The 446,741-nt window shown below is 71.7% G+C and carries 407 protein-coding genes, 7 tRNA genes, 1 pseudogene and 1 riboswitch (2 of these 416 running past the window's edge); of the genes and pseudogenes, 172 read left to right on the top strand and 243 right to left on the bottom strand.

Annotation, left to right across the window (positions count from 1 at the left end):
* Positions 1-499: the end of an arylsulfatase gene (locus ACIBI5_RS06090; RefSeq protein WP_397243643.1), read on the top strand. 857 nt of this gene lie to the left of the window's left edge; only the last 499 of its 1,356 coding nucleotides appear in the window; its start codon lies off the left edge, out of view; the stop codon is at positions 497-499.
* Between the two features lie 13 nt (positions 500-512).
* Here the strand turns inward: ACIBI5_RS06090 and ACIBI5_RS06085 are convergent, their stop codons facing one another.
* Positions 513-1,271 (bottom strand): helix-turn-helix domain-containing protein, encoded by a 759-nt coding sequence (locus ACIBI5_RS06085; RefSeq protein WP_397243641.1) that lies wholly within the window; start codon positions 1,269-1,271, stop codon positions 513-515.
* A 70-nt stretch (positions 1,272-1,341) separates the two neighbouring features.
* On the opposite strand from ACIBI5_RS06085, the gene ACIBI5_RS06080 reads away from it, so the two are divergent.
* Positions 1,342-2,148, top strand: coding sequence for a phytanoyl-CoA dioxygenase family protein (locus tag ACIBI5_RS06080; protein WP_397243639.1), 807 nt, complete (start codon positions 1,342-1,344; stop codon positions 2,146-2,148).
* The gene (locus tag ACIBI5_RS06075; protein WP_397243637.1) at positions 2,145-2,408 is read left to right on the top strand and encodes a hypothetical protein; all 264 of its coding nucleotides are present in this window, start codon (positions 2,145-2,147) and stop codon (positions 2,406-2,408) included. Before ACIBI5_RS06080 ends, ACIBI5_RS06075 begins: the two co-directional genes overlap by 4 nt.
* On the opposite strand, the gene ACIBI5_RS06070 is transcribed toward ACIBI5_RS06075, so the two are convergent.
* On the bottom strand, positions 2,397-3,614 hold the full coding sequence (locus tag ACIBI5_RS06070) for a phytase (protein WP_397243635.1): 1,218 nt from the start codon (positions 3,612-3,614) through the stop codon (positions 2,397-2,399). The two genes, ACIBI5_RS06075 and ACIBI5_RS06070, sit on opposite strands and share 12 nt — an antisense overlap.
* A gap of 51 nt (positions 3,615-3,665) precedes the next feature.
* Positions 3,666-4,805: an ROK family transcriptional regulator gene (locus tag ACIBI5_RS06065; RefSeq protein WP_379617218.1), complete on the bottom strand. Its 1,140-nt coding sequence runs from the start codon at positions 4,803-4,805 to the stop codon at positions 3,666-3,668.
* Between the two features lie 105 nt (positions 4,806-4,910).
* On the opposite strand from ACIBI5_RS06065, the gene ACIBI5_RS06060 reads away from it, so the two are divergent.
* Genes ACIBI5_RS06060 through ACIBI5_RS06040 form a run of 5 tightly spaced genes read left to right on the top strand, consistent with a single transcriptional unit; the run spans position 4,911 to position 8,946 of the window.
* A complete protein-coding gene (locus ACIBI5_RS06060) occupies positions 4,911-5,639 on the top strand; it encodes an amino acid ABC transporter ATP-binding protein (protein ID WP_397243632.1) in 729 nt (242 codons plus the stop codon).
* A 17-nt stretch (positions 5,640-5,656) separates the two neighbouring features.
* Positions 5,657-6,574, top strand: coding sequence for a glutamate ABC transporter substrate-binding protein (locus ACIBI5_RS06055; RefSeq protein WP_397243630.1), 918 nt, complete (start codon positions 5,657-5,659; stop codon positions 6,572-6,574).
* The gene (locus ACIBI5_RS06050; protein WP_397243628.1) at positions 6,574-7,218 is read left to right on the top strand and encodes an amino acid ABC transporter permease; all 645 of its coding nucleotides are present in this window, start codon (positions 6,574-6,576) and stop codon (positions 7,216-7,218) included. Before ACIBI5_RS06055 ends, ACIBI5_RS06050 begins: the two co-directional genes overlap by 1 nt.
* Entirely contained in the window at positions 7,215-8,012 is a 798-nt protein-coding gene (locus ACIBI5_RS06045) for an amino acid ABC transporter permease (protein ID WP_397243626.1), read from the top strand. Before ACIBI5_RS06050 ends, ACIBI5_RS06045 begins: the two co-directional genes overlap by 4 nt.
* On the top strand, positions 8,005-8,946 hold the full coding sequence (locus ACIBI5_RS06040) for an asparaginase (RefSeq protein ID WP_397243624.1): 942 nt from the start codon (positions 8,005-8,007) through the stop codon (positions 8,944-8,946). The genes ACIBI5_RS06045 and ACIBI5_RS06040 overlap by 8 nt, the downstream gene beginning before the upstream one ends.
* Positions 8,947-9,044: 98 nt before the next feature.
* Here the strand turns inward: ACIBI5_RS06040 and ACIBI5_RS06035 are convergent, their stop codons facing one another.
* Positions 9,045-9,869 carry a PHP domain-containing protein gene (locus ACIBI5_RS06035; RefSeq protein ID WP_397243622.1) on the bottom strand — a complete coding sequence of 275 codons (825 nt, stop codon included), beginning with the start codon at positions 9,867-9,869 and terminating at the stop codon, positions 9,045-9,047.
* Between the two features lie 84 nt (positions 9,870-9,953).
* On the opposite strand from ACIBI5_RS06035, the gene ACIBI5_RS06030 reads away from it, so the two are divergent.
* Genes ACIBI5_RS06030 through ACIBI5_RS06020 form a run of 3 tightly spaced genes read left to right on the top strand, consistent with a single transcriptional unit; the run spans position 9,954 to position 12,753 of the window.
* A complete protein-coding gene (locus ACIBI5_RS06030) occupies positions 9,954-11,051 on the top strand; it encodes an LLM class flavin-dependent oxidoreductase (protein WP_397243620.1) in 1,098 nt (365 codons plus the stop codon).
* Between the two features lie 35 nt (positions 11,052-11,086).
* On the top strand, positions 11,087-12,163 hold the full coding sequence (locus tag ACIBI5_RS06025; RefSeq protein ID WP_397243807.1) for an LLM class flavin-dependent oxidoreductase: 1,077 nt from the start codon (positions 11,087-11,089) through the stop codon (positions 12,161-12,163).
* A complete protein-coding gene (locus ACIBI5_RS06020; RefSeq protein WP_397243618.1) occupies positions 12,160-12,753 on the top strand; it encodes a CE1759 family FMN reductase in 594 nt (197 codons plus the stop codon). Before ACIBI5_RS06025 ends, ACIBI5_RS06020 begins: the two co-directional genes overlap by 4 nt.
* A gap of 70 nt (positions 12,754-12,823) precedes the next feature.
* On the opposite strand, the gene ACIBI5_RS06015 is transcribed toward ACIBI5_RS06020, so the two are convergent.
* Genes ACIBI5_RS06015 through ACIBI5_RS05985 form a run of 7 tightly spaced genes read right to left on the bottom strand, consistent with a single transcriptional unit; the run spans position 12,824 to position 17,241 of the window.
* On the bottom strand, positions 12,824-13,732 hold the full coding sequence (locus ACIBI5_RS06015) for an SGNH/GDSL hydrolase family protein (protein WP_397243616.1): 909 nt from the start codon (positions 13,730-13,732) through the stop codon (positions 12,824-12,826).
* A 37-nt stretch (positions 13,733-13,769) separates the two neighbouring features.
* A complete protein-coding gene (locus ACIBI5_RS06010; RefSeq protein WP_397243613.1) occupies positions 13,770-14,456 on the bottom strand; it encodes a type 1 glutamine amidotransferase in 687 nt (228 codons plus the stop codon).
* Positions 14,449-14,856, bottom strand: a complete 408-nt coding sequence (locus tag ACIBI5_RS06005; RefSeq protein WP_397243611.1) for a DUF5655 domain-containing protein — start codon at positions 14,854-14,856, stop codon at positions 14,449-14,451. Before ACIBI5_RS06005 ends, ACIBI5_RS06010 begins: the two co-directional genes overlap by 8 nt.
* Complete coding sequence (locus ACIBI5_RS06000; RefSeq protein WP_397243609.1) at positions 14,853-15,515, bottom strand: hypothetical protein; 663 nt, start codon at positions 15,513-15,515, stop codon at positions 14,853-14,855. The genes ACIBI5_RS06005 and ACIBI5_RS06000 overlap by 4 nt, the downstream gene beginning before the upstream one ends.
* Positions 15,516-15,568: 53 nt before the next feature.
* Complete coding sequence (locus ACIBI5_RS05995) at positions 15,569-16,306, bottom strand: sulfite exporter TauE/SafE family protein (RefSeq protein WP_397243607.1); 738 nt, start codon at positions 16,304-16,306, stop codon at positions 15,569-15,571.
* Positions 16,307-16,351: 45 nt separating this feature from the next.
* Positions 16,352-16,954, bottom strand: coding sequence for an AarF/UbiB family protein (locus tag ACIBI5_RS05990; protein ID WP_397243605.1), 603 nt, complete (start codon positions 16,952-16,954; stop codon positions 16,352-16,354).
* A complete protein-coding gene (locus ACIBI5_RS05985) occupies positions 16,951-17,241 on the bottom strand; it encodes a hypothetical protein (protein WP_397243603.1) in 291 nt (96 codons plus the stop codon). The genes ACIBI5_RS05990 and ACIBI5_RS05985 overlap by 4 nt, the downstream gene beginning before the upstream one ends.
* Positions 17,242-17,312: 71 nt before the next feature.
* On the opposite strand from ACIBI5_RS05985, the gene ACIBI5_RS05980 reads away from it, so the two are divergent.
* Entirely contained in the window at positions 17,313-20,048 is a 2,736-nt protein-coding gene (locus ACIBI5_RS05980; RefSeq protein WP_397243601.1) for a hypothetical protein, read from the top strand.
* Here the strand turns inward: ACIBI5_RS05980 and ACIBI5_RS05975 are convergent.
* On the bottom strand, positions 20,045-20,524 hold the full coding sequence (locus ACIBI5_RS05975) for a DUF488 family protein (RefSeq protein ID WP_397243805.1): 480 nt from the start codon (positions 20,522-20,524) through the stop codon (positions 20,045-20,047). The two genes, ACIBI5_RS05980 and ACIBI5_RS05975, sit on opposite strands and share 4 nt — an antisense overlap.
* A 76-nt stretch (positions 20,525-20,600) precedes the next feature.
* Complete coding sequence (locus ACIBI5_RS05970) at positions 20,601-20,996, bottom strand: RidA family protein (protein WP_397243803.1); 396 nt, start codon at positions 20,994-20,996, stop codon at positions 20,601-20,603.
* 125 nt (positions 20,997-21,121) lie between these two features.
* Here ACIBI5_RS05970 and ACIBI5_RS05965 point away from each other — a divergent pair, with 125 nt between their 5' ends.
* Entirely contained in the window at positions 21,122-22,096 is a 975-nt protein-coding gene (locus tag ACIBI5_RS05965; RefSeq protein WP_397243599.1) for a helix-turn-helix transcriptional regulator, read from the top strand.
* Here the strand turns inward: ACIBI5_RS05965 and ACIBI5_RS05960 are convergent.
* Positions 22,088-23,347: an FAD-dependent oxidoreductase gene (locus ACIBI5_RS05960; protein WP_397243597.1), complete on the bottom strand. Its 1,260-nt coding sequence runs from the start codon at positions 23,345-23,347 to the stop codon at positions 22,088-22,090. The genes ACIBI5_RS05965 and ACIBI5_RS05960 overlap by 9 nt on opposite strands.
* Positions 23,348-23,818: 471 nt before the next feature.
* Here ACIBI5_RS05960 and ACIBI5_RS05955 point away from each other — a divergent pair, with 471 nt between their 5' ends.
* The 3 genes from ACIBI5_RS05955 to ACIBI5_RS05945 all read left to right on the top strand — a co-directional run bounded on the left by ACIBI5_RS05955 (position 23,819) and on the right by ACIBI5_RS05945 (position 26,194).
* The gene (locus tag ACIBI5_RS05955) at positions 23,819-24,613 is read left to right on the top strand and encodes a Cof-type HAD-IIB family hydrolase (RefSeq protein WP_397243595.1); all 795 of its coding nucleotides are present in this window, start codon (positions 23,819-23,821) and stop codon (positions 24,611-24,613) included.
* A 108-nt stretch (positions 24,614-24,721) separates the two neighbouring features.
* The gene (locus ACIBI5_RS05950) at positions 24,722-25,114 is read left to right on the top strand and encodes a hypothetical protein (RefSeq protein ID WP_397243593.1); all 393 of its coding nucleotides are present in this window, start codon (positions 24,722-24,724) and stop codon (positions 25,112-25,114) included.
* A gap of 18 nt (positions 25,115-25,132) precedes the next feature.
* Positions 25,133-26,194, top strand: a complete 1,062-nt coding sequence (locus ACIBI5_RS05945; protein ID WP_397243591.1) for an alpha/beta hydrolase — start codon at positions 25,133-25,135, stop codon at positions 26,192-26,194.
* 10 nt (positions 26,195-26,204) lie between these two features.
* Here the strand turns inward: ACIBI5_RS05945 and ACIBI5_RS05940 are convergent, their stop codons facing one another.
* Positions 26,205-26,675 (bottom strand): DUF2283 domain-containing protein, encoded by a 471-nt coding sequence (locus ACIBI5_RS05940; protein WP_397243589.1) that lies wholly within the window; start codon positions 26,673-26,675, stop codon positions 26,205-26,207.
* 134 nt (positions 26,676-26,809) lie between these two features.
* On the opposite strand from ACIBI5_RS05940, the gene pyrF reads away from it, so the two are divergent.
* Together pyrF and ACIBI5_RS05930 are read left to right on the top strand one after the other, a co-directional pair.
* Positions 26,810-27,616: an orotidine-5'-phosphate decarboxylase gene (gene pyrF / locus ACIBI5_RS05935; RefSeq protein WP_397243587.1), complete on the top strand. Its 807-nt coding sequence runs from the start codon at positions 26,810-26,812 to the stop codon at positions 27,614-27,616.
* A 114-nt stretch (positions 27,617-27,730) separates the two neighbouring features.
* Positions 27,731-28,510 carry an alpha/beta fold hydrolase gene (locus ACIBI5_RS05930; protein ID WP_397243801.1) on the top strand — a complete coding sequence of 260 codons (780 nt, stop codon included), beginning with the start codon at positions 27,731-27,733 and terminating at the stop codon, positions 28,508-28,510.
* Positions 28,511-28,516: 6 nt separating this feature from the next.
* Here ACIBI5_RS05930 and rbsK read toward each other — a convergent pair whose 3' ends face one another.
* From rbsK to ACIBI5_RS05880, 10 genes are all read right to left on the bottom strand, one after another.
* Complete coding sequence (gene rbsK / locus ACIBI5_RS05925; protein WP_397243585.1) at positions 28,517-29,404, bottom strand: ribokinase; 888 nt, start codon at positions 29,402-29,404, stop codon at positions 28,517-28,519.
* On the bottom strand, positions 29,401-30,744 hold the full coding sequence (locus tag ACIBI5_RS05920; RefSeq protein WP_397243583.1) for an ADP-ribosylglycohydrolase family protein: 1,344 nt from the start codon (positions 30,742-30,744) through the stop codon (positions 29,401-29,403). Before ACIBI5_RS05920 ends, rbsK begins: the two co-directional genes overlap by 4 nt.
* Entirely contained in the window at positions 30,741-31,880 is a 1,140-nt protein-coding gene (locus ACIBI5_RS05915; protein ID WP_397243581.1) for an ADP-ribosylglycohydrolase family protein, read from the bottom strand. The genes ACIBI5_RS05920 and ACIBI5_RS05915 overlap by 4 nt, the downstream gene beginning before the upstream one ends.
* Entirely contained in the window at positions 31,877-32,845 is a 969-nt protein-coding gene (locus tag ACIBI5_RS05910) for an ADP-ribosylglycohydrolase family protein (RefSeq protein ID WP_397243579.1), read from the bottom strand. Before ACIBI5_RS05910 ends, ACIBI5_RS05915 begins: the two co-directional genes overlap by 4 nt.
* Positions 32,846-32,851: 6 nt before the next feature.
* Positions 32,852-33,817 (bottom strand): ADP-ribosylglycohydrolase family protein, encoded by a 966-nt coding sequence (locus tag ACIBI5_RS05905; RefSeq protein WP_397243577.1) that lies wholly within the window; start codon positions 33,815-33,817, stop codon positions 32,852-32,854.
* Positions 33,814-35,130 carry an ABC transporter substrate-binding protein gene (locus ACIBI5_RS05900; RefSeq protein WP_397243575.1) on the bottom strand — a complete coding sequence of 439 codons (1,317 nt, stop codon included), beginning with the start codon at positions 35,128-35,130 and terminating at the stop codon, positions 33,814-33,816. Before ACIBI5_RS05900 ends, ACIBI5_RS05905 begins: the two co-directional genes overlap by 4 nt.
* A 9-nt stretch (positions 35,131-35,139) precedes the next feature.
* A complete protein-coding gene (locus ACIBI5_RS05895) occupies positions 35,140-35,958 on the bottom strand; it encodes a carbohydrate ABC transporter permease (RefSeq protein WP_379617157.1) in 819 nt (272 codons plus the stop codon).
* Complete coding sequence (locus ACIBI5_RS05890) at positions 35,955-36,869, bottom strand: carbohydrate ABC transporter permease (protein ID WP_397243573.1); 915 nt, start codon at positions 36,867-36,869, stop codon at positions 35,955-35,957. The genes ACIBI5_RS05895 and ACIBI5_RS05890 overlap by 4 nt, the downstream gene beginning before the upstream one ends.
* On the bottom strand, positions 36,866-37,993 hold the full coding sequence (locus ACIBI5_RS05885) for a LacI family DNA-binding transcriptional regulator (RefSeq protein WP_397243571.1): 1,128 nt from the start codon (positions 37,991-37,993) through the stop codon (positions 36,866-36,868). The genes ACIBI5_RS05890 and ACIBI5_RS05885 overlap by 4 nt, the downstream gene beginning before the upstream one ends.
* Positions 37,994-38,399: 406 nt before the next feature.
* Complete coding sequence (locus tag ACIBI5_RS05880) at positions 38,400-39,608, bottom strand: MFS transporter (protein ID WP_397243799.1); 1,209 nt, start codon at positions 39,606-39,608, stop codon at positions 38,400-38,402.
* 52 nt (positions 39,609-39,660) lie between these two features.
* On the opposite strand from ACIBI5_RS05880, the gene ACIBI5_RS05875 reads away from it, so the two are divergent.
* Entirely contained in the window at positions 39,661-40,863 is a 1,203-nt protein-coding gene (locus ACIBI5_RS05875; protein WP_397243569.1) for an ROK family protein, read from the top strand.
* Here ACIBI5_RS05875 and ACIBI5_RS05870 read toward each other — a convergent pair.
* Positions 40,832-41,662, bottom strand: a complete 831-nt coding sequence (locus ACIBI5_RS05870; protein ID WP_397243567.1) for an alpha/beta fold hydrolase — start codon at positions 41,660-41,662, stop codon at positions 40,832-40,834. The two genes, ACIBI5_RS05875 and ACIBI5_RS05870, sit on opposite strands and share 32 nt — an antisense overlap.
* Positions 41,659-42,201, bottom strand: coding sequence for a PadR family transcriptional regulator (locus tag ACIBI5_RS05865; protein ID WP_379639352.1), 543 nt, complete (start codon positions 42,199-42,201; stop codon positions 41,659-41,661). The genes ACIBI5_RS05870 and ACIBI5_RS05865 overlap by 4 nt, the downstream gene beginning before the upstream one ends.
* Before the next feature lie 195 nt (positions 42,202-42,396).
* Here ACIBI5_RS05865 and ACIBI5_RS05860 point away from each other — a divergent pair, with 195 nt between their 5' ends.
* Positions 42,397-42,801 carry a heme-binding protein gene (locus ACIBI5_RS05860; RefSeq protein WP_184962963.1) on the top strand — a complete coding sequence of 135 codons (405 nt, stop codon included), beginning with the start codon at positions 42,397-42,399 and terminating at the stop codon, positions 42,799-42,801.
* Positions 42,802-42,896: 95 nt separating this feature from the next.
* A complete protein-coding gene (gene mihF, locus ACIBI5_RS05855) occupies positions 42,897-43,202 on the top strand; it encodes an integration host factor, actinobacterial type (protein WP_184962109.1) in 306 nt (101 codons plus the stop codon).
* Positions 43,203-43,354: 152 nt separating this feature from the next.
* Here mihF and ACIBI5_RS05850 read toward each other — a convergent pair whose 3' ends face one another.
* On the bottom strand, positions 43,355-44,002 hold the full coding sequence (locus ACIBI5_RS05850) for a response regulator transcription factor (RefSeq protein ID WP_184962111.1): 648 nt from the start codon (positions 44,000-44,002) through the stop codon (positions 43,355-43,357).
* Positions 43,993-45,240, bottom strand: coding sequence for a sensor histidine kinase (locus ACIBI5_RS05845; protein WP_397243564.1), 1,248 nt, complete (start codon positions 45,238-45,240; stop codon positions 43,993-43,995). Before ACIBI5_RS05845 ends, ACIBI5_RS05850 begins: the two co-directional genes overlap by 10 nt.
* A 196-nt stretch (positions 45,241-45,436) precedes the next feature.
* Here ACIBI5_RS05845 and ACIBI5_RS05840 point away from each other — a divergent pair, with 196 nt between their 5' ends.
* Together ACIBI5_RS05840 and ACIBI5_RS05835 are read left to right on the top strand one after the other, a co-directional pair.
* Positions 45,437-46,690: an acyltransferase gene (locus ACIBI5_RS05840; protein ID WP_397243562.1), complete on the top strand. Its 1,254-nt coding sequence runs from the start codon at positions 45,437-45,439 to the stop codon at positions 46,688-46,690.
* Between the two features lie 26 nt (positions 46,691-46,716).
* Positions 46,717-47,202 (top strand): GNAT family N-acetyltransferase, encoded by a 486-nt coding sequence (locus tag ACIBI5_RS05835; RefSeq protein ID WP_397243560.1) that lies wholly within the window; start codon positions 46,717-46,719, stop codon positions 47,200-47,202.
* Here the strand turns inward: ACIBI5_RS05835 and ACIBI5_RS05830 are convergent.
* Positions 47,199-48,182: a DUF4344 domain-containing metallopeptidase gene (locus tag ACIBI5_RS05830; protein ID WP_397243558.1), complete on the bottom strand. Its 984-nt coding sequence runs from the start codon at positions 48,180-48,182 to the stop codon at positions 47,199-47,201. The genes ACIBI5_RS05835 and ACIBI5_RS05830 overlap by 4 nt on opposite strands.
* An 85-nt stretch (positions 48,183-48,267) precedes the next feature.
* On the opposite strand from ACIBI5_RS05830, the gene ACIBI5_RS05825 reads away from it, so the two are divergent.
* Positions 48,268-50,766 (top strand): DEAD/DEAH box helicase, encoded by a 2,499-nt coding sequence (locus ACIBI5_RS05825; protein WP_397243556.1) that lies wholly within the window; start codon positions 48,268-48,270, stop codon positions 50,764-50,766.
* A 523-nt stretch (positions 50,767-51,289) separates the two neighbouring features.
* Here ACIBI5_RS05825 and ACIBI5_RS05820 read toward each other — a convergent pair.
* On the bottom strand, positions 51,290-51,859 hold the full coding sequence (locus ACIBI5_RS05820) for a hypothetical protein (protein WP_397243554.1): 570 nt from the start codon (positions 51,857-51,859) through the stop codon (positions 51,290-51,292).
* A gap of 17 nt (positions 51,860-51,876) precedes the next feature.
* Between ACIBI5_RS05820 and ACIBI5_RS05815 the strand changes: the two genes are divergently transcribed.
* Positions 51,877-52,374 (top strand): DUF2087 domain-containing protein, encoded by a 498-nt coding sequence (locus tag ACIBI5_RS05815; RefSeq protein WP_397243552.1) that lies wholly within the window; start codon positions 51,877-51,879, stop codon positions 52,372-52,374.
* Here ACIBI5_RS05815 and ACIBI5_RS05810 read toward each other — a convergent pair.
* A complete protein-coding gene (locus ACIBI5_RS05810) occupies positions 52,371-53,498 on the bottom strand; it encodes a helix-turn-helix domain-containing protein (protein ID WP_397243550.1) in 1,128 nt (375 codons plus the stop codon). The two genes, ACIBI5_RS05815 and ACIBI5_RS05810, sit on opposite strands and share 4 nt — an antisense overlap.
* A gap of 41 nt (positions 53,499-53,539) precedes the next feature.
* Between ACIBI5_RS05810 and ACIBI5_RS05805 the strand changes: the two genes are divergently transcribed.
* Positions 53,540-54,319, top strand: a complete 780-nt coding sequence (locus ACIBI5_RS05805) for a phytanoyl-CoA dioxygenase family protein (protein WP_397243548.1) — start codon at positions 53,540-53,542, stop codon at positions 54,317-54,319.
* A 231-nt stretch (positions 54,320-54,550) separates the two neighbouring features.
* Here ACIBI5_RS05805 and dusB read toward each other — a convergent pair whose 3' ends face one another.
* Positions 54,551-55,660, bottom strand: a complete 1,110-nt coding sequence (gene dusB, locus ACIBI5_RS05800) for a tRNA dihydrouridine synthase DusB (protein ID WP_397243546.1) — start codon at positions 55,658-55,660, stop codon at positions 54,551-54,553.
* 39 nt (positions 55,661-55,699) lie between these two features.
* A complete protein-coding gene (locus ACIBI5_RS05795) occupies positions 55,700-56,503 on the bottom strand; it encodes a heme ABC transporter ATP-binding protein (protein WP_397243544.1) in 804 nt (267 codons plus the stop codon).
* A gap of 110 nt (positions 56,504-56,613) precedes the next feature.
* Between ACIBI5_RS05795 and ACIBI5_RS05790 the strand changes: the two genes are divergently transcribed.
* A complete protein-coding gene (locus ACIBI5_RS05790) occupies positions 56,614-57,009 on the top strand; it encodes a hypothetical protein (RefSeq protein WP_397243542.1) in 396 nt (131 codons plus the stop codon).
* A gap of 28 nt (positions 57,010-57,037) precedes the next feature.
* Here the strand turns inward: ACIBI5_RS05790 and ACIBI5_RS05785 are convergent, their stop codons facing one another.
* Positions 57,038-57,526 (bottom strand): hypothetical protein, encoded by a 489-nt coding sequence (locus tag ACIBI5_RS05785; protein ID WP_397243540.1) that lies wholly within the window; start codon positions 57,524-57,526, stop codon positions 57,038-57,040.
* A 179-nt stretch (positions 57,527-57,705) separates the two neighbouring features.
* Between ACIBI5_RS05785 and ACIBI5_RS05780 the strand changes: the two genes are divergently transcribed.
* The 5 genes from ACIBI5_RS05780 to ACIBI5_RS05760 all read left to right on the top strand — a co-directional run bounded on the left by ACIBI5_RS05780 (position 57,706) and on the right by ACIBI5_RS05760 (position 59,750).
* Complete coding sequence (locus tag ACIBI5_RS05780) at positions 57,706-58,341, top strand: amino acid-binding protein (RefSeq protein ID WP_397243539.1); 636 nt, start codon at positions 57,706-57,708, stop codon at positions 58,339-58,341.
* A gap of 55 nt (positions 58,342-58,396) precedes the next feature.
* Positions 58,397-58,468: transfer RNA gene (locus ACIBI5_RS05775), tRNA-Gly, on the top strand.
* A gap of 29 nt (positions 58,469-58,497) precedes the next feature.
* Positions 58,498-58,568, top strand: a tRNA-Cys gene (locus tag ACIBI5_RS05770).
* Positions 58,569-58,582: 14 nt separating this feature from the next.
* Positions 58,583-58,657, top strand: a tRNA-Val gene (locus ACIBI5_RS05765).
* A gap of 355 nt (positions 58,658-59,012) precedes the next feature.
* On the top strand, positions 59,013-59,750 hold the full coding sequence (locus ACIBI5_RS05760; protein WP_397243537.1) for a phosphotransferase family protein: 738 nt from the start codon (positions 59,013-59,015) through the stop codon (positions 59,748-59,750).
* A gap of 16 nt (positions 59,751-59,766) precedes the next feature.
* Here ACIBI5_RS05760 and ACIBI5_RS05755 read toward each other — a convergent pair whose 3' ends face one another.
* The 3 genes from ACIBI5_RS05755 to ACIBI5_RS05745 form a co-directional block, all read right to left on the bottom strand.
* Entirely contained in the window at positions 59,767-60,963 is a 1,197-nt protein-coding gene (locus ACIBI5_RS05755; RefSeq protein ID WP_397243535.1) for a DUF1684 domain-containing protein, read from the bottom strand.
* Between the two features lie 176 nt (positions 60,964-61,139).
* Positions 61,140-61,715, bottom strand: coding sequence for a helix-turn-helix domain-containing protein (locus tag ACIBI5_RS05750; RefSeq protein ID WP_397243533.1), 576 nt, complete (start codon positions 61,713-61,715; stop codon positions 61,140-61,142).
* A gap of 77 nt (positions 61,716-61,792) precedes the next feature.
* The gene (locus tag ACIBI5_RS05745; RefSeq protein WP_397243531.1) at positions 61,793-63,286 is read right to left on the bottom strand and encodes a M28 family peptidase; all 1,494 of its coding nucleotides are present in this window, start codon (positions 63,284-63,286) and stop codon (positions 61,793-61,795) included.
* Between the two features lie 247 nt (positions 63,287-63,533).
* Between ACIBI5_RS05745 and ACIBI5_RS05740 the strand changes: the two genes are divergently transcribed.
* The 9 genes from ACIBI5_RS05740 to ACIBI5_RS05700 all read left to right on the top strand — a co-directional run bounded on the left by ACIBI5_RS05740 (position 63,534) and on the right by ACIBI5_RS05700 (position 73,788).
* Positions 63,534-65,075 (top strand): heme peroxidase family protein, encoded by a 1,542-nt coding sequence (locus ACIBI5_RS05740; protein WP_397243529.1) that lies wholly within the window; start codon positions 63,534-63,536, stop codon positions 65,073-65,075.
* A gap of 66 nt (positions 65,076-65,141) precedes the next feature.
* Complete coding sequence (locus ACIBI5_RS05735; protein ID WP_397243527.1) at positions 65,142-66,257, top strand: response regulator transcription factor; 1,116 nt, start codon at positions 65,142-65,144, stop codon at positions 66,255-66,257.
* Between the two features lie 40 nt (positions 66,258-66,297).
* Positions 66,298-67,437 (top strand): ABC transporter ATP-binding protein, encoded by a 1,140-nt coding sequence (locus tag ACIBI5_RS05730; RefSeq protein WP_397243526.1) that lies wholly within the window; start codon positions 66,298-66,300, stop codon positions 67,435-67,437.
* Positions 67,430-68,515 carry an ABC transporter ATP-binding protein gene (locus tag ACIBI5_RS05725; protein WP_397243524.1) on the top strand — a complete coding sequence of 362 codons (1,086 nt, stop codon included), beginning with the start codon at positions 67,430-67,432 and terminating at the stop codon, positions 68,513-68,515. The genes ACIBI5_RS05730 and ACIBI5_RS05725 overlap by 8 nt, the downstream gene beginning before the upstream one ends.
* Positions 68,512-69,483 carry a carbohydrate ABC transporter permease gene (locus ACIBI5_RS05720; protein WP_397243522.1) on the top strand — a complete coding sequence of 324 codons (972 nt, stop codon included), beginning with the start codon at positions 68,512-68,514 and terminating at the stop codon, positions 69,481-69,483. The genes ACIBI5_RS05725 and ACIBI5_RS05720 overlap by 4 nt, the downstream gene beginning before the upstream one ends.
* A gap of 50 nt (positions 69,484-69,533) precedes the next feature.
* Positions 69,534-70,286, top strand: a complete 753-nt coding sequence (locus ACIBI5_RS05715) for a carbohydrate ABC transporter permease (RefSeq protein ID WP_379623746.1) — start codon at positions 69,534-69,536, stop codon at positions 70,284-70,286.
* Between the two features lie 3 nt (positions 70,287-70,289).
* Positions 70,290-70,565: a DUF2160 domain-containing protein gene (locus ACIBI5_RS05710; RefSeq protein WP_397243520.1), complete on the top strand. Its 276-nt coding sequence runs from the start codon at positions 70,290-70,292 to the stop codon at positions 70,563-70,565.
* A gap of 33 nt (positions 70,566-70,598) precedes the next feature.
* Positions 70,599-72,362: an ABC transporter substrate-binding protein gene (locus ACIBI5_RS05705; protein ID WP_397243518.1), complete on the top strand. Its 1,764-nt coding sequence runs from the start codon at positions 70,599-70,601 to the stop codon at positions 72,360-72,362.
* Positions 72,363-72,708: 346 nt separating this feature from the next.
* Positions 72,709-73,788 (top strand): WD40/YVTN/BNR-like repeat-containing protein, encoded by a 1,080-nt coding sequence (locus tag ACIBI5_RS05700; RefSeq protein ID WP_397243516.1) that lies wholly within the window; start codon positions 72,709-72,711, stop codon positions 73,786-73,788.
* 63 nt (positions 73,789-73,851) lie between these two features.
* Here ACIBI5_RS05700 and ACIBI5_RS05695 read toward each other — a convergent pair whose 3' ends face one another.
* A complete protein-coding gene (locus ACIBI5_RS05695) occupies positions 73,852-74,613 on the bottom strand; it encodes a VOC family protein (protein ID WP_397243514.1) in 762 nt (253 codons plus the stop codon).
* 158 nt (positions 74,614-74,771) lie between these two features.
* Here ACIBI5_RS05695 and ACIBI5_RS05690 point away from each other — a divergent pair, with 158 nt between their 5' ends.
* Positions 74,772-75,395 carry an alpha-ketoglutarate-dependent dioxygenase AlkB gene (locus ACIBI5_RS05690; protein ID WP_397243512.1) on the top strand — a complete coding sequence of 208 codons (624 nt, stop codon included), beginning with the start codon at positions 74,772-74,774 and terminating at the stop codon, positions 75,393-75,395.
* Here the strand turns inward: ACIBI5_RS05690 and ACIBI5_RS05685 are convergent.
* The 6 genes from ACIBI5_RS05685 to ACIBI5_RS05660 all read right to left on the bottom strand — a co-directional run bounded on the left by ACIBI5_RS05685 (position 75,361) and on the right by ACIBI5_RS05660 (position 80,194).
* Positions 75,361-76,542 carry an MFS transporter gene (locus ACIBI5_RS05685; protein ID WP_397243510.1) on the bottom strand — a complete coding sequence of 394 codons (1,182 nt, stop codon included), beginning with the start codon at positions 76,540-76,542 and terminating at the stop codon, positions 75,361-75,363. The genes ACIBI5_RS05690 and ACIBI5_RS05685 overlap by 35 nt on opposite strands.
* A 10-nt stretch (positions 76,543-76,552) precedes the next feature.
* Positions 76,553-77,089: a CGNR zinc finger domain-containing protein gene (locus ACIBI5_RS05680; protein ID WP_397243508.1), complete on the bottom strand. Its 537-nt coding sequence runs from the start codon at positions 77,087-77,089 to the stop codon at positions 76,553-76,555.
* Positions 77,090-77,106: 17 nt separating this feature from the next.
* Positions 77,107-78,072 carry a hypothetical protein gene (locus tag ACIBI5_RS05675; RefSeq protein WP_397243506.1) on the bottom strand — a complete coding sequence of 322 codons (966 nt, stop codon included), beginning with the start codon at positions 78,070-78,072 and terminating at the stop codon, positions 77,107-77,109.
* A gap of 5 nt (positions 78,073-78,077) precedes the next feature.
* The gene (locus tag ACIBI5_RS05670; RefSeq protein WP_397243504.1) at positions 78,078-79,067 is read right to left on the bottom strand and encodes a hypothetical protein; all 990 of its coding nucleotides are present in this window, start codon (positions 79,065-79,067) and stop codon (positions 78,078-78,080) included.
* Between the two features lie 68 nt (positions 79,068-79,135).
* Positions 79,136-79,504: a DUF2203 domain-containing protein gene (locus ACIBI5_RS05665; RefSeq protein WP_397243502.1), complete on the bottom strand. Its 369-nt coding sequence runs from the start codon at positions 79,502-79,504 to the stop codon at positions 79,136-79,138.
* A 9-nt stretch (positions 79,505-79,513) separates the two neighbouring features.
* Positions 79,514-80,194: a GntR family transcriptional regulator gene (locus ACIBI5_RS05660; RefSeq protein WP_397243500.1), complete on the bottom strand. Its 681-nt coding sequence runs from the start codon at positions 80,192-80,194 to the stop codon at positions 79,514-79,516.
* Between the two features lie 86 nt (positions 80,195-80,280).
* Between ACIBI5_RS05660 and ACIBI5_RS05655 the strand changes: the two genes are divergently transcribed.
* Positions 80,281-81,573: an MFS transporter gene (locus ACIBI5_RS05655; RefSeq protein WP_397243498.1), complete on the top strand. Its 1,293-nt coding sequence runs from the start codon at positions 80,281-80,283 to the stop codon at positions 81,571-81,573.
* A 55-nt stretch (positions 81,574-81,628) separates the two neighbouring features.
* Here the strand turns inward: ACIBI5_RS05655 and ACIBI5_RS05650 are convergent, their stop codons facing one another.
* Entirely contained in the window at positions 81,629-82,921 is a 1,293-nt protein-coding gene (locus tag ACIBI5_RS05650) for an MFS transporter (protein WP_397243496.1), read from the bottom strand.
* A 187-nt stretch (positions 82,922-83,108) separates the two neighbouring features.
* Here ACIBI5_RS05650 and ACIBI5_RS05645 point away from each other — a divergent pair, with 187 nt between their 5' ends.
* The 4 genes from ACIBI5_RS05645 to ACIBI5_RS05630 are packed head-to-tail and all read left to right on the top strand — an operon-like array spanning position 83,109 to position 85,567.
* Complete coding sequence (locus ACIBI5_RS05645) at positions 83,109-83,870, top strand: sirohydrochlorin chelatase (protein ID WP_397243494.1); 762 nt, start codon at positions 83,109-83,111, stop codon at positions 83,868-83,870.
* A gap of 42 nt (positions 83,871-83,912) precedes the next feature.
* Positions 83,913-84,467, top strand: coding sequence for a GNAT family N-acetyltransferase (locus ACIBI5_RS05640; RefSeq protein ID WP_379633141.1), 555 nt, complete (start codon positions 83,913-83,915; stop codon positions 84,465-84,467).
* Positions 84,468-84,477: 10 nt separating this feature from the next.
* Positions 84,478-85,074, top strand: a complete 597-nt coding sequence (locus ACIBI5_RS05635; RefSeq protein ID WP_397243492.1) for a class I SAM-dependent methyltransferase — start codon at positions 84,478-84,480, stop codon at positions 85,072-85,074.
* A 52-nt stretch (positions 85,075-85,126) separates the two neighbouring features.
* Positions 85,127-85,567 carry a hypothetical protein gene (locus ACIBI5_RS05630; RefSeq protein ID WP_397243490.1) on the top strand — a complete coding sequence of 147 codons (441 nt, stop codon included), beginning with the start codon at positions 85,127-85,129 and terminating at the stop codon, positions 85,565-85,567.
* A gap of 360 nt (positions 85,568-85,927) precedes the next feature.
* Here the strand turns inward: ACIBI5_RS05630 and ACIBI5_RS05625 are convergent, their stop codons facing one another.
* Positions 85,928-86,524, bottom strand: a complete 597-nt coding sequence (locus ACIBI5_RS05625) for a TetR/AcrR family transcriptional regulator (protein WP_397243488.1) — start codon at positions 86,522-86,524, stop codon at positions 85,928-85,930.
* Positions 86,525-86,625: 101 nt separating this feature from the next.
* Here ACIBI5_RS05625 and ACIBI5_RS05620 point away from each other — a divergent pair, with 101 nt between their 5' ends.
* Positions 86,626-87,582: an SCO7460 family lipoprotein gene (locus ACIBI5_RS05620; RefSeq protein ID WP_397243486.1), complete on the top strand. Its 957-nt coding sequence runs from the start codon at positions 86,626-86,628 to the stop codon at positions 87,580-87,582.
* On the opposite strand, the gene ACIBI5_RS05615 is transcribed toward ACIBI5_RS05620, so the two are convergent.
* A complete protein-coding gene (locus ACIBI5_RS05615; protein ID WP_397243484.1) occupies positions 87,579-87,986 on the bottom strand; it encodes a RidA family protein in 408 nt (135 codons plus the stop codon). The two genes, ACIBI5_RS05620 and ACIBI5_RS05615, sit on opposite strands and share 4 nt — an antisense overlap.
* Before the next feature lie 42 nt (positions 87,987-88,028).
* On the opposite strand from ACIBI5_RS05615, the gene ACIBI5_RS05610 reads away from it, so the two are divergent.
* Together ACIBI5_RS05610 and gnd are read left to right on the top strand one after the other, a co-directional pair.
* Positions 88,029-88,640 carry a TetR/AcrR family transcriptional regulator gene (locus ACIBI5_RS05610; RefSeq protein WP_397243482.1) on the top strand — a complete coding sequence of 204 codons (612 nt, stop codon included), beginning with the start codon at positions 88,029-88,031 and terminating at the stop codon, positions 88,638-88,640.
* Positions 88,641-88,689: 49 nt separating this feature from the next.
* The gene (gnd, locus tag ACIBI5_RS05605) at positions 88,690-89,718 is read left to right on the top strand and encodes a phosphogluconate dehydrogenase (NAD(+)-dependent, decarboxylating) (protein ID WP_397243480.1); all 1,029 of its coding nucleotides are present in this window, start codon (positions 88,690-88,692) and stop codon (positions 89,716-89,718) included.
* Here gnd and ACIBI5_RS05600 read toward each other — a convergent pair.
* Genes ACIBI5_RS05600 through ACIBI5_RS05575 form a run of 6 tightly spaced genes read right to left on the bottom strand, consistent with a single transcriptional unit; the run spans position 89,705 to position 96,994 of the window.
* Positions 89,705-91,495, bottom strand: coding sequence for a hypothetical protein (locus ACIBI5_RS05600; RefSeq protein WP_397243478.1), 1,791 nt, complete (start codon positions 91,493-91,495; stop codon positions 89,705-89,707). The two genes, gnd and ACIBI5_RS05600, sit on opposite strands and share 14 nt — an antisense overlap.
* 18 nt (positions 91,496-91,513) lie before the next feature.
* Positions 91,514-93,025 carry a glucoamylase family protein gene (locus ACIBI5_RS05595; RefSeq protein ID WP_397243476.1) on the bottom strand — a complete coding sequence of 504 codons (1,512 nt, stop codon included), beginning with the start codon at positions 93,023-93,025 and terminating at the stop codon, positions 91,514-91,516.
* 12 nt (positions 93,026-93,037) lie between these two features.
* Positions 93,038-93,859 (bottom strand): carbohydrate ABC transporter permease, encoded by an 822-nt coding sequence (locus ACIBI5_RS05590; RefSeq protein ID WP_397243474.1) that lies wholly within the window; start codon positions 93,857-93,859, stop codon positions 93,038-93,040.
* Entirely contained in the window at positions 93,856-94,734 is an 879-nt protein-coding gene (locus ACIBI5_RS05585; protein WP_397243472.1) for a carbohydrate ABC transporter permease, read from the bottom strand. Before ACIBI5_RS05585 ends, ACIBI5_RS05590 begins: the two co-directional genes overlap by 4 nt.
* Positions 94,735-94,736: 2 nt before the next feature.
* Complete coding sequence (locus tag ACIBI5_RS05580) at positions 94,737-95,999, bottom strand: sugar ABC transporter substrate-binding protein (RefSeq protein ID WP_397243470.1); 1,263 nt, start codon at positions 95,997-95,999, stop codon at positions 94,737-94,739.
* On the bottom strand, positions 95,996-96,994 hold the full coding sequence (locus ACIBI5_RS05575) for a LacI family DNA-binding transcriptional regulator (protein ID WP_397243468.1): 999 nt from the start codon (positions 96,992-96,994) through the stop codon (positions 95,996-95,998). Before ACIBI5_RS05575 ends, ACIBI5_RS05580 begins: the two co-directional genes overlap by 4 nt.
* Before the next feature lie 144 nt (positions 96,995-97,138).
* On the opposite strand from ACIBI5_RS05575, the gene ACIBI5_RS05570 reads away from it, so the two are divergent.
* Positions 97,139-97,543 (top strand): nitroreductase family deazaflavin-dependent oxidoreductase, encoded by a 405-nt coding sequence (locus tag ACIBI5_RS05570; RefSeq protein ID WP_397243466.1) that lies wholly within the window; start codon positions 97,139-97,141, stop codon positions 97,541-97,543.
* Here ACIBI5_RS05570 and ACIBI5_RS05565 read toward each other — a convergent pair.
* Both ACIBI5_RS05565 and ACIBI5_RS05560 read right to left on the bottom strand, forming a co-directional pair.
* Complete coding sequence (locus tag ACIBI5_RS05565) at positions 97,536-97,838, bottom strand: hypothetical protein (protein WP_397243464.1); 303 nt, start codon at positions 97,836-97,838, stop codon at positions 97,536-97,538. The genes ACIBI5_RS05570 and ACIBI5_RS05565 overlap by 8 nt on opposite strands.
* A gap of 14 nt (positions 97,839-97,852) precedes the next feature.
* A complete protein-coding gene (locus ACIBI5_RS05560) occupies positions 97,853-99,331 on the bottom strand; it encodes an Nramp family divalent metal transporter (RefSeq protein WP_397243462.1) in 1,479 nt (492 codons plus the stop codon).
* Between the two features lie 100 nt (positions 99,332-99,431).
* On the opposite strand from ACIBI5_RS05560, the gene ACIBI5_RS05555 reads away from it, so the two are divergent.
* On the top strand, positions 99,432-99,797 hold the full coding sequence (locus ACIBI5_RS05555) for a PH domain-containing protein (RefSeq protein ID WP_397243460.1): 366 nt from the start codon (positions 99,432-99,434) through the stop codon (positions 99,795-99,797).
* Positions 99,798-99,804: 7 nt separating this feature from the next.
* Here ACIBI5_RS05555 and glgA read toward each other — a convergent pair whose 3' ends face one another.
* A complete protein-coding gene (gene glgA / locus ACIBI5_RS05550; RefSeq protein WP_397243458.1) occupies positions 99,805-100,980 on the bottom strand; it encodes a glycogen synthase in 1,176 nt (391 codons plus the stop codon).
* A gap of 92 nt (positions 100,981-101,072) precedes the next feature.
* On the opposite strand from glgA, the gene glgC reads away from it, so the two are divergent.
* Entirely contained in the window at positions 101,073-102,308 is a 1,236-nt protein-coding gene (glgC, locus tag ACIBI5_RS05545; protein ID WP_379623734.1) for a glucose-1-phosphate adenylyltransferase, read from the top strand.
* On the opposite strand, the gene ACIBI5_RS05540 is transcribed toward glgC, so the two are convergent.
* A complete protein-coding gene (locus ACIBI5_RS05540; protein WP_397243456.1) occupies positions 102,277-105,027 on the bottom strand; it encodes a glycoside hydrolase domain-containing protein in 2,751 nt (916 codons plus the stop codon). The genes glgC and ACIBI5_RS05540 overlap by 32 nt on opposite strands.
* Positions 105,028-105,163: 136 nt before the next feature.
* Here ACIBI5_RS05540 and ACIBI5_RS05535 point away from each other — a divergent pair, with 136 nt between their 5' ends.
* The 4 genes from ACIBI5_RS05535 (at position 105,164) to ACIBI5_RS05520 (ending at position 109,788) form a co-directional block, all read left to right on the top strand.
* Positions 105,164-106,135 carry an ABC transporter permease gene (locus ACIBI5_RS05535; RefSeq protein WP_397097121.1) on the top strand — a complete coding sequence of 324 codons (972 nt, stop codon included), beginning with the start codon at positions 105,164-105,166 and terminating at the stop codon, positions 106,133-106,135.
* Positions 106,132-107,031, top strand: a complete 900-nt coding sequence (locus ACIBI5_RS05530) for a carbohydrate ABC transporter permease (RefSeq protein ID WP_397243454.1) — start codon at positions 106,132-106,134, stop codon at positions 107,029-107,031. Before ACIBI5_RS05535 ends, ACIBI5_RS05530 begins: the two co-directional genes overlap by 4 nt.
* A 13-nt stretch (positions 107,032-107,044) precedes the next feature.
* Complete coding sequence (locus ACIBI5_RS05525; RefSeq protein ID WP_397243452.1) at positions 107,045-108,667, top strand: substrate-binding domain-containing protein; 1,623 nt, start codon at positions 107,045-107,047, stop codon at positions 108,665-108,667.
* Between the two features lie 122 nt (positions 108,668-108,789).
* Complete coding sequence (locus tag ACIBI5_RS05520) at positions 108,790-109,788, top strand: hypothetical protein (RefSeq protein ID WP_397243450.1); 999 nt, start codon at positions 108,790-108,792, stop codon at positions 109,786-109,788.
* On the opposite strand, the gene ACIBI5_RS05515 is transcribed toward ACIBI5_RS05520, so the two are convergent.
* The 7 genes from ACIBI5_RS05515 to ACIBI5_RS05485 form a co-directional block, all read right to left on the bottom strand.
* Positions 109,742-110,692, bottom strand: coding sequence for a Gfo/Idh/MocA family protein (locus ACIBI5_RS05515; protein ID WP_397243448.1), 951 nt, complete (start codon positions 110,690-110,692; stop codon positions 109,742-109,744). The genes ACIBI5_RS05520 and ACIBI5_RS05515 overlap by 47 nt on opposite strands.
* The gene (locus ACIBI5_RS05510; protein ID WP_397243446.1) at positions 110,689-112,707 is read right to left on the bottom strand and encodes a DUF5107 domain-containing protein; all 2,019 of its coding nucleotides are present in this window, start codon (positions 112,705-112,707) and stop codon (positions 110,689-110,691) included. The genes ACIBI5_RS05515 and ACIBI5_RS05510 overlap by 4 nt, the downstream gene beginning before the upstream one ends.
* Before the next feature lie 26 nt (positions 112,708-112,733).
* Positions 112,734-114,218, bottom strand: coding sequence for a right-handed parallel beta-helix repeat-containing protein (locus ACIBI5_RS05505; protein WP_397243444.1), 1,485 nt, complete (start codon positions 114,216-114,218; stop codon positions 112,734-112,736).
* Positions 114,219-114,231: 13 nt separating this feature from the next.
* Positions 114,232-115,047, bottom strand: coding sequence for a carbohydrate ABC transporter permease (locus ACIBI5_RS05500; RefSeq protein WP_397243442.1), 816 nt, complete (start codon positions 115,045-115,047; stop codon positions 114,232-114,234).
* The gene (locus tag ACIBI5_RS05495; protein WP_397243440.1) at positions 115,044-115,970 is read right to left on the bottom strand and encodes a carbohydrate ABC transporter permease; all 927 of its coding nucleotides are present in this window, start codon (positions 115,968-115,970) and stop codon (positions 115,044-115,046) included. Before ACIBI5_RS05495 ends, ACIBI5_RS05500 begins: the two co-directional genes overlap by 4 nt.
* A 14-nt stretch (positions 115,971-115,984) precedes the next feature.
* Positions 115,985-117,271 carry an extracellular solute-binding protein gene (locus ACIBI5_RS05490; protein ID WP_397243438.1) on the bottom strand — a complete coding sequence of 429 codons (1,287 nt, stop codon included), beginning with the start codon at positions 117,269-117,271 and terminating at the stop codon, positions 115,985-115,987.
* A 195-nt stretch (positions 117,272-117,466) separates the two neighbouring features.
* A complete protein-coding gene (locus ACIBI5_RS05485; protein WP_397243436.1) occupies positions 117,467-119,395 on the bottom strand; it encodes a DUF5107 domain-containing protein in 1,929 nt (642 codons plus the stop codon).
* Between the two features lie 48 nt (positions 119,396-119,443).
* On the opposite strand from ACIBI5_RS05485, the gene ACIBI5_RS05480 reads away from it, so the two are divergent.
* On the top strand, positions 119,444-120,226 hold the full coding sequence (locus ACIBI5_RS05480) for a DeoR/GlpR family DNA-binding transcription regulator (protein ID WP_184962234.1): 783 nt from the start codon (positions 119,444-119,446) through the stop codon (positions 120,224-120,226).
* On the opposite strand, the gene ACIBI5_RS05475 is transcribed toward ACIBI5_RS05480, so the two are convergent.
* Together ACIBI5_RS05475 and ACIBI5_RS05470 are read right to left on the bottom strand one after the other, a co-directional pair.
* Positions 120,180-120,788, bottom strand: a complete 609-nt coding sequence (locus ACIBI5_RS05475) for a helix-turn-helix domain-containing protein (RefSeq protein ID WP_397243434.1) — start codon at positions 120,786-120,788, stop codon at positions 120,180-120,182. The two genes, ACIBI5_RS05480 and ACIBI5_RS05475, sit on opposite strands and share 47 nt — an antisense overlap.
* A 169-nt stretch (positions 120,789-120,957) precedes the next feature.
* Positions 120,958-121,749 (bottom strand): alpha/beta fold hydrolase, encoded by a 792-nt coding sequence (locus tag ACIBI5_RS05470; protein WP_397243432.1) that lies wholly within the window; start codon positions 121,747-121,749, stop codon positions 120,958-120,960.
* A 112-nt stretch (positions 121,750-121,861) separates the two neighbouring features.
* Between ACIBI5_RS05470 and ACIBI5_RS05465 the strand changes: the two genes are divergently transcribed.
* The gene (locus ACIBI5_RS05465) at positions 121,862-122,617 is read left to right on the top strand and encodes a DsbA family protein (RefSeq protein ID WP_397243430.1); all 756 of its coding nucleotides are present in this window, start codon (positions 121,862-121,864) and stop codon (positions 122,615-122,617) included.
* Entirely contained in the window at positions 122,614-123,450 is an 837-nt protein-coding gene (locus tag ACIBI5_RS05460; RefSeq protein WP_397243428.1) for a cytochrome c biogenesis CcdA family protein, read from the top strand. Before ACIBI5_RS05465 ends, ACIBI5_RS05460 begins: the two co-directional genes overlap by 4 nt.
* Positions 123,451-123,536: 86 nt before the next feature.
* Here the strand turns inward: ACIBI5_RS05460 and ACIBI5_RS05455 are convergent, their stop codons facing one another.
* The 5 genes from ACIBI5_RS05455 to ACIBI5_RS05435 form a co-directional block, all read right to left on the bottom strand.
* A complete protein-coding gene (locus ACIBI5_RS05455; RefSeq protein WP_397243426.1) occupies positions 123,537-124,601 on the bottom strand; it encodes a mechanosensitive ion channel family protein in 1,065 nt (354 codons plus the stop codon).
* A gap of 54 nt (positions 124,602-124,655) precedes the next feature.
* Complete coding sequence (locus tag ACIBI5_RS05450) at positions 124,656-125,651, bottom strand: ribonucleotide-diphosphate reductase subunit beta (RefSeq protein ID WP_397243424.1); 996 nt, start codon at positions 125,649-125,651, stop codon at positions 124,656-124,658.
* The gene (locus ACIBI5_RS05445; RefSeq protein WP_397243422.1) at positions 125,651-127,813 is read right to left on the bottom strand and encodes a ribonucleoside-diphosphate reductase subunit alpha; all 2,163 of its coding nucleotides are present in this window, start codon (positions 127,811-127,813) and stop codon (positions 125,651-125,653) included. The genes ACIBI5_RS05450 and ACIBI5_RS05445 overlap by 1 nt, the downstream gene beginning before the upstream one ends.
* 112 nt (positions 127,814-127,925) lie before the next feature.
* Positions 127,926-128,127, bottom strand: a riboswitch (cobalamin riboswitch).
* A gap of 24 nt (positions 128,128-128,151) precedes the next feature.
* Positions 128,152-129,078 (bottom strand): Bug family tripartite tricarboxylate transporter substrate binding protein, encoded by a 927-nt coding sequence (locus ACIBI5_RS05440; protein ID WP_397243420.1) that lies wholly within the window; start codon positions 129,076-129,078, stop codon positions 128,152-128,154.
* A gap of 85 nt (positions 129,079-129,163) precedes the next feature.
* Entirely contained in the window at positions 129,164-129,733 is a 570-nt protein-coding gene (locus tag ACIBI5_RS05435) for an ArsR/SmtB family transcription factor (protein ID WP_397243418.1), read from the bottom strand.
* An 80-nt stretch (positions 129,734-129,813) separates the two neighbouring features.
* Here ACIBI5_RS05435 and ACIBI5_RS05430 point away from each other — a divergent pair, with 80 nt between their 5' ends.
* Positions 129,814-131,196, top strand: a complete 1,383-nt coding sequence (locus ACIBI5_RS05430; protein WP_397243416.1) for an alpha/beta hydrolase — start codon at positions 129,814-129,816, stop codon at positions 131,194-131,196.
* A gap of 33 nt (positions 131,197-131,229) precedes the next feature.
* Here ACIBI5_RS05430 and ACIBI5_RS05425 read toward each other — a convergent pair whose 3' ends face one another.
* Positions 131,230-132,030 carry an SAM-dependent methyltransferase gene (locus tag ACIBI5_RS05425; protein WP_397243414.1) on the bottom strand — a complete coding sequence of 267 codons (801 nt, stop codon included), beginning with the start codon at positions 132,028-132,030 and terminating at the stop codon, positions 131,230-131,232.
* 52 nt (positions 132,031-132,082) lie between these two features.
* Between ACIBI5_RS05425 and ACIBI5_RS05420 the strand changes: the two genes are divergently transcribed.
* Entirely contained in the window at positions 132,083-133,270 is a 1,188-nt protein-coding gene (locus ACIBI5_RS05420) for a cytochrome P450 (RefSeq protein ID WP_397243412.1), read from the top strand.
* Between the two features lie 3 nt (positions 133,271-133,273).
* Here ACIBI5_RS05420 and glmS read toward each other — a convergent pair whose 3' ends face one another.
* Both glmS and ACIBI5_RS05410 read right to left on the bottom strand, forming a co-directional pair.
* A complete protein-coding gene (gene glmS / locus ACIBI5_RS05415) occupies positions 133,274-135,094 on the bottom strand; it encodes a glutamine--fructose-6-phosphate transaminase (isomerizing) (RefSeq protein ID WP_397243410.1) in 1,821 nt (606 codons plus the stop codon).
* Positions 135,095-135,108: 14 nt separating this feature from the next.
* Positions 135,109-135,396: a hypothetical protein gene (locus tag ACIBI5_RS05410; RefSeq protein WP_184962258.1), complete on the bottom strand. Its 288-nt coding sequence runs from the start codon at positions 135,394-135,396 to the stop codon at positions 135,109-135,111.
* A 190-nt stretch (positions 135,397-135,586) separates the two neighbouring features.
* Here ACIBI5_RS05410 and ACIBI5_RS05405 point away from each other — a divergent pair, with 190 nt between their 5' ends.
* The 5 genes from ACIBI5_RS05405 (at position 135,587) to ACIBI5_RS05385 (ending at position 137,875) form a co-directional block, all read left to right on the top strand.
* The gene (locus ACIBI5_RS05405) at positions 135,587-137,416 is read left to right on the top strand and encodes an N-acetylmuramoyl-L-alanine amidase (RefSeq protein WP_397243408.1); all 1,830 of its coding nucleotides are present in this window, start codon (positions 135,587-135,589) and stop codon (positions 137,414-137,416) included.
* Positions 137,417-137,498: 82 nt separating this feature from the next.
* Positions 137,499-137,570: transfer RNA gene (locus tag ACIBI5_RS05400), tRNA-Gly, on the top strand.
* Positions 137,571-137,586: 16 nt separating this feature from the next.
* Positions 137,587-137,657: transfer RNA gene (locus ACIBI5_RS05395), tRNA-Cys, on the top strand.
* 49 nt (positions 137,658-137,706) lie between these two features.
* Positions 137,707-137,778 (top strand) — tRNA-Gly (locus ACIBI5_RS05390).
* Between the two features lie 22 nt (positions 137,779-137,800).
* Positions 137,801-137,875 (top strand) — tRNA-Val (locus ACIBI5_RS05385).
* A 327-nt stretch (positions 137,876-138,202) separates the two neighbouring features.
* Here the strand turns inward: ACIBI5_RS05385 and panD are convergent.
* Positions 138,203-138,565 (bottom strand): aspartate 1-decarboxylase, encoded by a 363-nt coding sequence (gene panD, locus ACIBI5_RS05380; protein ID WP_397243406.1) that lies wholly within the window; start codon positions 138,563-138,565, stop codon positions 138,203-138,205.
* A 299-nt stretch (positions 138,566-138,864) separates the two neighbouring features.
* On the opposite strand from panD, the gene ACIBI5_RS05375 reads away from it, so the two are divergent.
* Complete coding sequence (locus ACIBI5_RS05375; RefSeq protein ID WP_397243404.1) at positions 138,865-140,184, top strand: hypothetical protein; 1,320 nt, start codon at positions 138,865-138,867, stop codon at positions 140,182-140,184.
* A 12-nt stretch (positions 140,185-140,196) separates the two neighbouring features.
* Positions 140,197-141,303, top strand: coding sequence for an FAD-dependent oxidoreductase (locus ACIBI5_RS05370; RefSeq protein ID WP_397243402.1), 1,107 nt, complete (start codon positions 140,197-140,199; stop codon positions 141,301-141,303).
* A gap of 47 nt (positions 141,304-141,350) precedes the next feature.
* Here ACIBI5_RS05370 and ACIBI5_RS05365 read toward each other — a convergent pair whose 3' ends face one another.
* The 9 genes from ACIBI5_RS05365 to ACIBI5_RS05325 all read right to left on the bottom strand — a co-directional run bounded on the left by ACIBI5_RS05365 (position 141,351) and on the right by ACIBI5_RS05325 (position 151,077).
* A complete protein-coding gene (locus tag ACIBI5_RS05365; protein ID WP_397243400.1) occupies positions 141,351-142,334 on the bottom strand; it encodes a branched-chain amino acid transaminase in 984 nt (327 codons plus the stop codon).
* Entirely contained in the window at positions 142,331-142,987 is a 657-nt protein-coding gene (locus tag ACIBI5_RS05360) for an HAD family hydrolase (protein WP_397243797.1), read from the bottom strand. Before ACIBI5_RS05360 ends, ACIBI5_RS05365 begins: the two co-directional genes overlap by 4 nt.
* Positions 142,987-144,303, bottom strand: coding sequence for a D-arabinono-1,4-lactone oxidase (locus ACIBI5_RS05355; RefSeq protein ID WP_397243398.1), 1,317 nt, complete (start codon positions 144,301-144,303; stop codon positions 142,987-142,989). Before ACIBI5_RS05355 ends, ACIBI5_RS05360 begins: the two co-directional genes overlap by 1 nt.
* Positions 144,300-145,172 (bottom strand): dTDP-4-dehydrorhamnose reductase, encoded by an 873-nt coding sequence (gene rfbD / locus ACIBI5_RS05350; RefSeq protein ID WP_397243396.1) that lies wholly within the window; start codon positions 145,170-145,172, stop codon positions 144,300-144,302. The genes ACIBI5_RS05355 and rfbD overlap by 4 nt, the downstream gene beginning before the upstream one ends.
* Positions 145,173-145,187: 15 nt before the next feature.
* Positions 145,188-145,862, bottom strand: coding sequence for an RraA family protein (locus ACIBI5_RS05345; RefSeq protein ID WP_397243394.1), 675 nt, complete (start codon positions 145,860-145,862; stop codon positions 145,188-145,190).
* Between the two features lie 27 nt (positions 145,863-145,889).
* Positions 145,890-147,782, bottom strand: a complete 1,893-nt coding sequence (locus ACIBI5_RS05340; protein ID WP_397243392.1) for a transketolase C-terminal domain-containing protein — start codon at positions 147,780-147,782, stop codon at positions 145,890-145,892.
* Complete coding sequence (locus tag ACIBI5_RS05335) at positions 147,760-148,572, bottom strand: SDR family oxidoreductase (protein ID WP_397243390.1); 813 nt, start codon at positions 148,570-148,572, stop codon at positions 147,760-147,762. The genes ACIBI5_RS05340 and ACIBI5_RS05335 overlap by 23 nt, the downstream gene beginning before the upstream one ends.
* 2 nt (positions 148,573-148,574) lie before the next feature.
* Positions 148,575-149,597 (bottom strand): N-acetylneuraminate synthase family protein, encoded by a 1,023-nt coding sequence (locus ACIBI5_RS05330; RefSeq protein ID WP_397243389.1) that lies wholly within the window; start codon positions 149,595-149,597, stop codon positions 148,575-148,577.
* Between the two features lie 499 nt (positions 149,598-150,096).
* Positions 150,097-151,077: a DUF5937 family protein gene (locus tag ACIBI5_RS05325; protein WP_397243388.1), complete on the bottom strand. Its 981-nt coding sequence runs from the start codon at positions 151,075-151,077 to the stop codon at positions 150,097-150,099.
* A 167-nt stretch (positions 151,078-151,244) separates the two neighbouring features.
* Here ACIBI5_RS05325 and ACIBI5_RS05320 point away from each other — a divergent pair, with 167 nt between their 5' ends.
* Positions 151,245-152,096 (top strand): aldo/keto reductase, encoded by an 852-nt coding sequence (locus ACIBI5_RS05320; RefSeq protein WP_397243386.1) that lies wholly within the window; start codon positions 151,245-151,247, stop codon positions 152,094-152,096.
* Here the strand turns inward: ACIBI5_RS05320 and ACIBI5_RS05315 are convergent.
* The 4 genes from ACIBI5_RS05315 to ACIBI5_RS05300 form a co-directional block, all read right to left on the bottom strand.
* Positions 152,093-153,088, bottom strand: coding sequence for a LysR family transcriptional regulator (locus tag ACIBI5_RS05315; protein ID WP_397243384.1), 996 nt, complete (start codon positions 153,086-153,088; stop codon positions 152,093-152,095). The two genes, ACIBI5_RS05320 and ACIBI5_RS05315, sit on opposite strands and share 4 nt — an antisense overlap.
* 84 nt (positions 153,089-153,172) lie before the next feature.
* Positions 153,173-154,465, bottom strand: a complete 1,293-nt coding sequence (locus ACIBI5_RS05310; RefSeq protein ID WP_397243382.1) for an MFS transporter — start codon at positions 154,463-154,465, stop codon at positions 153,173-153,175.
* On the bottom strand, positions 154,458-155,726 hold the full coding sequence (locus ACIBI5_RS05305; protein WP_397243380.1) for an acetyl-CoA carboxylase biotin carboxylase subunit family protein: 1,269 nt from the start codon (positions 155,724-155,726) through the stop codon (positions 154,458-154,460). The genes ACIBI5_RS05310 and ACIBI5_RS05305 overlap by 8 nt, the downstream gene beginning before the upstream one ends.
* A 1-nt stretch (position 155,727) precedes the next feature.
* The gene (locus ACIBI5_RS05300) at positions 155,728-156,969 is read right to left on the bottom strand and encodes an ATP-grasp domain-containing protein (RefSeq protein WP_397243378.1); all 1,242 of its coding nucleotides are present in this window, start codon (positions 156,967-156,969) and stop codon (positions 155,728-155,730) included.
* 143 nt (positions 156,970-157,112) lie between these two features.
* Here ACIBI5_RS05300 and ACIBI5_RS05295 point away from each other — a divergent pair, with 143 nt between their 5' ends.
* The gene (locus ACIBI5_RS05295) at positions 157,113-157,808 is read left to right on the top strand and encodes an endonuclease V (protein WP_397243376.1); all 696 of its coding nucleotides are present in this window, start codon (positions 157,113-157,115) and stop codon (positions 157,806-157,808) included.
* Positions 157,809-157,866: 58 nt separating this feature from the next.
* On the opposite strand, the gene ACIBI5_RS05290 is transcribed toward ACIBI5_RS05295, so the two are convergent.
* Positions 157,867-158,994 carry a FecCD family ABC transporter permease gene (locus ACIBI5_RS05290; RefSeq protein WP_397243374.1) on the bottom strand — a complete coding sequence of 376 codons (1,128 nt, stop codon included), beginning with the start codon at positions 158,992-158,994 and terminating at the stop codon, positions 157,867-157,869.
* Positions 158,991-159,992: a FecCD family ABC transporter permease gene (locus tag ACIBI5_RS05285; protein ID WP_397243372.1), complete on the bottom strand. Its 1,002-nt coding sequence runs from the start codon at positions 159,990-159,992 to the stop codon at positions 158,991-158,993. Before ACIBI5_RS05285 ends, ACIBI5_RS05290 begins: the two co-directional genes overlap by 4 nt.
* 54 nt (positions 159,993-160,046) lie before the next feature.
* Between ACIBI5_RS05285 and ACIBI5_RS05280 the strand changes: the two genes are divergently transcribed.
* From ACIBI5_RS05280 to ACIBI5_RS05270, 3 genes are read left to right on the top strand one after another with little or no spacing between them, the layout of a single operon-like run.
* Positions 160,047-161,069, top strand: coding sequence for an iron-siderophore ABC transporter substrate-binding protein (locus ACIBI5_RS05280; protein WP_397243370.1), 1,023 nt, complete (start codon positions 160,047-160,049; stop codon positions 161,067-161,069).
* Positions 161,070-161,096: 27 nt separating this feature from the next.
* Entirely contained in the window at positions 161,097-161,801 is a 705-nt protein-coding gene (locus tag ACIBI5_RS05275) for a polysaccharide deacetylase family protein (RefSeq protein ID WP_397243368.1), read from the top strand.
* Positions 161,802-161,835: 34 nt separating this feature from the next.
* The gene (locus ACIBI5_RS05270) at positions 161,836-162,702 is read left to right on the top strand and encodes a polysaccharide deacetylase family protein (protein WP_397243366.1); all 867 of its coding nucleotides are present in this window, start codon (positions 161,836-161,838) and stop codon (positions 162,700-162,702) included.
* Here the strand turns inward: ACIBI5_RS05270 and ACIBI5_RS05265 are convergent.
* A complete protein-coding gene (locus ACIBI5_RS05265) occupies positions 162,675-163,883 on the bottom strand; it encodes a DUF418 domain-containing protein (RefSeq protein ID WP_397243364.1) in 1,209 nt (402 codons plus the stop codon). The two genes, ACIBI5_RS05270 and ACIBI5_RS05265, sit on opposite strands and share 28 nt — an antisense overlap.
* A gap of 80 nt (positions 163,884-163,963) precedes the next feature.
* Here ACIBI5_RS05265 and ACIBI5_RS05260 point away from each other — a divergent pair, with 80 nt between their 5' ends.
* Positions 163,964-164,638, top strand: coding sequence for a TetR/AcrR family transcriptional regulator C-terminal domain-containing protein (locus tag ACIBI5_RS05260; RefSeq protein WP_397243362.1), 675 nt, complete (start codon positions 163,964-163,966; stop codon positions 164,636-164,638).
* On the opposite strand, the gene ACIBI5_RS05255 is transcribed toward ACIBI5_RS05260, so the two are convergent.
* The 9 genes from ACIBI5_RS05255 to ACIBI5_RS05215 all read right to left on the bottom strand — a co-directional run bounded on the left by ACIBI5_RS05255 (position 164,628) and on the right by ACIBI5_RS05215 (position 176,813).
* The gene (locus tag ACIBI5_RS05255) at positions 164,628-164,843 is read right to left on the bottom strand and encodes a hypothetical protein (RefSeq protein WP_397243360.1); all 216 of its coding nucleotides are present in this window, start codon (positions 164,841-164,843) and stop codon (positions 164,628-164,630) included. The genes ACIBI5_RS05260 and ACIBI5_RS05255 overlap by 11 nt on opposite strands.
* A 290-nt stretch (positions 164,844-165,133) precedes the next feature.
* The gene (locus ACIBI5_RS05250) at positions 165,134-168,334 is read right to left on the bottom strand and encodes a hypothetical protein (RefSeq protein ID WP_397243358.1); all 3,201 of its coding nucleotides are present in this window, start codon (positions 168,332-168,334) and stop codon (positions 165,134-165,136) included.
* A 62-nt stretch (positions 168,335-168,396) separates the two neighbouring features.
* Positions 168,397-169,413 carry an oligogalacturonate lyase family protein gene (locus ACIBI5_RS05245; protein WP_397243356.1) on the bottom strand — a complete coding sequence of 339 codons (1,017 nt, stop codon included), beginning with the start codon at positions 169,411-169,413 and terminating at the stop codon, positions 168,397-168,399.
* A gap of 103 nt (positions 169,414-169,516) precedes the next feature.
* A complete protein-coding gene (locus ACIBI5_RS05240) occupies positions 169,517-170,350 on the bottom strand; it encodes an NAD-dependent epimerase/dehydratase family protein (RefSeq protein ID WP_397243795.1) in 834 nt (277 codons plus the stop codon).
* 5 nt (positions 170,351-170,355) lie between these two features.
* Positions 170,356-171,201, bottom strand: coding sequence for a carbohydrate ABC transporter permease (locus ACIBI5_RS05235; protein WP_397243354.1), 846 nt, complete (start codon positions 171,199-171,201; stop codon positions 170,356-170,358).
* Positions 171,198-172,127 (bottom strand): carbohydrate ABC transporter permease, encoded by a 930-nt coding sequence (locus ACIBI5_RS05230; protein WP_397243352.1) that lies wholly within the window; start codon positions 172,125-172,127, stop codon positions 171,198-171,200. The genes ACIBI5_RS05235 and ACIBI5_RS05230 overlap by 4 nt, the downstream gene beginning before the upstream one ends.
* Complete coding sequence (locus tag ACIBI5_RS05225) at positions 172,124-173,476, bottom strand: extracellular solute-binding protein (RefSeq protein WP_397243350.1); 1,353 nt, start codon at positions 173,474-173,476, stop codon at positions 172,124-172,126. The genes ACIBI5_RS05230 and ACIBI5_RS05225 overlap by 4 nt, the downstream gene beginning before the upstream one ends.
* A 113-nt stretch (positions 173,477-173,589) precedes the next feature.
* Entirely contained in the window at positions 173,590-174,864 is a 1,275-nt protein-coding gene (locus tag ACIBI5_RS05220) for an enolase C-terminal domain-like protein (protein WP_397243348.1), read from the bottom strand.
* Positions 174,865-174,974: 110 nt separating this feature from the next.
* On the bottom strand, positions 174,975-176,813 hold the full coding sequence (locus ACIBI5_RS05215) for a hypothetical protein (RefSeq protein WP_397243346.1): 1,839 nt from the start codon (positions 176,811-176,813) through the stop codon (positions 174,975-174,977).
* A gap of 86 nt (positions 176,814-176,899) precedes the next feature.
* On the opposite strand from ACIBI5_RS05215, the gene ACIBI5_RS05210 reads away from it, so the two are divergent.
* The 3 genes from ACIBI5_RS05210 (at position 176,900) to dgoD (ending at position 180,456) form a co-directional block, all read left to right on the top strand.
* Positions 176,900-178,024, top strand: coding sequence for a GntR family transcriptional regulator (locus tag ACIBI5_RS05210; protein ID WP_397243344.1), 1,125 nt, complete (start codon positions 176,900-176,902; stop codon positions 178,022-178,024).
* 222 nt (positions 178,025-178,246) lie between these two features.
* Positions 178,247-179,311, top strand: a complete 1,065-nt coding sequence (locus ACIBI5_RS05205) for a Gfo/Idh/MocA family protein (protein ID WP_397243342.1) — start codon at positions 178,247-178,249, stop codon at positions 179,309-179,311.
* Positions 179,308-180,456: a galactonate dehydratase gene (dgoD, locus tag ACIBI5_RS05200; RefSeq protein WP_397243340.1), complete on the top strand. Its 1,149-nt coding sequence runs from the start codon at positions 179,308-179,310 to the stop codon at positions 180,454-180,456. Before ACIBI5_RS05205 ends, dgoD begins: the two co-directional genes overlap by 4 nt.
* 6 nt (positions 180,457-180,462) lie before the next feature.
* On the opposite strand, the gene ACIBI5_RS05195 is transcribed toward dgoD, so the two are convergent.
* From ACIBI5_RS05195 to ACIBI5_RS05175, 5 genes are read right to left on the bottom strand one after another with little or no spacing between them, the layout of a single operon-like run.
* Positions 180,463-182,250 (bottom strand): ABC transporter ATP-binding protein, encoded by a 1,788-nt coding sequence (locus ACIBI5_RS05195; RefSeq protein ID WP_397243338.1) that lies wholly within the window; start codon positions 182,248-182,250, stop codon positions 180,463-180,465.
* Between the two features lies 1 nt (position 182,251).
* Positions 182,252-183,136, bottom strand: coding sequence for an ABC transporter permease (locus tag ACIBI5_RS05190; protein WP_397243336.1), 885 nt, complete (start codon positions 183,134-183,136; stop codon positions 182,252-182,254).
* Positions 183,133-184,128, bottom strand: coding sequence for an ABC transporter permease (locus tag ACIBI5_RS05185; RefSeq protein WP_379621636.1), 996 nt, complete (start codon positions 184,126-184,128; stop codon positions 183,133-183,135). Before ACIBI5_RS05185 ends, ACIBI5_RS05190 begins: the two co-directional genes overlap by 4 nt.
* Entirely contained in the window at positions 184,125-185,780 is a 1,656-nt protein-coding gene (locus ACIBI5_RS05180; RefSeq protein ID WP_397243334.1) for an ABC transporter substrate-binding protein, read from the bottom strand. The genes ACIBI5_RS05185 and ACIBI5_RS05180 overlap by 4 nt, the downstream gene beginning before the upstream one ends.
* On the bottom strand, positions 185,767-186,774 hold the full coding sequence (locus ACIBI5_RS05175) for a LacI family DNA-binding transcriptional regulator (RefSeq protein WP_397243332.1): 1,008 nt from the start codon (positions 186,772-186,774) through the stop codon (positions 185,767-185,769). Before ACIBI5_RS05175 ends, ACIBI5_RS05180 begins: the two co-directional genes overlap by 14 nt.
* Positions 186,775-186,894: 120 nt before the next feature.
* On the opposite strand from ACIBI5_RS05175, the gene ACIBI5_RS05170 reads away from it, so the two are divergent.
* The gene (locus ACIBI5_RS05170) at positions 186,895-189,273 is read left to right on the top strand and encodes a beta-galactosidase (protein WP_397243330.1); all 2,379 of its coding nucleotides are present in this window, start codon (positions 186,895-186,897) and stop codon (positions 189,271-189,273) included.
* Here ACIBI5_RS05170 and ligD read toward each other — a convergent pair.
* Together ligD and ACIBI5_RS05160 are read right to left on the bottom strand one after the other, a co-directional pair.
* Positions 189,225-190,427: a non-homologous end-joining DNA ligase gene (gene ligD / locus ACIBI5_RS05165; protein ID WP_397243329.1), complete on the bottom strand. Its 1,203-nt coding sequence runs from the start codon at positions 190,425-190,427 to the stop codon at positions 189,225-189,227. The two genes, ACIBI5_RS05170 and ligD, sit on opposite strands and share 49 nt — an antisense overlap.
* Before the next feature lie 17 nt (positions 190,428-190,444).
* On the bottom strand, positions 190,445-191,053 hold the full coding sequence (locus ACIBI5_RS05160; protein WP_397243327.1) for a DUF305 domain-containing protein: 609 nt from the start codon (positions 191,051-191,053) through the stop codon (positions 190,445-190,447).
* A gap of 25 nt (positions 191,054-191,078) precedes the next feature.
* Between ACIBI5_RS05160 and ACIBI5_RS05155 the strand changes: the two genes are divergently transcribed.
* The gene (locus ACIBI5_RS05155; RefSeq protein ID WP_397243325.1) at positions 191,079-192,488 is read left to right on the top strand and encodes an LVIVD repeat-containing protein; all 1,410 of its coding nucleotides are present in this window, start codon (positions 191,079-191,081) and stop codon (positions 192,486-192,488) included.
* Here the strand turns inward: ACIBI5_RS05155 and ACIBI5_RS05150 are convergent.
* Together ACIBI5_RS05150 and ACIBI5_RS05145 are read right to left on the bottom strand one after the other, a co-directional pair.
* Positions 192,485-193,342: a crotonase/enoyl-CoA hydratase family protein gene (locus tag ACIBI5_RS05150; protein WP_397243323.1), complete on the bottom strand. Its 858-nt coding sequence runs from the start codon at positions 193,340-193,342 to the stop codon at positions 192,485-192,487. The genes ACIBI5_RS05155 and ACIBI5_RS05150 overlap by 4 nt on opposite strands.
* A gap of 51 nt (positions 193,343-193,393) precedes the next feature.
* A complete protein-coding gene (locus ACIBI5_RS05145) occupies positions 193,394-195,034 on the bottom strand; it encodes an acyl-CoA dehydrogenase family protein (RefSeq protein WP_397243321.1) in 1,641 nt (546 codons plus the stop codon).
* Positions 195,035-195,064: 30 nt separating this feature from the next.
* Between ACIBI5_RS05145 and ACIBI5_RS05140 the strand changes: the two genes are divergently transcribed.
* On the top strand, positions 195,065-195,781 hold the full coding sequence (locus tag ACIBI5_RS05140) for a PaaX family transcriptional regulator C-terminal domain-containing protein (protein WP_397243319.1): 717 nt from the start codon (positions 195,065-195,067) through the stop codon (positions 195,779-195,781).
* Here ACIBI5_RS05140 and ACIBI5_RS05135 read toward each other — a convergent pair.
* The 3 genes from ACIBI5_RS05135 to ACIBI5_RS05125 form a co-directional block, all read right to left on the bottom strand.
* Complete coding sequence (locus tag ACIBI5_RS05135; protein ID WP_397243317.1) at positions 195,771-196,811, bottom strand: hypothetical protein; 1,041 nt, start codon at positions 196,809-196,811, stop codon at positions 195,771-195,773. The two genes, ACIBI5_RS05140 and ACIBI5_RS05135, sit on opposite strands and share 11 nt — an antisense overlap.
* A 64-nt stretch (positions 196,812-196,875) precedes the next feature.
* Entirely contained in the window at positions 196,876-198,264 is a 1,389-nt protein-coding gene (locus ACIBI5_RS05130; protein ID WP_397243315.1) for a glutamate--cysteine ligase, read from the bottom strand.
* 34 nt (positions 198,265-198,298) lie between these two features.
* Positions 198,299-199,006, bottom strand: coding sequence for an SDR family oxidoreductase (locus ACIBI5_RS05125; protein WP_397243313.1), 708 nt, complete (start codon positions 199,004-199,006; stop codon positions 198,299-198,301).
* Between the two features lie 103 nt (positions 199,007-199,109).
* On the opposite strand from ACIBI5_RS05125, the gene ACIBI5_RS05120 reads away from it, so the two are divergent.
* Both ACIBI5_RS05120 and ACIBI5_RS05115 read left to right on the top strand, forming a co-directional pair.
* Entirely contained in the window at positions 199,110-199,940 is an 831-nt protein-coding gene (locus ACIBI5_RS05120) for a helix-turn-helix transcriptional regulator (RefSeq protein ID WP_397243311.1), read from the top strand.
* A 1-nt stretch (position 199,941) separates the two neighbouring features.
* Entirely contained in the window at positions 199,942-200,967 is a 1,026-nt protein-coding gene (locus tag ACIBI5_RS05115) for a zinc-dependent alcohol dehydrogenase family protein (protein ID WP_397243309.1), read from the top strand.
* Here ACIBI5_RS05115 and ACIBI5_RS05110 read toward each other — a convergent pair.
* Together ACIBI5_RS05110 and ACIBI5_RS05105 are read right to left on the bottom strand one after the other, a co-directional pair.
* Positions 200,964-201,335, bottom strand: a pseudogene (locus ACIBI5_RS05110) (serine hydrolase); the annotation flags it as partial. The gene ACIBI5_RS05115 and the pseudogene ACIBI5_RS05110 overlap by 4 nt on opposite strands.
* Positions 201,308-201,592 (bottom strand): serine hydrolase domain-containing protein, encoded by a 285-nt coding sequence (locus tag ACIBI5_RS05105; RefSeq protein WP_397243307.1) that lies wholly within the window; start codon positions 201,590-201,592, stop codon positions 201,308-201,310. The gene ACIBI5_RS05105 and the pseudogene ACIBI5_RS05110, both read right to left, overlap by 28 nt.
* On the opposite strand from ACIBI5_RS05105, the gene ACIBI5_RS05100 reads away from it, so the two are divergent.
* A complete protein-coding gene (locus ACIBI5_RS05100; RefSeq protein ID WP_397243809.1) occupies positions 201,519-201,680 on the top strand; it encodes a hypothetical protein in 162 nt (53 codons plus the stop codon). The two genes, ACIBI5_RS05105 and ACIBI5_RS05100, sit on opposite strands and share 74 nt — an antisense overlap.
* Before the next feature lie 102 nt (positions 201,681-201,782).
* Here ACIBI5_RS05100 and ACIBI5_RS05095 read toward each other — a convergent pair whose 3' ends face one another.
* Complete coding sequence (locus ACIBI5_RS05095) at positions 201,783-202,241, bottom strand: Lrp/AsnC family transcriptional regulator (RefSeq protein WP_397243305.1); 459 nt, start codon at positions 202,239-202,241, stop codon at positions 201,783-201,785.
* A 115-nt stretch (positions 202,242-202,356) separates the two neighbouring features.
* Here ACIBI5_RS05095 and ACIBI5_RS05090 point away from each other — a divergent pair, with 115 nt between their 5' ends.
* On the top strand, positions 202,357-203,571 hold the full coding sequence (locus ACIBI5_RS05090) for a M20 family metallopeptidase (RefSeq protein ID WP_397243303.1): 1,215 nt from the start codon (positions 202,357-202,359) through the stop codon (positions 203,569-203,571).
* A 187-nt stretch (positions 203,572-203,758) separates the two neighbouring features.
* Here the strand turns inward: ACIBI5_RS05090 and ACIBI5_RS05085 are convergent, their stop codons facing one another.
* Entirely contained in the window at positions 203,759-204,232 is a 474-nt protein-coding gene (locus ACIBI5_RS05085; RefSeq protein WP_397243301.1) for an RrF2 family transcriptional regulator, read from the bottom strand.
* An 82-nt stretch (positions 204,233-204,314) separates the two neighbouring features.
* Here ACIBI5_RS05085 and ACIBI5_RS05080 point away from each other — a divergent pair, with 82 nt between their 5' ends.
* A complete protein-coding gene (locus tag ACIBI5_RS05080; RefSeq protein WP_397243299.1) occupies positions 204,315-205,070 on the top strand; it encodes an SDR family oxidoreductase in 756 nt (251 codons plus the stop codon).
* On the opposite strand, the gene ACIBI5_RS05075 is transcribed toward ACIBI5_RS05080, so the two are convergent.
* Genes ACIBI5_RS05075 through ACIBI5_RS05055 form a run of 5 tightly spaced genes read right to left on the bottom strand, consistent with a single transcriptional unit; the run spans position 205,067 to position 209,790 of the window.
* Complete coding sequence (locus tag ACIBI5_RS05075; protein ID WP_397243297.1) at positions 205,067-205,756, bottom strand: NAD(P)-dependent oxidoreductase; 690 nt, start codon at positions 205,754-205,756, stop codon at positions 205,067-205,069. The two genes, ACIBI5_RS05080 and ACIBI5_RS05075, sit on opposite strands and share 4 nt — an antisense overlap.
* Positions 205,753-206,760, bottom strand: coding sequence for an NAD(P)-dependent alcohol dehydrogenase (locus ACIBI5_RS05070; protein ID WP_397243295.1), 1,008 nt, complete (start codon positions 206,758-206,760; stop codon positions 205,753-205,755). Before ACIBI5_RS05070 ends, ACIBI5_RS05075 begins: the two co-directional genes overlap by 4 nt.
* A 56-nt stretch (positions 206,761-206,816) precedes the next feature.
* On the bottom strand, positions 206,817-207,518 hold the full coding sequence (locus ACIBI5_RS05065; RefSeq protein WP_397243293.1) for a TetR/AcrR family transcriptional regulator C-terminal domain-containing protein: 702 nt from the start codon (positions 207,516-207,518) through the stop codon (positions 206,817-206,819).
* A gap of 44 nt (positions 207,519-207,562) precedes the next feature.
* Entirely contained in the window at positions 207,563-208,246 is a 684-nt protein-coding gene (locus ACIBI5_RS05060) for a response regulator (protein WP_397243291.1), read from the bottom strand.
* Positions 208,243-209,790 (bottom strand): sensor histidine kinase, encoded by a 1,548-nt coding sequence (locus ACIBI5_RS05055; protein ID WP_397243289.1) that lies wholly within the window; start codon positions 209,788-209,790, stop codon positions 208,243-208,245. Before ACIBI5_RS05055 ends, ACIBI5_RS05060 begins: the two co-directional genes overlap by 4 nt.
* A 227-nt stretch (positions 209,791-210,017) precedes the next feature.
* Between ACIBI5_RS05055 and ACIBI5_RS05050 the strand changes: the two genes are divergently transcribed.
* Positions 210,018-211,148: an alpha/beta hydrolase family protein gene (locus tag ACIBI5_RS05050; RefSeq protein ID WP_397243793.1), complete on the top strand. Its 1,131-nt coding sequence runs from the start codon at positions 210,018-210,020 to the stop codon at positions 211,146-211,148.
* On the opposite strand, the gene polX is transcribed toward ACIBI5_RS05050, so the two are convergent.
* The gene (gene polX / locus ACIBI5_RS05045; RefSeq protein ID WP_397243287.1) at positions 211,145-212,833 is read right to left on the bottom strand and encodes a DNA polymerase/3'-5' exonuclease PolX; all 1,689 of its coding nucleotides are present in this window, start codon (positions 212,831-212,833) and stop codon (positions 211,145-211,147) included. The two genes, ACIBI5_RS05050 and polX, sit on opposite strands and share 4 nt — an antisense overlap.
* A gap of 69 nt (positions 212,834-212,902) precedes the next feature.
* Between polX and ACIBI5_RS05040 the strand changes: the two genes are divergently transcribed.
* On the top strand, positions 212,903-215,353 hold the full coding sequence (locus ACIBI5_RS05040; protein WP_397243285.1) for a M14 family zinc carboxypeptidase: 2,451 nt from the start codon (positions 212,903-212,905) through the stop codon (positions 215,351-215,353).
* 45 nt (positions 215,354-215,398) lie between these two features.
* Here ACIBI5_RS05040 and ACIBI5_RS05035 read toward each other — a convergent pair whose 3' ends face one another.
* Positions 215,399-216,367: an aldo/keto reductase gene (locus ACIBI5_RS05035; protein ID WP_397243283.1), complete on the bottom strand. Its 969-nt coding sequence runs from the start codon at positions 216,365-216,367 to the stop codon at positions 215,399-215,401.
* Between the two features lie 72 nt (positions 216,368-216,439).
* Between ACIBI5_RS05035 and ACIBI5_RS05030 the strand changes: the two genes are divergently transcribed.
* The 4 genes from ACIBI5_RS05030 (at position 216,440) to ACIBI5_RS05015 (ending at position 220,903) form a co-directional block, all read left to right on the top strand.
* A complete protein-coding gene (locus ACIBI5_RS05030; protein ID WP_397243281.1) occupies positions 216,440-217,510 on the top strand; it encodes a class I SAM-dependent methyltransferase in 1,071 nt (356 codons plus the stop codon).
* Between the two features lie 49 nt (positions 217,511-217,559).
* A complete protein-coding gene (locus tag ACIBI5_RS05025; protein ID WP_397243279.1) occupies positions 217,560-218,114 on the top strand; it encodes a hypothetical protein in 555 nt (184 codons plus the stop codon).
* The gene (locus tag ACIBI5_RS05020) at positions 218,098-218,640 is read left to right on the top strand and encodes an OmpA family protein (RefSeq protein ID WP_397243277.1); all 543 of its coding nucleotides are present in this window, start codon (positions 218,098-218,100) and stop codon (positions 218,638-218,640) included. Before ACIBI5_RS05025 ends, ACIBI5_RS05020 begins: the two co-directional genes overlap by 17 nt.
* Before the next feature lie 103 nt (positions 218,641-218,743).
* On the top strand, positions 218,744-220,903 hold the full coding sequence (locus ACIBI5_RS05015; protein ID WP_397243275.1) for a hypothetical protein: 2,160 nt from the start codon (positions 218,744-218,746) through the stop codon (positions 220,901-220,903).
* A 52-nt stretch (positions 220,904-220,955) separates the two neighbouring features.
* Here the strand turns inward: ACIBI5_RS05015 and ACIBI5_RS05010 are convergent, their stop codons facing one another.
* From ACIBI5_RS05010 to ACIBI5_RS05000, 3 genes are read right to left on the bottom strand one after another with little or no spacing between them, the layout of a single operon-like run.
* Entirely contained in the window at positions 220,956-221,621 is a 666-nt protein-coding gene (locus tag ACIBI5_RS05010; RefSeq protein WP_397243273.1) for an SRPBCC family protein, read from the bottom strand.
* Between the two features lie 39 nt (positions 221,622-221,660).
* Positions 221,661-222,830: an acetyl-CoA acetyltransferase gene (locus tag ACIBI5_RS05005; RefSeq protein WP_397243271.1), complete on the bottom strand. Its 1,170-nt coding sequence runs from the start codon at positions 222,828-222,830 to the stop codon at positions 221,661-221,663.
* Entirely contained in the window at positions 222,827-224,398 is a 1,572-nt protein-coding gene (locus ACIBI5_RS05000) for a class I adenylate-forming enzyme family protein (protein WP_397243269.1), read from the bottom strand. Before ACIBI5_RS05000 ends, ACIBI5_RS05005 begins: the two co-directional genes overlap by 4 nt.
* A gap of 105 nt (positions 224,399-224,503) precedes the next feature.
* Between ACIBI5_RS05000 and ACIBI5_RS04995 the strand changes: the two genes are divergently transcribed.
* The 3 genes from ACIBI5_RS04995 to ACIBI5_RS04985 are packed head-to-tail and all read left to right on the top strand — an operon-like array spanning position 224,504 to position 228,074.
* Complete coding sequence (locus ACIBI5_RS04995; RefSeq protein WP_397243267.1) at positions 224,504-225,943, top strand: carotenoid oxygenase family protein; 1,440 nt, start codon at positions 224,504-224,506, stop codon at positions 225,941-225,943.
* A complete protein-coding gene (locus tag ACIBI5_RS04990; RefSeq protein ID WP_397243265.1) occupies positions 225,940-227,076 on the top strand; it encodes an acetyl-CoA C-acyltransferase in 1,137 nt (378 codons plus the stop codon). The genes ACIBI5_RS04995 and ACIBI5_RS04990 overlap by 4 nt, the downstream gene beginning before the upstream one ends.
* Complete coding sequence (locus ACIBI5_RS04985; RefSeq protein WP_397243263.1) at positions 227,073-228,074, top strand: LLM class F420-dependent oxidoreductase; 1,002 nt, start codon at positions 227,073-227,075, stop codon at positions 228,072-228,074. The genes ACIBI5_RS04990 and ACIBI5_RS04985 overlap by 4 nt, the downstream gene beginning before the upstream one ends.
* Positions 228,075-228,128: 54 nt before the next feature.
* Here the strand turns inward: ACIBI5_RS04985 and ACIBI5_RS04980 are convergent, their stop codons facing one another.
* The 6 genes from ACIBI5_RS04980 to ACIBI5_RS04955 form a co-directional block, all read right to left on the bottom strand.
* Positions 228,129-228,845: a copper resistance protein CopC gene (locus ACIBI5_RS04980; protein ID WP_397243261.1), complete on the bottom strand. Its 717-nt coding sequence runs from the start codon at positions 228,843-228,845 to the stop codon at positions 228,129-228,131.
* Positions 228,846-228,924: 79 nt separating this feature from the next.
* A complete protein-coding gene (locus tag ACIBI5_RS04975) occupies positions 228,925-229,476 on the bottom strand; it encodes an MFS transporter (protein ID WP_397243259.1) in 552 nt (183 codons plus the stop codon).
* A gap of 13 nt (positions 229,477-229,489) precedes the next feature.
* Positions 229,490-230,875: a PepSY-associated TM helix domain-containing protein gene (locus ACIBI5_RS04970; protein WP_397243257.1), complete on the bottom strand. Its 1,386-nt coding sequence runs from the start codon at positions 230,873-230,875 to the stop codon at positions 229,490-229,492.
* 174 nt (positions 230,876-231,049) lie between these two features.
* Positions 231,050-231,628, bottom strand: coding sequence for a hypothetical protein (locus tag ACIBI5_RS04965; protein WP_397243255.1), 579 nt, complete (start codon positions 231,626-231,628; stop codon positions 231,050-231,052).
* A gap of 31 nt (positions 231,629-231,659) precedes the next feature.
* Positions 231,660-232,598 carry a winged helix-turn-helix transcriptional regulator gene (locus ACIBI5_RS04960; RefSeq protein WP_397243253.1) on the bottom strand — a complete coding sequence of 313 codons (939 nt, stop codon included), beginning with the start codon at positions 232,596-232,598 and terminating at the stop codon, positions 231,660-231,662.
* 300 nt (positions 232,599-232,898) lie between these two features.
* On the bottom strand, positions 232,899-234,467 hold the full coding sequence (locus ACIBI5_RS04955; RefSeq protein WP_397243251.1) for an ABC-F family ATP-binding cassette domain-containing protein: 1,569 nt from the start codon (positions 234,465-234,467) through the stop codon (positions 232,899-232,901).
* Between the two features lie 53 nt (positions 234,468-234,520).
* Between ACIBI5_RS04955 and ACIBI5_RS04950 the strand changes: the two genes are divergently transcribed.
* Positions 234,521-235,177, top strand: coding sequence for a TetR/AcrR family transcriptional regulator (locus tag ACIBI5_RS04950; protein ID WP_397243249.1), 657 nt, complete (start codon positions 234,521-234,523; stop codon positions 235,175-235,177).
* Here ACIBI5_RS04950 and ACIBI5_RS04945 read toward each other — a convergent pair.
* The 7 genes from ACIBI5_RS04945 to ACIBI5_RS04915 are packed head-to-tail and all read right to left on the bottom strand — an operon-like array spanning position 235,096 to position 242,188.
* Positions 235,096-235,284: a ferredoxin gene (locus tag ACIBI5_RS04945; protein ID WP_379640941.1), complete on the bottom strand. Its 189-nt coding sequence runs from the start codon at positions 235,282-235,284 to the stop codon at positions 235,096-235,098. The two genes, ACIBI5_RS04950 and ACIBI5_RS04945, sit on opposite strands and share 82 nt — an antisense overlap.
* On the bottom strand, positions 235,281-236,432 hold the full coding sequence (locus tag ACIBI5_RS04940; RefSeq protein ID WP_397243247.1) for a cytochrome P450: 1,152 nt from the start codon (positions 236,430-236,432) through the stop codon (positions 235,281-235,283). Before ACIBI5_RS04940 ends, ACIBI5_RS04945 begins: the two co-directional genes overlap by 4 nt.
* Positions 236,433-236,435: 3 nt before the next feature.
* Positions 236,436-239,471, bottom strand: a complete 3,036-nt coding sequence (locus tag ACIBI5_RS04935; protein ID WP_397243245.1) for a BTAD domain-containing putative transcriptional regulator — start codon at positions 239,469-239,471, stop codon at positions 236,436-236,438.
* A gap of 37 nt (positions 239,472-239,508) precedes the next feature.
* On the bottom strand, positions 239,509-240,228 hold the full coding sequence (locus ACIBI5_RS04930) for a class I SAM-dependent methyltransferase (protein WP_397243243.1): 720 nt from the start codon (positions 240,226-240,228) through the stop codon (positions 239,509-239,511).
* Positions 240,221-240,727 (bottom strand): GNAT family N-acetyltransferase, encoded by a 507-nt coding sequence (locus ACIBI5_RS04925; protein WP_397243242.1) that lies wholly within the window; start codon positions 240,725-240,727, stop codon positions 240,221-240,223. The genes ACIBI5_RS04930 and ACIBI5_RS04925 overlap by 8 nt, the downstream gene beginning before the upstream one ends.
* Before the next feature lie 10 nt (positions 240,728-240,737).
* A complete protein-coding gene (locus ACIBI5_RS04920) occupies positions 240,738-241,697 on the bottom strand; it encodes an alpha/beta fold hydrolase (RefSeq protein WP_397243240.1) in 960 nt (319 codons plus the stop codon).
* 11 nt (positions 241,698-241,708) lie between these two features.
* A complete protein-coding gene (locus tag ACIBI5_RS04915) occupies positions 241,709-242,188 on the bottom strand; it encodes a YbaK/EbsC family protein (protein WP_397243238.1) in 480 nt (159 codons plus the stop codon).
* Positions 242,189-242,427: 239 nt separating this feature from the next.
* Between ACIBI5_RS04915 and ACIBI5_RS04910 the strand changes: the two genes are divergently transcribed.
* From ACIBI5_RS04910 to ACIBI5_RS04900, 3 genes are read left to right on the top strand one after another with little or no spacing between them, the layout of a single operon-like run.
* Entirely contained in the window at positions 242,428-243,882 is a 1,455-nt protein-coding gene (locus ACIBI5_RS04910) for an ankyrin repeat domain-containing protein (RefSeq protein WP_397243236.1), read from the top strand.
* Between the two features lie 30 nt (positions 243,883-243,912).
* Positions 243,913-244,590 carry a hypothetical protein gene (locus ACIBI5_RS04905; protein ID WP_397243234.1) on the top strand — a complete coding sequence of 226 codons (678 nt, stop codon included), beginning with the start codon at positions 243,913-243,915 and terminating at the stop codon, positions 244,588-244,590.
* 29 nt (positions 244,591-244,619) lie between these two features.
* A complete protein-coding gene (locus ACIBI5_RS04900) occupies positions 244,620-244,937 on the top strand; it encodes a hypothetical protein (RefSeq protein ID WP_397243232.1) in 318 nt (105 codons plus the stop codon).
* Positions 244,938-245,368: 431 nt separating this feature from the next.
* Here ACIBI5_RS04900 and ACIBI5_RS04895 read toward each other — a convergent pair whose 3' ends face one another.
* Positions 245,369-246,655 (bottom strand): hypothetical protein, encoded by a 1,287-nt coding sequence (locus ACIBI5_RS04895; protein ID WP_397243230.1) that lies wholly within the window; start codon positions 246,653-246,655, stop codon positions 245,369-245,371.
* A gap of 592 nt (positions 246,656-247,247) precedes the next feature.
* On the opposite strand from ACIBI5_RS04895, the gene ACIBI5_RS04890 reads away from it, so the two are divergent.
* Together ACIBI5_RS04890 and ACIBI5_RS04885 are read left to right on the top strand one after the other, a co-directional pair.
* Entirely contained in the window at positions 247,248-248,291 is a 1,044-nt protein-coding gene (locus tag ACIBI5_RS04890) for a sulfite oxidase (protein ID WP_397243228.1), read from the top strand.
* 134 nt (positions 248,292-248,425) lie between these two features.
* On the top strand, positions 248,426-249,901 hold the full coding sequence (locus ACIBI5_RS04885; RefSeq protein ID WP_397243226.1) for a wax ester/triacylglycerol synthase family O-acyltransferase: 1,476 nt from the start codon (positions 248,426-248,428) through the stop codon (positions 249,899-249,901).
* Here ACIBI5_RS04885 and ACIBI5_RS04880 read toward each other — a convergent pair.
* Positions 249,839-250,384: a TetR/AcrR family transcriptional regulator gene (locus ACIBI5_RS04880; RefSeq protein ID WP_397243224.1), complete on the bottom strand. Its 546-nt coding sequence runs from the start codon at positions 250,382-250,384 to the stop codon at positions 249,839-249,841. The two genes, ACIBI5_RS04885 and ACIBI5_RS04880, sit on opposite strands and share 63 nt — an antisense overlap.
* 126 nt (positions 250,385-250,510) lie before the next feature.
* On the opposite strand from ACIBI5_RS04880, the gene ACIBI5_RS04875 reads away from it, so the two are divergent.
* Positions 250,511-251,071, top strand: coding sequence for a TetR/AcrR family transcriptional regulator (locus ACIBI5_RS04875; protein ID WP_397243222.1), 561 nt, complete (start codon positions 250,511-250,513; stop codon positions 251,069-251,071).
* Positions 251,068-252,573, top strand: a complete 1,506-nt coding sequence (locus ACIBI5_RS04870) for an MFS transporter (RefSeq protein WP_397243220.1) — start codon at positions 251,068-251,070, stop codon at positions 252,571-252,573. Before ACIBI5_RS04875 ends, ACIBI5_RS04870 begins: the two co-directional genes overlap by 4 nt.
* Here ACIBI5_RS04870 and ACIBI5_RS04865 read toward each other — a convergent pair.
* Positions 252,567-253,538, bottom strand: a complete 972-nt coding sequence (locus ACIBI5_RS04865; protein WP_397243218.1) for an alpha/beta hydrolase — start codon at positions 253,536-253,538, stop codon at positions 252,567-252,569. The two genes, ACIBI5_RS04870 and ACIBI5_RS04865, sit on opposite strands and share 7 nt — an antisense overlap.
* A 67-nt stretch (positions 253,539-253,605) precedes the next feature.
* Here ACIBI5_RS04865 and ACIBI5_RS04860 point away from each other — a divergent pair, with 67 nt between their 5' ends.
* Positions 253,606-254,535 (top strand): aldo/keto reductase, encoded by a 930-nt coding sequence (locus tag ACIBI5_RS04860; protein WP_397243216.1) that lies wholly within the window; start codon positions 253,606-253,608, stop codon positions 254,533-254,535.
* Here ACIBI5_RS04860 and ACIBI5_RS04855 read toward each other — a convergent pair.
* The 8 genes from ACIBI5_RS04855 to ACIBI5_RS04820 form a co-directional block, all read right to left on the bottom strand.
* The gene (locus ACIBI5_RS04855; RefSeq protein WP_397243214.1) at positions 254,524-255,432 is read right to left on the bottom strand and encodes an SMP-30/gluconolactonase/LRE family protein; all 909 of its coding nucleotides are present in this window, start codon (positions 255,430-255,432) and stop codon (positions 254,524-254,526) included. The two genes, ACIBI5_RS04860 and ACIBI5_RS04855, sit on opposite strands and share 12 nt — an antisense overlap.
* Before the next feature lie 131 nt (positions 255,433-255,563).
* Positions 255,564-255,932, bottom strand: coding sequence for a DUF1801 domain-containing protein (locus ACIBI5_RS04850; RefSeq protein WP_397243212.1), 369 nt, complete (start codon positions 255,930-255,932; stop codon positions 255,564-255,566).
* 66 nt (positions 255,933-255,998) lie between these two features.
* A complete protein-coding gene (locus tag ACIBI5_RS04845; protein WP_397243210.1) occupies positions 255,999-257,600 on the bottom strand; it encodes a cation acetate symporter in 1,602 nt (533 codons plus the stop codon).
* Positions 257,597-257,929, bottom strand: coding sequence for a DUF485 domain-containing protein (locus ACIBI5_RS04840; protein ID WP_397243208.1), 333 nt, complete (start codon positions 257,927-257,929; stop codon positions 257,597-257,599). The genes ACIBI5_RS04845 and ACIBI5_RS04840 overlap by 4 nt, the downstream gene beginning before the upstream one ends.
* Positions 257,930-258,196: 267 nt before the next feature.
* Positions 258,197-259,015 carry a carbohydrate ABC transporter permease gene (locus tag ACIBI5_RS04835; RefSeq protein WP_397097237.1) on the bottom strand — a complete coding sequence of 273 codons (819 nt, stop codon included), beginning with the start codon at positions 259,013-259,015 and terminating at the stop codon, positions 258,197-258,199.
* Complete coding sequence (locus ACIBI5_RS04830) at positions 258,996-259,895, bottom strand: carbohydrate ABC transporter permease (RefSeq protein WP_397243206.1); 900 nt, start codon at positions 259,893-259,895, stop codon at positions 258,996-258,998. Before ACIBI5_RS04830 ends, ACIBI5_RS04835 begins: the two co-directional genes overlap by 20 nt.
* Positions 259,892-261,145 (bottom strand): ABC transporter substrate-binding protein, encoded by a 1,254-nt coding sequence (locus tag ACIBI5_RS04825; RefSeq protein WP_397243204.1) that lies wholly within the window; start codon positions 261,143-261,145, stop codon positions 259,892-259,894. The genes ACIBI5_RS04830 and ACIBI5_RS04825 overlap by 4 nt, the downstream gene beginning before the upstream one ends.
* A gap of 31 nt (positions 261,146-261,176) precedes the next feature.
* Positions 261,177-262,340: a trans-sulfuration enzyme family protein gene (locus ACIBI5_RS04820; RefSeq protein WP_397243202.1), complete on the bottom strand. Its 1,164-nt coding sequence runs from the start codon at positions 262,338-262,340 to the stop codon at positions 261,177-261,179.
* Between the two features lie 11 nt (positions 262,341-262,351).
* Between ACIBI5_RS04820 and ACIBI5_RS04815 the strand changes: the two genes are divergently transcribed.
* Positions 262,352-263,326, top strand: coding sequence for a LacI family DNA-binding transcriptional regulator (locus ACIBI5_RS04815; protein ID WP_397243200.1), 975 nt, complete (start codon positions 262,352-262,354; stop codon positions 263,324-263,326).
* Here the strand turns inward: ACIBI5_RS04815 and ACIBI5_RS04810 are convergent.
* The 10 genes from ACIBI5_RS04810 to ACIBI5_RS04765 all read right to left on the bottom strand — a co-directional run bounded on the left by ACIBI5_RS04810 (position 263,323) and on the right by ACIBI5_RS04765 (position 269,901).
* Positions 263,323-264,807 (bottom strand): cation acetate symporter, encoded by a 1,485-nt coding sequence (locus ACIBI5_RS04810; RefSeq protein ID WP_397243198.1) that lies wholly within the window; start codon positions 264,805-264,807, stop codon positions 263,323-263,325. The genes ACIBI5_RS04815 and ACIBI5_RS04810 overlap by 4 nt on opposite strands.
* Positions 264,804-265,169, bottom strand: a complete 366-nt coding sequence (locus tag ACIBI5_RS04805) for a hypothetical protein (RefSeq protein WP_397243196.1) — start codon at positions 265,167-265,169, stop codon at positions 264,804-264,806. The genes ACIBI5_RS04810 and ACIBI5_RS04805 overlap by 4 nt, the downstream gene beginning before the upstream one ends.
* Positions 265,166-265,903, bottom strand: a complete 738-nt coding sequence (locus ACIBI5_RS04800) for a LytR/AlgR family response regulator transcription factor (RefSeq protein ID WP_397243194.1) — start codon at positions 265,901-265,903, stop codon at positions 265,166-265,168. The genes ACIBI5_RS04805 and ACIBI5_RS04800 overlap by 4 nt, the downstream gene beginning before the upstream one ends.
* Before the next feature lie 78 nt (positions 265,904-265,981).
* On the bottom strand, positions 265,982-267,160 hold the full coding sequence (locus ACIBI5_RS04795) for a sensor histidine kinase (RefSeq protein WP_379613306.1): 1,179 nt from the start codon (positions 267,158-267,160) through the stop codon (positions 265,982-265,984).
* Positions 267,139-267,558 carry an HIT family protein gene (locus ACIBI5_RS04790; RefSeq protein WP_397243192.1) on the bottom strand — a complete coding sequence of 140 codons (420 nt, stop codon included), beginning with the start codon at positions 267,556-267,558 and terminating at the stop codon, positions 267,139-267,141. The genes ACIBI5_RS04795 and ACIBI5_RS04790 overlap by 22 nt, the downstream gene beginning before the upstream one ends.
* Positions 267,555-268,262 carry a DUF1838 family protein gene (locus ACIBI5_RS04785; RefSeq protein WP_397243190.1) on the bottom strand — a complete coding sequence of 236 codons (708 nt, stop codon included), beginning with the start codon at positions 268,260-268,262 and terminating at the stop codon, positions 267,555-267,557. Before ACIBI5_RS04785 ends, ACIBI5_RS04790 begins: the two co-directional genes overlap by 4 nt.
* Before the next feature lie 51 nt (positions 268,263-268,313).
* Positions 268,314-268,739, bottom strand: coding sequence for a protease inhibitor I42 family protein (locus tag ACIBI5_RS04780; RefSeq protein ID WP_397243188.1), 426 nt, complete (start codon positions 268,737-268,739; stop codon positions 268,314-268,316).
* Between the two features lie 44 nt (positions 268,740-268,783).
* Positions 268,784-269,068, bottom strand: a complete 285-nt coding sequence (locus ACIBI5_RS04775) for a hypothetical protein (RefSeq protein ID WP_397243186.1) — start codon at positions 269,066-269,068, stop codon at positions 268,784-268,786.
* Between the two features lie 269 nt (positions 269,069-269,337).
* A complete protein-coding gene (locus tag ACIBI5_RS04770) occupies positions 269,338-269,658 on the bottom strand; it encodes a hypothetical protein (RefSeq protein WP_397243184.1) in 321 nt (106 codons plus the stop codon).
* Between the two features lie 81 nt (positions 269,659-269,739).
* Complete coding sequence (locus tag ACIBI5_RS04765; RefSeq protein WP_397243182.1) at positions 269,740-269,901, bottom strand: hypothetical protein; 162 nt, start codon at positions 269,899-269,901, stop codon at positions 269,740-269,742.
* Between the two features lie 113 nt (positions 269,902-270,014).
* On the opposite strand from ACIBI5_RS04765, the gene ACIBI5_RS04760 reads away from it, so the two are divergent.
* Genes ACIBI5_RS04760 through ACIBI5_RS04745 form a run of 4 tightly spaced genes read left to right on the top strand, consistent with a single transcriptional unit; the run spans position 270,015 to position 276,080 of the window.
* Positions 270,015-273,023, top strand: a complete 3,009-nt coding sequence (locus ACIBI5_RS04760) for a DEAD/DEAH box helicase (RefSeq protein WP_397243180.1) — start codon at positions 270,015-270,017, stop codon at positions 273,021-273,023.
* 2 nt (positions 273,024-273,025) lie between these two features.
* The gene (locus ACIBI5_RS04755; protein ID WP_397243178.1) at positions 273,026-273,835 is read left to right on the top strand and encodes an SWIM zinc finger family protein; all 810 of its coding nucleotides are present in this window, start codon (positions 273,026-273,028) and stop codon (positions 273,833-273,835) included.
* Positions 273,836-273,875: 40 nt separating this feature from the next.
* Positions 273,876-275,108 carry an MFS transporter gene (locus ACIBI5_RS04750; protein ID WP_397243176.1) on the top strand — a complete coding sequence of 411 codons (1,233 nt, stop codon included), beginning with the start codon at positions 273,876-273,878 and terminating at the stop codon, positions 275,106-275,108.
* 9 nt (positions 275,109-275,117) lie between these two features.
* Positions 275,118-276,080, top strand: a complete 963-nt coding sequence (locus ACIBI5_RS04745; RefSeq protein WP_397243174.1) for a phosphotransferase family protein — start codon at positions 275,118-275,120, stop codon at positions 276,078-276,080.
* Here the strand turns inward: ACIBI5_RS04745 and ACIBI5_RS04740 are convergent.
* From ACIBI5_RS04740 to ctaD, 8 genes are all read right to left on the bottom strand, one after another.
* On the bottom strand, positions 276,003-276,941 hold the full coding sequence (locus tag ACIBI5_RS04740) for a diacylglycerol/lipid kinase family protein (protein ID WP_379613317.1): 939 nt from the start codon (positions 276,939-276,941) through the stop codon (positions 276,003-276,005). The two genes, ACIBI5_RS04745 and ACIBI5_RS04740, sit on opposite strands and share 78 nt — an antisense overlap.
* A gap of 38 nt (positions 276,942-276,979) precedes the next feature.
* The gene (locus ACIBI5_RS04735; protein WP_397243172.1) at positions 276,980-279,583 is read right to left on the bottom strand and encodes an immune inhibitor A domain-containing protein; all 2,604 of its coding nucleotides are present in this window, start codon (positions 279,581-279,583) and stop codon (positions 276,980-276,982) included.
* Positions 279,584-279,797: 214 nt separating this feature from the next.
* Entirely contained in the window at positions 279,798-280,145 is a 348-nt protein-coding gene (frdD, locus tag ACIBI5_RS04730; RefSeq protein WP_397243170.1) for a fumarate reductase subunit FrdD, read from the bottom strand.
* A complete protein-coding gene (locus ACIBI5_RS04725; RefSeq protein WP_397243168.1) occupies positions 280,142-280,519 on the bottom strand; it encodes a hypothetical protein in 378 nt (125 codons plus the stop codon). The genes frdD and ACIBI5_RS04725 overlap by 4 nt, the downstream gene beginning before the upstream one ends.
* Positions 280,516-281,277: a succinate dehydrogenase iron-sulfur subunit gene (sdhB, locus tag ACIBI5_RS04720; protein WP_397243166.1), complete on the bottom strand. Its 762-nt coding sequence runs from the start codon at positions 281,275-281,277 to the stop codon at positions 280,516-280,518. The genes ACIBI5_RS04725 and sdhB overlap by 4 nt, the downstream gene beginning before the upstream one ends.
* A complete protein-coding gene (gene frdA / locus ACIBI5_RS04715) occupies positions 281,270-283,003 on the bottom strand; it encodes a fumarate reductase (quinol) flavoprotein subunit (protein ID WP_397243164.1) in 1,734 nt (577 codons plus the stop codon). Before frdA ends, sdhB begins: the two co-directional genes overlap by 8 nt.
* A gap of 5 nt (positions 283,004-283,008) precedes the next feature.
* Positions 283,009-283,242, bottom strand: coding sequence for a hypothetical protein (locus tag ACIBI5_RS04710; protein WP_184962500.1), 234 nt, complete (start codon positions 283,240-283,242; stop codon positions 283,009-283,011).
* 66 nt (positions 283,243-283,308) lie between these two features.
* Positions 283,309-284,994 (bottom strand): cytochrome c oxidase subunit I, encoded by a 1,686-nt coding sequence (gene ctaD / locus ACIBI5_RS04705; RefSeq protein ID WP_397243162.1) that lies wholly within the window; start codon positions 284,992-284,994, stop codon positions 283,309-283,311.
* 102 nt (positions 284,995-285,096) lie between these two features.
* On the opposite strand from ctaD, the gene ACIBI5_RS04700 reads away from it, so the two are divergent.
* Both ACIBI5_RS04700 and ACIBI5_RS04695 read left to right on the top strand, forming a co-directional pair.
* On the top strand, positions 285,097-285,690 hold the full coding sequence (locus ACIBI5_RS04700; RefSeq protein WP_397243160.1) for a hypothetical protein: 594 nt from the start codon (positions 285,097-285,099) through the stop codon (positions 285,688-285,690).
* A gap of 56 nt (positions 285,691-285,746) precedes the next feature.
* Positions 285,747-286,943: an aminotransferase class I/II-fold pyridoxal phosphate-dependent enzyme gene (locus tag ACIBI5_RS04695; protein ID WP_397243158.1), complete on the top strand. Its 1,197-nt coding sequence runs from the start codon at positions 285,747-285,749 to the stop codon at positions 286,941-286,943.
* A 561-nt stretch (positions 286,944-287,504) separates the two neighbouring features.
* On the opposite strand, the gene ACIBI5_RS04690 is transcribed toward ACIBI5_RS04695, so the two are convergent.
* Positions 287,505-288,029: a hypothetical protein gene (locus ACIBI5_RS04690; RefSeq protein ID WP_379613326.1), complete on the bottom strand. Its 525-nt coding sequence runs from the start codon at positions 288,027-288,029 to the stop codon at positions 287,505-287,507.
* A 91-nt stretch (positions 288,030-288,120) separates the two neighbouring features.
* Here ACIBI5_RS04690 and ACIBI5_RS04685 point away from each other — a divergent pair, with 91 nt between their 5' ends.
* From ACIBI5_RS04685 to ACIBI5_RS04655, 7 genes are all read left to right on the top strand, one after another.
* On the top strand, positions 288,121-289,482 hold the full coding sequence (locus tag ACIBI5_RS04685) for an FAD-binding oxidoreductase (RefSeq protein ID WP_397243156.1): 1,362 nt from the start codon (positions 288,121-288,123) through the stop codon (positions 289,480-289,482).
* Positions 289,483-289,691: 209 nt separating this feature from the next.
* Positions 289,692-291,950: a protein kinase gene (locus ACIBI5_RS04680; protein WP_397243154.1), complete on the top strand. Its 2,259-nt coding sequence runs from the start codon at positions 289,692-289,694 to the stop codon at positions 291,948-291,950.
* A gap of 128 nt (positions 291,951-292,078) precedes the next feature.
* Positions 292,079-292,786 (top strand): TetR/AcrR family transcriptional regulator, encoded by a 708-nt coding sequence (locus ACIBI5_RS04675; RefSeq protein ID WP_397243152.1) that lies wholly within the window; start codon positions 292,079-292,081, stop codon positions 292,784-292,786.
* On the top strand, positions 292,783-294,372 hold the full coding sequence (locus ACIBI5_RS04670) for an acyl-CoA carboxylase subunit beta (RefSeq protein WP_397243150.1): 1,590 nt from the start codon (positions 292,783-292,785) through the stop codon (positions 294,370-294,372). The genes ACIBI5_RS04675 and ACIBI5_RS04670 overlap by 4 nt, the downstream gene beginning before the upstream one ends.
* Positions 294,373-294,374: 2 nt before the next feature.
* The gene (locus ACIBI5_RS04665) at positions 294,375-296,228 is read left to right on the top strand and encodes an acetyl/propionyl/methylcrotonyl-CoA carboxylase subunit alpha (protein ID WP_397243791.1); all 1,854 of its coding nucleotides are present in this window, start codon (positions 294,375-294,377) and stop codon (positions 296,226-296,228) included.
* Positions 296,225-297,001 (top strand): enoyl-CoA hydratase-related protein, encoded by a 777-nt coding sequence (locus tag ACIBI5_RS04660; protein ID WP_397243148.1) that lies wholly within the window; start codon positions 296,225-296,227, stop codon positions 296,999-297,001. The genes ACIBI5_RS04665 and ACIBI5_RS04660 overlap by 4 nt, the downstream gene beginning before the upstream one ends.
* Positions 296,998-298,722 carry an acyclic terpene utilization AtuA family protein gene (locus tag ACIBI5_RS04655; protein ID WP_397243146.1) on the top strand — a complete coding sequence of 575 codons (1,725 nt, stop codon included), beginning with the start codon at positions 296,998-297,000 and terminating at the stop codon, positions 298,720-298,722. Before ACIBI5_RS04660 ends, ACIBI5_RS04655 begins: the two co-directional genes overlap by 4 nt.
* A gap of 49 nt (positions 298,723-298,771) precedes the next feature.
* Here ACIBI5_RS04655 and ACIBI5_RS04650 read toward each other — a convergent pair whose 3' ends face one another.
* Positions 298,772-298,987: a hypothetical protein gene (locus ACIBI5_RS04650; RefSeq protein WP_397243144.1), complete on the bottom strand. Its 216-nt coding sequence runs from the start codon at positions 298,985-298,987 to the stop codon at positions 298,772-298,774.
* Positions 298,988-299,036: 49 nt separating this feature from the next.
* Between ACIBI5_RS04650 and ACIBI5_RS04645 the strand changes: the two genes are divergently transcribed.
* The 9 genes from ACIBI5_RS04645 (at position 299,037) to ACIBI5_RS04605 (ending at position 311,130) form a co-directional block, all read left to right on the top strand.
* A complete protein-coding gene (locus ACIBI5_RS04645; RefSeq protein WP_397243142.1) occupies positions 299,037-299,855 on the top strand; it encodes a GNAT family N-acetyltransferase in 819 nt (272 codons plus the stop codon).
* A gap of 67 nt (positions 299,856-299,922) precedes the next feature.
* Complete coding sequence (locus ACIBI5_RS04640; protein ID WP_397243140.1) at positions 299,923-300,927, top strand: phosphotransferase family protein; 1,005 nt, start codon at positions 299,923-299,925, stop codon at positions 300,925-300,927.
* Complete coding sequence (locus ACIBI5_RS04635; protein ID WP_397243138.1) at positions 300,912-302,174, top strand: acyl-CoA dehydrogenase family protein; 1,263 nt, start codon at positions 300,912-300,914, stop codon at positions 302,172-302,174. Before ACIBI5_RS04640 ends, ACIBI5_RS04635 begins: the two co-directional genes overlap by 16 nt.
* Before the next feature lie 26 nt (positions 302,175-302,200).
* Positions 302,201-303,112 (top strand): transglycosylase SLT domain-containing protein, encoded by a 912-nt coding sequence (locus tag ACIBI5_RS04630; protein ID WP_397243136.1) that lies wholly within the window; start codon positions 302,201-302,203, stop codon positions 303,110-303,112.
* Between the two features lie 94 nt (positions 303,113-303,206).
* Positions 303,207-303,410, top strand: coding sequence for a hypothetical protein (locus ACIBI5_RS04625; protein ID WP_184962524.1), 204 nt, complete (start codon positions 303,207-303,209; stop codon positions 303,408-303,410).
* Between the two features lie 169 nt (positions 303,411-303,579).
* A complete protein-coding gene (locus ACIBI5_RS04620; RefSeq protein ID WP_397243134.1) occupies positions 303,580-304,431 on the top strand; it encodes a helix-turn-helix domain-containing protein in 852 nt (283 codons plus the stop codon).
* A gap of 74 nt (positions 304,432-304,505) precedes the next feature.
* Positions 304,506-304,769: a hypothetical protein gene (locus ACIBI5_RS04615; protein ID WP_184962528.1), complete on the top strand. Its 264-nt coding sequence runs from the start codon at positions 304,506-304,508 to the stop codon at positions 304,767-304,769.
* Between the two features lie 408 nt (positions 304,770-305,177).
* Entirely contained in the window at positions 305,178-308,363 is a 3,186-nt protein-coding gene (locus tag ACIBI5_RS04610; protein ID WP_397243132.1) for a hypothetical protein, read from the top strand.
* Between the two features lies 1 nt (position 308,364).
* The gene (locus ACIBI5_RS04605) at positions 308,365-311,130 is read left to right on the top strand and encodes a protein-arginine deiminase family protein (protein WP_397243130.1); all 2,766 of its coding nucleotides are present in this window, start codon (positions 308,365-308,367) and stop codon (positions 311,128-311,130) included.
* Here ACIBI5_RS04605 and ACIBI5_RS04600 read toward each other — a convergent pair.
* The 13 genes from ACIBI5_RS04600 to ACIBI5_RS04540 form a co-directional block, all read right to left on the bottom strand.
* Entirely contained in the window at positions 311,127-312,110 is a 984-nt protein-coding gene (locus tag ACIBI5_RS04600) for a P1 family peptidase (protein ID WP_397243128.1), read from the bottom strand. The two genes, ACIBI5_RS04605 and ACIBI5_RS04600, sit on opposite strands and share 4 nt — an antisense overlap.
* Entirely contained in the window at positions 312,107-312,730 is a 624-nt protein-coding gene (locus tag ACIBI5_RS04595) for a TetR/AcrR family transcriptional regulator (protein WP_397243126.1), read from the bottom strand. Before ACIBI5_RS04595 ends, ACIBI5_RS04600 begins: the two co-directional genes overlap by 4 nt.
* Positions 312,731-312,767: 37 nt before the next feature.
* Positions 312,768-313,715 carry an ABC transporter substrate-binding protein gene (locus ACIBI5_RS04590; RefSeq protein WP_397243125.1) on the bottom strand — a complete coding sequence of 316 codons (948 nt, stop codon included), beginning with the start codon at positions 313,713-313,715 and terminating at the stop codon, positions 312,768-312,770.
* An 11-nt stretch (positions 313,716-313,726) separates the two neighbouring features.
* The gene (locus ACIBI5_RS04585; RefSeq protein ID WP_397243123.1) at positions 313,727-314,671 is read right to left on the bottom strand and encodes an ABC transporter permease; all 945 of its coding nucleotides are present in this window, start codon (positions 314,669-314,671) and stop codon (positions 313,727-313,729) included.
* The gene (locus ACIBI5_RS04580; RefSeq protein WP_397243121.1) at positions 314,668-315,417 is read right to left on the bottom strand and encodes an ATP-binding cassette domain-containing protein; all 750 of its coding nucleotides are present in this window, start codon (positions 315,415-315,417) and stop codon (positions 314,668-314,670) included. Before ACIBI5_RS04580 ends, ACIBI5_RS04585 begins: the two co-directional genes overlap by 4 nt.
* 42 nt (positions 315,418-315,459) lie before the next feature.
* On the bottom strand, positions 315,460-317,355 hold the full coding sequence (locus tag ACIBI5_RS04575) for a glycosyltransferase family 39 protein (protein ID WP_397243119.1): 1,896 nt from the start codon (positions 317,353-317,355) through the stop codon (positions 315,460-315,462).
* The gene (locus ACIBI5_RS04570; RefSeq protein WP_397243117.1) at positions 317,352-318,500 is read right to left on the bottom strand and encodes a glycosyltransferase; all 1,149 of its coding nucleotides are present in this window, start codon (positions 318,498-318,500) and stop codon (positions 317,352-317,354) included. Before ACIBI5_RS04570 ends, ACIBI5_RS04575 begins: the two co-directional genes overlap by 4 nt.
* Before the next feature lie 25 nt (positions 318,501-318,525).
* Positions 318,526-319,887, bottom strand: a complete 1,362-nt coding sequence (locus tag ACIBI5_RS04565; RefSeq protein ID WP_397243115.1) for a sensor histidine kinase — start codon at positions 319,885-319,887, stop codon at positions 318,526-318,528.
* Positions 319,884-320,567: a response regulator transcription factor gene (locus ACIBI5_RS04560; RefSeq protein ID WP_397243789.1), complete on the bottom strand. Its 684-nt coding sequence runs from the start codon at positions 320,565-320,567 to the stop codon at positions 319,884-319,886. Before ACIBI5_RS04560 ends, ACIBI5_RS04565 begins: the two co-directional genes overlap by 4 nt.
* Before the next feature lie 60 nt (positions 320,568-320,627).
* Positions 320,628-322,118, bottom strand: a complete 1,491-nt coding sequence (locus tag ACIBI5_RS04555) for a phytoene desaturase family protein (RefSeq protein ID WP_397243113.1) — start codon at positions 322,116-322,118, stop codon at positions 320,628-320,630.
* Positions 322,119-322,243: 125 nt separating this feature from the next.
* The gene (locus ACIBI5_RS04550; RefSeq protein WP_397243111.1) at positions 322,244-323,359 is read right to left on the bottom strand and encodes a hypothetical protein; all 1,116 of its coding nucleotides are present in this window, start codon (positions 323,357-323,359) and stop codon (positions 322,244-322,246) included.
* Positions 323,360-323,378: 19 nt separating this feature from the next.
* Positions 323,379-324,572 (bottom strand): hypothetical protein, encoded by a 1,194-nt coding sequence (locus ACIBI5_RS04545; RefSeq protein WP_397243109.1) that lies wholly within the window; start codon positions 324,570-324,572, stop codon positions 323,379-323,381.
* A gap of 259 nt (positions 324,573-324,831) precedes the next feature.
* Positions 324,832-325,740 (bottom strand): LysR family transcriptional regulator, encoded by a 909-nt coding sequence (locus ACIBI5_RS04540; protein WP_397243107.1) that lies wholly within the window; start codon positions 325,738-325,740, stop codon positions 324,832-324,834.
* Between the two features lie 70 nt (positions 325,741-325,810).
* Between ACIBI5_RS04540 and ACIBI5_RS04535 the strand changes: the two genes are divergently transcribed.
* From ACIBI5_RS04535 to ACIBI5_RS04520, 4 genes are all read left to right on the top strand, one after another.
* Entirely contained in the window at positions 325,811-326,830 is a 1,020-nt protein-coding gene (locus ACIBI5_RS04535; RefSeq protein WP_397243105.1) for a YeiH family protein, read from the top strand.
* Between the two features lie 118 nt (positions 326,831-326,948).
* The gene (locus tag ACIBI5_RS04530) at positions 326,949-327,872 is read left to right on the top strand and encodes a pseudouridine-5'-phosphate glycosidase (protein WP_397243103.1); all 924 of its coding nucleotides are present in this window, start codon (positions 326,949-326,951) and stop codon (positions 327,870-327,872) included.
* A complete protein-coding gene (locus tag ACIBI5_RS04525; protein ID WP_397243101.1) occupies positions 327,872-328,810 on the top strand; it encodes a carbohydrate kinase family protein in 939 nt (312 codons plus the stop codon). The genes ACIBI5_RS04530 and ACIBI5_RS04525 overlap by 1 nt, the downstream gene beginning before the upstream one ends.
* Before the next feature lie 64 nt (positions 328,811-328,874).
* Positions 328,875-331,139, top strand: coding sequence for a hypothetical protein (locus tag ACIBI5_RS04520; protein WP_397243099.1), 2,265 nt, complete (start codon positions 328,875-328,877; stop codon positions 331,137-331,139).
* Here ACIBI5_RS04520 and ACIBI5_RS04515 read toward each other — a convergent pair.
* The 6 genes from ACIBI5_RS04515 to ACIBI5_RS04490 form a co-directional block, all read right to left on the bottom strand.
* Entirely contained in the window at positions 331,128-333,995 is a 2,868-nt protein-coding gene (locus ACIBI5_RS04515) for an AAA family ATPase (protein ID WP_397243097.1), read from the bottom strand. The two genes, ACIBI5_RS04520 and ACIBI5_RS04515, sit on opposite strands and share 12 nt — an antisense overlap.
* Before the next feature lie 35 nt (positions 333,996-334,030).
* A complete protein-coding gene (locus ACIBI5_RS04510; RefSeq protein WP_379613378.1) occupies positions 334,031-334,465 on the bottom strand; it encodes a GNAT family N-acetyltransferase in 435 nt (144 codons plus the stop codon).
* A 115-nt stretch (positions 334,466-334,580) separates the two neighbouring features.
* A complete protein-coding gene (locus tag ACIBI5_RS04505; RefSeq protein WP_397243095.1) occupies positions 334,581-335,729 on the bottom strand; it encodes an acyl-CoA dehydrogenase family protein in 1,149 nt (382 codons plus the stop codon).
* Positions 335,730-335,731: 2 nt separating this feature from the next.
* Positions 335,732-336,652 (bottom strand): hydroxymethylglutaryl-CoA lyase, encoded by a 921-nt coding sequence (locus ACIBI5_RS04500; RefSeq protein WP_397243093.1) that lies wholly within the window; start codon positions 336,650-336,652, stop codon positions 335,732-335,734.
* The gene (locus tag ACIBI5_RS04495; RefSeq protein ID WP_397243091.1) at positions 336,652-338,691 is read right to left on the bottom strand and encodes a biotin carboxylase N-terminal domain-containing protein; all 2,040 of its coding nucleotides are present in this window, start codon (positions 338,689-338,691) and stop codon (positions 336,652-336,654) included. The genes ACIBI5_RS04500 and ACIBI5_RS04495 overlap by 1 nt, the downstream gene beginning before the upstream one ends.
* Positions 338,692-338,693: 2 nt before the next feature.
* Positions 338,694-340,262, bottom strand: coding sequence for a carboxyl transferase domain-containing protein (locus tag ACIBI5_RS04490; protein ID WP_397243089.1), 1,569 nt, complete (start codon positions 340,260-340,262; stop codon positions 338,694-338,696).
* A gap of 47 nt (positions 340,263-340,309) precedes the next feature.
* Between ACIBI5_RS04490 and ACIBI5_RS04485 the strand changes: the two genes are divergently transcribed.
* The 9 genes from ACIBI5_RS04485 (at position 340,310) to ACIBI5_RS04445 (ending at position 347,482) form a co-directional block, all read left to right on the top strand.
* Complete coding sequence (locus ACIBI5_RS04485) at positions 340,310-340,888, top strand: TetR/AcrR family transcriptional regulator (protein ID WP_397097295.1); 579 nt, start codon at positions 340,310-340,312, stop codon at positions 340,886-340,888.
* A 341-nt stretch (positions 340,889-341,229) separates the two neighbouring features.
* Complete coding sequence (locus ACIBI5_RS04480) at positions 341,230-341,760, top strand: PadR family transcriptional regulator (RefSeq protein WP_397243087.1); 531 nt, start codon at positions 341,230-341,232, stop codon at positions 341,758-341,760.
* Positions 341,761-342,735 (top strand): ATP-binding cassette domain-containing protein, encoded by a 975-nt coding sequence (locus ACIBI5_RS04475; protein ID WP_379633391.1) that lies wholly within the window; start codon positions 341,761-341,763, stop codon positions 342,733-342,735. It begins immediately after the preceding gene.
* The gene (locus ACIBI5_RS04470; RefSeq protein ID WP_397243085.1) at positions 342,732-343,586 is read left to right on the top strand and encodes an ABC transporter permease; all 855 of its coding nucleotides are present in this window, start codon (positions 342,732-342,734) and stop codon (positions 343,584-343,586) included. Before ACIBI5_RS04475 ends, ACIBI5_RS04470 begins: the two co-directional genes overlap by 4 nt.
* Before the next feature lie 101 nt (positions 343,587-343,687).
* Positions 343,688-344,299 carry a hypothetical protein gene (locus ACIBI5_RS04465; protein ID WP_397243083.1) on the top strand — a complete coding sequence of 204 codons (612 nt, stop codon included), beginning with the start codon at positions 343,688-343,690 and terminating at the stop codon, positions 344,297-344,299.
* Positions 344,300-344,422: 123 nt separating this feature from the next.
* A complete protein-coding gene (locus ACIBI5_RS04460) occupies positions 344,423-345,109 on the top strand; it encodes an ABC transporter ATP-binding protein (protein ID WP_397243081.1) in 687 nt (228 codons plus the stop codon).
* A complete protein-coding gene (locus ACIBI5_RS04455; RefSeq protein WP_397243079.1) occupies positions 345,106-345,804 on the top strand; it encodes an ABC transporter permease in 699 nt (232 codons plus the stop codon). The genes ACIBI5_RS04460 and ACIBI5_RS04455 overlap by 4 nt, the downstream gene beginning before the upstream one ends.
* Positions 345,801-346,880: a sensor histidine kinase gene (locus ACIBI5_RS04450; RefSeq protein ID WP_397243077.1), complete on the top strand. Its 1,080-nt coding sequence runs from the start codon at positions 345,801-345,803 to the stop codon at positions 346,878-346,880. The genes ACIBI5_RS04455 and ACIBI5_RS04450 overlap by 4 nt, the downstream gene beginning before the upstream one ends.
* Positions 346,856-347,482 (top strand): response regulator, encoded by a 627-nt coding sequence (locus ACIBI5_RS04445; RefSeq protein ID WP_397243075.1) that lies wholly within the window; start codon positions 346,856-346,858, stop codon positions 347,480-347,482. The genes ACIBI5_RS04450 and ACIBI5_RS04445 overlap by 25 nt, the downstream gene beginning before the upstream one ends.
* Before the next feature lie 134 nt (positions 347,483-347,616).
* Here ACIBI5_RS04445 and ACIBI5_RS04440 read toward each other — a convergent pair whose 3' ends face one another.
* Positions 347,617-348,969, bottom strand: a complete 1,353-nt coding sequence (locus tag ACIBI5_RS04440; protein ID WP_397243073.1) for a hypothetical protein — start codon at positions 348,967-348,969, stop codon at positions 347,617-347,619.
* A 193-nt stretch (positions 348,970-349,162) separates the two neighbouring features.
* Between ACIBI5_RS04440 and ACIBI5_RS04435 the strand changes: the two genes are divergently transcribed.
* Positions 349,163-351,382 (top strand): thiamine pyrophosphate-dependent enzyme, encoded by a 2,220-nt coding sequence (locus ACIBI5_RS04435; protein WP_397243071.1) that lies wholly within the window; start codon positions 349,163-349,165, stop codon positions 351,380-351,382.
* 1 nt (position 351,383) lies between these two features.
* On the opposite strand, the gene ACIBI5_RS04430 is transcribed toward ACIBI5_RS04435, so the two are convergent.
* The 5 genes from ACIBI5_RS04430 to ACIBI5_RS04410 are packed head-to-tail and all read right to left on the bottom strand — an operon-like array spanning position 351,384 to position 356,015.
* Positions 351,384-353,045 carry an LLM class flavin-dependent oxidoreductase gene (locus ACIBI5_RS04430; protein WP_397243069.1) on the bottom strand — a complete coding sequence of 554 codons (1,662 nt, stop codon included), beginning with the start codon at positions 353,043-353,045 and terminating at the stop codon, positions 351,384-351,386.
* Positions 353,046-353,094: 49 nt separating this feature from the next.
* Positions 353,095-353,808: a maleylpyruvate isomerase family mycothiol-dependent enzyme gene (locus ACIBI5_RS04425; protein ID WP_397243067.1), complete on the bottom strand. Its 714-nt coding sequence runs from the start codon at positions 353,806-353,808 to the stop codon at positions 353,095-353,097.
* 45 nt (positions 353,809-353,853) lie between these two features.
* Complete coding sequence (locus ACIBI5_RS04420; protein WP_397097308.1) at positions 353,854-354,975, bottom strand: magnesium and cobalt transport protein CorA; 1,122 nt, start codon at positions 354,973-354,975, stop codon at positions 353,854-353,856.
* A 4-nt stretch (positions 354,976-354,979) separates the two neighbouring features.
* Positions 354,980-355,123 carry a hypothetical protein gene (locus ACIBI5_RS04415; protein WP_397243065.1) on the bottom strand — a complete coding sequence of 48 codons (144 nt, stop codon included), beginning with the start codon at positions 355,121-355,123 and terminating at the stop codon, positions 354,980-354,982.
* A gap of 7 nt (positions 355,124-355,130) precedes the next feature.
* On the bottom strand, positions 355,131-356,015 hold the full coding sequence (locus ACIBI5_RS04410) for an amidohydrolase family protein (protein ID WP_397243063.1): 885 nt from the start codon (positions 356,013-356,015) through the stop codon (positions 355,131-355,133).
* Positions 356,016-356,049: 34 nt separating this feature from the next.
* On the opposite strand from ACIBI5_RS04410, the gene ACIBI5_RS04405 reads away from it, so the two are divergent.
* A complete protein-coding gene (locus ACIBI5_RS04405; protein WP_397243061.1) occupies positions 356,050-356,748 on the top strand; it encodes a M50 family metallopeptidase in 699 nt (232 codons plus the stop codon).
* Between the two features lie 52 nt (positions 356,749-356,800).
* Entirely contained in the window at positions 356,801-358,546 is a 1,746-nt protein-coding gene (locus tag ACIBI5_RS04400) for a protein kinase (protein WP_397243059.1), read from the top strand.
* Here the strand turns inward: ACIBI5_RS04400 and ACIBI5_RS04395 are convergent.
* From ACIBI5_RS04395 to ACIBI5_RS04375, 5 genes are all read right to left on the bottom strand, one after another.
* A complete protein-coding gene (locus ACIBI5_RS04395; RefSeq protein ID WP_397243057.1) occupies positions 358,533-358,754 on the bottom strand; it encodes a helix-turn-helix domain-containing protein in 222 nt (73 codons plus the stop codon). The genes ACIBI5_RS04400 and ACIBI5_RS04395 overlap by 14 nt on opposite strands.
* Before the next feature lie 129 nt (positions 358,755-358,883).
* Positions 358,884-359,606, bottom strand: coding sequence for a GntR family transcriptional regulator (locus ACIBI5_RS04390; RefSeq protein ID WP_397097313.1), 723 nt, complete (start codon positions 359,604-359,606; stop codon positions 358,884-358,886).
* A 63-nt stretch (positions 359,607-359,669) separates the two neighbouring features.
* A complete protein-coding gene (locus tag ACIBI5_RS04385; RefSeq protein WP_397243055.1) occupies positions 359,670-360,644 on the bottom strand; it encodes an LLM class flavin-dependent oxidoreductase in 975 nt (324 codons plus the stop codon).
* Between the two features lie 385 nt (positions 360,645-361,029).
* Positions 361,030-362,379: a dihydroorotase family protein gene (locus ACIBI5_RS04380; protein ID WP_397243053.1), complete on the bottom strand. Its 1,350-nt coding sequence runs from the start codon at positions 362,377-362,379 to the stop codon at positions 361,030-361,032.
* Entirely contained in the window at positions 362,376-363,308 is a 933-nt protein-coding gene (locus tag ACIBI5_RS04375; protein WP_397243051.1) for an alpha/beta hydrolase, read from the bottom strand. The genes ACIBI5_RS04380 and ACIBI5_RS04375 overlap by 4 nt, the downstream gene beginning before the upstream one ends.
* 131 nt (positions 363,309-363,439) lie before the next feature.
* Here ACIBI5_RS04375 and ACIBI5_RS04370 point away from each other — a divergent pair, with 131 nt between their 5' ends.
* The 9 genes from ACIBI5_RS04370 to ACIBI5_RS04330 are packed head-to-tail and all read left to right on the top strand — an operon-like array spanning position 363,440 to position 370,873.
* Entirely contained in the window at positions 363,440-364,207 is a 768-nt protein-coding gene (locus ACIBI5_RS04370) for an ABC transporter ATP-binding protein (protein WP_397243049.1), read from the top strand.
* Positions 364,204-365,028 carry an ABC transporter permease gene (locus ACIBI5_RS04365; protein ID WP_397243047.1) on the top strand — a complete coding sequence of 275 codons (825 nt, stop codon included), beginning with the start codon at positions 364,204-364,206 and terminating at the stop codon, positions 365,026-365,028. Before ACIBI5_RS04370 ends, ACIBI5_RS04365 begins: the two co-directional genes overlap by 4 nt.
* On the top strand, positions 365,021-365,785 hold the full coding sequence (locus ACIBI5_RS04360; RefSeq protein WP_397243045.1) for an ABC transporter permease: 765 nt from the start codon (positions 365,021-365,023) through the stop codon (positions 365,783-365,785). Before ACIBI5_RS04365 ends, ACIBI5_RS04360 begins: the two co-directional genes overlap by 8 nt.
* Complete coding sequence (locus ACIBI5_RS04355; RefSeq protein WP_397243043.1) at positions 365,782-366,780, top strand: ABC transporter substrate-binding protein; 999 nt, start codon at positions 365,782-365,784, stop codon at positions 366,778-366,780. The genes ACIBI5_RS04360 and ACIBI5_RS04355 overlap by 4 nt, the downstream gene beginning before the upstream one ends.
* Positions 366,777-367,802, top strand: coding sequence for a zinc-binding dehydrogenase (locus ACIBI5_RS04350; protein ID WP_397243041.1), 1,026 nt, complete (start codon positions 366,777-366,779; stop codon positions 367,800-367,802). Before ACIBI5_RS04355 ends, ACIBI5_RS04350 begins: the two co-directional genes overlap by 4 nt.
* Positions 367,803-367,853: 51 nt before the next feature.
* Complete coding sequence (locus tag ACIBI5_RS04345) at positions 367,854-368,936, top strand: CaiB/BaiF CoA transferase family protein (RefSeq protein WP_397243039.1); 1,083 nt, start codon at positions 367,854-367,856, stop codon at positions 368,934-368,936.
* Positions 368,933-369,760 (top strand): amidohydrolase family protein, encoded by an 828-nt coding sequence (locus ACIBI5_RS04340; protein WP_397243037.1) that lies wholly within the window; start codon positions 368,933-368,935, stop codon positions 369,758-369,760. The genes ACIBI5_RS04345 and ACIBI5_RS04340 overlap by 4 nt, the downstream gene beginning before the upstream one ends.
* Positions 369,753-370,574: an extradiol ring-cleavage dioxygenase gene (locus ACIBI5_RS04335; RefSeq protein ID WP_397243035.1), complete on the top strand. Its 822-nt coding sequence runs from the start codon at positions 369,753-369,755 to the stop codon at positions 370,572-370,574. The genes ACIBI5_RS04340 and ACIBI5_RS04335 overlap by 8 nt, the downstream gene beginning before the upstream one ends.
* Positions 370,571-370,873 (top strand): hypothetical protein, encoded by a 303-nt coding sequence (locus tag ACIBI5_RS04330; protein WP_397243033.1) that lies wholly within the window; start codon positions 370,571-370,573, stop codon positions 370,871-370,873. Before ACIBI5_RS04335 ends, ACIBI5_RS04330 begins: the two co-directional genes overlap by 4 nt.
* Here the strand turns inward: ACIBI5_RS04330 and ACIBI5_RS04325 are convergent.
* The 20 genes from ACIBI5_RS04325 to ACIBI5_RS04230 all read right to left on the bottom strand — a co-directional run bounded on the left by ACIBI5_RS04325 (position 370,870) and on the right by ACIBI5_RS04230 (position 392,975).
* Complete coding sequence (locus tag ACIBI5_RS04325) at positions 370,870-371,808, bottom strand: winged helix DNA-binding domain-containing protein (protein ID WP_397243031.1); 939 nt, start codon at positions 371,806-371,808, stop codon at positions 370,870-370,872. The genes ACIBI5_RS04330 and ACIBI5_RS04325 overlap by 4 nt on opposite strands.
* Positions 371,809-372,129: 321 nt before the next feature.
* Positions 372,130-374,187, bottom strand: a complete 2,058-nt coding sequence (locus ACIBI5_RS04320; protein ID WP_397243029.1) for a DUF3488 and transglutaminase-like domain-containing protein — start codon at positions 374,185-374,187, stop codon at positions 372,130-372,132.
* A 320-nt stretch (positions 374,188-374,507) separates the two neighbouring features.
* On the bottom strand, positions 374,508-375,587 hold the full coding sequence (locus tag ACIBI5_RS04315; RefSeq protein ID WP_397243027.1) for a DUF58 domain-containing protein: 1,080 nt from the start codon (positions 375,585-375,587) through the stop codon (positions 374,508-374,510).
* A 1-nt stretch (position 375,588) separates the two neighbouring features.
* Positions 375,589-376,584 carry an AAA family ATPase gene (locus ACIBI5_RS04310; RefSeq protein WP_397243025.1) on the bottom strand — a complete coding sequence of 332 codons (996 nt, stop codon included), beginning with the start codon at positions 376,582-376,584 and terminating at the stop codon, positions 375,589-375,591.
* 16 nt (positions 376,585-376,600) lie between these two features.
* A complete protein-coding gene (locus ACIBI5_RS04305; RefSeq protein WP_397243023.1) occupies positions 376,601-378,772 on the bottom strand; it encodes a fibronectin type III domain-containing protein in 2,172 nt (723 codons plus the stop codon).
* A 95-nt stretch (positions 378,773-378,867) separates the two neighbouring features.
* Positions 378,868-379,395: a hypothetical protein gene (locus ACIBI5_RS04300; RefSeq protein ID WP_397243021.1), complete on the bottom strand. Its 528-nt coding sequence runs from the start codon at positions 379,393-379,395 to the stop codon at positions 378,868-378,870.
* The gene (locus ACIBI5_RS04295) at positions 379,392-379,898 is read right to left on the bottom strand and encodes a hypothetical protein (protein WP_397243020.1); all 507 of its coding nucleotides are present in this window, start codon (positions 379,896-379,898) and stop codon (positions 379,392-379,394) included. Before ACIBI5_RS04295 ends, ACIBI5_RS04300 begins: the two co-directional genes overlap by 4 nt.
* Entirely contained in the window at positions 379,895-380,482 is a 588-nt protein-coding gene (locus ACIBI5_RS04290) for a hypothetical protein (protein ID WP_397243018.1), read from the bottom strand. The genes ACIBI5_RS04295 and ACIBI5_RS04290 overlap by 4 nt, the downstream gene beginning before the upstream one ends.
* Positions 380,479-381,081: a hypothetical protein gene (locus tag ACIBI5_RS04285; RefSeq protein ID WP_397243016.1), complete on the bottom strand. Its 603-nt coding sequence runs from the start codon at positions 381,079-381,081 to the stop codon at positions 380,479-380,481. The genes ACIBI5_RS04290 and ACIBI5_RS04285 overlap by 4 nt, the downstream gene beginning before the upstream one ends.
* A gap of 13 nt (positions 381,082-381,094) precedes the next feature.
* Positions 381,095-381,655: a hypothetical protein gene (locus tag ACIBI5_RS04280; RefSeq protein ID WP_397243014.1), complete on the bottom strand. Its 561-nt coding sequence runs from the start codon at positions 381,653-381,655 to the stop codon at positions 381,095-381,097.
* Entirely contained in the window at positions 381,634-382,872 is a 1,239-nt protein-coding gene (locus ACIBI5_RS04275; protein ID WP_397243012.1) for an MlaD family protein, read from the bottom strand. Before ACIBI5_RS04275 ends, ACIBI5_RS04280 begins: the two co-directional genes overlap by 22 nt.
* Positions 382,873-384,147 carry an MCE family protein gene (locus ACIBI5_RS04270; RefSeq protein WP_397243010.1) on the bottom strand — a complete coding sequence of 425 codons (1,275 nt, stop codon included), beginning with the start codon at positions 384,145-384,147 and terminating at the stop codon, positions 382,873-382,875.
* Positions 384,147-385,328 carry an MCE family protein gene (locus ACIBI5_RS04265; RefSeq protein WP_397243008.1) on the bottom strand — a complete coding sequence of 394 codons (1,182 nt, stop codon included), beginning with the start codon at positions 385,326-385,328 and terminating at the stop codon, positions 384,147-384,149. Before ACIBI5_RS04265 ends, ACIBI5_RS04270 begins: the two co-directional genes overlap by 1 nt.
* Positions 385,325-386,386, bottom strand: a complete 1,062-nt coding sequence (locus tag ACIBI5_RS04260; RefSeq protein ID WP_397243006.1) for an MCE family protein — start codon at positions 386,384-386,386, stop codon at positions 385,325-385,327. Before ACIBI5_RS04260 ends, ACIBI5_RS04265 begins: the two co-directional genes overlap by 4 nt.
* Positions 386,383-387,408, bottom strand: coding sequence for an MCE family protein (locus ACIBI5_RS04255; RefSeq protein ID WP_397243004.1), 1,026 nt, complete (start codon positions 387,406-387,408; stop codon positions 386,383-386,385). The genes ACIBI5_RS04260 and ACIBI5_RS04255 overlap by 4 nt, the downstream gene beginning before the upstream one ends.
* On the bottom strand, positions 387,405-388,763 hold the full coding sequence (locus ACIBI5_RS04250; protein ID WP_397243002.1) for an MCE family protein: 1,359 nt from the start codon (positions 388,761-388,763) through the stop codon (positions 387,405-387,407). Before ACIBI5_RS04250 ends, ACIBI5_RS04255 begins: the two co-directional genes overlap by 4 nt.
* 10 nt (positions 388,764-388,773) lie before the next feature.
* Entirely contained in the window at positions 388,774-389,583 is an 810-nt protein-coding gene (locus tag ACIBI5_RS04245) for an MlaE family ABC transporter permease (RefSeq protein ID WP_397243000.1), read from the bottom strand.
* The gene (locus ACIBI5_RS04240; protein WP_397242998.1) at positions 389,583-390,353 is read right to left on the bottom strand and encodes an MlaE family ABC transporter permease; all 771 of its coding nucleotides are present in this window, start codon (positions 390,351-390,353) and stop codon (positions 389,583-389,585) included. Before ACIBI5_RS04240 ends, ACIBI5_RS04245 begins: the two co-directional genes overlap by 1 nt.
* Positions 390,354-390,356: 3 nt before the next feature.
* Positions 390,357-391,322, bottom strand: coding sequence for an ABC transporter ATP-binding protein (locus ACIBI5_RS04235; RefSeq protein WP_397242996.1), 966 nt, complete (start codon positions 391,320-391,322; stop codon positions 390,357-390,359).
* 258 nt (positions 391,323-391,580) lie between these two features.
* Complete coding sequence (locus ACIBI5_RS04230) at positions 391,581-392,975, bottom strand: hypothetical protein (protein ID WP_397242994.1); 1,395 nt, start codon at positions 392,973-392,975, stop codon at positions 391,581-391,583.
* Positions 392,976-393,234: 259 nt separating this feature from the next.
* Here ACIBI5_RS04230 and ACIBI5_RS04225 point away from each other — a divergent pair, with 259 nt between their 5' ends.
* The 7 genes from ACIBI5_RS04225 (at position 393,235) to ACIBI5_RS04195 (ending at position 403,406) form a co-directional block, all read left to right on the top strand.
* Positions 393,235-393,990, top strand: a complete 756-nt coding sequence (locus ACIBI5_RS04225; protein ID WP_397242992.1) for a hypothetical protein — start codon at positions 393,235-393,237, stop codon at positions 393,988-393,990.
* A gap of 8 nt (positions 393,991-393,998) precedes the next feature.
* Positions 393,999-394,757, top strand: a complete 759-nt coding sequence (locus ACIBI5_RS04220; protein WP_397242990.1) for a hypothetical protein — start codon at positions 393,999-394,001, stop codon at positions 394,755-394,757.
* A gap of 104 nt (positions 394,758-394,861) precedes the next feature.
* Positions 394,862-396,046, top strand: coding sequence for a helix-turn-helix domain-containing protein (locus ACIBI5_RS04215; RefSeq protein ID WP_397242988.1), 1,185 nt, complete (start codon positions 394,862-394,864; stop codon positions 396,044-396,046).
* A 151-nt stretch (positions 396,047-396,197) separates the two neighbouring features.
* Positions 396,198-397,397 carry a hypothetical protein gene (locus tag ACIBI5_RS04210; protein WP_397242986.1) on the top strand — a complete coding sequence of 400 codons (1,200 nt, stop codon included), beginning with the start codon at positions 396,198-396,200 and terminating at the stop codon, positions 397,395-397,397.
* Entirely contained in the window at positions 397,394-398,818 is a 1,425-nt protein-coding gene (locus ACIBI5_RS04205; RefSeq protein ID WP_397242984.1) for a hypothetical protein, read from the top strand. Before ACIBI5_RS04210 ends, ACIBI5_RS04205 begins: the two co-directional genes overlap by 4 nt.
* 193 nt (positions 398,819-399,011) lie before the next feature.
* Entirely contained in the window at positions 399,012-402,044 is a 3,033-nt protein-coding gene (locus tag ACIBI5_RS04200; protein WP_397242982.1) for a chromosome partitioning protein ParA, read from the top strand.
* A 66-nt stretch (positions 402,045-402,110) separates the two neighbouring features.
* Positions 402,111-403,406: a threonine/serine exporter ThrE family protein gene (locus ACIBI5_RS04195; protein ID WP_397242980.1), complete on the top strand. Its 1,296-nt coding sequence runs from the start codon at positions 402,111-402,113 to the stop codon at positions 403,404-403,406.
* A 372-nt stretch (positions 403,407-403,778) separates the two neighbouring features.
* On the opposite strand, the gene ACIBI5_RS04190 is transcribed toward ACIBI5_RS04195, so the two are convergent.
* Positions 403,779-405,131, bottom strand: coding sequence for a citrate synthase (locus ACIBI5_RS04190; RefSeq protein ID WP_397242978.1), 1,353 nt, complete (start codon positions 405,129-405,131; stop codon positions 403,779-403,781).
* Positions 405,132-405,203: 72 nt separating this feature from the next.
* On the opposite strand from ACIBI5_RS04190, the gene ACIBI5_RS04185 reads away from it, so the two are divergent.
* Entirely contained in the window at positions 405,204-406,424 is a 1,221-nt protein-coding gene (locus tag ACIBI5_RS04185) for a LeuA family protein (RefSeq protein ID WP_397242976.1), read from the top strand.
* Between the two features lie 3 nt (positions 406,425-406,427).
* Here ACIBI5_RS04185 and ACIBI5_RS04180 read toward each other — a convergent pair whose 3' ends face one another.
* The 3 genes from ACIBI5_RS04180 to ACIBI5_RS04170 all read right to left on the bottom strand — a co-directional run bounded on the left by ACIBI5_RS04180 (position 406,428) and on the right by ACIBI5_RS04170 (position 410,143).
* Positions 406,428-407,747, bottom strand: coding sequence for an NAD(P)/FAD-dependent oxidoreductase (locus ACIBI5_RS04180; RefSeq protein WP_397242974.1), 1,320 nt, complete (start codon positions 407,745-407,747; stop codon positions 406,428-406,430).
* 88 nt (positions 407,748-407,835) lie between these two features.
* Positions 407,836-408,708, bottom strand: coding sequence for a 5'/3'-nucleotidase SurE (surE, locus tag ACIBI5_RS04175; RefSeq protein WP_397242973.1), 873 nt, complete (start codon positions 408,706-408,708; stop codon positions 407,836-407,838).
* Between the two features lie 163 nt (positions 408,709-408,871).
* Positions 408,872-410,143 carry an MFS transporter gene (locus tag ACIBI5_RS04170; RefSeq protein WP_397242972.1) on the bottom strand — a complete coding sequence of 424 codons (1,272 nt, stop codon included), beginning with the start codon at positions 410,141-410,143 and terminating at the stop codon, positions 408,872-408,874.
* Between the two features lie 33 nt (positions 410,144-410,176).
* Between ACIBI5_RS04170 and ACIBI5_RS04165 the strand changes: the two genes are divergently transcribed.
* On the top strand, positions 410,177-410,299 hold the full coding sequence (locus ACIBI5_RS04165; RefSeq protein WP_397242970.1) for a hypothetical protein: 123 nt from the start codon (positions 410,177-410,179) through the stop codon (positions 410,297-410,299).
* Here the strand turns inward: ACIBI5_RS04165 and ACIBI5_RS04160 are convergent.
* Positions 410,289-414,545 carry an AAA family ATPase gene (locus ACIBI5_RS04160; RefSeq protein WP_397242968.1) on the bottom strand — a complete coding sequence of 1,419 codons (4,257 nt, stop codon included), beginning with the start codon at positions 414,543-414,545 and terminating at the stop codon, positions 410,289-410,291. The two genes, ACIBI5_RS04165 and ACIBI5_RS04160, sit on opposite strands and share 11 nt — an antisense overlap.
* Positions 414,546-415,655 carry an exonuclease SbcCD subunit D gene (locus tag ACIBI5_RS04155; RefSeq protein ID WP_397242966.1) on the bottom strand — a complete coding sequence of 370 codons (1,110 nt, stop codon included), beginning with the start codon at positions 415,653-415,655 and terminating at the stop codon, positions 414,546-414,548.
* Between the two features lie 215 nt (positions 415,656-415,870).
* On the opposite strand from ACIBI5_RS04155, the gene ACIBI5_RS04150 reads away from it, so the two are divergent.
* Positions 415,871-417,256: an alpha/beta hydrolase family protein gene (locus tag ACIBI5_RS04150; protein WP_397097679.1), complete on the top strand. Its 1,386-nt coding sequence runs from the start codon at positions 415,871-415,873 to the stop codon at positions 417,254-417,256.
* A 9-nt stretch (positions 417,257-417,265) separates the two neighbouring features.
* Here the strand turns inward: ACIBI5_RS04150 and ACIBI5_RS04145 are convergent, their stop codons facing one another.
* Together ACIBI5_RS04145 and ACIBI5_RS04140 are read right to left on the bottom strand one after the other, a co-directional pair.
* A complete protein-coding gene (locus tag ACIBI5_RS04145) occupies positions 417,266-418,174 on the bottom strand; it encodes an alpha/beta hydrolase (RefSeq protein ID WP_397242964.1) in 909 nt (302 codons plus the stop codon).
* Complete coding sequence (locus ACIBI5_RS04140; protein WP_397242962.1) at positions 418,167-419,024, bottom strand: crotonase/enoyl-CoA hydratase family protein; 858 nt, start codon at positions 419,022-419,024, stop codon at positions 418,167-418,169. The genes ACIBI5_RS04145 and ACIBI5_RS04140 overlap by 8 nt, the downstream gene beginning before the upstream one ends.
* A gap of 115 nt (positions 419,025-419,139) precedes the next feature.
* Here ACIBI5_RS04140 and ACIBI5_RS04135 point away from each other — a divergent pair, with 115 nt between their 5' ends.
* Positions 419,140-420,573 carry an LCP family protein gene (locus ACIBI5_RS04135; protein WP_397242960.1) on the top strand — a complete coding sequence of 478 codons (1,434 nt, stop codon included), beginning with the start codon at positions 419,140-419,142 and terminating at the stop codon, positions 420,571-420,573.
* A 21-nt stretch (positions 420,574-420,594) separates the two neighbouring features.
* Here the strand turns inward: ACIBI5_RS04135 and ACIBI5_RS04130 are convergent, their stop codons facing one another.
* Genes ACIBI5_RS04130 through ACIBI5_RS04115 form a run of 4 tightly spaced genes read right to left on the bottom strand, consistent with a single transcriptional unit; the run spans position 420,595 to position 423,485 of the window.
* On the bottom strand, positions 420,595-421,890 hold the full coding sequence (locus tag ACIBI5_RS04130; protein ID WP_397242958.1) for a class I SAM-dependent methyltransferase: 1,296 nt from the start codon (positions 421,888-421,890) through the stop codon (positions 420,595-420,597).
* 27 nt (positions 421,891-421,917) lie between these two features.
* Positions 421,918-422,490: a hypothetical protein gene (locus ACIBI5_RS04125; RefSeq protein ID WP_397242956.1), complete on the bottom strand. Its 573-nt coding sequence runs from the start codon at positions 422,488-422,490 to the stop codon at positions 421,918-421,920.
* 30 nt (positions 422,491-422,520) lie between these two features.
* Entirely contained in the window at positions 422,521-422,976 is a 456-nt protein-coding gene (locus tag ACIBI5_RS04120) for a GNAT family N-acetyltransferase (protein ID WP_397242954.1), read from the bottom strand.
* A complete protein-coding gene (locus ACIBI5_RS04115) occupies positions 422,973-423,485 on the bottom strand; it encodes a hypothetical protein (RefSeq protein ID WP_397242951.1) in 513 nt (170 codons plus the stop codon). The genes ACIBI5_RS04120 and ACIBI5_RS04115 overlap by 4 nt, the downstream gene beginning before the upstream one ends.
* A 162-nt stretch (positions 423,486-423,647) precedes the next feature.
* On the opposite strand from ACIBI5_RS04115, the gene ACIBI5_RS04110 reads away from it, so the two are divergent.
* From ACIBI5_RS04110 to ACIBI5_RS04100, 3 genes are read left to right on the top strand one after another with little or no spacing between them, the layout of a single operon-like run.
* Positions 423,648-424,052, top strand: coding sequence for a hypothetical protein (locus ACIBI5_RS04110; RefSeq protein WP_397242949.1), 405 nt, complete (start codon positions 423,648-423,650; stop codon positions 424,050-424,052).
* A gap of 55 nt (positions 424,053-424,107) precedes the next feature.
* Positions 424,108-424,929 carry a serine/threonine-protein kinase gene (locus tag ACIBI5_RS04105; protein ID WP_397242947.1) on the top strand — a complete coding sequence of 274 codons (822 nt, stop codon included), beginning with the start codon at positions 424,108-424,110 and terminating at the stop codon, positions 424,927-424,929.
* 43 nt (positions 424,930-424,972) lie between these two features.
* A complete protein-coding gene (locus tag ACIBI5_RS04100; protein ID WP_397243787.1) occupies positions 424,973-426,037 on the top strand; it encodes a WD40 repeat domain-containing protein in 1,065 nt (354 codons plus the stop codon).
* 4 nt (positions 426,038-426,041) lie between these two features.
* On the opposite strand, the gene ACIBI5_RS04095 is transcribed toward ACIBI5_RS04100, so the two are convergent.
* Together ACIBI5_RS04095 and ACIBI5_RS04090 are read right to left on the bottom strand one after the other, a co-directional pair.
* Complete coding sequence (locus ACIBI5_RS04095; RefSeq protein WP_397242945.1) at positions 426,042-426,338, bottom strand: hypothetical protein; 297 nt, start codon at positions 426,336-426,338, stop codon at positions 426,042-426,044.
* A gap of 257 nt (positions 426,339-426,595) precedes the next feature.
* The gene (locus tag ACIBI5_RS04090; protein ID WP_397242943.1) at positions 426,596-427,681 is read right to left on the bottom strand and encodes a DUF5937 family protein; all 1,086 of its coding nucleotides are present in this window, start codon (positions 427,679-427,681) and stop codon (positions 426,596-426,598) included.
* Positions 427,682-427,780: 99 nt separating this feature from the next.
* Here ACIBI5_RS04090 and ACIBI5_RS04085 point away from each other — a divergent pair, with 99 nt between their 5' ends.
* Complete coding sequence (locus ACIBI5_RS04085; protein ID WP_397242941.1) at positions 427,781-428,989, top strand: MFS transporter; 1,209 nt, start codon at positions 427,781-427,783, stop codon at positions 428,987-428,989.
* Between the two features lie 422 nt (positions 428,990-429,411).
* Here the strand turns inward: ACIBI5_RS04085 and ACIBI5_RS04080 are convergent, their stop codons facing one another.
* The 3 genes from ACIBI5_RS04080 to ACIBI5_RS04070 all read right to left on the bottom strand — a co-directional run bounded on the left by ACIBI5_RS04080 (position 429,412) and on the right by ACIBI5_RS04070 (position 432,826).
* Positions 429,412-430,416, bottom strand: a complete 1,005-nt coding sequence (locus ACIBI5_RS04080) for an enolase C-terminal domain-like protein (protein ID WP_397242939.1) — start codon at positions 430,414-430,416, stop codon at positions 429,412-429,414.
* Positions 430,417-430,427: 11 nt separating this feature from the next.
* Positions 430,428-431,807, bottom strand: a complete 1,380-nt coding sequence (locus ACIBI5_RS04075) for an MFS transporter (RefSeq protein ID WP_397242937.1) — start codon at positions 431,805-431,807, stop codon at positions 430,428-430,430.
* 62 nt (positions 431,808-431,869) lie between these two features.
* Positions 431,870-432,826, bottom strand: coding sequence for an Lrp/AsnC family transcriptional regulator (locus ACIBI5_RS04070; protein WP_397242935.1), 957 nt, complete (start codon positions 432,824-432,826; stop codon positions 431,870-431,872).
* Positions 432,827-432,911: 85 nt separating this feature from the next.
* Between ACIBI5_RS04070 and ACIBI5_RS04065 the strand changes: the two genes are divergently transcribed.
* Positions 432,912-434,381, top strand: a complete 1,470-nt coding sequence (locus ACIBI5_RS04065) for an MFS transporter (protein ID WP_397242934.1) — start codon at positions 432,912-432,914, stop codon at positions 434,379-434,381.
* Here the strand turns inward: ACIBI5_RS04065 and ACIBI5_RS04060 are convergent.
* From ACIBI5_RS04060 to ACIBI5_RS04040, 5 genes are all read right to left on the bottom strand, one after another.
* Entirely contained in the window at positions 434,363-435,472 is a 1,110-nt protein-coding gene (locus ACIBI5_RS04060; RefSeq protein ID WP_397242932.1) for a VWA domain-containing protein, read from the bottom strand. The two genes, ACIBI5_RS04065 and ACIBI5_RS04060, sit on opposite strands and share 19 nt — an antisense overlap.
* Positions 435,465-437,636, bottom strand: a complete 2,172-nt coding sequence (locus tag ACIBI5_RS04055; RefSeq protein WP_397242930.1) for a DUF5682 family protein — start codon at positions 437,634-437,636, stop codon at positions 435,465-435,467. The genes ACIBI5_RS04060 and ACIBI5_RS04055 overlap by 8 nt, the downstream gene beginning before the upstream one ends.
* On the bottom strand, positions 437,633-438,697 hold the full coding sequence (locus ACIBI5_RS04050) for an AAA family ATPase (protein WP_397242928.1): 1,065 nt from the start codon (positions 438,695-438,697) through the stop codon (positions 437,633-437,635). Before ACIBI5_RS04050 ends, ACIBI5_RS04055 begins: the two co-directional genes overlap by 4 nt.
* Positions 438,694-440,037: a DUF5691 domain-containing protein gene (locus ACIBI5_RS04045; protein WP_397242926.1), complete on the bottom strand. Its 1,344-nt coding sequence runs from the start codon at positions 440,035-440,037 to the stop codon at positions 438,694-438,696. Before ACIBI5_RS04045 ends, ACIBI5_RS04050 begins: the two co-directional genes overlap by 4 nt.
* Positions 440,038-440,150: 113 nt before the next feature.
* A complete protein-coding gene (locus ACIBI5_RS04040; protein ID WP_397242924.1) occupies positions 440,151-441,173 on the bottom strand; it encodes an SWIM zinc finger family protein in 1,023 nt (340 codons plus the stop codon).
* A 123-nt stretch (positions 441,174-441,296) separates the two neighbouring features.
* On the opposite strand from ACIBI5_RS04040, the gene ACIBI5_RS04035 reads away from it, so the two are divergent.
* The 4 genes in view from ACIBI5_RS04035 to ACIBI5_RS04020 are tightly spaced (at most 22 nt apart) and all read left to right on the top strand, a layout consistent with a single transcriptional unit that may run on beyond the window.
* Complete coding sequence (locus ACIBI5_RS04035) at positions 441,297-442,592, top strand: ABC transporter substrate-binding protein (protein WP_397242922.1); 1,296 nt, start codon at positions 441,297-441,299, stop codon at positions 442,590-442,592.
* Positions 442,589-443,470, top strand: a complete 882-nt coding sequence (locus ACIBI5_RS04030) for a carbohydrate ABC transporter permease (protein WP_397242920.1) — start codon at positions 442,589-442,591, stop codon at positions 443,468-443,470. The genes ACIBI5_RS04035 and ACIBI5_RS04030 overlap by 4 nt, the downstream gene beginning before the upstream one ends.
* Positions 443,467-444,273, top strand: coding sequence for a carbohydrate ABC transporter permease (locus ACIBI5_RS04025; RefSeq protein ID WP_397242918.1), 807 nt, complete (start codon positions 443,467-443,469; stop codon positions 444,271-444,273). Before ACIBI5_RS04030 ends, ACIBI5_RS04025 begins: the two co-directional genes overlap by 4 nt.
* A 22-nt stretch (positions 444,274-444,295) precedes the next feature.
* Positions 444,296-446,741, top strand: partial view of an NACHT domain-containing protein gene (locus tag ACIBI5_RS04020; protein ID WP_397242916.1) — the 5' portion only. It continues 593 nt past the right edge of the window; 2,446 of the gene's 3,039 nt are visible here — the first part of the coding sequence; it begins with the start codon at positions 444,296-444,298; the stop codon falls past the right edge of the window.

Genomic DNA, 446,741 nt, shown 5'->3' with positions numbered 1-446,741 from the left:
GGGCGTGACGCCCGCGCTGTTCGACTCCAACGGCCCCTTCCGCGGCGACAAGCGCGACCTGTACGAAGGCGGCATCCGGGTGCCGATGATCGCCTGGTCGCCGGGTGTGCGGGCGCGGGTGGAGCGGCGGCCGGTGGCGTTCTGGGACGTGCTGCCGACACTGGCCGACCTCGCCGGGATGCCGGTGCCCGAAGGGCTGGACGGGGTGTCGCTGCGCGGCGCGCTGACCGGGGCGGGGGTGCCGAAGCGGCGGCACCTGATCTGGAACCGGCCGCGCAAGATCCAGGCGATCCGGCGCGGGCGGTGGAAGGTGGTCAGGTTCGCGCCGGGCATCGCGGGGGCGGGGCCGCGCGGGCGGGTGGAGCTGTACGACCTGCGGGAGGACCCGGGCGAGCGGCGCGACCTCGCGGCCTCGCGGCCCGACCTGGTCGCGGACCTGCTGGCCGAACTCGACGGCGCGATCGGTCCCGACCCACGCCGGCCGTACGCGCCGCTCTAAGGCCCACAGCCCATCAGCCGGACTGGCGGATGGCGCGTGGGGCGGCGCCGAGCTCGCGGCGGCAGGCCTTGTTGAAGGCCTGCAGGTCGGCCAGGCCCACGGCGGCGGCCACCGCCGGGATCGGCAGCGTGGTCTCGCGCAGCAGGTGGCGGGCCTGCTCCAGGCGGCGACGCCGGATGTAGGCGACGACGGTGTCGCCGGTCTCGGCGCGGAACAGCCGGGTCAGGTGGTTGTGCGAGATGCCCGCGGCGCCCGCCACCTCGGGGATGGTCAGCGGCTGGGCCAGGTGTGACTCGATGTGCGCGATGGCCAGCCGCACCGCGGCGTGCGGGCCCTCCGACTCGGCCAGGCGGGCGACCCGCCACAGCACCGTCCAGGCCGCGGCGGCGGCCATCGCGGGCGTCGCGGGAGCGGCGGTGATCGCCTGGCGCAGCAGGTCGCGCAGGAACGGGGTGTCGGCGCCGGCGTCCTGCATCAGCGGCACCGTCACCGGCTCGCCCCGCTCGGGCAGGAGCAGGTGGGCGTAGAGGTGCTCGGAGCGGCCCTCGTAGAAGTACTGGACGAGCTCGCCGGGCGGGATCAGGCTCACCCGGCCCGGCCGGATCTCGTGGGTGCGGCCGCCGACGGTCAGCCGGGCGGAGTAGGAGTACAGGTGCAGCTGCCACAGGCCGCGCAGGCGGAAGATGTCGCGACGGCGGCCGACCCCGTGCACGCCCACCCCGGCGTTGGCCACCTCGGGCGGCGCGCCGAGGTGCGGGGTCACGCGGTCCATGGTGAGAATCTACCAGTAATGGTGAGCCAGACCCACGACCGAGCAGGGGCCGCGATCCTACGGTTGACGCATGGAAACCACTCTTCTCACCTCGGTGGAGGTGGCGCGGTTCGTGGCCCAGGGGTTCCTGCGGCTGGACGCCGCGGTGCCGGAGGAGCTCAACGCGGAGGCGATCGGCGTGCTCTCCGCGGGCATCCCCCCGGTCCCGTACGGCACGCCGCTGCCGCTGGCCTTCCCCGAGGGATCGTTCGCCCGCCGCCTGGTCGAGGTCCCCCGGGTGGCCGGCGCGCTGCGCAGCCTGGTCGGGCCGGATCCCACCGTCGACCACCACGCCGTGCACGTGCGCGAGCCCCAGGGCGGCAGCGCCCAGCCGCTGCACGGCGACGCCATCATCGACACCCGCGCCGACGCCTTCGACGTGCAGCTCATGTACTTCCCGCACGAGGTGAGCCCGGCCATGGGCGGCACGCTGCTGGTGCCCGGCAGCCACCTGCGGCGTACCAACGAGAGCGACACCGGCCGCTACCAGAACCTGCGCGGGCAGATCAGGCTGACCTGCCCGGCGGGCACCGTGCTGCTCCTGCACCACGGCATCTGGCACGGCGGCCGGCGCAACGACAGCGACGAGCGACGCTACATGTTCAAGATCCGCTTCAACCCCACGGTGCGGCAGGTGCGGCTCTGGGACACCGCCGGCCTGGACGACCCGGCCGTGGCGGAGGAGTTGTCCACGCGCTTCCCCTGGTACGAGCCCGCGACGGGCCGGCTGGAGGTCTACAACCGGGTCGCGATGTGGCGCGCGATGACCGGCTTCGACGGATTCGACGTCGACCACTGGGCCACCCGTGTCAGCAACCGCCCCCGGAGGATCGCGTGAAGCAGCAGGTTCTGGTTCTGTACCTGGCCACCTCGGCCCTGGACGCGCCCGTGGTCGGCTGGGCGTCCTACGACGGCACCGGGCGCACCACCCCGACGACGGGCGACGGCGACGAGCCGCCCTACGACAACGGGGTGGCGGCCCTGCGGGACGGCTGGCGGCTGTTCCAGGCCTCCCAGCTCATCCCGCCCTATCCCGGGCACGAGTACGACACGTCGTTCCTCAAGCACGAGTTCTTCTTCGAGAAGCTAGCGGACTAGCCGCGCGTCCCAGGGGACGAACTTGAAGTTGGTGTTCTCCCGCTCGCCGTCCGCCGGGGTGTTCTGCCCGTCGTGGACGACCAGCAGGCCCTCGCGGAACCGGCCGAGCGGCTCGCCGACCACCATCGCGCCGTCGCTGTGCTCGGTGGCGTCGATGCCCCGGCCGGTTCCGACGCGGAACGAGCCGACGTAGGCGTTGCGGCCCTCGCGGCGGTAGGCGGAGAAGGTGTTGTCGCCCTGGCTGGAGGCCAGCAGGTAGCCGGCGCCGCCCTTGCCGTACCAGATGGTCAGGCCCTCGGCGTCGGCGGCCAGGTGCTCGCCGCCGTGGCCGCGGTCCTCGCCGGGCAGGCACTCCTCGGTCTTGGGGTCGTAGGTGTCCTGCCGGCCGTACTCCTTGACCTTGTCGACCAGGACGGGCGCGCCGGACAGGTCGGCGGGCAGCCGCCAGATGCCGACGTCCTCCTGCGCGGCGTAGAGCACGTCCCGGCCGCGGTCGACGACCATGCCCTCGACCTGCGCCAGCTCGCCGGGCTCGCCGCACGGCCGCCAGCGGGAGCCGTCGGGCAGCTCGAACGCGCGGGGCAGGTCGAGGGTGCGCACCACCTTGTAGCTCACCCTGCCGCGGCGCTCGGTCAGCTTGGCCAGGCCGATCCGGGTCTGGTGGCGGCGGCTGACCAGCGCGTAGTCGCCGCCGCCGTCCTGCCAGGTGGCCAGGCCGTAGGCGGTGCGGGCCTCGTTGACCTCTTTCTGGTCCTTGTTGAAGACGTACGGCGCCGCCGGGTCGCTCACGTCGGTCAGGCGCAGCGTGACCGGGTCGATGGCGTAGAAGCGGAGCTGGTCGCGGCCCCGGTCGGAGACGACGGCCAGGTCCTTGCCGTGGAAGCCGTAGACGAGGTCGACGTTGTTGAAGCGGCCGGGCTCGTCGTCCTTGCCCGGCGCGGGCGGGGCGGCGAGGTGCTGGAGCTGCCTGCCGTCGAGGTCGTAGACGTAGAGGCCGCCTTCCTTGGCGGTGGCGATCACCAGGCTGCGCGCGGAGTTCTTCTTGTTGACCCAGATGGCGGGGTCGTCGCCGTTGGCGTTGCCGCCGGCCGCGTCGTCGAACAGGGCCGGCGTCTCGGCGACCGGGGTCGCCCGCGGCAGGTCGGCGGCCAGCGCGGGCGCCGCGCTGACGGCGACCAGCGCGAGGCTGAGCAGGAGGGTACGCATGCGCGGAGTGTGGCGTTCGCGCGGGAACGGCCGGTGAACGGCGGATGACGGCTAGAGGACGGCGTCGAGCAGGAGCGCTCCACCGCCGAGCAGCGCCGCGTCCTGCCCGGCGCGGGCGGGGGCGATCTCCAGTTCGCGGGTGGCCAGCGGCAGGCAGCGCTCGTAGACGGCGGCCCTGATCGAGGCGATGAGCGGCTCGGCCGCGGCCAGGCTGCCGCCGACGGCGATCACGTCGGGGTTGAAGAAGTTGACCAGGACGGTGAGCACCTCGCCGATCATGCGCCCGGCGGTGCGCACGAGGCTGGTGGCCTCGGGTACCGCGTCGTCCACCAGGCCGACGATGTCGGCGGGCCGCTCGACGGCGATGCCCGCCTCGGCCAGGGCCGCCTGGAGCGCGGCGCCGCTGGCGTAGGCCTCCAGGCAGTCGCGGTGGCCGCAGGCGCAGACGATCGAGGAGTCGGTGCGGACCCTGACGTGGCTGATGTCCCCGGCGGCGCCCCTGCCCCGGTGCAGGCGGCCGTTGACGACGACGCCGCAGCCGATGCCGGTCCCGGCCTTGAGGACCATGAGGTTGTCGGCGCCGGGCCAGGAACGGGCCTCGCCGACGGCCATGAGGTTGGCGTCGTTCTCCACCAGGACGGGCAGGTCGTAGCGGGCGCGCAGGTGGTCGGCGACGGGGAAGTTGTTCCAGCCGGGCATCCGCGAGGGGCCGACCACGCGTCCCGTGGCGGGGTCGACGGGGCCGGGGATGCCGGTGCCGACGCCGCGCAGCGGGACTCCCGGCGGCGCGTGCGTCTCCAGGAGGTCGTCGAAGGCGTCGGCCAGCCAGTCGAGGACCGCTTCCGGCCCAGCTGTTATGTCGGCTTCACGCTCCTGTACGGCCAGCGGCGTGCCACTGAGGTCGAGCAGGCCGAGCCGTACGTGATGGGCCCCGAGGTCGGCGACGGTGAGCACGCCCGCGCTCGGCGACAGCCTGAGCCGGCGGGGACGACGTCCGCCCCGCGAGGTGCCCGAGCCCTCTTCCACGAGCAGCCCGGCGTCACGCAGCTCCTCCACGCGCAGCGACACGCTGGAGGCCGCGAGGCCCGACAGGCGCGCCAGTTCCGCGCGTGATTCGGCCTGCCCGGTGGCGACGAGCCGCAGCAGGTCCCCCTGCGCCCCCGTCACCGGCAGTCGCTCTTTGCCAGACATGTGGAGATGAATACCACGGTTCGGCTTTGTTCGACAACGTGTTGACTTCGCATGAAATCATCTATTACGGTCCGCTCTATCTTCGATATCGAAGGAAGTAGCTGGATGATTCGGGCAAGAGGGCTGAACAAGTGGTTCGGCGAGCACCACGTGCTGCGGGACGTCGACCTCGACGTCGCGCGGGGCGAGGTCGTCGTGGTGGTCGGCCCGTCCGGGTCCGGCAAGTCCACGCTGTGCCGCTGCCTCAACCGGCTGGAGACCGTCCAGCGGGGCGAGGTCGTCATCGACGGCGTGCCCGCGCCCCTGGAGGGCCGCGAGCTGGCGAAGCTGCGGGCCGACGTGGGGATGGTGTTCCAGTCCTTCAACCTCTTCCAGCATATGAGCGTGCTGGACAACGTCACGCTCGCTCCGATGAAGGTGCGCGGCGCCGGCCGTGCCGACGCCGAGAAGACGGCGCGTGAACTGCTGGAGCGCGTCGGCATCGGCGCGCAGGCGGGCAAGCTGCCCGCCCAGTTGTCCGGCGGCCAGCAGCAGCGCGCGGCCATCGCCCGCGCGCTGGCCATGAGGCCCAAGGTCATGCTCTTCGACGAGCCCACCTCGGCGCTCGACCCCGAGATGGTCGGCGAGGTGCTCGACGTCATGACCGGGCTGGCCGCCGATGGCATGACCATGGTCGTGGTCACCCACGAGATGGGCTTCGCGCGCAAGGCCGCCGACCGTGTGGTGTTCATGGCCGACGGCCAGATCGTCGAACAGGGCGCTCCCGCGGCGTTCTTCGACTCCCCGCAGACGGACCGGGCCAGGGACTTCCTGGCCAAAGTACTGACTCACTAACGCAAGGGATGGTGTCCATGAGAAAGATGGTCGCTGTCGTCGCCGTGTCGCTGCTCGGCCTGGCCGCGTGTTCCAGCACCGGTGGCGGCTCGAACCCAGCCGTACCCGGGGAGGCCAAGCCCGCCGCGAGCGACCTGCTCGCGAAGGCGCCCGTCGCCGACGCCGCCGCGATCGTGCCCGGCTCGACGATGGACAAGATCAAGAAGCGCGGCGAGCTGCTCGTCGGCGGTTCCCTCGACGCGCCGCTGCTGTCGCAGGAGAACCCGGTCAGCGGCGAGGTCGAGGGCTTCGACGCCTCGATGGGCAAGGCACTGGCCAAGTACATCATCGGCGAGCCCAAGGTGAAGATCGTCAACTCGGCGTCGGAGACGCGTGAGGCGCTGATCGGCAACGGCACCGTGGACGTGGTCTTCCAGACGTACACGATCACGCCGGAGCGGGCCGAGCAGGTCGCCTTCGCCGGGCCGTACTACACCTCCGGGCTGTCGATCGCCGTCAAGAAGGGCGCCACCGGCATCGCCAAGCCCGAGGACCTCAACGGCAAGAAGGTCATCGCGGGCGCCAACACCCCGGCCATCGCGGCCATCAAGAAGCTGGCGCCGCAGGCCGAGATCATCACCTTCGGCTCCGACCCCGAGTGCATGCAGGCGCTCAAGCAGGACCGGGGCGTCGCCTACGTCCAGGACGAGACCCTGCTGGCGGCCAACGCGCAGAAGGACCCGACCGTCCAGGTGATCGGCAACCCCTTCACCGAGGACCCCTACGGCATCGGGCTCAAGCACGGCGACGAGCAGTTCAAGAAGTTCGTCAACGACTGGCTGAAGAAGATGCAGGACGCCGGGGTCTGGCAGCAGGCGTGGAAGGACTCCCTCGGCACCGTCGTCAAGGGTGAGGCCCCCGCGCCGCCGGCGATCGGCTCGGTGCCGGGTTCCTGATGTCCGTCCTCCTGGACCACCTGCCGGAGTTGTGGCAGGGCCTCCTCGTGACGCTCCAGCTCACCGTCGCGTCGTTCCTCGGCGCGGCGGTGCTCGGGGTACTGGTCACGGCGATGCGGGTGAGCCCGGTTCCCGTGTTGCGGGCGCTGGGCACCGCCTACGTCGAGACCTTTCAGAATCTGCCGTTGCTGGTGTTGCTCGTCCTGGTCTTCTTCGGACTGCCGGAGATCGGGATCAAGGGACCGCCGATGGCGACCGCGATCGTGGTGATCGCCGTCTACCAGGCCGCGTACATGGCCGAGGCGCTGCGTTCCGGCGTCAACTCCGTGTCCAAGGGCCAGGCTGAGGCGGCCCGCGCGCTCGGGCTGACCTTCGGCCAGTCGCTGCGGCTGGTCATCCTGCCCCAGGCGCTGCGCACGGTCGTGCAGCCGCTGGGCAACCTCACCATTCAGCTCATCATGTCCACCGCGCTGGCCGGGGCGATCAGCGTCGTCGACCTGACAGAGGCGGCCAAGCGGGTCAACCTCCAGGAGGCCCAGCCCATCGCGATCTTCGTGGGCTCCGGCCTCGCCTACGCGGCCATCGCCGCGGCGGTCGGCTTCGTCACCGGACGGCTGGAGCGGCGGCTGGTGATCGTGCGATGAGCACCGTGCTGTTCGACGAGCCGGGACCGCGCGCCAAACGCCGGATCCGGATCGCCACCGTCCTCGGCGTGCTGGCCACGCTGGCGCTGGCCGCGCTGGCCGTACGTCAGTTCGCCGCCAACGGGCAGCTCACGGCCGAACGCTGGCAGCCGTACGCCACCTGGCCCATGTGGCGGTACCTGCTCGACGGCCTGTGGTCGACGGCGCTCTCGGCCGTCGTCGCGGCGGCCCTGTCCATGGCGCTGGGCCTGCTGCTCGCGCTCGGCCGGCTGTCCTCGCGGCGCTGGCTGCGCGGCCCCGCCACCGCCTACATCGAGGTCGTGCGGACCATCCCCGCGCTGCTCCTCGTCTACGTCGTGCTGTTCGCGCTGCCCAAGTACGGCCTGGACCTGCCGCTGTTCTGGAAGCTCGTGGTCCCGCTCACGGTCTCCAACGCCGCCGCCTTCGCCGAGATCTTCCGCGCCGGCATCCTGTCCATCGAGCGCGGCCAGACCGAGGCGGGCCTGGCCGTCGGCCTCACCCGCGGCCAGACCCTGCGGATGATCGTGCTGCCCCAGGCGGCCCGCCGCGTCCTGCCGTCCATCGTCAGCCAGTCCGTCGGCCTGCTGAAGGACACCTCGCTCGGCTTCATCGTCAGCTACGGCGAGCTGTTCTACTCGGGCAAGGTCCTCGTCGCCTACAACGGCCTGCTCATCCAGACCTACATCGTGATCGCGCTCATCTACCTCGTGGTCAACGCCTCCCTGTCCAAGCTCGCCAGGGTTCTGGAGCGAAGGAGTTCCGCACGTGCCTGATTTCCCCGCACTCGCCGAGGTCGTCCGCTCCGGCTTCGTGGAAAGCGTCCACTACGGCAGCGCCGTCGGTCTCGGCCCCGACGGCCGCCCCGAGGTCGTGCTCGGGCCGGTGGACGCGCCGGTGCTGCCGCGTTCTTCGGCGAAGCCGTTCCAGGCGCTGGCCTGCCTGACCTCGGGCGCGGCCCTGCCGGGCGCGCGCCTGGCGATCGCCGCGGGCAGCCACACCGGCGAGGACTTCCACGTGCGGCTCGTCACCGAGCTTCTTGAGGAGTACGGCCTGCGCCCCGCCGACCTGCTCTGCCCCGAGGACTGGCCGGAGGACGAGGCGACCCGGCTGCGCCTGATCCGCGAGGGCGGAGCCAAGACCCGCGAGCGCATGAACTGCTCCGGCAAGCACGCCGCCATGCTGGCCGCCTCCGTGGCCAACGGCTGGGACACCGCCTCCTACCTCTCCCCCGGCCACCCGCTCCAGCTCGCGGTCCGCAGTGCCGTCGAGGAGCTGTCCGGGGAGAAGGCCACGGCGGTGGCCGTGGACGGGTGCGGGGCGCCGCTGTTCGGCATGTCGCTGGCCGGGCTGGCCCGCGCCGTGCGGGCCCTGGTCCTGGCCGCGCCCGGCACCGCGCCCCGGCAGGTGGCCGACGCGATGCGCGAGCACCCCGAGTACGTGGGCGGGACCGGGCACCAGAACACCGACCTGATGCGCGCCCTGCCCGGAGCCGTGGTGAAGGGCGGCGCGGAGGGCGTCCTGGTCGCGGCGCTCGCGTCGGGGCACACGGCCGCGGTCAAGGTCATCGACGGCAGCCCGCGGGCCACGTCGGCGATCGCCGTGTCGGTGCTGGCGCGGATGGGGTGCGACGTGTCGGGGGCGGAGTCCTTCACCCGGATCCCCGTCTTCGGCGGCGGAAGGCCGGTCGGCGAGATCCACGCCGTCTGACCGGCCCCGCCTCCACGCCCTTTACCGGCCCGCCTCCACGCTCTCTGTCCGGCCCCGCCGCAAGCGCCCCACGACCCGCGCGGGGCGCTTCTCCCTCGTCATGGACGCTTCGCAGCGGCACGGAGGGTCTCGTAGGCCTCCTCTGTCGTGGTTTCGCGGCCCAGGCGGTGGCCGGTCAGTTCGCCGTGGTCGTCGCTGGAGCCGGTCACCACCAGCCCGAGTCCGGCGGCGAGGCGGCGCAGGTGCGCGCGGTCCTCCTCGTCGTGGTCCGGGTGGTCGGCCTCCACGCCGCTCAGCCCGGACCCGGCCAGCTCGGCGATCCAGGCGTCCGGCATCAGGTGGCCGCGCCTCGGGTGGGCCAGGACGGCGGCGCCTCCCGCGGCCCGGACGAGGGCCACCGCCCGGACCGGATCGGGGGCGTAGCGGGTCACGTGGGCGCGGCCGCCCGTACCGATCCATTCCGGGGTGAAGGCGTCGGCGGGAGCGGCCACCACGCCCAGCGTGGCCAGCACGCGCGCGACGTGCGGCCGCCCGACCACGCCTGCGCCCGCCACGGCCGTGACCATGTCGATGGTGATCGGCACGCCCAGCTCGGCCAGCCGCCCGACCATGGCCTCCGCCCGGCCGTCGCGCCCCTGCCTGATCAGCTCGCACTCGCGCACCAGCGCCTCGTTCCCGGGGTCGAACCAGTACGCCAGCAGGTGCACGCTGCGCCCGTCGCGGCGGCACGACATCTCCATGCCGGGTACCAGCACCAGGCCCGCCTCCCGCGCGGCCCGTTCGGCCGCCGCGTGCCCGGCCGTGGTGTCGTGGTCGGTCAGCGCCAGGACGTCGACTCCGGCCGCGCGCGCCCGCCGTACCACCTCGGAGGGCGGCGAGGTGCCGTCGGAGGCGTCGCTGTGGCTGTGCAGATCGATGCGCATGAACCTGATTGTGGCGGACGGGAATAAGGCGGGAGAGTCCCGCGCTAAAGTCACCAAAATGGATCGTCAAGATTGGTGACTAAAATGCAGTTCGGCATTTTCAGCGTGGGCGACGTGACGGCGGACCCGAACACGGGCCACACGCCCACCGAGTACGAGCGGATCAAGGCGATCACCCAGATCGCGGTGAAGGCCGAGGAGGTGGGGCTGGACGTCTTCGCGATCGGCGAGCACCACAACCCGCCCTTCATCCCGTCGTCGCCGACGACACTGCTGGCCCATGTCGCCGCCCGGACGTCGCGACTGGTGCTGTCCACGTCGACCACGCTGATCACCACCAACGACCCGGTGAAGATCGCCGAGGACTACGCGATGCTCCAGCACCTGGCCGACGGCCGGGTGGACCTCATGATGGGGCGCGGCAACACCGGCCCGGTCTACCCGTGGTTCGGCCAGGACATCCGGCAGGGCGTCCCGCTCGCGATCGAGAACTACGCCCTGCTCCACAAACTCTGGCGCGAGGACGTCGTCGACTGGAAGGGCCGCTTCCGCACGCCGCTGCAGGGCTTCACCTCGACCCCTCGACCCCTGGACGGCGTCCCGCCGTTCGTCTGGCACGGCTCCATCCGCACCCCGGAGATCGCCGAACAGGCCGCCTACTACGGCGACGGCTTCTTCGCCAACAACATCTTCTGGCCCAAAGAGCACTTCCAGCGCCTCATCAGCCTGTACCGCGACCGGTTCGAGCACTACGGGCACGGCACCCGCGAGCAGGCCATCGTCGGGCTCGGCGGGCAGGTCCACGTCGGGGCCAGGTCGCAGGACGCGATCGCGGAGTTCCGCCCCTACTTCGACAACCACCCGGTGATGGGCCACGGCCCCTCACTGGAGGAGTACATGGCCGAGACGCCGCTGACCGTCGGCAGCCCGCAGGAGGTCATCGACAAGACCCTGACCTTCCGCGACTCGTTCGGCGACTACCAGCGGCAACTGTTCATCGTGGACGGCGGAGGCCTCCCGCTGCCCAAGGTGATGGAGCAGTTGGAGATCCTTGGGGAGCGGATCGTCCCGGTGCTGCGCGAGGAGTTCGCGATCGGCCGGCCCGCGAACGTGCCCGGCGCGCCCACCCACGCCTCGCTCCTGGGGAATAGGGGGCTGGCCATCGGCGCTCAACAGCAGTAGAGTTGAACGTTCAATAGTCAAGGTTGGTGATGAAAGTGCAGTTCGGCAGCTTCAGTGTGGGCGACGTGACGACCGACCCGACAGACGGCCGGACTCCGACCGAGCACGAGCGCATCAAGGCGATGGTCGCGATCGCGCTGAAGGCGGAAGAGGCCGGCCTCGACGTCTTCGCGACGGGCGAGCACCACAACCCGCCGTTCGTGCCCTCCTCCCCCACGACCATGCTCGGCTACATCGCCGCGCGAACCTCGCGGCTGATCCTCTCGACCGCGACCACGCTGATCACCACCAACGACCCGGTGAAGATCGCCGAGGACTACGCGATGCTCCAGCACCTGGCCGACGGCCGGGTGGACCTGATGATGGGGCGGGGCAACACCGGCCCGGTCTACCCGTGGTTCGGCCAGGACATCCGGCAGGGCGTCCCGCTCGCGATCGAGAACTACGCCCTGCTCCACAAACTCTGGCGCGAGGACGTCGTCGACTGGAAGGGCCGCTTCCGCACGCCGCTGCAGGGCTTCACCTCGACCCCTCGACCCCTGGACGGCGTCCCGCCGTTCGTCTGGCACGGCTCCATCCGCACCCCGGAGATCGCCGAACAGGCCGCCTACTACGGCGACGGCTTCTTCGCCAACAACATCTTCTGGCCCAAAGAGCACTTCCAGCGCCTGATCGAGCTCTACCGGGAGCGCTACGCCCACTACGGCCACGGCACGCCGGAACAGGCGATCGTCGGGCTCGGCGGGCAGGTGTTCATGCGGGCCAGGTCGCAGGACGCCGTCCGCGAGTTCCGCCCCTACTTCGACAACGCCCCCGTCTACGGCCACGGCCCCTCCCTGGAGGACTTCACGGCCGAGACGCCGCTGACCGTCGGCAGCCCGCAGGAGGTCATCGACAAGACCCTGACCTTCCGCGACTCGTTCGGCGACTACCAGCGCCAGCTGTTCCTCATGGACCACGCCGGCCTGCCGCTGAAGACCGTGCTGGAGCAGATCGACATCCTCGGCGAGGAGGTCGTGCCCGTGCTGCGCAAGGAGTTCGCGATCGGCCGGCCCGCCGGCGTCCCCGACGCGCCCACCCACCTGTCCCGACTTGGAGAGAAGAACTCATGAAGCTCGCCGCCGTCTCGGCCGGACTCACCCAGCCGTCCTCCACCCGCCTGCTGACCGACCGGCTGGTGGAGGCCACCGTGCGCGCCGCGGGCGACAAGGTCGACGTCGAGGTCGAGGTTGTCGAGCTGCGCGACCTGGCCACCGAGATCGCCAACAACTTCGTCACCGGCTTCGCCGGGCGGGCGTTGCGCGGCGCGCAGGAGGCGGTCACCTCGGCCGACGGGCTGATCGCGGTCACCCCGATCTTCACCGCCTCCTACAGCGGGCTGTTCAAGTCGTTCTTCGACGTCCTGGACCCCGAGGCGCTGCAGGGCAAGCCGACGCTGATCGCGGCCACGGGCGGCACGCCCCGGCACTCGCTGGCGCTGGAGCACGCGTTGCGGCCGATGTTCGCCTACCTGCACGCGGTCGTCGCCCCGACCGCCGTGTACGCGGCGGCCGAGGACTGGGGCAACGACGACGGCCTGCCCGACCGGATCCGGCGCGCCGCCACGGAACTGTCCGGCCTCATGAGCCACCGCGCCCCGGCCCGCGAGGAGCGGCTGGTCCCCTTCGCCGAGCAGCTCGCCGCCCTGACCCGGGAGCCCTGACCGCCCGCGCCCACCCGGTCGCGGGCCTCGAAGACCCTTCCTCCGGTACGGCGGCGCGGGCCGTACCGGCTCAGAGGTCTGAGGGTTTGACCATGCTGTAGACGACGCGCGCCTGGTGGTCGGCGCCCCGCTGGTTGGGGTGGAAGGGGATGACGGGGCCGAGCGGGTCGGTGGACAGCGGGAGCAGGCCCTCGACCCACCGGACCCCGGGCCGGCGGCAGACGTCGTGGCCGCGGCTGGTGGTGTAGGTGTCGGCCAGGCGTACGCCGGTGGTCCTGGCCACGCGGGTCAGCATGGCGTTGAGCTCGCGGAGTTTGGCCGACAGCCAGTCCATGTCGAGGTCGGTGATCTGGACGTAGGGGTAGCAGCCGCCGACGTCGGGCAGGCCGGCGAGGTAGTCGACGAGGAGGATCTCGGCGCGGGGCGAGCGCTGCTTGATGCCGTTCACGGCCGCCACGACCTTGGGCTCCGTTGCACGGATGTTTCCGGACATGCGGTCTACGCCGTCCACCACCCACCGCTTCTTGCACGGCGCCCCGAACGGCGCGGGCAGCGTGCCCCCGGGCAACGTCAGCGTGGGCAGCAGGCTGATGCAGTCTCCGACCGCCGCGGCCAGCCCCGCGTCGTTGCCGCCGATGCCCAGCGTCACCAGGTCGGTCGTGGCGCTCAGCCGGTCGAACTGCGGCCGGTTCACCCCGTCGATCAGGCCCCTGATCCGCGTGACGTCCTGCGGCCTGGTCATGTGGTCGGTGGTCGCGCCGCCGCAGGTCGCGTCGCGGAACACCGTGACGCCGAGGGCGGCGGCGACCTGCTTGGGATAGTTCTTGGAGCTCTGCACGCAGCCGCTCGGCACGTGCTTGGTCGTCAGGTGGACGATGGAGACGTCGGCGCTCCACGAGTCGCCCAGCGCGACGTACTCGCGGACATCGGAGGCGGGCGCCGTGACCAGGCCCGCCACGAGGATCAGAGGTAGCAGCACCCGCCCATTGTGACGGTCACCCTGTGCACCTGTCCGGTTACTGTATGGATACCAGCGTGGCGAACCGGGTGGCCACCGTGTGCCAGATCGGCGTGGAGACGGGCTCGTCGGCGACCGCCCGCGCGTACACCTCGCCGGGGTCGAAGCCGTCCACCTCCCACTGCCTGATCCGCTCGGGCAGCACCTCGGGGTGGAACTGCACGCCCCACGCCCGCTCGCCCACCCGGAAGGCCTGGTAGGGGCAGCGTTCCGTGGAGGCCAGCCACACCGCGCCCGGCGGCAGGGCGGTGACGGCGTCCACGTGGTGCTCGATCGCGGGCACCACCTCCGGCAGTCCGTGGAAGAGCGGGTCGGCCGCGGCCTCGGGACGGATCGTCACGGGCGTGCTGCCGTTCTCGGGCGCGCCGGCGTCGGCCGTCACCACCCCGCCCGCCACGTGCGCGAGCAGCTGCCCGCCCAGGCAGATCCCGAAGTACGGCACCGCCCGCTCGATCGCCTGAACCGCCAGCTTGCGGGTCTCGGCCAGCCAGGGCGCGCGGGCGTCGTCGTCGGGCAGGTAGCCGCCGCCCAGCACGACCATCGCGTCGTGCTCCAGCGTCTCGGGCAGCGCCGCGCCCTCGTGAGCGTGCACGACGTCCGGCCGCAGCCCCCGCGCGGCCAGCCAGTCGCCGAACCGGCCGGGGCCGCCGCTCCGGCTGTTCTGCACGATCAGGACGTCACGCATCGTAGGCCTCCGCCATCCACTCGAGAATCCGCCCGTCCACGTCCTCGGGGCGGGTGAGCTTGAAGAAGTGCGCGTAGCGCCCGGAGCCCATCGCGAAGCTCCGCGCCAGCAGCGGGTGCGCGATCGGCCGGGCGAGGGTGATCTCCACCTGCAGGCTGCGCGCCTTGGGGCGGATCTCGGCGAACTTGCGCTCGGCCTTCAGGAACACCCCGACCCCGACCGCGTCCTCGTGCAGCGGGCCGAGCGGGCCCAGCGGCTCGACCAGGCGGTCGTAGATCTCCCGGTAGGCCTCGGGCCACGGCGCGAACACCGCCTCGACGGTGACGCCGGGCACGCACACGTGCGACTGCCGCTCACGTCCGAACTCACGGTCGCAGCGGGGGCAGACCCACCTGGTCATTCGCGGTGCATCGGACGCGTGGCGTCCTCTCCGCCGGCGGGCTGCTGAGGCTGGAAGACCGAGCCCGGCTCCTGGCCGGGGGGCCGCTGGAAGGCCGACGGCTGATGCTCCTGCGGCTGGAAGGCCGACGGCTGGCGTTCCTGCGGCTGGAAGGTCGGGGGCTGCTGGTAGGGCTGCTCGGGACCGGCCGCGGGCTGGTAGGCGCCCGGTCCGTACGGCCCCGCCGTACCGTGGGCGGCGTGCGCGGGCCGCCGCGCCGCCCGCCAGCGCGAGGGGAAGAACGAGGCCACGAGCATGCCCACGCCGAGCGTCAGGAGGATGCCGGTGTACATCAGCGTCGTCAGCCCCCGGCTGAACATGCTGGGCAGGAAGTCGGGCAGCAGCCGGAGCCCGAGCGACATCTCCAGGATCGGGAAGAGGCCGACGACGGTGTAGATCAGCCCGCCGATGAGCGTGGCGACCGGCGAGATCCGCGAGCTGAACATGAAGGCCACCAGCACGCCCGCGCCCGCCATGACCGCGAGCCCGATCCACGGGGGCGTGAAGGTCCGCATGGCGTAGTTGAACCCGTCCAGGCCGAACGAGAGCACCACCACCAGCAACGGCGCGAGCAGGAGCCCCGCCACTACTCCGAGTCCGTGCCGCGCACCGTTAGACATCTCTGACCCCCGTTCCGGTTAGTGCCATAACCTACCCCGTTGTCCGGCGCCGGTCACGGGGAGGTGTAGGTGTCGTAGCCGAGCTTGGCGGCCACCGCGAGCCCGCACGCGGCGGCGAGGTAGCGCAGGCTCTGGCCGGGCAGCCGCCTGGCGATCTTGGGCCCGACCCATCCGCCCAGCAGGAACCCGGCGGCCAGCGGGCCCACCGCGACCCAGTCCACCGGCCCGAACACCGCGAACCCGATCGCCGCCACCGCGTTCGCCAGCCCGGTCAGGACGTTCTTGACCGCGTTGACCTTGGCCGCGGGATGGTCGAGGACGGCGGAGAGGATCGCGAACATGAGGATCCCGCCCGCCGCCCCGAAGTAGCCGACGTAGACCGCGACGGCGTACATGGCCAGCTTGGCCATCACCCCGTGCTCGTGCAGCCTGCTCGCGGTGGGCGGGCGCACCAGCACCAGCGAGGCGCCGGCGATGAGCCACGGCATGATCAGCTCGAACGTCCTGGCCGGTGTGACCAGCAGCAGGGCCGCCCCGGAGGCGCCGCCCAGCGCGGTCAGCCACCCCAGCCGCAGCACCCTGGCGCCTTCGCCGCGCAGCTCGGGGCGTGAGCCCGCGGCGGCGCCGATGCCGGTGAAGAGCAGGGCCACGGTGTTGGTGACGTTGGCGGTCAGCGGCGGCAGGCCGAAGGCGAGCAGGGCCGGGTAGGAGACGACCGAGGCGAGGCTGACGACCGTGCTGACGATTCCGGCGGCGATCCCCACCCCGAGCAGTCCCAGCACCTCGATCACCTCCGACATGCTAGGAGGTGGCCGCCGGCCCGCCCGCGCCGGGGGTCAGGCGGTGAAGCCGGGGATCCAGCGTTCGGCCTCCGCGCGGAAGGGGGCGGTGGCCTCCAGCTGGCTCAGCAGGCCGTAGCCGGCGGTCAGCACGCGGAAGCTCATCACGTAGTCGGGCGGCACGTTGAGCGTGCGGAAGATGCTGGTGCCGTCACCCAGCATGTACAGGCCGCGCTCGCGCATCCAGTCGCGGGTGAAGGTGAACGACTCGGCGGCGATCGGCTCGGCGTACGGGCGAACGAAGGAGCCCAGGGCCGCCAGGTCGATCTCGACGCCGTCGCGGATGACGCCCTCCTCGCGGAAGACCCGGGCGACGCCTTCGATGTCGTCGGCGGCGCCGTACCTGAGCATGGGTCCCACGGCGGGCGGGTGGCCGTGGGGATAGGCCTTCACGGCGCCGAAGTCCAGCACCCCGAGGCGCCCGTCGGGGGTGACGCGGAAGTTGCCGGGGTGCGGGTCGCCGTGCAGGTAGCCGCAGCGGACCGGCGAGGAGAAGGAGAAGCGGACCAGGCGCAGCGCGGCGCGGTCGCGGACCTCCTGCGGACCGTCGGCGATGACCTGGGCGAGCGGGGTGCCGTCGAGCCACTCGGTGACGATCACGTGCTCCGAGGCGGCCACGACCCCCGGTAGGGGCCGATGACGGCGGGCGGCAGCGCCGACTCCAGCACCGACAGGAGCTGCCCGATCTTCATGGCGCCGCCCTTGAGCTCGCCGAGCACCTTGAACAGCTGCTCGGCGGTGCGCGTCCGCACCTCGTCCGCGATGAGCTCGGCCGGTCTGCCGAGCGCCCGCTTGCCGAGACCGAGCGCGGTACGGCCCGCGTATCCGAGAGGAAGGGCGGCGAGCTTCGCCGTCCGGGCCACCGCCGACTGCGGAAGATCAGACATGTCCTTATCTTTTGGACTCAATGCCAATAAGGCAACGTGACAGTCGCCACATCGGATGCAACTCTCAATGCATGGAGGAATTGATCACGGCGCTGACCGAGGGAAACAGCGGTCTCATCGCGGTCGTGCCGGAGATCGACGGCCTGGAGGGCGCCGGTGTCACCACCGCCGCCACGAGAGCCTGCGAGGATCCCCGCGTACGCGCCCGCTTCCCCGGCGGCATCGCCTGGCTGACCGTGGGCGCCGACCCCCGCCAGTCGCTCGGCGACCAGTTGCTGGAGCGGGCGCTGGAGGTCAGCGGCGGCGCCGACCCGGCCGACTGGATCGAGGTGCTGCTGACCGCCGACGAGCTGACCGCCGCGCCGGGCGACGGGCTGGTCGTGCTGGACGGCGTGCGCGCGCCGCACGTGTCGATGCTCGCGATGATCGTCGCCCACCGCGCCAGCGTCCTGGTCACCGCGCGCACCGCCCGCGGCCTGCCCGGCAGCGCGACGGTCGTGCGGCTCCCGGTACGGCGCTGGCCGCTCCTCGACCGGCTCGCCGCGGCGCTCAAGACCCGCCCCGCCCGCGAGCCCGACCTGCGCGAGCCCGCCTCCCGCGAGAGCGCGGTCCACGAGCTGCTCGACGCCGGACTGGTGCGGGCCGAGCTGCCCGACAGCGTCGCCCGCCTGCTGGAGCTGGGGGCCTTCGCCACCGACCGCAACATCCCGACCGGCCTGGCCCGCCTGCTGTGGGCGCGTACCGCCGAGCTGAGCCCGATCGAGTCGGACCTCACGCTCGCCGGGCTGAGCGCGCTCGGCCTGCTCACCGAGGCCCCCGACCGTGAGGTGCTGCTCGTGCCCGACGTGGTGCGCGGCTACCTGCGCGCCGCGCTCGGCCCGGACGGGCTGCGCCGCGTCAACCGGGCCCTGGTCGAGGGCATCGACCGGGGCGCCGACGGCGAGGCCTCCCACGAGGACATCGCCTACGTGCTCGCCCGGCTGCCCGGCCACCTGCGGCAGGCCGGCATGAACGTGGCCGAGCTGGTCTGCGACGGCGGGTGGATCGCGACCAAGCTGCAGAGCTACGGCGTGGCCGCCGTCGAACAGGATCTGGAGCTGGCCGCGACGCCGCTGGCGCAGCGGCTGCGCCGTACGCTGGCGCAGAGCGCGCTGGTGCTGGCCAGGACCGAGCACGCCGCGCCCGCCGCGCCCACGGCGGCGGCCACCCTCGCCGGGCGGCTGTTCGCGGTGCCGGCGACCGCGCGGGAGATCGCCGCGCTGCTCGGCGGCTCCGGCTCGCCATGGCTGGAGTGCCTGTGGGCGCCGCCGGACCTGCCGCCGCCCGCGCTGCGCCGGATCATGGGCGCCCGCGGCGAGGAGCGTTACGGCGTGGCGATCAGCCCCCGCGGCGACTGGCTCGTCACGGCCGACGAGATCTGCACGGCGACCATGTGGAACCTGGACGGCACCGTCCGCACCGTGCTGACCGGCCACGAGGACGACGTGACCTGCGTGGCCGTCGCCCCCGACGGCACGTGGCTGGCCACCGGCAGCGACGACGGCACCGTGCGCTTATGGGCCCCGGACGGCACCCAGCGGCAGGTGCTCGAAGGCCACGACGACCCGGTCAGGCACGTGGTGATCGCGCCGGACGGCTCCTGGCTGGCCTCGTGCGCCGAGGACCTCATCGCGTGGGCGCCCGACGGCCGCCTGCTGTGGCGGGCGGCGGCGGCCGAGGACGGGCCGGCGCCCGTGATCACCCCCGACAGCGGCACGCTCGCCTACCGCGAGCACACCTGGACCCGCGACGGCCTGCCCTCGGCCGGCGCGGCTCCCCCGCCCCCCGACCCGCTGGCGGACGTGCGAGCCGCCGAGCACTTCGACCGGCTGGGCGTCACCGGCGTCGCCTTCGCCCCCGATCGCAGCTGGCTGGCCAGCGTCAGCCTGGACGGCAGCATCCGCCTGTGGGACGCCGCCCCGGGCCTGCCCGCGCCGGACGAGCACCTGCGCCGCCGCCCGCTGCGGGCGATCGCCGCCGTGGCCAACGGCAGCGCCCTGGTAACGGCGGGCGGCGCTCCCGGCCTCACGCTCTGGGACGCGGAGGGCAGCGCGCGGCGCACGCTGCACGAGCAGGTCACGTTCACCGCCGTGGCGAGCTCCGAGGACGGCGCCCTGCTCGCCGCCACCGACGACGAGGGCCTGCTGTGGCTGCTGGACCGCCACGGCGAACCCCTCCATCGCGTACGGCTGCGCGGCCCCGCCCGCTCCGTGGCCATGGCGCCGGACGGGTCCTGGCTGGCCACCGCCGCGCGGGACGCGGTGCAGTTCTGGCGCCCCGACGGGCGGCCGGCCGCCGAGACCTCGATGAAGGAACCCGGCCACCTGGCCATGGCGCCGGGCGGCGCGTGGCTGGCGGCGGGCGGCGAGTCCGTGCTGCTGCTCGACCCCTCGGGCCGAAGAATCGCGCCCGTGCTGACCCCGAGCTCCCCGGTGACCGGCCTGGCCGTCGCGCCCGGCGGCGCCTGGGTGGCCGCCTCCTCCACCAACGGCGCCATCCGGCGCTGGGACCGCACCGGCCGGCTGCGCGACGAACTGGAGGAGCAGACCGCGGCTGTGGGGCTGGCGGCGGGGCCGTTCGGGTCCTGGCTGGCCACGGCGACCGAGGACGCGGCCGTGCGGGTGTGGGACGTGCGCGCCGGCCGGTGCGTGGCCGCCATCCACCTCGACGCCGAGCTGACCGGGTGCGCCTGGACACCGGGCGGCACCCGCCTGTACGCGGTGGGCCAGGCGGGCCTGTACGGCTTCCGCCTCCACCTGCCCCGCTAAAGCTCCGGGAGCAGGTGGTCGACCGTGACGCCGTGCCGTTCGGCCAGCCGCCGGGCGATCAGCGAGCGGTGGCAGGCCACGGCGTCGCGCTCGACGCAGAGCAGAGCCACCGTCCCACCACCCGCCGGCACCGAAACGATCGGCGTGAGGTCGGCGCGGTCGAGGATCTCGCCGGTGTAGCGGCGGGTGTACTCGGCGGCGAGTTCGCGGCGCGAGCGCTTGCCGACCCCCTGGCGCTCGTCCTCTGCGTATTGGAGGTGGCGCAGTTCGGTGGTCGGCGCGAGCTCACGGTGGTGCTCGTAGCCGATCCGGGCATGGGCGAGGGCCGCCTGCAGCCGCAGGGAGTTCGCCCAGGCGTACTCGGGTCCGCGGACGCCGCGCCGCTGGCGTACGTCGAGCAGCAGGCGGACGTCCGCCTGCCGCAGCCGTCGCAGGAAGGAGTCGCCGTCGAAGCCGTAGACGCCGACCGTCACCATTCTGAACACCGGAGAATCACCCGTCCTCCCACTCCTCGTGCCGCCTCCGGCGCTCTGCCGGAGGCGGCGGGCCAGGTCACGCGACGGCGGTCCCCTCAAGCTCGACCATCAGGTCGGGGACCGCCAGCCGGGTCACCCCGAGCATCGTGGTGGACGGCGCCACCCGGGCGGCGCCCAGCCGTCCCGCCAGCACGCCGTAGTGCTGGAAGAGCCGGTCGACGTCGGTGGTGTAGACGTTGAGCCGGACCAGGTTCGCGAGGGACATGCCGGCCTCGCCGAGCACGGCCTCCAGGTTGTCGAGGCTCAGCGCCAGCTGCGCCGCCATGTCATCGGCGTGCTGGGGCTTGCCGTCGGCGCTCATCGCGGTCTGCCCGGAGCAGTACAGGGTCCTGGCCTGCCCGGAGACGACCTCGCCCTGGTTGTAGCCCAGCTCCGTCGACCACGCCCACGGGTTGACCGCCGTTCGCTCGATTGCCATATCCGCTCCATTCGCTTCGTTCATCACGTACGCCGATCGGCTCGGTGGCCGTCGTCGTGCTCATCAGCCTCCCGGCAAATCACGACATCCTCTGTCGCGTATTCCTGTTAAGTTTTCGTATGCGCGCCGACCGGTTGGTCTCGCTGGTCCTGCTGCTGCGGCAGCACGGCCGGCTGTCCGCCGCCGCGCTCTCTCGCGAGCTGGAGGTTTCCACCCGCACCGTGCTGCGCGACATCGAGGCGCTGTCCGCGGCCGGGGTCCCCGTCTACGCCGAACGCGGCCGGCACGGGGGGTTCGCGTTGCTGCCCGGTTTCCGTACCGAGCTCACCGGGCTGAACCAGGACGAGGCCCTCGCCCTGCTGGTCGCCGGATCGCGGCGCGGCGCGCAGGCGTTCGGCCTCGGTTCCGCGCTCGCGTCGGCGATGCTCAAGGTGGTCGACGCGCTGCCCGACAGCTACCGGGACACCGCCGCCGGGGCGGCCGAGCGGCTGCTCATCGACCCGGAGACCGACCTCCTCTCACGCCGGCTCGTCGACGAGGAGGTGCCCGACGCCATCGCGGCCGAGGTCCTGCGCGCGGTGTTCGCCGGGCACAAGCTTCGAATCCATTACGCGGCCGCGGGCCAGACCCCGGAGTGGCGCACGGTGGACCCGATCGGCCTGGTCACCGTCCGCGACCGGGGCTACCTGCTGGCCACGAAGTCCGGCGCGGACCGCACGTACCGGCTGTCACGGGTCCTGGCCGCCAAGGAGCTCGACGAGCCCGCGCAGCGACCGGACCGGGTCGACCTCGACCGGGCCTGGCAGGAACGCAGCACCCGGTTCCGTACCGGCGGCGACCAGGTCGCCGTGCAGGTGCGGCTGAACCCGGCACGGCGGGAGGACCTGGTGGGCACCGCGCTGGCCGTCCTGTCCGAGGAGACCGGCGCGGACGGCCGGCTGCTCATGGAGGTGACCTTCCAAGATCGGAGACACGCCGAATGGGCGCTCTGGCAGCTCACCACGAGCGCGGAAGCCCTGTCCCCGCCGTGGTTGCGCGACGCGCTGCGCGAGCGTGCCACCGCGATCGCCACCCGCTACGGACCGTCAGCCTGAGCGGGCCCGCAGGCGGCGTACCAGAAGGGCCGACAGAGCGGCGGCGCCCAGACCCGCGGCGGCGGCGAGCCCGCGCTGGCGCGCCACCCGGCGCTCCACCTGCGAGTACGGCGTGGTGGAGAAGGAGACCAGCTCATAGCGGGAGACGTAACGGCCCGGCAGTGCCCGCTCCAGCGCGTGCTCAAGCCGCTTGCCCGCCAGGAACGTCTTCGAGCCGACCTTGTCGCGCATCTCCACGAAGTTGTCCAACGCCAGGCGGGCGATGACGTCGGTGTCCTTCCGGCGGCGTTCGAAGCGGTCCAGGGCGGCCGGGAAGTCGTCGCCGGTCTCGTCCAGGCACCGGTCGAGCTCGACGCAGTCCTCGAAGCCGCAGTTGGCGCCCTGGCCGTAGAACGGGACGATCGCGTGGGCGGCGTCGCCGATCAGGCCCACCGTGGTGTCGCCGAGGCGGGCGTGCCAGGGGGCGCAGCGCATCGTGACCAGATGGCCCACCGGGTTGGCGCGGAAGCCGGCCGCGAGCGCGGGCAGGTGGGCGTCCGGGTAGTGCTCGGCGAAGTAGGCCTCGATCTCGTCCGTTGTGCGCAGGCGGGCGAAGGTCTCGTGCGGCCAGAACAGCGTGCAGGTGAACGACCGGTCCGGGTTCGGCAGCGCGATCATCATCGAGCGGCCGCGCGGCCAGATGTGCAGCGCTCCCGGATCCATCGCGTAGTCGCCGTCGCGCGGCGGGATGGACAGCTCCTTGTAGCCGTAGTCGAGGTAGGACTGGCTGAAGTCCACGCCCGGCAGCGCCTGCAGCTTCGCGCGCACCGCGCTGTGGGCGCCGTCCGCGCCGATCACCACCGCGCCCGGCGGCAGCTCCGCCTCCACGCGGTGGCCGAAGATGACGGTGACGCCGTCGTGTTTCCCGGCCGCGTCGAGGAGCTGGTGGTTGAGGTCGGCGCGGCTGATGGAGTTGATGGCGTGGGCGCCGCCGGCGCTGTAGGGCTGGAAGGTGAGCGAACCGTCCACGGCGTGCATCATCCGGCCCGGCATCGGAATGGCCCGCGCGAGCACCTCCCCGTCCAGCCCGAGGCGGCGAAGCGCGTCGATGCCCCGCTCGGAGATCGCCAGATTGATCGACCGGCCCCGGTCCGCGCCCGCCACGCGCGGGTCCCGGCGGCGCTCGTGGACGGTGACCCGGTGGCCTCGGCGAGCCAGGAAACAGGCGAGCAGACACCCGACCAGCCCGGCACCGACGACGGTAACCTCCATCTTCCCTTGGTACGGCCCGCCACCCCCGATGTCCAGAAGCCCACCACCCCGCCACCCTCGGAGACCCCCCAGCCCCGAAGCACCCCAGCCCCGCGGGCACCGGACTTCCAGAACCGGATCCCACGACCGAGCCCCCGGACCGAACCCCAAGGCCCGGACTTCCAGGGCCGCACCCCCAAAGCCCGGACCTCCGGGGCCGGACTTCCGGGGCCGAGGGCAGGTAGGCGTCGGGACCTTGGGAAGCCGGAGCCTGGCTGCTGGCTGCTGGCTGGAGAGTGGGGCCCGGAGTTGTGACGCTTGGGGGCTTGGGGGCTTGGGGGCTTGGGGCTTGGGGGCTTGGGGGCTTGGGGCTTGGGGGCTTGGGGGCTTGGGGGCTTGGGGCTTGGGGGCTTGGGGCTTGGGGGCTTGGGGGCTTGGGGGCTTGATGGGTCGGTTGGGTGGGGTTTGGGTGGGTTGGTGATACTTGGGTGGGTGACTCCTCCTCGCCTCGTGGCCACCGACCTTGACGGCACCCTCCTGGACTCCACCGGCTCCCTCACCCCCCGCACCCGAGCGGCCCTGCGCCTGGCCGAGCGGGCCGGTGCCGAGATCGTGTTCGTGACCGCCCGCCCGCCGCGCGGCGCGGAGCGGGTGGCGGCCGTGGCCGGGGTGGCGGGGACGGCGGTCTGCAGCAATGGCGCGATCGTCTACGACCTGGCCGGCCGTACCGTCACCGAACGCGTCGACCTCGACCCGGCCATCCTCCGCAAGATCATGGCGGCGCTGGCGGAGAGTGTGCCGAGCATCGTGTTCGCCGCGGAGACGGGGCACAACGTCCTGTGCGAACCCGGCTACTCCCGGCGTATCCCCGAAGAGCTTGACTTCTACCGCGACGTCCCCTCTGTCTGCGACGCGGGCGAGCCGGTGGCCAAGCTGCTGGCCTGGGCGGCCGGTCATCCGGTGGACGAGCTGGCGAGCCTGGCCGCGGCCGCGGTGCGGGACCAGGTCACCATCACCCACTCCGGCGGCCGGAGCCTGCTGGAGATCAGCGCCACCGGCGTCGACAAGGCGGCCGCCCTGGCCCGCGTGTGCAGGGCCCGCGGTGTGGACGCCGCCGACGTGGTGGCCTTCGGCGACATGCCGAACGACCTGGCCGTCCTCGCCTACGCCGGCCACGGCTACGCGATGGGCAACGCCCACCCCCTCCTCCTGGAATCGATCGAGCGCCGCACCCTGTCCAACGACGAGGACGGTGTCGCCGCCGTCCTGGAACGCCTGTACGGCTGAGCCCCGCATACCCCATCTGTAGTACGGACGATCGCGACACCGGGCGGATGCCCGGCGGCGCGGGACCCGCGAGTCTGGTGGCCTCAGCCGAGATCGAAGGAGAACCCCGTGGTCACCCAGCAGGTCGTCAAGGAGCGCGGCGGGCTCAGGACCGCCTTCAAGGCCGCCATCGTGCTCAACGCTCTCGCGGTCCTGGCCCAGGGGGTCACGGCCGGCCAGCTGCTCAGCGGCACCGGTACCGCCGCCCACGGCATGGGCGCGGGCGCCGTGCACGTCGCGGGGCTGCTGGTGGCGATCACCGGGATACTCGCGTGGAAGCCGGGACGCGGCGCGGGCTGGCCGGCGCTGGTGGGGGTGGCGATCCTGCTGCTGGGGTTCGCGCAGTCGATGACCGGCGGGTCGGGGGCCACGGCGGTGCACGTGCCGCTGGCGCTGGCGATTTTCGGGCTCAGCGTGTGGCTGGCGGTATGGGCGTTCAGCCCTCGCATGTCGCGTATGTGAACAAGTACTGTCGGACTCGTGAGTGACGTGCGCGTGGTCGTGGGGCCGGGGGTCGTCGCCGATCCCACCCTTCTGTCGGAGGTCGCCGAGCGCGAGTTCGCGGCCTTGGGGGTGAAGGGGCACATCAGGTACGCCCGCACCGTCGGCGAACTGCGCCCCGACGGCGGCATCCCGGTGATCATCCCCGGACCGGATCCGGCGGCGCGGGCCCTCATGAGCGAGCCGGTGGGCCCGGTCGTCTGGCTGGACCTCACGCGCGACGACCGGGTGAGTCCCGGCAAGGACGCCCGCCACCTGCACGGACGCGGCGTGGACGGCCTGGCGTGGGCGATCAGGCACGCCGTGCACCGCACTCGCCACAGCGCCCGCCGCGTCCCCTACGGCCCCCACCCCGACCAGTGGGCCGACCTCTACCTCCCGCCCGCCGCCGTCGCGTCCTCCGGCGGGCTTGCGGTGATCGTGCTGGTGCACGGGGGCTACTGGCGTTCGATCTGGGCCGCCGACCTGATGGAGCCGCTCGCCGCCGACCTGGTCGGGCGCGGGTTCGCGGTGTGGAACCTGGAGTACCGCCGCCCCGACCTCCACGGCTGGCAGGCCACGACCGCGGACGTGGCGGCGGGCGTCGGCGCCCTGGCCGGCGCCGCGGAACCGGCCCTGGACCTGGGCCGGGTGGCGGTGGCCGGGCACTCCGCGGGCGCCCAGCTGGCGCTACGCGCGGCGGCCGACGGCGCGAGGGTGGCGCTGGCCGTCTCCCTGGCGGGCGTCCTGGACGTCGTGGAGGCCGGGCGCCGGTGGCTGAGCTCGGGCGCGGTGGCCTCCGCCCTGGGGCCGGACACCCAGGTGTACGGCCAGGCCAGCCCCCTGGCCAGGCTCCCCCTGAAGGTACGCCAGCTGGTGGTCCAAGGCTCGGGCGACGATCTGGACCTGGTCGACTTCAGCCGCCGCTATGCCAGAGCCGCCAAGGAGTCCGGCGACGACCTCACGTACCTGGAGATGTCCGGCGACCACTTCGCGGTGATCGACCCCGCCACCCCCATCTGGCGCACCACCGCCGTGGCCATGGCCAACGCACTCCGCTGAGACCGGGGCGTCAGGCGCGCATCTCGGAGGGCAGGGCGGTGCCGGCGTTCAGGAGTTCGACGCCCAGCAGTTCGCCCGACTCGCCGAAGTCGAGGACCACGTCGTCCGCGACCGCCTGCCGTACCGCCTCGCCCGGGGCGATCTCCCGCTTCATCGCGATGTAGGCCGCGTTGACCTCCTGGTCCAGCCTCAGGTAGACGGTCCTCGGGCCGGACGGTTCCTCGTCCCAGGACAGCAGGCCCTCGCGGCCCTCCGGCGAGTTGGCCACCGCCGTGCGCAGGACCCCGAGCACCATCTCCACGACCTTCACCGCGTCCGCCTCGGTGACCTTGCGCTCGTGTTCCCATCCGTCCAGGCCGTCGATCCGGTAGGGGCACGACCACTCCCCCGTCGGCTCCTCGTACGGCAGGCCGACCGTGATCGTCACCTCCCTGGGCGGCATGGTGCGCAGGGTGAGGGTCCGGCTGGCGATCTCGTACATGCCTGCGACCTACCCACGAGCGGGCCCCCGCATCCGGCCGGGGCCCTACCCCCCGACTCATACCGTGGTCGTCTATTCCGTTCTGCCCGCGCCACGAACCGGTTAGGCTGCGGCGCGTAAGGGGGGTCACTGTGATGGAAGAGACGTTCGGGGCGCGCCTGCGCTCCAGACTGGATAAATACGGACCTCTGTGCGTCGGCATCGACCCGAGCCCCGCGCAACTGCTCGCCTGGGGCCTGGACGACTCACCCGCGGGCCTGGAGAAGTTCAGCCGCACGGTCGTGGAGGAGATCTCCGACGTCGCGGCCGTGGTCAAGCCGCAGTCGGCCTTCTACGAGCGCTGGGGCAGCCGCGGGGTGGCGGTGCTGGAGCGCACGGTCCGCGACCTGCGCGCCGCCGGCCCGCTGGTCATCCTGGACGCGAAGCGCGGCGACGTGGAGTCCACCATGATCGCGTACGCCGAGGCCTATCTCGACCCCGGCAGCCCCCTGGCCGCCGACGCCCTGACGGTCAGCCCGTACCTGGGCCTGGCCTCCCTGGCCCCCGCGATCCGCCAGGCCCACACCAACGACGCCGGCCTGTTCATCCTGGCCCGCACCTCCAACCCGCAGGCCGAGCGGCTGCAGTCGCTCGTGGCCGGCCAGATCTTCGACGCGGTGTCCGGCCTGAACCAGGGCGCGACCCCGCTGGGCTCGATCGGCGTGGTGGTCGGCGCCACGGTCGCCGACCCCGGCTTCGACCTCTCCCGGCTGAACGGCCCCATCCTCGCACCGGGCCTGGGCGCCCAGGGCGCCTCTCCGTCCGACCTCGCGCGCCTGTTCGCCGGGGTACGGCAGGCCGTCATCCCCTCGGTGTCCCGCGCGGTGACCGAGAACCCGGCCCGCATCCGCGAGATCACCCTGCGCTACCGCGACGACTGCGCCCACCACCTGGCCTCCTGACGGGCTCCTCAGTCCTCCAGCGGAAACTGGATCGGGCTGATGAGGTAGCGGCGCCGTCCGGGCACCGGCTCGTTCCCCAGGTGGGGAACCAGGGCGGCCCTCGGCAAGGGCCGCATCGAACTGGGCGGGCCACTCGCGGCCGCGCTGGCCGCCAAGGGCGTCGCCTCCTACCGCTACGACCGCCGCGGCGTCGGCGCGACCCCGGGCGACTGGCAGGCGACCGGCTTGCACCAGCACCGCGCCGACGCCGCCGCGGCCCTGCGCCAGCTCGCCGAACTCCCGGAGATCGGCGCCGTCGGCGCCATCGGCTACAGCGAGGGCGCACTGCACGCCGCGGCGCTCGGCGCGCACGAAGGCGCCGCGGCCGTGGTGATGATCTCCGGCCACACCATGACCGGCGAGGAGACGCTCCTCTGGTTCGCCGGACTCAAGGACGCCGAGGGCCTGTCATGGCCGATGCGGCTCATCGCGCTGCTGCTCGGGCGGCGCACGATGCGCGGCGTGGCAGCGAAGCTGACGGCCAGGATCAAGGCCACGAAGGGCGACGTGGCGCGGCTCTACGGCTTCAAGATCCCGGCCCGGTCGATGCGCGAGTTCCTCACCTACGACCCCAAGAAGGACCTCGCCGAGGTCCGCGTGCCCCTGCCGGCCGTCACGGGGGCCAAGGACGTGCAGGTCAGCCCCGACGACCTCGACGTACTCGCCTCGGTGGTCCCGGGCCCCGCCGAGGTCCGCCGCCTGCCCGACCTCACGCACCTGCTGCGCCGCGACCCCGGCCCCGCCTCACAGAGCACGTACGGCAGGCAGTACGCCAAGCCCGTGGACCCCGGCCTCGTCGAGGAGGTGTCGGCCTGGATCGCCGCCGGCCTCCCGACCCGCTCCCCCCGCCCCTGAAGGGATTCAGCCGCGCAGAAAGGCGTCGATCTCGGCACGGGCCGGCATCGAGGTACTGGCCCCTTCCCGCTGCACCGACAGAGCGGCCGCCGCCGACGCGAACCGCAACGCCTCGGCCGGAGCCAGCCCCTCCCCCCGGGCCACCGCCAGCGCACCCACGAACGTGTCCCCCGCCGCCGTGGTGTCCACCGCCTTCACCGGCACCGCCGCCACCCGCAGCCGCTCGCCCGAGCGCGAACCGTACAGCGCGCCGGCCGCCCCCAGCGTGATCACCGCCTCGGGCACCCGCTTCAGAAGCGCGTCGAGCGCCTCTTCCGCCCCGGAGGCGCCGGTGATGGCGGCGGCCTCGTGCTCGTTCGGGACGATCAGGGTGACGGCGTCCAGGAGCTCGTCCGGCAGCGGCCGCGCGGGCGCCGGGGTGAGGACGACCGGCGCGCCGGACACCTGAGCCGCCTGGGCGGCCCCGATCACCGCCTCCATGGGCAGTTCGAGCTGCAGCAGCAACGCCCGCGACCCGGCGATCACGGCAAGGTCGTCGCCCGAGGGCCCGCCGACGGCGCCGTTGGCGCCGGGAACCACGATGATCGAGTTGCCCCCGTCGTCGTCGACCACGATGTGCGCGATGCCGCTGGAGCCGGGCACCTGCCGCAGCCCCCTGACATCCACCCCGGCCTCGGCGAGCGTGGCCCGCATCTCGGCCCCGAACCCGTCGTCGCCCACCGCCCCCAGGAACGCCACCCGGCCACCCGCACGCGCCGCGGCGATGGCCTGGTTGGCCCCCTTACCACCGGGGACCGTACGAAAGGCGCGCCCGGTGACGGTCTCCCCGGTTTTGGGAGCCTGCGCCACATACGCGACCAGGTCCATGTTCGCACTACCGAAGACCGAGATCATGCCTTCATCCTCTCCTGCGTGCGGCGGGACAGCTCTGCCAGCCCCACTCCGTCGAAGCCGGTGAGGCTGGTGGACAGGCGGTCGCGCATGAGCCACTGCTCGGGTACCCGGCCGGCCAGCGCGCCGGCGATCGAGCCGACGGTGGCGCCGGCCGAGTCCGTGTCCCAGCCGCCGGCGACGGCCCCGGCGATGGCCCGGGTGAAGTCGCCACGGCTGTGGACCAGGGCGGCGGCGGTCAGGGCGGCGTTGTTGATCGTGTGCACCCAGTGCAGGCCGCCGTGGCGCTCGTACAGGCCGTCCACGACCTGCTCGAAGTCGCCGGCCGCGCGGGCCGACTCGACGGCCTGCCGTACCGCGTGATGCAGGCGGGAGCGCGCGGGCACGACGGACAGGCCCGTCTCCACGACGTCCTCGGCGTCCGCGCTCACCAGGGCGCGGGCGCACATGGCGGCGACGAACATCGCGCCGTAGAGCCCGTTGGCGGTGTGGGTCAGGCGGGCGTCGCGGTAGGCGTGGATCGCGGCCATCGCCGGGTCGCCCGGGTTCACCCATCCGTAGACGTCGGCCCTGATGAAGGCGCCGATCCACTCGCGGAACGGGTTGCGGTGGGTGGCGGTGTCCGGTGGTTCCAGGCCGTCGAGCAGGTTGCGGTAGGCGACGCGTTCGGCGGTGAAGGTACGGCCGGCGGGCAGCTCGTCCAGCCACAGCTTGGCGACATCGTCGGTGGTGAACCCGTGGCCGTGCCGTTCCAGGACGGTGAGCGCGAGCAGCGGGTAGTTGAGGTCGTCGTCCTCGGGGACGCCGTCGATGTTCTCGGCCAGCGAGTTGACGGCGCTGCGCCGGTTCCACGGCCACCGCCCGGCCACCTCGGCGGGCAGGCCCTTCGCGGTGAACCAGCCCCGGATCGGCCAGTTCCCGGTGGCCTCGGCGATCTCCCTGATGCCCGCGCGCGGGATCTTCTCCACCGGCTTGCCGAGCACGCACCCGGCGGCCCGTCCCTGCCAGGCGGCCAGCAGGCGCGCCGGGTCGGGTTCGGCGGGCCGCGGTGCGGGCCAGGCGGGGCAGGCGGCGATGATGTCGGTCAGCTCGCCGGGCTCCTCCAGCGGCGAGGTGAGCGCGGCGAGCTGGTCCATCAGGTCGCCGGCCAGCCCGCGCAGCCGCGCCGCCCGAGGCTCGGAGGCGCCGGCGCGCGGCGGGGCGTCGTGCCCGCCCGCCGCGTGCCACTCACCGGTGATGCGGGTGAGCTGGGCGGGGTGGGCGGCGGCCCGCCCGTCCTCCTCCGCCTGCCGGAGCTCGTGCCCGATCAGGTCCTCCGGCTGTACCCAGGTGAGGCGGATCATTCGCCCGCCAGTTCGGCGAAGGCGTCCTCGTGGGCGCGCCTGCGGGCCAGGTCGGCGGTGTGGATGCCGGTGGCGACCCGGGCGATCGCCCGGCCCGGCGTCACGATGTCGGTACGGCTGGCCGTGCCGACCGCCTCGACCCACGCGGCGGGAACGCCGTCGAGGCCGCCGAGCGCGCCCGCGATCGCCCCGCCCATGGAGGCGATCGAGTCGGCGTCGCGCCCGTAGTTCACCCCGCCGAGCACGGTCTCCCTGAAGTCGCCCTTGGCGATCACCAGGAAGGCCAGCGCCAGCGGCAGCTCCTCGATGCTGTGCACCCGGCTCGGCCGGCGCGCCCCGAGTCCCTGGTCGCGGTAGGTGTCGGCGACGGTGTCGTAGGGCCGCATGGCGGCGCGCAGCTTCTCGAACGAGCCGTCCCAGTGCCCGAGATCCACCGCGGCGCCGCACACGGCCTCGATGGCGGCGCGGGTGCCGTCCTTGGCCAGGCGGATCGAGGTGGCGATCACGCTGTCCACGGTGGCGCCCGGCCGCATGGCCTCGGCGACCGCGGCGGCCATGACGCCGGCCGCCTCGCGGCCGTAGCTGGACTGGTGGGCGCCGGTCAGGTCGATCGCCTCGGCGTAGGCGGCGTCCGGGTCGCCGGCGTTGACGACGCCGACCGGGGCGACGTACATGGCGGCGCCGCAGTTCACGATGTTGCCCACACCGGCCTCGCGCGGGTCGGCGTGGCCGTAGTGCAGGCGGGCCACGATCCACTTCTCGGCCAGGAAGATCCGCTGCAGCGGCAGCGCCTCGGCCTCCAGCTCGGGGATCCACACGCGCTCGCCCATCAGCTCCGGCACGAAGTGCTCGGCCATCGCGTACGCGTCGAGGTGGCGGCCGGACTTCTCGTACACGCGGATCAGCGCGTGCGTCATCAGGGTGTCGTCGGTGATGTGGCCGTCGCCCTTGTGGTACGGGGCGATCGGGCGGGCGTTGCGCCAGTCCTCGTTGTACGGCGGCACGATGCCCTCGACCGGCCCGCCGTACCGTGTGGTGATCTGCTCGGGAGTCCAGCCTTCCGTGGCGCCGCCCAGAGCGTCACCCACCGCGGCCCCCGCCACGCAGCCAGTGGCTTTGTCCTCAAGCGGCGTCATGTCAGTCCTTCCGTGAGTTCCAGGAGATCCCTGCCCGCCAGTTCTGGCAAGCAGCAACCGGCGAGCGTGCGAACCGGCGCGGTCCACCCCTCCGGGATCGCGCCGTACCCCCCGCACGCGCCGGTGATCGCGCCCGCGAGCGCGGGCGCGGAGTCCGCGGTGGCGGCCAGGCACGCCGCCGCGGACACGGCCGGTCCGACGGCGCCGCCCGACGCCTCGGCCAGCGCGAGCGCGATCGGCACGGTCTGCGCCGCACCGACCGCGTAGCTGTAGACGTGGTCGAGCAGCGCCGCGTCCAGCGCGGGCACGGCGCCGAACGCCTCGCCCGCCTTCCTGCCCGCCTGTACGGCCAGCCGCGCGTTGTACCCGATCGCGGTGTCCTCCGGCAGGACGGCCAGCGCCGCCTCGACCGCCTCCGCGACCGGCGCGCCGCCGACGGCGGCCTCGATCGCCGCCGCGACCGCCTGGGCGCCGAGAACGCCGTCACCGGCGTTGGTCACCCGGGCGTCCTCGGCCGGGTCGAGCCCGGCCGCGCCGAAGGCCACCGCCCTGATCGCGGCGGCGTCGTCGAAGAAGTGCGGGTTGTCGTGGCCGCTGGCGGGCGGTTCGACGCCCTTGGCCAGGTTGTCCAGCGCGCTCGCCACCGAGATCCGGGCCCGGACGTCGTCCCGGCCGGCCAGTTCGCGAAACGCCTCGGCCCGCGGGCGGCGCAGCGTGAGAACGGTCCACGCCAGCCATTCGGCGTCGTCCGACGGGCCGAGCGCCAGCGGCGCGGTCGGCTGGTTCAGCGCGAACGGCACCGGCAGCGTCGTGATCCGGTGCTCCTCGGCGAAGAGGTCGAGCTCGCGGTGCAGCCGTCTGCTCCACGGCGCGTGCAGCGCCGACCTGTGGCGCGCGGCGGGCCACCCGGCGGCGTCCCCCACGGCGAGCCCGATGAAGGCTCCCCTGATCCTGTCCCCCGACATCGATGTTCAGCGTCCTTTCGCCAGTTCGTCGGCGACGTCAAGCACGTGTCTGCCCTTCACGACGGGCAGGCATTTCCCGGTGGCGGGCCCGATGCGCTCGGCCCATCGCCTGGGCACGCCCGCCTCGCCCTGGAAGGCGCCGGACATGGCGCCGGCGATGGCGCCGATCGTGTCGGCGTCCCTGCCCAGGCCGACGCCGAACGTCACCGAGGCCTCGACGTCGCCCTCGCCGGCCAGGAACGCGGCCAGCGCCAGGGCGACGGCCTCCGGGGCGACGTCGGTCCAGGGGTAGTGCCGGACCACGACGGCTTCGTGCAGCCGGGGACCGAGGTCGCCGGCCGTACCGGACAGGTCGCCCAGCACGTCGCGAACCCGCACGATCGCGCGCGCCGTCCACGAGTCGGCGGGGATCACCGCGAGCGCGGCGTCCGCGACCTCCCGCGGCCGCGCGCCCGCCATCGCCGCGGCCACCGCGCCGGCGACCGCGCGGCCGCCGAGTATGCCCTCGCCGTCGCCGCTCACCAGCCCGTCCTGCTCGACCAGCCGCGCCGCCTCGGCGGGATCTCCCGGGCAGAAGATCCCGTACGGCGCCGCCCGCATGGCCAGCCCGTCCGACCAGCCGTGCGCGTGCACGCGGCCGGTCAGCGGCGGTTCGAGCCCGCGCCGCAGCGCCTGCACCGTTCCCAGCTCGGAGAACCCCGCCCCGCGCATCGGCCCGGTCACCAGCGGGATGATCTCGGAGCGGTAGGCGGCGGCCACGTCGGCCGGGGTGAGCGCGTGCCCGTGGCGCAGCAGCAGGGATGCGGCGAAGACGGCGTACTCGGTGTCGTCGGTGCCGCCGCCCTCGATCTCCGTGAGGCGGCCCCACCGGGCGGTGATCTGCTCGGGGGTCATGTTCTCCGCAGGGGCCCCGAGGGCGTCCCCGGCCGCGAGGCCGAGCAGACACCCGCGGGCCCTGTCGCGATGGTTCACTTCTGGTACCGCTCCAGCACGGAGTTGCCGTCGGTGACCAGCTTGTTCGCCGCCTCGTCGAGGCTGATCTTGTTGGCGAAGTACTGCTGGAGCACCGGCGTGGCCACCTTGCTCTTCCACTCGTCGAAGCCCTTCACCTTGAGGAAGGGCGCCACCACGAGGCTCTTGCCGGACGCGGTCGCCACGTCCCAGCCGTTCTCCTTCGTGGTCATGGACGGGTCGGCGGCGGCGGCCTGCGAGGTGGGCAGCAGCCAGTCGCCCTTGGCGAGCTTGGCCTGGTTCTTGCCGTTGAGGAAGAACGAGATGAACTTCAGCGCCGCGTCCGGGTTCTTGCTGTCCTGGGCGACCGAGAGCGTCTGGGAGACGGCGCCCTGCTCGGTCGTGGTGCCCTTCGGGCCGGGAAGCGTCACCCACTCGAAGCCTTCCGGCGCCTGCTCGACGACCTGCTGGCGCAGGTAGACGCCGACCGGCAGCAGCGCGAACTTGCCCTTGTAGAAGGCCGGGAGCGGGTCGGCGGTGCCCTGCCCGAGCGCCGCCGGGTCGGCCGACTTGTCCTTCCAGAGCTGGTCGTGGATGCGCTGGAGCACCTCGCGCTCCTCGGGGCCGACCTTGACGGTGGTCTTGCCGTCGGCTCCGGTCTCGAAGAACTTGCCGCCGAAGTTGAGCGCCAGGTTCAGCGTCTTGTTGACCGGGGACTTCATCGGCCAGGCGACGCCGAAGTTGCCGCCCTTGGTCATCTTCTTGGCCGCCTCGGAGAACTCCTCCCACGTCCACGGGCTGTCCGCGGTGGGGATGCGCACCTTGGCCTCGTCGAGGAGCTTCTTGTTGGCGATGATGACCTGCGACTCCTGCAGGAACGGCACGCCGTACACGCCCTGGTTGCCCTTGCCGTCGTCGAACGTCGTGGTGTCCCACGAGGCCTGCGGGATGTCGCTCTTCAGCTCGGCCGGGATCTTGTCCTTGAGGTCGAGCAGGTAGCCGTCGGCGGCGAAGCCCGACAGCGCCGGGGAGTCGTTGTGGATGACGTCGGGGGCGGTGCCGCCGGCGAACTGGGTCACGAGCTGGTCGTTGACGTTGTCCCAGCTGCCCTGGACGTAGGTGACCTGAATGGTGGGGTTGGCCTTGTTCCACTCCACGACGAGTTCCTTGTTCGCCGCGAGGGACTCCTTCTGCCAGGCGAGGCTGAGGAAGTTCAGCTTGACCGGCTCGCCGGGCTTGGCCGCCTCGCCCTTGTCGCCGCTGCCGCCGCTTCCGCAGCCGGCCGCGGCCACAGCGACGAGCGCCGCTGCCGCCAGAGCGGACTTGATTCGCATATGAGCCTCCTAGCCCTTGACGGCGCCGGCCATCAGGCCGGACCTCAATCGCCGCTGAATGATTGCGAAGAAGATCAGGCTCGGGATCGTCGCCATGAGCGACGCCGCGGCCAGCGGTCCGAGCCTGGCCACCCCCTCCGGGCCGGTGAAGCGCACCAGCGTCAGCGGAAGGGTCATCACGTCGGGGTCCTGAAGGATCACGAGCGCGAACAGAAACTCGTTCCATGAGGAGATGAACGAGAAGAGCAAGGTCGCCACCACACCGGGGGCGAGCAGCGGGGCGACGACGCTGACCAGCGCGCGCAGGCGGCCGGCGCCGTCCACGGACGCGGCCTCCTCCAGCTCCGGAGGCACCGCCCGCACGTATCCCTGAAGCATCCACAGCGCGAACGGCAGCGTGAACGTCACGTGCACGACCACCAGGCCGGGCAGCGTGTTCACCAGCTCCAGCTCACGCAGCACCATGAACAGCGGGATGATGATCAGGATGAACGGGAAGACCTGACTGACCAGCACCCACCCGATCGCCACCCGGTTGACCAGGCTGCGGTAGCGGGCCATGGCGTACGCCGCGGGCAGCGAGATCAGCACGGTGATGAAGCTGCTGAAGACCGCGACGACCAGGCTGCGCAGGGCGGCGCCGGTCAGGTCCTGCTCGCCGAAGGCGTCGGAGAAGTTGGTCAGCGTCGGCTCGCGCGGGATCCACGTGGGGTCCAGCTGGGCCATCTCCTGCGGCGTCTTCAGCGCCGTCGACAGCAGCCAGACCAGCGGGAAGGCCAGGAAGACGATGTAGGCGAGCAGGGCCGCGTAGCTCGGCAGGCGCTTCACTTGGCCTCCTTCATCTGACGCCACAGGTACAGGCCGAGCACCGCGAGCACGACGATCGCGAACGCGACACCGAGCATGGAGGCGTAGCCGAAGAAGCGGTAGCGGAACGCCTCCTCGTAGGCGAACAGCATCGGCAGCCTTGTCTGACCGCCCGGTCCACCGGCCGTGAGCACGTAGACCAGGCCGAACTGGTTGATGTTCCACACGAAGTCGAGCGAGGTGATGGCCACGATGACCGGGCGCAGCTGCGGGAGCGTGATGTTCCAGAAGCGCCGCCAGCGGCCGGCGCCGTCGACCTCGACCGCCTCGTACAGCTCCTTCGGCACGCTCTGCAGGCCCGCCAGCAGCACCACCGTCGTCTGCGGCATGCCCGTCCAGACGCCGACCACGATGATCGCGGGCAGCGCGAGCGAGAAGTCGGCCAGCCAGTTGACGTCCGTGCCGAGCATGCTGTTGAGGATTCCGGCGTCGGGGTGGTAGACGAGCTTCCACATGAGGCCGATGACCACGGGCGGCATCGCCCAGGGCACCACGGCCAGCACCCTGGCCACGCCCCTGAACCTGAGGTTCTGGTTGAGCAGCAGCGCCAGGCCGAGCGCGGCCAGGAACTGCAGCACCGTCACCGACACCGACCAGATCAGGCCGATCTTGAACGAGGACCAGAAGTCGGCGTCGCCGAACAGTTCGTAAACGTTTTCCAGACCGGTAAAGCTGATGTCCCGGTTCCTGGTGGCGCGGGCGTCGGTGAAGGCCAGGCCCACGCCGTACAGCAGCGGTCCCACGCTGAACAGCAGGACCGGCACCAGCGCCGGCAACATCAGCACCCACATCTCGCGGTTGCGGCGCGAGCCGCCACCGCCGCGCCGCGAGCGCGGTCGGGGTGGCGCCGGTCTGGTCGCGGTCGCCGTCATCCGGCGCCTCCCTCGTGTGCCGAGCTCTTGTCGCCGGGAGCCGCCCCCGCCAGGGCTCCCGGTGGTTGGGTCGTGAGGTCGTACGGCGTTCTGGTCGTGAGGTCGTACGGCAGCGCGGGCTCCTCACCCGAGGTCGAGGCGCGCACCACGAGGCGCGGCGGCACCGTCACCAGGCGCGGCTCGCGGTCGCCGCGCTGCAGCCGGTCGAGCAGCAGTTCGACGGCGGCCTTGCCACGTTCGGCCGAGCCCAGCGAGACGCTGGTCAGCGACGGGTAGGAGGCGGCGGCCAGTTCGGTGTCGTCCATGCCGACCACGGCCACGTCCTCGGGCACCCGCCGCCCCGCGGCGCGCAGCACGTCGAGCGCGCCGAGCGCGATGAGGTCGTTGGCGCACATGAGCGCGTCGAGGTCGGGCCGCCGGGCCAGCAGCGCGGCCACCGCCCGCGCGCCGTCCGCCCGGTAGAAGTCGCCGATCTCGACCAGCCCTTCGTCGTACGGCAGGCCGAGCTCCTCCAGCGCCTCCGTGTACGCGGCCCCGCGGGACGCGCCGGGCACGGTGTCGAGAGGCCCGTTGACCAGCGCGATCCGGCGGCGGCCGAGCGCGTGCAGGTGGTCGAGCGCGAGCCGGACGCCGGTGCGCGAGTCGGCGCGTACGTTGTCGACCCGGGTGCCGTCCGGAACCGAACCGATGATCACGACGGGGGCGCGGGCGGCCTTGAGCGTCTCCAGGTGCGCGTCCGTGACGCGCAGGGGGCTCATGATGAGGCCGTCGACGTAGCGCTCGCCGAGGCTGTGCAGCACGTCGATCTCGTCGGCGGCGATGGCGTCGGTGGAGTGGAGTACGAGCCGGTAGCCGGCCGCCTTGAGCACCGGCTGGATCTGGCGGACCATGGCCAGGTAGACCGGGTTGCCGATGTCGGCCATGGCGAAGGCGACCTGGTTGGTGCGCCGCGACTTGAGGCTGCGGGCCACGGCGTTGCGCACGTACCCGAGTTCCTCGGCGGCGGCCAGGACCTTGCGGATGGTTTCCTGGCGGGTCGGCAGGCCGTTCAGGACCCGCGAGACGGAGGCGATCGAGACGCCCGCACGCTCGGCGATCGTGTTGATCGTGGGTCCGTCGGCCAAGGCTTTCCTTCCATGGGGGTAAACGGTGACAGAAAGCCATCTGTAAACGTTTACTGAGTTGGCCTCATGAAACCCGTCCGTAACCTTGGGGTCAAGTCACGATAGAATAACACCAGGTCATCCCCTATTTGACCCTTTGTCACCCCACCAGTAGCCCAACCCGACTTTCCGTAACCCACCCCCACCACCGCCCAGCATCACCACCGCAACCACCTGACGTCCGCCACCCTCCGGGCACAGGGGCACGCCCCCGAGCACGGGACGGGCACGCACAGGCCCTCGGCCACCTGACCACGCCTTTGGGCTCCGGTGCGGCGGGAGGTGGCACGGACGCGACCGGCGCAACGCGCACCGAGCCCGGCCACCCAAGCGCCACTACCCAGGCGCCATCACCCAGGTGTGGAGGCTAGTCGCGGGCGGGGACGGGGGTGGGGGTGGGGCGGGTGGTGAGGGCTCGGATGGAGGGGCTGCCGGCCAAGGCGACCACCGCCGCCAACGCCGCCGGGATCACCAGCGCCACCGGCAAGGAAGACGCCTCGGCCACGAACCCCAGCACCGCTGGCCCGATCAGCAACCCCGAGTACCCAAAGGCGGTGACCAGCGACAACGCCTTGCCCACCGGCCCACCCGCGGCCCCCACCGCGCTGAAGATGACCGGTACCACGGTGGCCAGCCCGACGCCCGCCAGCGCCCACCCGGTCCACGCGACCACCACCTGCGCCACACCCTCGACGAGGGGCGCGCAGAGCACGAGCACGTACCCGCACGTGGCCAGCACGCCTGCCAGCCGAATGGTCAGCACAGATCCCAGCCGCGCCCGGATCGGGTCGCCCAGCAGCCGCACCGTCGTCATCGCCACCGCGAAGATCGTGTAGGCCAGCGGCGCGGCGGCCGGGTCCGTGCCCAGGATCCAGCGGGCGTGCAGGGCGGCCCAGTCGATGGCCGCGCCCTCGCTCAGGTGTCCGGCGAACGCCGCAAGCCCCAGCAGCGCGATCAGTCCCCACCGCAGCCCGACCGCCTTGCCGGGGGCGGGGGCCGTACCACCCTCGGGGGAGGCGGGCGGCGCGGACGGCAGCAGCCGCATCACGGCGGGCAGGTACAGGAAGGGCACGATCAGGGCGGTGGCCACCAGCAGCGCCTGCCCGCTCACACCCAGCTTCAGCACCAGCGACGTGATCAGGCCGGCCGCCGCGCCGCCCAGGCTCCAGGTGCCGTGGAAGGCGGAGATGATCGGCCGGCCGTACACACGCTCGACCTCGACGGAGTGGGCGTTGATGCCGACCTCGACCACCCCGATCCCGATGCCGAACACCACGGCCGCCACCGCCAGCAGGCCGTACGACGGCGCCACGGCGGGGGCGAGCAGGGCCAGCGCCGACAGCGGGCCGGCGAACCAGCACACCCGCCGGCTCGTCCACCGGTCGACCACGGGGCCGGCGACCAGCATCGACACCAGCGCCCCCAGGGAGATCAGCAGGAGCGCGGTGCCCAGCTTCGCCGGTCCCAGGTCGAGCCGGTCGTTGAGCGAGGGCAGCCCGGCCGCCCACACGCCCACCACGAGCCCGCTGAGAAAAAAGAGTCCGAACACACCCTGCCGCGCACGCCTCGCCACCATTTTGTTCACGACTAGAGCATAATAAGAACGAGGAGGCCGCCACAATGACGAGATGCGAACCGTGACCGGGGCCACAACCAGCGTCGAGCTGCGTGAGCACAACAGGGCGCGGCTGCTGCGCGCGGTGCACGACTGCGGCGCGAGCCGTACCCGATCACAGCTCACCAAGGACCTCGACCTCGCCCGCGGCACCGCGTCGGTCCTGGTCACCCGCCTGAGCGAGGACGCGCTCCTGCATGAGGAACCCTCCGCCGAGCACGGCCGCGGCCGTCCCACCCAGATCCCGGGACCGCACCCGTGCGGCCCCGTCGCCCTCGCCGCCGACCTGCGCGAGGACGGGTGGGAGATCGCCGCGGGCGAGCTCGGCGGCCGGATCACGCCGCTCGCCGCTCGCCCGCACGACGGCACGCCGGAGGGCGCGTTCGGTCCTCTCGCGGCGGCGCTGCGCACCCATTTCCGGCGGTACGGCTCCCGCGCCGTCGGCATCGGCCTGGCCGTCCCGGGACCGGTGCGCGACGACCGCCTCGTCGACGTCTCCCACCTGGGCTGGCGCGCCGTGGACGCGGCGGCCGGGCTGGCGTCCGGCATCCCCGCGGGCATCGGGCCGCACGTGGGCAACGACACGGCGTTCGCGGCGCTGGCCGAGGCGCGCAGGGGACGGATGGCGGGGGTTCGGGTGGGATTGCACCTGCACGTGGACTTCGACCTCGGCGGCGTGCTGGTGGTCGGCGGACGGCCGCTGGGCGGGGCGACGGGTGTCGGGGCGGAGTTCGGGCACATGCCGCTGACCGGGCGTACCGATCCGTGCCCGTGCGGGGCCCGGGGGTGCTGGGCCATGGAGGTGGGGGCCAACGCGCTGCTGCGCCACCTGGGCCTGGCCGCGGGCGGCGGCAGGGGGCGCGACCAGGCGCAGGCCATCCTGGCCAGGTCGGCGAAGGGCGATCCCGAGGCGGCCGCGGCGGTCGACGCGGGCGCGCGCGCCCTTGGCCGCGGCGTCGCCGCCCTGGTCAACGCGCACGACCCGGAGATTGTCACCCTGTCCGGCCTCGGCGTCGAGCTGTTCACGCAGGGACGGGCGGCGCTGTCGGAGGCGTACCTGGCCGGGCTGATGAGGATCCGGGCCGAGCGGCCGCCCGAGCTGACGCCGTCGGAGCTGGGGTGGAGCGGGGCGCTGGTGGGGGCGATGGAGTCGGTGTTCGACGCGTTCCTGACCCCGGAGGGTCTCAGAACCTGGCGCCCCCGAGAACGGCCATGAGGGCTTCCTGGTCGGCGAAGGGGGCGAAGTGGCCGCCGGGCAGGTACGTCGCCTCCACGCGCGGCAGGCGGGCGGCCAGGGATCGGGCCAGCGACACCGGGACCTTGTGGTCGTCCACGCCGTGGATCAGGCACACCGGGGTCTTCACCTCCTCCACGACGACGTCCCAGGGGCGCAGGTGCCGGAGCAGGTCACCGGCCATGGCGTCGCCGCCCTGCCTGCCGCTCTCGTTGGCGTCGGACAGGAAGGCGGCCTGGGCCGTACCGGCTCGGGCGCGGAAGACCTCCAGGTCGGCGGCGGGAAGGGCGCGTTCGATGCGCGGGATGACGCTCGCGTCGGCCGACGCCATCGCGCGGGCGGACACGGCGCACAGGCGGCGCAGCAGCCAGGGCGCGCGGCGGGCCAGCCGCCAGTAGAAGGCGTCGGCCTTGGCCGCGGGCGACCACCTTTCAGCCGGTACGGGGGCCATGCCCGACAGCAGCGCCACCCCCGTCACCAGGTCGGGCCGGGTTGCGGCCAGGCGCAGGGCGGCCGAGGCGCCCATGGAGACGCCGGCCACCACCACCGGGCCCACCTCCTCGGCCCGTGCCGCCACCTGCGCGGTCCACCGCTCCGGGGGCATCGGCGGCGTGCCGCCGTAGCCGGGCCGGTCCGGCGCGAGCACCCGGATCCCCTCCCGGACCAGCCGTTCGCCCGACAGCGTCCACCCCGCGGCCCACCGCGACGAGGCGTACCCGTGCACGAACACCACGGGCCGGCCGGCCGGATCGCCGAACTCCGCCCACCCGAGCCCGCTCACGAGCGTCCCTCCGCGACCGGCGCGGGCCAGTGGGAGACGGTCTCGATGGCCCATTCGGCCCAGGACACCATGGCCTCCAGCCGCCGCACGCCCGCCTCCACCCCCAGCAGGGCCGCCCGGTCCTGCGCGAGCCGCAGGTCGAGCCCGTTGCGCAGGGCGCGCAGCCCGCGCAGCCTCGCCCGGTGGTACTCCAGTTCCTCACGCAGGAAGTCCGCCGCCTCCCGCGGCGAGACCACCCACAGCGCGAACGAGCGCAGCACGGTCTCGTTGCGCTGCGCGTGGTCGGCCGAGGTGGTCACGAGCCATTCCCGCAGTGCCCGCGTCCCCTCCTCGGTGATCTCGTACGGCCGCCGCCCCCGCGACCCCTCGGCCTGCTCCCTGATGAGCCCCTCGGCGGCCAGCCGCTTCAGCTCCGGGTAGACCTGCGTCGGCTTGGCGTGCCAGACGAACGTGAGGACGCCGTCGAATTCCTGCCCGATGTCGTACCCGCTCCGTGGCGCTCCGGCGATGAGCGTCAGCAGGGCCATCCGCAATGACATGTAGCGACAATACTAAAAAATTTCACTGTGGGAAATGAGCGTCACCTGCCGCGACACGCCCGAGATCCGCGATGTGATGAAAACCACCGACAAGGGATGAACCACACTTCCGAACTGGTGCTCGATGATCTTGCGTGGAGGTCGGCGCGAGCCGTACACATGGATCTGGAGATTTCGGGACCTGGGGAGAGTCGCGTGAACCTGGAGATCGCATTACGCATGTGCGAGGCGGCGTTGAAGCAGGCGGGGCGGGAAGGGGCCCGGGTGTCGGTCGCGGTGGTCGACGCGGGCGGGAACCTGGTGACGTTTCAGCGCATGGAAGGCGCTGAGATCGCAGGTCCCGTGCTTGCGCCCGGGAAGGCGTACACCTCGGTCGCCCATCGCATGTCCACCGCTGAGCTCGCCCCGCTGACGGCGCCGGGAGGGGAGCTTTTCGGGCTGGCGGGTGACCGATTCATCTGTTTCGGAGGTGGCATACCCCTCTGGGCGGACTACGGTGAGGAAGAACGCGTGGTCGGCGGGATAGGGGTCAGCGGAGGGACGGTCGCGCAGGACGTGGCATGCGCCGAAGCCGCCGCCGAAGTCTGGCGGACGGGCTGAGCGGCCACTTTCCGCAACACGAACCCCTGGTATCCGCCATGATTAGCCACTGCACTACGGGTAACAGTCCGTAAATCCCCGAGGAGAGAAATCCGATGGCACTTCCTACCCTTACCCCTGAGCAGCGCAAGGCAGCGCTGGAGAAGGCAGCGGAGGCTCGCGCCGCCCGCACCGCCCTGCTCGCCAAGGTCAAGGCCGGTGAGCTGTCGTTCGCTCAGCTGCTGGAGCGCGACGACGACATCGCCAAGAAGATCAAGGTCTCCCAGGCCCTTCGCGCGGTCAAGGGCGTCGGCCCGGCCAAGGCGACGGCGCTGATGGAGGAGGCGGGCGTCGACGAGAAGCGCCGCCTCGGCGGCCTGGGCGCCCAGCAGCGCAAGAAGCTGGTCGACGCGCTCGGCTAGACAGCCGAGCCGCCAGGGTCCGCGCGCACTGCCGCGCGGACCGGCCGGCGCCTCGCGCCCGCCTGGTGCGGGCGCGCAGAATCCCCTGTGCGCGTACGGCGGGCGGCCCGCACCCCCCGCCACCCCTCCACAGGCGAACCCCACGCCACGCGTCAGGAACGCAGATAGGCCAGGACGGCGAGAACCCGGCGATGCTGGTCACCGTCCTCGGCGTAGAGCCCGAGCTTGGCGAAGATGCTGCGGATGTGCTTCTCCACCGCGCCGTCGCTGATCACGAGCTGCCGCCCGATCGCCGGGTTCGACTTGCCCTCGGCCATCAGCCCGAGCACCTCCCGCTCGCGCGGGGTCAGCTGGGCGAGAGGGTCGTCCCTTCGCCTGCGCACCATCAACTGGGACACCACCTGCGGATCGAACACCGTGCCGCCCGCGGCGACCCGCCGCAGGCCCTCGAGGAACTCGTCCACGTCGACGACCCGGTCCTTGAGCAGGTAGCCCACCGCGCCCCGGGCGTCGGCGAGCAGGTCGTCGGCGTAGGAGACCTCCACGTACTGGGAGAGGATCAGCACCGGCGCCCCAGGCACCCGGCGCCGCGCCTCGACGGCGGCGCGCAGCCCCTCGTCGGTGAAGGACGGCGGCATCCGCACGTCCACCACCGACACGTCCGGCCGGTGCTCGGCGACGGCCTCGACGAGCGCGTCACCGTCGCCCACCGTCGCCACCACCTCGAAGCCGAACTCCTCCAGGAGCCTGACCAGGCCCGCCCTGATCAGCACCGCGTCATCGGCGACCACTACCCGCACGGAACCTCCGCCACGATCAATGTCGGCCCGCCGTCAGGTGACTGCACCGTCAGCTCGCCGTCCACGGCGCGCAGCCGGTCGGCCAGTCCGGCGAGACCGTGTCCCTTGGCGACGTGTGCGCCGCCGACACCATCATCGCCGATGATCAGCATGAGCGTGTCACCGGTCTTGACCAGTTGGATCGTGCAGCTCTGCGCCCGGCTGTGCTTGGCGACGTTCGTGAGCGTCTCCGCGCAGACGAAGTAGATCGCGTTCTCGACGGCGGCCTGGTAGCGCTCGACTGTCTGCACGTCGAGGTCGACCGGGACCGTGCACCGCCCGGCCAGGGCGGCGAGCGCGGGCGCGAGGCCGCGGTCGGACAGGATGGGCGGGGCGATGCCGCGCGAGAGGGCGCGCAGCTCGTCGAGGGTCTCGCGGGTGGCGCTGATGGCCTCCTTGATGGTGACCTGGGCCGCCTCGGGGTCCTTCTGCATCTGCCGCTGCGCCCGTGACAGCTCCATCGCGAGCGAGACCAGGCGCTGCTGCGGCCCGTCGTGGATGTCGCGCTCCAGCTTGCGCAGCGCGTTCGCCTCCGCGGACACGGCGGCGGAGCGGGACTCCGACAGGTCCGTGATGCGCTCCTGCAGTTCGGCGACGCCGGTCAGCAGCACGCGCCCGAGCGCGGCGCGCAGCAGCGCGGCGCCCCGGGTGACGAACGGCAGCAGGACCACGCCGATCAGGCCCAGGCCGACGTGGAAGAGGACGTTGACCCCGTAGCCGTCGCCGAACCCGAGCAGCTCGGGCAGTTCCTGGTTGCCGGGGATGCGCGAGGTGAAGATCCCGTAGATCGGATACGTCAGTCCCATGATCGGGATGGCCCAGAACACGATCGTGATCACGAACGACGCGATCGCGACCGGGAAGTTCAGGATGCCGTGCAGCAGGTCGAGCCACGACTGCCCGGCCGTCAGCGGGTTGACCAGGCGGCGCAGGCGGCCCGCGCCCGGAGGGGCCGGCTTGTAGCGGGGGCGGACCGGCGGGCGGCCCAGCACGTCCGACAGCCAGCCGCGCTCGCCCTCCGCGAAGGCACGGGCCAGCATCAGCGTGCCCGCCAGGATCGGCAGCCCGATCCACACCACCGCGGTGCCCACGCCCGCGGCGAGACCGGCCACCATCAGCACGAACGTGATGGCGGCTGTCGGGAAGCCGACCAGGGTGTAGCGCGAGTCCAGGAGGACTCGTCTCATCAGGGAGCGCATGCCGTCAACGCTACGGCCCCGTCCCCGCTGAGACGACCGGGTACGCCCGCCTTTGGGGGTAGGGCCAGCACTACCGAGCCTGGTGGTGGGATCTTGACCCGAAGAGGGAGGCGGGCGTCACTGTGCAGCGGCCGCCTGGCCGGAAGCCTTGGTTCATCGCGTTTTCCACCGAATGATCCACCGAATCGAGGCCCCCATGACCGTCCTGCTCGACCACCCACCCAGGCGGGTCGTCCAGGCGCCCGCACGCCGCGACACCTTCATCGACCTGCTGCGGGTCTTCGGCATGGCGCTCGTGGTGCTGCAGCACTGGACGATCCCGGTGCTCAGCTACGACGGCGGCCGGCTCACCACCGGCAACGCGCTGGCCACCCCGGGGGTCTGGGTGGTCACGTGGATCAGCCAGGTGATGCCGCTGGTGTTCTTCGCCGGCGGGGCGGCCAACGCCATCAGCTTCGGCCGCGCCCACGCCGGCGCGCCGCAGTGGCTGAACGTACGGCTGCGCCGCCTGGCCTGGCCGCTGCTGCCGCTGGCGGCGGTGTGGATTCCGCTGCCGCAGATGCTGGCCGCGATGGGGGTGCCCGCTCAGCCGCTGGAGACAGGGGCGCGGCTGACCGGGCAGCTCCTGTGGTTCCTGGCCGTGTACCTGATCGCGGTCACCATCACGCCGCCCATGATGAAGGCGCACGAGCGGTTCGGCTGGCGGGTCGTGGCGGTGCTGGCCGCGGGGGCGGTCGTGAGCGACGTGGTCCGGTTCTCCTCGGGGGTGGAGGCGCTCGGCTACGCCAACGTCGTGTTCGTCTGGATCGCCGTGCACCAGCTCGGCTTCTTCTACGCCGAGGGACGGCTGCGCGGGCCGGCGCTGATGGCGGCCGCCGGGTTCGGGGCGGCGGCGCTGCTGGTGGCCTTCGGCCCGTACCCGGGCAGCATGATCGGGATGCCGGGCGCCGCGGTGTCGAACATGGCGCCGCCCACGCTCGCCATGCTGGCGGTCTCGTTCGGGCAGATCGGGCTGGCGATGCTGCTGCGGCCGTGGCTGGTGCGACTGCGTACCGGGAAGGTGCTGGCCTGGGCGGGGCCGCGGATCATGACCGTGTACCTGTGGCACATGCCGGCGTTGTTCGCCGTGACCGGGGTGGTCGTGGTGGTGCTGGGCGTCGACACGCCGGCTCCGGGCAGCTTCGGCTGGCTGGCGGGGTGGCCGATCTGGTTCGGGCTGCTGACGCTGGTGATGTGGCCGCTGGTGCGGTGCTTCGCCCGCTTCGAGGAGCCGCCGGGGCTGCCGTACGGCAAGCCGTCGTGGTCCGCCTCGGGCCCGGCCGCGGCGCTGATCGGCGTCGGACTCGTCCTGCTCATGGTGTACGGCTTCGCCCCCGGCCTCGCGCCGGTCCTGGGCACGGTGGCGATCCTCGGCGGCCTGCTCCTCACCGGGCCGCGTGCCAGGTGGTGAGGCGTTCTCGGGCACAATCGGGCGGCATGAGCGTCATCCGACCGGTGACCGAGGCCGATCTGCCCGCCGTCGCCGACATCTACGCCCACTACGTGCTCAACACCGTGGCCACCTTCGAGGAGAATCCGCCGGAACCCGGCTTCTGGCGGGCGAAGGCGGCCTCGGGCCTGCCGTTCCTGGTGGCGGAGGCGGACGGCGCGGTCGGCGGGTTCGCCTACGCGGGGCCGTACCGGCCCAAGCCCGCCTACCGGCACAGCCTGGAGGACACGGTCTACCTCGCGCCCGGCTTCACCGGCAGGGGGCTGGGCAGGGCGCTGCTGGAGGCGCTGGTCGCGGCCTGCAGGGACAGCGGGGCGCGCCAGATCATCGCGGTGATCGCCGACGGCGGCGACCCGGCCTCGGCGAAGCTGCACCGGGCGCTGGGCTTCCAGGAGGCGGGACGGCTGCGGGCGGTCGGCTTCAAGCACGGGCGCTGGCTGGACACCGTGCTGATGCAGCTGGACCTGAGTTAGCCGGGCGTGCCCGAGGGGGACGGGGTGGTGCTCGGGCTGGGGCTCGGGCTCGGGCTGGGGGATATGTCGGGCAGGTCGGTGCGCATGTGCGGGGCCAGGAGGGTGGCCCAGGCCTTGGCCATCTTGGCGTACTCCTCCTCGCAGCGCACCGCCCGCGTGACCGGCAGCGCGCCGTCGGCGATCAGCGGCAGGAAGGCGTTGTGGTTGGAGCCGTAGAGGTAGCACATCATGTTGTAATAACGCTGCACGCTCAGCGAGTGCTCGTCGGCGAAGACGGTCTTGTCCAGCGGCTGCGACACCTCCTGCTGCGACATCCGGCCCCACGCCTGGATGGTGCTGATGATCTCGGAGTAGTCCCGCTGGTCCTCGGCCGAGCTGATGAGCACGAGGGCGGAGAGCTGGTCGACGGCGTCCTCCTCCCTGCCGGTGGAGGGCAGGTCGTACAGATCGATGAGGGCGTGGCCGAGCTCGTGGTAGTAGATGCCGCTCATCGCGCCCACGACGCTCTCGTCGACGTCCTGCGGGTCGGGCGTCGCGCTCTGGCCGGATTCGGGCGCGGCGAAGAGGCTCTGCAGGTACGCCACCATCTCGTAGCACATGGTGATCGTCCGATCCTCCGGGCTGTAGAAGGCGTTGACGGTGTCGCACTGCTCGGCCTTCAGGGGGATGTCGCGCGGCGGGATGAACGCGTCGGAGGCCGACTCGGCCCACTCCTGGAGCAGGTGGTGGTCGCGCATCAGCTTCTCGGCCGGCCTCAGGTCCTTGTCCTCGGGCGCCACGTAGGAGGGGATGAACGCGGGGGTGCTCGGGCTCGCGGAGGGACTGGCCGAAGCGCTGGGCGACGGGCTGGCGGACGGGCTCGGGTTCGCCTGTCCCCCCGCCGCGGGCGGCTCGGCGGGCACCGAGGGCTGCGGTTTGGTCGTACCGCAGGCGCTCAACGCCACTACCAGGACACCGGCCACCAAAAGCGATCGACTCATAACACTATGTAATCATCCGCTCCGAACTGCGACGGATCCGGGCGGGGGTGTTCGAGCAGGTCCGGGAATTCGGCAGGATAGGGGGGTGAGCCTCCTCGTAGACCGCCTGCCGGAAGAGATCGACGCCGAGCCCGATGAGATCTTCGACGCGTTCGTCGGCTGGAACGCCGACCGCGGGCTCACGCTCTACCCCGCCCAGGAGGAGGCGCTGATCGAGGTCGTCTCGGGCAGCAACGTGATCCTCGCCACCCCGACCGGCTCCGGCAAGTCACTGGTCGCGGCGGGCGCGCACTTCGCCGCCCTCACCAGGGACATCCGCACGTTCTACACCGCGCCGATCAAGGCGCTGGTCTCGGAGAAGTTCTTCGACCTGTGCGAGGTCTTCGGCGTCGAGAACGTCGGCATGATGACCGGCGACGCCAGCGTCAACCCCGGCGCCCCGATCATCTGCTGCACCGCCGAGATCCTCGCCAACCTCGCGCTGCGCGACGGCGCCGCGGCCGACGTCGGCCAGGTCGTCATGGACGAGTTCCACTTCTACGCCGAGCCCGACCGGGGCTGGGCCTGGCAGGTGCCGCTGCTGGAGCTGCCCAACGTCCAGTTCATCCTGATGTCGGCCACGCTGGGCGACGTGTCGATGTTCGAGCGCGACCTGACCCGCCGCACCGGCAAACCGACCTCGGTCGTCAAGCACGCCGAACGCCCCGTCCCGCTGATCTACTCCTACCGGATGACGCCGCTGCACGAGACGCTGGAGGAGATGCTCTCCACCGGCCAGGCGCCGGTCTACGTGGTGCACTTCACGCAGGCCTCCGCGATGGAACGGGCCCAGTCCCTCATGTCCATCAACATGGCGACGAAGGCGGAGAAGGAAGCCATCGCGGCCATGATCGGGGGCTTCCGCTTCACGACCCGCTTCGGGCGTGCCCTCTCGCGCCTGGTACGGCACGGCATCGGCGTCCACCACGCCGGCATGCTGCCCAAGTACCGGCGGCTGGTCGAGCGCCTGGCCCAGGCCGGTCTGCTGAAGGTCATCTGCGGCACCGACACCCTCGGCGTCGGCGTCAACGTGCCGATCCGCACCGTGCTGTTCACCGCCCTGTCCAAGTACGACGGCAACAAGGTGCGCAGGCTGCGCGCCCGCGAGTTCCACCAGATCGCCGGCCGCGCCGGCCGGGCCGGGTTCGACACCATCGGCTACGTCGCCTGCCAGGCCCCCGAGCACGACATCGAGAACGCCAAGGCGCTGGCCAAGATCGGCGACGACCCGAAGCGGCGGCGCGGCTACGCCCGCAAGAAGCCGCCGGAGGGCTTCGTCGGCTGGAGCGAGGAGACGTTCGAGAAGCTCCAGACCGCCGAGCCCGAGCCGCTCAACTCCCGCTTCAAGGTCAGCAACGCGATGCTGCTCGCGGTCATCAACCGCCCCGGCGACTGCTTCGCCGCCATGAAGCACCTGCTCACCGACAACCACGAGGACCGCAAGTGGCAGCGCCGGCACATCAGCCAGGCCATCGCCATCTACCGCTCCCTGCTGGCCGGCGGCATCGTCGAACAGCTCAAGGACCCCGACGAGCAGGGCCGCCGCGCCCGCCTGACGATCGAGCTGCAGGAGGACTTCGCCCTCAACCAGGCACTGTCCACCTTCGCCCTGGCCGCCTTCGAACTCCTCGGCCAGGACTCCCCCAGCTACGCCCTCGACATGGTCTCCATCGTCGAGTCCATCCTCGACGACCCGCGCCAGATCCTCGCGGCCCAGCTGAAGAAGGCCCGCGGCGAGGCCGTCGCGCAGATGAAGGCCGACGGCATGGAGTACGAGGAGCGCATGGACGCCCTCACCGAGGTCATGTACCCGATGCCGCTGGAGACGCTGCTCCTCGGCGCCTACGAGACCTACCGGCGCGGCCACCCGTGGGTGGGCGACTACACCGTCAGCCCCAAGTCGGTCGTGCGTGACATGTACGAGCGGGCGATGACGTTCAGCGAGTACATCCAGGTCTACGAGCTGGCCCGCTCCGAGGGCACCGTCCTGCGCTACCTGGCCGACGCCTACCGGACCCTGTCGCGCACCGTGCCCGAGCACCTGAAGACCGAGGACCTCGTCGACCTCATCGAATGGCTGGGCGAGCTCGTGCGCCAGGTCGACTCCTCGCTGATCGACGAGTGGGAGAAGCTGGCCAACCCGGCCGAGGCGCTGGAGGCGCAGAACCAGCTGGAGACCAAGGTCCGTCCCGTCACCGCCAACGTGCGCGCGTTCCGGGTGCTGGTGCGCAACGCGATGTTCCGCCTGGTGGAGCTGTGCGCGCTGGAGAAGGAGGAGGAGCTGGCCGAGCTGGCTCCCGACGTCGACTGGCCCGCGGCGCTCGACGCGTACTACGACGACCACGAGGAGATCCTCACCGGCGCCGACGCCCGGGGGCCCGCGCTGCTGCGGATCGAGGAGGAGAGCGGGCTGTGGAAGGTCCGCCAGACGGTGAAGGACCCGGCCGGGGACGGCGACTGGGGCATCGACGCCCAGGTGGACCTGACCGCCTCCGACGAGGAGGGCCGGGCCGTCCTGCACGTGCAGGGCCTGAACCGCCTCTGACCGCCCCACCGCCGCAGCGACCGCCACCCCTTGACCCCACGACAGCCCGCAACCCGTCCCGCGGCCCCCTCGTCGCCGCCGAAGGCGCGGTGCGGCGCGCAAGCGCGGGCCGCGCCCGCGCCCTTCGCGACCGCAGCACGCGCGTCGCAGCGCCCCGCCAAGGCGTCTGGACACGCGAGCGCGGGGATCGCCCCTGATGCGGTGCGGTACTCCCCTGCGCTCGGCAGCGCCGGGGGGTGCCGCCGGAGGCGTGGTATGGCTCGCGTTCGCTCTATGGGGGCCGGGTGGGCGGTTGGATCGCCGGAGGTGCGGTCAACGTCCAGGCGACGGTGCTCTTCCGGGGAGTGCTCGACCGCGGCGGGAGCCCGGGGGCTCGGGCGGTGGACGGGCCGGCCACCGCGGGAGATGGTTAAGCCGTGCGCCGGGACGGACTGGCAAGGGCGCCCCGGCACACGCCTCTTCCTCTAGTGTCCGGTCACGAGGTTCGCCGTCGTGTCATGACAATGTCTCAAGATCGAGACATTCAGCACGAGGCGATCTGGCAGACCTTGGCCAGCATGCGCCTGGCGTCCTGAGTCTGCCGGGCGAAGTCGGCCGTGGCGGGTTTGCCCCACTCCCCTGCCTGCGTGTACACGATGAGCGCGTTCGCCCGGCGGACCACGATCGCGCGCTCGCCGCCGACCGCGGCCTTGCCCTTGTAGTAGCTCTGGCCGGTGACCGCGAGGGCGGCGTCGCCGAGCTTCACCGCGCGGGCGGAGAACCGGTAGCCCTTCGTGCCGCACGAGGCGGCCGCGCTCTTGATCCCCGCCAGGGCGGCGCCGGCCGACGCGGCGCCGGTGTAGAGGATCACCTGTTCCGACTTGGAGTAGTCGGGGACCGCCGTGTAGATGATCGTCTTCGCGGAGGTACGGCCGGCCTGGCCGAGGGCGGCGCGGTCGCAGGGGTTCACGACGGACTTGGCGGTCTTCTTCTTGCTCACCGCCCAGCTGGTCTCGGGGTTCTTGTCCTTCTTCGCGGCGTCCTTCTCGTACAGCAGGAAGCCTTGGGGGATCGCTCCGGCGATGACGGAGGCGACGAGAATCGTCTTCAGCATGGTTCAAAATAGGGGGAATGAGCGACGAAGACGTCAAGCGGGTTCTCGGGTTGCTGGCTCAGGACGACACCCTGCGGGCCTTCTCGGCGCTGGTGCTGGACGCCGGTGCCGCCGAGCTTCCCCCGAAGGTGCTGGAGAGGTTGCGGGCGGGCGGGCTGGCCGTACCGGATGGGGAGGGGCGGTGGCGGGCGCGGCCGGAGCGCTTCCGTGAGCTGCTGAAAGCGCTGGCCGAGCCCTCGCCGCGGCTGAGCGAGGAGGAGCGGGTGCTGCAGACGTTCCTGGTGGAGGGGCGGCTGCAGACGATGCCGATGAAGCACGAGAAGCGGCTGGTGGTGCTGCGGTACATCGTGCGGGTGTTCGAGCCGGGTGTGCGGTACGCGGAGAAAGATGTGAACGTGGCGTTGCGGGCCTTCCACGATGACTACGCGGCTTTGCGGCGGTATCTGGTCGACGCGGATCTGTTGTCGCGGGAGGGCAACGTGTACTGGCGCAGCGGCGGGCCGGTCGAACTCTAGGAGTTCAGGCGCCGGCGGTAGGCGCGGGGTGGCAGGCCGTACTCCTGGGCGAAGGTGCGGCTGAAGTGGAAGGGGCTGACGAAGCCGCAGGCCGCCGCCACCTGGCCGATGTCCAGGTCGGTGGCTTCCAGGAGCTGGGCGGCGTGGGCCAGCCTGGCGGCTCGTACCGCACGCATGGGGGTGCGGCCGGTGCGCTCGGCGAACACGTGGGCGAAGCGGGACGGCGACAGCGCCACGGCCGCCGCCAGCGACGTGACGGTGTGCGGGGCGCCCGGTTCCGCGGCGATCAACTCCAGTGCCCGCGCCACCCTCCGATCCACACCCACCCCACGCAACCCGCCCACCCCACGCGACCCACCCGGCCCCGGCCCGCCCAACCCGCCTGGTCCCGGCGCGCTCACGCCACCCGCATCCGGTGCGCTCGCGCCCCATGCGCCCGGCCCCATCTCGCCGTCGCCCAGCTCTGGTCCGAAGGCGTCCGGAGCGGCTGTCGCCAGGAGCAGGATCTCCTCCACCGCGCCCAGCACCAGCTCGCGGGCCCGCTCCGCCATGGCGGCCACCGGCCGGGACGTCTCCCCCGGCTCCGGTGGCACACCCCGGCCGCTCCAGCGGGCATAGGCATGCGCCCGCAGGAACGCCCGCTCGATCCGGCCGGACACCGACGGGGGTTCACCCGCCGCCGCTCCCGGGCTGCCGGGCGGGAGGTTGGTGCGGGACCCGAGGTTGTCGCCGTGCCCAAGCGTGGTGCCAGGCGGGAGGGTGGGCTGGGTGGTTGGGGTGCGCTGGTGGGGGCCGGGGGCGAGGTGGCAGCCGGGTGAGAGGGCGTAGGGGCGTAGCCAGGTCACCCAGGACGGCCTCGGCTGGAAGTGCACCCACCAGAACCGCCAGCGCTCCCCCTCCGTCCGGTAGTGGTGTGCCGCCCGTGAGGCCAGCACCACGAGGTCGCCCGCGCCCGCCGTGAGCGCCGCCCCGCCCTGCTCGACCAGCCCCGCCCCCTCCTGTGTCCACATCAGCAGCCAGCTCGGCGAGCCCGACGGCCGCCGCGTGGCATAGCCGGGCCCCTTGTCGTAGTGGCCCACGATGACGAGCTCGGCAGCAGGAATAGACATGTCGTCGGCGCTCACCGGCATACCCTCCCACAGCCCGCGTTCTTAGGCTCGAAGGCATGGACACCAAGGATTTCCACGACCAGGGCTACATCGTCATCCGCGGCCTGCTGGCCCCGCACGAGGCGGATCTGCTGCGGGAGGAGTTCACGCGCTTGCACGCCGCGGGCCCCGTCCCAGGTCATTTCTCGCCGAAGCCCCAGGAACCCGGCCTGCCGTACGACGGGTTGCGGGCCTATCCGCGCATCATGCACCCGCACCAGATCAACGACGTCGCGCTGCGCTATCTCCTGGACGCCAGGATCGCCGCCGTCCTGCGGGAGCTGCTGGAGGAGGAGCCGATAGCAGCCCAGAGCATGTTCTACTTCAAGCCGCCGGGCGCCCGCGGGCAGGCGTTGCATCAGGACAACTTCTATCTGCGCGTCGAGCCGGGCACCTGCGTGGCGGCCTGGATCGCCGTGGACCGCGTCGACCGGGCCAACGGCGGCCTGGAGGTCGTGCCCGGTACGCACAAGATGGACCTGTTCTGCCCGGAGGACGCGGACCCGTCCATCTCCTTCACCCGCGAGTACGTCCCGCCGCCGCCCGGCCTGGAGCGCGTGCCGGTCGACATGGAGCCGGGCGACGTGCTGTTCTTCAACGGCAGCCTCGTGCACGGCTCCGGCCCGAACACCACGGCCGACCGCTTCCGCCGCAGCCTCATCTTCCATTACGCGGGCCGTTCGGCCGAGCGCATCTCCGCCTACTACCCGACGCTCACGATGGCGGGCGCGCCCCACCCGCTCGCGGCCGCCGAGGGCGGCGGGCCGTGCGGCACCGAGGCGTCGGGACCGCACTAGCTGTTCCGACCACGGAGGTTAGGTACAGGGGTTGATCGTTGTGGCATGACGAAGGGCTTCCGGGTTCGGTGTGGACTGCGACATCTACCCCTGAACCAGAAAGCCCTTCATGCAACGCCGTCGACGACCACTCTCGCAATGGCTGCACACCCGCCATCACCACCGCGGCCGCACCGCACTCGGCGGCCAGCCACCCGCCAACCGCGTACCCAGCCTCTCAGGACAGAACACCTAGCCGCCGGAGATGTCCGACTCGGCGTCGGCGGGCACGTGGCTGTCCCACGGGTCGTCCAGCCAGCCGTCCGGCAGGTGCACCCGGTCCCGCTCGCCCGACTTGCCGCGCGGGGTGTCGGTGTTGGGCGGCCACGGCTGGTCGCGGTCGAGCTTGGCCAGGGCCGTACGCAGCTCCTCCAGCGACTCGGCCGTGGTCATCGCGCGGCGCAGCTCGGAGCCGACGGTGAAGCCCTTGAGGTACCAGCCGACGTGCTTGCGGAAGTCGGCCACCGCGTACCGTTCGGTGTCGAAGCAGGCGGCCAGCCCTCCGGCGTGCCGTTCCATGACGTCGGCGACCTCGCCCAGGGACGGCTTCGCGCGCGACGAATCGCCGTTGAAGGCGTTCTCCAGATCGCGGAACAACCACGGCCGCCCAAGGCAGCCCCGCCCCACCACGACGCCGTCGCAACCGGTCTCGGCGACCATGCGCAGCGCGTCGTCGGCGCTCCAGATGTCGCCGTTGCCGAGCACCGGCACCTCGGGCACCGCCTCCTTGAGCCGCGCGATCGCCGCCCAGTCGGCCTGCCCGCCGTAATGCTGCTTGGCGGTGCGCGCGTGCAGCGCGATCGCCGCGACGCCCTCCTCGACCGCGATGCGCCCGGCGTCGAGGTAGGTGAGGTGGTCGTCGTCGATGCCCTTGCGCATCTTCATGGTGACCGGCAGCGGGCCCGCGTTGCGCACCGCCTCGCGCAGGATTCGCCGCAGCAGATTGCGCTTGTACGGCAGCGCGGAACCTCCCCCGCGCCTGGTCACCTTGGGCACCGGGCAGCCGAAGTTGAGGTCGACGTGGTCGGCCAGGTCCTCCTCGGCGATCATCTTGACCGCGCGCCCGACGGTCTCGGGGTCGACGCCGTAGAGCTGGATGCTGCGCGGCCGCTCCCCGTCGGCGAACCTGATCATCCTGAGCGTCTTGGGGTTGCGCTCCACCAGCGCCCGCGTGGTGATCATCTCGCACACGAACAACCCCGCGCCCTGCTCACGGCAGAGCACGCGGAACGGCGCGTTCGTGATCCCCGCCATCGGCGCCAGCACGACCGGCGGCCACACCCCCATCGGCCCAATCTTCACCCGTTCATTTGTAGCCGACTTCCCCCCTCGGACGGAAACTCAGCGCCTGGCCACGACCAGCGGCACGCCCGTGCGCGGGTGGGGCAGCACCTCGACGGCGTGGCCGTACACGTGGCTGAGCAGTTCCTCGCCGAGGACCCGCGCGGGCGTCCCGCACGCCCGCACGACACCCTCCGACAGCACGGCCACCCGGTCGGCGTGGGCCGCGGCGAGCGCGAGATCGTGCAGCACCACGACGACGGCGTCACCCGCGCGCGCCCGCTCCCCCGCCAGCCCGAGCACCGCCTCCTGGTGGCGGATGTCCAGCGCGGCGGTCGGCTCGTCGAGCAGCAGCATCGGCGTGCGCTGCGCCAGCACCCGCGCCAGCCCCACCCGCGCCCGCTCGCCGCCCGACAGCTCCTGGAAGGCGCGCGTCCTGAACCGCGCGACATCGGCCCGCTCCAGCTCGGCCTCGACGACCTGCGCGTCCTGCTCCTCCCCCGGCGTGCGCGCCCACGGCGCCCGTCCCATGCCCACGACCTCCTCGACCGTGAACGGGAAGGCCAGATCGAGCCGCTGGGGAAGCACCGCCCGCCGTAGCGCCAGCTCACGCGCCGTCCAGGCGGCCACAGGCCGCCCATCCAGGTGTACGGCTCCCGCCCGCGGCCGCACGTCGCCCGCCAGCACGGACAGCAGCGTGGACTTGCCGGAGCCGTTGGGCCCCACGAGCGCCAGCACCTCCCCGGCGAACACGGCCAGGTCGGCGCCGCGCAGCACCGGCTCACTCCCATAGCCGAAACACACCCCGGCGGCCTCGGCGTAGACCGTGCCGTGGGCCGGGCGGGCGGGGACGCGTGGCCTCATGCTCTTCCTCCACTGCTGTAATTTAGGTTAGCCTCACCTAATATCACATCCTCTTCATGCGATAGTTTTGACCGGTTTTGCAGCTAAATGTCACTGAAGGAGCCATGCCCATGGGCAACAACGTCGACCTCGGCCGGTGGCCTCTGGTCACCGCCGCCCAGAACGGCCGCCTCACCGTCGCGGAGGCCGACCGCCTCAACGCCGGCATGCTCGACGTGCTCGCCCGCGCCAGGGCCGAGAACCGCCGCTTCGCCGTCGTCGTGGACCAGCGCGAACGCCAGGCGCCGGAGAAGGGGGCGCTGGAGATCATCCACGCGTTCTGGTCCGAGCGCGAGGCGGAGATCGCCGAGTGGTGCGTCGGCTACGTCAGCGTGGTCGCCACCCCGTCACTGGCCGACCTCGTGGAGAACCCCGGCCCCGGCGGCCTGACCGTCCTCGGCACCGTGGACTACGACGCCGCCGTCCTGTGGGCCGCCGACCGCCTGGCCATCACCGAACCCGCCTGACCCCACCCTCCCCGGATCCGCCCGACCTTTACCGGATCCGCCTGACGGGGTGGATCGCGGCGTCCAGCAGCACGCGATCGCCCAGCGGCGCGGACAGCTCGACCGTGAACGGCGTGCGCGGGTTGCCCTGGCAGGTCTGCGCCCGGCCCGGCGCTCCGGCCACGCCGATCAGCAGCCGGACCTCCCGGTCGGCCATCAGGGCCACGCGCTCCGGCCCCTCCTCCACGACCCGCCACCGCTCCAGGTCGGGCGGGCGCCGTACCTCCTCACCGCCGAGCGCGGCCAGCCCGTCGGGACCGAGCTCGGTCGCGGGCCTGCCTTCTGTGAGCACGCCGAGCGGCACCTTGTGGTCGTGACAGACGTACACGGCAGACGGCGAGACGACCGAACCCGACGGGGACGGGGCGAGCCCGGGAGTGAGGCCCGCGCCGGCGGTGGAGCCCGCGCTCGTGACGGGGCCCGCGCCGCAGGCCGCCGCGAGCAGGGCCAGCGCGGCCAGTGCGCTTCTGGGGGCCATCCTCACCACCGCCTTCACGCGCAACGACGTCATGGGAGGCGTGGCGGTTCATCCCGTGGGGGAATGGCCGGTATCCGGGGGTGTGTGCCGTACCAGAAAGTCGCGCAGATTCGTGATGACAGCACCCCGAACGACCATCGCCGATACGCTGTGAGCTGCGATCGATGGGGAGGCGAACGATGCTGCTTCGACTACGGCTCACGCTGCCCGACCGGCCGGGTTCGCTCGGTCAGGTCACCCGGGTGCTGGGCGTGGCCGGAGCCGACATCACGCAGCTGACCGTCCTGGAGCGCGGCGGCGGGCGGGCCGTGGACGACATCACCGTCTTCTGCCCGGACGGCACCCCCAAGGAGACGCTGGCCAAGGGCTTGCTGACCGTCCAAGGTGTACGCGTCGAGGCGATCTGGGCCACCCGCGAAGCCGCCGGCACCTACCCCGAGCTGGAGATCCTCAAGTACATCACCACCGCGGGCGAGCGCGCGCTGACCACGCTCATCGACTCGCTGCCGGTGCTGTTCAGCGCCGACTGGGCCGCCGCGTCCACCGCCGACGCGACCGTCTACTCCAGCTGGCGAGCCCCCCAGGAGATCGTCCTCCCGCCCGAGAACCCGCCCCGCCCCGTGGCGACCACCCTGGAGTCCGGCCTGCACCTCATCCACGCCCCGCTCCCGCCGCTGGCCCTCACGCTGATGCTGGCCAGAGCCGACGGCCCCGCCTTCCACCGGATCGAGGTCCACCGCCTCACCCGCATCCTGGAGATCTTCCTCAGCCTCCCGGCGACCGAACGCAGCGTGGCCCGTCAGCTGCGCAAGTGAGCATCCACTCCAAAAACCCGCTAGAGTTGCTGTGTCGCCGCGAGCAGCGGCGGACGCGGAAGTGGCTCAGTGGTAGAGCATCACCTTGCCAAGGTGAGGGTCGCGGGTTCGAATCCCGTCTTCCGCTCGGAGAGGCCGCAGGTTGGGGCCTCGCTCGGTGGAGTGGCCGAGAGGCGAGGCAGCGGCCTGCAAAGCCGTCCACACGGGTTCAAATCCCGTCTCCACCTCTAGTTGAATACCCGGACGATTAGCTCAGCGGGAGAGCGCTTCCCTGACACGGAAGAGGTCACTGGTTCAATCCCAGTATCGTCCACCAGCACGGCCTTGCCTTCCGCGCCCTTTGGGCGTGCGGGCAGGGCCGTTTTTAGTTTCGTGGCCGAGGCGGCGGCGCCAGGCAGCCGAGAACGTCGATCTCCGGCACCGGCCGGCGACCACTGCCGCGCACGAGGCCGCCGGTCGGCGTGACGGGGGTCAGGCGCACGGCCGCTCGGCCGGTCGGACCGGCGCGCGATCAGACGGACGCACCGGCCGCACGATCGCTCGGGCGCACGGCCAGACGGGCGGGCGGACACACGGACCGCACGATCGCTCGGGAGCTCGGGAGCTCGGGAGCTCGGGAGCTCGGGAAAATTCTGGCGACATCCTTGGCCATCCCCGCGACAATGGCCGGCGTGGAAGAGGTCGAAGTCGTCGTCGCCCATAGCGAGCGCGCGACCCTGCGCGTCGGTGATGTGTTCCTGAAGATCGACGCTGATCAGACGCGCACCGATGTCGAGGTCCAGGCGATGGCCATAGCGCCGGTCCCGACGCCGGAGGTGCTGTGGCGCAGGCCGCCCGTGCTCGCGCTCGCCGCCGTCCCCGGGACCGCCCTCGGCCGCCTGGGCGAGCCGTCGGCCGCGTCACCGGCGGCGTGGGCAGCGGCGGGCGCCGCCGTACGGAAACTGCATGAGGCGCCGCTGCCGCCGTGGCCCGGTCGGAGCCTCGACGAGATCGCCGCGAACCTCGACGGCGAATGTGAGTGGCTCGTCGCGAACGACGTCCTTCCTTTCGACCTGGTCACCCGCAACCGCCAGGTCGCCGAGGCGGCGCTCCGGCCGTGGACGCCGGTGTTCGCGCACGGCGACCTGCAGATCACCCACGTGTTCGTCGAGGGTGACAAGGTCACCGGCGTGATCGACTGGTCCGAGGCGGCCCGGGGCGATGCCCTGTACGACCTGGCCAGCTTGACGCTCGGACACGAGGAGCGTCTTGGTGACGTCGTCGCCGGCTACGGCACCGACGTCAACCTCGACGTGATCCGCGGGTGGTGGTCGTTGCGGAGCCTGCGGGCGATCCGCTGGCTGATCGAGCACGGTTTCGACCCGTCCTCGCCGGGCTGCGAGGTGGACGTGCTGAAAGCCCGGATGTGAGGCCGGACGGCGGAACCTAGCCGGCGGGGATGAAGTTCGCGTACTCCTCGATGCGGGTGATCAGTCCTTCGTCGTCGAAGCGGAAGTAGACCGCGGCGTGCACCTCGCCGCGTACGCCGTTCCTGGCGGCCACGTGCACGACGTGCTGCTGAAGGACTTCTCCGGGCTGGGAGAACTGGCGGGTGATGTCGTAGCGCATCGACTCGATGGTGTGGATCTGCTCCTTCATCCCCGCGATGTTCTCCTCGATGCCCGACTCGCCCTTGCCGTCGTTGTGCCAGACGGTGGCCGTCCGCGCGCACATGGCGCGGGCGGTGTCCCAGTCGGCCTTCTCCAGGCTGCGCAGGTAGGTGATGGCCTTGTCCTTGAGGTCCTGGCTCATGGCGGTGATGCCTGTGTTGTAAACCAGGGCGCGTTCGCCTGCTTCGACGCGCGTCGGCAGGTGGTTGCCGGGAGGTGAGAGGGGGCAGACGAAGACGGACGGCCGCAGGTGGTGGTGGGAGAGCGTCGCCTTGTTGAAGTCGACGGTGAGCTTGCTTCCGGGTTCCAGGAGCGGCAGGACGAGCCAGCGGCCGATCTCGGGCGTGGTGTCCGCGTTCGTCTCGTCGGTGAACACGACCAGGCGCTGGCCGGGCATGTCTTCGAGGACGGCCAGCACGTGTTCGGTGCCGTTGACGGTCACGACGAGGTCGACGGGGGCCCGGATGGCCTCGGTGCTGCGCGGCGACGTCAGCCGTTCCACCTCGATGCGGCGGCCCTCGGGGGCCTCGCGGTACTCGCCGTCGAAGACCCAGGCCGGGTCATAGGGGAAGGTGTCGATTCCGGCGAGGCCGGAGCGTTCGACCGCCTGGTGGTCCATGACGACCAGACCGTAGGATCCGTCGCCGCCTGCGGCGAAGCCGACGCGGCCGCCGGGGAACTCCAGCGTGCTGCCGGGCGCCACCTCCGCGGTTCCGTCGACTGTTTCGCCGCCCACCCGCACGCCGTCGCCGGCGCTCGCCGTCACGGTCAGGGCGCCGGTCGCGCTGGTGGACCACGTGCCGGGGATGCCGGCGATGGTGTGAAGGTCCTGATCGGTCACTGTGCCGTTGGCGACGACCTTGGCCTTGCCGTTCGGGCCGGCGACCTCCTCCCAGCGTTCCTCGCGCCAGGCTTCGTACCCGGCGCGCGCCTCTGGTGCATGTTGATAGGCAAAGGACTGCTGTGCGGCCATGAGTGGCTCCCTTCTTCTCCGGCCGCGAACGTGGTGGTGTTACGCGGCCCGTGGCCACCCAACCTACGAGCGGTATGCGCGGAGAGCATCACCTCTTGCGTATAAGGCAAGACGATGGACGGTTCGGCTGCTCGGCGGGCAACGGCGGCGCGGGCCCGTGACTCGTCCGCAGGGGCCTAGGTGGAGGAGCCGCCGCCGTCGCGCTGGTGGCCCCGGCGGGCGTCGCGGTCGAAGATGCCCAGGATCTCGCAGGGGCCCTCGGCGCCGATCGCGTGCGGGAGCATGGTGGGGAACTCCGCCGCCTGGTTGGTCTCGACCCGGATGCGGCGGTGGCCCAGCATGAGGATCGCGGTGCCGGACAGGACGACGAGCCATTCCCGGCCGGGGTGCGCGCGCATACGTGCGGGGTTGTCCGGCGGCGGTTCGGTCATGCGCTGGCGCACGACGCTCATGCCCGGGTCGCCCTTCACGGGCCAGCGCATCAGGCCGTGGGCCCCGTCGATCATCGGGCTGGTGACGACGTCGTCGGAGGCGGTCTCGACCAGCTGGTCCAAGGTCGTGTCCAGAGCGCGGGCGAGGGTGACCAGCTGGTCCAGGGCGAGGCGGCGCCGGCCGTTCTCGATGCGCGAGAGCGTGGACTGACTGACGTTGGCGCGGGTGGCCAGTTCCTCCAGCGACCAGCCCTGTGCCACGCGCAGGGCGCGGATCCGTTTGCGGACGAGGCTGTCCAGCTCGCCGTCATCTTGCGCCATGGGCAACATCGTATGTCCGCGGTGCAAGGTGAGCGGGTGGGCGCCGCCCCCGGAGCGGTGGGGCGGCGCCGTACCGGCTAGCGGATGATCTTGACGTCGTCGACGCCGGCCTCGACGAGGCTGGCGGTGGCGGCGTCGGCGGCTTCGACCACGATGCGGACGCTCTGGCCGGCGAAGGACGAGAGGTCCACCGTCGAGGTGGTCCAGGCGCCGTCGCGGTCCGTGGCGGCGGCGAGTTGTTCGAAGACCGTGCCGGTCGTCGTGCCGACGACCCTGACCCGCAGGTAGTCGGCGCTGGTGGCGTTGCTGCCGTGGGCCAGGTACCAGGCGAAGGACAGCTTCACCGTCCCGCTGGGCAGCGTCACCGCGGGTGACTGGATGGCGGTGGTGCCGCCGTCGATGTCGTGATCGCCCGCCGCGGCGCCGGCGAGGCGGCCGGTGACCAGGTCGTTGACGCCGCTGACCGTGGTGCCCAGCTGCTTGGCGCCGCTGGAGGTCGTGGCCTCGGGGTCGCCGCGCTCCCACAGGCCGGTGGTGGCGCTGCCGGTCAGGCGGGTCCAGCCCTTGTCGGTCTCGAAGGTGTCCTCCCAGACCACGACGGGGGGTACGGCGGTGGCGATGGTCCACACGGCATAGGCCACGGCGTCGGCGTGGCGGTTGAGCGCGGTGTCGTTGATGTTGGAGGTCGTGTCGCAGGCGCGGTGGTAGCAGACGTCGAAGGCCTGCCCGGCGGTGCCGCCCCACAGTTGCGCCTGGGCGCTCGACTTGATGCCCTCGGCTCCGGTGAAGGTGCCGCCGGCGGCGATGCCGCGTGAGATGAAGGGCCCATAGTCGGAGCGGCCGTCGAAGTCGGTGCCACGCGTCTGGACGCCGACGGAGGTGAAGTAGTCCTGCAGCGTGCGCTCAAGAGCGGCCGACCCGGCGGGGCCGGGGCCGGAGCCGACGCCGTCGGAGTTGTCTCCGTCGTAGACGAAGTAGCCGGCGTTGGGCGAGCCGACCATGTCGAAGTTCAGGTACGCCTTGATCTTGGCCCGTTCCGTGGCGGCCAGGTTCGTCACGTAGAACTGCGACCCGCGCAGCCCCAGCTCTTCCGCGCCCCACCAGGCGAAGCGCAGGTGCTTGGTCGGCTGCAGCGCCTGCCGGGAGACCTCGAGCGCGGTCTCCAGGATGGCGGCGCTGCCGGAGCCGTTGTCGTTGATGCCGGGTCCCGCGGTGACGCTGTCGAGGTGGGCGCCGACCATGAGGATGTCGTTGGGGTCGCCGCCGGGCCAGTCGGCGAGGACGTTGTAGCCGGTGGCGCCGTTGTAGGTGAACGACTGCAGCGTGGTGGTGAATCCGGCGGCGTCCAGGCGGCCCTTGACGTAGTTGGCGGAGGCCAGGTAGCCGGGGCGGCCGTGGGCGCGGTTGCCGCCGTTGGCGGTGGCGATGCTCTGGAACTGGGTCAGGTGCGCCTTGACGTTGGCGAGGGGGATGTCGGGCGGGGCGAGCGCGGTCGCGCCGGTGGCCTGGTGGAGGCCTCCGGCTAAGACCAGGGTGAGCGTGGCGAGTACGGCGAGCAGACGTGATCTCATGCCACTCCTCTGCGGGGAGATCCGGGGAGCCCGAACATAACTCCACAAATCCGGATCGACCAGTCATGCGCACAGACCCCTTGGGAGGGCCGAGCACCCCCAGGGCCCCGCGTACCCCCTGGGAGGGCGGGAAGCCCTTGGGAAACCCGGTGAACCTTGGGGTCATTGCGCCACTCTTCCGGCCAAGCTCACACTCCCGACGCGACGAAGCTTCCCGTCGAACCCCCCGTACAGAGGAGGAAGCAAGATGCGTCGAGGATGGTTACCCCCACCCATCACGGACTCGTCCGCCGTCACCCGGCGGACCTTCCTCGGCGGCTTCGGAGCGAGCGCGGCGATCGTCGCGCTCGACCTGGACGCCGCCATCGCCGCCTCAGCACGCGCCGAGCAGGAGGGCACGCTGGTCAACAACTTCGGCCGGGTGTTCAACCTGCCCCCGTTCGCCCAGGCGACGCCCCAGGTACGGGCGGCGCTGACCGAGATGGGCAAGCTGGGCGGCATCCTGGACGCGAAGGACCCGCTGCACGAGGGCCCGATCCGGCTGATCACCAACCCGGAGCTCAGCCCGAACAACCGCGACAACCCCTTCCACACCGCGGGCGTCACGTTCTTCGGCCAGTTCCTCGACCACGACATGACCTTCGACAACGCCTCGCCGCTGGGCGTGCCGACCCGGCCGGAGTCCTCGCCGAACCTGCGCACCCCCGCCTTCGACCTCGACACGGTGTACGGCGGCGGCCCCACCGCCAGCCCGCACCTCTTCAACGCCGACCGGATCACGATGCGCGTGGAGAGCGGCGGCCTGTTCGAGGACGTGCCGAGGCAGCCGGACCAGCGGGCGATCATCGGCGACCCGCGCAACGACGAGAACCTGATGATCTCGGGTCTGCACGCGGCGTTCCTCGTCTTCCACAACAAGGTCGTCGAGCGCCTGCGCGCCCAGGGCACACCGGAGAGCGCCCTGTTCGAGACGGCCCGCCGTACGGTCCTCTGGCACTACCAGTGGATCATCCTGAACGAGTTCCTGCCGCAGATCATCGGCCGGCCGCTCGTGGACCACATCCTGCGCTTCGGCCGCCAGTTCTACCGGCCGCCCGGCGCGCCGTCGATCCCGGTGGAATTCCAGATCGCCTACCGTTTCGGCCACAGCATGATCCGCCCGTCCTACCGGGCCAACCTGGCCGGTGACGGCGGCCGGCCGTTCTTCGGCTTCATCTTCGACCCGGTGGCCGAGGGCCAGGCCGACCCGGTGGACCTGCGGGGCGGCGCGCGGGCCGGGCGGCGCTTCATCGGCTGGCAGACGTTCTTCAACTTCGGCGACGGCCAGGTACGCCCGAACAAGCGCATGGACACCCAGCTGTCCACGCCGCTCTTCCAGCTTCCGCTGCGCTCGATCCCGAGCGGCGACCCGCCGATCTCGCTGGCCACCCGTAACCTGCTGCGGCATCTCACCTGGTCGCTGCCGTCGGGTCAGCGCCTGGCCACGACGATGGGCATCCCGCACGTCGACACCTCCGAGCTCGGCCCGCTCGGCTTCGGCACGAACGCGCCGCTCTGGTACTACGTGCTCAAGGAGGGCCAGGACCTCGGCGACGGCATCCAGCTGGCCGGGGTCGGCGCCCGGCTGATCGGCGAGGTCTTCGTCGGCCTGCTGCAGAAGGACCCCGGCTCCTACCTCGCGGCCGGTCCGAACTGGCGGCCGACGCTGCCGAGCCGCAGCCCGGGGACGTTCACGATGGTCGATCTGCTGCGGTTCGCCAAGCTCGATCCGGCCAGCCGGGGACAATGACACCCTGACAAGTTCCGGTAAGAGCTGTTTACAGACAAGAAAGCTTCTTTTGAGTACATTCTGCGTATGGCCATCCACGTGGCCGCGCACTCCGCCAACCGGTTGCTCCGCGAAGCGCTCGCCACCGCCCTCACCGGGCAGCCCGGCCTGAGCATGTCCGGGCTCACCCAGTACCTCTCCGACCTGGAACGACTCTGCCGCATCCGCGACGTCGACGTCGCAGTGATCGACGTCGCGGACGACTTCGAGGAGGTGATGGCCAAGCTCCCGGGATTACACGGCCGCGGCCTCGTGCTCACCTACGCGAGCATGGACGTGCGCGACGTGGTGCGGGCGGTGGGCGCGGGACTGACGCTGGTGCCCTACTCACGCGGGCTGGCCGCCCTCCTCGAAGCGGTACGGCGCTGCCCGTTCGAACCACGCGCCCGCCCCGCCCACCCGCCGGTCCTGACCCGGCGCGACCTGGACGTCCTCGCGCTGGCGGCCTCGGGGCACAGCGTGCAGGAGGCGGCCAGGATGCTCGGCATCGCCCCGGCCACCGTCGAGAACCACATGCGCCGCATCTTCGCCAAGACCGAGGTGCACAGCCGGGTCAACCTGGTCTCGTTGGCCGCCCGGCTCGGCCTGCTGTTCCGGTCCGGGGCCCGGCCGGCCACGGTTCCGCTGGCGGTCGTCTTCGGCGGGCCGGGAAGCTGCCGCGACGCAGTCGTGGAGAACCTGATCCGGCAGCACTTACCGGTCTTCGTGGCCGGCGACCGCTGGACGCACGAGGACGACACGCTCATGCTCCGCCGCCCGCTGGTGGCCGTGATCATCGACGAGTCCGGGGCCTGGCACCACATGCACGCGCTCGGCGCCCGCGTGGTCGTGGTCACCGAGACCGCGTTCGGCCAGGTCATCACGTCTCCGGCGCCGGACGCGGTGGTGCCGATCAGTGAGCTGGGCCGGGCCGTACACCCGGAGATGAGCAGGCGCGCGGCGGCGCGCTCGGCGCTCACCGACCGCGAACTGCAGATCCTGCGGTCCATAGCGACGGGCCATTCGGTACGGCAGACGGCCCAGGCCTTGGCCATAACCACCAAGACCGTGGAGAACATTCAGTCACGCCTGTTCAGCAAGCTGGATGTCCGAAACCGGTCCGAGGCACTGGCGGTGGGTTACGAACTAGGACTTCTTTCCTGAATCACCTGTGCTGTTTGCGCAGAGTTGATGGCGATGTTAGATGGAAGAGCATGTTGGTTCAGGACAGCCACGACCTACCGCCGGAGGAAATGTGGCGCTGAGACTCGATGGCGTCCGCGTACGGCAACGCGGTGAAGTGTGGCTCGACGACATCAACCTAGAACTCTCCAGCGGCATGACGACCCTCATCGGGCCGCTGGCGGCAGGGAAGACCACCCTGATGCGGGTGATCGCGGGGTTGCACACCCCGGCCGACGGCCGCGTGGTCGTCAACGGCGAGGACGTCACCTCGGTCCCGGTGCGCAAGCGCTCCGTGGCCTTCGTCTACCAGCGGTTCATCAACTACCCGTCGCTGACCGTCTACGAGAACATCGCCTCTCCCTTACGCCTGGCAGCCGGATTCCCCCGCAAGGACGTGGACGGCCGGGTGCGCGACGTGGCCGAACTCATGGGCATCGCCGACCTGCTGGAGCGGCGCCCGGCCGAGCTGTCGGGCGGCCAGCAGCAGCGCACCGCGATCGCCCGCGCGCTGGCCCGCCCGGTCGACGTGCTCCTGCTGGACGAGCCGCTGGCCAACCTCGACTACAAACTCCGCGAGCAGTTGCGCGCCGACCTGAAGGCGATGTTCAAGGACTCGCCGGGCACCGTGGTCTACTCCACCTCCGATCCGGCCGAGGCGCTGATGTTCGCGGCCCCGACGGTGGTGCTGGGCGAGGGCCGCGTCCAGCACGTGGGCGACGTGGCGCGCATGTACGACCGGCCGCCGTCCCTGGCGGTGGCCGCCACCCTCTCCGATCCGCCGCTCAACCTGCTGCCCGGCGTGGTGAACGAGGGCCGCCTGGAATGCCTGGGCGTCCCGCTGTCCACGCCCGGCACGCACTTCTCCGGCGACGACATGGTGCTGGGGATCCGCCCGCACCAGGTGACGATCGAGCGCACCCGGCCCGGCCAGGTCGAGTTCCCCGCCGAGATCCGCCTGGCCGAGGTCACTGGCAGCACGACGTTCCTGCACCTGCTGCTGGCCGGGCGGCGCCACCTGGTGGCGCAGCTGCCGGGCACCCAGCTGTTCACGCCCGGTGAGCCCGCGGTGGCCTACGTGGATCCCGCGCACATCCTGATCTTCTCCGGAACGGGGGAACTGGTGGCCGACACCGCCACGGAGGTCGACCTGCATGGCTGACATCACGCTGGAGGGCGTCGGCCACAGCTACGACGGCGGCCGCACGCACGCGCTCAACCCCATGACCTGGACCTGGTCCGACGGCCGCGCCTACGCGCTGCTCGGCCCGAGCGGCTGCGGCAAGACCACGCTGCTCAACATCATCTCCGGCCTGATCACCCCTTCCCAGGGCCGGGTGCTGCTGGGCGGCCGCGACGTCACCGGCCTGCCGCCCGTGGCCCGCAACATCGCGCAGGTCTTCCAGTTCCCGGTGCTGTACGAGGAGATGTCGGTCTACGACAACCTCGCCTTCCCCCTGCGCAACCGCAAGTACCCGAAGGCCGAGGTCGACGAGCGGGTGCGCAAGGTCGCCCGGTTACTCGGCCTGGAGGATCACCTCCGCCGCCGCTCGCGCCGCCTCGACCCCGGCCGCCAGCAGATCGTCAGCCTCGGCCGCGGCCTCGTGCGGCCCGAGGTGGCGGCGGTCCTGCTGGACGAACCGCTCACCGTCATCGACCCCGCCCTGAAGTGGACCCTGCGCAGCAAGCTCAAGGAGATCCACCGCGACACCGGCCACACCCTCATCTACGTCACCCACGACCAGACCGAGGCGCTGACCTTCGCCGACGAGGTGGTCGTGCTCAAGGACGGCGCGATCGTGCAGAGCGGCGAGCCCGCGGAGCTGTTCCTGTCCCCCGCGCACGAGTTCGTCGGCCACTTCATCGGCTCGCCCGGCATGAACGTGCTCGACGCCGCGGTCGAGCGCGGCGTCGTGCGCGTCGGGACCTCCGTCGTCGGGCGCGCCGTGGGCGACGACGGCGCCCTTCCCGACGGTCCGGTACGGCTCGGCGTACGACCCGAGTTCGTCAGGATCAGCCCGTTCCCCCGTTCCCCCGGGCTGCGGGCCGGCGTCACCGGCGTGGACCGGATGGGCTCCTACCACCTCGTGCACGCGCGGGCCGACGGCGGCGACCTGGTCGCCAAGACCGATCCCGGCGAGCACGGCACGGCCGAGCATCTGCACTTCGAGCGGGCCTACCTGTTCCGCGACCAGATCAGGTGCGGCACCCTCGCGGCACTCGAAGGGAGCGGCGCATGACGGCCGGCGACGTTCCGGCCAAGGTCGCCGGCAGCCAGGTGGCCGGTGAGGTCGTCGCGCCGGCCGTACCCCCGTCGAAGTCCGGCGACGAGCGGGCCCCCAGGGACGTCAAGCCCAAGAACAACCGCGCGTGGTGGCTGGTGCTGCCGGTCGTGGTGTCGGTGGCCTTCACCGCGGTCATCCCGCTGATGACGGTGGTCAACTTCTCGGTGCAGGACGTCTTCACGCCGACCGACCGCATCTTCGTGGGGCTGGACTGGTTCAGGTCGGTCACCCGCGATCCCGAGGTGCGGGCGGCGTTCCTGCGCACGCTGATGTTCTCGGCGCAGGTGCTGGCCATCGAGATCCCGCTCGGCGTGCTGCTCGCGGTGTGCATGCCGCGGCGCGGGGCGTGGGTGTCGGTGGCGCTGGTCGTGGTGGCGCTGCCGCTGCTCATCCCGTGGAACGTCGTCGGCACGATCTGGCAGATCTTCGCCCGCGGCGACATCGGGCTCGGCGGGTGGGCCGTCAACAACGTGCTCGGGATCAACTTCAACTACACACTCGACTCCACCGACGCGTGGGTCACCGTGCTGGCCATGGACGTGTGGCACTGGACGCCGCTGGTGGCGCTGCTGGCGTACGCGGGGCTGCGCTCGATCCCCGAGCCGTACTTCCAGGCGGCGCAGATCGACGGGGCCTCGGCGTGGGCGACGTTCCGGCACGTGCAGCTGCCGCGGCTGCGCGGGGTGCTGACGATCGCGATCCTGCTGCGGTTCATGGACAGCTTCATGATCTACACCGAGCCGTTCGTGGTGACCGGGGGCGGGCCGGGCAACGCCACGTCGTTCCTGAGCATCCTGCTGTCGAAGATCGCGGTGGGGCAGTTCGACCTGGGGCCCGCCGGGGCGTTCTCGCTGCTCTACTTCCTCATCGTGCAGATCGCCTGCTACGTGTTCTTCACCGTGCTGACGAGGAGCGGGAGATGAGACGGCTGCCCTGGGCGCGGACCGTGTTCTGGCTGTACGTGGCGACGCTCATGCTGCCGCTGCTGTGGATGTTCGGCATGTCGATCCGGCCCAACGACGAGATCCTCGGGAGCTTCTCGCTGCTGCCGCAGAACGTGACGCTGGAGAACTACGTCACGTTCTTCACGGACTCCGCGTGGTACTCCAGCTATCTCAACTCGATCGTCTACACCTCGCTGAACACGGTGTTCTCGCTGATCGTGGCGCTGCCGGCGGCGTACGCGTTCTCGCGCTTCCGCTTCGCCGGGGACAAGCACCTGTTCTTCTGGCTGCTGACGAACCGGATGGCGCCGCCGGCGGTCTTTCTTCTTCCCTTTTTTCAGATTTATCAGAGCGTGGGGTTGTTCGACACGCATCTCGGGGTGGCCATCGCGCACATGCTGTTCAACGTGCCGCTGGCCGTGTGGATCCTGGAAGGGTTCATGTCCGGGATCCCGCGCGAGATCGACGAGACCGCTGCCATCGACGGCTACTCGCTGCCGCGCTTCTTCTTCCGGATCTTCCTGCCGATGATCCGCTCGGCCATCGGCGTGACCGCGTTCTTCTGCTTCATGTTCAGCTGGGTCGAACTGCTGATCGCCCGGACGATCACCTCGGTCAACGCCAAGCCGATAGCCGCCACCATGACCCGCACCGTCAGCGCCGCCGGGATCGACTGGGGGCTGCTGGCCGCCGCGGGCGTGCTGACGATCATCCCGGGCGCGATCGTCATCTGGTTCGTCCGCAACTACATCGCCAAGGGCTTCGCGCTGGGAAGGGTGTGACAGGTGCTGGAGTGGATGGTCTGGACCGCGCCCACCGCACTGGTCTTCGCCGGTCTGGCCCTGCTGCTGGTCGCCATGACCGTCTGGGCACGCCTGTCGCCGCCGCCGGCCCGGCGCGGCTTCCTGCGCATCGAGACCGACAGGGGCGACCGGCTCTACATCGGACTGATCAGCGCGGCGGTGGTGCTCGCCGGGTGGATCGCCGTCACGGACCTGTCGATGTGGCTCGCGCTCGGGTGCGCGCTCGTCGTCGTGGCCGTGATCGGGATATGGGGTTGACCTGCGCCCCCTTGCTCGCGAGAGGAGTCGGACATGTCGCACACACTCAAGAGGCACGCGGCCGCGCTGGGCGTACTCGCCCTGTTGCTGGCGGGGTGCTCCAGCGGGAGCAAGCCGTCGAGCGACTTCCGTGAGGAGAACGGCAGGGCGGCCGCCAAGAGGTGGGTGGACACCGAGTTCACGCCGTCGACACTGGCCAAGGATCAGCAGCTGGCGGAGATGGAATGGTTCCTGAAGGCGGCGGCGCCGTACCGCGGGATGGAGATCAACGTGGTGTCGGAGACGATCACCACGCACGAGTACGAGTCGCGGCAGCTCGCCAAGGCCTTCACCGAGATCACCGGGATCAGGATCAAGCACGACCTGATCCAGGAGGGCGACGTCGTCGAGAAGCTGCAGACCCAGATCCAGGGCAACCAGAACATCTACGACGCCTACGTCAACGACTCCGACCTCATCGGGACGCACGCGCGCGGCGACTACGTGGTGCCGCTGTCGGACTACATGGCCGGGGAGGGCAAGAACGTCACCTCGCCGACGCTCGACCTCAAGGACTTCATCGGGATCAGCTTCACCACCGGGCCGGACAAGAAGGTGTACCAGCTGCCCGACCAGCAGTTCGCGAACCTGTACTGGTTCCGGTACGACTGGTTCACCGATCCGGAGATCAAGAAGCAGTTCAAGGCGGCGTACGGCTACGACCTGGGCGTACCAGTGAATTGGGCGGCTTATGAGGATATAGCCGACTTTTTCACGAACAAGGTCAATGGAAACGGGCAGATCGCCGGCAAGAAGGTCTTCGGGCACATGGACTACGGCCGCAAGGACCCCTCGCTCGGCTGGCGCTTCACCGACGCCTGGCTGTCCATGGCCGGCAACGGCGACCCCGGCATCCCGAACGGCCTGCCCGTCGACGACTGGGGCATCCGCGTCGAGAACTGCCGTCCCGTCGGCTCCTCGGTCACCCGCGGCGGCGACACCAACGGCCCCGCCTCCGTCTACGCCCTCACCAAGTACGTGGACTGGCTCAAGCGCTTCGCGCCCAAGGAAGCCGCCGGCATGAACTTCAGCGAGTCCGGCCCCGTGCCCGCGCAGGGCAACATCGCCCAGCAGATCTTCTGGTACACCTCCTTCACCGCCGACATGACCAAGCAGGGCCTGCCCGTCGTGAACGCCGATGGCACCCCCAAGTGGCGCATCGCCCCCAGCCCCCACGGCGCGTACTGGAAGGACGGCAACAAGCTCGGCTACCAGGACGCCGGATCCTGGACCCTGCTGAAGAACACTCCCGCGGAACGGCGCGCCGCCGCCTGGCTGTACGCCCAGTTCGTCACCTCCAAGACGGTGTCGCTGAAGAAGTCCATCACCGGCCTGACCTTCATCCGCGACTCCGACATCCGCAGCGCCTACTTCACCGAGAACGCCCCCAAGTACGGCGGGCTCATCGAGTTCTACCGCTCACCCGCGCGCGTCCAGTGGACCCCGACCGGTACCAACGTCCCGGACTACCCCAAGCTCGCCCAGCTGTGGTGGCAGAACGTGGCCACCGCGGTGACCGGCGAGACGACCGCCCAGCAGTCCATGGACAACCTGGCCAAGCAGCAGGACGACATCCTGTCCCGGCTGGAACGGCGCGGCTACGGCGGCGCCTGCGCACCCAAGCTCAACCCTGAACAGGCCGCGCAGACGTGGCTCGACCAGCCAGGGGCACCCGCGCCCAAGCTGGCCGACGAGAGGGGCAAGCCGGAGACCCTCGACTACGACAAGCTGATCGCCCAGTGGAAGTCCGGCGACTGACCACCCCGTGAGTCCCCGTGCGCCCCGACCACGCACGGGGACCTCCCGCCCACCGGGCGAGGAAGGCCACCTGCCAACCAGACCGGCACCCTGGACCCGGGAGACCCGGGGACCCCGAACCGACGCGCGGGACCCCGGGACGCGGAGACCCCGAACCGACACGCGCGGGACCCGGTGCGCGGGACGTGGGAGACCCGGAGACCGGGACCAGCGCGGGGCTCGGGAGCAGCGCGGGACTCGGAGCCCGAGACCGGGGCGTGGGAACCGCGGCGTGGGAGTGGGGGTGAGGGTGGGGGTAAGGGTGGATGGTGGACGGGGTGGGAGGGGCGGGCTTAGCTTGCTCGGCATGAAGTTACGTATCGCGATCACGGCCGTAGCCGCGGCCTGTGCGCTGATCACCCCCCTGCCAGCCCAGGCCGACACCCCAGACCTCGGCGGCCTCACCGGAGGCGACCTCCTCCGCTGGGATCTCAAGCAGACCGGCGTCACCGGCCGCCTGCGCGGACTGGCTCCGGTGAGCCGTGATGTCGTGTGGGCCTCGGGCAGCGAAGGTACCGTGCTCAGGACGACCGACGCCGGGCGTACCTGGCGGAACGTCTCGCCGCCCGGCGCGGGCGCGCTGCAGTTCCGCGACATCGAGGCGTTCGGGCCCGATGCCGCCGTGGCGCTGTCCATCGGCGAGGGCACCGACTCGCGGGTCTACCGCACCGACGACGCCGGCCGTACCTGGACGGAGACCTTCCGCAACGACGAGCCGCGCGCCTTCTACGACTGCATGGCCTTCTTCGACCGCCGCCACGGGCTGGCGATGAGCGACCCGGTGGACGGCAGGTTCAGGATTCTGTCGACGTCGGACGGCGGGCGGAGCTGGGCGGTCCTGCCCGCCGCCGGGATGCCGGACGCGCTGCCCGGTGAGGCCGGGTTCGCGGCCAGCGGGCAGTGCCTGGTGACGTCGGGCGGCCGGGACGCGTGGCTGGCCAGTGGCGGCGCCGAGCGGTCGCGCGTGTTCCATTCCCGCGACCGGGGCCGCACCTGGACCGTGACCGACACTCCCATCCCCGCGGGAGACCCCGCCCGCGGGGTGTTCGCCCTCGCCTTCCGCGGCCGGCACCAGGGCATCGCGGTCGGCGGCGACTACCGGCCCGGCCAGGCCTCCCCCTCGGCCGGCGCCTACTCCGCCGACGGCGGCGCCACCTGGCGGCCCTCGCGCGTGCCGCCGCCCGCCTACCGCTCCGGCGTGGCGCTGCTCCCTCTGGCCGCGATCGCCGTGGGCCCGAGCGGCAGCGACATCTCCTTCACCGGCGGCCGGACGTGGCACACGTTCGACACGGGCTCGTTCGACACCGTGTCGTGCACGCCCGACCTGAGCTGCTGGGCCGCGGGCGAGCAGGGCAGGGTGGCCCGTCTGGCCCTCGGCCGCCGCTGACCACCCGGGTACGCCACCGGCCCCCTGCCCAGCCGCCAGGACAGGGCAGAGGGCCGGACCCGGTCAGCCGGAGCTGGTCATGACGGCGAAGCGGACACCGTGGGGGTCGGTCAGGGTGGCGAAGCGGCCCACTCCTTCCACCGACTCGGCGGCCACCGCGACCGCGCCGCCCAGTTCCCGTGCCTTGGCCACGACCGCGTCGCAGTCGCCCACCTCGATGTACGGCAGCCAGTGCGGCGCCACGCCCGGCATGGGCACGAGCCCGGCCATGCTGTCGTCGGCGTCGCCGCCGGGCGGGGTGACGACGGTGTAGGTCATCTCGCCCATCGGCATGTCCTCGAAGCTCCAGTCGAACACCGACCGGTAGAACGCCTGCCCGCCGCCGGCGTCGGGCGTGTAGAGCTCGGCCCAGCACAGTGAGCCCGGCACGGTCACCAGCTCCAGCCCCTTGAGCCGCCCCGGCTCCCAGATCGCGAACTGCGCCCCCGCCGGGTCGCTGAACTGCGCGATGCGGCCCTCGGGCCCGACCTTGGAGGGCGCCATCCGGACCGTGCCCCCGGCCTGCTCGACGGCCTTCGCGGTGGCCTCCGCGTCGGTGCTGCGGAAGTAGAGGATCCAGGCGGGGTCGGCCCCCTCCTCCGTGAGCCTGCCCACCGCCGCGACGGTCTTGCCGTCCTGCTGGAACGACCCGTAGTCCCCGCCGCCCGGCATGGTGTGGTGGCTCCACCCGAACAGCGCGGTGTAGAAGGCCACCGTCGCGGGGAGGTCGGGGCTCCCGAGATCGAGCCAGACCGGGGTGCCGGGAAGGTTCTTCGTGGTGAGCATGGCGTGCTCCTTCGTGTGGATGATGGTCGGCCCGCCGCCTCACGGTGCGGAGGGGATTGAGGGCGACGCCACTTCTCAGCGTCGCACACGGCGTCGGGGATGAGGAGAGCCTAGCGAGTTTCGAATGTGTGTTCAGGCGATCACGTATACTCGAACACATGGATGTGCTCTACCAGGGCTCGCTGCTCGACGTGGGCGAGGAGCCGGGCCCCGGCCCGCTCGCGCCGGTGCGCACCCGGCTGTCGCGGGGCGCCTGGATCGACGTGCTGCCCGGCTGGCTCGGCGGCGCCGACGCGCTGTTCGAGCGGCTGCTGCGCGAGGTGCCGTGGCAGGCCGAGCGCCGGGTCATGTACGACCGGGTGGTGGACGTGCCGCGCCTGCAGAAGTTCTACGGCGAGGCCGAGCCCCTGCCCGACCCGGTCCTGGCCGAGGCCAGGGCCGCGCTCGACGCCCACTACGCCGAGGAGCTGGGCGAGCCGTTCAGCACCGCGGGCCTGTGCCTCTACCGCGACGGCCGCGACAGCGTCGCCTGGCACGGCGACACCATCGGCCGCGGCGCCGCCGAGGACACGATGGTCGCCATCGTCTCGGTCGGCACGCCGCGCAGCCTGCTGCTCCGTCCCCGGGGCGGCGGTCCGTCGGTGCGCCGCGAGCTCGGCCACGGCGACCTCATCGTGATGGGCGGCAGCTGCCAGCGCACCTGGGAACACGCGGTGCCGAAGACCGCGCGGCCGTGCGGGCCGCGGATCAGCGTTCAGTTCCGTCCGCGCGGGGTGCGCTGAGCGACATGGCACCGTAGGCCGCGACCGCCGCCGCCTGCAGCGCCGCGCCGACCGCGAGAGCGAGGGGCACGGAGTGTACGGCCAGCGGCCCGGCCACCGCGGACCCGGCGGCGAACGAGGTGATCTTCAGGCTGGCGCCGGTGGTGAAGATCTGGCTCCTCAGCCGGGCGGGGGCGTCGCGGTGCCGTACCGCGAAAAGGGCGGTGAGCTGCGGCCCCTCACCGACGCCCGCGATCGCTGCGGCCAGGACGGCGAGCGCGAAGGAGCCGGCGAGGGCCGCGACGGCGATGCCCGCCCCGACCACGGCGGTGGCGGCGACGAGCACGCCGTCGGGCCACCACGTCCCGGCGGCGGGGGCGCGGTGGGCCAGCACCGCGTTGGCGCCGAGGGCGGTGGCGGCGGTCACGGCCAGGAGCAGCGCCCCGAACCCGGCGCTGCCCACGAGCCGCTCGCCCAGCAGCGGCGTGCACACGACCAGCATGGCGACCCCGGCCATGGAGATCATCGAGGTCACGGTGGCCCGGCGCAGCGAGGGGCTGCCGGTGATCGCCCGCGCGCCGGCCAGGAGTTCGGCCGCGACCGAGGTCCCCTTCTCCACGCGCTCGCGCGGCGGGAGCGACAGGGCGACGGGCAGGGAGGCGGCGATGAGGACGCAGGCGGCGATCACCGGCGTGGAGCCGCCGCCGAAGGCCGCCATGAGCCCGGCGAGCGCGGGCCCGAGCAGGGCGGCGACGTTGTAGGAGATCGAGTCGAGCGCGTTGGCGCGCGCGAGCGAGCCCGCGGGCACGGCCAGCGGCAGCTGCGCCGTCCAGCCGCCGCTGAGCGCGGGCCCGAGCAGCCCGGTCAGCACCGCGAGGCCGATCACCAGCCCGTCGGGCACCCGGCCGAGGAGGGCGAGGATCACCAGGAGCCCGCCCGCGTACCCCGTCAGGCACCAGGCCAGCAGCCGGCCCGGCCGCCGCGCGCGGTCGAGCAGCACGCCGAGCAGCGGCCCGCCCACCGAGGCCGAGACCGTCAGCCCGGCGAGCAGCCATCCCGCGACCGCGGGCGACCCGCTGACGGCGAGCCCCAGGACGAGCAGCGCGGGCCCGGACATGTCGTCGCCGGTACGCGCCGAGGCCGCCCCGAGCATGTAACGCCATAACATGAAAGAGACGTTACATGCCCCGGGTGGCGGCGCGGTGGGCGGCCACCCGCTCCCGGGTGGCGCAGCGCGGCGAGCAGTAGCGCCTGGGGCTGCCGCCCGAGATGTCCAGGAACGGCCGGCCGCAGCTCACCGAGGCGCACAGCCCCGCCGGAACCCGCTGATGATCGGCCAGCAGCACCGCCATCGACATCGCCGAGGAGGCCAGGAACCACTCCGCCCACGGCGCGTCGTCGTCGCGGTCCACGTGCAGGTGCCAGGTCGTCGTGCCGCCGTGGTCGGTCAGGCGGGGCGGGCAGGCGGCGCCGGCCAGCAGCCGGTTGAGCAGCCCCGCCGCCGCGCCGGCCGACGGGGCGGCGAACAGCTCCATGAGGCGCCCGGCGGCCGCGCGCATCGCGCGCACGTCGTCCGGCGACAGCTCCAGCGGGCCCCGCTCCCCGTGGGCCCGCAGGACGCCGGCGATCGACCCGGGCGTCGGCTCCTCCCACAGCAGGGCCTCGCACAACGCCACCGCCCGCGCCGCCATCGCCCTGGTCGAATGCACCTCCATCCCTGCAGGGTACGGTGTCAGCCGCCGCAGGCGGCGAAGACGTAGGAGTCGGCAAGGACGCTGTAGCGGTCCCTGACCGTGACCTTGCCGGAAGGCACCTCGACCCGCACGACGGTCATCTTCGTCGGCCCGCTCTCCGGCACGTCCGCCAGGTGGAGCGTCACCTGGTTCTCGCCCGTCCAGTCGGCCTTCAGCACCTCGCCCTTGGGCAGCGTGAGCCGGATCTTCGCGGTGACCTGGTCCACCGCGCTGTCGTACAGGACCAGTGCGGGCTTCCCGCCCTGGATCACGTTGGCGGTCGTCGCGCCGTCGGCGGCCAGGGCGTAGGGGCCGTTGTAGGCGACGACCTGCGGCGGGGTCACCCGGCGCACCTGCTCGCCGCTGTCGCGGTAGACGGCCAGGTCGGTCACGGGCTCCTCGCCCTCGGAGGAGGTGAGCAGCTCGTCGGCGTCGCCGCTGAAGCCGGAGACCGCCTCGCCCCTTCCGGCCGAGCCGACCTGCGTGCCGCTCGCGGTGTCGAAGATCCGCGTCTTCTTCCCGGTGATCGCCGCGGCCAGCTTGGCGCCGTCGTCGGAGAGCAGGAGCGTCACGTCGTACTGCGCGACCCGCGGCAGCGCGTCGGCGGCCAGCAGCTTCACCCCGCCGCCGATCGTGCGGACGGCCAGGCGGCCGCGCTTGGTGAAGTAGGCGACGTGGCTGCCGTCGCCGCTGACCGCGATCGGCGCCACCTGGTAGCCCGAGGAGGTGCCGTCGGCGTGCCTGGCCACGGTCTGCGCGTCGCGCAGCGGCCGCTGCCCGCCGTCGTGCGTGACCAGCCGCCAGGGTCCGCACGGGCGCCGCTCGTCCTTCTTGTCGGCGCAGCCCTTCAGCGAGGCGTAGCGGACGGCGTCGTGGTCGTGCGGGCCCGCCTGCGCGGGGGCGGCCGGTGACAGGCTCAGGGCGAGGGCGCCCGCGGCCAGCGCGGCGGCGAACCTGGTCTTCATGGCCTTCACTCCCCCGCCAGCCGCGCGGCGTACCTGGCCGCGCTGATCGTGTAGTGGTCACGCTTGGTGAGCGTGCCCGCCGAGGTGTCCACGCCGGCCGACCACGCGTGCCCCGTGCCGCTCTCCCCCTGGTAGAACAGCACGCCGAGGCCGCCGTCGCGGTCGTAGGAGGCGACCGCGGGCACGTAGCCCTTGGGCGCCGCCAGCTTCAGCGAGGGACCCATCTCCCCGTTCGTCATGTCGTACTCGCGCAGCTTGGGCGGCTTGACCCCGTCGTAGTCGCCCGGGATGAGGGCGGCGGCGTTCCTGCCGTCGGCGGCCAGGGCGTACACGCCGGCCGCGCCGATGACCTGCGGCGGCGTGCGCCGCAGCGGCGGCCGGCCGTCGGTGTGGTGCACGACCAGCGCGGTGGTGTTGTCGGTGAGGTTGCGCGTGGCCAGCAGCTCGTCCCCGTCGGAGCTGAAGGCCTGCGGAACGTCGCCCGCCGGCAGGTTCACCGTCGCTCCCGTCCTGACGGTGACGATCTTGCCGGGCTTGTTGCCGTCGGTGTGGTCGATCGCGATCCGGTCGCCGTGCGGCGACAGGCGCAGCGTGAGGTCCATGCTTCCCGACGCCTTCGGGGTCAGGGACTTCGGCAGTGCGGTGACCCGGCCGCCCGCGGCGCGCCGTACGACCAGGCGGTGGTCGCTCGCGCGCAGGTAGCCGATCCAGCGGCCGTCACCGCTGACGGCGAACGGCGCCTCCTGGTACTGCGGGACGCCCTTTCCGTCGGCGGCCGCGGCCGCGGCGCCGGGCACGGTGACCGTGCGGCCGTCGCGCATGATCAGCCGCCACTGCCCGCACGGGTAGGAGACGTCCTGCTTGTCGGTGCAGGACTTGATCCATGCGGCCCTCACCTCGGGTGCCGCCCCGGTGTGCGCGGTGGCAGGTGTCGCGGCCCATCCGGCCGCCAGCAGCGCCGCGACGACCGTGGCGGCCGCTGAGCTGTGCCTCATCCTCGTCCTCCTTTCGCTCACAGGATTGGACCCGTGAGGAAGCAGGACAGTTGGTCACAGCTCGGCCACTATTCGCGCTGGAGGGGCCGCCGGCCGGCGAAGCCGAGTTCGTCGCGGTGGTACCAGCCCAGCTCGCGCTCGCCCTCGATCCAGCACAGGCCCACCGGCCGCCCGCCGATCACCGAAGGGAAGTCGAGCAGCACCGGCGCGATCCCCTTCACCTGCAGCCCGCGCTCGTGCCAGCCGCTGATGATCTCCTCGATCCGGGCCTCCAGGGCCTTCAGCTCGGCCAGGCCGCCCAGCGGGGAGACGCCTTCCTGCTCGCGGTCGTAGGCGATCTCGGCGAGGTCGGCGCGGGCGGCGACCAGCCGCCCGGCCTCGTCGAGGATTCCGGGCAGCATCGCGCGCGCCTCGTCGAGGGTGAAGGTCCGCTCCATGACCGCACGCTATCGGCTGGGGTCGTAGGCGTGGACGAGCAGTCGCTCGGCGTGGTCCAGATAGCCGGCGAGGAAGGCGGCCGCCTCGTCGGTGCGTCCCGCCTCGATGTGCTCGAGCAGCTCGCGGTTGAGCACGACGAACGGCTCGTGGAAGGCACGCGGGTTCTTCATCACGTGGAAGACCAGCCGCAGCTCGGCCAGTAGCTGCCGCATGGTCTCATCGAGCCTGGGGCTGCCGTTCATGGCGACCAGCGCCTGGTGGAAGCGGATGTTGGCGGTGCCGACGCCGCGCCAGTCGTCGGCCGCGGCCGACCTTTCGGCGTCGGCGACCGCCTCCCTGATGACCGCCAGCGCCGCCCCCGTGGGGCGCCGGCGCACCGCCGCGTCCTGGAGCACGCGGCGGACGCGGTAGAGGTCGGCCACGTCCTCGGCCGACAGCACGCGGACGAAGACGCCGCGGTTGAGCCGGTGGTCCAGCAGCCGCTCGTGCCCGAGCAGCCGGAAGGACTCGCGCAGCGTGTTGCGCGAGACGCCGAGCGCCTCGGAGATGGACTCCTCCGACAGCCGCTGCCCCGGCTCGAAGAACCCCTCGATGATGCGGTCGCGCAGGATGTCGGCCACCCGCTCCGCCGTGCTGGTACGCCCGAGCCTGGATCGCTCGCGCTCGAGATCCGCAACCGCGTCATCCACATGTAACAGACAATCACCCCACAAACCTCTTGTCGAATTGTTCAACGATCTTTACGTTGAGAGATACACCTACGAAAGGCGATGCGATGTCTGGCTCCCCCCAACAGACGCGGCGGGTGATCCTCGCCAGCCTGGTCGGCACGTCGCTGGAGTGGTACGACTTCTTCCTCTACACGACGGCGGCCACGCTGGTCTTCGGCAAGCTGTTCTTCCCGACGCTCGACCCGTTCAACGCCACGCTCGCCGCGCTGGCCTCCAACGCCGTCGCGTTCGTCGCCCGGCCGCTCGGCGGCGTCGTGTTCGGCCACTTCGGCGACCGCGTGGGACGCAAGACCGTCCTCGTCGTCACCCTTCTCATGATGGGCGTCGCCACGTTCCTCATCGGGGCGCTGCCCAGCTTCGACAGCGTCGGCATCCTGGCCCCGGTCCTGCTGGTCACCCTCCGCTTCATCCAGGGCCTCGGCCTGGGCGGCGAGTGGGGCGGCGCCGTCATCATGACCATGGAACACGGCGACCAGCGCCGCCGCGGCTTCAACGCCAGCTGGCCGCAGGTGGGCGTGCCCGCCGGTTACGTCCTGGCCACCGCCCTGCTGACCGTCCTGTCCCTGACGCTGACCAACGAGGCGTTCCTGTCGTGGGGGTGGCGGGTGCCGTTCCTGCTGTCGGGAGTCCTGGTGCTGGTCGGCTTCTGGGTACGGCGCCGCATCTCCGAATCCCCGCAGTTCGCCGAGATCGACACCAAGGGCGCGAAGGCCAAGATGCCGCTCCTGGAGGTCATCCGCACGCACCCGCGGGCGCTGCTGTCCGCCTTCGCCGCCCGCATCGGCGTGGACGTGGCCTTCTACACCTTCACCGCCTACATCCTCGTCTACATCACCACCACGCTGGGCATGGACCGCTCGGTCGGCCTCAACGCGGTGCTGATCGGCTCGGCGCTGCAGTTGTTCCTCATCCCGGCGTTCGGCGCCCTGTCGGACCGCGTCGGCCGCCGTACCGTGTACCTGGCCGGCGTCGTGGCCGCCGCCGTCTGGGTCTTCGCCTTCTTCCCGCTGCTGGAGACCCGGTCGTTCCCGCTGATCGCGCTCGCCGCCGTCGTCGCCCTGATCACCCACGCCGCCATGTACGGCCCGCAGGCCGCCTTCATCGCCGAACTCTTCAGCACACGGCTGCGCTACAGCGGCGCCTCCATGGGCTACCAGGTGGCCGGGATCGTCGGCGGCGCCCTGGCCCCGATCATCGCGCTGAAGCTCTTCGACACCTACAAGTCGACGCTGGCCGTGTCGATCTACGTGGTCGTCGCGCTGGCGATCACCGCGATCGGCCTGGCCATCGCGCCGTCCGCCCAGGACCAGGACGAACGGGTCGCCCAGCGGGCCTGAGCCACCGCGGAAGGGGCGCCGGGCGGCGGCTGCCAACGCCGCCCGGCATTCAGGGTCAGGCCGCGGTCTTCGCGCCGTGTCGCGCGGGCCGCCAGCCGCCCTTGAAGGCGGCCATCGACACCAGGAAGATCACCTGGCCGGCCAGGCCGACCAGCAACCACGCCCGCCAGCCGCCCCCGGCCACGACCTGCGGCGAGACGATCAGCAGTACCACGATCATGACCCGGACGACCATGCCCCAGATGCCCAGCGCCGCGCCCTGCAGCCGCGACTCCACATCTTCCGCGTCCTCGGAGAAGTTGGCCATCCAGGGCACGTACGCGACGCCCATGAACAGGAACATCAGCGCGTAGACGACGGTGATCTGGGTGGCGGAGACGGCGGAGCCGATCAGGCTGACGTAGTAGCCGAGCGCGGCGATCGTCAGGACCGTCCCCACCGCGGTGAACGGCTTACGCGTCTGCAGCCGGTCGGAGAAGCGGCCGACGACGATCACGGCCAGCGCGTTGAGGAGGATGCCGATGGCCACGACGCCGTTGGCGGCGGCGGTCTCCATCCCGAAGGCCTCGTTGAGGATGGTCGGGCCGAAGATCGCGAAGGTCCAGTACAGCACCTGCCAGGCGGTGTTGCCCAGCACGTGCGCCCACAGGTGCGGATGGCGGAACAGCTCGCGTACCCGGCCGGGATCGATCTTCTCCTCGACGCGGACCGCCGACTCGGCCCGCATGACCTGGGCGCGCAGGGCGGCCGACGGCTCGGCGATCTGCCAGATGATCACCGCGCACAGCACCAGCGAGACGACGCCCATGATGATCGCCTGCGACTGCCAGGCGTTGCCGAACATCGGCAGGGTCACGCTGGCGATCAGCGAGGCCAGGAAGGCGGCGCCGACCGGTCCCCACGTCCAGAACCCGAACGCCTGCGCCCGCCCCAGCCGCGGCGAGAAGTCGCGCACGAGCGAGGCGGTGATGGTGATCCCCGCGCCCTCGATGAAGAGCATCAGGCACCTGACCACGAACAGTCCCGTGGTCGTCTCGACGGTCGCCAGCAGGAAGTTGCAGGCGGCGGTGACGGTCAGGGTGGGCACGAGGATCGTGACGCGCCCCCACCGGTCCGACAGGATGCCGCCGAACCCGGCCGACAGGCCGCCTACGAGCACCGAGGCGGCCGCGATGAGGCCGTAGACCTCCAGCGTCATGCCGAGGTCCTGGCGCAGCAGGGGAAGGATGGTGGCGATCGTGGTCTCGAAGTTGGCGACCAGCGAGGCGAGCACGGCGATGGCCAGCAGGCGGATGCGGTTGCCGCCCACCGGATACACGTGCAGTTCGCGGACATAGAACGGCTTCATCCCAAGTCCTCCGGGGTTGAACTGTCGCTCTAGAACGCGTTTCTAGTTGCTTCACCCTGCTCTCATTCGTCACCATCCGTCAACATTCGCGAACGTCACGATGTGATCTCGATCACATTCGCCTCGTGATCGAATCGCAGCCCGGTTTCGTTACATGGATCGGCGAATACGCATAAAATGCGCGCCTGTGAGCCTGCCTGTACGTGAACGTTCCCCCCGGCCCGGTGGCGGCCGGCACCGTCGTCCGGTCCCCGCGTCGCTACCCCCGGACGCCCCCGTGCTCGTGCTCGCCTGTCCCGGCGGCACCGACGGACCCGCCGCCGACATCGCGGCCGTGGTGAGAGTCGACAACCCGCAGATCGAGGTACGCCTCACCGCCGTCACCGAGCTCTCCCAGGCCTTGACCGGCAGCCGGGCAAGCGTCGTCGTACCCCTGTTGACCTGGGACGATCCCACCGTCCTCGGCGAGATCGGGAAAGCCGTGGCCGCCAGCGGCGCCGAGGCCGCCGTCACCGAGGCGCTCGGCCCGCACCCGCTGCTGGCCGAGGCCCTGCACATCCGCCTCGCCGAGCGCGGCCTGGCCAGAGCCGACCGCGTGCGCCTGCTGAACGTCGGCAGCCCCGTCGACGCCGTCATCCTCGGCACGCTCGGCGGCGAGCGGGCCGTCGCGGCCGCCCAGCCCACCGCCGTGCTGCTGGCCTCCCGCCTGACGATGCCGGTGGTGGCCGCCTCACTCGACAGCGAGCCCGGCGTGGCCGTGGCCGCACAACGCCTGCGGGCGGCCGGCGCAGAACGCCTCGCCATCGCCCCGTGCGCCATCGACGCGCCCTCCGGCCTGGTCGAACAGGCCGCCACAGAGATCGGCGCCGGCCACGCCGACCTCCTGGGAGCGCACGGCGCGATCGCCGAACTTGTCGCCCGAGCTTACGGTAGTCAACTAGCGACTTGACAACACTTGTAAAGATCACTATATAGGCGTTAACGTCAGCGCATGCACTGCGTCAACGTCGTCGGCGAGCGTCTCGGGCTGCGGGACGTCACGCCTGCCGACATCGACGCCCTGCACGCCATCTACGGCAACCGCGCGGCCACCGAGCATCTGCCGTTCAATCCACGTTCCCTCGACGAGGTCGCCGGGATCGTCGAGGAAGCGATGGCCGCGGCAGCGACCGAACCCCGGCGCCTCTACCTCCTGGCCGTCACCGATCCCGACCATCACGGCGTGATCGGCGTCGCCCGCCTGCACGTCGAGGCCGACCACCCGCACAGCGCGGAGATCGGTCTCGGCCTGCGGCCCGACCAGTGGGGGCGCGGGATCGGGACCGACCTGATCAGGCTCCTGTTAGGTTTCGGCTTCCGGTCGCTGGGCCTGCACCGGATCTGGGGCGCGCGCGCACCGGCCAACATCCCGGCCCAGCTGGCGATGCTCACGGCGGGGATGATCGAAGAGGGCCGGATCCGGCACCACGTGCTCGCGCCCGACGGCTGGCGCGACTCCGTCGTCCACTCGGCCATTGTGGACGAATGGAACTCCCTCTACGTCTAGAGTGACGCCGATGTGGAACCACAACATCGCCTTCCACCCCTTCGTCCTGGCGAACGTCCCCGCGGACTGCGCACGAGCGCTGGACGTGGGCTGCGGAGACGGGTTGCTGGCCCGCAAACTGTCCGCCCTGTCCCGGCACGTCACCGGGGTGGACGTCTCCCCCGAGATGATCGCCGAGGCCCGCGCCACCGGCGGCCGCCCCGACTACCTCCAGGCCGACTTCCTGGCCAGTGACCTGCCCGAGTCGTCCTACGACTTCGTCACCACGGTCACCACCCTCCACCACATGGACTTCGAACCCGCCCTGACCGGGATGGCGCGCCTGCTGCGCCCCGGCGGCCGGCTCGTCGTCATCGGCATCGCCACCAACGCCACGCTCCTCGACTGGGTGATCGACGGGATGAGCGTGGTCAAGCACCAGATCGTCTCCCGCGTCCACGGCGGCGCCGAGCAGAAGACTCCCGTCGCCGCGCCCACGATGACCTGGTCCGCCGTCCGCCGCGAAGCCCTGACCCTGCTGCCCGGGGCACGGTGGCGACGGCACCTGCTGTGGCGGTACTCCCTCACCTGGACCAAACCGCTGCCAACACCGCCCCGCCCGGCGTGAGAATGTCAGTGCCGCCCCCTACGATGAGCGACCTCACGAAAGGGTGCCTGCCATGCTCGATTCGCTGATCGTGCCGCTGCTCGTCACGACGGACCTGCCGCCGGACGCCGACCTGGCCGAGTTCGGCGCGCTCCTGACGGAGACGGCGCGTGAGCTGCCCTACGACGCCTTCCTCGCCGGGAAGGTCTTCTGGCTGGACCGCCCCGTCCTGCCCCAGCAGCGGCCCGCCTCGGAAACCGAACTCCGCTTCGCGGCGATGCTCGGGTACGCGGCCGCCTCGGGCACCGGGCACGAAACCCGCCAGGTCGTCGCCGACGTACGGCGAGCCGCCACGTCGGCCATCGCCTCCCGCTACGGCAACGGCGCCGCCGCCCCGGCCGTCTTCGCCATCAGGGAGCGCGACATCCGCGAACGCACCCCCGGCACCGCCCTCTACGTCGACACCCGCGACGCCACCCCCGACCTCATCACCGCCACCCGCGCCTACCTCTAACCCAGGCGCCCCTTCCACGACCGCCCAACCCCTCCTCCGGACACCGCGCCCGGCGCCCGGGCCGAGCGGGCCGACCGCCTTGCGCGCCCTCGCCCCGGACGCGCGTCTCCGGGCACCACGCACACGACACCCGGGACAGGCGGCCAGCCCACCTTGTGTGCCCCCACCACCCCGCGACGCCTCCGGGACGAGGGCTTCACCCGGACGCCGCACACGCCGCGTGCGGGCGGGCGTGCCGCCGTACGGGCCACCGTCACCCGCAGCACGTTCGGGCAGGTTGGGGCGCTTTGTGACCACCTGGGCCGCGTCCGCAGACCGCCCCGCAGGCCGCCGCCTCTCGACGGACCACCCCGCGCAGGGCTATGTGGCCGGTGTGCCGGGCAGGGAGCCCTGGACGATGGCTTGGGCGACCTCGTGGACGCCTTCCCTGGTGATCGACTCGGGCGGAGCCGTGACCAGGGTGAACAGCGCGCCCGCGTACAGCGTGATCAGGGTCGCGACCCTGTCCCGTGGGATGGGCAGGGCGAGGTCGGCGTGGTGGCCGGCGGTCAGGCGCAGGGCGGTGGCCCGCATACCGGCCAGAGCCGGGGCCATGGCCGGGCGGCGGACGGCCTCCAGCTGGAGTTCGAAGATCGCAAGATAGCGGGTACGGAGCACGGTCGCCGCCCCGAACAGCGACTCCGCCAGCAGGTCGACGGTCTGCCCGATGCCGTCGGCGGAGACCTCGGCCAGCCGGGTGGCCTCGGCCATGTCGGCCAGGTGCAGCTCGCTGACGCGCTCCGCCACGGCCAGCAGCAACGCCTCTCTGGTGCGGAAGTAGTTCGAGGCGGTGCCCTGGGGCAGCCCGGCGGCCTGCTCGACCGCGCGGTGGGTCAGCCCGTGCGCCCCGGACCCGGCGAGGAGTTCGATGGCGGCGTCGGTCAGGGCCCTGCGACGGCCGGGGTTGGTCGGCGGCATGCGGCCATGGTAGCGGCACCCGTACTAGGACGATCGTAGTAGGCAGACAAGGCCTTGGACCTCTGTCCCAGGTCGCCCCGGGGGGATTAAGGTGATCTGTCATGGAGCGTTCTAGACGGCGGCGGCGGTGGGTGGCCGGCCTGCTGGGGATGGCCGTGCTGGCCGGCGGGTGCTCGCTGGGCACCGGCGACGACCGGAGCCGTGCCGAGGAACTGGCGGGCAAGCTCTACCCGGGGCAGCTGAAGGTGATCGGGGCGCGCAACCTGTTCCCCGAGACCAACGGGTCGGAGATCACGTTCGCGCTGACCGGCGACCCCGACACCGTCGTACGCCTGAGGATCGACGCGAAGAAGGGCACCTGCGACCGCAAGCCGTGCGAGAGCCAGCTCGCGGCGGCGGTGCAGAAGGGCAAGGACCTCGGGGAGAACTGGCGGCGGCTGGCGGCGGGGTTCCAGAGGTGCGGGCACCCCATCATCGCCGCCGACACGCCGCTGTCGGAGGTCTGGATCGAGGCGGCCCCCACGAACGCGACCATCGCGTCGTTCCTCGGCACGGTACGCGGGTGCCTGGCCACGGACAGGGCGCTCGCGGTGAACTTCGCCACTCCCGCCGTCGCCGCCAAACGCCCCCGTGGCGGGGAGGGGCTGCCGACGTTTCTGCGGATGACCGAGACGAAGGTGCTCGCGGCGCTGTCCAGAGAGCCCTATCTGGTCGCCTCCTACTCGCCGGCCAACGAGCCGTCCGCGCGGATCGTACGGCCCTTCGACCAGCGGCAGGAGTTCGAGAAGCGGGCACGGGCGGGCGCGACCGAGTGGCTGGCCGCCAACCGTCCCGGCGCGATGGTCGGCGGCGTGGTCGGGCTGTGGCGCCTGCGGCCGGGCCGCGTGGACCGGCTCATGGGGTACGTGCTGTTCTGCGACACCCGGCAGGCCAAGTGCCAGGGCGACGAGGCCTTGGCGATGACGGTGGATCCGCAGGGCAACCCGGTCGGTGACATGCGCGTGCTGGAGGACGTCAGGGACCAGGGCGGCGTCCTTCGCCTGCCCGCCGGCACCTAGGGGAGCACGGCGGTGGCCTCGACCTCGACCAGCAGGTCGGGCTCGCCGAGCGCCGCCACGCCCAGCAGCGTGATCGGCTTGACCGGGTCGACGCCCAGCTTGGCCGCGGCCCGCGCGACGCCCTCGCCCAGCAGCGGCATCTTGTCGGGCGTCCAGTCCACGACGTAGACGGTGAGCTTGGCGACGTCGTCGAAGCTGCCGCCGACGCCGGCGAGCGCGGTGGCGATGTTGAGGTAGGACTGCTCGACCTGGGCGGCGAGGTCGCCCTCCCCCACCTTCGAGCCGTCGGCGTCGCGGGCGACCTGCCCGGCGAGGAAGACGAGCCGCGAGCCGGTCGCGACGGAGAGCTGACGGTAGACGTCGGGCTTGGGCAGCCCGTCGGGGTTGTGCAAGGTAACGGCCATGTCCCGTAACATAACATAGCTATGCTATGTATGCTAGACGGCATGCCAAGGATGAAGGACCCGGCGGTTCGCTCACTCCTGATCGACCGGGCGGCGCACATGCTGCGGACCCGGCAGCCGGTCACACTCCGCTCCCTCGTCGAGGGCACCGGCGTCTCCACCATGGCCGTCTACACCCATTTCGGCGGCATGGACGGCCTGTGGTCGGCGACGCGGCAGGAGGGGTTCACCCGGCTGGCCGCCCGGCTCTCGGCGGTCGTGCTGACCGACGACCCGGTCCGCGACCTGGCCGCGCTCGGCGCCGCCTACACCGCCGCCGCGCTCGGCGACCCCGATCTCTACCGGGTCATGTTCGACGCCGGCTTCGAGCTGGAGGACGCCGCCGCGGCGGACGCCTCCCTCCACATGCTCGTCAGCGCGGCCGGGCGGGCCACGGAGGAGGGCCGCTTCCGCCCCGGCACCGACCCGCTGGAGCTGGCCACGCGCTGCTGGGTCATCGGCCACGGGCTGACCTCACTGGTCGCCACCGGGCCGTTGCCGCCGGAGGCGCTGGGGCACGCCGTACCCCTGCTGACCGCGCTGTTCGTCAGCGCGGGTGACGAGCGGGACCGCTGCCACCGCTCCGTCGCGGCGGGCTGGGGTCAATCACCTTAAGGGACATACACGGACATGCCATTACCCGCCCGCGGGGAGGGTGACGGGCATGAAGATCGCAATGGTGGGCCTGGGCCGGATGGGCGCGAACATGACGCGCCGGATCATGCGCGCCGGCCACGAGTGCGTGGTGTTCGACCACGCCCCCGCCGCCGTCCAGGCCCTGGCCGCCGAGGGCGCCCAGGGGACCGCCTCGATCGAGGATCTGGTACGCGCGCTGCCGGCCCCCAGAGTCGTCTGGCTGATGCTGCCCGCCGCCGTCACCGGTCAGGCGGCGCAGACGTTGTTCGGCCTGCTGGAGCCGGGCGACGTGGTCATCGACGGCGGCAACTCCTACTACCGCGACGACGTGGACCGCGCGCGGGCGGCCGGGGCGCGGGGCATCCACTACGTGGACGTGGGCACCAGCGGCGGCGTCTGGGGCCTGGATCGCGGCTACTGCCTGATGGTCGGCGGCGACGACGAGGCGGTGAAGCTGGTCGAGCCGGTCCTCGTCGCGCTGGCGCCGGGGGCGGACGCGGCGGGCCGTACCCCCGGACGGACGGGTGAGCCGTCGCCGGCCGAGCTGGGCTGGCTGCACTGCGGGCCGCCCGGAGCGGGACACTTCGTGAAGATGGTCCACAACGGCATCGAGTACGCCATCATGGCCGCCTACGCCGAGGGGCTGAGCGTGCTCGGCGGCGCGGGGGCGGGCCGGCACGTGCGTGAGGCGGACGCCGAGACGGCGCCGCTGCGCGAACCGCAGTACTACCAGTACGACGGGATCGACCTGGCCGAGGTGGCCGAGGTGTGGCGGCGCGGCAGCGTGATCGGCTCGTGGCTGCTCGACCTGACCGCCGCCGCGCTGCACGCCGACCCGGACCTGGAGCGGTTCGCCGGCCGGGTGTCGGACTCGGGAGAGGGGCGCTGGACGAGCATCGCCGCCATCGAGGAGGGCGTGCCCTCCCCCGTCCTGACCGCCGCGCTCTACAGCCGCTTCGCCTCGCAGGGGGCGGCGCTGTTCGCCGGGAAGGTGCAGTCCGCCCAGCGCAAGGGGTTCGGCGGTCACGACGAGAAGGACGAGGTCAGGCCGGGGTGAGCTCCACGAAGGACACCCCGGGCATGGGCAGGTCGAACTCCAGCGTCAGCGCGCCGGACACCCGGGCGGGCGGGGTCAGCTCGTCCAGGGTGTTCGCCGAGGCCAGTTCCTCCCACTGGCCGCCGGCGGGCCAGTCGCCGCCGCCCATCGCCTGCCACACCGCCCTGATGTTGGAGTGGCGCTCGTCGATGCGCTGATGGGTCACCACGTGCTCGCCCGCCAGTCCCGGGATCGACAGCGTGACCGTGCGGGCCAGCTCGGCGGCGCCGTCGGCCTGGGCCTGGTTGAGCGTGCCGTTCCAGATCAGGACGCCGATCCGGCCGTCGCCGTGGCGGGCCGCCCACACCTCCACGCCACCGGCGTCGCCCTCGGCGCGCGCGGCCAGCTCCTCCTCGCCCAGCCGGTGGGCCAGGGTGAGCGCGTGGTAGCGGGGCTTGCGCAGGTTGCCGACGGTCAGCAGGCCGAAGCCGCCGTGGAACAGGCGCGGCGGACGGCCGAGCTCCTCGAAGTGGTCGGAGGCCACCCAGTGCGACAGCGCCTCGATCCGGCCCGCGACCGCCTTCATGCCGTGCAGCAGGAACGTCGCGCCGAACGGGCCGTCGCCGATGCCGTGGAAGTGCGTCGGCGTGGGGCCCCACTCAGTCCACCAGATCGGCACGCCCTCCCGGCCGTGCCTGGCCAGGGCGGGCCGCCAGTCGAGAGGGGCGTTGCCGTAGGTGTGCGTGGAGACGAAGTCGAGCGCGGCGCCGGACTCGGCCACGTGCGCGAGCAGCTCCTCGACCCAGCCGTTGGCGGCCGAGGAGGGGCCGCCGACGCGCAGGTCCGGGTGGACGTTCTTCACCGCCGCCGCCGTCACGTCGTAGAGCAGGAAGTACTCCTCCGGCGTGCCGGACCAGAACACGGCCAGGTTGGCCTCGTTCCAGACCTCGAACGACCAGCGATCGATGAGCTCCTGGATGCCGTAGCGCTCGGCCAGGTGCTCCACCAGGGCCCTGACCAGGTCGCTCCACGCCTCGAAGTCCTTGGGCGGTGAGATGATCGCCTCGTAGCCGAAGACCGTCCTGGACGGATCGGTGGCCAGGTCGCGCGGCATGTAGCCGAGCTCCACGACCGGCCGCAGCCCGAACTCCATGATCGTGTCGTAGACCCGGTCGACCCGCGTGAAGTCGTAGACCGCCGTGCCGTCGACCTCCTTGTACACCCCCAGGTCGTCGCAGAGGATGGCATGGGCCCGGACGCTCTCCATGCCGAACTCCTCCCGCATCGTCCGCAGCGCCGCCGTCAGCTCGGCCCCGATGGGACGGCCGCCGGTGGTGTCCCCGGACAGCATGTGGGACAGGTGCTCGGAGCCGATCATGGCGGTCCAGGGGCGCGGCAGCGCGCGGGTGACGCGGCCGGCCTCGACCACGACCGTGACGGCGGCCGGGCCCTGCTCCGGCGCCGCCCGCACCGGAGCCGAGAAGGCGCCGGTCACCTCCATGGCGGCGATCGCCGCCACCGTGTAGGCGGCGGGACCCTGTCCGGTGTCGACATAGCGGCACTCCGGGACGGCGGGCACGTCGACGTCGGGCTGTTTGACCGACTCTCCGTCCCGGTGCACCAGGTACCCGATGGCGCCCGGTACCGGCTCCCAGGTCAGCGTCACGTGCCCGGCGCCGGGATCCGCCCGCAGCCCCTCAGGGGCCGGCAGCCGGATCTCGCCGACGGGTGTGACCTCCCCCGAGGCCTGGTAGACACGTTCCTGCCAGTCACGGCGTGCGGCATCGGCCGTACTCATCGAGATTGGTTTCCTCTTCTACTGGGAGACAGGCGGGACGCCCTCGACGTCCCATTCTTCGAGCCCCATCACCGGACGGAGCTTCGCCTCGACGGCGGGCGTGCCGAAGTAGCGGCGCATGTTGTCGCGAGCGAGCACGTTGCCCAGGGCGGCCATGACCATCCCCTGGTCCAGCGCCAGGTACCACTTCGACACCACGCCCGACCTGACCGCGACGGCGTCGTAGAAGCCGCCGGGCCCATAGGCGTCGAAGTTCTTCTTCAGCCCGGCCAGGTTCTCCATGGCCGCCTTCTTCGCGTACGGCAGAGCCAGGAAGCCGGCATGCGGCGTGACGATCCCGTCACCGTAGGCGGCCGGTTCCGGCTGGGCGGGGCGGCAGCCCTCGTAGCCGGGGTCGGTCGCGGTGCGTTCCCTGTCGGTGGTGTAGCCGGCGGCGTCCATGCCGAGCGGGTCCACGCCGTACTCGCGGTAGCCGCCGTGCGGGTCGTTGGAGGGCGAGAAGCCCCAGTAGCCGTACCTGGCCTCGCGCAGGCCGTGCTCGATCTGGGCCTGGACGAACACCGGGTGGTTGCGGCCCCAGCTGCGCGGCGCCCACTTCGACTCGGGCACCACCAGGTCGGGCATCAGCTCTTCGAACATCGAGCCGCCCCAGTTGGGGACGTAGCGCATGCCGCGGTAGCCGTACGTGCCTTCCCAGACCTTGACGCCCAGGTGCTCCTTCCAGGAGCCGACCGGTTTCTGGTCCTGCCAGGCCCAGTCGCAGGCGTTGTCGGGGAAGGTGCGGTAGATGCCGAAGTAGTGCTCGCGCGGGACCTGGCCGAGGGCGATGCCGACGTAGGTGGCGATGCGGGTCTCGGCGGGCGCGCCGTAGTGGTGGCAGGTGGAGTAGACGACGGTGCCGGTGCCGGCGTAGTCGCTCTCGACCGAGCAGCCTTCCGGCTTCTCCGGTGAGAAGCCGCCGCGCAGCAGGCCGGTGCCGGCGTCGGGGCGGGCGGCGGGGTCGTAGTAGGAGGCGAAGTTCATGGAGCGGGCCAGGCGGCCGGCCTTGCCGGCGTGCTGCGGCATGGCCTTGGGGATCATCATGAGCGCGGTGGCCAGCCAGCCGTTGTCGACGCTGGAGGCGAAGAGCTGGATGGGGTTGCCGCTGTCGGGCCAGACGCGCACGAGCTTGAGCGTGGCCGGGTCGTACCAGTTGTAGAACTGGCCGGTGGGGGTGTTGCGCTCCAGCTTCTCCAGCGCGTCCAGGACCCTGGCCACGCGTCTGGAGGCGTCGCCGGAGCCGATGAGGCCGAGGTCGCGGGCGGTGAGCGTGCTCCAGACGTAGGTGGCGATGTTGGTGGGCGAGGTGACCTTGGCCCGGGTGCGCAGGTCGCCGGTGACCTTGTCGGCGGGCAGGCCGGTGGCGGGCTCGACCATGGCGTTCATGGAGCGCCACGTGTCCTTGGCGTACTTGTAGAGGGTTAAGTCGGGGTTCGTCACGTGCGTGGGGGTGGCGGCCAGCAGGCCCGCCATGAGGGTGTTGAGCAGCATTCCGGGTGCTCCTTACTTGATGCCGGAGGTGGCGATTCCCTGGATGAAGAAGCGCTGCAGGAAGACGAAGAGGATGAGGATCGGCGCGATGACGATCACCGATCCGGCGACCAGCAGGTTGTAGTGGGTGCCTTCGGCGAAGTTGAGGATGTTGAGCGCGACCGGGAGGGTGTAGAGGTCCTCGGACTGCGCGACCACCGCGGGCCACAGGAAGTTGTTCCAGGCGCCGAGGAAGGTGATCAGGCCGAGCGTGGCCATCGCCGGCTTGCACAGGGGCAGGACGATCCTGAAGAAGATCCGGAACTCGCCCGCGCCGTCCACGCGCGCGGCGTGGATCAGCTCGTCGGGCAGGTCGGCGATGAACTGGCGCATCAGGAAGACGCCCAGCGGGTTGACCAGTCCCGGCAGGATGATGCCGAGGAAGGTGTTGACCATGCCGAGCTTCGCGATCAGGACGAACTGCGGCATCATGAGCACGATCGCCGGGACCGCCATCTGGGCCAGGACCAGGGCGAAGACGACGTTCTTGCCGCGGAAGTTCGTTTTGGCGAAGCCGTACCCGACCATGGAGCCGAACAGCAGGTTGCCCGCCACGATGGCCAGCGCCACGATCATGGAGTTCAAGAACGCCTGCCCGATGTGCACGCGTTCGAGGAGTTCGGCGTAGTTGCCCAGCGTCCAGGTCTCGGGCAGGAACGTCGGCGGGTCGCGCCTGATCTCCGGCTCGGGCTTGAACGAGCTCAGCCCGGCCCAGAGGAACGGCCCGATCACCAGGAGCAGGCCGGTGGCGAGCCCGATGTAGGTGACCACGTGCTGCCCGCGGGTGCGCTTCACCGCGACCTCCCGATCCTGAGCTGCAGCACCGCGAGCGCGATGATCACCGTGAACAGCACGGTGGCCGCGGCGCCGGCGTAGCCGTAGTTGCCGACTCCGAACTGCTTCCAGATGGCGAGCGACACCGACAGCGTCGAGTTGAGCGGCCCGCCGCCGGTCATGACCAGCGGCTCCTCCATGAACTGCAGGAAGCCGACGGTGCTGTAGATGGTGCAGAACAGGATCACCGGCCGCAGCTGCGGCACCGTGACCGACCAGAACCGCTGCCACCGCCCGGCCCCGTCGACCTCCGCCGCCTCGTACAGCTCGCGCGGGATGCCCTGGAGCGCGGCCAGGAAGACGACCATGTCGAAGCCGAACCCGCGCCAGGCCGTCATCACGATGATGGACGGCAGCGCCGTACGCTGGTCCTGCAGCCAGGCCGGCCCCTGGACGCCGACCAGTTCCAGCAGCCGGTTGACCAGTCCGGCCTCGGGCTCCAGCAGAAACTTCCAGGCGACCGCGATGCCGATGATGCTGGTGATGTGCGGCAGGTAGTAGCCGAGCCGGAAGAAGGCGGCCGGCAGCCGTCCGATCCCCGAGTTGAGCGCGACCGCCGCGGCCAGGCCCAGCCCGATCGTCAGCGGCAGGCAGACCACGACGAACACGAGCGTGTTGACCGCCGCCTTGACCATGGCCTCGTCCTGGGCCAGGCGGATGTAGTTCCGCACACCGACGGGGTCGACGCCGAGCACGTCGGCCACGTCGGTGCTGCGGAAGTCGGTGAAGCTCATCCCGAGGCCGGCCAGCAGCGGCCCGAGGTAGAACACGACGAACATGAGCAGGAACGGCAGCACGAACACCCAGCCGAGCCCGGTCCTCCGAGCGTGGATCATGACTACAGGCCGGTGCCGATCGCGTCGGCCTGCGCCTGGATGGCCTTGGCCGCCTGCTCGGGCGTGGACTTGCCGAGCGCGAGCTTCTCCAGCTCACCCTCCATGACCTTGGCCAGCTGCTCCCAGGTCGGGTAGGGCGGCGGCGTCTTGGCGTCCTTCAGCTGCTCGCCGAAGATCTTCAGCTGCGGGTCCGCGGTCAGCTCGGGCTCCTGCCAGGCCGACTGTACGGCCGGCAGCGCCTTCACCGTCGTGTACCACTTGGCCTGCACCTTGGGTTCGCTCAGCCACTGGACGAACTTCCACGCCGCGTCCCGGTTCCGCGCCTTCTTGAACACCACCAGGTCGGATCCGCCGACGAAGCTGGTGCCGCTGACCGGCCCCTTCGGGTACGGCACGACGTCGAACTTGTCCTTGAACCCCGCTCCCCCGTCGTTGTTGAGCACCCCGGCCATCCAGGGCCCGGAGACGAAGCCGCCGACCTCGCCCTTGATGAAGTTCTGCGGGAAGCCGCCCTTCGGGGTGTCGTTGGGCGCCAGCTTCTCCTGGAACAACGAGGCGTACTGCTTCAGCCCCGTGATCGCCTCAGGCGTGTCGAAGGTGTACTTGCCGTCCTTGACGATCTCCCCGCCGGCCTGCCAGATGAGCGGGACCATCTCCTGCCAGGAGCCCTCGGTGTAGCCCTGGTTGAAGCCCTTCTTGGCGCCGCCCTTGTCCTGGAGCGCCTTGATGAACGTCTTCCACTCCGCCCACGTCTTCGGCGGCTCGACGCCGGCCTTCTCGGCCTGGTCCTTGCGGTAGTAGAGGACGCGGGTCTCGACGTACCACGGCACGCCGTACGCGGTGCCGTTGACGTCGACCGTCTGCCAGGCGCCGGGGAAGAACGCGGCCTTGTCGATGAGGTTGCCGGGCGTGGGCTCCAGCGCGCCGGTCTTGGACAGCTCGCCCGCCCAGGTCGAGCCGATCATGCTCACGTCGGGGGTGGCGGATCCGGCGATCGCCGAGGTGATCTTGTCGTGGGCGACGTCCCAGCCCATCGGGGTCACGTTGACCTTCACGCCGGGGTTGGCGGACTCGAAGTCCTTCGCGAACGCGCCCAGCGCCTTGCCCTCCTCACCGATGGCCCAGACCGTGACCTCGCCCGCGACCTTGCCGGCGGCGACGTCCTTGGCCTGTTCCGGCGCCTTGTTCGCCTCGCGCCCGCATCCCGCGGCCAGGATCGCCAGCGCCAGCAGGCCGGCGGCCGAGCGCCTGGTGGTGGTGTTCATCGGGGTTCCTCCTGGGGGTGATGACCGCAGCTGGAACGGATCACCAGCTCGGTGGTCAGAGTGAGGTGGTTCGGGGTGGAGCGGGCCGCGGTGATCAGCTCGTCGAGCGCGCGGGCCGCGCGGGCGCCGAGCTCGCGCATCGGCTGCCTGATGGTGGTCAGCGCCGGGCGGGCGTGGCGGGCGGCCATGATGTCGTCCCAGCCGGTGACGGCCACGTCATCCGGTACGGCGAGGCCCAGTTCCTCGGCGGCGAGCAGCGCGCCGAGCGCCACCTCGTCGTCGGAGCAGATGATGGCCCGCGGCCGGTCGCCGGACCTGAGCAGGCGCAGTGCCGCCTGGTGGCCGTCGTCCACGGTGTAGTGGCCGGTGGGCACCGCCTCGATGGCGGCGCCGAGCACCGAACGCACGCCCTGCCAGCGCTCGTCCACGTCGTCGCCGGTGACCAGCGGCGCGCCGAGGAAGGCGAAGCGCTCGTAGCCGTGCAGGGCCAGGTGCTCGGCCAGCAGCCGGGCCGAGGCGGTGTTCTCCGCGCGCAGGGTGTCGGCTCCGGCCAGCGGCTCGCGCGAGACGAACACCAGCGGCATCCCCACCTGGATCAGCTCGGCGATGACGTCGTCCGGCGCGGTGTGGCCGAAGATCAGCAGCCCGTCCACGCGCCCGGCCAGATCCTTGACCAGGTCCCGCACCCGCGTACGCCCGGTCGTGGACAGGATGAGCACGGAGCGGCCGAGTTCGGAGGCGACCTCCTCATAGCCGAGCAGGACCTCGGTGTAGTAGGGGCCGGACAGATTGGGGAAGACGATCCCGTTGGCGGCGTGGCGGCCCTCGGCCAGGCTGACGCCGAGCCTGCTGGGCGTGAAGTTGAGCTCTTCCACGGCCTTGAGCACCTTCTCGCGCGTCTTCGACGCCACGGGACCGGTGCCGCGCAGCGTTCGCGACACCGTCGCGATCGACACCCCTGCCCGCTGGGCCACCTCGTAGATCGTCACGTCCATCGTCTGTCTCCCTCGCTGTGTAAGCGGTTACACACAACCTCGTGTAAGCGCTTACAGGAAAGGAGTGTGCCAGCCGCGTCAACTTCTCGTACAGACCCCGGCGAGTAACGGTGAGGTCACGCCGCCGCGGGTAGGTGCGATCACATGCTGTACGGCAAGGAACACGTCGAGAGATACCAGCAGACCGGCGGGGCCGAGGGCCACGACTGGAACGGCACCACGGTCCTGCTCCTGACCACCCGCGGCCGCAGGTCGGGCCGCCCCTACACCACCCCGCTCATCTACCAGAGGTACGGCGACGCCTACACGGTGGTCGCCTCCAACGGCGGCGCCACGGACCATCCCGACTGGTACGCCAACCTGCTGGCGGACCCGGAGGCCGAGGTGCAGGTCAAGGACCGGCTCTTCAAGGCGCGGGCCAGGACCGCCACCGACGAGGAGAAGCCCGGGATGTGGGGCGCCATGACCAGGGTCTGGCCCGACTACGACAACTACCAGCAAAAGACCGACCGCCCGATCCCGGTGGTCGTGCTCGAACCCGTCACCTGACGGCCGCCTCCACCACGCCGGTGGCCCGCGCGAACCGCTCCACCTCCTCGCGCGGGACGGCCCCGGTCAGGAGCACCGAGGTGGCCAGCCGGAAGACGAGCGCCCGAGCCACCATGCGGGCCCCGCCGTCCACCTGCTCGACCAGCGCGGGATCGGCCCCGTGGTAGAGGAGGCCGTCGGCGACGATCACCGCCTCCGCGTCGCCGGCGCGGAAGCCCTCTCCCCGGCCGCCGTCGGTCGGGCGGGCGGGTCCCGCGAGCCCGAAGGCGGCCAGCACGTCGTCAGAAGGTCGCATCCCGCCATCGTGGCCTAGAACGTGACCAGCGGCGCTCCGAAGGTGTCGGCGACGAAATTGACGAAGAAGAAGCCGAAGAACAGGAAGTTCAGGACAAGGATCACGTAGTGCCACGGGCGCGGGCGGGCCGGGCGCGGCAGCCTGCTGTTGAGGTAGATGAGCATGAACGGGTAGATGAGCGCGCCCAGGTTGGACAGGTTGGCCGACCACTCCACGAGGCCGACCGGCAGCGCCAGATGGATGACGATCGAGATGATCACGAGCAGCACGATCATGAACGGGTAGTAGAAGCGCCGTGGGTCGCCCTCGATCAGCGCGCGCAGGCGCGGGCTGGTGGCGTGGGCGGCGTCGGTGGTCACGCGGACCATCGCCTCGAAGATGCCGAGTTGCGTCGAGAAGAGGATCAGCACGCCGAGCACGAGCGCGACGTAGAAGAGCGCGCGGCCGTACTCGTCGCCGAGCGCGGCGGCCACGAACGTCGGGACGTTGGCCCGGGTGGGCTTCTCCCCCGACAGGGCCACGGCCTGGGCCATCAGGATCGTGGGCAGCAGCATGCCCAGCATGGCGCCGACGAAGAAGACGCCCCACATGTCCGTCAGCAGCAGCCGGTACCAGCGGCGCCACAGGCCGCGGTTGCGGTCGTCGTCGGGGAAGGTGACGCCGCTGGCCAGGATCTCCTTGCGGCCGCCGCGCAGGCCGGAGATGAAGCCTGCGCGAAAGCCCATGCCGTAGCCCTTGTCGCGGTAGTGGCCCATCACGTACCAGTTGAGGCCCGAGGCCAGCGCGGTGAACCCGGCCAGCGCGCCGAGTTGCGTGGCGGTGATGCCGGCGGGCGGCGCGGCCGGGGTGAAGAAGCCGCGGATGCCCTCCCACCACAGCGAGAACGGCACCACGAACAGGTCGATCGCCAGCAGGCCGAGCAGGATCGCGCCGACCATCACCCAGTTGGCCAGTTCGAGGGCGCGGCTGATGCGGCGGGCCGAGGCGGCGATGACGAAGACCAGGACGAGCAGGGCGATGGCCCACAACCGCGGTTCCTCGGCGCCGGCCGGGGCGATCGTGCCGTGGACGAGGGCGTAGACGCCCTGACCGGCGGAGGCGGCCCAGCCGCCCGCGATGAACGCGAAGATCACCACGAGCACGGACAGCGGCACCCACAGGAACCAGCCCGGCGGCACCCGGCCCCACCCCACGACCGGGGTCTCGCCGGTGGCCAGCACGTACCGGGAGCACTCGACGTTGTAGAACGTCTGCAGCAGCGCGGAGACCAGGATGACCCAGCCGACGCCGACGAAGCCGTACTGGCCGACGTTGAGGGGACCGAGCAGCCACTCGCCGCTGCCGATGGAGATGCCGAGGGCGATCAGGCTCGGGCCGACCGCGTACTTGACCAGCTCCTTCGGCCCGATACGGGCGACCTTGAAGACCTCTTCCGGAGTGGGCAGGTCGGCGACGGTGAGATCGGGGCGGCTGACTCCGAGGGGATGCGTCATGGCAGGCCTCCTGGTTTTCAGGGTGATCCCGAACCCCGAGGCGGACAAGACCCATTTGGCCGTATGGAACCGCGGTCGCCGGGTCGTTCGTTGGCCCGGCATGGCTGACATCCCCTATGACCGGAAAGAACAGTTCAAGCAGATCGAGAGTGGCCTGATGCCCGGCGAGCAGATCATCGCCGTCTACGACGCGATCGGGGCGGGCACCGGCTTCCTCGGGCTGACCGACCGGCGGGTGATCGTCCAGGACAAGTCGTTCGTGGGCAAGCGGATCGCGATCACGAGCATCCCGTACAGCAAGATCTCAGCGGTGAGCGTGGTCAGCAACAAGTCGTTCGCGGGCAGCTTCTTCTCCTCGGGGGCGATCGCCATCCACGTCGGGACGCACACCTACGAGGTGGACTTCCGCGGCGACAACAAGGCCCACCACGTGCACAACGTCATCCTCCACCACATCTCCCGCTGACGTCGGCTCACACCAGGGACGAGTACAGATCCAGGGTGCGGGTGGCGATGTGTCCCCAGGAGAAGTGCTCGACGGCCCTGGCCCGGCCGGCCAGGCCCAGGTCGCGCGCGCGGCCCGGGTCGGCGAGGACGGCGTTGACACGCTCGGCGAGGTCGGCGGCGAAGCGATCGGGGTCGTGGGGCTCGCCGTCGGGGCCGCCGGAGAGGGGGACGAGCAGGCCGGTCTCGCCGTCGGCCACGACCTCGGGGATGCCGCCGGTGGCGGTGGCCACCACGGCGGTCTCGCAGGCCATGGCCTCCAGGTTGACGATGCCCATCGGCTCGTACACCGACGGGCACACGAACACCCGGGCGTGCGTGAGCAGCTGGATGACCTCGGGCTTGGGCAGCATCTCGGAGATCCAGACGACGCCGTCGCGGGCCCCGGCCAGGCCCTCGACCAGGCCGGTGACCTCGGCGGCGATCTCGGGTGTGTCGGGCGCGCCCGCGCACAGCACGATCTGCGCGCCCGGCGCGAAGGACCGCGCCGCGCGCAGGAGGTGGACCAGCCCCTTCTGGCGGGTGATCCGGCCCACGAAGATCACGTACGGCCGCGCGGGGTCGATGCCGTGCTTTTTCAGGACGTCGAGGCCCGGGTCCGGCGCGTACTCGACGGTGTCGATGCCGTTGTGGATCACGCTCACCCGGTCGGGCCCGATCTCGGGATAGGCGGCGAGCACGTCGGCGCGCATGCCCTCCGACACCGCGATCACCGCGTCGGCCGAGGCCAGGGCGGTGCGCTCGGCCCAGGAGGAGACCGTGTAGCCGCCGCCGAGCTGCTCGGCCTTCCACGGCCGCAACGGCTCCAGGCTGTGAGTGGTGACGACGTGGGGCAGGCCGTAGAGCATCTTGGCCAGGTGGCCGGCGAAGTTCGCGTACCAGGTGTGGGAGTGCACGACGGACGCCCCCTCGCAGGCGGCGGCCATCTCCAGGTCGACGCCCAGCACCTGCAGCGCCGCGTTGGCCGTCTCCAGCCCGCCCGGCACCCGGTAGGCGGACACGCCGGGCTCCTGGCGGGCCGCGCCGAAGCAGCGCACCCGCACGTCGGCCAGCCGGCGCAGCTCGCGGGCCAGGTATTCCATGTGGACTCCGGCTCCGCCGTAGACCTCCGGCGGATACTCCCGGCTGAGCAGATCGACGCGCACGGAGCCCACCTTAACCAAGGTCGGCGGCAGGACGCAGCGCTCGGTCCGCGAGGTTGTTCGTACTTGCCGGATTTCGGGGTAGCTTCCTGGTCATGACGTCCCCCAGGGTTCTCGCGGTGGTGCTGGCCGGTGGAGAAGGCAAGCGGCTCATGCCGCTGACGGCGGACAGGGCGAAACCGGCGGTGCCCTTCGGCGGGATGTACCGGCTGGTGGACTTCGTGCTGTCCAACCTGGCCAACGGCGGCTACCTGAAGATCGTGGTGCTCACGCAGTACAAGAACCACAGCCTCGACCGGCACGTGTCGCGCACGTGGCGGCTGTCGGCGATGCTGGGCAACTACGTGACGCCGGTCCCGGCGCAGCAGCGGCTGGGCCCGCGCTGGTTCTCGGGCTCGGCCGACGCGCTGTTCCAGAACCTCAACCTGATCTACGACGAGATGCCCGAGCACGTGATCGTGTTCGGCGCCGACCACATCTACCGGATGGATCCGCGCCAGATGGTCGCCCAGCACGAGGCGTCGGGCGCGGACGTCACGGTGGCCGCGATCCGGCAGCCGCTGTCGCTGGCCGACCAGTTCGGGGTCATCGAGACCGACCCGGCCGGACGCAAGATCGTGGCTTTCCGCGAGAAGCCGAAGGACGCGGTGGGCCTGGCCGACTCGCCCGACGAGGTCTACGCCTCGATGGGCAACTACGTGTTCAAGACCCAGGCGATGATCGACGCGGTGCGCGAGGACGCCCTCGACCCGACCAGCAAGCACGACCTGGGCGGCAACATCATCCCGATGCTGGTGAAGTCGGGCGTGGCCGATGTCTACGACTTCGCCAACAACGTGGTGCCGGGCTCCAGCGAGCGCGACCGGGGGTACTGGCGCGACGTCGGCACGCTCGACGCCTATTACGAGGCCCACATGGACCTCATCGCCGCGCACCCGGTCTTCAACCTGTACAACGACCGCTGGCCCATCTTCACCGGCCACGACCCGCTGCCTCCGGCGAAGTTCGTGCACAACGACGGCGACCGGGTGGGCCGGGCGATCGACTCGCTGGTCTCCCCCGGCGTGATCGTCTCCGGCGGCACCGCGGTCCGCTCGATCCTGTCGCCGAAGGTGGTCCTCCACTCGCACTCGCTGGTGGAGGACTCGGTGCTGATGGACAACGTCAAGGTCGGCCGGGGCGCGATCGTGCGGAAGGCGATCGTCGACAAGAACGTGGTGATCCCGGACGGCGCCAGGATCGGCTTCGACCTGGACTACGACCGGACGCGCTTCGCCGTGACCAGGGGCGGCGTGGTGATCATCGGGAAGAACGAGATCGTGGACCGCTGATCCACAGCACCCGTCCGCCCTCGACGGGCACCGGCTTGTAGGCGGAGAACAGCGCCGCCTCCTGCAGCCCCTCGACGGCGGGCGAGCGCACCACGGCGGTGCGCGGGTCGAGGCCGAGAGCGTCCCAGTCGATCTCCAGCTTGACCTCGGCCGGCCCGTCGTGCCAGCTGCCGATGGCGACGAGGGAGCCGGCGGGCCCGACGTAGGTGGTCGCGCGGGCCTGCGACGAGGCCCGGACCGGCGCCGAGGGCGACCAGTAGCCGTACATCGCCGCGGACGGCAGGTCGCAGGCGTCGAAGAGCCGCCACATGCTCCGCGGGTCGCCGCCGCCGCCGTAGACCCGGCTGGTCATGCCGTAGACGAGGCCGCGCCAGGGGTGCCCGCCGTCCTGCAGCATGTCGCCCATCACGCCGAACGGGATGCCACACGTCTCGACCAGCCACTGGTCGGGGTGCGCGCTGTAGTCGAAGTACTCGCCGAACCACAGCCGGTCCACGTACGGCATGTGCTCCAGGTAGAGGTTGGCGCTGCTGGCGTAGCCGTCCTTGGCGTTGAACTGGTTGGCCGAGTGCAGGTCGATCAGCGGGGCGGGCCGCTGGTCCAGCACCCGCCTGACGCGTTTCATCACCTCGCGGTCGAAGCCGAGGTCGTCGAGGTAGATGCCGTCGACGCCGACGTTGCGCACCAGCCAGTCCAGGCCCTCGACGTAGAAGTTGTGCCAGCGCGACTGGCCGCTGGTGATGAGCGAGGAGTCGTCGGTGGCGGTGGCGAACCAGGCGGGCAGCCGCCCGTCGCCGACGTGCTCGCGCGACCAGGCGCCGCCGCCGCCCGGCCCGGCGGCGAGCACCTCGTCGCCCAGGCTGAGCAGCGCCCACAGCTCGGGCGCCCGTGTGGTCAGCTCGCGCACCGTGTAGTAGACCTTGCCGCGCAGGCCCGCCGCGTGCAGTTCGTCCACGTACTCCTTGAGCCGGTCGACGGCCAGGAACGGGTAGTTGATGTAGGGGTTGACCTCGGTGGCGTGGTGGGTGTTCACCACGGTGGCCCCGGCCTCCAGGACCTCGCGGGCGGGCCGGTAGGCGTGGAAGTAGCGTTCGCGGAAGTGGGCGGCGGTGTCGATCGGCTTGAACGGGGTCAGCGTCAGCCGTACGTCGAAGCGGAGCCTTTCCCCTGCCGCCATGCGCCGCGGCCCGCCGTAACAGAGCAGTCGCTCGTCGTCGAGGCGGACGCCGCCGCGCCCGCCGTTGTGCCACGAGCCGGGCAGCACGAGCGGACGCTGGTGGTAGAAGTTCGTGTTGAGCGGGCGCGTGTAGTGCTCGTCGCTCAGCCTGACCTGCACGCCGGCGTTGACCGCGCCGACCCATAGCGCGTCCTGGTTGCGGCTGACGTCCCAGCGCCAGTCGAGCTCGGCGCGCGCCCCTCCGGGCCGCCCCAGCCCCATCTGGTACGGCAGCGCCGCCAGCGGCACGCTCAGCCGGGTGTCGTCCAGGTCGGCATCGGCCCGCGCGGACAGGTCGAGCCGGTAGTCCAGCGTCCCGTCGAACTCCAGCCGCCCGTCGAGGTCGAGCGTCAGGTCCCCGGCCCGCCAGCGCGACACCCAGGTCACGGCCGCGGCGCTGCGGGAGGTGATCCGCCATCCGTCGCTCGCCCACGCGTGGCCGGGCACCTCGAAGCCGATCGGCCCCGACAGCACCTGCACGGCCTCCTGCCCGAGCGTCACCTCGGGCGTGAAGTACGAGGTCAGGGCGGCGGGCAGCCCGTCGGGGCCGAGCGTGACCGTGCGGCCGAGCACGCCGAGCCGCGCGCCGTCCACGGTGACCGGTGTGAACGGGCGCACCACGGTGTCGTCGGCGAAGCGCCGGGAGTCGAGCCAGCGCAGCCGTGACAGCTTGGCCGGATCGCCGTCGCCGTGGTCGTCGGAGGTCCGATCGCTGAGCTCCACCACGAAGTCGACCGTCAGCGGCTGCTCACCCTCCGTGAACACCCGGACAGTGAACTCGCTTTCGGAAATGAGCGCTCCGCACCAGAGCGCTTGCACTGTGTGCGCGCTCACATCCAGGCGCCGGGTGAAGTCGCGGCCGAGGTGGTCGGTGCCGCCGAGGGTGTGACAGGTGAAGCCCGGCAGGTCGCATTCCACGCGGACGTCGCGCAGGGGGCGGGAGCCGTACACGCCGATCTGGAAGGCGAGGTGGTCGCCGCGGTCGGCCCGCAGCCGGACGGGGCCGGGCTCGCGCTCCAGCCAGCGGGCGGGCAGGGCGCGCATCCGGATGGGGTGCTCGCGGCTCTCGCCGAACGCGAGGAAGCCCTCCTGCGCGGGGGCGGGACGCTCCATGTCGGTGTAGCGGTCGTGCTCGGTGCGGGCCTCGTAGGACTCCACCACGCACGTGTCCGAGGGGCCTTCGGGCAGGTCACCGGCGGGCGGGAGGTACTCGTGCTGAGGGTACTGCGGGGTCGCCGCGTTCTCGTACGCAGTGTAGTAGAGAACGTAGCGTCCCCTGCCATGGGTGGGCGCGAAGGCGTAGCCGCCGGGGACGGCGTGCGCGCGGCCGGCCTCCTCGCCGCCGGCCGTTCGCACGAGGCCGGAGCCCCGGTGGCGCTGGGGCGGGATCCATGGCACGGGCACCGTCACCAGCGGGCTTTCCGTCTCGACCAGGACGGTCACGCGGTGGTTGCCGAGCTCGGCGGGAGCCCAGAAGGAGACGGCCTCGTGGGGTTGCAGCATGGCGGACAGGCTAACGTGTGCCCAACGGTGATTAAAGATGTCTCTTTCATAAATACTGCGAACACTATTGACCAGGGCGGTTGGCATCTCGCACGATGTCGGATCAATCCCCCAATAATCCGGACGAAGGTGAGACGTGACGACGGTCGAGTCGGCAGTGCGCCCCCCACAGGGGCAACGCCGTACCGAGGGCGAGGCGAGCGGGAAGCGCGCCGGGCGCTGGCGTAGGGACAAGACCCTGTTCTTCCTCGCCTTGCCGGGTGCGCTGTACTTCGTGTTGTTCTTCTACATCCCGCTGCTCGGCAACGTCGTGGCGTTCCAGGACTACGCGCCGTTCCTGGGGTTCACCGGGAGCTCGTTCGTCGGGTTCGAGAACTTCACCGCGATGCTCGCGGACGAGGCCTTCTGGAAGGCGGTCGGCAACACGCTGGAGATCACCCTTCTCCAGCTGTTCCTGTACTTCCCCGCGCCGCTGGCGCTGGCGCTCCTGCTGCACGGCATGCTCGGCAACCGGCTCAAGCGCCTCGTGCAGACCGTGGTCTACCTGCCGCACTTCATGTCGTGGGTCATCGTCGTGGCCATGTTCCAGCAGGTCTTCGGCGGCGCGGGTTCGCTCAACATGTTCCTGCGCCAGAACGACATCGGCATCTTGAACATCATGAACAACCCCGACACGTTCTCCCTGCTGATGACCAGCCAGGTCATCTGGAAGGACTGCGGGTGGGGCACGATCATGTTCCTGGCCGCCCTGGTCGCCGTGGACCAGAACCTCTACGAGGCGGCGGCCGTGGACGGCGGCGGCAAGTGGCGCAGGTTGTGGCACGTGACGCTGCCCGGCATCAGGCCCGTGCTGATCATGCTGTTCATCCTGCGGCTGGGTGACATCCTCTCGGTCGGCTTCGAGCAGATCCTGCTGCAACGAAAATTCGTCGGCGCCAACGCCTCAGAGGTGATCGACACCTACGTCTTCTACAACGGCGTGATCGACGGCAACTGGGGGATCAGCACCGCCGCCGGCCTGATGAAGGGCATCATCGGCGCCGCGCTGATGCTCGCGGCCAACAAACTCGCGCACCGGCTCGGAGAGCAGGGGGTCTACAACCGATGAGGAATCCGTTCGCGCTGCCCCCGATGCCGCCGTGGATGGAAAAGCCCACGATCCTCGGCCGCGCCACCAAGGGCATCGCACTCACGATCATCTGCGTGCTCGTCCTCTACCCGTTCGTGCTCGCCGTCGGCACCAGCCTGGCCGGCGCCGACGAACTGCGCGCGGCCGGCGGCTGGGTGCTCATCCCATCAGAGCCGACGCTGGAGGCCTACCAGGTCCTGATGTCGGGCGGCGTGGTGACCAAAGCCGCGCTCGTGACGGTCGGCGTCACGGTGATCGGCACCGCGCTGAGCATGCTCGCCACCATCATGATCGCCTACGGCACCAGCCGCCCCGGCTCACTCGGCAGCCGCTGGATCGTGCTGATGATGCTGGGAACGTTCCTTTTCGCACCGGGAATCATCCCGAGCTTCCTCATGGTCAAGCAGCTCGGCATGCTCGACACCTACGCCGCTCTGGTCCTTCCGGTACTGCTCAACGCCTTCAACGTGATCGTGGTCAGGCAGTTCTTCATGAACGTGCCCGACGAACTGCTCGACGCCGCCCGCATGGACGGCGCCACCGACATGACGATCCTGCGCAAGGTGATCCTCCCGCTGTCGAAGGCGGTGCTGGCGGTCGTCGGCCTCTTCTACGCCGTCAGCTACTGGAACGCCTTCTTCAACGCGATGCTCTACGTCCAGTCGGACAAGTATCCGCTGCAGATGATCCTGCGCTCCTACATCATCGAGGCCGGCGAGATGAACGCCGGTGACCTCGGCATCGCCCACCTGCCTCCGGGTCAGGCGATCAAGATGGCGGTCCTGGTCTGCGCCGTGGCCCCCATCGTCTGCGTCTACCCCTTCCTCCAGAAGTACTTCGTCAAGGGCGTCCTCACGGGCGCCATCAAGGGCTAAAAGGAGCCTGCACATGAACCTCAACCGGCGTTCCTTCCTGGGCCTGGCCGGGCTGACCGCGGCCGTCGCGGTCACCGGCTGCTCCACCTCGGGCGGCGGCACTGCGGGCTCCAAGGCCGGGGCCGCGGGCGGCCCGCTGAAGATGCCCACGTACGTGCCGTTCGCGGGCCCGACCCCCGACCTGCCCGGCAACGCCCAGGGCCTGGACCCGGGCTTCCTGAAGTTCCCCGCGAGCCCGGTGAAGTCGGTCAAGGCGGTCCCCGGCGACGGCTCCACGATCACCGGCCTGACCTACTACGACGGCCCGATCGTGCCCCAGATGAGCGGCAACGCCTTCTGGCAGGAGGTCAACAAGCGCCTCGGCGTCACCTTCCAGCTCGACACCGGCAACGACGAGGGCTACCCGACGAAGTTCAACACGATCGTCGCGGGCGGCGACATCAAGGACTTCATGTGGGTGGCCCCGAACCAGGGCCTGACCAAGATCGCCCAGCTCGCCGAGGCGAAGTTCGTCGACCTGACGCCGTTCGTCTCGGGTGACGCGGTCAAGGAGTACCCGAACCTGGCCAACTTCCAGGAGATGACCTGGCAGGCCGCGGTGATGAACGGCAAGATCTGGGGCGTCCCGGTGCCCTACAGCTTCTTCGGCCAGGTCTACGCCGGCAACAAGAAGTCCTGGGACTCCGTCGACGGCTTCACCGCCAAGTCCCCCGACGAGCTGATCGAGAAGTTCAAGCAGCTCACCGACGCCAAGGCCGGACGCTGGGCGCTGGAGCCCGCCTACGTCAACGCCGTCGCCCAGTTCAACCAGATCTTCCGCGGCGTCAACACGTGGAAGCTGGAGGGCGGCAAGCTCACCCACATGTTCGAGACCCAGGAGTACGTCTCGGCCATCGAGATGGCGATCAAGGCGTTCCAGGCCGGTGTCTTCTACCCGGACCCGAAGATCACCGACATCGCGTCGAAGGTCGCGCAGGGCACGGTCGCGGCGCAGGTCCTGTCGGGCGCGGGCTGGGTCGGCGTCCCCAACCAGCCGGGTTACGGCACCGCCTGGGAGATGACCACGTTCGTCCCCTTCGGCCACGACGGCGGCAAGGGCGTGCACAACCTGGCCAGGGGCTCGGTCGGCTTCACCGGCATCAGCAACAAGAACGACGAGAAGAAGACCAAGATGCTGCTCAAGGTGCTGGACTACCTGGCCGCGCCGTTCGGCAGCGAGGAGTGGTTCTTCCTCAACTACGGCGTCGCCGGAACCCAGCACAAGATGGAGAAGGGCGCGCCGGTCAAGACCAAGGAGGGCGAGACCCAACTGGCCTTCAGCAACCAGCTGAAGTTCATGACCCAGTCGCCCGAGTTCCTCTACTACCCGGGCATGGACGAGACCACCAAGGCCATCCACACCGCCCAGCAGCAGTTGCTGGAGATCTCCCAGCCGAGCCCGATCCTCGGCCACTACTCCGAGACCAACATCGACAAGGGCCAGTCGCTCACCTCGAAGGTCTACGAGTACATCGAGGACGCCGTCACCGGCCGCCGGCCGCTGACGGACTTCAAGTCGGTCGTGGAGGAGTGGAAGAGCGGCGGCGGCGACAAGATCCGCAAGGAGTTCGAGGAGTCGATCGCCAAGGCGGGCTGATCTTCGCCGGGGCCGGTGTGGACTGCCACACCGGCCCCTCGCGTATCCAGGCGTCCGAAACTCTCCCCCAAACCCCGCCGAATCGGTAGAGTGCCCGGTCCCTGGACGAATAGGAAACACGCGTGAACGTGCAAGAAGCGCGCCAGGCGGCGGCGCGCTGGGTGGCGGGGATCGAGTGCGAGGGAGCGTTCCTCAGCGGGTCGGCGACCTGGCTCGCCCGTGACGACGACCTGCCGCCCGCCTCGGACGTGGACGTCTTCGTCCTCGTCGCCGAGGAGCGGCGCAAGCTGGGCAAGTTCCGCTTCGAGGGCGCCCTGCTGGAGGCCACCTACCTCACGTGGGAGCGCATTCCGTCGGCCGCGGCGATCCTCGGCGACTACCACCTGGCCGGGGCGTTCAAGGACGACAACGTGCTGGCCGACCCCACCGGGCGGCTGCGCGAGCTGCAGGCCGCCGTGGAGCCCGCCTGGGCCGAGCCGCGCTGGGTGCGCGAACGCCGCGAGCACGCGGAGAGCGGCATACTCAAGGGGCTGGCGGCCATGGACGAGGCGCAGCCGTACCCGATGAAGGTGTTGCGGCTGTTGTTCGCGACGGGCGTCACCACGCACGTGCTGCTCACGGCGGGGCTGCGCAACCCGACGGTGCGGCTGCGCTATCCGGCGGTGCGCATCATGCTCATGCCGTACGGCCGCGCCGCGCTCTACGAGCGGCTGCTGGAGCTGCTGGGCAGCGAGCACCTGTCCCCGGGCCGGGTCGAACGGCACCTGGCGGCGATGACCAGGGTGTTCGACCAGGCGGCCCGGGTGGAGGGCTCGCCGTACTCCTTCGCCTCGGACATCTCCCCGCAGGCCAGGCATATCGCAGTGGACGGCAGCCGGGAGCTGATCGAGCGCGGGCTGCACCGCGAGGCGATGTTCTGGATCGCCGTCACCTATGCGCGCAGCCTGCTCATCCTGGGCGGCGACGCCCCCGGCTTCCACGAGATGCTCGCCGACCTGCGAATCGGGTCGCTGGAGGAACGCGCGGACCAGGTGCGCGCGTTCCTGCCGAGGCTGCGGCGGGCGGCCGAGGGGATCATCGGGCGCCGAGCCGGCGCCGGGCCTCCTCCAGCTGGCGCATGACGGCGAGGCTGTCGTCCAGCGGCATGATCGTGCTCTCGGTGCGGCCTTCCGCGACGGCGCGGGCGACCTCGCGGACCTCGCCGCGGTAGCCGTTCTCCTCCGGGTCCAGCACGTGCTCCTCCGGCTCGGCGCCCGGCCTGGTCAGGACGATACGGCGGGGCGCCCAGAAGGCGGCGGGGATGTCGGCGCGCATCTCGGTGCCGATCACCGTGGCGCTGTTGGGGTGCGGGCTGAGCAGCGAGGTGTCCAGCAGCGCCCGGCGGCCGCCCCCGTAGGCCAGCAGCACGCCCGCCTCCGCGTCCACGCCGGAGGGGCCGAGTGAGCCGGTCACGTGCATGTCCACCGGCGTGCCGAGCAGCAGCTGGGCCAGCGCGAACGGGTAGACGCCCAGGTCGAGCAGGGCGCCGCCGCCCAGGGCCGGATCCCAGAGCCGGTGGGCGGGGTCGTAGGGCTGCGGGAACCCGAACGCCGCCTGGACCCCGCGGATCTCACCGAAGCGCTCGTCGGCGGCGATCTTCTGGATGAGCGGGTTGAACCGCATCCACATCGCCTCCATCAGGAACACCCCGGCTTCGCGGGCGAGGGCGACCATGCGCTCGGCCTCGTCGAGGCGGGCGGTGAGCGGCTTCTCGCACAGCACGGCCTTGCCGTGGGCGATGGCCGCGGCGGCGATCTCCAGATGCTGGGCGTGCGGGGTGGCGACGAAGACCCCGTCCACCTCGTCGGCGGCGCACAGCTCCGCGTAGGAGCCGAAGGCGAGCTCCGCGTCCAGCTCCTGGGCCAGGACGGCGGCGCGTTCCTTCGAGCGCGAGCCCACGGCGGACACGCGCATGCCCGGCTCGGCGGCGATGACCCTGCCGACGGTCCGCGCGATTCCGCCGGTGGCGGCGATACCCCATCTCATTCGGACACCTGCATCCTGAAGTCGTAACGGCTGGGCAGCGGGTTCTCCCTGCGTGCCCGTTCGGCGAGCTCCGGCGTGACCGGGCCGGTGCCGGACAGGCGGCGCTCGTGGTAGGCGAACCAGACGGCGTCCAGGGATATCTCACCTTCGCGAAGGTTGTCCACTTCGATGCCGCTGGTGAGAACGTTCCCGGCACGTTCCAGGTCGCCCGCGTCCAGAGCGGCCTGCGTCTCGATCAGCTGAACCCTGCCGCGGGAACGCTGCTCCGCGGGGAGCGCGTCGATGAGGGCCAGCGCATCGGCCGGGCGCCCGGCGGCGAGCAGCGCGCGCAGGGTCTCGACGGCGAGTTCCGGCACCTGCGGCGCCAGTGAACAGGCCTCGGCCAGCAGCTCAGCCACCTCAGACCGAGCGCCATCCGTCGCGGAGGCCGCGCCGTCCGATTCCAGGCGCGAGCCGGCGTCCGTCTCCGGATGCGGGCTCTCGGCTGTTTCCAGGCGCAGGCTCTCGGCCAGGCAGCGCAGCGTCCACGGGGTGCGCCGCAGAGCCAGGGACTCCTTCCACGCCGCGCGGGCGCCTTCGGTGTCGCCGTCGGCATAGCGGGCCAGGCCCAGGTGGTAGCGGGCGTGCCAGTCGGCGGGGTGCGCCTCCAGCAGCGCGCGCCACCTCGGCCCGGTCACCGGCGCGGCGGGCGGGTCGCCGACCGGCAGCCTGCCGGTCGCCAGCAGCTCCGCCCAAGGAGCCTGCTCCTCCCCCATCTCCCCGTACGGCAGGCCGTCCAGCTCGGGCAGCGCCCCGGCGGCGGCCTCCAGCGCGGCCCACCCGGACCCGTGGGCCAGCCGTACCGCCTCCCCGGAGAAGCCCTCGGCCTGCACTTCCAGCGTCTCCCGGGAAACGAGCCGGTCGAGCGCCTCCGACACCGCCGAACGCGCCTCGTCCCACGACCCGTGCACCCGGTCGGGGTCGGCTTCCAGGAGCCCGTACGCCTCCACCCAGGTCCACGACGTGTTGCCCGGCATCGGCACGTGCTCCAGCTGGGTACGCGCCAGCCCCGCCTGAATCTCCAGATAGCGCGAGCCCGGCCCGCTCAGCCACTCCTGCCAGCGCCGCCCGCCGGCGCCGGTGCCCCAGTGGAACAGCTTGCGCCCGCGCAGCGGGTCGGTCGAGGTCTGGACCAGGCCCCGGCCCCCGGCGTCGAGGGCGGCGATCCAGCGCCGCTCCGCCGGCGGGATCTCGAAGAAGTAGTCGGCCGAGCGCGGCACCTCGTCGGTATAGCTGCGGTCGATGCCGTCCAGCACCGGGAAGCCGACCACGCGCAGCTCGGCGGTGTAGTCGAAGTGGTGGGCCCGGTCCGCGGGCGCCACCACCCGCACGCCGGGCCCCTCGGGGACGGCGATGTTGGACCACCAGTAGACCGGCACCTCGGCGGGCGCCGGGTTGCGGATGGTGACCCGGACGAACAACACCGGGGAGTCCTCCGGCAGCCACGCGTCGATCTGCAATAGCAGGCGGCGCATCCGCTCGAACTCGTACAGCCGCAGCATCGGCGTCCCGTCCGCCCTGGTCAGGCGGACGGCGTGGAGAGGCGAGCAGGTCAGGGGCCAGTGGCCGGTGGCACCGAGGTTCCACTCGACGCCACCGGCCAGCCAGGCGTCGCGCAGGGCCAGGTTGGCGGGCTGGAGGATGGGGTTGCGGTGCAGCAGCTCCCGGCCGCTCCGGCGGTGCTCCAGTGACCACAGCCGCCCGCCGTACCCGGGCAGGAAGGTGGCGGTGAGCTGGGAGTTCTCGAGGACCACCACGGGCAGCTCGCGCTCGCGGCGGGTGCGCGCGTAACCGTCCTGCGGCGTGTACGGCAGCAGCGAGTACGGCTGGCCGTAACCGATCTGCGCGGTCATCTCGGGATCGGCGCCGGTGATGCCGGGCCTGACCCGGGTTCCGTGCAGGATCGGCAGCGGGCCGTGCCGGGGCGGATCGGTCGCGGGCAGGCGCAGCGTGCCGCCGCGCAGAGTGCTGGTCATGTGGTGGTCCCCGAGTGGGTGGATCGTCAGTTGCAGGTCGTGAGCTGGTGCATGCCGATGTCGGGCGTGCAGGTGACCGGGTTGCCGAAGTGGTCGCGGCCGCCGTTGGCCGCGATCTCCCGGCCCTTCTGGAGCGCGGGCGAGCCCTGCTGGAGCTTGCCCTCGTCGGTGAGGAGCGGGTCGCCGGTGACGGTTCCGGTCGCGCCGTCCGGTACGGCCACGCCGTTCAGGAGGTTGTTCTCCAGCTTGTATCCGCCGGAGCGCAGCTTGAACGCAGCCTTGCCGGTGCCCCTGGTCACGACGATGTTGTTGGCGAACAGGACGTTGCGCGGGTTGGCGTTGTTCTCGTTGATGACGGTCTGGGTGACGCCGTCGCCGATCACGAACGTGTTGTTGTAGATCGCGGCGCTCTCGATGCCGCCGCCGCAGTTCTCGACGCCGCGGAAGTGGTCGTTGACGCTGAGGTTGTAGCGCACGACCGCGTCCTTGATCTTCCCGGCGGCGTTGCACAGGAGCAGGAAGCCGCCCTGGTTGTCGTGGCTGCGGTTGTACTGGAAGACGGTGCCGAAGCCGTTCTCGTCCACGTCGAAGCTCATGCCGTCGCGGGTGGTCTCGCCGCCGCTGACCTCGTTGAACTGGATGACCACGTTGTCGGAGTTGTGGGTCCAGAGCCCGACGCTGTAGCCCTGGGAGCGGCGCTGGAAGCCGTGCACGCGGTTGTGCTCGGCCAGGGCGCCGGTGACGCTGCCCAGCACGATGCCGTCGCCGCCGACGTCGGTCACGGTGTTGCGCTCGACCTTGACGCCGGTCCAGGGAACGTGACGGTTGCCCGGCTCCCGGCCCCAGCCGGAGAGGTTCCAGGTGGAGAAGAGGAAGATGCCGGAGCGGTCGACGCTTGTGACCGTGTTGCCGGTGATCAGGACGTCGTCGAAGAGCGTGGGGGTGGTGTTGCCCTCGACCCACATGGTGATGCCGGCCGAGCCGTACTCGTCCTTGGAGTCGTCGCCGTTGACGTCGTGCACGTCGAGGTCGCGCAGCACGATGTGCCGGAGGGTACCGGCGTCGCGGGCGCTGACGCGCACGCCGCGGCGCTTGCCCGCGGTGGCGCCGGTGTTGGCGACGTCGAGGTTGGCGATCTCCCAGTGCTGCTGGTTGTGCAGCTTGACCGCGTCGTCGGCGCCGCCGCCCTGGATGCGGGGCTTGGCGCCGCGGCCGTAGGCGTCGACGCGGATCGGCGCGCCGGCCTGGCCCGAGCCCTGCGGGGCGAGGGCGCCGGTGCAGGTGGAGCCGCGCTTGAACAACACGCGGTCGCCGGGGCGCAGGGCGAGGGCGTTGACCTGGGCGAGAGAGGTGAGCGGACGGCCGACGGTGCCCTTGGGCGTCTTGCGCGACTGGCAGTCGACGTGAACGGCGCGGCCGTGGCCGAGGGTGGGCGTGCTGGGGGTGGGCTGGGCCAGTGCGGGCGTGGCGGTGAGCCCGACCAGCGCCAAACCGACAAGCAGAGCTTTCACGCGAAAAATCTCCTTATTTCCCAATGCCAACGGTCATGCCCTGGATGATGCGGGTGCCCAGCCACGAGAACAGCGCGACCATGGGGGCGAGGATGATGCAGATGCCGGCGAACATGGTTCCCCAGTCGCGCCCGGCGTACTGCTGGAGGCCGACGAAGTTGACCAGCGCCACCGGCAGCGTGATCTTGTCGTCGCTGGTCATGAGCGCGATCGCGAACAACGTCTCGTTCCACGCGCCGATGAACTGCAGCAGGAACGCGGTGATCAGCCCGCCCCGCGCGACCGGCAGCACGACCCTGACGAAGGCGCGCAGCCCGGAGGCCCCGTCGATGGCCGCAGCCTCCTCCAGCACCACGGGGATGCCGGCGAAGAATCCGGTCAGCAGGTAGACGGTGAACGGCATGGCCAGGCCGATGTAGACGACGGTCAGCCCGACGAAGCTGTCGGTCAGCTCCACCGCGGCCAGCCCGACGAACAACGGCACCAGCAGCACCTGCCCCGGCACACCGAGGCCGAGCGCGAAGGTCATGGTCAGCGCGTTCGAGGTCCTGGTACGGCGGCGCGCGAGCGCGTACGCGGCGGGTGCGGCCAGCGCGACGGCGATCAGGGAGGAGACGGCGGCGACCCCGACGCTGTTGATCGCGGCGCTGCTGAAGCCGCCGTCGGCCCAGGCCTTGGCCCAGTTGCCGCCCTGCGGCGGCACCGGCAGCCCGAACGGCTCGTTGAAGATCGACTGGGTGTCGCGCAGCGAGGTGACGAAGATCCAGGCCAGCAGCGCCAGGTCTGCGGCGACCAGGAGCCAGACGATCGTGTGCCCGATCCGCCTCACAGCGACACCCGCTCCCTGCGCATCATCCGCCGCAGGATCAGCACGAACACGCCGACCATGATCAGGCTGACGACGGCGGCCGCGGCGGCCAGGCCCAGCTTGGGCACCGAGCTGCCGGGGAAGGCGGAGTAGTAGACGTACATGGCCGTGGTCCAGGTCTGGATGGGCGCGCTGCTGACGGTGGCGCCGCCGCCGAACAGCAGCACGATCTCGAAGACCTTCACCGAGCTGACCGTCCAGAGCACCGCGCAGACGCTGACGACCTCCCACGACAGCGGCAGCGTGACGTGCCGGAACCGCTGCCAGGCGTTGGCGCCTTCGAGCTCGGCCGCCTCGTACAGGTAGGTCGGGATCTGGTCGACGGCGGCCATGATGATCGTGGTGTAGTAGCCGGTGGCCGTCCACACGATGGTGGCGATGATCATCGCGGGCAGGTTGTCGATCGACAGCCACTTGGGCACCGCGTCGATGCCGAGCAGGTTCAGCATCTTGTTGACCGGCCCGGTCGGCCCGAACAGGAACCCGGCCGCGATCCCGAAGACCAGCGCGTTGACCAGGCACGGGAAGAAGAGCACCGAGCGGGCGAACATCTTGCCGGCCATCTCGCGCAGCGCCAGCGTGAGCAGGAAGCTGATCGCGAAGGTGGCGACACCGCCCACGACCAGGATCTTCACGGTGTTGATCACCGAGTGGTGGAAGGCCTGGTCGTCCAGCAGCGTCTGGTAGTTGCCCAGGCCGCGCCACTGCATGGCGCCCATGCCGTCCCACTTGTACAGGCTCGTCCAGGCGGCGTAGGCGATCGGAGCCAGGAACAGCAGGGCGTAGAAGGCCAGCGCCGGGCCGACGAACGGCCAGAACAGGCGGCTGGCCTGCCGTTCCAGCGGGCCCCCGCGGGCCGCGCGGGCCCGCCGGGGTGCGGCCATGGAGGTGACCGCCACTAGCCGTTGGCCTTCCAGTAGGCGAGGTGGCCTTCCTTGGCCTTGGTGATGAACTGCTCGGCCGTGGCCTTGCCCAGCCACAGCTCGCTGAAGGCGGGGAAGAGCGCCTTGTCGAGGTAGTCGCCGGAGACGCCGTCGATGGGCAGGCGGCTCGGGCTGTCGGTGAGCAGCTTCTGCGCGTCGAGCAGTTCCTCGGGGGCGGGCACGTCGGCGCGCGGGGTGATGTTCTTCGCCTCGGTCGAGATGCCGGAGATGTTGTCCTTCTTCAGGAAGTAGGCGATGAACTTCTGCGCGGGCTCGGGGTTCTTGGCCCGCTTGGGGATGGCGAACCCGAGGGGGATGATGTCGAGTTCGGTGTTGTTGCCCTTGGTCGTGGGCACCGCGAACTCGCCGACCTTGAAGCCGCTCGCCAGGTTCTTCTGCGCCTCGCTGGGCACCCAGGTGCCGTCCAGGTGGAAGGCGGCTTTGCCGGTGGCCCAGTTGGTCTGCTGGGCGGGGTACTTGCTGGCGTCGTAGCCCTTGAGGATGTGGCCCGCCTTGACGAACGCCTCGATGCGCTTGGCCGTCTCCAGAATGCCCGGCTGGTCCCAGGCGGCGCCGCTCTTGTCGTTGACGATCTTGCCCATGGTGCCGGGGCCGTTGTCGCGGACCAGCAGGTAGTCCATGAACAGGAAGTTGGTCCAGGTGTTGTCGCCGTCGGAGGCGACGCACGCCTTGTCCTTCGCCTTGAGCGTCTCGCAGAGCTTGACGAAGTCGTCCCAGGTGGCGGGGGTCTTGGCCAGGTCGGCGTCGGCCTTGTTGTAGTAGAACACGGCCGAGTTGAGCACGTAGGGGACGATCCAGCGGGTGACGCTGTCGGGGTCCTTCGGCATCGCGTCCAGGTACTTGGCGGGGATGACCTCGGAGACCTTCTTGCCCTCGCCGGGCACCTCGCTGTCGTAGACGGGGGTGAGGTCCCGGGCCTGGCCGGTCGAGGCGAGCAGCGAGCTGATCACGTCGAAGCCGTTCTCGACCAGGTCGGGCGCCTTGTTCGCGGCGATCGCCGGGCCGATCTTGGTGCGGATGTCGCGGCCCTGCCACTCGACCGTGACCTTGGTGCCGGTCTCCGCCTGGAACTTGTCGATCGCGGCCTTGATGACCTTGGCCTGCGGCTCGTTCTCCTTCCACATCGACCAGTAGGTGAACTGGCCGCCCTTCTCCTCCGTGGTGCTCTTGTCGCCGCCGCCGCAGGCGGTCAGCGCCACGGCGGCCACGACACCGGCCGCCAGGACCTTGGGTGCGCGCATATCGGTTCACCTTTCGCGATTACCTGTTGCGGCACCCTAGAACCGGCTTAAAGCGCCAAACAAGGCAGTACATGCAACGCTTTGATCACATCGTGCACTAAGCGACGCTTTTTGCGCATAAAGATGCACACTCCTGCAAGGAGTGCGAGAAAAGCTGCACTGGAGGTGCTGAAAGACCTCAGGAGGCGAAGACGGTCAGTACTGCTTGACGCTGTAGTCGTAGCGGCACGGCAGGCGCGAGGCGTGCGTGTGCGGCTGCCCGTGGTAGTCCCACCACAGGGCGTCGAGCGAGTCCTCGCCCTCGCGCAGGTCGTCGACGACCAGGCCGGTGTCGAGGATGCGCCGGGCCCTGGCCCGGTCACCGCCGTCCAGGGCGGCCCGGCACTCCAGCAGCCGGATGCGCCCGTGCCAGCGGTCGGCCGGGCCCAGCTTGTCGATCAGCGCGAGCGCGTCGGCGGTGCGGCCGCCGGCCAGCAGCGCCGAGAGCGTCTCGATGGTCAGCGGGCGCAGGCGCGGCGAGAGCGCGTGCGCCTTCAGGTAGAGCTCGGCCGCCGCGCCGGGCTCCGGCTCCAGGACGGCCAGGTTGCGCAGCGCCCACGCGTTGGGCGCGCACTCCAGCGACGCCTCCCAGGCGGCGCGCGCGCCGTCGTGGTCGCCGTCGTGGTAGAGGTTCACGCCCAGGTGGAACCGGGTGAACCAGGTCGGCTCCGCCGCCTCGAGAAGGGCCCGCCACTCGGGTCCGACGGTGTAGGAGGAGGGCGGCAACGCCGGGGCCGGGGTCGGGATGAAGCCCTTGCGCACGAGCGAGAGCCACGACTGCTGGTCGCGGCCGATCGTGGTGTCGGCGAACGGCGTGGCGGGCAGGTTCAGCGCTCTGCTGCGCCGCTTGGCGAGGGCCCGGCGTTCGAGCGCGCCCCATCCGCTGCCGACGTGCAGCGTCTCCTCCGGTACGGCTGCCGCCAGCCGTACCGCCTGCTCGTGCTCGGACACCAGCCGGTCGCGGGGGATCAGCCGCTCGACCGCCTCGCCCGCACCGGCGGCGGCGCGCTCCCACTCGCCGTGCGCGTCCTCGACCTCGGCCAGCCCGTAGGCCTCCGTCCAGGAGAAGGCCGAGCGGGGCGCGAGGCGGACGTGTTCGAGCTGCGTGCGCGCCAGGCCCGCCTGGATCTCCAGGTAGGGGCGGTCGGGGCCGGACAGCCAATCCTGCCAGTTGCGCCCGGCGGGGCTGGCGCCCCAGCGGAAGTGCTTGCGCCCGCGCAGCAGATCGGTGGAGACCTGCGCCAGCCCGGCGCCGGACTCGTCGACGGCGGCGATCCAGCGGCGCTCGCCGTCGGGCAGCTCGTAGAAGAAGTCGGCGGCCTGCTCGTTGCGGCCCGGGTAGGACTGGTCGGAGTCCTGCCAGCTGGGCACCGGCACGCGGCGAAGGCGGCCGTCGTAGGAGAAGTGGTAGGCCTGGCTCGCGGGGGCGAGCACGCGCGTGCCCGGGGTCTGCGGCACGGCGGCGTTCGACCACCAGTAGACCGGCGCGTCCACGGGGAACGGGTTGTACACGCGCACGTGCACGAGCAGCACGGGCGAGCCGGGCGGCAGGCACGCGTCGATCTGGTAGACCAGGCGCCGCAGCCGCTCCCACTCGTACATGCGCAGCACCGGCACGCCGTCCGGCCTGGTCACGCGGGCCGCGTGCAGGGGCGCGCAGGCCAGCGCGGTGTGGCCGAACGTGCCGAGGTTCCACTCCACTCCCCCGGCGAACCAGGCGTTGCGCAGGCCGAGGTTGGCCAGTTGCAGGTGCGGCGGGCGGTGCAGCAGTTCGCGGCCGGTCGGCTGGTGGATCAGGGAGCGCAGCCGCCCGCCGTACTCCAGGAGGAACTCCGCGCGCAGCACGCCGTTGTCGAGCACAGCCGTCTTCAGCTCCCGCTCGGCCCGCTCACGCCCGTAGCCGTCCTGGAAGGTGTACGGCAGCAGCGACCCGGCATGCCCATAGGCCAGCTGAGCGGCCATCTCGGCGTCGGCCGCGGTCGTCTCGAGGCCGCCGCGCGGGTCGGTCAGCGTGTGGAGCGGCGGCAGCGGGTTCTCCGGGCCGAGCGGCGAAACCGGGAGCCGGACAGAGGAGATGCTCAGCATTTCGGCATATCTTTGCACATATCGCGCATTAGCTGCATGATTGGCCAGGTGAACCGGTACGAACGCTGGAACGTCCTGCTGGAGATGGTCGCCGAGGCCGGGCAGCTGGACGTCGTCGAGACCGCCGAGAAGCTCGACGTGTCGACCGCGACGATCAGGCGCGACTTCGACGAGCTGGCCGCGCAGCAGTTGCTCACCAGGACCCGCGGCGGCGCGATCGCGCACAGCGTCTCCTACGACCTGCCGCTGCGCTACAAGGTCGCCCAGCACGCGCCGGAGAAGCAGCGCATCGGCTCGGCCGCCGCCGCCCTTGTACCGGAGGGCTCGACGGTCGGCCTCAACGGCGGCACCACGACGACCGAGGTGGCACGCGCCCTGGCCACCCGCGACCTCGGCGGCGACCAGCGCGGCCCGGCGCTGACCGTGGTGACCAACGCCCTGAACATCGCCCACGAGCTGGTCGTACGCCCCCACCTGCACGTGGTCACCACCGGCGGCTCGGCCCGCGCCCAGTCGTATGAGCTGGTGGGCCCGGTGGCCACCGGCATGCTGGAGCGCATCGCGCTGGACGTGGCGGTGCTCGGCGTCGACGCCCTCGACGTGGACCACGGCGCAAGCGCGCACAACGAGGGTGAGGCCGCCATCAACCAGCTCATGGCCGCCAAGGCCCGCCAGGTGATCATCGTCGCGGACGGGTCGAAGCTGGGCAAGCGGGCCTTCTCCCGCATCTGCCCGCTGGCCCAGATCGACGTCCTGGTGACCGACTCGACCGCGCCGGCCGACCTCACCGCCCGGTTCGCGGAGTCCGGGGTGCGGATCGTTCAGGTGTGACCCCGGCGGGCTTGGCGCGTACGTGCATGCGCTCCCCCTGGCGGCCGAACAGGCTGAGGATCTCCACCGGCCCGTCGCCCGCGCTGCCGAACCAGTGCGGCAGCCGGGTGTCGAACTCCGCCGCCTCCCCCGAGCCGAGCACGATGTCGTGGTCGGCCAGCACGAGGCGCAGCCGTCCCGACAGCACGTACATCCACTCGTAGCCCTCGTGCGTGCGCGGCTCCGGGATGCACTGGTCGGCGGGGATCACCATCTTGTAGGCCTGCAGCCCGCCGGGCTGGCGGGTCAGCGGCAGCACGGTGCGCCCGTTGACGGTGCGCGCCACCACCCTGACCCGGGGGTCGCCCACCTCGGGCGCGCCGACCAGTTCGTCCAGCGGGACCTGGTGGGCCTGGGCGATCGGCAGCAGCAGCTCCAGGCTGGGCCGGCGCTGGCCGGACTCCAGCCGTGACAGCGTGCTCTTGGAGATGCCCGTGGCCTCGGCCAGCGCGGACAGCGTGACCCCGCGCTCGGTCCGCAGCCGCTTGAGCCGGGGCCCCACCTGGGCGATGACGTCTTCCATACCCCCATTGTCCCGGATACGGCAACCGGCGTTGCCAGGCCGCGCGACCGATGCAAGCCACGCGACCGGTGCGGCCACGCGACCGAGGTTCCGCGCGACCGGCGTTCCGCGCGACCGGCGTTGCCGGGCGGCCGCCCCCGCGCGCCGCCCGGCCCCGTCGCCGGAACCGCTAGGCGGCGAAGAAGCCCCGCATCGCGTGGGCGACCTGGGCCGGGGCGCTGTCGTTCGGCGCGTCGTGGGTGAGTCCGGGCAGCTCGACCAGCCGCGAGGCCGGGATGACGTCGTTCAGGACGGCCGCGGCACTCAGCAGGTACGCCGGCCCGCGCTCGCCGGTCAGCAGGAGGGTCTCGGCGGCCGTGTCCCGGTAGCGCAGGCCGTCGGAGTCGAGCCTCAGCACCTCCCGCATCTCGGCGGGCACCCGGGGCAGCACCTCCACGTACCCCTGGCGGCGCTCGCCGCGCAGCGTGAGCGCGATCATGGTCTTGATCAGCCAGAGCGGCAGCCCGCCGAACGGCCCCGCCATCTCCAGCCCCTTGATCTGCCGGGCGAGCGCCTCCAGCGTGCGGCCCTCGGCGACCGCCCGTTCGAAGGCGGGCAGCCAGTCCCGGGGCAGCCCTCCGCTGACGCTCACGGCCGGTTCGTAGGCGGCCAACTTCTCCACTGGGTGCCGCAGCGCGGTCTCGAGCGCGACCAGCCCGCCGGAGCTGTGCCCGAACAGGCGCGTGGACCCGGTCTCCGCCATGACCGTGATGACGTCGTCGCAGACCCGGTCGATGCTGTAACCGGCGAGGCGGGTGTCGCGGTCCAGGAGGTGCACGGTGAAGGAGTCGGCCAGATACCAGGCCAGCGCCCGGTATCCGCGCCCGGCCACCCGGCCGCCGCCGAGGACGACGATCCCGGGTCCGGTTCCGATGCTCTCGTAGCTGATCAGCGTCCCGTCCGCTGAGGCGAGCTTTGTCATGCGCGATCACCCACTCTGTCGGCGTATCGTGAGAGACGATATATCGCGTCTTCGGAGAGAGTCAAGATATATCGCGTCGATGGCGGGCTCATCGGATGCCAAGATGGAGGGGATGACTGATGACCTGCCCCGGGAGCGATCACGGCGGCGGGTGCTGGCAGGCGCGCTCGCGGGGGCGGCGGCGCTGACCGTTCTGGGAGTGGCCGCGCTGCGCCGCGACCCCGGTCCGAGCGCGGGACCCGCCGAGCCCGCCACGCCCGGCCCCGCTCCCTCCTCCGGCGCCTCCGTGCCCTCCCCTTCCACGCCCTCCCCCACCGCCTCGGACGTGCCCACCTGGGTGGGCCCGACCGCGCCCGGCGTCGAGGCGGGCCTGTCCCTGGGCCGGCCGGGCGCGCTCGTGGCGATCGAGGAGTTCGGCGACTTCAAGTGCCCGAGCTGCCGCCGCTACGCCCGCGAGATCGCCCCGGCGCTCAAGACCCAATACCTGGACACCGGCATCGCCCGCCTCTTCTGGCGCGACTATCCGATCAGGGGCCGCGACTCCACCCGCGCCGCCCACGCCGGCCGGGCCGCCGCCCGCCAGGACCGCTTCTGGCCGTTTCACGACGTGCTCTACTCGGGCGAGGTGGCGCTGAGCGACGCCGGTCTGCGCGAGGCCGCCGTTCGGGCCGGGCTCGACGTCGCGCGTTTCGAGCGTGACCGCAAGGATCCGTCGGTACGGCAGGCCGTACAGGCCGACCTGGAGTTCGCGCTCCAGCTCGGCCTGCCCGGCACGCCCGCCTTCCTCATCAACGGCGAACTGCTGTTCGGCGCCCAGCCGGTGGCCGCCTTCCAGAAGGCGATCGAGAAGGCCAGGCGGGCGCGTTGACCGAGATCGGCTACGCCGCCGCGTTCCTCGGCGGCCTGTTCTCGCTGGTCAGCCCGTGCGGCGCGATGCTCCTGCCGGCCTTCTTCTGCTACGCCTTCCCGACCGGCCGGGCGCTGGCGGGCAGGACGGCGCTGTTCTACGCCGGGCTGTGCGCGGTGCTGGTCCCGCTGGGCATGGGCTCGGCCCTGGCCAGCCGGGTCTTCTACGGCCACCGCGAGCTGCTGGTCACGGTGGCCGGGTGGGCGCTGATCGGCTTCGGCGTGCTGCAGATCGCCGGGCAGGGCTGGACGCTCGGGCCGGTGGAGCGGCTGCGCTCCCGGCTGGGCGGCGACTCGCCCTGGGCGGTGCTGGGGCTGGGCGCGGTCTCCGGGCTGGCCGGGTTCTGCGCGGGCCCGATCCTGGGCGCGGTGCTCACCGTGGCCGCGGCCTCGGGTGACGCGGTGCGGGGGGCGGTGCTGCTGGCCGTGTACGCGGCCGGGATGGCGGCGCCGCTGCTGCTGCTCGCCCTGCTGTGGGAGCGCTACGACCTGGGGCGGCGCCGGTGGCTGCGCGGACGCGGGGTCGAGCTGGGGCCGGTCGGGATCGGCCGGCTGCGGATCGGCCCCGTTCGCCTGCACACGACCTCCACGCTGTCGGGGCTGGTCTTCGTGGCGCTCGGCGTGGTGTTCCTGGTGACCGACGGCACCGCCGCGCTGGCCGGGCCGGTGCCGGAGGGTTTCGAGGACCGGGTCGGCGCGTGGGCGGCGGGCGTACCGGATCTGGTGCTGGTCGGGGCCGGGGCGGTGGCGCTCGTCGCGGCCACCGTCTGGGGTCTGGCCCGCGCCCGCCGATGACCGGACGGGGACGGCCCAGCCAGGCTCCGGCTGACCAGGGCCAGAAGCCAGCCCGGGACGAGGCCCGGGAACAGGAGCAGGGCGGGTCAGGCTTCGGCTGACCAGGACGTCGTCTGGGGGCCGGTCGGCAGGTCCACGCGGAAGCGCGGCAGCGACTCGGGATGGTGCTCGCGCACGTACCCGACCAGGTGCTCGCGCACGTCGCACTTGAGGTCCCACGCCGAGGCCGAGTCGGCGGCGCTCATCAGCGCGCGCAGCTCCACCAGGCCGTTGGGCAGCACGTCGGTCACCTGGAGGGTCCAGTCCTTCTGGTCCCAGAGCGGGTTCTCCTGGATGAAGCGGTACAGTTCCTCGCGCAGGGCGTCGACCGGCACCGCCCAGTCCACCCGCAGGTGAACCACCGCCAGGACCCGGCTGCCGTGCCGGGTCCAGTTCTCGAAGGGGTTCGTGGTGAAGTACGAGACCGGCAGCACCAGCCGCCGCTCGTCCCACAGCCGCAGGACGACGTAGGTGAGCGTGAGCTCCTCGATGCGGCCCCACTCGTTGTTGACCACGACCACGTCGTCCAGGCGCAGCGCGTCGCTGAAGGCCAGTTGCAGCCCGGCCAGCATGTTGCCGATCGTGGACTGGGCGGCGATGCCGACGATCGCGCCGGCGATGCCCGCCGAGGCGAGCAGACCGGCGCCGAGCGCGCGTACCTGCGGGAAGGAGAAGAGCATCGCACCGAGCGCCACGACGATGATGACGGCGGTGGCGACCCGGCGGACCAGCGCGATCTGCGTCATGATCCGCCGGGCGCGGCGGTTGCGCTCGCCCTCGACCAGCACGAGGCGGTCGAGGATGACATCCGTGACGGCGTAGGAGGCGCCGACGATCAGCCAGGTGACGCAGGCGATCGTGATCAGCCCGAGCACCCGGTCGACGCTCTCGCCGATCGTCCGCTCCTGGGGCGTCCCGCCGAACATGGCGGGCACGAAGGCCACGTTGGCCGCGATGACCACGGCCGTGGCGTAGCCCGCCCACGTGCAGTGCTCGACGAGGTGCCTGGCCAGGCCCCACTTGGCGCCCGCCCTGGACAGCAGCCTGCGGGCCACCTCCACGACGATGATCGCCCCTGCCACCGAGAGGGCCAGGATCGCCCAGGTCGACACAGTCACTCCTCACCTGTCGCGAAAAATCACACTCCCCCTATGGTGCCGGAGATCTCAGAAGGACTCGTCGAAGGACACGTTGCCCTCGACCGCGACCTGGTAGGCCGACACCCTGCGCTCGAAGAAGTTGGCGAGCTCCTGCACGTCCTGGAGCTCCATGAACGCGAACGGGTTGGCGGTGCCGTACTTCTTCTTCAGGCCGAGCCTGGACAACCGCTGGTCGGCCACGTACTCCAGGTACTCGCGCATGTGCTCGACGTTCATGCCGCCGATGCCGTCGCCGCACAGGTCGCGGGCGAAGGCCAGTTCGGCCGTGACCGCCTCCTCGATCATCTGGGTGACCTGCTCGCCCAGTTCGTCGTCGAACAGGTCCGGCTCCTCGGCGCGCACGGTGTCCACCACGCTGAAGGCGAACTCCATGTGCATCGACTCGTCGCGGAAGACCCAGTTGGTGCCGGTGGCCAGGCCGCCGAACAGGCCGCGGGAGCGGAACCAGTACACGTAGGCGAAGGCGCCGTAGAAGAACAGGCCCTCGATGCACGCGGCGAAGCAGATCAGGTTGAGCAGGAAGGTGCGCCGGTCCTCCCGCGTCTCCAGCCGCTGCAGGCTGGACAGCGAGTCGATCCACCGGAAGCAGAACTCGGCCTTGTCGCGGATGGAGGGGATGTTGTCCACCGCGGCGAACGCCTTGACCCGCTCGTCCGGGTCGGGCAGGTAGGTGTCGAGCAGCGTCAGGTAGAACTGCACGTGCACCGCCTCCTCGAACAGCTGCCTCGACAGGTAGAGGCGCGCCTCAGGAGCGTTGACGTGCTGGTACAGGTTGAGTACCAGGTTGTTGGCCACGATGGAGTCGCCGGTGGCGAAGAAGGCGACCAGGCGGTTGATCAGGTGGCGTTCCTGCGGCGACATCTTGGCCAGGTCGGCCAGGTCGGAGTGCAGGTCCACCTCCTCGACCGTCCACGTGTTGCGGATGGCCGCCCGGTAGCGCTCGTAGAAGTCGGGGTAGCGCATCGGACGGAGCGTCAGGTCCATTCCGGGGTCTAGCAGCATTACTGACACGCCTCGCAGTACTCGGGGTTCTCCAGGGAGCAGGCGATCGCTTCCTGGACGGGGGTCGTCTGAACGGTGGTCTGCGCGATCCGGGTGGCCGGTCGTGAGCGCAGGTAGTAGGTGGTCTTGATGCCCTTCTTCCAGGCATAGGCGTACATCGAGGAGAGCTTGCCGATGGTGGGCGTCGCCATGAACAGGTTCAGCGACTGCGACTGGTCGATGTACGGCGTGCGCGCCGCGGCCAGGTCGATCAGCGCCTTCTGCGGCAGTTCCCACGCGGTGCGGTAGAGCACCTTCAGCTCATCCGGGATGCCGGGGATGTCCTGGACGGAGCCGTCGGCCCGCTTGATGGCGTCGCGCAGGTCCTGCGTCCACAGCCCGCGCTCCTGAAGGTCGCGCACCAGGTACCGGTTGACCTGCAGGAACTCGCCCGACAGCGTCTCGCGCTTGAACACGTTGGACACCTGCGGCTCGATGCACTCGTAGCACCCGGCGATGGAGGCGATCGTCGCCGTCGGCGCGATGGCGATCATGAGCGAGTTGCGCAGCCCGGTCTCGGCGATCCTGGCGCGCAGCGCGTCCCAGCGCTCGGAGGCGCCGACGCCGTAGTGGTCGGGGTGCAGCACGCCCTGGGCGGCGCGGGTGTCGTCGTAGGACGGGTGCCGGCCCCGCTCGACGGCCAGATCGGCGGAGGTGGCGTAGGCGGCGAGGGCGATCTCCTCGGCGATCCTGGTCGACAGCGCCAGCGCCTCCGGCGAGTCGAACGGCAGGCGCAGCGCGAAGAACACGTCGGCCAGGCCCATGACGCCGAGCCCGATCGGCCGCCACCGCTTGTTCGCCTTCTCGGCCTCGGGCGTCGGGTAGAAGCCCAGGTCGATGGTGCGGTCGAGGAAGCGCACCGCGGTGCGGACGGTGCCGGCCAGGCGCTCCCAGTCCAGGCCGGCGCCGGTGACGTGGGCGGCCAGGTTGACCGAGCCGAGGTTGCAGACCGCGGTCTCGCCGTCGCTGGTCACCTCCAGGATCTCGGTGCACAGGTTGGACAGGTGGATGACGTTCTCCGGCCTGGCCGTCTGGTTGGAGACGCGGTTGGCGGCGTCCTTGAAGGTCATCCAGCCGTTGCCGGTCTGGGCGAGCGTGCGCATCATCCGGCCGTACAGGGTGCGGGCCGGCATCTGCCGCGTGTACAGGCCCTGCGCCTCGGCGGCGCGGTAGGCGGTGTCGAAGGCGTCGCCGTACAGGTCGGTGAGGTGCGGGACCGTCTTGGGGTCGAACAGCGACCACACGCCGTCGGACTCCACGCGGCGCATGAACTCGTCCGGCACCCAGTTGGCGAGGTTCAGGTTGTGGGTACGGCGGGCGTCCTCGCCGGTGTTCTCCCGCAGCTCCAGGAACTCCTCGATGTCGGCGTGCCAGGTCTCCAGGTAGACGCAGGCCGCGCCCTTGCGCCGGCCGCCCTGGTTGACGGCGGCCACGGAGGAGTCGAGCGTGCGCAGCCACGGCACGATGCCGTTGGAGTGCCCGTTCGTGCCCTTGATGAGCGATCCGCGCGAGCGGACCCGGGTCCAGGAGATGCCGATGCCGCCGGCGTACTTGGACAGGCGGGCGACCTGCCCGTACCGGTCGTAGATGGACTCCAGCTCGTCCCGGGGCGAGTCCAGCAGGAAGCACGACGACAGCTGCGGCCGGCGCGCGCCGGAGTTGAACAAGGTCGGAGAAGACGGCAGATAGGACAACGTCGACATCAAGGCGTACAGCTCGGCGGCCTCGCCGACCGTCTGGGACAGGCCGCAGGAGACGCGGAGCATGAAGTGCTGCGGGCGCTCCAGCACCTTGCGGGTCTCGGGGTGGCGCAGCAGGTAGCGGTCGTAGACGGTGCGCAGGCCGAAGTACTCGAACCGCTCGTCGGCGTCGGCGTCGATGAGGGCGTCCAGCTCTTCACGATTTTCCCGGACGAAACCGGCGAGCGCGTCCTGGATGAGCCCGGCCGCGTGCGTGGCGGCGACGGAGTCCGAGAACGAGCGGACACCGTGGCCCGCCGCCTCGTCGGCGATCTCCTCGGCCAGCAACCGTGCGGCGACCCGGGAGTTGGCCGGGTCTGCGATCACGCGCGCCGCCGCCTCCTCGATGGCCAGCCGCCGATCCATCTCAACGATCTGCGTCACGTGCAACACTCCTCGCGAGCGAGCTTTCCCCCTGCGAGGGCACGCGAGAGCGCACACGGCAAGTACGGAGATCCCCCGGCCGCGCAGCCCCCGGGCCCTCCCTCGAGGCCCAATGGACAGGACAACCGCTGGCAGGTCTTCGGGCTCGCGGGCGTCTCAACGCGTGAGTCCTACTGGCCGTCGCTTCCCGGACCAGGGTCCAGTGCTGATGACGGCGGTCGTTCCCGCTTACCGCTGCGGGGCAGCCCTGGAATCGCACCAGGTTCCCTTTTGCTCCGCCTCCGGGGAGGCGAACCAGCGACAGTGCAGGATCCTACATCTAGTGGCCGATCCCGCAACTATCCCCGGTATGTTGTGCTCGGCGTGTCGAGCATGCCGAGTTCACGGAGTACTCTGCGGGTACGGGCGGACTCGGTGGCCAGCCATGTGGAGAAGTCGTCGCCGCTGAGCGGGATGGCCTCCCAGCCCCCGTTACGGCAGGCCTCGTGCCACGGCGCCGACCGGGTCGCCTCCTCCATCATGCGCACCGCGGCGCCCCGCCGTTCGCCGTCCATCGCCGCGGGCCCGACCACCGCGCACCAGTCGGCGAAGTCGACGCGAACCCCGCACTCCAGGAGCGTGGGGGCGTCGACGCCGGGGACCCGGGCGGCCGAGGAGACGGCCAGCGGCCTGATCCGGCCGGAGTCGAGCCGGGCCCGCCAGTCGCGCAGCCGCCCGGTGGCCGCCGCGACCTTGCCGCCCTGCATGGCCGCCGCCACCTCCTGGGCGCCCGGGTAGCCGGTGTAGTCGATCTTCCTGACGTCCACGCCGAGCCCCTGCGCCACCAGGCCGAACAGCAGGTGATCGGGCTCGCCCAGGGGCCCGCCGGCCAGGTAGGTGCGCTCCGGCTGGGCCAGCAGGTGGGCGGCGAAGGCGTCGAAGTCCTTCAGCCGTGAGTTGGCCGGCACCACCAGCACCTCGACGTTGCCGGTGAGCCTGGCCAGCGGCGTGGTGGCGATGTGCATGGGGCGCTGGTCGTTCAGCTCGGCGGCGGCCAGCGCGGGCAGGCCGGTGACGGTGACGGTGGTCGTGCCGCCCGTGCCGGTGGCGGGGTAGCCGGTCCTGCGCAGGGTGCGGTAGAGCGCCTGTGCGACCGCGGCCCATCGCTCACCGCCGGGGACGACGCCGACGGGGCCGAGGCCGTTCGCGCCGCCACCCGCGCCGGCGCATCCGGAGACACAGGCGGCCAGGCCGAGCCCGAGTGCGAAGAACTGCCGACGCCGCATGATGCCCCTCCCCGAACCCCGATAGACCTCCCATTACATGAGGTTATTGACAGATCACACGGTGTTACACATCGGGGGGCACTCTTCACGTTTCATCGGCCGGCAGCGCGAACAACCTGATGTAGAGCGGGCGGGCGTCCGGGGGCGCGTCGTCGGCCTGGTGACTGTACTTGGACAGCAGCGCGATGTACTCCTCGAAGAAGGCGTCGAACCCCTCCTTGGTCATCCGGCCGAACCCCCGTGAGGCCTTGGCCCAGTCGGGATCGCGCCGGTAGGCGGCCCCGAAGCGGTCCATCAGCGCGCGGTCCTCGGCCATGCCGATGCGGTAGAACTCCTCCAGCACCGCGCGGCTCTCCGGCGCCACGTCGCGGAAGTTCGGCGTGCGGATGTCGCGCGGCATGTCGGCCTTGCGCCACCAGCGCTCGCGGCCGGCCGAACGTTCGGGAATCTCCTCGATGAAGCCGTACTTCTCCAGCTGGCGCAGGTGGTAGCTGGTCGTGCCGGTCTTGGCGCCGAGCAGCTCGCCCAGCGTGGTGGAGGTGGCGGGGCCGTGCACGTTGAGGTGCGACAGCATGCGCCGGCGCATCGGATGGGCCAGGGCCTTCAGACGCTCGTGATCGTCGAGATACAGCGGCGCCCCATCCTCATCCCTCATGAGGAGAGAGCTTAGTCCTGCCGGATGATTTCTGCAGACATGTCTTTGCCGACAGATCTCTGCAGAGTAGCGTCGGCAGCATGAAGAGGTTAGTGATCATGTTGTTCGCGCTCGTCTGCGCGTTCGTTCCGGCCGTTCCCGCGCTGGCCGCCGACGGGCTGACCGTCACCGAGGTCTCCTTCCGCGGCAGCGGCGGGCTCCAGATGCACGGCAGCGTGCTGGTCCCCTCCGGCGCGCGCGGGCCGCTGCCCGGCCTGGTGCTCGTGCACGGATCAGGCGGCGGCACCCCGCGTACGAAGCTGATGACCGAGGCCGAGGCCTTCGCCCGCCAGGGCCTGGCCGTGCTGGTCTACGACAAGCGCTCCGAGGGCTACTCGATGACCGTCCGCGACTACGGCCAACTGGCCGGCGACGCGCTCGGCGCGCACGCGGCCCTGCGCGCCTTCGCGGGGGTCGATCGGGGCAACGTCGGCATCTGGGGCCTGAGCGAGGGTGGCTGGGTCGCCCCGCTGGCCGCCACCCGCTCCAAGGACGTCGCCTTCGTGGTGATCGTCGGCGGCAACGCCATGCAGCCGCTGCGCCAGCAGACCTGGGCGGTCGCCGCCGGGCTGCGCAACGCCGGCGTCAGCGGCCCGGTGCCCGACCGCGGTGTACCCGCCGTCTACCGGCTGCTGGCCGGGGCGGGGCAGTTCCCGATGCCCTGGCACGACGCGCAGGCCGTGCTCGCCCGGGTCACCCAGCCCGTGCTCGGCATCTGGGGCGCCCACGACCTGCTCACCCCGCCGCGGGAGACCCCGGGGCTGCTGGCCGAGGGCCTCGCGCACGAGAACTACACGCTGCGCTACTTCGCCGGCGCCGACCACGCCGCCCACCTCACGCCCGACCGCGGCGTCACCCGCTCCCCCGAGCTCGCGCCCGGCTACGCCGAGGCCGTCGGGACCTGGGTGAAGCGCGTCGCCGCCGGGCGGCTGCCGACCGCGGAGAGCGTGGGCGAGCTGCCCGGCCAGGCGTCGATGACCGTCGCGGTCCCGCCGCCGGCCTGGTGGGAGTCGGCCGCGGTGCAGGTGGGGGCGCTCCTGCTGTTCCTCGTGGCCTTCCTGGGCTACCCGGTGTGGGCGCTGGTCAGGCGGGTGCGGGGCCGTACCCCGGCGGAAGCGGGGGCGCGCTGGCCGCGGACGGTGGCGATCGCCGCGCCCGTGGCGGCCTTCGGCGCGCTGGCCTACCTGTTCTACTCGGTCATGACGGGCGGCAAGCTGGGCTCGCCCGGCCCGCTGGTGGCCGGCCGCCCGCTCGTCTGGCTGGTCCTGCAGGCCCTCGCGGTGCTCGCGCTGGTCGCGGCCGTGCTCACGGTGCCCGCCGCGCGCCGGGCCCGCGGTTCCGAGCGGGTACGGCTGGCCGTCCTGCTGACCGGCGCCGCCGCCTTCCTGCCCTGGGCGCTCTACTGGGGACTGCTGACGCCGTGACCGGACGGGTGGGGGCGGGGCGCCGTGACCGGGCTAGTGGGGACGGCTCGTGCTGTGACCCGGTTTGCGGCCCATCGCGGCGCGCAGGTACGGCGGCAGCCGGTCCTCACCCACCAGCCGGGGCGCGTCGGGACGCCACTCGGTCACCTCGACCAGTCCCGGTTCGACCAGCTCGAAGTCGCCGAAGAAGCCCAGGATCTCCGCCTCGGTACGCCCCACGGCCCCGCCGGCGGAGGAGCCACGGTAGATGTTCTTGGCCTCCTCCTCCGCCTCAGGGTCACCGAGCGTCGGCACCGCGTGGGTGAGCACCAGGTAGCTGCCCGGCGGCACGGCCTCGCGCAGCACCGCGACCATGCCCGCCGGGTCGTCGGCGTCCTGGACGAAGTGCAGGATCGACACCAGCAGCACCGCGACCGGCTCCGTCCGGTCGAGGAACCCGGTCACCTCGGGGCTGGCCAGCAGTTCTCTGGGCCGCAGCAGGTCGGCGCGCAGGAAGACGACCCGGCCCGACTCCTCCAGCAGCGCGCGGGCATGGGCCGCCACGACCGGGTCGTTGTCGACGTAGACGACCCGGGCCTCGGGCGCGATCTCGTGCACGTTGCCCTGCGTGGGCAGACCGCTGCCGAGATCGAGGAACTGCCTGACACCCGCCTCGGTCAGCGCCCGCACCGCCCGCTGCAGAAAGGCGCGGTTGGCCCTGGCTATGGGGATGGCCTCGGGGATGTGCTTCGACAGCTGGTCGATCGCGTCGCGGTCGACGCCGAAGTTGTTCTTGCCGCCGAGCATGTAGTCATACATCCGCGCCAGATTCGGCGTCTGCGGGTCGAAGGCCACATCATGATCTTAGGTCTTCTCAGCCATGACTTCACTGGATACCGTCCGATTCATGGCCGATTTAGAGCATTTTCCCTTTCCGTCCGGTCCGAGGGGTGCCCCATCGGACCTGTACGCCGTCCGCCGCGAGAAGGAACCGCTCGGCCTGGTCCGGGTACCGAGCGGCGACCACGTCCACCTGGCGACGCGCTACGAGGACGCCGTCGTGGTGCTGACCGACCCGCGCTTCAGCCGCGACCTGTCCTACCCCGGCGCGCCCCGCATGTTCAGCGGCTTCACGATCGCCGAGGCGCCCGGCGGCCTGATCGGCATGGACCCGCCCGGCCACACCCGGCTGCGCCGCCTGCTGTCAGGCACCTTCACCCCGCGTCAGGTGAACGGCTGGCGCCCCCGCCTGCGCGAGCTGGCCACCGATCTCGCCGACCGGCTGCCCGCCGAGTTCGACTTCGTGACCGAGTTCGCCTTCCCGCTGCCCGTCCAGGTGATCTGCGATGTCATGGGGGTGCCCGGCATCGACAGCGAGCGCGTGCGGCGCTGGTCGGACGCCATGCTCTCCTCCTCCGGACTCACCGAGGAGGAGAAGGCCGGTTCGGCCGCGGAGTTCTACGCCTACTGCGCCACGATGATCGCCGAGCACCGCGACTCCCCGGGCGACGGCCTGCTCGCGGCCATGATCGAGGCCAGGGACGGCGCCGACCGGCTCACCGAGGAAGAGCTCGTCCGTATGACGCTCGGGCTGTTCCTGGCCGGGCACGAGACGACCGGCTCGATCCTGTCCAGGGCGGCACTGCGGCTGCTGGCTCCCCGCGACGGCTTCGCACGCCTGGTCGCCGACCCCGGCGTGATCCCGAAGGCGACCGAGGAGCTGTTCCGCGTGGAGCAGCCCGGCGACAGCCCGCTCATCCGCGTCGCCACCGAGGACGTCGAGCTGCCCTCGGGCCCGATCAGGAAGGGCGAAGGCGTCATCGCCTCCTTCTCCGGGGCCAACTTCGACCCCGAGGTCTTCCCCTCCCCCGCCACCATGGACTTCGACCGCGCCGCCGGGCAGTCGCACCTCTCCTTCGGCCGCGGCGCCCACTACTGCGCGGGCGCCAACCTGGCCACGGCGGAAGTGCAGGAGTTCCTGGGCGTGCTGGCCGCGCGCATGCCGGGGTTGCGGCTGGCCGTACCGGCCGATGAGGTGGAATGGACGGTGGGCAGCATCATGGTCCGCCCGCTCCACCTGCCCGTGCGCAGGTAGCCCCTACTCGACGGTGACGCTCTTGGCCAGGTTGCGGGGCTTGTCGACGTCCCGCTCCAGGGCCACGGCGGCGTGGTAGGCCAGCAGTTGCAGCGGGATCGTCAGCAGGATGGGGTCCAGCTCGATCTCGTTCTTCGGCACGACGATCGCGTCGTCGGCCAACTTGGCGTCGGGCTCGCGGTGGCCGATCATGAGAACGTTGCCGCCGCGGGCGCGGATCTCGCCGAGTGTGGTGAGGTTCTTGTCCAGGAGTTCGTCGTCGGGGACGATCGCCACCGTCGGCATCTCGGGGCCGATGAGCGCGAGCGGCCCGTGCTTGAGCTCGCTGGCCGGGTAGGCCTCGGCGTGGATGTAGGAGATCTCCTTGAGTTTCTGCGCGCCCTCCCTGGCCACGGGATAGCCGCGCACCCGGCCGACGAACATGATCGACGGGCGGCCCGCGTACTTCCGCGCGAAGTCCCTGATCCGGTCGCCCTGCTTGAGGATCTCCTCGATCTGGTCGGGCAGCTTGGCCAGGCCGTCCACGATGCGGCGGCCGTCGGCGGGCGAGAGGTCGTGCACGCGGCCGAAGTGCAGGGCCAGCAGCGCGAACGCCACCGCCGTCGAGGTGAAGGCCTTGGTGGAGGCGACCGAGACCTCAGGCCCGGCGTGCAGGTAGATGCCGCCGTCCACCTCGCGGGCGATGGCGCTGCCGACGGCGTTGACGATGCCGATGACACGGCCGCCCTTGCGCTTGAGCTCCTGGACGGCGGCGAGCGTGTCGTAGGTCTCACCCGACTGGCTGATCGCGACGTACAGGGTGTCGGGGTCGACGACGGGGTTGCGGTAACGGAACTCCGAGGCGGGCTCGGCGTCGGCGGGGATGCGGGCGAGCTCCTCGATGAGCTGGGCGCCGATCTGGCCGGAGTAGTAGGCGGAACCGCAGCCGATGATCTTCACGCGGCGGAAGGAGCGGGTCTCGCGCGCGTCCATGTTGAGCCCGCCCAGGTGGGCGATGTGGAAGCGCTCGTCGAGGCGGCCGCGCAGCGTGCGCGCGACGGTCTCGGGCTGCTCGGAGATCTCCTTGAGCAGGTAGTGCTCGAAGCCGCCGGTGTCGTAGTGCCCGGCCTCGACGTCGACGGTCAGCGGCTCCTTCGCGGTCTCCAGGCCGCCGCTGGCGAAGGTGTGGAAGCCGTCGGCCTTGAGCACGGCCAGCTCGCCGTCCTCCAGGTGGACGACCTGGCGGGTGTAGCGGACCAGCGCGGCCACGTCCGAGGCGGCGAACATCTCCTTCTCGCCGATGCCGAGCACAATCGGGCTGCCGTTGCGGGCCACGACGACCTCGCCGGGCCGTTCGGCGTCGAGGACGGCGATGCCGTAGGTGCCGACGACGCTCTTGAGCGCCTTCCTGACCGCCTCCTCCAGGCTGGAGGTCTCCTCGACGGTGCGGGCGATCAGGTGGGAGAGCACCTCGGAGTCGGTCTCGGAGACGAAGGCGACGCCGTCGGCCTCCAGCTTGGCGCGCAGTTCCGTGGCGTTCTCGATGATGCCGTTGTGGACGACCGCGACGCGCTCGTCTGCGGAAAGGTGCGGGTGGGCGTTGACGTCGCTGGGCACGCCGTGGGTGGCCCACCGCGTGTGACCGATGCCGAGCGTGCCCTTGAACCGCGCGGGTACGGCCTGCGCCAGGTCGGCCACCCGGCCCTTGACCTTGCGGACCTTGAATCCCTTGTTGGAGACGACGACCCCGGCCGAGTCGTACCCGCGGTACTCCAGGCGCTGCAGCCCCTCCAGCAGGATGGGGGCGGCGTCCTTCGGACCGACATAAGCCACAATTCCGCACATACGGGCGTCCTCTCTTATCCGTAGACGATGCGGCGCAGCTGGCGCAGGGACAGCTCCGGTGCCGCGACCCGGCGTCCCGGCAACTCCGCGGCGATCCTGGGGAAGATCTCGTCGTTGGTGAGGCCGCGGGCCTTCAACTCGGCGTGCCGCCGCCGGACGAACTCCTCCACCGTTTCGGAGAAGTACGCCAGCACCTCGGCGACCACGCGGGCCGCCTCACCGGGGCCCAGCGGACTGGTCCTGGTCAGGTGCGCGATGAGCTCTTCGTAGGGATGCCGTGCCGTGGACACAGTCGAGGACATTACGCATCTGGGGACCGTTCAAACAACTTCCTGCCCGAAATCGGGCAGGAATTGGTGACTTCGTCCCATGCCTTTGCCTCGCAAGGCCGCAAAATCGGACCACATACGCATCGCACGCCCCGGGTGACACTCTTCTCACAGGGCATGATTACTCTATGTAGTTGTATGCTGCCTTTCCGTGGGAGTTTTCATGCCACACTGGATCGCCCTCACCCTCGCCACCGGCCTCCTGACCGCACCCACCCCCCAGCCCGGACGGCAGGGCGACTTCGCCGAGGCGGCCCGGGAGTACGGCGTTCCGGTCAGCGTTCTGCTCGGGGTCTCCTACCTGCAGTCGCGGTGGGACGACCATGCCGGGCGGCCGAGCGTGTCCGGGGGGTACGGGCCCATGCACCTGGTGGACGGGGGCGCGGCCGTACCGGAAGGCCGTCATCACGACGGCGACCCGCGCGGCGACGACGCCCGCCCCATGCGGCTGACCGCGACCCCCGAGGTTCCCGAGGTTCCCGAGGCTTCCGAGGCTTCCGAGGACACGTTGCGGGAGGCGGCGCGGCTGAGCGGGATCGGGGCGGCGCGGCTGCGGCGCGATCCGGCCGCGAACATCAAGGGCGGGGCGGCGCTGCTGGCCTCCTATCAGGCGCGGCCCAGCACGGCACCGGCCGACTGGTATGACGCGGTGGTGCGGTACGCGGGGTCGCGTGGGTTCGCGGACGAGGTGTTCGCGCTGATGAGGACGGGTGCGGCCCGCCGTACCGAGGACGGCTCCCTCGTCCGGCTGACCGCCGCGCCCGAGGCGGTGCCGCCCGCGCGCCCGATGCGGAAGGCGGCCAACCCGGCCGAGTGCCCGGCGTCGCTGGACTGCGAGTGGATGCCCGCGGCCTTCAAGAAGTTCGGCAAGAAGAAGGACTACGGCAACCACGACCGCCTGAACCGGCCGCGGCGCGTCGACTACATCGTCATCCACGACACCGAGGGCTCCTACGCGGGCGTGCCGTCCATGGTGGACAACCCCCGATACGTCAGCTGGCACTACACCATCCGCTCCCGCGACGGACATGTCGCCCAACACGTGCGAAATCGCGACATTGCCTGGCATGCGGGCAACTGGGATATCAACTCGCGCTCCGTCGGCATCGAGCACGAGGGCTATCTGGCGCGGGGCGGCACCTGGTACACCGAGGCGATGTACCGCTCGTCGGCACGGCTGGTGAAGCACCTGGCGTCGGTGTACAAGGTGCCGCTCGACCGCGCGCACATCATCGGCCACGACAACGTGCCGGGCACCACCCCCGGCACCGTGCCCGGCATGCACGAGGACCCCGGCCCGTACTGGGACTGGGCCCGTTACTTCGCCCTCATGGACGCCCCGCTCAAGCCGGCGGGGAACGGCGACTCGGTGATCATCCGCCCCGACTTCGACGAGCATCGCGAGCGCTACACCGGTTGTTCGAGCAAGCGCCCCGCCCGCGCCTGCCCGTCGCAGGGCTCGGCGTCGGTGTGGCTGCGCACCGCGCCGCGCGAGGACGCGCCGCTCGTCGACGACATCGGCAAGCGCGTGGGCAAGGACAGCACCTACAGCGTGTACGACCACAGCGCCCGCGCCTCGACCGGCCAGCGCTTCGCCGTGGCCGGGCGCGAGGGCGAGTGGACCGCGATCTGGTACCTGGGCCAGAGGGCCTGGTTCCGCAACCCGCCGTCCGCACCGACCGCCATCCCGGCCGAGGGCCCGCTGGTGACGCCGGTGAAGGACAAGGTGCGGGTGTACGGCCGGGCGTACCCCGAAAAATCCGCCTATGCCGGGTCAAGGAGCCGCTTCCAGCGCCACGTCCCCCTGAACTACGTCATCCGCCGCGGCCAGTCCTACTCCGCGGACCTCACCCTGACCGGCACCTACCACCGCGCCGACTCCATCCACCCCGCCCACCACGACACCGTCAAGGGCCGGCTGCGCTACCACCAGATCCAGCTCGGGCACCGGGTGATGTTCGTACGGGCGGAGGACGTACGGGTCGTCAGGTGAGGCGCGCACACGCGCGTTGCGCACGGGCACTCCACGGAAGCGATATGGTTTTCCCGTGACCGGCGCTCGCCGCCGGACACACGCGGAAGTGGCTCAGTGGTAGAGCATCACCTTGCCAAGGTGAGGGTCGCGGGTTCAAATCCCGTCTTCCGCTCGGAGTGCGATCTCCTGGTGGAGTGGCCGAGAGGCGAGGCAGCGGCCTGCAAAGCCGTCCACACGGGTTCAAATCCCGTCTCCACCTCGGTTGTACAGCGGACCGCCAGGATCCGCTAAAGTAGGTCAAGCGCCATGCGGAAGTGGCTCAGTGGTAGAGCATCACCTTGCCAAGGTGAGGGTCGCGGGTTCGAATCCCGTCTTCCGCTCGTGAACAACTGAATAATCCCAGGACGATTAGCTCAGCGGGAGAGCGCTTCCCTGACACGGAAGAGGTCACTGGTTCAATCCCAGTATCGTCCACCAGCACGGCCACCGGGCCAGTCTCAGCCCGTCCAGGATCCTCGCCCCGCTCGCGCACCTGGTTGCTCACCTTCGACGCGCCTCCGGACGCCGCCATCCCGTGCCACTGTCCGGTGATCTCGGAGGCACGCAGCTCCCCAGAGCAGGATCATCCGGAAGGCCGGCGCCCGCTCTTTCCCTCATCGCCCTTGAACCGCACCTCGCCGGTCGGACCGCCTGGGCGGAGCGGAGCAGCGGAACGGTCCCCGTGAGTCGTCACCCGGACAGGATGCCCCCAGGAGGGGTCCCCGGCGCCGGCGGGCGGGGCCGGCGCCGGGTTTTCCTGGATGGTCAGGTCAAGGCGGGTTCGAGGATGCGGTTCTGCTCGTCCACCAGGACGACGCGGGGCCGGTGCTCGGCGATCTCGTTCTCGGCCAGCTGGGCGTAGGTGATGATGATGACGGTGTCGCCGCGCTGGACGAGCCGGGCCGCGGCGCCGTTCACCACGACCTCGTTGGCGCCCGGCGTCCCAAGGATCGTGTACGTCTCGAACCGGGCGCCGTTGTTGACGTTGACGACGTGCACCAGTTCGTGCACGCCGATACCCGCCGCCTCCAGCAGTTCGGGCGAGAGCGTGAGCGAGCCCACGTAGTTCAGGTCGCTGTCGGTGACCGTGGCCCGGTGGATCTTGGAATTCATGAAGGTGCGCAACATGCGGTGAGCCCCTGTCTGGGTCGATGGAAAGCCGTCGGAAAGTCGATGGATACAGGGCCGACGCCCGCGCCGAGTTTATCCAGCCCCACCCCCGACGACCAGCGAAAAACTCTGCGGTGCATCTTTAAGGAATACTGAAAGGCCCTCGATTCGGCTCAGCCCGAATAGATTGGCAGCCGCCGCCGGGGCCCATAACGTCGCGTCCAAGGGGTAATCGGGGATGAACATCTGGCGCACGCCGTACGGGCGCGCCGTTTTCCCACGTATGTTCAGAAGGGGATTCCGCCATGCCGAATTCCGTGACCAAGCATTACATCGATCAATGTCTGGACGAGCGCTCCGGCCTGCGTGACGCGGTACGGCGGGCGCCGTTCTCCCCGGCCTTCGCCCACGCCTACGGGCAGCGGCTGGCGGATCGGCCGTGGTTCGCCGGCGAGGCCCGGCTGCGTGAGTTCGCCGCCGATCTGCGGCCGTTCCTGGATCTGCTGGTGTCGCTGCCGTGGCGGTTGTTCGACGGCGACCTGGCGGCGTACTGCGCGACGCTGGGTGTCAGTCCCCGGCACGCCGCGGTCATGACGAGGAACGCGACCCGCAATCCGCCCAGGTACGCCCGGCCTGACGTGTATTTCGACGGCTCGGCGTTCAAGCTGCTGGAGCTCAACATCTGCAGCGCGCTCGGCGGGCTCGACCAGGCGGCGGTCAACCGGGCGCTGCTGGAGGTGCCCGAGTTCCGGGCTTTCGCCGAGGAGCACCGGCTCGGGTTCTCCGACACGGCCGCCGAGTTCGCCGCCGCCCTGCGCGACATCGCCGCGCCCGTGGCGGAAGGCGACAGCCCGGTGGTGGCCATGACCGAATGGACGGACGGCCTGGCCGCCTATGGGCACCGTATGCAGGTGCTGCGGGAGCAAATGGGCGCGGCCGGTCTCGACGTACGGCTCGCCGAGGCAGGGCAGTTCAAGGAAAAAGCCGGAAAGCTCTTTCTGGACGGCACGCCGGTCGACATGGTCCTGCGCTATTTCTCGGTCGACGAAATATGCTCTGACCCGTCAGGGGAAGAGCTCTTGGAGCCGATTGTGCGGGCCCACGAATCGGGCCGGACTGTTCTCCATTCAACGCTCGACAGCTATCTCTACTCCAACAAGGGCTGCATGTACCTGCTGTCGGACCCGCGCTGGCGGGAGGCGTTCACGGCCGAGGAGTCCGCGCTGATCGACCGGGTGCTGCCGTGGACGCGGGCCCTGTCGGGCGCGGACGTGGTCGAGCAGGCGCTGGCCGAGCGCGACTCGCTCATCCTCAAGCCGCGCGTCGGCTACGCCGGCACCGGGACGGTCGCCGGGTGGGCGGCCGGCGAGCGGGAGTGGCGGGAGGCGGTGGCGGCGCACACCGGCGACGGCTACATCGTCCAGCGGCGGGTGACGCCGCAGTCCGAGCCGGTCTGCGACGCCGGCAGCGGCGAGGTGGCCGACTGGATCGCCGCCTGGAGCTTCTTCTTCACCGACCGCGGCTACGCGGGCTCGTCGTTCATCCGCGCCATCCCGGCCGGCTCGGGGCCGATCATCAGCCCGTCCACGCAGCCGCCGATGCGTACCACCAGCGTCTTCACCTTTCCGCACGAATGAGGGGTTGCAGCCATGACCGAGATCATCAGGAAACGGGCCGAGCGCGTCCTTGTGATCGGCGCCGGGGTGAGCGGCCTGACCACGGCCCTGTCGTTGTCGCGGGCCGGGTTCGAGGTCGTCGTCGCCGCCGAGAAGGACGCCTCGCAGTGCGTGTCCGTGGTGGCGGGCGCCTTGTGGGAGTGGCCGCCGGCGGTGTGCGGCTACCACCATGACCAGATCTCGTTGTCGCGCTCGAAGGGGTGGTGCATGGAGTCGTACGAGATCTTCGACGGCCTCGCCGCCGACTCGTCGACGGGCGTGTTCATGCGGGTCTCGAACTTCTACTTCACCCACCGTGTCGAGCAGCACGTCCACGACCAGAACAAGATGAACGAACTGGCCGTCAGGGTACGCGGGTTCGAGCGTGACCCCGGCCTCGCCTCGGCCAACGGCGTGAACCCGACGTACGGGATCCAGGACGCCTACCGGCACCTCGCCCCCATGATCGACACCGACACCTACACCGGCTGGCTGCTGCGGCAGGCGGAGGAGGCCGGGGTCAAAGTCGTGCGGGCGCGGGTCTCGGGCCTGCTGCGTGAGCAGGAGCGCGAGCTGCACCAGGCGTACGGCGTGGACGCGATCGTCAACTGCACCGGCCTCGGCGCGGCGGAACTGCACGGGGTACCCATGTACCCGCTGCGCGGCGCGCTGGTGCGGGTGCTCAACGACGGCACCCGGATCCCGAAGATCGAGGAGGCGCACTGCGTCTCCCACGACGAGCGCAACGGGGACGAGCAGGACATCGTGTTCATCGTGCCCCGCGGCGAGAACCTCGTCGTGCTGGGCGGCCTCGCCGAGCCCGACCAGTGGAGCACCGACATCAACCTCGACAACCACCAGCCGGTACGCGACATGTACAACCGGTGCGTGCAGTTCATGCCGGCGATCGGCAAGGCGGAGATCGACCCGGTCGAGCCGGTACGCGCCGGCCTGCGGCCCTTCCGCAAGCAGAACGTCTGCCTGGAGAGCGAGCCGGGGACCCGGATCGTGCACAACTACGCGCACGGCGGCGCCGGGTTCAGCTTCTCGTGGGGGTGCGCGCGGGAGACGGTCGACATGGTGAAGTCCTTCGCGATCTGAACGGCGATCTGAACGGCGAGGGGGCCCGGCGGTCCGGGCGGGCCCCCTCAGCCGGGGTCGAGCGGGATCTCGGTCAGCCACTCCGGGTGGCGCTCGGAGCGTCCGCGCACGATCGCCGCGTACTCCCGCTCCAGCCGCGCCGTCACCGGTCCCATCGTCCCGTCGCCCACGCGGCGGCCGTCGACGGTCGTGACCGGCAGGATCTCCCAGGCGGTGCCCATGAAGAACACCTCGTCGGCCAGGTAGAGCTCGCTGCGGTCCACCTCCCGCTCCTCCAGCGCCAGCCCGAGGTCGCCGGTCAGCGCGCAGACGCTGTCCCTGGTCAGCCCGGCCAGCAGGCCGCTGGTCAGCGACGGGGTGATCACCGTACCGTCGCGCACGAGGGCGACGCAGGCGCCGGGACCCTCACTGACCTTGTGCCGGTCGTTGAGCAGGATGGGCCAGTCGTGGCCGTTCTCCCTGGCCTCCATCATCGCCAGCCGGCCGTTGTGGTAGTTGGAGAACGTCTTGGCCCGCGGCGGCATGGACGCGTCGCTGACCCGGATCCACGAGCTGACCGCGGCGCGGCAGCCGCGCGGCGTCAGCAGGTGGCTGTGGAAGGGCCAGCTGTCGACGACGATCTCGCAGCGGCTGCCGGCCGGGACCATCTGCTCGCGGATCACGCCGCGCGGGAAGGCCCACGGCCGGATGTAGGTGTCGGTACGGCAGGCGTTGGCGCGCAGCAGGCCGAGAATGGCCTCCCGCAGGCTGTCCACGCTGCCGGGCAGGTCGAGCCGGCACAGCCGCGCCGAGTCGAACAACCTGCGCAGGTGATCGTCGAGCCGGAAGGCCAGCAGGCGGCGCCCGTCCGCGGCGAGGTAGGCCTTGATGCCCTCGAAGACGGCGGCGACCGAGGCGTGGCCGACCGCGTTGACGTGCACGGTGGCCTGCTCCCACGGCACGAGGGCGCCGTCGCGCCAGATCCACTCCGGGTGCCCGCTGCCGCGGGCGGCCAGGGAGTCGAGTGCCTGGCTCTCCAGTGCGTGCGTCATGCGGCCGCCACCTCCAGGCCGTCGAGCGAGATCTGGTACAGGGTGTCGAGAACGGCGCTGGCGGCGCCGAGGTCGGCGTGGCGGCCGGCGGCGCTGGGCACGGCGACGCAGCGCAGTCCGGCGGCCCGCGCGGCGGCGACCCCCACCTCGGAGTCCTCCAGCGCCAGCACCTCCTCGGCCCGCAGCCCGCACCGCCGCAGGGCCAGCAGGTACAGGTCGGGAGCGGGCTTCACCGCGATGCCGCCGTCGGCGGTGACCAGGTGGTCGAACCACTCGAGCGCCCCGAGCCGCCCGAGGTGCCCGGCCACCCAGGTCCGCGGCGAGCCGGAGACCACCGCCAGCCGGATGCCGCGCCGCGCGGCCTCCCCGGCCAGCGCCCGTACGCCGGGCCGCAGCGGCTCGGCGTCGGACAGCTCCTGCTTGCGGGCCAGCCGCCAGGCGACCTCTTCCTCGGTCACCGCGCGGCCGAGCGTGCGCCCGAAATGCCCGGCCGCGATCTCGGCGCCGGAGGAGCGTCCGGTCATCGCCGCCCACACCGACTCGGGGAAGGCGAGGCCGAAGCGGGCGTAGAGGTCGCGCCAGGACTGCCTGGCGGCCCGTTCGGTGTCGCAGAGCAGGCCGTCGAAGTCGAAGAACAGTCCCCGGACGGCCATCACGCGGGCTGCCCTGCGTGGACGGGGCCGAGGACGCGGCCGAGATAGTCGTTGGCGAACACGCCGTCGGGGTCGAGCGCGGCGCGCACGCGCGCGAAGCTCTCCCATTCCGGGTAGCGCGGGCGCAGGATCTCGGCGGTGGCGGTGTGCGCCTTGCCCCAGTGGGGCCGGGCGTCGAGGTCGCGCAGGACGGGCTCGGCGACGCGCAGGATCTCGATGTAGCCCGCCGTCCTGGGCACGCACAGGTTGACGTAACCGGTCCGCCGGCCGTACGCGGGACTGAGCGGGGAGTCGTCGGGGGCGCCGACGCGCACGAGCACCGAGTACGGCGAGTAGTGGCCGAAGCGGCGCAGCGCGCCGCGCAGCCCGGCCAGCGCGGCGGGGATGTTCTCCAGCGGCAGCGCGTGCTCCATGGCCAGGAACTTGATCGGCTGCGGGAAGGCGAAGACCCGGTGGGCGGTGTCCACGTAGGAGACGCGCTCGCCGGTGGCGGGCGTACGGCCCAGGCGCGGGACGATGCCGGGGCGCAGCCGTCCCGCCAGGCCGGACAGGCCGCAGCGGACCTCGGCCAGCGTGCTGTCGTAGCGGTGCAGCGCGGCGCGCGGCGTGGGCGGCGCGGCGGTGCGGTCCAGTGCGCGGGTGGCGGCGCTGTCGGCCCACGGCAGCCAGGAGAACGAGACGTGCTCGGCGCTGCCGGCCCACTCCCCGAAGCGTTCGAGCAGCCCGTCGAGCGGCTCGCGGCCGAGCACGGCGCGCAGGTTGAAGCGCGGCACCACGCGCAGCGTGACCTCGGTGATCACGCCGAGGGCGCCGAGCGAGGTGCGCGCGCACCGGAACAGCTCGGGGTCCTCGCGGGTGTCGCACTCGCGTACGGAGCCGTCGGCGGTGACCAGGCGCAGGCGGGTGACCTGGCCGGAGAACGGCGGATGGGCCAGGCCGGTGCCGTGGTTGCCGGTGGCCAGCGCCCCTGCGACGGTCTGCGCGGCGATGGTGCCGAGGTTGCCGAGCGCCAGCCCGGCGCGGTCGAGGGCGGTGCTGAGCATGTGTAAGGAGGTTCCGGCGCGCACGGTGACGGTCCCGGCGGCGCGGTCCACGCCGGCGACGCCGCGGAAGCGGGTCAGGTCGAGCAGCGTGCCGTCGGTGCAGGCCAGCTGGTTGAAGGAGTGCCCGGTGCCGACCGGGCGCACGGTGCGGCCGGCCTTGGCCGCGGTGCGCACCGCGTGGACGATCTCCTCCTCGCGGGTCGGCGCGAGCAACGTGGCGGGTGCGCAGCGCGCGGTGCCCGACCAGGTGCGCCAGGTGGGTCGGTTGCTCATGTTCTCCCGTTCCCTGTGGAGAGGTGGGTGCGGTAGCGGGAGACCGCGTCGGACCAGTCCGGCATGGTGATCCCGAGGTGCTTCAGGCGGCCGGTGCTCAGGGTGGAGTTGCGCGGGCGGCGGCCGAGGAAGCCGCAGTCGTCGAGCGCGACCGGCTCGGCGGCGCGGCCCTCGCGCCCCAGCGCCACCCGGGCGACGTCGAACCAGCTGGCCGAGCCGGTGTTGGCCACGTGGAGCGTCCCCGCGGTGCCCCGCTTGAGCAGCAGCACCATGGCGCGGGCCAGGTCGACGGTGTAGGTGGGGCAGCTGAACTGGTCGTGGATGAGGCGTACGCGCTCGCCCCGCTCGGTCTGGCGGATCATGGCGAGCACGTTGTCGGTGCGCTCGTCGCTGCCGCCGAACAGCCAGGAGGTGCGGATGACGAGGTGGTCGTCGACGGTGGCCACGATGCGCTCGCCGGCCAGCTTGCTCAGCCCGTACACGCTGAGCGGGCCCGGGGTGTCGGTCTCGCGGTAGCCGCCGTCGGGGGTGTCGGCCCCGTCGAAGACGTAGTCGCTGGAGACGTAGACCAGGCGGCTGCCGGTCCTGCGGCAGGCGTCCGCGACGTTGCGGACGCCTGCCACGTTCACGCGCAGCGCGAGCTGCGGGTCGGCCTCGCACTCGTCGACGATCGCGTGCGCGGCGGTGTGGACGACGACGTCGGGCGCGAAGCCCTCGACGGAGTCGCGCACCGCCCCGGGATCGCCGATGTCGAAGTCGGCCACGGAGACGCCGCGCACGTCCCAGCCCGCAGTGAGCGGGTCGGCGGCCAGCGCGGCGCGCAGTGCGGTGCCGAGCATCCCGTCGGCTCCGGTGAGGTAGATCCGCATTCCCCCGCGTCTCCTTTACAGGTGGCCGAACTCGGCCAGCAGCTCGGACACGGTCGCCCCCGAGTTGATCTTGTCGCGGATCGTCTTCTCCTTGCCGATCTGCACCCGCGTGCCTTCCAGCACGTCCTGGGCGTCGGCGGAGGGGACGACGGCGATGCCGTTCTCGTCGGCCACGATGATGTCGCCCGGGTGGATGACCTGGCCGTCCACCACGACGGGCACGTTCACCTGCACCGGCTCCGTGCGGTTGTGCACGGCGGTGGGCGAGGGCCTGGGCACCGTGCCGCGGTACCAGACCGGGAAGTTCAGGTCGCGGATCTCGTCGACGTCGCGGATGGCGCCGTCCACGATCCCGGCCGCGACGCCCGCCTTCAGCGAGAGCGTGGACATCAGCCCGCCCCACATCGCGGTCCTGGTGGAGCGGTGGCAGGCGAGCACGATCACGTCGCCCGGCTGCGCCCTGCTCAGCACCGGCATGCAGTCGACGAGGTCGTCGATGGACAGGTTCACGGTGATCGCGGGCCCGACGATCTTGTGGTGCGGCAGCACCGGCAGCAATCCCCCGATGGCTCCGGTACGGCGGCGCGCGTCGGTCACCAGGCAGCTCGGACTGTACTCCTTCAACACCTCGCGGAAGGCGTCGACAAGCTCACGCGGCGGGCGCTCGACGTCGTTGTAAATGGTCTCCACGGTGGTCCTTTCAGGGAGGGGTGCTGGTCAGGAAAGGTGCTTGCGGATGGTGTCGGCCAGGTGCTCGGCGCTCAGCCCGTGGGCGGCGAGCACCTCGTCGTCGCGCCCGCAGCGGGGCACGTCCTCGACGCCGATCCCGAGGAAGGCCGGCGGGCCGGGCAGGCCGAGCTCCAGGAGCGTCCTGGCGACGACGTCGGCCTGGCCGCCCCTGGTGTAGTGGTTCTCCACGACGAACAGCCGGTCGGCGCGGCCGGCGAGGTCGGCCAGCCAGCCGGCGTCCACGCGGTTGAGCCAGGGCAGGTTGACCACGGTGAGCTCCAGGCCGGTCGCGGCCAGCGCCTCGGCCGCGCGCAGCAGCTGGGCCAGGACGATCGGGCCCGAGCCGATGGCCACCGTCCGGCCGCCCTCGCGCACGACGGTGCCCCGGCCGGGCACGAGCGGCGCGGCGGGCAGCGTGGCGGTCTCCGGCGGGCACGGCACGCTGACCAGCCGGAGGTAGACGCTGTGCGGGGTGTTCGCGCAGAAGTCGACCGCGGCCCGCGTCTCCTCGGGGCTCGCCGGCTCCAGGATCACCAGGCCGGGCATCGCGGCCAGCGCGCTCACGTCGCGGACCGCCTGGTGGGAGTGGCCGGGCGCGGCGGGCAGCAGCCCGGCCAGCGACCCGACGTAGATCACCTTCCGGCCTTCCGTGGCGTTGGTGTAGATCTGCTCGTTCGGCCGGGCGTGCAGGAAGCAGGAGAAGGAGTGCACGAACGGCAGCAGCCCCCGGTAGGCCAGGCCCCCGGCGATCGAGACCATGTCCTGCTCGGCGATGCCGCATTCGACGAAGCGCAGGGGGAAGCGGCGCCAGAACGGGATCAGGCCGGTGTCGAGCACGAGGTCGGCGTCCAAGGCGATCACCCGGGCGTCTCTGGCGGCCAGGGTGGCGAGGGCTTCGCCGTACACCTCGGGGAGTTTGGGTGTCTGGAGTTTGACGGGGGGCCGGTCCTCGCCGGTGCTCATCCCGAACGGGCCGCAACTGTCGCGGGCGGCTTCGAGGAGTTCGCCGTGCGCGGCGAGGTAGTCCTCGCGTGCGGGCGCGCCGCTGTGGAAGCGGTAGCGCCACTCGTCCTCGCGCATCGAGGTCGCGGCGAAGCGCGCGCAGCCCGCGCCCTTCACCGTGTCGGCGATGATCACGGCGGGCCGGTCGGCGTGCTCGTCGGCGCGGCGGGCGAAGGTGGCGGCCAGGTGTTCCTGGTCGTGCCCGTCGCACCGCAGGACGGCCCAGCCGAACGCGGTGAACTTGGCCTCCAGGTCGCCGAGGTCGCTGACGTCGCGTACCCAGGTGTCGGACTGGATCTTGTTGTGGTCGACGATGACGGTCAGCTCGCCCATGCCGGAGCGGGCCGCGCCGGCCAGGGCCTCCCAGTTCTGGCCCTCCTGGAGCTCGCCGTCGCCGGTCAGCACGTAGACGCGCTGGTCGCGGCCGAGCAGCCGGTTGGCCAGCACGACGCCCTTGGCCTTGGAGATGCCCATGCCGAGCGAGCCGGTGTTGAAGGGCATGTGCGGGGTGCCGACGTCGGGGTGGCCGGGCAGGCCGCCGAGGCGGCGCAGCCGGTGCAGCAGGTCCTCCTCCAGTTTGCCGAGGCCGATCAGCGCCGCGTACAGGCCGGGGGCGTCGTGGCCCTTGGAGGAGAAGAACAGGTCGTCCTCGCGCAGCTCTTCGAGCAGGAGCCGGCTGATGACGTCGGCCGCGCTGAAGCTGGACCCGAGATGCCCGGATCCGGCGCGCATGATCATGTAGAGGGTGTTGATCCTGGTGAGGGAGGCGAAGGCGTGGGCCCGGCGGCAGGGGTCCTCGATGCCGCCGAGCACGCGCGTGATCTCGCTGACCGGCACCCAGGCCAGCGTGCGGGTCTCACCAGCAGACGTAGCCGCCATCGACCTGCAACTCCGTTCCTGTGACGTAACTGCTCTGGTTGGAGGCGAGGAAGAGCAGCGGGCCCGCCAGGTCCTCGTGGCGGGCCATCCGCTGCAGGGGCACTTTGGCGCTGAACTTCCTGCGGAACTCGGGGTCCTGGCCGCCGAGCACGCCGCCGGGCGAGAGCGTGTTGACCCGCACGCCGCGCGGGCCCCACAGCGCGGCCAGGTACCGGGTCAGCGCGGACACCCCGGCCTTCGACATGCCGTACGCGGGCGGCTTGAGGAAGGGCGGGTCGAGCGGCAGGTGCTCGTACAGCCGGGGGTCGGGGGCCATGCTCCCGTAGAGGGAGCCGATGTTGACCACCGAGCCCCGGCCGTTCCTGGCCAGTTCGGCGCCGAACACCTGGCAGGCGCGCAGCGTGCCGTGCAGGTTGACGTCCAGCACGGCCGCCGAACGCTCGTCGGGGATGTCCTCGAACGTCCAGCTCCCGGTGGTGGCCGACGGCGGCTGGTCGATCCCGGCGTTGTTGACCAGGATGGCCGGCCGGCCCAGCTCGGCCAGGCACGACTCCAGTGCCGCGCCCAGGCTGAGCCGGTCGGTGATGTCGGCCTTGGCGAGCACGAATCGCTCGTCGCCGTGGCGGGTCAGGGTCTCGGCCAGCTCCGCGCTCAGCTCGGCGTGGATGTCGAGGCCGAGCACCTTGGCGCCCGCGCCGAGCAGCGCGTCGGTCCAGACCGCGCCGAGCCGGCCCAGGACGCCGGTGACGACCGCGATCTCCCCGGTGAGGTCGATGTTCAGCGCAGTCACCCTCAGTCGAGAAGGTCGGGGCTGAGGTCGGCGTCGAAGGCCAGCGGCGCGCGCAGCGTGCGCCCCACGACCTGTCCCAGCAGGTACGGCCGCATGCCGTCGCCGCCGGGTGACTTGATCGCGATGTCGTCCTCGGTCAGCACGTGGCCGGTGTCCAGGTCACGGGCCGCGACCAGCTTCTTGCCCAGCTTCCGCAGGGCCGGCGCCTCCGCGGGCAGCTGGCGCTTGTCCCCCGAGCCGAGCGACTCCCGGGTACGGCGCAGCCCGGCCACCAGTTCTGCCAGTTGTTCCGGTTCGAGGGAGAAGTGGTGGTCGCTGCCCGGCCGGGTGCGGTCGAGGGTGAAGTGCTTCTCGACCACCCGGGCGCCCAGCGCGTAGGCGACGTAGCTGAGGTCGGGTCCGAGGTCGTGTCCGGAGAAGCCGACCACGACGTGCGGGAACTCCCGCCGGTAGGTGCCGATGACCGACAGGTTCAGGTCGGTGGCCGAGACCGGGTAGATGGCGGTGCACTGGAGCATCGCCACGTTGGAGTTGATCGGCAGCACCACGTCGAGCGCCCGGCGCACGTCGGTCATGTCCGCGCCGCCGCTGCTCATGATCAGCGGCAGGCCGGTCTTCGCGGCGTAGCTGAGCAGCGGGGTGTTCGTGAGGTCGGCGGAGGCCAGCTTGATCGCCGGTACGCCGATGCCGACGAGGAAGTCGACGCTGGCGAAGTCGAAGGCGGTGGAGATGAAGTCGATGCCCGCCTCGCCGGCCACCTTCACGAGGTGCGTGTATTCGTGGTGGCCGAATTCGAGGGCCTCTCTGTGCGCGCCGTAGGTGGCGCCGTAGCTGTTTCTGCCGGTATAGGGCTCGTCGTACATCGCCTTGGTGTACAAGGTCGTGTTCTCGCGCTTCTGGAGTTTGGCCGCGCTCGCTCCTGCGGCGGCGGCCTTCAGGACGAGTTCTTCCGCCTTATCCAGGTCGCCCTCGTGGTTGTGCCCGATCTCCGCGATTACATACGCGTCGGAACCATCCGAGATCACTCGGCCGGCAATTGCCAGTTCCCGCGAACTCATTTTTCCCCTTTACCATGCACACGTGTCGACGTGCGGCGCGAATGTTTGTCGCTCCGCACTCTTGGCCGTAACCGACTCGTACCAGAGGAAGCATGCTCCAGCGCTGGTCAGCGCCTTGCGATGGGAGATCCTCAAGTGTCTCCGCCCAGGCGAGCATGCTCGCCGAATACACCTTTGGATTGTTTATCCGTGCCGATCAACCGGCGCCGCCCTTGCCGTATCGATCACACCCCGATTTCACCCCTGGCCTCATCTCCGCACCCATTTGGACGCGGATCTATGTGAGGTCCCCACAAATCACTGGTCAAGTGTTACACGACCGGTCGTCGCACTGTCAACACATGACATATTTAGCCAGGTGGATCGCATTAAGTCAGGATGGCCTTAAAGCGCCGATGGACGCCACCCTTCAGCAGGGCTTCAACATTGTGATCCGATGTTCTCGGCAAATTAATGGGGCGGGATATCACGCGATGGGGGCCATTACAAGGGACTCGGCCACGGTGGTGCGCGCGTACATGACGAATCGCCCCGCGCGATGCGCGGTCACCAGTCCCGCCGAACGCAGGGCGGCGAGATGCTCCGAGACGCTGCTGGCGGCCAGACCCGTCCGATGGGTGAGCTCGGTGGTGGAGGCGGGCGTGTCGAGTTCCATGAGCAGCAGGGTCCTGGAGCGCCCGATGACCGCGGCGAGGGCGTCGGCGGTGGTGCGGTCTCGGCGTTCCCACAGCGAGGCCACCCCGCGCGCCGGATAGGTCAGCGTGGGCTGCCAGGGCGGGATGGTGCTGGAGAAGACCGACGGCCAGACGAACGCGGAGGGGACCAGCAGCAGGCCCTGGCCGTCCAGGGAACGCGCGCCGGAGTAGCGCGGGTGGGCGATGTGCAGGCTGCCGTCCTGCCAGCGCACGATGGAGGCCAGGTCGGCGAAGAGCCTGGCCGCGCCGCCGTCGGCCAGGCGGCGGGCGCGGTAGATCACGTCGCCCTGGTGCAGCGCGCGCAGGCGCGGCCAGTGCGGGGCGATCGCCAGCTCCCAGTACGCCTCGATCACCCCGGCCAGCCTGGCCAGGCCGGGAACCGGGTCGTCGTGGAGCGCGTCCACCCAGGGCGAGCGCGCGTCGACCATGTGCCCGAGGTCGGTCCTGACCTGGCCGGGCGGCGTCGCGCGCAGCGTCTCCAGCTGGGCGGCGAACTCGGGGGCCGGCGTGAGCGGCGGCGGCGTCAGGAAGTCCGGAATGTACCAGCTCGGCACGGGCACCAGGTCGGACAGCGGGCCGAGGTCGAGGCCGGAGGCCGCCAGCAGGGGCCGGGTCTCGGCCACCCACGGCTCGTGCACGATGTGGGCGGCCGGATCCTTGAGCACCCGGATGCTGGCGACGACCTCCTGCAGCGGAGAGGTCGCGAAGCGGGTGCGGGCGAGGTCGTCCGCCGAGAAGCCGAGCGTCAGCATGACACCCCCACAATTTCCGCGGAAAATCCATTGTGCACGCATTTCGGGGGATCGCGAGGCTTTAAGCGGCGCTTCAACCCAGGGCACAGAATCTTTCACTACTTCTTTCCGCGGCGACCCCCCATAATGGGGCCCGAAACGGATTCCGGCTTATGGAGAAACGTCTGATGCCAAGTTCCCTTTTCTCGCTGGGCGGCGACCTTCCGATCCGGAGGCTGGGCTTCGGCGCGATGCGGCTGACCGGTGAGGGCAACTGGGGCCTGCCGGACGACCCCGGGTACGCGCTCGACGTGGCCAGACGCGCGGTCGAACTCGGCGTGAACTTCATCGACACCGCCGACGCCTACGGCCCGGGAACCAATGAGGAGCAGCTGGCGCAGGCGCTCCGGCCGTACCCCGACGGCCTGGTGATCGGCACCAAAGCGGGCCAGAGCAGGCCCAGCAGCGACGACTGGGTGCCGCTCGGCCGTCCCGAGTACCTGCTGCAGCAGGCCCACCTGAGCCTGCGCCGCCTGGGGGTCGAGCGCATCGACCTCTACCAGCTCCACCGCATCGACCCGAAGGTCCCGGCGGAGGAGCAGTTCGGGGCGCTCAAGCAGCTCCAGGACGAGGGGAAGATCCGCCACATCGGGCTGTCGGAGGTCTCGGTCGCGCAGATCGAGCAGGCGCGCAAGCAGATCGACGTGGTGAGCGTGCAGAACCTCTACAACATCACCAACCGCCGCTATGAGGACGTCATCGACTACTGCGAGCGGGAGAACATCGCGTTCATCCCCTGGCTGCCGCTGGCCAGGGGCGGCCACGCCAGCGCCGGCGGCGCGCTGGCGCAGGTCGCCAAGCAGCTCGACGCCACGACCGCGCAGATCTCGCTGGCGTGGCTGCTGCGCCGCTCCCCCGTGATCGTCCCGATCCCGGGCACCGGCTCGATCCCCCACCTGGAGGAGAACGTCGCGGCGGGCGACGTCGAGCTGACCGACGAGCAGTTCGCCTACCTCACGCGCGAGGTCGCGGGGAGTTAGGCGCCAATGGCGGCCGCCGGGGCGCGCGGTCCGGGCAGGACGGACGGCGTCCCGGCGGGCAGGGGCCCGTCGATCAGCCGGTGGTCGGGCTGGGTCACCAGCCGGGCCGCCGTGGCCAGCATCTCCACCGCCGCCATGACCGCGGGACGACGGCCGGCCTCCTGGCGCCAGACCGCGTAGACGCGGCGGCTCAGGCGGGGGCGTACCGAGACGATCCGCACGCCGTCGGGCACCTGGTCGCGGCCCAGCCTCGGCATGACCGCGACCCCGAAGCCCGCCTGCACCAGCGCCAGCTGTGTCGGGTGCTCACCGGCGGTGTGTCCCACCCGCGGCTCCACCCCGCGCTCGCGCATGGTGTGCAGCAGCCAGTCGTGGCAGCCCGTGCCGGGCGACCAGGTGATCCACACCTCCTGCGCCAGGTCCTCCAGGTCGAGCACCGAGCGATCGGCCAGCGGGTGCCCGGCCGGCAGCGCCACGTCCACGACGTCTTCCAGCAACTGCTTCGTGGCCAGCCGATCGGGTACGGCCAGCGGCACGTTGAACCAGTCCTGGACCACGGCGACGTCCAGGTCCCCCCGGGACACGAGGGGCATCGAGCCTTCCTGCTCCTGCTCCGACAGCTCCACGCGCAGCTGCGGATGCTCGCGTTTCAGCATGGTGACGGCCCGGGGCAGCAGGCCCCGCACCGTGGACGGGAATCCCGCGATCGACAGCTTGCCCACGACCGCGCCCCGGTATCCGTCGAGTTCGGCCTCCGCCTCGTCGGCCAGGGACAGGATGCGCTCGGCGTATCCGAGCAGGAGCCGTCCGGCGTCGGTGAGCCGCACGCCCCTGCCGTGGCGCTCCAGCATGCTCTGGCCCACCTCGCGTTCGAGCTTGGCCAGGCGCTGGGAGACCGCCGAGGTCGTGATGTGCAACACGTCCCCAGCGGCGCTGATCGAGCCGCTCCGAGCTACGGCGTGCAACGTCTGCATTAACGCCAACTCAATCATGTGCCGATCCTAACCGTGGGCCTTCCTCCTCCGTCAGCCCCGCCGGTCGGGTGGTTTTGTGCCGTTCGACGCATTCACCGGTTCCTAGGACTCCGGCTCCTCTCGCGGCAGTTCCCGCATCTTTCTCATCGGCGAGAAATAGAGCGGCAGCCACGCGAGGGCCAGTCCGGCCGCGCCCACCCAAAGGGCGGTCCGCACACCGGCGAACTGCCCGATCAACCCGGTGAGCGCGGCGCCGAGTGAAAGCACGCCGTGCATGAGGAATCGCATGGTGGCATTCATCCGGCCCAGCAGATGCGTGGGGGTCACCTGCTGGCGGAAGCTGATGAGGATGACGTTGTTCACGCCGATCCGGTAGTTGAGCACGAGCCAGGCGGCGCCCGCGAGCCACAGCCATATCCCACGGTCGACCAGCGGGAACACCGCGCAGGCCGGCACGACGGCGAGCCCGATGATCCACAGGCCGCGGCCCTGTCCGAGCCAGGCCGTGACCCGGCGCGCGGTCAGGGCGCCGAGCAGCATGCCGATGCCGTCCACGGCGAAGAACAGGCCGAGCGTGAACGCCGACAACCCGAGTTCGCGCTGGAACATCAGCGGCATGATCACGATGATCATCGAGACCGACATGTTGACCATCGCGCCGTTGATCGCGATGGCCCGCAGCAGCGGGTGGCCGAAGACCAGGACCAGGCCCTCTCTGATCTCGCGCACGAGGTGGCGCTTCCCGCCCTCGGGCGGCGGCGGGGGAGCCTCGCGGTCGCGGATGCGCGACAGGCACAGCGCCGACCACACGTAGCCCACGGCGTCCACGGCGGCGGCCAGCGGCGCGGTGATCAGCTGGATGAGGAACCCGGCGCCTGCCGGTCCCGCCACGTTGTTGACCGCCTCCATGCCGCCCAGGTGGGAGTTGGCCTCCACCAGGCGCTCGCGCGAGACGATGGCGGGCAGGTAGCTCTGCGAGGAGACGTCGAAGAACACGGTGGCGAAGCCGCTCAAGACCACGACCACGTACAGCTGGGGAAGCGAGAGCACACCCAGCGCGTACGCCACCGGCACCGACCCGACCAGCGCGGCGCGCACCAGGTCGGCCACCACCATCACCCTGCGGCGCCCGTGCACCCGGTCCATCCACGCGCCCGCCGGCAGCCCGATCAGCAGGAAGGCGATCGTGCCCAGCATGCCGAGCACGCCGACCTGGCCGGGCGAGGCGTTGAGCACGATCACCGCGACCAGGGGCAGCGCCAGCAGCCTGATCTGGGTGCCGAACATGCTGACCGCCGCGGCGGCGAACAACAACCGGAAGGAGCGGTTGACCCGGAACAGCGAACCCGGCCGCTCCTCCAGGGTCTCCGCCTCCGTCCCGCGGTTTTCAGCCATCGATCCGCCGGCCATGGACGTGGAACAGCTCGCCGAGCCCCTTCAGCGAACGGTCGCAGGCCGCCGCGTCCTCGCCGACGGCGAAGCCCGCGGCCATCCGGCCCTTCACGAACGAGCCCGGCGGCAGCAGCAGCCGCTTGCCCGGCTCGGCCAGCAGGGTGACCTCCCAGATGCCCGGGGGCAGCCGGTCGGTGTCCAGGCGCAGGTCGTCCACGACCATGTCGTGCGGGGGGTAGAAGTAGCGCACCGCGGCGCTGGAGCGGCGGCGTGGCCGTACGTCGGGACGCTCGCCGCAGGCGATCCGCGCGGCGGCCACGAGCAGGTCGACGCCGGTGGCCAGCAATCCGACGTAGGAGACGAGGTCGCCGCTGAGGCGGCCGTTGAGCTCGACCACGCGCGGGCCCCTCGCGGTGAGCCGCAGCTCGGTGTGGGTGACGCCGTTGTCGAAGCCGAGCGCGGCGTGCGCGGCGCGCACGACCTCGACGATCTCCGGGTCGTGCAGCAGCGGGTCGTCGGTGCTGACGAAGTGGCCGGTCTCCTCGAAGGTGGGCGGCCGGTCGAGTTCCTTGCGCGAGATGAACACGGGCTCGACCTCGCCGTGGAAGACGGCGGCGTCGACGCCGATCTCCGGGCCGTCCAGGTACTCCTCGACCAGCACGCCCTCGGCGTAGCGCTCGACCTCGGCGAAGTGGGCGCGCTCGGTGAAGGCGAACTGCGCGTCGAGCTGCCCGGGACCGTCCACCCGGGCCACGCCCTCACTGCCGGCCAGCGCCCGCGGCTTGAGCACCACCGGATAGCCGATCTCGGCGGCGACGCGGTGGGCCGCGGCCACGTCGGCCACGGGGGTCGAGCGGACCGAGCCGGGGATGTCCGGGGTCATGCGGGCGCGGGTCAGGCTCTTGTCCCTGCAGGCCAGGATGGCCTCGGAGGGGCTGGTGGGCACGCCGAGCGACTCGGCGATCCGCGCGGCGTTGTGGACGCGCATCTCGTCGTAGCAGAGCACGCCGGCGAACGGCATGCGCTTGAACAGCTCCCTGGCCGCCTCCAGCGCCTCGTCCAGGTCGAGCGCGTCCACCTTCGTCTGGCCGACGAGGTAGGGCCGGTCCCAGGTGGCCTCGCGCGCGTCCAGCAGCCACAGCCGGAACTCGCGGTGCAGCCCGCGCAGCCCCCACTCGCGGTACTGCGGGTTCATCCCGCTGTTGACCAGCAGGATCAGCGGCCGGTGGTCGGCGGGGTCGTCAGGCGGGAATCCGTCGGACATGTCATCGCCCCTCGGGGTCGGTGCGCAGCCGCAGCGTGCGCACCAGTTCGTCGAAGACCGGGTCGAGTTCGTCCACGTCGTTCACCTTGAAGATCAGGTGGCCGTGGCCCTGGAAGGTGCGGGGCGGCACCTCGAGGTGGTCGCCGAGGTGACGGTAGATCTCCACCTCGTCCACGCGCGGGTCGGCGGCCGCCCGGTCGAGGCCGACGATCTCGCTCAGCGTGCCCGCCCGCTCGGGGAAGATGTTCCAGAAGCCGATGGGCCGCGCGACCGCGCGCGGCGCGATCTCGGGGGTACGGCCCAGCGCCAGGTCCAGCGCCGCCTCCACCAGGTCCACCCCGGTGCTGAGCAGGACCGAGCGGTAGATGGGTCCGCCGCCCATGCGCGCCGCGGCCTCGAGCACGACCGGCTCCACCCCGCCGGCCAGCCGGAACTCCACGTGGGTCGGCCCGGTGAGTATGCCCATCGCCTCGTGCACGTCCCGTACGGCGGCGGCGATCCGCTCGACCGTCTTCGCCGGCAGCCGGGTCGGCGTGCAGGCGTAGACCTCCTCGAAGGTCGGCCCGGTCGGCAGCGGCTTGTCGTGGATGGCCAGCACGTGGGTCGTGCCCGCCACGACCAGGGACTCCACGCAGATCTCCGGTCCCGGCACGAACTGCTCGGCCAGCACGCCGCCCCCGTAGGAGCGCATCGCGGAGTCGTGCAGCGGGTCGTAGGTAAAGCCGGCCCACGCGCCCTCGCGGATGACGTCGAAGTGCTCTTCCAGCTCCGCCATGGTGGCGACGCTGCGCACGTACATGCTGCCGGTGCCGATGATCGGCTTCAGCACCATCGGGAAGCCGACCTCGTCGGCCGCCTTCACCGCCTCTTCCAGGGTCGCGGCGAGGGCGAACCTGGGCTGCGCGACCCCGCCCTCGGCGAACGCGGCCCGCATCAGGTACTTGTCCCTGGCCAGATGCGCGGTCCGCTCGCTGACCCCCGGCAGCCCGAACTCGGCGGCGACGCGGGCGGCGGAGGGCACCGCGGCCTCGGCGAAGGTGACGACCGCGTCGATCGGGGCGCTCTCGGCGGCGGCCACGGCTTTGGCGGCGCTTAACGTCTCGTCGATGCTGCTGGTGTCGGCGACCACGACCTCGTCGACGTAGTCGGCCTCCCATTCGGGATCCTTCATGATCATGATGACCCGGTGGCCGTGCTCATCGGCGTATTTCCGCGTGCGCGCCAGGTGCCTGCGCCGGCTCAAATTCTTTTTATGCAGCACGATAATACTCATCGAGGCCCCCACGAATTTCGTCCCGGAACACGGAGTAAAGGGATTTCGAATTCGATGCTAACCGGGGGCCACCCGGGTAACCAGTGAAAAGGTCTTTCAACCATCCTTTAGCGATGCTGAAAGCGCGTGGCAGAATGGCGCCGGTGACCTTCCACGCCCCCGAACCCCACTGGCCCGCGACCGTCGCCGAGGCCGAGGCCGAACAGGATCGCCTGCGGCCGTTCACCGACCTTGACAGCCCGGGACCGGCCGAGGCGGGCCTGGTAGCCGGTCTCGACGTCGGGTACCGGGACGACGACGAGGTCGTGGGCGCCGTCGTGGTACTCGACGCCGCGAGCCTGGAGGTCGTGGACCGGGCGGTGGTCAGGCAGCGCGCGCGCTTTCCCTACGTGCCGGGCCTGTTCGCCTTCCGCGAGCTGCCGCCGTTGCTGGCGGCGGTGGACAAGCTGTCGGTCCGTCCCGAGCTGCTGGTGTGCGACGGGTACGGCCTGGCCCACCCCCGCCGCTTCGGCCTGGCCTGCCACCTGGGCGTGCTGACCGGGCTGCCGGCGATCGGCGTGGCCAAGACGCCCTTCGTCGGCGAGCACGCCGAGCCGCCGCCCGCCCGTGGCGCCTGGTCGGCGATCCGGCTCGACGGCGAGGTGGTCGGCCGGGCGCTGCGCACCCGTGAGGGGGTCAAGCCGGTCTTCGTCTCCCAGGGCCACGGCGTCGGCCTGGACAACGCCTGCGCGCACATCCTGCGCCTGTCGCCCGCCTACCGTGTCCCTGAGCCGATCCGCCGGGCCGACCACCTGTCCCGCCTCCCCTGAACCGCCCACACCCACAAAATCCCTGCCTACGTGCACGAGAAATGTGCGCGAGAACCGCCTATGTGCGCGAGCGGGCCAGGTGCCACAGCAGGAACGGCGCGCCCAGCGCGCCGGTGACCACGCCGACCGGCAGCACCGTCTCGGTCAGCAGGCGCTGGCTGATCAGGTCGCTGACCACCACGAGCGTCGCGCCCGCCCAGGCCGAGGCGGTGACCGGTGGCATCGGGGCCCGTGCCAGGCGCTGGGCCAGGTGCGGGGCGGCCAGTGCCACGAACAGCACCGGGCCCGCTGCGGCCGTCGCGAACGCCGCCAGCGCGGCCCCGCACAGCAGCAGCGCCACCCGCGCACGCTGCACCCGCACGCCCAGCCCGATGGCCACGTCGTCGCCGAGTTGCAGGGCCCGCTGCCCGCGCGTCAGCAGCAGCACCACCGGCACGAGGACGGCCAGGGCCAGCGCCAGGGGCCGGGCGTGGTCCCAGCCGCGGTCGTTGAGGTTGCCGACCAGCCAGCCGAGCGCCCTCGCCGCCTGGTACTGCTCGGCCCGGCTGAGCAGGTAGTACGTGACGCTCACGCAGATCCAGCTGACGCCGATCCCGACCAGGACGATCCGGTAGCCGGTGGTGCCGCGGTTCCACGCCAGCACGTAGATCAGCAGACCGGCGGCCAGCGCGCCCGCCAGGCCCAGGGCCTGGGAGCCGAGCCCGGTGAAGCCCAGGACGATGGCGGCCACCACCGCGGTGCCCGCGCCCTGGGTGATGCCCAGCATGTCGGGGCTGGCCAGCGGGTTGCGGGTGATGCACTGGAACAGCGCCCCCGCCATGCCGAACGCCGCCCCGGTCAGCACGGCCACCACCGCCCTGGGCAGGCGCAGCTCGTGGACCAGGAAGAGGGTGGCGGGATCGCCGCTGCCCCACAGCGCGGGCAGCACCTCGCCGAACGGCACCGCGATGTCCCCGGCGCCGATCCCCACGGCCAGGCAGAAGGTCAGGAAGGCGGTGAGGGCCAGGGCCAGCCAGACCACCAGGACACGCGGGCGCACGGTTCCGGAGACGGCCGGCCGTACCAGCCGGAAGGCCGCGCGGTGCCGGGAAAGCCGCACACCGCCGGAAGCGCTCACGGCGCGGCCGCCCTTCGGAGCCGCAGTGGCGTGGCCGCCCTCGGACGCCGGGCCATGACGGCCGCTCACAGCTCGGCCACCCTGCGGCGGCGGACCAGGGCGATGAAGAACGGCGCGCCGAGCAGCGCGGCGACCAGGCTCACGTCGATCTCCTGGGGGCGGGCGACGACGCGGCCGAGGATGTCGGCCAGCAGCACCAGGCAGGGCGCGACCAGGGCGGCGCCGGGCAGCAGCCAGCGGTGGTCGGGGCCGGTGACCATGCGGACCAGGTGCGGGACGACCAGGCCGACGAAGACGATCGGGCCGGTGACGGCCACGGCGGCGCCGGTCAGGACGGTGACGGCGATCGCGGCGCGCAGGCGGGTCGGGCCCAGGCGGCGGCCGAGGGTGACGGCCACGTCGTCGCCCAGGGCCAGGGAGTTGAGCGCGGGGGCGGTGCCGAACGCCAGGATCGCCCCGAGCGCCAGGAACGGCAGGACGGTCAGCACGGTCTCGTTGGAGTGGCCGGTGAGCGAGCCGGCCGACCAGTAGCGGTAGCGGTCGAGCGCCTCGGGGTCGGTCAGGGCCAGGCCGCTGGTCAGGGAGTCGAGCAGGTACGTGAGCGCGACGCCGGCCAGCGCGAGCTTGACCGGGGAGGCGCCGCCCCTGCCGCGGCTGCCCAGGGCGTAGACGACGACGGCGGCCAGCGCGGCGCCGCCGAAGGCGAACCAGATGGTGGTGAGCAGCCCGGTGGCGGCCAGGAAGGTGGCGGAGGCCACGATGCCGAAGGCGGCGCCCGCGCTGACGCCGAGCAGGCCCGGGTCGGCCAGCGGGTTGCGCGTCAGGCCCTGCATGACGGCGCCCGCCAGTCCCAGCGCGGCTCCGGCGAGGATCGCGACGAAGGTGCGGGTCAGGCGGGTGCCGCGGACGATGGCCGCGGTCTCCGGGTCGACGCTCGCGGGGTCGGTCAGCGCGCGGGCGACGTCGGCGAGCGGTATGGCCCGGCTGCCGACGGCCAGGGAGAGCAGCACCAGACCGAGCAGGACGACCACGGTGCCCGTGATCAGCAACGATCTCTGACGAGTCACCGAGGTCCGATCAAATTGAAGAAGAGGGAAGGCTTACCTTACTATCACGGTCCCATGGACACTCCTCGACGCCTGCTGGTGTCGCTCGCCGCCCTGGCGCTGAGCCTGACGACCGCCTGCGGTGGCACGCAGCCCGCACAAGACAAGACCGCGGAGGGCCAGGCCACAGCCTCCGCGGCACCCGGCGCGGCCGGCGCGTTCCCCGTGAAGGTCGAGCACCTGTACGGCACGACGGAGATCAAGAAGAAGCCCGAGCGGATCGTCACCATCGGGCTCAGCGACCACGAGCCGGTGCTGGCGCTCGGCCACAAGCCGGTCGGGGTGGTGGACTGGTTCCAGCGCAGCCCGTTCAGCGACTGGCCGTGGACGAAGGACAAGTGGGCAGGCACCGAGCCGACCGTGCTCGGCCTGCGCGAGGACGGCGTGAAGATGGAGAAGCTGCTCGCGCTCAAGCCCGACCTGATCTTCGCCATGTACTCGGGCGTCCAGAAGGCGACCTACGACCAGCTTTCCAAGATCGCCCCCGTGGTGGCGCAGCCGAAGGGCTTCGACCCTTACGCCGCCCCGTGGCAGGAGATGACGCTGCTGGCCGGGCGCGCCCTGGGCCAGGAGGCCGACGCCAAGAACCTGATCACCGGCATCCAGGACCGGTTCGCCCAGGCGCGCAAGGACAACCCGCAGTGGGCGGGCAAGACGGCGGTGGCCGCCGACAGTTTCAAGGCCGGCACCTACTCGGCCTTCCAGAAGGGCGACCCGAAGTCGGCGTTCCTGGCCGAGCTGGGCTTCACGATCCCGGAGAAGATCACCAAGCAGGCGGGCACGTCCAACGTGGCCGAGTTCGGCTCGGAGGGGCTGAACATGCTGGAGGTCGACCGGCTGGTCTGGCTGACCACCGGCAAGGAGCCGTGGGAGCGGATCAAGAAGGACGCGGTCTACAAGGAGCTGAAGGTGGCCAAGGAGGGCCGCGACCTGTTCCTGACGTACCAGGACCCGCCGATCGGCGCGGCGCTGTCGTTCAACACCGTGCTGAGCATCCCGTACGCGATCGAGCAGATGGTCCCCCAGATCAGGAGTTGAGCGCGTTAACGCGTTAGGCTGGGTCGCGTGAGTGGGATCTTACTGCTGACCTTCGACGACTTCTTCGTGCCGGAGTGGCGCGCGGCACGGGAGGTCTTCCGCGCGCACGGCGCCCGGGTGACGTTCTTCGTCAGCGAGCCGTGGCAGGTCCGGAGCTGGGCGGGCCTGCGCGACCTGGCCGCCGACGGCCACAGCGTGGGCGCCCACGGCTTCCGGCATCTCAGGGCCGACGAGCGGGTGGCCGAGGCGAGCGGCGCGGCGTACCTGCGCGAGGAGATCGAGCCGTGCCTGGCCGCCCTGGCGGCCGAGGGGCTGCGGGCGCGCAGCTTCGCCTATCCGAACAGCGCCCGCTCCCCCGCCTCCGACACGGTCCTGACGACGGTCTTCGACCGGCTTCGGGGCGGGCGCGGGGTGCCGGACGGCGCCGAGCCCGCCGACGTCGGCGACTTCTTCGTGCCGGTGGCCGAGCTCCCGCGCCGGCGGGTGCTGATCGGCGCGGGCGCCGACAACGGCCGGATGTTCCGGCCCCGCGGTCTCACCGACGCCGCCCTGCTCGGCGCCCTGCGCCGAGCCGCCGACCGCGAGGAGGCCCTGACCCTGTACGCGCACGCGATCGCCCCCGCCCACGAGGCCAACTACCTGGCCCCGGACCGCCTCGACCGGCTGCTGGCCGAGGCCGCCCGGCTGGGCCTGCGCTGCCTCGGCTTCGACGACCTGCCCGCGCCGGCTTGAACCTGACATCAATGGCAAGTCTTACGGTTCTCGCATGACGAACCAGACGCTTTTCGACTACAGCCCCATCCCCGATCGGCCCGCGATCACCTGGCCCGGCGGCGCCAAGGTCGCCGCCTACGTCGGGCTCAACATCGAGCACTTCCTCATCGACCGCCCGTCCACCAGCATCTGGCCGGGCACCGCCGACCTCGTGCCCGACGCGCTCAACTACGGCTGGCGCGACTACGGCGTGCGCGTGGGCATCTGGCGCACGATCGAGAGCCTCGACCGGCACGGCGTGCGGGCCAGCGCGCTGCTCAACTCCGACGTGGCCGTGCACTACCCGCAGATCATCGAGGCGGGGCTGCGCCGCGACTGGGCGTGGCTGGCGCACGGGCGTACCAACTCCATCCTGCACACGGGCATGGAACCGGAGGAGGAGCGCGCCTTCCTCACCGACGTCGTGGACACCATCGCGGGGGCGACCGGGCGGCGGCCGAAGGGCTGGATGGGGCCGGGGCTGACCGAGACGTTCAACACCCCCGCCCTGCTGGCCGAGCTCGGGCTGAGCTACGTGCTCGACTGGACCAACGACGACCAGCCGTACCGGCTGAACGTGCCCGGCGTGATCAGCGTGCCGTACACGCTGGAGCTCAACGACCTGGCGCTGTTCTCCAAGGGGACGAGCGGGCCGGAGTTCCTGCGGATCGTCAAGGACCAGTACGAGCAGTTGCGCGCCGACTCCCGGGACAGCGGGCGGGTGATGGCGCTGGCGCTGCACCCGTTCGTGACCGGCCAGGCCTTCCGCGCCAAGTACGTGGACCAGGCGCTGGAGTACCTGGCCGCCCAGCCGGACATCTGGCTGACCACCAGTGACGAGATCGCCGAGCACTACGTGCGCACGTCGGCCGCGGCCTGAGGCCGGTAGAGCAGGCGGCGCAGGAGTGCCTCGGCCGGGCCGGGCAGGCCGCGCCGTTCCAGGAAGAAGGCGAGCGCGAGCGTGATCAGCCACGCGCCCAGCGCGTAGAGTGCCGCGCCCGCGCTGCCCAGATGAGCGCCGAGCCCGAGGCCCCACGCGGCCAGCACCGGGCCCAGCAGCACCGAGTGGGCGAGGTAGACCGACAGCGACCGGCGGCCCGCGGCGCTCACCGCGAGCCCCAGCGGGCGGCGCACCCACCCACCGGTCGCGAGCAGGGCGAACACCGCGACGTAGCCGAGCCCGGCGAAGATCCCGGTCGCCGCCTGCAGCAGGAACAGCTCGCCCTGGTCGGCCTGCGCCCCGCTCGGCACGCTCAGGACGCCGAAGTGGGCCAGGGCGGACGGCAGCGCGCCCAGCCAGCCGAGCGGGATGCCCACCGCGGCCGTGACGACCAGCAGCCGGCGGTGGCGGACGGGCTCCTCCAGGACGCGGTTGCGGGCGGCCCAGATCCCCAGCAGGAGGACGGCGTGCATGCCGAACTGCGCCGGCGCGCCGAGCAGGAGCATTCCCCAGGTGGCCAGACGCCCGGCGGCGGCGGCGAGCCAGCCGTCCTCGCCGGTGGCGTACTCGGCGTGGCCGGGCGTGACGACGTGGCCGGGCGCGGCGTCGGACACGCCGGTCGCGAGCATCAGCGCGTTCAGCCCGAGCGCCAGCACGACGAGCAGACCGGCGAAGGTCGCGGCCCAGACGAGCAGCGTGCGGTCGGTGCGGCGCAGGAACAGGGCGCCGAGGACCAGGCTGATCAGGCCGTACACGGCGAGGATGTCGCCGGCCAGCAGCAGGGCGGCGTGGACCAGGCCGAAGGCGATCAGCAGGAGGCTCCTGCGGCGTACCAGCCGGACCGCCGCGGCCGGTGAGTCGCCCCGGCCGACCTGCCGGTCCATGAGGCGGGCCATGCCGTACCCGAAGAGGAAGGCGAAGAGCGGATAGATCCGCAGGTCGACCAGGACGATCATCAGGAACTGCGTGATCCGGTCGGCCGCCGACCCGTCCGCGGGATGCCAGCCGGAGGGTCCCGTGGGCGCGGCCCACAGGTGGAACACCACGTTCGACAGCACGATCATCGCCAGCATCAGGCCACGCGCCAGGTCGGGCGCGGCCGAGCGTTCGCTTGAAGCCATCACTCCCCCTTCATAACTCCGATTGATGTTCGGAGTTTCGTGACTCCGAACGCTATACGGAGTTGTAGGATGGCCGCAAGATGACGATCGACGACCTGCTGTGGGGGCGCGTGCGGCGCCCGACCCGGGGGCCCAAGCAGGGCCTCGACCTGGAGCGTGTGATCACCATGGCCGTCGAGATCGCCGACGCCGACGGCCTGGCGGCGCTCACGATGAACCGGCTGGCCAAGGCGCTGGGCGCGGGCGCCGCGTCCCTCTACACGTACGTGCCGGGCAAGCCCGCGCTGGAAGCGCTCATGCTCGACTGGATCATCGGCACCGGCCCGCTGCCGCACACCCTGCCGGGCGGCTGGCGCGAGCGCCTGGAGGCGGGCGCGCGCGCCGACTGGTACGGCTACCGCGCCCACCCCTGGGTCCTGCAGCTGGCCGTCGCACAGGTACGGCCAGGCCCGAACCTCGTGGCGTGGTACGACTCGACGCTGGCCTCGCTGGAGGCCACCGGCCTGACCGAGCCCGAGAAGGTGGACGTCGTGGAGGCCCTCGACGCCTACGTCCGCGGCATGGCCCGCTCGGCCCTCGACCCGGCACCGGTGCGCGACGACGAGCCCGACGGGGCGGCGGAGGCCTACCCGGCGCTGGTCAGAGCGGCGAGGGCCGGGGCGCTGGCGCCCCGGCCCGAGGAGAGCTTCGAGTTCGGCCTGGCACGGCTGCTCGACGGCGTCGAAGCCCTCGTGCGCGAGCGGGTCAGGCCGTGACGCGCTCCACGCTGGTGTAGGCGGGCACGCCCGCGCGGGTCACCACCGCCCGCACGGTCGCCCAGCCCTTGCCGCCGCACCCCATCAGCCGGCCGTCGCGCACCTTGACGACGCGCCTGTCGCTCACCTCCCATCGCACCTCGGCGCCGGTCAGGTCCACGGCGGTGCCGTCCCACTCGGTGATCGCCGGATCGGTGCCGGTCACCGTGGTTGAGCCCGAAGGCCAGCGCCCAGCTGAGGTTCTCCGAGGTGCCGATGCCGCGGTCGAGGTTGTGCGGGTAGAAGGCCACGCGGTCGTGCATGACCGCGGTGCCGAGCGGCCACTGCTGCACCACGACGCCGTTCTTGTTGGGGTTGTCGTAGGTGCCCGCCCGGTCCCCCTGCATGGTGTTGAGGGAGAAGCCCAGGCTGGAGCTGAGGTGGCGGAAGAGCCTGTCGCCGCCGCCACGCTCGCGGTGGTCGTGGCCGCCAGGAACGTACGCCGCGACAGGGCGCTCATGCCAGTCCCACGAGCTGGGCGGAGCGGAACAGCGCCGGGTTCTTGGGCGCGGAGCCCACCCCGCCGCCCCACTCCAGGTAGCCGTCGCGGGCGTCGCCGATCGTGCCCGCGTCGGCATCGTTGACCAGGAACGACAGCCCGACCAGACCGGCCGGCGGCGCGTCGTGCCCCAGCGACTTCCACGGTACGGCCAGCCGGTACGTGGTGGTCTTGGCCGCCTCGTCCCGCGTCACCCGGACGTCGGCGCCGGGCGTCGGCCCGGCCGGCTGCCCCGGAGGCGGGCCCCAGCTGTAGGCGACGGGCCCGCCGGGCAGCAGGGCCGCCCCGACCTCGACCCGGGTGCCGTCGAGGTCGCTGGGGAAGGCGGAGTACAGGTCGAACTGGATCGAGTCGACCTGCCAGGCGAGCGCGGCGTCGCGGGCGGCGTTGTGCGTATCGTCCTTGATCACCGCGTCCAGGATCAGCGCCTCGGGAGTGTGCGTGAAGCGGACGTTTCCGGACAGGTCGTCGGGCCCGGTCCTGGTCCCGCCCCGCAGGCCCACCCAGCGGCCCAGGGTGTCGAGGTTGATCGGGTCAAGCGTGGTCGCGCCCGCCTTCTCCACGGGGGTGAAGCTCATCGAGCCGCTCTCGGCCGCCTCGCCCGCGTTGACCGCGTAGCCGTAGGCGACGAACGGCGCGACCTGCGGCAGCGTGGCCTCGACCGATGCGGTGGCGGACGGCGCGACCTGCGGCGGGCCGGCGATCGTCCCCTGCCAGGGGCCGACCCGCCAGCCGACGGAGCCGAGCGTGAGCGGCGTCGTGGGGCTGTTGTTGGTGAGCGTGACCTTGACCTTCTTGGCGTCGACGACCGGCCGCGCCTTGATCGAGTACGGCTTGAGCACCCGCGTGGAGGTGCGCAGCCTGGCGATGGCGCCGCGGGCGTCGGCGGCGCTCGCGGTGACGGCGCGGGTGCCGGTGGTGCCGGTCGCGGGCAGTTCCAGCGTGACCGAGGTCTTCTGGCCCCTGCGGGTGACCAGGTCGGCCGTGACGTCGCCGGCGGCGACGGTCAGGCGGCTGGGCAGGTGCGTGCCGCCGGTGCGGTCGGCGGTGACCGTCACCTTGAGCTTCTCGCCGGTGACCGACTTCTCAGGGGCGCCGGCCGACAGCGGCGAGGCGCCGGCCTTGGCGGCCAGGGCGCCGGAGACGAAGACGGGGCTGCCGTCCAGGTCCAGGCGTACCTTGCCGGCCTGCGGGGTGAGGGTGCCGACCTTGCCGAACTGGTCGGTCAGCGTCACCGGGGTGAGCGCGGCCAGCGTGACCGAGCGGGGCTGGGTGGCCCACAGCAGGCGCTTGCCGCCGCTGATCGGGTAGGAGTAGATCTCGGGGTCGCCGAGGTTCTGGCGGGCGCCGAGCGTACGGCCGGCGAGCTGGCGGAGGAGCACGGCGTTGGAGATCGCGGCCGGCTTGGGCGCGGGCGCGCCGATGCCGGAGCCCGGACGGCGGAACAGGCCGAAGCGGTGCTCGCGCTCGCCGGCGTTGTCGCCGTCGTCGAGCACGTCGTACCAGAAGTACTTGCTCGCGCCGGCGGCCTTGGCCAGGGTCTGCGCCCTGATCAGGTAGTCGGCCTGCTGCGCCTCCGTCGAACCCGCGGTGTGGGTGGGCCAGCCGTTCTCGCTGACCCAGATCGGCATGTTCTTCTTGGCCTTCACCTTCTGGACGAGCTGCGGGAACTCGGTGACCAGGACCGTCTTCTCCGGCGGGGTGCCGGCGCCGAGGGCGGCGTAGCCGTAGAAGTTCACGCTGAAGGTGTCGAGGTGGTTCAGGCCGCCCAGGTTGATGAACTCCTCGTGCCAGGCGAGCTGTGTGCCGGCCGAGGTCGGGCCGACCAGGTTGGTGGTGCCCGGCACGGCCTGGTCGACGGCCTTGACCATGTTCAGGTAGCACTGCGGGGTGATGCCGCAGGCGCCGTCGTTGAAGCCGGTGGAGTTGTACTCGTTGTAGATGGAGAGGTCGCGGGTCTGCCCGGCGTACTCGGCGGCCACGGCGGCGCCGAAGCGGGCGAAGGCGGCCAGGCCATCGGGGGTGCTGGGCGTCTTGCCGCCGTCGTAGAGCGGGTTGCGGTAGCCGAGGATCGGCATGGTCTTGATGCCGTGCTTGGCGGCCTCGTTCAGGCCCATGTGCAGGGGGTAGCCCTCGTGCGTGTAGACGCCGGGCTGCTTCTCGATGCCGCTCCAGCTGGCGTCGGAGCGGACCTCGCTCCAGCCGATGCGGCCCATGGTCTCCAGCAGGGCCTCCTCGTAGCCCTTCTGCCAGCCGTAGTGCATCGCGACGGAGAAGTAGGGGTCCTTCGCGGCCAGCGGGGTGATGACGCCGAAGCTGGTGGACCGGGTGGTGAGCGGGGTTTTGGCGGTCAGCGTGTAGTAGCCGGGCCCGAATGCCGAAATATCGAGGCTTGCGGCGCCGTTCGCGACCGGCAGCGTGCCGGAGCGCAGCGGCACCCCGTTCGGGTCCCCGACCGTCCAGTCGATCTGGCCGGCGGTGGAGGAGAAGGTGATCGCGTTCTGGCCCTGGGTGAACACCAGCGACTTGCTGGTCACGCTGAGCTGCGAGGGGTCGGTGAAGTAGACGTCGACCCGCGACACGCACACGCCCGGCATCGACGCGGCGTCGGCCTTGACGTTGAGCCGGAAGTCGGCGCCGTTGGCGCGGTTCTTGAAGGTGATGCCGCCGAGCTCGTACTGGTGCGTCTTCCACGTGCCCGAGCCGGTCAGCTGCAGGTTGGCCGAGCCGGTGAAGGCCCCGGCCGTGCCATCGTAGTGGATGTCCATGCCGGTCGGCCCGGCGTCGAAGTACCGCACGACGACGTACGCCCTGCTCGCCCCCGCCGGGATCGCCGCGTCGGCCACGTCCACGTAGACATAGCGGTTGTACGGCGTGCCCGACGTCTGCCAGCACGACACGCCGCCGCGCTCGCTGACGGCGGCGGCCGGGTTCTTGTCGGCGTCACCCGGCCACGCCCGCACGACCCCGGTGTAGACCGGGTTCGCCCCGAGCGTGGCACTGGCGGCGGGCGCGGCCATGGTTGTGGCGCCGGGCCGGCCGGGGTCCGCAAGGGCGGGCGGAGCGGGGTCGGCGCTCGCGGGCGGAGCGGACAGCGGCCCGCTCGCCAGTACCGCCGCCAGCACCGCCAGCGCGGCCCGGCGTAAGGTGCTCTTCATACGAGGTCCCTTCTCGTGTGCCACCGCCCGCCCCTTCCTGGTCGTCGTGGCGGGCGGCACGGTCAGATCGTGCGGACGGCCACCGCGACCTGCCCGGTGGCGGGGTCGCCGTGGTTGTACAGGACGGCGGAGCCGTCGGGGGTGAAGATCGGGTGCGGGTGCCGGGGGTGGGTGTCGGCGCCGGTCCTGGCGAGGAACGTCTGTTCCCCGGTCGCGACGTCGATCAGCAGCACGTCGGAGATCTGGCGGGCGTCGTCCCAGCCGCGGCCGGGCTCGTCGTGTGGCCCGGTGGTGTCCACGACGGCGTGACGGCCGTCGCGGCTGATGTCGCAGTGCCAGATCCGCTCCCCCTCGCTGACCAGCCGCGCGGGCCGGCCGTCGGGGTGGACGGCGTAGAGCCCGCGCGGGCCGCGCTCGCTCACGCCGTAGACGCAGACGAGGGCGCCGAGGTCGTGGAACATCCAGCGCTCGTGGCCGGCGGCCATCCCGCGCTGGTCGAAGACGCGGCGGCGCTCGCCCTGGTGGTACGCCCACACCCGGTCGCCGATCTCGTTCGCCGGGCCCTCGTGGGAGTAGGCCAGCCAGTCCTCGTCGTGCGGGCTGTGGTGCGGGTGGTTGGCGAACCACTCCTCGCGGAAGAGCCGGGTGACCGCGCCGGTGGCGAGCGAGACCTCCAGGCAGTCCACCGCCTCGCCGTCGTGCTCCATCACCACCACGCGGCGGCCGTCGGCGGTGATCGAGCACAGGCCCTGCAGTCCTCGGCCCCGGTGGACCGGCTCGGGTTCGCCGCCGCCGAGGTCGAGGACGTACAGGGCGCCGTCGCGCACCCAGGCCGCCACCTCGGCCGCCGGCGCCACGTCGGGCCAGACCGGCTCCGCCGCCGTGAACGCGCACAGCGGGCGCTCGTCCGGCTCACCGCCGCGCCAGGCGACGCTGCTGATGCCCCGCTCGCCGGTACGCGGGCCGTACGTGCTCACCAGCAGCCGCTCGCCGCCCGCGTGGAAGCCGTTGGCGTGTGGATAGGTCAGGTGCGCCCCGGTCAGGACGAGGTCGTGGCCGGTGCGGGACAAATGGCGCATGCCACTCCTAGGTGACGTTCGTGACGGGCCCGGAGACGAAGAATGGCGACGCAGGGTAACCATGAGGGAAGGCGGGATCTCATGGGGGGTGAGTCCTTCCTGTTCAGAGCCGGTACGGGTGCGCGGCCTCGAAGCCGAGGACGCGCCGGGCCTCACTCAGATCGATCGGTACGGCCCGGCCCGGCAGCCCCGCGCGCAGCGGGGAGCCGGGGTGGTGGCGGGCGAGCAGTTCCTCGGTGGGCCGGGACGCCAGCGTGTCGGGGGCTGCCACGAACAGCACGTGCGCCCCGCTCAGCGGCTTGGTGATCGACAGCCAGCAGGCGGTGGCCGCGTCGCGCAGGTCGAGGTAGGCCCACAGCTCCCTGGCGCCGTCGGACGGGTCGGCGGCCAATTCCGCCGCCCGCTCAGGCAGGCGCTCGTCCGCGCCGCCGACGAACGGGAAGCGCAAGGCCACCACGGACATGCCGTGCAGGCGGGCCGCCATCCTGGCCGTGGCCTCGTCGGCCTCCTTCGACAGTCCGTAGGGGTCGGCGATCAGCAGCGGGTGCGCCTCGTCCACGGGCACGTAGGCGGGGCTGACCGGGGTGGGGGAGAACGGCAGGCCGAGCGCGCACAGGCTGCTGGCGATCGCCGCCCGGCGCACGCCCGCCCTGCCCGCCTCGTCGAGCACGGTGAAGGTGGCGCGGGTGTTGTTGCCGAACACCTCCGGCGCCGGGTCGTGGTTGGGCGAGGGGATGGCGGCCAGGTGGACCACCGCGTCGGCGTCGCGGACGGCCTGCCGTACCGCCGAAGGGTCGCCCGCGTCGCCGGACACGACGCGGTCGGCCTTGAGGTCGCCCGGGTCGTCGAGCACCAGGGCGGTGACGTCCGCGCCCTCCTCGGCGCAGCGGTCGAGGACCGCGCGCCCGATGAGTCCCGCCGCCCCGGTGACCAGCACTCGGGTCAACCCTTCACCCCCGTGAATCCGACACCGCGCACGATGTACTTCTGAAAGACGATGAACACCAGCACCGGCGGAAGAAGCGCCATGAACATCCCGGCGATGACCATGTTCTCCTCGGCGAACTCCGCCAGCCTGGGCAGCGCCACCGAGATCGGCTGCGCCTCGCCGTCGGAGATCGCGACCATCGGCCAGAGGAAGTCCTTCCACGCGCCCATCAGCGTGAGCAGCGAGGTCACCGCGAGGACCGGCTTGGACATGGGCAGCACGATGTACCAGAACATCCGCCACGGTCCCGCGCCGTCGACCTGCGCCGCGCCGAACAGCTCGCGTGGGATGCCGTCGAAGAAACGCTTCATGAGCAGGACCGTGAACGCGTGCGAGGCGTGCGGCAGCCATACCGCCCAGGTGGTGTTGGCGATGCCCAGGTCCAGGACGGTCAGGTAGAGCGCGACCAGCGAGACACTGCCCGGCAGGAACAACGTGGCCAGGATCGCGCCGTAGACGTAGGGGCCGTAGCGGGGGCGCAGCACCGACAGGGCGTAGGCGCCCATGACGGAGACGATGATCTGCGCCAGCCACGAGCCGCCGGCCAGGACGACCGTGTTGAGCATGAAGTGGCCGATGCGCAGCCTGCTCCACGCCTCGCCGAGCAGCGACCAGTCGGGGCTGGCGGGGAACAGGCGCAGCGGGTCGGTGAGGAGTTCCTGGGTGGGCGAGATGGCACCCTTGATCGTCCAGAGGATCGGGCCGAGGCCGAGCACGAGCACACCGAGGAAGACGGCGAACTGGGTCGAGCCGAGGACGACCCGCACGATCCGGCGCCGCCGGTCGAAGTTGGAGATCATGAGCTGCTCCACGTTCTGGTCGCGCGCAGGTAGACCGCCGACAGGGCGCCGAGCACCACGGCCAGCAGCACCGACAGCGCCGCCGCCATGCCGTAGTCGCCGTAGACGAAGGCGTAGCGGTAGATGAGCAGCAGGACCGTCACCGTGGAGTCCTCGGGCCCGCCGTCGGTCATGACGAACGGCTCGGTGAAGACCTGGAAGGTGCCGATGACCTGCAACAGCAGCATGAGCAGAAGGACGCCGCGCAGTTGCGGCAGCGTGATGTGCCACACGCGCCGCCAGATCGAGGCGCCGTCGCTCTCGGCCGCCTCGTAGAGCTCCTTGGGCACGGCGGTCAGCGCCGCCAGGTAGATCAGCACGGTGCCGCCGGCGCCCGCCCAGGTGGCCTCGAGCACCAGGGAGGGCATCGCCCACGCGGTGTCCTGCAGCCAGGGGTACGGCCCCAGCCCGACCACCCCGAGCAGGTTGTTGAGCAGCCCGTAGTCGGCGTTGTAGAAGAACTTCCACATCATGATCGCCACGACCGGCGGCACCGCCACCGGCAGGTACACCAGGACCCGGAACACCGCCGAACCCCGCCGCAGCTGCGACATCACCACCGCCAGGAAGACCGGCACCGGGAAGCCGAACAGCAGCGCGAGCACCGTGAACCACGCCGTGTTGACCACGGCGGTGCCCAGCAGCGGATCGGCGAACAGGTTGGCGAAGTTCTCCCACGCCACCCACTCGGCCACCGCCACCAGGTTGGTGCGCTGGAAGGCCAGCAGCCCGCTCTGGATGATCGGCCACCAGGAGAAGACGGCGAAGACGAACACCAGCGGCGCCAGGAACAACACCGAGGCCAGGCCATAGGGGCTGCGGCGCCGGCGGGGGTGGCCCGGCGCGGGCGCCGCCGCCCGCTCCTTCCGCTGCAGGACCGCCGTCACCGCTGCGACCTGTCCAGGATCGGCGTCACCTTCCCGGCCGCCTTGGCCAGCTCACCCGCCGGGTCGGCGTCCTTTCTCGTGAGTACGGCCTGCACCACCGTGTCCAGGGCGGCGTAGAGCTCCTGCCCGGCGACCGGCGGCTCGGAGATGAACTCCTGCTTCTTCACGCCCTCGTTGTAGGTGGCGAAGTGGTCCCAGTTCACGTTGGAGGCGGCCTTCTCGGCGGCCACCACCGGCCCGGAGACCGCGTCGGTGTAGAACGGCAGCGTGGGCAGGCCCGCGACCAGGCCGTCGGCCTTCCGCTTCTCGGCGCGCTGGGTGGCGAGCGCGGGGTCGTACTTGGGGCGCAGGTAGAAGTAGTCGATCCACTTCACGGCCGCCTGCCGCTGCTCGGGGGTGGCCTTCGGGCTGACCACGGCGACCGTGCCGCCGAGCAGGGTGCCGTTGCCGGAGCCCGACGGGAGCGTGGTCTGGCCATAGGTCTCCGGCTTGCCGGCGAACTTCGCGACGTAGCTGGAGTAGAGGTTGGGCGCGCCCATCATCATCGCGACCTTGCCGGAGGCGAAGTCGCGCAGCAGGTCGTCCTGGTTGCGCAGGTGCTGGGTGCCCATCGACCGGTCCTGCCAGCGCATCGCCTTGAGCAGGTCGAGCGCGCTTCTGGTGGGGACGTCGTCGAAGGCGGGCGCGTACTTGCCGCCTTCCTCCTTCTCCATCCGGCCGCCATAGGAGTAGGTCATCGTGGTGAGCATCCAGCCGCCGGTGTTGGCGGTGGCGTGCATGCCGAAGCCCGGCACTCCGGTCTTGTCGCTGATCTGCTTGGCGGCGGCGCGGACCTCGTCCCACGTGGCCGGGGGTTTGTCGGGGTCGAGGCCGGCCTTGGTGAACAGGTCGCGGTTGTAGACCAGGCCGGCGGCGTACGCCTCGGTGGGCAGGCCGTACACCTTGCCGCCGGAGCTGCTCGGGGCCAGCAGGCGCGGGTCGAAGTCCTTGTTGGCCAGGACCTTCAGCTCGGCGGTGAGGTCGGCGACCTGGCCGCGCTTGATCATGGAGGGCGGGTCGGTGAGCGGGATGCGGAAGACCGTCTCCAGCTGGCCGGCCGCCAGTCGCGCGGCGAAGGTCTTGACGTCGTACTGGGTCTCGGTCGGCTTGAGCTTGATCGTCGGGTTGGCCTTCTCGAACGCGGCCACGTCGGCCAGGAAGTTCTTCTGGCTCTCTGCCTGGGTGCTCGGCGGCATGCCGGAGACGGTGATCTCGATCTTGCCGCTGTCGGCTCCGTCCTGGCCTCCGCCGCAGGCGGCGGTGGCGAGCAGGAGCAGTCCCGCAGCTCCTCGTGCGATGTGTGTGTTCATCGGGACTCCAGTTCATGCCGGGGGGCGAGGTGAGTCGAACGCTATATTTGACGCGTTAACGTGTAAAGCACAAGATGGTAACTTGGCCGAAATATCATGATTTAACGCGTCAACTAGGGTGGCTCCAGGCCGCCGTCGGGGCGGCGCACCCGCGCCGCCCACCGCTCGTGCAGGTGCGTGACCGGCGGGAACCGCGCGGCCAGCCGTTCGTCGAGTTCCACGCCCCAGCCGGGCGCGGAGGAGGGATGGAGGTGGCCGCCGACGGGATTGAGCGTGCCGGGGAACACCTCGCACACCGCCTCCGGGTAGACGTGCGCCTCCTGGATGCCGAAGGCGGGCGTACTGACGTCGAGCGCGACGCCGGCCGCGACGCCGACCGGCGAGACGTCGCCCGGCGAGTGCCAGGCGGTGCGCACCCCGGTCAGTTCGCACAGGGCCGTGAGCTTGCGCGCGGGAGTCAGGCCGCCGATCGCGGAGATGTGACAGCGCAGCAGGTCAACGCCGCCGTTCAGGACGAGCCTGGCCGCCTCGGGCACCGACACCAGCAGCTCGCCCACGGCGATCGGCACCGGCGAGGCGGCCCTGACCTCGGGCAGGCGGTCATAGTGCTCGGGCGCCACCACGTCCTCCAGGAAGAACAGCCGGTGGTCGGCCAGGCTGCGGGCCAGGATGACCGCGTCCTTCGGGGTCAGGCGGCTGTGCACGTCGTGCAGCAGCTCGACCTCCTCCCCCAGCACCTGCCTGGCCCGCTCGAACAGCGCGGGCGTGGTGCGCAGGTAGTGGCGCACGTCCCAGCCGTCGGGATGCGGGGCCGCCGGGTAGCCGCCGGGGGCGCCGGGCGCGCCGTAGGTGCCGTGGCCGGGCTGGCCGGTCTGCAGGCGTACGTGGCGGTATCCGGCCGCCATGAGCCGCTGCGCGTGCTCCAGCGTGGCCTCGACGGTGGCGCCCTCGGCGTGCAGGTAGAGCGGCGCCGCCGCCCTGACCCGTCCGCCGAGCAGCTCGTGTACGGGCATGCCCGCGCGTTTGCCGGCGATGTCCCACAACGCCATGTCCACCCCGGACAGCGCGTTGTTCAGGACCGGGCCGCCGCGCCAGTAGCTCGACAGGTGGATCATGCGGACGATGTCCTCGATGTCGGCGGGGTGGCGGCCGATCAGCAGGGGGGCCACGTGCTCGTCCACGGTGGCGGCGACGGCGTGGAAGCGCTGGGTGAAGGTGGCGCAGCCCAGGCCGTACAGGCCGTCGTCGGAGGTGTCCACGCGGACCACCACCAGCGGGATGCCCTCGGGGGCGGTGACGATCGCGCGCACCCGGGTGATGCGCAGGGCGTCGCGGGGCTGCCAGGGGGGTTGTGTCTCGGGCATGACCTGGCCGGGAGAGGGGGTCACGGCATCGCCTTTCAGCGGGTGTCTTGAGGCGGGACGGTTTGAGGCGGGCGGTTTTGCGTGGGGCGGTTTTGCGGTGGGACGGCTTGGCGATGGGACGGCTTGGCGGCGGGTCAGCGAGGGAAGGGCGTCGGGTGCGCGGGTGTGGAGACGCTGAGACCGCCCCAGCTCCAGACCACCTCCGCACCACCGCTGCCCTCCGCCCTTCGGCTCTGCGTGCCGAGTTCCGCGGCGGTGTCCTCCGGACGACCGCCCGGTGAGGTGGACCGGGGAGCGGCAGAGCCGACCGAGCCGGCGGAACTGGCCGAGCTGGCCGAGCCGGCGGGGCTGGCCGAGCCGGCGGGGCTGGCCGAGCCGGCGGGGCTGGCCGAGCCGGCGGGGCTGGCGGGGCTGGCGGGGCTTGGAGCGGCGGCCGGTGGAAGGTGGCAGGTCAAAGGGGAGGCGGTGGGCCGCTCGTCGCCGGTGAGCAGTTCGACGGCGAAGCCCGCGCGCAGGATCGCGTCGTGGAAGTCCACGGGCCGCACCTCCCCGCTGTACAGGACGACCTCGGCCGCCACCTCGTCCCCGTCACGAGCCAGCACCCACCCCGCCGAAGCGCCCAGGAAGGACGCGGCGGCGGTGTGCACCACGGCCCGGCGTCCGCCCGCGGCCAGCTCGAAGCGCCCCTCCCCCAGGTCCCGCCCCGACACCCCGTTCCCTCGCAACGTGACCCGCAGCCGCAGGTCCCCCACGGGAAAGACGGATCCGGGCGGCAGGTCGAGGTTGGGGTGGAAGTCGCCGGAGTCGTAGCTGAGCCACCACCCGGCCAGCACGCGCGGCCCGTCCTGCGCCTGGCGGCACCACGCCGCCGACAGGTCGCGCCCGTTGTGCGTCATCCGGGCGCGCAGGACCACGGCCGGGTCGTCGGGCGTACGCCAGTACCCGAGCAGCGGCCGTCGCTGCACCCACGCGAACTCCTCGTTCACGCTGCCCAGGCAGGCGTCCTCGGTCAGCCAGGTGGTCCCGGCGGTCTCGCCGTCGAAGACCGTCCGCACCTCCACGGGGTCCGCGGGCAACGCGCGAAACCGCTCCACCAGGTACGGCGGGCATGCCAGCCCCGGCATCAGCCGAGGCGTCGGGTCTCCCTCCGGCACCCCGGCCCGCTGCCCGATCGGCACCCCGGTCTGCTCCGCCAGATAACGCGTCAACTCGGGCCGCAGCCAGTCGTCGTAGGCCCGAGCGTGCGGCCCCGCCAGTTGCCCGGTCCCGGGATGGAACCGCTCGGCCACCGCGCCCCACACCCGCTCCCGCAGCCGCTCCACGCCGGCCAGGAACTCCTGGTCCGTCACGACCAGCCGGGCCCGCTCGGCGATCTCCAGCAGGAACGGGCTGTAGGCGGGCGAGTTGTACTCGGCGAAGGCGTCCAGCGCGAGGAGGGCGGTCAGCTTGGCCCTGCCGTACTCCAGCAGGAAGGGTTCCGGAAGCAGTTCGCCCGCGGCGGCCGCGGTCACCGAGCCGAGCAGGGCGATGTTGGTGTAGCGCGGGCCGACGTTCCTGCGGAAGATCGACATGGCCGCGTGGCGCAGGGCCGCCGCCACCCCGCCGTCCAGCACGTCCCCGTGTACGGCCAGCACCTGGGCGAGCCGTACCCCGATGAAGTCCGCCCAGTTCCAGTCGGCCGGGCCCATCGCGTGCGGCGGCTCCTCCAGGAAGTAGCCCCAGATGCCGTAGTGCTCGTCCAGGGGGTCGGTCACCTGGAGGGCGGTGACCGCGGCGAGCACCTCGCCCGCGCGGTCCAGGCGCCCGGCCCTCAGTAGCGCGAGCGCGTAGTCGGTGGATTCGCGGGTCTCGTGAACCCTGGTTCCCGCGGGGATCCTGGTGTGGTATCCGTTGCTGCGCGACAGCCGCCAGGGCATGCGCGCGGCGGGATCGTAGCGTTCGTCCTGGAGTTTGAGGAACTGGTCCAGGTCCACGTGGGCTCCTTTCGCCGAATGGGGGCCGACAGTAGTCTTAGCGTGTTAACGTGTCAACGATCACATAGGCAGACGAAGGGGGCGGGATGAGCGACGCTGGCGACACCCAGGAGCCGCTGTACCAGCAGGTGAAGCGGGATCTGGTCGCCGCGATCTCCCGCGGGGAGTACATCGCCGACGAGCCGTTCATCAGCCAGCGGGAGGTGTGCGAGCGCTTCGGGGTCTCGACCACGACCGCCGTGCGGGCGCTCAACGAGCTGGTCACCGAGGGCTACCTGGTGCGCCACCGGGGCCGCGGCACATTCGTGGCGGAGCGGCCCGCCGAGCCTCCCCAGGCCAGGGAGCGCTCGATCGCCTACATCATGCACGGGCACGGACCGCACAACACCGACATCATCGACGGCATCGGGTCGGTCTGCGCCGAGCTGGGCTACCGGATGTTCCTGTCCGACACCAAGGGCTCGGCGGCCGCGCAGGAACGCGCGCTACGGCAGGCGCTCGACACCCAGGCCAGCGGGGTCGCGCTCTACCCGGTGGACGGGCACGCGGAGTCCCCGGCACTCGACGAGCTGCGCCGACGCAAGGTGCCGCTGGTGATGGTGGACCGCTACCTGCCCGAGGTGCCCACGGACGCGGTGCTGTTCGACAACTTCGCCGCCGGGTACCAGCTGACGCGTTATCTCGTCGGCCAGGGCCACCGCCGGATCATGGCGCTGTGGGACGCCACCGACTGCACCAGCGTCCAGGAGCGGCTGTCCGGCCACGTACGGGCGCTGCGCGAGCACGGCATCCCGATCTCCCCCGAGCTCACCGCGCTGACCACCTACCTGCGACTGCCGGACGAGCGGCGGCGGGCCATGCTGGCCGGGCTGCTGGAGCGGGCCGAGCCGCCGACGGTGCTGCTGTGCGCGAACGGCTACGTGCTGGCCCACGCCGCCACCGACCTGACCCGGATGGGCGTGCAGGTGCCGGAGAAGGTGGAGCTGGCCGGGATGGACGACGCGGGGCCGTTCGACCTGCTGCCGCTGACGGTCGCGGCGGCGCAGCTGCCCTCGCGGGACATGGGTGAGCGGGCGATGCGGCTGCTGGCCGAGCGGATCGACCAGCCGGACTCGGGCCGCGAGATCGAGCACATCGTGCTGCCCATCGAGATCCGCACCCGCGACGCCGCCTCCGCCTACCTCCGCGTCGTCTCCACGCAGTCCGCCTGACACCCAGGCTGCCTGACACCCTGTCCACCTGACACCCGGTCCACCTGACACCAAGGCCGCCTGACACCAAGGCCGCCCTGACACTCGGGCCGCTTGACACCCGGTCCGTCCTGACACCTGGCCGCCGACACCCGGCCCGCTCGATCCGCTCCCGCCCCTTGCCGGGGTGGGAGCCTCCCCATACGCTCACGGTAAGCGCTTTCCAAGCAGGAGGTTCCCTCGGTGCCGCCCCCCATCCGCGTAGCCGTCGTCGGCGGCGGCCAGATCGCGAACGCCGTCCATATGCCGACATTTCGTAAATTGCCGGAGGACATCGAGGTCGTCGCCGTCGTCGACGCCACCGAGGACCTGGCCAGGTCCTTCGCGAGCCGGTGGGAGATCCCGCACGCGAGCGACGACCTGGACGCCATGCTCGCCGAGGTCAAGCCCGATCTCGTGGACATCGCCAGCCCGCCCTCCCTCCACCGCGAGCAGGCCGTCGCCGCGCTGCGCGCCGGGGCGTGGGTGTGGTGCGAGAAGCCGCCGTGCCTGTCGCTGGAGGAGTACGACGCCATCGCCGCCGCCGAGCGGGACGGCGGGCCGTACGCCTCGATCGTCTTCCAGCAGCGCTTCGGTTCCGGCGCGCGGCACCTCAGGCGTCTGATCGAGTCCGGCGCGCTCGGCGCGCCGTATGTGGCGCACTGCCAGACCACCTGGTACCGCGACCCCGCCTACTACGCCGTGCCGTGGCGCGGCAAGTGGGCGACCGAGGGCGGCGGGCCGGCGATGGGGCTCGGCATCCACCAGATCGACCTGCTGCTGGAACTGCTCGGCGACTGGCGCGAGGTGCGCGCCATGGCCGGCCGGCTGGCCCGTGACATCGAGACCGACGACGTGACCACCGCGCTGGTGCGCTTCGAGTCGGGCGCGCTGGCCACCGTCGTCAACACCGCCCTGGCGCCGCGCCAGGTCAGCCACCTGCGCATCGACCTGGCCGCCGCCACCTTCGAGCTGACCCACCTGTACGGCTACGCCAACGACGACTGGACCTGCACCCCGGCCCCCGGCGTCGAGGAGATCCCCTGGCCGCCCCCGCGGAACGAGTCCAGCTCCCACCTCGGCCAGCTGCGCGGCCTGGTCGCCGACCTGCGCGCCGGCCGCCGGCCGCGGGCCAGCGGAGACGACGGCCGCCACTCCCTGGAGCTGATCACCGCCATGTACCGCGCCGCGCAGACCGGCGAGACCGTGCGCAGAGGCCAGATCGCCCCGGGCGACCCCTTCTACTCCAGCTTGGAGATCACCCTGTGAAGATCAGCGGATTCGAGCTCTTCTTCGTGGAGCCGCGCTGGCTGTTCCTGCGCGTCGACACCGACGAGGGTGTGAGCGGCTGGGGCGAGCCGATCGTCGAGGGCCGCGCCGAGACGGTCGCCGCCTGTGTGCGCACGCTCATGGACGTGCTGTCCGGCGCCGACCCGCGCCGGGTCGAGGACCACTGGCAGGTGATGACCAAGGGCGGCTTCTACCGGGGCGGCCCGGTGCTGTCGAGCGCGGTCTCGGGCATCGACCAGGCGCTCTGGGACATCAAGGGCAAGGCGCTGGGCGTGCCGGTGTACGAACTGCTCGGCGGCCCCGTCAGGGACCGGGTCCGCGTCTACACCTGGGCGCACGGAGACACCCCCGAGAGGCTGGCCGAGGACGCGCGGGCGAAGGCGGCTGCCGGGTTCACGGCGGTCAAGTTCGCCGCGTGGGAAGGGCCGCTGCCCGCGGTGCCGTCGGCGGCGCAGGTGCGGGCGGTCGTCGCCCGCTTCGCCGCGGTCCGCGAGGCGGTCGGCGACGGCGTGGACGTCGGCGTGGACCTGCACGGCCGCTTCAGCGCCGCCGCGGCCCGGCGGGTGCTGCCGCTGCTGGAGGAGTATCTGCCGATGTTCGCCGAGGAGCCGGTGCTGCCGGAGTTCTCCCGCGACCTGCGCCACGTGGTGGAGAGCACGTCGGTGCCGATCGCCACCGGCGAGCGCCTCTACTCCCGCTGGGACTTCCGCGACGTCCTGACCACCGGCATCGCGGTCGCCCAGCCGGACCTGTCGCACGCGGGCGGCATCTCCGAGGTGCGCAGGATCGCCGCGATGGCCGAGACCCACGACGTCACGCTCGCGCCGCACTGCCCGCTCGGCCCGATCGCGCTGGCGGCCTGCCTGCAGGTGGACTTCGCCACGCCCAACTTCCTCATCCAGGAGCAGTCGCTGGGCATCGGCTACAACACCGGCGCCGACCTGCTCGACTACCTGGCCGACCCGTCGGTGTTCGCCTTCTCCGCCGGCCACGTCGGGCTTCCGTCCGCGCCGGGGCTGGGCGTGGAGGTGGACGAGCGGACGGTACGGCGGGCCGCCGAGCGCGGGCACGCCTGGCGCAACCCGGTCTTCCGCCACGAGGACGGCTCGTTCGCCGAATGGTGAGACCTCCTACAGGGAGCCGGTGAGCGTCGGGATCGAGTCGAGCAGCAGCTTGGTGTACTCGTGCTCGGCGTGCCTGATCACCCGCGGCGCCGGACCGCTCTCGACCACCTTCCCGTCGCGCAGCACGATCACCTCGTCGGCCAGCAGCCGCGCGCTGAGCAGGTCGTGCGTGATGTAGAGCATCGCGATGCCCCGGTCGCGGGCCAGCCGGTCGAGGAGCTGGAGGATCTCGGCGCGGATCGAGACGTCCAGCATGGAGATCGGCTCGTCGGCCACGAGCACGCCGGGCTCGGGCGCCAGCGCGCGGGCGATGACGACCCGCTGGCGCTGCCCGCCGGACAGCTGGTGGGGCAGCTTGTCCAGGTACTGCTCCGCCGGATGCAGCCCGACCGCCTCCAGCAGTCCGGCCGCCTTCTCCGCCGCCGCCCGCTCACCGAGTCCGAGGTGGTTGCGCAGCGGGCGGGCGAGCGCGTACCCGACCGTGCGGGTGGGGTTGAGCGCGGCGAACGGGTCCTGGAAGACGATCTGCACGTGCCGCCGGTAGCGGGTGAGCCGCCGCCCGCGCAGCCCGCCCACGTCGAGGTCGCCGAAGACGACGGTGCCCGAGGTGGGCCGTTCGATGCCGGTCACGAGCCTGGCCAGCGTGGTCTTGCCCGATCCGCTCTGTCCGACCAGCGCGGTCACCCGGCCCGGCCGCAGGTCGAAGGAGACCCGGTCGACGGCCCGCGTCACGGTGGTGCGCCACCCGCGGCGTACCCGGTAGTCCTTGATCACCTCCCGCACCGACACGACGGGCTCGCGCGGCGCGGGCTCAGGGCGGTCCGGGGTGAACGCGCGGGTCCGGCCCGCCTCGGGCAGGTCGCCGCCGAGCACGCAGCGGACCGCGCCCGGCCCGGCCGGGGCCAGCGGGGGGTGGGTGGTGGCGCAGGCGGCGACCGCGACCGGGCAGCGCTCGCGGAAGCGGCAGCCGCTCTGCTCGCGCGACAGGTCCGGCGGGCGGCCGGGCACGTAGTCCACGCTCACCTCGGCGGCCCGCGGGTCGGCGTAGGAGCCGAGCAGGCCGCGCGTGTAGGGATGCATCGGGCGGGTGAGCATCGCGGCGGCGGGCTGGTCCTCGACGATCTCCCCGGCGTACATCACCATCACCCGGTCGGCCATCTCCATGACGGTCCCGAGGTCGTGGCTGATGAACAGCACGGCGAAGCCCAGCTCGGCCCGCAGCTCGCGCAGCCGGTCGAGGATGGTGCGCTGCACGACCACGTCGAGCCCGGTGGTGGGCTCGTCCAGCAGCACGAACTTCGGCCGCAACGCCAGCGCCAGCGCGAGCGCGGCCCGCTGGCGCATGCCGCCGGACAGCTCGTGCGGGTAGCGGCGCAGCACGTCCGGGTCGAGCGCGACCATCTCCATCAGCGCCGCCGCGTCGCCATGGGCGTCGTGCGCGCGGAAGGCGTCCTCGAACTGCGCGCCGACCGTGATGACGGGGTTGAGGGCGTTCATGCTGCTCTGGAAGACGGTGGAGATCCTGGCCCACCGCAGCGGCCGCAGGCTCTCCTCGCTCGCGCGCGTGACGTCCACGCCGTCGAAGACGACGCTCCCGCCGCTGATCGCGGCGGGCTTGTCCAGCAGCCGCAGTACGGCGTTGCCGAGCGTCGACTTGCCGCACCCGGACTCCCCCAGCAGCCCGGCGAACTCGCCCTCGTCCACGTCGAAGCCGACCCGGTCCACCGCGCGCACCGGCGCGGCGTCGCGCGGCCGGTAGGTCACCGACAGCTCGCGCACCTCCAGCAGGGCCATGTCAGTCCTCCCTCAGGTGCGGGTTGCTCAGCGCGTCCACGCCGAAGTTGACCAGCGTGAGCGCGATCATCAGCCCGGCGAAGGCCAGGCCGGGCGCCACCAGCCAGGCCCATTGGCCGGTGAGCATCGCGCCGCCGTTGTTGGCCTGGTTGAGCATCGCGCCCCAGCTCACGCTGGCCGGGTCGCCGAGCCCGAGGAAGGAGAGCCCGGCCTCGCCGCCGATCGCGCCGAGGCAGGCGCCCATGAAACCGACCACGACGAGCGAGGTCATGTTCGGCATGATCTCCTTCATGATGATCCGGGTGGTGGAGTCCCCGGCGAACTTGGCGGCCGTCACGTAGTCGCGGGTGCGCAGGGAGATGATCTGCGCCCGTTTGATCCGCGCGCCGTACGCCCAGCCTGTGACGCTGATGACCGCGACGATCAGCCACAGGCCCTTGACCGGCGAGTACGCCGCGAGGGTGATCATCAGCGGCAGGACGGGCACGACCAGCGCCAGGTTGGTGAAGAAGGAGAGGATCTCGTCGACCAGCCCGCCGAGGTATCCGGAGGTCAGCCCGACGGCCAGCGCGATCACCGTGGACAGCGCCCCGGCGGCCAGCCCGACCACCAGGGAGATCCGGGCGCCGTAGATGAGCTGGGAGAGCACGTCCTCGCCGCGCGCGGTCGTGCCGAGCCAGTGCCCGGCGCCGGGCGGGAGCGACCCGTCGAAGGAGTCGTCACGCGGCCCGTACGGCGCCAGCCAAGGCGCGAGCAGCCCGACGGCGACGAACCCGGCCAGCATGACCAGCCCGATCCGGCACTTGCGGTTGCGCCACAGGATGACCAGCCAGCCGGGCAGCCGGGTGGCCCGCCGGGCCTCGGTGGCGGCCAGTTCGGCGGTCATGCGGCCACCTCCCTGCGCACGCGCGGGTCCAGCACGCCGTAGAGCATGTCGGCCAGGAAGTTGGCGAGCAGGACGCCGATCGTGATGAACAGGAACAGGGCCTGCATGAGCGGGTAGTCGCGGTTGGTGACGGAGTCGAGCATCATCCGGCCGAGGCCCGGATAGTTGAAGATCGACTCGACCAGGACGGTGCCGCCGAGGATGCCGCCCAGCGCCATGGCGAAGCCGGTCACGTTGGGCAGGATGGCGATGCGGGCGCCGTAGGTGAGCGCGATCCTGCGCTGGGGCAGGCCCTTGGCGCGGGCCAGGCGGGCGTAGTCCTCGCCGAGCGTCTGGACCATGTTGTTGCGCATGCCGATGATCCAGCCGATCGGGCCGACGATGAGCAGCGCCAGCGCGGGCAGCACGCTGTGCTGGAAGGCGTCGGAGAAGAAGATCCAGCTCCAGCCGGGGTTGGAGCCCGGCCCGTAACCGCCGCGGGCGGGGAACCAGTTGAGCGTGATCGCGAAGACGTAGATGAGCATGAGCGCCAGCCAGAAGAACGGCAGCGTGCCGACGAACGTGGAGCCCAGCGTGATCACCGAGTCGGTGCGGGTGTTGCGCCGGTGGGCCGCCCACGCGCCGAGCAGCGTGCCGGCGGCGAACGAGAGCACGTGCGTGACCCCGACCAGGATGACCGTCCACCACAGCGCCTGCCCGATCATGTGCGTGACCGGGTAGGGGAAGTAGGTGTAGGAGACCCCGAACTCGCCCCGCAGCACCGCGCCCAGGTAGTTGACGTACTGCGTGAGCAGGGTGCCGTCGGGGGCGCCGAGCATCGTGCGCACCGCGGCGACCTGGGCGGGGTCGATCGCCTGGCTGCGCCCGCTGAGCCGGGCGACGATGGCCTCGGCCGGGTCCCCCGGCTGCAGTCGGGGGATGAGGAAGTTGAGCGTGACGGCGGCCCAGAGGGTGGCCGCGAAGAAGCCGGCCCGCCGCAGGAAGTACCTCATGCCGGCTTCAGGTTCGTGATGATGAGCAGGTTGTCGCCCGGGTTGGCGTAGGGGTTCTTCGCGTCGGGCCAGCCGACGGCCTTGTCGGTCTGGTACTGGAACCACTTGGCCCCGTACCACAGCGGGATGACCGGCACCCGCTCCATCATGATCGTGGCCAGGCCGGCGACGGCCTTCTTCTGGGTGGCCTCGTCGGTGGCGACGCGCAGTTCGTCCAGCAGCCGGTCGGTCTCGGCGTCCTTCCAGCGCACGAAGTTGGAGGCCGCCTTCTTGCCGATCGGCGCGCTCTGGTCGCCGGCGAGCGGCTCGGCGAAGTTCCTGAACATGTTGCACGAGCCGCCGTGCACGCCGAGCAGCGCGTCGTAGCTGCCGATCGCCCGGTCGCTCTCGTAGGTCGGGAAGTCCGGGGTCTCCAGGTCGACGTCGAAGCCGAGCGCCTTGAGGTTCTTGACGATGATCTGGCCGGCGGCCAGCCAGTCGGTCCACTCGCCCGGCACCTTGAACGTGAACGTCAGCGGCTTGCCGTCCTTGCCGAGCCGGGTCCCGTCGGCGTCCTTGGCGTAGCCGGCGGCGGTGAGGGCGGCGTCGGCCTTGGCCGCGTCGTACGGGACGAGGCCCCGGCCGGCCAGGCCCGGCGGAAGCCACTTGTCGTGGCCGGGGACGACGAGGCCGCTCTGGCTCGCCTGGGTGACGTAGCCGTTCTGCGACTTGTCGATGATCTGCCTGTGGTCGAAGGCGCCGGTGAGCGCCTTGCGGAAGGCCAGGTCGTCGAAGGGCTTCCTGGTGAGGTTGAGGTAGACGCTGATCGTGCCGCCCGGCGGGTACCAGTAGTGGTTGACCTTGGGGTCGCGGGCCACGTAGGCCTTGTCCACGTCGGGGATGAACATCGCGTTGTGGTCGTACTCGCCGCGGCTCATCTTGAGCTGGTCGATCGGGCCGCCGCCGTCGGCCTTGTGGAAGCGGATCTCCTGGACCTTGATCTTGCCGGCCTGCCAGTAGTTCGGGTTGCGCTGGATGGTCAGTTGCTGGCGGTTGAAGGCCTTCACGGTGAACGGGCCGGTGCCGACGGGGTTGTCGGCGTTGACGAACGTCGTCGGGTCGGAGACCTTCGACCAGATGTGCTCGGGCACGATGAGGACGTTGACCGCGAGCGTGAAGGCGGAGGCGCCGGCGTCCTGGAAACGCATGGTGACGGTCGAGGCGTCGGTGGCCTCGACCGAGGACAGGTAGCGCCACACGCCCTCGTTGTCGAAGGCCGGATGTTTCTTGATCAGGGAGTAGCTGTAGGCCACGTCCTTGGCGGTCAGCGGGGCGCCGTCGGTCCACTTCACGCCCTGCCGTACCCGCAGGACGAGGGTCTTGGGGTCGGTCCAGGAGTACGCGGCGGCCAGCCAGGGCTTGGGGGTGCAGGAGAAGTGGTCGTACTCGACGAGCTTCTCGAAGAGGTATCCGGTGGCGCCCAGCTGGGTGGCGAGCAGGTAGGGGTTGTAGTTGGCCTGCGGCTCGGTGCCGCCGCCGAAGTCACCGTAGTCCAGGTGACCGATCATGCCCTGGGCGGTGTCCTGCGGGGCGGCCATGCCTTCGGTGCCGGTGCATCCGGCCACGGCCAGTGCCGCCACTAACGCGATGAGGATCTGCTTACGTCCTCTCACCTTTGCTTTCACTCCTTCTGCTGGTGGTGCAGCCGCAGCTCTCGCGCAGCACCGGTTCGGTGGCGAGGACCGCGTCCATGACGGCACCCGGGCCGCCGAGTCCGGAGATGAGCAGCCGCGCGGTGGTCGCGCCGAGTTCCCTGATGGGCTGGCGGACCGTGGTCAGGCGAGGCTGTACGAGCGAGGCCATGGGCACGTCGTCGAAGCCGGTGATCGCCACGTCGGCGGGCACCGACAGGCCGCGGCCGAGCGCGCCGATGAGCAGGCCGAGCGCGGTCTCGTCGTTGGCGCAGACCACCGCGCGCGGGCGGCGGCGGCCTTCGAGCAGTTCTCCCGCGGCGATGACGCCGTCGGACTGCTGCAGCCCGAGCCGCAGCGGCTCGCGCGGCGCGCTCACCTTGGCGGCGCGGTGGGCGGCCTTGAACGCCTCCCAGCGCTCGGTCACGTCGGGCGAGCCGTCGGGGTTGCCGATGAACGCCAGCCGCCGGTACCCGTGGTCGGCCAGCAGGTGCCTGGTCAGCTCGCCGATCGTCGTGTTGTCGGCGCGCACGGCGGGCACGCCGTCCATGGAGCGCCCGGCCAGCGTCACGACCGGGACCAGCTCGGCGACCCGCCGGAGCGCGTCGTCGCTGATCGTGCCGCCGTGGACGGCCATGCCGTCCACCCGCTCGGCCATGGTGAGCACCTGCTCGCCGGCGCCGGCGCGGTGGTGGGTGGCCAGGATGTGCACCGAGGCCCCCGCCGCCATCGCCTCCGACTCGAAGCCCTGGATGAGCTCGGAGAAGTACGGCCCCGCCAGCCCCGGGAAGACCATCGCCACCGAGCCGTGCTTCTGCTCGGCCAGGGCGCGGCCCATCTGGCTGGGGCGGTAACCGTATTCCTCGATGACGCGGAGCACGCGCTCGCGCATCTCGGGGCTGACCTGGCCCGTTCCCCGTGAGACGCGGGAGACGGTGGCGACGGAGACCTGGGCGATCTTGGCGATTTCTCGCACTGTCGGGCGTCTGTTGCCCATCTGCCCGCCTCCGCCGTAACGTGTTGCTGTAACCGCTTTCAGCGACCATATGTGAGGAACCTCACCACGGCAAGACCCCCACGGAGAGGACCCGTCCGCATGCGCGACATCCGTCTCGGCCGGCGCAGGATCCTGATCGACGGCGTGCCCTCGCTGGTCATGAGCGGGGAGGTGCACTACTTCCGGCTGGCGCCCCACGACTGGGGCGACCGCCTCGACCGGCTGGCGGAGGCCGGGTGCACGGCGGTGGCGACGTACATGCCGTGGCTGGTGCACGAGCTGCCCGACGGCTCCGTCGACCTGACCGGCAGGACCGGCGGGCACCGGGACCTGACCGGGTTCCTGGACCTGGCGGCCGAACGCGGGCTGGCGGTGATCGCCCGGCCGGGGCCGTTCGTGATGGCCGAGCTCAAGAACGAGGGCATCCCCTACCGCGTCTACGCCCGGCACCCGCAGGTACGTCCGGTGACGTGGGACGGCGCGCCCGTGCCGACCGGGACCCTCGACTACCTCGCGCCCGCGTTCCTGGAGGAGGTGGACGCCTGGTACGCGGCGATCATGCCGGTCCTGGCCGAACGGCTGGCGCCGCGCGGCGGGCCGGTGGCGGCGGTGCAGCTCGACAACGAGGTCGGGATGTTGTCGTGGGTGAGCAACTCCCCCGACCTCACCGACGGCGTGCTGACCGACTTCGCCGCGTGGAGCGGCGGCGCGTTCGGCGGCCTGTCGCCGCGCAGCCCGTCCGGCCCCGGCTCACCGGCCTTCCACCACGCGCTCGGCGCCTACAACCGCGACCGCTACGCCCGCTACCTCGCGTTCCTGCGTGAACGGGCCGAGGCGTACGGGGTGCGCGGCGTGCCGTACCTGGTCAACATCCACGGGACCGGCGGCGGGCGCGGCAGGACCTACCCGATCGGCATCAGCCAGCTCTACCTCGCCTACCGGGGTCAGCCGCAGCTGACCTCGGGCTCCGACCACTACCTGGGCGACCTCACCGTGGGCAACGTCGCCGACCTGTACGTCGGCAACGCGTTCATGGCCGCCGTGCACGACGCGGACCAGCCGCTCACCTCGCTGGAGTTCGAGGCGGGCACCGGCGACTACGGCGAGGACCTGGCGCTGATGGTGCCGCCGTCGGCGCTGGAGCTGAAGACCCGGCTGTGCGTGGCGCAGGGGAACCGGCTGATCAACTACTACCTGTTCGCGGGCGGGGTGAACCCGCCGCTCGACGTCCCCGCGGGCGACGGCAACGACCGCGTCGCGTTCACCGGCGAACGCCACGGCTTCGCCGCGCCCGTGGACCCGGAGGGACGCACCGGCCCGGCGTTCGCGGCGATCCGGTCGGTGCTGTCGGCGGTGCGCGGGGCGGCGGACCTGCTGGCCGACATGGACGAGGAGCACGACGACGTGGCGCTGGGCTTCGTGCCCGACCACTACCTGACCGAGTACGCCTACCCGGGCGACGCCGAGCGGCGGGCGATCGTGGCCGACCTGGAGCGTTTTCGCGGGATGGGCTCCAGGGACGTCGTGGCCCGCGCGCTGCTCCTGGCCGGGTTCTCCTTCCCGGCCGTCGACCTGCAGGAGGATTTCGGCCCCGGCCGGGTGCTGGTGCTGGGCAGCGCGACCACGCTCGCGGCGGGGGTCCAGCGGCGGCTGGCCGCGTACATCCTGGACGGCGGGCGGCTGCTGCTGGCCGGCATGCTGCCCGCCCGCGACACCGACGGCGCGCCCTGCACGATCCTGGCCGAGGCGCTGGGCCTGTCGGCCGGGCCGCCGGTGGAGGGCTCCGCCGGGTTCTTCCCCTCGGTCCGCGCGGAAGCCCACACGGAAGGCCACACGGAAGGCCACGCGGAAGGCCGCGTGGGAGGGCGCGCGGAAGGTGGCGTGGGAGGGCGCGCGGAGGTCCGGGTCGGCGTGCTGCAGCATCTGATCGCGCCGGAGGCGGAGGTCCTGGTCCGCGAGGCGGTCTCGGGCGCCCCGGTCGGGGTGCGCGTACGCGCCGGGTCCGGCCAGGCGATCGTGCTGACCTGCGACTACCCCTGCCATCTGGACTTCTGGACCGGCCTGCTCGCCCTGCTCGGCGCCCGGCCCCGCCACACCCACGACGCGCCGGTCCCGGGCATCGTGGTGACCTCCACCGCCGACGCGGACGGGCAACGTCTGGTGCACCTGCTGAACGTCAGCCCGGTGGACCAGTCACTCGTGCTCAGCCGCGACGGCGAGCCGCTGTTCGGCGGGCGCGGGATCGACCTGCCCGCCCGCTCCGGCCTGATGCTCCCCGAGGGCGTCGGCGACCTGGCCTGGTCGACCTGCGAACTGGCCGGTCCCGGTCTGCTGCGCCGGCGCGGCAAGGGCGACGCGGCCCAGGTCGGGGACCGCCTGCTCACCTGGCCCGACGACCCCGCCGCCCGCGGACAGACCGTCCGGCCGGGTCAGGAGCGCCCGGCTCCCGGCCACTCCACGCCCTCGAACGGGTCGTAGTCGACCTCCAGCTCCTCCTGCGGCGGCCGCTGCTCCTCGGGCACGTGCTGGAGGTTGACCCGGATCCGGTACCACACGCTGCTGCGCCCGCGCATCCCGTCGACCAGCACGTCAGCGGGCTCCAGCAGGGCGGCCACCTCCGGGTGGCGCTCCTTCCAGCGCTCGAACCCGGCCATGGCCTCGTCCTTGTGCTGCGCCCGCGCGATCTCGATGAGCGGCATCGTCTGCTGCCGCCGCCCCTCCCCCTTGGGCGCCTTGGGCGCCGGCCCCAGCGACTCGGCCAGCTCCAGCAGCCCGTCGAGCACGCCGGCGTGCAGATCCATGTCCTCCCACGGGTCGCCGATCTCGGCGTAGCGCTTGGGCACGGTCTCGATGGTGAACGCCTCCGGCCGGCAGCCCGGCACCTCGTCCCAGGTCAGCGGCGTGGACACGCGGGCATCGGCCACCGCGCGCACCGAGTAGGCGGAGGCGACGGTGCGGTCGTAGGCGTTCTGGTTGAAGTCGACGAAGACGCCCTCACGCTCCTCCTTCCACCAGCGGGCGGTGGCCAGGTCCGGCGCGCGCCGCTCGACCTCGCGGGCGACGGCCTCGGCCGCCTTGCGCACCTGCGCGTACGGCCAGCGCGGCTCGATCCTGGCGTAGACATGGAAACCCCGCGACCCGGACGTCTTGGGCCAGGCGGTCAGCCCGTGCTCCTCCAGCACCTCGCGCGCCACCTGCGCGGTGGACAGCACGTCGCGGAAGGGCACGCCGGGGATGGGGTCGAGGTCGATGCGCAGCTCGTCGGGGTGGGCCAGGTCCCCCGAACGCACCGGATGCGGGTTGAGGTCGACGCAGCCCAGGTTGAGCACCCACACGAGCTGGGCCAGGTCGCCGACCACGACCTCGGCCGCGCTCAGCCCCGAGCGGTACTTGAGCTCGGCCACCTCGATCCAGTCGGGCCGCTTGGCGGGCGCCCGCTTCTGGAAGAAGGCCTCCTCGCGGATCCCGTGCACGAACCGCTTGAGGATCATCGGCCGTCCGGAGACGCCGCGCAGCGCCCCGCCGGCCACGGCCCGGTAGTAGGAGATCAGATCGAGCTTGGTGTATCCGGCCTCGGGGAAGACCACCTTGTCGGGGTTGGTGATGCGCACCTCTCGCCCAGCCACGTCCATGCACTCAACATACGTGCTCACTCCGACAAAGCCCGGGACCCCCGCAGCAGCGCCCGCATCCGGGTGATCTCCGCGCCCTGCCCCTGATCGATGTCGGCGGCCAGCGCCCGGATCGCCGGGTCGGCGCCTTCCTCGACCACCCGTCCGGCCAGGTCGAGCGCGCCCTCGTGGTGGGCGATCATCCCGGTGAGGAGGGCCCGGTCGAAGTCCGCGCCGCGCAGCGCCGCCATGGTGTGCCCGCCGGAGTGGGCGGAGTGCTCCGGTGTACGGCCCAGCCGCCCCAGCCACGTCGTCAGCCAGGTGATCTCGGCCTCCTGCGCGACCCTGACCCGCTCGGCCGCCGCCAGGACGGGCCGCGAGGTGGTCCGCCCGCGGGCCAGCGCGGCCATCTCCAGCCCCGCCCGGTGATGGGCGATCATGGCTTCGGCGAAGCGCACGTCGGCCGCGTTCGGCCGCTCGACCGGGGCGACGGTCTGGCCGGGGGTGGCGGTGGCCGCGGGCTCGCCGGGGCCGCCGGGCAGGATCACGGGCGGCCCGCCGGTGGGGACGACTCCCCCCGGGGGCGGCTGGGCCGTACACGCGCAGGCGAGCACTGTCACGGCGGCGATCACCGCGTTACGGTTCATCTGGGCAAAATCTACGACGAACGGGGTGACCGTGCGACGGGGTGTTCTCATCGGGCCGCTCGCCGTCCTGTTGTCCGGATGCCTGTCCGGGTGCGCGGGCGAGCCGCCGCTCCGCGCCGCGCCGCTGCCCGTGGTGTCCGACACCCCGGCCCCCACGGGCGCCCCGATCGACCCGGACATCCTGAAGAAGCACGACGCGACGATCAGGCACAGCGACAACCTCCGGCCCATCGCCGGGGTGAACAACCCGCCCCCTTTCGACACCGCCGCCGCCATCGGCACCGACCTCGCCTTCACCGGGAACCACGCGATCGCCGGCAACTACGAGGGCTTCACCGTCTACGACGTCTCCGCGCCCGAGCGGCCCGTGATCGTCAGCCAGGTCTACTGCCCCGGACCGCAGAACGACGTGACGGTCAGCGGCAACCTGCTCTTCCTGTCGGTGGACCTGCCCATGGGCGGCGCGAGCTGCGACCCCGGCGTCTCCGGGCGTACCTGGGAGGGCCTGCGGATCTTCGACATCACCGACAAGGCCGCCCCGAAGTACGTCGGCGCGGTGGCGACGCCGTGCGGGTCCCACACCGCGACGCTCGTCTCGGCCGACGCGCGGAACGTCATCCTCTACTCCTCCTCCGCGCCCAGCCGCCTCGGCGGCGGCGCCGGCGCGGCCTGCGAGCGGAACAAGGGCCGGCTCACCGTGGTGAAGGTGCCGGTGGGCGACCCGGCCAGGGCGGCGGTGGCGGCCACGCCCGTGGTGCTCGACGACGGCGGCACCGCGCTGCCCGAGCCGTTCGGCTACGGCGGCTGCCACGACGTCACCGTCTTCGCCGCCAAGAAGCTGGCCGCCGCCTCCTGCATCGGCGACGGCCTGCTGCTGGACGTCACCGACCCGTACGACCCGAGGGTGCTCGACCGGGTCCAGGACCCGGAGCACTTCGGGTACTGGCACTCGGCGGTCTTCACCCGCGACGGCGAGCGGGTGGTCTTCTCCGACGAGTTCGGCGCGGGCCGGTCGGTGGTCTGCGACCCCAAGACCGGCCCTCAGCTCGGCGGCAACGGCGTCTACGCCATCGAGAACGGCAGGCTCAAGCTGCTCGGCTACTTCAAGATCCCCCGACCGCAGCTCGCGCCGAAGACGTGCAGCGCGCACAACGGCTCGCTGGTCCCGGCCCGGGGCAAGGACATGATGGTGCAGGGCTGGTACGACGGCGGCGTGTCGGTGATCGACTTCACCGACCCGGCGCGGGCCAGGGAGATCGCCTACTTCCAGCGGGAGAAGTCGCCCTTCGACCACGGCGGCTCGTGGGCCGCCTACTTCTACGCCGGCCACATCTACTCCAGCGACATGATCGCCGGCCTGGACGTGCTGAAGCTGACCGGCGTGCCGTTGGATCCGGCCCTGCCCGGCGAGTTCAACCCGCAGACGCAGCGCTAGGAGAAGCGGCCGTGCCGGCCCTCCCCCGAGGCGAACCTGGCCGCCCCCGCCAGCCCGTCCTCCAGGGAGATCATGCCGTGGCGCAGCTCGTTGACCATGGCCTCGCGCTCGGGCAGGCCGTCCTGCTCCAGAGCCGACAGCCGGTCGCCGCGCAGGCACGTCTGCGGGAAGGCGGCCAGGGTGGCGGCCAGTTCCTCCGCCGCCTGCCGCGCGGTGCCGGTGGGCACGACCCGGTTGGCCAGGCCCATGGCCAGGGCCTCCCCCGCCTCGACGGGGCGGCCGGTGAGTATCAGGTCCATGGCCCGCGACAGGCCGATCAGGCGCGGCAGCCGTACCGTGCCGCCGTCGATGAGCGGCACGCCCCAGCGGCGGCAGAAGACCCCGAAGACCGCGTCGCGCTCGGCGACGCGCAGGTCACACCAGAGGGCCAGCTCCAGCCCGCCCGCGACGGCGTGGCCCGCGACCGCGGCGATCACCGGCTTGGACAGGCGCATCCTGGTCGGCCCCATCGGGCCCTCGCCCTCCTCGCCGACGTGGTTGTCGAGCCGCTTGAGGTCGGCGCCGGCGCAGAACGTGCCGCCCTCGCCCCACAGCACGGCGACGGCCGCGTCGGACTCCTCGAACTCGGTGAACGCCGACACCAGCGCGTCGGCGGTCTTCCTGTCGACGGCGTTGCGCGCTTCCGGCCGCGACAGCACGACCGTGCTCACCGGGCCCGCGCGCTCCACTCGGACGCTCATGGCTCTCGCCTCCGTGATCCGTAGTCGCCGAACGGGGTCGTCGCGCTCACGCACGGCGGTCTGGTCGCACAGCAGCTTGAGCATCTCCACCCGGTCGCCGGGAAGCAAGGCCATCCGGGACGCCGGCGCCGTAACGTGCTCATGGAGCCGCTCGTCCGGCACGGATCACGCGATGGCGCCCGCCAGCAACGTGTCGAGGTGGTCGGCGTGGGGGGTGTCCAGGCCGCGCAGCGGGCCGCGCTCGGCCAGGTGCGCCTCGGCGTAGAGGCGGGCCACCAGCGCCTTGCGCTCGTCGTCGATGCCCCACGTGGCCTGCTCCTCCAGCAGCGCGGCGGCGTAGACGTCGGCCATGAACTGGGCCAGTGGGTAGAGCCTGGCCTCGTCGGGGGCGCCGAGCCAGGCCTCGACGGCCTTGGCGAGGTCCTCGACGCGCTCCTGGGTGAGGGGCGAGGTGGCGGCGCCGCGCAGCCGGTCGAGGAAGGGCAGGTGGGCCTGCTCCTTGAGCATCGCCCGCCGTACGTCCAGGCAGAGGATGTTGTCGCCGCCCTCCCAGATGGGGTTGACCTGGGCGTCGCGCAGCAGGCGGGCGACGGGCCACTGCTCGATGTAGCCGTTGCCGCCGTGCACCTCGATGGCGTCGCTGGCGGCGGTGACGCCGAGCCTGGCGGTGCGCAGCTTGATCACGGCCGGGCCGAGCCGCAGCCGGTTGATGAGGCCGTCGAAGACCATGGCCTGTGCCGCCTCGACCTCGACGATCAGCTCGGCGAGCTTACGGCGCATGAGCGGCTGGGCGATGAGCGGCTTGCCGAACGCCTCGCGGGCGCGGGCGTAGCAGACGGCCTCGACCAGCGCGCGGCGGGCCACGCCGACGCCCATCATGGACACGCCGAGCCGGGAGGCGTTGGTGAGCTTCATCATCGTGCCGAGGCCGGAGCCGGAGCCCGAGCCGGACAGCAGGAACGCCTCGGCGCCGGTGAACTCGACCTCGGCCGAGGCGACCGAGCGGGTGCCGAGCTTGTCCTTGAGCCGGCGGATGCGCACGCCGTTGCGCACGCCGTCGCGCCGCTCCCACAGGACGAGGAACGGCTTGACCTCCTCCGACGGCAGCCGGGCCAGCACGACGAAGGCGGAGCCGTTGGCGTTGGAGGCGAACCACTTGAAGCCGTCCAGCCGCCACGCCTCGCCGTCGGGGACGGCGGTGGTCTCCAGGGCGGCCAGGTCGGAGCCGCCGGTGCGCTCGGTGAACATCTGCGCGGCCTCGCCGGAGTAGAAGCCGTTGGCGAAGATCTCGCGCACCCGGTCGCGCACGTCCGCCGGCGCGTACTTCTCGGCGAGTTGCACCACCATGTCGCCGCCGGTGCCGAGCGCGCAGCCCATCCCGATGTCGGCCTGGTTGAGCAGGTAGGTCCAGGCGGCGCCGAGCGCGGCCGGGCTGGCGCCGTGGTCGAGCGCCTCCTTCACGAAGGCGGGCGCGAGGAAGTTGTCGGCCATCATCGCCGCGCGGGCGGTGTGGAAGGAGGGCGGCATGACGACCTGGCTGACGTCGCGGCCCCACTTGTCGTACTTCTCCAGCCGCGGCGGGTTGCGGTCGGTCTCCTCCGCGCACTCGGCCACGACGCCGCCCGTGACGACGCCCAGCCTGCGCAGGTACGGCTCCGCCCACGGGTAACCGTCGCCGAGGTGGTGGCGCATGAGCAACTGCAGCGTGGGGTCGATGGCCCACCAGTCGCGCCCGGCGGCGCCCTGGTAGCGCTCGGTCGCGTAGCGGTCACTGTTGTCGAACGGTTCGATGAGATAGCGGCCCATGCTCGGAGTGTTACATATACTCAACACGCGATGGAAGAGCGTAATAGTCTCAGTGCCCGGTCCGCCGTCCTCAGCGCGCTGCTCGGCAGCCACCCGCCCCGCCTGGCCGCCCGACACCTCGTGCGCATCGGCGAGCTGTTCGGCATCGCCGAGGGAACCGTCCGGGTGGCCCTGTCCCGGATGGTCGCCGCCGGCGACCTGGTCCAGCAGGACGGCCGCTACACCCTGTCGGAACGCCTGCTCGAACGGCAGGGCAGGCAGGACGAGAGCCGCGACCCGCACACCAGAATGTGGGACGGCGCCTGGGAGATCGCGCTGGTGACCGCCGAGCGGCGCGCCCCCGCCGACCGGGCCGCCTTCCGCCACGCGATGGGCGCGCTACGCCTGGCCGAACTCCGCGAGGGCACCTGGATGCGCCCGGCCAACCTCATCAGGGACTGGCCGGAGAGCGTCACCGCGCAGTGCACGCTCGTCGACGGCCGCCCCCGCCGGGATCCCACTCCCCTCCTGTGGGATCTCGACGGGTGGGCGGCCGAGGCGCGCGCGCTGGAGCGGGAGCTGGAGCGGGCCGACGGGCTGGCCGAAGGCTTCATCGTCTCCGCCGCGGTCCTGCGCCACCTGCTGAAGGACCCGCTGCTGCCACCGGCGCTGCTGCCCGCCGGCTGGCCGGGCGCCGAACTGCGCGAACGCTACGACGCCTTCGACCGGTCCTACCGCGAGGTGCTGATGAAGCACCTCAGAGACTGACCCCGAAGACCACGCGCCGGTTCTTGAACTCGGTGACGCTCCAGAGCCTGCCGCCCTGCACGGTCAGGTCCTCCGGGCCGATCGGGAAGGGCCGGGCGCTCAGCTTGGCGCCGTTGGTGACCAGGAGCCTGCCGTTCCTGTCGGCGTCGAAGGCCTGGCTGAGGTACCACGTGCCGCCCTGGGAGACCGCGCCCTGGATCTTGGCGGCGCCCATCTGGAAGCAGTCGCGGGCCGGGCCCGGCCGGTTGCCGGCCAGCTCGTAGCGGACCACCCGGCCGGTGGGCCCGTCCGGGTCGTACTCGCCGGTGATCAGCAGGTCGGGGCCGGCGCTGCGGTCGATCGCCACGAACGAGAAGATCGCGCCGCTCGGCGAGGCCAGCCGCCAGAAGTCGCTCTGCGGGACGACGTAGCGATAGCCGAAGGCGTGGAACCTGCCCCCGTGGCGGCCCACGCGCTTGTCGTCGCCCAGGTCCTTCTGCGCGGTGCGCAGGTCCAGCATGGTGTTCAGGTCGAAGACGCGCAGGCCCCGCTTGGTGTCGGCCACGTAGAGCAGGTCGCCGTACCAGGCGATGCCGCCCGCGTGGATGTCGATCGGCCCGTACGAGCCGTCCGGCTTCGCCTCGACCAGCAGCACGTGCTGGTACTTCAGCGTGGACGGGCTGAGGAACGTCACCCGGACGCCCCGCTCGGGCACCGGCGCCTTCGGCTTGAAGTACCAGCTGACCGCGAACACCGGCACGCCCGCCTCGCCGGAGTCCTCGCCGCCGGTCAGCCCCTGCGGATACCAGTCGACGGTCTCCTGGTCCCTGGCGTCGAAGGCGTACCACTCGTGCGGCTTCGGGCTCATCGCGCCCAGCGCCGCCGGGGCGCCCTTGCGCACGGCCGTCCTGTTGGCCTGGGCGAGCAGCGCCTCGACGCCGGTGCTGCCGATCTCGCCGGCCAGCTTGGCCGCGCCCTCGGCGAGCTCGCCGGGCGCCTGCCGCAGCGCGAAGGGCGCCGCGTCTGCCGGGACCATTCCCGTGGTAGCCATGTACCCCTCGCTTATCCGTCTCCTTTGTCTCCGTTTGACGAATGGGGCGGGCCAGAAGTTGCGTTCAGCGCCACAAGTGCACCGGCAGCCCGGACAGCGCCAGCTCGCGATAGCGCCGCACCAGCCGCTCCACGTCTCCGTCATAGCGTTCCAGCGCCTCGCGCTGCCACACCGATCCGGTACGGCGCAGCCGTACACGCTGCTCGATCACCGCGAGCGCCCGGTCGGCCTCGTCGGCCGCGACCCCCGCCCCGAGCAGGGCGGCCCTGGCCTCGGGCAGGAGGGCGAGCACCAGGTCGGCGGCGGGCAGCTCGCACTCGCGGCCCGGCCAGGACAGCCGCGCGTCCAGGCCCTTCTGGGCGGCCCGGTAGAAGTTCTGGTAGGCCTCGGCGAAGCGGTAGCCGGTCAGGTCGTGTTCGGCGCAGGCCAGCGTGAGCCCGATCAGGAACGCGGTGTTGGCGATCATGTCCGCGCAGCTCGGCCCTGCGGGCAGGGCGCGCATCTCGACCCGCAGGTGGCCACCGTCGCCGGGGTCGTAGACGGGGCGGTTCCACTGCCAGACGGTGCCCTGGTGAAGCCGGAGCTCGGCCAGCTCCCCATCGGACGACATATCCGGCATGACGGGGTCGTAGTCGCGGACGTACCGCTCGAACAGCTCATACGCCCCCTCGTGCACCCAGTCGGAGCCGAACGTGACCCGCCCGTCCTTTCTGAAGCGCCGCTCCACGTCCCGGTCGTCGGCCGCCTCCTCCATGAGCGCGATGCGCGTCTCCTCCCAGAGCGTGCGGCCGAGGAACAGCGGCGAGTTCCCGCAGGCGGCCAGCACTGGCCCGGTGGCCAGCTGCGCGGCGTTGAACAACCGGGCGAAGCGCTCGGGCGGCGTGCGCAGGTGCACCTGCCAGGAGGTGTTGGCCGCCTCCAGGACGACGTCCTCCACCTGCAGCTCCAGGTCGTCGATGACCACCAGGAACGGCTCCACGCGCAGCCGCCTGATGCCCCTGCTCAGTGCCCGGTAGCGGTTCTCGTCGCTGATCGCCTGCCGGGTGAAGTCGCCGGTGCCGAGTGTGGGCAGGATGCCGATCGGCAGGGCCCCGCCGCCCTCGACCGCGCCGTCCGCCTTCAGCAGCGTCTCCTGGATCTCCGCCCCCATCGCCGAGAACGGCCGGCCGGCCAGCGGCACCGGTGTCAGGTTGATCTCCAGGTTGTACCTGCCCAGCTCCAGCACCACGCGGGGGTCGTCGAGGGCGGTGCGTACCTCCTGGTTGCGCGGCAGCGGCCGGCCCTTCTCGTCGATGAGGAAGAGCTCCAGCTCGGCGCCGAGCGTCGTCGGGCCCTGGCCGAAGCCGGGCCTATCGAGCAGCGCGCGCAACGTGCCGAGCTGCTCTTCCAGCCGCTCTCCGAAACGGGCGAACTCCGCCTCGGAGAACCGCTCCTTGTCCAAGTCTCGTCCCATCCCTCCCTTCTGTCCTGGGGGCGGGCGTCCACACCTACCAGGGCACCGGACCGGCGTCCTCGAAGTAGCCGCCGCTCGGCCCGTCGCCGGCCAGCGTCGCCAGGTGCAGCGCGATGGCGGCGCCCTGCGCGGCGGTGCGGAAGCCGGTGTGGCCGTTAAGGTCGGTGGCGCAGTAGCCGGGGTTGGCGGCGTTGACCTTGATCGGGGTGTCCATGAGCTCCTTGGCGTAGGAGATCGTCACCATGTTCAGCGCGGACTTGGAGGAGTTGTAGGCCAGGTAGTTGTGCGGGTAGAGCGGGTCGTCCGGGTCGATCGCCCTGGCCAGCGAGCCGAGCTCGCTCGACATGTTCACGATCCGGCCGCAGGGCGCGCGGCGCAGCAGCGGCAGCATGGCGTTGGTGACCGTGACCACGCCGAACACGTTCGTCTCGAACACCTGCCTGAGCACCGCAGCGTCGGTGGCGCTCGGGCGCGGATCCTCCTGCGCCACGACGATGCCGGCGTTGTTGACCAGGATGTCCAGCGTGCCGTACTCCTCCTCCAGCCACTTCGCCGCGGCCTGCGCGCTCGCCGGGTCGGTGACGTCGAGCCGCACGTACGGCTGGCCGATCCGCCCGGCGGCGGCCCGCCCGCGCTCCTCGTCGCGCGCCCCGACGACGGCGGTGACGCCGCGCTCGCCGAGCAGCCGGGCGATCTCGAAGCCGATTCCCTTGTTCGCGCCTGTGATGAGAGCTGTCGTCATGCCGTCGAGATTCGCGCCGGCGCGGCGCGGGCGGGAGAGACCTCCCGAGACTGGGATCGGCGGTACCACCCTGGCTCGCGGCCGATGACGGACGATGAGAGACATGAACCGCGAAGAACTGGCCGGCTTCCTGCGCAGCAGACGTGCCCGCCTCGCCCCGCGCGAGGCCGGCCTGCCCGAGGGCGGGCGCCGCCGTACCCCGGGGCTGCGCCGCCAGGAGGTCGCCCAGCTCGCCGGCATGTCGATCGACTACTACATCCGGCTGGAGCAGGCCCGCGGCCCGCACCCCTCGCGCCAGGTGCTCAACGCGCTGGCCAGGGCGCTCATGCTCAACACCGACGAGCGGACCCACCTGTTCCACCTGGCCGGGCAACCGCTGGAGGCCACCCGGCGGCGCGGCGACGTGCCCGAGGGCACCCTGCACCTCATCGCGTTCCTGGAGGAGGTCCCCGCCTACGTCCTCGACGCCAAGTACGACATCCTCGCCTGGAACCCGATGGCCGGCGTCCTGATGGGCGACCTCGACTCCCACCCGCGCGAGGACCTCAACGTCATCCGCTGGGTCTTCCGCGCCCCCGACCTGGCCGAGCATCTCGGCGACGAGGAGAAGGGCCGCTTCGCCCGCGCGTCCGTGGCCGACCTGCGCTGGGCCGCCGGCCGCTACCCCGGCGACCCCGAGATCCAGGCCCTGGTGGCGGAGATGCTGGCCTGCAGCCCGCAGTTCGCCGCCCTGTGGGACGAGCACGAGGTGGCGGTCCGCAGGGAGCAGCGCAAACGCATCCACCACAGCGCCGTCGGGACCATCGACGCGATCTGCCAGGTACTGCCCGTCCCCGACCGCGACGACCTGCGCCTGGTCCTCTACACCACCGAACCCGGCTCCCCCTCTCACCAGGCCTTGCGCAGGTTGCGGCAGGTGACCCTAAGCTCATGAGATGCGAGCGGTAGCCTTTGACATCTTCGGCGGCGAGCTGGACCTGCGCGAGCTCCCCGATCCAGCGCCCACGCCCTACGGGGCGGTGATCAGGGTCGAGGCGACGGGCCTGTGCCGCAGCGACTGGCACGGCTGGCAGGGGCACGACCCCGACATCACCGCGTTCCCGCACGTACCCGGGCACGAGCTGGCCGGCGTGGTCGTCGCCACCGGTTCCCTGGTGCGCGGCTGGTCCGAGGGCGCGCGGGTGACCGTCCCGTTCATCTGCGCCTGTGGATCCTGTACGGCCTGCGCCGCCGGAGACCAGCAGGTGTGCGAACGGCAGACCCAGCCCGGCTTCACCCATTGGGGCTCCTTCGCCGAGTACGTGGCCATCGACCACGCCGACGTCAACCTCATCCCGGTGCCGGAGGAGATGGACTTCACCACGGCCGCCGGCCTCGGCTGCCGCTTCGCCACCTCCTTCCGTGCCATCACCGAGGTCGGCGACGTACGCCCCGGCGAGTGGGTGGCCGTGCACGGCTGCGGCGGCGTGGGCCTGTCCGCGATCATGATCGCCACCGCCGCGGGCGGCCGGGTCGTGGCCGTGGACATCAGCACCGACGCCCTCCACCTGGCCGAACGCGCCGGCGCCACCCATTTCGTCAACGCCTCGGCCGGTGACGCCGCCGCCCAGGTCAGGGAGCTGACCAGGGGCGGCGCGCACGTCTCCCTCGACGCCCTGGGCAGCCCGGCCACGTGCGCGGCCTCCGTCGAGTCGTTGCGCCGCCGGGGACGGCACGTCCAGGTCGGCCTGCTGCCGGACGCGGCGACGCCGATCCCGATGGGCCGCGTGATCGCGCACGAGCTGCGGCTGCTCGGCAGCCACGGCATGGCCGCCCACGCCTACCCGAGGATGCTGGAGCTGATCAGGGCCGGCATCCTGCACCCCGACCAGCTCGTCACCCGCACCATCGGCCTGGCCGACGCGGGCAAGGCGCTGGCCGCCATCGGCTCGGTGCCCGGCGTCACGATGATCGTCCCCTAGCCGCACAGCCCCTTCTCCAGCACGGCCTGAAGCGCTGGGACCGCGTCGCCCCGGTACGGGGTGGCGCTGACGGTGACCTGCCGCCCGCCGTCGGCGCTGTGGAAGGACCCGGTGACGTAGCCGGGGATGCCGCCGCCGTGGCCGTAGGCGGTGCCGCAGGAGGTCGTGAACAACTCCAGCCCGAGGCCGTAGCCGCCGCCGACGCCCGCGGTCTTCATCAGCGCGAGTTCGCCCGGCCGCAGCAGCCTGCCGCCGAGCAGCGCCCGGAAGAACGTGTTGAGGTCGGCGGTCGTGGACATGACCCCGCCGGCGGCGCCCGCGACGGTGGGGTTGAGCCGGGTCACGTCGCGCGGCGCGCCGTCCACTCCTTGAGCATGCCGTTCTCGTCGATCACCTCGCCGGTGTGCTCGGGCACGCCGCTGGTGTGGCCGAGCAGGTGCTTGATCGTGACCGTCCCGGCCTCCTCCACCACGTTCGGCAGGTGGGCGCTGAGCGGGTCGTCCAGCTTCAGGCGGCCCTCGGCCACGAGTTGCAGCACGACCGTGGCGGTCATGACCTTGGTGACGCTGCCGATGCGGAACCGGCCGTCGACCGGGGCGCGGCGCGGGCCGCCGAGCTCGGCCACCCCCGCGGCCGGCCTCGTGCTCCTGCCCGGCCGCCTGACCTCCGCGATCGCGGCGGCCGAGCCGGAGGCGACGACCTTGTCCAGGTAGGGGCGCAGCGGATCCGGGTGCCCGGCGGGGGCGGGCGCGCGGCATCCGGGCAGGGCCCTGCCGCCGCCCTGATCCCCCTACTCCCCGGGGAGGAGGGGCGGCTCATCCGAGCACCTTGATCTTCTTCATCGTGGGCTGGGAGATCACGCGGGCGACGCCGGGAATGCCGATGATCTTCCCGGTCTGGAACGCCTCGTAGGCGGCGTAGTCGGCCACGAGCACGCGCAGGTGGTAGTCGGGTGTGGCGAACAGCCGCCGGAACTCCACGACCTCCTCGTAGGCCGCGATCGTCCTCTCCAGCTCCTCCAGCGTCTTCAGGTCGCTGACGCTCACCTCGATCGAGACGATCACTTCGAGACCGGCGCCGAGGATCTCGTGGTCGACCGTCGCCCGGTACCCGCTGATCACCCCCGCCTCCTCCAGCCGCTTCACCCGGCGCAGGCACGGCGGCGGCGTGAGCCCCACCCGCCGGGCCAGCTCGACGTTGCTCAACCGGCCGTCCTGCTGGAGTTGAAACAATATTTCGCGATCAATGGCATCAAATACGTATTCATTGCCCATCACGCCACGATAGCGCCATAAATGGAAACCATATGAGGCCCCATCCGCACTAGAATTTCGCCGAACCCCCGCCTTGAGCCCGGATTCCGGCATGCCCAGAGGAAGGCAACAGATCATGACGAACCCCGCCGCCCAGGTCCAGGACTGGCTGGACGCCCGCGCCGACGACATGGCCGCCCTGCTGACCCGCCTGGTGGCCGTGGACTCCGAGAACCCGCCCGGCCGCGCGCTGGGCCGGTGCGCCGCGATCCTGCGCGAGGAGATGTCCCGCCTGGGCCTGACCCCCGAGATCCTCCCCATCCCCGACGCCCCCGGCGACCTGGAGGAACCGTGCGTCGTGCGCGGCACCGCCGGAGAAGGCGCCAGGCTCCTCTACTTCCACGGCCACTTCGACGTCGTCCCCGCCCAGGACCGCGCCCAGTTCACCGCGGAACGCCGCGACGGCCGCATCATCGGCCGCGGCGCCGCCGACATGAAGGGCGGCATCGTCAGCATGCTGTACGGCGCCGCCGCCGCCCGCGAACTCGGCCTCCTCAGCGGCGGCCGCATCGTCATCCACCTCGTGTGCGACGAGGAGACCGGCAGCGTCACCGGCTCCGGCCACCTGCGCGAGGCCGGGCTCATCGACCCGTCCGCGCTGGCCATGCTCACCGCCGAACCCAGCGGCGGCGGCATCTGGAACGCCGCCCGCGGCGCCGTCTCGCTGCGCGTGGACGTGGCGGGCCGCGAAGCCCACGTCGGGCAGGCGAACCTCGGCGTCAACGCCTTCGAGCACATGCTCCACGTGGCCCGCCCGGTCCTGGACTACGCCACGGAGATGGCCGGGCGGCTGACCGCCTACCCCATGAACCCCGCCGACGCGCGCGGCACCATGCTCGTGGTCGGCGGCCGGTCCACGGCCGGGTCCAACTTCAACGTCGTGCCCGGCTCCGCCTCCTTCACCGTCGACGGCCGCTACAACCCGGAGGAGGACCTGGAGGGCGAGCTCAAGCGCCTGACCACTCTGATCGAGCACGCCGCCGGTGAGATCGGCGCCGACGTCACCGTCCGGACGACCCAGCTCCAGCCCTCCGCCGCCACCGACCCCGCCCACCCGGCCGCCGCCTCGCTGGCCCGCGTGGTGACCGCGGTCTCGGGAGAGCCCGCCCGGTTCGAGATGTGCGCGGGCATCCTGGAGATCCGCTGGTACGCCCAGCTCGGCATCCCGTCCTTCGGCTACGGCGCCGGCCGCCTGGACGTCTCCCATGGCCCCGAGGAGTACATCGACGAGAGCGCCATGCGCCGCTGCGCCACCGTCTACGCCCTCTACGCCGCCGACCTCCTCACCTAATGGGAGCTACCGGGTCGGCCGCGCTGGCAGCCGACCGGACCACCCTCGCGCCGGGCACCCCCCGAGCATCCCGCCCCACGCGTCGCTCACCCGCGCGCCCACGCATGGCACACGGGATCCGGCGCGCCTCCGTCCCATGGCTCGGCTCGCCCGGCGGGCCGTACCGGAGAAAGGGGGTTGTCGGGCGTCAGGTGAGGGTCGTGAGGCGGTGGCGGGTGCGGGCGGGGGCTGTCGGGGGGATGCCGGTGAGGATGTCGGCCAGCGTGGTCGCGGCCAGGGTGCGGCGCCAGGCCTGGTGCGCCTCGGCCATCTTGACGGCCAGGACGCACGGCGCCCGGCACTCCTCCGTCGGCAACGCACCCCGTCCCTGCTGCCGGATCTCCCGGCACTCGTACGGCGACGACGTCCCGTCCACCGCCTCCACCACCTGCAACAGGGTGATCTCGGCAGCCGCCCGTGCCAGCCGGAACCCGCCCCGGGGCCCCGTGCTGGCGCTCAGCAGCCCGGCCTTGACGAGCGCCTTCAGCTGCTTGGCGAGGTAGGGCACGGGCAGGTCGAAGTACAGGGCGAGCTGGGTCGTGGACGCGCTCGTCCCCGGCTCGAGCTGCGCCAGCGTCGTGGCGCAGTGCAGGACCCATTCCGTGCTCACAGGCAACTTCACGCCCATAAGTCTATAGGAGATATTACGGACCCATTTAGTCCGTGATACTGTCACCCCGGTACCGAGACGAGGAGAGATCATCATGCGCATCGCAGTAGCCGGCGCGACCGGCAACATCGGCGCCCTCACCATCGCCGCCCTCGAGAAGGACGGGCACGAGGTCGTCGGGATCAGCCGCTCGCTGGGCGTGGACCTGTCCACGGGCAAGGGCCTGGACGAAGCGCTGACCGGCGTCGAGGCGGTCGTCGACGCCATCAGCATGCCCGGGGCGGCCGAGGCCGAGACGGTGGCGTTCTTCGCCGGCGCCACCGGCAACCTGCTCGCCGCCGAGCAGCGGGCCGGCGTCCGCCACCACGTGCTGCTCTCGATCGCCGGCCTCCACCGCACCGCCGGCAACGCCCACTACGCCGGCAAACGCGAGCAGGAACGCCTCGTGTCGGCGGGCCCCGTGCCGTGGACCATCGTGCCGGCCACGCAGTTCCACGACTTCGCCGCGATGGCCGCGAGCTGGGACGAGCGGGACGGCGTCGCCAGGGTCGCCCCGCTGCTCATGCGGCCGATCGCCCCCGCGGACGTGGCCGCCGTCCTGGCCGAGGTCGCCACCGGCGGGCCGCAGGGCCGGTACGCCGACATCGCGGGGCCCGACCAGCAGGACCTGGTCGACCTGGCGCGGCGCACGTACGCGGCGCGCGGCCAGGAGATCGTGCTGGTGCCGACGTGGTCGGGCATCTTCGGCCCGGACATGGCGGGCGAGGTCATGCTGCCCGGCGAGGGGGCCCGGATCATGCCGACCACGTTCGACGAATGGCTGGCCGGTCAGGTCCCGGCGGCGAGCTAGCCGCGCGTCCGCGCGTGGGCACGGGCCGACGCCGTCTCGCGGCCGACGATGGCCGGCGCCTCGTGCACGAGTTCGTCGTTGGTGAGCGCGTCCACCATGAACAGGGCGAAGTCGATGCGCCGGGTGAGGTTGCCGGCCAGGACGGGGTCGCCCACGTGCCGGCTCCACACGGGCAGCCCCTGGCTCTCGCCCTCCTCCAGGTCGCTGCCCCGCACGACCGTCCACCGCGTGTCGCTGGCGAAGATACGCCGGCAGGCCTCCACCTGGTCGCGCAGGTCGGCGAAGCGGACCAGCCGGGCGAGCACGCCGAACACCGCCGCGAACGTCCGCAGCTGCCAGGTGTAGACGTCCTTGCCGTCGCGGGTGATGTGCCACCCGCAGGAGAACACCAGGCGGGCGCCCGGCCGCGCGTGGTCCATGACCGCCTGGGCGGTGCCGCTGGAGTACTTCCGCACGCCCCACGGCACCAGGACCGTGAGAACTCCGTCGCATCCGGCGACCGCGCGTTCGATGACCCGCCGGTCGTTGGTGTCGCCGGGGACGATGGTGATGCGGTCCTTGACGGCGTCGAGCTTGCCGACGCTCTTCTTCCGGCAGACGCCGACGACCTCGTAGCCGCGTTCCAGGGCGTGCCGGACCATGTACCGCCCCAGCTTGCCCGAGGCGCCGACGATACAGACCTTCATCGAGTTTCCCCCTGTCCGATGGTGATGACGACCTTGCCGCGGGCCCGCATGCTCTCGACGTACCGGATCGCCTCCGGGATCTCGGCCAGCGGATACACGCGGTCGATGACCGGCACGATCTCCTTGGCCGCGAGCAGCTCGGCCAGGTGGTTCAATGCCTGCTTGCCCGGCTTCCACGAGACGCCGGTGATGCGCTGCCCGACGAACCTCGTCACGACCATGCCCTTGATCAGCTGCGCCAAGGGCCCGAGCACCCGCCCGCCGCCGGAGGTCAGGCCGCCGACGAGCGCCAGCGTGCCCTTCGGCGTCAGCGCGCGCCTGAAGTCCTTGAGCGAACGGTTGCCGATGAGGTCCACCAGCAGGTCGTAGGGCTCCGGCGGCCGGGTGAAGTCCTCGCGGTTGTAGTCCACGACCTCGTCGGCGCCGAGCGAGCGGACCAGGTCGGCGTTGCCGGCGCCGCACACGCCGGTGACGTGCGCCCCGAGCGCCTTGGCGAGCTGGACGGTGAAGGTGCCGATGCCCCCCGAGGCCCCGTTGACCAGCACCCGCTGCCCGGCCGCGAGCCCGTCGAGCGCCTTCAGCGCCGTCTGCCCCGCCATGGGCACGGCCGCGGCCGCCTCGAAGCTCACGTCCTCGGGCTTCAGGACGAGCGTCTCCTGGGGTACGGCTACCGCCTCGGCGAAGGCGCCCAGCCGTACACCTCCGAACACCTCGTCACCCACGGCGAGGCCGCGCACGTCAGCCCCCACCCGTTCGACGACCCCGGCCAGGTCGGCACCGAGGATCGACCCCGGCCTGGGCCGCCGCAGCCCGGCGGAGAGCCGCACCAGGTGCGGGTCCGAGCGCAGGTGGCGCCAGTCGGCGGGATTGACGGACGCGGCCCGTACCCGGACCAGGACCTCGTGGCGTCCGGGCTCGGGCTCATCGACCTCGCGCAGGGCCAGGACGTCCGGCGAGCCGTACCGCTCCCAGACCCAAGCCTTCGTACGTCGTAAGGTTGCCATACGTCATAAGGTTGCCGTACGACGTAAGGTTGTCAAGTCCCAGCCTGAGACGGCTCTCAGCCGAGCCGGCGGCGCTCCAGTCCCTCAAGAATCAGATCGAGCGCGAAGGAGAACTCCGTGTTGTCATCGCACCAGCTCAGCGTGGTTTCGGGAGGTTCATGGGCGATCGCCGCCATCATCCCGGCCAGATGGGGATATTTCATACTCATCTGTTCCATCATCGCCTCGTCCATGTCACCGGCCGGATCGTCCGGCTCGAACAACTCCTGCGTGAACCCCATCGCCCGGCTGCCCAGCGCGTGCAGCGCGTGGTGCGCCAGATCGTAGGTGAACCCGCCCGCCCGCAGAATCCCGAGCACGCCCTCGTAGTAGGCGATCGCCGCCTCGCTGAGCGACGAGCGCGTCTGGATCACGCCCGGCGCCCACTTGTGCCGCAGCAGCACCTCGCGCGCGGCGAGAATCCGCCCCCGCAACGCCGCCTGCCAGTCACCGGCCGGATCCGGCCCCTCAGCGACCTCGACCGCGCCGAGGATCTCCCCGATCACCATCTCGACCACCCCGTCGAGGATCGCCTCCTTGTTGGCGACGTGGTGGTACAGCGACATCGGCTCCACCCCGAGCTCCTGCGCCACCCGCCGCATCGTCAGCGCGTCGAGCCCGGCCCGGTCGGCCAGTTCGACGGCGGCGCGCAGCACCCGCCTGCGGCTCAGCGGGACACGAGGCTGCTCATCGGATTCTTCGTCGGTCCAAAGAGGCACCCCAGCACTTTACCCGTACACCGTAAGGCCCAGTCCAGGCGGCTCTAGCCGTCGCCGGGCCGCCCGCCCGGGGAGATCAGGCCGGTCTCGTACGCGAGCACGACCGCCTGCACGCGGTCACGCAGGCCGAGCTTGGACAGGATGCGGGCCACGTGCGTCTTCACCGTCGTCGCGCTGAGCGTCAGCCGGTCCGCCAGTTCGGCGTTGCTCAGGCCGGTGGCCAGCAGGCGCAGGACCTCCAGCTCGCGCGGCGTCAGGCCGGACAGGTCGCGGTGCAGGGCCGCGCGGGCGTCGTCGCGGCGGGCGAAGCGCTCCACCAGGCGGCGGGTGATCGTGGGCGCGAGCAGCGCGTCGCCGGAGCGGACCAGCCTGACCGAGGCCACCAGGTGCTCGGGGGTGACGTCCTTGAGCAGGAAGCCGCTGGCTCCGGCGGTGAGCGCGGCGTAGACGTAGTGGTCGAGGTCGTAGGTGGTCAGGATGAGCACCCGGGTGTCGTCCGCGCCGCCGGTCGCGATCTGCCGGGTGGCCTCGATGCCGTCCGTCCCCGGCATGCGGATGTCCATGAGCACCACGTCGGGCCTGGTGCGCCGGACCGCGGCGACGGCTTCGGCCCCGTCCGCCGCCTCGGCCACCACCTCGATGCCGTCGGCCGTCAGGATCATCCTGAACCCGGTGCGGACCAGCGCCTGGTCGTCGGCGATGACCGCGCGCAGCGGCGGCGGGCTCACGCGGCGGTCCAGGGGATACGGGCCCTGAGCCGGTAGCCGTCCGCCCCGCGGGTGGTCTCCAAGGTCCCGCCGTACAGGGCGAGCCGCTCGCGCAGCCCGATGAGGCCGCGGCCCTGGCCGGTGCCGGGCCCGGCGGCCGTGCCGCCGCCGGTGTCGCCGACCTCGACCACCAGGAAGTCGCCCGCGCGGGCGACCGTGACGGTGGCCGCGGCGCCCGCCGCGTGCTTCATCGTGTTCGTCAACGCCTCCTGTACGACACGGTAGACCGCCAGGTCCACCCCCGGAGGCAGGGGCTGGAGACCGGCCTCGACCCTGGCCTCCACCTGGAACCCGGCGGCGCGTACCCGCTCGATGAGTCCGTCGAGCTGGTCGATTCCCGGCTGCGGTTCGAGCCCGCCGGGACGCTCTTCGGACGCGGCGAGCAGCCCCATCACATTGCGCAGCTCGGCCATGGCGGCCCGGCCGCTGGCCTCGATCGCCACCAGGGCCTGCTTCGACTGCTCGGGGTGCGCGTCCATCACCTTGCGCGCGGCCCCGGCCTGGATCACCATCACGCTCACATTGTGGGTCACCACGTCGTGCAGTTCGCCCGCGATCCGGGAGCGTTCGGCCTGGACCGCCCTGCGCGTGGCCTCGTCCCGGTCCCGTCGCAGCGCGTCGAGGCGCTCGCGGTTGCGCTGCCAGAACCGCACGAACACCGCGAGCGCGCCCGCGCTGAGCAGCACCACGTACGGCCCCAGCCAGCTCGGCAGGCTCGGCACGATGTCCGCGCCGGCGGCGCCCGCGAGCACGGCCGCCAGCAGGACCCCCGCCGCCGCTGCCACCCGGTGGCGGCTGTGCGCGAGCGCGCTGTAGGCGGCGATGACGCAGGCCAGGACGGTGATCCAGGTCTCTCCCCCGTCCATGGCCAGCGTCGCGAGCACCACGGCCCAGAAGCTCGTGAGCGGGAGGCGGCGGCGGGCCGCCAGCGGCAGCGTGCCGAGCACCACCAGCAGCACCGCCAGACCGGCGTCCTCGTCGGAAACGGGCACCACCGGCTCGGGCGACGGCATCGCGCCCGCCGGCCCGCCGGTCGGCGGGGTCATGAGCGGCGGGGTGTTGAGCGGCGAGGTGTTGAGCGGCGGGGTCACGGCCGGCAGGACCGGCGGCGTCGGCAGATCAGGCGTGGCCGGCAGAACCGGCGGCGTCGGGGGCGTGGGCGCGGCCGGCGTCGTTGGCGGCGTGGGCGCGGCCGGCGGCGGCTTGAGCGTGGCCGTCGGCGGCAGGGTCGGCGGCGGTAGCGGAAGCGGCTGGGTCGCCGGCGGATGGGCGGACCGGGGTGCCGCGTCGTGGCGGAGGCGGAGCAGGTCCGACACGGGGTGGGGCACGGCACCACGGTCGGCTTCGTCCAGGCTCGTCGTCGCGAACACCGCCATGACGGTCAGGGCGATCGCGAGCAGCGCGTCGGTGACGAGCGCCGTCCGGGACGGCCGGGCGGCCGGTGTCTCCGGGCGCAGCAGGCCGCGCACGTGCTGCCGCCAGAGCCGCCGTTCATCAGCTGTCACCTGCGTATTGTCGCGTTTGCCCGGCTACCGCGCATCGTCCCGAGTGACCGGGGCGGTAGTCCGGGGGACGTACATCGCGAGGATGACGTCCCGGCGGGTCATCCCCGGGAGGGAGCCGACATCGCCGTCACGGCCGACGCGCCCACCGGTCCCCCGCCCCTAGCGTCGTCCCCACTTCACACGAGAAACGGGGATATTTCATGCATCGTCGTGCCTTGGGCGGCTTGGTGGTTGTCACGAGCCTGCTGTCACCTCTGGCCATCGCCGCCACACCGGCCTCCGCCTCCACAACGATCTCCGCCGCCACACCGGTCCTGCCGAAGCCGACCGGCTCGCGGGCGGTCGGCACCACGTCCCTCCACCTCAAGGACACCTCGCGCCCCGACCCCTGGATGCCCTCCGTCAAGATGCGGGAGCTCATGGTCTCGGTCTGGTACCCGGCGACGTCGCCGGGCAGGCGGCGGGCGCCGTACATGACGGCGAAGGAGTCGGAACTGCTGCTCAAGGACGGCGGGATCACCGGCGTGCCGCCCGGCGTCCTCGCCACCACGCGCACCAACGCCTATACCGACGTGAAACCGCTCGGACGCAAGCACAGCCTGCCGCTCGTGGTGCTCTCGCCCGGATTCAAGAAGCCCCGCGCCACGCTGACCGCGCTCGCCGAGGACCTGGCCAGCCGGGGCTACGTGGTGGCCGGCATCGACCACACCTACGAGAGCATCGCCACGGCCTTCCCCGACGGGCGGGTCACCACCTGCGTGCCCTGCGAGGGCGAGCGCGAGCCGTCGACCTTCACCAAGGCGGTCAACGGGCGGGCGGCCGACGTCTCGTTCGTGATCGACCGGCTGACCGCCAAGGGCACGTGGAAGGGCGCCGCGCTGATCGACCGGTCCAAGGTCGCGATGGCGGGCCACTCCCTGGGCGGCGCGAGCAGCCTCGCCGCGATGGTCAAGGACGACAGGATCCGCGCCGGGATCGACATCGACGGCACCGTACCGCCGGGCGTACCGGGAACCGATCTCGCGCGGCCGTTCATGTTCCTCGGCAAGCCCGCCACCTACACCCCGGGATCCGGCAGCGCCGAGACCGCCACCTGGGAACAGGCCTGGAAGCGCCTGACCGGCTGGAAGCGCTGGCTGCTGATGACGGGCGCGCAGCATGAGTCGTTCAACGACCTCGGGCCGCTGGCCGCGCAGCTGGGGCTCGACACCGGCGCCCAGGTGCCGGGACCCCGCTCCTGGGAGCTCACCCGGACCTACGTCGGCGCCTTCCTCGACCTGCACCTGCGTAAGAAGCCCCAGCCGCTCCTGGACCGCCCCTCACCCCGCCACCCGGAGATCAAGCACGTCTCCCCCTAAGGGCGGATGTAGGCGAGCAGTCGCTCCACCGGCCAGGTGTTGACCACGTCATCGGTCGTCAGCCAGGCGCGCTGGGCGATGCCGACGCCGAAACGCTGGTTCTTCAGATGGGGTACGGCATGCGAGTCGCTGTCGATGGAGAACTTCACCCCGTGATGCCTGGCCAGCCTGACCAGATCGGAGGGAAGGTCGCTGCGGTCGGGGTAGGCGTCGATCTCCATGACCGTGCCGGTGCGCGCGGCGGCGGCGAACACGGCGTCCCAGTCGGCCTCCACCGGCTGGCGCTTGCCGATCTTACGCGTGGTCGGATGCCCGATGACGTCCACGTACGGGTTCTCGCAGGCGGCGATGAACCGGCGGGTCATCTCCTCGCGCGACTGCGTGAAGTGGGAGTGGACCGAGGCCACGCAGACGTCGAACCCGGCCAGGACGTCTTCCGGCCAGTCGACCGAGCCGTCCGGCGCGATGTTGAGCTCGCTGCCGTGCAGCAGCCGCATCCCCGGATAGGACTCCTGCAGCTTCCTGATCTGCTCGCGCTGCTCCAGCGCCTTCTCCAGCGTCATGCGCTGCATGGTCAGGTCGGGGGCGTGGTCGGTGATGGCGTAGTAGGAGTAGCCGAGGGCGTGCGCGGCGGCGACCATCTCCTCCAGCGAGGCGATGCCGTCGGTCAGGTTGGTGTGGGTGTGCAGGTCGCCCTTCAGGTCGGCCAGCTCGACCAGGGCCGGGAGCTCGCCCTTCAGGGCCAGCTTCACCTCGCCGCCGTCCTCGCGCATGGGCGGGGGGACGAACTGCATGCCGAGCGCGGTGTAGATGTCCTGCTCCGCGGCGGCGGCCAGGACCCGATCGCCCTCGAACAGCCCGTACTCGGAGAGCTTCCAGCCCTTCTTCACCGCGATCTCGCGGATGGTGACGTTGTGCTCCTTGGAGCCGGTGAAGTATTGCATCGCGGCGCCCCACGACTCCTCCGGGACCACGCGCAGGTCCACCTGGACGCCCGCGGTGGTGCGGATGGAGGTCTTCTTGTCGCCCGCCGCGATGACCTCGGCCACGTACGGCTGCGCCCGGAACCGCTCCATGATCTCCACCGGCGCGACCGCGAGGATGTCGATGTCGCCGATCGTGTCCTTCATCCGGCGCAGCGAGCCCGCGTAGTCGATGCGCGTGGCCAGGTCGGACAGCGACGCGATCACCTGCTCGGCCAGCGACATCGCGGCGCCGACGTGCACCCGCCGCCCGGCCTGCTCCATCTGCTCGATGCCCTTGGCCAGATTGGCCAGCGTCTTCGGCCCGAGCCCCTTGACCCCGTCGAGGCGGCCGGCGGTGATCGCCTCGGCCAGCGCGGCGGGCGAGTCGATGCCGAAGTCCTCGAACAGCATGATGGCCGTCTTCGGCCCCAGCGTCGGCACGCTCGTCAGCCGCCGCACGCCGTCGGGCACCTTCGCGCGCAGGGCGTCGAGCTGCCGGAAGCTGCCGCGCTCCAGGAACTCCTCGATCTTCAGCGCGATGGCCTCACCCACGCCCGGCACCTTGCGGACGTCGACCTGCGCGATGTCCTCGGGGAAGCCGGCGATCGCCTTGACCGCCTTCTGGTAGCTGCGTACCCGGAAGGCGTCGCCGCCGGTCAGCGCGAACAGCTCTGCGTATTCCTGAAGGGCGGCCGCCGCCTGCTCATTTGCCCGTGCCATGTGCACAGCTTAGGAGGTGGGGCCGACATTTCCTCTCGCCATGTCGGCCCGGACATGTCACGCTCGATCATGCGTAGAACCACCCTCTTAGCCCTGTTATCGGTCCTCCTCCTGCCGGCCGGTACGGCTGCCGCCGCCCCCGTGCCCACGCCGACCCCTCCGGTCAGGGACTTCGGCAACGGCCCCGAGCGCAACGAGGAAGCCGCCCTGGTCGAGGATGCGACCACGGCGCTGAAGGCCCAGGCGGCCGCGCCGTACCACCACGACAAGACCAGGGGCTATCCCCGCAAGAACCAGCTCCCCCTCCCGCCGGAGAACCCCGCGGACGCCTCGATCAAGCTGGGCCTGATCCCGCACCACGCGATCGCGGCGAAGCTGAACGCGCTGCAGGCGCTCGGCGACCGCGTGAGCGCCGAGGTCATCGGCCGTTCCGCGGGCGGGCGCGACCTCTACTTCGTGACGGTCACCGCGCCGGAGAGTCCCGCGGAGGTCCGCGAGCAGGAACGCCTGCGCCGGCAGATCGAATCGGGAAGAAAAGTACCGAAAAATCGGTATAAAACGCCGATCTTCATCAACGGCAACATCCACGGCAACGAGTGGGAGGGCACCGACGCCTCCCTGAAGGTGATCGAGGAACTGGCCACCGCCCCGCAGGCGGCCACCCTGCTCAAGCGCACTCGCCTGTACTTCAACATCACCGCCAACCCCGACGGCAGAGTCCTCGGCCAGCGCCCCAACGGCAACGGCTTCGACCTCAACCGCGACATGATCACCGCCTCCCAGCCCGAGGCCAGGGCCATGCGGCAGATCATGATCGACACGCAGCCGGTCGCCATGCTCGACCTGCACGGCTACGTCAACGGCACGCTGATCGAGCCGACCACCCCACCCCACGGCGCCAACTACGAGTACGACCTGTTCATCACCAACACCTACGCCAACGGCCTCGGCATGGAGGCGGGGGTCAACGGCCTGGGCTACACGCCGGAGAAGGACGGCGTCTTCCCCGTCCAGATCCCCTTCCGCGACTCCGAGGAGGGCTGGGACGACTGGCCCCCGATCTTCACCCCTCAGTACGCGCCGTTCCATGGCGCGGTCGCCGCGCACACGGTGGAGATCCCGCTGCGCGTCAACGGCTCCGACTACACCAACCTGCCGGTCGAGGAGCTGCGCCGCCGTTCCCGGATCAACACCGACGTGGCCGCCGCGGCCGTGCGCGCCACCTACGGCCACGTCCTGGCCAACCACGACAAGCTGATCGCCGACCAGACCGAGGTCTTCCGCCGCGGCGCGGCGGGCGAGCCGGCCAGGACGGTCCCGCTCGGCATCGTGCCCGGCTTCGGTCCCGAGGACGTCTACACCACGACCTACCCCCGCGGCTACGTGATCCCCGAGGGCACCCCGGCCGCGGCCCGGCTGGTGGACCATCTGATCGCCAACGACGTGGAGGTGGAGCGGGCGATCCTGCCCTTCCGGGCGGGCGGGCGCACCTACCCGTCCGGCACGTACGTGGTCGACATGCGCCAGCCCAAGCGCGGCCTGGCCAACGTGATGCTGGAGCCCGGCGCGGACATCAGCCCGCGCGTCGACGCCATGTACGACATCTCGGGCTGGAGCCACGCCCTGCTCTGGGGCGCCGGCGTCACCTCCGTGCGCGATCTGCGCGTGCTCGCGGAGCCGGTCCGTTCCGCGGCTTCCACCGGCTACGTCCCGCACGGCGACGGCGCGCTCGCGCTCAAGGTCGCCGACGGCCGTGACGCGCAGGCGCTCAACGCGCTGCTCGCCCGCGGCGTCGAGGTCACCTGGGCGGGCGACACCGCCACGCTGCCCCGCTCGGCGCGCGCCGCCGCCCGCGAGGTGGCCCAGCGCTACGGCGTGCGATTCTCCCGGGCCGGTACGGCGGGCGGCCCCAAGCTCGCCCCGGTCAGGATCGCCGCGGCGGCCTCGGCCGACGAGCTGTTCACGCTGCGCGAGATGGGCTTCGCGGTCACCCCGGTCTCCACGACCTTGGCCAACGCCGGATTCGACTGGAACGCCGTGGACGTCCTGTTCGTCTCCAGCGGCCTGTCCTACACCGCGCTCAACCCGGCGGCCAAGGCCGCGCTCGACGCCTTCCTGGCCAAGGGCGGCGTCGTCACCCGCGGCGGCACGGGCGCGACCTTCAACGCAGCGGCCGGGCTCCTGACCGTCACCTCGGTGGCCGGGCGCGGCGACGCCAACGGCGTGGTCAGGATGGCCTCGGGCGAGCACGGGTTCGTGTACTCGCCGCGCTGGTTCACCGGGCTGGGTCCCGAGGTGAAGGCCGAGCAGACCTACGACGCGTTCGTGTCCGGGCACTGGCGCCCGAACCAGGACGGCACCGGCGGCCAGGACGCCGCCAAGGGCCAGGCGGCGGTCGTCAGCGGCCAGGACGAGCGCGGGGCGCGCGTGGTGCTGTTCGGCACCGAGCCGATGTTCCGCAACCACCCGAAGGGGCTGTTCGCGCAGGTCGCGCGGGCCCTGTACAGCACATCCCAGTGAGATGAGGCGAGGGCCGGGCGTCGCTGGGGCGCCCGGCCCCCGCGCTCACATGCGTACCTCGCGGGGGGTGTAGGCCTCGCTCAGGAACGCGATCTCCTTCTCCGTCAGCTCCACGCCCACCGCGGCCGCCGCGTCGTCGACGTGCCGGTCCTTGGTGGCGCCCACGATCGGCGCGGTCACCCCGGTACGCCCCAGCAGCCAGGCCAGCGCCACCTGCGCCGCCGGCAGCTCGCGCTCCCTGGCCACCTGGGCCACCCGGTCCAGGACCACCTGGTCGTTGTCCGGCTCGTACAGGAAGTCGATGCGCTCGTCCGAGCCCTGCCTGGCGGTCTGCCGCGCCGATCCGGCCCTGGCCAGGACGCCGCGGGCCAGCGGGCTCCAGGGGATGACGCCCACGCCCTGGTCGGCGCAGAGCGGCAGCATCTCCCGCTCCTCCTCGCGGTAGAGCAGGTTGTAGTGGTTCTGCATGGACACGAATCTCGTCCACCCGTTCACCTCTGCCACGTGCTGGGCCTTCGCGAACTGCCAGGCCCACATGGAGGAGGCGCCGATGTAGCGGGCCCTGCCGGAGCGGACGACGTCGTGCAGGGCCAGCATGGTCTCCTCGATCGGCGTCTCGTCGTCCCAGCGGTGGATCTGGTAGAGGTCCACGTAGTCGGTGCCGAGGCGGTCAAGGGAGGCGTCGATCGCGGCCATGATGTGCTTGCGTGACAGCCCGCGGTCGTTGCGCGCCTTGCCCATGGGGAAGTAGACCTTGGTGGCCAGCACGTAGTCCTCGCGGCGGGGGAAGACGCGGCGCAGCACGTTGCCGGTGATGACCTCGCTGGCGCCGGCGCTGTAGACGTCGGCGGTGTCGAAGAAGGTCACCCCCGCGTCGGCGGCGCGCCGGATGAGCGGCTCGGCCTGTTCTTCCGGCAGAGTCCATTCCATCTTGCCGGGATCGCCGTAGCTCATCATGCCGAGGCAGATACGCGAGACCTGAAGGCCGGTGTTACCGAGACGCGAATATTCCATGAAAGTCAGCTTATGGCGGTCCATTGTGTGATGACTGGGTGAGGACGGATGAGCCAAGGGTAAGAGCCGGAAATGGTGACACCCCGCAAGATGCTGGTCCGGATTCTTTACGGCTCCCGCTACGACCGGTTGCCGCACGGCCAGCGTGCTTACGTGCGACCGGGCGAGCGGGTGATCCGCGAGGCGCAGTGGCGGCTGAGGCTGCGCCGCGCGCCCGTGACCTCGCTGTCCGGCTACTCCAGGTCGGTGCCGCTCGGCGAGATCGAGGAGTTCCTGGCCTGCACGCTGTGCGGCGAGGAGCGCCAGCAGCCGCTGTTCGAGCCGACCGGCGGCAAAGGCTGGCGCTACCGGGTGGTGCGCTGCCCGGCCTGCGGCTTCCTCTACCGCAACCCGAACGTCCGCCCCGAGCACCTCGGCGACCTGTACGCCGGCTCCTACAGCTCCTTCCTGACCGGCAAGTACGCCGCCCAGCGCCGGCGACGCTACGAGCTGACGATGAAGGCGTTCTCCCCCGTGTTCGACGACGGCGCCGGCCGCAGGCTGCTCGACTTCGGCTGCGGCGCCGGGCTCTTCCTGGGCCTGGCCGAGGAGCTCGGCTTCGACGCGGTCGGCGTCGACCTGTCGCCCGACTCCGTGGAACGGGCCAATGCCACGCTCCGCACCGCCCGCGCCCACCTGGGCGACCCCGAGGACGTGCCGGAGATCGCCGCGGGCGGGTTCGACGTCATCACGCTCTGGTCGGTGCTGGCGCACCTGCCGCGCCCGCTGGACGACTTCGCGCGCTTGCGCCGGCTGCTGGCGCCGGGCGGGGTCCTGCTGGTACTGACCGTCAACGCCAATTCCCTGCTGCTCAAGGCGTACGGCTCCCGCTGGAGCGGCTTCACCAAGAACCACCTGATGTTCTACTCGTCGGCCACGCTGCCGGTGCTGCTGCGCCGTACCGGATTCTCCGGGGTGGCCTTCGCGCCCCACTTCGGCGACGCGGTCGAGGCGGGCACCACGCGATTGCCCGCGAAGCTGCGGCGGCGGCTGGTGACGCGGATCCGCGCGAGCGACGGCGGGAACATGATGCGCGCGCTCGCCTTCGCCGACCAGGAGGCGCTGGAGCGGTGGGGCGCCGAGCAGAAGGCCCGTGAGCTGTAGCAACCCCGCTATACGGATCCTGAACACGGGCCTTCTAAGGTGATGGCCCATGAGACGACAGATGGTCGCCGTCGCCGTCCTGGCCTCGGCGCTTACGGCTTGCGGACTCCCCCAGGGCGGCGGCGGAGAAGAGAAGGTGGCGGCGAACCCGCCCGCTTCCGGGACTCCGGCCGCGCCGAAACAGACGGCCGCGCCGCAGGGCGAGACCGTGATCGCCACCCGCCGCGTCAACGACGACCAGGCCGTGATCAAGGTCGAGATCACCGAACTGCGCCGCGAGGGCAAGATGGCCACGCTGAGCTGGACGCTGACCGTGGAAGAGGGCGAGCGCTGGAGCGTCGCCACCAAGATGGGCCGGCACAACACCGACTACTCCGTCTCCAACGTCTCGCTCATCGACGTCCAGAACGCCAAGCGCTACCGCGCGGCCATGAGCACGGGCCCTGAGGGCACCTGCGCCTGCACCAAGACCGACCCCACCACCGTGGAGACCGGCGGCAAGCTGTCGTTCCAGGCGACCTACGCGGCGCCGCCGCCCGAGGTCGGGAAGGTCAACATCACCCTTGGCGAGCTCGGCGGGCTGACCGATGTCCCGATCTCCTGAACGGCTGGCCGCCGCGGCACTCGCGGCCGCCCTGGTCCTGTCCGGCGGGCCCGCCCGCGCCGAGCCCGTCCCCGCCCCGGTCGAGGATCTGGTCGCGCCCGTGGAGGACCTGCTGGCCGAGGTCGAGTCGCTGGACGGCAGCCAGAGCGAGTCGAAGCGCGGGCAGACCGTCACCGTGGCGCTGACCAGCGATGTGCTGTTCGCCCTGGACAAGCACGCGTTGACCGCCAAGGCCCGGCAGCGCGTCGCGGCCGTCGCCGCCACGATCGGATCGGGTCCGGTGAGCGTCGAGGGCCACACCGACGACCAGGGCGCCGACGCCTACAACGTGGCCCTGTCGCAGCGCCGCGCGCAGGCCGTACAGCGGGTGCTTGAGGCCGCGCTGAACGGCCGGGACATCGCCGTCCAGGCGAAGGGGTTCGGCGAGGCCAAGCCGAAACTGCCCAATCAGCTCGAAGGCCGGGCCATCGAGGAGAACCGGGCCAAGAACCGGCGCGTGGAGATCATATTCAACGTCGGCGAATGAGCCAATAGTGCCGGCGCGTATTGGCAAATAATCCACTTGATCTTTCTGGGAAATGCCCTTTGGGTACCTACTGTCAACCGAGGTACGTGAAGGGAACCCTTTTATGGCTCGTAGCCGCCTCATCGGCTTAGCCGCCACCGTACTCACCCTCCCTCTCCTGATCGTCGCGGCGCCCTCCGGCGCGGCGGCGGCGCCCGATCCCGCCCCACCCGGGGACATGATCGCCGGCGCCAAGACCAGCGCCCGGATGGTGGTCGACGACACCACCTACGAGATGCCGGCCACCTACACTCCGAAGACGGCCGCCAAGGCGCGTTCGGCCGCCCCCACGCCGCCCGTCGGAACGGTCCGGCAGTGGTTCGCCAGCGACGACAACACCGGCTGGTACCTGAAGGACTTCACGCTGCGCGGAGTCGGCGCCAAGATCGAGGTGTGGGTCGCCAACGACCTCGCCTTCCCCGCCGGCGACTGCCGCCCGGCCGGTTCAGTCGCGATCACCGACGCCAACGTGGCCCGGATGATCAGCGAGTTCGACACCAACATGTACCCGAAGGAGACGGCGGCCTTCAGCACCCCGCCGGACCGCGACGGCACCGCCTCTCAGGTGCCCAGGGACTTCACCGGCGACGGCGACAACACCGTCGCCCTGGTCGACAACGTGCGCGACGCGAACTTCTACGACTTCCCCGCGAACACCACCTACACCGCGGGATTCTTCTCCGGGGCGCTCAACGAGGCCACCGACCGCAACGTCATGACGATCGACGCCTTCGACTGGGCCCACCGCACCGGGGTCAACCCGCCGGACGAGCCCACCTCCGACCCCTGCACCAGCCGCCCGGCCCGCCCCAACTCCTACGAGGGCACGTTCGCGCACGAGTGGCAGCACCTGCAGATGTACTACACGGACTCCTTCGAAGGTAACTGGATCAACGAGGGCCTGTCGGACTACGCCATGTACCTGACCGGGTACTCCGACAGCCTCAAGACCGTGCACGAGAAGGGCTGGGACAGCCACCTGATCTGCCAGCAGGGCTGGGCCACCGTGCAGACACCCGCCAACCCCAACGTGCGCGACTGCGGCGGCCCGGAGAACTCGCTGACGCTGTGGGGCGAGGGCAACACCGGCGGCGACGTGCTGGCCGACTACGGCAACGCCTACGCCTTCATGCTCTACCTGGCCGACCGCTTCGGCGCCGACATCCTCACCAGGCTTCACAACGACGCCAAGCGCGGCCTGGAGAGCGTCACCGCGCAGCTCGCCGCCGAGGGACAGAACGACCTCTACCGGGTCATCCACGACTATCAGTCGATGACGCTGCTCGACGGCATCGTGGGCGAGTCCCGGCACGGCGTCGTGATCGGCGTGCCCAAGAAGCGGGTCACCGCGGCGAACCTGCGTTCCAGCGTCAACTTCGCCAACCCCGACTCCCACGCCACCCCCGGCGCGGCGCCCAACGGCGCCGACTACCTCGCCCTGCGCGACGCCGCCGGCAAGGAGCTGCGCGGGCGCGACCTGCGCTCCCTCTCCTTCGAGGGGGTACGGTCGCTGCCGCCCGCGCCGCTGCAGTGGACCGTGGTCGGCGACGACGCCGACCGGCCAGGCAACCCGGTCCTCTGGTCGGGCAACCGCAACAACCTCGACGCCACGGCCGTCGCCAAGGTGACCGTCCCGGCCGCCGACCCGGTGCTGCGCTTCCTGGCCAAGTACGGGGCCGAGACCGGGTACGACTACGCGTACGTGATGGTGTCGACCGACGGCGGGGCCACCTACACCCCGATCGCCGGTGACAGGACCACGCAGGCGCCGCTCGGCCCCGGCCTGAACGGCACCACGACCGGCTTCGAGCCGCACACCTTCGACCTGGCCGCGTACGCCGGGCAGGAGATCCTCGTCAACTTCCGCTACGTCAGCGACGGCGGCGTCAACGAGGGCGGTCTCAAGCTCGACGACATCGCCGTGGGCGGCGCCGCGGTGAGCGACGGCTCCAGCCTCGACCCGTTCGACTCGGTCACCGAGGTCAGGCCGATCGCGATCGACAGCTGGAACGTCCGGCTGATCGGGTACGACGGCAAGCGGTCCGTGGCCCTGTACGCGGAGGTGGACGACAAGTTCGCCTTCAGCCTCAGCCGGCTGCAGCTCGCGCTGCTGGCTCCGTTCCCGAAGGTGGCCGCCATCGTGGCGGTCGACGACCCGGGCGAGCAGGTCCAGCAGTACGCGCCCTACTCCTTCAAGATCAACGGCGTGACCCAGCCCGGCTAGAACGCTCGAAAACCCCCTTCCCTGGCCGGGAAGGGGGCCGAGGGCGGACGGACTACAGGCCCGGGTCCGGCGAGCGCGGGTAGCCCGTGCCGGGCGGCCGCTCGCCGGGGTACGGCGTGCCCGGGGTGGCCGGATCGCCGGGCACGTGCGGGGTTCCCGGAGTGGGCGGGACGCCCGGGTCGTGCGGGTTGCCCGGAGTGGGCGGGTAGCCCGGGTTGCCCGGAGTTTGCCGGCCGCCGGGCGGCCGTGCGGCTTCGGTGCTGTGCGGATACGGGACGTCGCCGCGCCACGCGCCGGTCTCGCCGCCGCGCGCCTCGATGTAGTCCTTGAAGCGCCGCATGTCGCCCTGGACGCGCATCCGCACGAGTTGCAGCCAGTCGCCGGCGGTCTCGACGAAGCCCTCCGGGTCGTACTCCATCTGCAGCGTGACCCTGGTCGTGGTGTCGTCGAGCCGGTGAAAGGTGACGACGCCGGCCTGGTGCGGCCGGTCGACGGAGCGCCAGGCGATGCGCTCGTCCGGGTGCTGCTCGGTGATCTCGGTCTCGAACTCCCGCCTGACCCCGGCGATCTCCGCCAGCCACGCGTTGCGCGTGTCGGTGAGCTGCTTGACCGACTCCACCCCTTCCATGAACTCGGGGAACGTCTCGAACTGCGTCCACTGGTTATAGGCCACCCTGACGGGGACCATGACGTCTACTGAATACTCGATGCTGCTCATGAGCTCGCAGCTGCCCCGGGGCGGCGAGCCCTAACGTCTTCAGGCCGTGACCGCGAACAGCGCGACCGTGGTGCAGCTGCCCCCGATGTTGAGGGTCAGCGCGGTGCGCGCGCCCTCCACCTGGCACTCCCCCGCCCCGCCCGAGACCTGCCGGGCGGCGTCGTACAGCATGCGCACCCCGGTGGCGCCGACGGGGTGGCCGAGCCCGATGAGCCCGCCCGACGGGTTGACCGGCAGCGATCCGCCGAACTCGATCGCCCCTGATTCGACGGCCCGCCACGACTCGCCCGGCGGCGTGAGCCCGAGGTGGTCGAGCGCCACGTACTCGGTGATCGTGAAGCAGTCGTGGGTCTCGATCACGTCCACGTCGGCCGGGCCGCGCAGCCCGGCCCGCTCGTAGGTGTCGAGCACGGCGCGCCGCAGATGGGGGAAGAGGTACGGCTCGCGCGCGGCCAGCTTGTCCTTGAGCAGCATCGGCGCCGTCCTGTGCCCCCAGCCGGAGATGGCGGGGCCTGGCCTGCCGTACCGGTCGGAGGCCAGGACGACGGCGGCGGCGCCGTCGGTGACGCGGCCGCAGTCGTACTTGCGCAGCCGTCCCTCGACCGGCGGGTTGAGCACGTCGTCGGCGCCGAAGCAGCCGTCGGGGAAGGTCCAGGAGCGCGACTGGGCGAGCGGGTTGCGCAGGGCGTTGCCGTGGTTGATCTCGGCGATGCGGGCGAGGTGCTCGTGGGCGAGCCCGTAGCGGACGTCGACCTCGTCGGCGATCTCGGCGAACAGCGCGGGCCACGGGAAGTCCGCCCCCTGCGCCTCGCGGCCGGCCCACGCCGCGCAGCCGAGGTGCTGGGCGGCCTCCTTGGCGCCGACGTTGCGCATGAGCTCGACGCCGACGACCAGCGCCACGTCGTAGCGGCCCGCCTCCAGGTCGGCCATGGCGGCCAGCACCGCCATCGACCCGGAGGCGCACGCGGCCTCGTGACGGGAGGCGGGCAGCATGGACCAGGCCGGGTCGATGGCGGCGACCATGCCGCCGAGGTGGGCCTGGCCGGCGAACAGCTCTCCGGCCAGGTTGCCGACGTGCGCGACCTCCACCTCCCGCGCCGCCACGCCCGCCGACTCCAGCGCGCCGAGCGAGGCCTCGCGCATCATGTCGTACAGACTGGCGCCGGAGCGGGCGAAGTCGGTCTGGTGGCCGCCGAGGACGCGGATCACAGCTTCAGCTCCCTCTTGAGTATCTTGCCGACCGGGCTTCTGGGCAGCGCCTCGACGATCTCCAGCCGCTCGGGCAGCTTGTAGGAGGCGATGCCCTTGTCGCGCAGGAACGCCACGACGGACTCCAGCGAGATCTCGCCCTTGGCGACGACGACCGCGCAGACCTTCTCCCCGAGCACGTCGTCGGGGTAGCCGGCCACCGCGGACTCCGCCACCGACGGGTGCCCGGCCAGCAGCCCCTCCAGCTCGGCGGGGGCGATGTTCATGCCGCCGCGGATGATGATGTCCTTGGCCCGGTCGACGTAGCGCAGGTACTGGCCGTGCTCGCCGGCGATCTCGAACAGGTCGCCGGTCCTGAGATACCCGTCCTCGTCGAACGGCTCCGCCACGGCGGTGCCCGGCAGGTAGCCGGCGAAGACGGTGGGCCCGCTGAGCCGCAGTTCGCCGGGCACTCCTGGCTCGGTGATCTCGTGGCCGTCGGGGGCAACGAGCTTGGTGCCGACCCGGTCCAGCAGGGCGGGCGCACCGGGCGCGCCGGGGCGGGGGAAGTAACGGGCGCGGGTCTCGGGGTCGGGCATGTGGGCGGGGTCCGACAGCAGCGCGACGCCCTCGTTGGAGCCGAAGAAGTTGATGATCGCGATTCCGTGTTTCTCCTGCCAGCCGCGGACCATCGGCGGCGGCAGCGGCGCGGAGCCGGAACCGATCCTGGTCAGCGAGGAGATGTCGGCCTTGGCGAGGATCGCCTCCTGGTGCAGCAGCAGGGTGAGCAGCGCGGGCGGGGCGAGGGTGTAGGTGACGCGTTCCGCGGCGATCTGGGCCAGGTAGGTGGGCAGGTCGAAGGGGTGGTGCTGGACCAGCAGAGCGCCGGAGCGCAGCCAGGGGAGGAAGACGCCGCCGATGCCGGCCATGTTGACCATGGGGAACGGGTTGAGTATCACGTCGCCGGCGGTGAGGGCGGGCGCGGCCGTACAGACGGATTCGACCGCGAGCCAGTCGTAGTGGCAGCGCGGCACGCCCTTGGGCGTCGCCTCGGTGCCGGAGGTCCAGCAGATCGTCACCCGCTCGGCCGGGTCGGCCGTGCGGGGCGGCGGCGGGGCGGCGCGCACGCCCTCCAGGTCCGCGGGCCACGACAGCGTGGGGGTGCCCGCCGGCGCGCGCGAGTCCCGGCCGGTGACCAGCAGGGACGCGCCGGACAGCGGGAGGAGCTGGGCCAGCTCGTACGCGCGGTACTGGACCGGGAACGGCGTGACGCTCGCGCCGAGCCGGAAGACGGCGAGGAAGGTCACCGCCAGCTCGACGCTGTTGGGCAGCTGGACGGCCACCACGTCGCCGGGGCCGATGCCGCGACCGCGCAGCACGCCGGCGACCCTGTCGACGTCAGCGTCGAGCTCCTCCCAGGTCAGGCGCTTGATCGGGCCGTCGAGATGGGCGGCCTTGTCGAGCGGGTCGACGATCGCGAGCACGCCGGGCCGGGCCGCCACGTGGGTGCGGAGGAGCTGGTCAATGGTCTCTTCTGTCCACCAGCCCGCGGCGACGTAGCGGGCGATCCGGTCGGCGGAATGCGTCATCGCGACTCCCCAGGGGTGTGATGGCCGCAACACTACGAAAGCAGAAGTCAGGTCGTCAACGGTCCGGATATTGACGGCTGACTTCGTCTATCGTAGCTTCCAAGCATGGCCGAAACTGTCGTGATCATGGACGAGTCGGGCGAGCGGAACCCGTACCTGCTGGGCCTGTACGCGCCGGTCCAGGAAGAGCTCACCACCGGCGACCTGACGGTGATCGGGCGGATCCCCGCCGACCTCAACGGCGTCTACCTGCGCAACGGGCCCAACGCCCGCTTCCCGATGAAGGGCCGCTACCACTGGTTCGACGGGGACGGCATGGTGCACGCCGTCCATTTCGAGAACGGCCGCGCCCGCTACCGCAACCGCTGGATCCGCACCCGCGCCTTCGAGGCGGAGTCCGCCGCGGGGCAGGCGCTCTGGACCGGCGTGATGGAGAACCCGAAGGGCAACCCGTTCGGGAACGCGCGCGGGCTGCCGTTCAAGGACACGGCCAACACCGATGTGATCTTCCACCGGGGACGGGTGCTGGCCTCCTGGTATCTGTGCGGCTCGCCGTACGGCGTGGATCCGCTGTCGCTGGAGACGCTGGGGGCCGACACCTTCCTCGACACGCTCAACGGCGACTTCATGGCGCATCCCAAGGTGGACGAGCGGACCGGGGAGCTGTTCTGGTTCGACTACGGGCCGCGGCCGCCGTACCTGCGCTATGGAGTGGTGGGCGCGTCGGGGCAGGTCGAGCACTGTGTGGAGCTGGACCTGCCGGGGGCGCGGCTGCCGCACGACATGGCCATCACCCAGAACCACGCGATCCTCATGGATCTGCCGCTCTACCAGGACCCCGACGCCGCGCGGCAGGGCCGCTACAAGCTCACCTTCAACCGTGAGCTGCCTTCGCGCTTCGGGGTGATCCCGCGCCGGGGGCAGGCGCATGAGATCCGGTGGTTCGAGGCGAAACCCTGCTACATCTACCACGTCGTCAACGCCTGGGAGGAAGGCGGGGAGATCGTCATGGACGTCTGCCGGGTCTCGCGGCCCGCGCCGTCCGGGAACGGCTCCGCGCTGTCGCGGATGATCGCCTATCTGAAGCTCGACGCGCGCATGTACCGCTACCGCTTCGACCTGCGCACCGGCGCCACCTCCGAGCAGTACGTGGACGCCGACCACAACACCGAGTTCCCCTCGATCGACGCGCGCGCCACCGGCCTGCCGAGCCGCTACGCCTACAACGTCTCGGTCGCCGACGCCGCGACCAACCTGTTCGACGGCCTGGTCCGCTACGACAACCTCACCGGCGCCAAGGAGACCCACACCTACGGCCCCGGCGTCTACGGCAGCGAGGCCCCCTTCGCCCCGCGCGACGGCTCGACCGGCGAGGACGACGGCTACCTGGTCACCTTCGTCACCGACGAGCGCGAAGGCCGCTCCGAGGTGCGGATCCTGGCCGCCTCGCGGATCTCCGAGGGGCCTCTCGCCCGTGTCCTGCTGCCGCGACGGGTGCCGCTCGGCTTCCACGCCACCTGGGTGCGGGCGGACCAGCTGCGATGACCGTCTACGTCTACGACTGCGTCAGGACCCCGCGCGGCAAGGCCCGCCCCGGCGGCGGACTGGCCGAGGTCACGCCGCTGGCCATGCTCGAAGGGCTGCTGGGCGCGCTCGTCGGGCGTACCGGGGTCACGCGGGCCGACGACCTGATCGTCGGCTGCGCGACCCAGAACGCCGAACAGGGCGGCAACCTCGCCCGCACCGCCGCCCTGACCACCGGTTTCGACACACCCGGCATGACGCTCAACCGGTACTGCACCTCCGGCATCGACGCCGTGCGCACCGCCGCCGCCCTCGTCGCCTCGGGAAGCGCGCGGGTCGTCGTCGCGGGCGGGGTCGAGTCCGTCTCGCGCGTGCCGATGTTCTCCGACCGCGGGCCGCTGTGGTCGCTGCCGGTCGGGTCCCTGCACATGGGCGTCGCGGCCGACGTGGTCGCCACCTTGGAGGGCTTCTCGCGCGAGGAACTCGACCGGTACGGCCTGCGTACCCAGACCCTGGCCGCCGAGGCGTGGGCGGGCGGCCGCTACGACCGATTCCTGGTCCCGGTGAACGACCTCGGCCACGACGAGCACGTACGGCCCGGCCTCACCCAGGCCGCCCTGTCCGCGCTCGAACCCGCCTTCGCCGGCTCCCCCGGCCAGGACGCCGTCGCCCTCGCCCACCTGCCCGAACTGGGCCGGATCCGCCACCTCCACACCCGGGGCACCTCGCCCAGCCTGTGCGACGCCGCCGGGCTGGTGCTCCTCGGAACCGGCCTGGACCTGGAGCCGCTGGCCAGGGTGACCGGGAGCGCCACGGCGACCGGCGACCCCGTCACGATGCTCACGGCCGGGCAGGCGGCGGTCGAGAAGGTGCTGGCGCAGGCGGGGCTGAGCGCCGACGACGTGGAGGTCTTCGAGTTCGCCGAGGCGTTCGCGGCGTTGTGCCTGAAGTTCCAGCGCGACCTCAAGGTCGGCGACGACCGCTTCAACGTCAACGGCGGCACCATCGCCATGGGCCACGCTTTCGGCGCCACCGGGTCGCTGCTGGTGGCCGCCTGCGTCGCCGAACTGCACCGGAGGGGCGCGCGGTACGGGGTGGCCGCGGTGAGCGGGGCCGCCGGGTCGGGGTCGGCCGTGTTGCTGGAGCGGGTATGAGCCACGACGCTCCCTTGGGGTCCGGCGGCGTGCTCGGGTTGCGGCTCAGCGTCTCGCTCGGGTTGTGGCAGGATCGGCCGGCTGAGGAGGCGCTGGCGACCGCGCGGGCGGCCGACGCCCTCGGGTACCCGTCGCTGTGGGTCGGAGAGATGGCCACCTATGACGCGTTCGCGCTGGCCACGGCGATCGGGCTGGCCACCGGGCGGATCGGGCTGACGGTCGGGCCGCTGGCGGTGACCGTACGGGACCCGATGACGATCGCCATGGGCGCCGCCTCCGTGGCCGCGCTCACCGGCAGGCATGTGGACGTCGCCCTGGGCACCTCGAGCCCGCTCGTCGTCGAGGGCTGGCACGGACGTTCCCGCGCCCGCTCGGCCGCCGCGCTGCGGGAGTCGGTCGAGGCTCTGCGGCCGATGCTGGACGGTGAACGGTCGGCGTTCACCGGCGGGTCGGTGGCCAGCAACGGCTACCGGCTGCGGCTGCCCGCGCCGCGCTCACGGCTGACGGTGGCGGCGTTCGGGCCGTCGGCGGTGCGCACAGCCGCCCGCGCCGACCGGATGGTGCTCAACCTGATCACTCCGGCGTCGGCCGGCCGCCTCGCCGCCCAGGTACGCGCCCTCAACCCCGAGGTCTCGGTGGCCGCCTGGGTGAGCGCGGCCGTGGACCCCGGCCGCGAGGCCGTGGACCGCATCCGCCGCGCCGTCGTCGGCTACCTGCCCGCGCCCGGCTACGGCGAGATGTTCGCCGAGGCCGGGTTCGCGGACGTGGTCGCCTACGCGCGCACCGGCCCGCACCCTCGCGACCTGCTGGCCGCGGTGCCGGACGAACTGGTCGCCTCGGTGGCCCTGCTCGGCGACGCGGACACGGTGGCCGCGCGCCTGGCGGCGTACGCGGAGGCGGGCGTGGACGAGGTGGCGCTGGTGCCGGTCAGCACCGACCGCGACCCCGCCGGCACCACCACACTCCAAACCCTCGCCCCCCGCAGACCAGTCCCATAGACCACCCGCGGCCTTCACCCGTCGCGACTCTGGACGTCCCGGATCGTGAAGGCGTCAGCTGGCCGGACCACCCGGCTCCGGACCGTCCTCGGTCGCCTTTCCAGCCGCCGGCCCATCGTCGGTGGGCTTGCCGGATTCCGGACCGTCCTCGACCGGCTTGCCGGACACCGGTCCGGTGGGTGCGGTGCGGCGGCGGGAGCCCGCGAACCACATGCCCGCGCCCAGCACCACCAGCACGGCGGCCACCACCCAGATCCAGCCCGGCAGCCCCTGGCCCTCCTGGGTCGCGGCCGCCGCCTGCCCCGGATCGGCGGGCTGTACGGAAGCGCTCTCCGCCGGCGGCGCCGGAGCCGTGGACTCAGCGGGGCCGGCCGTGTCGGTGGGGGTGGGGTCGGAGGTGGGGGTGGGCGGGGCGGTCACGGTGAAGGGGATCTCCCCCTGGATCGGATGGCCGTCTGAGGAGACCACCCGCCAGCCGATCACGTAGCGCCCGGCGGCCAGCGCCTCGGGCACCTCGGTGGTGACGGTCTTGTCGTCGGCGACGGGCTTGCTCAAAGGAACGAGCTTGTCGCCGCTGTCCCGCAGTACCACGACCGGCATGCGGATCTTGGCGGTGAACTCCAGCTCGATCTCCTCAAGCGACTTCACCTTGGCGTTCTTGCCCGGCGAGCTCGACTTGAGCGCGTCGTGGGCAAGAGCGGCGGTGGGCAGAAAGACCAGCACAAGACCGCAGATCACCGCGGTCAGGATGGAACGCGGCAGCTTCGCCATCGTCTGAAACTCCATGGAAACGACCCGGCCCGCAGAAAGGCCGGGGACACCGGATGGACGCCTGTGGCGCCGGCGCACGTCAGCCGGCGCGCGGCGGCCCCGGGGGTCCGCGCCGGTGCACCACCGCGGCGAGCTCACGCCGCCCGCGGGGCTCCGGTTCACCTTCCGGTACGGCCGGCCGCATCGCGGAAGGCAGCCGCACCGGAGCGGCGGCCAGCAGCCGCGGCAGGCGCGGCGGCGGCGCGGACCACAGGCGCAGCAGGGTCCACACGGCGCTCTCGCCGCGATACAGCCACCACCCGGTCAGCAGCGCGACCGTGAAGTGGGCCACCACCATGCCGGGACGCGGATGCCCGTGATCGGGCACGACGACGTGCGCCGACGTCTGCGCGAACAGCAGGTGCAGCAGCATCTGCGTCCCGGCGGTGGCGGCCAGGACGCCTTCGCGGCTCCGTTCGCGCCCGCCGAGCACCAGGGCGAGCGACAGGGAGGCGGCGGCGCCGAGGGCGAGCGCCCACGGCGCGATGGCGCCGCCTCCGGCCAGCAGGTGTCCTCCCGCGGAGACCACGACGCACGCCATGCCGAAGACGGCGGCGCGGATCAGGCGCAGACTCGGATCCCGAGGGGACACATCCGCCATGGTGTCAGCCGCGCCTGCCCGCGAGAACCCGGCCGAGCACGATGTCGAGCAGCAGGAACGCGCACAGGGAGATGCCCAGGAGCGGCAGGAAGTACCCCACACCCACGGCCACCAGCGCAAAGGGGATCAGAACCACCCAGCGCACGCCGCGCCAGCCGCCGCGCGGGTAGCCGCCGAGTTTCGGGCGGCGCGACCACCACATCCGGTAGCCGAGCACGATCATGGTGATGACGCCCGCCGCGAGCAGCATCAGCACGATCTGGTTGGCCAGGCCGAACAGCAGTCCCTGGTGCCCGTCGATGCCCCAGCGGGTGAGCTTGGCGGCCAGGGGGAAGTCGGCGAAGCGCAGTTCGGCGCGCACCTGGCCGGTGGCGGGGTCGACGGCCACCTGGTCCAGCCGTTGCGGCCAGGTCTTGTCGGACTCCTTGACCAGGTACGGCTCGCCGGGCTTGGCCGGCCAGACGATCTCCAGCGGCCCGGACAGCCCCCGGCCCGCCGCGGCCGCCGTGACCCGGTCGGGGCCGACGTCGCCGCCGCCATGCCGGTGCCCGCCGGCGGCGGAGGGGGCGTGGGCGCCGTGCTCGCCGCCGGTGGCGATGGACGGTGTGGTCCAGCCGAGCGTGGTGCGGAGCCGGTCGACGTTGTCACCGGCGTACTTCGACCAGGTCAGGCCCGTGGCCGACAGGAACACCAGGCCCACCACCGCCCACAGGCCGATCGAGCCGTGCCAGGAGAGGATCCGCCGCCGGCCGGTGACGCCGCGCTCCGGCGTGGTCAGGCGGCGCAGGCGGGTGCCCTTGCGCCGCTTGCGGCCGATCCACAGGAGCAGGCCGCCGAGCGCGACGACCCAGAGCCAGCTGGCCGCCAGCTCGCTGTAGATGCGGCCGGGTTCGCCCAGGTGCAGGTTGCGGTGGAGGTGGGAGATCCAGGCGCGCACCGGCAGCGCGCCGGAGCCGCCGTAGCTCTCCAGCGAGCCGCGTACCTGGGCGGTGGACGGGTCCACGAAGACGGCGAGCTGGGTGCTGTCCGGCAGGCCGGGCACGTCCAGCAGGACGCGGGTGGTCTCGCCGGGCTCGGCGGCGGGCCGTACCGCGGTGATCGGGGCCCGCGGGTGCGCGGCGCGGGCGGCGGCGATCTGCCGTTCCAGGGGCAGGCTCGGGCCCCCGGGCGGCGCGGTCAGCTCGTGCGCGTAGACGATCTTCTCGATCTGGTACGACGCCGCGTACAGCAGGCCGGTGGTGGCCGCGACCAGGAGGAACGGGGCGATGAGGAGCCCGGCGTAGAAGTGAAGGCGCAGCACGAGCGGGCGCAGCGCCGGCCAGCTCGCCGATCGCCCGGGGGGTGGATCGACGCTCTCGGTCCGTTCGATGACGTCGGTGGAGGAGCTCATGGTGGTTTCTCCGTTCGGCCGGTGGCGCGCACAGCGAGGTACGCGCGATCCGGTCAGGGGGTTCGGACGCGGCCCTGATCGAGGAGGACACGCGCGGAGGCCGCGGCTGCCGGAGCGCACGGCCTTACGCCCAGGCGGAGACGCCCGGGAGCGCCCGGGCGGGGATGCCCGGGTTCAGTGAACGGAGAGAATGAGCGGCGGTCCACGCCGGGAGACGATCGTGACGAAGGGCGTACGAGGGGCGAGCGTGCCCTCGTCCTCGACCGGCGCCAGCCCGGCGGAGCCGGTCTCCGGCGTGGCGGTCAGCAGGACGAACAGCCGGGCCCACAGGCCGCCGACGGAGGCGACGGCCAGATGTGCCAGCAGAGCCAGCGCGCACTCGCCGCGCTCAAGCCACCAGGCGGAGATCAGGGCGACGACGGCGTGCACGAGGAACATGCCCAGGCCGTTGCCGAGCCCGTCGCCGTGCCCATGAGCGGCCACCGGGGCGGCCACGGGCACGGCACCGGCGGTGAACAGGTGGTGCATGCCGTACTGGGCGGCGAAGCTCGTGGCCAGCAGAAGTTCCCTGCCGCGCTGCCGGCGGCCGAGCAGGTAGGCCCCGGCCCAGGTCAGCGCGAGCGCGAGCGCGAGGGTGACGGGCCGTATCTGTGCGCCTCCGGCCAGCATGTGCAGGGTGAGCGAGGCCAGCACGCAGGCCACCGCGAACGCGGTGGCGCGCAAAGCGCGCAGAACGGGCCGGCCGACATGCACCCGCACATGATGCCACAGCCCGCCGCGAACCTCAGGCGGTCCCGGCCAGCGGCAGCCGCCGCTCGGGGATCACGAAGTGCACCTCGGTGCGGCTCAGCGCCACCCCGCACGACCCGCACCTCAGGTACGGCAGAAACGACCGCCCGCAGGCCCGATGGGTGAACCGCAGATCGGTGTCCGCCGGCCCCTCGTACCACTTCTGCGCCCACTCGACCAGAAACGCGAAGATCCCGAAGAAGCCGAGCCCCTTGCCGGTCAGCCGGTAGCGGGGCCGCGCCCCCGGCTCCTCCACGTCCAGCACGCCGAGCTCGGTGAAACGCCGCAGCCGGCTGGACAGCACCGACGGCGCCACCCCCAGCTCGGCCTGGAAGTCCGCGAACCGCCGCACCCCCAGAAAGGCGGCCGCCAGAACCACCGTGCTCCACCGATCCCCGAGCAGCTCGAACGTCTCCGGCAAATACGACAGCGGATCGTCCTCCCCCGCACGCACGATCCTGCGATGATGCCGCGGCACCGTCACCTGGGCGAAGGTCGCCGCCCCCCGCGACGTCTCGGTGTCGCGCGCGCCGACGGGCGCCGCCCCGCACCCCAGACACCCCAGCTCGACGTCGGTACGGCTCCCGCACACATCATGCGCCAGCTCCGGCAGCCCGTGCCGCCTGGGCACCCACCGCCGTTCCCACGACCAGATCTCCACCAGCACCGGCCACAGCTCGATGGCCCGCTCGGTCAGCAGGTACTCGGTCCGCGTCCGCCCCTGCTCCCGGTAGGGCACCGGCCTGAGCAGGTCGCCCGCGACCATCTCCTTGAGCCGGTTGGACAGCACCGACTCCGACATGCCGAGCTCGTCGCGCCAGTCGGCGAAGCGGCGCAGGCGCAGCAGGAAGGCGCGCTGCAGGATGAGCATCGTCCACTGGTCGCTGACCGCCAGCAGCGCCTGCCCGATCGCGCTGGGCCGCTCCGCTTCCATCCACCCGCTCCGCTTCACGTTGTTCGCCGGGCAGAACCACCGCTCGACGCTACCGCTGTTTACACGCCTCCCCAGCATGCCAGCCCACCCCCACCCCTCACCGACCCCCACGTGACCCCGCCCGGCCGGTCCCGCCCGATCTTCGCGTGCCGGCCCCGTGCCCTCCGCCTGGCCGGGCGCGCGTCGGGGTCCGAGCTCGGAAGCGCCGCGACCGCGTGAACACGCCCGTGGGAGCGCGGGCAGCGCAGGATGTCACGCGATATCGCGGGTGCCGGGGCGTGGGGGTGTGGGGGTGTGGGGTTAGAAGGCCGGGTCGGGGTTGGGGGAGTCGTGGACGTGGCCGGTGGCGGTGAAGGTGAGGTGGCGGTCGAAGTCGGCGGCGAACCAGCGGTCGTGGGTGACGGCCAGCACGGTGCCCTCGTAGGCCGACAGCCCCCGCTGCAACGCCTCCGCGCTGGCCAGGTCGAGGTTGTCCGTGGGCTCGTCCAGCAGCAGCAACGTCGCCCCTGACAGCTCCAGCAGCAGGATCTGCAGCCGCGCCTGCTGCCCGCCCGAGAGCGTCTCGAAGTGCTGGCCGCCCGCCGGAGCCAGCTCGTAGCGGGCCAGCGCGGCCATCGCGTCGTTGCGCTCCACGCCGTAGGTCGCCATGATCAGCTCGGCGATCGGGCGGCCGTGCAGGTCGGGACGCAGGTGGGTCTGCGCGAACCACCCGGGCCGCACCCGGGCGCCCAGGGTGAACGCCCCGGTGTGGGCGATCGGCTCCCCGGCCAGGAGCCGCAGGAAGTGCGACTTGCCGGTCCCGTTGAGGCCGAGGACGCCGATCCGCTCGCCGTACCAGATCTCGGTGCTGAAGGCGCGCACGAGGCCGGGCAGGGCGAGTTCGCGCACGGTGAGCGCGCGTTTGCCGGTGCGGCCGCCGCGCAGCCGCATGCGGATGTTCTGTTCCTTCGGCGGGCGCTCCGGCGGGCCCGCCTCCTCGTAGCGGGCGAGCCTGGTCACGGCGGACCGGTAGGCCCCGGACAGCGCGTCGTTGCGGGTGGCGCGCTGGCGCAGCGTGTGGACGGCGCCGCGGAGCCTGGCGCGTTCGTCCTCCCAGCGGCGGCGGCGCTCGTCGAGGCGGGCGGCGCGGTCGCGGCGGGCCTGGGGGTAGCCGGTGTAGCCGCCGCCGTGCACCCACACGCCGCGCGCCTCGACGGTGACGATCCGGTCGGCGACCTCGGCCAGCAGCCTGCGGTCGTGCGAGACGAGCAGCACGGTCTTGGCGGAGGCGCGCAGTTCGCCCTCCAGCCACTGCTTGCCGGGCATGTCGAGGTAGTTGTCGGGTTCGTCCAGGAGCAGGACGCCGTCGGGGCCGCGCAGCAGGGCGTGCAGCATCAGGCGCTTCTGCTCGCCGCCGGACAGCGTGCGCACGTCCCGCTCCCGCGCCGACAGGTACGGCAGGCCGAACGCGGCCGTCGTGCACACGTCCCAGACGACCTCCAGTTCGTAGCCTCCGGCGTCGGCGTAGTCGCTGAGCGCCTGGGCGTAGGCGAGCTGGCTCGTCTCGTCGTCGCCCAGGGCCGCCTCGGTCCGCCGTACCGACGCGACGGCGGCGCGGACCGGCGGAGGCGCGACCGACAGCAGCAGGTCCCCGACGCTTCCCGCGTCGAGGAACTGGCGCATCACCCCGATCCCGCCGCCGGCGCGCACCCGCCCGGCGGTGGGCCGCAGCTCACCGGCGATCAGGCGCAGCAGCGTGGTCTTCCCGGCGCCGTTGGGGCCGGCCATGGCGGCCTTGGCGCCCTCGCCGACCTTGAACGACACCTCGTTGAGCAGCAGGCGGCCGTCGGGCAGCACGTAGGTCAGGTCGTCGACCTCGATATGGCTCACCGTTCTATTACTAGACCATCGATCCGGTCGGCGTACAGCGTATTATCGGCCGGGTGAGCGACGAGAACGTGTGGCTGCGGCCCCGCAAACCCGCCCGCCAGGTGCTGACCATCGAGCGGATCGTGGCCGAGGCCCTCGCCCTGCTCGACGAGGAGGGCATCGACCGGCTGACCATGCGGCGGCTGGCCGAGCGGCTCGGCACCGGGTCCACCACGCTGTACTGGCACGTGAAGACCAAGGACGACGTGCTCGACCTGGCACTCGACGCGGTGTTCGGCGAGGCAAAGCCGCCCTCGGAGGGTGACTGGCGGGCGCGCGCCGAGGGGCTGTGCTCGGCCTGGCGGGCGGCGATGCTGCGCCACCCGTGGTCGATCACCCTGCTCGACCGGCCCATGATGGGGCCGAACGCGCTCGGCCGTACCGACTTCCTCTACCGCACGCTGGAGGAGGCCGGGCTGCCCGACGTGCGGGCGGCCGCGCACAGCCTGTCCACGTTCGTGATCGGCTCGGTCACCCTCCAGGCCCACGACAGCGCCGCCGACCTCACCGAGCACCTGCGCCCGTATCCCACGCTGGCCGCGCACGGCCTGGCCCACGACTGGGCGGCCACCTTCGCCCGCGGCCTCGGCTACCTGCTCGACGGCATGAGCGTGATCGCCCCTGTGGGGCAGCCGGAGACCGCGCGCCGCACCTGCGGGCCGTCGGCCTGAGCGAGCAGGACGATCCGGCCGTCGTCGGGATCCTGGTCGAAGACCTCGGGCGCCCACGCCGCGCACTGCCCGGCGGCGGCGCACCGCTCCCTGTCCACGACGATCACCACGTCACCTCCAGCCGGTCCACGCCGTACACGAGCATCCCCACGCGCTTCGGCACCTCCTCCAGCGGTACGGCCAGCCGCAACCCGGGCAGGCGGCGCAGCAACGCGGGGAAGGCGATCTCCAGCTCCATCCTGGCGAGATTCTGCCCGAGGCACTGGTGCGGGCCGAAGCCGAAGGCCAGGTGATGGGTACGCGGCCGGGCGAGGTCCAGGACGTCGGGGTTCTCGCACAGGGACGGGTCCCGGTTGGCCGCGGCCAGCGAGACGGTGAGGAAGTCGCCCTCCGGGATCGTCACCCCGCCCAGTTCGAGGTCCTGCGAGGCCCGCCGGAACATGAGGGTGTCGACGACCGACAGGTAGCGCAGCATCTCGTCCGCCGCGGTCTTGGCGACCTCGGGCTCATCGCGCAGCAGCGCGAGCTGATCGGGCCGCTGGAGCAGCAGCAGCGTGCCGACGCCCAGCACGCTGGCGCTGGTCTCGTGGCCGGCGATCAGCAGCAGCACGGCGACCCCCGCCACCTCCTCGTCGGTCAGGTCGGTGCCGGCGAGCAGGTCGTCCAGCAGCCCCTCCCCCGGCCGGGCGCGCTTGGCCGCGACGAGCTCGGTGAGGTAGACCCCGAAGTCCTCCAGCGCCGCCGTGGCCGTCTCGATGTCGAGGTTCGTGTCGAGCAGCCGGACGCTGGCGATCTGGAAGTTCTCGCGGTCGGCGTACGGCACGCCGAGCAGCTCGCAGATCACCAGCGTCGGCACCGGCAGCGCGAAGTGCTCGACCAGGTCCACCGGCCGCGGCTGCTTCTCCACGTGGTCGAGCTGGTCGGCGATGATCTGCTCGATCCTGGGTCGCAGCCGGTTCATGCGCTGCAGGGTGAAGCGGCCGGTGAGCATGCGGCGTATCCGGGTGTGCCGGGGCGGGTCCATTTGGACGAACATCCCCGGCGGCGGCGGGGCCTCGTACAACGGTACGCCCTGCTGGCCGCCCTCCACCTCGGAGCTGAAGCGGGTGTCGGCGAACAGCCGGCGGACCAGGTCGTGGCTGGTGGCATACCAGACCTCGTCGCCGGTGTCGAGCCGCACCTTGCCGAACGCCTCGTCGGCGGCCCCGTCCGGCGGGCTGAAAGGACAGGAGCGCGTCATCGGAATCTGTCTCATGCCTCAACGGTGGGCGGCGGGGCTGACCGCGCCCGCACGCGGCGCTGACATGAGCACGACGATCTCCTCGCGGTCCATCCGGGCGCCCCGCCGGTAGGCCAGCGAGAACGCGGCGTCGCCGAGCACGCGCCTGGTCTCCGCCTCGACGCCGGCGGCGTCGGTGCCCGGCAGCCCGCGCAGCGTACCGGCCGCCCCGAGGAGCGTCGCGGCCCGCTCGGCGGCGCCTCCGGCCAGCGCCAGCCCGGCCATGCCCTCGACCGCGCCGGCGGCGGCCGGCATGTCGAGTGTGCGCAGGAGGACGTCGAACGCCTCGCGGAAGAGCCCCTCGTCGCCGGCGACCTGTCCCAGCCCGATGAGGACGCGGGCGCGCAGCTCCTCCTCCCCCGCCCAGGGCGTGTGCCCGCAGCCGGCCAGCGCCTCGCGGTAGAGCTCAGCGGCCCGTCCGCCGTCGCCTTCGAGCCTGGCCACCTCGGCCCGCACGTACGTGGCCGCGGCCATCACCTCCGGCCCCTTCCTCGACCTGGCCAGCCCGGCGGCCCGCTCCAGGTCGGCCTTGGCGCCGTCGAGGTCGCCCGCTCTGGCCTTGACCGAGCCCCGCTGGGCCAGCACGAACACGGTGTCCTCCGCGTCGCCGAAGACCGAGGTCAGCGCCATGGCCTCCTCGGTCAGGTCCAGCTCGCGCGCGTGCTCGCCCCGCCAGCCGGCGATCTCGGCCATCTGCAGCAGGGCCTGCGCCGTGCCCCAGCCGTCGCCGGCCAGCCGGAAGGCGGTGAGCGCGCTGCTCAGGTGCTCGGAGGCCTGGTCCACCTGGTTGCCGCCGCCCAGCCGTACCTGTGCCAGGAGCAGGTGGGCGAAGCCGCGCGACCACGGCTGCGAGCTCGTGGTCGCGGTCAGGAGCGAGGGGACGATCGCGCCGTAGTCGCTCTCGGCGACGGCGAGATAGGGGCGCACCATCTGGATCAGCGGGTACTCGGGCGCCGGCCCCAATTGCTCGGCCAGCCGCTCGGCCCGCTCCAGCAACGGGCGGATCTGGGCGCGCGGACTGGCCGCCGATGCCACCTGCAGCACGGACATCACGTAGTGGGCGCCGCACTCCTCCGCTCCCGGCAGTTCGAGCGCGGCGACGGTGAGCTGGGCGGCCTCCTGCCCGAGCCCGCGCTGCCACCAGTAGAGCCATAGCCCCGCGGTGATCCGCAGCGCCGTCGCGGGCCGCCCGGCCGCGATCGCCCAGCGCAGTGCCGCGTGCAGGTTGTCGTGCTCGGCCGCGAGCTCGGCCATCGTGCCCGCCTGCCGATGATTGCGCAGGTACGGCTCCGCCCGCACGGCCATGCCGGCGAAGTACTCGGCGTGGGCCAGGCGTACGGCGTGGACGTCGTCCTCCCCCAGGTGCTCGGCGCAGAAGGCGCGCACGGTCTCCAGCATCCGGTAGCGCCCCCGGTCGGCCTGGACGAGCGACTTGTCCACCAGGGCCGCGAGCAGGCCGGGCGTCGCGCCGCAGACCTGCTCCGCCGCCTTGAGCGAGGCCCCCGACGGGAAGGCCGACAGCCGCGCGGCCAGCCGCTGCTCGCCGGCCGACAGCAGCTCCCAGCTCCACGCCACGACGGCCCGCAGCGTGCGATGGCGGGCCTGGCCGCCGCGGAGCCCGGAGCCGAGCAGGTCGAGACGGTCGCCGAGCCGCTCCTCCAGCCGCTCGGCCAGGTCCTCGGCCGACAGCGCGCGCAGCCGGGCGGCGGCCAGCTCGATCGCCAGCGGCAGGCCGTCGAGGGCGCGGCAGATCCGCACGACCGCGTCGGTGGCGGCGAAGTGCGGGTCGGCGGCCCGCGCGCGGTCCATGAGCAGGCTCACCGCGGGGCTGTCCAGCGCCTCGGCCAGGGCGGCGCCCTCGGCGGGCAGCGCGAGCGGGCGCAGCGGCAGGCTGACCTCGCCGTCGAGCCCGAGCGGCTCGCGGCTGGTGGCCAGCACGCGTACGCCGGGCGCCCCGGCCAGCACCCGGTCGGCCAGGGCGGCGGCCTCCTCGATCAGGTGCTCGCAGTTGTCCAGCACGAGCAGGAGCGACTCTCCCGCCAGGATGGCGACCGGGTCGCCGGGCGTGAAAGCGCCGCCGAGGGCGCCGAGCACGGCCTGCCGTACCCCTGCCGCCGGGGCGAGTTCGACGAAGCAGACGCGCTCCCCGAGCGGCCCGTTCACCGCCTCGGCGGCCAGCCGGGTCTTGCCCGAGCCGCCGGGGCCGACGAGCGTCACCAGCCGGTGCTCGCGCAGCAGGGCGCGCAGGTCGGCGAGCTCGCGTTCGCGGCCGACGAAGCTGCTCACCTGGCGGCGCGGCCCCGGCATGGCGATCAGCGGGCGCTGGGCGTGCTCGCCGCGCAGCACCGCGATGTGCAGGGCTCTGAGCTCCGGCGACGGGCTGGTGCCGAGGCGCCCGGCCAGCAGGCGGCGGTAGTCCTCGTAGCACTCCAGCGCCTCGACCTGCCCGCCGGTCGCGGCCAGCGTGCGGATCAGCAGCTCACGCGGGCGCTCGCGCAGCGGGTCGGCGGCGACCAGGGTCCGCAGCTCCCCGATCAGGCGGGCGGGCTCGGCCTTCAGCGCGAGCTCGGCCTCGATCCGGTTCTCCAGCGCCTCCGCGCGCAGGCTCGCCAGCCGCTCGCGGTGGCCGTCCAGGCCCGGCAGCCCGGCCAGCGCCTCGCCGCGCCACAGCGCGAGCGCCTCGCCCAGCAGCCGCACCGCCTCCGGTGTACGGCCGGCCCGCCGCCCCTCGGTGACCAGGCGGGCGAAGCGGTGGGCGTCCACGTCGTCGGGGTCCACGCTGACCCGGTAGCCGGGCCCGACCCGCTCGACCGGGACGAACTTGCGCAGGCGGGAGATCTGCGACTGCAGGGCGTTGGGCGCGGCCCCCTCGCCGCCGTAGACGACCTCGCGCAGGCGCTCCGCGGAGACCGGCCGCCCGGGTTCCAGCAGCAGCGCGGCGAGCAGCGCCCGCAGGCCGTCCCCGTTGACCTGCTCGCCGGCCACCTCGGTCGTGCCCAGGATGCGGTAGCGCATACTCCGATTGTGTCCGCTGGCGCGCTCCGGTGAGGCACTACCCGGCGGCGAACGTGATGATCTCCGGGGCGGCGTCGGTCAGGGGCTCGCGGTTCCAGTCGCCGTACTGGGCCTCGATCTCCAGCCCCGCCTCCGCCAGGAACGCGGCGAGTTCGGCCACGCCGAGGAAGCGCAGGGTGCTCCAGCTGACCTCCGGGCGCTCCCATCCCGGGCTGGTGTAGGTCTGGGTGAAGGTGACGCGCTCCGCCGTCACCCGCCGCACCTCCACGTCCACGCGCACCGGTGTGCCGGAGGCGTCGGTGATCTCGGCGCCCGTCCAGCGTTCCCAGTCACGGGCGAGCGGGTTGCGGGTCTCGAAGACGAAGCGGCCGCCGTCGGCCAGGGCCGCGCGCACGGCGGCCAGGCCGCTGCGCAGCTCGTCATCCTCCACCAGGACCTGGAAGGCGTGGCCGGTCATGACGATCAGGTCGAACGCGCCTGGCCGGCTGAAGGTGGACAGGTCGCCGCGCACCCATTCCACGCCGGCCCGCCGCCTGGCGACGCCGAGCATGGCCTCGGCGGGGTCGAGGCCGGTCAGGCGGCCGGTGTGGCCGGCGTCCTTGGCGGCGATGAGCAGTTCGCCGGTGCCGCAGCCGACGTCCAGCACCGATCCGGCCTCCATCACCAGCGGGAGGTAGAAGGCGAAGTCGGGGCGTCCGGCGCAGAACGTGTCGTAGAGCTCGGCCAGGCGGGGTTCGGTGAAGAGGCGGTCAGCCATGCGCGCTCCTCCGGTAGCGGATCATCGGCCCCAGCAGGCCGGGAACCGTCTCGAACGGCGTCATCCCCAGGCGTTCCACCACGGCGATGGAGGCGGCGTTGCCCTCGTCCACCTCGGCAAGGACCTCCGATAGGCCGACCGGGCCCAGGGCGTGCTCGACCACCGCGCGGGCCGCCTCCGTGGCGTAGCCGTACCCCCAGAAGGGGGGCGACAGGCTGTAGGTGATCTCCAGGCCCAGGTCCTCCAGCGGCCGGAGCCCCGCGGTGCCGGCGAGGGCGCCGGTGGCGCGCTCGCGGATCAGCCACAGACCGCGGGCGGAGGCGGCGAAGTCGCGCTCGCCGGCCGCGATCGCCTCGGACACCTGCCCGGCGGTGAGAACCTCGCCGTCGAACAGGAAGCGCCGCACGTCGGGATCGGTCCAGTGGGCGAGCAGAGCCGCGAGGTCGGCGGCGCCGGCGGGCCGCAGTTCGAGGCGATCGGTGGTCAGAACGTGCTGCATCCGGCAAAGACTACGAGCTGTACCCCGCCCAGCGCGCGACGGTTTCCGCGTAGACACCGGGCGCCTCCAGCGGGAACACGTGCCCGGTGTCCGGGATGGTGTGCTGCGTCCAGTCGGGGCGGCGGACGTTCAGGTCCTCGCGGGCGCCGTCGATGACGATGTTGTCGGTCTCGCCCCACAGGACCAGGGTGGGGGCGCTCACCCGGGAAAGGGCCGCGCGGACGGGCCCGGGGTCGACGAAGATCGCCCGCATGATCGAGGTCACCGCGGTGACGGTGTCGCCCAGCCGGGCCGGGTCCGCCGTGCGCAGTTCCTCGCCGATCAGCCGGGTCATCTCCGGCGACAAGCGGGTCAGGTCACCGCCGACCAGCTTCTCGCCGCCGGTCAGGGTGCCGGTGTCCGCGTACGTCCTGATCTTCATCTCCAGGAGGGGACGCGCGCCGGCGCGCAGGACCGTGCGGGCCAGCGGCTGCGCCGCTGAAAGGCACACGCGGCCGATCGTGCGCCACCACCGCGCCTCCTCCTCCGGCAGCCGGGCGGGCAGGGCCGGGGTGGCGAGCACCAGGCGGCCGACCCGCTCCGGCGCGAGCCCGGCGAACATCGCCGCCACCAGCCCGCCCATCGACCAGCCGTGGACGGTCGCCTTCTCCAGGCCGAGCGTCCCGGTGAAGGCGCGCAGGAAGCGGACGTTCGGCGCCAGCCTGGCCGCGCGCGGATGTGGCAGCTCGGTGTGGCCGAACAGGGTTCCGGGCAGGTCCGGCACGTAGACGGGGCCGGAGGCGGCCAGGTGGGGAATGAGGTCCATCCACAGCGTCGCGCTGCCGCCCAGCGGATGGACCAGCAGGTGCGCGGGGCCGTCGCGCTCGGATCCGGCCCGGAGACAGTGGACGGCGGCGCCGTGCACCTCGACCGTCTCGCTGCGAATACCCGCCCAGCGGGCGCTGACCGTACCCCAGTCGGAGTGGCGCATATTTCCCAGTATTAAATGATGCGCTCGGTTCTGGGCGCGGCGACGAGAACGTAGTCCTTCGTGCACAGCGCCATCGAGCGATCCAGCCGCGCGGCGTTGAAATAGATCTCCGGTACGGCCAGCAGCGCGGGATCCACGACCAGCTCCAGGTCCGGATGGAAGGAGAAGGGCAGCACCGTGCCACTCACGCTCCCGGCCAGTTCCTCGGCCCGCTCCTTGTCGGCGAAGGCCGCGTACGTGCCCCCGTACAGCGCCTTGACCGCCTGGAGATCGAGCTTGGCGTCGCCCGGGACGACGGCCAGCACGAAGCGCTTCTCCTTCTTGCCGATCTTCACCATGACGATCAGGCATTTGGCAGCGTGGCTCACCTCGTTGCCGCGCAGCTCGCTGACCAGCTCGGTACGCCCTTCCGGGGCGTGGTCGATCAAGCGATACCCGGCCCCGGCGGCGTCGAGGTCGGCGATCAGGCGGTCATACAGGGAGGACGTCATCCGCAGACCCTACTCCCAGGTTCAGAGCGGCACCTCCCTGATCGGGTGGAGGCCGGCGTGGGAGTTCCGCTGGGTGGCAGGGGCCGCCGAACCGTCCAGATGTATGCTGGTCGGGCGCGTCAGGGCGCATCCGGTCCGCGGGAAGGGCGAAGCCCACCTGGTCACGATGTGTTGTTAGGCCCGACCTCTTTTCCGGTCTGATCATGCGGACGTCAGACGTATACGGAAGGGAGGCCATCGTGCCCATCTCTCGTCTTCCCGACCATCCGAGCGCCGAAGCTCTGCGCAAACAGGCCAAGACGCTGCTGCGCTACGTACGCGCCGGCGTGCCGGAGGCGCTGGCCATGGTCGAGGAGTTCCATCCCCGGCGCCCGAGCGCGCCCAAGCTGGCCGACGCGCAGCTCGTGACCGCTCGCCGCCACGGTTTTCCCAGCTGGGGACGGCTGATGAAGCATCTGGAGACCGTCGGCCGCTACACCCGTTCGCCGCACGAGGTGCCCGTCGCCGCCGATCCGGCCGACGAGTTTCTGCGTCTGACCTGCCTCACCTACGGCGACGACTACCCCGGCCGCCTGCGCGAGGCGGACGAGCTGCTCGCCGCCGACCCCGCCCTGGCCACGGCGAACGTCTTCACGATGGCCGCCACCGGCTCGGCCGCCGCGTTGCGCGCCGCGCTGGCCGCCGCCCCGTCGCTCGCCACCGCGCAGGGCGGCCCGTTCGGGTGGGAGCCGCTGCTCTACCTGGCCTACGCGCGGCTCACGCGGCCCGGCCGGTACGCCGAAGCCGCCCGCGTCCTGCTCGACCACGGCGCCGACCCGGACGCCGGGTTCCTGTGGGACGGGCTGCCGTCGCCGTTCACCGCCCTGACCGGCGCGTTCGGCGGTGGAGAGGGCGACCAGCCGCCGCACCGGAGCGGGCTGGAGCTGGCCCGCGTGCTGCTGGCCGCCGGCGCCGACGCCAACGACGCCCAGACCGTCTACAACCTCGGGCTCGGCGGCTCCTGGTCCGACGACACCGCGCATCTGGAGCTGCTGCTGGAGTACGGGCTCGGCCGCGGTGACGGCGGGCCGTGGCGCGAGCGGCTCGGGCACGAGCTGGCCTCGCCCGCCGAACTGCTCGCCGAGGAGCTGGCGACGGCCGCGCTGCGTGGCGGTCCGCGCCGGGTCAGGCTTCTGCTGGAGTACGGCGTGCCGGTCGATCGGCCGGGCGCGCATCCGGCGTTCGGCGGGCGGACGCCGTACGAGCTGGCGCTCGTCCACGGCCACCGCGAGGTGGCCGGGCTGCTGGCGGCGGCGGGGGCGCGGCGGCCGGAGCTCGACGAGCTCGAGGCGTTCGCGGCGGCGTGCATGAGCGGCGACGCCGGCGCGGCCGCCGCCTTCGGGCCCGAGGTGCTCGCGCGGGCGCTGGCCGAGACGCCCGGCCTGATGAACCGGGCGGCCGAGCACGGGCGGCCGGACGTGGTGCGGCTGCTGGCGGGGCTCGGTTTCGACGTCGGGCACCGGGAGCGGAGCACTCCCCTGCACCTGGCGGCCTGGAACGACGACGTCGACACCGTCGCAGCGCTGCTGGAACTCGGGGCCGACCCGGCGGCCACGGACGACGACCACGACTCGACGCCGCTGGACTGGGCGGAGTACGGAGGCAAGCGGCAGGTGGCCGCATACCTGAGGATGACATACCCAGGGCTGATGTAATCCCGCTCCCCACCCGGCAGGCTTGCCCCCATGAGAATCACCATCATCGCGGTGGTCACCGTGCTGGTGCTGGCCGTCGGCGGGGTGGCCTGGGCCTACCCGTCGGTGGCCGCCACCGCCTGCCCTGGCTGCTATGGGCTGAGCTCCGCCGGTGACGACGTCTACGTGGAGGAGGGCGTGCCGGCCGCGCCGGTCCTGGCGACCGTGGCCGCCGCCCGGCGGCTGGTCGGCGACTTCTACGGCGGGCGGGTGAGCACGCCCAGAATCCTCGTGTGCGGCACCGCCCCCTGCTACACGGGCATAGGCGGCGGCAAGGAGAAGGGCGTGGCGGTCCTGAACCGCGCGGTGATGCTGTCGCCGGGCGGCCTCGATCCGGTGATCGCCTCCCACGAGATGGCGCACGTGGAGCTGCACGCGCGGCTGTCGGGGGAGGTGCCGCAGTGGTTCGACGAGGGCTTGGCGGTGGTGGTCTCCGGCGACCCGCGCTACCTCGGCCCCACCGGCGACCGCTGCCTGGTGGAGCCGTCGGGGGCGCTGCCGGTGACGCTGGAGGCGTGGCTGCGGGCGGCCTCGGCCGATCGTCAGACGTACGCGAAGGCTGCCTGCCAGGTCAGCCGCTGGCTTCTGGCCCATGACGGCCGGGACGGAGTGCTGCGCCTGATCGGCAGGCTCAACGCCGGCGAGCCGTTCACCACAGCGGCCCGCTGACCCCTACCTCACCAGAAGAAAGGCACGCGATGACCCAGTCCTTCGGCACCTCGCCCGCATTCCGGCAAACCCCGTTCACCGCGGAGGAAATGGCCAGAAGCGAGGCCAACTTCTCCCCCTTCGTCGCCCAGCAGCTCAACTCCCACGGCCACTTCCGGGTGGCGGCCGACAACCCGGACCTGGTGGAGCTGTTCCAGAACGTGGCCCGCCGGGTGAGCGACATGCTCGGCCAACGCGTGGTCAGCTACTCCAACGGCCGCTACCTCATCATCACCTTCGCCGACCAAACCCCCGACGACCCTGCCCCACCCCCGAGCCCCACCCCCAAGCCCCACCCCCAACCCTGAGCCCCACTCGCGCCTTGAGCCCCACCCGCCACCCGAAGCCCCGCCCGCTACCCGGAGCCCTGACACCACCGGTCCGCCCGCCATCCCACGCTTGTCCGCGCCGGTACGGCGAGCACCTCCGCGGGCGTGGACGGCGCAACGCGGACGGTGGCCCCGCCCGCACCTCCACATGCGGCGCTGGGTTGGGTGGCCGACGAGCCTCACGAGGCAGCGAGTCCGGCCGACCAGATCGCCCGCGAGCACGGCCGGCCGGATCGCCCGCGACCTTGCCTGGGCCGGGCGACCTACTCGGATCCCGCAGCACACGCAGGCCCGAGCGCCTCCGCGACGCTCTTGACCCGCTCGATCATCCCGGGCCGGATGCGGGTCGGGCTGTGCGGGAGACGAGCAGCGGGCAGGCGACGGGCGGGAGGCGCGTGGGGTGGTGGGGGTCAGGCGCCTTGGGACAGGAGGGTGGTGATGGCGGTGCGGAGGGCTGGGGCGGTCGCGTCGCCGAACGGGCCCTCGGGGTAGTCGACGACCCAGACGTGGAGCATTTCGGGGGTGGCGGGGAGCTTCGTGGTGCCCTTGGGGCAGGTGCCGTCCGGGTTCAGGACGGCCACGCCGCCGCCGGGCAGCCCGCAGAGGTCGTCGTGGGCATGCCAGTGCGTGAGGGAGCCACCGATTCTGGGGCCCTGGGCGCCCGGAGGCATGATGTACATCGCGCCCAGCAGGATGCTGCCGCCGCTCGGCTTGCGGTAGTACACCAGGGCTTCGGGACGGGTCGGGTCGAGCACCCGGTCGTCCATGATCCACGCCATCTTGGTGAGGTGAACGACGCCGCCGGTGTCGATCGACTCGGCGAACCCGTCCTTCGTGGCAGCCGCCAACGTGGGCCACCGCTTGGGCAGCTCCCGCTTGGCCGCCGCCACGGCCAGGTCCGCGGACGCCCGTTCGCCCTCGCTCGGCGGCACCACCGGCCCCTGGTCGCCGTGCTTGTGCCCACCCTGCTGGTCAGCGCTCGCGCCCGGGTCGGTGCCAGGCGGCGTCCCCGTACCCTGTCCCCCGTCCGTGCCCTGGCCCCTGTCAGTGCCCTGTCCCCCGTCCGTGCCCTGGCCCCTGTCAGTGCCCTGGCCTCCGTCGGTGCCCTGGCCTCCGTCGGTGTTCTGGCCCTGATCGCCGGTGTTCTGGCTCTGGTCGGTGCCGTGCTGGTGGCCGCCTGCCGCCGCGGTGTCCGCCGGATCCGCGGGTACGGCGTGGCCGTGGGTGCCGAAGACGGGCAGGAAGACCGTACCGACCGCGACCACCACCAACCCGGCCACCACCCCCGCCCCGATCCGCCTCGACCGGCTGGGAACGGCCTGGCGCGCGGTCCCGTCCAGCAGGGCGAGAGCGCAGCAGACCAGGACGATCTCCAGGGCGGTGGCGAGCACGTCCGGGGCGCCCACGGGCTCCGGACGGCCCGCGCCGGGGCCGAAGGGGACACCGAGGGTCCGGCTGACTCCCCACAGGGCCACGATGGCGGCGTTGCCCACGATCCCGGCCAGCAGCACGGACCGCGCCGGGCGACGCAGAACCACCGCGGCCCAGATCACCTGCGCCCATCCGGCCGCCGCGAAGAACGCCCCGTGCCGCCAGTCCAGCGCGAAGTGCTCCCCCATGGCGGCGAAATGCACAGCCCCCGCCCCGGCCGACAACACCGCGAGCACCACCAAGCTCCCCAGCACCCGCACGCCCACCGGTAACTCCGCGCCGGGCCCCACCGACTCCCCACTCCCAGAGGCGGCCCGCGAAAGCTGCGCACCTCCGGATGCCCTCACGCCTTGGGATGCTCTCACGCCTTCGGACGGCTCCGGCAGCCCGCCGGGGGAAGACGCCGCGCCGTCACCCTCCGCCGCGTTCGGGCCCACGGAAGCGGCCCGCGAAGGCGGTGCGCCTGCGAAGACCACCGAACCACCGGATGGCTCCGGCCGACGATCCGGGGACGACGTCGCGTCGCCGGGGAGCTCCGGTGTTGGGCCCGTGGGTGGTGCCGGGGCTTGTGGTGGGTCCGGTAAGAGGGGGTCGGTGGCAGGTGGGGTGTCTGGGGGCTGGTCGGGGGTGGTGGGGTCTGGGGTGGGGGGCATGGCGGCCTCGCTCCGCTGGCGGCTGACAAGCGCTTGCGCCGATTATGCACGCCCAACCCCACCCCCCACAGACCCAGTTACGAGCCAGGCACACGTTTTCGCGAGCGACACACGGGGGCACGTAAAAGAAGGGGAGAGTGGGCGATCATGCAGGTCACACCATAGGATGAGATTGGCTAGTTAACTGGTAGGGAATAGGGGAGTTATGTACGCCACCGCGACCATCGTCAAGCCGCTCCCCCCAGAGCTCTTCAGGACGCACGGCGCGAGCGCGGAGATGCGCTGGGACGCCATGGCGGGCCAAGGTTTCCACACCCCCACCGACCGCTTCTTCGTCCGCAACCACACCTTCACCCCGTCCATCGACCCCGCCACCTGGCAACTGGCCATCCACGGCGACGGTGTGCGATGTCCGGGCGCGTACACCTATGACCAGTTGCGCGCCATGCCCGCCCGCACCCTCGACGCGGCGATCGAATGCGCGGGCAACGGCCGCCGCTTCTACGGCACCCAGCAGGGCGAACCCGCCCCCGGCACGCAGTGGGCGCTCGGCGCGATCGGGGTGGCGCGCTGGCGCGGTGTGCCCCTGCGGTACCTGCTGGAGCGCTCGGCCATCACCACCAGAGCCGTGGACGTGCTGCCGACCGGCCTCGACGCCCCCTTCGAACACCACGGCCACGTACGCCGCCCCCTGCCCGCCGACAAGGCCATGGACGACGTCCTGGTCGCCTACGAGATGAACGGCCACCCTCTCCCGCCCGACCACGGATTCCCGGTACGCCTGGTGGTGCCGGGATGGGTGGGAATAGCGTCCATCAAATGGCTCGGAGATATCGAAGTGGCCACGCGTGAATTGTTCACCCCGTGGAACACGGAGTTCTACCGCGACGTCACGGTGAATCCGGTGAAAAGCGCGCTCGAACTCGGCTGGAACGCGCAGGTGCCCTTCGGCCGCCCGCACCTGCTGCGCGGCCGTTCGTGGTCGGGCCGCGGCCGGGTGGTCAAGGTCGAGGTGAGCTTCGACGACGGGCGGACCTGGCGCCGGGCGGAACACCGCGGCCCGCACCTGGTCAGCGCCTGGCTGCCCTGGCACATCACGTGGGTGCCGAGGCGCCTGGGCGAGCGGTCGATCCTCGTCAGGGCCACCGACGCGAGCGGCGCGACGCAGCAGCTGAAAAGGCCGCGGCACGAGTTCGGTTATCACTTCGACGCCGTGGTAAGGCACCCGATTACCGTTATCCATGGATAGACAATTGTCACCGAGTCGCTGAGCTGCGGGTCCGCGCGGAGCATCCGAATTCATCTGTAAGACTCTCGCGGAAACGTCCCGGAAACCCCGCGATGTGAAGCTGACCTCGAATCGAACACCCGGGAGAAGAGCAGATGCGCCAGCTGACCGCACTCGACGCGCAGTTCCTCAACGCCGAGTCCGCGACGACCTCCGCCCACGTGGCGGGGCTGGCCATCCTCGACCCGCTCGGCGGCGTCCTCGACCGCGAGACGCTCGCCGCGCTGCTGCGCGAGCGCATGCACCTGTCGCCCGCGCTGGGCCTGCGGCTGAGCGAGGTGCCCTTCGGCCTCGACCATCCCTACTGGGAGCCGGACCCCGCGTTCGACCTGGCCAACCACCTGTTCGAGACGGAGGTGGCCGCGCCCGGAGGCGAGTACCAGCTGGCGGACGCGGTCGCCCGCATCCATGCCGGCCGGCTCGACCGCTCCCGGCCGCTCTGGGAGATGCACCTGCTGCGCGGCCTGACCGGCGGCAGGGTCGCGGTCTACACGAAGGTCCACCACGCGGCCATCGACGGCGTCTCGGGCGCGGAGACGCTCGCCGCCCTGCTCGACCTCTCGGCGGAGCCACGGGTGATCGACGTCACGCCGCCGCCGGCCGAGCGGGGTCCGAGTCTGGCGGACATGCTGTACGGCGCCGCCGTACGCACGGCCACCCACCCCGTGCGCGCCCTGGGCTCGCTCGCCAGGACGGCGGGCGAGCTGGACGCGATCCCGCTGGCGGCGGGGCTGCCCGGTGCGCGGCGGATCGCGCGGGCGGCCAGGATCGTCGCCGGCGACCGGCGCCCGCGGCCGGAACTGCCCGGCCTGATCGCGCCGCGCACGCCGTTCAACGGGCCGATCAGCGCCGAGCGGCGGCTGTCGTTCGGCTCGGTGCCGCTCAAGGACGTCAAGGACGTCGCCAAGAGGCATGGCATGAGCGTGAACGACGTGGTCATGGCCCTGTGCGCGGGCGCGCTGCGGACCTGGCTGCGGGATCGGGACGCGCTGCCGGAGGAGCCGCTGATCGCGGCGGTGCCCGTGGCGGTGCGTACGGCGGGCGCCCGGCAGCTGGTCGGCAACCACATCGCGGCCATGGTCACGCCGCTGGCGACGAACGTGGCCGACCGGCACGCGCGGCTGCACGCGACCCGCTCCATGATGCGCACGGCCAAGCGGCGCTTCGCCGCGGCCTCGTCGAGCTGGCTGCACGAGCTGTGCTCGCTGCTGCCGCCGCCGGTGACCCGGCTGGCCTCCCCGGCGATCTTCCGGCTGGCGGCGGTGGCCTGCCCGCCGATCAACCTGATCATCAGCAACGTGCCGGGCCCCCAGTTCCCGCTGTATCTGTGCGGGGCGAGGGTCCTGTCGTACTACCCGATCTCGGTGCTGACCGACCTGAGCGGCGGGGTGAACATCACCTGCTTCTCCTACGACGGCATGCTCGACTTCGGCGTCGTGGCCTGCCCGGAGCGGCTGGACGACGTGTGGTCGCTGACGCGCCACCTGCGCGCCGCGCTGGACGAGCTGCTAGATGAGCGAGTGGGCGATGAGCTCGGCGACGGCGTCGGGGTCGATCTGGTGGCCGGTTAGCTGGCAGAGGTTCTCCTGGTAGAGCAGGACGGCGGCGAACGTGGCCGCCGCCACCTCCAGTCGCGCGCTCTCGCCGCGCCGGCCGGGCAGGGCGAGTTCGAGCGCGAACCTGGAACGCCTGATCAGCTCGCCGTTGAGCCGTCCGAGGCGGTCCTTGACCGAGCGGTGGGTGTCGGCCTCGCGGAACAGGATGCGCCGCATCGCCGGTGAGGCGCGCAGCGGCAGCCTGCGGGCCAGCTTGGACAGTGTGCTCGCCGGATCGCCCGGCACGGCGTCGACTTCCTTGGTCTCCTCCACGAGGGTGCGCTCGTCGATCAGCGCCACCAGCACGTCGATCTTGCGCGGGAAGTAGTGGAAGACCAGTCCTTTGGGCACCCGCGCCAGCTTGGCGATGACCGCGGTAGGGGTGGCCTCGTAGCCACCGCCCGCGAACAACTCCTCGGCCGCGTCCAGGATGCGCGTGCGCGCGTCACCGATCACCACAGCCGAACGATATCGCCACGGCTGACACGTCGGCCATGCCGTCCAGGAGAGATCACCGTACATACCATGTCGTACAATGATGTAGTATTTGCGACATTGATGTCGCAAACAAGACGAGGATGTGTGATGGCTGCCAGTCGTGACGAGATCGTCGCCGTGGCGATCCACCACCTCAACCACGCGCCGAACGCGTCGATGGCGGAGATCGCGCAGGCCGCCGGGATCAGCCGCGCCACGCTGCACCGGCACTTCAGCACCCGCGCCGAGCTGCAGTACGAGCTCAGCTCCCGGGCCATGGACGCCTGGGCGAAGACACACGCGGCCGTCGGCCTCGACGAGGCCCTGCGCGCCGGCCTCGACGCCGCCGGGATCAAACAGGTGCTCGACGAGCTGCTGACGGTCACGGTCGCCCACTCGGACGAGCACGGCTTCGCGCTCACCGACCACACCACGGACCGGCACGCGGACCTGGTGCGCCGCGCGGCCGAGCTGGAGGAGAGGGAGATCGCCCTGTTCACCGCCGCGCAGCGGGCCGGCGTGCTGCGCGCGGACCTGCCGCCGCGCTGGGTAAGCAATCTCGTGTACGGCCTGCTCGTGGCCGTGAGGGAGAGCATGCGGCGGGGGGACGTCGCGCGCAGGGACCTGCCCAGCATCTTCCTTGAAACGTTCTATCGGGGGACCACATGACGCTCACCACCGCGCCCGTCGCGCACAAGCGCAGATGGGCCGGACTCGCCGTCCTGTCGGCCAGCCTCTTGCTGGTCGTCATGGACATGACCATCCTGAACGTGGCCCTGCCGGCGATCTCGGCCAGCCTGCGTCCCGACGCCATCCAGCTGCTGTGGATGGTCGACGTCTACTCGCTGGTCCTGGCCGGCCTGCTGGTCACGGTGAGCGCCCTCGGCGACCGGTGGGGGCGCAAGAGGATGCTGCTCACCGGGTTCGGGGTGTTCGGACTCGCCTCCGTCCTGGTGATGTGGGCCGAGAGTCCCGGCGCCGTGATCGCGGTGCGCGCCCTGCTCGGCGTGGGCGGCGCCATGATCATGCCGTCCACGCTGTCGATGATCCGCGCGCTGTTCACCGACTCGCGCGAACGCGCCACCGCGCTGGGCGTCTGGGCGGCCATGGCGGCGGTCGGCGGCGCGCTCGGCCCGATCCTCGGCGGCTTCCTGGTGGAGAACTTCAGCTGGCACGCGGCGTTCCTCGTGAACGTGCCGGTCATGGCCGTCGCCGTGCTCGCCGGCCTGTTCCTGCTGCCCGAGTCGCGCAACCCGCGCCCCGGCCGCTGGGACGCGCTCGGCACCGTCCTGTCGATCGTCGGCATGGTCGGGCTCGTCTACTCCATCAAGCACTTCGCCAAGGACGGCCTGACCGATCCGACCGCGCTGGTGTCGCTGGCCGTCGGCGCGCTGGCGCTGATCTGGTTCGTCCTGCGCAGCCTGCGCCGCCCCGACCCGCTGCTGGAGGTCAGGCTGTTCCGCAGCGGCCCCTTCACCTCCGGCGTGCTGGCCGCGCTCACCACCTCGATCGCCATGGCCGCGATGATGCTGCTCATGGCCCAGTGGATGCAGCTCGTGCAGGGCTACACACCGCTGGAGACCGGGGTACGCCTCCTGCCGACGGCCATCACCGCGCTGATCCTGTCACCGCTGGCGCCCGCGATGGCCGGGCGGATCGGGGCGCGTACCGTGCTGGCCGGGGGGCTGGTCGTGGCGGGGCTGGGGTTCCTGGTGTTGTTCGCGGCGCCGCTGGTCTACGGCTGGGTCGCGCTCGCGCTGCTGCTCATCGGCGCGGGCATGGGCTCGCTGGCCATCGCCTCGGCCGTGATCATGTCGGGCGCGCCGCTGGAGAAGGCGGGCAGCGCCGCGGCCATCGAGGAGACCAGCTACGAGGTGGGCGGGGTGCTCGGGGTGGCCGTCCTGGGCAGCGTCGCGTCGGCGGTCTACCGTACGGCGCTGCCGTACACCGGAGCCCAGGCGGACGTCGTGCGCGAGTCGATCGGCGGCGCGCTCGACGTGGCCGCCACGCTCGGCGCCCAGGGCGCGCGGCTGGCCGAGCAGGCCAAGGTGGCCTTCGGCGACTCGATCGCGGTGACGGGAGCGGTGGGCGCGGCGCTGATGCTGCTGGCGGCGGCGGCCGTGTGGAAGCTGACGCCGCGCACGCTCGACATCGGCGCGGCCCATCACTGAAGCGCGCGCTTCAGCATCGGGTACGCCCGGCGCAGCTCCCGCTGCCAGAAGGCGTGGTTGTGCCCGCCCCGGTAGAAATGGGTGGTGACCGGGATGTCCAGCTCGCGCAGGCGGCCGGCGAAGGCTCTGGCGGCCCGGCCGGCCAGGTCCTCGACCAGGTCGCCGGAGCCCGCGGCCACGTACAGGCGCAGTCCCCTGAGCTTTTCCGCCTGGTCGTAGGGGTTGTGCGCCTGCCAGTTGGCTCGCTGGCGGCCGGGGTCGCCCCAGATGCGCTTCCAGTCGGTGCCGAGGCAGCCGAGCGTGGTTCCGGCCATCACCGCCTGGGGGACGCCGTCGCTGAGGATGTGCACGGCGCCGCTGAAGGAGGCGGCGGCCTTGAAGCCGCCCTTGGCGGCGTACAGCATGGCGCCCTGGCCGCCCATGGAGTAGCCCGCGATCACCCGGGCGGGACCGGCGCGGTAGCGGGACTCCAGGAGCGGCAGGAGCTCCTTCAGGTGGTAGGTCTGCCATCGCGGGGGGCCGCCTTCGCCTCCGTTCCACCAGTCGGAGTAGCTGCCGCACCGGCCGCCGTCGGGCATGACGACCATGAGGCCGTCGTCGCGGGTGAGGTCGTCGACGTCGGTCTTGGCGGTCCAGGACGTGTGGTCGTCCAGGCCGCCGTGCAGGAGCCACAGCGCGGGCCAGCGCGCGCGTTCGCCCCAGCCCTTCGGGAGCAGGAGGCGGACCTTGGTGGTGGCGTCGAGGGCGGGCGAGCGGAGGGTGAGTTCGAGGCGGCGCTCGTCCAGCCGCTTCTCCTCCAGCACCTCGATCGCGGGCTCCGGCGATTTTTCCGGATTTTTCACTTCTTGAGCCGGATCTTTCACTCCTTGAGGCGGCCAGGCGGCCCTCAGGACGATCACGACCAGCACGAACAGCGCGCCCGCGAGGGTCGCCCCGATCAGGCAGCCACGCATCCGGGCTCGCATCGGCCCTCCTCACGCGGCACCGGACCCTGACGGCGGAACCGCTGTTGGATGCGCGGATAATAGCGAGGTGAGATCGATCGGCACCACGGCCCTGTCCGTGTTCCCTCTTTGCCTCGGCACCAACGTCTTCGGCTGGACCGCCGACCGCGAGGCGTCCTACGCCGTCCTGGACGCCTACGTCGAGGACGGCGGCAACTTCCTCGACACCGCCGACGTGTATCCCGCGTGGGCGACCGGGGAGTCCACCGCCGAGCGGATCATCGGTGACTGGATGATCGAGCGCGGCAACCGCGACTCCCTCGTCCTGGCCACGAAGGTCGGCATGCTGTCCGGGTGGACGGGCCTGGCGCCCAGGACCATCAGAACCGCGGTGGAGAACAGCCTGCGCCGCCTGCGCACCGACCGGATCGACCTCTACTGGGCGCACGTGGACGACGAGGCCACCCCGCTGGCCGACACGCTGGCCGCGTTCGACGCGCTGGTGCGGGAGGGCAAGGTCCGCCACATCGGCGCCTCCAACCACACCGCCCCACGCCTGGCGCAGGCGCTGAAGGTCTCCGACGACGAGGGCCTGGCCAGGTATGTGGCGCTGCAGCCGGCGTACAACCTGATGGAACGCGGCTTCGAGGGCCCGCTGCGCGACGTCGTGGCGCGCGAGGGGCTGTCCACCACGCCGTACCACGCGCTCGCCCGCGGCTTCCTGACCGGCAAGTACGCCCCCGGCGTCACCGTGGACAGCCCCAGGGCGGGCAGGGCGGCCGAGTACCTCACGACCGAGCGCGGCCTGCGTGTCCTGGACGCCCTCGCCAAGATCGGCGCCGTCCGCGACGTGGAACCCGCCGCGATCGCCGTCGCCTGGCTGGCCGCCCAGCCCACGATCACCGCCCCGATCGCCAGCGCCCGCACCCCGGAGCAGCTCAGGCCGCTGATGGCCGGAGCGCGCCTGGCCCTGGGCGCCGAGGAACTCGCCACCCTGGCCGAGGCCTCAGCCGCCTGAGCCGGGACGCCGGGCGCCGGCGACCGTCAGGCGGATGGAGTACAGGTCGCCGGCCGAGTTGGTGACGAACAGGTTGTTGCGCTTGGGCCCGCCGAAGACGAGGTTCGAGGCGGACTCGGGCAGCAGCAGCCTGCCGATCAGCGTGCCGTCGGTGGCGTAGCAGCGTACGCCGTCGAGGGCGGCGGCCCACACCCGGTCGTGGCAGTCCACGCGGATGCCGTCGAACCAGCTCTCCGCGAACACCTTGCCGCCCGACAGGCCGCCGTCCCCGGCCACGTCGAAGACGCGGAGGTGGCGCTCGCGGGTGTCCACGACGTACAGGAGAGACTCGTCGGCCGAGAAGGCCAGCCCGTTGGGCCGGACGAAGCCCGCGGCGGCGATCCGCAGCTCCCCCGTCGCCGGGTCGAGGCGGTACACGTGGTCGCCGCCGATCTCGCTCTCGGCGGGGCTGCCCTCGTAGTAGCCGGTGATGCCATAGCGCGGGTCGGTGAACCAGATCGTCCCGTCCGAGCGCACCACGACGTCGTTCGGGCTGTTCAGGCGCTTGCCCTCGAAGCTGTCTGCGAGCACGGTGATCGTCCCGTCGTGCTCGGTCCTGGTCACCCGGCGGGCGCCCTGCTCACAGGTGACCAGCCTGCCCTCGAGATCGACCGTGTTGCCGTTGGCGTTGCCCGAGCCGTGCCGGAAGACGCCGACGGCGCCGGTCGTCTCGTCCCAGCGCAGCAACCGGTCGTTGGGGATGTCGCTCCACACCAGGTAGCGCCCGGCGGCGAAGTAGGCAGGGCCCTCGGTCTTGCGGCTGCCGCGGTGCAGCACCTCGACGTACTCGTCGCCGCCGTCGAAGGCGAACCGCTCGTCCAGGACCTCGAACACCGCTTTGAATCTGTCGATCGTCACAACTCCCCCTTCTACCATCGAGCCCGTGAGAAGGCCGAAGGGGGCGGGAGGGAGGCGCCGGCCTGACTTGCCGTAACCCCAAAAGGCCGTAAAGCCGCGAAAAGCCGGAAAGCGCAAAAGAACAGCGGCGCTCAGCGGACGGCGGCGGCTGCGGCGGTGACGAGGGTGGCGAGGTCGGGGTCGGAGAGGCGGGACTCGGTGGCGATCTTGACGTGGCGGGCCTTCTTGCCGGTTCCCTCCAGCAGCGCGGTCGGGTCCTGGGTGAGCAGGTCGGCACCGCGGGCGAACATCAGGTTGATGTGCGCCTGATGCAGGGCGATCGCCACGATCAGCCCCTTGTACGTGCCGGGCTGGTACGTGTAGGCGATCAGCCGGGCCGGTTCGTCGACCTCTTCCTGCGCGTCCGGCAGCAGCCGGCGCAGGAAGTTTCGGGCGGCTCCGGCCAGGGTGCGAATCTCCGGTGAACAGGTGGCGAGCAGCGCGGCGGCCTGGTCTTCCATGACTAGACTCTATCGTCCGGTCTCCGCCCGGAGGGTGGGGCGCCCGGGTCGGGGCGCCCCACGCGGTCAGTGCTCGGTGGCCTTCTCCGCGCCCACGCCGGTGAGCGAACGGACCTCGATCTCGGCGTACTTGGCGGCGTTGTACTCCTTGCTGAGCACGGTGCCGAGCCAGCCGAAGAAGAAGCCGAGCGGGATCGAGATGATGCCGGGGTTGGACAGGTTCCAGATGTGGAAGTCGGCGCCCTTGATCAGCGCGGTCTTCGAGCCGGAGACCACCGGCGAGAAGATCACGAGGATCAGGCAGGAGATCAGGCCGCCGTAGATGGCGGCGACGGCGCCGGCGGTGTTGAACCGCTTCCAGAACAGGCTGTACAGGATCGCCGGCAGGTTGCCCGACGCGGCGACCGCGAAGGCCAGCGCGACGAGGAACGCCACGTTCTGGCCCTGGGCGAGGATGCCGAGGCCGATGGCCGCGGCGCCGATGACCAGGGCGGAGACCCGGGCCACGACGACCTCTTCGCGCTCGGTGGCGTTGCCCTTCTTGAACACGTGGGCGTACAGGTCGTGGGCGAAGCTGGACGAGGAGGCCAGCGTGAGCCCGGCGACCACGGCCAGGATCGTGGCGAAGGCGACGGCGCCGATGAGCGCCAGCAGGACGGTGCCGCCGACGGTGCCGAAGAAGTTCTCGCCGATGGCCGCCGCGAGCTGAGGCGCCGCGGTGTTGCCCGCGGTGTCGGAGGCCGGGATCTTGACCAGTGCCGCGGCGCCGAAGCCGAGCACCAGCGTCAGCAGGTAGAACGTGCCGATGATGCCGATGCCCCACAGCACGGACTTGCGGGCGTCCTTGGCGGTGGGCACGGTGTAGAAGCGGATGAGGATGTGCGGCAGGCCGGCGGTGCCGAGGACGAGCGCGAGTCCGAGGCTGATCAGGTCGATCTTGCCCATGAGGCCCTGGGCTTCGGTGCCGTACTTGAGGCCGGGTTCGAGGAACGCCGCGCCCTTGCCGCTGGCCTCGGTGGCGGCGCCGAGCAGCGCCGAGAGGTTGAAGTTGTACTTGGCCAGCACCAGCACGGTGATCAGCGCGGCGCCGCCCATGAGCAGGACGGCCTTGACGATCTGGACCCAGGTGGTGCCCTTCATGCCGCCGAACACCACGTAGACGATCATCAGCGCGCCGACGGCGACGATCGTCCAGTTCTTGGCCTCGGCGCTGGTGATGCCGAGCAGCAGCCCGACCAGCGCGCCCGCGCCGACCATCTGGGCCAGCAGGTAGAAGATGCTGACGACGATGGTGGAGACGCCGGCGGCGGTGCGGACCGGGCGCGGGCTCATCCGGAAGGCCAGCACGTCGGCCATCGTGAACTTGCCCGAGTTACGCATGAGCTCGGCGACCAGCAGCAACGCCACCAGCCAGGCCACGAGGAAGCCGATGGAGTACAGGAAGCCGTCGTAGCCGGACAGCGCGATCATGCCGGCGATGCCGAGGAACGAGGCGGCCGACATGTAGTCGCCGCCGATGGCCAGGCCGTTCTGGACGCCGGTGAAGGACCGCCCGCCGGCGTAGTAATCGGCGGCGGTCTTGGTGTTGCGGCTGGCCCAGAAGGTGATGCCGAGCGTGGCGGCCACGAACGTCAGGAACAGGATCGTGGAAAGTGTGGACGAACTCACTTGGTCTGCTCCTCGACCTCGTGCCGGAGCTTGTCGGCCAGCGGGTCCAGCTTCTTCTCCGCGTGCCTGGAGTAGGCCCAGGCGATCAGGAAGGTGGAGACGAACTGCAGCAGGCCCAGGATCAATCCGACGTTGATGTTGCCGAGCACCTGAATGCCCATGAAGTCCCGCGCCCATCCGGACAGCACGACGTACAGGAGGTACCAGACGAGGAACGCGACCGTCATCGGGAAGGTCCAAGCGCGGAACCGGCGCTTCAACTCCTGGAATTCACTGCTCTGCTGAACCCGTTCATAGACCGACGCGTCGTGTTCTTGTGTTGTCACCATGCCTCCCGCTTAGTGTGATGGGGATCACGCTCAAGGTAAGAGCGCAAACTACCCTCCGTGGAGGTCCACAGTCCCGTCGTTCGGCGAGCCGCCGCCGCGTGGCGTTTAGTTGGGTACGGCCTGCGGTGAAAGGTCCGTTTGGCGCGATAAGCGGTAAGCGCCGTCGTTTCACGGGATAAGTCCGGGCATTCGAGATAAATGGCCGCTTGACTTGTATACACGTAACTACCCTGTGTAATCAAGCAAGCTCGGCGAGCACCGCGCCCTTCAGCCCTTGACGGCCCCGGCGGTCAGGCCCTCGACGATGTAGCGGCGGATCGCGGCGAACAGGATGAGGGTCGGGACGACCGAGACGACGGTGGCGGCGGCCATCGAGCCCCAGTCGATGTCGTACTGGGTGATGAAGGAGTTCATGGCCACCGGGACCGTCTTGGCATCCTCGCTGTCGATGAAGGTGATGGCCAGGAACAGCTCGTTCCAGCACTGCACGAACGCGAAGATGAACGTCGCCGCGATCCCCGGCAGCATCACCGGGATGACGACGCGGACCAGCGCCGACAGCCGCGAGGCCCCGTCCACCTGGGCCGCCTCCTCCAGCGCGACCGGCACCCGTTCGTAGAAACCGCGCATGATGATCGTGGAGAACGGCACCAGCATGGCGACGTAGACCACCATGAGGCCGGCCAGCCGGTTGAGCAGGTCGAGGTCGGACATCAGCAGGTAGAGCGGGCCCAGGGCGATGAACAGCGGGATCATCTGGGTCACCAGGAAGGCCAGCATCAGCGCGCCCCTGCCGGGGAAGGTGAAGCGGGCCAGGGTGTAGCCGCCGAGGACGCCGATCACGGTGACCGCGGCCGCCGCGACCAGCGAGACCATCAGGCTGTTGGCGAGGTAGCGGCCGAAGTCGGCGAACTCGAACAGTTCGGCGTAATGCTCGAAGGTGAGGTTGGCCGGCCAGTACTTCAGCGGCATCGAGAAGATCTCGGCCTTGGGCTTGAGCGAGGTGACGACGATCCAGTAGAGCGGGAAGACGGTGATGAGCAGCCAGGCGCCCAGCACCGTCCCCTTAGCGAGCCTTTTCACCATCGGCGGACCTCGTCACGTTCAGGTAGAAGATGCTGAAGGCCAGCAGCAACGCCAGGACCAGCAGCCCGACGGCGCCGGCCCGGCCGTAGTCGCCGCCCATGACCTGCTGGATGAGGAAGGTGGTGACGATGTCGGTGCTGCCGGCGGGCCCACCGCCGGTCATGGAGTAGATCAGGTCGGGGAAGTTGAGGATCCAGATGATCCGCAGCAGCACGATCAGCGCCAGCGTGGGCCGGATGTGCGGCAGGGTGACGTGCCAGAACTGGCGCAGCCGGGAGGCGCCGTCCACGCCCGCCGCCTCGTAGAGCTCCTTGGGGACCGACTGCAGCGCGGCCATGATCATGATGGCGAAGAACGTCGTGCCGTACCAGACGTTGGCCACGATGACCGAGGTCATCGCCCAGCCGGGCGTGGACAGGAAGCCGATGCGCTGGTCGATGATCCCGGTCTTGAGCAGCAGGTCGTTGATCACGCCGAACTGCCCGTTGAACATCCACCGCCACAGCAGCCCGATCAGGAACCCGGACATGGCCCACGGGAAGAACACCCACGCCTGGTAGAGCCCCCGGCCCCTGAAGTGCCTCCTGAGCAGCAGCGCCAGCCCGAAACCCAGCACGAACTGGAAGAACAGCGAGACCACGACCCACGTGCCGGTGTTGCGCAGCGAGGTCCAGAACCGCTCCTCGGCCAGCACCGCGGCGAAGTTCTCCAGGCCGGCGAAGGGCGTCTGGGTCAGGTCGAACAGGTTGTAGCGCTGGAAGGCCATGACGCTGCCGCGCACCATCGGCCAGTAGGTGAACAGGACGACGAACACGATCCCGGGCAGCAGGCACAGCGTGATGAACGCCGCCCTGCGCCCGGTGAACGCCCTCTTGGTCACGAGACCTTCTTCGCCTGGTCGGCCCAGAAGGCGTCCCAGGCCTTGAGCACGTCGGCCGTGCTCTTCTTGCCGGTCAGCAGGGCCTGCACGTCACGGTCGGAGTCGACGAGGAACTGACTCCATCCGGGGTAGTCCACGGGCCGGATCGTGATCACCTGCTTGGGGTCCTGCTGCGCCTCCAGATAGGCCTTCCAGGCGCCCTGGGAGAACTGCGGGTCGCTCTGTGCCTGCTTGGAGATCGGGATGAGCGAGTTGCCCTTGGCGAAGCGGATGCTCTGCTGCGACTCCGACAGAAACTGCACCAGCTTGACCGCCTGGTCGCGATGCTTGGTGAAGGAGGTGACGCCCCATCCGGCGTAGCCGACGGGCTGGTAGGCGTATCCGGTCGGGCCCTTCGGGATCGGCGCCGTGGACCACGCCTTGACCCCGCTCTCCTCGACCGTCTTGATCACCTCGGGGTCCTGGATGAGCATGCCGGTGACGCCCGAGGTGAAGCCCTGCACCATCTCCGGGTAGGCCCACGAGACCGAGTCCGGCGGTGAGGCCTCCTTGAAGATCTTGACGAACAGGTCGAGCGCCTGCGCGGCCTCGGGCGTGGCGAAGATCGTGCGCTTGTCCGTCAGGTAGAAGGACTTGTCCGGATTGAGCGCCTCGCCGTTGTAGGCGCTGATCATCATGACGGCGTAGTCGGCGCCGCCCTTGCCGCCGCGGAAGGAGTAGCCGAACCGCTCGCCGCCGGTCATCTTCTTGCCCGCCTCGTACAGCTCCTGCCAGGTCTTCGGCGGCGCGGCCATGCCCCAGTCGGTGCGGTAGAAGAGCGTGCGCTGGTAGAAGCCATAGGGGATGAGGTACGGCTTGCCGCCCACCTCGACCGCCTTCTTCTGGGTCAGGTCGGTCAGGCCGGCCCAGCCGCTCCACCCGGTCGTGGGCAGCTCGCCGAGCCAGCCGTTGTTGGAGAAGGACTTGGCCGTGTGGTCGCGGACCTCCAGCACGTCCAGGTCCTTCTTCGTCTGCAGGATCTGGGTGATCTTCTGGTCGGCGCTGTCCAGCGGCGGCGAGATGAGCTCCACCTTGACGCCCGGGTTGGCCTTCTCGAAGTCGGCCAGCAGTGACTTGAGCAGCTTGGTGCGCTCCGGGCTGGTCAGGCTCTCGACCATGCGCAGCCGTACCTCGCCGGGGCCGGAGCCGGAGGACGACCCGCAGCCCGCGAGCAGCACGGTGACGGCGGCAAGGGCCAGGAAGGATTTCACGACGCCTCCATAGATGTGACAGCGCTGTCAGTCACGCTAGGCGACCGACACCCTCCAGCGCTAGACCGAGGTCCTTGATCAATGTGTCCGCGGCCTCAAGGCCGACCGACAGCCGCACCAGGCCGACCGGGATGCCCATGGTCGCCCGCACGCTCTCTTCGACCGACAGCGCCGGCACGTTGACCAGCGACTCGAAGCCGCCCCACGAGACGCCGATGCGGAAGTGCCGCAGCCGGTCCAGGAACTCGGCCGCCTCCTCGCGCGATTCGGTGTCCAGTTCGATGCTGAACAGGCTGGAGAAGCCGGACATCTGGGCCTTGGCCCGCGCGTGGCCGGGGTGGGAGGGCAGGCCGGGGTGGTTGACCACCCGGACGGCCGGGTGCTCGTCCAGGAAGGCGGCGACGGCCAGGCCGCGCTCCTGGTGCGCGGCCATCCGCACCGGCAGCGTGCGCAGGCCCTTGATCACCTTGGCGGCGTCGTGGGGTGACATGGCGGCGCCGTACAGCTGATACTCGGTCAGCGCGAGCGGCCTGATCAACCGCGACGGGCCGGCCACCACGCCGCCGACCAGGTCGCTGTGCCCGCCCACGTACTTCGACAGCGAGTGCAGCACCAGGTCCACCCCGAGCGTCAGCGGCTTCTGGAAGATGGGCGTGGACCAGGTGTTGTCCATGGCCGTGACCAGGCCGCGCTCCCTGGCCCAGCCCGTGACGGCCGCGATGTCGAAGACCTCGTAGCGCATGTAGGACGGCGACTCGAAGTAGAGTAGGCGCGTGCTCGACCTGATAGCGCTGTCACACCCCGCGAGATCGCTGACGTGCGTATGCGTGACGCCGAATTTCTCCAAATAGCGCAGAAACTGGGTCGTCGGCCCGTAGACGGCACCCAGCACCAGCACGTGGTCGCCCGCCGACACCAGCGACGAGATCGTGGCCGAGATCGCGCCCATGCCGGAGGCGAAGCACTTGGCCCGCTCCCCCCGCTCCAGCGCGGCGAGCTTGCGCTGGGCCAGGTCGACGGTCGGATTGGTGCCGCGCCAGTAGACGTAGCGCTCGTCCTCGTCCTTGATCGCCTCGCCCAGCTCGCCGGCCGTGCGGAAGGTGAACAGGGAGTTCTCGAACACCGGCGGGTTGACCGCGCCGAGCAGCCAGGGCTCGTCCTCGCCGAGACGTCCGCAGATCCATTCATCATCCATGGGGGCAGAGTATGACAGCGCGCAAGCCGACCATGGCCGACGTGGCCAGGTACGCGGGCGTGAGCCTGAAGACGGTCTCCCGGGTGGTCAACCGGGAACCGCACGTCAGCGCCGAGGTCCAGCTCAAGGTGGGCGCCGCGATCAGCGCGCTCGGCTTCCGCCGCAACGAGGCGGCGGCCCGGCTGGCCAGGGGCGCCACGATGCTGACCATCGGGCTGGTCATGGAGAACATCTCCAACGAGTTCTACTCGCGCCTGGCCAAGGCGGTCGAGGCGGCGGCCGCCGAGCACGAGGCGCTGGTCGTGTTCGGCTCCTACGAGGAGCGGCCCGAGCGCGAGCGCATGCTGGTCGAGTCCATGTACGCCCGCGGCGTCGACTCCCTGATCGTCGTCCCGTCGTCGGGCGACCACGCGTGGCTGGCCAGGCACACCGGCCTGACCACGGTCTTCGTGGACCGGCTGCCTCCCGGCCAGGACAGCGACGTGGTCCTGCTCGACGACCTGAAGGGCGGCCGCCTGGCCACCGAGCACCTGCGCGCGCACGGCCATCGCAGGATCGCGCTGATCTCCGACGACGTACGGCTGAGCTCGGTGCACGACCGGGCCACCGGCTACCGCGAGGCGCTCGGCACGCCCGACGAGCGCCTCGTCGTGCACGGCGTCTTCGACCCGTGGCGCGTCTCGCAGGAGGTCGCCCGGCTGCTCGACCTGGCCGATCCGCCCACGGCGTTCTTCGCCACCAACAACCGGGCCGCAATCGGCATCCTGCAGGCCCTGCGCGAGCGCCCGGAACGCCCCGCCTACGTGGGTTTCGATGACTTCGCGCTGGCCGAGGTGTTCAACCCCGGCGTGAGCGTGGTCCGCTACGACATCGACCGCATCGCCCGCAGCGCGGTCGGCCTCCTGCTCGACCCGTCCGGACGGCCGCGCCGGGTGACCGTACCGGTGGAGCTGGTCGTACGCGGATCCGGCGAGCGGGGCGCCTAGCCCTTGGGCCGCCAGTCGCCGCGGTCCAGGTCGAGGTCCTCGGGCGTGTGCAGGCGTACCATCGTCCTGGCCACGCCCGGCGGCACCCGGTGCGGGGTCAGGAACGACACCGCCACCATCACGGTGAACGCGATCGGCACCGTCCACGCCGCCGGCTGCGCCAGCAGCGCGTTGACGACCCCGTCGTACGGCCCGCCGATGATCGTGGCCAGCACCGCGCAGCAGGCCAGCCCGCCCCCGGCGAACAGCCCGGCCAGCGCGCCCGTCGTGGTCAGGCGCCGCCACCAGATGCCGAGCACCAGCAGCGGGCAGAACGAGGAGGCCGCCACCGCGAAGGCCAGCCCCACCACGTCGGCCACGGGCAGCGAGCGCGCCCACAACGCCAGCGCCAGCGGCACCGCCACGGCCATCAGCGTGGCGATCCTGAACGAGCGCACGCCGCCGCCCAGCAGATCCTGCGCGATCACCCCGGCCACCGACACGGTCAGCCCCGACGAGGTGGACAGGAACGCCGCGAACGCCCCCGCCGTCACCAGCGCGGTCAGCAGGTCCCCGAGTGTGCCGCCGACCATCGTGCCGGGCAGCGTGAGCACGACCGCGTCGGTGCGGGCCAGGTCGGGGGTGTACAGCCGGCCCAGCCAGCCATAGGCGGCCGGCAGCAGGTAGAAGGCGCCGAGCAGCGTCAGCACCACGAGCGTCGTACGCCGCGCCGCCCGCCCGTCCGGATTGGTGTAGAAGCGCACCAGCACGTGCGGCAGCCCCATCGTGCCCAGGAACGTCGCCAGGATCAGCGAGTACGTGGAGTACAGCCCGTACTCCTTGCCGCTGCCCAGCGGCATCTGCCAGGTGGCCGCGTCGGCCGCGCTCAGGCCGGGCGCGCCGTCGCGTTTCCAGGCCAGCAGCAGGAACACCAGCGGCACCGCCAGCGCGGTCAGCTTCAGCCAGTACTGGAAGGCCTGCACGAACGTGATCGAGCGCATCCCGCCCGACAGCACGTTGACCGCCACCACGACCGCCACCAGCAGCCCGCCGGCCCAGACCGGCGCCCCGGTGATCGTGCGCAGCACCAGCCCGGCGCTCTGAAACTGCGGCATCAGGTAGAGCCAGCCGATGAGCACCACGAGCACGCTGGCCGTACGGCGCACGGCCATCGACTCCAGCCTGGCCTCGGCGAAGTCGGGCAGCGTGTACGCGCCGGAGCGCCGCAGCGGGGCCGAGACGAGCACGAGCAGCACCAGGTAGCCGCCGGTCCAGCCGACCGGCAGCCACAGCATGTCGATGCCGTAGGTGAGGATCAGGCCGGCGATGCCGAGGAAGGAGGCGGCCGACAGGTACTCGCCGCCGATGGCCGAGGCGTTCCAGAGCGGGCTGACCGTGCGGGAGGCGACGTAGAAGTCGGAGGTGGTGCGGGAGAACCGGATGCCGAACGCACCGATGAGCACCGCGGCCACCACGACGACCACGACCGCGGTCAAGCTCATTTGCGCTCGACGAGGTCGGCGAAGTGGCGCTCGTTGCGTTCGGCCTGCCGTACGTAGAGCCAGGCTCCCACGACGAAGGCGGGATAGATGAGGCAGGCGAGGACCGCCCACGGCAGCGGCACGCCGAGCAGGTGCAGGCCGCGCACGTCCGGCAGGAGCAGGAACAGCAGCGGCAGCCCGCCGATCACGCAGGCCAGCACGGTGCAGACGAACAGCGCCAGGCGGAACTGGGTGCGCAGCAGGGAGCGCATGTAGACCTCGCCGACCACGGTCTGCTCGTCGATCTCGCGCGTGGCCGGGTAGCGGCGGCGGCGCGCGGCGGCGGTGCGGGGGCTGGTGACGGCGACGCGGCGGCTGCTCATCGTTTGGCTCTTCTGACGAGGAGGTCGCGCAGCTCGCGGGTGTGGCGGCGGCTGACCGGGATCTCGGTGCTGCCCACGGTCACCGTGCACCTGCCCGAGTCGATGTGCAGCTCCTCGATGTGCTTGACCGCGACCAGGTGGCTGCGGTGGACCCGGACGAACCCGGCCGTGGCCCAGCGCTCCTCCAGCGTGTTGAGGGGGATGCGGACCAGGTGGGTGCCCGTCTGGGTGTGCAGGCGAGCGTAGTCGCCCTGCGCCTCCACGTACACGACATCGGCGGAGGAGACGAAGCGCGTCACCCCGCCCAGCTCGACCGGGATCGTGTCGGCGTCCTCGCCGTCCGGCGCCACGTCGGAGGACAGGGCGACCCTGCGGATCGCCTCGGCCAGGCGTTCCGGACGTACCGGCTTGAGCAGGTAGTCCTCGGCCTTGATCTCGAACGCGTCGACCGCGTGCTCCTCGTAGGCGGTCACGAACACCACCCGGGGCGGGTTGGCGAACTGCGCCAGCAGGCGGCCCAGCACCACGCCGTCGAGCCCGCGCATCCTGATGTCGAGGAAGACCGCGTCGACCGGGCGGCCCTCGGCGATGCCGCGGTCGAGCTGCCGCAGCGCCGCGGCTCCGTCGCGGGCGGTCAGCACCTCGTCGATCCGCGGGTCGGCGCGCAGCAGGTAGGACAGGTCCTCCAGAGCCGGAAGTTCATCGTCGACCGCCAGGACGCGCAAGCCAGCCACGCAACACTCCTTCCGATCCCTTGACAGTGATAAAAGCGACAAGAGGCGTCAAGCCCGTCACGCGCAGGTCACAGGTCACTAGCGGGCCGAGACCCCCGGGTGGTACTTCGGCACGCGCACGTTGACCTTGGTTCCCGCGCCCTTGCCGGTCTCCACGACCAGGCCGTACTCATCACCGTAGACCTGGCGCAGGCGCTCGTCGACGTTGGCCAGGCCCACGCCGCCCGCGCTGACCACCTCCCCGGCCAGGATGAGCCGCAGCCGGTCGGGGTCCATGCCGAGGCCGTCGTCCTCGACGCTGATGCGGCACTCGGCTCCGGCGTCCTCGGCGACGATGGTGATCCGGCCTACGCCGTTCTTGCTCTCCAGGCCGTGCCGTACCGCGTTCTCCACGAGCGGCTGCAGGCAGAGGAACGGCACGGCGACCGGCAGCACCTCCGGCGCGATCCTGAGCGTGACCTGGAGCTGGTCGCCGAAGCGGGCCCGCTCCAGGATCAGGTAGCGGTCGATGGAGCGCAGTTCCTCGGCCAGCGTGGTGAAGTCGCCGTGGCGGCGGAAGGAGTAGCGGGTGAAGTCGGCGAACTCCAGCAGCAGCTCACGGGCGCGCTCGGGGTCGGTGCGGACGAACGAGGCGATCGTGGTCAGCGAGTTGTAGATGAAGTGGGGGGAGATCTGCGCGCGCAGCGCCCGTACCTCGGCCTCCATCAGGCGGGTGCGGGAGCGGTCGAGCTCGGCCAGTTCCAGCTGGGAGTCGACCCAGCCGGCCGTCTCCTGCGCCGCGCGCACCAGCCCGGCGGAGGCGTGCGGGCCGTAGGCGGCCAGCGAGCCGACGATGCGGTCGTCGGTGGTCAGCGGCACCACGACCGCGTGCCTGATCGGGCATTCGAGCAGCTCGCACGGGATCGACAGCACCTGGGTACGGCCGTCGCGCAAGGTCGCCGCCGCGTGGTCCAGGGCGTCGGCGGCGTGGTGGTCGCCGATGCCGTCGTACACCAGCAGCCGCTCGCCGTCCGTGATCGCCAGCGCCGGGGAGCCGAGCAGCTCGCGCAGGTGGCGCGAGGCCTTCTGCGCGCCCTCGGCGGTCAGCCCGGCGCGCAGCGGCGGCGCGGCCAGCGAGGCGGTGTGCAGCGTCTCGAACGTGGCCCGCTCGGCCGGCCCGGTCCCCAGCTCGCGGCGCCCGCGCAGCACCCGCCAGAGCACCACGGCCGGGACGCCGACCAGCACCACCGCCAGGATCAGGCCGACGGCGAGTTCCATGACTTCCTGATCAGCTCGGCGTAGGACTCGGCCTCGGCGTCGTCGGCGTACTTGGTGCGCGGCCAGAAGAAGCCGCGCAGCCCGTCCTTCTTGTGCCGCGGCACGATGTGCACGTGCAGGTGGGCGACGCTCTGGCTGATCCGGTTGTTCATCGCGACGAACGTGCCCGCCGCCTGCAGGCCGTCCTCCACCGCGCGGGCGCCCGCCTGGACGCGTTCGAAGAACGGGCCGACCTCGGTGAGGTCGGCCAGTGTCTCCACGTGGCGGCGCGGCACCAGCAGGACGTGGCCCTTGAAGACCGGCCTCGTGTCGAGGAAGCCGACGGCCACCTCGTCGGAGAAGACCGTGAAGGCGGGCCGTTCTCGCGCGATGATCTCGCAGAACAGGTCGGTGCTCACCTGCCGACTTTAGCCGCGAACGCCGACCAGCTGCTCACGTTGGGGCCGCCCCACTCCTGGGGCGCGTGCAGGAAGTGCTCGCCGACGTGCGCGGCCAGCCGCTCGGGGGCCTGGTCGACCTTGCCGCCCCTGACGTGGTAGACGAGGCCGCCGGGGCGCGGGCCCATCGCCATCCAGGGCAGCCACGGCGAGACGCGGCTCCAGGAGAAGAAGCTGGGCACGTTCTGGGCGTCGCTCTCGACGTCTTCGGCCTTGGCGAAGAACTGGAAGAGCTCTAGGGCGCGATAGGTGTCGTTTGCCGAATTTTCCGGAAATTCCGCGACTTTGAGGGGCGAGGGGTAGGCGAGACGGATGTCCACATTGAAGATGACCTGGTCGCCGATCCGGGTCCGCGGGACCGGGTACGCGCCCAGGCGCTGGTTGACCGGGTCGTTGAAGACGTGCTGGACCTCGACCTCCTGGCCGGTGAACGGGTTGTCCCAGGTCTGGAGGATCTCGCGGGACTTCGGGTCGAGGTAGGCGGCGGCCTCGCGGGTCAGGAGCTGCCAGGCGCCGTCGGCCTCGACCACGCGGGCCACGTTGAGGCCTTCGAACCCGAACAGGTGGTGCGGGCCGTCGTCGTCCTGCCAGCCGTACACGTCGCCGGTCCACCACGAGATCGTCTCGGCGCCGTCAGTCGAGGCGCGCACCCGAAGGAAATCCATGGGGTGAAGCCTCTACGACCGCGCGTCAGGTTTCAAGACACTCTGTCGTGATCACTTGACGGTGATGGTGAAGATCGCGGTTCCGGACTCCCTGACGCTGTCCGGGGCCGACGGCGTCTTCTCCGCCCCGCAGCGCCAGCAGTTGTACAGCTTGACCTCCGTCGTGCCCGGCCGCTTGGCGTTGAAGACGAAGTAGCCGGTGCCGCCGCTGCCAGGGGCGTCGCCTTCGCTCTCGTGCTCCTCGCTGATGAACGAGGCCACCGTCGCGTCCGGCACCTCGACCAGCGACCAGTTGTCGCCGATCGACGGGTTGTCGGCGACGACCAGCGAGAAACGATCGCCCTGGCTCACCTCGACCTGGGTCGTCTGCCCCTTCGCGCCCTTCACGACGGTGCCGTAGTCGCTGACCGCCGAACCCGCGCCGCATCCCGCCGCCGCGACGGCCAGAAGGACCGCCGCGGCCCATGTCCTCTTCACCCGCCGCAGCGTACCGCTCCCTCCTCGGGGGTACGGCGGCGCGTTCAGCGCTTGCGCTTGAGCAGGCGGCGCACGACGAGGGCGACGATGGTGCCGACGGCGGCCACCACCAGGATGGGGCGCTTCTTCGCCTCCGTGGCGGCGGCGTCGGCCACCTCTCCCGCCTTGTCCGTCGCGGCCGCCGCCGTGTCCTTGGCGGCCACCGCCATCTCGCCCGCCTTGTCCTTCGCCGTGGCGGCCAGCTCGCCCGCCTTGTCCTTGGCCGTCGCGGCCGTGTCCTTGGCCGTCGCGGCGACCTCGCCCGCCTTCTCCTTGGCCGTGTCGGCCATGTCGCCTGCTTTATCCTTTGCCGTCGCCATCGCGTCGCCTGCCTTGTCTCTCGTTCCGGTCGTCTCATCGGACTCCGCGCCGGCCGGGGAACCCACCGTGGCCCGGTGCGCGCCCACGTCTCCCGCGCTGCGGTTCCGGTCCGTCCCGGGATCTGCCTCGGTCATCTCCGGGTCCCCTCCTTGACCACGTCGGCGCGGACGAAGGCGCCCGCGGTGTGTGGCCGCCTCCTCCGACGAGAAAGGCGCCTACCCTGTCAGGAGGCGCTCTATCACGGCTGTCCCCCGCGCAGGTCCTCGCGCATGGCGTCGCGGGCGGCGAGGAGCGGGTCCTTCTCCTCGGCGTCCTCACGGCTCGCGGCGAGCTCTTCCTCCGCGCGCACGTCGGTGACGTCCCCGTGTGTGCTGTCCGCCGCGACGAACACCCCGCGTGCCTTGCGCGCCGCTTCGGCGGCCTCGGCGTTCTCCGCCGCACCCGCCCGGGTCTGCGGCACGTTGATCGAGGTCGGGTCCACGGGCGTGCCCACGACGGCCTCGTGCGCGCCGACGTACCCCGCGGTCACTCCCTCGACGTACTCCTCGTGCTCCTCCATCGGCCCTGCCTTCCCGTGCTCTCACCCGTGGTTCTAACCGCACGGGTCGAGATCAACGGCAAAGCCCCGGCCACGATGTGGTCAGCGCCGGGCGAGCCTCAGCAGGAACCCGACCACCGCCGCGGCGTCGGACGACTTGGGCACCTCACACCAGCCACCCGGCTTGTCCGGCGCGGCGAACGGCGAGGGCAGCTCGCACGGCGGTGCCGGCGGTTTGGGGCGTTCGCACCAGGATCCGCTCATGCCTTCAGCGTACGTCGGCCCCCGCCACCGCCGCGAGCCTCCGGAGAGGATCCATCCGGTAAGCGTCGCCCCAACGGCGGCGTGCTGTCGGTGGCCGGCGGTAGCCTGCCGGGGTGCTGGTGGTGCATGGAGTGTGGGCGGGTGACGGGCTCGCCTTCTGGGCGGAGGACACCGAGGCGGTCGGAGCCGCGTCGCGTGGTGCCTGGCCACGGCCTCATCCGTTCGCCGCCGGGCATGAGGAGCTGGCCGCGCATTTCGGGCTGTCCGGCGGCGGGCACACGGTGATGGAGATGGTGCTGCCGGGCTCGGCCGCCGCCCCGGTGCCGTCGCCGGAGACCGGGCTTCTGGCCGACGGGATACGACCGCGGGTGCGCGTCTGGCGGGTGCCGGTCGTGGTGCCGGAGACCGGACGCTGTCTCGGCCTGCTCGGCTCCGGCGGGGCGACGGTGCGGTTCTGGGGCGTCGTGGCCGAGCTCGCCCGCGATCTCGTCCGGCGCGGCCGTGTCCTGCCCCAGCTCATCCCGTCCGGCGAGCACGCGGAATCCGCGGGCGGGGCGGACGTGGAGGAGGGGCCGGCCATGTGGGCCATCCCTCAGGACACCGCGCGGGCCCGCTGGCGGGCGGTGCTGACCGGGCAGGACGCGGCGCGGTTCCGGGAGCTGGCCTTGGCGATGCCGCCCGCCTGCCGTACCGGAGCCGTGGAGCGGGCCTCGGCGGGGGTGTTGCGCGCGGCGCTCGACCACTTCGCTGACGCCCACGTCAGGGCCAGGGTCCAGGAGCCGCTGGTGGCGCGGACGCGCACGCTCAGGGATCGCTGGCTGGCCGCGCTCACCGGGCCCGGCGCCTCCTGCCCGGACGTGCCGGAGCTGCGCGAGGCGCTGACCGGGTGGTACGACGCGGTGGCGGCGGCCGACGGTTCGGCGCGCGTCAGCTTCCGCCTGGTCGAACCCTCCGCCGACGCCGATGACGGCGCCGGGGACGCGGCTTCGGGGAGTGACGACGGGTGGCGGGTGGAGCTGGCGTTGCAGGCCGTGGACGATCCGAGCCTGTACGTCCCGGCCGACCGGATCTGGCGGGGTGAGCCGCTGCCGGGGCTTCCTTCGCGGCCCGAGCGGGAGTTCCTGACCGGGCTGGGCAGGGCGGTGCGCCTCTATCCCGATCTTGACCCCGCCCTCCGGGTGGCCGAGCCGCGGGAGCTGGTCCTCGACACCGCGGGCGCGTTCACCTTCCTGCGGCAGGCGGCGCCGCTGCTGCAGGCGGCCGGATTCGGCGTGCAGCTGCCTCGCTGGGCCGGGCGGGCCAAGCTGGGGCTCAAGCTGACCACCCGCACCAAGAGCCAGTCGGCGGCGACCGGTCAGGGGTTCGGGTTGCGGGAGCTGGTCGACTTCCGCATCGATCTGGCCGTCGGTGACGAGAGCATCAGCGAGGCGGAGCTGGCGGAGCTGGCCCGGCTCAAGGTGCCGCTGGTGCGCGTGCGCGGGCAGTGGGTTGAGCTGGACGAACGCCAGCTCAAGGCGGCCCTGAGGGCGGTGGAGGGACGCAGGGACGGCGAGCTGAGCGCGGCCGAGATCCTGCGGAACGTCGTTCAGGGCGAGGACGACGAGCTGCCCCTGCTGGAGATCGACGCCGACGGCGTCCTCGGCGATCTGCTGTCGGGGCAGGCCGAGCGGCGGCTGACCCCGCTGGCCACCCCGGCCGGGATCGACGCCACCCTGCGGCCCTACCAGGAGCGCGGGCTGGCCTGGCTGAGCTTCCTGTCGGAGCTGGGGCTGGGCGGCGTCCTGGCCGACGACATGGGCCTGGGCAAGACGATCACCACGCTGGCGTTGCTGGCCCACGAGAAGGCTCAGGCCGTCCAGACCTCGCCGACGTTGCTCGTGTGCCCGATGTCGCTGGTCGGCAACTGGCAGCGGGAGGCGGCCAGGTTCGCGCCGGGGCTGAAGGTCTATGTGCACCACGGCGGCGGACGTGACGCCACCCAGGCCGAGGACGCCGATCTGGTGATCACCACGTACGGCACCGCCCAGCGCGACCTGGAGACCCTGAAAGGCCTCACCTGGCAGCGCGTCGTCTGCGACGAGGCCCAGGCGATCAAGAACAGCGGCACCCTGCAGGCCCGCGCCGTACGGGCGATCCCCACCCGCACCCGCCTCGCCCTGACCGGCACCCCGGTGGAGAACCACCTGGCCGAGCTCTGGTCGATCATGGAGTTCTGCAATCCCGGGATGCTGGGCACGCGTACCAGGTTCCGTTCCCGCTACCAGGAGCCGATCGAGGCCCGCCAGGACGAGCAGGCCACGCTCGCGCTCAAACGCGCCACCGGACCGTTCGTGCTGCGCCGCCTCAAGACCGACCGGTCCATCATCACCGACCTGCCGGAGAAGCTGGAGGTCAAGGAGTGGTGCTCGCTCACCCCCGAGCAGGCCTCCCTGTACCAGGCGGTGGTCGACGACATGATGGGCAAGATCGACGGCAGCGAGGGCATCGAGCGGCGCGGACTGGTTCTGGCCGCGATGGCCAAGCTCAAGCAGGTCTGCAACCACCCGGCCCACCTGCTGAAGGACGGTTCGCGGCTGCCGGGCCGCTCGGGCAAGCTGGCCCGGCTGGAGGAGCTGACCGAGGAGATCGTGGCGGAGGGTGAGAAGGCGCTGGTCTTCACGCAGTACGCGGAGTTCGGCACGATGCTGCAGCCGTACCTGGCCGCGCGGCTGGACCGCCCCGTGCTCTGGCTGCACGGCGGCCTGGCGAAGAAGGCGCGTGACCGGCTCGTCGACCGGTTCCAGAACGACCCGGAGCCCATGGTGTTCCTGCTCTCGCTGAAGGCCGCGGGCGTCGGCCTCAACCTGACCGCCGCCAATCACGTCATCCACGTGGACCGCTGGTGGAACCCGGCCGTCGAGAACCAGGCCACCGACCGGGCGTTCCGCATCGGGCAGCGCAAGAACGTCCAGGTACGCAAGCTGATCTGCGCGGGCACCCTCGAAGAGCGTGTGGACGAGATGATCGAGCGTAAGAAGGCGCTGGCGGAGCGGGTGGTCGGCACCGGCGAGGACTGGCTCACCGACCTGTCCTCCCAGGAGCTGCGCGAGGTCTTCCGCCTGGGCGCCGGGGCGGTGAGCTGAGCATGCCGGTCGGCAGGGACGGATGGTACGACGGCGGCCGGCCGATCGCGGTCGAGGGCGGGCTCAGGGCGCGCACCCAGCGCGGCACGATCGGCGCCTCGTGGTGGTCGCGCAGGTTCATCGACATCCTGGAGCGGGTGTGCGACAAGGGGCGGCTGTCACGCGGGCGCGCGTACGCGCGCAAGGGCCAGGTGCTCTCGCTGGAGCTGGCCGCGGGCCTGGTGAGCGCCAGGGTGCAGGGCTCGCGCCCGGACCCGTACGAGGTGGCGGTCAGGGTCGAGGTGTACGCGGAGGCGCTGTGGGCCGAGCTGGAGGCGGCGATCGCCGGGCAGGCGGTGCACCGGGCCAAACTGCTGGCCGGGGAGATGCCGGCGGAGATCGAGGAGGTCTTCGCCGCGATGGGCGTCGACCTGTTCCCGCGCGATCTGGACATGGAGTGCTCGTGCCCGGACTGGGGGTTTCCGTGCAAGCACCTGTCGGCGGTGCTCTACCTGCTGGCCGAGTCGTTCGACGACGACCCGTTCCTGGTGCTGGCGTGGCGGGGCCGTACCCAAGAGCAGTTGCTGGGGTCACTGGCCGATGACGGCGGGGCGCGCGGCGACCCTCTGGGGGTGGCGGACGTGCCGTTCGCCGACCGGCTGGCCGACTTCTACGCGGCGGGCGCGAGCGTGCGGCGGCCCGAGCGGCGACCGGCGGGCGCGCCCGATCTGCTGCTGCGGTTGTTCCCGCCGCCCGAGGGCCTGGCGCACCAGCTCGGACCGGCCTATATCGGCATGGCCGCAGATCTTGAGGCACCCGCCGACGAGACCTAATATGAGGGCCCTCTCGCCCCGAAACCGGAGAGGACTCCTCGTGAGCTCACCCGTGTTAACGGCAAAGGTCTCCGGCGGTTGGACGGCACGGCTCGCCCTGGCCCAGCTCGGGCTGATGATGGGCTGGTTCACGCTGATCCAGATCGTGCTCCCCCAGCACATGGTGGTGGTGGACGACGCGAACAAGGAGGCGTCGCTGGCGGTGGTGTTCGCCGTGGGGGCGGCGGTGTCGATGGTGTCGAACGTGGCGTTCGGCGCGCTGTCGGACCGTACCCGCGGCCGCTTCGGCAGGCGCCGCCCGTGGATCATGTTCGGCGCGCTGACCGGCGCCGCGGCCCTGGCGCTGCTCGGCACCCAGCAGACGGTGCTGGGCATGACGATCGGCTGGAGCCTGGTGCAGCTGACGTTCAACGCGGCGTACGCCTCGACGGTCGCGGTGGTGCCGGACCGGGTGCCGGAGTGGCAACGTGGCCGGGTACTGGCGGTGGCGGGCGCGGCGCAGGCGGCGGGACCGCTGCTGGGCGGGCTGGTGGTGGCGCTGGTCGTCACCGGCGTGCTGCCGTCCTATCTGGCGATGGCGCTGCTGCTGCTGGCGACCGTGCTGCCGTTCGCGCTCGCGACCGGAGAGGGGCCGGTGCCGGAGACGGCCAAGGCCCGCTTCGACTGGCGCACGCTCTGGGTGAGCCCGCGCCGCCACCCCGACTTCGCGTGGGCGTGGGTGACGCGATTCCTGCTCAACCTGTCGATCTCGATGGGCACCGGCTACCTGCTCTACTACCTGCGTGACGCGATCGGCTACGAGCGGCTCTTCCCCGGGCACGGCGTGGACGAGGGCGTGCTCATCCTGCTGGCGGTCTCCACGGTGGCCGGTATCGCGCCCACGCTGTTGTCCGGCTGGCTGTCGGACAAGATAGGCAAGCGGCGCCCGATCGTCAGCGTGGCGGCGCTGCTGACCGCCTCGGCGGGGGTACTGCTGGCGTTCACCACGTCCTGGCCGACGGTGATCGTGGCGGCCGTGATACTCGGGGCGGGCAGCGGCGCGTTCCTGGCCGTGGACCAGGCGCTGCTGACCCAGGTACTGCCGACCGACCTCGACCGGGGCAAGGACCTCGGCGTGCTCAACCTGGCCTCGGCAGGGCCGCAGGTGCTCGCGCCGGTGCTGGCCGCGCCGCTGGTCACGCAGCTGGGCGGCTATCCGGCCCTCTACACGGTCACGGCCGCGGTGGGCGTCGCCGGCGCTCTGCTGGTGTGGAAGATCCGCGGGGTGCCGTAGCGTCGGCGCATGCTGATGGAGACGGCCGAGCGGGTGGCGCGGGAGTTCGAGCTGGGCGAGGTGGCGGCGGAGCCGGTCTACGCGGCACGCGGCGAGCTGGGCCTGATCTGGCGGGTGGACACCGACCGGGGTTCGTGGGCGGTCAAGGAGTCGCTCATCGACGTGGCCGAGGACGACGCCGCCGCCGACGTGGCCTTCCAGCACGCCGCCGCCGCGGCCGGCGTGGTGCTCCCGGCTCCGGTCGTGGACCGCGACGGGCGGGTGATCCTGCGGGCGCGGCCGTACGACCTGAGGGTCTACGAGTGGGCCGATCTCGCCGCGGGCGAGATCACCGCCGCCCAACTGGGCGCGGCGGCCGCGAGCGTCCATCGGGTACGGCACGCCGCCCGCGGCCCGGTGTCCGAGTGGTTCGCCGCCCCGCTGGGCGCGGAGGGGTGGGCGGGGATCGCCGGGATCTCGCGGCGCCAGGAGTGGGAGGACGCGCTGCGCACCTGGCTGGACGACCTCGTCGCGGTGGAGGCGGTCGTGGCCGTGCCGGATCCGGCACGGGTGACGACCTGCCATCGCGACCTCAACGAGGAGAACCTGCGCCTGTCCGCCCGAGGCGTGCTCACCGTCCTGGACTGGGAGAACTGCGGCCCGGCCGTGCCCGCCTGGGAGCTGGCCGCGATCGTGGCCCGCGACCCCGGGGTCTATCCCGCCTATGTGGCGGCGGGCGGTCCGGCCCGGGTGACCCGGCCGGAGGACTTCTCGATGCGCGTGGCCGTACAGGGGCATCTGCTGGAGTTCTACGCGCGGCGGGCGACCGATCCCGCGGAGGGTGAGGAGAACCGGGCGCGCTCGCGCGCCCGGCTGCGCGAGATGCTGACGCGGCCGCTCACGCTGGAGCGGATCTCAGCGATCCTCGAAGGTCTCCGGGACCATCACGCGCACCCCGTTGGGCACCACGCGCAGCCGGATGGGGGTGCGTAGGCGCACCTCGCCGTCGACGTCGGCGGCCATCGGCGGGTCGGTCTCCAGCAGCATCTCGCGGCCGGTCACGAACGGCCCGCCCGCCATGCTGCGCCAGCGGCCGGACGCCGCCCGCACGAGCGTCTCGCCGAGCAGGCGCAGCTTCTTGCCGGAGCCGAGCTGGTAGGCGACGAGCTGGCCGTTGTCGATGCTGATGTCCTTGGCCACCTGCCAGCCGCCGTGGAAGCGGCCGTTGGCGATGTTGAGCTGGTGGGTGAGGAGCTCATGGCGCTGGCCGTCGACGGTGATGAAGGCGCGGAACGGCCGGTGGCCCGGCAGGATCGTCAGCGCGGTTAGCGGGTAGGCGGGGCGGCCGATGATGCGCTTGAGCCACGGCTTGACCTTGCCGGCCACCTCGACGGAGACGCCGAAGCTGGCCAAGTTCGCGAACGGGCGGTCGTCGGCCATGCCGAGGTCGATGTCGGCGACCTTGCCGGTGGCGAAGACGTTGATCGCGCCGGCCAGGTCGAGCGGCAGGCCGAGGCTGCGGGCGAAGTTGTTGGTGGTGCCGAGCGGGAGCACGCCGAGCGCGACGTCGCGGTGGGCGATGTGGCGCACGGCCGACGACAGGGTGCCGTCACCGCCCCCGACGATCAGCAGGTCGGGCTGGGTGGCCAGCGCCCTGTCGAGATGCTCGCGCAGCCGCTTGGGCTTGAGCACCGAGAACTCGGCGAGCGGTTCGAAGCCCAGACCGTGGATGAGGTCGAGCGCCTCGAAGTAGTGGCGGCGGCCTCGGCGTGAGCGTGTGTTGATCACCACGGCCACCCGGCGCTCGCGCCGGATGGCCGCGGTGTGCTCCGCCTTGGTCCTAAGGTCCGTCATGGTCCCTCATCGTAGGGCCGCCGGAGCGGCCCCTACGATCACTTCTTGGGCGCGACGACCTGGACGATGGCTCCGAGGTTGCCGGGCAGGGGGCTGACCAGCCTGAACTGGACGCCCAGCGCCTTGCCCTCGTCACCCGGGTTGCCGGTGCCGAGCTTGTGGCCGTGGCCCATGTCGGTCCCGTACAGGTCGGTGGCGGGAGTGCCGTCGAAGTTGACGACGCGCGTGCTGTACTGCTGGTCGCCCTTCGCGGGGACGACCGCCGAGGCGTCGAAGTCGCGGTAGAACAACGAGCCGTTCTGCAGCTCGAAGCCCGGGTACCAGGTCTTCGCGTCGGTGAAGTTCGGCACGCCCTTCAGCGGGGCGATGTCCGAGCAGTACTGGCTGAACGGCTCGTCCGGCGCCTCCAGGCACTCCTTGAACGGGTAGGTCTTGTTGAAGGAGAACGCGGCGTTGGAGGTCTGGGAGCGGCCTTCCAGGTTCTTGTTGCGGCTCGGGTCCTTGGCGGCCGCGGTCCCGGTACGGCGCAGCGGCTCGTAATGGGAGTCCACGACCAGCAGGCTGCCCTTGGCTCCGATGCTGGGCAGCTGCTCCAGGCTCGGGATGATCACATTGTTGGTGTAGGTCGAGTCGCGGAGCCAGACCAGCAGGCCGGGCGCGTTGTACTTGACCTTCTGCACATTCCACGCGCCGTCGCGCGAGTAGGTGGTGTCGTAGGCGTACTGCAGGCCCTTGTCGAAGCCGTCGAAGTTACGCCACTCGGCGAGGTAGAAGCGGGAGATCTCGCGCGAGCCGTTGTTCACGGTCCAGCCCTGACCGCTGGTGTTGGTGAACGTGCCGCCGGTGGCCTTCCAGCCGTTCTCGCCGCCCTCGACGTCGTCGCTCCACACGGCGGTGCCGGCGTTGGTGAGCTGGAAGTCGTCGGCGTGCCAGCCGCGCGGGGTGGAGGCCGCGTCGGTGTTGTAGGCCAGGCGCAGCTTGACGGTCTGGCCGGCGAACGGGGTCAGGTTGACGTAGTCGTGCCGCCAGCCGTCGGTGTTGCCGGTGAGGCCGTACTTCTTGTTGCCGAACGTCTTGAGGTTCTTGTTCGGGTCCGGGTAGTCGTCCGGGGTGGTGACTTCCTGGCCGGCCTCGTTGAAGACCTTCTGCTGGGTCCAGGTGTTGCCGCCGTCGGTGGAGACCTCGACGAAGCCGTAGTCCCAGTCGGCCTCGATCTCGTAGTTGTTCCACATCCAGAAGCGCAGGTCGCTTCCGGCGGGCACCTGCACGTCGCGGGTGACCTTGACGTTGGCCCACTCCTGGTCCATGCCGGACCACCAGGCGTTGGTACCGCTGTGGGCGTCGATCATCTTCAGCGGCTGGCTGGCCAGGTTGACGCGGATGCCGTCGGCGGTGAACTTGGGCGTGCGCGAGGACTGGCCGACGGTGACGAGCTTGCTGGCGTCACCGGGGTTGAGCGTCTTGGGGTTGGCCCAGCCGAGGACCCACTTGTCCCACAGGCCCATGTGCGTCGGCATCGACTGGAAGATCGGGCCGGAGTGCGAGCCGCTGGACATCAGGTCCCAGAAGTCGACGGCGGAGCTGCCCGCGCCGCTGGTGTCGTACAGGTCGGGCAGGCCGAGGTCGTGGCCGTACTCGTGGGCGAAGACGCCGACGCCGGAGTCCTCGGGCTGCACGATGTAGTTCGAGATCTTCTTGTCGGTGCCGGGGACCTGGTAGCCGCCGGCGACCGCGCTGGAGTGCGCCCAGATCGCGTAGGTGCCCTCCTTGCCGCCGTCGGAGGACTTGTCCTTGCCGGCGTGGACGAGCACGAGGTGGTCGATCACGCCGTCGGGCTCGGCGAAGTTGCCGTCTCCGTCGGCGTCGGAGGTGTCCTCCTGGTCGTACTCGGCCCAGTTGAAGCCGGGCTGCGTCTGCGCCAGGACGTTGACCGCGTCGATGGCGAGCTGGCCGGCGCCCAGCGGGTTGTCCGGGTGGCCGGACATGTCCTGGGGAGCGCCACCGCAGGCGGCCGCGCCGTACCACGCCTCGGAGTGCGGGGCCTTGATCCAGCCGACGGCGGAGCCGGTGACGGAGTAGGCGCCCTTGGACATCTCCTCGTACATCTTCTTCATGGTGTGGCCGGAGATGTCGATGCCGGGGCGGCCGTCGCGCGGGTCCTTCAGATCCTTGCGCACCCGCTCGGTGATGCCCTTGTCGGTGTAGAGCATCTTGTTGAAGTGCGCGGGGCTGAAGTCGGGAACCCAGAAGGAGTTGTTGTCCTTCTGGGGCAGGCTCGCCGGGTCGGGGATGTTGTTGTGGAGCGGGCCGTTCATCTTGGTGCCCGGCGGCTCCACGACGCAGTCCTCGGGGGCGCTGTCGGGCGTGCGCAGGCGGTTGTAGCCGGAGAAGTCGTCGTTGGCGTTCTCGTTGAACTCCACGAGCAGCGTCAGCAGCTTGGCCGTCTTGGTCTGCTTGGATTTCTTGAAGATCCAGTCGGCGGGGTTGCGGCCGGTTCTGATGGCCTCGTTCTCCCGGGCGGCCAGGACGCGGCCGGCGACCGGGTTGCCGCTGGTGAACTTCTGGTCGAACTTCTGCGCCGGGGAGAGGCTGCGGGCGGCGGGCGAACCCGGCGTCGGCGGCTCCTCGAGGGTCTTCTCCACCCGGGGCGGTGCGTAGTTGATGTAGGCGTCTGCCGCGCTGGGGACATACCTCGCGATAGAGGCGTCCGCTGGTGCGACGGCGAGTCCCGTGGCGATGAGGGTGATCGCGGGGACTGTGGCTAAGTAGCGTCTGCTTGGCACAAAGCGGACGCTAAGCCCAAGGTCAAGTGATCGTAAAGCCCTTTCGGGAAATGTGATGTATCAGTGGGGAATTTCAGAACAGCAGAAGTACGGCTAGAGTGCCGCCCGCAATAGCGCCGCCATAACAGAGCAGCGCGATGAACAGGTCGAATCTGGCCACGCCCAGAAGTTCCTCACTGGTGTGCCGGATCCGGTGCGCCGCGTGGAACAGGCACAGGACGACGACGGCCACCAGGGCCAGCCGTACCGGAACCGGGTCAAGAAGCGCGGTCAGATGCGGCGTGGACGGCCAGGCGAGCACACCGAGCGGCATGAGCACCCCGAACAGCAGCACCAGCACGGGCAGCAGGAGCGCGGCCACCACTCCCCCGCCGCTGAACAGCAGCCACAGATACGGCTCGGCCGTGCGCCGCCGGCTCATGGCGTCCTCAGCACGAAGTAGGCGATGACCGCCGAGATCAGCAGCCAGGCGGAGTGGTTGCCGCCCTGGATCATCCAGGCGGGCAGGCGGTAGCCGTCCAGCCGGACGACGGTGGCCTTGGGGGCCAGGTTCAGGAACGTCACCGCGTGGAAGGTCGTGGCGGCCAGCGCGACCACGTTGAGCGCGATCACCCACGGCTGCCCGGCGAAGGCGGCCGGGTCGCCGCCGTTCAGCACGGCGTCGATGACGACCATCAGGAAGACGATCGCCCACGCCACGAACACGCTGGTCAGCTCGCGCGCCACGAACAACGCGTAGGTGCGGTTGCGCAGGAACCACGCGTGGTCGCGCGGCGGCCGGTACGCCGTCGTCATCGCCTGCTCCAAGGGAGGATGGACCGCATCGCGGCCGTGACCTTGTAGCGCTGGATCGCCTCGGCCGGATCGACGTGCTTGGGGCAGACCCGGGTGCATTCACCGACGAACGTGCACCCCCACACCGCCTCGTTCAGGTTGAGCAGGTCGAAGCGGTCGCCCATGTCGCGCGAGTCGAGCTCGTAGCGCTGGGCCAGCGCGATCGCGGCCGGGCCGAGGAAGTCGGGGTCGAGCACGTAGACCGGGCAGGCCGAGTAGCAGAGCATGCAGTTGATGCACATCGAGTACTGCTTGTACGCCTCCAGCTGCGCCGGGGTCTGCGCGTGCTCGGTCGTCAGCGGCAGCTCCTCGCCCTCCCTGATCAGCCACGGCTTCACGTGCCGCAGCTTGTCGAGGAAGTCGTCGACCTCCACCACCAGGTCGCGGATGATCGGGAAACCCTTGAGCGGCTCGATCCTGATCGGTCCGTCGCCGAACTCGGTGAAGAACGTGCCGCAGGTCAGCCGGGGCTCGCCGTTGACGTTCATGCCGCACGAGCCGCAGATGCCCATCCGGCACGACCAGCGGAACGACAGCGTCCCGTCGAGCTGGTCCTTGATGTAGTTGAGCCCGTCGAGCACCGCCCAGTCGTCCATGAGCGGCACGTCGAAGCTCTCCAGCACGGGCGCGCTGTCGTGCCCCGGCCGGTATCGGGTGACTTCGAGAGTGATGGTGCGCGTGGTGGTCTGGCGGGCCTCGTGGTGTTTCGCCTCAGTCACGGCCATAAACCCTTTCGCCGGGAGGCCAGCGGGTGATCGTCACGGGCAGCAGCCCGACGGACGGCGCGCCGTCGGGCGCGCGGTAGACGAGCGAGTGCGCCAGGAACTCCGTGTCGTCGCGCGCCTCGTAGTCGGTGCGCTGGTGCGCGCCGCGCGACTCGCGCCGGTTGAGCGCGCAGGCGGCGATCGTCTGGGCCACGTCCAGCATCGTGTGCAGTTCCTGGAGGTTGATCAGCTCGGTGTTGAACGTGGCGCTGGTGTCGTCCATCCGCGCGCCGTCCGCCCGCTCGCGCAGCTCGGCCAGTGTGTCCACGGCCTTGGCCAGCTCGGCGCCGGTGCGGTAGATCCCGGCCGCGCCCTCCAGCGTGTGCTGCATCCGCTCCCGCAGGTCGGCGATGCGATCGCCGCCGTGGTTGCCCTCCCGCGCGCGCTCCAGCCGCCGCCGCTCGTCCTCCCCCTGCGCGCGTACGGCGGGCGGCTCCGCCTGCCGGTGCGCCCGGGCGAAGGCGGCGGCGGCCGTACCGGCTCTGCGGCCGAAGACGAGGATCTCGGGCAGCGAGTTGGAGCCGAGCCGGTTGGCGCCGTTGATGCTGACGCAGGCGGTCTCGCCCGCCGCGTACAGGCCGGCGATCGGGGTGGCGCCGTCCAGGTCGGTGTGGACGCCGCCCATCACGTAGTGCACGACCGGGCGGACCGGGATGAGGTCGGTGGCCGGGTCGAGGTTCTGGTAGCTGCGGCACAGCTCGCGCACGAACGGGATCCTGGCGTCGATCTTGCCCTCGCCCAGGTGGCGCAGGTCCAGGTAGACGACGGGGCCGTAGGGCGTCTCGACGGTACGGCCGCGCCCCTGCTCGTGCACGAACGCCTGCGAGAGGCGGTCGCGTGGGCCCAGCTCCATGCTGCGCAGCTTGGGCTTGTCCGTCGGCTTGCCCAGGTCGTAGTCCTGCAGGTAGCGGTAGCCGTCCTTGTTGATCAGCCAGCCGCCCTCGGCGCGGGCCGCCTCGGTGATGAGGATGCCGGTGAACGGCAGGCCCGTCGGGTGGTACTGGATGAACTCCATGTCCTTCAGCGGCGCCCCGGCCCGGTAGGCCAGGGCCATGCCGTCGCCGGTCTTGATGGCGGCGTTCGTGGTGAAGGGGAAGACCCGGCCGCAGCCGCCGGTGGCCAGGATGACGGTGCGGGCGGCGATGGTCTCGATGCGCCCGGTCCTGATCTCGACGGCCACGACGCCGTGGACGCGGCCGTCGTCGACGATCAGCCGGGTGACGTACCACTCGTCGTAGCGCCGGATCTCCCCGTACTTCATGGTGGTCTGGAACAGGGTGTGGAGCAGGTGGAAGCCGGTCTTGTCGGCGGCGTACCAGGTGCGCTCGCGCTTCATCCCGCCGAACGGCCGCACCGCCACCCGCCCGTCGGCCTCCCGGCTCCACGGGCAGCCCCAGTGCTCCAGCTGGATCAGCTCCTGGGGCGCCTCGGCCACGAAGGCCTCGACGGCGTCCTGGTCGCAGAGCCAGTCGCCGCCGGAGACGGTGTCGTAACAGTGCTCGTCCAGGGAGTCCCCCGCCGCGATCACCCCGGCGGCGCCGCCCTCGGCCGAGACCGTGTGGCTGCGCATCGGGTAGACCTTCGACACGACCGCCACGCTCAGCTCCGGGTCGGTCTCGGCGACCGCGATGGCCGCGCGGAGCCCGGCGCCGCCCCCTCCGACGATGAGCACATCGATCATGGGCGTCACTTCCCGTGGTCGGGTTCGATGGGGTCCTTCACCCGCTTGCCGTCGTGCCGGATGGCGGACAGATGGATGCTGCCGTCGTGGTATTCGTGGCGGATCCTGCGGCAGCCGCACTCGAAGAACTGATCCCTGATGACCAGGCCGTAGCCGTCGTCGTCGACGAGGCGCTCACCGCCGGACCGCTTCCCGCAGGGGGCCTGTTCTGGAGTGAAGGGGATTTTGGTGCCCGTCATCGCCGATCTCCCTAGAAAGGCGAAATGTCATCTCCACACAAGCACCACGAGGACCTCCTGAATAGGTCAGATGTCTCTCTCGGTTTGCGCCTGCTCGGCCGCCGGGGCCTGGACCGGCGCAGGCTCGCGGGGATAGTGCAGGTCGAAGGCGGGGCGCTCGGAGCGGATCGGCGGGATGCTGACGAAGTTGTGGCGCGGCGGCGGGCAGGACGTCGCCCACTCCAGCGAGTTGCAGTAGCCCCACGGGTCGTCCAGGGTGACCTTCGCCCCGTGCCTGGCGGTCTTCCAGACGTTATAGAGGAACGGCAGCGTCGAGGCGCCGAGCAGGAACGCGCCCACCGAGGAGATCTCGTTGAGCGTGGTGAAGCCGTCGGCCGCGCCGAAGTCGGCGTAGCGGCGCGGCATCCCGAGCGTCCCCAGCCAGTGCTGGATCAGGAACGTCGTGTGGAAGCCGACGAAGAGCGTCCAGAAGTGCACCTTGCCGAGCCGGTCGTCGAGCATCCTGCCGGTCATCTTCGGCCACCAGAAGTAGAAGCCGGAGAACATCGCGAACACCACCGTGCCGAAGACCACGTAGTGGAAGTGGGCCACGACGAAGTAGGTGTCGGAGATGTGGAAGTCGAGTGGCGGCGCGGCCAGGATGACACCGGTCAGCCCGCCCAGCAGGAACGTCACCAGGAACCCGACGGCGAACAACATCGGCGTCTCGAAGCTGAGGTGGCCCCGCCACATCGTGCCGATCCAGTTGAAGAACTTCACGCCGGTCGGCACCGCGATGAGAAAGGTCATGAAGGCGAAGAACGGCAGCAGCACCTGCCCGGTCGGGAACATGTGGTGCGCCCACACGGTCATCGACAGCCCGGCGATCGCGATCGTCGCCCCGACCAGCCCCATGTAGCCGAAGATCGGCTTGCGGCTGAAGACCGGGATGACCTCGGTGATGATGCCGAAGAACGGCAGCGCGATGATGTAGACCTCGGGATGGCCGAAGAACCAGAACAGGTGCTGCCAGAGCATCGCCCCGCCGTTCTCCGGCGCGAACACCTGGGTGCCGAGCTTGCGGTCCGACTCCAGCACCAGCAGCGCCGCCGCGAGCACCGGGAAGGCCATCAGCACGAGCATGCTGGTCAGCAGCGTGTTCCAGGTGAACAGCGGCATCCGGAACATGGTCATGCCCGGCGCCCGCATGCCGATGATCGTGGTGATGAAGTTGACCGAGCCGAGGATCGTCCCGAGCCCCGACAGCGCGAGACCCATGATCCACAGGTCGCCGCCGAGCCCCGGCGAGTACGTGGCGGTCGACAGCGGCGTGTAGGCGAACCAGCCGAAGTCGGCCGCGCCACCCGGCGAGACGAACCCGGCCAGCACCATGATCCCGCCGAACAGGAACAGCCAGTACGCCACCGCGTTCAGCCTCGGGAACGCCACGTCCGGAGCCCCGATCTGCAACGGCATCACCACGTTGGCGAACCCGGCGAACAGCGGCGTCGCGAACAGCAGCAGCATGACCGTGCCGTGGATGGTGAACAGCTGGTTGTACTGCTGCTGGCTGACCAGCTGCATCCCCGGCTGGGCCAGCTCGGCCCGCATCACCATGGCCATCAGCCCGGCCACGAGGAAGAACACGAACGAGGTGATCAGGTACAGGTACCCGATGACCTTGTGGTCGGTGGTCGACATCCAGGAGACGATCACGGTGCCCGTACGGCGGCGCCGTACCCGCTCGATGGAGGTCTCGCGGACGGTCGTCACGGCAGCTCCCTCCGACGCGGTGCCCCCGATGACCCCATTCCACGCCAACCGCAGCATTGGCGCAATTACCCTTGCGAAGATCGGCTGACGGAAGGGTCAAAGATGAAGCGGGTCGCGCTGGTGTGCGCCGGGGTCGTGGTGGCGGGGATGTTCACGGGGCAGACGGCGCAGGCGAAGCCGTCCATCCCGAAGAACTTCCTCCTCTACGAGAAGCAGGCGCGCGAGGACGCGGGCGGCGCGCACTGGATCCTCGTCGAGGGCGCCAAGCACGAGGACGTCTGGAACGCGCAGTGCCGCCCGGCGACCCTCAAGGGCTGGTCGGCGCGGCGGGACCTCACCTACGACACCGAGATCGGCGGCGGAGAGAAGACCAACGCGATCCGCGGCGAGCAGGTGTTCGTCTTCACCGGGGCGAGCGGGGCGCGGGCGATGATGGCCGGGATGCGCAAGCTGATGAAGGGCTGCGCGCAGATCAGGGCGAGCGCGCCGCGGATCGGCGAGGAGGCCGTGGGCGGGGTGCTGAAGGTCAAGGGCAAGATCCCGCAGACGCAGCAGTTCGTCGCGGTACGGCGGGGCGCGGCCGTGGCCCTCTACTGGGACCTGGCCAACGCCGCCAAGCCGCTGCGCACGATGGCGCGGCACGAGCGGGACGCCAGGCGGATGGCGGCCAAGTTGTGCGCGATCGGCGGCTGCTGACCCGCGGCGGCCCGGCTTCTTCTATCCTTCGTAACGAATCGATCGGAGGAGATCACGTGAACGCTCAGCGCGACTACGACACCCTGGTCAGCCGGGGCCTCAAGCTTGACCTCACCAGGGGGAAGCCGTCGCCGCGCCAGCTCGATCTCGCCGACGCGATGCTGACGCTGCCCACGTCCCACGTCGCGAGGGACGGCATGGACGGGCGCAACTACGGCAACCTGCAGGGGCTGGCCGAGCTGCGGGAGTTGTTCGGGCCCGTGCTGCAGGTCCCGGCGGAGCAGCTGGTGGTGGGCGGCAACTCCAGCCTCACGCTGATGCACGACACGGTGGTGCACGCGCTGCTGAGCCCGGTGCCGGGCGCGCCGGTGCGGTGGGTGGAGGCCGGCGAGATCACCTTCCTCTGCCCTGTTCCCGGGTATGACCGGCATTTCACGATCTGTGAGCGGTTCGGGATCAAGATGGTCGCGGTGCCCATGAACGCCGACGGGCCGGACATGGACGTCGTCGAGCGGCTCGTGGCCGAGGACGCGAGCGTCAAGGGCATGTGGTGCGTGCCGAAGTACAGCAACCCCTCGGGGATCGTGTACGGCGACGAGACGGTGCGGAGGTTGGCGTCGATGCGTACCGCCGCCCCCGATTTCCGGATTTTTTGGGACAACGCCTATGCGGTGCACCATCTGACCGAGGACCACGCCGAGATCGCCGACCTGCTGGCCCTGAGCGCCGCGCACGGCAACGCCGACCGGGTGTTCGTCTACGGCTCCACGTCGAAGGTGACGATGGCGGGGAGCGGGGTGTCGTTCTTCGGCTCGTCACCGGCGAACGTCACGTGGTTCCTGGCCAACACGGCCAAGCAGTCCATCGGGCCGGACAAGATCAACCAGCTGCGGCATGTGGAGTTTCTGCGCGATGGCGCCGGGGTGGCGGCGCACATGCGCAAGCACGCCGAGCTGATCGGGCCGAAGTTCGCGATCGTGGACCAGATCCTGTCGAAGGAACTGGCCGAACTCGCCTCGTGGACCAGCGCGAAGGGCGGGTACTTCATCACCCTTGAGGTGCCGCACGCCGGGCGGGTGGTGGAGCTGGCCAAGAACGCGGGCATCGCCCTGACGCCCGCGGGCGCCACCCACCCGTACGGCCACGACCCGTCCGACCGGTTCATCCGGATCGCCCCGACCTTCCCCAGCCTGGACGAACTCGAACAAGCCATGCTCGGCCTCGTCACCTGCATCCGCCTGTCCGCGCAGTGATCGCCGCGCAGTGATCGCCGCGCAGTGACGGCCGGCTGAGGCCGCTTTACCTTCTGCTGTGCCCTTGTCCGTTACGGCGCAGCCCAGTGGGCGCCTCCCGCCGTCGCGGGCTCGCATCCGTGCGGGGTCGGCCGACAGTCTGACGTGGTGCCCGCCGCTACGGCGGTTCGCCGGCAGGGTTCCGTGCCCTGGGTGAGCCGCCGTACCGGCGCGCCGGACACCACCGCCGGACTTCCCGCCGTCTCGGCGCGGAAGAGCGAAAAGCAGGGGTTTGCCCGCGAGGACCTGACGCTCCGCAGCCGCCCCATCCCGGCCCTCACCCTGCCCCGCCTCCAGCCTCCCGGCCCTCACCCTCCCCGGCTCCAGCCTCCCGGCCCTCACCCTGCCCATGGTTCAGTCTCTCGGCCCTCAGCCCGCCCACGGCTTCTAGCCTCTCGGCCCACGGCCCCGGCTTTTGGTCCCTCGGCCCGTGGCCCGCCCCTGGATCGCCCCTTGGACCGCGGCGTACCAACGCCGCCTGGGCGGGTGGGTGGGTGGGGCTTGGGGCGGGTGGTGGGGTGGTCAGCGGCGGAAGCCGAAGATGTATTCGCGGGTTTCGCTGGGGTGGAAGGACACTCCCACTCCGGGTTCGAAGGCGGCGTTGTCGCGGGTGCAGTAGTACAGGCCGTGCCAGACCTCTATCGCGCGTTCCCTCGCCGGGGTTTCGGCGTCGTCGCGTTTGCGGGCACCGTACGAGCCGACGACGAAGAACGTGCCGAAGATCCAGAAAAGGCCGGTCAGGCAGAACGGCGCCAGCAGTACCTCGCCCCAGGACGCGTTTCCGCCCATCGCGATGACCAGCGCGACCACCAGGTGTACCAGCGCGGCGCCCAGCAGCATGAGGTAGCCCTGGTTGCGGGCCCATGGCGTGTAGTGGCGGCTGGGGAAGGAGAGCCAGACCGCGAGCTGGGTCCGGCTCATCGCGCGCTTGGAGACGCCCAGGGCGGGTGCGGTGGGCAGGTCATGGACCTGTTTGTCGCCGGGCAGACGTACCCGGCCGATTTTGTACGTCGTGCCGGCGGCGACGACCCCCGGCACCGAGGCCACCTGATCAGCCTGGGAACACACCGGGCACGTCACATCCACCTGGTGCAGTCTGGCCGGAAGCCGTGGCCAGCGCAAACCGTAAGGTTCTCCTGTGAGCGTGATTGATACCTTGATCGACCGCCTTCCGGACGGACGCGTACTTACCGACCCTGATGTGATCGACTCCTACGCCCGGGACAAGACGTTCTGTGAGCCGGGCAAGGCTCTCGGCGTGGTTCTCGCCGGGTCGCGTGAGGACGTGGTGACCACGCTTCGGTGGGCCAGTGAGCACCGGGTTCCCGTGGTGCCGCGCGGCGCGGGGACGGGGCTGGCCGGGGCGGCGACGGCGGGCGACGGTTCGATCGTGCTCTCCCTGGCCAGGATGACGGCCATCCGCGAGCTGTCGCCGGCCGACGAGATCGCCGTGGTCGAGCCGGGCGTGATCACCGCCGACCTGGACCGGGCGGCGCGTGCGCACGGCCTCATGTACGCGCCCGACCCCTCCTCCCACGAGATCTCCACGATCGGCGGCAACCTGGCCACGAACGCCGGCGGGCTGCGCTGCGTCAAGTACGGCGTGACCCGCGACTCCGCGCTCGGCCTGGAGGTCGTGCTGGCCGACGGCCGGGTGCTGAACACCGGCCGCCGCACGATGAAGGGCGTCACCGGCTACGACCTGACCGGCCTGTTCGTCGGCTCCGAGGGGACGCTCGGGGTGATCACCGCGGCGACCGTACGCCTGCGCAGGGCACCCGAGGCACCGCCGGCGACGTTCGCGGCCGAGTTCGGCTCGCTGCGCGAGGCGGGCGCGGCGGTGTCGGCCATCATGGCGGCCGGCTGCCAGCCGTCCCTGCTGGAACTGCTCGACCGCGCCACGCTGGAGGCCATCGACGACATGCGCAGCATCGGCCTGGAGGCGGCGACGATGGCGATGCTGATCGGCCAGTCCGACGCCACCGACTCGGCGGCGGCCGTCGCGCGCATGCAGGAGGTCTGCGAGGCGCACGGCGCGGCCTTCGTGGCGGTCTCGTCGTCTCCGGCCGAGGCCGAGGAGCTGATCGGCGTGCGCCGCATGGCCTACCACGCCAAGGAACGCCTGGGCGCCTGCCTCGTGGAGGACGTGTGCGTGCCGCGCTCGGTCCTTCCCGACATGATCGGCGCGATCGAGGCGGCAGCCGTACGGCATGGCGTGAAGATCTGCACGGTCGCCCACGCGGGGGACGGCAACCTGCACCCGGTCTTCATCTTCGACCGGGGCGCCGCGGAACCCCCGCCCGAGGTGTGGGCGGCGGCCGACGAGGTGTTCACCCGCGCGCTCGCGCTCGGCGGCACGCTGACCGGTGAGCACGGAGTGGGGCTGCTGAAGAAGCGGTGGCTGGCGTTGGAGACGGGCGAGGTCGCGGAGGAGATTCATCACGGAATCAAGGCGGTTTTCGACCCGCTGGGCATCCTCAACCCCGGCAAGGCCATCTGACCCCTTTTCCGGTACGGCCACGCCTGGTCGGCCCCCGGATTTCGGGCTGTCCGGCTCGCCGGAATGATCGGGTAAACGGCGTCTTGACTGGCGGGCGGGTTGCGTGAGCGCCGGGTTAAAACGTGAAAGATCTCTCAGGTCGGCAGACGCACCAAGTAGCACACTGGTAGCGTTTTGCCCCATCTATTGATGACTTATGGGGGTCCGACGTGAATCAGTACCAGCCGTTGGCGGCGGACGACCCGCGACGGCTGGGTGCGTACGACATCGTCGCCCGGCTCGGCGAGGGTGGCCAAGGCATTGTTTACCTGGGCAAATCTGACTCAGGTGAGCAGGTCGCGGTCAAGCTGCTGCATCATGCTCTGGCCGCCGATCCGACCGCTCGTGACCGGTTCCTCCGGGAGGTCGCGGTCGCCCAGCGGGTGGCCCGGTTCTGTACCGCTCCGGTGCTTCATGCCGATCTGGAGGGCAGCCGGCCGTACATCGTGAGTGAGTTCGTGGCCGGGCCGTCGCTGCGTCAGCTCGTCGACCAGGAGGGGCCGCGCCGCGGCGCGGCGCTCGAACGGCTCGCCATCAGCACGGCCACCGCGCTCGCGGCCATCCACCGCGCCGGGATCCTGCACCGGGACTTCAAGCCGGCGAACGTCCTCATGGGGCCCGAGGGTCCCGTCGTGATCGACTTCGGTATCGCGCGGGCTCTGGACTCTCCCGGCGCCACGGCCACGGGGATGGCCATGGGGACGCCGTCGTACCTGGCTCCCGAGCAGTTGAGCGGCGCTCCGGTGTCCGAGGCGGCGGACGTGTTCGCGTGGGGCGTCACGATGGTGTTCGCCGCGTCCGGGCGGCCCGCGTTCGGGTCCGACTCGATCCCGGTGGTCATGAACCGGATCCTCCACCAGGAGCCCGAGATCGTCGGGCTGGACGGGACGATGGCCGAACTGGTGGCCGCCTGCCTGTCCAAGGACCCTGCCGTCCGGCCGACCGCGGACCAGATCATCGTCCGTCTCACCGGCCAGCCGGTCCCCCGCGCCGCCGTCGAACCCGTCACCGGCCCCACGGCCCAGGTCCGCCCCATCCCGGACAGCTCCCTGCCTGTCACCGGAGCCCAGGCCGTGCCCGGCCCGCAGCCGACGGCCGGTCCGCACGGCCCCTCCGGCCCACAACCCGTGGCCGGTATGCCCATGGGCGGCGCCGGTATGCCCGTTTCCGCCGCGAGCGCCCCTTCCGGCCCTCACCCCGCCCCCGGTGCTCAGGCGGCGTCCGGTGCGGCACCCGGGCCGAACACGCCAGGACCGCATCCCTCCGGACCCCACTCCCCCTCCGGGCCTCACGCTCCTTCCGGTCCTCAGGGTCCGGCCGGGCCGCAGGGTCCCGGGCAGGCGCATCCTCAAGGCGGGCAGCAGGGGCCGGGCCAGCCGGGGATGTTCGGGCCGCCCGGCGTGCCCCCGCAGGGTCACCCCACCGCACCCGGACAGCGCGGAGGGCCGGGACCCGGTGTGCCCACGCAGGGCGGGCCCATGGCGGCCGCGGTCGCCGGGCAGCAGGGAGGCAACGGCGGCAAGGCCGACCCCGCCTCCCGCGGCCGCCGGACGCTGACCTACGCGCTGTCCGGCGTGGCCGCGGTGGCGCTGCTCGTCGTGGGCGGTGTCGTCATCGCCGCGCAGAACGGCCAGACGCCGGTCACGCTGGTCAACGCCCTCGGTTCCGACGAGTCGCCGACCCCGGCGGGCGACGGTTCCGGTGATGCCGGGCAGCAGCAGCCGCCCGTGGTGACGGATCCGCCCGCCGTACCGTCGAACGACCCCACGAAGGGCGAGCCCACCGAGCTGCTCCCGAGCAAGGACCCGACGTTCGAGGAGCCGTCGCTGGAGACGCTGCCGGAGCCGGTGCAGTCCAGGAACCAGCAGCCCAACCCGACGAACCCGCCCAAGCACGAGACGCGCCCGTCGGAGAAGCCCTCCTCGAAGAAGCCCACCACCACGCCCAGCAAGTCCGAGAACCAGGTGGACCCCGGCGGCGAGACCACCGACCCGCCGTCCGGCCAGCCCAAGCCCACCACGAAGCCCACCGCGAAGCCGACGGCCAAGCCCAAGCCGACCCCCAAGCCGACCCCGAAGCCGACGATCAAGCCGACCCCCAAGCCGAACCTGTACACGGTCGGCCAGGTCTGCGGCGCCGGCTACAAGACGGTCAACTCCCACGCGCTGGGCGACAAGGCGACCATCTACCTGATGTACAACTCGGCCCAGGGCAAGAACTGCGTCGTCACGATGTCGCGCCTGATGTACACGACCAAGATGCCGATGAACGCGATCCTCCAGGTCAAGGGCGGCGCCTCCGGCTCGAACCCGGGCTCGTTCACCGCCTACGCCGGCCCGGTCCGCCTGGCCGCGCTCAAGAAGTGCGTCATCTGGGGCGGTTCCTGGGGCAACCTGTCCTGGAAGTCCGGCTGGAGCCACTGCGGTTAGACCCCCTCCCGGCGGCGCCGCACCCCTCGCCGGGGTGCGGCGCCGCCGTTATTTCCGCCCATGTGGCCGTGAGGTGATTGCCGGCAGGGTCTTCCGCCGGCCAGGACGGCGGCCGTAGGGTAGTTGACGTGATCGTCAAGTCTGAGGTGCTGACCGCCCGCGGCCGCAGGACCAGAGCCGCTCTGGTCGACGCCGGCAGGGAGGCGTTCGCGGCGCAGCCGCTCGACGCCGTCCGCATCGACGACGTGTGCGCCCGCGCGGGCGTCTCCCACGGCACCTTCTACACGTACTTCGACTCCAAGGAAGCCCTGTTCAGGGAGGTCGCCGGGGTGGTGGTGGGCGAGATGTTCACCGCCAGCGTCGTCGGCCCGGCGGCCTCCGGCGCGCCGTACGAGCGGATAGAGGCGGCCAACCGCCTCTACCTGCGCGCCTGGGCGGCCAACTCCCGCCTGGTCAGGATGCTCGAACAGGCCGCCACCACCGACGAGAGCTTCGCCGGCCTGCTGCTGGAACTGCGTGAGGTGTTCGTACGGCGGGGCGCCGAGGGCCTGCGGCGCCTCCAGGACCAGGGCCTGGCCGACCCCACGCTCGACCCCAGGCTGACCGCGATCATGCTGGGCGGCATGGTGGAGCACTTCGCCCACGTCTGGCTGGACCTGGGCGAGCACGCCGACGAGGCGGCCGCCGTGGACCTGCTCACCAAACTCTGGGCCCGTGCCATCGGCTTGACGCCGACGTCAACTTCACCTCCTCTCCGCCCCGACGCTTTCACCGGCCGTCATCCTGCCGAGCCACTTCCGCCTCCCGGCGCAGACCCCCTGGAGCCGTCCCGATGATCACGAGCAGGCTGGACACGGGCGGCGCGGACTACCGGGAGCGGCGCGCGGCGATGCTCGCCAAGCTGGCCGGCCTGGACGCCGAGCACGCCAAGGCCGTCGCGGGCGGGGGTGAGAAGTACGTCGACCGGCACCGCAAGCGTGGCAAACTCCTCGCCAGAGAACGCATCGAACTCCTCGTCGACCCCGACTCGCCGTTCCTGGAGTTGTCGCCGCTGGCCGCCTGGGGCAGCGACTTCCCGGTGGGCGCGAGCGTGGTGACCGGGATCGGGGTGATCGAGGGCGTCGAGTGCGTGATCACGGCCAGCGATCCGACGGTCCGGGGCGGGGCGTCGAACCCGTGGACGTTGAAGAAGACGTTGCGCGCCTCGGAGATCGCCCTGCGGAACCGCCTGCCGTACGTGAATCTGGTGGAGTCGGGCGGGGCGGACCTCCCGACGCAGAAGGAGATCTTCATCCCGGGCGGGCAGATCTTCAGGGAGCTGACGCGGCTGAGCGCGGCGGGCGTCCCGACGATCGCGCTCGTGTTCGGCAACTCCACGGCGGGCGGCGCCTACGTGCCCGGGATGAGCGACCACGTGGTGATGGTGAAGGAGCGCGCGAAGGTCTTCCTGGGCGGTCCGCCGCTGGTCAAGATGGCGACCGGCGAGGAGTCCGACGACGAGTCGCTGGGCGGGGCGGAGATGCACGCGCGCACGAGCGGCCTGGCCGACTATTTGGCGGTGGACGAGCATGACGCCCTCCGCATAGGCCGAAATATCGTGAAATCGCTGCGCTGGCGCAAACTCGGCGCCACCCCCGGAACCACCCATGACCCGAAATATCCGGCTGACGAGCTTCTCGGCATCGTCCCCGAGGACCTCAAGATCCCGTTCGACCCCCGCGAGGTCATCGCCAGGATCGTGGACGGCAGCGCCTTCGAGGAGTTCAAGCCCCTCTACGGCCCCTCCCTCGTCACCGGCTGGGCCACCCTGCACGGATACCCGATCGGCATCCTCGCCAACGCCCGCGGCGTGCTGTTCAGCGAGGAGTCGCAGAAGGCGACGCAGTTCATCCAGCTCGCCGACCAGTCGCGCACCCCGCTCCTCTTCCTCCAGAACACCACCGGCTACATGGTCGGCAAGGAGTACGAGCAGGGCGGCATCATCAAACACGGCGCCATGATGATCAACGCGGTCTCCAACTCCAGCGTGCCGCACCTGACCGTCACCATGGGCGCCTCCTACGGCGCCGGCAACTACGGCATGTGCGGCCGCGCCTACGACCCGCGCTTCCTGTTCACCTGGCCGAGCGCCAAGTCGGCGGTCATGGGACCGGCCCAGCTCGCCGGGGTGCTGTCCATCGTGGGGCGGGCCTCGGCGACGGCGCGCGGCCTGCCGTACGACGAGGAACAGGACGCGGCCATGCGCGCCCTGGTCGAGGCGCAGATCGAGGCGGAGTCGCTGCCGTTCTTCCTGTCGGGCCGCCTCTACGACGACGGCGTCATCGACCCCCGCGACACCAGGACCGTGCTGGGACTGTGCCTGTCGGCGATCAACAACGCGCCGGAGCCGGAACCGCAGAGATATGGGGTGTTCCGTCCATGACCGTGATCACGCGCCTGCTCGTCGCCAACCGCGGGGAGATCGCCCGGCGCGTCTTCCGCACCTGCCGCGAGCTGGGCATCGAGACCGTCGCGGTCTTCTCCGACGCCGACGCGGACGCGCCGCACGTGGCAGAAGCCGATCACGCGGTACGGCTCAGCGGCGTCACCCCCGGCGCCACCTATCTCGACATTTCCCGAATCATCGAGGCGGCCCGAGTGTCCGGCGCCGACGCCGTCCACCCCGGCTACGGCTTCCTGTCGGAGAACGCCGCCTTCGCCCAAGCGGTCCTGGACGCGGGCCTGACCTGGGTGGGCCCCTCCCCCGAGTCGATCGCCGCCATGGGCTCCAAGGTCGAGGCCAAACGCCTGATGGCCGAGGCGGGCGTGCCCGCCCTGACGTCACTCCCCCTCGGCCGGCCGGAGCGGCTGCCCTATCCGCTGCTGGTCAAGGCGTCGGCCGGGGGCGGCGGGCGGGGGATGCGGGTGGTGCGCTCGGCCGACGACCTTGAGCGGGAGGTGGCCTCGGCGCGGCGGGAGGCCGAGGCGGCCTTCGGTGACGGCACGGTGTTCGTGGAGCCGCTGCTGGAAGGCGCCCGGCACATCGAGGTGCAGATCCTGGCCGACACCCACGGCACCTTCTGGGCCCTGGGCGAGCGCGAGTGCAGCGTCCAGCGCCGCCACCAGAAGGTGCTGGAGGAATGCCCGTCCCCCGCGATCTCCGGCGAGATGCGGGACAGGCTCCAGCGGGCCGCCGTCAGCGCCGCCCGCGCCATCGGCTACACCGGTGCCGGCACCGTGGAGTTCCTGGTCAAGGACGACACCGTGGCGTTCCTGGAGATGAACACCCGCCTTCAGGTGGAGCACCCGGTCACCGAACTGGTCTACGGCGTCGACCTGGTCAGGCTCCAGCTTGAGGTCGCGGAGGGCGCCGCCCTGCCAGAAGCGCCCCCGGAACCGGCCGGCCACGCGATCGAGGTCCGCCTGTACGCGGAGGACGCCCACTACGTCCCGCAGTCCGGCACCCTGCACAGGTTCGAGATCGAGGGCCCGGTCCGGGTGGATTCGGGGGTCGAATCGGGCTCCGTGGTCTCCACCCACTACGACGCCATGCTGGCCAAGGTGATCGCCCACGGGGACACCCGAGCCGCGGCGATCAGGAAACTGACCGGCGCCCTTAAACACGCCAAACTCCATGGCCTCACCACAAACCGCGATCTCCTCCTCAATATCCTGAAAAATCCGGACTACGTGGCAGGCGCCACCCACACCGGCTTCCTCGACCAGCACGATCTCACCGCCACCCCGGAACCCACTGAGCTGGAAGCCCTGGCGGCCGCCCTCGCCCTGGCCGCCGCCAACCGGGCCGGGGCCAAGGTCCTGGCCACGCTGCCCGCCGGCTGGCGCAATGTCCGCTCGCAGGAGGAACGCGTGAGGTTCGCCGAGATCGAGGTGGTCTATCGCCCCTTGCCGGAGGGGGTCACGGTCGTGACGGCGACGCCGTACCGTGTGGTGCTGGAGCGGGACGGGATCAGGCACGCCCACGACGTCGCCCGCTACGACGACGCCGTCTACGTCGGCTCCGCCCGCCTGACGCCGCTGCCGCGGCTGCCCGAGCCGGTCGAGCACGTGGCCCCGGGATCACTGCTCGCGCCCATGCCCGGTAGCGTGCTGCGCGTGGAGGTCGAGCCCGGCGAGCGCGTGACCAAGGGTCAGGTGGTGCTGGTGCTGGAGGCCATGAAGATGGAGCATCAGATCGCCGCGCCCGCCGACGGCGTCGTCGCCGGGCTGCGCGTGGAAAAGGGGCAGCAGGTGGAGGCGGGCAGCGTGCTGGCGATCATCCAGGAGGGGGACGAGTGAGCAGTCTGGTCCACAAGGAGCTCGACGGCGGCATCGCCACGATCACGCTGGACTCACCGCCGAACCGCAACGCCCTGTCGGTGCGTCTGCTCGGCGACCTTGAGGCCAGGCTCAACTGGGCGCTGGCCGAGCCGGAGGTACGCCTGATCGTGCTGACCGGCACCGGCCCGGTCTTCTGCTCGGGCGCCGACCTGAAGGAGCAGCGCATCGAACCGGCCGCCGGGGCGGGGGACGCGCCGGTGACGGCGTCGTTCCCGGAGATCCTGGGGCTGATCTGGGAGAGTCCCAAACCGGTCATCTGCCGCCTCAACGGCACCGCGCGGGCGGGCGGACTCGGGCTGGTCGCCGCCTGCGACTTCGCGATCGCCCCGGACACCGCCTCGTTCGCCTTCACGGAGGTACGGCTCGGCGTCGTACCGGCGATGATCTCGGTGCCGGTGCTGCGCAGGCTGGACCCCCGGGCCGCCGCCGAGTACTTCCTGACCGGCGAGGTCTTCGACGCCGCCCGTGCCGCGGAGATCGGGCTGCTGACGCGGGCCGTACCCGGGGACAGGCTGGACGCCGAGGTGGCGCGCTACGCCGAGATGCTCCTCAGGGGCGGACCCGAGGCGCTCGCGATCACCAAGCGGATGGTGCGCGACATCCCGCAGGTGTCGTTCGAGGAGGGCCTGCGGCAGATGACCGCGTTGTCCGCGCAGCGCTTCACCTCGGAGGAGGGCCAGGAGGGCATCTCCGCCTTCGTGGACAAACGCCCGCCGAAGTGGGTGCCGTGACCCTGCGCGTGGCCAACTGCAGCGGCTTCTACGGCGACCGCCTGTCCGCGGCCCGCGAGATGGTCGAGGACGGCCCGATCGACGTGCTGACCGGCGACTGGCTGGCCGAGCTGACCATGCTCATCCTGGCCGGCAACCGCCTGAAGGGCCGCCCCGGTTACGCCCCCACCTTCCTCAGGCAGCTGGAGGAGGTGCTGGGCACCTGCCTGGACCGCGGCATCAAGATCGTCTCGAACGCCGGCGGGCTCGACCCGGAAGGCTGCGCCGCCGCCGTCACCGACCTGGCCGCCCGCCTGGGGCTGCGCGCCTCCGTCGCGGCCGTCAGCGGCGACGACCTGACCGGCCGCGACCTCGACCTCACGAACGCCGACACCGGCGAGAAGCTCGACGCCACCCCGCTCACCGCCAGCGCCTACCTCGGCGGACGCCCCATCGCCGCCGCCCTCACGGCCGGCGCCGACGTGGTGGTGACCGGCCGCGTCACCGACGCCGCCCTGGTCACGGGCCCCGGCATCTGGCGGTACGGCTGGCGCCCCACCGACTACGACGCGCTCGCCGGTTCAGTGGCCGCCGGGCACGTCATCGAGTGCGGCTGCCAGGCCACCGGCGGCAACTACGCGTTCTTCACCGAGATCCCCGGCCTGGCGCACTGCGGCTTCCCGATCGCCGAACTGGAGCCCGACGGCTCCGCGGTGATCACCAAGCACCCGGGCACCGGCGGCGCCGTCACGGTCGGCACCGTGACCGCCCAGCTCCTGTACGAGATCGGCGGCCCCCGCTACCTCGGCCCCGACGTCACCGCCCACTTCGACACCGTCACGCTGGAGCAGGAGGCGCCCGACCGGGTCCGCGTCAGCGGCGTACGCGGATCGCCGCCGCCGGACACGCTGAAGGTGGCCGTCAACTACCTGGGCGGCTACCGCAACACGATGACGCTGATGCTCACCGGCCTGGACCTGGAGGAGAAGGCGCGGGTGGCGCAGGAGGCGATCTGGGCCCGGGTGCCGCGCGAGGCGTTCGACGAGGTGGACGTGAGCGTCGACCCGCCGCTGCTGCGGATCACCGTCATGTCGGGCGACGCGAAGGTGGCCGGGCGCGCGTTCTCCTCCGCGGTGGTGGAGACGGGACTGGCCAGCTATCCGGGCTTCTACGGGCTCACCCCGCCGGGGAACGCCTCGCCCTATGGGGTGTACTGGCCCGTTCTCGTGCCCGCCGGCTCGGTGCGGGCGCGGGTGACGGTGGACGGTACGCCGGTGGAGGTACCCGCCGAGGCCGAGCACACGGGCAATCTCGACAGGGCAGCGGCCGAGGGCGGCTTCGACGGGGCGACGGCCTCGGGCGGTTTCGGCGGGGCGGCGGCCGAGGCGCCCGCCTACACCGGCGGGCCCACCGTGCGGGCGCCACTGGGCCGGGTGGCCGGGGCCCGGTCGGGCGACAAGGGCGGAAACGCGAACCTGGGCGTGTGGGTGCGATCGCCCGCCCAGTACGGCTGGCTGGCCGCCTACCTGACCGCCGACCGGCTCCGGGAGCTGCTCCCCCACCTGGCCGGATACCGCCTCGACCGGTACGAGCTGCCCAACCTGAACGCGGTCAACTTCGTCGTCCACGGGCTGCTGGGGCGAGGCGTGGCGGCCAGCCCGCGACTCGACCCGCAGGCCAAGGCGCTGGGCGAGGAACTCCGGGCCCAGACGGCCGACATCCCGGCGGACTACCTGACCTGACCACCCGCCCTGGCTCGCCTGCCTTCCCGCCCGGCCCTGGCTCGCCTGCCTACCTCGCCTGGCGCCAGCCCAGCAGGCCCGCGCCGAGCAGTCCCGCCTCGCCGCCCAGCCGTGAGACGGCCAGTTCCGGGGCGCCGCGGAAGGCGAGTCGCGCGCTCAGGCGCTCCCTCAGCGGGGTGAGCAGGTCCTCGCCCGCCAGCGACAGCCCGCCGCCGATGACGATCGCGCCGATGGGGTCCCGCCCACGTCCACCGCCACCACGCACTCCATGACCCGACATCATCGCCCATGCCCGGTCAGGGCATCATGTCCGGATGCACGTTCGGCGACTCACCCACGACGACCTGCCCGCCTGTTCCCGCCTGGCCGTCTCCCGCCATTGGGGTGCGGAGGAGCACAAGTGGCGCTTCCTGTTCGACGTCGGCGAGGTCTACGGCATCGACGCCCCCGGCGGCGGCCTGGCCTCCACCGCGCTCCTGGTCCCCTACGGGCCGGACGCCGCCGCGGTCAGCATGGTCCTGACCGCGGCGGAGCACGAGCGCCGGGGCCTGGCCGGCCGCGTCGTCGGCCACATCCTCGACACGGCGGGCGAGCGCACCGTCTGGCTCTATTCCACCGCCAACGGCCGACCCGTCTACGAGCGCCTCGGCTTCCGCGCGGTGGGCCGCGTCGAGTCCCACCGGGGCCCGTTCACGGGCGCGCCGTCCGGCGCGACCCGCCCCGCGACCGAGCGCGACCTGGACGACATCCTCGCGCTGGACGCGAAGGTCTTCGGCGCCGACCGCTCGGACCTGCTGCGCCGCATGCCCGCCTTCCACGAGCGGGTCAGGGTGCTGGAAGCGGGCGGCAGGATCGAGGGGTACGGCGGCGCGTGGCACAACGACACCCACATCGTCATCGGCCCCCTCGTCGCCCAGGACACCGAGCAGGCCACGGCGCTCATCGGCGACCTGGGCGCGGGCTGGGACCTGCCGGTCAGGCTCGACCTCGACATGAGCCGTCCCGGACTGGTCGCGTGGGCGGTGGAGCGCGGGCTCGGCTCGCCGTTCCCGAACACGGTGATGGTGCGGGGCGGCGCCCTGCCGGGCGACCACGCGCGCCGGTTCCTGCCGCTGATGGTCTCGCTGGGTTGACCTTCGGCGAAGGGCGGCCGTAGATTCACGACTAGAATTTGATTCTGATCCGGGTCCGAAGGGTGCCATGACCTCCACGCACATCGACGTCAGCACGATCGACTTCGACGCGCTCGGGGCCTGGATGGACGGGCATGGCCTGCCCGGCGGGCCCATCGGGGACGTCGCGCCGGTGCTCGGCGGCACGCAGAACGTGATGGTGCGCTTCTCGCGGGGCGGCCGGCCGTACATCCTGAGAAGGCCGCCGCTGCGGCCGCGGCGCAAGAGCAACGAGGTGCTGCGGCGTGAGGCGAGGGTGCTCGCGGCGCTGCGCGACACCGCGGTGCCCGCGCCGCGGCTGATCGCCGCGCAGACCGCGGACGAGCCCGTCTACTACCTGATGGAGCCGGTCGACGGCTTCAACCCCTCGACCGGGCTGCCGGAGCCGCACGCCTCGGACGCGGCGATCCGGCACCGGATGGGGCTGGAGGCCGCGGTCGCGCTGGCCGAGCTCGGGCGGGTGGATCCCGGGCGGCTGCCGGGGTTCGGCAGGCCCGAGGGGTTCCTGGAACGGCAGGTGCCGCGCTGGACGGCCGAACTGGAGTCCTACGGCAAGCTCGACGGCTACCCGGGCCCCGAGATCCCGCTGCTGAGCGAGACCGCCACCTGGCTGGAGCGCCACCGGCCGGAGTCGTTCACGCCGGGAGTGATGCACGGCGACTACCACTTCGCGAACCTGATGTTCGCCCACGACGGCCCGCGCGTGGCGGCCATCGTGGACTGGGAGATGTGCACGGTCGGCGACCCGCTGCTGGACCTCGGCTGGCTGCTGGCCACCTGGCCGTCGAACGCCGGGCACGTGCCGGGGCTGCCGTCCGAGGACGAGATCGTCGCCTGCTACGCCTCGCTGACCGACCGGGACATGTCGGCGATCGACTGGTACGCGGTCATGGCCTGCTTCAAGCTCGGCATCGTGCTCGAGGGCAGCCACGCCCGCGCCTGCGCGGGAAAGGCGCCCAAGGACATCGGGGACCTCCTCCACCAGACCACCCTGGACCTGTTTGCGAGGGCACAGACATGGATTTCGCGGTAGAGCCGGAGTTCCAGGCCAAGCTCGACTGGATGGACGCGTTCATCCGCGAGGAGGTGGAGCCGCTCGACCTGGTCTTCCCCGGCCAGGCGTACAGCACGCCGGACGAGCGGCTGCGCAAGATCGTGGACCCGCTCAAGGAGCAGGTCAGGGCGCAGGGCCTGTGGGCCTGCCACCTCGGCTCCGAACTCGGCGGCCAAGGGTTCGGCCAGCTCAGGCTGGCCCTGATGAACGAGCTGATCGGCCGGTCCACCTGGGCCCCGGTCATCTTCGGCTGCCAGGCGCCCGACACCGGCAACGCCGAGATCATCGCCATGTACGGCACCGCCGCCCAGAAGGAGCGCTACCTGCGTCCCCTGCTGGACGGCGAGGTGTTCTCCGCGTACTCGATGACCGAGCCGCAGGGCGGATCGGACCCGAGGCTGTTCACGATGAGCGCGGCCAGGGACGGCGAGGAGTGGGTCCTGGACGGCGAGAAGTACTTCACCTCCAACGCCCACAACGCCGCCTTCTTCATCGTGATGGCGGTGACCGACCCCGAGGCGCACCCGTACCGGCGGATGTCGATGTTCCTGGTGCCGTCGGACACACAGGGCGTGGAGATCGTGCGCAACATCGGCACGATGGGCGACCGCTCCGGCCATCACGCGCACCTGCGCTACACCGGCGTACGGGTGGGCGCCGACGCGCTGCTCGGCGAGGAGGGCGGGGCGTTCGCGGTGGCGCAGGCCCGGCTGGGCGGCGGCCGGGTGCACCACGCGATGCGCACGGTCGCGGCGGTCAAGCGGGCCTTCGACATGATGTGCGAGCGGGCGCTGTCGCGGGCCACCCACGACGGGGTGCTGGCCGGCAAGCAGCTCGTTCAGGCGGCGATCGCCGACTCCTACCTGCAGATCCAGCAGTTCCGGCTGCTCGTGCTGCACACGGCGTGGCTGATCGACCGGTCGTCGACGCGGGAGGCGCGCACGCAGATCGCGGCCTGCAAGGTGGCGGCGGCCCGGGTCTTCCACGACGTGGTCTACCGGGCGATGCACCTGCACGGCGCGCTCGGCGTCTCCAACGACACGCCGCTGGCGCGGCTGTGGCAGGCGGCGCCGCTGATGGGAATCATGGACGGGCCGACGGAGGTGCACCAGGCCTCGATCGCGCGCCGCGTGCTGAAGGACTACGCGCCGGCGCCGGGTTTGTGGCCCACGGAGTACTTGCCGGACAAGATTGCTGCCGCTCGGGCGAAATACGCCGATATCTAGCTGATCAGGCACTACGGTGGGACGTCATGAGACTCGTCCTCGCAGCGTCCCTGGCCGTCGTCCTGTCCGGATGCGGCGGTACGGCAAGCGGCAGCGCAGCCCGGGAACAGCTCAAGCCCGCGGCCGAGTCTCCGGCCACCACGCCCCAGGGCACCTCCCAGAACGCGCCCGGCGACGCCCCCGCCCCTGACGCGCCCATCCCGTCGGACCCCGCCAAGCTGGCCGCCGACCTGAAGGCCACCACCGCCGCCCTCTACTCCGGCATCGACGCCTGGACCAGGAGCAAGGCCGTCCAGCCGCCGCAGGAGGTCGTCCTGTACGCCCTCCACCACCAGCGCGTCTACCGCAAGCTGGCCAGAAACTCCACGCTGGCCCGCGCCGTCATCGCCAAGCTGCCCAGGCCGGTGGCCGCCGAGGCCCGCGACAACGCCAAGGCGGTCGGCAAACTGCTGTCGATGGCCCGCCCGATCACCGCGGCCCGCCGGGCGAAGATGCGCCTCGCGCAGGCGGAACCGGCCGGAACGCTGCGCGGCCACATGGTCAGGGCGGAGAAGCGCTTCGGCGTCGAGTGGGAGGTGCTGGCGGCGATCATGCTGGTGGAGACGAAGTTCGGCCGCGTGCGCTCGGCCAGTTCCACGGGCGCGCAGGGGCCGATGCAGTTCATGCCGGGCACCTGGAAGATGTACGGCATGGGCGGCGACGTCCACAAGTCCAGGGACTCGATCATGGCCGCCGCCAACTATCTGAAGGCCACCGGCGCCCCCCGGAACTACCGCCGCGCCGTCTTCGCCTACAACCACGACGTGCGTTACGTGGACGCGGTGCTGGCCCACGCCGCCCAGATCAAGCGCGACCCGCGCAGCTTCTACGCGTACTACAACTGGCAGGTCTTCGTGTTGTCGACAAAGGGCGACGTGCGCCTGACCGGCCCCCGGTGACCGACTCATACCAATTTGAACTAAAACGATCACATAAATCCCTGGAGCTCCTACAATTGCACGCAATTGCAGGATTGATCGGGGAAGGATCGTCATGCGTATGCGGTTTCTCGGCTCCACTTCGGAAGCCGGGGCCTGTCCCACCCTCTACGAGACCGACCGCGGCACCATCGTGGTGCAGGGCCTCCAGCTCACCGACCCCGAGGCGCTCGCCGATCTGCGCGACGTCCTCGACGGCGAGACGGCGGTCGAAGTACCACGTGAGCTGCTCGTAGACATCGCCCGCCGAGTCCTCTGACCCCTCACGGACGCTCGCCCGCCCCGGAGCGCCCCTCTTGCCCGCGTCACCCCTCGGCGCGGGCATTCCGCTTTCCGGCCGCCGGAAAGCCACGCGCCGCGACCGAATGATCACAATTGCGAAACCGGGCCTGGCATGATCCATGCCCACAGGTCTAGCCTCTAGCGGCGTGACGTCCTTTCAGCAGGCGCGCATCGACCTCGGCGCCCAGCTTCGCCATCTGCGCGAGGCCGTGCACCTGTCCGGCAAGGATCTGGCCGAGCGGCTTGGCTGGCAACCGTCCAAGGTCTCCCGGCTGGAGAACGCCCGCCAGACCGCGACGGAGGACGACGTGGTGGTGTGGGCGACCGCCGTACAGGCCGCTCCGGAGGTGACGGACCAGTTGATCGGCCAGGCGATCTCCCTGCTGGAGCGGCACGACGACTGGAAGCAACGCCACCGCAGCGGACTGGCCGCCATCCAGGAGGACATCCGCGACCTGGAGGCGCGCACCCGCCTGTTCCGCGTGTTCGAGCCGGGCATCGTGGTGGGCCTGCTGCAGACCACCGAGTACGCCCGGCACGTCTTCCGCAAGGTCAAACGCCTCTACAGCGCCCCCGACCAGATCGACGCGGCGGTACGCGTGCGGATGCAACGCCAGGAGATCCTCTACGACCCGACGCGCACCTTCCGCTTCGTGGTGCCCGAGGCGGTGCTCCACACCAGGCTCGCCCCGATCGACGTGATGCGCGGCCAGCTCGACCGCCTGCTGGCCGTCAGCACGCTGCCGAACGTCGAGTTCGGCGTCATCCCCTACTCCGCCGAGCTGCCGTCCTCGCCGATCAACGGCTTCTGGATCTACAACGAGGCCATGGTCGGGGTCGCCACGATGACGAAAGACCTGGTCCTCCGCGATCCCGACGACATCGCCTTCTACGTGAGCGCGTTCGACGAGTACTGCAAGGTCGCCCATTTCGACGAATCCGGCAGGGCTCTCATCATCCGGATTCTTCACGAATACGGGAAACAATCCTCACTTTAATCCCTGCAATTGCTTGCCCCGCGAGCGAAGATCGTGCAATTCTGTGGCGCGAGACGTTGCGGAGGTGACGCCTGATGCTGGACACCACGCTCTGCCTGGAGCGCTTCGCCTGGTACGCGGGTCGCCACGCCGACCTCTCGGTCCAAAGTGTGGCCCTGGCCTGCGATCCCGCCTATGTGTCGGTCCGCAACCGCTTCTCCACCACGCTGACCGAGACCGTCACGTGCTCCGACGAGGGCGCCTTCGTCACCTCCTGGGGCTACCGCCTGGGCAGCACCGACGACGTGGAAGCCGCCGCCGCCCGCCTCGCATTCCTCCTCGCCGCGCTGCCCGCGTAATCCCGGCGCAATCACCTCGCGCACAATCATCTCGTGCGCAATCTCCTCATGCGTAGTCTTCTCATGCGCAGTCTCCTCCCCGCAATTTTCCCCGCGCGGACTTTCTCCCCCACAGTCTTTCCCCCAACAAAGCGCCTCCCCCGCCATCGCCCCTCCGCGCGCCCAATGTCCGCCCGCGTCAGCCCCCACCCCACCCACCACACGCGGCCGGGCCCCGTCCAGGGTGACGGTCGTCGGGCGCGCGGGGCCGGCCGCCGTGGCGGCCGCCGAGTCGGCCCGCTGAGCGGGAAAACCCCGTGACAGCCCGACCTAACGGACGTAATGTTGGCGCGTCAAGCTCAGCACACTGAGTGGTCATGTCACCACCAAGAGTGCTGTCGAGCGGATTCAGCGAGGGTGAGGTGCCCATTGGCTAGCGAAGGCATTCTCCGGTTCATCACCGTCCGGCCGGCCAAGGCGCGTGTCCAGCCCCCGCCGAACGTGCTGATCCCGGCCGCCGGGCTCTTCCAGCAGCTCGCGGCGGCCGTGGCGAGCGGCGCGGACCGGGCCGGGCTGCGGGAGATCGCCCGCGGCTACAGCGCAGCCGCCGACCACCCCGAGCCGCTCGACACCGCCGCCCTGCGCGAATGGTTCTACGCCAACCAGGACCGTCCCCTCGAAGACGCCGACCTGGACGCGCTGGTCCGTCACGCCTACGGGAGCGCGCTGCCGGAGCTGGTGGCCGGGGAACGGTTCGCCGCCACGCGGGCCCGGGTCACCGACCAGGTGCTGACCACCGCGCTGCTCGGCGACCCGGCGGGCGACGGCCAGCGCCACCTGCTCGACGCCAAGCTCCTCGCCCTCGCCGTCACCCTCTCCGCCACCCCGGACCAAAGCGCCCAGGACCAAAGCACCCCAGACCAAGGCACACCGGACCACAGCACCTCGGACCACAGCACCTCGGACCACAGCACACCGGATCAGGCCATCCCCGATCGGGCCACCCCAGACCTGACCGTCTCGGGGCATGCGATCCCGGAGCAGGTGATCCCCCGCCAGACCGCTCACGGGGACGTCGGCCAGGGCGACTCGGCCCACGGGACCGCGGGCCAGGACGATGCTGCCCACGGAGGTGTGGATCACGGAGGTGTGGATCACGGAGGTGTGGATCAGGGCCAGGTGGATCACGGGCGTCCGGGCCAGGGCGCACCGGGGCACCGCGTGGGAGGTGGGCGGAGGACCTTGGGGGACGTCGTGGGTGGGGGCGTCGTGGTGTTGCCCGGGTTTCTGGGGCGGGCCCGGCAGGAACCCCTTCCGGTGCCGCCGTCCCTGCCCTCCGGGGATGCGGACCAGGAGGCGCGCGACTGGCTGGCCCGGCTGGAGGAGACCCGGCGGGAGCTGGTGCGGCTGGTCACCGACGGGCGGCATGTCGAGTACCCCGACGTTCTGGCCCCCGTCCTGCCGGACGGCGATGTCGAGCGGCAACTGGCCGGGCTGCGGGCGGCCGATGCCGGACGCCCCCGGCTGTCGGCCTCCGGGGTGGCGCGGCTGAGCGGCACGGCCACCGGCGTCCTGGAACAGCTGGGGCAGCTCGACGGCGAGGTGCTGCCGTTGCGGGCGGTTCCGGTCATCGAGGAGGAGATGCGGCGGACCGGCGCACATGTGGGGACGCGGGCCGTACCCGATGGAGTGCTCGCCTTCGACGGCGGCGAGATCGATCTCGGACGCTACCACCGCGCCCTCGGCGACTCCCCGGCCGTCACCGACCCGCCGCCCGTCCCCCAGCACTCGCAGGCGGGCGTCGCCGACCTGCTGGTGGTCCGGCAGAAGATCAAGGCCTACGAGCTGGGCGAGTACGCCCACATCGAGAACGTCATGGCCGGCGAGTCCCGCGAGCGCTCCACCCGCCGCCTCACCCAGGTCGAGGAGATCATCGAGCGGGAGACCGAGACGGAGACGGAAAAGGAGAAGGACCTTCAGTCCACGACCCGCAACGAGCTGCAGAACGAGGCGGAGAAGCACGTCAAGAGCCAGCTCGACATCGAGGCCGGCCTGCAGGTCAGCGGCAGTTACGGCCCCGCGGTCTCCTTCACCTCCAGCCTCAAGGCGGGCTTCTCCACGACCACCGAGGAGTCGCAGCGCAAGGCGTCCTCGTTCTCGCAGGAGGTCACCCAGCGCACGGTGGAGAAGGTCCGCGAGAAGGTACGCACGCTGGTGCGCAAGCGCACGCTGGAGGAGTTCGAGGAGAACAACCGGCACGGCTTCAGCAACAACCTGGCCCGCCACGTCCGGGGCATCTACCGCTGGCTGAACAAGGTCTACGACGCCCAGGTCTTCAACTACGGCCAGCGCATGATGTTCGACTTCGTGGTGCCGGAGCCGGCGGCGTTCTATCTGTACGGCCTGGTGGAGAACCCGCCGCAGGACAGCGAGCTGGTCAAGCCGGCCCCGCCGACCGTCGCGGGCAATCCGCTGACCCCGGCGCAGATCGACGCCGGGACCTACGGCCCGCTGCTGGCCCGCTACCGGGTGACCAACGCGCCCCCGCAGCCGCCGGAGCTGCGCACGGCGAGCTTCTTCGCCAAGTACGACGGCGGCAACTACACCTCCACCGGCGCGGCGGGCAAGGTCGAGATCCCCGAGGGCTACCGCGCCTACCGGGCGACCGTGCAGGCCACCCACATCTGGGCCGCGGACATCCAGCTGCACCCGTTCCAGATCGTCTTCGACGGCAAGATGTACGACTTCCACGACACCTGGGGATCGCAGGGCGGCCCGACGAGCCGGCTGGAGAAGGACGCGTCGGTCTCGATCTCCGTGGCGGCCAACGCGTGGGCGGTGGCGATCGACGTCGACTGCAAGCTCTCCCCCGAGGCGTACGCGAGCTGGCAGCACGAGGCCTTCGACGCCATCATCGCCGCCTACCAGCAGCAGCTCGCCGAGTACAACGAGCGCAAGGCGCAGCGCGAGCTCGAACGCAGCAGCACTCAGCAGTTCGGCCGCAACCCGCTGGCCAACCGGCGGGTGGAGCGCGACGAGCTGAAGAAGTGGGTCATCATGATGCTGGCCAAGCAGCCGGAGCTCAATCTCGACTCGTTCAAGAGCCCGACCGGCGCGCCCATACTCGACCTCGACAAGGCCAACGCCAACGGCCGCTACATCCGGTTCCTGGAGAACGCCTTCGAGTGGCAGAACATGCTCTACGTCTTCTACCCGCACCTGTGGGGGCGGCGGGCGCGCTGGGTGCCGGCGCTGAACGTCACCGACCCCGACCCGGACTTCGCCGCGTTCCTGCGGGCGGGGGCGGCGCGCGTGCAGGTGCCGGTGCGGCCGGGGTTCGAGCGCGCGGTGGCCTACTTCGTGCACACCGGCAACGTGTGGGACGGCAACGACGTGCCCACGGTCGAGGACGAGCTGTACGTGCCGATCATCGACGAGATCACCACCAACCTCGGCAGGATCGACGGCGGCGTGCCCTACCCGGCCGGGTCCAGGCCGTGGGAGGTGGTGGTGCCGACGGACCTGGTGCTGGTCCAGGATCTGTCCGAGGTGCCGCCGCTGCGGGACGCGCTGCGCCCCGGCGCCCACGTCACCCTCGACGCCGGCGAAGGCTGAGGTGTGCGCCTACCGCCTGCACGCCGACTACGACCGCACCGGGCGGCTGAGCGGGGACGCGGCGGAGTGGGCCGGCAGGAAGCGCGAGCCCGGCGCCCTGGTGCGCGCCAACCTGGACGCCGACGCCAGGAGGCTGCCCGCGTCGGTCGCCAGGTCGGGCCCCGCCACCCCCGACCGGGAACGGCAGGCCAAGACGGCCGGGGACGACGAGCCGATCAGGATGCAGGTGCAGGAGGTGAGCCACGAGCCCGGCCCGCTGTTCGTGGTCCTGCAGGGGGCCGATCCGCAGCGGATCGCGGTCGTGGACTCGACCGGGGTGCGGATCCGGCCGGTGCCGATGCGGAACCTGGCCCGCTATCCGCTACCGGCGGGGCCGTTCCCGAAGAGGCTGGCCTTGGAGGCGGTGGACCTGGCGGCCAGTCCCGCGACCAACAGGCTGCTGGTCCCCGGAGCGGGGCCGCCGACCGGCGCCAGGATCGTGGTGCGGCTGGAGCGCGACGGCGCGGGCGGCACCGTGGTCGAGGACGAGGCGGTGGTGACGCTGGCGCCGTTCGTGCTGATCGGCAACGCGGGGCGGCTGGAGCGGCTCTACATGTGCGCGGTGCGGGAGGACGACCCGGCCAGATCGCTGGACGACAACGGGCCCGCCGTCGCCGACGTGCGCGCCGCGCTCGCCCCGCTGCGGGTGCCGCTGGTGCTCATCCCGCAGGAGGTGCACGGCGGGGACAGCTGGATCCAGGACCAGTACCAGCTCGGCTATACGCGGACCCCCGACGGGGTGCAGCGGGTGCTCCTGCACACGCCGCGCACTCGCTCGGACGCCTCCAGGACCGGCGCCCCGAACCTGGGCGGCGTGCTGGCCGGGCACTTCCTGAGCAAGGACATCGGGGTCTGCCAGGCGTTCTGGGACCGCGAGCTGACCGTCCCCGGGCCGGACGGCGCGCCCGCGCGGATGGGCTTCGCCGAGAGCGACCGCCTGCTGACGGTGCTGACGAAGGTGCTCGTGCTGCGCCGGCACATGGTGGAGACGGTCTCCAGGATCGGCACCGCGGAGGACCTCGCCCGCATGCGCAAGGCGATCGGCCCGGCGCGGGCGGACGTGTGGAAGTCCCGCTCGGAGCTTGAGCTGCTGCTGAGCCTGTTGCGCGGTACGGCACGCGCGGCGCTGACCCGCCCGGACACCCCGTGGAAGAAGGACCTGATCGACCCGCTGCTCGACGACGCGGGCCGGCAGGTGGCCGCCGTGACGGCCGAGATGCCGATCGCGGGCGGCCGGGCCCGGCTACGGCTGCCCGCCGCCGGCCCGCGCCCGGCCCGGGAGTTCGTCCTGAGCGCCGACGAACTGGTCAAGCTCGACCGGCAGCTCGGCAACTGGCACTCCGGGCACAACTACGGCGGCAACATCGAGGTCGGCCCGCCCTCCAAGAACGGCCCCGCCGGAGTGGTCGTCGTGGGCAACACCACGCAGCAGGCCGGCGACGGCTCCACGCTCACCGACATGGACCCGGACCTGCTGGCCTTCCTGCGCGGGCAGGCGCACGGCCACCAGAGCGTGGTGGAGGTGGACACGAGCTGGCTGGACGTGGGCCACGTGGACGAGATGCTGGCCTTCGTGCCGGACCTGCGCGACCCGCGCGGCCCGGGCACGGTGCTGCGCGCCGCCCCGGCCATGGCCCTGCTGATCATCACCGAGGCCAAGCGGGAGTTCCTGAGCGGGCTGAACGCCCGTGACCTCGCCGAGTACACGAACTGGCAGTACATCAGCTCCAGGAGCCGCCACACGATCCAGGGCACCAAGCCGATCACCCACCTGCTGCGGGGCCTGCGCTGGCTGCAGCATCACGAACCGGGCCAGACCCTGCCCACCGAACCCCCGGAGATCTACCAGCGCCTCGCCCGGCAGAACGCCTCGGGCCCGACCGCGCACGACATCCCGTTGCCCGTCTCGCCCTGGAGCACCCAGCCCGCGCCGGTCTACCCGGCGGGCATCTCGGTCTATGAGATGTACTACTTCAGCGACAACCTCAACGAGGACCTGGAGGCGGAGCCGGCGCCCGCCAGGAGCGGGCCGGACGGGTCGGAGATCCCCGCGGTGGGCCAGCTCACCGAGGCGGTTGAGCGGATCACCACGGAGTACGACGGCAGGATGCCGATCCACGGCCTCCCGGTCTTCTTCGACCGGCGCTCGCCCGCGAGCGGCCGCAGCACCGCCTTCACCCCGAACCTCGCCAACCTGCAGGTGGCCGGAGACCGCCTGCTCATCCCCCGCCCGCACGGGCCGCGCATGTCGCCGGAGTCGGCGGCCCGGGTGCTGCGGGCGGTGGCCGCTCGCTTCCCCGAGGCCGTGCGCGCGGCGCGTCTCACGCCGCAGTGGCTACGCGCCCGAGGCCTGAACCGGACCACGTTCTGGGCCCGCCACCAGTCGGTGGGCAAGCCGACGGCCACCGACCTCGCCAACCTGGCGTTCGCCTTCGCCGACGGCTTCCCCCGCGGCATGCCGGAGGCCCAGGTCCGCCGGCTCGTCCTGCGGGCCAACGCGAACGCCTTCGACGCCACCGGGCGACTGAAGGGCGGCGGCTGGCGGCAGCTGGTGATCCCGGAGAACAAGGTGGACCTGTTCGAGGCCTGGACCGAGGCGGTCGCCGACAAGCTCGGCTACCGCGTGCAGTGGGTGGAGGCGTGGTACTACCACGTCCGCCTGGGCTCGATCCACTGCGGGACGAACGTGCTGCGCACCGCACCGGCCGACCGGCCGTGGTGGCGTTAGACGGGCCGCCAGGCGGCGGCGGTGTGGCCGGCGCGGCCCCGGGTGGGCACCGCGGCCAGGAGGCTGTTGAGCACCGACTCCTCCACCGCGTCGAGGGTGGCCTCGAACAGCGGGCTGAGGTGCCGATCGGCGACGTGCTCGCCGGAGACGGCGGTGGAGAAGGCCAGGCCGTAGTCGCCGCTGCCGTGGGAGTAGGAGGCGCCGACCCGGCCGAGGGCGTAGACGCCGCGCTTGGCGAGCCGGGTCAGCTGACGGCCGTCCAGGCGGGCGTCGGTGGCCACGACGATCATGCAGGAGCCGTCGTCGGGAGGTGTCTCCAGGCCGAGGAGCTCCAGCTCGGAGGCGGCTTCGGCCTCGTGCGTACGGGCCCCGGTGCGCAGGGTGCCGCCGAAGTTGGCCTGGACCAGGGCGCCGACGGTCACCCGACCGGCCACGGCCAGGTCGAGGGTGCGCGAGGCGGTGCCGATGCCTGCCTTGAAACCCAGGGCGACGGTGCCGGTGCCCGCGCCCACGCAGCCCTCCTCGACCGGTCCCGGGCGGGCGCCGTCGAGCGCGGCGAAGACATGCTCGGCGGTGATCGGGCGCGCGGGCATGTCGGACAGCCAGCCGTCGTTGCACTCGCCCACGACCGGGTTGACCGACGGCAGGCCGGGGTCGCGGGCCAGCATCCAGCTGATCAGCGCGTCGGCCACGCGGAAGGTGGACATGGTCGCGGTCAGCAGGATCGGCGTCTCGATCACGCCGAGCTCGGCGACCTGGGTGGTGCCGACGAGCTTGCCGTAGCCGTTGCCCGCGTAGACGCCGGCGCTGAGCGGCAGCCGGTCGGGGACGACCGCGGTCACGCCGGTGTGGATCGCGGGCTCACGCCGCAGCGTGGTGTGGCCGACGCGCACGCCGGGCACGTCGGTGATCGCGTTGTGCTCCCCCGTCCGGTACGGCCCGCCGGCCAGACCGTACGCACGCGCGCGCATGGCCGTCATGCGGAGAACGCCTCGGGAGACAGCCCGACCTCGCGGGCGGCGGCGGTACGGGCGTGGGCGAGCAGTCGCTCCTGGGTGAGCACGCCGGGGTGGAGCGTGTAGCGGATGGCCAGCCCGTCGAGCATGGCGTCGAGGCGTTCGGCCGCTCCGGCCGGGTCGTCACAGGTGAACTCGCCACCGTCGACCCCGTCGGTGATCACCCGCTCGATCGCGCGCAGCCACGTCGCCTCCAGCTCCAGGACGATCGCGTTGACCGCGGGCTCGCGCAGGGCGGTGTTCCAGGCGTCCAGCCACAGCAGCCAGCTCTGGTCGGCGCGCGACTGCGGGATGTAGTAGTCGAGGACCCGGTCGAAGCGGCGCACGGCGGTGCCGGGCCCGCGCACGATCTCCTCCAGCCGGGCGCTCTCCACGTCGAGCGTGGCCCTGAGCATCGCGGTGATGAGTTCGTCCTTGGTGGCGAAGTGGTAGTGGATGAGGCCGCCGCTGACGTTGACCGCCTTGGCGATGTCGGCGATCCGGGTGTTGGCCAGCCCTTTTTCGAGGACGACGCGCCGGGTGGCGGCCAGCAGCTCGGCCCGGCGCTGGTCGGCCTGTTCGGCTCGGGAGGAAGCACTTCGCACCACGAAATCCTATCGCCGGGCCGTACGCCGGTCTCCGTCAGCATCCCGCCTTGTACAGGACCCTCCGCACGTCGGGGGTGTCGACGTTCTCGCGGGTCACGATGGTGGCGTCGGTCGGGATGGCGGCGGTCACCTGCTGTCCCTTGACCGCGGCGAACGCCTGCTCCACGCCCTTCGCGCCGATCTCGCCGGGCAACTGGGCGATGAGCGCCTGCACGACGCCGTCCCTGAGCTGCTTGACCTGGGCCGGGCCCGCGTCGAAGCCGACCATCTTGACCTGGCCGAGCTTGCCTGCCTGCTGCAGCGCCGTGCCCGCGCCTGTCGCGGAGTTGAGGTTGGTGGCGAAGACGCCGGCCAGGTCGGGGTCCTTCGCCAGCGCGGCGTTGACGATCTTGGAGGCCTCGCCGACGTCGTTGTGCGAGTACTGCACGCCCAGCGAGCTCACGCCGGGATGTGCCGCCTTGATCTCCTCCTCGAAGCCCTTGATCCGGGCGTCCACCGTGCTCACGCCGGGGTCGGTGGAGATGACCAGCACCTTGCCCTTGCCGCCGATCTGCTCCGACAGCGCCTTGGCCGCCGCCGCGCCGCCCTTGACGTTGTCGGTGCTGATCCTGGACAGGCCGATCGAGGCGTCCTCGACCACCGTGTCCACCAGGATGATCTTGATGTTGCGCTGCTTGGCCTGGGTGAGCGGGGCGATCATCGCCTTGACGTCGGTGGGCGCGATGAGCAGGGCGTCCGGCTGGGCGGCCACGACCGAGTTCACGATCGGCGTCTGCAGGGTCGGGTCGAACTTCTGCGGCCCCTGCACCTCAAGCTCGACCCCGAGCTCCTTGGCCTTGGCCCGCGCGCCGCAGGCCATCGTCTCGTAGAACTCCTCCCCCGCCAGCCCCTGCACGAGTGTCACCCTGACGGCGCCGCCGGCGCTGGGCTGGCCGCAGGCGGCGAGGGCGAGCAGGAGGGCGGCGGCGAGGGCCTTGCGCATGTCGGGTCTCCTCATGGGTCGCGGCGGGCGCGTTGCCGCTGGTCGGCGTAGACGGCGGCGATCAGCACGGCGCCGACCACCACCTGCTGCCAGAAGGGCCGCACGCCGAGGATCTGGAAGCCGTTCTGCAGCACCGCCGGGATGAACACGCCGATGACGGTGCCGGCGACGGTGCCGACGCCGCCGAACAGCGACGTGCCGCCGATCACGACGGCGGCGATGGCCTGCAGGTTGTCGGTGGAATGAGCGGACACGCCGGCGATGCCGTACTTCGCCAGTGACAGGTAGCCGGCCAGCCCGGCCAGCAGTCCGGCGAGGCCGTACACCGTGACCAGGTGCCTGGTGACGCGCACGCCGGCGCGGCGGGCGGCCTCGGCGTTGGAGCCGATCGCGTAGGTGTGGCGGCCGAAGCGGGTGCGGGCGAGGGCGAAGCCGAGCACGGCGGTGAGGGCGCCGCAGATCCACACGAGGTGGGGCACGCCGAGCCAGCGGGCCAGGCCGAGGCCGAGGTTCAGCTCGCCGGGCGCGCGCAGGTCGACGCCGCCGGTCAGCAGCAGCGCGGCGCCGAGCGACATGCCGAGCGTGCCGAGGGTGACGATCAGCGCGGGGATCCGCCCGTGCGCGACGAGCACGCCGTTGAGCAGACCCCACCCCAGCCCCGACAGTACGGCCGCCGCCGCACCCACCAGCAGCGAGCCGGTGGCCTCGGCCGTCAAGGCGGCGGCCACGGCCGAGAAGACCAGCACGCCGCCGACCGACAGGTCGATCCCCGCGGTGATGATCACGTAGGTCATGCCGGTGGCCAGGAGCAGGAGGATGGCGGCGTCGCTGACCAGGTTCAGGAGGTTGAAGGGGGTGGCGAAGCTGCCGGGCCGCAGGAGGGCGAAGGCGGCGAGCAGGCCCGCGAGCACGAGCCCGATCCAGAACACCTGCGCCGACAGCAGCCGCCCGCTCATCCGCGGGCTCCCGTCATCGCACCGACCAGTTCTTCCATGGAGACCTGCGCGGTGGCGAAGCGGGCCACCCGGCGGCCGAGCCTGAGCACCTCGACCCGGTCGGAGACGGCCTTGACGTCCTGCATGTTGTGGCTGATCAGCAGCACGGTCACGCCGGAGTCGCGCACGCCGCGGATGAGGTCGAGCACGCGGCGGGTCTGGACGACGCCGAGCGCGGCGGTCGGCTCGTCCATGAACACCACCCGGCGCGCCCAGGTGACCGCCCTGGCCACGGCGACGCCCTGCCGCTGGCCGCCGGAGAGCGTGGAGACCGGCGCGTCCGGCGACTTCAGCTCGATCCCGAGGCGCTCGCAGGCCTGCCGGGCGCGCTCGCGCATGGCGGCGTCGTCGAGCAGTCCGAGGCGGCCGAGCAGGCCGGGCCTGAGCAGTTCGCGGCCGAGGAAGAAGTTGGCCGCGGGGGTGAGGTCGGCGCAGAGGGCGAGGTCCTGGTAGACGGTCTCGATCCCGGCGGCCCTGGCGTCCTCGGCGGAGGAGAAGGCCATGGGCCTGCCGTCGAGCAGGATCTCGCCGTCGTCGGGCGGTTCGACCCCGGACAGGATCTTGGCGAGGGTCGTCTTGCCCGCGCCGTTGTCGCCGATCAGTGCGACGACCTCGCCGGGCGGCAGCGCGAGGTCGGCACCGCGCAGCGCCTCGACGTGGCCGTAGCTCTTGACGATGCCGCGGGCTTCGAGCAGCGGTCCGGCCATAGATCTATCAAGAGCGGGGTTGACATCGTTGTCAACCCCCGATCAAGAACAGTCGTGAAGGCCGTCCTGGCCCTGCACGGCCGCGCAGTTCTCCTGGACCCACGAGGTGGTCTGGCCGGCGCCCCTGCCGCCGCCGGTCATCACGTAGCGCAGGCGGCCGGAGGAGGTCAGCTCCTCCAGGCGCGCGGTGGTCATGGCCGGGTCGGCCCCGGTGAAGCCGCCCATGGCGATGACCGGCTCGCCGGTGGACAGGATCAGCGAGGCGGCCTGCTGGGCGCTGCCCACCGCGACCAGCCAGTCGGCGTTCCCCCGGTTGGCCTCCAGGAAGGTGACCAGCTCGGCGCCGATCTCCCGCCCACCCGGACCGCCGGAAAAGCCCTGGTCGTGAGAAGAGCCCGGGTAGCCGGAAAGGCCGGGAGTTCCGGAACGGCCGGGGTCGCCACCACCGGGCGGGCGGTCTCCGGCGGGCTGACGGCCGCCCGGCAGGCCCATCGGGCCGCCGCCGAAGCCGCGGTCGCCGGTGTCGGGGCCCGCGGTCGGGTTGGTGCCGTTCACCGGGGACCGGAGCGGGGTGACCGCGTACGCCGCCGGTCCGGCCAGGCCCGCGACCAGGGCCAGGACCAGCCCGGCGACGGTGATCGCGGGGCCGCGCCGTACCCGGGCCAGGATCAGCGCGAGCCCGGCCAGAGCGGTGGTCCCGAGCACGGCCCAGGCCAGCCACGGCGTCCACTCCGGCGTACGGCGCAGCACCGCGAACCCCCACCCCCCGGTCACCACGACCGCGACCGGCAGCACCCATCCCAGCACCCGCGCCTCCCGGTAGGCCCGCCACATGAGCACCCCGCCCATCCCGCTCAGCGCCGCCACCGCCGGAGCCATGGCCGTGCTGTAGTAGGGGTGGAAGGTGCCGCTGGAGAAGCTGAAGACCACGACGTGCACGGCCAGCCAGCCGCCCCACACCAGCCACGGCCCCCAGGCCCACGCCCGCCCCGCCCTTCTGGCCCGCAGACCGGTCACGACCGCCAGCGGCAGGGCGATCGCGCAGAACGGCAGCAGCCACGAGATCTGCCCGGCCATCACCTCGTTGAACAGCCGCCCGGCCCCGGACTCCCCGCCGAACGAGGGCCCGCCGGCGCGCCCGCCGCCTTGGCCGAAGATCCGGCCGAGGCCGTTGTAGCCGATGACCAGGTCCCGGACCGAGTTGTCGGTGGATCCGCCGACGTAGGGGCGCGAGCCGGTGGGCCACAGGTCGACGATCACCATCCACCAGCCGCTCGACACCACGAGCACCGCCCCGGCGGCCAGCAGGTGACCGAGCCGCCCGACCACGCCGGCGCGGGCGCAGAGCAGGTAGGCGAGGGCGAAGGCGGGCAGCACCAGGTACGCCTGGAGCATCTTGGTGTTGAACCCGAGGCCCACGAACAGCGCGCAGAGCAGCAGCCCGCGGAGCCTTCCGGTACGCAGCGCCTCCAGGCAGAACCAGGCGGCCACGGTGAGCAGCAGCACCAGGAGCGTGTCCGGGTTGTTGTCGCGGTTGATGGCCACGGTGATCGGGGTCAGCGTCATCGCGAGTGCCGCGACGAGCCCGGCCGCCTCCGCCCGCCGTTCACCGAAGGACGCGGCCATGTTGCGGCGTACCGCCGAGAAGACCACCGCGATCGCCGCCACGCCCGCCAGCGCCTGCGGCACCAGCATGCTCCACGTCGAGAACCCGAAGATCCGCGCCGACAGCGCCATCACCCACAACGCCAGCGGCGGCTTGTCCACGGTGATGAACGATCCGGCGTCCAGCGCGCCGAAGAAGAACGCCTTCCAGCTCTGGGTGGCCGACAGGACGGCGGCCGAGTAATAGGTGTTGGCCATCCCGCTCAGCGCCCACGTGTACAGGACCAGGGCGGCGGCGAGCACCCCGGCCAGCGCCCAGCGTGCCCGCGTCATCGGCTCACCCTGCGCGGGTTGAACACCCACACGCGCAGCAGCAGGAAGCGCACCAGGGTGGCCAGCGCGTTCGCCAGCACGACGGCGGCCAGCTCGATGCCGTGCGAGACCCCGGCGGGCAGCAGCGCGAGCCCGCCGGTGGTGAGCGCCAGCCCCACGAGGAAGGCGACCAGGCCCTCGAACTGGTGCCGTACGACGCCCGCCGGTCCGCTGATCCCGAACGTGAAGCGCCGGTTGGCCGCGGTGTTGGCCACGGCGGTGACCAGCAGCGCGATCGTGTTGGCCGGCATGGGCGCGAGCGCCCCGCGCAGCAGCGTGTACAGCCCGAGGTAGGCCAGCGTGCTCATGACTCCCACGATCGCGAAGCGGGGCAGTTGCCTGGCCAGCCCGCTCGGCACCTCCCGTGACGGGATCGGCGCGCGCAGCGCGTGCGCGCGGGCCAGCCTGGCCATGCCGCGCAGGTCGTCCAGGGCGGTGCGCACGACGTCGACCCGGCTGTCCGGGTCGTCGACCCAGTCGACCGGCACCTCGTGGATGCGCAGCCCGTGCCGCTGGGCCAGCAGGAGCAGCTCGGTGTCGAAGAACCACTGCTCGTCCTCGACCGCGGGCAGCAGCGCCCGCGCCACCTCGGTGCGCACCGCCTTGAAGCCGCACTGGGCGTCGGTGAAGCGGGCGCCGAGCAGGGCGTGCAGGAGCAGGTTGTAGCAGCGGGAGATGACCTCACGCTTGGGCCCGCGCTCCACACGTGCCGCCGGTGCCAGCCGGGTGCCGATGGCCAGGTCGCTGTGGCCCGACAGCAGCGGCGCGACCAGGGGCAGGAAGGCGTCCAGGTCCGTGGACAGGTCCACGTCCATGTAGCTGACGACGTCCGCGTCGCTCTGCGACCACACCCGGCGCAGCGCCCTGCCGCGCCCCTTCTCCTCCAGGTGTACGGCCCGCACGTGCGGCAGCTCGGCCGCCAGTTCCCCGGCCAGCGGCCAGGTGCCGTCCGTGCTGGCGTTGTCGGCGATCGTGATGCGGAAGCCGTAAGGGAAGGTGGCCAGCAGATAGTCGTGCAGCCGGGTCACGCTCGCGCGCAGGGCACGCCGCTCGTTGTGGACCGGGACGACCACCTCGACCAGCCGCGTCTTGATGGATGTTGGCATGCTCCCCAGGTCACCGGCCCGGTCTTTAGCCGGGCTTAGCCGATGGTGAGAGCGGGGTGAGACTTCCCGGCAGCCGCACCGTGGCGATCACTCCGCCGCCCGGCGCGTTGTCCAGCCGGACGCTCCCGCCCGCCTCTGCCACCGCCTGCGCCACGATCGCCAGCCCGAGCCCCGAGCCGGGCAGTGCGCGCGCCGACGGGGAGCGCCAGAACCGCTCGAAGACGTGCGGCAGTTCCTCGCGCGGGATGCCGGGCCCGTGGTCGCGCACGGTCAGTACGCCGCCGCGCAGCATCACCTCGATGCCGTTCTCGCTGAACTTGCGGGCGTTGTCGATGAGGTTGAGCACCGCCCGTTCCAGCGAGGCGGCGTTGCCGACGGTGTACCACGTGCCGAGGTCGGTGCTCAGCTCAGCGCCGCGCAGCCTGGCCCGCTCGGCGGCGGCCTTCACCACCTCGTGCAGGGCCAGCTCCACGTGCGGTTCGTGGTCGGTGTCGCCCCTGGCCAGCATGAGCAGGTCGCCGACCAGCGCCGACAGCTCGGCGAACTGGGCCTTCACGTTGACCAGCAGCCGCTCCTTGGCGGCCGGGTCGAGCTGCCTGCCGGTCTGCTCGCTACGCAGCAGCAGGTCGATGTTGGTGCGCAGCGTGGTCAGCGGGGTGCGCAGCTCGTGGCCGGCGTCGGCGACGAGCTGGCGCTGGCGGTCGCGGGAACCGGCCAGGGCGGCCGTCATCGCGTTGAAGGAGGCGCTCAGGCGGGCGATCTCGTCGTCGCCCTTGACGGGGATGGAGGTGTCGAGGTCCTCGGTGGTGGCGATGTGCTCGACCGCCCTGGTCAGCTCTCCCACCGGGCGCAGGGCCGTACGGGAGACGATCAGGCCCGCCGAGGCGGCGCCGAGCACGCCGAGGCCGGCCACGCCCGCGAGCAGGGCGGCCACCGTGTTGAGGGAGTTCTGCAGGCGGTCGAGGCGGCGGGCGCTCATGACCGCCACGCCGGGCGCGACCCACTTCGTGGCGACGCGGACCTGCGCGCCGTCGCTGGTGACGCTCGTGTGCAGGCACTGGCCGCCGGAACGGGCCACCCGCAGGTCGTCCTCGGTCACGCGGATCGGGGTGCCGAACGAGCAGGTCGGGCTCTGGTCGGCGTAGATGATCTGTTCGGAGTACGGCGGCGCGTAGGCGTCCGCACGCGGCGGCTCGGTCGAGCACCTCACCAGGAGCTTGCTCACGTCGGGCCGCTTGCCCGGCGGGCCCTCCAGCTCATGGTCGAGCTGGCTGAGCAGCTCCATGCGCACGATGGAGAAGCACAGGACCGCCGAGAGCGCGACCGCCAGCGCCACCGCCGCCGTGACCAGCAACGTCATCCGGGCGCGCAGGCTGCTCCATCTCACGGCGCGTTCCGCAGCACGTAACCGACGCCGCGCACGGTGTGGATCAGCCGGGGCTCGCCGCCCGCCTCGGTCTTGCGCCGCAGGTACATGACGTAGACGTCGAGGGAGTTGGAGGTCGGCTCGAAGTCGAAGCCCCACACCTCGCCGAGGATCTGGTCGCGGGTCAGCACCTGGCGCGGGTGGCTGAGCAGCAGTTCGAGCAGCTGGTACTCGGTCCTGGTCAGGTCGAGCCTGCGGGCGCCGCGGGTGACCTCGCGGGTGGCCGGGTCCATGCGCAGGTCGGCGTAGGAGAGCAGGCCGTCCTGCGGCACGGCGCCGAGCGCGCTGCGCCGCAGCAGCGCCCGTACCCTGGCCAGCAGTTCGTCCAGCTCGAACGGCTTGACCAGGTAGTCGTCCGCGCCCGCGTCCAGCCCGGAGACGCGGTCGCCGACGGCGTCACGGGCGGTCAGCATCAGCACCGGCACGTGGTTGCCGCCCTGGCGCAGCCGCCGGCACGCGGTCAGCCCGTCGAGCCTGGGCATCATGACGTCCAGCAGCACCGCGTCGTAGACCTCGCGGGCCAGCTCCTCCAGCGCGGCCAGCCCGTCCACGGCCGTGGCCACCTGGTAGCCCTCGAACTCCAGGCTCGACTGCAGCGCCTCGCGCAGCGCCGGCTCGTCGTCCACCACCAGGAGTCTCATGGGCTCACTCATGGGCCAACGCTATGCCGCCATCATGAGAACTCGCTGAAGGACGTGAGGTCAGGAAAGCAGCGACATCGCGGCGTTGTGGCCGGGGATGCCGCTGACCCCGCCGCCGCGCCGCGCCCCGGCCCCGCACAGCAGCAGCCTCGGGTGCCCGGTCTCGACGCCCCAGCCGCCCTCGTCGGCGTAGGGCCAGCTCAGGTCGCGGTGGAAGATGTGCCCGCCGGGCAGCCCGGCCTCGTTCTCCAGGTCGACGGGCGTCTTGGCCTCCAGGCAGGGCTCGCCCTCGGGGGTGGTGGCCAGGCAGTCCTCGATGGGCTCGGCCAGCACGGAGTTGATCGAGCGGAGCGTGGCGTCCAGGGCCTCGCGCCGCGACTTCTCCGGGTCGTCCCGGAAGAGGCGGGCGGGCATGTGCAGCCCGAACAACGTCATCGTCTCCCCGTCCTGGCCGAGGATGGACCGGTCGGTCAGCGAGTGGCAGTAGACCTCCGCGGGCGGCAGCGCCGGGATCTCGCCCCGCGCCGCCTGGGCGAAGGCCCGCGCGAGCTGCTCCTGGCTCTCGTTGATGTGGAAGGTGCCGCTGAAGGCCGCGTACGGTTCCACGCCGCCGTCCTTGAGCCGCGGCAGCCGCCGCAGCACCATGTTGACCTTGAGCTGGGCTCCCTCGGGCGTCTCCGGCTCGCGTCCCAGCAGCCGATCCAGTACGGCCGGCGGCACGTTGGCCAGCACCCGCTCCGCCGACACCACGTGCTCGGCCTCCCCCAGCCGGAAGGTCACCTCCCCGGCCTCCGGGTCGATCCCGGTCACCTCGGCCCCGGTCCTGATCTCCGCCCCCGCCTCGCGGGCCGCCGTGGCCAGCGCGCCGGACACCGCGCCCATGCCGCCGACGGGGACGTTCCACTCGCCGGTCCCGTCCCCGACCACGTGGTAGAGGAAGCACCGGTTGGCCAGCAGGTCGGCGGCCGGGTCGGCGAACGTGCCGATGAGCGCGTCGGTCAGCACCACGCCGCGCACGGTGTCGTCGCGAAAGCGCGCCTCCACCGCCCGCCCGATCGGCTCGGCGAACATCTCCCCCCAGGCCCGCGCCCCGACCAGCCGCTCGACCTCACGCGCCGCGGGCAGCGGCCCGAGCAGCGTGGGCGCCAGCGCCCGCGCCACCTCGGCGGTCATCCCGTAGAACTCCCGCCAGGCCCGGTGGTCCCGCGCGCCGCCGGTGACGGCGCGGAAGGACTCCTCGGTACGGCCGGCGTCCTCGTTGTCCACCAGCAGCCCCGTCCGCCCGACCGGGGTGTAGGAGGCGTAACGCCGCCGCCGGAGCTCGACCCGCAGACCCAGATCCGTGACGATCTTCGTCGGCAGCAGGCTGACCAGGTAGGAGTAGCGCGACAGCCGCGCCTCCACCCCGGGGAAGGCCTGGGCCGAGATGGCCAGCCCACCGACGTGGGCGAGCCGTTCGAGGACGAGCACCCGGCGACCGGCGCGGGCGAGATAGGCGGCGGCGACGAGCCCGTTGTGCCCGGCGCCCACGATGACGGCGTCATAACGCATGAAAGATCCTTAAGCAGGAGGCAGGGATGGGACGGCACGAACGGCGCCCCGCTACAGCCCCGTCTGCCAGTGCGGCTCCGGCCGCAGCAGTTCCTCCCTGGACACCATGCCCGGGACCTTACCCGTCACGGATCGGTCAATACCACCTCCACGTATCGGCGATCCGGCGTGACCGCGACCACCTGAACCTTCAGCACGGTGTCCACCGCGTACTCGGTGGGCAGGCTCGCGCCCACCGCGGCGGTGCCCTCGAACCAGACCGGGTTCTGCTCGCCGTGCCAGGCCAGCACGGGGCGGCGGCCGATGGAGTGCACGACCACCGCGGGCTGGACGGCGGCGTCCTGGCCGAAGCGGGCGCGGTACTCGACGGTGATCTCGCCCTGGCTGGTCGGGACCACCGCGAGCACGGGGTCGTGCAGGTTCGCCTGGCCGAAGGCGGCCAGGCGGATGCGCGGCGAGGTGGACAGGTCCGGGCGGAGCACGCTGCTGGACGCGGCGAACTCCGGCACGTACCGGTAGAGGGCGGCCGGCGACAGGTTGCGGTCGCTGCGGAAGAAGCCGGGCGAGATCACGGTGACGCCGACGAACGCGGGCGGCGTCGGTACCGCGCGGTCCTGCACGCCGGTGAAGCCCATGACCGAGTAGTCGTCGTGGTAGACGTAGTCGCCGCAGGGGCCGAAGGCGTGCTCGAAGTCGATCACGTGGCCGATCTCGTGGTCGTAGAAGGACAGGAACCCGCCCTGGTCGAGGACGGCGGCGCCGCCGATCGCCCCGGAGTTGCACGGCGGCGGGTGCATGAACACGACCACGCGGTCCACGCCGTCGAAGCTGACGCCGTCGCGCTCGGCCTGCGCGCGGGTCTGGTTGACCATGCCGCCGCGGTCGTCGCGGTTGCCGACCTGCGAGATGCCGGTCAGCACGCGCCACGGCTCCACGCTGAAGCGCAGTTCGCGCAGCCGCAGGGTCGAGGCCGACCAGAAGTCGAGCATGCTCCAGCCGTTCGGCGCGTCGAGGACCTCGCGCAGCGCCGCGTCGGGCCAGACGGGGTGGACGTTGGCGTCGGGGGCGTTCGTCGCCCAGGTGTAGCGCAGCACCTTCACGTTGAGCGGCCGCGTGTGCGTGCCGGTACGGCGCAGCAGTTCGCGCACCGACACCTGGCCCGGCAGTCCCGCCTCGCGCCCCAGGGCGCGCACGCTGATCGGAAGCGACCGGACCGCCTTGCTCAGTCGGACGGAGAGCATGGCATTCCTCCAGCGGGGCTCAGCGGAGCAGGACGAGGATCGGGATCAGCCCGATGCCCCCGTCGAGCGCGGACATGGCCTTGCCGATCACGGCGCCGAAGGACCGGCCGGGGTCGAGCGCCTTCATCGCGTGGCCGGGCGTGTCGGAGGTGGTGAGCAGGTCGCCGACGCCGACGGGGGCGTAGGAGGCGTCGACCCGGCAGTAGACCTTGCCGACGAGCGCGAGCGGATAACGTCCCGCGCGCTGGTCGCGGTGGTCGAGGATGACGCCCGGACGGTAGTCGCCCGCCCCCGAGACCACTCCGGCGACCTTGGAGTCGTAGGCGCTGGTGCTCATCCGCACCCGGTCGATCCCGTCGAGCACGACCACCGTGCCGGGAACGACCTCGTCGGTCTCGGTTTCGGCGAGCGAGAAATTCTCGGCCAGATCGGCGCCGGTGAGAAGGACGTCGCCGGTGACGATGACATTTCCCTTGAAGAATCCGGCGGGGCCGACGCCGCGATGGTCGGCGTAGAGCGCGGCACCGGTACTGTCCGCATTGAGATTATAGGCGGCGATAGCCGCGGTATTAGGGGAATTAGTCTCGGCGTGAACGGCTTCATAAGCCTCACTTCTGGCGTCCACCGCGGCGCCGATCCCGGTCCTGACGAACACACCGGGGCCGCGCCCGCGATTGTCGGCGAACACCGAAGCGCCGGTGCCCGTCGGATTGACGTTGTAGGCGGCGATGGCGGCCACCTCACTGGCGTTGGTCTCGGCGTGCAGCGCTTCGTAGGTCTCACTTCTGGCGTCGAGGGCCGCCCCCTGCCCGGTCCTGACGAACACGCCCGGCCCCCGCCCCCGGTTCTCCCCGAACAGGATGGCCCCGGTGCCCTCGGCGTTGAGGTTGTAGGCCGCCACGGCCGCGGTGGCCGGAGCGTTGGTCTCGGCGTGGACGGCTTCGAACCCCTCGCTCTTGGCGTCCACCGCGGCGCCGATCCCGGTCCTGACGAACACACCGGGCCCGCGCCCCCGGTTCTCCGCGAACAGGGTCGCCCCGGTCCCTTCGGCGTTGAGGTTGTATCCGGCTATGGCCGCGTTCTGCGGGGAATTGGTGGTCGCGTGCACCCCGTCGAATTCCTGGCTGATGCCGTGAACTCCGGGGCCGCTCTTACTGGTGCCTTTTACCGCGGCTTCGCCGGGGCGCGAGGTCTCGCCGTGCAACGCAGGCATGGGGGTGCCTTTCAATCGGACGCCTGGGTTCTTCAATATGCCATCCGATGATCCGGCCAGCCAGGAGATAATCCTCTTACTCGTTTATCAATTCACCATTTAGCGGGATTTATAGACCAGGCTGCCGGGGGCCGTGACGGCGGGGCATGTGTCCGACGTGAGAAGCGACCCCCACGATCGGCGCCCGCGCGCGTCGGCGGGTGGCGTGGGGGCGGCTTGCCGTAAGGGATGGAAGGGGTTGAGCGCCCTAAGGGATGGGTCAGGGGCGGCTGGCGATGGAGAGGAGCGTGGCGGCGGGAGAGGGGAGCGTGCGGCCGCGGCGCCAGACCGCGCGCAGGCTGCGGACCAGGTTGAGGCCGGCCAGCGGCACCTCGACCAGCCGGCCGGTCGCGAGGTCGGCCTCGACGGCGTAGCCGCTCAGCACCGCGGGCGCCACGCCCGCGGAGGCCGCGCCCTTCACCGCCGAGTTCGAGCCGAGCTCCAGCCGGGGGCTGGCCTGGTGGAGGTCGCGGAAGGCCAGGTCGAGCGTCTCGCGCGTGCCCGAGCCCGGCTCGCGCACCACCAGCGGCGTCGCGGCCAGTTCCGCCCCCCGCAGCACGGTACGGCGGCGCGCCCACGGATGCCCCGGCGCCACCACGACCACCAGCCGGTCGGTCCCGACCACGCGCGAGTCCAGCCCGTCGGGGACGTTCGGCCCCTCCACGAAGCCCAGCTCGACCGATCTCGGCGTCCCGTCCGCGCCGGCCAGCACCAGCGCGGCGACCTCGGCGGAGTTCACCACGTCGAGCCCCACCTGCACGTCCGGCTCGCGGTTCTGGAACTCGCCCAGCCACCGCGGCACCAGATACTCGGCCACCGTCATCGACGAGGCCACCCGCAGGTGCGCCGCCTCGCTGAGCCGCACGGCCGCGGCCGCGCGCATGAGCTCCTGCGCCGCCGACAGCACCTGCGAGGCCCAGCCGGCGACCATCTTCCCCTCGGCGGTCAGCGCCGACCCACGCGGCGTACGCTCCAGCAGCGGCAGCCCGAGGCGGCGTTCGAGCTGGGCGATGCGCTTGCTGGCCGACGGCTGGGCGATGCCCGCGGCGCGCGCGGCACGGCCCAGGCTGCCGAGCTCGCCCACGTCGACGAGGAGCTTCAGCGAGTCGAGATCCGGCAGCGCGCTCATAGCCTAAGGCTATGACCTGCCAGGCAATGCATGTCTACTGGGAGGTACCGGACGGCCGGAGACTCGGATCATGGTCTCCCTCACCGTCACGCGCGCCTGGCCCCGCCTGCATCTGCCCGGCATCGCCCTGGCCGCGGCGGCGGTCGCGATGGCGCTGGTCGTGAGCCGGTTCCTGCCCGCGCTCAGCCCGGCGATCATCGCCGTGACGGCGGGGGCGGCCTTCCACAACCTCGGCTGGCTGCACGAGCGGCTGCGGCCGGGGCTGCAGTTCGTCGCGAAGCGGGTGCTGCGGGTGGCGATCGTGCTGCTCGGCCTGCAGATCGCCCTGCCCCAGGTGCTCACGCTGGGCGCGCCGACGCTGCTGATCGTGGCGGCGGCGACCGGCCTCACGTTCGTGCTCACGCCTCTGCTCGGACGGTGGCTGCGGGTCGCGCCCGGCACGGCGCTGCTCATCGCCGCGGGGGTGAGCATCTGCGGCGCCTCGGCCATCGCCGCCATGCACGAGAGCGCCGACTCCGACGACGACGACGTGGCCTCCGCCCTGGGCGTCATCACCGTGTACGGCACCGCCGCCATCGTGGCCGTCCCGCTGCTGGCCGGCTGGCTGGGGCTGACGGGACGGCAGCTCGGCGTGTGGGCCGGGGCCGCGGTGCACGAGGTGGCCCAGGTGGCCGCCATCGGCGCCGCCTCCGGCGCGGCGGTGCTGGGCGTGGCGATCACGGCCAAGCTGGCCCGCGTGGTCCTGCTCGCGCCCATGGTCGCCGCCACCACCCTGCGCGCCCAGGCCGGCGCCGCCTGCCGTACCCCGGCCGCGCCCGCCCGCCGGGGTGGCCGGCCGCCGATCATGCCGTTGTTCGTGGCCGGGTTCCTGGCGATGGTCGTGGTGCGCAGCCTCGGCGTCCTGCCCGAGGCGCTGACCTCGGCGGTGCCCCCGGTGACGAGCGTGCTGCTCGCCGCCGCGCTCTTCGGCCTCGGCACCAACATCGACCTGCGGAAACTGGCCAAGGGCGGGCGGGCCGTCCTGCTGGGCGGGATCTCCACCGCGCTGATCACCGGTATCTCGCTGGCAGGGGTGGCGCTTCTGGTGTGATCTCGGGTGGACGCGTCAGGGATCGCCCCGTAACGTGCTCATTTTGGAACAACATCAGGAAATAGACCGTTCCAAAGAGTGCCACGTCAAAGGTCCCACAAGGAGCACGTACCCGATCATGCGCACCACCGCCGACCTCATTCTCCAGCCCTCCGACGAGGTGTCCGCGGCCCTGGCCGGCGGTTCGCCCGTGGTCGCGCTGGAGTCCACGATCATCTCGCACGGCCTGCCCCAGCCCCGCAACCTGGAGGTGGCCAGGGAGCTGGAGGCGGTCGTCAGGGACGCGGGCGCGGTGCCGGCCACGATCGCGGTGCTGGACGGCATTGCCAAGATCGGCCTGAACGAGGTCGAGCTGGAGCGCATCGCCACCGAATCCGGGCTGCGCAAGCTCGGCCAGCGCGACCTGCCGGTGGCCGCCGCGCTCAAGGCCAGCGGCGCCACCACCGTCTCGGCCACCTCGTTCCTGGCCGCGCGCGCGGGCATCCGGATCTTCGCCACGGGCGGCCTGGGCGGCGTCCACCGCGGCTGGACCGTGGAGCAGGACGAGTCGGCCGACCTCGACACGCTGGCCCGCACCCGGATCACGATCGTGTGCGCGGGCGTGAAGTCCATCCTCGACGTGCCCTCGACGCTGCAGCGGCTGGAGACGCGCGGCGTCACCGTCGCCGGCTACCGCACCGACACCTTCCCCGGCTTCTATCTCCACACCTCCGGCGAGCCGATCGACTGGCGCATCGACGCCCCCGAGCAGGCCGCCGCCATCATGCGCGGCCAGGACGCCTTCGGCGGCCCCGAGACCGCGCTGATCGTGGCCAACCCGGTGCCCGAGGACCAGCAGCTCGACCCGGCCCTGCACGACCGCGTGCTGGGCGAGGCGCTGGCCGCCGCCGAACGCCAGGGCGTCACCGGCCAGGCGATCACCCCGTTCCTCCTCGACTATCTCGTGCGCGGCACCGGCGGCGCCTCCCTGGAGGCCAACCTCGCCGCCGTCCGCGGCAACGTCGCCCTCGCCTCCCGCATCGCCCTCGCCTGGGCCCAGTAATGGACGGCGGGACTGCCGAGGGCCTGCTCGTCATCGGCGACGTCGTCACCGACGTGGTGGCCGTGCACGGCACGCCGGTCGCCACCGGCACCGACACCGAGGCCGACATCGTGCTGCGCCCCGGCGGCTCGGGGGCGAACACCGCCTCCTGGGCCGCCCACCTGGGCGCGCCGACGGCCCTGCTGTCCCGCGTCGGCTACGACAGCAGCGAGTGGCACACGAACGAGCTGGTCAAGGCGGGTGTGCGCCCGCTGCTCTCCGTCGACTCCGACCACCCGACCGCGGTGGTCATCGCGATGGTCGACCGTACGGGTGAGCGGTCCATGCTCACCAACCGCGGCGCCGGCGGCCGGATCTCCCCCGCCGACTGGTCGCCGTCGATGCTGGACGGCATCCGCCATCTCCATCTGTCCGGATACACCTTTTTCGCGGACCAGGGGCTCCAACTTGCACGAAACGTGATGGCGGAGGCGGCCGGCCGCGGCGTCTCGATCAGCATCGACCCCGCCTCCACCGGACCGCTGCGCGCCTTCGGCGTCGAACGGTTCCTGCGCGAGAGCGCCCCCGCCTGCCTCGTCATCCCCAACCGCGACGAGGCCCTGCTCCTCACGGGCGCCACCGCGCCGGAACGCGCCGCGGAACTGCTCAGCCAGAGGTACGGCACCGCGGTCGTGAAACTCGGCCCCGGCGGCGCGATCGCGGCCATGGACGGGCGGATCGTGGCCGCGGCGGAGGCGCTGCCGAGCGAGGCGGTGGACTCGACGGGAGCCGGTGACGCGTTCGCCGCCGGGTATCTCACGGCGCGGCTTTCCGGGGCCGGAGAAGGGGCCGCGTTGCGGGCAGGATGCCGTGCGGGTGCCGATTGTGTGGCCCTAGTGGGGGGCCGTCCACGGTACGGTTTGCAGTTGAACCATCTTTACCCTATTCACACCGATTGATAGCTTTCCGCGTAGGCTGCACCACCAGCCACATGCATCACTCTGGGGAGGATACGGTCCGCCGATGGACGTCGAGTCATCGATCTGCCTGAGCGACCTGGTCCCTGCCCTGCGCTGGAGCCGTCCTCAGCAGGTAGCGGAGATCTTGGCCGATCCTCGGCTGCCGGCAGGGTGGTGGAGCTCGCTGGCGCTGTCCCGGGCACTCGGCGCGACGGGCCTCGACTGGGTGTGCGAGCGGCTCGCCCGCCTCGCCTCGGCTCGATGGGACCATCTGTCCCTCGCCGACGTCCTGCCCGCGCTGACCGTCCACCACGTGGACCCGACGCTGCCCGGCTGGCCGGAACCGACCCGCTCGGCGATCAACGGCCTGGGCGGGTGGCACCGGCTGCGCCGCCTGTGTCCAGGCGACCTGGCCACGCCCGGCACGCCGGGAGAAGCGGTGATCGGCTCGGTCTTCCGCGAGATCCTCGCCCAGATCCCGATCCAGACCGGCCCCCTCCCCACCCAGACCGGCCCTCTGCCGGTCCAGACCGCCCCCGGCGCCCCATCCCGGCCGGGCGCTTCCCAGCCGGGCACGCCACCATCCCACCCGGGAGCCGCGTCCCACCCGAGCACGGCACCGTCCCAGCCGGGCACCGTGCCCTCCCAGCCGGGCAGTGCGCCCTCCCAGCCGAACGCCCTGCCCACCCGCCCGGCACAGCCGGGCTCCGCGCCCACTCACTCGGGCGCCATGCCCGCACAGCCGGGCGCCGCACAGCCGGCCGCCGCACACCCGGGCACCGCCCAGCCGGGTGGCGCACAACCCGCTGGCGGTCAGCCCGGTGGCGGTCAGCCCGGTGGCGCGCCGTCCCACCCGGGTGCCGTACCCGGCGCTCCTTCTCGTGCCGGTGCGCCCGCGCAGGCCACGTCACCGCCCGCGCCCGCCGACGGCCCGACCCGCCCGGTCGGTAGCACGCAACCCTCCCCCGGAGCTCCATCGGTGCCAGGAGCGCCGGGAGGTACCGTGCCCGGCCGGGCACCAGCCGTCAGCCCCGGCCAGAACGCCGGGCTCCCGGGCCGGCCCGGCGCCGGACAGGGCGCCACGACCTCTGGGCAGGCAGCCCCCGGACAAGCGGCACCCGGCCAAACGGCCCCTGGCCAGAACGTCGCGGGCCAGAGCGGTGCCGGTCAGGCAGGCGCGCCCCCGGCCGGTCCCGGTGCTCCGGGCTCCTCCGGCGCGCTGCCCCAGCGCCTGCCCGGCGCCCCGCTGCCGAGCCCCACCCCGGAACCGTCGGACACCGACCACGCCATGGTCCGCGTGGTGGACGGGCTGTTCCGCGGCATGGACCGCCTCGAACTGGCCGTGGCCACCCACCGCCTGTTCGCCGAGGATCCGGTCAGCCTGCGCACGCTGGCCCACAAGATGCTCGTCGAGCGGGACGTCCTGTCCCAGGCCCAGCGCATGGCCGAGGAACGTGTCCTGCACTGGCTGCGCTCGTCGGAGTCCGCGCCGGTGACGGGCCACATGTTCCGCCTCACCGAGTGGCTCGGCGCCGCCGCCACGCAGGAGCAGCTGATCGGCGCCGACCCGGCCCACCCGGTGATCGTCCCCTCGCTGCGCAGCCCGCTGTGGCGCGTGCTGGTCACGCTCATGCCCGACCGCCGCCTGCAGGACGGCTGGCTCGTGGTCGGCGACCTGCACGGCCTGCAGAACCGCACCCGCCAGCTCCTGGCCACGGCCCCGAACGACGCCGACCGTCACGAACTGCTCGAACAGCTCGGCATCCGCCGCCACTCCGCGCAGGCGTGGCTGGACGCCCTGCCGCCGGAGTCACCCCGCGCCCCGGCCGCCCCGGCCGCGGAAGCGGCGCCGCAGCAGCCGCTGCCCCGCCGTACCCCCGGAGCGAACGGGCACCATCACCGGGGCGGCACGCCGATCCCGGCCGCGCCCGCGGGGAACATCGACCCGTCGGCGGCGCTCGCGACGCTGTCGGCGCTGTCGGGCGGACGCTCGCCGATGCTGGCCGGCACGCCCTCGACGCCGCCGCCCCCGCCGCCGAGCCCGACCTCGGATCCGCGCCGCTGGCAGCGCATCGAGGTCACACCCGAGCACCTGCGCGGCGGCCCGGTGCCGGTGCCGGAGGGGTACGCGGCCCAGCTGGGCATGCGGCCCGGCACGCTGCTGTCGGTCACCGGACCGGGCGACAACGCGATCGTGCTGGTCTGGCAGGGGCACCAGCCGGTGTTCGACTCGCTGCAGCCGGTGCTCATGCGGCTCAACGCGCGCCCCGGCGACCAGGTCTACGTGACCGTCGACGGCTACCGGCTGGAGGCCCAGCTAACCGGCTGAGCCGTCGAACAGCCCCGTGCGGTGCGCGGTGGCGGCCGCCTCCCCGCGGGAGGAGACGCCCAGTTTGCCCAGAATGTTCGAGACGTGCACGCTGACGGTCTTGACCGAGATGAACAGCTCGCCGCCGATCTCCCGGTTGCTCTTGCCGTCGGTGAGCAGCCGCAGTACCTCCAGCTCTCGCGCGGTCAGCCCGAACTGCGGCCCCTGCGGCTCCGGCTCGTCGGCCACCGCGATGCGCGCCCGCCGCGCGAACGCGTCGAGCTCCTCCAGCAGCGTCCGCGCGCCCAGCCGCTCGGCCCGCTCACGCGCCCTGGTCAGCCGCTCGGCCGCGTCCTTGCGCGCGCCCGCCGCGTGCGCGGCCCTGGCCGCTCCCGCCAAAGCCCTGGCCTCCTGGTACGGCTGCCGCAACCCGGCCCACGCCTCGGCGGCCGCGTCCCAGGCGACCAGATCGCCGGCCGCCCCCGCGATCGCGTTGAACGTCAGCCGCTCCGCCTCCTGCAGCACGCCCTCGGCCGTCATCCACTGCGCCTGCGCCTTGGCCTCCTCCAGCGCCGCGCCGCCCAGGATCGCGCACGGGATGAGCACCGGCCAGGCGTAGCGGGGGCTGGCGGCCAGATCCTGCTCGCGCAGCACGCGCATGGCCGCCTCCACCGCCTCCTCCGTCCGCCCCCGAGCGATGTGCAGGTCGATCTCGCGGGCGGCGACGGGCAGCATGTGCTGGTCGCGGTAGATGGTGCGCTTGATCACGCTCTGCTGGGCCGCGAACATCGCCTCGGCCTTGTCGAGGTCGCCGCGCCACAACGCGATGTCGCCGACGAACCCCTGCAGGCTCGCCCGGTACGGCGCGGGCGGCGCCAGATCCAGCGCGTGCTCGATCACTTCCAGCGCCTCGTCCCAGCGGCCCAGCGAGACCAGCGGCTCGGCCAGGTTGATCGCCAGGAACGTGCCCGAGGTGCGCGCGAGGCCGTACTCCTCGGCGTCGGCGATGCCGCGGCGGGCCACCTTGACCGCCTCCTCGTGCCAGCCGGCGCCCTCCAGCCGGTCGGACTCGGAGATCGCGGTGCGCATCAGCGCGTTGTAGGCCTTGTCGCCCATGGCGATCTCGCGGGCCTCGGCGAACTTCACCAGCCCCGCCTCCACGTCGCCGAACCTGAACCGGCCCCACGCCAGGGTCGTCAGCCCGTGCGCCTCGGTCGCGCCGTCGCCGACGGCACGGGCGATGCGCACCGCCTCCTCGGCATAGGCGATCTTGTCCGGCCACATCTCGCGGGTGTTGCACATGCGCGCCAGCGACTCGGCGATCTGGGCGCGCAGCTTGGTGGGCGGCTCGGCGGGGACCAGCTTCGCCGCCGCCTGCAGGTCCTCCAGGTTGCCCTTGCGGCCCAGGTCGTAGCGGAGCAGCCCGCGCAACCTGAGCAGCAGCGCGGTGCGCACCGGGTCGGTGACCGGGTCGACCTCCTCCAGCGCGGCACTGGCCAGCGAGATGCCGCGGTCGAACTCCCCGGCGTTGAAGGCCACCGCGGCGGCGGCACGCAGGACCTGCACGCGGTCGGCGCCGATGCGTTCCGCGGCGTCGGGGACCTTCGACCACAGTTCGAGCACGCGCGACAGCATCCGCAGCTGCTCGTCGTAGGCGGCCGACTTGCGCGCGGCGGCCGCCGCCTTCCAGGCGCTGACCAGCCCCCACAGCGCGTCGTGCGCCGCGTGCCAGTGGTGGGCCAGCTCGATGGCGCCGCGCGGGGCGGGCAGGATCGCCAGGTCGCGTTCGAGCGCCTCGGCGAAGCGGGTGTGCAGCCGGGAGTGCTCGCCGGGCAGCAGGTCGTCGTGGAGCGCCTCGCGGATCAGCGCGTGGCGGAAGGCGTAGCCCTCGCCGTCCACCACCAGCACGTTGCCGGCGACGGCGGGCCGCAGGGAGCGCGAGAGCTCGCCGTCGTCGAGCCCGGTCACCGCGAGCAACAGGTCGTGCTCGATGCGCTGGCCGCCGGCGCTGGCCACCCGCATGAGCTCCTGCGTCTCCTCCGGCAGCCGTTCGACGCTGGCCAGCAGCAGGTCGCGCAGCGACTCCGGCAGGCTGTCACCGCCGCCGCCCTCGCTCAGCAGCGCCTCCACGAACAGCGGGTTGCCCTCGCTGCGGGCGTAGATCTCGTCGATGGCGACGGGCGACGGCTCGTGTTCGAGGATGCTGGCCGCCTGGGCGACGACCTGCTTGCGGGTCAGGCGGCCGAGTTCGATCCTGGTCACCCAGTCGACGCGGCCCAGCTCGGCCAGCAGGGGGCGTAGCGGATGGGTGCGGTGCAGTTCATCGGTGCGGTAGGTCACGACGATGAGCAGCGGCACGTCGGTGCGCTGGTAGCGCACGAGGAACGAGAGAAGGTCACGGGTGGAGCGGTCGGCCCAGTGGGCGTCCTCGATCACCATGAGCACCGGCCGCTGCTCCGCCAGGTGCTCCAGCAGGCCGAGCACCAGCTCGAACAGCCGGGCGCGCGCCTCGGCGCCGTCGCCGTCCGGCTCGCCGAAGTCGGGCAGCAGGCGGGCCAGGCCGCGCGTGTTGCCGCCGGGCACCAGCGCGGACATGCCGTCGTGCCCGATGTCGCGCAGCAGCCGCCGCAGCACCGCGGTGAACGGCGCGAACGGCAGGCCGTCCGTGCCCAGCTCCAGGCAGTGACCGACGAGCTGGCGGGCGTCGCCGATCCGCTCGGCGAACTCCTTGATCAGGCGGGTCTTGCCGACGCCCGCCTCGCCGCCGACCAGCACGGTCGAGGCCGATCCGGACCGGGCGCGGGCCAGCGCACGACCGAGCGCGCCGAGTTCACTCGCGCGCCCGACGAACCGGGGGCTCACCGTATGGATGCTCACGCCCCATAGGATGCCACCTGACTAGGACAGAACGGTCACCTAAGAACCTTGCGGAAGAACGTCGCCGACTCCTCGTAGCCCAGAGCGGAGTAGAACTCGGGCGCCCGGCGGGTCGCCATGGCCACGTACCCCGCCTCGCGCTCGCGCGCCCAGCGCTCGAAATCCTCCAGCAGCGAGCGCCCGATGCCCTGGCGGCGCGAGCCGGTCTGCACCATGGCCTCCTCGACCCAGGCCACGGGTCCGTTCGCGAAGAGCGTCAAATGCACGAAGCCGAGCAGGTATCCGGTGACCCGCCCGCCGGCCACCGCCGCCAGGAGCAGCGCGTCCTCGTTGCGCAGCAACTGCGGCAGGGCCACGTCGAACGCCTCGCGCTCCGGGCGGAACGTCATCCCGAACTCGCGGGCCAGCGCGAAGATCTCGTCCGCGTCGCCCTTCTCGGCCCGCCTGATTACAAGATCGTCAGATGTCACCCTGCGCACCCTACTTCACCGATGCCGATTTATAGCTCTGCAACCGGACAATCACGAATTGTGGTCAAGGCAGGGAGAATAGCGAACGCAGGGTGCTCTACACCACCACCCAGCGTCATAGATCGGAGAGGCCGAGCTGGCGGGCGATCAGCATGCGCTGAACCTCGCTGGTGCCCTCTCCGATCTCCAGGATCTTGGCGTCGCGGTAGAAGCGGCCGACCGGGAACTCGTTCATGAAGCCGTAGCCGCCGAAGATCTGGGTGGCCTCGCGGGAGTTGTCCATGGCGGCGTTGGAGGAGACGAGCTTGGCGATCGCCGCCTCCTTCTTGAACGGCTGGCCGGCCAGCATCTTCTCCGCCGCGTGGTAGTAGGCCAGGCGGGAGGTGTGGGTCCGCGCCTCCATGTCGGCGATCTTGAACTGGATCGCCTGGTAGTGGCCGATCGGGTGGCCGAAGGCCTGGCGTTCGCGTACGTAGCGCAGGCACTCGTCCACGCAGCCCTGGGCCAGGCCGACGCTGAGGGCGGCGATGGCGATGCGGCCCTCGTCGAGCGTCTGCAGGAACTGCGCGTAGCCCCGGCCCCGCTCGCCCAGGAGGTTCTCCGCCGGGACCCGGCAGTCGGTGAAGGACAGCTCACGGGTGTCGGAGGCGTTCCAGCCGACCTTGGAGTACTTCTTCGAGACGGTGAAGCCGGGGGTACCCGCCGGGACCAAGATGGTGGAGATTTCCTTCTTGCCGTCGCGCTCCCCGGTGATGGCGGCGACGCCGACGACGCCGGTGATGTCGGTGCCCGAGTTCGTGATGAACGCCTTGGTCCCGTTGATCACCCACTCGCCGCCGTCCAGGACGGCGGTGGTCCGCATGCCGCCCGGCACGTCGGAGCCGCCGCCGGGCTCGGTGAGACCGAACGCGCCCAGCATCTCCCCGCTGGCCAGCCTGGGCAGCCAGGTGGCCTTCTGCTCGGCCGTGCCGAAGCGGTAGATCGGCATCGCGCCCAGCGAGACCGCGGCCTCCAGCGTGATCGACACGCTGGAGTCCACCCGCGCCAGCTCCTCCAGGGCCAGGCACAGCGCGAAGTAGTCGCCGCCCATGCCGCCGTGCTCCTCCGGCAGCGGCAGCCCGAACAGGCCCATCGCGCCCATCTGCCGGACGATGTCGTAGGGGAACTCCTCGCGCTCGTAGTAGTCGCCGATCACCGGCGCCACGACCTCGCGGGCGAACGCCTCGACGGTCTTACGCAGCTCGGAGTACTCGTCGTTGAGCATGGCTAGTCCTTTTGGGAGAGGGCCGTCTGGGAGAGGGCTTGGACGACGCGGGATGGGCTCGGCCGGCCCAGCCGCTCGGCGAGCCAGACGCTTGTGGCGACCAGCTCGTCCAGGTTGAGCCCGGTCTCGATGCCGAGACCGTTGAGCATCCAGACCAGGTCCTCGGTGGCGAGGTTGCCGGTGGCCGAGCCGGCGAACGGGCAGCCGCCGATGCCGCCGGTCGAGGCGTCGACCACGGTGACGCCCGCCTTCAGCGCGGCCATCGTGTTGGCCAGGGCCTGGCCGTAGGTGTCGTGGAAGTGGACGGCCAGCCGTTCGGGCGAGCCGAACGCCTCGACCAGCGCGGTGGCGTGGCCGGGGGTGCCGACGCCGATGGTGTCGCCCAGCGACAGCTCGAAGCAGCCGAGGTCGAGCAGCCGCGTGCCGACGCCCACGACCTGCTCGATCGGGGTCGGGCCCTCCCACGGGTCGCCGAAGACCATGGAGACGTACGCCCGCACCCTGAGCCCGTGCTCCAGCGCCCCGGCGATCACCGGCTCGAACATCTCGAACTGCGACTCCAGGCCGCGGTTGAGGTTACGGTTGGCGAAGGTCTCGGTGGCGCTGGCGAAGACGGCGATCTCCTCGACGCCGCTCTCCAGCGCCCGGTCGAGCCCCTTGAGGTTCGGCACCAGCACCGGATAGCGGATGCCGGGCCCGCGTTCGAGCATGGCCAGCAGCTCACCGGAGTCGGCCAGCTGGGGCACCCACGTGGGGTGGACGAAGCTGGTCGTCTCGATCACCGTGTGCCCGGCGGCGGCGAGGCGGCCGATGAACTCGGCCTTCACCTCGACGGGGACGACCGCCTTCTCGTTCTGCAGGCCGTCGCGGGGGCCGACCTCGTAGACCGTGACCCGCTCCGGCAGGCCGTCGAGCTTGTGCATCACGCCTCCACCACGGCGAGGACCGCGTCCATGTCCACGGACTGGCCCGCCCGTACCGGGAGCTCGCGCACCACGCCGTCCACGGGCGCGGTGACGGTGTGCTCCATCTTCATCGCCTCCACGACGACCAGCGGCTGGTCCTTGGTGACCTCGTCGCCGACGGCCGCCTTGACCAGCAGGACCGTGCCCGGCATCGGGCTGCGCACGACGCCGTCGCCGCCGCCCGCCGCGCCCGGACGATCGCCGGGGTCGCCGATGCGGTGCCTGGTCAGCGCCCACGCGCCGCCGTCGCGCCCGATCCACACGGTCTCGCCGTCGCGCGCGAACGTGTAGGAGGCGACCCGCCCGCCGAGCGTCAGCGCGGCCCTCTCCCCCGCGACCCGCACCTTCGCCGGTACGGCTGGCAACCACACGACCGCTCCGGGCACACCTTCTTCGGGCGCACCTTCGGTTCGCGCGGCTTCCTGTCGGACGGCGTCTTTCGGCACGGCTTCGCGTTCGGCCGGTGGCTGCCCGGCGGCGGCGCCGGGCAGCCGGATCTCCGCGGCGGTGGGCAGGCCGCGTACGGCCACCTCGCGCACGCCCTCGCGGGACTCCAGCCGCAGCGTCGTCCAGGCCCGCTCGCCCACCCGCCAGCCGTCGGCCACGTCCCAAGGGTCGCGCCCGGCCGGAGCGTCGTGGAAGATCAGCGCCGCCACGGCCAGCACGTCCGCCGGGGTCGCGGCGGACAGGTCAAGGCCGGGCAGGACGCGTTCCACCAGCCCGGTGTCCAGCTCGCCGGCCACCACCTCCGGCCGCGTCACCAGCGCCCGCAGGAACGGGATGTTGGTCGTCACGCCCAGCACCGTCGTGCGCCCGAGCGCCCGGTCGAGCGCCCTGAGCGCCTCCTCACGCGTGGGCGCCCAGGCGACGACCTTGGAGAGCATCGGGTCGAAGTCGCTGCCGACCACGGTGCCCGCCGCCAGCGAGGAGTCGACCCGCACGCCGGAGGGCTCCGCCAGCGCGAGAACCCGGCCGCCGGTGGGCAGGAAGCCCCTGGCCGGGTCCTCGGCGTACACGCGGGCCTCGACGGCGTGGCCGCGCAGCCGTACCTCGGACTGAGTGAACGTCAGGGGCTCGCCCGCGGCCACCCGCAGCTGGAGCTCCACGAGGTCCACGTCCGTGACCAGCTCGGTGACGGGGTGTTCGACCTGGAGGCGGGTGTTCATCTCCATGAAGTGGTAGTCGCCGGTGGTGCCGTCGACGATGAACTCGACCGTGCCGGCGCCGGTGTAGCCGACCGAGCGGGCCGCCTCGACCGCCGCCGCGCCCATGGCGGCGCGCGTCTCCGGGGTGACGAAGGGCGAGGGCGCCTCTTCGATGATCTTCTGGTGCCTGCGCTGGAGGCTGCACTCGCGCTCGCCCAGGTGCACGACGGCGCCGTGGGTGTCGGCCAGCACCTGGATCTCGATGTGCCTCGGGTTCTCGATGAAGCGCTCGATGAGCAGGGTGCCGTCGCCGAAGGCGTTCACCGCGGTGCGGCGCGCCGACTCCAGCGCCTCGGGCAGTTCCCCGGCCGCGCGGACGAGCACCATGCCCTTGCCGCCGCCGCCGGCCGATGGCTTGATCAGCGCGGGGAAGACGTTCCAGGCGCGCAGGTCGTCGGCGGGCTCGGCGCCGCCCGGCACCACGGGCACTCCGGCCGCGGCGACCGTGGCCTTGGCGCGGATCTTGTCGCCCATGGCCTCGATGGCCTCGGCGGGCGGGCCGATGAAGACCAGCCCCTCCTTCGCGCAGAGCCGGGCGAACTGCGGGTTCTCCGCGAGAAACCCATAGCCCGGGTGTACGGCTTGCGCGCCGGCGTCGCGGGCGGCGGCCACGATGGCTCCCATGTCCAGATATTTCGGGACCTGGAGGGCGTGGTCCGCCTCGCGGACGTGCAGGGCGCCGGCGTCGGCCTCGGTGTAGACGGCGACGCTCGTGACGCCCATCGTGCGCAAGGTCCGGATGATCCGGACGGCGATCTCGCCGCGGTTGGCGATCAGAACGGTGGAGAACATCGTCACATCCTGAAGACGCCATAGCCGATGGGTTCCAGCGGCGCGTTGGCCGCCGCCGACAGTGCCAGCCCCAGGACGGTGCGGGTGTCGGCCGGGTCGATCACGCCGTCGTCCCAGAGCCTGGCGGTGGAGTAGTAGGGGTTGCCCTGGTCCTCGTACTGGGCGCGGATGGCGTCGGCGTCGGCGTTGCCCACGGTCGTGAGCACGTTGGCCGCCTGCTCGCCGCCCATGACCGAGATGCGGGCGTTGGGCCACATCCACAGGAACCGCGGCGAGTACGCCCGCCCCGCCATCGCGTAGTTCCCGGCGCCGAAAGAGCCGCCGATGATCACCGTCAGCTTCGGCACCCGCGCGCACGAGACCGCGGTGACCATCTTGGCCCCGTGCTTGGCGATGCCGCCCGCCTCGTAGGCCTTGCCGACCATGAACCCGCTGATGTTCTGCAGGAACACCAGCGGCACCTGGCGCCGGTCGCACAACTCGATGAAGTGGGCGCCCTTGAGCGCCGACTCGGCGAACAGGATGCCGTTGTTGGCGATGATCCCGACCGGGTGCCCGTGGATGTGGGCGAAGCCGGTGACCAGCGTGTGCCCGTACTCGGCCTTGAACTCCTGGAAGCGCGAGCCGTCCACGACCCGCCCGATGACCTCGCGCACGTCGTACGGCTGCCGCGTGTCCGCCGGCACGATGCCGTAGAGGTCGCGCGGGTCGAGCAGCGGCTCCTCCGGCTCGGCGCTCGCCCAGGGGCGGGGCGGCCGGGGGGCCAGCGTGGCGACGATGTCCCTGACGATGGCCAGCGCGTGGGCGTCGTCCTCGGCCAGATGGTCGGTGACGCCGCTGATCCGGGCGTGCAGGTCGCCGCCGCCCAGTTCCTCCGCGGTGACCTCCTCGCCGGTGGCCGCCTTGACCAGCGGCGGGCCGCCCAGGAAGATCGTGCCCTGGTTGCGGACGATGACCGCCTCGTCGCTCATGGCCGGGACGTAGGCGCCGCCGGCCGTACAGGATCCGAGGACGGCGGCGATCTGCGGGATGCCGCGCGCGGACATCGTGGCCTGGTTGTAGAAGATGCGGCCGAAGTGTTCGCGGTCGGGGAAGACCTCGTCCTGTCTGGGGAGGAAGGCGCCGCCGGAGTCGACGAGGTAGACACAGGGGAGGTTGTTGTGGAGCGCCACCTCCTGGGCGCGCAGGTGCTTCTTGACCGTCATCGGGTAGTACGTGCCGCCCTTGACCGTCGCGTCGTTGGCGACGATCACACATTCGCGGCCCGAGACCCGGCCGATGCCGGTGATGATGCCCGCGGCGGGCGCCTGATCGTCGTAGAGTCCGTTGGCCGCAAGCGGCGACAGCTCCAGGAAGCGCGAACCCGGGTCGAGCAGCCCGTCCACGCGGTCGCGCGGCAGCAGTTTGCCGCGCTCCACATGGCGTTGCCGCGAGCGCTCCGGCCCGCCGAGCGCCGCGCGGGCGAGCCTGTCGCGCAACTCGGCGGCGAGCCGCTCGTTGAGGTCGGCGTTGGCTTTGAAAGCCTCGCCCCCGAGGTCGGCGACCGTTTTCAGCACCGGCCAGTGAGTCATGCTGGAAAGGTTAGTCATCATTAACGTCTATGTCTAGAATGTGAGACATGAGCACTCCTACCCGCAGCCGAGGGGCCAGACGCGCCGAGATCCTCGACGCCGCCGCCCGGCTCTTCGCCGAACGCGGTTTCCACGGGGTCTCGATCGAGGAGCTCGGGGCCGCGGTGGGAGTGTCGGGCCCCGCCCTCTACAAGCACTTCAGCGGCAAGGAGGCGTTGCTGGCCGAGATGCTGCTGGGCATCAGCTCCCGGCTGCACAGCGGGGCCGGCGACCTGGTCACCGCCGCCGGGACGCCGGAGGAGGCGCTGTCCGCGCTGCTGCGTGGGCACATCGCGTTCTCGCTGCGGGAGCCGTACCTGATCACCGTGCACGACCGGGAGCTGGGCAACGTGCCCGAGCCGCAGCGGCGGCAGATCCGCCGCCTGCAGCGGCTGTACGTGGAGGAATGGGTCACCGTCCTGACCGAACTGCGGCCCGGCCGCCCAGCCGCCCGGCTGCGCGCCGCCACGCACGCCGTCTTCGGCCTGCTCAACTCCACCCCGCACAGCGCCGGCGACCTCCCCGCCGACGACACCGCCACCCTGCTGTACGAGCTCGCCCACACCGCCCTGGTTAACATCCCCTAACCAGGCGAGCACCTCCGGACCGCACACCTCGTCTCCCTCGCACGCCCGGCGGCGGGCCCTCTGCCCGCCTCGCGCTGGAGATCGCCTTCCCCCAGAGCCTTGCCCTGGGCCGCGGCCGCCTCTCGATCGCGGCGCGCGGTCCGCGTGTGGTTGTCGTGCTCCCTTCCACCCAGGCGCCTCGCCCTGGGTTCCGGCCGCCATGCGGCGCCTCTCGCTGCCCACGCGCGGTCCTTGCGTGGTCGCCGTGCTGCCCTGGGTCACCGATGGTCCGTTAATTGCTTGCGACTGCCAATTATCTAGATATATCTTTGAAGCATCTAGATAGTAGAAGGGTGATCATCGTGCAGGAATCCGATGACTGGCCCGAGGCGTTCGCTCCCTTGGGCACCCCGTTCCACGCGACGGGCCCGCCGATCCCCGTGACGGCCCCGCGAGTACGGCGGGGCGACGTGCGGGCGGCGTTGCTGGTGCTGATCCACGAGGGGCCGCGCAACGGCTACCAGATGATCCAGGACATCGCCGAGCGCAGCCGCGGCGTCTGGCGGCCGAGTCCCGGGTCGGTCTATCCGGCGCTCCAGCAGCTTGAGGACGAGGGCCTGGTCAGCGGTGGCGAGTCCGGCGGCAGCCGTACCTTCCAGCTCACCGAGCAGGGGCGTGAGCAGGCGGAACGGCTGGCGACGGGGAGCGCGCCGTGGGACGAGGTCGCACGCACGGTCCCCGAGGACCGGCACGAACTGCGGCTTCTGTGGGGGGCGCTTGGCGAGGCGTTCGTCCACCTGACCCACACGGCCAACGACCGGCAGGTCGCCGAGGCCAAGAAGCTGCTCCGGCAGACGCGCAAGTCTGTGTTCCAGATTCTGGCGGAGGATTAGATGACGTTAACTCCGGCGGTAGCCGTACAAGATCTGAAAAAGACCTACGGAAAGGTCGAAGCGGTCAAAGGCGTCAGCTTCGAGGTCCGGCCGGGAGAGGTGTTCGGCTTCCTCGGCCCGAACGGCGCCGGCAAGACCACGACCATCAGCATGCTCTGCACGCTGGTCAACCCCACCGGCGGCAGCGCCAGCGTCGCCGGCCACGACGTGGTCGGCGCCCGCGACGAGGTGCGGCGCAACATCGGACTGGTGTTCCAGGACCCGACCCTCGACGGGTACCTGTCCGCGGAGCAGAACCTCCGCTTCCATGCCGAACTGTACGGCGTGCCGCGCCACATCGTCGGCGACCGGATCCGCCAGGTCATGGAGATGGTGGCGCTCTGGGACCGCAAGGACGCCAAGGTCATGACGTTCTCCGGCGGCATGAAACGGCGCCTGGAGATCGCCCGCGGCCTGCTCCACTCGCCCAGGGTGCTGTTCCTGGACGAGCCCACGGTCGGCCTCGACCCGCAGACCAGGGCCGCCATCTGGGGCTACATCAACAAGCTGCGCCTGAGTGAGGACATCACGATCTTCATGACGACGCACTACATGGAAGAAGCCGAGTACTGCGACCGCATCGCCATCATCGACCACGGCGAGATCGTCGTCGTGGACTCCCCCGAGGCGCTCAAGGCCAGCGTCGGCAAGGACCGCGTGCAGATCCACACCGGCGATGACGAACGTGCCATCACCGCGCTGCGCGAGCGGTTCGGGCTCGAGGCGACGGTGCACGAGGGGGCGGTGACGTTCGCGGTCGCCTCGGGCGAGGAGTTCGTGCCCCGCCTCTTCGCCGAACTCGGTCAGCCGATCAGGTCGGTGAGCGTGTCGCGGCCCTCGCTCGACGACGTCTTCATGTCCTACACCGGCTCCACCATCAGGGACGCCGAAGCCGACGACAAGAACGCCTGGATGAGAGCGATGGTGCGCCGATGACCACCGAAACCATCTCGGTCGTGGTTCCGGCCCGCAGCGCCGGGCACGACCTGCGCGCGGTCAAAGTGGTGCTCCACCGCGAGATGCTGCGCTTCCTCAGCGACCGGACGCGGATGTTGTCCATGCTCTTCCAGCCGGTGCTGTGGCTGTTCATCATGGGCACCGGGCTGGGGTCACTGGTGCAGGGCAGCATCCCCGGCGTCGACTATCGCACCTTCATGTATCCCGGGATGATCTCGATGACGGTCATCATGACCGGGATGTTCTCGGCCGGGTCGATCGTGTGGGACCGGGAGTTCGGCTTCCTGCGCGAGATGCTGGTCGCGCCGGTCTCCCGGGGCGCCATCGTGCTCGGGAAGTGCCTCGGCGGCGCCATCGTGGCCACCGCGCAGGGCGTCGTGATCCTCGCGATGGCGGGACTGGTGGGCGTGCCGTACTCCGGGACGCTGATGCTGACCTTGCTGGCCGAGATGTTCCTCGCGGCGTTCACGATCACCGCGTTCGGGGTGATGCTGGCGGCACGGATGAAGAACATGCAGACGTTCTTCGGGCTGATGCAGATGGCCATCATGCCGATGATGTTCCTGTCCGGGGCGATGTTCCCGCTGGCCAACCTGCCGTCGTGGCTGCACGTCCTGACCGTGGTCAACCCGATGACGTACGCGGTGGACCCGATGCGGCAGGCCGTCTTCTCCCACCTTTCCGTGCCGCCGGAGGTGAACGCGATGCTGAACCCGGGCGTGCAGTGGTTCGGGTGGCAGGTGCCGGTCCTCCTGGAGATCGGCGTCGTCGCCGGGCTGGGGGCGGCGTTGCTGGGGGTGGGGATCATCCAGTTCCGGCGGGCCGACTGAGCGTCCATGCCGATTCGATATAACGCACCGCGTTCTGTCGGTGACGGAAGGTATCTTTCCCGATGGCATCTTCGCCCCCCTCCCTTTCGAAGGAGACGCCTGTGCATGTCAGCGAGATCGACCTTCCGCTTCTGGAGCGGCGTGTCACTGTACTGGAAGAAGCTATATTCAGCGGCGTGCCTATGCTGAGCATCGCCGACCGGTTCGACGCGCTGCACACGCGCATCGACGAGACCAGCCGCAACATCATCGAGAAGATGGAAGAGCGGTTCGACGCGGTCGACCTCAGGTTCGACGGCATCGACCAGCGGCTCGACGCCATGGACCTCAGATTCGACGGCATCGATCAACGACTCGACGCGATAGACCTGCGGTTCGACGGCATCGACCAGCGGCTCGACGCCATGGACCTCAGATTCGACGGCATCGATCAACGACTCGACGCGATAGACCTGCGGTTCGACGGCATCGACCAGCGGCTCGACGCCATGGACCTCAGATTCGACGGCATCGACCGACGGCTCGACGCCATGGACCTGCGGTTCGACGCCATCGACCAGCGGTTCGACACACTGGAAGCAAGCATCAACGAGCGGTTCGAGAAGGTTGACCAGCGGTTCGAGCAGATGGAAGACCGGATGACTCGGGTAGAGGGTCAGCTGGTCGATATCAAGGCCATGCTGATCAGCCTGGGTGCCAAGAACCCCAACTAGCCCGATTCCCTGATGTCCCGGGCTCGACGGTGGGCCCGGGGCGCCGGGGGTCCTCCGAATGGGGGATGCCGGGTGGCGGGGTGGGGGATGCCGGGGGGCGCGACCGGGCGCGAGCATCGCCGTATGACAGCGATAACAGTGCGCGACCTGCGCAAGGCCTACGGCGGCGTGGTGGCCGTGGACGGGGTGTCGTTCGAGGTCGCGCGGGGTGAGACGTTCGGCGTCATCGGGCGCAACGGGGCCGGGAAGACGACCACGGTCGAGTGCCTGGTCGGGCTGCGCAGGCAGGATGCGGGCAGCGTCCGGGTCCTCGGGATCGATCCGGCGCGGCGGCGGGAGCTGGCCAGGAAGGTCGGGGTGCAACTGCAGGACAGCGCGCTGCCCGACCGGATCAAGGTGGGTGAGGCGCTCAGGCTGTTCGCCTCGTTCTACGCGCGGCCGGCCGACCCCAGGAAGATCATGGGCACCTGGGGGCTGGAGAAGCTCAGGAATCGCGCCTTCAGCGACCTTTCCGGAGGGCAGCGGCAACGGCTGCTGCTCGCGCTGGCCCTGGTGGGCGATCCCGAGCTGGTGGTGCTGGACGAGCTGACCACGGCCCTGGACCCGGTGGCCAGGCGCGAGACGTGGGAGCTGGTCAGGGGCCTCAAGGCGGCGGGCACCACGATCGTGCTGGTCAGCCACTTCATGGACGAGGCGGAAGAGCTGTGCGACCGGGTGGCGGTCTTCCGCGACGGGCGGATCGCGGCGGTCGGGAGCCCGGCCGAGCTCATGGCCCAGGCGGGCACGGCGTCGCTGGAGGGTGTGCTGTGAGGGCGTTCGTCCAGTTGTCGCTCAACGAGCTGAGGCTGCTGGCCCGCGATCCCGGCAGCCTGTTCTTCATGGTCGCCTTCCCGCTCATGCTGCTGGTGCTCAACAGCGGCAACAAGCGGCTGGAGATCTTCCTGCCCAGCTACATGGCGATGATCCTGGCGATCGGCGGCATCGCGGCGCTGCCGGGGATCGTGGCCACCTACCGGGAGCGCAAGGTGCTGCGGCGGCTGGCGGTCACGCCCATCTCGCCGGTCATGCTGCTGGGGGCGCAGGTCGCGGCCCAGATGGTGATGGGGCTGGCCGGGTCGCTGGTGGTGGTCGGGGCGGGCATGGCGGTCTTCGGGGTGGCGCCGCCGGCGCACCCGCTGCCGCTGGTGCTGGCGTTCGCGCTGAGCGCGCTGATGACCTGCGCGATCGGGTTCGTGATCGCGGCGGTGGCGCCCCGGGCGCGGACGGCGGATCTGCTCGGGCTCACGGTCATGTTCCCGATGATCTTCCTGGCCGGGGCGGCGATCCCGCGCGAGGGCCTGCCGGAGACCCTGCGGACGGTCGGGGACTATCTGCCGCTCACCCAGGCGGTGACGGCGATGCGGGAGGGCTGGTTCGGCGCTCCGGCCGCGCCGCCGTTGCTGCTGCTCACGGGGATAATCATCGTATGTACGGCGATAGCCGCGTTCACGTTCAGGTGGGAATGAGCCGCTGGCTCCACGCTTTCCACCTTCTCTTCTACGCCTGCCTGACGTTCCCCACGGCCGTGGTCGCGCTCATGGGGACCGGTGGCGGCCGGCCGCTCACGCTGGGGCTGGCCGCGGCCATGGGGGTCTACTACTGGCTCTTCGTGGTCCGCAGGAGCGAGGACCTCGAACGCCTCAACCCCATGGCCTGGCACTTCCTGGTCCTGCTCTGCCTGCTCTTCCTTCTGCTCCGCCGCGAGCCGGTCTTCGAGCTGGTCCAGTTCGGCATGTGCCCGCTGCCGTACGTGCTGCTGCCCGGCCGGTGGGGCTACGCAGGAGCGGTGACGCTGGTGGTGACCACGTTCGTGGCGAGCGGCCGGGTGACCGAGCTGGCGGTGAACCCGGGCGTGCTGGGCGGCCTGCTCGCCAACGCCGGGCTGGTCACGATCATGGGCCTGTTCGCCCACCACCTGGTCAAGGCCGGCGAGGTCGGGGTGCTGCGGGAGCGGGCCCGCCTGGCCAGGGAGATCCACGACACGCTGGCACAGGGGCTCAGCGGGATCATCACCCAGCTGGAGGCGGCGGAGCAGGCGATCGACGATCTGCCGGCCGTACGGAATCGCATCGCCGTCGCCAAGCGGCTGGCTCGCGAGAACCTCGGCGAGGCGCGGCGCTCGGTGGACGCGCTGCGGCCCGAGCCCCTGAACCGGGCCAGGATCGACCTCGCCCTCGGGGACGTGGCGGCGCGCTGGTCGTCGGCGAGCGGAGTTCCTGCCACGGTGGCGGTGGACGGGCCGCGCCGCCCGCTGGAGCCGGACGTGGAGGCGACGCTACTGCGCGCCGCGCAGGAAGGACTGGCCAACGCCGCCAAGCACGCGGGGGCGCGGCGGGTGGCCATCACGTTGTCGTACATGGAGGACGAAGTGACGCTGGACGTGCTGGACGACGGCGCCGGATTCGACGCGGACGCGGCGCCGGGCGGCGGTTACGGGCTGGCGGCGATGCGCGAGCGCGCGGCCGCGGTCGGCGGCACGGTGACGGTGGAGTCGGCGCCGGGAGAGGGGACGGCGCTGTGCGTGAGCATCCCGTCCGCCTGATGATCGTCGACGACCATCCGGTGGTGCGGGACGGCCTGCGCGGCATGTTCGACGGCCTGCCCGACATCACGGTGGTCGCCGCCGCGGCCGACGGCCGTGAGGCGCTCGCGCTGGCCAGGAGCACCGAGCCGGACGTCGTGCTCATGGACCTGCGGATGCCGAACCTGGACGGCGTCGGCGCGATCCGCCGCCTGCACGCGGCGCATCCCGCGACGAAGGTGATCGTGCTGACCACCTACGACACCGACGGCGACGTCGGCCGCGCGCTGGCCGAGGGCGTGGCGGGCTACCTGCTGAAGGACACGCCGCGCGAGGAACTGCACCTTGCGGTACGCACGGCCGCCGCGGGCGGCAGGGTGCTGTCACCGGCGATCGCCGGGCATCTGATGGCCGGTAAGAGTCGGCAGCCGAAGGACCCGAGCCCGCGCGAGCTGGAGGTGCTGCGCCTGATCGCCAAGGGCGCGGGCAACAAGGAGGTCGCCAGGACGCTGCTGATCAGCGAGACGACGGTGAAGACGCATCTCAAGCACGTCTTCGCCAAGCTCGGCGTGGAGACGCGGGCGGCGGCGGTGGTCGCCGCGATGGAACGCGGCCTCCTGTAGAACCCCCGGACGAGGCCTCTTCTGAAGCCTCCGAACGCGGGGCCTGTCAACGCGGCCTTCTCCGGAGCCTCTGGAGGAATGCGGAGGGCGCGGGCCCCCTGGATCGGAGGCCCGCGCCCGGGTCGTGCCGGCGGTTACCGCTTGACGCGCACGTAGTCGCTACCGCTGGTGTCGCCGTAGGCGTCCGAGTCGCCCTGGAAGACGAATCTCCAGGTGCCCGACTTCGAGGCCTTCACCTTGGTGTAGATGTTGCCACTGCTGTTGGACCAGGTGGCCTTGTAGTAGTACCACTTGCTGGAGCCCTTGGGCTTGAAGTACAGCCGGATCTTGGCTCGGTGGCCGTCCCAGCCGTCGTCGAGGATCTGCAGCTTGCCCTTGAACTTCAGGTACTTGCCGCGCTTGACGGGCTCGGGGTAGGCGTTGAACTTGATCAGCCTGCTGTCGGCCTTCTCCGGCGGCGGAGGCGGCGTGTGCCGCTCCACGCGGACCCAGTCGGCGTCGCTGGCCGAGCCCTGGATGCCGGAGGAGCCGCCGTACACGGCCCGCCACCAACCGGAGGTGTAGGCCCTGGCGTCGGCCCAGAATCGGCCGTTGCGGCCGGTCACGTCGCTGGTCACGTGCTCCCAGCGCGAGGATCCGTGGGCCTTGAACTGGATGGCCACCCGCTGGCCGGGCAGACCTTCCCAGCCCTCGACCTGCAGGTTGCCGCTGAGCGCGAGCCGGTCGCCCTTGTCCACGGGCTCGGGCGAGGCGTCGAAGCCGATGATCCGGGTGGGCCGGTCGGCGGCCTTGACGTCCACGCGGTCGGTGTCGCTGACCGAGCCCCTGGCGGAGCCGGTCTTGTCGAACTCGGCCCGCCACCAGCCGGTGGCCTCGGCCTTGACGCCGGTGGAGAACCAGCCGGAGCGGCTGGTGCCGGTCTTGGTGATGTGGCGGTAGGCGTCGGTCCCCTTCTCGCGGAAGGTGATCGTGACCTGCTGCCCGCCGTACCCCTTGCCCTCGGCGAGGAGACGGCCGGAGACCTTGATCGTCGAGCCCTTCGCCACCAGGTCGGGGCTGGCGTCGAAGTCGACGATCTTGGTGTCGAGGGCCTTCTTGACCTCGAACGAGCCGCGCGAGGAGCTCTCGCCGTCGCCGTGGGCGATGGCGAGGATGTTCCAGCGTCCGGCGCTCTTGGCGTCGAAGGACTTGGTGCCGGTCCACTTGGTCCATTCGCCGTGCGGCGCGGACTTGAGGTCGACCGGGGTGGGAACGCTGACGTCACCGGGCGCGCGGAGCTGGAGTTCAGCCTTGCCCGCGCCCTTCGTGGTGAAGCTGAACGTCGCCGTGACCGAGTCGTCGAACACGACGACCGGCGACGGGCTGACGTCCACGTCGGAAATGCTGGGGGCCTTCGCCCCGGCCGATGCCGTCGCCGGCGAGGCCAGAGCGATCGCTCCGGCTCCCATCGCGAGCGCGACGGCCACAGCGCGGATGCGTTGCGACATGCGGGTTTCCGTCCCTTCTGGAGTCCGCAAGTGGTCAACGCGGCATTGAGGGTGCCACGTGTTTCTCTCTAGTAGACGTTTAGGACGGGCAAAAGGTTCGTAAAGCTGACACGCCGTAACGAAACTGAGTCAGTTACACCGGTCCAGAACATGTCACCTCCCGACGAGGCGTCTGGGGGGCATAATCGGGCTTGTGGCGCGCGACACAGTTGAGACTCACTTCCTCGAAGCCGTAGCCGACCTCAAGATGGGCACCCCTCGTGACCCGTCAAGACCGGTCCGCGAGGGCAGCACGCTCAGCGGCCGGCTCTGTCTCGACCTGTACCGCCGCCAGCTCGACAGCCGGCTGCTCGACATCGCGGCCCGCTGGCTGCGCGAGCAGGACCAGGGCTTCTACACGATCGGCTCGGCCGGGCACGAGGGCAACGCCGCGGTGGCCGCGGCGCTGCGCGTCGACGACCCCGCGCTGCTGCACTACCGCTCCGGCGCGTTCTACCTCACGCGCTCGGCCCTGGCCGGGCGGCTGCCCGAGCAGGGCATCCGCGACGTGCTCCTGGGCCTGACCGCCGCCGCGGAGGAGCCGATCGCCGGCGGCAGGCACAAGGTGTTCGGGCACCCCGAGCTCGCGGTCATCCCGCAGACCTCGACCATCGCCAGCCATCTGCCCAGGGCCGTGGGCGTGGCCTTCGCCATCGAGCGGGCCCGCGCGCTCGACGTTCCCGCCGCGTGGGCCGGAGACGCGATCGCGGTGTGCAGCTTCGGCGACGCCTCCATCAACCACGCCACCGCGCAGTCCGGCTTCAACACCGCCGCCTACGCCACCTACCAGGGCCAGGCGGTGCCGATCCTGTTCGTCTGCGAGGACAACGGCATCGGCATCAGCGTCCGTACGCCCAAGGGCTGGGTCGAGGCGGCGGCGAACCGGCCGGGCATCGAGTACTTCGCCGCCGACGGCTGCGACCTGGCCGCCGCCTACGACGCGGCAGCGCAGGCGGTGGCGCACGTGCGGGCCAACCGCTCCCCCGCCTTCCTGCACCTGTCGACGGTGCGGCTGATGGGCCACGCCGGTTCCGACGTCGAGGTCGCGTACCGCACCCAGCGCGAGATCCGCGCCGACATGGAGCGCGACCCGCTGCTGCGCAGCGCCGCGATGCTGGTCGAGGCGGGCCTCGCCACCCCCGACGAACTACTCAAGTCGTACGAGTCCACGCGCGAGCACGTGCTGCGCATGGCGCTGGAGACCACGCGCAGCCCGCGGCTGTCCACGGCCGAGGAGGTCATGGCGCCCATCGCCCCGCGCAGCGAGGACGTGATCGCCAAGATCAGCCCGGTGGCGGCCGAGCCGTCGGTGCGCGAGAAGGCCTTCGCCGGCGCGCTGCCCGAGAACGACAAGGCGATGACGCTGTCGCAGGCGATCAACAGGACGCTGTCGGACGCGCTGGCCGTCTACCCCGAGATGATGGTCTTCGGCGAGGACGTCGCCAAGAAGGGTGGCGTCTACGGCGTCACCCGCGGCCTGCAGAAGCGCTTCGGCGCCGCCCGCGTCTTCGACACCCTCCTCGACGAGCAGGCCATCCTCGGCCTCGCGCTCGGCTCCGGCGTCGCCAAGCTGCTTCCGGTGCCCGAGATCCAGTACCTGGCCTATCTGCACAACGCGCTCGACCAGATCCGCGGCGAGGCCGCCACGCTCTCCTTCTTCTCCCGCGGCGCCTTCACCAACCCGATGGTCGTCCGCGTGGCCGGCTACGCCTACCAGAAGGGCTTCGGCGGCCACTTCCACAACGACAACGCCATCGGCGCGCTGCGCGACATCCCCGGCCTGGTCATCGCCTCGCCCTCGCGGCCCGACGACGCCTCGGCGATGCTGCGCACGTGCCTGGCGGCGGCCCGTACCCAGGGCGCGGTCTGCGTCTTCCTGGAGCCGATCGCGCTCTACCACACGCGCGACCTGTTCGACGAGGGCGACGGCGGCTGGCTGGCCTCGTACGCGCCGCCGACCCGCTGGGCCGACACGCACGTGCCGATCGGGCGGGCCCGCTCCTACGGCGACGGCCGCGACCTGACCATCGTCACCTACGGCAACGGCCTGCGGATGAGCCTTCGGGCCGCGGTCCGCCTGACCCAGGAGGGCTACAGCTGCCGGGTGCTGGATCTGCGGTGGTTGTCGCCGCTGCCGGTCGAGGACCTGGTGCGGGCGGCGGAGCTGACCGGCAAGGTGCTGATCGCCGACGAGACGCGCCGCTCGGGCAGCGTCTCGGAGGGTGTCGTGGCCGAGCTGGTCGACGCCGGGTTCACCGGGCAGATCGCGCGGGTGACGTCCTCCGACAGCTTCATCCCGCTCGGCGAGGCGGCCGGCCACGTGCTGCTGTCGGAGGAGGAGATCGAGGCGGCCGCCCGCAAGCTGCTCAGCTAGGTCAATACGGTGACGGCCCGCCGAACATCTCGGCCACCCGCGAGGCCAGCGTGACGTCGCCCTCGACCCGCAGTCGCCCGGACATCAGCAGGTCGGCCGGGTTGACCGTGCCGGCGAGGACGCGCAACAGGTCGGCGGCGGGCATCGCCAGCACGAGCGCCGGATCGGCGGCGCGGCCCTGTGCCATCCTGGCCCGCTCGCCGCGCACGGTGATCGTCCAGGTGGCCGCCGGTTCGAGCCGGAACTCCAGCGTCCCCTGGAACCCGCCGGCCTTGGCCGGGTCGAAGGAGCGCGCCATCAGCCGGAACAGCAGCCGCTGTTGCCCCGGCCCGAACCACCGCTCCAGTTCCCGGTCCTCGCGCCCGCCGACGAAGCGCGCCAGCAGCCCCTGCCCGCCGCGCCGCGCCGCCTTGCGCGCCGCCCGCAGCCGCTCCCCCGGCCCGGCCGGCGCCCGCCGCCCGATCCGCGCGACCTCGGCGTCCTCCTCGATCCGGTACGGCCGCGCCATCACCCTGACCGGAGCCCGCCTGGCCAGCGCCGCTCCGACGGCGGGCGCCAGCCGTTCCGCCTTGGCCCGTTCCCGTTCCTCGCGCCCGTCGGTGAAGACCGGCAGGACCTTCTTGCCGAACAGCTCCAGGCTCTCGCAGATGTGCTCGTGCCGGTTCGGCCCCGCCTGCAGTACGAAGATCATCTGATCGACGCCGGCGTCCTCGTAGCGGCGGACCAGCTCGACGAGCTGCCGTGGGCTGCCGAGCGCCCCGGCCAGCGGATCGTCGCCGCGCGCTCCGAGCGGGGGCCGCCGGGCGGTGAAGTCGTCCCAGATGGAGCCCCGGCCCGGTTCGTGCCTGGACGGCCCGTAGTAGTGCGCGAGCGCGTAGGCGAAGAACCCGGCGCCGAGCGCGCCGCGCCGCCTGGCCTCCTCCGGGTCCTCGTGGCACATCATCGGCAGCACGACCGCGAGGTTGGCGTTGACCGCGAACCCGGCGGGCACGCACTCCTCGGAGGCCAGCAGCCGGTAGTAGTCGCGCGACCAGGTGGCCGCGTCCTCGGGGTGCACGAACGCGAACGACAGCGCGCCGATCCCGTTGCGCGCGGCCAGCCGGATCGTCTCGCGCCGCGAGCAGGCCACCCAGAGCGGCGGGTGCGGCTTCTGCACGGGTTTGGGGATCACGTTGCGCGGCGGCATGCGGAGGTGGGGCGAGTTCCACCCGGCGAACGGCTCTTCGGCGAACATGCGGGTGACGCAGTCGAGCGCGTCCTTCCACATCTCGCGCTTGAGCTCGCGCGCCACCCCGAACCCGCCGAGCTCCGCGGCGGAGCTGGCCTCGCCGGTGCCGAAGTCCACGCGCCCGCCGGAGACCAGGTCCAGGGTGGCCACCCGCTCGGCCACCCTGGCGGGGTGGTTCACCTGCTGCGGGAGCTGGATGATGCCGTGGCCCAGGCGGATGTTCGTGGTGCGCTGGGAGGCGGCGGCCAGGAACACCTCCGGCGCCGCCGAGTGGGAGTACTCCTCCAGGAAGTGGTGCTCGACCTCCCAGGCGTAGTCGAAGCCGACCCGGTCCGCGAGCTCGATCTGGTCCAGGGCGTCGTTGTAGAGCCGCTGCTCGCTGTCCGGTTTCCAGGGCCGAGGCAGCTGGTGCTCGTAGAAGATTCCGAACCGCATTCTCGGACGGTAAGTGCGTTCTGACATCCTGTCCAGATCCGGACAGGGGTCACAGCCACGGCCCGATCGACGGCGCGCCGGGCTCCGGCGCCGGGCCGCGTCCGGTCAGCCACGCCGCCAGCCGCGCGGCGCTCCCGCGCACCAGCGCGACCCGCTCGACCAGGTCGCCCTCGTCCGGCCGGCCGCCGGGGTGGACGCGCCAGGTGCGCGCCCGGTCGAGCGGGACCAGCAGCAGCGCCGGGCCTTGGGGACGGTTCTCCATGGCCGCGGTGACGTCGCTGAGCAGCGCGTCGACCATGCCGTCGGGGAAGTCGTCGAAGGACCCTCCTGCGCCGAGGTCCACGGCGTGGATCCACAGCTCGCGCGCCCGCATCCAGGGGACGTCGGAGGCGGGCACGATCTTGCCCTGCGCGGTGCGGACCTTCGTGTTCCACTGCAGGTCCGACAGGCCCGCCAGGTCCTCGCGCAGCTCCCGGTCGCAGTCGGCCGACAGGGCCGCCAGCTCCGGCGCGGGGATGCGGGCCGTCTCCTCGATCTCCGCGTCGCGGGCCTCCCGGCTCGGGTACATCGCCCGCTCCTCGCCGGTCCTGGCCCAGTGGACCAGGCGGGACAGCGCCCGCGCGTTGCAGGCCACGTGCGCCACCACATGGCGGCGCCGCCATCCCGGCAGCTGCGAGGCCCCGTCCAGTCCCGCCTCGACGGCCGCGTCCACCTTGCGGGCGAAGTACTGGCCGCCCGCCTCCATCCACCCGAACTCACTCATGGGCACCACGCTAGGACCACGCACCCCGCGCGGTCCGGCAGACCCCTACAGCCAGTCGCGTCTCTTGAAGACGATGTACAGGATCAGGCACACCCCGCCCATCAGCACGACGGCGAACGGATAGCCCAGCGTCCAGTGGGTTTCCGGCATGAAGTCGAAGTTCATGCCGTAGATCGTGCCGACCAGCGTCGGGGCGAAGAGAATGGCCGCCCACGCGGAGATCTTCTTGACCTCCTCGCCCTGCCGGATGCTGGCCTCGGTCATCTTGGCCATCTCGGCGTTCTGGGCCTGCGTGACCAGGGTCGAGTTGATCACCAGGATGTCCTGGAGCATCTGGCGGAAGGCCGCCACGCGCTCCGTCACCGTGATCGCGTGGTCGGCGACGTCGCGCAGGTAGCTCTGGAGCTCCTCGTTCACGCCGTACTTGGTGGCGCCGGCGATGAAGCCGTCGATCATCTTCAACAGGGGCGCGGTCGCCCGCTGGAACTCGATGACCTCGCCGCTCAGCTCGTAGACGCGGCGCGAGACCGCCGGGTCACCGCTGAACACCTGGCCCTCGATCTCCTCCAGGTCCTTCTGCAGCCCGGCCACGACCGGGGCGTAGCCGTCCACGACGGCGTCGAGGATGGCGTACAGCACCGCCTGGGGGCCCTGGCGCAGGAGGTCGGGGTCGGATTCCATGCGTTTGCGCACGGCCTGGAGGTCGGGGGCCTCGGCGTGCCGTACCGTGATCACGAAGTTGGGGCCGACGAAGACGTGCAGTTCGCCGAAGGCGACCTCCTCCACGTCGTCGAGGTAGCGCGCGGCGCGCAGCACGACGAAGAGCGTGTCGCCGTAGCGGTCGGCCTTGGGGCGCTGGGAGCCGACGATGGCGTCCTCGAGGGCCAGTTCGTGGAGCTGGAACTCCTCGCCCAGCTTGACCAGTTCCCACTCCTTCGGGCGGTACAGGCCGATCCAGGCCATGGTGCCCGGCATCTCCTTGAGCCGTTCGAAGGCGTCGGCCAGCGAGCCGGGGTTGTCGATGCGCTCGCCGTACTGGTAGATGGCGTTGTCGATCACGGTCGGGCGGTAGGGGGCTTCCTCCTCCACGGCCCGGGGATCCATGGAGTGCTCCGGCGCCTGCTCGCGGATGCGACTGCTCTGCAGGAAGCCCTTCATGCGTGCCATGCGCTCACTCCTCTACGACACCTCGTCGAGACTCGTCGTGGTGCCGCACGATGAGCCCATCCGGATCGCCCAAGTTGACGTCCGGATGGTAGCAACGCTCCATGACCGCGAGGTTGCCGCGGACCAGCGCCTCGTGCCGATCGTTCACCCCTCCATCAGATCATGTCCGACCCGTTGTGCCAGCACACGGCCCTGACCCATTCGTCCCCGAGGCCGAGCCGGTCGAGCGCGTGCAACTGGTGCGCGTACGCATAGGGAATGTTCGGGAAATCGCTACCCAGCACCACCTTCCCCGCCCGGCCGAGTTCACGCAGCACGGGGCGGAGCGCGGCGGGGAAGGGCATGCCGAGCTCGGCGAAGTCGGTGAAGGCCATCGTGGTGTCGAGCGCCACCCGTTCGTAGCGCTCCGCCAGGTCGAAGAACGGCTCGTACTCGGGCATGCCGAGGTGGGCGATGACCAGGCGCAGGCGCGGATGTCTTTTCAGGAGGCCGGCGATGGGTTCTGGGCCCACGCGGCCGCCGGGCACGGGGACGGAACTGGCGTGGACGACGACCGGGAGCCCGGCGTCGGCCAGCAGGCCCCAGACGTCGTCCAGTTCGGGCAGGCGGGGGTCGAAGTCGCCCACCTGGAGGTGGATCTTGAAGATGCGGGCGCCGGCGTCGACGGCCTGCCGTACATAGGAAAGAGCGCCCGGCTCGGGGTAGAAGGTCGCGGAGGGGACGCACTCCGGGGTACGGCGGGCGAAGCCGAGCGTCCATGCGTTGAGGTCCCGGGCCATGCCGGGTTTGTGGGCGTAGGCCAGGGCGGAGAAGCGGGTGACGCCCATCTCGCGCAGGCGGGCCAGGCGCTGCTCCACGGGCCACTGGTAGGTGACCTTCCAGCCGTCGCCGAGCAGCGGGCCGCCGTGGTTGAAGTGGTGCCAGACGCGGCGCTCCATCCGTTCGGGCAGGAAGTGCACGTGCAGGTCGATCAGGCCGGGCAGCCCGCGCGCCGCCCGCCAGGCGGGAACCTCGGAATCAGAATGAAGTTCTGTGACCACGGCGGTGACTTTACCCGGATAGGGTCTCTACTCGATGGACAAGTTCCTGGCACAGCTCGTGGAGGTCCAGCCCGCCCCCGAGCCATGGGTGATCGTGGTGTCGGCGGTGTTCGCCTTCGCGGTCGTCTCCTACACCACCTCCTGGCACCTCACGCGAGGGCTCGTCACGATCGCCCACGAGGGCGGGCACGCGCTGATGGCCCTGCTCACGCGGCGCAAGCTGGAGGGCATCCGGCTGCACTCCGACACCTCCGGCGTCACCCTGACCAGGGGCAAGCCCACCGGGCCCGGCATGGTGCTGACCGCGCTGGCGGGGTACGTCGCGCCGTCTCTGCTGGGGCTGGCGGGCGCGTGGCTGACCGACCAGGGGCGCATCACGCTGCTGATCTGGGTCGTCCTGCTGTTCCTGGTCTGCATGCTGCTGCTGATCCGCAACCTCTACGGCGCGCTCATCCTGCTCGCGACCGGGGGCGCGATCTTCGCCCTGTCCATGTACGCGCCGGACGACGTCCAGCAGATCGTGGCCTACGTGGCGGTGTGGTTCCTGCTGTTCGGCGGCGTCCGCCCGATCATGGAGCTGCAGCGCAAACGACGTCGCAGGCAGGCCGGCAACTCCGACGCCGACCAGCTCGCCAGGCTCACGGTGCTGCCCGGCGGCTTCTACGTCTTCTTCTTCCTGCTGGTCGCGGGTGCCTCGATGTTCGGCGGCGCGTACCTGATGTCGCCCTTCTGACGCCCACACCCGGGCAAATCGCTAAACTCGCCCCTGACAGGGGGGAAGCACTGTGCAGCACGTCGAGGACGCCCCCGGCTATCGAGTGCTCGATCAGGCCGGTCAGGGCGGATTCGCCATCGTCTACCGGGCCTACCAGGAGCGTCTCGACCGGGTCGTGGCGCTGAAAGTGCTGTCCGTGGACCGGGTCGACGGCAAGACGATGCGCAGGTTCCAGCGCGAGCTCCAGCTCACCGGCCGCCTCACCGGCCACCCCAACGTGGTGACCGTCTTCGACACCGGCACCACGCGGTCCGGCAAGCCGTACATCGCGATGGACTTCTTCGAGAACGGTTCCCTGCGCGACCGCATCCGCAACAACGGGCCGCTCCCCCTGCAGGAGGTGCTGCGCTCGGGAGTCAAGCTCGCCGGGGCGCTGGCCGCCGTCCACGAGGCCGGGGTTCTGCACGGCGACATCAAACCGCAGAACATCCTCATCTCCCGGTACGGCGAGCCCGCCATCGCCGACTTCGGGGTCGCCCGCGTCATCGACACCGCCGAGGTGTCCGCCTCGACCCACGCGTTCACCCCGCTGCACGCCGCGCCCGAGGTCCTGAGCGGCCACCAGCACACCGCCGCCACCGACATCTACTCGCTCGGCTCCACCCTCTACCACCTGCTGGCCGGCCAGCCCGCCTTCCACAGCCCGACCGACCCGTCGATCGCGCCGCTGATGTACCGCGTCCTGAGCAGCGACCCGCCGCCCATCGACCGCGCCGACGTGCCCGCCGTGGTCTTCTCCACGGTCCTGCGCGCGATGGCCAAGGACCCTCAGCAGCGGTACGGCACGGCCCGCGAGTTCGCCGAGCGGCTGCGGCAGATCCAGGCGGAGCTCGGGCTGCCGGTCACCGACCTGCTCGGCGCCGACCCCGGCCCTTCCCCGGCGCCGCGGCCCGACGTTTCGTCCGGCCCGCAGACCCACCCGGCCACGTACCCGGCGACCGCCCCGGCCGACCTGAACGGCCCCGGCCAGGCCCCCGCGTACCCGCCCGCCAGTCCCAGCCCTTGGGCGCCGGGCTCCACCTATCCGGCGACCGGCTCCGTTGCCCCGGTCAGCCCGTGGGCCCCTCAGGCCGGCCCGGCCCCCTCCGGGACCCGCCCCGAAACCCGGCCCGCCACCGGTCAGGCCACGAGCCCATGGGCGCCTCAGGGCGAGCTGCCCCTGAACGCCCAGGCCCCCCTGCCTCAGCAGCATGAGGGAGGCGGCCCGGGGGCGCCCGGTGGCCGGCGGAGGAAGGACGGCGGTTCCTCCGGGCGCGGCAAGATCGTGATCGGGGTGACCGTGGCGGCGGTGGCCCTGGCCGGTACCGGAGTGGCCGTCTACCTGTCGCAGCGCCCGACCGGCACGGTGCCCACGGCCGGCCGTACGCAGCTGAAGCAGCCGAGCAAGCCCACCGTCGACCGCGAGTCCATCGACGCGCTCCGGCCGCGCGTGCTCAAGGTGGGGAGAGACCTGGGCGTGTCGGTCACGCTGACCTGGCGCCTGCCCGGCGGCGCGCGCGAGTACCCGATCGTGGTCCAGCGCGAACCTTCCGACGACGAGCCCCTCATCCCGCTGCCCGCCGGCACGACGTCCACCCGCGTGACCGGCCTCACCAAGGGCGTCGGCTACTGCTTCCTGGTCGGCGTACCCCTGCAGTTCTCGCAGAAGACCAGCGTCGCCTGGTCCAAGCCGACGTGCATCCGCGGCGCCCGGCCGGGCGGCCTCCAGCCCAACGACGCCGCCGCACCCAACGCCGCCGCGTCTACCTCGGAGTGAGCCGCCGTCCCAGCGTTCCCAGCCGGTAGCCCTCTCCCGGCTCGGCCTCCACCAGGCCTTCGCGGCACATCGTGGTGCACAGCGCGTGCACCGTGCTGCGCGGGATTCCGGTACGGCCGGCGAGTTCGCGCACCGACAACGGGCGCTGGGTGCCGGCCAGCGTGCGCAGGACACACGCGGCTTTCGAGACCGACTGAACGTGGGACATGGCCCACCCTGCCCACCGCCACCCGCCCCGATCAACCCCGGGTCCCGCGACACGGAACCTGGACGTACCTGGAGTTCCCACGCGCCGGCCCTGGTGGATCGGCCGCGCGGCCCTCTACCGCGCCGCGGCCTATTTGGCCTGGCGGCGGCGGGGTTTGGCGGGGGCCGCGGTCTCCGCCTCCTCCGACAGCACCTCGATGATGCGGCGGGAGACGATCTCCAGGTGCTCGTGCAGGTGGGCCACGGCGGCGTCGACGTCGCCGCGGGCCGCCAGGGTGGCGAGGTGGCGGTGACCGCCCTGGTCGTGGCCGACGCGCAGGCCGAGGAGGTAGCGGCCGACGGAGTTGCGCAGGTCCTCGATGATGCCGACGGCGACGGGGTTCTCGCCCGCGTCGTACAGCTCCCGGTAGAAGGCGGCCCGTTCCTCGGCCAGCGAGCTGCTGACGTGGGGCTCGTCGAGGGCGGTGCCGAGCTCGCGCAGCCGGGCCGCCCTGGCGGAGGTCATCCTGGCGATGGACTTGCGAAGGGCGTGCGACTCCAGCAGGACGCGCAGCTCGTAGATCTCGCGGACCTGCTCGACGGTGAGGGTACGCACCACGGCGCCGCGGTGGGGGTGGAAGGAGACCAGCCCCTCGGACTCCAGTTGCATGAGCGCGGTGCGCACCGGGATGCGCGAGACGCCGAGTCGCTCGGCGAGCTCCTCCTGGCGCAGGTGCTCGCCGGGTGCCAGCACGCCGGTGATGATGCACTCGCGGATGACGTCGTAGGCCATCTGTCCGACCGTTTTGTATCCAGCGGACATACGGCCGACGACATCGTCGAACGAGGGCTTGGTCGCGGTCTCCACGCTCACGCCTCTCCCGGGGATCCGGTTATCGGATCCAATCCAAGCACAGGTGTCCCGCCATGCGGGACACTACCGGAGTCTGGGCAGTACCTCGGTCCCGAGCAGGTCGATCACCTCGAACCAGCGCGGGAAGGAGAAGCGGAAGTCGAAGACGAGGTGCTCCACCCCGGAGGCCTCGAACTTCTTCACCTCGTCCACGATCTCCCCCGGATCGCCGACGATGAGCTGGCCTTCGAGGTCCTCGACCGTCTCGAACCGGCCCGAGGGCGGCCTGACCGCGAACTTGGCCTTGTTCGCCCAGGCCAGCAGGCCCGGGACGTTGACGTCGCGCAGCGCCTCCTCCCTGGTCGCGGCGACGGAGGTGGGCGGGATGACGGCCACGGTCGGCAGCTTCCTGCCGTTCTCCTCGCAGATCTCGCGCATGCTCTCGACGCGGCGGCGGATGGTGGCCAGCGAGATGCGGCCGGGCATCCAGCCGTCGGCCCACTCGGCGGCCAGGCGGGCGCTGCGGGGGGTGGCGCCGCAGTACCAGAAGGGGACGGGGCCGCCGACGGGCTTGGGCTCGATGCTGACGCCGGTGAAGGTGAAGTTGTCGTCGGAGTAGCTGACGTCGTTCTCGACGGCGACCTTGCGCAGGATCTCGGCGTTGGAGCGGACCAGCGAGACGCGGTCCCTGTCGCCCCAGCCGATCGCGTCGAACTCGTGCTGGAAGGTGCCCGCCCCGAACCCCAGGATGAGCCGGTCGCCGACGAGCTGGGTCATGGTGCCGAGCTGCAGCGCGGTGGTCAGCGGGTGGCGGAAGGGGATCAGCGAGCCGGTGCCGAGCTGGATGCGCGAGGTCACCGCCCCGATGGCGGTCAACGTGGTGAGCGCGTCGTAGAACTCCCGGTTGGGCGACTCCATCTCGCCGTGCGGCTCGAAGACCAGGTGGTCACGCACCCAGACGGAGTCGAACCCCAGTTCCTCCGCCCGCTGCGAGCCACGGAGCAACCGGTCACGGGAGGCGAACTCACCAAAATGGGGGAGCAAGAGGCCGAATTTCACGACAAATCTCCTTAAATCCATGAGGTACGGCTACCGCCCCCGCTCTCCCAGCCCCTCAACCCTCCGAGCCCCGAAACTCCGGGCTCCCCGGAACTCCGGGCTCCCTGGCATCCGGGGTCCTGCGGGGCTTCCGGCGGGTCGGATGTGCCAGGGCCGGCGGGTCGGCGACCGGGACAGAGAGTGCCCGGACAGCGGGGCGGCGGTGGGCGGAAAGGACGAGGTGGAGGCGGTGAGCAGGGCGGGAAGGCGGCGGGCACGGGGCTGGGCGGCGCAGGCTGGGCGGTGAGAAGGGCAGCAGTCGAGGAGGTGGAAGCGGTGGCGGGCACGGGGAGGCGGCGCGAGAGGGGTGGTGGAGGTGAGGTGGTGCAGGTGAGGTGGGAGTGGGTCAGGCTTGTTGGCCGTGGCCGGGAGGGCCGACGACGTGGCCTTCGCCGTACACCTCGACTCCGCGGACGAAGGTGCGGTCGATGCGGACGCCGCACGTCACCCCCGCATAGGGTGTCCAGCCAACCCTGGACAGGACGTCCGCGTCGGTGATGGTCCACGGCGCGTCAGGGTCGGCGATCACGATGTCGGCGTCGCGGCCGGGGAGCAGGGCCCCCTTCATGGGGAGGCCGAACGTGCGGGCGGGAGTCTCGGCTGCCATGTCGACCACGCGTTCCAGGGTGATCCGGCCCGAGAGGGCGGCGTCCAGGAGGAGGGGGTAGAAGTACTGGATGCCGGGGGTTCCGGTGTGGGAGCTCCACATGCGGGTCCAGCCGATCTCCTTCTCCTCCCGCGTGTGCGGCGCGTGGTCGGAGGCGGCGATGTCGATGGTCCCGTCGCGCATGCCTTCCCACACCGCCTCGCGGGCGTCGTCGGGCACCCAGTACGACAGCGCGTACGGCCCGAGCCGCTCGACGTGCTCCCACCGGGACAGGAACGGCATCCAATGGTTGACCTCGCACGTCACGTCCACGCCGCGGGCCTTGGCCCGGCGGACGGCCTCGACGGAGCGGCGGGTCTGCATGTGGGCCAGGTGGACGGGGCAGCCGCTGGCCTCGGCCAGGCGGAGGACGACGTCGATGGCGGTGTCCCAGATGACGCCTTCGCGCTCGGCGTACGCCTGGGCGTAGGCCTGCGGGGTGTTCTCGCCGCGGCCCAGGTAGCGGCCCTCGATGTAGTCCATGAGCGCCTGGTCATGCGGGTGGACGATGAAGCGTTTGCCGGTGGCGGCGATGGTGTCCATCATGCGCAGCAGGTCGCCGTGGTCGTGCATGCCGGTTCCGGCGGGGTGCGGGTAGGTGCGGCCGGTGTCGACGACCATGTACACCTTGTAGGCCCTGATTCCCATCTCGGCCATCTTGGGGACCTGGTCGGCCAGGGTTGCGGCGGGGTTGTGGTTGTAGTCCACGATCGAGGTCGCCGCGTACCGGGCCAGGACGTCCCGCAGCGTCTCGACGGTGGTGGTGGGCGGGTCGAGGTTGGGCATCCCGAAGATCGTCGTCACGCCTCCGGCCGCGGCCTGGCGGGTGGTGGTGAGAATGTCCTCCTTGTGGGTGAAGCCGGGTTCGCGGGTGTGGACGTGCACGTCGACCATCCCGGGCAGGACGAGCTTGCCGGTGGCGTCGACCACCTGGTCTCCGGCCTCCACCTCCCGGGAGACCAGCCCGGCGATCTTGCCGCCGGACACGAGCACGTCGGCGTCGAGGCGGCCGGCGGGGGTGACGACCGTTCCTCCGGCGATCCTCATCATGCGGGCGCCTCGATCCGCGCGTCGCCCTCGGGGGTGGAGACCACCAGGTGGGCGGGTCCGAGGTGGCGGTCGAACCAGGCGACGACCCTCGGGGTCACCTCGGTCCAGTAGCGGTCGTAGGCGGCGTAGTGGGTGGTGTGCCGCTGCATGATCAGCTCGCGGGGGCCGCGGGCGGCGGCGTAGATCTTCTCGGCATGGTCGGTGGGTGTGGTGGCGTCGTTCTCGATGCCGATGACCAGCAGCGGGGTGTGCACCGTGGCCGCCGCGGGCCGGTAGGCGAGGATCTCCTCCACCGCGGGCGCGAACGCCACCTGGGTCGGGACGCGCTCGTCCACGTCGGCCTTGACGGTCGTGGCCCGCCGTTCCTTGGTCGGGACCATGATCTCCTCGCGGGGATGGACGAAGCGGCCCTTGCCGGTGCGTACGCGGTCGAGGCGGTCGGACTCGACGTCGGCCAGGAACTCCAGCCACTCGTACTCGCTGCGCATCCGGTGCAGCCAGTCGGCCCCGTCGGCGACGGGCAACTGGCTGACCGCGGCCCGGACCCGCCGATCGGCGGCGGCCAGCAGCACGGCGTTGCCGCCGCCGGTGCCGCCGCTGCCGAAGACGCCGATGCCGTCGGGCACCACGTCGTCGCGGCCGGTCAGGTAGGTGACGGCGGAGCGCAGGTCCTGCAGCTGCCGGGCGGGCGACAGGATCGACCGGTCACCCTCGGAGCCGCCGAAGCCCCGGTAGTCGAAGACCAGCACGGCGAAGCCCGCCGCGGTCAGTGCCTCGTGGTAGCGGACGTAGAGTTTCGCGTCCTTGAGCCCCAGCCAGCCGGGGCCCTGGACGATGGCGCGGTACGGCCCCGCCCCCTCGTCGGGAGTACGCCACAGGGCGCTGATCCGGTCGCCTTCGCTGTACCAGCTCACTTCTTCTGTGCGCATGCCCACAGCCTGGATTTCGTATCCAATCTTGTCAACACTCTCTGAGAAACGTCCGAGAGAGGGGGGTTGACCGTGATTTAAGGCCATGAATAATGTAGCCATCTCGTTCCCCTGGGAGTACGGAGCCGTTTATGGCGACCGATCCGATCATCCAGATCCGCGACCTGTCCGTCCGGTACCACGTCGCCAGGACGGGCAACCGGCTGATCGCCGTGCAGGACGTCGACCTCGACGTCATGGAAGGCGAGTTCCTGACCGTCCTCGGGCCCAGCGGCTGCGGCAAGACCACGGTCCTCAACTGCGTGGCGGGCCTGCTCACCCCGACGACCGGCACGATCCTGGCCGGCGGCCGCCCGGTCACCGCGCCGGGTCCCGACCGGGCCGTGGTCTTCCAGGACTACGCGCTGCTGCCCTGGCGCACCGTCGCCGACAACGTCCGATTCGGGCTGGAGATGCAGCCCCGGCTGAAGGAGGGCGCCGCCGACCGGATCGCCGAGGCCATCCGCCTCGTGGGCCTGTCCGGATTCGAGAACTCCTACCCGCGCGAACTGTCCGGCGGCATGCAGCAGCGCGCCGGGCTGGCCAGGTCGCTGGTCGCCGATCCGCGCATCCTGCTCATGGACGAACCGCTCGGCGCGGTCGACGCGCTGACCCGCGAGGTCATGCGGGCCGAGCTCAAGCGCATCATCGACGCCACCGGCAAGACCGTCGTCTTCATCACGCACAGCATCGACGAGGCCGTCCAGCTCGGCGACCGGATCGCGGTGTTCAGCTCGCACCCGGGGACCATCAAGGAGATCGTCACCGTGACGCCGGGCAACCGCGACGGGCTGCGCGACCAGCTGTGGAAGTCGCTGGAGTCCGACGCCGTGGCCGCGGCCCGCGGGGCCGCGGAATGACCGCGCGCACCGCCCCCGCCAAACCCCTGCGAGTCCGCCCATCCGGTACGGCCCGCCGCCCGTGGAAATACCGCACCCCGCTCATCGCCCTGGCCGACCTGGTGGTCTTCGTGGCGCTCTGGCACGTGGCCGTCGTCGAGCTCGAACTGGTCAACCGCGTCTTCTTCCCCTCTCCCGGCGACGTGGCGGGCGCGCTGGCCACGCTCGTGTCCAGCGGCGAACTGGCCGGCCACCTCGGCACCAGCGCCAGAAGCTGGCTGATGGGATACAGTCTCGGCGCCGCCGCCGGAGTGGTCACCGGGCTCGTGACCGGGAGCCTGCCGTGGGCCAACCGGCTGCTCATGCCGCTGCTCTGGTCCCTGTGGGCGACGCCGCTCATCGCGCTCCAGCCCACGCTCACCGCCTGGCTCGACTACGGCGACGGGCCGATCGTCGTCCTGGTCTTCCTCAGCACGATGATCCCGGTGGCGCTCAACACCGCGACCGGCGCGGCGCAGACCAGCCCGTCGCTGATCAGGGCGGCCCGGGTGTTCGGCGCGGGCCGGATGGCGGTCTACCTGAAGATCCGGCTGCCGTGGGCGGTGCCGTACGTGATCGGGGGGCTGCGGCTGGCGGTGCCCACGTCGATGATCGGCCTGCTGGTCGGCGAGATGGTGGGCTCACCCAGCGGCGTCGGGTCGATCATCGTCAACGCCACCGCGCGGTTCAGGACCGGCGAGGCGTTCGCCGCCATCGCCGTCTACGTCGTGCTGTCGGTGGTGCTGGTACGGCTGCTCGACCTGGCCGAACGCCGGGCCGGCGGGTGGAGGAACCATGCGTGACCTCAAGAGGTGGGCGGTCGTCCTGGAGGTGGCGGCGCTGTTCGCGCTGTGGGAGCTGGCGATCAGCGGGCTCAAGCTGGCCAGCCCGTCGTTCGTGCCGCCGCCCAGCGCGATCTGGACGGCGTTCACCGGGATGCTGGCCGACGGCTCGCTGCCGGAGCACGCCTGGTTCAGCACGCAGAACGCGGTGGCCGGGTTCCTGCTGGCGGTGGTCGTCGGCGTGCCGTGCGGGCTGGCGCTCGGGTCGTCGCGGCTGGTCAGCGATGTGGCCGGGCCGCCGTTCTGGACGGCCTACGCGATGCCGAGGATCGCCTTCCAGCCCTTGCTCGTGCTGTGGCTCGGGTTCGGGGCGGCGCCCAAGATCCTCATCATCTTTCTCATGGCGGTCTTCCCGATCGCGATCAACACCATGGACGGCATCAGGGGCGTGGATCCCTCGCTGGTGCGGGCGGCCCGGGTGTACGGCGCCGGCCGTGTCCAGGTGTTCCTCAAGGTGCAGCTCTGGGCGGCGCTCCCGCTGATCCTCACCGGGATCCGCATGGGCGTGGCCAGGGCCATGGTCGGCATCGTGGTCGGCGAGTTCATCGGGGGCAGCCAGGGGCTCGGTTACCTGATCTTCCGCAGGTCGGCCGACTTCGACCTGGCATCCGCGCTGGCGCTCACGCTTCTGCTGGTCGTCATCGCCAACGTGTTGATGGCGCTGGTGAGCCTCGCTCGCCGGATCGCCGCTCCCTGGTACGCCGAAGGAGTGTCATGAAACGTCTGATCGTGCCGCTGGCCGTACTCCTGATCGCCGGATGTGGCGGCAACGCGCCGCGGACCCCCGCGCCCGCCGCGACCGGACCCATCGGCGCGCCGGAGAAGACCGCCCTGAAGATCGGCATGCGGCTGCCGAACCTGGACACCAACGCCCCCGTCGAGATCGCCCTCGACAAGGGCTTCTACAAGGAGGAGGGGCTGACGGTCGAGCGGGTGGAGGTGCAGTCGATCAGGGAGGGCCTGGTCGGCGGGAGCCTCGACTTCGGCGCCGAGGCCTCGCCCGACGTGGTCGCGGCGGCGACTGCGGGCACCGGACTGCGGATCGTGGCCGGGTACCGCAACCGCGAGCCGTTCGTCGTGGTGGTGCGGCCGGAGATCGCCAAGCCTCAGGACCTGGCGGGCAAGCCGGTGCTGCTGGGCGCCAACCCCGGCACGATCGAGTACGACGTGCGGACACAACTGCTCAAGGAGGCCGGTTTCGACCTGACGGGCGTGGCGGTGAAGCCCGTGAACCTGCCGGGCGGCTCGAACGCCTGGGTGGAACAGTTCAAGCAGGGCAAGCTGGCGATGACCGTGATCTTCCCCCGGCACAAGAAGCTGGTGCAGGGCCGCATGGTGCTGGACGTGATGAAGGAGTGGCCCAACGACAGCCTGACCGCGCTCAAGGACTTCGTGGACCGCAACCCGAACACCACCGCCCGCTTCATCCGGGCGACGATCAAGGGCATCAAGGTCTACAAGGACCCCGCCCAGCAGGCGTACGTGCAGAAGCTGATGCGGGCCAAGGGCTTCACCGTGACGCCGCTGGAGGAGGAGCCCGAGGTCTACGCCAACGGCCCGCTGCTCTACGACGACGACATGGGGCTGAACCCGAAGGGCTTCGAGGAGTTGCTCGCCGTGCTGAAGCTGCCGCCGGCGCCGTTCGCGTCGTTCACCCATCTCGGCCAGCTCACCCGCGCGCAGGACGCGCTCGGCGTGGCCAAGCGCCCATGAGGGCGGCGCGCTGGGACGGCTCGCGGCTGCGCGTCGCCGACGTACCGGTGCCGGAGCCGGGGCCGGGCGAGGTGCTGATCGAGGTGCGCGCGGTCGGGGTGAACCAGCTCGAACGCCAGGTCATGGCGGGCGCGCCGCTCGGCCCCGGCGTGCTGCTCCCCCGCACGATCGGGCTCGACCCGGCGGGCGTCGTCGTCGCCTGCGGGCCGGGCGTGCCCGACCGCGTGGGGGCGCGCGTCGCGGTCAAGCCGAACGTCCCGTGCGGCGGATGCGGCGCGTGTACGGCCGGCTGCGAGGCCGACTGCCCGGCCCAGACGGTCGTCGGCGTCCACCGTGACGGCGGCGCCGCCGCGTACGTGGCGGTCCCCTCCCGCGTGGCCTTCGACGTGGGGCCGCTGCCGTTCCCGAGGGCCGCGGCGGCGGTGCACAGCGTGCCGATCGCGCTGCACATGATCCGCCGCTCCGGCCGGGGCGTCCCGCGGAAGGTGCTGGTGACCGGGGCCACCGGGGCGCTCGGCTGCGCGGCGGTGCAGGTGGCGGCGGCGCTGGGCGCCGAGGTGACCGCGGGCGCCCTGGAGGGCGAGCCGATCGGCGAGCTGCCCGGCCTCGGCGCGAGCGAGGTGGTCACCTACCCGCGCGAGGGCGCCGGCGAGGCGCTGGAGAAGGCGCTCGACGGCCGGTCGCCCGCGCTCGTGCTGGACGCGACGGGCAGCGGCGAGCTGATCTCGGCGGCGCTGCGGTGCGTGGCGTGGGCGGGCGCGGTGGTCGTGGCCGCGGCGCTGCCGGACTCGGCCGTCGCGATCGACACCCGCGCCTTCTACACCCGCCGGGTCACCCTGTACGGCTGCGCCGCCGCGGACTACGCCGACGTCAGCGACGGCCTGGACCTGGTGGCCCGCGGCCTGGTCAGGCCGCCGGTGGCGGCGGAACTGCCGCTGGAGGAGGTCGGCGCGGCCTTCGCCATGGCGGGCCGGCGCGACCATCTCGGCAAGGTGATGCTCGTGCCGGACCCGGCGACATGACGCTCGTGACGAACTCGGCAAGGTGATGCTCGTGACGAAGGAGGAGCCGACATGCCCCTGAACGGGTTGCGCGTGATCGAGGCGGGCCAGTACATCTCCGCGCCGTACGCGGGGAAGCTGCTGGCCGACCTCGGCGCGGAGGTGACCAAGGTGGAGCCGCCGGGCGGCGACCCGATGCGGCGCTGGCAGGGTGGCGGAGGCCGGCCGTACAGTCCGCAGTTCGCCGCCTACAACCGGGGCAAGCGCTCGATGACGCTCGATCTGAAGGACCCGGACGGGCTGGCGGCGCTGCTGGAGCTGGCCTCCGGCGCGGACGTGCTGATCGAGAACTTCCGGCCCGGGGTGGCCGACCGGCTGGGCTTCGGCTGGCCGGTCATGAAGGTGCGGGAGCCGCGGCTGGTGTACTGCTCGATCACCGGGTTCGGGCCGAGCGGGCCGTACGCGAGGCGCCCCGCGTACGACACGATCATCTCGGCGATCGGCGGCATGTACGGGCATCTGGTGCCGTTGGACGATCCGCGCCCGGCCGGGCCGGCGTTCTCGGATCTTCTGTCGGGCATGTCGGCGGTCCAGGGCATCCTGGCGGCGCTGCACGCGCGCTCGGCCTCCGGCGCGGGCCGCCGTGTGGAGGTGTCCATGCTCGGGGCGCTGACCGACTTCCTGACCGAGCCGATCGCCACCTACCTGGAGACGGGCACGGTCGCCGGGCCTTCGACCAGGGCGGCGCGGGCGCAGGCGTACGGGTGCGTGAGCGCGGAGGGCCTGCCGTTCGTGATCCATCTGTCGGTGCCGGAGAAGTTCTGGCTCGGGCTGCTCAAGGTTCTGGAGCGTCCCGATCTGGCGGACGATCCCCGCTTCGCCACCCGTGAGCTGCGTTTCCGCCACTACGCGGAGCTGGAGGAGACGTTGCGGGCCGAGACCGCCAAGCGGCCGCGCGATGAGTGGTTCGAGCGCCTGACCGCCGCCGACATCCCGCACGGGCCGCTGAACACCGTCGCCGACCTGGTCCAGGACCCGCAGGCGCTGCACCTGGGCCTGATCGACGACGAGACCACCCGGCCGGGCACCCGCTTCTCCACGCACGAGCGGCGGCTGCCGCGTCCCGCCACCAGACCCGCACCGGAGCTGCAGTGAAAGCCATCGACGTGCACACCCACCCGCAGACCGAGGAGTTCCTGGCCGCGATGGGACACCGCCGCGGCCAGATGGGCGCCCACTTCGGCAAGGAGCGCACCCCGATCTCGTTCGCCGCCCAGGCCGATCTCTACCGCGAGCGCGACATGATGGCCGTGATCGTCAACTCGGCCGGGCTGCCGGAGCTCAACGACGCGCTCGGCCGGGCGCAGAGCGAGCATGCCGACACCTTCATCGCGTTCTGCGGCATCGACCCGTGGTCGCCGGACGCGGCACGGGAGATCCGGCGCTGCCACGGCGAGTACGGCATCAGGGGCGTCGGCGAGCTCAACCCCGGCCGCCAGCGCTTCTTCCCCAACGACGAGCGCTTCTATCCGATCTGGGAGGTCTGCGCGGAGCTGGGGCTGCCGGTCATGTTCCACGGGGGCTTCCTCGGCGCGGGCGCCGGCACCCGCGGCGGCATGGGCTACAAGCTGGAGTACACCCGGCCGATCCCCTACCTGGACGACGTGGCCGCCGACTTCCCCGAGCTGACGGTGATCGCCGCGCACCCCGGCTGGCCGTGGCACCTGGACAACCTGGCCGCATGCTGGCACAAGGCCAACTACTACCTCGACCTGTCGGGCTGGGCGCCGCGCTACTGGCCCGCCGAGGTGGTCCACTACGCCGACAGCGTGATCACGAAGCGCGTGCTGTTCGGCACCGACTGGCCGGTGCTGGGACCCGAGCGCTGGGCGGCGGAGTTCGAGTCGCTCGACTTCAAGCCCGCCTCGCGGCAACGGATCATGCTGGACAACGCGAGGGAGCTGTTCGGCCTTGGCTGAGATCGTCGGCGTCTACGGCACCACGCACAACCCGCTGCTGTGGCGGGCGCGGGGCGACGACCTGGCCGCGACGCGCGCGGGTTTCGAGCGGTTGCGGGTACGGCTGGCCGCCGCGAAGCCGGATGCCGTGGTCGTGGTGGCGACCGACCACCTGACGCAGTGGTTCTACGACACGATGCCCGCCTTCCTGGTGGGCAAGGCGCCTCATGTGCCGGCGACGTTCTGGAACGAGGAGCGGGAGTTCGGCCTGCCGTACCGGGAACTGCCGGGGGACGCGGAGCTGGGACGGGAGCTGCTGGGCGGCGGGATCGAGCGCGGGGTGGACTTCGCCGCTTCCGACGCCTTCCGCGCCGACCACAGCGTGCTGCTGCCGCTGCTGTACCTGACGCCGGAGCTGGAGGTGCCGGTGGTGCCGGTGTTCACCAACTGCATGGCGCCGCCGCTGCCGTCCGCGGCCCGGTTCTTCCGGGTGGGCGAGGTGCTGCGGGAGGCGCTTGAGGACTCGCCGGTCGACCGGCGGGTGGCGGTGATCGCCAGCGGGCATCTGGCCACGGAGGTGGGCGGGCCGCGGCACTTCGCGGGCTCGCCGTCGCGGGCGTTCGACGAGAGGGCGGTGGAGTGGGTGGCCTCGGGCGATGTGGACGGGGCACTGGGCGAGCTGACCTACGAGCGGCTGACCGAGGCGGGGAACGTGTCGCACCAGTTCCTGAACTTCCTGGTCGCGATGGGGGTGGCCGGAGGAAAGCCCGCGTTGTCGGCCGAAGGGGCGGTTTCGCGGTTCGCCACCTCGCCGTTCTTCGAGTGGGCGCCATGAGCCGCTACGGGGTCAACGCGTTCATGCGCGAGGTCAACATGTCGCCTGACCGTCTGGCGGCGTACACCGGTGACCCTGCGGCGTACGTGCGGGAGTGGGCAGGCGGCCCGCTGACCGACGAGGAGCGTGCCGCGCTGGCCCGGCGGGACTACGGGGAGCTCTACGGGATGGGAGCGCATCCCTACTTGTTGTGGAGCTTCACAGAAGCGGTGTGGGTACCGGAAATTTCACGACCCGAGCTGGTTGAGCGCTTTCGGCGGGCGGCTGCCGCGCATGGTTATCCCGATATTTCGACCTAAGCCAGGAAGCGGCGGACATCCGCGATCTCGTCGTCCAGCGGCGGCACCTCGTCGAACGCCTCCACCGTCACGGCACTGCCCTTACGCGTCCAGGTCCCGCGGACCCTGCCGTCCACCAGCACCGACGGGCGCAGGATGCCGCCGCCGGGGAAGACCTTGCGGGCGTGCTCCGGCGCCAGGATCGGATCGCGGGACTTCCACCCCATCAGAAACTCATCGAAAGCCGGCAGCAGCCTGACCACCCGTTCGGCCGTCTCCTCCGGAGCGGGAGCCGAAGCCGCCCTCCACCCCAGCCGGGCCTCCCCCAGCGGCACCCCCGCCCAAGCGGCCAGATCCTCAGGCTCGGCCGGAAGGTGCGAGCGCCGATACCGAACGGCCAGCTCGGCCAGCGCCTTGTCCCGATCGGACTCGAACACGATCGGCCCGCCCAGCCAGTCGGCAGCATGGACGTACGTGGGCTTGCCACCACGCAGAGGCCCGAGCACCGCGAGCCCCTGAGAAGCGGCCAGCCCGACAAGGTGAACGATGCCCTGCCCAGCCGCCCGCCCGCCCAGCCGCGTTTCCAGCTCAGCCTTGGTCAACGGCCCTTGCCCGAGGAGCGCCCCCTCGATCAGCGGCAGCAGATCGTCGCCATGCACGCCCTCCTGGGACAACCGCAGCAGCGACCCCGTCCGGCGACTGGTCAGCGCGAGCAGCCACGCCAGGTCGTCACGATGAACATAGTGAAGCGTCCCGCGCGGCCCCCAGGCCCGCACGATCTCCCGCCGCTCCACGGCCGCGTCGATCTCGGCCCGGGTGACGGTGGCGGAACGCGCCCGCAGAGCCAGCTGAGCAGCCCCCACATCCTGCGCCTGCACGGCCAGCAGATGCCGCACCACTTCCCCGGCACCCCGCCCGTCCGGCCGGTGAATCAGCTGCGCCTCAACACTTCGCACCCCGAAATCCTCCCAGACCCCACCACCTCTCGGACGCCCGCCCACGCGCCTGCGAGAGAACCCCGCGCCCCAAGGCACACCCCGGGAAGCACCACGGCCCGGAGCACCCCGCCCGGGAGGAGGGCTCCCCGGGAACAGCCGCTCCTGAGAGGCATGCCCGGCGAAGGAGCCACTCGGGGTGGCTCTCCCGAAGGATGACCGGGAACGGATGGTGGGAGGCGTTTCGGAGATCGGGTGTAGGTGACGGGAGGGGCCATGGGGTTGGGGAGCGGGGGGTGGGAGCGGTCGTGGTGGGTGGGGAGGGGTCGTGGAGGGGTGGGGTCAGCGGAAGAGCAGGCGGCGGCGGAGGCGGTGTTTGAGGGGGGTGCTGCGGCGGACCTCGGCGCGGACCGCGTCGCTGCGGCGCCACGCCTCGTCGGCGGCCTGGTCGGCGATGGCGGCGCTGTCCGTGCCGTCCGTGCCGTCCGTGTTGCCAGAGGGGGCGTAGCGGACGAAGTTGGAAATGTCGGCGAGAGGCCGTAGATGGTGGGAGATGGCCTCGGGATGACGGGAGACCACCTCCTCTGCCGTCAGCGCCTTGTCGTCCTTGAGGCCCAGGTCGTCGCACGACTGGACCCACGCGCCGAGCACCCGTCCCTCGGCCCCGGCCGCCGTACGTCTGCGACGCCTCCGCCACCACGGCAGCGTCATCGCCACCACCGCGTAGATCGTGAGCAAGCCCGCCCCGGCCGCCGGGATGATCACCCACAGCGGCGGCCCCTCGCCGGTGCTGCGCGAGCCGCCCGTGGACGACTTGGCCGACGGCTTCGGCTTGTTCACCCCGCCCTGGGTGAACTCGCCCTCCAGCCGCTCGCTCTCCTCGATCGCCGACGACACCACGTCGTGGTCGTCCTTGGAGCCGCTCTTGCCGGGCGTCGGGAAGAAGGGCAGCCACCCCAGCCCCTCGAACTTGACCTCCGCCCATGCCACGACATCTCCGGACATGACCTTGTAGACGCCGTTCGACTGCTGCCCCGGCCGGAAGCCCACCACGACCCGCGTCGGCAGCCCCAGCGTCCGGGCCATCAGCGCGAACGTCGAGGCGAACTGCTCCGACGTCCCCCGATGCGTGGTCTCCAGGAAGAACTCCAGCCCCTTCAGCGAGTGCCCCGGCGGCGCCGTCGGGTCGTTGCTCGCGGTGGTCCGCAGGTACTTCTGCAGCCGGTACGCCTGCTTGATCGGCGCGTCCGCCCCCTTCGTCGCCTGCTGCGCCAGCTTCCGGAACTCCGCCTCCTGCGGCCCGTCCGGGAAGGCGGTCAGCTCCGGATCGTGCACCGGCACCGCCCCGACCAGGTCATCCTTCGACGGCCTGGGCACCCGCGAGCTCACCTGGTACGTGAACCCCTTGGAGGGCTTGGCCGAGACCAGCAACGCACCGCTGCTCGGGTCCACGCCCAGGCCGGGCACGCCGGTGACGTCAGCGGGACGCTCGGCCGCGGGCAGCCAGCCGCCGGGCAGGCCGTCGATCGTGACGCTCTGCCGTACCATGTCGGCCGCGCCCGTCCACTCACCGGCGGGCACCCGCCCGCCGGTCGGCTGGAAGCGCGCGCCCGACGTCCAGCGCACGCCGTCATAGCGATCCAGTACGGCCAGCCGCCAGTTGGCCGGCCTGTCGGCCTTGACGGTGAACAGGGGGCGGTCGGGAAACTGCAGCCACGCGGACACACGGTCGAGAGGGCTGACGCTGTCGACGCGGACCGGGGGCGGCAGTTCGGCGTTCTGCCGGGGGTTGTACGGCTCCGCCGCGACGGGCAGCAGCTGCCCCGCGACCAGCGCCGCGCCCGCCAGCAACGCCGCCGCGGGCAGCCCCGCCAGCAGCCAGAGCGCGGGACGGTCGTCGCGCACCATGGCCAGCGCGGCCGTGAGCACGACCAGCGCGGCGGCCACGGGCAGGTTCGAGCCGTCGCCGTCCACGCCGAGCAGCAGGGCCAGCCCGAACGCCGCCATCGCGGGCAGCGCGGCGGCGACCCGGGTCGCGCTCCGCACCGCCGTCTCGGCCCCGACCATCGCGGCCAGCCAGACGGCCGCGTGGACCAGGATGAGCAGGCGCGGTTCCGGCTGGGCGGGCAGGAGGGTGGTGAGCAGGGCCTGCCAGGAGTTGGCCAGGTCCTTGACCATCCCGGGCGCGACGCCCTGGTAGAGCGGGACGGTGGCCGCGAACCACAGGACCACGTTGAGCGCCAGCGCCAGCCAGAGCGGCCGGTTCCTGGTGAGCAACGCCATCAGCGGCGGCACCAGGGCAGCGGGCGCCAGGGCCAGGAGCAGCGGCTGGGCGGGAAAGACCCGATGGAACCCCCAGCCGGCCACCCCGGCCAGCCCCGCGACCAGCAGCAGCGCCACAACCAGCCGCCACCCGAGCGCCCGGCCGCCTGCCTCCGCACCAGGCTCCCCGGCTACACCACGCTCCCCCACGGCACCGACCGGCCGCCGCCCGCCACCCTCCGGCGACCCACCTACCGGGGAACCGGCCGGGAAAGAACCAGCGGAGGAAACACCGGCCGGGGACGCGCCGAACAGCCCAGCGTCCTGGCCGGGGCCGGGCGAGCCCGAGGGCTGGCCGGGGGGAGCCGACGGCTGGCCATAGGACGAGTCTGCCGGCAGGCCGGGCACGCCCGGGTGCTGAGGCGCACCAGTGGGGTGGGGGGAGCGCGAGGTGGGGGTCATCGGGCGCTCCAGGCCAGGGTAAGGGCGTTGAGGTCGGACATCGGGACCAGGGTGACGCCGGGGGTGGCCGGTCGGTCGTGGCCCAGGTACACGCAGATCACGCGGTCGAAGCGGCGCCGTACCCCGGCGCACCTCCCGACCTCCGCCGGATCGGCGGTGACGACCACCAGCGAGCCCCCGCCCCGCGCCAGCCGGACCGCCTCGGTGACGCCGGAGGTTCCGGAGGCGACCAGGGCGAGCCGGTCCAGCAGCATCTCGGCGTCGGACTTGGTCTCGGCCAGCGGTCCGTCGCCGGTCAGCACCCGTACGGGAAAGCCCGCGCGGGCGGCGGCCACGGCGGCGGAGGCGGCGGCGTCGACGGCGGGCTCGGTCAGGTCGCGGGTGTCCAGGACGACGGTGGTGGTGGGCAGGCTGGCGTCGATGAGCTGGCGGACCATCAGCGTCCCGGTGCGCGCGCTGGACTTCCAGTGGACGTGGCGCAGGTCGTCGCCGACCACGTACTCGCGCAGGGTGTGGAAGGTGGCGGTGCCGCTGGGGGCGTTGTCGCTGGTGGGGCCTTCAAGGTGGTGGGCGCGTCCGGACGGGGGCACGGGCAGGGCCACGGTGCGCGGGCGGACCAGGAGGGTGGCGGCGGCGCCGTACTCGCGGACTCTGCGGGTGAGCCCGAGCGGGTCGGCGCGCACGAGCCGCAAGGGACCGACGGGGATCTCGCCGCGCACGGAGGTCGGCAGCGGGTAGGAGACCATGCGCGTGCCCTGGCGGGGCAGGCGCGGCAGGTCGACGGTGTGCTCGGCGGCGCCGATGCGGTCGTGCGCGCGCAGGCCGGACAGCGCCCAGCGGCCGAGGTTGCGCACGTTGAGCACGGCCACGGCGGCGTCGCCGCGCGGCACCTTCAGCGGCGTCACCTCGCGGCTGACCTCCAGCCGCGGCTTGGGGGCGGTCCAGGCGAGCGCGACGCCGAGCGCGAGCATCCCGCCGGTGGCCAGGACGACGGGCTCGGTGTAGCCGAGCAGGAATCCGGCCGCGTACAGCATCAGGGACCCGCCCAGCGTCCCCCACCCGAGCGGTGTCAGCATCTCAGACCGCCTGCGGCACCGGCATCCCGGTGAGGATCTCGCCGAGCGCCTGTCCCGCCGTGAGTTCGCGCAGCTCCGCGTCGGGCGTGCGGATCAGACGATGCGCGAGCACCGGTACGGCCAGCGCCTTCACGTCCTCGGGCACCACGAAGTGCCGCCCCGCGGCGGCGGCCTTGACCCGGGCGGCGCGCAGCAGCGCGAGGCTGCCTCGCGGGCTCGCCCCGAGCCGGAGCGCGGGATGGTTCCGCGTGGCCCCGCACAGCGCCACGATGTAGTCGTAGACCGGATCGGCCACGTGGATGCGGGTCGCGAAGTCGATCATTCCGGCCACGTCGGCGGCGCGGGCGACGACCGGCAGCCGTTCGACCTGGGGCCCGGACGGCCCGCCCTTGAGCACCTCGACCTCGGAGGCGTGGTCGGGGTAGCCGACGGAGATCTGCATGAGGAAGCGGTCGAGCTGCGCCTCGGGTAGCGGGTAGGTGCCGTCCATGTCGACGGGGTTCTGCGTGGCGACCACAAGGAAGGGCCGCGGCACCTGGTGCGGCTCGGAGTCGACGGTGACCCGCCGCTCCTCCATGACCTCCAGCAGCGCCGACTGGGTCTTGGGCGAGGCCCGGTTGATCTCGTCGGCGAGCACGATGTTGGCGAAGACCGGCCCCTTGTGGAACTCGAACTTCTGGTACGCCTGGTTGAAGATCGACACGCCGGTGATGTCGCTGGGCAGCAGGTCGGGCGTGAACTGGATGCGCCGCCACTCGGCGTCCACGCTGGCCGCGATCGAGCGGGCCAGCGTGGTCTTGCCGGTGCCGGGCACGTCCTCGATGAGCAGGTGCCCCTCGGCGAACAGGCAGATCAGCGCCAGCTCGATCGCCTCGCGCTTGCCTCTGATGACGTGCTCGATGTTGCCCGCGAGCAGCTGGAAGCGCTGGGCGAACTGTCCCGCGAGCTGTTGCTGCTGGTACGGCTGCGCGGTCTCTTCCAGGTGGTGGTGGCTCACAGCTGAGTCCCCCTTCTCAGTCCGTGCATTCGAACAACGGCGCCGCCGGGAAGGCGCCACGCGGTGAGTCCATCAGCGTCACGCTGAGGTAGGCCACACCGCCGTTCCACTCGATGCGGTTCCAGACGTCGCTGGTCTCGTTGGTCTCGGACTCCGTGACCGAGGCCCCCTTGACCTGGCAGATCACGGTCAGGCTGATGTACTGGCCCTTCGGGATCGTGCCGGCCTCCCCGCTCTTGGACGGCCCCGGCCGTACGAGCGTGTTGGTCTGGTTGTTGTTGGCGTTCTTGTAGGCCTGACGCGGATAGGCCAGGTCGGCGGTGGCGCTGGCCACCTCCTGGCTCTCCCCCGCCGCGTTCTTGGCCTTCAGCTTGAACTCGTACTTCTTGTTGTTGTCCAGCCCGTCCACGTTGAACGAGGTGCCGCTGATGGAGCTGTCCGACTTGGCGCCGGACAGCTCGTACGTGGTGCCCTCGCCGGCGTTCGACGGCGCGCTCCAGCTCAGGTCGGCGCCGCGGTTCTTGGCCTTGGCGGCGAAGTTCGACGGCGCGCCGGGCGCCACGCACGGCTTCACCCCGGCGCTCGGCGCGGACGGTACCTCCCCGCCCTTCCAGTGGGCGACGACCGTGAAGGTGTACTCCTTGCTGCAGTCCCCGCCGCTGAACTCGAACTGGAACGGCCCGTTCGCGTCCACCGACTGCGGCGACACGCGCCCGTCGCCGCCGTTGACCTGGACGGTGTAGCGGTCGGGCTTGCCGCCGGTCGACGGGCTGAAGGTGATGTCGATCTTCCCGGGCCCGGACTTGGCGCTGACCGAGCCGGGTTTGGTCGGCGGGCTCGGCGTGGGCGTCGGGGTGGGCGTGCGGGTCGGCGTCGGCGTGGGTGTCGGCGTGCGCGTCGGGGTGGGCGTCTGCTCGGGCTCCTCGGTGGGCTTCTTCGAGGGCTTGTGCGTCGGCTCCTGCTCCTCGGTCTCCGTGGGCTCCGGGTCGGCCGTCCTGGTCGGGTCGGGCTGGCGGCCGGACGCGGTGGGCTCGGGCTTCGGCGTCTGCTTGGGCTTGGGCGTGTTGGTCGGGCCGGGGACGTCGCTGTCGTCCTTGTCGACCGGGTGCTTGCGGCCCTCGGGGTCGACGACGACGGCCTTGTCGCCGTTCTCGTCGTTGGCCCACAGCAGGCCGTCCTTGACGAACATCTCGATCGGGCCGGGCTGCTCGGCCACCTGGATCGTGGTCGGCCGGCCGCCTGCCGCGCTGTCCCACACGATGAGGCCGCCGCTGGCGTTGTCGGGGACGTACACCTTGGAGCCGAGCACCTGTGGCACGCCGAGCGCGGTGGGTTCGTCGGACTCGAGCTTGGTGGTCTGGACGGCGTTGGACGCGGTGTCGATGACCACGAGCAGCCCGTCGGGGCCGGGCGCCAGGATCGGCACCAGCGAACCCTCGGTCGTCGGCGGGGTGAGCGCGCCGCCCTTGGCCGACTGGGCGACGCCCTTGGGCAGCAGGATCTCTCCGGCGCCGCCGTCCGAGCCGATCACCACGGCGGTGGAGGCGCGGGTGTTGACGATCACCGGCAGGCCGCCGGCGATCGTGACGGCGAGTTCCTCGCCGGGCTCGCCCGCCTTGACCGCCTGCTCGGCGACGCCGGCCGCGACCGGGACGACCTCGCCCGTGGCGGGCACCGGGACCCACAGCTTGCCGCCGCCGTCGATGCGCGCGGCGCCCAGCGGCCCCCGCAGTTCGAGCGGGGCGCCGAGGGAGTTCAGCGTGGCCGGGTCGATGCGCTGCACCGTTCCCTTGGGGTTGACCGCGTAGGCGGACTTGCCGGTGACCACGAGCTGCATCCCGGCGGCGCCGAAGTCGCGGCTCTGGGCCACGCTGAGCTGGCTCGGCTCGATCCGGCTGACGACGCCGGTGCGGTCGTCGACGAGCAGAACCGTCTGGCCGTCCTGCACGATGCGCAGCGGCCGGCCCGCCTTGTCGTCGAGGTATCCGTCGACCTCTCCGGACAGGCCGTTGACATGGACGATCTTCCCGCGGACCTTGGTCCAGAGCCAGGCGCCCACGTCGGCCAGCTTCGGATTGGCGCTCGACACGCCCACGCCGAACACCGCCGCCACGACGACGAGGCAACCGGCCACCACTGCGGCGATCACAGCGGTGGCACGGTCGCCTCGGAGAATGCGGACGCGCATGCGTCACTCACCCCGTATGTACGATTACTAAGCGTTTGCCCCCGTCTTACCGGGCATCACGATAGCGTGCAGCCGTACCAGGGCGCATGCCTTGCTCAGAACGTGTCGATGTTCTCGATCTTCCATCTGTCGCCCTCGAGCACCGCGCCCACCGCGAACATCGCCGGAGCGTAGGAGGCCTTGCCCGGCTCCGCCGTCGTGCTGTGCTGATCGGCGAAGATGAGCAGCCGCGCCCGGTCGCCTTCCAGCAGCGTCACGCCGCTGTCGGTGACCGTGGTCGTCAGCACCAGCTTGTCGCGCAGCGCCTGCTCGCGTACCAGGCCGAAGATGCCCTGGTACTGCTCCACGGCCTTGCCGGTCAGCAGGTCGCGGGCCGCCTGCTCGGTCTTGGCGACGTCGGCGTGGTCGTAGGAGAAGACGGTGTTCACCGCATCGATGATCTGGCTCTTGACCTGGCCGGTCCGGGTTTGATCAGTCATGGCCGTGTTCCGGGTCGTGGTCGTGTCGCGGAGGTCGTGCGCTTTCGTCGCGGCCAGCCCGGCCACCCCGCCGAGGAGCACGGTCGTGAGGGCCAGAACGGCGGGCAACCGGCGTGAGCGGGCGGCGGCCCAGGTCGTGCTCATGGCGTGAGCCGCCGCAGGAGGCCCGCCGCCACCGAGCCGGCGACCAGCCACACGGCGGCGGCCAGCCCGTGGTTGACCAGCGCCTCCCACCGGGCGTCCGCCAGATCGAACAGGCTCGTCAGGCCCAGCGACAGCGTGCCGGCCAGCGCGTCGACGACCTGGTACCAGGTGTTGGCCGCGTTCGCCTTGAAGATCGAGAACGCGGCGTGCAGGAGCAGCACCACCGCGATCAGCCGGGCGGCCACCTTCACCACCCAGATGAGCAGTGCCGACACGCGCCGCCAGACCGACGCCGCGACCGACAGCACCGGCCTGGCCCGCGCCGCGAACGAGACCTTCTCCACGGGCGGCAGCGGCGGGAACGGCGGCTCCACCGGCCCCGGCTGCGCGGGCACGAGCACGGGAACGGGCTCCACCGGCGGCGTGTACACCAGGCTGTCGCCGGGCTGGGGCTGCGGCTCGGGGTCGCGGATCATGGGGGGCTCCTTGTCGTCGCTGGTCATGAGGTGGTTCCGTCCGGAGCCTGGGTGAGGGCCGCGAGCTTCCAGCCGCCGGAGGTGCGGGTCAGCTCGCCCACGAGGCGGCTCTTCTTGACCACCGGCTCACCCTGGGGCGGGACCACGGTGATCCGCACCGCGGCGATGATCCGCGCGGTCCCCGCGGTCTCGTCGAGCTCGGTGAGCGCCGCCTCCAGGACCTTCGCGCTGGTGGCCGTGCCCGCCTTGGCGATCTCGGCGGTGAACGCCGCCCGCCCCTGCACGATCTGCTGGTGCAGCTGCGCGGCCGTGGAGTCCTCCCACAGCGCGAGGTCGCGCTCGACGGTGCGGTGGCTGAGGGTGTTCAGATTCTGTACGGCCTGCGAGCCGCCGCGCACCACCTCGTCGCGCAGCCGGGAGTAGCGCAGCCCGTCGTCGCCGGCCGCGCCGATCCACGCCCACCCGGCCCAGACGGCCCCGGCGGCCGCGAGGGCGCACAGCACGACCGCCACGCGCGCAACCCACCCCGCCCCTTCCCCGGCCCCGGTCTCCTCCGGCGGGCCGGACTCCAGGTCCGTGGTTTCTCCGGTGACTTCCTGGATGCTCGTCATCGCTTCGCCTTGCTGGAGGTGATCTCGGTGATGCGCCAGCGGTCGTCCCGCAGGCGCGCGCTCACGGTGAGCTGGGCGGCCACGGCCGGTCCCGCGGACTTGCCGGAGCGGGTGGCCGTCTGGTCCAGGAAAACCAGCAGCCGCGCGGTGTCCCCGGTCAGGGCGACGACCCCGGCGCGTACCACCCGGGTGGTGAGTGTGGCCTGCTGGGTCACCACGTCCCGCCGGATCTGGGCGATCAGCCGCGTGTACTCCTCGGCCGCCCGCCCTTCCAGCGAGTCCCGCGCGGCCAGCTCGGTCGCCTCGATCTCGGCCGGCGAGTACGTGAAGATCTTGGCCAGTGCGTTGCCGACGTCACCGGCCACGCGCGTGGTGCCCGCCCGGTCGAGCAGCGCCCGGTTCCCCGCGGCGACGTCCCGGGCGGGCGCGGCGGCCCGTACCGCCACCCCGGTCACGAGCAGCACGACCGCGACCGCCGCGAGTGCGGCGGGCCTGCCCATCCTGCCCGTCCGCGAGCGCCGTCTCCTCTCCGGTACGGCGTGCCGTCCCCGCCGTCCGGCGGCCTCAGGCTCGGCGACCAGGGCCGACTCCGTTTCCACGCGGACCTCCTCGTCACCCGCCCACGGCGGGAATCGCGGTGAACGACTTGAGCTTCCAGCCGCCGTCCGTCCTGGCCAGCCCGGCCTGGAACCGTTTGCGCTCCACCGACGCCCGCCCGCCCCGCCCGGTGAGCTCGATCTCGACGGCGGCGATGATCTGCGCGTCACCGGCTTCGGGGTCGAGGGCGGTGACGGCGGCCTCGATCACGGTGGCGCGGGAGGTGGCGCCGGAACGTTCGACGGCCTGGCGGGTGCTCGCCCGCCCCGCGGCCAGTTCGTCGCGCAGCGCCCCGGTGGTGGCCTCCTGCCAGCGGGCGAGACCAGCGTCCACGGCGGCCGCGTCCATGGTGTTGAGCACGGCGAGCTGCCGTCGTCCGGCCTCCAGCGCCCGGTCCCGCTCGGCGGCGAAGGCCGTGCCCGGGTCGCCGGCAGCCTGCCAGGACGCCCACCCGGACCATCCGCAGAACGCCGCGGCCAGGATCACCGGCACGACGGCGACCGGCCCCGCCCACCGCCTCACCGGCGGCGGGTCGCGGTCGGACGCGGGCGGGGTCAGCGGTCGGGGTCGGGCCACAGGAGCTCCTCCATGTTGTTCTCGGGCCCGTCGGCGGGCGGGTCGGGCAGGGTGTCGTGGTGGCCGGGCAGTTCGTCGAGGCTGAACGAGCCGGGCTTGGCCGCCTCGGGCACCCCACCCTTGGGCGCGTTGGCCGAGCCGCGCACGCCGACCCCGGTGGAGGGTGGCGACAGGCAGCGGGCACCGGTGTTCAGGGACGTTCCTGGGCTGGTGTCGAGGCCGTTGCGGTAGGGCGTCTTGCCATAGCCGCTCACGCAGGGCAGCGGGTTGAAGAAGGTGTTGGTCAGGCCGAAGGTGAACGTTCCCGACCTGGCGGCGGTGGTTCCGGCGGCGACGAGTTGCGGGAGCCGTACCAGAAGCTCCTCCATGCCGCGCCGGCGCGTGAGCGTGAGGTCGGACGTCGTCAGGAGGTTGGCGACCAGGACGCTGAAGCCGGGGTCGAGCTCGCGCACGAGTTCGGCCACCTCGCGGGTGGCGCCGGGTGCTTCGGTGATGAGCGTGCGCAGGTCGGCGTCGGAGTCCTTGAGCTGCTTGGCGAGCAGGCGGGCGTTGCGGCCGAAGTCGCGCAGGGCCTGGCCCTCCTCGTTCTGGGTGCGCAGGACGAAGGTGCCGTCGGTGAGCAGGCGCGTGGTGGGGACGAGGTTCTCGTCGGCGGCGGAGACGAAGCTGCTCTGGTAGTCGAGCAGGGCGCGCAGGTTGGGGCCCTGGCCCTGGAACGCCTTGCCCATCTCGTCGACGAAGGTGCGCAGCGAGTCCAGCGGCACCGAGGCGGCGAGCGCGTTGACGTTGCCGAGGATCTCGGTGACCGGCGCGGGGGTGGCGCCCTGCGCGATGACCGAGCCCGCCCGCAGGAACGGGCCGTCGGCGGTGGAGGGGCGCAGGTCGACGTACTGCTCGCCGACCGCCGACAGGTTGGCGACGACGGCCTGCAGGCGGGCCGGGATGGGCGGGGCGGCGTCGTCGATGCGCAGGTCGGCGATCAGGCCGCGCTCGGTGAGCGTCATCTCGCCGACGCGGCCGACGGTGACGCCGCGGTAGGTGACGTTGGCGTCGGGGAACAGGCCGCCGGTCTCGGCCAGCTCCAGCTTGACCACGTAGTGGCCGGGGCGGCCGAACAGCCTACCGAGCTTGGCGTACTCGATGCCGATGAAGCCGATCACGACGATCGCGATGGCCAGGAAGATCGCGACCCGGATGCGGGTGGCGCGGGTCAGCATCTACTCCTCCTGTCCGGGGGTGAGGGTCGGCGTCGGCTCGGGGGTCGGCGTCGGGGTGGGTTCGGGCTCGGGTTCGGGCGTGGGGGTGGGCGTCTTCGGCTTCGTCGGCGAGGGCGTGGGCGAAGGGGTCTTGGACTTCGCCGGGGACGGCGTGGCCGTGGGCTGCCTGCCCGCCTTCTGCTTGACCATGTCGAACGGCAGTTCCGGCCAGTCGTCCTTCGGGTCGGCGTTGATCGAGATGGTCGGGACGATCGGCTCGACGTCGGGGCCCGCGGCCATCGACAGGTAGGCGTTGAGGTAGTCGCCCTTGACCGCGTTCGTGATCTCGTCGGTGAACGGGTAGGTGAGCGCCACTTCCAGCGCCTTCGGCAGGTCGCGTCCGGCGGCGGTCAGGTTGCGCAGGATCGGTTCCAGCGCGCGCAGGTCGGCGACGACGTCGTCCTTGCTGCGGTCCACGACGTCCACGGCCACGTCGGAGAGCTTCTCCAGCTGCGCCAGCATGGTGACCAGCGCGCCCCGCTGCTCCTCCAGGACCTTCAGGCCGGGGCTCAGGTCGTCCAGGACGGTGTTGACGTCCTTCTTGCGCGAGTCGAGCGTCTTGGCGAGCCGGTTGAGGCCGTCGAGGGCGTCGATGATCTCCTGTTTGTGGCGGTTGAGGTTGCCGGTCAGCGTGGAGAGCTTCTTGAGCAGGTCGCGGATCTCGGCCTCGTTGCCGCCGAGCGCCTTGTTCAGCTCACGGGAGATGGTCCTGATCTGGGCCAGGCCGCCGCCGTTGAGCAGCAGCGACAGCGCCCCGAACACCTCCTCGACCTCGGCGTTCCTGACGGTGCGCGTGAGCGGGATGTGCGCGCCCGCCGCCAGCGTCCCGCCCGTGCCGCCCCGGGCGGGCGCGGCCAGCTGCACGTACTTCTCACCGAGCAGGCTGGTCTGCTCCAGCCTCGCCTCGGCGTCGGCGGGCAGCTTCACCGCGCCGTTGACCAGCATGGTGACGCGGGCCGTCCAGCTGTCCTTCGGCAGGCTGATCTCGGTGACCCGGCCGACCGCCACGTCGTTGACCCGCACCGCCGCCTGCGGCACCAGGTCCAGCACGGTCTCGAACTCCGCCGTCACCGTGTAGGGCCGCTCGCCCAGCTCGGCGCCGCCGGGCAGCGGCACGTCCCTGATCCCGCCGATCCCGCACCCGGCCAGCGTCCCGGCCACGACCACGACCGCGACCACCCGCCCCTTTCCGGTACGGCCCGGCGCGCGTGACCCGGTTTCCCGGTGGATGGCCATCAGCGCTCCTCCTCACCAGGTAGCTCGTCGCCGGGCGCCGGCGTCGGGTCCTTCGTCTTGGCGGTGCCGCTCGGGCTCGCCGTCGGGGCGGGCGCCGTCGGGCTGGGCGACTTCGACGGCGACGGCGTCGGGCTCGGCGACTTCGAGGCCTCCGGTGTGGCGCCGGCCGACGGCGTGGGAGCCGGGTCGTCCACGATCTGCTCGGGGTCGAGCGCCCTGGCCGCCGGTCCGAACATCAGCTCCAGCAGGTCCCCCCGCCCCATGACGGTCCGGGTCTCCGGGTCGTAGGCGTTGACCACGTTCGTGGCCGCCAGCGGCAGGTTGTCCAGGGCCTCGGCCAGCGAGCGCCGCTGGTTCACGAGGGTCTGGGTGAGGTCTGCGAGCTTGTCCACGTTCGTGGCCAGGAGGGTGCGGTTCTCGGCGACGAACGTCTTCACCTCGCCCAGCGCCCCGGCCAGCTCGTGCAGGGCGCCGCCGATCTCGTCGCGGTCCGCGGCCAGGAATCCGGTCACGTCGGCCAGCTGTTGTTCGGCGAGCCGTACCTGGTCGTCGTTGTCGCGCAGCATGCGGGAGAAGTCGGCGAGGTGCCGCACGGTGGCGAACAGGTCGCCGCTGGAGTCGGCGAGCGTCTTGGAGGCCTTGCCGAACTCGGCGACCATGGTGTTGATGTCACGGCCGTTGCCCTTGAGGTTGGCGGCGCCGACGTCGAGCACGCGGGAGAGCGCGCCCTCCTTGTTGGCGCCGGCCGGGCCGAGTGCCCGGGAGAAGTCGCTGAGCGTTTCGTACAGCTTGTCCAGCTCCATCGGCACCGCCGTGCGGTCGGCGGGCAGGACGGCGCCCGGCTCGAGCTTCGGCCCGCTCGTGTACGCGGGGCTGAGCTGGATGTAGCGCTCGGCCACCAGGGCGGGGGCGACCACGACGGCCGTGGCGGCGGCGGGCACGTCGACGCCGTCGTCCAGCGTCAGCACGGCCCTGACCTGCGTGCCCTCGGGCGTCACCGACGCGATCTCGCCGACCTTGACGCCGAGCACCCGCACGTCGGAGCCGGGATACACGGCGACGGCGGAGTGGAAGTAGGCGGTGATCTGGTCGTCGGGGGCCCGCGGCGGCGCGGCGGCGCCGGTGAGCGCGACGACCAGCGCCGCGGCCAGGGCGAGAGAGCGCCTCCGGTGCGCGGTCATCGGTCGTCTCCAGGAGTGGTGGGGCTACCGGTCGGGGTCGGCGTGGGCTTTTGGGGTCCTCCTGGTTGGGGGGGAAGGCAGCCCTTGTCGGGCACGCCGTCCGGCAGGTAGTGCTTCGGGACGACCCCGCACAGATAGCCGTCCAGCCATCGCCCGTTGCCGATCGTGTTGCCGACCAGTCGCGTGTACGGCCCCGCCAGCGCCAGCGCCCGGTCCAGATCGCGCTGGTTGCGCAGCAGCACGTCGCTCACCCGCTCCAGCGCCCTCAGAGTGGGCGCGAGCTGTTTCCTGTTGTCCCTGACCAGCCCGACGAGCTGGGCCGACAGCTCCCTGGTGCCGGTGAGCAGCGCGTGGATGGCGGCCCTGCGCTTGCGCAGCTCGTCCAGCAGCAGGTTGCCGCTTCTGAGGAGCTCGGCGAAGTTGTCGTTCTGGGCGGCCAGCGTGCCGCTGAGCTTCTTGGTCCCGGCCAGCAGCCGGGCGAGCTCCGCGTCCCTGGAGGAGATCGTCTTCGACAGTGCGGAAAGGCCGGTGACGGCCTGTTTGACGTGCGGCGGCGTCCTGGAGAACGTGGCCGAGATCGTGTCCAGGCTCTCGGCGATCCGGTCGGTGTCCAGCCGGGCGACGGTGCGGCCGAGGTCGTCGAAGGCGGCGGTCACGTCGTAGGGGGCCAGCGTGCGCGTGACCGGGATGGCCTGCGCGGGGTTCTGCGCCTCGGGGCCGAGCGGGTCGAGGGCGAGGTACTTGGCGCCCAGCAACGTCCTGATCATGATGGCGGCGGTGGTGCGGTTGCCGACCCAGGCGTCCTTGACCCGGAACTCCACCCTCACCTTGCCCCGGTCGAGGGCGACGTCGTTGACCTTGCCGACCTTGACCCCGACCACGCGTACCTCGTCACCCCGGGTTAGGCCGGCGGCCTCGGTGAAGTAGGCGGTGTAGTCGGTGCCGCCGCCGATGACCGGCAGGGCGTCGGCCCGGTAGGCGGCGGTGCCGATGCCGCCGATGAGCAGCAGACCGGCCAGGCCGACCAGGATGGGGTTGCGCTCGCGCAGCCGCTTCACTGCTTGCACCTGCCTTGGGTGTTCGGGATGCCCGTGGGCGCCGGCCGGCCGTCGGTGTAGGTGACCCCGCTGATCAGGGCCTCGCACAGGTAGAGGTTGAACCAGGAGCCGTAGGAGGCGGCGCGGGTGATGACCTCGGCCTTGTCCGGCAGCCGCTGGAGAAACCGCTCCACGAGCGGAGCGTCGGCGTTCAGGTTGCCCGAGAGCCTGCCGAGCTGGTCGATGTCGCGGCGCAGCGGCTCACGGCTCTCGGCCAGCAGGCCCGCGGTGCTCGTGGTCAGCTCGCCGAGCGCGCCGATCGCCTGCCCGATGGGCTTGCGGTCGGCGGCCAGGCCGCTCATGAGCCTGCGCAGGGTGACCACGAGCGTGGTCAGCTCTTTGTCGCGGGCGTTGACGGTGGCCACGACGGTGTCAAGGTTCTTGATCACCTCGCCGATGAGGTCGTCCTTGGCTGCCAGGGAGTTGGTCAGCTCGCCGATCGTGCGCAACAGGCCCTCGACCGTGGCGCCCTCACCCTGGAGCACCTGGATGAGCTCGCCGGCGAGCTTGTTGACGTCGTCGGGCGACAGTGCCCGCATGAGCGGCTGGAAGCCGCGGAACAGCTCGGTCAGGTTGATGGCCGGGGTGGTGCGATCCAGCGGGATCGTGGCGCCGGCGGCCAGGGCGCCGCCCGCCGTACCCTCGCCCTGGGCCATGTCGATGTAGCGCTGGCCGACGAGGTTGAGGTACTTGATCGTCGCGGTGGCGGAGGCGGGCAGGCGGCGGTCGCGTTCGACGGAGAACTCGACCTCGGCCACCCGCCGGTCCACGATGGCGATCGACTCCACCTGGCCGACGCGTACGCCCGCGATGCGGATGCTGTCGCCGGTGTTGAGCCCGGCCACGTCGGTGAAGCGCGCCCGGTACGTGGTCCGCTCGCCCAGATCGCTGTTGGCCACGCTGATGGCCAGGGCGAGCGTGGCCAGGACCGTGACGAGCACGAAGGCGATCGACTTGATCAGCGGCGCGGTGACTTCCCTCATCGGATCCTCACCTCGACGCCCCGGTAGAGCGGTCCGGCCAGCACGCTGCTCCAGTCGGGCAGGGTGCTCGGGTCGTCGCCGTACTCCAGGGCGAGCAGTTCGTTGACAAGGCGGCTCTCGGCGCCGGAGTTGGGCGGGCCGTAGGAGCCGCCGAAGGCTTCGGCGGGGCTGGTGGGCGTGGCCGTACCGGAGGGCGAGGTCGTGCCTGTGGGTGTCGCGGTGGCGGTGGGTGAGGCGGTGGCGGTGGGTGAGGCGGTGCCGGTGGGTGACGGCGAGGTCGTCGCGGTCGGTGAGGGCGCGCCCGTGGGGCGGGCGCCGTCGCCCGTGTAGGGGATGGTGTAGCAGCGCGGGCCGCCGGTCGCGCTGTAGACCGGGCGGTCCTTGCCCGGCAGGTAGCGGCCCTTGCTCTGTACCGCGATCACCTTCACGTGCAGGCCGGGTTCCTTGGTGCCTTTGCCGAGCACCTTGTCCATGAGCGGGACGAAGTCGGCGAGCATCTCCAGCGTGCACGGGAACTCCGGCGAGTAGCGCGCCAGCAGTTCCAGTGTCGGGCGGCTGTGGGCGGCCAGCCGGATGAGGTTGGCCGAGTTCGCCCGCAGGAACGTGGTGAGGTCCTGGGAGGCGGCGGTCACGCCGGCATACAGCTCGCCGAGGTTCTCGCGCTGGTCGGCGATGGTCTTGCTGGTGGTGGTGAAGTCGGCCAGCGCCCGCAGGATGTCGGGCGCCGCCTCGCTGTAGAGGTGGCTGAACTCGATCAGCTCGCGGACGTTGGCGTTCAGCTCGGGCAGGTGGGGGTTGAGCCTGGTGAGATAGCGGTCGAGCTGGACCAGCGTCCGGCCGAGCTGCTCGCCCTTGCCCTCCAGGGCCTGGGCCATCGCGTTGAGCGTCGCCGACAGCTTGGCCGGCTTGACCGCGGTCAGCAGCCGCAGCAGGTTGTTCAGCACCACCTGCAGCTCGATGGCGTTGGCGGTGCGGTCCTCGGCGATCACCGCGCCGTCGGCGAGGCGGCGTGCCGACGGCCTCGCGGGCGGGATCAGCGCGACGTACCGGGCGCCGAAGACGGTCGTGGGCAGCATCTGGGCGCGCACGTCGGCGGGGATGAGCCGCAGCTGCCCCGGTTCGATGGCCAGGGTCAGCCGGGCGCCGTCGCCGTCGGCGGCGATGGTCCTGACCTCGCCGACCACGACCCCGCGCACCTTGACGTCGGCCAGCGGGTGCATCTGGTGGCCGACCGTGCCGGTGCGCAGCGTGACGAGGGCGACCTCGGCGAACTGCTTGGTGTAGACGGCCACCGACAACCACACCAGCAGCACGGGGACCATGAGGAACGCCACCCCTGCCAGCCGTCGTCTCATCCCGCGCTCCTCATCCGGTGATCTTCACGGTCGTGGTGGCGCCCCAGATGGCCAGGCTGAGGAAGAAGTCGGTGACGCTGATCAGCACGATCGAGGCCCGTACGGCCCGGCCGACCGCCACGCCCACCCCGGCGGGCCCGCCGGCGGCGCGGTAGCCGTAGTAGCAGTGGGCCAGGATCACCATGACGCTGAAGATCAGCACCTTGAGGAAGGAGAGCAGGACGTCCGTGGGCGACAGGAAGACGCCGAAGTAGTGGTCGTAGGTGCCTTCCGACTGCTGGTTGACCCAGATGGTGACCATGCGGGAGGACAGGTAGGAGCTGATCAGGCCGATGCCGTACAGGGGGATGATCGCGACGGTCCCGGCCACGATCCTGGTGGAGACCAGGTACGGCAGGCTCGGGATGCCCATGCCCTCCAGGGCGTCGACCTCCTCGTTGATGCGCATGGCGCCGAGTTGCGCGGTGAAGCCGGCGCCGATCGTGGCCGACAGGGCCAGGCCGGAGACGATGGGCGCGATCTCGCGGGTGTTGAAGTAGGCGGAGACGAAGCCGGTGAAGGAGGCGGTGCCGATCTGGTCGAGGGCGGCGTACCCCTGCAGTCCGACGACGACGCCGGTGAACAGGGTCATGGCGACCATCACGCCGATGGTGCCGCCGATGACGGCCAGGCCGCCGCTGCCGAAGGCGACCTCGGCCAGCAGGCGCAGGATCTCCCTGAAGTAGCGGGCGAGCGCGGCCGGGATCCAGAGCAGCGCCCGGATGTAGACGCCGAGCTGGTCGCCGAGCTCGTCCAGCCAGGTGAGGACTCTCGTGTGCATCAGCCGACCTTCGAGGGGACGACCTGCAGGTAGATCGCCGTGAGCACGACGTTCACGAAGAACAGCAGCAGGAAGGTGATGACGACGGACTGGTTGACCGCGTCGCCGACGCCTTTGGGCCCGCCGGCCGGGTTGAGCCCCCGGTAGGCGGCCACGACGCCGGCGATGAAGCCGAAGAGCAGCGCCTTGAACTCGCTGATGTACAGGTCGGGCAGCTGGGCCAGGGCGGAGAAGCTGGCCAGGTAGGCGCCGGGCGTGCCGCCCTGCATGACGACGTTGAAGTAGTAGCCGCCCGCGACGCCGACGACGGAGACGAGGCCGTTGAGCAGCACCGCGACGCCCATGGCGGCCAGCACCCTGGGGACCACCAGCCGCTGGATGGGGTTGACGCTCATGACCTCCATGGCGGCCATCTCGTCGCGGATCGTGCGGGCGCCGAGGTCGGCGCAGATGGCCGAGCCGGCCGCCCCGGACACCAGCAGCGCCACGATCATGGGGCTGATCTGCTGGAGCATGCCGAGCACGCTGGCCGCGCCGGTGAACGACTGGGCGCCGATCTGCTGGGCCAGCGAGCCGACCTGCAGGGAGATGACCGCGCCGATCGGGATCGACACCAGCGCGGCGGGCAGGATGGTGACGCTGGTGATGAACCAGAACTGCTGGATGAACTCCGCGAACTGGAACGGCCGCCGGAACATCAGCCCGAGCACGGACCCGCCCAGGGCGAACATCCTGCCCGTCTGGCGTAAGCCGCCGGTGATCGAGGCCATCGTCTACTCCTTCACGCCGGGCAGGTGCCGGGAGACGATCGCGTCCCTGGCGGCCGGGGCGAGTTCGGGCAGCATGCGCATGACCCGGTCCATGCGCCGCCACACGGCCTGGCGCGGGGGCAGCCCCGGCGTGGGGGCGAGCTGCTCGGGGATCGTCTTCCTGCCGCCGTACGGCACGGCGCTCTCCATGGCCCGCAGGGCGGCGTCCTTCTCCTCCGACATGCCGATGGGCCCGCGGACGTCCCCCTTGAGAAACTGCCGGACGACCTCGTCGTCGCTGGTCAGCAGGACCTCGCGGGGGCCGAAGGTGACCAGCTCGCGGCGGTAGAGCATGCCCAGGTTGTCCGGGACGGTCGAGGCGATGTCGATGTTGTGGGTGACGATCAGCATCGTGGTGTCGAACTGGGCGTTGAGGTCGATGAGCACCTGCGACAGGAACGCGGTGCGAACCGGGTCGAGGCCGGAGTCGGGCTCGTCGCACAGGATGATCTCGGGCTCCAGCACCAGCGCCCTGGCCAGGCCCGCGCGCTTGCGCATGCCGCCGGAGATCTCGCCGGGCAGCTTCTTCCCGTCGCCCGCCAGGCCCACCATCTCCATGCTGTCCAGGACGATCCCGCGGATCTGCGCCTCGCTCTTCCTGGTGTGCTCGCGCAGCGGGAAGGCGATGTTGTCGTAGAGGTTCATGGAGCCGAACAGGGCGCCGTCCTGGAACATCAGGCCGAAGAGCTTGCGGGCCTCGTAGACCTGGCGGTCCGGGGAGTTGATCATGTCGACGCCGTTGACCACGACCTTCCCCCTTTCCGGCTTGATCAGGCCGATCAGGGATTTGAGAAACACCGTTTTGCCGGTGCCAGAAGGGCCGAGCATCACGCTGATTTCCCCGGCGGGGAGAATCAGCGAGACGTCTTCCCAAATCGTCTGCGCGCCGAAGGACTTCGACAGTCCCTGGACCACCACTTCGATTCCCATTACCTCGCCTGACCGGTCGCGGCATTGCGTGCGGGCAAGTTACTCATCGCGACGATCGGGAGGCAAGTGACTAAAGACACGATTCCGCATCGGTCAGGCCGTCTGTCAACGCCTGATTGTTTTGGATTCGCCTTTTGTCATCGGGTGCGGGTTTTCCTGGCGAGCCTGACCCGCGTTTTGCCGCACCGCGCGCACGCCTGCGTCACCACCAGGCCGATCCGTTCGATCTCGACCCAGTGGCGATGAAGGTGCATGGGTTCAGCCCTTCCGCGAGCCCGCCTTCTTACCGTTGATGGTTACCTCGGGCGGGCATTGGGCGGAAGGGGCGCCGGCCGTTCCGCACAGGGCGCCCTGGTTGACCTGGATCTCGTTGGCCTTGCCGGAGACCGAGGCGGTCAGCAGGCGGCTGATGTCCTCGCCGACGCCGCAGCCGGCGAACGGCGGGATCTCCACCAGCCCGCGCAGCACGCCTCCGACCAGGAGATTGTCCTGGTAGGGCGGGTCGTACATCTCGCCGCCCCGGAGTTTGAGATCGATCGGCCTGGCCGTCCGGCACTTCGGGCCGACGTCGATGGGCCGGCCGTTCACGCTGGCCTTGAGCACGCGCATGGTGACGCGCGCGTTGACCGCCACCGCCAGGTCGTCGGAGCCGTCGGAGGTGGAGGAGTCGATGAGGTGCACGTTGGCCGCGCCCACCTGGGTGAGCTCGACCGTCGTGGTGGTCGGCACGAAGCCGAAGGTCAGGAACGTGCCCGTGGCGCGGACCGGCTGGTTCTCGCCGACGTAGTCCTGACGCTGCCACGGCACCGTGCCCGGCGGCGGGTCCCTCGGCACGACCCAGCGGAAGCCGCTGAGGCTCTTCACCGCCGACAGCGACTCGACCGAGACGCCGGCGTCGAGCTTCTTGATGTTGGAGAAGCCCTTGAGCTTGGCGCAGCCCATGGCGGGCGGGATGGGTCCCGGCACCGCGGTCGGCGGCACCTCCGGGACCTCGAAGTCGGGGTTCAGCACGGTGGCGGCCGGGTTCGGCGGGCAGTCCTCGCCGGTCTTCGGGCCGCGGAAGACCACCTTGGCCTGCACGGTCTCGGCCTCCGGCACGCAGGTCGCGGTCTTGGCGCCGCCGGCGGGCGGGGTCAGCACCATGGTCAACGCCGAGGCGGTGAACGTCGCGACGCCCGGGACGGCCGCCTTGAACGCGTCGCCGCGCTGGCCGGCGGTCCAGGTGGCGGCGGTCAGCCGTACCTCGCCGGAGGCCGCGACCGGGCTCTTGGCCGGGCTGCGCACCTGCCGCCAGGCGAGCACGCGGGGCTCCGGGCTCTCGCCCTCGTCGGCCTTGAAGGCGGCGCCCACCTTGGGGGTGATGGTGGCGCTCAGCGAGTCCACCGGCTGGTCGGAGAGGTCGGCGAGGATCGAGCGGGGCATGACGATCTTCATGCTGAGGCGTCCGGGGCGCACGTCCACCCCCACGGCCTCGGGGCTCTTCATCGTGACCGTCAGGCGGATCCTGATGCGGTGGTTCGTGGCCGAGGCGCCGACCTTGCACCCGTACACGGTGTCCGACACGGGGCCCTGCGCCCCGGTGGCGGCGCTTCCCCCGGACCCGAACATGGTCGCGAGGATTCCTGCGGCGATCCACGGCGCGGCTGAGCGCATGGCAGTCCCTTCAGCGGTTTCCGCGGCACGGTAGAGCACAACGCATTCGCTTTTCAAGCCTTTGTCATCGGCTGATAAACGCGCCGCGCGGCTTTGTCAACGGATGAGCACGCTCCGCTTGGCAGCCGGTGACTAATTCACCGCGCATTGTTTGTCACTGGCTGAGCAATACATATTTCAGGGATTCGAATTGTTGACGCCAGAACTCTCTTCTGTTTCTGTGACGTTCGTCACCACTCACCTTTCATGGAGGCACACGATGAAATCCATCGCACGGGTGTCAGCGCCGTTAGCCGCCGCGGCCGTCGCGCTGATTCTGCTGCCCGGCACGGCGGTCGCGGCCGAGTCCACCCCCGTCATCCGCGCCGGCACGGCCACCGCGGCCGCGTACTCGGGGAAGATCCAGGCCCTGAGCTTCGGCGAGGTGTACTTCTCCGGCAACGCCCCCTTCATCGGCCTCGTGGACACCACGTGCCAGTACGCCCAGCTGCGCGGCGGCGTCAACTCCAACGGCACCGGCGGCTACGTCAACTACGTCCAGATCGACAACAACGGCTCCGGCGGCGCCTGCCCGAACAACCAGGGCGGCACCACCACCATCACCACCGTGAACACCAACGGCAGCGGCACCATCTACTACGACGACGACCACCTCAACAGCCGCGACACCTTCCTCAAGCTGCCCGGCAACCAGCCCGGCGTGAAGATCAAGGCCGTGATCGAGATGCCGGCCGTCACCACCGAGCCGCAGACCTGCTACTACGGCCTCACCGCCGACACGCCCACCCTGGAGATCGACCTCTACAACCCGGACAACCCCAACCGCCCCGACCCGGCACTGGCCCAGGCCCAGGGCAGCGCGCAGGGGCAGCAGTTCTACCTGATGCCGACCGAGACCAACGACGTGTACTGCCCCGAGGCCGCGGCGGCCTTCGCCAACGTGGTGGTCAAGGGCGAGTCCGTGCCCAACTCCGGCACCTACGACCAGAAGCTTTACGCGACCAAGGCCCCGTGAGGAATCCAGTGAAGCGAGCCAAAGCCGCCCTGGCCGCACTGCTCATGATGGGGACACCCGCCGCGATGGCCACCCCCGCCCAGGCGGAGGACATCCCCGCGTTCGACTTCGCCGACTGCCCCGACCTGCCCGACCGCGCCGATCCGCGGTTCTGGACGTGCAACGTGATCATCGTCAACGGTGGGAAGTTCGTGCTCGGCAAGTTCGACCAGGTCATCAACAAGACGATGAAGATCACCTATGCCACGGGCCTCGACCCCGACACCCGCAAGCAGGTCACCGTCTTCGGCCGGCTGCGCGCCGAGCGCATGACGGTCAGGAAGGGCATCTTCGGGGACCCCATCCTGACCGCCGTCTACGCCGAACCCCAGTACGCGGGCTCGTTCGACGTCGTGCCCGGCCCGATATGGAAGATGGCGTTGAAGGTCCGCATCATCAACCCGGTCCTCGGCCACAACTGCCGGCTCGGCTCCGACCGGAACCCCCTCCGGCTGAACCTCATCCTCGGCACGACCAACCCGCCACCGCCCAACACGCCCATCTCCGGCGTGAAGCCCGTCCTGGTGTCCACGAACCCGCCGATCCAGAAGGCCACGATCGTGGACAACGCCTTCGCGGTGCCGGGCGCGGAGAGCTGCGGGCTCGGCCTGGGCCTGCTGAACGCGGTCGTGAACTCCCAGGCGGGGACCCCTGCCGCCGCCGGTCGCAACACCGCGATCTTCCAGCAGTACGGATCCTTCAAGAAGTACACCGACATCGTGCCCTGAAAGGTTCGATGATCAAGGAAGTGCCTGGTCTCTTGTCGGAGGCCGGGCTCTTCCCTATGTTCGTTGTGTCACATGTCACAAGGCGTGCGAGGGAGGTGTGACTGTTGACGCAAACCGTTGAACAGGGTGACTTACCCGGCCCCATCCCGCCGCACTTCGCCGAGATCATGTGGCCAGAGGTGCCCAGCATCGTGGACGAGGTCCTCCTGGCGATCGGCGAGTCGATACCCGAGTTCGCCCACCGCACCACCGGCAAGCACGGCCAGCTGCTGAGACGCGGCGTCGACTGCATCCTGACCTCGTTCATCCAGCGGGTCGCCGACCCCAGCGCCTCCTTCGAGGCCCGCGACGCCGTCTGCCGCCAGCTCGGCCGCTTCGAAGCCCGCGAGGGCCGCAGCCTCGACAGCCTCCAGGCCGCCTACCGGCTCGGCCTGCGCCTGGTCTGGCGGCGCAGCGTCGAGGTCGGCAACCGGCACGGCATCGACCCCTCACTCGTGGCCACGATGGGCGACTCGATCATCGCCTTCATCGGCGACCTCGCCGAGCAGTCCGTACGCGGTCATCAGGAGGAGCTGACCAGAGCCAGCAAGGACCTGCGTGAGCGCCGGGCCAGGCTGCTGCGCCACATACTCGACGGGGGCGGGGCCGTACCCGAGCGTGCCGCCCGCGCCGCCTGGACACCCGCCGAGCAGATCACGCTGGTCGAGCTGCGCGCCGGCGCCGCCGACCCGGGCCGCCCGCTCGAACCCGGCGTCCTGGCCGACTGGGCCAGCGCCGAGCCCTGCCTGCTGTATCCGGGCGAGATCGCCGGCGAGCGGCTGCGGCGCCTGGAATCCCTGCTGAGCGGCATGTCCGCCGTCATCTCCGTCACCGTGCCGCTGGCCGGCGCGCCCTCGGCCATGAGGTGGGCGCGGCGCGTCTTCGCCCTGGCCGACGAGGGGATCATCGCGGGCGCGCCGCTGCTGCGCTGCGAGGACCACCTGGTCACGCTGTGGCTGCTGGCCGACCACGAACTCACCGAGCAGATCGCGCGCCGCGAGTTCACGGCGCTCGGCTCGTTCACGACCGGGCGGCGCGAACGACTGCTGGAGACGCTCGGGGTGTGGCTGGCCACCCGCGGCACAGCGGCCGACATCGGCGAGCAGCTCAAGGTACACCCGCAGACCGTCCGCTACCGGATGCGGCAGCTCGAGAGCGCCCTCGGCGACGCCCTGACCGAGCCGGACCGGCGCTTCGCCATCGACCTGGTCCTGCGGGCGCGCGCCGCGAAGGGCTCGTTCGGCATCTGACGCGCGGCCCCTTCGGGCCTCGGATGGGCTTCGGCTCTGGTGTGTCGCGGGCTTCGGCTTGGGTGTGTCGCGGGTGGTGGCCCTGGTGTCTTCGGTACGGCGTGCCGCGTCCGGTGCCAGAGTGTCGGTGCGAAGCCGTACCTTAGTTCGCGTGCCTGATCAGCCCCTGACCCTCGACGCCGCGCTCTCCGAGGAGGCGGTGCTGTCGACCTACCGCCGGATGTTCGCCGCGCTGGCCCGCGACAGCGGGGCCGTGGTCGACGACTCGGCCCTGGTCGACATCGCCGAGACGCTGTTCGGCGCGTTCGCCGAGGCGGGCGAGGAGTGGCTGACGCACGAGCAGATGCGCCATGTGTGCCGCGCCTACCCGGCCGACCAGTTCGACAACCGGCTGCGGGTGCTCAAGGGGCTGGGCGCCGTGCGCGAGGTCTTCCCCAAACCCAACCAGCTGCGCTACCGGGCCTCGTTCACCAGCGTGGTCGGGCTGATGTTCATCCGCCGCATGATGGACGACGGCGGCCAGTCCGAGATGCACCGCCTGCTGGCACTCGAAGACCTCAACGTCGCCGACCCGCGCACCACCATGGAGGAGGCCAGGCAGAGCGCCGCCAACCTCGCGCGCGCCTTCCGCCTGTGGGCCCTGGAGCTGATCACCCTCACCACCGGCACCATCGAGGAACTGCGCGAGCAGGCGCCCAAGCTCTGGGGCACCGAGGAGATCGCCCGGCGCGCGCAGAGCCTGCACGGCACCATCCTCACCCGCTGGCCCGACCTCGACCGCACCTGCACCGACCTGCGCGCCGCCATCTACTCCTACAGCGACGCCAGCCGCCGCGCCGCCGGGCGCCTGGCCGACTCCGCCGGCACCACCCGCAACCTGACGCTGCTGCCCACCGAGACGTGGCGTACCTTCTCCCAGACCGCCTCCCGCGAGCGCCTGGCCGCCGTCCTGGACGGGTTCGTCTTCGACGCGCCCGCGCCGTGGCACGATCCGGCCGCGATCGCCCGCGCCGTCGACGAGGCACCGCGCCCGGTGCCCGCCCAGCCCACTCCCCCGCGCTCCGACCTGCCCGACCCCGGCCCCGCCGACTCCCTCGACGGCCCGGCCGACGCCGTCGTCCAGCGGCTGACGGAGGTCGCCGAGTCCCTCCTGGCCGGTGCCGCCCGCGTGCGCCTGGCCGACGCGGTCGGCGCCGACTGGTCCTCGGTACGCCGCCTGCTGGCCGACCTCACCAGCATCGACCTGCGCCCCGAGCTCCCGTACCGCCTGACCTGGTCCGACGAGCTCTCGGTCGACCCGGCTCGCGAACCCGCCTGGCTCTCGCACGGCTTCCTGGAGCGCACCCCATGACAACAGACCCCACCCCCGGCACCACACCCCCGGCCGAACCAGCCCCCACGAGCACCACGCCGCAGACCACCGCGGGGCCGGCCGGCGAGGCGCCGCCGACCGAGGCGGGGCCCGCGAGCACCACGCCGCAGGCCAGGGCAGTGCGCGTGAACGCCGCGCCACGGGTGGAGGCTGGGCGCGCGAGTGGCGCACGGCAGGCGGTGGCGGGGCGGGCGGGCGGCGGGTCTGTGGCGGTGGCGCATGTGCGGGCGCGCTCCGGTGGGCCGTTGCGGCTCGGGGCCGGGGCTCCGGCGCCGGTGGGCATGATGCGGCTGACGCACCACGACAGCACCGGGCTGGCGGTGCCCGTCTGGCCGGACGGGGCGACGCCGTCCCTGCTGGAGGAGCAGCAGGTGGCGCCGATGCCGGTCGAGCGGGCCGGTGAGGCGCGCCGCGTGCTGGCGGCCTGCCTGAAGTGCTGCTGGACCGACCTGGCCGCCGACCCGTGGCCGGGCGTCGCGGCCCCGGCCGAGCAGGTGCTCGACACCTACCGGGCGCTGATCGGACGCTCCGACGACCTGATGCGCAACTGGGCCGTCGGCGCGCTGCGCCGCCTGCACGACTCCTCCTGGATCGTTCTTTCCGACGGCGTGGTACGTCTGGGACCCCGCTGCGCCCTCTGGCCGGTCGAGTCGTTCGCCCAGCTCAAGGAGCTCGTCCGCAGGCTGCCCGAGCCGGAGCGCGACGAACTGACCGTGGTCGCCGACGAGGACCTCGTGGCCGGAACAACCGCCGAGCCTGGCGGGCTGGTCGAGGGCGGGGAGGCCGGGTTCGACGACCTGCTGTCCAGTTATGACGAGCGGCGCCGGGCCGAGCTGGTCGGCGCCTACATGGTGCTGGAGCATGCGGCGGAGCCTGTCCAGGAGGCCAGGTTCGCCGCGTTGCGCGACCCCGCCATGCGGCACACGCTGGGCGAGATGCTGGGACGGCGCGGCCGTACCCTCATCCAGCAGCACGAGCGCTGGACCTCCGGCTACGACGACGCGACGGCGGCCGAGGCGGCGCGGGCGGAGGGCGGGCTGGGCGAGAGTGAGCGGGCGGTGCTGACGCTGGTGCTGGTGCACTCGGTGGCGATCCCGCGCGCGGAGGGGGCGCTGCCCGAGGACACGTGGCTGTCGCCGTTCCCGACGCCGGTGGACGAGCTGCGCCGCCACACCCAGCTGCCGATCGGCGAGCTGGAGTCGGCGCTGCGCGCGCTGCGGCACGCCGGGCTGCTGGGGCAGGTGAAGGCCGGTGAGGAGGCGGGCGGGTACGTGCCCGGACCCCAGTTCCACCGGCTCACCCCTGCGGCCAGGCGGCGGCTGCAGGAGGAGCTGATCCTGGCTGCCGGGCCGCACACGCCGCTGGCGGGAGCCGTACGCGCGAGAAGGTCCGCATCGTGACAGCGACCGGACATCGCCACACAAGTGGGCGCTACCACACGAACGGGCATCGCCACGCGGACGCGTGCCGCCGCCTGGGCGGGCATCGCCTCGCGGACGGGCATCGCCACGCGGGCGTGGCTGGGGGTTGGGGTGTGGGTGGGTTGGGTTGGGCTGGTCGTTGGATGAATCTCGGGGGTTGAGGGTGTCGCAGGTGGAGAACGTCGTCGGGGACCGGGTCCTGATCGCCGTGCAGGCGGTCAACATCTCCCGGCTTTCGACGCACCCCGTGCCGACCGTGCCGGGGACGCTGATCGTGGTGGCGGGGGCCGGGCCGAAGGACTCCAACGGGGCGGGCAAGTCATCGTTCATCGCCTCGATCACGGCGTTGCTCGGGGACGAGCAGTGGCGGTTCGCCTCGGGGGCGAAGGCGGTGTCGGAGCTGTTGTTCAACGCCGAGCTGGCCAGCGGGGCCGGCGGCAAGCAGTGGGCCAGCGCCGACCACGGCTACATCGTGGGCGTCTTCGGACCGCCCGGCGCCGACGCCGATCTCGCCGCGCTCGACTCCGGCACGCCTGCCGCCGACGACGAGGGCGGGTCCGGCGAGCTGATCTCGGCGGAGATGGAGACCGGGGAGCTGTTCCAGGTGCCGACCGGGGGCGCGGTGACCGTGTGGCTGCGGGTCAACCAGGAGGCCCCGCACCTGGAGGTCCGCTGGCGGGAGGGGGTGCACCTGGCCGCGGCGGCGTCCGAGGCGGAGCGGGTGGCCAGGGCCGACGACATGTGGAACGCGCTGCCGAAGTCGGCCGGACGCCGCGACGTGGTGGCCCGCGACCTCACCAAGGTCCTTTACGGCGACCGGGTGCGCTGCGTGTCGTTCCTGTCGACGTCGGTGCGGAGCAAGGTGGCCACGAACCTGCTGTCGCAGCCGCTCAACGAGATCTCCCCGGAGCGCGTCTTCGAGGCGATCGCCGCCCTCACCGGCCTGGACACTGAGCTGGAGCAGGAGCGCGAGGCCCGTCGCGACGAGCACGCCAAGCGGGTGCGCGCGGCCCAGGCGGGCGAACGGCTGGCCGAGTTCGAGGCCGAGTCGAAGGCGTTGCTGACCACGTTCGACCGCAGGGACCAGGCCCGCGTACGGCTGGCCGAGGCGCTGCGCTGCTGGCGGGGCCGCCAGGCCAGAAAGCTGGCCGACGCCGCGGCCAAGGACGAACTGCTGGCGGCGGAGTCGGCCCGCCACCAGGAGGCGGCCGAGAAGGCCGCAGGGGCGATCGCCATGGTCAAGGCGGAGATCGCCACGCTCAAGGACGACACGCTCGACAGGAAGGTGGGCGAGGCGCGGAAGGAGCTGGCCGCGCTGCAGGCCAGGGCGGCCAAGCTCGACGCCGACCGGGCGGTGGCCGCCAACTCCGCCGACGAGCTGCGCGGCCGGATCCCGGCGCTGGAGGAGACGCGGCGCTTCGCCGACGGCCGGGACGTCCCGGCCGCCGAGCGGGAGGTGGGCGAGGCCAGGCTGCGGCTGAACGAGGCGCTGAAGGGCCTGGGCGTCGCCGACCGCGAGGTGGCCTCCGCCCAGGCGGCGCTGGACGACGCCGAAGGCGGCCCGGCGGCGGCCCAGCTCAACGCCCTGTCGGCCGCCGGTCTCGACGCCACCGGCCTGCTCGACGCCCTCGACGTCGCCGAACAGGCGCGCGACCACGCCCACGGCCCGGAGGTGGAGGGGCTGGTCCTGGCCGGGTTGCGCGGGTGGCCGAACGAGCACGCGGTGATCGTGGACGCCGACCGGCTGGGGGCCGCGGCGGCCGCGCTGGCCGAGCTGCCGGGGTCGGTGCTGGTCTCCTCGGCCGGGGTGAGCGTGGTCGGCGCGTTCGACGGGGTCGCCACCGGGCGGGAGGCGCGGATCAAGGCCGCCGAGCACCGGCTCAACCGGGCCAAGGACACGCAGGAGTCGGCGACGCAGGCCGTACACGATGCCGAGGGTGCGGTGGCGCAGGCGCAGCGGCGGCTGGAAGGCGCCAAGGCGGCGGTGCGGCTGGCCGAGATCGAGGCGCGGCTGGCCGAACGGCGCGCCAAGCTGGCCGAGCTCACGGCGGCGGTCGAGGAGGTCACCCCGAAGGTGGCCGAGACCGAGCGGCTGGCCGGATCGCTCGACTTCCGCGCGCGTACCCGCGACATGGAGATCGAGCGGATGGAGGGGCGCAGGCAGCGGCACGAGGGCGAGCGCGGCCAGGCGAACGAGCAGGACCGGCGGGTGGCCGCCGACCGCGAGGCCCTGAAGCTCGACGCGCTGGCCGCCGACTGGGGCGGCACCGCCGACGGCGCGCGCGAGTGGATCGAGGCGCTGCCGGAGGAGGAGCGCCCGCGCGGCGCCGACGAGTGGTGGCGGATGGCCGAGCGCCACGTCGACCAGGCGCAGCGGGACACGTTCCCGGAGGAGGACGCCGAGGTCCCGGAGGAGCTGGCCTTCCTGCTGGCCGAACGGGCGGGCAGCACGGCGCGCGAGCAGGCGACGTTCGCTGCGGTCTGCGGCGCGCTGGCCTCCTACCTGCGTGGGCAGGAGGAGTACGAGAAGCACCAGCGCCGCCAGATCGAGGCGCAGGTCGACTCCCGGCAGCGTGACCTGGCCGCGGCCGACAAGGGCGCGGAGGAGGCGGCGCAGTCGACGGCCGTGCACCGGGCGGCGCTGACGGCGGCGATCAAGGCGCGGCTGACGCGGGTGGCGGAGGAGTTCGACAAGCTCGACACCGGGTACGGCGGTTACGGGGCGACGCTGGAGTTCCCGGTGCCGCCGCCGCCCGCCGACCCGGAGCAGCGCTGGCAGTGGCGGGTCACGCCGAAGTGGCGGCGGGGCGACGGGCAGGGGTTCGTGCCGTACAACCGGCGGGCCAACACCGCGCTCATGGACGAGAAGGCGGTCAAGCTGGTGTGCGCGGCGGCGATCGCCTCCTCCGGGGGCGGGCACCTGTGCCTGGTGCTCGACGAGCTCGGCCGCAACCTGGGCAAGGAGCACCGGCGGGAGGCGGTGGCGCTGTTCCGGCGGATCGGCGAGACGTACGGGATCACGGTGATCGGCGCGCTGCAGGATGACATGGAGCCTTATGCGATCGACGCGTGCGGGCAGTACATCAAGCTGCGGCGGTCCTCGGACGCCATGCCGTACAACGAACCGCCGGTGATCATCGGGCACGACCAGCACGCGGAACGCGTGCGCGCGCTGGCCTCCTACGTGGAGCGGCCCGCCTCATAAAGATCCGGCGGCCCCACGGTGTGCCTGCGGGGCGGTGGCGTGGCGGGCGGCTAGCGTCCGAGTCCGATGACGTACACCGCCTCCGATGCCGACGGGCATCGGGCCATGGCCCTGGCGCTCCGCGTCGGCGAGTTGCTGCTCGGCAGCGGCGAGGCGACCGAGAACGTCGGCGGCGCCATGCGCAGGATCCTGGAGTCCTACGGCCTGCGCAACGTGGAGGCCGACGTCAACCTGTCGGCGATCACGCTGTCGCACGTGCCCGAGGACGGCCGCGCCGCCGCCACCGCCGAGCGCAGGGTACGCCGCCGCCAGCCCGACTACGACCGGCTCATCGCCGTCCACGTGCTGGTCGGCGAGATCACGTCCGAGGGGTTGTCGCTGGCCGAGACGGAGGGACGGCTGCGGGAGATCACCCGGCGGGTCAAGGTGTACCCGGAATGGGCGGTGGTCTGCTCGCTGGCGCTCATCTCGGCGTCGGCGGCGGTGCTGATCGGCGGCGGGCCGATCGTCGCGGCGGCGGCGTTCGCGGCCACGATCCTCGGCGACCGGGCGGGCGCGTGGCTGGGGCGGCGCGGGGTGGCGGAGTTCTTCCAGCTCGCGGTCGCGGCCAGCTTCGGCGCGCTCATCGCGGTGCTGCTGATCTGGGGCGAGGTGCCGGTGCAGTCGTCGGCGGTCGTCGTCGGCGCGGTGATCGCGCTGCTGCCGGGGCGGCCGCTGGTGGCGTGCGTGCAGGACGGCATCGCCGGCGAGTACGTGACGGCGACCGCCCGGCTCACCGAGGTCGTGTTCATCGTGGCGGCGGTGATCTCGGGCATCAGCTCGATACTCGCGTTCGCGTTGCAGCTCGGGGTGCCGATCAGCGTGGACAACGTCCCGACGGCGCCGCTGTCGCTGGACACGCCGCAGTTGCTGGGGGCGTTCGGGGTGAGCCTGACGTTCGCGGTCGCGCTGCTCGTGCCGCCGCGGTACCTGGTGCAGGGGGCGTTGGGCGGGTTGCTGATCTGGGTGACGTTCGTGTTCCTGACATGGCGGGGGCTGCCCGCGGTGGTGGCCACGACGGTGGCGGCGGCGGTGATCGGGCTGCTGGGGACGGCGTTCGCGCGGCGGGTGAAGGTGCCGTCGATGGTGTTCGTGATCCCGGCGATCGGGCCGTTGCTGCCGGGGTCGGTGCTGTACAAGGGGATGCTGGAGATGAGTCTGGGCGAGTTGTCGCGGGGGACGCTGCACCTGATCGAGGCGCTGTCGATCGCGCTGGGGATCGGCGCGGGTGTCATCATGGGCGCGGAGATCCTCCGCGCCTTCCGCGGCCGCGACCTGGCCCGCCGCATCCGCCCCGCATCCCGCCGCACCCGGGGATATTAGGGCTTCTGGTTGCGCTTTCTCCCATCCGTTACGGCAAGCCGCCCCCACGCCTCCCACCGACGTCGGCGGGCGCCGATCGTCGGGCGCTTCTCACGTCGGACAGCACTCCCGCCGCCACGACGCCCCCTCGGCCGGGCACCTGGTGTGACGTGAGCCAGATCGGCGCCGGTCTGGTCACCCGGAGCCCTCACGTGAACCGGGGCGGTTGCCCGGGTTCGCAGCATGGGCTCGATCGGTTGCCCCGGGTCGCTGCCGCGCCTGATCGGCACGCGTTTCGAGAGGTTGTGGCAGGTTCCGCTACCGGCCCCGATCGGCGCGTTTGCGTGGTTGTCCCGAGCGTTGTGGGTCGGGTTGTGGAGTGGGTCGGGGTTGTCATGTGGCGTGGATCGGGGGTGGGCCGGTGTAGGAGGCTCGGAGGCGGAGGAGGGTGCCCTTGCTGTACTCCTCCATCGCGTGGGCCAGCCAGCCCGCCGTTCTCGCGATCGCGAACACCGCCTCCCCCGCCCCGGAGACCATGCCCGCCACCGCCGCCAACGTGGCCAGCGCCATGTCGATGTTGTGTTCAGGGAGCCGTCGGCGGCGGGTCTCGGACAGGACGGCTCGGGCCGTGGCCACCCGGTCGTGGCCGGGGGCGGCCGATTCCACCAGATCCAGGAGGGCCGCGCCTCTGGCGTCGCCGTTCTTGTACACACTGTGGCCGAAGCCGGGGATGCGTTCGCCCCGCCGTACCCGCTCGCCGATCACGCGCGGCGCCAGGCCGGGGTCGGTGATCTCGGCCAGCATGCGCTCGGCCCCGTAGGAGGCGCCGCCGTGGAGCGGGCCGCCCAGAACGCCCAGCCCGGTGAGGACCACCGCGTACGGGTCGGCCTTCGCGGAGGCGGCGACCCGGGCGGCCAGGGTGGAGGCGGCCAGTTCGTGGTCGGCGAGGAGGACCATGGCGGCGCGCAGAGCGTCCACGAGGGCGGGGGTGGGTTCGCGTCCGGTCAGCCGCGGCCACAACCGCTCGGCGATCGACCCCGTCGCGCTCTCCGCCCCCACGAGGGGCAGCGCGTCTACCAGGCCGGAGATGAGGCGGCGTCCGGTGGCCGCCACGGAGACGGGGTCGAGCTGGTGCCGCAGGCTGTCCGAGGCGCCGAGCACGGTGACGATCACCTGCAGCCGGTCCAGCGGCAGAAGCTCGGCCGGCAGACCCCGCTGAGCGGCCACCGCCGCCCGCAACGCCCCCACCTCCCCTGCCCACCCACCCGGCTCCACCCCTCGAGAAGCGCCGCCCCGATCAACCTCCGCCGCTCGCGCGGCGCGGTCCCGATCGGCCTCCTCACGTCGTGAGAGCCCCCTACCGCCCGGGTCCGCGGCTTCATGGCGCGTCGTGTCCCGACCGCCCTGTGAGGCGGACGGGTCAGCCGGCCACATGCCCGGGGAGCCGGTCCACAGGAGTTCGGCGACCGATTCGAAGGGGTGGGTGCGGGCCAGCGTCAGGGCGTCGTGGCCTCGGTAGTACGGGCGGTCGAGGCCCAAAGCCGTGACGGAGGACTCGATCACCAGCTCCGGCGGCTGGCCTCGCGGGCGGCCACGGCGGGCCAGTTGCTCGATCTCGGCGGCGTCGAACATGCTGCGCCTGCCGTCATGACGGCGCTTCAGGACGCCCCTGCTGACATACGCGTAGAGGGTCGCGGGCTTGACCCCGAGGCGGTCGGCCGCCGTGGCGGCGTCGATCCAGTCCATGGCCGAACCCCCCTCAATATTGATGAAAATCAATATTGATCCATATTGAGAGCGCGTGTCAACGTTGAGGACATGCCAAAGGTTCATTTCCTCGACGTCACCAACCGGGACGGCGTGCAGACCGCGCGCACGGGCCTGTCGAAGTTCGGCAAGACCATGGTCAACTTCTACCTGGGCAAGCTCGGGGTGGCGCAGTCGGAGATCGGGTTCCCCTTTCTGTTCCACGAGGTGCCTTATGTGCGGGCGCAGGTGGCGCTCGCGCGGGCCGGCGCGTTCGGGGGGCTGCGGCTGTCGGGCTGGTGCCGGGGAGTCGCGCGGGACGTGGAGAAGGCGGCGCCGCTCGGGCTGACGCACTACAACCTGTCCATCTCCACCTCGGACTACATGATCCAGAACAAGTTCCAGGGGCGCCTCGACCGGGAGGCGATCATCCGGGAGATGACGGCGGCGGTGCGCGTGGCCAAGAGCGCCGGGGCCGAGACCGTCGGGGTCAACGCCGAGGACGGCTCGCGCACCGACGACGGGTTCCTGCTGGAGTTCGCGCTGGCGGCGAAGGAGGCCGGGGCCGATCGCGTGCGGTACTGCGACACGATCGGCGGCGACACCCCCGGCCGGATCCGCGAGCGGTTCGCCCGCCTGACCGGTGCCACCGGCATGCCGGTCGAGACCCACTGCCACAACGATCTCGGGATGGCCGTGGCCAACTCCGTCTCCGGCGCGCTCGGGGATTTGGAGGCCGGGCAGGACGCGTGGATCAACACGTGCGTGAACGGCATCGGCGAACGTTCGGGCAACGCCGACCTGCTCTCCACGATCCTGGCGTTCCGGCACGGGTTCGGGCTGGAGAAGGCGGAGATCGGCGACGAACTCGATCTGTCGTGGGCCAGGAGGTTCGGGTTGTGGGCGGCCTACGCCTTCGGGCAGGCGCTGCCGTACAACCAGGTGGGGGTGGGGCGTAACGCGTTCGCGCACGAGAGCGGCATCCACGCGGACGGCGCGCTCAAGGATCACGGGAACTACGAGCTCTACGACGAGGCGTCGCTCGGCCCCTTCCCCGCGGACTGGCACGCGCGGGACGGGCGGGTCGTGCTGACCGGCGAGTACGGCGGCAAGGCCGGGTTCCGGCATGTCATCGAGGGGCTCGGTGTCGAGGTGGCCGAGGAGGACCTGGCGTTCCGGGTGGTGCAGCTCTGCAACGCGATGACGGGCAGGCCGCTCACCGACGACGAACTGCGCCTGATCGCGACCTACCCGCGTGAACTGTCCCTGTTGTTCCCCGGCTACACCGGCTGACGCTCACGCCGCCCGGTCCACCTGGGCCTGGGTGGCCAGGGCCTCGTGGAAGTCCTTCTCCGGGTGCTCGAGACCGCTCAGCTGAACGGCTTCGCGGCGGAAGAACATCGCGAGCGTCCAGTCGGCCAGCACCTTCGCCTTGTGGTTGAAGGTCGGCACCCAGGCCAGGTGGTACGCCCGGTGCGCCACCCAGCCGAGGAACCCGGTGAGCCTGAGCCGGTAGACCTGGGCGACGCCCTGGTGGTGGCCGAGTCCGGCGACCGAGCCGAGGTAGGCGTGCTTGTAGGCCTTCAGCTTGCGGCCCCTGACATAGGCGACGATGTTGCGGCCGAGGAGCTTGGCCTGCCGTACCGCGTGCTGGGCGTTCGGCGCGGTGAAGGCGCCCGGGCTGGTGAGGTCGGGCACCGCCGCGCCGTCGCCGGCCGCGAACGCGTCGGCCAGGCCCTCCACGGCGAGGTACTCCGTGGCGAGGATCCGGCCGGTCCGGTCGACGGGCAGGCCGCTGGTGGCGGCGAGCGGGTTCGGGCGGCCGCCGGCGGCCCAGACGATCGTGCCGGCGTCCAGGGCGGCGCCGTCGCTCATGGTGGCGACGCCGTCCTCCGCCGAGGTGAGCCGCGTGTCGAGGCGCACGTCGACGCCGCGTTCCCGCAGCGCCTTCGCCGTCCAGACGCCGAGGTCCTCGTGGATCTCGGGCAGGATGCGGCCGGTGGCCTCGACCAGTGTCCAGCTGAGCTCCTCGCGCCGGATCTGCGGGTGGTAGCGCAACGCGTCGTCGGCCAGCCCCTGCATCTCGGCCAGCGCCTCCACGCCCGCGAACCCGCCGCCGACCACCACGAACGTCAGCGCCCTGCGGCGCACGTCGTGGTCGTCAGTCGAGGCGGCGGCGGCCAGCTGGGCGAGCACGTGGTTGCGCAGGTGCACGGCCTCGCCGACGGTCTTGAAGCCGACGGCGTGCTCGGCCAGGCCCTTGATCGGCAGCCCTCTGGTGATCGAACCCGTGGCCATGACCACGATGTCGTAGGCGAGCTCATAGGGGCGGCCCTGGACGGGCTGGAAGGTGGCGACACGCTCGTCGTGGTCGACGTTGGTGATCTTGCCGGTCAGCACCCTCATGCGGGGCAGCACCCGGTTGAGCGGCGCCACCACGTGCCTCGGCTCGATCTGGCCGCCTGCCGCCTCGGCCAGGAACGGCTGGTAGGTCATGTAGCCGCGAGGGTCGACGATCGTCACGTCCGCCTCGCCGGTACGCACCAGCTTGCGCAACCCCAGAGCGGTGTACAAGCCGACATATCCGCCGCCGACGATCAGAATCTGCTTCCTCATGACGTCCACGTCCTTCTTGAGTGGTTGTTCACCCACATAGACGGGACAGCCCTCGCGGTTGTGACACCTCATTTCAAGATTTTTCCCGTTAGGGGGTGAGGCCTTCGAGGCGGTCGGTCAGGCGTGAGGTGACCACGGGACCGGCCTCCCAGGAGGAGGTCAGCGGGGTGACGGTGACGGCGCCGCTCGACAGGAGCGTGCGGTCGGCGTCCGGGACCGGGTCGGGGGCGGTGGCCGTCAGCGGCGCGAGGCGGTAGCAGCGCGGGCACGCGTCGGTCGCGGGGAGGTAGTCGACGGTGATGGGCAGCATCCTGCCCAGGCGGGCCATCTTGACCTCGCCCGTCGGGACCGCCGGGTAGTTGACGTTCAGGGCGGTGTACGCGGGCAGCAGGCGGCCGTTGCGTGCGGTGGTGGCCAGGCGGTTGACGAGCTTGACGCCGAAGGCGATCGAACTGGCCGCGCTGGGGAAGGCCGAACCCGCGCGGGCCGTGCTCAGCGCGACGGAGGGGATGCCCACCTCCAGAGCGGTGATCGCGGCACCGACGGTGCCCGAGTGGTTGACGGCGGCCGCGACGTTCTCGCCCTGGTTGGGTCCGGAGACGACCAGGTCGGGCGGGTCGCCGGCGAAGACCGTGCGGATGCCGAAGGAGACGGCGTCGGCGGGGCTGCCGGCGATCGCCCACACCCCGGGCGACATCTCGGCTGCCTCCACGGTGGTGCCGAACCTGATGTTGATCGAGGTGCCGACGCCGCTGGAGTCACCGGCCGGGGCGACGATCGTGACCTCGTGACCGGCGGCGACGAGGGCCTGGCGGAGCTGAAGGGTGAACGGAGCCTGGTAACCGTCGTCGTTCGTGAGCAGGATGCGCAACGACGGCGGCGGCGTGGCGGCGGTCTGCGCCTGAGCAGGCGTGGCCAGGACGGATAACAGGGCCGGTACGAGGAGGATGCGCCTGAACATGGGGGTCTCCGTTCATGGTCGTTCACCGGGGATTCACCTGCTGAGTGAGTGCTCCGGATCGGGCCTTCTGAACTGCGAGCCTGCTACGCGGCACCGGGACGGGCACACCCCTAACCGGGCAGGGGTCACCGCGATTGTGCGCGCGGATCCCTGACTGCGGGGTTCACATCGTGTCGCCGGCGGTCTCCGGCAGCGCGGCCAGGCACAGGAGGCTGAGCACGGCCATCGCGCTGACGTAGCCGCCGACCGCCATCGTGCCGAACCCGCCGCCCTGCAGCGCGGTCGCGACGAGCGGAGGTACGGCCCCGCCCAGCACCCCACCGAGGCTGTAGGCGACCGAGGCCCCGCTGTAGCGGTACTCGGTCTGGAACAACTCCGGCAGGTACGCCCCCATCGGCCCGAAGATGAGCCCCATGATCCCGAGCGCCCCGGCCAGCGAGACACCGGCCAGCAGTACCGACCTCGTCTCCATCAGCGGGAACATCACCAGCCCCCACCCGATCGCGACCGCCGCACCGGTCATGAGCGTACGGCGGCGGCCCAGGCGGTCGGAGACCAGGGCGGACACGACGGTGCCGGCGCCCATGAAGACGACGCCGATCATGGTCAGCGCGAGCATCGTGGTCTTGGGGATGCCGAGGGTGGCGGTGCCGTACGCGAGACAGTAGGTCGTGGCGGTGTAGAAGAGCGTGTACGTCACGGTCATCGCACCGGCGCCGAGCAGCACCCGCCGCCACTGGTGCCGGACGAGTCCCGCGAACGGCACGCGAGCGATCCTGCGCTGGTCCATGGCCTGCCGGAAGACCGGCGTCTCGGCGATCCTGACCCGCACGTACAGCCCGACGAGCACCAGCAGCAGGCTCGCCACGAACGGCAGCCGCCACCCCCAGCTCCCGAACTCCTCGTCCGTGAGCGTCGCGCCCAGGATGAGGAAGAGCCCGTTGGCCGCGATGAACCCGACCGCCGGCCCGAGCTGCGGGAACATCGCATAAAGCCCGCGCCTGCCGGGCGGCGCGTGCTCGGTGGCCAGCAGCGCGGCCCCGCCCCACTCCCCGCCCAGCCCGATGCCCTGCGTGAACCTGAGCAGCACCAGCAGCACCGGCGCCGCCACCCCGATCGCCGCGTACCCCGGCAGCAGCCCGATCGCCACCGTGGACAACCCCATGAGCAGGAGCGAGACGACCAGCATGGACTTGCGTCCGATCCGGTCGCCCCAGTGCCCGAACACCGCCGAGCCCAGCGGCCGCGACAGGAACGCCACCGCGAACGTCGAGAACGCCGCCAGGTTGCCCGCCGTCTTGTCCAGCTCGGGGAAGAAGGCGGCGTTCAGGACCAGGGCGGCGGCGGTGCCGTAGATGTAGAAGTCATAGAACTCGATCGCCGTGCCGACGAGGCTGGCGGCGGCGACCCTGGTCCTGCTGGGGGCATCCGTCACAACATCTCCCCGATTCCTTGACACACTGGGGCGATGACCGCAGACCGCCACCGCCCCGGCTACGTCCGCCGCCGCCTCGGCCGCGCTCTCATCCAGTACACCGTCGCCCTCGTGGTCGGCGCCGTCGTCGTCGCCGTCTGGTGGTTCACCCGCTGACCCCGGTCACCGACAGCGTCGAGCCGGTACGCGTCTTGGCCACCCTGAGCTGCGCCGGAATCCGGGTGCGCAGTTCGGCGACGTGACTGACGATCCCGACCGCGCGACCGCCGTCGCGCAGCCCGTCCAGGATGTCCAGAACGCCGTCCAGGGTGTCCTCGTCAAGCGTGCCGAACCCCTCGTCCACGAACAGGGTTCCGATCTCGGCGCCGCCCGCCTCCGCGGTCACCACGTCGGCCAGCCCGAGCGCCAGCGCCAGCGAGGTGATGAAGCTCTCGCCGCCGGACAGCGTGGCCGGATCCCGGTCGACGCCGGTCCAGCCGTCGGCCACCCGCAGCCCCAGCCCGCCGCCCGACCGGCCGCGCGCGCCCGCAGTTTTGCGGAGGTCGTGCTGGAGTTGGTAGCGCCCGCCCGACATGTGATCCAGCCGGTCGTTGGCCGCCGCCACGACCTGCCGCAGCCGCTCCCCCAGCACGAACGAGGACAGGCTCATGTTCCACTGGTTGTCACCGGAGGTGCCCGAGGCCAGCGACGCCATCCGCTCGGCCAGCCGATGGGCCGCCGCGGCCGGCTCCCACCGCTCCAGGCACCCGCGCAACTCCCCGCGCAGCTCGTCGAGCCGCCGGGCCCTGGCCTGAGCCTGATCCCGCGAGGAGACCAGCGCCGCGTACTCCTCCTCGGCCCGCTCCCGCCCCGCCTCCAGCTCCGCCAGGTCAGGCGCCGCCTCACCGGCCGCCGCGACCAGCGCGGGATCGGCCAGCGTGCTCGTCACCGCCGCGTACTGCGCGTCCAGCTCCCGCAGCAGCTCCGCCTTCCGCTCGCGCTCCTCGTCCGGGCGGGCCGCCGCGAGCGCCTCGTCCACATCCGCGAACTCCGCCTCGGCCGCCGCCCCCTCGGCCTCCTGCCGGGCCGTATCCCGTTCCTGCGCCGCCCGCACCGCGCGCGCCGTCGCCTCAAGCGCCTCACGCAGCAGTTCGGCCTCGTCCCCCAGCCGTGACAACCGCGCCGCCAGCGTGGGGTCGTCGCCGCGCGCACCGTCCAGCCGCGCCGCCAGCCGTCCCGCGTCGCCGCTCAACTCTTCTTGCCGGGTACGGCAGGCCGCCACCCGAGCGGTCACCCGCCGCAACCGTTCTTCCAGCTCGGCCCGCTCCCGGTGCAACCGCTCCACCTGCCCGGCCAGCACCGCCTCCCGCCCGGCCGACCGCCGCAACCGATCCACCTCGGCCACGGCCTGCCGCAACATCTCCACCCCGACCACAGGCTCCCCGCCCACAGCCACCGAGCCATCGCCACCGGAGACACCCGCATCCGAGGCAGCGCCCCCCGAGACAGCACCACCCGAGGCAGCGTCGCCAGAGGCCGTGCCTCCCGAGGCAGCGCCCCCAGAGGCGACGCCACCCGCGGCCGATCCGCCCGCGCCCTCGGCCCCCGCGCCCTCGGCCCCCGCGACATCGTCGCCGGGCGCGGCATCCGCACAGGCGACAGCCCTGGGGCTTGCCGAGGCCGCGCTCGTGCCAGCGGTATGCCCGGAAGCGGTCTTGCCGGGTGCGGTGTCCGTGCCGGGATTGGGGAGGCGGTTGATGAGGCGGGCGCGTTCGGCGGCCAGCTGGGTGTGGTGGGTGCGCTGAGCGGCGATGGCCTCGCCGACCTCGCGGGCCTGCTCCGCCGCGCGCTGCCGCTGCCCCTCGATCCGCTCGACCTCGGCGGCCAGTCCCGGCTCACGCTCGGCGACGGAACGCAGCCGGTCCACCTCCTGCTCGGCCTCCCGTACCGCCCGCCGAGCGTCCTCCACGCTCAGCCCGGCGTCAACGTCCCCACCAGCCGAGACGCCCCGCCCAACCTGGACATCACCGGCCGCGTTCTCGGCATCCGGAGTGGCGTCCGGGCGAGCCTGAACGCCGGAGCGTCGGCCGTCGGGCGAGCGAGGGCCGAGGTCTTGCTCGTCGGATTGCCGCCCGTCCGAGAGATGTGGCGGAGCCCAGGGGTGGGGATGTGCCGGATGGGCGGCTTCCGTGGCGGTGGCCAGGCGGGTTTCGAGGGTGGCGATGGTGAGTTCGGCGGCCTCCCGGCGGCTCAGAGCGGCCTCGTGGGCGGACTCGGCGGCGAGCTCGTCGTCCGGGGACGGAGCCGTGGGGGCCGGGGAGGCGGGGTCGGGGTGGTGCGGGGAGCCGCACACCGCGCACGGCGCGCCCGAGGACAGGTCGCGGGCCAGTTCGGCGGCCATCCCGTCGAGGCGGGCCTGCCGGAGGTCGAGCCAGCGTTCGCGTAGGTGCTGGGCCTCGTCCACCAGGCGCTGAAGGGCTTCGGTCGCGGTGCGGAGTTCGCCGGTCAGGACGTCGCGGCGGCGGGCGGCCTCCAGGACGGCGCGCGCCGCGTCCCTCGCGGCGATGGCGGCGGGGACGGTGGCGGCCTCCGTGCGTACCCGGGCCAGCGTGTCCTTCGCCTCGGCCAGCTTTCCGGGCAGGTCGGCGGCGGCCGCCGACAGGTCGTTCTGGCGGCGGGTCAGGGTGTCGAGCTGGGCGGCCAGCCGTACCAGCTCGCGGTCGGTGTCGAGAATGTCGGACACGGCGGCCCGCACGGCCTCGGCGGCGGGAACCCGCGCGGCGTCCACCCGTGCCTGGGCCAGCAGCCCTTCGGCCTGTTCGATCAGGGCGGGCAGCCCGGCGAGGCGGGCGGTGGTGCTCTCGTCGTCGGCGACCAGGGCGGCGAGCTCGTCCTCGACCCGGGCCAGGTCGCGGCGGATCACCGACAACCTCGCTTCCTCGGTCAGCAGCTCCGACAGGCGCGCCGACTCGTCGTGCCGCTCCCGCTCCAGCGCCGCCAGCCTGCCCGGCAGCTCAGGATCGTCGACCCCGGCTGCCCGTCGTCCCTGCTGCCCGTGCCGGCCGGGCAGCCGCGCCTCGACGGTCCGCCCCTCGACCGCGCGGACTTCCGACGCGCGGACCTCCAACGCGCGGGTTTCGGTCGTGCGGGGGTCGGTCGTGCGGGCTTCGGTCGTGCGGGGGTCGTCGGAGGGGAGGAGGGGGCGGGCGCGGGCGATGGCGTCGGCGGCGAGCGTGCGGGTCTTGGCGGCGGCCTCCGCACGCTGGCGGGCCGCCGTCACCAGCGGGAGCACCCGATCGGCCCGGGTCGCGTCATCAAGCAGCGCCTGCAGGTCGGCGCGCTCTTCCGCGCGCTCGTCAAGGGTACGGCGGAGCGCGAGGGCCGCCGCGTGCCGCCGCTGCCGCTCGGCCAGCGCTGTGGCCGTCTCATAGGCGTTCCTGGCCCGGCGCAGCGCGGACTCCGCCCCGGCCTGCCGATCGGCGGACCCGGCTACAACAGCCCGCGCCGCCGCCAGCAGCCCACCGGCCCACCCGAGCGGATCGTCCGCAGCAGTGAGCGACCCGACGGCCGTGGACGCTTCGACAGCCGTGAGCGATTCGACGGCCGTGGACGCTTCGACAGGTGTGGACGGTTCGGCGGCCGTGGACGCTTCGGCGGCCGTGGGCTGCTCGGTCAGTTCGAACAACGCGTCCTGTTCTCCGCCGGGCACCTCGACGGGCGCGCCGGCCGGGAGCAGGAGCGGGGTCAGGTCGTCGCCCGCCGCCTCCTCGATCCGCTGGATGGCGAAGTCGACCTGCTGGCGTCGGTCCTGCTGCTCCCGCCACGCCTGCTTGCGCCGCTCGGCCAGCCACGACTCCGCCTGCGTGTAGACCTTGACGGTGAACAACCGCTCCAGCAGCCGCCGCCGGTCATCGCCGTCGGAGCGCAGGAAGCGCGCGAAGTCGCCCTGGGGCAGCATGGCCACCTGGCAGAACTGGTCGGCGTTCATGCCGAGCAGCCCGCCGATCAGGTCGCCCGCCTCGTCGGCCCGCGTGGTCAGCCCCGTCCAGGTGGAACCCGACCGCTCCTGGACGATGACCTTGGCCTTCTCCTCGGTGAACCCCGAGCCGCGCCGCTTGGGACGCTGCCAGGCGGGCGAGCGTTCGACACGCAGCAGGCGGCCCCTGAGCGTCGCCTCCAGCGTCACCGACGGGCCGACGTCCGGCGGCGCGTGGTCGCAGCGCAGGCTTCTGGCGCTGTCGCGCTGGGCGTTGGCGACCTTGCCGAACAGCGCGAAGCACAACGCGTCGAGGACGGTGGTCTTGCCCGCGCCGGTGGGGCCGTGGACGAGGAAGAGACCGGCTTCGGTCAGCGCGTCGAAGGAGACCGTCTCGGTGCCCGGGAACGATCCGAACGCGGTGAGCGTCAGCAGGTGCGGCCGCATCTAGGCCATCGCCTCCTTGATCCTCGATGCCTCGATGGCCAGTCTGAGCAGGTCTTCCTCGTCGCCGGATGCGGGCTCGCCGCGTACCTCACGGACGAAGTCGAGCGCCACCTCGGCCTCCGCGCGGCCGTTGATGGGGGCCACCGGGGTGGCCTCGGCGGCGCCGACGGGGTCGAAGGAGAGGGCGAGCGTGTGCGGGAAGCGGGCGCGCAGCCGGTCCATGGCGGACTTGGGGCGGACCGCGTCGGTCAGCACGATCTGGAGCCAGTGGTCCTCGTAGGCGGCGTGGCGGGGCGAGGTCAGCAGGTCTTCGAGCTCGCCCCTGAGCCGGCCGATCGGACGCGGGACCGGCGCGGGCACGAACTCCGGCTCCTCGCCCAGGGTCACCAGCCAGCTGCCCTTGACCTGGTTGACCTCGGAGAAGGAGTAGGCCAGCGGCGAACCCGAATAGCGCACGGTCTCCGACATGCGCTGGCGGCCGTGCAGGTGGCCGAGGGCGACGTAGTCGAGTCCGGCGAAGGCCGACAGCGGCACGTGCGCCACCCCGCCCACGCTGATGTCGCGCTCGCTGTCGCTGGCCTCTCCCCCGGTCACGAACACGTGGGCCAGGGCCACGGAGCGCGCGTGGCGGGCCGCGGAGGCGCGGATGCGCTCCATCGCGTGGGCCAGCGCGGCGGTGTGGCTGCGCTCGGCCAGTTCCCAGGGGCCGCGCACCAGCTCGGGCTCCAGGTAGGGGATGCCGTAGAAGGCCACGTCGTCGAGGACGACGGGCTCCCAGGCGAGGTCGGGGTCGGTGCGCAGGTGCACACCGGCACGATCCAGCAAGGAGGCCCCGACGCCAAGGCGACGCGCCGAGTCGTGGTTACCGCTGATCATCACAATCCGGGCACCGGCGTCGACGATCCTGCTCAGCGCCTCGTCGAACAGGGCCACGGCGTCGACCGGCGGCAACGCCCGGTCGTAGACGTCACCCGCGACTGCCAGCACGTCGACCCGCTCCGCCATGATGGTCTCGACCAGGTGATCGATGAAGGCCGCCTGGCCCTCCAGCAGGCTCTCGCGGTGAAAGGCGCGGCCGAGATGCCAGTCGGAGGTGTGCAGGATCCGCATGTCGCAGGAAGCTAACAGGTCTCACCGACAAATGCGGTCCCCTGCGCCACATGAGCCGGGAGTAGGGTGGAAGATCAGTGGGCAAACCAGCGCACATGGGGAGGCCGATGCGCACAGGCCGTGGCACGTTGAGCGTTGCCGCAGGTTTGGTGCTGGTGGCTTTGGCGACCGTCGGATACGCATTGCCACCGGCGTTCGATCCGCCGCCTTTGCAGGTGGATCAGGCGTTCCGTTCCCTCGCGCCGCAGCCGGCCGAGGAGGTCAGGCCCGTGGTGGCGGCGGGGCCGGTACGCACGACCGAGGTGACGATCTCCGCCGAGCGTCAGACACTCTCAGGAACGGTCCGTTTTCCGCTCACGCCCGGTCCCCATCCGGGGATGGTGTTCGTGTCGGGCTCGGGCAACGGCTCGCGGGAGGAGTTCACCCCGCAGGCGGAGTTCCTGGCCAGGGCGGGTGTGGCGACGATCGCGTTCGACAAGCGGACGATCGGCTACACCTTCCGCGAGCGCGACTTCGGCCTGCTCGCCGACGACGCGCTGCGATGGGTGCGGTGGCTGCGCGACCAGCCGGGCGTCGACAAGTCGCGGGTGGGGCTCTGGGGCGTGAGCGAGGGCGGCTGGGTGGTGCCGATCGCCGCGGCCAAGAGCCTCGACGTGGGCTTCGCCGTGCTCGTGTCCTCGCCGAACGTCTCGCCGCTGCGGCAGGTCGCCTGGGCGCTGAACGAGCAGCTGCTACGGCTGCGCGCGCCCGTGGGCGCGCGCGACCTGCTGACCAGGGCGATGGGCGGGGTCGGCTTCAACTTCCTGCGTTACGACGCCATGCCCGCGCTACGGCAGATCAAGCAGCCGGTCCTGGCTCTGTACGGCACGACCGACCCGTCGATCCCGTTCGTGGAGTCCACGCAGGCGCTGACGAAGGCGCTGACCGAGTCGGGCAACGACCAGTACACGATCCGCTTCATGGACAAGGGCGACCACGCGCTGCGGATGTCGGGCGGGCCGTTCACCAAGGGGTACCTGGAGACGCTGGCCAACTGGCTCAAGGGCCTGCCGCACACCGCCCGGCCGCAGGTGCACATGGCGGGCGCGACGCCCGTGCAGCGCTTCGAGGCCGCCGACGTGCCCGCCGCGCCGTGGTACGCGGGCGGGACGATGCTGGGGCTGACGATCTGCCTGGCCGCCGTCGGCTACGTGGCCGGTCCCGTCGCCTCCATGGTGGTACGGCTGCGCGGCCACAAACGCGCCACGGCCGAGACGAACGCCAGGCTGTGGCCCCCGATCAGGCGCCGCCTGCACCGCATGGCCTGGACGGGCCTGGCGCTGCTGATCTCGGTGGGCGGGTTCATCGGGCTGCTGGTGATGTTCTCGATCAACCAGGCGGGCGCCTGGCCCGCGGTGCTGGCCGGGTGGCTGCTGGTGCGGGCGCTGGCCGTGCTGATGCTCATCCAGGAGGTCACCGCGGTCGCCGCGGTGGTGTCGGGGCTGCGCGAGGGCTGGCAGCCGAGCCGCTGGCAGCACGTGGCGATCGCCGGGGTCGCCGGCGGGACCGGGCTGCTGCTCGTGGCGGCCGCCTACTACGGCCTGTTCTCCTTCCCCTGGTAGCCGTCCCGATCAGTTGATGAAGGCGGCGCTCCAGCGGTCGATCTCGGCGAAGACCTGCTTGCGGGCGGGTTCGGCCGACAGCACCAAGTCGTGCATGCCGTCGGTGATGCGTACGCAGGTGACGTGGGGGCCGATCGCGGTGGCCCAGCGGGCGATCTGCCGCGGGTCCAGGACGATGTCGGCGGAGCGGGCCTCGGGGACGAAGTCGCGTACGCGCAGCCCGTTGCTCGCGGCCAGGACCAGCACCGGGACGTCGACGTCGAGTCCCTTGTGCAGGCGGCGCTGGGCGCGGCGGATGGCGGCCAGCCAGGAGGCGTGCACGGAGAAGCCGCCGAGCGGCTTGAGCTCCAGGTCGTAGTCCCATTCGCCGCCGGACGAGCGGTGCAGGCTCTGGCCGTACGCGGTGCTGGCGCCGAGAGGCAGCGCCCGGTCGGAGTAGGACAGCGGGGTCTTGAGGAGGTCGGCGGCCAGGCGGACGGGGGCCGGCACGTTGAGGTCGAGGAACGGGCTGTTGAGCACCAGCCCCTGGGTGAGGCCGCGGCCGCGTACCCGGTCGGCCCACAGGGCGGCGACCAGGCCGCCCGTCGAGTGGGCGTTGAGCGTGAGCGAGTCGTGGTCGCGCCGGATGATGCGGACCGACTCGTCGATCTCCGGGAAGTAGTCGGTCACGCTCCTGATCAGGCCGCGGGTCTGGTGCGGGAGCAGGGACCGGCCGTACTTGCGCAGGTCGAGGGCGTAGAAGTCGACGCCCTGGGCCAGGTAGTGGTCGGCGAGGTGGTCCTGGAAGAAGTAGTCGGTGAAGCCGTGGATGTAGAGAACGGCCCGGCCGGTGGGGGCCTGCGCCCTCCTGGTCAGAAGGGTCGCGATGACCTCGCCCTCGGCGTCGGGCGGGAGCGGGAGGACAGTGCTCTCATACATGTTCATCACGATACGGCCATTCCGGCAGCCCCTCGGGCAGGTCTGTGCTCACCTTCATCGGGAAGGCGGCGGGGCGCTTCTCCAGGAACGCGTTGACGCCTTCGACCGCGTCGGGGGCGCCGCCCAGCTCGGCCATGAGGCGGGAGTCGGCGGCGTGCGCCTGCCAGGGGCTTTCCGCCGACAGGCCGGACCACATGAGCCTGCGGATGGCGGCGACGGAGACGGCCGAGGTGTTGTCGGCGATCTCGCGGGCAAGGGCGTGGGCGGCGGGCAGGAGGTCGCCGGCCGGGTAGAGGCGGGAGACGAGCCGTCCGCCGAGCGCCTCGGCGGCGTCGAAGATCCGGCCGGTGGCCGACCATTCCATGGCCTGGGCGATGCCGACGATTCTCGGCAGGAACCAGCTCGACGCGGCCTCGGTGACGATGCCCCGGCGGGCGAAGACGAAGCCGAAGCGGGCGGTGTCGGCGGCCAGCCGCACGTCCATGGGGAGGGTCATCGTGGCGCCCACGCCGACGGCGGGGCCGTTGACGGCGGCGATGACCGGTTTGAGGCTCGCGGCGATGCGCAGCGCGACCGTGCCGCCGCCGTCGCGCGGGTAGCCGTCGATCAGCTCCCCTTTGCCGTGGCCGAAGGTCTTGCCCCCGCCGGACAGGTCGGCGCCGGCGCAGAACGCCCGGCCCGCGCCGGTGACGACGACCGCGCGAACCTCGTCGTCGGCGTCGCTCCTGTCGAAAGCGTCGATCAACTCACCGCGCATCGTAAAGGTGAAGGCGTTCAGGCGCTCGGGACGCTTCAATGTGACGGTGGCGACACCGTCCGTCACGGTGTAGTCGATCTCGGAGAATGCCATGGACCGAATCTTATTCGGTTACTGATGTTCACTCTCCACTAACGTCATATTTCGCATTCCATCCGTATGCTGCCGCCCCAAAGCGGCCTACGGTGGACTGCGCGGGGAAGCGGGGATGGGTGTGTCACGGAGCAAGGTACCGGTGAGCACCGGCGCGGTCCTGGGATGGACCTTGTTGTCGGCGTTCGTGCCAGGGGCGGGCCATCTGCGGGCCGGCTGGCGTAGAACCGGACTGGCGTTGCTCGGCTGTTACGCGGCCGGGCTCCTCGCTCTGCTCTTCGTCGCGCTGACCGCCGACGGCGACCTGTTCGGAACGGCCGTCAACTGGCTGCGGACGATCGCGATCGGCTCGCTCGTGCTCGGGCTGGCCTGGTTCGCGCTGGTCGTGCACACGTTCATCGTGCTCAGCCCCGGGCGGCTGCCGCAGAACGCGCAGATCCTCACCGGGACGCTCGCCGGGCTGCTCGCGGTGGCGGTCATCACGCCCTTCGCCTACGCCGCCCAGACCGTCTGGACCATCCACAGCACGATCGGCAACATCTTCGCCCCCGACGAGCCCCTGGCGGACCGGCCGCAGCAGCAGGGCCGCCCGGTCGACCCGTGGGCGGGCCGCGAACGCGTCAACATCCTGCTGCTCGGCGGCGACGCCGACACCCACAGGACCGGCGTGCGCACCGACAGCATGAACCTGGCCAGCATCGACGTCGCCTCCGGCAACACCGTGCTGATGAGCCTGCCGCGCAACCTGGAGAACGTGCGGTTCCGTCCCGGCACGCCGATGGCCGAGCGTTTCCCGAACGGCTTCCGCCTCCCCGCCGACCCCGGCGGCGGCCGCAGCGACCTGCTCAACAGCGTCTGGGAGTACGCCGACGCGCACCCGGAGATCTTCGGCGGCCGCACCCACCAGGGCGCCAAGGTCCTCATGGAGACGATCGGCCACACCCTCGGGGTCAAGGTCGACTGGTACGCCCTGGTCAACATGTGGGGCTTCGCCAAGCTGATCGACGCCATCGGCGGCGTGACGATCAGCGTGGAGAAGGACATCGTCTTCGGCAAGTACAACGAGGGCCTGGTCAAGGCCGGCACGCGCAAGCTCAACGGCGGCGACGCCATGTGGTACGCCCGCTCGCGCACCTACTCCGACGACTACACCCGGATGCGCCGCCAGCGCTGCGTCATCGCCGCCCTGCTCGACCAGGCCGACCCGGCGACGGTCCTGACCCGGTTCAACAAGATCGCGCTGGCCACCAAGGAACTCATCAGGACCGACATCCCCCGCAACATGCTCGCCCACCTGGTGCCGCTGGCCCTGAAGGTCAAGAACGCGAAGGTGTCCAGCATCCAGTTCGTCCCGCCGCTGATCAGCACCGGCTATCCCGACTGGGACAAGATCCGCCAGATCTCCACCAAGGCCATCCGCGACTCGGCCGAGCGCCGCCCGGCCGCCGCCGCGAGCGCCACGCCGTCCGGCTCCAGCACCCCGAAACCCCGCAAGACCACCTCACTCGACCCCACGAAGAGCCTCGGCGACGGCTGCGGCGTCCTGTGACCCCCTTTTCTCCGGTACGGCTCAGCCGCGGTGGAAGGCGGCGCGCCAGCGGCGGCGTTCCCCGTCTCCGATCTCCTCGATCGCGGCGGTGAACCCGCCCTCGCCGAAGGCCGCGACCTCTGACGGGGTCAGCGGCCACGGCGGCGCGTACACGGGCCCGCCCTCGTCCCTGGCCGTAGCGATGACCAGCAGCGTGCCGCCCGGCGCCACCAGTTCCCGCACGGCGGCGGTGGCCCGCGCGTGCAGGTCCTCGGGCAGCGCCTGCACCGTCATGATCTCCACGACCAGGTCGAACGCGCCGCGCCACTCCCCCGGCAGGTCCAGCAGGTCGGCGGCGGAGTAGTCGACGGCCGACTCGGGGAAGCGGGTCCTGGCGCCCTTGACGGCCGATTCGGAGACGTCGAAGGCGGTCGTCGCGTAGCCGAGCCCGGCCACGTACTCGGCGTCGTCCCCGAGCCCGCACCCGACCACCATGGCCCGCCGTCCCTCCCCAGGCGCCCCCCGCGACCACTCGACGAGCAGCGGGTGCGGAGTGCTGGAGTCCCAGGGCACGATGGCCTCGCCGGAGGCGGCCTCGGCGTAGAGCTTCTCGAACCAGCCGGTGGCGTCGCCGCCTGCCAGGGATGCGGCGGCCAGCCGCCGGGCGTCCTCGTCGGGGTCGCGCATGTGTCCTCCGTGTCGTGCGAGCTCCACGAGGTCTATCAGATGGCCGTCCGGCCCGACCAGCTCCCGCTGCCGGTAGGGATGTTTCGCGACATATCCCTGTTTCCAGGCTTTCACCTGAAGGAGCGGGAGCAGGGTGCAGACGTCGCGATCGGGGTGAGGGCACGGCCACCTGGTGTGCCACCACTGCAGGGCCGCCGCCTGGCCCGAGCGGACCAGCGCGATCACATCGTCGTCGTCGGCGTCCCTGCCGAGGAATGTGCCGGCCGCCTCGATCACCATCAGGCGAAGCTCGTTTCCGTTGGCGAGCCATTGGTCCAGGTCGAGGCCGGCGAGCTGCGGGGTCGCGCCGGTCCCGGGACTGACCCCGAAGAGGAGGCGGTCGACGAACCGCCGCGGCACCTCGGTCACGACGGGGTCGTCGGCCGGTTCTGGCGCGGGCCCGTCGCTCCAGCCAAGGTCGTCCATGGCGCGGCCCTCGGCGAACGCCGGGTGGGCCCGCATCCAGCCCCAGACGTTGGGCCCGATCCGCTCGGCCAGCCGGTCGTGCCGCAACTTCCACATGAAAGCCTCATAGGCGTCGGCGGGCGTCCCCGGGGCGTGGGCCATCAGCCAGTCGAAGGCCCAGATGCTCACCAGAAACCGCCGCAGCACCGCGGCGACCGGCTCCTGCCCGGCCAGCTATGCCCCGGCCAGCCAGTCGGCCCGGCGAATCTCCCTGACGGCCGCGACGATCTCCGCCTGCCATGGGGTCGGCTTCAGGAGTTCGTCCCCGTACAGATCCAGGAGCAGGTGCTTACGGAGCGTGCCGTTCTTGAGCCGGGTCAGCTCGATGATCAGCAGGGCGCGTAGCTCGTCCTCGGGCAACTGCAGGAGCAGCGGCAGCCCGATCCGCAACCGGGGCTTGCCGTGCCAGTTCCTGGCGACGCCGGTCCACACGAAGGCGCTGATCCGGATCTGGGGCATGCGGCGGAACCCTGCCGTCCGGGCCGCGTCCTTCACCACGGCGGCCAGCCGCGGCTGTTTGCGCAGCGACAGCCGCGGGTTCTTCCAGGAGTAGCTCCTGACACCGGCGACGCACGCGCAGAGCCCCATGGTCACCGCGAAGAGCAGCGTCCACGGCCAGACCTCGGCTCCGCCCAGCCACAGGAAGCACCAGCACCCGCCCGCGCCCACGGCGACGACCGTCCACGACAGCCAGGGGATGCTGAACAGCCAGTAGGGGATCAGCGCGGAGGGTTGCGTCCGGAGCACGATCTGGAGTAATCGCCAGTTCGACACGGCTCAGACGTCCAGGGTGTAGCGGCGCTTTTCCAGCGACCTGGCGCCCAGGCGGTCGTAGAAGCGGATGGCGCCCTCGTTCCAGATCGGCGTCTGCCATTGCACGTACGGCAGGCCCAGCTCCCGCGCCTGCTCGACCACCGCCGCCATGAGCAGCCGCCCGAGGCCGTGGCCCCGGCTGGCCTCGTTCAGGAACAGGCAGTCCATGTGCAGGAACTCCGTCCCGCCCCACGTGGACACCTCGGCCGCGCAGGTGGCGTAGCCGACGACCTCGCCGGAAGACGTCTCGGCCACCAGGCAGCGCAGCCGGGGGGCCGCGGCGCCGAACAGCAGGGCCGACAGCCGCTCGGGCAGGTCGGGCGGGGGTGGCGGGGCCTTCTCGTAGGCGGTGTGCTCGGTGACCAGCTCGACGACGCGGGGCAGGTCGGCGGGTACGGCCGGCCGTACACGAGGATTCAACGGACCTCCCCGGAGATCACGTCGGCGCCCCACGCGGACACCCGTCGCCCGATCGGCCCGTCACCGTCGAGCACGTGGCGCACGAACGCCTCCCGCTCGTGCGCCAGGATCGCGGCCTCCCACACGCACGGCGCCAGCCCCGCCCGTCCCGGCCGCAGCCCGGCGGGGTCGTCAGCGGGGCCGACGAAGATCGCGAGGTCTGACATGTGGCCCTCGATCCAGGTATGGATGATGACGTAGTCGCCGTCGCCTCCGGCGTGCAGGATCAGCACCGACAACCCCAGGGAACCGCGCAGGGCGCCCGGCGCGAGGTGCCCGCCGGCGATGTCCAGGCCGGTCTCGATGTCGATGGCGCTCCGGCCCGGCTTCTCCAGCGCGTACACCTTCACCAGGTGGCCGCCGGACTCACGGACGCCCAGCGCGCGGACGGCGCGGGCGTGGTGCTCGCCGGACAGGGACAGCAGAGCGGCGGCGTCCACCGCCCGGGGCAAGGTCAACGTCTCACTCATGAGCACATCATGCCGTCAGCCCCTGACAGGAAACCACCGGCGGCGGTGCCGTGTCAGCCGCCGTATCAGGACGGCGACGGCCCGGGGTCAGGACGGTCGGCGAAGGTTGGGCACATGAACGGGTCAGCGAGACCCGGCGACAGACCCGAAGGAGAACCCACCATGTCCATCACCCTCAACGACCAGGACGCACTCACCCTCCGCCTCGCCGCCTGGGGCGCCGTCTCCCTGATGTCCGCAGCGGGCGCGGCCGGCTCGGCCCACAAGGCCGCCACCCACGGCTCCCTCGCCCTGACCGCGGCGACCGGCCCGGTCGGCCACGTGATCACCAAGACGCCCAAGGGCGTGAAGTACGGCAAGACCGTCGCCGAACTCGCCGACCAGGTGCTCCCGGCCCTGACCGCGGCCGTGAACCTGCTCAAGCGGCAGGACCCGGCCGAGGCCGGCAACTTCCGCCGCACCGTCATCGTCGCCGTCGAAGCCGCCTCCCGGAGCCACCAGGGCGAGCCCGGCCCCACCATGACCGAGATGGCCCGCAAGATCACCGAAGCCCTCGACGCCGCCTGACGGATGCCGATCCCGCGGCCTTCCCCTCTCTCCCGGCGGCTTGTACCGTTCGCCTGTGGGGCCGGGAGAGGGAGACTTCACGTCCGAACCGCACCCGCTGGCCGAAGGCGATCCGCTCCGGATCGCGGACTACCCGCTGACCGGCGTACTGGGCAGCGGCGGCCAGGGGGTGGTCTACCTGAGCCGGACCCCGCTGGGGCGCCCGGTGGCCGTCAAGACGCTGCACGCCCGCATGGCCGGCGACGACCTGGCCCAGGCGCGTTTCCTGCGCGAGACCGAGATCGCCCGCCGCGTGGCCGCCTTCTGCACCGCGCGCGTCCTGGACGCGGGCATCGCGGGCGGGCGACCGTACCTGGTCAGTGAGTACGTCCAGGGCCCGTCCCTGGAACGGCTCGTGACCCGGGAGGGGCCGCGCGCCGGCGGCGGCCTGGACCGGCTGGCGATCACCACCCTGATGGCGCTGCAGGCGATCCACCGGGCCGGCGTCGTGCACCGGGACTTCAAGCCGGGCAACGTGATCATGGGCCAGGAGGGGCCGGTGGTCATCGACTTCGGCATCGCCCGCGCCCTCGAACACTCCGCCACCACCTCCGGCCTGGTGGGCACGCCCGCCTACATGTCCCCCGAGTTACTCGGCGGCGCCGTCGCCAATGTGGCCTCGGACGTGTTCGCCTGGGCCGCGACCATGGTGTACGCCGCCCGGGCACCGGGCCTTCCCCGGCTCGACCCCCGGTGCGATCCTCAACGCGATCATGACCCGCGAGCCCGACCTGACCGGCGTGCCGCGCCATCTGCGCCCGCTGCTGGCCGCCTGCCTGTCCAAGGATCCCGCCTCCCGGCCCGCGGTCGCCGACCTCCTGACCGCCCTGACCCATGAACGCCCGTTGACGACCCCGCGCGTGGCCGTGGGCCGCCGCCGCATGATGCGGGTGCTGGCCGCGGGCGTCCTGGTCGCCGCGGTGCCCGCGGTCTACGGCCTGTTCTCCACCACCCCCGGCGTGCCTTTCGGAGGCCTGGTCCGCCAGCCGGTCACGGGCCGCCAGAAGTGGATCCTGTCGCTCGCGCTGAGCCAGGTGAACGGCCGCCCGGTCGTGGTCAGCGGCGGCTACGACGGCACCATCGCCGTGGCGGACCTGGCCACCGGCGCTCCCGTGGGCGCGGCGCCGCAGGGCCATCAGGGACCGATCTGGTCGGTGGCGACGGGCCTGGTGCGCGACACCCCCGTCGTGGTCTCCGGGGGCCTCGACGGCACGGTACGCCTGTGGGACCTGGCGACCGGCGCGCCGATCCACGAACCGTTCACGGGCCACCGGGGCTCGGTCGAGTCAGTGGGCGTCGGTCTGCTGGACGGCCGTCCCGTGGCCGTCTCAGGCGGTCAGGATCACACGGTACGCCGCTGGGACCTGACCAGCGGCGCACCCATCGGCGGACCCATCGAAGGCCATCCGACCTGGGTGCTGGCCGTCGCGGCGGGAGAGTCCGCCGGCCGCCCCGTCGTGGCCTCCGGCGGCTACGACGGCAGAATCCTCATCTCCGACCTGGCCACCGGCGCGAAGGTGGCCGAACGCGCGCAAGGCCACGGCGGGCCCGTGGAGTCGATGACGGTGGGCCGGCTCGGCGAGCGCCAGGTGGCGATCTCGGGCGGCGGCGACGGCGACCACTCGGTACGCGTCTGGGACCTGACCACCGGGGCACCGATCGGCAGGCCGTTCACCGGCCACCGGAGCTGGGCCCTGGGGTTGGCGGCGGGAGAACTGGAGGACGGCCGCGCGGTCGTGGTGTCCGGCGGATACAGGGACGAGACCGTACGGGTGTGGGATCTGGCCACCGGGGCGCCGATCGGCGGTCCGTTCCTCGGCCACCGGGGGCTGATCGAGGCGGTGACGATCGGGGTGCTGAACGATCGGCGGGTGGCGGTGTCGGCGGGGGACGACGGCAGGGTGCGGGTATGGAGCCTCGGCCCGCCCTACCCGCCCGGCTCTTGACCGGCTACGTCCGCTGACGGCCCGCCTCGACCACCCACAGAGCGGTCGCGCCCAGGACGGCCATGAACTGTATCGCGATCAACGAGATCTCAACCTCGTGCGGCATTTCGGCGTTCTGAACGATCACCAACAGGGCCACGAACGCGGCCACCAGGAGATTGGCCCAGCCACCGAGACGGCTATGGCGCCGCCTGTTCAGCCAGAAGGCCCAGGACGGCGCCCGGTCGATGATCACGCTGTGGATGCCCAGCGCGGCGTTCAGCGAGGCCAGGACGAGCAGAATCCACGTGAAGGTGATCACTCCACCATTGTGCCCCGAGTCTGTGGATGTGCCCGCCCCCAGCCGCACTCCCAGACGGCGAACACGACCCAACCAGCCACCCGCCCCCTGGGTGGCGGAAGGGGGCGGCCACCGCTCTGGTCAACGGGTGGGGCCACCGGCAAGACGTCCGAGCGGAGCGAGGGCCTCCAGGGGTCGAGCTTCAGCTTGACGGAAACACGTGTGGAACGAAGCGGAACGCCTTGCCTTTCAGGGGAGGGCGCCCATGTCGGAGCTGCTCAGCGCAGTACGGCCGTCAGCAGGTCGGCGCCCAGGGCTGTCAGATCGGGGAGGTTGACGGTGTAGCGGACGTATCGTCCGTGCCGCCGGGCCGTGAGCAGGCCCGCGCGGCGCAGGACGCCGAGGTGGCGGGACACCTCCGGCGGGGAAAGGTCCCAGGCGTGGGCCAGCTCACCGGTGGTGTGCGGGCCGCGGGCGAGGGTGCGGAGCAGGCGCAGCCGTACCGGATGGGCGAGTGCCTCCAGGCGGAGCGTGACGGATTCCAGCGACACCGGCTTCGACGGGCTTGCCTCGGCCACGGGGTACTGGACCACCGGCTGCCACCCGGGCGCGTGAACCATCACCAGGTGCGGGCGGCCGTAGACGCTGGGGAGGAAGGTGACCCCGGCCTCGTGGGCGGCGGTCGCCTTGTCCTGCAGCTTGTCCACGATGATGCTGTCGCCGTCCGGCGACAGGGTGACGGCGCCGGAGACGGACGCGAGTGCCGCCCCGATGCCCTGGCGCTTCAGCAGGTCGTTCTTCAGGCGCAGGTCGGCGGCGAGTCGCGCGGCGACGCCCGTCCAGGCGGTGTCGAAGAAGGCTTCGGCGCACTGTTCGAGGGTGTGTCGCACCCGTGCCCGCACGGCGGCCGGGTCGGCGAGCAGCCGTTCCGCGAAGGCCTCCTGAAGCGCGCCGCGCGCCTGGGCCAGGTCCAGGGCCCGCTCGCGCGCCGTCGCGTCGGCGAGCGGCGACGGCGCGGCGAAGTGGACCCGGTTGCTGCCGCACGTGGTGACGAGCGCGGCGGTCACATAGGTTTCGTCGTCGATCCGGTCCACGTCGTCCAGTTCCTCGGCGAGGGTCGGCCTCGGACGAGCGGGCACCAGGAAGTCGGCCCGTGAGGAACGCCAGAGGAACTCCGCCTCCCGCAACCGTTCGGCGAGCTCCGGCCGCAGCCCGGCCCAGACGTCCCCGGCCCAGCCCGAGAGCTGCGGGTGGTGCCCGGGTTCCGCCAGCACGTGCAGCATCGCGGTCAGCTCGGCCAGCGGGGAGGCGGCGAACCGCAGCCGCCCGGACGGCAGACCGCCGATGTCGATCCTCAACGTCATCCCCTCATCATCGCCGGTCGGACGGCCGGCGACGGTGCCGGTTGACGGGGTCCGTCAACCGGCGCCGCCGGCCCGGCGGCCGTACGCATCGTTGACGCCATGGCAACCACCAAGATCCGGCCCGGTGCCCTCGTCCGTGCCTCAGGAGGCCCCCGCTACGCCGTCGCCCTGGTCGTGGACGCGCTCGGCACCGGCCTGCTGCGGCCCTATCTGCTGTTGTACGGGGTGACGGTCCTGGGGCTGTCCGCGCCGGCCACCGGCATCGCCATGACGGCCGGCGCCGTCGCGGGCCTGGTGTGCGTGCCCGCGGTCGGCCGATGGCTGGACCGGGGCGCACGCAGCACGGTCGTGGCGGCGTCGATGCTGGTGCGGTTGCTGGGTGTGGCCCTGCTGCCGGTCACCCCGGCGGGGAACGTCTGGCTGTTCGCGGCGGCGGCGCTCTTCCTCGGCATCGGCAACCAGGCCGGGCCGGCCGCCCACGCCGCCCTCGTGGCCACGATCGCCCACGGCCGCGAGCGCGACGCCGCCCTCGCGGGAGGCCGCGCCCTGCGCAACGCCGGCCTGGGCGCCGGCGCGCTCCTCGCCACCGCGTGCCTGGCGGGCGGTACCACCGCGTTGCAGGCGATGGCGGCCGTCACCGGGCTCGCCTACCTCGCCGCGGCGGCCTTGGCGTGGTCGGTCCGCGTGCGCGCTCATACGGCCGCCACCCCGGCCGGCGAGCCCGCGCCCCCGATGCGCGCCCTGCTGTCCGCCAACGTGATCTACGTCTTCTGCCTCAACGTCCCCGAAATCGCGCTCCCTCTGGTCCTGGTGACACAGATGCACGTCTCCCCGGTGTGGCCGGCGGCCATCTTCGTGGCCAACACGGTGCTGGTGATCACCCTGCAGGTTCCGGTCACCGTTCTGCTGTCCCGCTTCGCCCGGCGGGCCGTGCTGACTCTCTCCGGCGTGGTGATCGCCGCGTCCTACCTCGGCTTCCTCGCGGCCACCTCCCTGGGGCCCGGCTGGGGCGCCCCGGCCGTCGTCATGGTGTCCGTGGTCTGCACCGTCGGCGAGATCATCTACGCCGGGAGCGCCACCGCGCTCGTCACCGCCCTCGCCCCGGCCCAAGTCCTGGGACGCGCCCTCGCCCGCTTCCAGCTCTCCACGGGCTTCGGCCTCGCCGTCTCCCCGGCGGTCATCACCGCTCTCGCACCCCACGGTCCGGCCGCCCTCTGGGGCAGCCTGGCCGCCACGACCCTCCTCTCCGCCTCCGCCGTCGCCACCGAGAAGGATCCCCCCGGTCCCCCGGCGCGGGCAGGCGCATGAACTCGGCGACCTTGACTGGCGGCGTCTCGTCCACTGATCTGACGTGGCGGGCCATGCGGAGACGGCTATCAACCGACTGACGCCGGGTGCCCGACTCGTCGGCTGTTCTCAGGGAGTGTTGCCGTGCTCCTCATCACCACAGTCGCGATTCTGGCCTGGATGAACTTCCGAGCACGGCGCAGGGCAGTGAGATCCGGCCTCTAGAGTTGCCCGCCACGACGCGCCCTCGTGGGTCACCCCAGGCGGCCAAGGCGACCCAACCGGCCGTCCCACCCGCCTGTTGGATGGGCGGAAGGGGTGGCCACCGCTCTGGTCAACGGGTGGGGCCACCGGCAAGACGTCCGAGCGGAGCGAGGGCCTTCAGGGGCCGAGCTTCAGCTCGACCGGAAACACGTGTGGAACGAAGCGGAACGCCTTGCCTCTCAGGCGCGGAACCGGTCCTTGGCCAGGCGGTGTACGCGGGGTTCGTCGATCGTGTGGCCCAGGCCGGGCTGGGTGAACGGGACGGCGATCACGCCCGCGTTCGCGCCCACGATCGGGTCCACGATCTGGTTGTTGCGTGGCGGCTGGGTCACGTCGCACGCCAGTGTGCACCCCGGCAGGCTCGCGACCGCGACCGTCGCCGCCCTTGCCAAGCCCGCCCCCTGGCCGCCGGTGCACTGGATGTCCCAGCCCGCCGCGGCCGCGCGGTCATGGGCTCTGCGGGTCTCGCTCAGCGACGGGAACGCCGCGGGCCGCAGCAACAGCACTCGTCCCGCCCGCAGTGTCAGGTAGTCGTCCAGTTCGGCCGCCGTGCTCGCCTCCACCGCCACCGCCGCCGACACCTGGTCCTGAAGGGTCGCGTGAAGGTAGGGGTCCGAGACGGCGAAGGGGCGCTCGATCACTTCCAGGCCGTAGGAGTCGAGGGCGATGAGCTGCTCGGGGGTGGTGTAGCACCCGGCCCCGTCGACGGCGAGCGTCAGCGCCGGGTACGCCGCTCGCACCGCCCGTACCGGCTCGACGTCCCAGCCCGGCCTGATGTCCAGCGTCACGTGTCCGTACCCGGCGCACACCTGCTGGTTCACGCGGGAGACCAGGCTTTCCAGGGACGGGTCCGGCGTCAGCCGTACGGTCGCCATCAATGAGGTACGGCTGCCGCCCAGCGCGTGCGCCAGCGGTACGCCGCGCATCCTGGTCCAGAGGTCCCAGCAGGCCATGTCCACGGCCGGGTCGCCGCTGGGCGCGCTGTCGGGGTGTTCCCAGTCGACGCCGATGAGCCGAGCGCCGAGGGTTTCCTCCAGGTTGGTCCAGGTCTTGGCCTCGGGGGCGATCGCCTCGCCCCAGCCGGTCATGCCACCGTGGTCGGTGAGCCTGACGAGCAGGGTCTCCTGGCGTCCGCCGAACGGCAGGACGAGCCTGAAGACCTCAAGCTCCCGCACTCGCGGCATGTACCCCCCTTTTATGACGCGGTCCCCTCCAGTGTGCCCGTCTTCGCGGACTGGGCAAAACGGGGGGCCAGGATGGCGCCGAGGATGGCGAGGCCGAAGGTGAAGGCGAAACCGGCGATGTAGGTCTCGTGGGTGGCGGTGAACAGGGCGCCGGTGACGGCGACCGCGACGACGGTGAAGACGGACTCGCCGACGCCGACGGCCGCGGAGTTGTGGCCTTCCTCGCCCTGCTTGGACATCTCCAGCACCAGCACGGAGACGGTCGGGTGGAGGGCGCCGATGCCGAGCCCGGAGATGGCCATGGCGAGGTAGGCGACGGCGAGCGGGACGGCGTCCACGAGCACGAGGCTGACCAGCGCGATGCCAAGGGCGATCATGAGGGCGCCGCCGCGCAGGGCGGCCATGTTGCTGATGGTGCCGCGGCCCTTGAACCAGGAGCCGGTGGACCAGCCGAGCGCGCCGACGGTCAGCACGACGCCGGCGCCGATCGGGGACAGGCCGCGCTCGTTCATGAGCATGAGCGGGATGAGCACCTGGGAGGCGGTCAGGGAGCCGAAGGCCAGGCCGCGCAGGACCGGGGCGGTCGGCAGGCCGGGGGCGGCGCGCAGGGAACCCTTGAGCAGGAGCCTGGGCAGGGCCACGGCCAGGACGACGACACCGGCGACGAGCAGGGGCAGACCGGCCAGGCCGAGGGCGCTGCCGTACTGGATGAGCGCGGCGGCGACGGCGGTCAGCGCGGCCCAGACGAGCTTGCGGCCGAGGCCGGGGGCGGGTTCCGCGGAGCCGGAGCGGACGTCGGAGCCGGCGGTGCCGCGCCACAGGAGCAGGGCGGCGGGCACGACGATCACGGCGACGCCGAGGAAGACCCAGCGCCAGTCGACCTGCTCGACGACGAGTCCGGCGATGGCCGGGCCCACCATCGAGGGGACCACCCAGGCGGCGGAGAACAGGGCGAAGACCTTGGGGTGCATGGAACCCGGGTAGACCCGGGCGACCACCACGTACAGCGACACCTGGATCAATCCGGCGCCCAGGCCCTGGACGAAGCGCCCGGCGATGAAGATCTCCATCGTGGGGGCGAATCCGGCCAGCAGCAGACCGGCGACGAACGTGACGACGCCGGTGCCCATGGGCTGGAGGGGGCCGCGCACGTCCGACCACCGGCCCCCGAGGACGGTGGCGATGACGCTGGCGGCGAGGGTCGCGCTGAAGGCCAGGTTGTACAGGTCCATGCCGCCGAGTTCGCGGGCGACCACGGGCATCGCGGTGGCCACGGCCATCGCCTCGAACGCGACGAGGGTGACGAGCGCGACCAGCCCGAAGCTCAGTGAGCGGTACTTCCGCGAGATCACGCTTGCCGGGGCAGGTGGGGCTTCAGCAACGGTTGTCATGCCAGGCAACTTACGATCATCCCAGGTCAGGCACATCGGGCGCAGGACCTAGGCAATCCGGCCTAGGGCATGATCATTGCGGCGCCCTTGACGCTTCTGATGACCGGTGCGGTCTCCAGGTGCTGGATCGCGCGCAGCCGTCCCAGCGGCCCGGTGATGTACTCGTGCAGGCCGAACACGTCCCGGCAGGCCACCGCGGCGACCAGGTTGCTGGGGCCGGTGGTCGCCGCGACGAACGCGACCTCCTCGTGGGCCGCCAGCGCGTCGCCGACGGCGTCCTGCTCGGCGGGCGGGACGGACATCCAGAGGCGGGCCTGGGTACCCCTGCCCAGCACGTGGGAGTCGACGTCCAGGTCGAGGTAGAGGGCGCCGCCGGAGAGCAGGGCGTCGAGGCGGCGTCCCGCGCTCGTCTCCGACCAGCCGGTCGCCGCCGCGAGCTCCGCCAGGGTGGCGCGGCCGTCCCTGGTGAGCTCGCCGAGCAGGAGGTCGTCCTGCGGGGAGAGTTCGACGGGGGTGCCGGTGGGCTCCGGGCCGCGCAGGGCGGCGGCCTGCTCCTCCGTCAGGGCCGCCAGGAAGCGCGGGTGCTCGTGGGCGCCGCCGTAGTAGACGTGGAGGAGGCAGTGCGCGCTGACCGAGTCCACGCGCGGTGTGCGCGGCAGCTTCTGCAGCAGCAGGGCGTCGCGGTCGCGGTCGGTGCGGGACTGGACGACGAAGTTGATCTCGGTGCCGCCCGAGGTGACCATGATGAACGAGGTGTCGGGCCGGCGGGCCAGCGCCTCGGCGACGGCCAGGGCGACGTCGGGGCGGCAGCGGACGCGCACGTACCAGCGCACCTCCCCCACCAGCCTGGGCACGGTCTGGCCGACCACCCGCAGCCGTCCGCCCGAGGTCAGCCTGCGGTAGCGCCGCGCGACGGTCTGGTCGGAGACCCCCAGCACCTCGGCGATCTTGCTGAACGGCGCGCGCCCGTCGATCTGGAGCGCGTGGATCAGCCGCCGGTCGATGATGTCGGATTCCACGCCCTCAGCCCATCTCATGTCGAAAAGCCGCGATATCTCGCTATCTAGCACGATAAAGCACCAGTCCGGGGTGATGGTCGGTGGCATGACAAGCAAGTGGTGGCCGCTGGTGGCGGTCTGCATGGGTGCGTTCATGCTGTTGATGCAGGCGGGCGCGGTCGCGGTCGCGCTGCCGGGCATGGCGGGCGATCTCGGCGCGACGTTCTCGTCGCTGCAGTGGGTGCTCGACGGGTACGCGCTGGCGCTCGCGGCCCTCCTGCTGGGCGCGGGCTCGCTCGCCGACCTGGTGGGCCGGAGAAGGACGTACGTGGCGGGGCTGGCGCTGTTCGCCCTGGCCTGCCTGGCCTGCGGGCTGGCGCCGTCGATCGGCCTGCTGGTGGCGGCCTCGGTGGCGCAGGGCGTCGGGGCGGCGATCATGTTCGCCACCACGATGGCCCTGCTCAACTCCACCTACAAGGGCCGCGACCGGGGCGTCGCGTTTGGCGTCTGGGGCGCGGTCAACGGCGCCGCGGCAGGAGCCGGGGTGCTGCTCGGCGGCGCCGTCACCGAGCACGGCAACTGGCGGGCGGTCTTCCTGGTCAACGTGCCGCTGGCGATCGCTGCGATCGCGCTCACGCTCGCGGTGCTCGCCGAGTCGCGCGATCCGCGCGCCGGCCGCGTGGACGTCTCCGGCACCGCCACGTTCACGCTCGCCGCGGGCGCGCTCACCTACGCCCTCATCAGGGCCGGTGAGTACGGCTGGGCCGACGGCGCAGCCCTGGCCTGGGCCGCAGCGGGCCTGGTGGCGCTGGCCGTGTTCGTCTTCCTCCAGGCCAGAGGCGGGAACGCCATGCTGGACCTGTCACTGTTCCGGTCGCCGCGCTTCGTCGGCATCATGATCGCGGCCATGGCGCTCGGTGTGTCCGCCTTCGGCTACCTCGCCTACACCTCTCTGTGGCTTCAGTCGCTGCTGGGCCTCGGCGCGGCCGGCGCCGGGCTCGTGCTGCTGCCGCTGTCCGGCATCGCCTTCGTCGCCGCCCTCGTCGCCGGGCCGTACCTGCACCGGGCCGACCCGAGGCTGCTCGTGGGCGGCGGCATGCTGCTCATCGGCGCCGGGGCGCTGGCCCAGGCCGTCCTGGACGCGGGTTCCGGCTGGGCGGCGCTGCTGCCGGGACTGTCGCTGACCGGGCTGGGCGTCGGCGTCTGCAGCCCGGCCATGTCCTCGGCGGCGATGGGCGCGGTGGCGCCCGAGCGCGGCGGGATGGCGGCCGGGGCGCTCAACACGTTCCGGCAGCTCGGGCAGGCGTTCGGCGTGGCGGTGCTCGGGTCGGTGTTCCGTGCGGCGGCCGAGGGGCGGATGGCCGGGCGGCTGGCCGACCCGGCGGGGGCCACGGATCTGCTCGCCTCCGGGCAGGCGGGGCTGCTGCCCGCGGGGCCGGCCAGGGAGGCGTTCGCGGGCGGGCTGAACGCGGCCTACCTGGTGGCGGGGGTGGGCGGGCTGGTCGCCGGGGTGCTGGTCCTGGTGCTGCGGAGCCGTACCCGCGAACGCAAGCCCGTCTACGGGGCGGCCGGCTGACGGCCCTCGATCGCCGCCGCCATCAGCTCGGGGAAGGCGTCGGGCGTGCACGCGAACGCGGGCACGCCCAGCGCGGCCAGGGCGGCGGCGTTATCGCGGTCGAACAGCGGCGCGCCCTCGTCCGACAGCGCCAGCAGCACGATCACCCGCACGCCCGCACCGGTCATCGCGGCGACCCGGCCCAGCATCTCGTCCCTGACCCCGCCCTCGAACAGGTCGCTGAGCAGCACCAGGACCGACTCAGCCGGGCGTTCGAGCAGCCCCTCGCAGTAGGCCAGGGCCCGGTTGATGTCGGTACCGCCGCCCAGCTGGGTGCCGAACAGCAGCTCGACCGGGTCGTGCAGCAGGTCGCTGAGGTCGGCCACGGCGGTGTCGAAGACCACCATGCGGGTGCGCAGCGCCGGGATCGAGGCCAGCACCGCGCCGAACACCCCCGCGTACACCACCGACTCCGCCATCGAGCCGCTCTGGTCCACGCACAGCACGACGTCGCGCCTGAGCGAGCGCCGCTTGCGGGCGTGCCCGACCAGCCGCTCGGGCACCACGGTGTTGCGGTCGGGCAGGTAGTGGCCGAGGTTGGCGAGAATCGTCCGGTTCCAGTCGACGTCGGAGGTACGGCGCGGCCGCCGCGTGCGCGCCACCCGGTCCAGCGCCCCCGCCACGGCCGTCCGCGTCCTGGCCGTCAGCCGCTTCTCCAGGTCGCCGACCACCGCCCTGACCAGCGCCCGCGCCGATTCGCGCGCCTCGTCCGGCATCACCTTGGCCAGCGACAGCAGCGTGGCTGCCAGGTGCACGTCCGGCTCGACCGCCTCCAGCATCTCGGGCTCGACCAGCAGCCGGGTCAGGTCGAGCCGGTCGATCGCGTCCTGCTGCATGACCCGCACGACACCGGGCGGGAAGTAGGTGCGCACGTCCCCCAGCCAGCGGGCCACCCTGGGCGCGGAGGCCCCGAGGCCGCCCCGCTCCCCGCTCTCGTACAGCGAGCCGAGCGCCGCGTCCATCCGGGCGTCGTCGCCGTGCAGGCCCACGCCGGTGCCGTCCGCCTCGCCACCGCCGAGCACCAGCCGCCATCTGCGCAGCCGTTCATCCACGGGCCCTCCCGAGTATCGTCAGCACGGTCCGCCCGGCCGCCGCCGCCCGCCGTTCGTCGACCTCCCGCTCGGGCCGCCCACCGCCCGCGCCCGACCGCACCCGCTCCCCGATCGCCCTGCGCTCCGGTACGGCGAAGCCGCCGAACGTCCGCCGCAGCAACGGCAGCACCTCCGTGAACTGTTCAGCGGACAGCCCGCTCATCCAGGCGTCGACCAGGTCCAGGAGCCGCGCGTCGTGCACCAGCAGCAGCCCGCCCCCGGCCAGGAACCCCTCGATCCACGCCGCCGCGCGGGCGGGCCCGCCGCCGCGCGAGGTGGCCCGCGCCAGCCGCCGTTCGGCGTCGGCCAGCGCGCCGGCGTCCAGGAGAATCCGTGTCAGCCGCCCCTCGACCAGGCCGTGCGCGCCGGCGGCGTCGCAGATCCCGAGGAGCGTGGCCAGCCAGCGCTCGCGGGCCGCCGGGTCGCCGAGCAGGTCGACCGCGGCGTGCACACCGTCCATCTGGGCCAGCATCGCGCCCGCCGCCTGCCAGGACAGTCCGGGCAGCGCGACGGGAAGGCCGGCCCGGACGCGGTCCAGCATGGAGCGGGCGACCGCCGCAAGACCCTCGGCCGGTGTCCCCCGGACGTCGCCGTAGCGGTGAGCGCGGACGATCGCCGGTAGCGCGGTCATCAGGTGCGTGATGTCGGCGTCCAGCGCGGCCCGCTCCGACAGGGCGGCGAGCACGCCGGGCAGCGCGCCGGGCAGCTCGGCCAGCAGGCATTTCTCGACCGTCTCCGCGAGCTCGCCCAGATTCTGGCCGGTGGGCGCCAGGTCCAGCACGCGGCGGGTGGCCGCGGCCTCCACCGTGGTGCCGAGCGCCGCGGACTCGATCAGCGCCAGGTCGAACTCCGGCCGCCACTCCAGCCGCCAGGTCTCCCTGAACGTCCCCTTGCCCCGCGCCTCCCCCGGCACCCCCCAGGGCACGCCGAGCAGCCGCAGCCGGTGCAGCAGGTGGCTCCTGCCCAGGTCCACCGTCCTGCGCAGATCCAGCTCCAGCTCGCGCACGGGCGCGGCCGCCTGCTCCTCCCGGGCGGCGGGGTGGAGGCGGAGGTGGCGCTGCTGCTCGCGCAGGTCGCGCTGCAGGGGTACGAGCGGGGCGTCGTCGCCCACGTGGCCCAGGCGGTCGCCGACGACCATGCGGCGCTGGATCAGCGCGACCCGCAGCTCGTCGCCCTCGCAGAGCACCGCCCTGGCCGCCTCGGTGACCTCGCTCAGTCCCGGCAGAGGGCGGCCGCGGAGGGCGGCCAGGCTTCGCGCCAGCCGCACGGCCTCGATGACGTGCGCGGACGACACGGCCAGGCCCTCCTCGCGCAGCACCGCTCCGGCCGCGCCCAGCCACCGCTCGACCGGTCGGTCGGCCACCGTGAACAGGTGGTGGTACCAGCCGGGCGAGCCCACTCCCGCGCCGTAGCCGGAGCGGATCGCGAGCCGCTCGTACGTCCACGGAACCCATGCCAGCGCCGCCTTCACCTTGGGCAGGCCGCGCAGCAGCGCGTCGTCGGCCTTCACGGGAGGCGGCGGTCCGGCCAGGGCGGGCACGTGCCAGGCGCCGCAGACCACCGCTATCCGCTCATGTCCGGCTTTGACGGTCGCGCGCAGGACACGCCGCATGTACGCCTCGCGCCGGGCCTCGAAGGCGTCCGGCGTGTAGCCCTCCCGAAGCGCCGCCATGGCCTCGCCGATCACCTCGAACTGCGGCGAGGCGCCGGGCCGGTGCTCGACCACGTCCTCCCACCAGCGTTCCGGGTCGTCGTGCCCGGCGGCCGCGGCCAGCTCGCCGATCGGGTCGCGTACGCCTGGTTCGCCGCCGCCCTCCGGAGCCAGCAGGTGGGCGGCGGGCAGGTCGCAGAAGCGGATCGGGACGCCGTGGCGCGTGCCGTACAGGAGGGCCTGCCATTCCGGCGAGAACACCGCGAACGGCCAGAAAGCCGACCGCGACGGGTCGCCCGGAACGTGCGCGAGCAGCGCGACCGGCGGCTCGCACCCGGCGGCGAACCGGACCAGCGCGTCGGCCTCGGGCGGGCCCTCGATGAGGATCGCGTCGGGCCGCAACCGCGCCAGGCCCTCCCGCACGGCCTGCGCCGACCCGGGGCCGTGATGCCGGACGCCGAACACCTCGATCATGAGACCTCGCGGCAGGCCCGGTAGAAGTCATGCCAGTCCGGGCGTTCGCGCACCACGGTCTCCAGGTACTCCCGCCACACCACCCGGTCGGCGGCCGGTTCGCGCACGACGGCGCCCACGAGCCCGGCGGCCACGTCGGCGGCGCGCAGCACGCCGTCGCCGAAGTGGGCGGCCAGCGCGATGCCGCTGGTCAGCACCGAGATGGCCTCGGCCGTGGACAGGGTGCCGCTGGGCGACTTGAGCTTGGTGCGGCCGTCCTCGGTGACGCCGTCGCGCAGCTCGCGGAAGACGGTGACCACCCGCCGGATCTCCTCCAGGCCGGTCGTGGTCTCGGGCAGCTGCAGGGAGCGGCCGAGCTGGGCGACGCGGCGGGTGACGATCTCCATCTCCTCCCCGGCCGTGGCGGGGACCGGCAGCACGACGGTGTTGAAGCGCCGCCGCAGCGCGCTGGACAGCTCGTTCACGCCGCGGTCGCGGTCGTTGGCGGTGGCGATGAGGTTGAAGCCGCGCTGGGCCTGGACCTCCGTGTTGAGCTCGGGAATCGGCAGCGTCTTCTCCGACAGCGCGGTGATCAGCGCGTCCTGGACGTCGGAGGGCATCCGGGTGAGCTCCTCCACCCTGGCGATGCGGCCCTCGGCCATCGCGCGCATGACCGGGCTCGGCGTGAGCGCGTCGCGCGAAGGACCTTCCGCCAGCAGACGGGCGTAGTTCCAGCCGTAGCGGACGGCCTCCTCCGGGGTGCCCGCGGTGCCCTGGACCAGCAGCGTGGAGTCGCCGCTGATCGCCGCGGCGAGGTGCTCCGACAACCACGTCTTGGCCGTGCCGGGGACGCCGAGCAGGAGCAGCGCCCGGTCGGTGGCCAGCGTGGCGACGGCGACCTCGACGATGCGGCGGGCGCCCACGTACTTGGGGGAGATCCGGCCCCCGTCCCCCAGCACGTACGCGGTCACGGCCCAGGGCGACAGCGCCCAGCCGGGCGGCCTGGGCCGGTCGTCCTCCTTGGCCAGCAGCGCCAGTTCCTCGGCGTACTCGTCCTCCGCGTGGGCCCGCAGGACCGTCATGCGCACTCCCTTCCCAATTCCCCGACCATCTCGGCCCGGAACCGCAGTACCTCGGCCACCTCCGCCGCACCGCTCCGCTCGGCCAGCGGATGCAGCGCCGGATCGACGCGTTCACCGGCGAGCCTGGCGAGCTCGCCGAGATTCCAGGGCTGGGTGGCGGCGATCATGGCGATCTTGTCGAGTACGGCTGCCGCCAGCGCCGCCCCCCACGGCCGTTCGACGCCGCCGAGGACCATGATGAGCTGGCTATCCATGTCCTGATTTTTCACGAACTCGGCGGCTAGTTCCTGCTGTTCCTCTGGCGGGAGCACGCCCAGCAGATCCGCGATCGGATCGTGCGCGAACATCGCCCGCGCCCACCCCGCCTCCCGCTGCAGCACCGCCGCCCGCACCCATCCCGCCTTGACCTCGGCGTCCCAGTCGGAGATCCGCAGCCCGAGCATCACCCGCGGCTCGGCCCACATCCGCAGCGGCGCCCGCGCCACCACCTGCTGCAGCCACCAGGCCCGCTCGCCTATCCCTCGCGGCGGCTTGGCGCGCACGCCGTCACGCTCCATCGCCGCGTCGCACCCGCGCGGCGGCCGCACCTCGACGCGGCCACCGGACACCACCAGGCAGGCCGCCGCCCGCCGCGCCATCCGCCCGGCCAGCCGGGAGTCCGGCAGTCCTGCCAGCAGGTTGGCCGCCGACTGGCGTACCTCGCGGCGGCGGTCGTCCAGCGCGCGTTCCAGGAACGGCTCGTCGGCCATGCTCAGGCCCACGCCCAGTGCCTCGGCGAACTCCGCCCGATCTTCCGGCGTCTCCCGCTCCCACGTGCCTTCGAGCAGCGCCCGTGCCGCCGCCGGGTCGGCCGCCCTGACGGCCCGCAGGTGGGCGCGGCGGTCGGCGGGCGAGCCGTACTCCCAGCTCTCGCCGGTGGGCTCGTCGAGCAGGAAGGCCCAGGCCGGGTTCCGTGCGGCCAGCCACCGCCCGCGCCGCCCGGCCAGCACGCCGAGCCATGCCCTGATCGAGCGGTCGCGCCTGCCGCGTTCGAGCAGGTCGGGCAGGACGTGCGGTGGCACCCTGCGCCCGCTCGCCGCCGCCACCGCCAGCCACTCGCCCAGCACCCTGCCGTGCTCGCCGCCCAGAATCCGCCCGAGCCGCTCCGCCGCCCGCCACGGCACCGCCGCGCGCTCCTCCGCCTCCGCCCGCTCACCGTCCCGCGGGCCGAGGGCCACCTGCCCGGCCCGCCACCGCACCACCTCGACCGCCGCATCCCCCAGCAGCTCTCCCCGGTACGGCCGGCGCGCCGTCCCCACCAGAGCCGTGGAAACCATCACCTCCCACGCAGGACGGTCCACCGGACCACCCATCGCCGGACCGTGGGCAGGCTCCGGACTCTGGGCAGGCTCCGGACCGCGCGCAGGTTCGTGCCCCGCCCGGCCGTTCACAGGTTCGTGCCCCACCGGGCCGTTCACAGGGGCACCGGCCTGGCGTCGTCGTCCCACACCGTCAGCGGGCGCAGCCCGCGCGGCGTCCACTCGGCGGCCACCGTCACCGGCCCGCCGCCGGAGACCGCGATCAGCCGCCACGGGTCGTGACAGGCGGGGTGCAGCGGCAACCCCCCGAGGTCGGCCCGCCCCGGCAGCACCCCGTCCAGCAGCAACGGCCACGCGTCCGTCCAGGGATCGGCCGCCAGCGCCCCGGCCACCTCCTCCAGCGCGGCCTCCACCGAAACCAGCCCGGCAACCGGCCCGGCAACCACCCGGGCCCTCAGGCCGGGCACGGGAGAGGCCTCGTGGAGATCAGGCCCCGCCACCGCGTCCGGCGCGGGGAAGGCGCCGTGGGGACCGGGCGCGGGTGTGTCCGGGCGGGCGAACTCCGGTGGCTCCTCCCCGTCCGGGCCGGCGATCAGGGCCCGTAACGGGGCGGCGGCGGGGTAGAAGGCCAGGGCCGCCTCCAGGGTGGAGCCGGGCGGCGGTGTCCCGTCCATGGGGTGGGCGGCAGGGGTGAAGGTCAGGATGAGGGCCGGACGGCCCGTGGCGAGGCCGCGCAGCCACACGCGCCGGGCGGTCACGTGGTCGAGCGGCTCGTCCCGGACCCCGAGCACCAGCCACCGGTCATGGACGTGCGGCCCGGCCAGCACCTCCGCCCGCGAGGTCGTGAATCCGACCCGGGTCAGCACGGTACGCGCCAAGGCCGGCGGCAGCTCGGCACGCCGCCGGTACGCCACGGCCAGCAGGTTGAGCAGGGCGTATTCTGACAGCAGCGCACCAGGCCAGCCCGCCGCGGCCCGCACCCTCTCCAGCCGCGCCACCAGCCCGGCCGCCCCGGGGGCCTGGGCGTCGACCAGCCGCTTGACCAGATCATCCCAGTCGCGATCCTCCGCCTGGCCCAGGCCGAGCCGTACCTGGTCACCGAGCCACCGCTCCAGCTCAGCCAGCCCGGCGGCCACTCTCGCGTGCCGCGCGGTCTGAGCTGGGGTTTCGGAGATCACTCGATGCAGGGTAGCGGGCGAGACCGACATTTCCTGGCAAAGGGACTGGCGTGACCGGGACCACACGTCTACTGTATTCAAAACTCAGAATACATCACGTGACATACCACCGGGAGCAACCCCGTGAAGAGAGCCATCGCCGGGCTATCACTCGTTCTCACCGCTTCCTGCGCCACCGGCGGCGTCCCGGCCAAGGAAGCGCCGAAGATCGCCTCATCCACGAATGCCAAGGTGTCCGGAAATATCGAGATCTGGTCGTGGGATGTCGCCGCCAAGGCGCTCCAGCGGCTGGCCCCGGAGTTCGAGAAGGCCAACCCAGGCGTCAAGGTCAAGGTGACCGACATCGGCTACGACAACGCCTACGACAAGATCACCGTGGGCCTCAAGTCGGGCGCCGGCCTGCCCGACATCATCACGCTCGAAGACACCGCCGTCCCCGGCTACGCCGAGAACTTTCCCGACGGCCTGGTCGACCTCACCTCGGTGGCCGGCAAGTACAAGGCCGACTTCGACCCGGCCAAGTGGCAGGCCGCCTCCACCGCCAAGGGCCTGTACGCCCTGCCCTGGGACTCCGCCCCCGTCGGCCTGTACTACCGCCGCGACTACTTCGAGAAGGCCAAGGTCGACCCCAGCTCGCTCGCCACCTGGGACGACGCGGTCAAGGCCGGCGAAAAGATCAAGCAGGCCACCGGCAAGCGCCTGTTCGTCTCCGACCTGACCACCGCCGCCGGGTTCACCACGCTCCTCCAGCAGCTCGGCCAGGGCTACTTCGTCGACGGCAAGGTCGCGGTCAACTCCCCCAACGCGGTCCGCGCGCTCACCCTGCTCAAGACGCTCAAGGACAAGGACCTCCTGCAGAACGAGAAGGGCTGGGACGGCCGCGTCACCGCCACCAAGCAGGGCAAGGCCGCCACCCAGCCGACCGCCGCCTGGTGGAGCGGCACGCTGACGGCCGACATGCCGGAGCTGTCGGGCAAGTTCGGGGTCGTCCCACTGCCCGCCTTCGACGCCGGCGGCAGCCGTACCTCGGCCAATGGCGGGTCGGCGCTGTCGATCACCGCGCAGACCAAGAACCAGCAGACCGCCTGGGCCTTCCTCGACTGGATGCTCGCGAACAAGGAGCGGCAGGTCTCGATGATGCGGACCGAGGCGCTCTTCCCCGCCTACCTGCCCGCGCTGAGCGACCCGCTGTTCGACGAGCCGCAGCCGTACTTCGGCGGCGAGAAGGTCAACCGCCTGTTCGCCGACCAGGTGAAGGAGATCCCGCCGGTGCAGCTGACCGGTGACGACAAGCAGGCGGAGGAGCTGCTGAAGAAGGCCGTCTCGGCCTGCCTGCTCAACGGCGAGGACCCCAAGGCGGTGCTCGACGGCGCGGCCGAGCAGCTCGCCGCCGCCACCCAGCGCGAGATCGCCCCGTGAGCTCCGTCGCGGTCGATGTTCCCAGGACCCGGCGCCGGTACGGCCGGCGTCGCCGTACCGTCGGATGGGTCTTCGCGGGACCGGCGGCGGCGCTGCTCGCGCTCTTCTTCGCCTACCCGCTGGCCGCGTCGCTGCTGCAGAGCCTGGAAGGCGGCTTCGGGAACTACGCGCGGCTGGTGCGCGACCCGTCGTTCCTGCGGTCGCTGGCCAACGCCGGGCTGATCCTCGTGATCCAGGTGCCGGTCATGATCGGTCTTGCGACCGTGCTGGCCTACGTGCTCAACCAGTCGTGGCTGAAGTTCCGTGCGACGCTCCGGGTGGCGTACTTCCTGCCGGCGGTGACGACGCTGGTGGCGTACGCGGTGGTGTTCCGCGTGCTGCTGCGCACCGAGGGCGGGGCGGTCAACCAGTTCCTCGGGCTGCAGGTGGACTGGCTGAACGACCCGTTCTGGGCCCGGGTGGCGCTGATCGCGTCGCTGACCTGGCGCTGGGTGGGGTACAACGCGGTCATCCTGCTGGCCGGGCTGCAGGGGATCGGGCGCGAGCAGTACGAGGCGGCGGCCATCGACGGCGCCGGGCCGCTGACCGCGTTCCGGCGGGTGATCCTGCCGCAGCTGCGGCCGGTCGTGGTGTTCTGCTCGATCACCTCGACGATCGGGACGCTGCAGTTGTTCGACGAGCCGCTGGTGCTGACCGGCGGCGGGCCCGGCGACGCCACGCTGACGCCGATCCTCTACCTCTACCAGGTCGGCTTCAAGCAGTTCGACTTCGGTTACGCGGCGGCGATCGCGTGGGCGGTGGTGGCGCTGATCGGGGCGCTGTCCTGGGTGCAGTTCCGCTACTTCGGCTCGCGTACGTCCGGGAAGGAGCGCGCATGAGGCGGCTCGTGTGGGTGCTGGCCGTTCTGGGCGCCCTGGTGAGCGTGGTGCCGTTCTACTGGATGATCGTGGCGGCCACCCACGACGGCAGCGAGCTGTTCGCCTCCCCGCCGCCGTTCCTGCCCGGCGGCGACCTGCTGGCCAACATCGTCAAGCTTGAGGAGTCCGTGCACTTCGCACGGGTCATGGCCACGAGCATCTGGACCGCGCTCGTCTACACCGCGCTCAGCTCGCTGGTGTCGGCGATGTGCGGGTACGGCCTGGCCAAGTTCCGCTTCCGCGGCCGGGGCCTGCTCCTGGGAATCGTCCTGGCCACGATGATGGTGCCGTTCCAGGTGCTGCTGGTGCCGTTGTTCCAGATGATGGCCAGCATCGGCTGGGTCGACACCTACCAGGCGATCATCATCCCGTTCCTGGCCAACTCCTTCGGGATCTTCCTCATGCGCCAGGCGTTCCTCGACTTCCCGGACGAGCTGCTGGAGAGCGGGCGCCTGGACGGGGCCGGCGACATGCGGATCTTCTACCGGATCGTGCTGCCGGTGGTCCGGCCGCAGCTCGGCGCGCTGGTCATCTTCACGTTCATGACGCAGTGGAACTCCTTCATCTGGCCGCTGCTCATGCTCAACTCCGAGGAGCGCTACACCGTGCCGGTGGCGCTGAACCACCTGATCGGGCTGTCCCACGTGGACTACGCGGGGCTCATGCTCGGCGCGTTCCTCGCCACGCTGCCGCTGATGCTGGTCTTCCTGGTGTTCCAGCGGCAGTTCGTGGCCGGTCTGCTGGGGGGCGCCGTAAAGGGGTGAGATTTCCGGCATGATCGCATTTATGCCAGGTGTGGAGACGGCGGTCGTGGCGGCGGGCAAGGCCATCGCGGAACGCGCGATGCGCGAATGGCTCGCCGCCCGTGCCGCGAACCGGGACCGGGACGCACAGCTCAAGGACATGATCCAGAGCGGCTTCCGTGACCGCCTGGCCCCCAGGAAGTTCGGCAACCAGCTCGAAGGCATGGCCATGGCCGTCGAGGCCCGGCTGCGCGACCTGGTCGAGCAGGAGTACCGCGGACTGGGCGAGGACGCCCGCTCCGCCGTACTCCTGGAGGTCGTCGAGTCGCTGCGCACGGCGGACCTGTCCGACCAGGCGCTGTTCGACGCCGACGCCGACCCCGCGCGGCTGGCCAGGCGCGTGCTCGACACCGTCGCGCCGCCCCGCCTCGGCACCACCGAGGACGCGCTCTACGGCGTGCTGCTGGCCGAGTGCGTGGCCTGCCTGGTCGGCATGATGCAGCAGCTTCCCCCGTACCTGCCGCGCGCCGCGACCGAGAACCTCGCCCGCCTCAGCGGCCTGGCCGAGGGCATGGAACGCGTCCTGGCCCGCCTGCCCGTCCGCACACTCGAAGCCCCCGAGGGCTCCCAGGACGACCTCGCCTTCGAGCAGCACTACCTGTCCTTCCTCAGCCGCACCCTCGACGAGATCGAGCTGTTCGGCGTGCCCATGGAGACCTACCGCCCGCGCACCTCCCTCAGCGTCGCCTACATCTCACTCACCGTCAGCGCCGACCACGAGCGCCGCCCGCCGGAACGCCTCGCGCCGTCGTCGCTGACCGGCCGCGACGAGAGCGAGCCCGGCGGCCGCCGCATCGAGTCCGCGCTCGGCCGCCTCACCCTGCTGCGCGGCGAGGCCGGATCCGGCAAGAGCACGCTGCTGCGCTGGCTCGCCGTGACCGCCGCCCGCCGCGGCTTCACCGGCGACCTGGCCGCCTGGAACGGCCGCGTCCCCCTCATGGTCAAGCTGCGCAGCCACGCCGACGGCCGTCTGCCCGCCCCCGCCGACCTGCTCGACGACGTCGCCCAGGAGGTCGCGGGACGGATGCCGCGCGGCTGGGCCGAGCGCGTGCTCGCGTCCGGCCGCGGCCTGCTGCTGGTCGACGGCGTGGACGAGCTTCTGGTACGGCACCGCAACGCCGTCCGCCAGTGGCTGTCCAGGCTCCTCTCGGCCAACCCGGAGCTGCGCGTCGTGGTGACCTCCCGGCCCGCGGCGGCGGACGTGCGCTGGCTGGCCGACGAAGGCTTCACCGCCGCCCTGCTGGAGCCCATGACCCCGCACGACCTCGGCGAACTCGTCCGCCAGTGGCACGTGGCCATGCGCGAGTGCCCCAGCCTGCCCTGCCACGCCGACGACCTGCCCTCCTACGAACGCGCCCTGCTCGCCCGCCTGGAGAGCAACCCCCACCTGCGCCTGCTGGCCTCCACGCCGCTGCTGGCCGCCATGCTGTGCGCGCTCAACCTCGACCGCCGCACCCAGCTGCCCCGCAGCAGGATGGCCCTGTACGACGCCGTCCTCACCCTCCTCCTGGAACGGCGTGACGCCGAACGCGGCATCCAGGACGACATCGTCCTCGACCCCGAGCAGAAGATCTGGATCCTGCGTGACCTGGCCTGGCGGGTGGTCTCCATGGGCCGTTCCGAACTGGCCAAGGCGACCGCCCTGCGCCGCATCGAGCAGCGGCTGACCGGGATGACGCGCATGCCGTACCAGGCGGCGGACGTTCTGGAGTACCTGTTGCGGCGCAGCGGCGTGCTCCGCGAGCCGGTGCCCGGCAGGATCGACTTCGCCCACAAGACCGTCCAGGAGTACCTGGCGGCGGGCCAGCTCGTCGAGGACGACGACGTCGAGGCCGCCGTCGAACGCGCCCACCTGGACCAGTGGCGCGAGGTCGTCGTCATGACCGCCGGACACGCCACCGGCCGTCTGCGCCGTGACCTGCTGCGCGGCCTCCTGGACCGGGCCGACGACGGCGGACGGCACACGCGGCGGCTGCGGCTGCTGGTGGCGTCCTGCCTGGAGACGATCAGAGAGATCCCGCTGGAGTTACGAGAGCGGGTGGAGGCGTGCCTGGCCGAGGTGATCCCGCCGCGCAGCGAGGACGAGGCCAGGATCCTGGCGGCGGCGGGCGAGGAGATCCTGCGCCGCGTGCCTGACGACCTGTCGGCGTTCACCCCGCTGCAGGCGGCGCTGACGGTGCGGATGACCGGCCTGATCAACGGCGAGGCCGCGATCAGGAAGCTGACCGCCTTCGCCACCGACCCCCGGCGGCCGGTGCAGCTCACGGTCGTCGACATGTGGCGCTTCTTCGACTCCCGCCGCTACGCGCTCGACGTGCTCGCGGCGATCCCCGACCCGCCGCGGATCGTCGTCAGCGACCCGCGTGAGCTGCGGAGCCTGCGGCACCTGAAGCGGATGACCGCCCTGTGGGTCGACCGGAGAGTCGACT

Origin of the sequence: Nonomuraea sp. NPDC050540 (genome assembly GCF_044457485.1) — a bacterium.
GTDB lineage: Bacteria > Actinomycetota > Actinomycetes > Streptosporangiales > Streptosporangiaceae > Nonomuraea.
Note: the sequence above shows the minus strand (reverse complement) of the source record. Positions and strands in the feature narration are given on the sequence as shown.

What these genes read in the sequence shown, in the direction of transcription:
- ACIBI5_RS06085 (WP_397243641.1), bottom strand. Translation starts at nt 1,271, where the DNA reads ATGGACCGCGTGACCCCGCACCTCGGCGCGCCGCCCGAGGTGGCCAAC.
- ACIBI5_RS06080 (WP_397243639.1), top strand. Translation starts at nt 1,342, where the DNA reads ATGGAAACCACTCTTCTCACCTCGGTGGAGGTGGCGCGGTTCGTGGCC.
- ACIBI5_RS06070 (WP_397243635.1), bottom strand. Translation starts at nt 3,614, where the DNA reads ATGCGTACCCTCCTGCTCAGCCTCGCGCTGGTCGCCGTCAGCGCGGCG.
- ACIBI5_RS06065 (WP_379617218.1), bottom strand. Translation starts at nt 4,805, where the DNA reads ATGTCTGGCAAAGAGCGACTGCCGGTGACGGGGGCGCAGGGGGACCTG.
- ACIBI5_RS06060 (WP_397243632.1), top strand. Translation starts at nt 4,911, where the DNA reads ATGATTCGGGCAAGAGGGCTGAACAAGTGGTTCGGCGAGCACCACGTG.
- ACIBI5_RS06055 (WP_397243630.1), top strand. Translation starts at nt 5,657, where the DNA reads ATGAGAAAGATGGTCGCTGTCGTCGCCGTGTCGCTGCTCGGCCTGGCC.
- ACIBI5_RS06050 (WP_397243628.1), top strand. Translation starts at nt 6,574, where the DNA reads ATGTCCGTCCTCCTGGACCACCTGCCGGAGTTGTGGCAGGGCCTCCTC.
- ACIBI5_RS06045 (WP_397243626.1), top strand. Translation starts at nt 7,215, where the DNA reads ATGAGCACCGTGCTGTTCGACGAGCCGGGACCGCGCGCCAAACGCCGG.
- ACIBI5_RS06035 (WP_397243622.1), bottom strand. Translation starts at nt 9,869, where the DNA reads ATGCGCATCGATCTGCACAGCCACAGCGACGCCTCCGACGGCACCTCG.
- ACIBI5_RS06030 (WP_397243620.1), top strand. Translation starts at nt 9,954, where the DNA reads ATGCAGTTCGGCATTTTCAGCGTGGGCGACGTGACGGCGGACCCGAAC.
- ACIBI5_RS06020 (WP_397243618.1), top strand. Translation starts at nt 12,160, where the DNA reads ATGAAGCTCGCCGCCGTCTCGGCCGGACTCACCCAGCCGTCCTCCACC.
- ACIBI5_RS06010 (WP_397243613.1), bottom strand. Translation starts at nt 14,456, where the DNA reads ATGCGTGACGTCCTGATCGTGCAGAACAGCCGGAGCGGCGGCCCCGGC.
- ACIBI5_RS06005 (WP_397243611.1), bottom strand. Translation starts at nt 14,856, where the DNA reads ATGACCAGGTGGGTCTGCCCCCGCTGCGACCGTGAGTTCGGACGTGAG.
- ACIBI5_RS06000 (WP_397243609.1), bottom strand. Translation starts at nt 15,515, where the DNA reads ATGTCTAACGGTGCGCGGCACGGACTCGGAGTAGTGGCGGGGCTCCTG.
- ACIBI5_RS05985 (WP_397243603.1), bottom strand. Translation starts at nt 17,241, where the DNA reads ATGTCTGATCTTCCGCAGTCGGCGGTGGCCCGGACGGCGAAGCTCGCC.
- ACIBI5_RS05980 (WP_397243601.1), top strand. Translation starts at nt 17,313, where the DNA reads ATGGAGGAATTGATCACGGCGCTGACCGAGGGAAACAGCGGTCTCATC.
- ACIBI5_RS05975 (WP_397243805.1), bottom strand. Translation starts at nt 20,524, where the DNA reads ATGGTGACGGTCGGCGTCTACGGCTTCGACGGCGACTCCTTCCTGCGA.
- ACIBI5_RS05965 (WP_397243599.1), top strand. Translation starts at nt 21,122, where the DNA reads ATGCGCGCCGACCGGTTGGTCTCGCTGGTCCTGCTGCTGCGGCAGCAC.
- ACIBI5_RS05960 (WP_397243597.1), bottom strand. Translation starts at nt 23,347, where the DNA reads ATGGAGGTTACCGTCGTCGGTGCCGGGCTGGTCGGGTGTCTGCTCGCC.
- ACIBI5_RS05940 (WP_397243589.1), bottom strand. Translation starts at nt 26,675, where the DNA reads ATGTACGAGATCGCCAGCCGGACCCTCACCCTGCGCACCATGCCGCCC.
- pyrF (WP_397243587.1), top strand. Translation starts at nt 26,810, where the DNA reads ATGGAAGAGACGTTCGGGGCGCGCCTGCGCTCCAGACTGGATAAATAC.
- rbsK (WP_397243585.1), bottom strand. Translation starts at nt 29,404, where the DNA reads ATGATCTCGGTCTTCGGTAGTGCGAACATGGACCTGGTCGCGTATGTG.
- ACIBI5_RS05920 (WP_397243583.1), bottom strand. Translation starts at nt 30,744, where the DNA reads ATGATCCGCCTCACCTGGGTACAGCCGGAGGACCTGATCGGGCACGAG.
- ACIBI5_RS05915 (WP_397243581.1), bottom strand. Translation starts at nt 31,880, where the DNA reads ATGACGCCGCTTGAGGACAAAGCCACTGGCTGCGTGGCGGGGGCCGCG.
- ACIBI5_RS05910 (WP_397243579.1), bottom strand. Translation starts at nt 32,845, where the DNA reads ATGTCGGGGGACAGGATCAGGGGAGCCTTCATCGGGCTCGCCGTGGGG.
- ACIBI5_RS05900 (WP_397243575.1), bottom strand. Translation starts at nt 35,130, where the DNA reads ATGCGAATCAAGTCCGCTCTGGCGGCAGCGGCGCTCGTCGCTGTGGCC.
- ACIBI5_RS05890 (WP_397243573.1), bottom strand. Translation starts at nt 36,869, where the DNA reads ATGACGGCGACCGCGACCAGACCGGCGCCACCCCGACCGCGCTCGCGG.
- ACIBI5_RS05880 (WP_397243799.1), bottom strand. Translation starts at nt 39,608, where the DNA reads ATGGTGGCGAGGCGTGCGCGGCAGGGTGTGTTCGGACTCTTTTTTCTC.
- ACIBI5_RS05875 (WP_397243569.1), top strand. Translation starts at nt 39,661, where the DNA reads ATGCGAACCGTGACCGGGGCCACAACCAGCGTCGAGCTGCGTGAGCAC.
- ACIBI5_RS05865 (WP_379639352.1), bottom strand. Translation starts at nt 42,201, where the DNA reads ATGTCATTGCGGATGGCCCTGCTGACGCTCATCGCCGGAGCGCCACGG.
- mihF (WP_184962109.1), top strand. Translation starts at nt 42,897, where the DNA reads ATGGCACTTCCTACCCTTACCCCTGAGCAGCGCAAGGCAGCGCTGGAG.
- ACIBI5_RS05845 (WP_397243564.1), bottom strand. Translation starts at nt 45,240, where the DNA reads ATGCGCTCCCTGATGAGACGAGTCCTCCTGGACTCGCGCTACACCCTG.
- ACIBI5_RS05840 (WP_397243562.1), top strand. Translation starts at nt 45,437, where the DNA reads ATGACCGTCCTGCTCGACCACCCACCCAGGCGGGTCGTCCAGGCGCCC.
- ACIBI5_RS05835 (WP_397243560.1), top strand. Translation starts at nt 46,717, where the DNA reads ATGAGCGTCATCCGACCGGTGACCGAGGCCGATCTGCCCGCCGTCGCC.
- ACIBI5_RS05830 (WP_397243558.1), bottom strand. Translation starts at nt 48,182, where the DNA reads ATGAGTCGATCGCTTTTGGTGGCCGGTGTCCTGGTAGTGGCGTTGAGC.
- ACIBI5_RS05820 (WP_397243554.1), bottom strand. Translation starts at nt 51,859, where the DNA reads ATGCTGAAGACGATTCTCGTCGCCTCCGTCATCGCCGGAGCGATCCCC.
- ACIBI5_RS05815 (WP_397243552.1), top strand. Translation starts at nt 51,877, where the DNA reads ATGAGCGACGAAGACGTCAAGCGGGTTCTCGGGTTGCTGGCTCAGGAC.
- ACIBI5_RS05805 (WP_397243548.1), top strand. Translation starts at nt 53,540, where the DNA reads ATGGACACCAAGGATTTCCACGACCAGGGCTACATCGTCATCCGCGGC.
- ACIBI5_RS05795 (WP_397243544.1), bottom strand. Translation starts at nt 56,503, where the DNA reads ATGAGGCCACGCGTCCCCGCCCGCCCGGCCCACGGCACGGTCTACGCC.
- ACIBI5_RS05790 (WP_397243542.1), top strand. Translation starts at nt 56,614, where the DNA reads ATGGGCAACAACGTCGACCTCGGCCGGTGGCCTCTGGTCACCGCCGCC.
- ACIBI5_RS05785 (WP_397243540.1), bottom strand. Translation starts at nt 57,526, where the DNA reads ATGGCCCCCAGAAGCGCACTGGCCGCGCTGGCCCTGCTCGCGGCGGCC.
- ACIBI5_RS05780 (WP_397243539.1), top strand. Translation starts at nt 57,706, where the DNA reads ATGCTGCTTCGACTACGGCTCACGCTGCCCGACCGGCCGGGTTCGCTC.
- ACIBI5_RS05755 (WP_397243535.1), bottom strand. Translation starts at nt 60,963, where the DNA reads ATGGCCGCACAGCAGTCCTTTGCCTATCAACATGCACCAGAGGCGCGC.
- ACIBI5_RS05750 (WP_397243533.1), bottom strand. Translation starts at nt 61,715, where the DNA reads ATGGCGCAAGATGACGGCGAGCTGGACAGCCTCGTCCGCAAACGGATC.
- ACIBI5_RS05745 (WP_397243531.1), bottom strand. Translation starts at nt 63,286, where the DNA reads ATGAGATCACGTCTGCTCGCCGTACTCGCCACGCTCACCCTGGTCTTA.
- ACIBI5_RS05740 (WP_397243529.1), top strand. Translation starts at nt 63,534, where the DNA reads ATGCGTCGAGGATGGTTACCCCCACCCATCACGGACTCGTCCGCCGTC.
- ACIBI5_RS05735 (WP_397243527.1), top strand. Translation starts at nt 65,142, where the DNA reads ATGGCCATCCACGTGGCCGCGCACTCCGCCAACCGGTTGCTCCGCGAA.
- ACIBI5_RS05730 (WP_397243526.1), top strand. Translation starts at nt 66,298, where the DNA reads ATGGAAGAGCATGTTGGTTCAGGACAGCCACGACCTACCGCCGGAGGA.
- ACIBI5_RS05725 (WP_397243524.1), top strand. Translation starts at nt 67,430, where the DNA reads ATGGCTGACATCACGCTGGAGGGCGTCGGCCACAGCTACGACGGCGGC.
- ACIBI5_RS05720 (WP_397243522.1), top strand. Translation starts at nt 68,512, where the DNA reads ATGACGGCCGGCGACGTTCCGGCCAAGGTCGCCGGCAGCCAGGTGGCC.
- ACIBI5_RS05715 (WP_379623746.1), top strand. Translation starts at nt 69,534, where the DNA reads ATGCTGCCGCTGCTGTGGATGTTCGGCATGTCGATCCGGCCCAACGAC.
- ACIBI5_RS05705 (WP_397243518.1), top strand. Translation starts at nt 70,599, where the DNA reads ATGTCGCACACACTCAAGAGGCACGCGGCCGCGCTGGGCGTACTCGCC.
- ACIBI5_RS05700 (WP_397243516.1), top strand. Translation starts at nt 72,709, where the DNA reads ATGAAGTTACGTATCGCGATCACGGCCGTAGCCGCGGCCTGTGCGCTG.
- ACIBI5_RS05695 (WP_397243514.1), bottom strand. Translation starts at nt 74,613, where the DNA reads ATGCTCACCACGAAGAACCTTCCCGGCACCCCGGTCTGGCTCGATCTC.
- ACIBI5_RS05690 (WP_397243512.1), top strand. Translation starts at nt 74,772, where the DNA reads ATGGATGTGCTCTACCAGGGCTCGCTGCTCGACGTGGGCGAGGAGCCG.
- ACIBI5_RS05685 (WP_397243510.1), bottom strand. Translation starts at nt 76,542, where the DNA reads ATGTTATGGCGTTACATGCTCGGGGCGGCCTCGGCGCGTACCGGCGAC.
- ACIBI5_RS05680 (WP_397243508.1), bottom strand. Translation starts at nt 77,089, where the DNA reads ATGGAGGTGCATTCGACCAGGGCGATGGCGGCGCGGGCGGTGGCGTTG.
- ACIBI5_RS05675 (WP_397243506.1), bottom strand. Translation starts at nt 78,072, where the DNA reads ATGAAGACCAGGTTCGCCGCCGCGCTGGCCGCGGGCGCCCTCGCCCTG.
- ACIBI5_RS05670 (WP_397243504.1), bottom strand. Translation starts at nt 79,067, where the DNA reads ATGAGGCACAGCTCAGCGGCCGCCACGGTCGTCGCGGCGCTGCTGGCG.
- ACIBI5_RS05665 (WP_397243502.1), bottom strand. Translation starts at nt 79,504, where the DNA reads ATGGAGCGGACCTTCACCCTCGACGAGGCGCGCGCGATGCTGCCCGGA.
- ACIBI5_RS05655 (WP_397243498.1), top strand. Translation starts at nt 80,281, where the DNA reads ATGTCTGGCTCCCCCCAACAGACGCGGCGGGTGATCCTCGCCAGCCTG.
- ACIBI5_RS05650 (WP_397243496.1), bottom strand. Translation starts at nt 82,921, where the DNA reads ATGAAGCCGTTCTATGTCCGCGAACTGCACGTGTATCCGGTGGGCGGC.
- ACIBI5_RS05640 (WP_379633141.1), top strand. Translation starts at nt 83,913, where the DNA reads ATGCACTGCGTCAACGTCGTCGGCGAGCGTCTCGGGCTGCGGGACGTC.
- ACIBI5_RS05635 (WP_397243492.1), top strand. Translation starts at nt 84,478, where the DNA reads ATGTGGAACCACAACATCGCCTTCCACCCCTTCGTCCTGGCGAACGTC.
- ACIBI5_RS05630 (WP_397243490.1), top strand. Translation starts at nt 85,127, where the DNA reads ATGCTCGATTCGCTGATCGTGCCGCTGCTCGTCACGACGGACCTGCCG.
- ACIBI5_RS05625 (WP_397243488.1), bottom strand. Translation starts at nt 86,524, where the DNA reads ATGCCGCCGACCAACCCCGGCCGTCGCAGGGCCCTGACCGACGCCGCC.
- ACIBI5_RS05620 (WP_397243486.1), top strand. Translation starts at nt 86,626, where the DNA reads ATGGAGCGTTCTAGACGGCGGCGGCGGTGGGTGGCCGGCCTGCTGGGG.
- ACIBI5_RS05615 (WP_397243484.1), bottom strand. Translation starts at nt 87,986, where the DNA reads ATGGCCGTTACCTTGCACAACCCCGACGGGCTGCCCAAGCCCGACGTC.
- ACIBI5_RS05610 (WP_397243482.1), top strand. Translation starts at nt 88,029, where the DNA reads ATGCCAAGGATGAAGGACCCGGCGGTTCGCTCACTCCTGATCGACCGG.
- gnd (WP_397243480.1), top strand. Translation starts at nt 88,690, where the DNA reads ATGAAGATCGCAATGGTGGGCCTGGGCCGGATGGGCGCGAACATGACG.
- ACIBI5_RS05600 (WP_397243478.1), bottom strand. Translation starts at nt 91,495, where the DNA reads ATGAGTACGGCCGATGCCGCACGCCGTGACTGGCAGGAACGTGTCTAC.
- ACIBI5_RS05595 (WP_397243476.1), bottom strand. Translation starts at nt 93,025, where the DNA reads ATGCTGCTCAACACCCTCATGGCGGGCCTGCTGGCCGCCACCCCCACG.
- ACIBI5_RS05585 (WP_397243472.1), bottom strand. Translation starts at nt 94,734, where the DNA reads ATGATCCACGCTCGGAGGACCGGGCTCGGCTGGGTGTTCGTGCTGCCG.
- ACIBI5_RS05580 (WP_397243470.1), bottom strand. Translation starts at nt 95,999, where the DNA reads ATGAACACCACCACCAGGCGCTCGGCCGCCGGCCTGCTGGCGCTGGCG.
- ACIBI5_RS05575 (WP_397243468.1), bottom strand. Translation starts at nt 96,994, where the DNA reads ATGGACGTGACGATCTACGAGGTGGCCCAGCGGGCAGGGGTGTCGATC.
- ACIBI5_RS05570 (WP_397243466.1), top strand. Translation starts at nt 97,139, where the DNA reads ATGCTGTACGGCAAGGAACACGTCGAGAGATACCAGCAGACCGGCGGG.
- ACIBI5_RS05565 (WP_397243464.1), bottom strand. Translation starts at nt 97,838, where the DNA reads ATGCGACCTTCTGACGACGTGCTGGCCGCCTTCGGGCTCGCGGGACCC.
- ACIBI5_RS05560 (WP_397243462.1), bottom strand. Translation starts at nt 99,331, where the DNA reads ATGACGCATCCCCTCGGAGTCAGCCGCCCCGATCTCACCGTCGCCGAC.
- ACIBI5_RS05555 (WP_397243460.1), top strand. Translation starts at nt 99,432, where the DNA reads ATGGCTGACATCCCCTATGACCGGAAAGAACAGTTCAAGCAGATCGAG.
- glgC (WP_379623734.1), top strand. Translation starts at nt 101,073, where the DNA reads ATGACGTCCCCCAGGGTTCTCGCGGTGGTGCTGGCCGGTGGAGAAGGC.
- ACIBI5_RS05540 (WP_397243456.1), bottom strand. Translation starts at nt 105,027, where the DNA reads ATGCTGCAACCCCACGAGGCCGTCTCCTTCTGGGCTCCCGCCGAGCTC.
- ACIBI5_RS05530 (WP_397243454.1), top strand. Translation starts at nt 106,132, where the DNA reads ATGAGGAATCCGTTCGCGCTGCCCCCGATGCCGCCGTGGATGGAAAAG.
- ACIBI5_RS05525 (WP_397243452.1), top strand. Translation starts at nt 107,045, where the DNA reads ATGAACCTCAACCGGCGTTCCTTCCTGGGCCTGGCCGGGCTGACCGCG.
- ACIBI5_RS05515 (WP_397243448.1), bottom strand. Translation starts at nt 110,692, where the DNA reads ATGAGATGGGGTATCGCCGCCACCGGCGGAATCGCGCGGACCGTCGGC.
- ACIBI5_RS05510 (WP_397243446.1), bottom strand. Translation starts at nt 112,707, where the DNA reads ATGACCAGCACTCTGCGCGGCGGCACGCTGCGCCTGCCCGCGACCGAT.
- ACIBI5_RS05495 (WP_397243440.1), bottom strand. Translation starts at nt 115,970, where the DNA reads ATGGCCGCACCCCGGCGGGCCCGCGCGGCCCGCGGGGGCCCGCTGGAA.
- ACIBI5_RS05490 (WP_397243438.1), bottom strand. Translation starts at nt 117,271, where the DNA reads ATGCGCGCACCCAAGGTCCTGGCGGCCGGTGTCGTGGCCGCCGTGGCG.
- ACIBI5_RS05485 (WP_397243436.1), bottom strand. Translation starts at nt 119,395, where the DNA reads ATGCTGAGCATCTCCTCTGTCCGGCTCCCGGTTTCGCCGCTCGGCCCG.
- ACIBI5_RS05475 (WP_397243434.1), bottom strand. Translation starts at nt 120,788, where the DNA reads ATGGAAGACGTCATCGCCCAGGTGGGGCCCCGGCTCAAGCGGCTGCGG.
- ACIBI5_RS05470 (WP_397243432.1), bottom strand. Translation starts at nt 121,749, where the DNA reads ATGACAAAGCTCGCCTCAGCGGACGGGACGCTGATCAGCTACGAGAGC.
- ACIBI5_RS05465 (WP_397243430.1), top strand. Translation starts at nt 121,862, where the DNA reads ATGACTGATGACCTGCCCCGGGAGCGATCACGGCGGCGGGTGCTGGCA.
- ACIBI5_RS05450 (WP_397243424.1), bottom strand. Translation starts at nt 125,651, where the DNA reads ATGCTGCTAGACCCCGGAATGGACCTGACGCTCCGTCCGATGCGCTAC.
- ACIBI5_RS05440 (WP_397243420.1), bottom strand. Translation starts at nt 129,078, where the DNA reads ATGCGGCGTCGGCAGTTCTTCGCACTCGGGCTCGGCCTGGCCGCCTGT.
- ACIBI5_RS05435 (WP_397243418.1), bottom strand. Translation starts at nt 129,733, where the DNA reads ATGAGGGATGAGGATGGGGCGCCGCTGTATCTCGACGATCACGAGCGT.
- ACIBI5_RS05430 (WP_397243416.1), top strand. Translation starts at nt 129,814, where the DNA reads ATGAAGAGGTTAGTGATCATGTTGTTCGCGCTCGTCTGCGCGTTCGTT.
- ACIBI5_RS05420 (WP_397243412.1), top strand. Translation starts at nt 132,083, where the DNA reads ATGGCCGATTTAGAGCATTTTCCCTTTCCGTCCGGTCCGAGGGGTGCC.
- glmS (WP_397243410.1), bottom strand. Translation starts at nt 135,094, where the DNA reads ATGTGCGGAATTGTGGCTTATGTCGGTCCGAAGGACGCCGCCCCCATC.
- ACIBI5_RS05410 (WP_184962258.1), bottom strand. Translation starts at nt 135,396, where the DNA reads ATGTCCTCGACTGTGTCCACGGCACGGCATCCCTACGAAGAGCTCATC.
- ACIBI5_RS05405 (WP_397243408.1), top strand. Translation starts at nt 135,587, where the DNA reads ATGCCACACTGGATCGCCCTCACCCTCGCCACCGGCCTCCTGACCGCA.
- panD (WP_397243406.1), bottom strand. Translation starts at nt 138,565, where the DNA reads ATGTTGCGCACCTTCATGAATTCCAAGATCCACCGGGCCACGGTCACC.
- ACIBI5_RS05370 (WP_397243402.1), top strand. Translation starts at nt 140,197, where the DNA reads ATGACCGAGATCATCAGGAAACGGGCCGAGCGCGTCCTTGTGATCGGC.
- ACIBI5_RS05365 (WP_397243400.1), bottom strand. Translation starts at nt 142,334, where the DNA reads ATGACGCACGCACTGGAGAGCCAGGCACTCGACTCCCTGGCCGCCCGC.
- ACIBI5_RS05360 (WP_397243797.1), bottom strand. Translation starts at nt 142,987, where the DNA reads ATGGCCGTCCGGGGACTGTTCTTCGACTTCGACGGCCTGCTCTGCGAC.
- ACIBI5_RS05355 (WP_397243398.1), bottom strand. Translation starts at nt 144,303, where the DNA reads ATGAGCAACCGACCCACCTGGCGCACCTGGTCGGGCACCGCGCGCTGC.
- rfbD (WP_397243396.1), bottom strand. Translation starts at nt 145,172, where the DNA reads ATGCGGATCTACCTCACCGGAGCCGACGGGATGCTCGGCACCGCACTG.
- ACIBI5_RS05340 (WP_397243392.1), bottom strand. Translation starts at nt 147,782, where the DNA reads ATGGCGGCTACGTCTGCTGGTGAGACCCGCACGCTGGCCTGGGTGCCG.
- ACIBI5_RS05325 (WP_397243388.1), bottom strand. Translation starts at nt 151,077, where the DNA reads ATGCTGACGCTCGGCTTCTCGGCGGACGACCTCGCCCGCACCCGCTTC.
- ACIBI5_RS05320 (WP_397243386.1), top strand. Translation starts at nt 151,245, where the DNA reads ATGCCAAGTTCCCTTTTCTCGCTGGGCGGCGACCTTCCGATCCGGAGG.
- ACIBI5_RS05315 (WP_397243384.1), bottom strand. Translation starts at nt 153,088, where the DNA reads ATGATTGAGTTGGCGTTAATGCAGACGTTGCACGCCGTAGCTCGGAGC.
- ACIBI5_RS05310 (WP_397243382.1), bottom strand. Translation starts at nt 154,465, where the DNA reads ATGGCTGAAAACCGCGGGACGGAGGCGGAGACCCTGGAGGAGCGGCCG.
- ACIBI5_RS05305 (WP_397243380.1), bottom strand. Translation starts at nt 155,726, where the DNA reads ATGTCCGACGGATTCCCGCCTGACGACCCCGCCGACCACCGGCCGCTG.
- ACIBI5_RS05295 (WP_397243376.1), top strand. Translation starts at nt 157,113, where the DNA reads ATGCTGAAAGCGCGTGGCAGAATGGCGCCGGTGACCTTCCACGCCCCC.
- ACIBI5_RS05280 (WP_397243370.1), top strand. Translation starts at nt 160,047, where the DNA reads ATGGACACTCCTCGACGCCTGCTGGTGTCGCTCGCCGCCCTGGCGCTG.
- ACIBI5_RS05270 (WP_397243366.1), top strand. Translation starts at nt 161,836, where the DNA reads ATGACGAACCAGACGCTTTTCGACTACAGCCCCATCCCCGATCGGCCC.
- ACIBI5_RS05265 (WP_397243364.1), bottom strand. Translation starts at nt 163,883, where the DNA reads ATGGCTTCAAGCGAACGCTCGGCCGCGCCCGACCTGGCGCGTGGCCTG.
- ACIBI5_RS05260 (WP_397243362.1), top strand. Translation starts at nt 163,964, where the DNA reads ATGACGATCGACGACCTGCTGTGGGGGCGCGTGCGGCGCCCGACCCGG.
- ACIBI5_RS05250 (WP_397243358.1), bottom strand. Translation starts at nt 168,334, where the DNA reads ATGAAGAGCACCTTACGCCGGGCCGCGCTGGCGGTGCTGGCGGCGGTA.
- ACIBI5_RS05245 (WP_397243356.1), bottom strand. Translation starts at nt 169,413, where the DNA reads ATGCGCCATTTGTCCCGCACCGGCCACGACCTCGTCCTGACCGGGGCG.
- ACIBI5_RS05235 (WP_397243354.1), bottom strand. Translation starts at nt 171,201, where the DNA reads ATGATCTCCAACTTCGACCGGCGGCGCCGGATCGTGCGGGTCGTCCTC.
- ACIBI5_RS05225 (WP_397243350.1), bottom strand. Translation starts at nt 173,476, where the DNA reads ATGAACACACACATCGCACGAGGAGCTGCGGGACTGCTCCTGCTCGCC.
- ACIBI5_RS05210 (WP_397243344.1), top strand. Translation starts at nt 176,900, where the DNA reads ATGAGCGACGCTGGCGACACCCAGGAGCCGCTGTACCAGCAGGTGAAG.
- ACIBI5_RS05195 (WP_397243338.1), bottom strand. Translation starts at nt 182,250, where the DNA reads ATGGCCCTGCTGGAGGTGCGCGAGCTGTCGGTGACCTACCGGCCGCGC.
- ACIBI5_RS05190 (WP_397243336.1), bottom strand. Translation starts at nt 183,136, where the DNA reads ATGACCGCCGAACTGGCCGCCACCGAGGCCCGGCGGGCCACCCGGCTG.
- ACIBI5_RS05185 (WP_379621636.1), bottom strand. Translation starts at nt 184,128, where the DNA reads ATGAGGTACTTCCTGCGGCGGGCCGGCTTCTTCGCGGCCACCCTCTGG.
- ACIBI5_RS05170 (WP_397243330.1), top strand. Translation starts at nt 186,895, where the DNA reads ATGCGCGACATCCGTCTCGGCCGGCGCAGGATCCTGATCGACGGCGTG.
- ligD (WP_397243329.1), bottom strand. Translation starts at nt 190,427, where the DNA reads ATGGACGTGGCTGGGCGAGAGGTGCGCATCACCAACCCCGACAAGGTG.
- ACIBI5_RS05160 (WP_397243327.1), bottom strand. Translation starts at nt 191,053, where the DNA reads ATGAACCGTAACGCGGTGATCGCCGCCGTGACAGTGCTCGCCTGCGCG.
- ACIBI5_RS05150 (WP_397243323.1), bottom strand. Translation starts at nt 193,342, where the DNA reads ATGGCCTTGCTTCCCGGCGACCGGGTGGAGATGCTCAAGCTGCTGTGC.
- ACIBI5_RS05145 (WP_397243321.1), bottom strand. Translation starts at nt 195,034, where the DNA reads ATGGGCCGCTATCTCATCGAACCGTTCGACAACAGTGACCGCTACGCG.
- ACIBI5_RS05140 (WP_397243319.1), top strand. Translation starts at nt 195,065, where the DNA reads ATGGAAGAGCGTAATAGTCTCAGTGCCCGGTCCGCCGTCCTCAGCGCG.
- ACIBI5_RS05135 (WP_397243317.1), bottom strand. Translation starts at nt 196,811, where the DNA reads ATGGCTACCACGGGAATGGTCCCGGCAGACGCGGCGCCCTTCGCGCTG.
- ACIBI5_RS05130 (WP_397243315.1), bottom strand. Translation starts at nt 198,264, where the DNA reads ATGGGACGAGACTTGGACAAGGAGCGGTTCTCCGAGGCGGAGTTCGCC.
- ACIBI5_RS05125 (WP_397243313.1), bottom strand. Translation starts at nt 199,006, where the DNA reads ATGACGACAGCTCTCATCACAGGCGCGAACAAGGGAATCGGCTTCGAG.
- ACIBI5_RS05120 (WP_397243311.1), top strand. Translation starts at nt 199,110, where the DNA reads ATGAACCGCGAAGAACTGGCCGGCTTCCTGCGCAGCAGACGTGCCCGC.
- ACIBI5_RS05115 (WP_397243309.1), top strand. Translation starts at nt 199,942, where the DNA reads ATGCGAGCGGTAGCCTTTGACATCTTCGGCGGCGAGCTGGACCTGCGC.
- ACIBI5_RS05100 (WP_397243809.1), top strand. Translation starts at nt 201,519, where the DNA reads ATGACCTTGGTGACGCTGCCGATGCGGAACCGGCCGTCGACCGGGGCG.
- ACIBI5_RS05095 (WP_397243305.1), bottom strand. Translation starts at nt 202,241, where the DNA reads ATGGGCAATGAATACGTATTTGATGCCATTGATCGCGAAATATTGTTT.
- ACIBI5_RS05090 (WP_397243303.1), top strand. Translation starts at nt 202,357, where the DNA reads ATGACGAACCCCGCCGCCCAGGTCCAGGACTGGCTGGACGCCCGCGCC.
- ACIBI5_RS05080 (WP_397243299.1), top strand. Translation starts at nt 204,315, where the DNA reads ATGCGCATCGCAGTAGCCGGCGCGACCGGCAACATCGGCGCCCTCACC.
- ACIBI5_RS05075 (WP_397243297.1), bottom strand. Translation starts at nt 205,756, where the DNA reads ATGAAGGTCTGTATCGTCGGCGCCTCGGGCAAGCTGGGGCGGTACATG.
- ACIBI5_RS05070 (WP_397243295.1), bottom strand. Translation starts at nt 206,760, where the DNA reads ATGGCAACCTTACGACGTACGAAGGCTTGGGTCTGGGAGCGGTACGGC.
- polX (WP_397243287.1), bottom strand. Translation starts at nt 212,833, where the DNA reads ATGGCACGGGCAAATGAGCAGGCGGCGGCCGCCCTTCAGGAATACGCA.
- ACIBI5_RS05040 (WP_397243285.1), top strand. Translation starts at nt 212,903, where the DNA reads ATGCGTAGAACCACCCTCTTAGCCCTGTTATCGGTCCTCCTCCTGCCG.
- ACIBI5_RS05035 (WP_397243283.1), bottom strand. Translation starts at nt 216,367, where the DNA reads ATGGAATATTCGCGTCTCGGTAACACCGGCCTTCAGGTCTCGCGTATC.
- ACIBI5_RS05030 (WP_397243281.1), top strand. Translation starts at nt 216,440, where the DNA reads ATGGTGACACCCCGCAAGATGCTGGTCCGGATTCTTTACGGCTCCCGC.
- ACIBI5_RS05025 (WP_397243279.1), top strand. Translation starts at nt 217,560, where the DNA reads ATGAGACGACAGATGGTCGCCGTCGCCGTCCTGGCCTCGGCGCTTACG.
- ACIBI5_RS05020 (WP_397243277.1), top strand. Translation starts at nt 218,098, where the DNA reads ATGTCCCGATCTCCTGAACGGCTGGCCGCCGCGGCACTCGCGGCCGCC.
- ACIBI5_RS05015 (WP_397243275.1), top strand. Translation starts at nt 218,744, where the DNA reads ATGGCTCGTAGCCGCCTCATCGGCTTAGCCGCCACCGTACTCACCCTC.
- ACIBI5_RS05010 (WP_397243273.1), bottom strand. Translation starts at nt 221,621, where the DNA reads ATGAGCAGCATCGAGTATTCAGTAGACGTCATGGTCCCCGTCAGGGTG.
- ACIBI5_RS05000 (WP_397243269.1), bottom strand. Translation starts at nt 224,398, where the DNA reads ATGACGCATTCCGCCGACCGGATCGCCCGCTACGTCGCCGCGGGCTGG.
- ACIBI5_RS04995 (WP_397243267.1), top strand. Translation starts at nt 224,504, where the DNA reads ATGGCCGAAACTGTCGTGATCATGGACGAGTCGGGCGAGCGGAACCCG.
- ACIBI5_RS04990 (WP_397243265.1), top strand. Translation starts at nt 225,940, where the DNA reads ATGACCGTCTACGTCTACGACTGCGTCAGGACCCCGCGCGGCAAGGCC.
- ACIBI5_RS04985 (WP_397243263.1), top strand. Translation starts at nt 227,073, where the DNA reads ATGAGCCACGACGCTCCCTTGGGGTCCGGCGGCGTGCTCGGGTTGCGG.
- ACIBI5_RS04980 (WP_397243261.1), bottom strand. Translation starts at nt 228,845, where the DNA reads ATGGCGAAGCTGCCGCGTTCCATCCTGACCGCGGTGATCTGCGGTCTT.
- ACIBI5_RS04970 (WP_397243257.1), bottom strand. Translation starts at nt 230,875, where the DNA reads ATGAGCTCCTCCACCGACGTCATCGAACGGACCGAGAGCGTCGATCCA.
- ACIBI5_RS04960 (WP_397243253.1), bottom strand. Translation starts at nt 232,598, where the DNA reads ATGGAAGCGGAGCGGCCCAGCGCGATCGGGCAGGCGCTGCTGGCGGTC.
- ACIBI5_RS04940 (WP_397243247.1), bottom strand. Translation starts at nt 236,432, where the DNA reads ATGAGACAGATTCCGATGACGCGCTCCTGTCCTTTCAGCCCGCCGGAC.
- ACIBI5_RS04935 (WP_397243245.1), bottom strand. Translation starts at nt 239,471, where the DNA reads ATGCGCTACCGCATCCTGGGCACGACCGAGGTGGCCGGCGAGCAGGTC.
- ACIBI5_RS04930 (WP_397243243.1), bottom strand. Translation starts at nt 240,228, where the DNA reads ATGGCTGACCGCCTCTTCACCGAACCCCGCCTGGCCGAGCTCTACGAC.
- ACIBI5_RS04925 (WP_397243242.1), bottom strand. Translation starts at nt 240,727, where the DNA reads ATGCAGCACGTTCTGACCACCGATCGCCTCGAACTGCGGCCCGCCGGC.
- ACIBI5_RS04920 (WP_397243240.1), bottom strand. Translation starts at nt 241,697, where the DNA reads ATGCGCCACTCCGACTGGGGTACGGTCAGCGCCCGCTGGGCGGGTATT.
- ACIBI5_RS04915 (WP_397243238.1), bottom strand. Translation starts at nt 242,188, where the DNA reads ATGACGTCCTCCCTGTATGACCGCCTGATCGCCGACCTCGACGCCGCC.
- ACIBI5_RS04905 (WP_397243234.1), top strand. Translation starts at nt 243,913, where the DNA reads ATGAGAATCACCATCATCGCGGTGGTCACCGTGCTGGTGCTGGCCGTC.
- ACIBI5_RS04900 (WP_397243232.1), top strand. Translation starts at nt 244,620, where the DNA reads ATGACCCAGTCCTTCGGCACCTCGCCCGCATTCCGGCAAACCCCGTTC.
- ACIBI5_RS04890 (WP_397243228.1), top strand. Translation starts at nt 247,248, where the DNA reads ATGTACGCCACCGCGACCATCGTCAAGCCGCTCCCCCCAGAGCTCTTC.
- ACIBI5_RS04885 (WP_397243226.1), top strand. Translation starts at nt 248,426, where the DNA reads ATGCGCCAGCTGACCGCACTCGACGCGCAGTTCCTCAACGCCGAGTCC.
- ACIBI5_RS04875 (WP_397243222.1), top strand. Translation starts at nt 250,511, where the DNA reads ATGGCTGCCAGTCGTGACGAGATCGTCGCCGTGGCGATCCACCACCTC.
- ACIBI5_RS04870 (WP_397243220.1), top strand. Translation starts at nt 251,068, where the DNA reads ATGACGCTCACCACCGCGCCCGTCGCGCACAAGCGCAGATGGGCCGGA.
- ACIBI5_RS04865 (WP_397243218.1), bottom strand. Translation starts at nt 253,538, where the DNA reads ATGCGAGCCCGGATGCGTGGCTGCCTGATCGGGGCGACCCTCGCGGGC.
- ACIBI5_RS04850 (WP_397243212.1), bottom strand. Translation starts at nt 255,932, where the DNA reads ATGGAAGACCAGGCCGCCGCGCTGCTCGCCACCTGTTCACCGGAGATT.
- ACIBI5_RS04840 (WP_397243208.1), bottom strand. Translation starts at nt 257,929, where the DNA reads ATGGTGACAACACAAGAACACGACGCGTCGGTCTATGAACGGGTTCAG.
- ACIBI5_RS04835 (WP_397097237.1), bottom strand. Translation starts at nt 259,015, where the DNA reads ATGGTGAAAAGGCTCGCTAAGGGGACGGTGCTGGGCGCCTGGCTGCTC.
- ACIBI5_RS04820 (WP_397243202.1), bottom strand. Translation starts at nt 262,340, where the DNA reads ATGGATGATGAATGGATCTGCGGACGTCTCGGCGAGGACGAGCCCTGG.
- ACIBI5_RS04815 (WP_397243200.1), top strand. Translation starts at nt 262,352, where the DNA reads ATGACAGCGCGCAAGCCGACCATGGCCGACGTGGCCAGGTACGCGGGC.
- ACIBI5_RS04810 (WP_397243198.1), bottom strand. Translation starts at nt 264,807, where the DNA reads ATGAGCTTGACCGCGGTCGTGGTCGTCGTGGTGGCCGCGGTGCTCATC.
- ACIBI5_RS04805 (WP_397243196.1), bottom strand. Translation starts at nt 265,169, where the DNA reads ATGAGCAGCCGCCGCGTCGCCGTCACCAGCCCCCGCACCGCCGCCGCG.
- ACIBI5_RS04795 (WP_379613306.1), bottom strand. Translation starts at nt 267,160, where the DNA reads ATGGAACTCGCCGTCGGCCTGATCCTGGCGGTGGTGCTGGTCGGCGTC.
- ACIBI5_RS04785 (WP_397243190.1), bottom strand. Translation starts at nt 268,262, where the DNA reads ATGGATTTCCTTCGGGTGCGCGCCTCGACTGACGGCGCCGAGACGATC.
- ACIBI5_RS04775 (WP_397243186.1), bottom strand. Translation starts at nt 269,068, where the DNA reads ATGGCCGACACGGCCAAGGAGAAGGCGGGCGAGGTCGCCGCGACGGCC.
- ACIBI5_RS04770 (WP_397243184.1), bottom strand. Translation starts at nt 269,658, where the DNA reads ATGGAGGAGCACGAGGAGTACGTCGAGGGAGTGACCGCGGGGTACGTC.
- ACIBI5_RS04765 (WP_397243182.1), bottom strand. Translation starts at nt 269,901, where the DNA reads ATGAGCGGATCCTGGTGCGAACGCCCCAAACCGCCGGCACCGCCGTGC.
- ACIBI5_RS04755 (WP_397243178.1), top strand. Translation starts at nt 273,026, where the DNA reads ATGCCGGTCGGCAGGGACGGATGGTACGACGGCGGCCGGCCGATCGCG.
- ACIBI5_RS04745 (WP_397243174.1), top strand. Translation starts at nt 275,118, where the DNA reads ATGCTGATGGAGACGGCCGAGCGGGTGGCGCGGGAGTTCGAGCTGGGC.
- ACIBI5_RS04740 (WP_379613317.1), bottom strand. Translation starts at nt 276,941, where the DNA reads ATGACGGACCTTAGGACCAAGGCGGAGCACACCGCGGCCATCCGGCGC.
- frdD (WP_397243170.1), bottom strand. Translation starts at nt 280,145, where the DNA reads ATGAGCCGGCGGCGCACGGCCGAGCCGTATCTGTGGCTGCTGTTCAGC.
- ACIBI5_RS04725 (WP_397243168.1), bottom strand. Translation starts at nt 280,519, where the DNA reads ATGACGACGGCGTACCGGCCGCCGCGCGACCACGCGTGGTTCCTGCGC.
- frdA (WP_397243164.1), bottom strand. Translation starts at nt 283,003, where the DNA reads ATGATCGATGTGCTCATCGTCGGAGGGGGCGGCGCCGGGCTCCGCGCG.
- ACIBI5_RS04710 (WP_184962500.1), bottom strand. Translation starts at nt 283,242, where the DNA reads ATGACGGGCACCAAAATCCCCTTCACTCCAGAACAGGCCCCCTGCGGG.
- ACIBI5_RS04700 (WP_397243160.1), top strand. Translation starts at nt 285,097, where the DNA reads ATGAAGCGGGTCGCGCTGGTGTGCGCCGGGGTCGTGGTGGCGGGGATG.
- ACIBI5_RS04670 (WP_397243150.1), top strand. Translation starts at nt 292,783, where the DNA reads ATGATCACGAGCAGGCTGGACACGGGCGGCGCGGACTACCGGGAGCGG.
- ACIBI5_RS04645 (WP_397243142.1), top strand. Translation starts at nt 299,037, where the DNA reads ATGCACGTTCGGCGACTCACCCACGACGACCTGCCCGCCTGTTCCCGC.
- ACIBI5_RS04640 (WP_397243140.1), top strand. Translation starts at nt 299,923, where the DNA reads ATGACCTCCACGCACATCGACGTCAGCACGATCGACTTCGACGCGCTC.
- ACIBI5_RS04635 (WP_397243138.1), top strand. Translation starts at nt 300,912, where the DNA reads ATGGATTTCGCGGTAGAGCCGGAGTTCCAGGCCAAGCTCGACTGGATG.
- ACIBI5_RS04630 (WP_397243136.1), top strand. Translation starts at nt 302,201, where the DNA reads ATGAGACTCGTCCTCGCAGCGTCCCTGGCCGTCGTCCTGTCCGGATGC.
- ACIBI5_RS04625 (WP_184962524.1), top strand. Translation starts at nt 303,207, where the DNA reads ATGCGTATGCGGTTTCTCGGCTCCACTTCGGAAGCCGGGGCCTGTCCC.
- ACIBI5_RS04615 (WP_184962528.1), top strand. Translation starts at nt 304,506, where the DNA reads ATGCTGGACACCACGCTCTGCCTGGAGCGCTTCGCCTGGTACGCGGGT.
- ACIBI5_RS04600 (WP_397243128.1), bottom strand. Translation starts at nt 312,110, where the DNA reads ATGACGGCCATGCGCGCGCGTGCGTACGGTCTGGCCGGCGGGCCGTAC.
- ACIBI5_RS04590 (WP_397243125.1), bottom strand. Translation starts at nt 313,715, where the DNA reads ATGCGCAAGGCCCTCGCCGCCGCCCTCCTGCTCGCCCTCGCCGCCTGC.
- ACIBI5_RS04585 (WP_397243123.1), bottom strand. Translation starts at nt 314,671, where the DNA reads ATGAGCGGGCGGCTGCTGTCGGCGCAGGTGTTCTGGATCGGGCTCGTG.
- ACIBI5_RS04580 (WP_397243121.1), bottom strand. Translation starts at nt 315,417, where the DNA reads ATGGCCGGACCGCTGCTCGAAGCCCGCGGCATCGTCAAGAGCTACGGC.
- ACIBI5_RS04575 (WP_397243119.1), bottom strand. Translation starts at nt 317,355, where the DNA reads ATGACGCGGGCACGCTGGGCGCTGGCCGGGGTGCTCGCCGCCGCCCTG.
- ACIBI5_RS04570 (WP_397243117.1), bottom strand. Translation starts at nt 318,500, where the DNA reads ATGCCAACATCCATCAAGACGCGGCTGGTCGAGGTGGTCGTCCCGGTC.
- ACIBI5_RS04560 (WP_397243789.1), bottom strand. Translation starts at nt 320,567, where the DNA reads ATGAGACTCCTGGTGGTGGACGACGAGCCGGCGCTGCGCGAGGCGCTG.
- ACIBI5_RS04555 (WP_397243113.1), bottom strand. Translation starts at nt 322,118, where the DNA reads ATGCGTTATGACGCCGTCATCGTGGGCGCCGGGCACAACGGGCTCGTC.
- ACIBI5_RS04550 (WP_397243111.1), bottom strand. Translation starts at nt 323,359, where the DNA reads ATGCTCTCCGTCCGACTGAGCAAGGCGGTCCGGTCGCTTCCGATCAGC.
- ACIBI5_RS04545 (WP_397243109.1), bottom strand. Translation starts at nt 324,572, where the DNA reads ATGCCTGCGTTGCACGGCGAGACCTCGCGCCCCGGCGAAGCCGCGGTA.
- ACIBI5_RS04540 (WP_397243107.1), bottom strand. Translation starts at nt 325,740, where the DNA reads ATGAGCGCGCTGCCGGATCTCGACTCGCTGAAGCTCCTCGTCGACGTG.
- ACIBI5_RS04535 (WP_397243105.1), top strand. Translation starts at nt 325,811, where the DNA reads ATGGTCTCCCTCACCGTCACGCGCGCCTGGCCCCGCCTGCATCTGCCC.
- ACIBI5_RS04530 (WP_397243103.1), top strand. Translation starts at nt 326,949, where the DNA reads ATGCGCACCACCGCCGACCTCATTCTCCAGCCCTCCGACGAGGTGTCC.
- ACIBI5_RS04525 (WP_397243101.1), top strand. Translation starts at nt 327,872, where the DNA reads ATGGACGGCGGGACTGCCGAGGGCCTGCTCGTCATCGGCGACGTCGTC.
- ACIBI5_RS04520 (WP_397243099.1), top strand. Translation starts at nt 328,875, where the DNA reads ATGGACGTCGAGTCATCGATCTGCCTGAGCGACCTGGTCCCTGCCCTG.
- ACIBI5_RS04505 (WP_397243095.1), bottom strand. Translation starts at nt 335,729, where the DNA reads ATGCTCAACGACGAGTACTCCGAGCTGCGTAAGACCGTCGAGGCGTTC.
- ACIBI5_RS04500 (WP_397243093.1), bottom strand. Translation starts at nt 336,652, where the DNA reads ATGCACAAGCTCGACGGCCTGCCGGAGCGGGTCACGGTCTACGAGGTC.
- ACIBI5_RS04495 (WP_397243091.1), bottom strand. Translation starts at nt 338,691, where the DNA reads ATGTTCTCCACCGTTCTGATCGCCAACCGCGGCGAGATCGCCGTCCGG.
- ACIBI5_RS04490 (WP_397243089.1), bottom strand. Translation starts at nt 340,262, where the DNA reads ATGACTCACTGGCCGGTGCTGAAAACGGTCGCCGACCTCGGGGGCGAG.
- ACIBI5_RS04485 (WP_397097295.1), top strand. Translation starts at nt 340,310, where the DNA reads ATGAGCACTCCTACCCGCAGCCGAGGGGCCAGACGCGCCGAGATCCTC.
- ACIBI5_RS04475 (WP_379633391.1), top strand. Translation starts at nt 341,761, where the DNA reads ATGACGTTAACTCCGGCGGTAGCCGTACAAGATCTGAAAAAGACCTAC.
- ACIBI5_RS04470 (WP_397243085.1), top strand. Translation starts at nt 342,732, where the DNA reads ATGACCACCGAAACCATCTCGGTCGTGGTTCCGGCCCGCAGCGCCGGG.
- ACIBI5_RS04460 (WP_397243081.1), top strand. Translation starts at nt 344,423, where the DNA reads ATGACAGCGATAACAGTGCGCGACCTGCGCAAGGCCTACGGCGGCGTG.
- ACIBI5_RS04450 (WP_397243077.1), top strand. Translation starts at nt 345,801, where the DNA reads ATGAGCCGCTGGCTCCACGCTTTCCACCTTCTCTTCTACGCCTGCCTG.
- ACIBI5_RS04440 (WP_397243073.1), bottom strand. Translation starts at nt 348,969, where the DNA reads ATGTCGCAACGCATCCGCGCTGTGGCCGTCGCGCTCGCGATGGGAGCC.
- ACIBI5_RS04430 (WP_397243069.1), bottom strand. Translation starts at nt 353,045, where the DNA reads ATGCGGTTCGGAATCTTCTACGAGCACCAGCTGCCTCGGCCCTGGAAA.
- ACIBI5_RS04425 (WP_397243067.1), bottom strand. Translation starts at nt 353,808, where the DNA reads ATGAGTGAGTTCGGGTGGATGGAGGCGGGCGGCCAGTACTTCGCCCGC.
- ACIBI5_RS04420 (WP_397097308.1), bottom strand. Translation starts at nt 354,975, where the DNA reads ATGGCACGCATGAAGGGCTTCCTGCAGAGCAGTCGCATCCGCGAGCAG.
- ACIBI5_RS04405 (WP_397243061.1), top strand. Translation starts at nt 356,050, where the DNA reads ATGGACAAGTTCCTGGCACAGCTCGTGGAGGTCCAGCCCGCCCCCGAG.
- ACIBI5_RS04395 (WP_397243057.1), bottom strand. Translation starts at nt 358,754, where the DNA reads ATGTCCCACGTTCAGTCGGTCTCGAAAGCCGCGTGTGTCCTGCGCACG.
- ACIBI5_RS04380 (WP_397243053.1), bottom strand. Translation starts at nt 362,379, where the DNA reads ATGATGAGGATCGCCGGAGGAACGGTCGTCACCCCCGCCGGCCGCCTC.
- ACIBI5_RS04375 (WP_397243051.1), bottom strand. Translation starts at nt 363,308, where the DNA reads ATGCGCACAGAAGAAGTGAGCTGGTACAGCGAAGGCGACCGGATCAGC.
- ACIBI5_RS04370 (WP_397243049.1), top strand. Translation starts at nt 363,440, where the DNA reads ATGGCGACCGATCCGATCATCCAGATCCGCGACCTGTCCGTCCGGTAC.
- ACIBI5_RS04365 (WP_397243047.1), top strand. Translation starts at nt 364,204, where the DNA reads ATGACCGCGCGCACCGCCCCCGCCAAACCCCTGCGAGTCCGCCCATCC.
- ACIBI5_RS04360 (WP_397243045.1), top strand. Translation starts at nt 365,021, where the DNA reads ATGCGTGACCTCAAGAGGTGGGCGGTCGTCCTGGAGGTGGCGGCGCTG.
- ACIBI5_RS04355 (WP_397243043.1), top strand. Translation starts at nt 365,782, where the DNA reads ATGAAACGTCTGATCGTGCCGCTGGCCGTACTCCTGATCGCCGGATGT.
- ACIBI5_RS04350 (WP_397243041.1), top strand. Translation starts at nt 366,777, where the DNA reads ATGAGGGCGGCGCGCTGGGACGGCTCGCGGCTGCGCGTCGCCGACGTA.
- ACIBI5_RS04345 (WP_397243039.1), top strand. Translation starts at nt 367,854, where the DNA reads ATGCCCCTGAACGGGTTGCGCGTGATCGAGGCGGGCCAGTACATCTCC.
- ACIBI5_RS04330 (WP_397243033.1), top strand. Translation starts at nt 370,571, where the DNA reads ATGAGCCGCTACGGGGTCAACGCGTTCATGCGCGAGGTCAACATGTCG.
- ACIBI5_RS04315 (WP_397243027.1), bottom strand. Translation starts at nt 375,587, where the DNA reads ATGCTGACACCGCTCGGGTGGGGGACGCTGGGCGGGTCCCTGATGCTG.
- ACIBI5_RS04305 (WP_397243023.1), bottom strand. Translation starts at nt 378,772, where the DNA reads ATGCGCGTCCGCATTCTCCGAGGCGACCGTGCCACCGCTGTGATCGCC.
- ACIBI5_RS04300 (WP_397243021.1), bottom strand. Translation starts at nt 379,395, where the DNA reads ATGAGCACGACCTGGGCCGCCGCCCGCTCACGCCGGTTGCCCGCCGTT.
- ACIBI5_RS04295 (WP_397243020.1), bottom strand. Translation starts at nt 379,898, where the DNA reads ATGACCAGCGACGACAAGGAGCCCCCCATGATCCGCGACCCCGAGCCG.
- ACIBI5_RS04290 (WP_397243018.1), bottom strand. Translation starts at nt 380,482, where the DNA reads ATGACGAGCATCCAGGAAGTCACCGGAGAAACCACGGACCTGGAGTCC.
- ACIBI5_RS04275 (WP_397243012.1), bottom strand. Translation starts at nt 382,872, where the DNA reads ATGCTGACCCGCGCCACCCGCATCCGGGTCGCGATCTTCCTGGCCATC.
- ACIBI5_RS04270 (WP_397243010.1), bottom strand. Translation starts at nt 384,147, where the DNA reads ATGGCCATCCACCGGGAAACCGGGTCACGCGCGCCGGGCCGTACCGGA.
- ACIBI5_RS04265 (WP_397243008.1), bottom strand. Translation starts at nt 385,328, where the DNA reads ATGACCGCGCACCGGAGGCGCTCTCTCGCCCTGGCCGCGGCGCTGGTC.
- ACIBI5_RS04255 (WP_397243004.1), bottom strand. Translation starts at nt 387,408, where the DNA reads ATGAGGGAAGTCACCGCGCCGCTGATCAAGTCGATCGCCTTCGTGCTC.
- ACIBI5_RS04250 (WP_397243002.1), bottom strand. Translation starts at nt 388,763, where the DNA reads ATGAGACGACGGCTGGCAGGGGTGGCGTTCCTCATGGTCCCCGTGCTG.
- ACIBI5_RS04245 (WP_397243000.1), bottom strand. Translation starts at nt 389,583, where the DNA reads ATGCACACGAGAGTCCTCACCTGGCTGGACGAGCTCGGCGACCAGCTC.
- ACIBI5_RS04240 (WP_397242998.1), bottom strand. Translation starts at nt 390,353, where the DNA reads ATGGCCTCGATCACCGGCGGCTTACGCCAGACGGGCAGGATGTTCGCC.
- ACIBI5_RS04235 (WP_397242996.1), bottom strand. Translation starts at nt 391,322, where the DNA reads ATGGGAATCGAAGTGGTGGTCCAGGGACTGTCGAAGTCCTTCGGCGCG.
- ACIBI5_RS04230 (WP_397242994.1), bottom strand. Translation starts at nt 392,975, where the DNA reads ATGCGCTCAGCCGCGCCGTGGATCGCCGCAGGAATCCTCGCGACCATG.
- ACIBI5_RS04225 (WP_397242992.1), top strand. Translation starts at nt 393,235, where the DNA reads ATGAAATCCATCGCACGGGTGTCAGCGCCGTTAGCCGCCGCGGCCGTC.
- ACIBI5_RS04205 (WP_397242984.1), top strand. Translation starts at nt 397,394, where the DNA reads ATGACAACAGACCCCACCCCCGGCACCACACCCCCGGCCGAACCAGCC.
- ACIBI5_RS04195 (WP_397242980.1), top strand. Translation starts at nt 402,111, where the DNA reads ATGACGTACACCGCCTCCGATGCCGACGGGCATCGGGCCATGGCCCTG.
- ACIBI5_RS04190 (WP_397242978.1), bottom strand. Translation starts at nt 405,131, where the DNA reads ATGGACTGGATCGACGCCGCCACGGCGGCCGACCGCCTCGGGGTCAAG.
- ACIBI5_RS04185 (WP_397242976.1), top strand. Translation starts at nt 405,204, where the DNA reads ATGCCAAAGGTTCATTTCCTCGACGTCACCAACCGGGACGGCGTGCAG.
- ACIBI5_RS04180 (WP_397242974.1), bottom strand. Translation starts at nt 407,747, where the DNA reads ATGAGGAAGCAGATTCTGATCGTCGGCGGCGGATATGTCGGCTTGTAC.
- surE (WP_397242973.1), bottom strand. Translation starts at nt 408,708, where the DNA reads ATGTTCAGGCGCATCCTCCTCGTACCGGCCCTGTTATCCGTCCTGGCC.
- ACIBI5_RS04165 (WP_397242970.1), top strand. Translation starts at nt 410,177, where the DNA reads ATGACCGCAGACCGCCACCGCCCCGGCTACGTCCGCCGCCGCCTCGGC.
- ACIBI5_RS04160 (WP_397242968.1), bottom strand. Translation starts at nt 414,545, where the DNA reads ATGCGGCCGCACCTGCTGACGCTCACCGCGTTCGGATCGTTCCCGGGC.
- ACIBI5_RS04155 (WP_397242966.1), bottom strand. Translation starts at nt 415,655, where the DNA reads ATGCGGATCCTGCACACCTCCGACTGGCATCTCGGCCGCGCCTTTCAC.
- ACIBI5_RS04145 (WP_397242964.1), bottom strand. Translation starts at nt 418,174, where the DNA reads ATGTATGAGAGCACTGTCCTCCCGCTCCCGCCCGACGCCGAGGGCGAG.
- ACIBI5_RS04140 (WP_397242962.1), bottom strand. Translation starts at nt 419,024, where the DNA reads ATGGCATTCTCCGAGATCGACTACACCGTGACGGACGGTGTCGCCACC.
- ACIBI5_RS04135 (WP_397242960.1), top strand. Translation starts at nt 419,140, where the DNA reads ATGGGTGTGTCACGGAGCAAGGTACCGGTGAGCACCGGCGCGGTCCTG.
- ACIBI5_RS04115 (WP_397242951.1), bottom strand. Translation starts at nt 423,485, where the DNA reads ATGAGTGAGACGTTGACCTTGCCCCGGGCGGTGGACGCCGCCGCTCTG.
- ACIBI5_RS04110 (WP_397242949.1), top strand. Translation starts at nt 423,648, where the DNA reads ATGTCCATCACCCTCAACGACCAGGACGCACTCACCCTCCGCCTCGCC.
- ACIBI5_RS04100 (WP_397243787.1), top strand. Translation starts at nt 424,973, where the DNA reads ATGATGCGGGTGCTGGCCGCGGGCGTCCTGGTCGCCGCGGTGCCCGCG.
- ACIBI5_RS04090 (WP_397242943.1), bottom strand. Translation starts at nt 427,681, where the DNA reads ATGACGTTGAGGATCGACATCGGCGGTCTGCCGTCCGGGCGGCTGCGG.
- ACIBI5_RS04085 (WP_397242941.1), top strand. Translation starts at nt 427,781, where the DNA reads ATGGCAACCACCAAGATCCGGCCCGGTGCCCTCGTCCGTGCCTCAGGA.
- ACIBI5_RS04080 (WP_397242939.1), bottom strand. Translation starts at nt 430,416, where the DNA reads ATGCCGCGAGTGCGGGAGCTTGAGGTCTTCAGGCTCGTCCTGCCGTTC.
- ACIBI5_RS04075 (WP_397242937.1), bottom strand. Translation starts at nt 431,807, where the DNA reads ATGACAACCGTTGCTGAAGCCCCACCTGCCCCGGCAAGCGTGATCTCG.
- ACIBI5_RS04065 (WP_397242934.1), top strand. Translation starts at nt 432,912, where the DNA reads ATGACAAGCAAGTGGTGGCCGCTGGTGGCGGTCTGCATGGGTGCGTTC.
- ACIBI5_RS04055 (WP_397242930.1), bottom strand. Translation starts at nt 437,636, where the DNA reads ATGATCGAGGTGTTCGGCGTCCGGCATCACGGCCCCGGGTCGGCGCAG.
- ACIBI5_RS04050 (WP_397242928.1), bottom strand. Translation starts at nt 438,697, where the DNA reads ATGACGGTCCTGCGGGCCCACGCGGAGGACGAGTACGCCGAGGAACTG.
- ACIBI5_RS04025 (WP_397242918.1), top strand. Translation starts at nt 443,467, where the DNA reads ATGAGGCGGCTCGTGTGGGTGCTGGCCGTTCTGGGCGCCCTGGTGAGC.